Annotated in this window: 412 protein-coding genes, 4 tRNA genes, 2 pseudogenes and 1 riboswitch (2 of these 419 cut by a window edge); of the genes and pseudogenes, 209 read left to right on the top strand and 209 right to left on the bottom strand. The window is 70.8% G+C overall.

The window, feature by feature from the left end:
* Both F4554_RS05310 and F4554_RS05315 read right to left on the bottom strand, forming a co-directional pair.
* Positions 1-362: the 5' portion of a methylenetetrahydrofolate reductase gene (locus F4554_RS05310; RefSeq protein ID WP_179786335.1), read on the bottom strand. It extends 517 nt beyond the left edge of the window; the window shows 362 of its 879 coding nt (coding positions 1-362); it begins with the start codon at positions 360-362; its stop codon lies off the left edge, out of view.
* A gap of 84 nt (positions 363-446) precedes the next feature.
* Entirely contained in the window at positions 447-4373 is a 3927-nt protein-coding gene (locus F4554_RS05315) for a S8 family serine peptidase (protein WP_179786336.1), read from the bottom strand.
* Positions 4374-4728: 355 nt separating this feature from the next.
* Here F4554_RS05315 and F4554_RS05320 point away from each other — a divergent pair, with 355 nt between their 5' ends.
* The 3 genes from F4554_RS05320 to F4554_RS05330 all read left to right on the top strand — a co-directional run bounded on the left by F4554_RS05320 (position 4729) and on the right by F4554_RS05330 (position 7255).
* Positions 4729-5409, top strand: a complete 681-nt coding sequence (locus F4554_RS05320) for a ThuA domain-containing protein (protein ID WP_337795886.1) — start codon at positions 4729-4731, stop codon at positions 5407-5409.
* The gene (locus F4554_RS05325) at positions 5394-6494 is read left to right on the top strand and encodes a Gfo/Idh/MocA family protein (protein WP_179786338.1); all 1101 of its coding nucleotides are present in this window, start codon (positions 5394-5396) and stop codon (positions 6492-6494) included. The genes F4554_RS05320 and F4554_RS05325 overlap by 16 nt, the downstream gene beginning before the upstream one ends.
* A 407-nt stretch (positions 6495-6901) precedes the next feature.
* Positions 6902-7255 (top strand): response regulator transcription factor, encoded by a 354-nt coding sequence (locus F4554_RS05330; RefSeq protein ID WP_092657002.1) that lies wholly within the window; start codon positions 6902-6904, stop codon positions 7253-7255.
* A gap of 393 nt (positions 7256-7648) precedes the next feature.
* On the opposite strand, the gene F4554_RS05335 is transcribed toward F4554_RS05330, so the two are convergent.
* The 3 genes from F4554_RS05335 to F4554_RS05345 are packed head-to-tail and all read right to left on the bottom strand — an operon-like array spanning position 7649 to position 10875.
* A complete protein-coding gene (locus F4554_RS05335) occupies positions 7649-8521 on the bottom strand; it encodes a carbohydrate ABC transporter permease (RefSeq protein ID WP_179786339.1) in 873 nt (290 codons plus the stop codon).
* 15 nt (positions 8522-8536) lie between these two features.
* Complete coding sequence (locus tag F4554_RS05340) at positions 8537-9487, bottom strand: carbohydrate ABC transporter permease (protein WP_179786340.1); 951 nt, start codon at positions 9485-9487, stop codon at positions 8537-8539.
* Positions 9484-10875, bottom strand: coding sequence for an extracellular solute-binding protein (locus tag F4554_RS05345; RefSeq protein ID WP_238341225.1), 1392 nt, complete (start codon positions 10873-10875; stop codon positions 9484-9486). The genes F4554_RS05340 and F4554_RS05345 overlap by 4 nt, the downstream gene beginning before the upstream one ends.
* Positions 10876-11138: 263 nt before the next feature.
* Between F4554_RS05345 and F4554_RS05350 the strand changes: the two genes are divergently transcribed.
* Positions 11139-13148 (top strand): aldo/keto reductase, encoded by a 2010-nt coding sequence (locus F4554_RS05350; RefSeq protein ID WP_179786341.1) that lies wholly within the window; start codon positions 11139-11141, stop codon positions 13146-13148.
* Between the two features lie 120 nt (positions 13149-13268).
* On the opposite strand, the gene F4554_RS05355 is transcribed toward F4554_RS05350, so the two are convergent.
* The 4 genes from F4554_RS05355 to F4554_RS05370 all read right to left on the bottom strand — a co-directional run bounded on the left by F4554_RS05355 (position 13269) and on the right by F4554_RS05370 (position 20595).
* On the bottom strand, positions 13269-15038 hold the full coding sequence (locus F4554_RS05355; RefSeq protein ID WP_179786342.1) for a hypothetical protein: 1770 nt from the start codon (positions 15036-15038) through the stop codon (positions 13269-13271).
* A gap of 132 nt (positions 15039-15170) precedes the next feature.
* On the bottom strand, positions 15171-17006 hold the full coding sequence (locus F4554_RS05360) for a glycoside hydrolase family 2 protein (protein ID WP_179786343.1): 1836 nt from the start codon (positions 17004-17006) through the stop codon (positions 15171-15173).
* A 163-nt stretch (positions 17007-17169) separates the two neighbouring features.
* Positions 17170-19176, bottom strand: a complete 2007-nt coding sequence (locus F4554_RS05365; RefSeq protein WP_179786344.1) for a S9 family peptidase — start codon at positions 19174-19176, stop codon at positions 17170-17172.
* Between the two features lie 114 nt (positions 19177-19290).
* The gene (locus F4554_RS05370) at positions 19291-20595 is read right to left on the bottom strand and encodes a Gfo/Idh/MocA family protein (RefSeq protein WP_179786345.1); all 1305 of its coding nucleotides are present in this window, start codon (positions 20593-20595) and stop codon (positions 19291-19293) included.
* A gap of 400 nt (positions 20596-20995) precedes the next feature.
* Between F4554_RS05370 and F4554_RS05375 the strand changes: the two genes are divergently transcribed.
* The 5 genes from F4554_RS05375 to F4554_RS05395 all read left to right on the top strand — a co-directional run bounded on the left by F4554_RS05375 (position 20996) and on the right by F4554_RS05395 (position 27275).
* Positions 20996-21316 carry an L-rhamnose mutarotase gene (locus F4554_RS05375; RefSeq protein ID WP_179786346.1) on the top strand — a complete coding sequence of 107 codons (321 nt, stop codon included), beginning with the start codon at positions 20996-20998 and terminating at the stop codon, positions 21314-21316.
* A gap of 25 nt (positions 21317-21341) precedes the next feature.
* Positions 21342-22514 carry an L-rhamnose isomerase gene (rhaI, locus tag F4554_RS05380; protein ID WP_179786347.1) on the top strand — a complete coding sequence of 391 codons (1173 nt, stop codon included), beginning with the start codon at positions 21342-21344 and terminating at the stop codon, positions 22512-22514.
* Between the two features lie 59 nt (positions 22515-22573).
* Positions 22574-24607, top strand: a complete 2034-nt coding sequence (locus F4554_RS05385) for a bifunctional aldolase/short-chain dehydrogenase (protein WP_179786348.1) — start codon at positions 22574-22576, stop codon at positions 24605-24607.
* A 44-nt stretch (positions 24608-24651) separates the two neighbouring features.
* Positions 24652-26106 carry a rhamnulokinase gene (locus F4554_RS05390; protein WP_179786349.1) on the top strand — a complete coding sequence of 485 codons (1455 nt, stop codon included), beginning with the start codon at positions 24652-24654 and terminating at the stop codon, positions 26104-26106.
* 125 nt (positions 26107-26231) lie between these two features.
* Positions 26232-27275 carry an alcohol dehydrogenase catalytic domain-containing protein gene (locus tag F4554_RS05395; RefSeq protein ID WP_179786350.1) on the top strand — a complete coding sequence of 348 codons (1044 nt, stop codon included), beginning with the start codon at positions 26232-26234 and terminating at the stop codon, positions 27273-27275.
* A gap of 83 nt (positions 27276-27358) precedes the next feature.
* On the opposite strand, the gene F4554_RS05400 is transcribed toward F4554_RS05395, so the two are convergent.
* From F4554_RS05400 to F4554_RS05445, 10 genes are all read right to left on the bottom strand, one after another.
* The gene (locus F4554_RS05400) at positions 27359-28405 is read right to left on the bottom strand and encodes a beta-propeller fold lactonase family protein (RefSeq protein ID WP_179786351.1); all 1047 of its coding nucleotides are present in this window, start codon (positions 28403-28405) and stop codon (positions 27359-27361) included.
* A 105-nt stretch (positions 28406-28510) separates the two neighbouring features.
* Positions 28511-29656, bottom strand: a complete 1146-nt coding sequence (locus F4554_RS05405) for an NAD(P)/FAD-dependent oxidoreductase (protein WP_179786352.1) — start codon at positions 29654-29656, stop codon at positions 28511-28513.
* 177 nt (positions 29657-29833) lie between these two features.
* A complete protein-coding gene (locus F4554_RS05410; protein WP_179786353.1) occupies positions 29834-30334 on the bottom strand; it encodes a methylated-DNA--[protein]-cysteine S-methyltransferase in 501 nt (166 codons plus the stop codon).
* Positions 30331-31815: a DNA-3-methyladenine glycosylase 2 gene (locus F4554_RS05415; RefSeq protein ID WP_202889157.1), complete on the bottom strand. Its 1485-nt coding sequence runs from the start codon at positions 31813-31815 to the stop codon at positions 30331-30333. Before F4554_RS05415 ends, F4554_RS05410 begins: the two co-directional genes overlap by 4 nt.
* A gap of 86 nt (positions 31816-31901) precedes the next feature.
* The gene (locus F4554_RS05420; RefSeq protein ID WP_179786355.1) at positions 31902-33122 is read right to left on the bottom strand and encodes an enolase C-terminal domain-like protein; all 1221 of its coding nucleotides are present in this window, start codon (positions 33120-33122) and stop codon (positions 31902-31904) included.
* Positions 33123-33175: 53 nt separating this feature from the next.
* Positions 33176-33973, bottom strand: coding sequence for an SDR family NAD(P)-dependent oxidoreductase (locus F4554_RS05425; RefSeq protein WP_179786356.1), 798 nt, complete (start codon positions 33971-33973; stop codon positions 33176-33178).
* Positions 33974-34059: 86 nt separating this feature from the next.
* The gene (locus F4554_RS05430; protein ID WP_179786357.1) at positions 34060-35307 is read right to left on the bottom strand and encodes an FAD-dependent oxidoreductase; all 1248 of its coding nucleotides are present in this window, start codon (positions 35305-35307) and stop codon (positions 34060-34062) included.
* 63 nt (positions 35308-35370) lie between these two features.
* Positions 35371-35640, bottom strand: coding sequence for a hypothetical protein (locus F4554_RS05435; RefSeq protein ID WP_179786358.1), 270 nt, complete (start codon positions 35638-35640; stop codon positions 35371-35373).
* Positions 35641-35894: 254 nt separating this feature from the next.
* Positions 35895-37694 (bottom strand): ABC transporter substrate-binding protein, encoded by a 1800-nt coding sequence (locus F4554_RS05440; protein WP_179786359.1) that lies wholly within the window; start codon positions 37692-37694, stop codon positions 35895-35897.
* 289 nt (positions 37695-37983) lie between these two features.
* On the bottom strand, positions 37984-38928 hold the full coding sequence (locus tag F4554_RS05445; RefSeq protein WP_179786360.1) for a PfkB family carbohydrate kinase: 945 nt from the start codon (positions 38926-38928) through the stop codon (positions 37984-37986).
* Between the two features lie 237 nt (positions 38929-39165).
* On the opposite strand from F4554_RS05445, the gene F4554_RS05450 reads away from it, so the two are divergent.
* The 8 genes from F4554_RS05450 to F4554_RS05485 all read left to right on the top strand — a co-directional run bounded on the left by F4554_RS05450 (position 39166) and on the right by F4554_RS05485 (position 46217).
* Complete coding sequence (locus tag F4554_RS05450; RefSeq protein WP_179786361.1) at positions 39166-39990, top strand: DUF4129 domain-containing protein; 825 nt, start codon at positions 39166-39168, stop codon at positions 39988-39990.
* Positions 39987-40505, top strand: coding sequence for a hypothetical protein (locus F4554_RS05455; protein WP_179786362.1), 519 nt, complete (start codon positions 39987-39989; stop codon positions 40503-40505). The genes F4554_RS05450 and F4554_RS05455 overlap by 4 nt, the downstream gene beginning before the upstream one ends.
* Positions 40502-41488, top strand: coding sequence for an AAA family ATPase (locus F4554_RS05460; RefSeq protein ID WP_179786363.1), 987 nt, complete (start codon positions 40502-40504; stop codon positions 41486-41488). The genes F4554_RS05455 and F4554_RS05460 overlap by 4 nt, the downstream gene beginning before the upstream one ends.
* A gap of 10 nt (positions 41489-41498) precedes the next feature.
* The gene (locus tag F4554_RS05465) at positions 41499-42923 is read left to right on the top strand and encodes a DUF58 domain-containing protein (RefSeq protein ID WP_337795887.1); all 1425 of its coding nucleotides are present in this window, start codon (positions 41499-41501) and stop codon (positions 42921-42923) included.
* Entirely contained in the window at positions 42920-43510 is a 591-nt protein-coding gene (locus F4554_RS05470; protein ID WP_179786364.1) for a hypothetical protein, read from the top strand. Before F4554_RS05465 ends, F4554_RS05470 begins: the two co-directional genes overlap by 4 nt.
* Before the next feature lie 157 nt (positions 43511-43667).
* The gene (locus F4554_RS05475) at positions 43668-44693 is read left to right on the top strand and encodes an aspartate-semialdehyde dehydrogenase (protein ID WP_179786365.1); all 1026 of its coding nucleotides are present in this window, start codon (positions 43668-43670) and stop codon (positions 44691-44693) included.
* Positions 44694-44856: 163 nt separating this feature from the next.
* The gene (locus tag F4554_RS05480) at positions 44857-45615 is read left to right on the top strand and encodes a VOC family protein (protein ID WP_179786366.1); all 759 of its coding nucleotides are present in this window, start codon (positions 44857-44859) and stop codon (positions 45613-45615) included.
* Between the two features lie 68 nt (positions 45616-45683).
* Positions 45684-46217, top strand: coding sequence for a GNAT family N-acetyltransferase (locus tag F4554_RS05485; protein ID WP_179786367.1), 534 nt, complete (start codon positions 45684-45686; stop codon positions 46215-46217).
* On the opposite strand, the gene F4554_RS05490 is transcribed toward F4554_RS05485, so the two are convergent.
* Positions 46189-46644 carry a DUF2568 domain-containing protein gene (locus F4554_RS05490; RefSeq protein WP_202889158.1) on the bottom strand — a complete coding sequence of 152 codons (456 nt, stop codon included), beginning with the start codon at positions 46642-46644 and terminating at the stop codon, positions 46189-46191. The two genes, F4554_RS05485 and F4554_RS05490, sit on opposite strands and share 29 nt — an antisense overlap.
* Positions 46645-46789: 145 nt before the next feature.
* Between F4554_RS05490 and F4554_RS05495 the strand changes: the two genes are divergently transcribed.
* Positions 46790-47545 (top strand): TetR/AcrR family transcriptional regulator, encoded by a 756-nt coding sequence (locus tag F4554_RS05495; RefSeq protein ID WP_179786368.1) that lies wholly within the window; start codon positions 46790-46792, stop codon positions 47543-47545.
* 8 nt (positions 47546-47553) lie between these two features.
* Positions 47554-49674: a prolyl oligopeptidase family serine peptidase gene (locus F4554_RS05500; RefSeq protein WP_179786369.1), complete on the top strand. Its 2121-nt coding sequence runs from the start codon at positions 47554-47556 to the stop codon at positions 49672-49674.
* Positions 49675-49737: 63 nt separating this feature from the next.
* Here the strand turns inward: F4554_RS05500 and F4554_RS05505 are convergent, their stop codons facing one another.
* The 3 genes from F4554_RS05505 to F4554_RS05515 all read right to left on the bottom strand — a co-directional run bounded on the left by F4554_RS05505 (position 49738) and on the right by F4554_RS05515 (position 53877).
* Positions 49738-51117, bottom strand: coding sequence for a M15 family metallopeptidase (locus tag F4554_RS05505; protein ID WP_179786370.1), 1380 nt, complete (start codon positions 51115-51117; stop codon positions 49738-49740).
* Positions 51118-51276: 159 nt separating this feature from the next.
* Positions 51277-52047 (bottom strand): hypothetical protein, encoded by a 771-nt coding sequence (locus tag F4554_RS05510; RefSeq protein WP_179786371.1) that lies wholly within the window; start codon positions 52045-52047, stop codon positions 51277-51279.
* A gap of 3 nt (positions 52048-52050) precedes the next feature.
* Positions 52051-53877, bottom strand: coding sequence for a M15 family metallopeptidase (locus F4554_RS05515; protein ID WP_179786372.1), 1827 nt, complete (start codon positions 53875-53877; stop codon positions 52051-52053).
* A gap of 178 nt (positions 53878-54055) precedes the next feature.
* On the opposite strand from F4554_RS05515, the gene F4554_RS05520 reads away from it, so the two are divergent.
* Both F4554_RS05520 and F4554_RS05525 read left to right on the top strand, forming a co-directional pair.
* Positions 54056-54280: a hypothetical protein gene (locus F4554_RS05520; protein ID WP_179786373.1), complete on the top strand. Its 225-nt coding sequence runs from the start codon at positions 54056-54058 to the stop codon at positions 54278-54280.
* Positions 54281-54425: 145 nt separating this feature from the next.
* A pseudogene (locus F4554_RS05525) lies at positions 54426-54719 on the top strand (DUF402 domain-containing protein); the annotation flags it as partial.
* 8 nt (positions 54720-54727) lie between these two features.
* On the opposite strand, the gene F4554_RS33485 reads toward F4554_RS05525, so the two are convergent.
* From F4554_RS33485 to F4554_RS05540, 3 genes are all read right to left on the bottom strand, one after another.
* Positions 54728-57400 (bottom strand): Tex-like N-terminal domain-containing protein, encoded by a 2673-nt coding sequence (locus F4554_RS33485; RefSeq protein ID WP_179786375.1) that lies wholly within the window; start codon positions 57398-57400, stop codon positions 54728-54730.
* 182 nt (positions 57401-57582) lie between these two features.
* On the bottom strand, positions 57583-59055 hold the full coding sequence (locus tag F4554_RS05535; protein ID WP_179786376.1) for a glutamate synthase subunit beta: 1473 nt from the start codon (positions 59053-59055) through the stop codon (positions 57583-57585).
* Positions 59056-59240: 185 nt separating this feature from the next.
* The gene (locus tag F4554_RS05540; RefSeq protein ID WP_179786377.1) at positions 59241-60077 is read right to left on the bottom strand and encodes a YoaK family protein; all 837 of its coding nucleotides are present in this window, start codon (positions 60075-60077) and stop codon (positions 59241-59243) included.
* A gap of 197 nt (positions 60078-60274) precedes the next feature.
* Between F4554_RS05540 and F4554_RS05545 the strand changes: the two genes are divergently transcribed.
* The gene (locus tag F4554_RS05545) at positions 60275-61720 is read left to right on the top strand and encodes an NAD(P)/FAD-dependent oxidoreductase (RefSeq protein ID WP_179786378.1); all 1446 of its coding nucleotides are present in this window, start codon (positions 60275-60277) and stop codon (positions 61718-61720) included.
* A gap of 96 nt (positions 61721-61816) precedes the next feature.
* On the opposite strand, the gene F4554_RS05550 is transcribed toward F4554_RS05545, so the two are convergent.
* Positions 61817-62449, bottom strand: a complete 633-nt coding sequence (locus tag F4554_RS05550; protein ID WP_179786379.1) for a TetR/AcrR family transcriptional regulator — start codon at positions 62447-62449, stop codon at positions 61817-61819.
* 98 nt (positions 62450-62547) lie between these two features.
* Between F4554_RS05550 and F4554_RS05555 the strand changes: the two genes are divergently transcribed.
* Entirely contained in the window at positions 62548-65766 is a 3219-nt protein-coding gene (locus F4554_RS05555) for a bifunctional cytochrome P450/NADPH--P450 reductase (RefSeq protein ID WP_179786380.1), read from the top strand.
* A 55-nt stretch (positions 65767-65821) separates the two neighbouring features.
* Here F4554_RS05555 and F4554_RS32935 read toward each other — a convergent pair whose 3' ends face one another.
* Positions 65822-67525, bottom strand: a complete 1704-nt coding sequence (locus tag F4554_RS32935; protein ID WP_179786381.1) for a DUF222 domain-containing protein — start codon at positions 67523-67525, stop codon at positions 65822-65824.
* Between the two features lie 125 nt (positions 67526-67650).
* Positions 67651-68706, bottom strand: a complete 1056-nt coding sequence (locus F4554_RS05565; protein WP_179786382.1) for a hypothetical protein — start codon at positions 68704-68706, stop codon at positions 67651-67653.
* Between the two features lie 251 nt (positions 68707-68957).
* Between F4554_RS05565 and F4554_RS05570 the strand changes: the two genes are divergently transcribed.
* A complete protein-coding gene (locus tag F4554_RS05570; RefSeq protein WP_179786383.1) occupies positions 68958-69551 on the top strand; it encodes an O-methyltransferase in 594 nt (197 codons plus the stop codon).
* A gap of 48 nt (positions 69552-69599) precedes the next feature.
* Here the strand turns inward: F4554_RS05570 and F4554_RS05575 are convergent, their stop codons facing one another.
* Positions 69600-71405: a DUF8189 domain-containing protein gene (locus F4554_RS05575; RefSeq protein ID WP_179786384.1), complete on the bottom strand. Its 1806-nt coding sequence runs from the start codon at positions 71403-71405 to the stop codon at positions 69600-69602.
* A 282-nt stretch (positions 71406-71687) separates the two neighbouring features.
* Between F4554_RS05575 and F4554_RS05580 the strand changes: the two genes are divergently transcribed.
* Both F4554_RS05580 and F4554_RS05585 read left to right on the top strand, forming a co-directional pair.
* The gene (locus F4554_RS05580; protein ID WP_179786385.1) at positions 71688-72206 is read left to right on the top strand and encodes a DUF6790 family protein; all 519 of its coding nucleotides are present in this window, start codon (positions 71688-71690) and stop codon (positions 72204-72206) included.
* 91 nt (positions 72207-72297) lie between these two features.
* Positions 72298-73077 (top strand): 6-phosphogluconolactonase, encoded by a 780-nt coding sequence (locus F4554_RS05585; protein WP_179786386.1) that lies wholly within the window; start codon positions 72298-72300, stop codon positions 73075-73077.
* Between the two features lie 9 nt (positions 73078-73086).
* On the opposite strand, the gene F4554_RS05590 is transcribed toward F4554_RS05585, so the two are convergent.
* Together F4554_RS05590 and F4554_RS05595 are read right to left on the bottom strand one after the other, a co-directional pair.
* Positions 73087-75726 (bottom strand): DEAD/DEAH box helicase, encoded by a 2640-nt coding sequence (locus F4554_RS05590; RefSeq protein WP_179786387.1) that lies wholly within the window; start codon positions 75724-75726, stop codon positions 73087-73089.
* Positions 75727-75816: 90 nt separating this feature from the next.
* A complete protein-coding gene (locus F4554_RS05595; protein WP_179786388.1) occupies positions 75817-77304 on the bottom strand; it encodes a glycine hydroxymethyltransferase in 1488 nt (495 codons plus the stop codon).
* Between the two features lie 21 nt (positions 77305-77325).
* Positions 77326-77417: riboswitch (ZMP/ZTP riboswitch) on the bottom strand.
* Positions 77418-77775: 358 nt separating this feature from the next.
* Between F4554_RS05595 and F4554_RS33490 the strand changes: the two genes are divergently transcribed.
* Positions 77776-81075, top strand: a complete 3300-nt coding sequence (locus F4554_RS33490; RefSeq protein ID WP_179786389.1) for a tetratricopeptide repeat protein — start codon at positions 77776-77778, stop codon at positions 81073-81075.
* Between the two features lie 155 nt (positions 81076-81230).
* Here the strand turns inward: F4554_RS33490 and F4554_RS05605 are convergent, their stop codons facing one another.
* Positions 81231-82280 (bottom strand): zinc-dependent alcohol dehydrogenase family protein, encoded by a 1050-nt coding sequence (locus tag F4554_RS05605; protein WP_179786390.1) that lies wholly within the window; start codon positions 82278-82280, stop codon positions 81231-81233.
* A 147-nt stretch (positions 82281-82427) separates the two neighbouring features.
* Here F4554_RS05605 and F4554_RS05610 point away from each other — a divergent pair, with 147 nt between their 5' ends.
* From F4554_RS05610 to F4554_RS05625, 4 genes are all read left to right on the top strand, one after another.
* Positions 82428-83162 carry a beta-phosphoglucomutase family hydrolase gene (locus F4554_RS05610; RefSeq protein WP_179786391.1) on the top strand — a complete coding sequence of 245 codons (735 nt, stop codon included), beginning with the start codon at positions 82428-82430 and terminating at the stop codon, positions 83160-83162.
* Positions 83159-85543 carry a glycoside hydrolase family 65 protein gene (locus F4554_RS05615; RefSeq protein ID WP_179786392.1) on the top strand — a complete coding sequence of 795 codons (2385 nt, stop codon included), beginning with the start codon at positions 83159-83161 and terminating at the stop codon, positions 85541-85543. Before F4554_RS05610 ends, F4554_RS05615 begins: the two co-directional genes overlap by 4 nt.
* A 210-nt stretch (positions 85544-85753) precedes the next feature.
* Positions 85754-86026 carry a hypothetical protein gene (locus tag F4554_RS05620; RefSeq protein WP_179786393.1) on the top strand — a complete coding sequence of 91 codons (273 nt, stop codon included), beginning with the start codon at positions 85754-85756 and terminating at the stop codon, positions 86024-86026.
* Positions 85993-88779 carry a helix-turn-helix transcriptional regulator gene (locus F4554_RS05625; RefSeq protein WP_337795888.1) on the top strand — a complete coding sequence of 929 codons (2787 nt, stop codon included), beginning with the start codon at positions 85993-85995 and terminating at the stop codon, positions 88777-88779. Before F4554_RS05620 ends, F4554_RS05625 begins: the two co-directional genes overlap by 34 nt.
* Before the next feature lie 44 nt (positions 88780-88823).
* On the opposite strand, the gene F4554_RS05630 is transcribed toward F4554_RS05625, so the two are convergent.
* From F4554_RS05630 to F4554_RS05640, 3 genes are all read right to left on the bottom strand, one after another.
* Positions 88824-89639, bottom strand: coding sequence for an SDR family oxidoreductase (locus tag F4554_RS05630; protein WP_179786394.1), 816 nt, complete (start codon positions 89637-89639; stop codon positions 88824-88826).
* A gap of 101 nt (positions 89640-89740) precedes the next feature.
* A complete protein-coding gene (locus F4554_RS05635) occupies positions 89741-90436 on the bottom strand; it encodes a hypothetical protein (protein ID WP_179786395.1) in 696 nt (231 codons plus the stop codon).
* Positions 90437-90540: 104 nt separating this feature from the next.
* Positions 90541-92301, bottom strand: coding sequence for a DUF222 domain-containing protein (locus F4554_RS05640; protein ID WP_179786396.1), 1761 nt, complete (start codon positions 92299-92301; stop codon positions 90541-90543).
* Positions 92302-92456: 155 nt separating this feature from the next.
* Between F4554_RS05640 and F4554_RS05645 the strand changes: the two genes are divergently transcribed.
* From F4554_RS05645 to F4554_RS05665, 5 genes are all read left to right on the top strand, one after another.
* The gene (locus tag F4554_RS05645) at positions 92457-93392 is read left to right on the top strand and encodes a nucleotidyltransferase domain-containing protein (protein ID WP_179786397.1); all 936 of its coding nucleotides are present in this window, start codon (positions 92457-92459) and stop codon (positions 93390-93392) included.
* A gap of 185 nt (positions 93393-93577) precedes the next feature.
* A complete protein-coding gene (locus F4554_RS05650) occupies positions 93578-95632 on the top strand; it encodes a beta-galactosidase (protein ID WP_179786398.1) in 2055 nt (684 codons plus the stop codon).
* 48 nt (positions 95633-95680) lie between these two features.
* A complete protein-coding gene (locus tag F4554_RS05655; protein ID WP_179786399.1) occupies positions 95681-96721 on the top strand; it encodes an NAD(P)-dependent oxidoreductase in 1041 nt (346 codons plus the stop codon).
* A complete protein-coding gene (locus F4554_RS05660; RefSeq protein WP_179786400.1) occupies positions 96718-97626 on the top strand; it encodes an HpcH/HpaI aldolase family protein in 909 nt (302 codons plus the stop codon). The genes F4554_RS05655 and F4554_RS05660 overlap by 4 nt, the downstream gene beginning before the upstream one ends.
* Positions 97623-98852 (top strand): enolase C-terminal domain-like protein, encoded by a 1230-nt coding sequence (locus tag F4554_RS05665; RefSeq protein WP_179786401.1) that lies wholly within the window; start codon positions 97623-97625, stop codon positions 98850-98852. Before F4554_RS05660 ends, F4554_RS05665 begins: the two co-directional genes overlap by 4 nt.
* Before the next feature lie 45 nt (positions 98853-98897).
* Here F4554_RS05665 and F4554_RS05670 read toward each other — a convergent pair whose 3' ends face one another.
* Complete coding sequence (locus F4554_RS05670; protein WP_179786402.1) at positions 98898-99485, bottom strand: DinB family protein; 588 nt, start codon at positions 99483-99485, stop codon at positions 98898-98900.
* A 355-nt stretch (positions 99486-99840) separates the two neighbouring features.
* Between F4554_RS05670 and F4554_RS05675 the strand changes: the two genes are divergently transcribed.
* The 4 genes from F4554_RS05675 (at position 99841) to F4554_RS32940 (ending at position 104678) form a co-directional block, all read left to right on the top strand.
* Complete coding sequence (locus F4554_RS05675; protein WP_202889159.1) at positions 99841-100893, top strand: glycosyltransferase family 4 protein; 1053 nt, start codon at positions 99841-99843, stop codon at positions 100891-100893.
* A gap of 172 nt (positions 100894-101065) precedes the next feature.
* Positions 101066-102199: a glycosyltransferase gene (locus tag F4554_RS05680; RefSeq protein WP_179786403.1), complete on the top strand. Its 1134-nt coding sequence runs from the start codon at positions 101066-101068 to the stop codon at positions 102197-102199.
* Positions 102196-103209: a glycosyltransferase gene (locus F4554_RS05685; RefSeq protein WP_202889160.1), complete on the top strand. Its 1014-nt coding sequence runs from the start codon at positions 102196-102198 to the stop codon at positions 103207-103209. The genes F4554_RS05680 and F4554_RS05685 overlap by 4 nt, the downstream gene beginning before the upstream one ends.
* Positions 103206-104678 carry a glycoside hydrolase family 130 protein gene (locus F4554_RS32940; protein ID WP_179786404.1) on the top strand — a complete coding sequence of 491 codons (1473 nt, stop codon included), beginning with the start codon at positions 103206-103208 and terminating at the stop codon, positions 104676-104678. The genes F4554_RS05685 and F4554_RS32940 overlap by 4 nt, the downstream gene beginning before the upstream one ends.
* Here the strand turns inward: F4554_RS32940 and F4554_RS33495 are convergent.
* Positions 104577-105365 (bottom strand): WhiB family transcriptional regulator, encoded by a 789-nt coding sequence (locus F4554_RS33495; protein ID WP_337795889.1) that lies wholly within the window; start codon positions 105363-105365, stop codon positions 104577-104579. The genes F4554_RS32940 and F4554_RS33495 overlap by 102 nt on opposite strands.
* Here F4554_RS33495 and F4554_RS05700 point away from each other — a divergent pair.
* Positions 105364-106152 carry a TetR/AcrR family transcriptional regulator gene (locus F4554_RS05700; protein ID WP_179786405.1) on the top strand — a complete coding sequence of 263 codons (789 nt, stop codon included), beginning with the start codon at positions 105364-105366 and terminating at the stop codon, positions 106150-106152. The genes F4554_RS33495 and F4554_RS05700 overlap by 2 nt on opposite strands.
* A gap of 33 nt (positions 106153-106185) precedes the next feature.
* On the opposite strand, the gene F4554_RS05705 is transcribed toward F4554_RS05700, so the two are convergent.
* The 7 genes from F4554_RS05705 to F4554_RS05735 form a co-directional block, all read right to left on the bottom strand.
* Complete coding sequence (locus F4554_RS05705; RefSeq protein ID WP_337795890.1) at positions 106186-106668, bottom strand: MSMEG_6728 family protein; 483 nt, start codon at positions 106666-106668, stop codon at positions 106186-106188.
* A gap of 33 nt (positions 106669-106701) precedes the next feature.
* Entirely contained in the window at positions 106702-107274 is a 573-nt protein-coding gene (locus F4554_RS05710) for a hypothetical protein (RefSeq protein ID WP_179786406.1), read from the bottom strand.
* Positions 107271-108083, bottom strand: a complete 813-nt coding sequence (locus tag F4554_RS05715; RefSeq protein WP_179786407.1) for a hypothetical protein — start codon at positions 108081-108083, stop codon at positions 107271-107273. The genes F4554_RS05710 and F4554_RS05715 overlap by 4 nt, the downstream gene beginning before the upstream one ends.
* A 91-nt stretch (positions 108084-108174) precedes the next feature.
* Positions 108175-108735, bottom strand: coding sequence for a hypothetical protein (locus F4554_RS05720; protein WP_179786408.1), 561 nt, complete (start codon positions 108733-108735; stop codon positions 108175-108177).
* A 15-nt stretch (positions 108736-108750) separates the two neighbouring features.
* Positions 108751-108981 carry a hypothetical protein gene (locus F4554_RS05725; RefSeq protein WP_179786409.1) on the bottom strand — a complete coding sequence of 77 codons (231 nt, stop codon included), beginning with the start codon at positions 108979-108981 and terminating at the stop codon, positions 108751-108753.
* Between the two features lie 7 nt (positions 108982-108988).
* A complete protein-coding gene (locus F4554_RS05730; protein WP_179786410.1) occupies positions 108989-109552 on the bottom strand; it encodes a hypothetical protein in 564 nt (187 codons plus the stop codon).
* The gene (locus tag F4554_RS05735) at positions 109552-110229 is read right to left on the bottom strand and encodes a MauE/DoxX family redox-associated membrane protein (protein WP_179786411.1); all 678 of its coding nucleotides are present in this window, start codon (positions 110227-110229) and stop codon (positions 109552-109554) included. Before F4554_RS05735 ends, F4554_RS05730 begins: the two co-directional genes overlap by 1 nt.
* Positions 110230-110484: 255 nt before the next feature.
* Here F4554_RS05735 and F4554_RS05740 point away from each other — a divergent pair, with 255 nt between their 5' ends.
* Genes F4554_RS05740 through F4554_RS05750 form a run of 3 tightly spaced genes read left to right on the top strand, consistent with a single transcriptional unit; the run spans position 110485 to position 115269 of the window.
* Positions 110485-111306 carry a phytanoyl-CoA dioxygenase family protein gene (locus F4554_RS05740; protein ID WP_179786412.1) on the top strand — a complete coding sequence of 274 codons (822 nt, stop codon included), beginning with the start codon at positions 110485-110487 and terminating at the stop codon, positions 111304-111306.
* Positions 111307-111335: 29 nt separating this feature from the next.
* The gene (locus F4554_RS05745) at positions 111336-113285 is read left to right on the top strand and encodes an ABC transporter substrate-binding protein (RefSeq protein ID WP_179786413.1); all 1950 of its coding nucleotides are present in this window, start codon (positions 111336-111338) and stop codon (positions 113283-113285) included.
* 49 nt (positions 113286-113334) lie between these two features.
* Entirely contained in the window at positions 113335-115269 is a 1935-nt protein-coding gene (locus tag F4554_RS05750; RefSeq protein WP_179786414.1) for a multicopper oxidase family protein, read from the top strand.
* Positions 115270-115303: 34 nt separating this feature from the next.
* Here F4554_RS05750 and F4554_RS05755 read toward each other — a convergent pair whose 3' ends face one another.
* Together F4554_RS05755 and F4554_RS05760 are read right to left on the bottom strand one after the other, a co-directional pair.
* On the bottom strand, positions 115304-115996 hold the full coding sequence (locus F4554_RS05755; protein ID WP_179786415.1) for a DUF2267 domain-containing protein: 693 nt from the start codon (positions 115994-115996) through the stop codon (positions 115304-115306).
* A gap of 388 nt (positions 115997-116384) precedes the next feature.
* On the bottom strand, positions 116385-117152 hold the full coding sequence (locus tag F4554_RS05760) for a DUF4118 domain-containing protein (RefSeq protein WP_179786416.1): 768 nt from the start codon (positions 117150-117152) through the stop codon (positions 116385-116387).
* 134 nt (positions 117153-117286) lie between these two features.
* Here F4554_RS05760 and F4554_RS05765 point away from each other — a divergent pair, with 134 nt between their 5' ends.
* Together F4554_RS05765 and ku are read left to right on the top strand one after the other, a co-directional pair.
* On the top strand, positions 117287-118384 hold the full coding sequence (locus tag F4554_RS05765; RefSeq protein ID WP_179786417.1) for a Gfo/Idh/MocA family protein: 1098 nt from the start codon (positions 117287-117289) through the stop codon (positions 118382-118384).
* A gap of 125 nt (positions 118385-118509) precedes the next feature.
* Entirely contained in the window at positions 118510-119601 is a 1092-nt protein-coding gene (ku, locus tag F4554_RS05770) for a non-homologous end joining protein Ku (RefSeq protein WP_179786418.1), read from the top strand.
* 84 nt (positions 119602-119685) lie between these two features.
* Here the strand turns inward: ku and F4554_RS05775 are convergent, their stop codons facing one another.
* Genes F4554_RS05775 through F4554_RS05795 form a run of 5 tightly spaced genes read right to left on the bottom strand, consistent with a single transcriptional unit; the run spans position 119686 to position 124445 of the window.
* Positions 119686-120234, bottom strand: a complete 549-nt coding sequence (locus tag F4554_RS05775) for a flavin reductase family protein (RefSeq protein ID WP_179786419.1) — start codon at positions 120232-120234, stop codon at positions 119686-119688.
* A 21-nt stretch (positions 120235-120255) separates the two neighbouring features.
* Complete coding sequence (locus tag F4554_RS05780; RefSeq protein ID WP_179786420.1) at positions 120256-121647, bottom strand: LLM class flavin-dependent oxidoreductase; 1392 nt, start codon at positions 121645-121647, stop codon at positions 120256-120258.
* Positions 121644-122471, bottom strand: a complete 828-nt coding sequence (locus F4554_RS05785; RefSeq protein ID WP_179786421.1) for an ABC transporter ATP-binding protein — start codon at positions 122469-122471, stop codon at positions 121644-121646. Before F4554_RS05785 ends, F4554_RS05780 begins: the two co-directional genes overlap by 4 nt.
* Positions 122447-123316, bottom strand: a complete 870-nt coding sequence (locus F4554_RS05790) for an ABC transporter permease (protein WP_179786422.1) — start codon at positions 123314-123316, stop codon at positions 122447-122449. The genes F4554_RS05785 and F4554_RS05790 overlap by 25 nt, the downstream gene beginning before the upstream one ends.
* 25 nt (positions 123317-123341) lie before the next feature.
* On the bottom strand, positions 123342-124445 hold the full coding sequence (locus tag F4554_RS05795) for an ABC transporter substrate-binding protein (RefSeq protein ID WP_179786423.1): 1104 nt from the start codon (positions 124443-124445) through the stop codon (positions 123342-123344).
* A gap of 410 nt (positions 124446-124855) precedes the next feature.
* Between F4554_RS05795 and F4554_RS05800 the strand changes: the two genes are divergently transcribed.
* The 4 genes from F4554_RS05800 (at position 124856) to F4554_RS05815 (ending at position 130458) form a co-directional block, all read left to right on the top strand.
* Complete coding sequence (locus tag F4554_RS05800) at positions 124856-125452, top strand: NADPH-dependent FMN reductase (RefSeq protein WP_179786424.1); 597 nt, start codon at positions 124856-124858, stop codon at positions 125450-125452.
* Positions 125453-125654: 202 nt separating this feature from the next.
* Positions 125655-127190 carry a hypothetical protein gene (locus F4554_RS05805; RefSeq protein WP_179786425.1) on the top strand — a complete coding sequence of 512 codons (1536 nt, stop codon included), beginning with the start codon at positions 125655-125657 and terminating at the stop codon, positions 127188-127190.
* A gap of 30 nt (positions 127191-127220) precedes the next feature.
* On the top strand, positions 127221-128780 hold the full coding sequence (locus F4554_RS05810) for an alpha-N-arabinofuranosidase (RefSeq protein WP_179786426.1): 1560 nt from the start codon (positions 127221-127223) through the stop codon (positions 128778-128780).
* Between the two features lie 142 nt (positions 128781-128922).
* On the top strand, positions 128923-130458 hold the full coding sequence (locus F4554_RS05815) for a N,N-dimethylformamidase beta subunit family domain-containing protein (protein ID WP_337795891.1): 1536 nt from the start codon (positions 128923-128925) through the stop codon (positions 130456-130458).
* 34 nt (positions 130459-130492) lie between these two features.
* Here the strand turns inward: F4554_RS05815 and F4554_RS05820 are convergent, their stop codons facing one another.
* From F4554_RS05820 to F4554_RS05835, 4 genes are all read right to left on the bottom strand, one after another.
* Positions 130493-130876 (bottom strand): SHOCT domain-containing protein, encoded by a 384-nt coding sequence (locus F4554_RS05820; RefSeq protein WP_179786427.1) that lies wholly within the window; start codon positions 130874-130876, stop codon positions 130493-130495.
* Between the two features lie 79 nt (positions 130877-130955).
* Complete coding sequence (locus tag F4554_RS05825; protein ID WP_179786428.1) at positions 130956-133601, bottom strand: right-handed parallel beta-helix repeat-containing protein; 2646 nt, start codon at positions 133599-133601, stop codon at positions 130956-130958.
* A gap of 138 nt (positions 133602-133739) precedes the next feature.
* Positions 133740-134063, bottom strand: coding sequence for an SHOCT domain-containing protein (locus tag F4554_RS05830; protein ID WP_179786429.1), 324 nt, complete (start codon positions 134061-134063; stop codon positions 133740-133742).
* Positions 134064-134266: 203 nt separating this feature from the next.
* On the bottom strand, positions 134267-134506 hold the full coding sequence (locus F4554_RS05835) for a LapA family protein (protein ID WP_202889161.1): 240 nt from the start codon (positions 134504-134506) through the stop codon (positions 134267-134269).
* Between the two features lie 293 nt (positions 134507-134799).
* On the opposite strand from F4554_RS05835, the gene F4554_RS05840 reads away from it, so the two are divergent.
* Both F4554_RS05840 and F4554_RS05845 read left to right on the top strand, forming a co-directional pair.
* Entirely contained in the window at positions 134800-135156 is a 357-nt protein-coding gene (locus F4554_RS05840) for a hypothetical protein (RefSeq protein WP_179786430.1), read from the top strand.
* Between the two features lie 33 nt (positions 135157-135189).
* Positions 135190-135759 (top strand): hemerythrin domain-containing protein, encoded by a 570-nt coding sequence (locus F4554_RS05845; RefSeq protein WP_179786431.1) that lies wholly within the window; start codon positions 135190-135192, stop codon positions 135757-135759.
* 7 nt (positions 135760-135766) lie between these two features.
* Here F4554_RS05845 and F4554_RS05850 read toward each other — a convergent pair whose 3' ends face one another.
* Positions 135767-137839, bottom strand: a complete 2073-nt coding sequence (locus F4554_RS05850) for a heavy metal translocating P-type ATPase (protein ID WP_337795892.1) — start codon at positions 137837-137839, stop codon at positions 135767-135769.
* Between the two features lie 58 nt (positions 137840-137897).
* Here F4554_RS05850 and F4554_RS05855 point away from each other — a divergent pair, with 58 nt between their 5' ends.
* Positions 137898-138305: an ArsR/SmtB family transcription factor gene (locus F4554_RS05855; RefSeq protein ID WP_179786433.1), complete on the top strand. Its 408-nt coding sequence runs from the start codon at positions 137898-137900 to the stop codon at positions 138303-138305.
* On the opposite strand, the gene F4554_RS05860 is transcribed toward F4554_RS05855, so the two are convergent.
* Complete coding sequence (locus F4554_RS05860) at positions 138296-139699, bottom strand: acyltransferase family protein (RefSeq protein WP_179786434.1); 1404 nt, start codon at positions 139697-139699, stop codon at positions 138296-138298. The genes F4554_RS05855 and F4554_RS05860 overlap by 10 nt on opposite strands.
* A gap of 116 nt (positions 139700-139815) precedes the next feature.
* Between F4554_RS05860 and F4554_RS05865 the strand changes: the two genes are divergently transcribed.
* Entirely contained in the window at positions 139816-140517 is a 702-nt protein-coding gene (locus F4554_RS05865) for a CG0192-related protein (protein WP_179786435.1), read from the top strand.
* Between the two features lie 33 nt (positions 140518-140550).
* Here F4554_RS05865 and F4554_RS05870 read toward each other — a convergent pair whose 3' ends face one another.
* Entirely contained in the window at positions 140551-140958 is a 408-nt protein-coding gene (locus F4554_RS05870) for a VOC family protein (RefSeq protein WP_179786436.1), read from the bottom strand.
* A 104-nt stretch (positions 140959-141062) separates the two neighbouring features.
* Between F4554_RS05870 and F4554_RS05875 the strand changes: the two genes are divergently transcribed.
* Positions 141063-141563, top strand: a complete 501-nt coding sequence (locus F4554_RS05875; protein WP_337795893.1) for a GyrI-like domain-containing protein — start codon at positions 141063-141065, stop codon at positions 141561-141563.
* 11 nt (positions 141564-141574) lie between these two features.
* On the opposite strand, the gene F4554_RS05880 is transcribed toward F4554_RS05875, so the two are convergent.
* Positions 141575-142567, bottom strand: a complete 993-nt coding sequence (locus tag F4554_RS05880) for a fructosamine kinase family protein (RefSeq protein WP_179786437.1) — start codon at positions 142565-142567, stop codon at positions 141575-141577.
* 73 nt (positions 142568-142640) lie between these two features.
* On the opposite strand from F4554_RS05880, the gene F4554_RS05885 reads away from it, so the two are divergent.
* The 3 genes from F4554_RS05885 to F4554_RS05895 are packed head-to-tail and all read left to right on the top strand — an operon-like array spanning position 142641 to position 144691.
* On the top strand, positions 142641-143240 hold the full coding sequence (locus F4554_RS05885; protein WP_179786438.1) for a TIGR03086 family metal-binding protein: 600 nt from the start codon (positions 142641-142643) through the stop codon (positions 143238-143240).
* A 42-nt stretch (positions 143241-143282) separates the two neighbouring features.
* A complete protein-coding gene (locus tag F4554_RS05890; protein WP_179786439.1) occupies positions 143283-144134 on the top strand; it encodes a PHP domain-containing protein in 852 nt (283 codons plus the stop codon).
* Between the two features lie 2 nt (positions 144135-144136).
* Positions 144137-144691 carry a putative immunity protein gene (locus F4554_RS05895; RefSeq protein WP_179791322.1) on the top strand — a complete coding sequence of 185 codons (555 nt, stop codon included), beginning with the start codon at positions 144137-144139 and terminating at the stop codon, positions 144689-144691.
* A 13-nt stretch (positions 144692-144704) separates the two neighbouring features.
* Here the strand turns inward: F4554_RS05895 and F4554_RS05900 are convergent, their stop codons facing one another.
* The 7 genes from F4554_RS05900 to F4554_RS05930 all read right to left on the bottom strand — a co-directional run bounded on the left by F4554_RS05900 (position 144705) and on the right by F4554_RS05930 (position 150331).
* Positions 144705-145655 (bottom strand): hypothetical protein, encoded by a 951-nt coding sequence (locus tag F4554_RS05900; RefSeq protein ID WP_179786440.1) that lies wholly within the window; start codon positions 145653-145655, stop codon positions 144705-144707.
* A 93-nt stretch (positions 145656-145748) separates the two neighbouring features.
* Positions 145749-146489 carry a sulfite exporter TauE/SafE family protein gene (locus tag F4554_RS05905; RefSeq protein ID WP_179786441.1) on the bottom strand — a complete coding sequence of 247 codons (741 nt, stop codon included), beginning with the start codon at positions 146487-146489 and terminating at the stop codon, positions 145749-145751.
* A 36-nt stretch (positions 146490-146525) separates the two neighbouring features.
* Positions 146526-147575 (bottom strand): hypothetical protein, encoded by a 1050-nt coding sequence (locus F4554_RS05910; protein WP_202889162.1) that lies wholly within the window; start codon positions 147573-147575, stop codon positions 146526-146528.
* Positions 147576-147863: 288 nt separating this feature from the next.
* Positions 147864-148427, bottom strand: coding sequence for a hypothetical protein (locus tag F4554_RS05915; protein WP_179786443.1), 564 nt, complete (start codon positions 148425-148427; stop codon positions 147864-147866).
* Positions 148424-149032, bottom strand: coding sequence for an RNA polymerase sigma factor (locus F4554_RS05920; RefSeq protein ID WP_337795894.1), 609 nt, complete (start codon positions 149030-149032; stop codon positions 148424-148426). Before F4554_RS05920 ends, F4554_RS05915 begins: the two co-directional genes overlap by 4 nt.
* A gap of 86 nt (positions 149033-149118) precedes the next feature.
* Complete coding sequence (locus F4554_RS05925) at positions 149119-149652, bottom strand: hypothetical protein (RefSeq protein ID WP_179786445.1); 534 nt, start codon at positions 149650-149652, stop codon at positions 149119-149121.
* 145 nt (positions 149653-149797) lie between these two features.
* On the bottom strand, positions 149798-150331 hold the full coding sequence (locus tag F4554_RS05930; RefSeq protein WP_179786446.1) for a hypothetical protein: 534 nt from the start codon (positions 150329-150331) through the stop codon (positions 149798-149800).
* A gap of 336 nt (positions 150332-150667) precedes the next feature.
* Here F4554_RS05930 and F4554_RS05935 point away from each other — a divergent pair, with 336 nt between their 5' ends.
* Entirely contained in the window at positions 150668-151105 is a 438-nt protein-coding gene (locus tag F4554_RS05935; protein ID WP_179786447.1) for an NUDIX domain-containing protein, read from the top strand.
* Here the strand turns inward: F4554_RS05935 and F4554_RS05940 are convergent.
* Positions 151078-151830, bottom strand: a complete 753-nt coding sequence (locus F4554_RS05940; RefSeq protein WP_179786448.1) for a class I SAM-dependent methyltransferase — start codon at positions 151828-151830, stop codon at positions 151078-151080. The two genes, F4554_RS05935 and F4554_RS05940, sit on opposite strands and share 28 nt — an antisense overlap.
* Before the next feature lie 569 nt (positions 151831-152399).
* Here F4554_RS05940 and F4554_RS05945 point away from each other — a divergent pair.
* Positions 152400-153158, top strand: a complete 759-nt coding sequence (locus tag F4554_RS05945) for an SAM-dependent methyltransferase (RefSeq protein WP_179786449.1) — start codon at positions 152400-152402, stop codon at positions 153156-153158.
* Positions 153159-153249: 91 nt separating this feature from the next.
* Here the strand turns inward: F4554_RS05945 and F4554_RS05950 are convergent, their stop codons facing one another.
* From F4554_RS05950 to F4554_RS05975, 6 genes are all read right to left on the bottom strand, one after another.
* Entirely contained in the window at positions 153250-154155 is a 906-nt protein-coding gene (locus F4554_RS05950) for a phosphotransferase (protein WP_179786450.1), read from the bottom strand.
* Positions 154156-155052: 897 nt separating this feature from the next.
* Positions 155053-155586, bottom strand: a complete 534-nt coding sequence (locus tag F4554_RS05955; RefSeq protein WP_179786451.1) for a hypothetical protein — start codon at positions 155584-155586, stop codon at positions 155053-155055.
* Positions 155587-155936: 350 nt separating this feature from the next.
* Entirely contained in the window at positions 155937-156425 is a 489-nt protein-coding gene (locus tag F4554_RS05960) for a hypothetical protein (RefSeq protein WP_179786452.1), read from the bottom strand.
* A gap of 863 nt (positions 156426-157288) precedes the next feature.
* Positions 157289-157918 (bottom strand): hypothetical protein, encoded by a 630-nt coding sequence (locus F4554_RS05965; protein ID WP_179786453.1) that lies wholly within the window; start codon positions 157916-157918, stop codon positions 157289-157291.
* On the bottom strand, positions 157915-158448 hold the full coding sequence (locus F4554_RS05970) for an RNA polymerase sigma factor (protein ID WP_179786454.1): 534 nt from the start codon (positions 158446-158448) through the stop codon (positions 157915-157917). The genes F4554_RS05965 and F4554_RS05970 overlap by 4 nt, the downstream gene beginning before the upstream one ends.
* Before the next feature lie 531 nt (positions 158449-158979).
* The gene (locus F4554_RS05975; RefSeq protein WP_179786455.1) at positions 158980-159339 is read right to left on the bottom strand and encodes a hypothetical protein; all 360 of its coding nucleotides are present in this window, start codon (positions 159337-159339) and stop codon (positions 158980-158982) included.
* A gap of 480 nt (positions 159340-159819) precedes the next feature.
* Here F4554_RS05975 and F4554_RS05980 point away from each other — a divergent pair, with 480 nt between their 5' ends.
* A complete protein-coding gene (locus F4554_RS05980) occupies positions 159820-160350 on the top strand; it encodes a hypothetical protein (protein ID WP_179786456.1) in 531 nt (176 codons plus the stop codon).
* 326 nt (positions 160351-160676) lie between these two features.
* Here F4554_RS05980 and F4554_RS05985 read toward each other — a convergent pair whose 3' ends face one another.
* Positions 160677-161051: a DUF2750 domain-containing protein gene (locus tag F4554_RS05985; RefSeq protein WP_179786457.1), complete on the bottom strand. Its 375-nt coding sequence runs from the start codon at positions 161049-161051 to the stop codon at positions 160677-160679.
* A 562-nt stretch (positions 161052-161613) separates the two neighbouring features.
* Between F4554_RS05985 and F4554_RS33500 the strand changes: the two genes are divergently transcribed.
* Positions 161614-162243 (top strand): replication initiator, encoded by a 630-nt coding sequence (locus F4554_RS33500; RefSeq protein WP_179786458.1) that lies wholly within the window; start codon positions 161614-161616, stop codon positions 162241-162243.
* A gap of 28 nt (positions 162244-162271) precedes the next feature.
* On the opposite strand, the gene F4554_RS05995 is transcribed toward F4554_RS33500, so the two are convergent.
* Together F4554_RS05995 and F4554_RS06000 are read right to left on the bottom strand one after the other, a co-directional pair.
* A tRNA-Arg gene (locus F4554_RS05995) sits at positions 162272-162344 on the bottom strand.
* Between the two features lie 193 nt (positions 162345-162537).
* Complete coding sequence (locus tag F4554_RS06000; protein ID WP_179786459.1) at positions 162538-162795, bottom strand: hypothetical protein; 258 nt, start codon at positions 162793-162795, stop codon at positions 162538-162540.
* 121 nt (positions 162796-162916) lie between these two features.
* On the opposite strand from F4554_RS06000, the gene F4554_RS06005 reads away from it, so the two are divergent.
* Positions 162917-164776, top strand: a complete 1860-nt coding sequence (locus tag F4554_RS06005; protein ID WP_179786460.1) for an MFS transporter — start codon at positions 162917-162919, stop codon at positions 164774-164776.
* Here F4554_RS06005 and F4554_RS06010 read toward each other — a convergent pair.
* From F4554_RS06010 to F4554_RS06020, 3 genes are all read right to left on the bottom strand, one after another.
* Positions 164770-165693: a D-isomer specific 2-hydroxyacid dehydrogenase family protein gene (locus tag F4554_RS06010; RefSeq protein WP_179786461.1), complete on the bottom strand. Its 924-nt coding sequence runs from the start codon at positions 165691-165693 to the stop codon at positions 164770-164772. The genes F4554_RS06005 and F4554_RS06010 overlap by 7 nt on opposite strands.
* 76 nt (positions 165694-165769) lie before the next feature.
* The gene (locus F4554_RS06015) at positions 165770-166549 is read right to left on the bottom strand and encodes a phytanoyl-CoA dioxygenase family protein (protein ID WP_238341227.1); all 780 of its coding nucleotides are present in this window, start codon (positions 166547-166549) and stop codon (positions 165770-165772) included.
* 200 nt (positions 166550-166749) lie between these two features.
* Positions 166750-167544: an aldo/keto reductase gene (locus F4554_RS06020; protein WP_179786463.1), complete on the bottom strand. Its 795-nt coding sequence runs from the start codon at positions 167542-167544 to the stop codon at positions 166750-166752.
* Between the two features lie 107 nt (positions 167545-167651).
* Here F4554_RS06020 and F4554_RS06025 point away from each other — a divergent pair, with 107 nt between their 5' ends.
* Entirely contained in the window at positions 167652-168779 is a 1128-nt protein-coding gene (locus tag F4554_RS06025; RefSeq protein WP_337795895.1) for an LLM class flavin-dependent oxidoreductase, read from the top strand.
* 58 nt (positions 168780-168837) lie between these two features.
* Entirely contained in the window at positions 168838-169410 is a 573-nt protein-coding gene (locus F4554_RS06030; RefSeq protein ID WP_179786464.1) for a GNAT family N-acetyltransferase, read from the top strand.
* A gap of 10 nt (positions 169411-169420) precedes the next feature.
* On the opposite strand, the gene F4554_RS06035 is transcribed toward F4554_RS06030, so the two are convergent.
* On the bottom strand, positions 169421-170476 hold the full coding sequence (locus F4554_RS06035) for an ABC transporter ATP-binding protein (RefSeq protein WP_179786465.1): 1056 nt from the start codon (positions 170474-170476) through the stop codon (positions 169421-169423).
* Positions 170473-171408, bottom strand: coding sequence for an ABC transporter permease (locus F4554_RS06040; RefSeq protein ID WP_179786466.1), 936 nt, complete (start codon positions 171406-171408; stop codon positions 170473-170475). The genes F4554_RS06035 and F4554_RS06040 overlap by 4 nt, the downstream gene beginning before the upstream one ends.
* Before the next feature lie 196 nt (positions 171409-171604).
* On the opposite strand from F4554_RS06040, the gene F4554_RS06045 reads away from it, so the two are divergent.
* Positions 171605-171778, top strand: a complete 174-nt coding sequence (locus tag F4554_RS06045; protein WP_179786467.1) for a hypothetical protein — start codon at positions 171605-171607, stop codon at positions 171776-171778.
* 29 nt (positions 171779-171807) lie between these two features.
* Here F4554_RS06045 and mscL read toward each other — a convergent pair whose 3' ends face one another.
* The 9 genes from mscL to F4554_RS06090 all read right to left on the bottom strand — a co-directional run bounded on the left by mscL (position 171808) and on the right by F4554_RS06090 (position 181405).
* Positions 171808-172311 carry a large conductance mechanosensitive channel protein MscL gene (gene mscL / locus F4554_RS06050; RefSeq protein ID WP_179786468.1) on the bottom strand — a complete coding sequence of 168 codons (504 nt, stop codon included), beginning with the start codon at positions 172309-172311 and terminating at the stop codon, positions 171808-171810.
* A 128-nt stretch (positions 172312-172439) separates the two neighbouring features.
* The gene (gene cpaB, locus F4554_RS06055) at positions 172440-173300 is read right to left on the bottom strand and encodes a Flp pilus assembly protein CpaB (protein ID WP_179786469.1); all 861 of its coding nucleotides are present in this window, start codon (positions 173298-173300) and stop codon (positions 172440-172442) included.
* Between the two features lie 232 nt (positions 173301-173532).
* Positions 173533-173925 carry an FmdB family zinc ribbon protein gene (locus F4554_RS06060; protein ID WP_179786470.1) on the bottom strand — a complete coding sequence of 131 codons (393 nt, stop codon included), beginning with the start codon at positions 173923-173925 and terminating at the stop codon, positions 173533-173535.
* A gap of 165 nt (positions 173926-174090) precedes the next feature.
* Positions 174091-174627 (bottom strand): hypothetical protein, encoded by a 537-nt coding sequence (locus F4554_RS06065; RefSeq protein ID WP_179786471.1) that lies wholly within the window; start codon positions 174625-174627, stop codon positions 174091-174093.
* On the bottom strand, positions 174624-175718 hold the full coding sequence (locus tag F4554_RS06070) for a dipeptide ABC transporter ATP-binding protein (protein WP_179786472.1): 1095 nt from the start codon (positions 175716-175718) through the stop codon (positions 174624-174626). Before F4554_RS06070 ends, F4554_RS06065 begins: the two co-directional genes overlap by 4 nt.
* An 8-nt stretch (positions 175719-175726) precedes the next feature.
* The gene (locus F4554_RS06075) at positions 175727-176941 is read right to left on the bottom strand and encodes an ABC transporter ATP-binding protein (RefSeq protein WP_179786473.1); all 1215 of its coding nucleotides are present in this window, start codon (positions 176939-176941) and stop codon (positions 175727-175729) included.
* Positions 176942-177042: 101 nt separating this feature from the next.
* Positions 177043-178161 (bottom strand): ABC transporter permease, encoded by a 1119-nt coding sequence (locus tag F4554_RS06080; RefSeq protein WP_179786474.1) that lies wholly within the window; start codon positions 178159-178161, stop codon positions 177043-177045.
* 13 nt (positions 178162-178174) lie between these two features.
* Complete coding sequence (locus tag F4554_RS06085) at positions 178175-179161, bottom strand: ABC transporter permease (RefSeq protein ID WP_179786475.1); 987 nt, start codon at positions 179159-179161, stop codon at positions 178175-178177.
* 90 nt (positions 179162-179251) lie between these two features.
* Positions 179252-181405, bottom strand: coding sequence for an ABC transporter substrate-binding protein (locus F4554_RS06090; RefSeq protein ID WP_179786476.1), 2154 nt, complete (start codon positions 181403-181405; stop codon positions 179252-179254).
* Between the two features lie 1064 nt (positions 181406-182469).
* On the opposite strand from F4554_RS06090, the gene F4554_RS06095 reads away from it, so the two are divergent.
* Positions 182470-185070 (top strand): penicillin acylase family protein, encoded by a 2601-nt coding sequence (locus F4554_RS06095; protein WP_179786477.1) that lies wholly within the window; start codon positions 182470-182472, stop codon positions 185068-185070.
* Between the two features lie 11 nt (positions 185071-185081).
* Here the strand turns inward: F4554_RS06095 and F4554_RS06100 are convergent, their stop codons facing one another.
* Entirely contained in the window at positions 185082-185717 is a 636-nt protein-coding gene (locus F4554_RS06100; RefSeq protein WP_238341228.1) for a 5-formyltetrahydrofolate cyclo-ligase, read from the bottom strand.
* Between the two features lie 204 nt (positions 185718-185921).
* Between F4554_RS06100 and galU the strand changes: the two genes are divergently transcribed.
* The 8 genes from galU (at position 185922) to F4554_RS06140 (ending at position 192219) form a co-directional block, all read left to right on the top strand.
* Positions 185922-186863, top strand: a complete 942-nt coding sequence (gene galU, locus F4554_RS06105; protein ID WP_179786478.1) for a UTP--glucose-1-phosphate uridylyltransferase GalU — start codon at positions 185922-185924, stop codon at positions 186861-186863.
* A gap of 79 nt (positions 186864-186942) precedes the next feature.
* Positions 186943-188190, top strand: a complete 1248-nt coding sequence (gene glp, locus F4554_RS06110; RefSeq protein WP_179786479.1) for a molybdotransferase-like divisome protein Glp — start codon at positions 186943-186945, stop codon at positions 188188-188190.
* Between the two features lie 21 nt (positions 188191-188211).
* A complete protein-coding gene (gene moaC / locus F4554_RS06115; RefSeq protein ID WP_179786480.1) occupies positions 188212-188715 on the top strand; it encodes a cyclic pyranopterin monophosphate synthase MoaC in 504 nt (167 codons plus the stop codon).
* Positions 188712-189242 (top strand): molybdenum cofactor synthesis domain-containing protein, encoded by a 531-nt coding sequence (locus F4554_RS06120; RefSeq protein ID WP_179786481.1) that lies wholly within the window; start codon positions 188712-188714, stop codon positions 189240-189242. Before moaC ends, F4554_RS06120 begins: the two co-directional genes overlap by 4 nt.
* 50 nt (positions 189243-189292) lie before the next feature.
* Positions 189293-189940, top strand: coding sequence for a GNAT family N-acetyltransferase (locus F4554_RS06125; protein WP_238341663.1), 648 nt, complete (start codon positions 189293-189295; stop codon positions 189938-189940).
* A 106-nt stretch (positions 189941-190046) separates the two neighbouring features.
* Positions 190047-191117 (top strand): divisome protein SepX/GlpR, encoded by a 1071-nt coding sequence (sepX, locus tag F4554_RS06130; RefSeq protein ID WP_179785437.1) that lies wholly within the window; start codon positions 190047-190049, stop codon positions 191115-191117.
* A gap of 126 nt (positions 191118-191243) precedes the next feature.
* A tRNA-Ala gene (locus F4554_RS06135) sits at positions 191244-191320 on the top strand.
* 329 nt (positions 191321-191649) lie between these two features.
* The gene (locus F4554_RS06140; RefSeq protein WP_179786482.1) at positions 191650-192219 is read left to right on the top strand and encodes a phosphotransferase; all 570 of its coding nucleotides are present in this window, start codon (positions 191650-191652) and stop codon (positions 192217-192219) included.
* A 3-nt stretch (positions 192220-192222) separates the two neighbouring features.
* On the opposite strand, the gene F4554_RS06145 is transcribed toward F4554_RS06140, so the two are convergent.
* The 4 genes from F4554_RS06145 to F4554_RS06160 all read right to left on the bottom strand — a co-directional run bounded on the left by F4554_RS06145 (position 192223) and on the right by F4554_RS06160 (position 195452).
* On the bottom strand, positions 192223-192750 hold the full coding sequence (locus F4554_RS06145) for a mycothiol transferase (RefSeq protein ID WP_179786483.1): 528 nt from the start codon (positions 192748-192750) through the stop codon (positions 192223-192225).
* 65 nt (positions 192751-192815) lie between these two features.
* A complete protein-coding gene (locus F4554_RS06150; RefSeq protein WP_179786484.1) occupies positions 192816-193250 on the bottom strand; it encodes a VOC family protein in 435 nt (144 codons plus the stop codon).
* A gap of 49 nt (positions 193251-193299) precedes the next feature.
* A complete protein-coding gene (locus tag F4554_RS06155; protein ID WP_337795896.1) occupies positions 193300-194523 on the bottom strand; it encodes an MFS transporter in 1224 nt (407 codons plus the stop codon).
* Between the two features lie 152 nt (positions 194524-194675).
* A complete protein-coding gene (locus F4554_RS06160) occupies positions 194676-195452 on the bottom strand; it encodes a phosphotransferase (RefSeq protein WP_179786485.1) in 777 nt (258 codons plus the stop codon).
* Positions 195453-195570: 118 nt separating this feature from the next.
* On the opposite strand from F4554_RS06160, the gene F4554_RS06165 reads away from it, so the two are divergent.
* Positions 195571-196128, top strand: a complete 558-nt coding sequence (locus tag F4554_RS06165; protein WP_202889166.1) for a DinB family protein — start codon at positions 195571-195573, stop codon at positions 196126-196128.
* Between the two features lie 63 nt (positions 196129-196191).
* Here the strand turns inward: F4554_RS06165 and F4554_RS06170 are convergent, their stop codons facing one another.
* Together F4554_RS06170 and F4554_RS06175 are read right to left on the bottom strand one after the other, a co-directional pair.
* On the bottom strand, positions 196192-197568 hold the full coding sequence (locus F4554_RS06170) for an MATE family efflux transporter (RefSeq protein WP_179786487.1): 1377 nt from the start codon (positions 197566-197568) through the stop codon (positions 196192-196194).
* 18 nt (positions 197569-197586) lie between these two features.
* On the bottom strand, positions 197587-198573 hold the full coding sequence (locus tag F4554_RS06175; RefSeq protein ID WP_179786488.1) for a phosphotransferase family protein: 987 nt from the start codon (positions 198571-198573) through the stop codon (positions 197587-197589).
* Between the two features lie 161 nt (positions 198574-198734).
* Here F4554_RS06175 and F4554_RS06180 point away from each other — a divergent pair, with 161 nt between their 5' ends.
* Positions 198735-199010: a hypothetical protein gene (locus F4554_RS06180; protein ID WP_179786489.1), complete on the top strand. Its 276-nt coding sequence runs from the start codon at positions 198735-198737 to the stop codon at positions 199008-199010.
* Positions 199011-199318: 308 nt separating this feature from the next.
* Positions 199319-200023 carry a pentapeptide repeat-containing protein gene (locus tag F4554_RS06185; RefSeq protein ID WP_179786490.1) on the top strand — a complete coding sequence of 235 codons (705 nt, stop codon included), beginning with the start codon at positions 199319-199321 and terminating at the stop codon, positions 200021-200023.
* 15 nt (positions 200024-200038) lie between these two features.
* Here F4554_RS06185 and F4554_RS06190 read toward each other — a convergent pair whose 3' ends face one another.
* The 5 genes from F4554_RS06190 to F4554_RS06210 all read right to left on the bottom strand — a co-directional run bounded on the left by F4554_RS06190 (position 200039) and on the right by F4554_RS06210 (position 207256).
* Complete coding sequence (locus tag F4554_RS06190; protein WP_179786491.1) at positions 200039-201187, bottom strand: alpha/beta hydrolase; 1149 nt, start codon at positions 201185-201187, stop codon at positions 200039-200041.
* Between the two features lie 87 nt (positions 201188-201274).
* Positions 201275-202525: a bifunctional glycosyltransferase family 2/GtrA family protein gene (locus F4554_RS06195; RefSeq protein ID WP_179786492.1), complete on the bottom strand. Its 1251-nt coding sequence runs from the start codon at positions 202523-202525 to the stop codon at positions 201275-201277.
* 172 nt (positions 202526-202697) lie between these two features.
* Positions 202698-204878, bottom strand: coding sequence for an ArnT family glycosyltransferase (locus tag F4554_RS06200; protein ID WP_179786493.1), 2181 nt, complete (start codon positions 204876-204878; stop codon positions 202698-202700).
* Between the two features lie 34 nt (positions 204879-204912).
* Complete coding sequence (locus F4554_RS06205; protein ID WP_179786494.1) at positions 204913-206421, bottom strand: ATP-binding protein; 1509 nt, start codon at positions 206419-206421, stop codon at positions 204913-204915.
* Between the two features lie 7 nt (positions 206422-206428).
* The gene (locus F4554_RS06210) at positions 206429-207256 is read right to left on the bottom strand and encodes a response regulator transcription factor (RefSeq protein WP_272955874.1); all 828 of its coding nucleotides are present in this window, start codon (positions 207254-207256) and stop codon (positions 206429-206431) included.
* Between the two features lie 283 nt (positions 207257-207539).
* Between F4554_RS06210 and F4554_RS06215 the strand changes: the two genes are divergently transcribed.
* Together F4554_RS06215 and F4554_RS06220 are read left to right on the top strand one after the other, a co-directional pair.
* Positions 207540-208976 (top strand): GuaB1 family IMP dehydrogenase-related protein, encoded by a 1437-nt coding sequence (locus tag F4554_RS06215; RefSeq protein WP_179786495.1) that lies wholly within the window; start codon positions 207540-207542, stop codon positions 208974-208976.
* A gap of 247 nt (positions 208977-209223) precedes the next feature.
* Positions 209224-209739: a hypothetical protein gene (locus F4554_RS06220; protein WP_179786496.1), complete on the top strand. Its 516-nt coding sequence runs from the start codon at positions 209224-209226 to the stop codon at positions 209737-209739.
* A gap of 12 nt (positions 209740-209751) precedes the next feature.
* Here F4554_RS06220 and F4554_RS06225 read toward each other — a convergent pair whose 3' ends face one another.
* The 5 genes from F4554_RS06225 to F4554_RS06245 form a co-directional block, all read right to left on the bottom strand.
* The gene (locus F4554_RS06225) at positions 209752-210408 is read right to left on the bottom strand and encodes a CBS domain-containing protein (protein ID WP_179786497.1); all 657 of its coding nucleotides are present in this window, start codon (positions 210406-210408) and stop codon (positions 209752-209754) included.
* A gap of 102 nt (positions 210409-210510) precedes the next feature.
* Entirely contained in the window at positions 210511-211176 is a 666-nt protein-coding gene (locus tag F4554_RS06230) for a DinB family protein (protein ID WP_179786498.1), read from the bottom strand.
* A 95-nt stretch (positions 211177-211271) separates the two neighbouring features.
* On the bottom strand, positions 211272-211985 hold the full coding sequence (locus F4554_RS06235; RefSeq protein WP_202889167.1) for a nucleotidyl transferase AbiEii/AbiGii toxin family protein: 714 nt from the start codon (positions 211983-211985) through the stop codon (positions 211272-211274).
* 52 nt (positions 211986-212037) lie between these two features.
* Positions 212038-212679: a type IV toxin-antitoxin system AbiEi family antitoxin domain-containing protein gene (locus F4554_RS06240; protein WP_179786500.1), complete on the bottom strand. Its 642-nt coding sequence runs from the start codon at positions 212677-212679 to the stop codon at positions 212038-212040.
* 88 nt (positions 212680-212767) lie between these two features.
* Entirely contained in the window at positions 212768-214417 is a 1650-nt protein-coding gene (locus F4554_RS06245) for a dolichyl-phosphate-mannose--protein mannosyltransferase (RefSeq protein WP_179786501.1), read from the bottom strand.
* 170 nt (positions 214418-214587) lie between these two features.
* Here F4554_RS06245 and rsmI point away from each other — a divergent pair, with 170 nt between their 5' ends.
* From rsmI to F4554_RS06285, 8 genes are all read left to right on the top strand, one after another.
* Positions 214588-215415, top strand: coding sequence for a 16S rRNA (cytidine(1402)-2'-O)-methyltransferase (gene rsmI / locus F4554_RS06250; RefSeq protein ID WP_179786502.1), 828 nt, complete (start codon positions 214588-214590; stop codon positions 215413-215415).
* A 22-nt stretch (positions 215416-215437) separates the two neighbouring features.
* A complete protein-coding gene (gene metG, locus F4554_RS06255) occupies positions 215438-217042 on the top strand; it encodes a methionine--tRNA ligase (RefSeq protein WP_179786503.1) in 1605 nt (534 codons plus the stop codon).
* Positions 217039-217947 carry a TatD family hydrolase gene (locus F4554_RS06260; protein ID WP_179786504.1) on the top strand — a complete coding sequence of 303 codons (909 nt, stop codon included), beginning with the start codon at positions 217039-217041 and terminating at the stop codon, positions 217945-217947. Before metG ends, F4554_RS06260 begins: the two co-directional genes overlap by 4 nt.
* Positions 217948-218442: 495 nt before the next feature.
* Complete coding sequence (locus F4554_RS06265) at positions 218443-219609, top strand: ubiquitin-like domain-containing protein (RefSeq protein WP_179786505.1); 1167 nt, start codon at positions 218443-218445, stop codon at positions 219607-219609.
* 87 nt (positions 219610-219696) lie between these two features.
* Positions 219697-220653: a 16S rRNA (adenine(1518)-N(6)/adenine(1519)-N(6))-dimethyltransferase RsmA gene (rsmA, locus tag F4554_RS06270; RefSeq protein ID WP_179786506.1), complete on the top strand. Its 957-nt coding sequence runs from the start codon at positions 219697-219699 to the stop codon at positions 220651-220653.
* Positions 220650-221558 carry a 4-(cytidine 5'-diphospho)-2-C-methyl-D-erythritol kinase gene (locus F4554_RS06275; RefSeq protein WP_179786507.1) on the top strand — a complete coding sequence of 303 codons (909 nt, stop codon included), beginning with the start codon at positions 220650-220652 and terminating at the stop codon, positions 221556-221558. Before rsmA ends, F4554_RS06275 begins: the two co-directional genes overlap by 4 nt.
* Before the next feature lie 296 nt (positions 221559-221854).
* Complete coding sequence (locus tag F4554_RS06280; RefSeq protein WP_337795897.1) at positions 221855-222871, top strand: serine protein kinase RIO; 1017 nt, start codon at positions 221855-221857, stop codon at positions 222869-222871.
* A 32-nt stretch (positions 222872-222903) separates the two neighbouring features.
* The gene (locus F4554_RS06285) at positions 222904-223512 is read left to right on the top strand and encodes a pentapeptide repeat-containing protein (protein WP_179786508.1); all 609 of its coding nucleotides are present in this window, start codon (positions 222904-222906) and stop codon (positions 223510-223512) included.
* Here the strand turns inward: F4554_RS06285 and F4554_RS06290 are convergent.
* On the bottom strand, positions 223480-223677 hold the full coding sequence (locus F4554_RS06290; protein WP_238341230.1) for a hypothetical protein: 198 nt from the start codon (positions 223675-223677) through the stop codon (positions 223480-223482). The two genes, F4554_RS06285 and F4554_RS06290, sit on opposite strands and share 33 nt — an antisense overlap.
* A 371-nt stretch (positions 223678-224048) precedes the next feature.
* Between F4554_RS06290 and F4554_RS06295 the strand changes: the two genes are divergently transcribed.
* Both F4554_RS06295 and F4554_RS06300 read left to right on the top strand, forming a co-directional pair.
* Positions 224049-224939: a helix-turn-helix domain-containing protein gene (locus tag F4554_RS06295; RefSeq protein WP_179786510.1), complete on the top strand. Its 891-nt coding sequence runs from the start codon at positions 224049-224051 to the stop codon at positions 224937-224939.
* A complete protein-coding gene (locus F4554_RS06300) occupies positions 224929-225132 on the top strand; it encodes a DUF397 domain-containing protein (protein ID WP_092649514.1) in 204 nt (67 codons plus the stop codon). The genes F4554_RS06295 and F4554_RS06300 overlap by 11 nt, the downstream gene beginning before the upstream one ends.
* 128 nt (positions 225133-225260) lie before the next feature.
* On the opposite strand, the gene F4554_RS06305 is transcribed toward F4554_RS06300, so the two are convergent.
* A complete protein-coding gene (locus F4554_RS06305) occupies positions 225261-226520 on the bottom strand; it encodes a mandelate racemase/muconate lactonizing enzyme family protein (RefSeq protein ID WP_179786511.1) in 1260 nt (419 codons plus the stop codon).
* A gap of 269 nt (positions 226521-226789) precedes the next feature.
* Between F4554_RS06305 and F4554_RS06310 the strand changes: the two genes are divergently transcribed.
* The gene (locus tag F4554_RS06310; RefSeq protein WP_179786512.1) at positions 226790-228685 is read left to right on the top strand and encodes an ABC-F family ATP-binding cassette domain-containing protein; all 1896 of its coding nucleotides are present in this window, start codon (positions 226790-226792) and stop codon (positions 228683-228685) included.
* 35 nt (positions 228686-228720) lie between these two features.
* Here F4554_RS06310 and F4554_RS06315 read toward each other — a convergent pair whose 3' ends face one another.
* Together F4554_RS06315 and F4554_RS06320 are read right to left on the bottom strand one after the other, a co-directional pair.
* Positions 228721-229173 (bottom strand): Rrf2 family transcriptional regulator, encoded by a 453-nt coding sequence (locus tag F4554_RS06315; protein WP_179786513.1) that lies wholly within the window; start codon positions 229171-229173, stop codon positions 228721-228723.
* 75 nt (positions 229174-229248) lie between these two features.
* Complete coding sequence (locus F4554_RS06320) at positions 229249-229788, bottom strand: MarR family transcriptional regulator (protein WP_179786514.1); 540 nt, start codon at positions 229786-229788, stop codon at positions 229249-229251.
* 121 nt (positions 229789-229909) lie between these two features.
* Between F4554_RS06320 and F4554_RS06325 the strand changes: the two genes are divergently transcribed.
* The 5 genes from F4554_RS06325 to F4554_RS06345 are packed head-to-tail and all read left to right on the top strand — an operon-like array spanning position 229910 to position 233389.
* Positions 229910-230764, top strand: a complete 855-nt coding sequence (locus tag F4554_RS06325; protein WP_179786515.1) for a trans-aconitate 2-methyltransferase — start codon at positions 229910-229912, stop codon at positions 230762-230764.
* The gene (locus tag F4554_RS06330; RefSeq protein ID WP_179786516.1) at positions 230761-231237 is read left to right on the top strand and encodes a GNAT family N-acetyltransferase; all 477 of its coding nucleotides are present in this window, start codon (positions 230761-230763) and stop codon (positions 231235-231237) included. The genes F4554_RS06325 and F4554_RS06330 overlap by 4 nt, the downstream gene beginning before the upstream one ends.
* Positions 231238-231264: 27 nt before the next feature.
* Complete coding sequence (locus F4554_RS06335) at positions 231265-231636, top strand: VOC family protein (RefSeq protein ID WP_179786517.1); 372 nt, start codon at positions 231265-231267, stop codon at positions 231634-231636.
* A gap of 28 nt (positions 231637-231664) precedes the next feature.
* Positions 231665-232567 (top strand): NAD-dependent epimerase/dehydratase family protein, encoded by a 903-nt coding sequence (locus F4554_RS06340; protein ID WP_179786518.1) that lies wholly within the window; start codon positions 231665-231667, stop codon positions 232565-232567.
* Positions 232568-232576: 9 nt separating this feature from the next.
* Positions 232577-233389 carry a CPBP family glutamic-type intramembrane protease gene (locus tag F4554_RS06345; RefSeq protein WP_179786519.1) on the top strand — a complete coding sequence of 271 codons (813 nt, stop codon included), beginning with the start codon at positions 232577-232579 and terminating at the stop codon, positions 233387-233389.
* A 46-nt stretch (positions 233390-233435) separates the two neighbouring features.
* Here the strand turns inward: F4554_RS06345 and F4554_RS06350 are convergent, their stop codons facing one another.
* Positions 233436-233876, bottom strand: a complete 441-nt coding sequence (locus F4554_RS06350) for a hypothetical protein (RefSeq protein ID WP_179786520.1) — start codon at positions 233874-233876, stop codon at positions 233436-233438.
* 51 nt (positions 233877-233927) lie between these two features.
* Between F4554_RS06350 and proS the strand changes: the two genes are divergently transcribed.
* Together proS and F4554_RS06360 are read left to right on the top strand one after the other, a co-directional pair.
* Entirely contained in the window at positions 233928-235340 is a 1413-nt protein-coding gene (gene proS / locus F4554_RS06355; RefSeq protein ID WP_179786521.1) for a proline--tRNA ligase, read from the top strand.
* Between the two features lie 95 nt (positions 235341-235435).
* A tRNA-Gln gene (locus tag F4554_RS06360) sits at positions 235436-235509 on the top strand.
* Positions 235510-235883: 374 nt separating this feature from the next.
* Here F4554_RS06360 and F4554_RS06365 read toward each other — a convergent pair.
* Together F4554_RS06365 and F4554_RS06370 are read right to left on the bottom strand one after the other, a co-directional pair.
* Complete coding sequence (locus F4554_RS06365) at positions 235884-236783, bottom strand: hypothetical protein (RefSeq protein WP_179786522.1); 900 nt, start codon at positions 236781-236783, stop codon at positions 235884-235886.
* 410 nt (positions 236784-237193) lie between these two features.
* Entirely contained in the window at positions 237194-238702 is a 1509-nt protein-coding gene (locus tag F4554_RS06370) for an aldehyde dehydrogenase family protein (protein ID WP_202889168.1), read from the bottom strand.
* 735 nt (positions 238703-239437) lie between these two features.
* On the opposite strand from F4554_RS06370, the gene F4554_RS06375 reads away from it, so the two are divergent.
* Entirely contained in the window at positions 239438-239812 is a 375-nt protein-coding gene (locus F4554_RS06375) for a hypothetical protein (RefSeq protein ID WP_179786524.1), read from the top strand.
* Positions 239813-240016: 204 nt separating this feature from the next.
* Here the strand turns inward: F4554_RS06375 and F4554_RS06380 are convergent, their stop codons facing one another.
* Together F4554_RS06380 and F4554_RS06385 are read right to left on the bottom strand one after the other, a co-directional pair.
* Positions 240017-240649 carry a mycothiol transferase gene (locus tag F4554_RS06380; protein ID WP_202889169.1) on the bottom strand — a complete coding sequence of 211 codons (633 nt, stop codon included), beginning with the start codon at positions 240647-240649 and terminating at the stop codon, positions 240017-240019.
* Between the two features lie 311 nt (positions 240650-240960).
* Positions 240961-241746: a phosphotransferase enzyme family protein gene (locus tag F4554_RS06385; protein WP_202889170.1), complete on the bottom strand. Its 786-nt coding sequence runs from the start codon at positions 241744-241746 to the stop codon at positions 240961-240963.
* 154 nt (positions 241747-241900) lie between these two features.
* Here F4554_RS06385 and F4554_RS06390 point away from each other — a divergent pair, with 154 nt between their 5' ends.
* The 5 genes from F4554_RS06390 (at position 241901) to F4554_RS06410 (ending at position 250300) form a co-directional block, all read left to right on the top strand.
* On the top strand, positions 241901-242578 hold the full coding sequence (locus tag F4554_RS06390) for a sulfotransferase (protein WP_179786527.1): 678 nt from the start codon (positions 241901-241903) through the stop codon (positions 242576-242578).
* Between the two features lie 175 nt (positions 242579-242753).
* Complete coding sequence (locus F4554_RS06395; RefSeq protein ID WP_179786528.1) at positions 242754-243263, top strand: nucleoside/nucleotide kinase family protein; 510 nt, start codon at positions 242754-242756, stop codon at positions 243261-243263.
* Positions 243264-243564: 301 nt separating this feature from the next.
* Positions 243565-245538 carry an ABC transporter ATP-binding protein gene (locus tag F4554_RS06400; RefSeq protein ID WP_179786529.1) on the top strand — a complete coding sequence of 658 codons (1974 nt, stop codon included), beginning with the start codon at positions 243565-243567 and terminating at the stop codon, positions 245536-245538.
* Positions 245539-245666: 128 nt separating this feature from the next.
* A complete protein-coding gene (locus tag F4554_RS06405; protein WP_179786530.1) occupies positions 245667-246701 on the top strand; it encodes a family 43 glycosylhydrolase in 1035 nt (344 codons plus the stop codon).
* Positions 246702-248224: 1523 nt separating this feature from the next.
* Positions 248225-250300: a bifunctional polysaccharide deacetylase/glycosyltransferase family 2 protein gene (locus tag F4554_RS06410; RefSeq protein WP_337795898.1), complete on the top strand. Its 2076-nt coding sequence runs from the start codon at positions 248225-248227 to the stop codon at positions 250298-250300.
* A gap of 32 nt (positions 250301-250332) precedes the next feature.
* Here F4554_RS06410 and F4554_RS06415 read toward each other — a convergent pair whose 3' ends face one another.
* The 3 genes from F4554_RS06415 to F4554_RS06425 all read right to left on the bottom strand — a co-directional run bounded on the left by F4554_RS06415 (position 250333) and on the right by F4554_RS06425 (position 252998).
* On the bottom strand, positions 250333-250656 hold the full coding sequence (locus F4554_RS06415) for a GYD domain-containing protein (protein WP_179786532.1): 324 nt from the start codon (positions 250654-250656) through the stop codon (positions 250333-250335).
* Between the two features lie 54 nt (positions 250657-250710).
* Entirely contained in the window at positions 250711-251691 is a 981-nt protein-coding gene (locus tag F4554_RS06420) for an alpha/beta hydrolase (RefSeq protein WP_179786533.1), read from the bottom strand.
* A gap of 350 nt (positions 251692-252041) precedes the next feature.
* A complete protein-coding gene (locus tag F4554_RS06425) occupies positions 252042-252998 on the bottom strand; it encodes a hypothetical protein (protein ID WP_179786534.1) in 957 nt (318 codons plus the stop codon).
* 430 nt (positions 252999-253428) lie between these two features.
* Here F4554_RS06425 and F4554_RS06430 point away from each other — a divergent pair, with 430 nt between their 5' ends.
* The 3 genes from F4554_RS06430 (at position 253429) to F4554_RS06440 (ending at position 254730) form a co-directional block, all read left to right on the top strand.
* Positions 253429-253815: a hypothetical protein gene (locus F4554_RS06430; protein ID WP_179786535.1), complete on the top strand. Its 387-nt coding sequence runs from the start codon at positions 253429-253431 to the stop codon at positions 253813-253815.
* A 97-nt stretch (positions 253816-253912) separates the two neighbouring features.
* Positions 253913-254242 carry a nucleoside triphosphate pyrophosphohydrolase family protein gene (locus F4554_RS06435; RefSeq protein ID WP_179786536.1) on the top strand — a complete coding sequence of 110 codons (330 nt, stop codon included), beginning with the start codon at positions 253913-253915 and terminating at the stop codon, positions 254240-254242.
* 140 nt (positions 254243-254382) lie between these two features.
* Entirely contained in the window at positions 254383-254730 is a 348-nt protein-coding gene (locus F4554_RS06440; protein WP_179786537.1) for a nuclear transport factor 2 family protein, read from the top strand.
* A 429-nt stretch (positions 254731-255159) separates the two neighbouring features.
* Here the strand turns inward: F4554_RS06440 and F4554_RS06445 are convergent, their stop codons facing one another.
* Positions 255160-255741: a hypothetical protein gene (locus F4554_RS06445; protein ID WP_179786538.1), complete on the bottom strand. Its 582-nt coding sequence runs from the start codon at positions 255739-255741 to the stop codon at positions 255160-255162.
* Between the two features lie 120 nt (positions 255742-255861).
* Here F4554_RS06445 and F4554_RS33505 point away from each other — a divergent pair, with 120 nt between their 5' ends.
* Entirely contained in the window at positions 255862-256824 is a 963-nt protein-coding gene (locus F4554_RS33505; RefSeq protein WP_179786539.1) for an FkbM family methyltransferase, read from the top strand.
* Between the two features lie 147 nt (positions 256825-256971).
* Here the strand turns inward: F4554_RS33505 and F4554_RS06455 are convergent, their stop codons facing one another.
* Complete coding sequence (locus F4554_RS06455; protein ID WP_179786540.1) at positions 256972-257943, bottom strand: phosphotransferase; 972 nt, start codon at positions 257941-257943, stop codon at positions 256972-256974.
* A gap of 128 nt (positions 257944-258071) precedes the next feature.
* Between F4554_RS06455 and F4554_RS31965 the strand changes: the two genes are divergently transcribed.
* The 3 genes from F4554_RS31965 to F4554_RS06465 all read left to right on the top strand — a co-directional run bounded on the left by F4554_RS31965 (position 258072) and on the right by F4554_RS06465 (position 260665).
* Positions 258072-258440, top strand: coding sequence for a hypothetical protein (locus tag F4554_RS31965; RefSeq protein ID WP_238341231.1), 369 nt, complete (start codon positions 258072-258074; stop codon positions 258438-258440).
* Between the two features lie 97 nt (positions 258441-258537).
* On the top strand, positions 258538-259761 hold the full coding sequence (locus F4554_RS06460) for an MFS transporter (protein ID WP_272955989.1): 1224 nt from the start codon (positions 258538-258540) through the stop codon (positions 259759-259761).
* 34 nt (positions 259762-259795) lie between these two features.
* The gene (locus tag F4554_RS06465; protein WP_179786542.1) at positions 259796-260665 is read left to right on the top strand and encodes a fructosamine kinase family protein; all 870 of its coding nucleotides are present in this window, start codon (positions 259796-259798) and stop codon (positions 260663-260665) included.
* 18 nt (positions 260666-260683) lie between these two features.
* Here F4554_RS06465 and F4554_RS06470 read toward each other — a convergent pair whose 3' ends face one another.
* Positions 260684-261214 (bottom strand): AAA family ATPase, encoded by a 531-nt coding sequence (locus tag F4554_RS06470; protein ID WP_179786543.1) that lies wholly within the window; start codon positions 261212-261214, stop codon positions 260684-260686.
* Between the two features lie 127 nt (positions 261215-261341).
* Between F4554_RS06470 and F4554_RS06475 the strand changes: the two genes are divergently transcribed.
* Positions 261342-261911, top strand: a complete 570-nt coding sequence (locus F4554_RS06475; RefSeq protein WP_179786544.1) for a P-loop NTPase family protein — start codon at positions 261342-261344, stop codon at positions 261909-261911.
* A gap of 201 nt (positions 261912-262112) precedes the next feature.
* Positions 262113-264050 carry an RCC1 domain-containing protein gene (locus F4554_RS06480; RefSeq protein WP_179786545.1) on the top strand — a complete coding sequence of 646 codons (1938 nt, stop codon included), beginning with the start codon at positions 262113-262115 and terminating at the stop codon, positions 264048-264050.
* A gap of 113 nt (positions 264051-264163) precedes the next feature.
* On the opposite strand, the gene F4554_RS06485 is transcribed toward F4554_RS06480, so the two are convergent.
* Positions 264164-264925 carry a class I SAM-dependent methyltransferase gene (locus F4554_RS06485; protein WP_179786546.1) on the bottom strand — a complete coding sequence of 254 codons (762 nt, stop codon included), beginning with the start codon at positions 264923-264925 and terminating at the stop codon, positions 264164-264166.
* A 115-nt stretch (positions 264926-265040) separates the two neighbouring features.
* Between F4554_RS06485 and F4554_RS06490 the strand changes: the two genes are divergently transcribed.
* The 3 genes from F4554_RS06490 to F4554_RS06500 all read left to right on the top strand — a co-directional run bounded on the left by F4554_RS06490 (position 265041) and on the right by F4554_RS06500 (position 268629).
* The gene (locus F4554_RS06490) at positions 265041-265976 is read left to right on the top strand and encodes an AraC family transcriptional regulator (RefSeq protein WP_179786547.1); all 936 of its coding nucleotides are present in this window, start codon (positions 265041-265043) and stop codon (positions 265974-265976) included.
* A gap of 167 nt (positions 265977-266143) precedes the next feature.
* Positions 266144-267934 carry an HNH endonuclease signature motif containing protein gene (locus F4554_RS06495; protein WP_238341233.1) on the top strand — a complete coding sequence of 597 codons (1791 nt, stop codon included), beginning with the start codon at positions 266144-266146 and terminating at the stop codon, positions 267932-267934.
* 260 nt (positions 267935-268194) lie between these two features.
* The gene (locus F4554_RS06500; protein ID WP_179786548.1) at positions 268195-268629 is read left to right on the top strand and encodes a GNAT family N-acetyltransferase; all 435 of its coding nucleotides are present in this window, start codon (positions 268195-268197) and stop codon (positions 268627-268629) included.
* A 2-nt stretch (positions 268630-268631) separates the two neighbouring features.
* Here F4554_RS06500 and F4554_RS06505 read toward each other — a convergent pair whose 3' ends face one another.
* Both F4554_RS06505 and F4554_RS06510 read right to left on the bottom strand, forming a co-directional pair.
* The gene (locus F4554_RS06505) at positions 268632-269078 is read right to left on the bottom strand and encodes an HIT domain-containing protein (protein ID WP_179786549.1); all 447 of its coding nucleotides are present in this window, start codon (positions 269076-269078) and stop codon (positions 268632-268634) included.
* A 72-nt stretch (positions 269079-269150) separates the two neighbouring features.
* On the bottom strand, positions 269151-270668 hold the full coding sequence (locus F4554_RS06510) for an FAD-binding protein (RefSeq protein WP_179786550.1): 1518 nt from the start codon (positions 270666-270668) through the stop codon (positions 269151-269153).
* Between the two features lie 274 nt (positions 270669-270942).
* On the opposite strand from F4554_RS06510, the gene F4554_RS06515 reads away from it, so the two are divergent.
* On the top strand, positions 270943-271776 hold the full coding sequence (locus F4554_RS06515; RefSeq protein ID WP_179786551.1) for a hypothetical protein: 834 nt from the start codon (positions 270943-270945) through the stop codon (positions 271774-271776).
* A gap of 12 nt (positions 271777-271788) precedes the next feature.
* Here F4554_RS06515 and sigJ read toward each other — a convergent pair whose 3' ends face one another.
* Positions 271789-272733 (bottom strand): RNA polymerase sigma factor SigJ, encoded by a 945-nt coding sequence (gene sigJ, locus F4554_RS06520; RefSeq protein ID WP_179786552.1) that lies wholly within the window; start codon positions 272731-272733, stop codon positions 271789-271791.
* 174 nt (positions 272734-272907) lie between these two features.
* Between sigJ and F4554_RS06525 the strand changes: the two genes are divergently transcribed.
* Together F4554_RS06525 and F4554_RS06530 are read left to right on the top strand one after the other, a co-directional pair.
* Entirely contained in the window at positions 272908-273537 is a 630-nt protein-coding gene (locus F4554_RS06525; protein ID WP_179786553.1) for an LUD domain-containing protein, read from the top strand.
* Between the two features lie 87 nt (positions 273538-273624).
* On the top strand, positions 273625-274557 hold the full coding sequence (locus tag F4554_RS06530; protein ID WP_179786554.1) for a phosphotransferase: 933 nt from the start codon (positions 273625-273627) through the stop codon (positions 274555-274557).
* Positions 274558-274590: 33 nt separating this feature from the next.
* Here F4554_RS06530 and F4554_RS06535 read toward each other — a convergent pair whose 3' ends face one another.
* Positions 274591-275208, bottom strand: a complete 618-nt coding sequence (locus tag F4554_RS06535) for a mycothiol-dependent nitroreductase Rv2466c family protein (protein WP_179786555.1) — start codon at positions 275206-275208, stop codon at positions 274591-274593.
* A gap of 39 nt (positions 275209-275247) precedes the next feature.
* Between F4554_RS06535 and F4554_RS06540 the strand changes: the two genes are divergently transcribed.
* Entirely contained in the window at positions 275248-275796 is a 549-nt protein-coding gene (locus F4554_RS06540; protein ID WP_337795899.1) for a MarR family winged helix-turn-helix transcriptional regulator, read from the top strand.
* Here F4554_RS06540 and F4554_RS06545 read toward each other — a convergent pair.
* Positions 275793-276761: a phosphotransferase family protein gene (locus F4554_RS06545; RefSeq protein ID WP_179786556.1), complete on the bottom strand. Its 969-nt coding sequence runs from the start codon at positions 276759-276761 to the stop codon at positions 275793-275795. The genes F4554_RS06540 and F4554_RS06545 overlap by 4 nt on opposite strands.
* Positions 276762-276870: 109 nt before the next feature.
* Here F4554_RS06545 and F4554_RS06550 point away from each other — a divergent pair, with 109 nt between their 5' ends.
* From F4554_RS06550 to F4554_RS06565, 4 genes are all read left to right on the top strand, one after another.
* A complete protein-coding gene (locus F4554_RS06550) occupies positions 276871-277671 on the top strand; it encodes a methyltransferase domain-containing protein (protein WP_202889171.1) in 801 nt (266 codons plus the stop codon).
* Entirely contained in the window at positions 277668-278603 is a 936-nt protein-coding gene (locus F4554_RS06555) for a DUF2332 domain-containing protein (protein ID WP_179786558.1), read from the top strand. Before F4554_RS06550 ends, F4554_RS06555 begins: the two co-directional genes overlap by 4 nt.
* A gap of 76 nt (positions 278604-278679) precedes the next feature.
* Positions 278680-279897, top strand: coding sequence for a class I SAM-dependent methyltransferase (locus F4554_RS06560; protein WP_179786559.1), 1218 nt, complete (start codon positions 278680-278682; stop codon positions 279895-279897).
* 41 nt (positions 279898-279938) lie between these two features.
* Positions 279939-280385, top strand: coding sequence for an HIT family protein (locus F4554_RS06565; RefSeq protein ID WP_179786560.1), 447 nt, complete (start codon positions 279939-279941; stop codon positions 280383-280385).
* 13 nt (positions 280386-280398) lie between these two features.
* Here F4554_RS06565 and F4554_RS06570 read toward each other — a convergent pair whose 3' ends face one another.
* A complete protein-coding gene (locus tag F4554_RS06570; protein ID WP_179786561.1) occupies positions 280399-281211 on the bottom strand; it encodes an oxalate:formate antiporter in 813 nt (270 codons plus the stop codon).
* A gap of 260 nt (positions 281212-281471) precedes the next feature.
* Between F4554_RS06570 and F4554_RS06575 the strand changes: the two genes are divergently transcribed.
* The 3 genes from F4554_RS06575 to F4554_RS32950 all read left to right on the top strand — a co-directional run bounded on the left by F4554_RS06575 (position 281472) and on the right by F4554_RS32950 (position 282942).
* Positions 281472-281816, top strand: coding sequence for a P-loop nucleotide/nucleoside kinase family protein (locus F4554_RS06575; protein WP_179786562.1), 345 nt, complete (start codon positions 281472-281474; stop codon positions 281814-281816).
* A 278-nt stretch (positions 281817-282094) separates the two neighbouring features.
* Entirely contained in the window at positions 282095-282814 is a 720-nt protein-coding gene (locus F4554_RS06580) for an aminoglycoside phosphotransferase family protein (RefSeq protein WP_337795900.1), read from the top strand.
* Complete coding sequence (locus F4554_RS32950; RefSeq protein WP_272955875.1) at positions 282811-282942, top strand: hypothetical protein; 132 nt, start codon at positions 282811-282813, stop codon at positions 282940-282942. Before F4554_RS06580 ends, F4554_RS32950 begins: the two co-directional genes overlap by 4 nt.
* Before the next feature lie 63 nt (positions 282943-283005).
* Here the strand turns inward: F4554_RS32950 and rpmB are convergent, their stop codons facing one another.
* Together rpmB and F4554_RS06590 are read right to left on the bottom strand one after the other, a co-directional pair.
* Complete coding sequence (gene rpmB, locus F4554_RS06585; protein WP_179791331.1) at positions 283006-283221, bottom strand: 50S ribosomal protein L28; 216 nt, start codon at positions 283219-283221, stop codon at positions 283006-283008.
* 379 nt (positions 283222-283600) lie between these two features.
* A complete protein-coding gene (locus F4554_RS06590) occupies positions 283601-284770 on the bottom strand; it encodes an ArsR/SmtB family transcription factor (RefSeq protein WP_179786563.1) in 1170 nt (389 codons plus the stop codon).
* Between the two features lie 65 nt (positions 284771-284835).
* On the opposite strand from F4554_RS06590, the gene F4554_RS06595 reads away from it, so the two are divergent.
* Entirely contained in the window at positions 284836-285213 is a 378-nt protein-coding gene (locus tag F4554_RS06595; protein WP_179786564.1) for a VOC family protein, read from the top strand.
* A gap of 1 nt (position 285214) precedes the next feature.
* On the opposite strand, the gene F4554_RS06600 is transcribed toward F4554_RS06595, so the two are convergent.
* From F4554_RS06600 to F4554_RS06615, 4 genes are all read right to left on the bottom strand, one after another.
* Positions 285215-285958 carry a calcium-binding protein gene (locus F4554_RS06600; protein ID WP_202889172.1) on the bottom strand — a complete coding sequence of 248 codons (744 nt, stop codon included), beginning with the start codon at positions 285956-285958 and terminating at the stop codon, positions 285215-285217.
* A gap of 148 nt (positions 285959-286106) precedes the next feature.
* On the bottom strand, positions 286107-286883 hold the full coding sequence (locus F4554_RS06605) for an alpha/beta fold hydrolase (protein WP_179786565.1): 777 nt from the start codon (positions 286881-286883) through the stop codon (positions 286107-286109).
* A 91-nt stretch (positions 286884-286974) separates the two neighbouring features.
* A complete protein-coding gene (locus F4554_RS06610) occupies positions 286975-287829 on the bottom strand; it encodes an inositol monophosphatase family protein (RefSeq protein ID WP_202889173.1) in 855 nt (284 codons plus the stop codon).
* A 153-nt stretch (positions 287830-287982) separates the two neighbouring features.
* Positions 287983-288354 carry a hypothetical protein gene (locus F4554_RS06615; RefSeq protein ID WP_179786566.1) on the bottom strand — a complete coding sequence of 124 codons (372 nt, stop codon included), beginning with the start codon at positions 288352-288354 and terminating at the stop codon, positions 287983-287985.
* A 314-nt stretch (positions 288355-288668) separates the two neighbouring features.
* On the opposite strand from F4554_RS06615, the gene F4554_RS06620 reads away from it, so the two are divergent.
* The gene (locus F4554_RS06620; protein ID WP_179786567.1) at positions 288669-288995 is read left to right on the top strand and encodes a DUF4333 domain-containing protein; all 327 of its coding nucleotides are present in this window, start codon (positions 288669-288671) and stop codon (positions 288993-288995) included.
* 41 nt (positions 288996-289036) lie between these two features.
* On the opposite strand, the gene F4554_RS06625 is transcribed toward F4554_RS06620, so the two are convergent.
* From F4554_RS06625 to F4554_RS06655, 7 genes are all read right to left on the bottom strand, one after another.
* Positions 289037-289900: an alpha/beta fold hydrolase gene (locus F4554_RS06625; RefSeq protein ID WP_179786568.1), complete on the bottom strand. Its 864-nt coding sequence runs from the start codon at positions 289898-289900 to the stop codon at positions 289037-289039.
* Between the two features lie 119 nt (positions 289901-290019).
* On the bottom strand, positions 290020-290214 hold the full coding sequence (locus F4554_RS06630; protein ID WP_179786569.1) for a hypothetical protein: 195 nt from the start codon (positions 290212-290214) through the stop codon (positions 290020-290022).
* 52 nt (positions 290215-290266) lie between these two features.
* Positions 290267-291649 carry a sulfatase-like hydrolase/transferase gene (locus tag F4554_RS06635; RefSeq protein WP_179786570.1) on the bottom strand — a complete coding sequence of 461 codons (1383 nt, stop codon included), beginning with the start codon at positions 291647-291649 and terminating at the stop codon, positions 290267-290269.
* A 57-nt stretch (positions 291650-291706) separates the two neighbouring features.
* A complete protein-coding gene (locus tag F4554_RS06640) occupies positions 291707-293146 on the bottom strand; it encodes a sulfatase family protein (RefSeq protein ID WP_179786571.1) in 1440 nt (479 codons plus the stop codon).
* Entirely contained in the window at positions 293143-294129 is a 987-nt protein-coding gene (locus tag F4554_RS06645) for a Gfo/Idh/MocA family protein (RefSeq protein ID WP_179786572.1), read from the bottom strand. Before F4554_RS06645 ends, F4554_RS06640 begins: the two co-directional genes overlap by 4 nt.
* A 42-nt stretch (positions 294130-294171) precedes the next feature.
* Positions 294172-294963 carry a TIM barrel protein gene (locus F4554_RS06650; RefSeq protein WP_179786573.1) on the bottom strand — a complete coding sequence of 264 codons (792 nt, stop codon included), beginning with the start codon at positions 294961-294963 and terminating at the stop codon, positions 294172-294174.
* A gap of 52 nt (positions 294964-295015) precedes the next feature.
* Positions 295016-296041, bottom strand: a complete 1026-nt coding sequence (locus tag F4554_RS06655) for a phytanoyl-CoA dioxygenase family protein (protein WP_179786574.1) — start codon at positions 296039-296041, stop codon at positions 295016-295018.
* A gap of 109 nt (positions 296042-296150) precedes the next feature.
* On the opposite strand from F4554_RS06655, the gene F4554_RS06660 reads away from it, so the two are divergent.
* From F4554_RS06660 to F4554_RS06690, 7 genes are all read left to right on the top strand, one after another.
* Positions 296151-297230 carry an AraC family transcriptional regulator gene (locus F4554_RS06660; RefSeq protein WP_179786575.1) on the top strand — a complete coding sequence of 360 codons (1080 nt, stop codon included), beginning with the start codon at positions 296151-296153 and terminating at the stop codon, positions 297228-297230.
* Positions 297231-297366: 136 nt separating this feature from the next.
* Entirely contained in the window at positions 297367-298917 is a 1551-nt protein-coding gene (glmU, locus tag F4554_RS06665; protein WP_337795901.1) for a bifunctional UDP-N-acetylglucosamine diphosphorylase/glucosamine-1-phosphate N-acetyltransferase GlmU, read from the top strand.
* Complete coding sequence (locus F4554_RS06670) at positions 298914-299894, top strand: ribose-phosphate diphosphokinase (protein WP_179786576.1); 981 nt, start codon at positions 298914-298916, stop codon at positions 299892-299894. Before glmU ends, F4554_RS06670 begins: the two co-directional genes overlap by 4 nt.
* Positions 299895-300087: 193 nt before the next feature.
* The gene (locus F4554_RS06675) at positions 300088-300753 is read left to right on the top strand and encodes a 50S ribosomal protein L25/general stress protein Ctc (RefSeq protein WP_179786577.1); all 666 of its coding nucleotides are present in this window, start codon (positions 300088-300090) and stop codon (positions 300751-300753) included.
* 36 nt (positions 300754-300789) lie between these two features.
* Positions 300790-301386, top strand: coding sequence for an aminoacyl-tRNA hydrolase (gene pth, locus F4554_RS06680; RefSeq protein ID WP_179786578.1), 597 nt, complete (start codon positions 300790-300792; stop codon positions 301384-301386).
* 395 nt (positions 301387-301781) lie between these two features.
* A complete protein-coding gene (locus F4554_RS06685; protein ID WP_179786579.1) occupies positions 301782-302699 on the top strand; it encodes a glycoside hydrolase family 26 protein in 918 nt (305 codons plus the stop codon).
* Positions 302700-302950: 251 nt separating this feature from the next.
* Positions 302951-304171 carry an IS110 family RNA-guided transposase gene (locus F4554_RS06690; RefSeq protein WP_179786580.1) on the top strand — a complete coding sequence of 407 codons (1221 nt, stop codon included), beginning with the start codon at positions 302951-302953 and terminating at the stop codon, positions 304169-304171.
* A 100-nt stretch (positions 304172-304271) separates the two neighbouring features.
* On the opposite strand, the gene F4554_RS31975 is transcribed toward F4554_RS06690, so the two are convergent.
* Positions 304272-307343, bottom strand: a complete 3072-nt coding sequence (locus F4554_RS31975) for a polysaccharide biosynthesis C-terminal domain-containing protein (RefSeq protein ID WP_179786581.1) — start codon at positions 307341-307343, stop codon at positions 304272-304274.
* Between the two features lie 13 nt (positions 307344-307356).
* Positions 307357-309210, bottom strand: a complete 1854-nt coding sequence (locus F4554_RS06700) for a hypothetical protein (protein WP_179786582.1) — start codon at positions 309208-309210, stop codon at positions 307357-307359.
* A 321-nt stretch (positions 309211-309531) separates the two neighbouring features.
* Here F4554_RS06700 and pssD point away from each other — a divergent pair, with 321 nt between their 5' ends.
* Positions 309532-310035, top strand: a complete 504-nt coding sequence (gene pssD / locus F4554_RS06705) for a PssD/Cps14F family polysaccharide biosynthesis glycosyltransferase (RefSeq protein ID WP_179786583.1) — start codon at positions 309532-309534, stop codon at positions 310033-310035.
* A 15-nt stretch (positions 310036-310050) separates the two neighbouring features.
* Complete coding sequence (locus tag F4554_RS06710) at positions 310051-310551, top strand: glycosyltransferase (RefSeq protein WP_179786584.1); 501 nt, start codon at positions 310051-310053, stop codon at positions 310549-310551.
* Between the two features lie 8 nt (positions 310552-310559).
* Here F4554_RS06710 and F4554_RS06715 read toward each other — a convergent pair whose 3' ends face one another.
* The 4 genes from F4554_RS06715 to F4554_RS06730 are packed head-to-tail and all read right to left on the bottom strand — an operon-like array spanning position 310560 to position 315608.
* Positions 310560-311561: a glycosyltransferase family 2 protein gene (locus F4554_RS06715; protein WP_202889174.1), complete on the bottom strand. Its 1002-nt coding sequence runs from the start codon at positions 311559-311561 to the stop codon at positions 310560-310562.
* The gene (locus F4554_RS06720; protein ID WP_179786585.1) at positions 311558-312970 is read right to left on the bottom strand and encodes a YveK family protein; all 1413 of its coding nucleotides are present in this window, start codon (positions 312968-312970) and stop codon (positions 311558-311560) included. The genes F4554_RS06715 and F4554_RS06720 overlap by 4 nt, the downstream gene beginning before the upstream one ends.
* Positions 312967-314259, bottom strand: coding sequence for a phosphotransferase (locus tag F4554_RS06725; RefSeq protein WP_179786586.1), 1293 nt, complete (start codon positions 314257-314259; stop codon positions 312967-312969). The genes F4554_RS06720 and F4554_RS06725 overlap by 4 nt, the downstream gene beginning before the upstream one ends.
* On the bottom strand, positions 314256-315608 hold the full coding sequence (locus F4554_RS06730; protein WP_337795902.1) for a hypothetical protein: 1353 nt from the start codon (positions 315606-315608) through the stop codon (positions 314256-314258). Before F4554_RS06730 ends, F4554_RS06725 begins: the two co-directional genes overlap by 4 nt.
* 429 nt (positions 315609-316037) lie before the next feature.
* On the opposite strand from F4554_RS06730, the gene F4554_RS06735 reads away from it, so the two are divergent.
* From F4554_RS06735 to F4554_RS06745, 3 genes are read left to right on the top strand one after another with little or no spacing between them, the layout of a single operon-like run.
* Positions 316038-318884 carry a PKD domain-containing protein gene (locus tag F4554_RS06735; protein WP_202889175.1) on the top strand — a complete coding sequence of 949 codons (2847 nt, stop codon included), beginning with the start codon at positions 316038-316040 and terminating at the stop codon, positions 318882-318884.
* Positions 318881-319624, top strand: coding sequence for an AMIN-like domain-containing (lipo)protein (locus F4554_RS06740; RefSeq protein WP_179786588.1), 744 nt, complete (start codon positions 318881-318883; stop codon positions 319622-319624). The genes F4554_RS06735 and F4554_RS06740 overlap by 4 nt, the downstream gene beginning before the upstream one ends.
* Before the next feature lie 13 nt (positions 319625-319637).
* Positions 319638-320609 (top strand): sulfotransferase family protein, encoded by a 972-nt coding sequence (locus F4554_RS06745; RefSeq protein WP_179791337.1) that lies wholly within the window; start codon positions 319638-319640, stop codon positions 320607-320609.
* On the opposite strand, the gene F4554_RS06750 is transcribed toward F4554_RS06745, so the two are convergent.
* A complete protein-coding gene (locus F4554_RS06750; protein WP_179786589.1) occupies positions 320540-322159 on the bottom strand; it encodes an MFS transporter in 1620 nt (539 codons plus the stop codon). The genes F4554_RS06745 and F4554_RS06750 overlap by 70 nt on opposite strands.
* Positions 322160-322466: 307 nt before the next feature.
* Between F4554_RS06750 and mfd the strand changes: the two genes are divergently transcribed.
* From mfd to F4554_RS06765, 3 genes are all read left to right on the top strand, one after another.
* A complete protein-coding gene (gene mfd, locus F4554_RS06755) occupies positions 322467-326111 on the top strand; it encodes a transcription-repair coupling factor (RefSeq protein WP_179786590.1) in 3645 nt (1214 codons plus the stop codon).
* Positions 326112-326327: 216 nt separating this feature from the next.
* Positions 326328-327254, top strand: coding sequence for a hypothetical protein (locus F4554_RS06760; RefSeq protein WP_179786591.1), 927 nt, complete (start codon positions 326328-326330; stop codon positions 327252-327254).
* A 94-nt stretch (positions 327255-327348) separates the two neighbouring features.
* Entirely contained in the window at positions 327349-328314 is a 966-nt protein-coding gene (locus tag F4554_RS06765) for a CAP domain-containing protein (protein WP_179786592.1), read from the top strand.
* On the opposite strand, the gene F4554_RS06770 is transcribed toward F4554_RS06765, so the two are convergent.
* Positions 328305-328817, bottom strand: coding sequence for a GNAT family N-acetyltransferase (locus tag F4554_RS06770; RefSeq protein ID WP_179786593.1), 513 nt, complete (start codon positions 328815-328817; stop codon positions 328305-328307). The two genes, F4554_RS06765 and F4554_RS06770, sit on opposite strands and share 10 nt — an antisense overlap.
* Before the next feature lie 171 nt (positions 328818-328988).
* On the opposite strand from F4554_RS06770, the gene F4554_RS06775 reads away from it, so the two are divergent.
* The gene (locus F4554_RS06775; RefSeq protein WP_179786594.1) at positions 328989-329819 is read left to right on the top strand and encodes an aldo/keto reductase; all 831 of its coding nucleotides are present in this window, start codon (positions 328989-328991) and stop codon (positions 329817-329819) included.
* Between the two features lie 121 nt (positions 329820-329940).
* Here F4554_RS06775 and F4554_RS06780 read toward each other — a convergent pair whose 3' ends face one another.
* The gene (locus tag F4554_RS06780; protein ID WP_179786595.1) at positions 329941-330528 is read right to left on the bottom strand and encodes a TMEM165/GDT1 family protein; all 588 of its coding nucleotides are present in this window, start codon (positions 330526-330528) and stop codon (positions 329941-329943) included.
* Positions 330529-330817: 289 nt separating this feature from the next.
* Between F4554_RS06780 and F4554_RS06785 the strand changes: the two genes are divergently transcribed.
* Complete coding sequence (locus F4554_RS06785; RefSeq protein WP_179786596.1) at positions 330818-331195, top strand: ArsR/SmtB family transcription factor; 378 nt, start codon at positions 330818-330820, stop codon at positions 331193-331195.
* Positions 331196-331300: 105 nt separating this feature from the next.
* Here F4554_RS06785 and F4554_RS06790 read toward each other — a convergent pair whose 3' ends face one another.
* Positions 331301-331963 (bottom strand): response regulator, encoded by a 663-nt coding sequence (locus F4554_RS06790; protein WP_179786597.1) that lies wholly within the window; start codon positions 331961-331963, stop codon positions 331301-331303.
* Between the two features lie 4 nt (positions 331964-331967).
* A complete protein-coding gene (locus F4554_RS06795; RefSeq protein ID WP_179786598.1) occupies positions 331968-333317 on the bottom strand; it encodes a sensor histidine kinase in 1350 nt (449 codons plus the stop codon).
* A 97-nt stretch (positions 333318-333414) separates the two neighbouring features.
* Between F4554_RS06795 and F4554_RS06800 the strand changes: the two genes are divergently transcribed.
* From F4554_RS06800 to F4554_RS06825, 7 genes and pseudogenes are all read left to right on the top strand, one after another.
* On the top strand, positions 333415-334029 hold the full coding sequence (locus F4554_RS06800) for a SurA N-terminal domain-containing protein (RefSeq protein ID WP_179786599.1): 615 nt from the start codon (positions 333415-333417) through the stop codon (positions 334027-334029).
* A 7-nt stretch (positions 334030-334036) separates the two neighbouring features.
* Positions 334037-335122, top strand: coding sequence for a MazG nucleotide pyrophosphohydrolase domain-containing protein (locus F4554_RS06805; protein WP_337795903.1), 1086 nt, complete (start codon positions 334037-334039; stop codon positions 335120-335122).
* Between the two features lie 119 nt (positions 335123-335241).
* Positions 335242-336531 carry a phosphopyruvate hydratase gene (gene eno / locus F4554_RS06810; protein ID WP_179786600.1) on the top strand — a complete coding sequence of 430 codons (1290 nt, stop codon included), beginning with the start codon at positions 335242-335244 and terminating at the stop codon, positions 336529-336531.
* Between the two features lie 5 nt (positions 336532-336536).
* Positions 336537-337301, top strand: a complete 765-nt coding sequence (locus F4554_RS33510; protein WP_179786601.1) for a septum formation initiator family protein — start codon at positions 336537-336539, stop codon at positions 337299-337301.
* Positions 337298-337810 (top strand): annotated as a pseudogene (locus F4554_RS31435) (DUF501 domain-containing protein); the annotation flags it as partial. The gene F4554_RS33510 and the pseudogene F4554_RS31435, both read left to right, overlap by 4 nt.
* A gap of 18 nt (positions 337811-337828) precedes the next feature.
* Positions 337829-338791, top strand: coding sequence for a Ppx/GppA phosphatase family protein (locus tag F4554_RS06820; RefSeq protein ID WP_420360745.1), 963 nt, complete (start codon positions 337829-337831; stop codon positions 338789-338791).
* 39 nt (positions 338792-338830) lie between these two features.
* A complete protein-coding gene (locus F4554_RS06825) occupies positions 338831-339697 on the top strand; it encodes a uracil-DNA glycosylase (RefSeq protein WP_179786603.1) in 867 nt (288 codons plus the stop codon).
* Between the two features lie 32 nt (positions 339698-339729).
* Here the strand turns inward: F4554_RS06825 and F4554_RS06830 are convergent, their stop codons facing one another.
* On the bottom strand, positions 339730-340404 hold the full coding sequence (locus F4554_RS06830; RefSeq protein WP_179786604.1) for a hypothetical protein: 675 nt from the start codon (positions 340402-340404) through the stop codon (positions 339730-339732).
* Between the two features lie 126 nt (positions 340405-340530).
* On the opposite strand from F4554_RS06830, the gene F4554_RS06835 reads away from it, so the two are divergent.
* The 3 genes from F4554_RS06835 (at position 340531) to F4554_RS06845 (ending at position 343506) form a co-directional block, all read left to right on the top strand.
* The gene (locus F4554_RS06835) at positions 340531-341943 is read left to right on the top strand and encodes an NAD(P)/FAD-dependent oxidoreductase (protein WP_179786605.1); all 1413 of its coding nucleotides are present in this window, start codon (positions 340531-340533) and stop codon (positions 341941-341943) included.
* A 134-nt stretch (positions 341944-342077) separates the two neighbouring features.
* A complete protein-coding gene (locus F4554_RS31985; RefSeq protein WP_202889177.1) occupies positions 342078-343373 on the top strand; it encodes a class I SAM-dependent methyltransferase in 1296 nt (431 codons plus the stop codon).
* Between the two features lie 55 nt (positions 343374-343428).
* A tRNA-Leu gene (locus tag F4554_RS06845) sits at positions 343429-343506 on the top strand.
* Between the two features lie 20 nt (positions 343507-343526).
* Here F4554_RS06845 and F4554_RS06850 read toward each other — a convergent pair.
* Positions 343527-344498, bottom strand: a complete 972-nt coding sequence (locus F4554_RS06850) for a zinc-binding dehydrogenase (protein WP_179786606.1) — start codon at positions 344496-344498, stop codon at positions 343527-343529.
* Positions 344499-344610: 112 nt separating this feature from the next.
* Positions 344611-345102 carry a nitroreductase/quinone reductase family protein gene (locus F4554_RS06855; RefSeq protein WP_179786607.1) on the bottom strand — a complete coding sequence of 164 codons (492 nt, stop codon included), beginning with the start codon at positions 345100-345102 and terminating at the stop codon, positions 344611-344613.
* A gap of 321 nt (positions 345103-345423) precedes the next feature.
* Here F4554_RS06855 and F4554_RS06860 point away from each other — a divergent pair, with 321 nt between their 5' ends.
* Positions 345424-346227 (top strand): Bax inhibitor-1/YccA family protein, encoded by an 804-nt coding sequence (locus F4554_RS06860; RefSeq protein ID WP_179786608.1) that lies wholly within the window; start codon positions 345424-345426, stop codon positions 346225-346227.
* Positions 346228-346341: 114 nt separating this feature from the next.
* Here F4554_RS06860 and F4554_RS06865 read toward each other — a convergent pair whose 3' ends face one another.
* The 6 genes from F4554_RS06865 to F4554_RS06890 all read right to left on the bottom strand — a co-directional run bounded on the left by F4554_RS06865 (position 346342) and on the right by F4554_RS06890 (position 351288).
* Complete coding sequence (locus F4554_RS06865) at positions 346342-346746, bottom strand: PPOX class F420-dependent oxidoreductase (protein WP_337795905.1); 405 nt, start codon at positions 346744-346746, stop codon at positions 346342-346344.
* A 64-nt stretch (positions 346747-346810) separates the two neighbouring features.
* Positions 346811-347041, bottom strand: a complete 231-nt coding sequence (locus tag F4554_RS06870) for a DUF4287 domain-containing protein (RefSeq protein WP_092656916.1) — start codon at positions 347039-347041, stop codon at positions 346811-346813.
* A gap of 187 nt (positions 347042-347228) precedes the next feature.
* On the bottom strand, positions 347229-347705 hold the full coding sequence (locus F4554_RS06875; RefSeq protein WP_179786610.1) for a PPOX class F420-dependent oxidoreductase: 477 nt from the start codon (positions 347703-347705) through the stop codon (positions 347229-347231).
* Between the two features lie 65 nt (positions 347706-347770).
* Positions 347771-349012 (bottom strand): acetyl-CoA C-acetyltransferase, encoded by a 1242-nt coding sequence (locus F4554_RS06880; RefSeq protein WP_179786611.1) that lies wholly within the window; start codon positions 349010-349012, stop codon positions 347771-347773.
* A 33-nt stretch (positions 349013-349045) separates the two neighbouring features.
* Complete coding sequence (locus tag F4554_RS06885) at positions 349046-350152, bottom strand: radical SAM protein (RefSeq protein ID WP_337795906.1); 1107 nt, start codon at positions 350150-350152, stop codon at positions 349046-349048.
* A gap of 146 nt (positions 350153-350298) precedes the next feature.
* Entirely contained in the window at positions 350299-351288 is a 990-nt protein-coding gene (locus F4554_RS06890) for a GDSL-type esterase/lipase family protein (RefSeq protein ID WP_179786613.1), read from the bottom strand.
* Positions 351289-351456: 168 nt separating this feature from the next.
* Between F4554_RS06890 and F4554_RS06895 the strand changes: the two genes are divergently transcribed.
* On the top strand, positions 351457-352827 hold the full coding sequence (locus F4554_RS06895) for a cystathionine beta-synthase (RefSeq protein WP_179786614.1): 1371 nt from the start codon (positions 351457-351459) through the stop codon (positions 352825-352827).
* A gap of 44 nt (positions 352828-352871) precedes the next feature.
* On the opposite strand, the gene F4554_RS06900 is transcribed toward F4554_RS06895, so the two are convergent.
* The gene (locus F4554_RS06900; protein WP_179786615.1) at positions 352872-353204 is read right to left on the bottom strand and encodes an SSI family serine proteinase inhibitor; all 333 of its coding nucleotides are present in this window, start codon (positions 353202-353204) and stop codon (positions 352872-352874) included.
* 18 nt (positions 353205-353222) lie between these two features.
* Positions 353223-353852 carry a TetR family transcriptional regulator gene (locus F4554_RS31990; RefSeq protein ID WP_179786616.1) on the bottom strand — a complete coding sequence of 210 codons (630 nt, stop codon included), beginning with the start codon at positions 353850-353852 and terminating at the stop codon, positions 353223-353225.
* A 110-nt stretch (positions 353853-353962) separates the two neighbouring features.
* On the opposite strand from F4554_RS31990, the gene F4554_RS06910 reads away from it, so the two are divergent.
* The 8 genes from F4554_RS06910 (at position 353963) to F4554_RS06945 (ending at position 364971) form a co-directional block, all read left to right on the top strand.
* Positions 353963-355150, top strand: coding sequence for an FAD-dependent monooxygenase (locus F4554_RS06910; RefSeq protein WP_179786617.1), 1188 nt, complete (start codon positions 353963-353965; stop codon positions 355148-355150).
* Positions 355151-355303: 153 nt separating this feature from the next.
* Positions 355304-356710, top strand: a complete 1407-nt coding sequence (locus tag F4554_RS06915) for an MFS transporter (RefSeq protein WP_179786618.1) — start codon at positions 355304-355306, stop codon at positions 356708-356710.
* Between the two features lie 87 nt (positions 356711-356797).
* Entirely contained in the window at positions 356798-358927 is a 2130-nt protein-coding gene (locus F4554_RS06920) for a molybdopterin oxidoreductase family protein (protein ID WP_179786619.1), read from the top strand.
* Entirely contained in the window at positions 358924-360372 is a 1449-nt protein-coding gene (locus tag F4554_RS06925) for an FAD-dependent oxidoreductase (RefSeq protein WP_179786620.1), read from the top strand. Before F4554_RS06920 ends, F4554_RS06925 begins: the two co-directional genes overlap by 4 nt.
* Entirely contained in the window at positions 360369-362939 is a 2571-nt protein-coding gene (gene nirB, locus F4554_RS06930) for a nitrite reductase large subunit NirB (RefSeq protein ID WP_179786621.1), read from the top strand. Before F4554_RS06925 ends, nirB begins: the two co-directional genes overlap by 4 nt.
* Positions 362936-363343: a nitrite reductase small subunit NirD gene (nirD, locus tag F4554_RS06935; protein WP_179786622.1), complete on the top strand. Its 408-nt coding sequence runs from the start codon at positions 362936-362938 to the stop codon at positions 363341-363343. The genes nirB and nirD overlap by 4 nt, the downstream gene beginning before the upstream one ends.
* Positions 363343-364560: a uroporphyrinogen-III synthase gene (locus F4554_RS06940; protein WP_202889178.1), complete on the top strand. Its 1218-nt coding sequence runs from the start codon at positions 363343-363345 to the stop codon at positions 364558-364560. Before nirD ends, F4554_RS06940 begins: the two co-directional genes overlap by 1 nt.
* Before the next feature lie 75 nt (positions 364561-364635).
* A complete protein-coding gene (locus tag F4554_RS06945; protein ID WP_179786623.1) occupies positions 364636-364971 on the top strand; it encodes a YnfA family protein in 336 nt (111 codons plus the stop codon).
* Between the two features lie 8 nt (positions 364972-364979).
* Here F4554_RS06945 and F4554_RS06950 read toward each other — a convergent pair whose 3' ends face one another.
* Positions 364980-366254, bottom strand: coding sequence for a helix-turn-helix domain-containing protein (locus F4554_RS06950; RefSeq protein ID WP_179786624.1), 1275 nt, complete (start codon positions 366252-366254; stop codon positions 364980-364982).
* Between the two features lie 266 nt (positions 366255-366520).
* Between F4554_RS06950 and F4554_RS06955 the strand changes: the two genes are divergently transcribed.
* A complete protein-coding gene (locus F4554_RS06955) occupies positions 366521-366877 on the top strand; it encodes a hypothetical protein (RefSeq protein ID WP_179786625.1) in 357 nt (118 codons plus the stop codon).
* Positions 366878-367139: 262 nt separating this feature from the next.
* On the opposite strand, the gene F4554_RS06960 is transcribed toward F4554_RS06955, so the two are convergent.
* From F4554_RS06960 to msrA, 3 genes are all read right to left on the bottom strand, one after another.
* On the bottom strand, positions 367140-367439 hold the full coding sequence (locus F4554_RS06960) for a DUF6247 family protein (RefSeq protein WP_179786626.1): 300 nt from the start codon (positions 367437-367439) through the stop codon (positions 367140-367142).
* A 232-nt stretch (positions 367440-367671) separates the two neighbouring features.
* A complete protein-coding gene (locus F4554_RS06965) occupies positions 367672-368034 on the bottom strand; it encodes a YciI family protein (RefSeq protein ID WP_179786627.1) in 363 nt (120 codons plus the stop codon).
* Positions 368035-368565: 531 nt separating this feature from the next.
* Positions 368566-369204 (bottom strand): peptide-methionine (S)-S-oxide reductase MsrA, encoded by a 639-nt coding sequence (msrA, locus tag F4554_RS06970; RefSeq protein WP_179786628.1) that lies wholly within the window; start codon positions 369202-369204, stop codon positions 368566-368568.
* A gap of 199 nt (positions 369205-369403) precedes the next feature.
* Here msrA and yczE point away from each other — a divergent pair, with 199 nt between their 5' ends.
* The 5 genes from yczE (at position 369404) to F4554_RS06995 (ending at position 374104) form a co-directional block, all read left to right on the top strand.
* Positions 369404-370138, top strand: a complete 735-nt coding sequence (gene yczE, locus F4554_RS06975) for a membrane protein YczE (RefSeq protein ID WP_337795907.1) — start codon at positions 369404-369406, stop codon at positions 370136-370138.
* Positions 370135-371286, top strand: coding sequence for a cystathionine gamma-synthase (locus F4554_RS06980; RefSeq protein ID WP_179786629.1), 1152 nt, complete (start codon positions 370135-370137; stop codon positions 371284-371286). The genes yczE and F4554_RS06980 overlap by 4 nt, the downstream gene beginning before the upstream one ends.
* Positions 371287-371422: 136 nt before the next feature.
* Positions 371423-371782 (top strand): nucleoside triphosphate pyrophosphohydrolase family protein, encoded by a 360-nt coding sequence (locus F4554_RS06985; protein WP_179786630.1) that lies wholly within the window; start codon positions 371423-371425, stop codon positions 371780-371782.
* Entirely contained in the window at positions 371779-373191 is a 1413-nt protein-coding gene (locus F4554_RS06990; RefSeq protein WP_179786631.1) for a glutamate mutase L, read from the top strand. Before F4554_RS06985 ends, F4554_RS06990 begins: the two co-directional genes overlap by 4 nt.
* A 43-nt stretch (positions 373192-373234) precedes the next feature.
* Positions 373235-374104: an LLM class F420-dependent oxidoreductase gene (locus F4554_RS06995; protein WP_179786632.1), complete on the top strand. Its 870-nt coding sequence runs from the start codon at positions 373235-373237 to the stop codon at positions 374102-374104.
* 42 nt (positions 374105-374146) lie between these two features.
* Here the strand turns inward: F4554_RS06995 and F4554_RS07000 are convergent, their stop codons facing one another.
* Complete coding sequence (locus tag F4554_RS07000) at positions 374147-375013, bottom strand: GNAT family N-acetyltransferase (RefSeq protein ID WP_179786633.1); 867 nt, start codon at positions 375011-375013, stop codon at positions 374147-374149.
* A 200-nt stretch (positions 375014-375213) separates the two neighbouring features.
* On the opposite strand from F4554_RS07000, the gene F4554_RS07005 reads away from it, so the two are divergent.
* Positions 375214-377502 carry a hypothetical protein gene (locus tag F4554_RS07005; protein ID WP_179786634.1) on the top strand — a complete coding sequence of 763 codons (2289 nt, stop codon included), beginning with the start codon at positions 375214-375216 and terminating at the stop codon, positions 377500-377502.
* Positions 377503-377508: 6 nt separating this feature from the next.
* Here F4554_RS07005 and F4554_RS07010 read toward each other — a convergent pair whose 3' ends face one another.
* Entirely contained in the window at positions 377509-378633 is a 1125-nt protein-coding gene (locus F4554_RS07010; RefSeq protein WP_179786635.1) for a hypothetical protein, read from the bottom strand.
* Between the two features lie 157 nt (positions 378634-378790).
* Here F4554_RS07010 and F4554_RS07015 point away from each other — a divergent pair, with 157 nt between their 5' ends.
* Positions 378791-379774 carry an ROK family protein gene (locus F4554_RS07015; RefSeq protein WP_179786636.1) on the top strand — a complete coding sequence of 328 codons (984 nt, stop codon included), beginning with the start codon at positions 378791-378793 and terminating at the stop codon, positions 379772-379774.
* An 80-nt stretch (positions 379775-379854) separates the two neighbouring features.
* Complete coding sequence (locus tag F4554_RS07020) at positions 379855-381363, top strand: AI-2E family transporter (RefSeq protein ID WP_337795908.1); 1509 nt, start codon at positions 379855-379857, stop codon at positions 381361-381363.
* A gap of 91 nt (positions 381364-381454) precedes the next feature.
* Here the strand turns inward: F4554_RS07020 and F4554_RS07025 are convergent, their stop codons facing one another.
* The 3 genes from F4554_RS07025 to F4554_RS07035 form a co-directional block, all read right to left on the bottom strand.
* Positions 381455-383065, bottom strand: a complete 1611-nt coding sequence (locus F4554_RS07025) for an MDR family MFS transporter (RefSeq protein ID WP_179786637.1) — start codon at positions 383063-383065, stop codon at positions 381455-381457.
* Positions 383066-383195: 130 nt separating this feature from the next.
* Positions 383196-383678: a MarR family transcriptional regulator gene (locus F4554_RS07030; RefSeq protein ID WP_179786638.1), complete on the bottom strand. Its 483-nt coding sequence runs from the start codon at positions 383676-383678 to the stop codon at positions 383196-383198.
* A 37-nt stretch (positions 383679-383715) separates the two neighbouring features.
* The gene (locus tag F4554_RS07035; RefSeq protein ID WP_179786639.1) at positions 383716-385239 is read right to left on the bottom strand and encodes a cytochrome P450; all 1524 of its coding nucleotides are present in this window, start codon (positions 385237-385239) and stop codon (positions 383716-383718) included.
* 73 nt (positions 385240-385312) lie between these two features.
* Between F4554_RS07035 and ilvA the strand changes: the two genes are divergently transcribed.
* The 3 genes from ilvA to F4554_RS07050 all read left to right on the top strand — a co-directional run bounded on the left by ilvA (position 385313) and on the right by F4554_RS07050 (position 388336).
* Positions 385313-386599, top strand: coding sequence for a threonine ammonia-lyase (ilvA, locus tag F4554_RS07040; protein ID WP_179786640.1), 1287 nt, complete (start codon positions 385313-385315; stop codon positions 386597-386599).
* Positions 386600-386663: 64 nt separating this feature from the next.
* A complete protein-coding gene (locus F4554_RS07045; RefSeq protein ID WP_179786641.1) occupies positions 386664-387878 on the top strand; it encodes a hypothetical protein in 1215 nt (404 codons plus the stop codon).
* A complete protein-coding gene (locus tag F4554_RS07050; RefSeq protein WP_179786642.1) occupies positions 387875-388336 on the top strand; it encodes a DUF2089 family protein in 462 nt (153 codons plus the stop codon). Before F4554_RS07045 ends, F4554_RS07050 begins: the two co-directional genes overlap by 4 nt.
* A gap of 124 nt (positions 388337-388460) precedes the next feature.
* Here F4554_RS07050 and greA read toward each other — a convergent pair whose 3' ends face one another.
* Positions 388461-388967: a transcription elongation factor GreA gene (gene greA / locus F4554_RS07055; RefSeq protein WP_179786643.1), complete on the bottom strand. Its 507-nt coding sequence runs from the start codon at positions 388965-388967 to the stop codon at positions 388461-388463.
* A gap of 250 nt (positions 388968-389217) precedes the next feature.
* Between greA and mca the strand changes: the two genes are divergently transcribed.
* Together mca and F4554_RS07065 are read left to right on the top strand one after the other, a co-directional pair.
* Positions 389218-390153, top strand: a complete 936-nt coding sequence (gene mca, locus F4554_RS07060; protein ID WP_425546721.1) for a mycothiol conjugate amidase Mca — start codon at positions 389218-389220, stop codon at positions 390151-390153.
* A gap of 100 nt (positions 390154-390253) precedes the next feature.
* Positions 390254-390544, top strand: a complete 291-nt coding sequence (locus F4554_RS07065) for a hypothetical protein (protein WP_179786645.1) — start codon at positions 390254-390256, stop codon at positions 390542-390544.
* A gap of 16 nt (positions 390545-390560) precedes the next feature.
* On the opposite strand, the gene F4554_RS07070 is transcribed toward F4554_RS07065, so the two are convergent.
* A complete protein-coding gene (locus F4554_RS07070) occupies positions 390561-391367 on the bottom strand; it encodes a maleylpyruvate isomerase family mycothiol-dependent enzyme (RefSeq protein ID WP_179786646.1) in 807 nt (268 codons plus the stop codon).
* A gap of 182 nt (positions 391368-391549) precedes the next feature.
* Here F4554_RS07070 and F4554_RS07075 point away from each other — a divergent pair, with 182 nt between their 5' ends.
* From F4554_RS07075 to F4554_RS07090, 4 genes are all read left to right on the top strand, one after another.
* On the top strand, positions 391550-392341 hold the full coding sequence (locus tag F4554_RS07075; RefSeq protein WP_179786647.1) for a uracil-DNA glycosylase: 792 nt from the start codon (positions 391550-391552) through the stop codon (positions 392339-392341).
* A gap of 87 nt (positions 392342-392428) precedes the next feature.
* Complete coding sequence (locus F4554_RS07080; RefSeq protein ID WP_179786648.1) at positions 392429-394330, top strand: penicillin-binding transpeptidase domain-containing protein; 1902 nt, start codon at positions 392429-392431, stop codon at positions 394328-394330.
* 82 nt (positions 394331-394412) lie between these two features.
* A complete protein-coding gene (locus F4554_RS07085; protein WP_179786649.1) occupies positions 394413-396266 on the top strand; it encodes a helix-hairpin-helix domain-containing protein in 1854 nt (617 codons plus the stop codon).
* A complete protein-coding gene (locus tag F4554_RS07090; protein ID WP_337795909.1) occupies positions 396263-397753 on the top strand; it encodes an RtcB family protein in 1491 nt (496 codons plus the stop codon). Before F4554_RS07085 ends, F4554_RS07090 begins: the two co-directional genes overlap by 4 nt.
* A 34-nt stretch (positions 397754-397787) precedes the next feature.
* On the opposite strand, the gene F4554_RS07095 is transcribed toward F4554_RS07090, so the two are convergent.
* The gene (locus F4554_RS07095; protein ID WP_179786650.1) at positions 397788-398204 is read right to left on the bottom strand and encodes an archease; all 417 of its coding nucleotides are present in this window, start codon (positions 398202-398204) and stop codon (positions 397788-397790) included.
* A 198-nt stretch (positions 398205-398402) separates the two neighbouring features.
* Here F4554_RS07095 and F4554_RS07100 point away from each other — a divergent pair, with 198 nt between their 5' ends.
* Positions 398403-400832 (top strand): penicillin acylase family protein, encoded by a 2430-nt coding sequence (locus F4554_RS07100; protein WP_337795910.1) that lies wholly within the window; start codon positions 398403-398405, stop codon positions 400830-400832.
* A gap of 71 nt (positions 400833-400903) precedes the next feature.
* The gene (locus F4554_RS07105) at positions 400904-401356 is read left to right on the top strand and encodes a VOC family protein (RefSeq protein WP_179786651.1); all 453 of its coding nucleotides are present in this window, start codon (positions 400904-400906) and stop codon (positions 401354-401356) included.
* A gap of 25 nt (positions 401357-401381) precedes the next feature.
* On the opposite strand, the gene F4554_RS07110 is transcribed toward F4554_RS07105, so the two are convergent.
* Genes F4554_RS07110 through F4554_RS07125 form a run of 4 tightly spaced genes read right to left on the bottom strand, consistent with a single transcriptional unit; the run spans position 401382 to position 404771 of the window.
* The gene (locus F4554_RS07110) at positions 401382-402353 is read right to left on the bottom strand and encodes a GNAT family N-acetyltransferase (RefSeq protein ID WP_179786652.1); all 972 of its coding nucleotides are present in this window, start codon (positions 402351-402353) and stop codon (positions 401382-401384) included.
* Positions 402354-402385: 32 nt separating this feature from the next.
* Positions 402386-403189 carry an SDR family NAD(P)-dependent oxidoreductase gene (locus tag F4554_RS07115; RefSeq protein ID WP_337795911.1) on the bottom strand — a complete coding sequence of 268 codons (804 nt, stop codon included), beginning with the start codon at positions 403187-403189 and terminating at the stop codon, positions 402386-402388.
* On the bottom strand, positions 403186-403959 hold the full coding sequence (locus tag F4554_RS07120) for an MBL fold metallo-hydrolase (RefSeq protein ID WP_179786653.1): 774 nt from the start codon (positions 403957-403959) through the stop codon (positions 403186-403188). Before F4554_RS07120 ends, F4554_RS07115 begins: the two co-directional genes overlap by 4 nt.
* Positions 403956-404771 carry an IclR family transcriptional regulator domain-containing protein gene (locus tag F4554_RS07125; protein ID WP_179786654.1) on the bottom strand — a complete coding sequence of 272 codons (816 nt, stop codon included), beginning with the start codon at positions 404769-404771 and terminating at the stop codon, positions 403956-403958. Before F4554_RS07125 ends, F4554_RS07120 begins: the two co-directional genes overlap by 4 nt.
* Before the next feature lie 194 nt (positions 404772-404965).
* Between F4554_RS07125 and rhmD the strand changes: the two genes are divergently transcribed.
* Positions 404966-406144 (top strand): L-rhamnonate dehydratase, encoded by a 1179-nt coding sequence (gene rhmD / locus F4554_RS07130; RefSeq protein WP_179786655.1) that lies wholly within the window; start codon positions 404966-404968, stop codon positions 406142-406144.
* A gap of 68 nt (positions 406145-406212) precedes the next feature.
* Positions 406213-407370, top strand: coding sequence for a phosphotransferase (locus F4554_RS07135; RefSeq protein WP_179786656.1), 1158 nt, complete (start codon positions 406213-406215; stop codon positions 407368-407370).
* Here F4554_RS07135 and F4554_RS07140 read toward each other — a convergent pair.
* The 5 genes from F4554_RS07140 to F4554_RS07160 form a co-directional block, all read right to left on the bottom strand.
* Positions 407367-409637: a heavy metal translocating P-type ATPase gene (locus tag F4554_RS07140; RefSeq protein WP_179791346.1), complete on the bottom strand. Its 2271-nt coding sequence runs from the start codon at positions 409635-409637 to the stop codon at positions 407367-407369. The two genes, F4554_RS07135 and F4554_RS07140, sit on opposite strands and share 4 nt — an antisense overlap.
* A gap of 107 nt (positions 409638-409744) precedes the next feature.
* Positions 409745-409969, bottom strand: coding sequence for a heavy-metal-associated domain-containing protein (locus F4554_RS07145; protein WP_337795912.1), 225 nt, complete (start codon positions 409967-409969; stop codon positions 409745-409747).
* Positions 409970-410036: 67 nt separating this feature from the next.
* Positions 410037-410456: a metal-sensitive transcriptional regulator gene (locus F4554_RS31995; RefSeq protein WP_179786658.1), complete on the bottom strand. Its 420-nt coding sequence runs from the start codon at positions 410454-410456 to the stop codon at positions 410037-410039.
* Between the two features lie 155 nt (positions 410457-410611).
* A complete protein-coding gene (locus tag F4554_RS07155; protein ID WP_179786659.1) occupies positions 410612-411703 on the bottom strand; it encodes a hypothetical protein in 1092 nt (363 codons plus the stop codon).
* Positions 411700-412827: a DNA methyltransferase gene (locus tag F4554_RS07160; RefSeq protein ID WP_179786660.1), complete on the bottom strand. Its 1128-nt coding sequence runs from the start codon at positions 412825-412827 to the stop codon at positions 411700-411702. Before F4554_RS07160 ends, F4554_RS07155 begins: the two co-directional genes overlap by 4 nt.
* 226 nt (positions 412828-413053) lie before the next feature.
* Here F4554_RS07160 and F4554_RS07165 point away from each other — a divergent pair, with 226 nt between their 5' ends.
* The 4 genes from F4554_RS07165 (at position 413054) to F4554_RS07180 (ending at position 418394) form a co-directional block, all read left to right on the top strand.
* On the top strand, positions 413054-415021 hold the full coding sequence (locus F4554_RS07165; protein WP_179786661.1) for an ABC transporter substrate-binding protein: 1968 nt from the start codon (positions 413054-413056) through the stop codon (positions 415019-415021).
* Between the two features lie 246 nt (positions 415022-415267).
* On the top strand, positions 415268-417355 hold the full coding sequence (locus F4554_RS07170; protein WP_179786662.1) for a DUF255 domain-containing protein: 2088 nt from the start codon (positions 415268-415270) through the stop codon (positions 417353-417355).
* 67 nt (positions 417356-417422) lie between these two features.
* Positions 417423-417761 (top strand): DUF5808 domain-containing protein, encoded by a 339-nt coding sequence (locus tag F4554_RS07175; protein ID WP_179786663.1) that lies wholly within the window; start codon positions 417423-417425, stop codon positions 417759-417761.
* 45 nt (positions 417762-417806) lie between these two features.
* Complete coding sequence (locus tag F4554_RS07180) at positions 417807-418394, top strand: hypothetical protein (RefSeq protein WP_179786664.1); 588 nt, start codon at positions 417807-417809, stop codon at positions 418392-418394.
* Between the two features lie 22 nt (positions 418395-418416).
* Here the strand turns inward: F4554_RS07180 and F4554_RS07185 are convergent, their stop codons facing one another.
* Both F4554_RS07185 and F4554_RS07190 read right to left on the bottom strand, forming a co-directional pair.
* On the bottom strand, positions 418417-419508 hold the full coding sequence (locus F4554_RS07185; protein ID WP_179786665.1) for a TRM11 family SAM-dependent methyltransferase: 1092 nt from the start codon (positions 419506-419508) through the stop codon (positions 418417-418419).
* A 64-nt stretch (positions 419509-419572) separates the two neighbouring features.
* Complete coding sequence (locus tag F4554_RS07190; protein ID WP_179786666.1) at positions 419573-420202, bottom strand: MBL fold metallo-hydrolase; 630 nt, start codon at positions 420200-420202, stop codon at positions 419573-419575.
* Positions 420203-420328: 126 nt separating this feature from the next.
* Here F4554_RS07190 and F4554_RS07195 point away from each other — a divergent pair, with 126 nt between their 5' ends.
* From F4554_RS07195 to F4554_RS07225, 7 genes are all read left to right on the top strand, one after another.
* Positions 420329-421093 carry an isoprenyl transferase gene (locus F4554_RS07195; RefSeq protein WP_179791347.1) on the top strand — a complete coding sequence of 255 codons (765 nt, stop codon included), beginning with the start codon at positions 420329-420331 and terminating at the stop codon, positions 421091-421093.
* A gap of 402 nt (positions 421094-421495) precedes the next feature.
* Positions 421496-422812, top strand: coding sequence for a PhoH family protein (locus F4554_RS07200; RefSeq protein ID WP_179786667.1), 1317 nt, complete (start codon positions 421496-421498; stop codon positions 422810-422812).
* 276 nt (positions 422813-423088) lie between these two features.
* On the top strand, positions 423089-424039 hold the full coding sequence (locus tag F4554_RS07205) for an aggregation-promoting factor C-terminal-like domain-containing protein (protein WP_179786668.1): 951 nt from the start codon (positions 423089-423091) through the stop codon (positions 424037-424039).
* Between the two features lie 457 nt (positions 424040-424496).
* Positions 424497-425894 (top strand): extracellular solute-binding protein, encoded by a 1398-nt coding sequence (locus F4554_RS07210; protein ID WP_179786669.1) that lies wholly within the window; start codon positions 424497-424499, stop codon positions 425892-425894.
* Positions 425895-425911: 17 nt separating this feature from the next.
* Positions 425912-426844 (top strand): carbohydrate ABC transporter permease, encoded by a 933-nt coding sequence (locus F4554_RS07215; RefSeq protein WP_179786670.1) that lies wholly within the window; start codon positions 425912-425914, stop codon positions 426842-426844.
* Positions 426844-427659 carry a carbohydrate ABC transporter permease gene (locus F4554_RS07220; protein WP_179786671.1) on the top strand — a complete coding sequence of 272 codons (816 nt, stop codon included), beginning with the start codon at positions 426844-426846 and terminating at the stop codon, positions 427657-427659. The genes F4554_RS07215 and F4554_RS07220 overlap by 1 nt, the downstream gene beginning before the upstream one ends.
* 6 nt (positions 427660-427665) lie before the next feature.
* Positions 427666-428868 (top strand): ABC transporter ATP-binding protein, encoded by a 1203-nt coding sequence (locus F4554_RS07225; protein ID WP_179786672.1) that lies wholly within the window; start codon positions 427666-427668, stop codon positions 428866-428868.
* Positions 428869-428916: 48 nt separating this feature from the next.
* On the opposite strand, the gene F4554_RS07230 is transcribed toward F4554_RS07225, so the two are convergent.
* From F4554_RS07230 to F4554_RS07255, 7 genes are all read right to left on the bottom strand, one after another.
* The gene (locus F4554_RS07230) at positions 428917-430470 is read right to left on the bottom strand and encodes a multicopper oxidase domain-containing protein (RefSeq protein WP_179786673.1); all 1554 of its coding nucleotides are present in this window, start codon (positions 430468-430470) and stop codon (positions 428917-428919) included.
* Positions 430467-430955 (bottom strand): COX15/CtaA family protein, encoded by a 489-nt coding sequence (locus tag F4554_RS07235; protein WP_179786674.1) that lies wholly within the window; start codon positions 430953-430955, stop codon positions 430467-430469. The genes F4554_RS07230 and F4554_RS07235 overlap by 4 nt, the downstream gene beginning before the upstream one ends.
* 156 nt (positions 430956-431111) lie before the next feature.
* Positions 431112-431372 (bottom strand): hypothetical protein, encoded by a 261-nt coding sequence (locus tag F4554_RS07240; RefSeq protein ID WP_179786675.1) that lies wholly within the window; start codon positions 431370-431372, stop codon positions 431112-431114.
* An 11-nt stretch (positions 431373-431383) separates the two neighbouring features.
* Positions 431384-432115: a DUF402 domain-containing protein gene (locus F4554_RS07245; protein WP_337795913.1), complete on the bottom strand. Its 732-nt coding sequence runs from the start codon at positions 432113-432115 to the stop codon at positions 431384-431386.
* Positions 432116-432159: 44 nt separating this feature from the next.
* Entirely contained in the window at positions 432160-432447 is a 288-nt protein-coding gene (locus F4554_RS31445) for a pyrophosphohydrolase domain-containing protein (RefSeq protein ID WP_337795914.1), read from the bottom strand.
* A complete protein-coding gene (locus F4554_RS31450) occupies positions 432414-432653 on the bottom strand; it encodes a nucleoside triphosphate pyrophosphohydrolase family protein (protein WP_202889180.1) in 240 nt (79 codons plus the stop codon). The genes F4554_RS31445 and F4554_RS31450 overlap by 34 nt, the downstream gene beginning before the upstream one ends.
* Before the next feature lie 16 nt (positions 432654-432669).
* Complete coding sequence (locus F4554_RS07255; protein ID WP_179786676.1) at positions 432670-434070, bottom strand: class II fumarate hydratase; 1401 nt, start codon at positions 434068-434070, stop codon at positions 432670-432672.
* A gap of 51 nt (positions 434071-434121) precedes the next feature.
* On the opposite strand from F4554_RS07255, the gene F4554_RS07260 reads away from it, so the two are divergent.
* Entirely contained in the window at positions 434122-435435 is a 1314-nt protein-coding gene (locus tag F4554_RS07260) for a citrate/2-methylcitrate synthase (RefSeq protein WP_202889181.1), read from the top strand.
* 4 nt (positions 435436-435439) lie between these two features.
* Here the strand turns inward: F4554_RS07260 and F4554_RS07265 are convergent, their stop codons facing one another.
* Together F4554_RS07265 and F4554_RS07270 are read right to left on the bottom strand one after the other, a co-directional pair.
* Entirely contained in the window at positions 435440-436678 is a 1239-nt protein-coding gene (locus F4554_RS07265) for a citrate synthase/methylcitrate synthase (RefSeq protein WP_179786677.1), read from the bottom strand.
* Positions 436679-436799: 121 nt separating this feature from the next.
* Positions 436800-437558, bottom strand: a complete 759-nt coding sequence (locus tag F4554_RS07270; protein WP_337795915.1) for a spermidine synthase — start codon at positions 437556-437558, stop codon at positions 436800-436802.
* A 165-nt stretch (positions 437559-437723) separates the two neighbouring features.
* Between F4554_RS07270 and F4554_RS07275 the strand changes: the two genes are divergently transcribed.
* Positions 437724-438338 (top strand): DUF1707 SHOCT-like domain-containing protein, encoded by a 615-nt coding sequence (locus F4554_RS07275; RefSeq protein ID WP_179786678.1) that lies wholly within the window; start codon positions 437724-437726, stop codon positions 438336-438338.
* 66 nt (positions 438339-438404) lie between these two features.
* Here F4554_RS07275 and glpX read toward each other — a convergent pair whose 3' ends face one another.
* The 3 genes from glpX to xseA form a co-directional block, all read right to left on the bottom strand.
* Complete coding sequence (gene glpX, locus F4554_RS07280) at positions 438405-439457, bottom strand: class II fructose-bisphosphatase (protein ID WP_179786679.1); 1053 nt, start codon at positions 439455-439457, stop codon at positions 438405-438407.
* A 72-nt stretch (positions 439458-439529) separates the two neighbouring features.
* A complete protein-coding gene (locus F4554_RS07285) occupies positions 439530-439781 on the bottom strand; it encodes an exodeoxyribonuclease VII small subunit (protein WP_179786680.1) in 252 nt (83 codons plus the stop codon).
* A 69-nt stretch (positions 439782-439850) separates the two neighbouring features.
* Positions 439851-441122: an exodeoxyribonuclease VII large subunit gene (xseA, locus tag F4554_RS07290; RefSeq protein WP_179786681.1), complete on the bottom strand. Its 1272-nt coding sequence runs from the start codon at positions 441120-441122 to the stop codon at positions 439851-439853.
* 179 nt (positions 441123-441301) lie between these two features.
* Between xseA and F4554_RS07295 the strand changes: the two genes are divergently transcribed.
* The gene (locus F4554_RS07295; RefSeq protein WP_179786682.1) at positions 441302-442276 is read left to right on the top strand and encodes a 4-hydroxy-3-methylbut-2-enyl diphosphate reductase; all 975 of its coding nucleotides are present in this window, start codon (positions 441302-441304) and stop codon (positions 442274-442276) included.
* Here F4554_RS07295 and F4554_RS07300 read toward each other — a convergent pair.
* A complete protein-coding gene (locus F4554_RS07300) occupies positions 442197-443972 on the bottom strand; it encodes a DUF6542 domain-containing protein (RefSeq protein ID WP_179786683.1) in 1776 nt (591 codons plus the stop codon). The two genes, F4554_RS07295 and F4554_RS07300, sit on opposite strands and share 80 nt — an antisense overlap.
* Before the next feature lie 150 nt (positions 443973-444122).
* A complete protein-coding gene (locus F4554_RS07305; RefSeq protein WP_202889182.1) occupies positions 444123-445367 on the bottom strand; it encodes a DNA recombination protein RmuC in 1245 nt (414 codons plus the stop codon).
* A gap of 123 nt (positions 445368-445490) precedes the next feature.
* Here F4554_RS07305 and ychF point away from each other — a divergent pair, with 123 nt between their 5' ends.
* Genes ychF through F4554_RS07320 form a run of 3 tightly spaced genes read left to right on the top strand, consistent with a single transcriptional unit; the run spans position 445491 to position 447715 of the window.
* Positions 445491-446564: a redox-regulated ATPase YchF gene (gene ychF / locus F4554_RS07310; protein ID WP_179786685.1), complete on the top strand. Its 1074-nt coding sequence runs from the start codon at positions 445491-445493 to the stop codon at positions 446562-446564.
* 42 nt (positions 446565-446606) lie between these two features.
* Positions 446607-446894: a DUF1905 domain-containing protein gene (locus F4554_RS07315; RefSeq protein WP_179786686.1), complete on the top strand. Its 288-nt coding sequence runs from the start codon at positions 446607-446609 to the stop codon at positions 446892-446894.
* A gap of 32 nt (positions 446895-446926) precedes the next feature.
* Positions 446927-447715 (top strand): class I SAM-dependent methyltransferase, encoded by a 789-nt coding sequence (locus tag F4554_RS07320; RefSeq protein ID WP_179786687.1) that lies wholly within the window; start codon positions 446927-446929, stop codon positions 447713-447715.
* On the opposite strand, the gene F4554_RS07325 is transcribed toward F4554_RS07320, so the two are convergent.
* Together F4554_RS07325 and F4554_RS07330 are read right to left on the bottom strand one after the other, a co-directional pair.
* Positions 447697-448053 (bottom strand): YciI family protein, encoded by a 357-nt coding sequence (locus F4554_RS07325; RefSeq protein WP_179786688.1) that lies wholly within the window; start codon positions 448051-448053, stop codon positions 447697-447699. The two genes, F4554_RS07320 and F4554_RS07325, sit on opposite strands and share 19 nt — an antisense overlap.
* A gap of 129 nt (positions 448054-448182) precedes the next feature.
* On the bottom strand, positions 448183-448683 hold the full coding sequence (locus F4554_RS07330; RefSeq protein ID WP_179786689.1) for a hypothetical protein: 501 nt from the start codon (positions 448681-448683) through the stop codon (positions 448183-448185).
* A 282-nt stretch (positions 448684-448965) separates the two neighbouring features.
* Here F4554_RS07330 and F4554_RS07335 point away from each other — a divergent pair, with 282 nt between their 5' ends.
* The 3 genes from F4554_RS07335 (at position 448966) to F4554_RS07345 (ending at position 452202) form a co-directional block, all read left to right on the top strand.
* The gene (locus tag F4554_RS07335; RefSeq protein ID WP_179786690.1) at positions 448966-450327 is read left to right on the top strand and encodes an extracellular solute-binding protein; all 1362 of its coding nucleotides are present in this window, start codon (positions 448966-448968) and stop codon (positions 450325-450327) included.
* A complete protein-coding gene (locus tag F4554_RS07340; RefSeq protein ID WP_337795916.1) occupies positions 450324-451301 on the top strand; it encodes a carbohydrate ABC transporter permease in 978 nt (325 codons plus the stop codon). Before F4554_RS07335 ends, F4554_RS07340 begins: the two co-directional genes overlap by 4 nt.
* A 64-nt stretch (positions 451302-451365) precedes the next feature.
* Positions 451366-452202 carry a carbohydrate ABC transporter permease gene (locus tag F4554_RS07345; protein WP_179786691.1) on the top strand — a complete coding sequence of 279 codons (837 nt, stop codon included), beginning with the start codon at positions 451366-451368 and terminating at the stop codon, positions 452200-452202.
* A gap of 30 nt (positions 452203-452232) precedes the next feature.
* Here F4554_RS07345 and F4554_RS07350 read toward each other — a convergent pair whose 3' ends face one another.
* The 4 genes from F4554_RS07350 to F4554_RS07365 all read right to left on the bottom strand — a co-directional run bounded on the left by F4554_RS07350 (position 452233) and on the right by F4554_RS07365 (position 456115).
* On the bottom strand, positions 452233-452529 hold the full coding sequence (locus tag F4554_RS07350; protein ID WP_179786692.1) for a 4a-hydroxytetrahydrobiopterin dehydratase: 297 nt from the start codon (positions 452527-452529) through the stop codon (positions 452233-452235).
* Positions 452530-452722: 193 nt separating this feature from the next.
* Positions 452723-453487, bottom strand: coding sequence for a succinate dehydrogenase/fumarate reductase iron-sulfur subunit (locus tag F4554_RS07355; protein WP_179786693.1), 765 nt, complete (start codon positions 453485-453487; stop codon positions 452723-452725).
* A complete protein-coding gene (locus F4554_RS07360; RefSeq protein ID WP_179786694.1) occupies positions 453487-455301 on the bottom strand; it encodes a fumarate reductase/succinate dehydrogenase flavoprotein subunit in 1815 nt (604 codons plus the stop codon). The genes F4554_RS07355 and F4554_RS07360 overlap by 1 nt, the downstream gene beginning before the upstream one ends.
* Before the next feature lie 19 nt (positions 455302-455320).
* Positions 455321-456115 (bottom strand): hypothetical protein, encoded by a 795-nt coding sequence (locus tag F4554_RS07365; protein WP_179786695.1) that lies wholly within the window; start codon positions 456113-456115, stop codon positions 455321-455323.
* A 452-nt stretch (positions 456116-456567) separates the two neighbouring features.
* Here F4554_RS07365 and F4554_RS07370 point away from each other — a divergent pair, with 452 nt between their 5' ends.
* Positions 456568-458658, top strand: a complete 2091-nt coding sequence (locus F4554_RS07370) for a GxGYxYP domain-containing protein (RefSeq protein ID WP_179786696.1) — start codon at positions 456568-456570, stop codon at positions 458656-458658.
* 66 nt (positions 458659-458724) lie between these two features.
* Here the strand turns inward: F4554_RS07370 and F4554_RS07375 are convergent, their stop codons facing one another.
* Positions 458725-459229, bottom strand: the end of a protein-coding gene (locus F4554_RS07375; protein WP_337795917.1) for a prolyl oligopeptidase family serine peptidase. It continues 1640 nt past the right edge of the window; the window shows 505 of its 2145 coding nt (coding positions 1641-2145); its start codon lies beyond the right edge, outside the window; it ends in the stop codon at positions 458725-458727.

Consider the following 459229-nt stretch of genomic DNA (forward strand, 5'->3'; position numbering starts at 1 on the left):
CGCACCTCCTCCAGCATGGCGCGCACCGTCAGGTCGCCGGTCCGGTTGCCGGAGGTGGGTTTGTCGCCGTACACGAACACGAACCGCTCGACGCCGTACGCCGCGGCGGTGAGCAGGTCGCGGCGCAGGCCGAGCAGGTTGCGGTCCCGGGCGTTCAGGCAGGCCAGCCCGCGGCCGCCGGCGCGCTGGATCTCGTGCGCGACGGCGACGCTGGAGATCGTCGCCCGGCCGAGATGGTTGTCCGGCGCGAGGAACGCGTCGGCGACCGGACCCAGCACATCTATCTGCCGGCGGACGTGGGCGAGGTCCGGCCGCGCGGGCGGCTCGACCTCGCAGACGACCTCGAACGCGGGAGCGGGCATCCGCTCACCTTAGGCCCCCGCTCACCCTGGGCTCCCCGCCCGTGCCCACCGCCGGTGCTCGCCGCCCGGTGCCGGTTCCAGTGCTCAGCGATGGGCCAGGTGGTACGCCCGGACCAGCGTCTGGTCCACGCTGCCGCCCGCCCCGTCGTCGGCGGTGACCCGCAGCGACACCGAACCCGCACCCCGTACCCGGGGGTGGTGGTAGGTCGCGGTGAAGCCGGCGGCGTCGCCGTCACCCAGTGCGGGCCGCACGGTCGCCTGCCGCCAGGTCGCGCCCTCGTCGAAGGAGACCTGGACCGCGACCGACCGCACCGACGGCGCGACGGACCCGAGCTGGTGTCCCACCCGAAGCCGGAGCGAGACGTCGCGGTCGTCGGCCGCGGTGTTGGTGAGGTCGAGCGCCGGTCGGTCGCTGCCCACCTCCACCACGCCGGTGTAGTCGACGTCGACCAGCGGCAGGACGTACTGGCCGCCGTTGCCGGCGGAGCGGAACGTCCAGGCCGAGCGGGTGTGGGTGGACAGGCCGAAGACCGTTCCGTCGTGTTCGACCTCGGTCTCCAGCCGGTAGCTCGACGCGGCGGCCGGCACCTGCGCCGAACCCCGCAACCCGAAGTCGCTGGAGGCGATCAGCGTGCCGTCCCGGTAGAGCCGGCTCTGGGAGGTCGCCGGCGCCAGCGACGGCGTCCAGTGCCCGGCCGAGTCGGTCCAGGGTGCGACGTCGTAGGTCAGTGTGTCGCCGAACCGTGTGCTCGCCCGCCGCGCGCCGCTCAGTGTCAACTCGGAGTTGGCAGGTCCGGGGGAGAACGGCGCGGCCAGCCAGTCCTCGCCGGTGCGCTGTCCGGGCTGGTAGGCCGGCAGGTCCCGGGTGTACATCACGTCGCCGGGGTTGTCGTAGAGGTACTGCCAACTGGGCTGGACGCCCACGTCCGTGCGTGCCGTGACGTACTCGGTCCTGGTGTGGCCGAGCGCGGGCAGGTAGTCGGCCACCAGGGTCGATCCGCACCCACAGGCCGCGGCGACGAAGTTGTGCAGGCGCCAGCCGCGTTCGCCGGTGCCGGTGGTGTGCAGGCGTACGTCGACCTGCGCGACGTCGCCCGGGCGGACGGCGTAGGTGAGCTGCCGTGGGACCTGCCCCTGCTCCACGAAGGCGACGTCGTAGGAGTACGGCGCGACCGGCTCGCCCACGAACCGCACCGAAGCCGAGCCGCCACGCAGAGCGGCGACCAGCGCGTCACCGTCGGACTTCGGTGCCGCCAGCACCGGCACCGGGCCGCCGACGGCCGGCCAGAACACACCAGGCTCGGCCGAGGTGAGCAGGACCGCCCGCGCACCCTTCGCCACCACGGCGGAAACCTGGTCGGAGTACGGCAGGTCGGCGCTCTCCCGGACCACGGCGAGCCTGCCGCGCAGGTCGGCCCCGGCCAGGTCGTCCGGGCTCGCGGTTCCCGCGTCCGCGGCGGCCATCAGCGCCGTGCCGTCGATCGGCGGCCCGCCCTCCCAGACCGGGTGCAGGACGCCGTTGCCCGGTGGGCGCGCGCCGCCGACGATCCGCGCGGTGAGCACTGACGGTCCGGCGTCGAAGGCGGTGGTCACCACGAACGGCGCGTCGTCCACCCGGTCGGTGCCGGCCACCGACACCTTCTCCGGTGAGCCGTCGCCGACCATGACGCCGAGGGCGTCGAAGCTGCGGTACGGCGTTCCGGGTGTGCCCCGCCACCACGACAGCGCCAGCGACCGGACGGTCGACGCTCGTGGCGTGGCCAGTCGCACCGGCTCGGCCTTGCGGGCGTCGAGGACGATCGCGAAGTTCGGCGCGTACGCGTGTACCCGCGGGATGCTGACGACGCTGTGCTCCTCGACGTACCGCCCGGACTCGTCGAAGGTGAGGATGTCGGCCCAGAGGTTGTAGTCACCCTCGGGCACCCGCCGAAGCTGCTCGGTCTCGCCCGGGTCGAGGTAGAAGTAGTCGGGGTAGTAGCGCCCGTCGAAGTCCTCCTTGCGGTACGGCGCCATCCGCAGCGTGGCGTAGGCCGGACGTCCGTGCCGGTCCAGCGCCTTCACCGAGATGTCCACCGTGTCGTCCTGCTTGTAGAAGCCGACGGTGGTACGAATCGTCAGGTCGGCGCCGTCGGGGTCCGCCGCGGCGGTGGCGACCACCCCGCCGGTGTAGGTGCTCGCCTCGATCGTGCGGGCGTCCACGGTCGCGGTGGCCTGGCCGGACCCACCGGCCGGCAGGGTCAGCTGCGCCGGCGTGACGGTGAGGCCGGAGGCGTCGGCAGGCTGCCCTCGCTGGTCGGTCAGCGTGGTGGACAGGTGCAGGGTGACCGGCCCCTTGCCGTCGTTGCGGTATGTCAAGGTCTTCTTGACGACCATCGCCGACTCGTCGTACGGCCGGGCGAAGTAGCCCGCGTCGAAGGTGCCCTGGTCGACCCGGACCTGCTGCCGGGTGGCGCGGTCGACGTCGATCCGGCCGGCACCCTGGTCGACGACCGTCGCGCCGTTGACACGTACGGCCGTCGATGTCAAGGCGGCCTTGACATCGGCCGGCGTCCAGCCGGGATGCTCCTGCAGCAACAGTGCGGCGGCCCCGGCGACGTGCGGCGTCGCCATCGAGGTGCCGGTCATCGTGGTGTACGGCCCGCCGTCGCCGGTGCCGGCGGCCTGCGCGGCGGTGATGCTCACACCTGGCGCGACCACCTCCGGCTTGACCGCGGTGTCGCCGAGCCGTCCCCGGCGTGAGCCGGTGTACATCCGGTCCTGCTTGGACACGGCGCCGACGGTGAGCGCGTCGTCGGCCGCACCGGGCGAGGTCACGAACTTGCTGTCCGGTTGGTACGGGTTGAAGTTGCCCGCCGCGACCACGAACAACGTGCCGTACCTGCCGGACAGGTCGTCCAGCGCCTGGCTCACCGGGTCGTCGCCGCGGGACGGATCGCCACCCAGGCTGAGGTTCACGATGTCGGCGCCCTCGCTCGCCGCCCACTGCATGCCCTCGATCACCTGCGACATCGAGCCGGAGCCGTCGTCGCCGAGCACCTTGCCCACCAGCAGGTGAGCGCCGGGCGCGACGCCGCGGTAGCGGCCGTCCGAGGCGGCACCCGACCCGAGCACGGTGGACGCGACGTGGGTACCGTGCCCGGCCCCGTCGACGACGTTGCCCTTTCCGCTGAAGTCGCGGGTCGCCTCGATCCGTCCGGCGAAGTCGGGATGGGTGGCGTCGATGCCGGTGTCGAGGACCGCCACTTCGACGCCCGAGCCGTCAAGGCCGCGTTGCCAGGCCGCCGGTGCGCCGATCTGCGGGACGCTCTGGTCCAGGCTCGCCCGCACCTTCGCGTCCAGCCACACCCTGCGGACGCCGCCGGTCAGCGCGGTGGCCGCGCCTGTGGGGCCAGGACGCCGGGCGTTCGCGGGAGCTCCGGTGAGTCCGGACCAGAAGCCCGCGGCGTCCTGCTTGCGTACGGACACCGCACCGGCGTGGGCCGCGTCCAGCCGGGCCGTCGACCTGGCCGCCGACGGCGTGGCCGCCCGCGACAACGCGGTCGCGGTGGGATAGCTGAGGATCAGCGGCAGCGCGGACGCGTGCGCGTCGTCGTAGCCCTGGCGCACCAGAGCGGAGACGTCGAACAAGGCCGGGTCCAGCCGCCCGGTGCCGACCAGCGGCCGGGCGGCCTCGGGAACGAAGTGGGCGTCACCGGCCGGGTCGGTGTAGGAGTGGTAGCCCGCCGCGCCGCCCGCTGCACCGCCCGTCGCCGGGCGTACGAGCGTCGCGGTGTCCTGCCCGCGTGCGGTGTCCAGGCGTACGACGTCACCGGTGACCAGGGTGACCACCGCCGACGGGGACCGCGGGCCGGCACCCGCGCCGGCTTCGCCGCCACCGCCGGCCTGGCCACCACCGCCGGAGTTCGGCGGCGCCGCACCGGCGACGGCGGGGGAGAGCAGAACGCCGGGAGAGAGCAGGGTGGTGAGAAGTGCGCACACCGCGACCAGGGCGGCGGACACGCGAGTACGCATGGAGGCTCCCGGAGACGTCGACGTCCCGCCGGAAACCGCGTCGCGATCCGACCGGGCCGCGACCCCCCGAGACCGGCCGGCGGTCCGGTCAACGGGGAGTATGGCCGCGCTCACCCGCAGTCGTAAACCGTGCGGCGGCAGGCTGGCACATTTCAGCCACGCGGCACCTCGCGAGGCTCCGTCGGGCGCCTGCCGCCAACGCCACAACGGGATCGGCCGCTGGCGAGCTCCGGACACCCCGTGCGGGGGCGGTTCTCACATGCTGAACGTGCAGGGGGGCGGCGTTGCCCTGCGTGACCGCGCGCCATACCGTCGAGCCCTCGCTTTTGGGCTCGCACAGGAGGAGCTGACGCCCGTGACAACATCGCAGGGTCCCGCCGGATCGCGCCGCGCGCTGGTCGTTCGCGGAGGCTGGGATGGCCACGTGCCCGTGGAGGCAACCGACCGCTTCGTCCCGTTCCTGCGGGAGAGCGGTTACACCGTGGAGGTCTCCGACACCCTGGACTCCTACCTCGACGCCGACCTGCTCGCCTCGACTGACCTGGTCGTGCAGTGCTGGACCATGGGTCAGATCACCCCCGAGCAGAGCAAGGGCCTGGACACGGCCGTGCGATCGGGCACCGGGCTCGCCGGCTGGCACGGCGGCATCGCCGACGCCTTCCGCGCCGACCTCGAGTACAACTTCATGGTGGGCGGGCAGTTCATCTGCCACCCGGGCGGCTTCGTCGACTACGACGTCAAGGTGCTTCCCGAGCGCGCCGACCACCCGATCGTCGCGGGTGTCGACCGGTTCGCCGTGCACACCGAGCAGTACTACGTACACGCGGACCCGAGCATCGACGTGCTCGCGTCCACGACCTTCGCCGCGCACCCGGACTACCCCTGGATCGACGGCGCGACCATGCCGGCCGTGTGGACCAAGCCCTGGGGTTCGGGCCGGGTCTTCGTCTGTACGGTCGGTCACAAGCTTGACGACCTCGACACCCCCGAGGTCCGCACGATCATCGAGAGAGGATTGCTATGGGCGAGCCGCTGAAGGTTGGCGTCGTCGGCACCGGCACGATCAGCAGGACGTACTTCGAGCACCTGGCGAAGCTGCCGGGCACCGAGGTCGTGGCCGCCGCCGACCTGGACATCTCGCGGGCCAAGGCCGCCGGCGAAAAGTACGGCGTGCGGGCGCTGACACCCGACGAGCTGTACGCCGACGACGAGGTGGAGGCCGTTCTCAACCTCACCATCCCGGCCGCGCACGCCTCGGTGGCGCTGGCCGCGCTCGGTGCGGGCAAGCACGTCTACGGCGAGAAGCCGCTGGCCGCCACCCGGCAGGAGGCCCGGCCGCTGCTCGACGTCGCCGCCCAGGCCGGCCTGCGGATCGGCTGCGCGCCCGACACCGTGCTCGGCACCGGTACGCAGACCGCCCGGGCCCTGCTCGACCGCGGCGACATCGGTGCGCCGACCGCGGCGACCGCGTTCTTCGTCAGCCCCGGCCCCGAGCCGTGGCACCCGGACCCGGAGTTCTACTACAAGCCGGGCGGCGGCCCCCTGCTCGACATGGGCCCCTACTACCTCAGTGCGTTGATCAACCTGCTCGGGCCGATCGCCCGGGTGACCGGGCGGGTCGGCCGGGCCAAGCAGGAACGCACCGTCGGCAGCGGGCCGAAGGAGGGTACGACGTTCTCCGTCGAGGTGGACACGCACGTGACCGGCGTCCTCGAGCACGAGTCCGGAGTCCTCACCTCGATCGTCACCAGCTTCGACGTGTGGGGCGCCAAGCTGCCCCGCATCGAGGTCTACGGCAGCGAAGGCTCGCTGTCCGTGCCCGACCCGAACGGCTTCGCCGGTGACGTCGAGGTGTTCAAGCCGGGCAGCCGCGAGTGGTCGGCGGCGAAGGTGGCCGGTGGGTACGCCGACTCCGGTCGTGGTTACGGCCTGGGCGACATGGCGCGGGCGATCCGCGACGGTGGCCCGCACCGGGCCAGCGGCGAGCTCGCCTTCCACGTGCTCGACGTGATGGAGTCGCTGCTGGAGTCCGGCGCCCAGGGCGGCGCTCCGGTCGAGGTGGACAGCACGGTGGAGCGGCCGGCGGCCGTACCAGAGGGTGCGACCCCCGACGTGGCCTGAGACGTGGCCTGAAGCGTTCGACGCACGACGTCACGAACGGCCCCCACACCGCACGGTGTGGGGGCCGTTCGCTTTCCGGTGTCCGTTTCCGGAAGTGGATGGGCCACTGATTTCACGGCGGTTACGCGTCAAGGTCACCGGGCGTGAAACGGCAGTCATCGGACGGTGTCGGCGTAGCGTGGTCGGCGTTACCTGTAGGAAACGAACGCAATGTCACAACGCGAGTTGGGCTGCTCACGAAGCGTTTATTGATAGCGGGAAGTAGTCGGGAACAGCGTGCGTCCGACCGTTGACTAGGCGGGGCCGCCCCCGTACCTTAGGTGGACATTGAAACGACTCAGGCCGCTTCTTTTAACACGGGGTTAACGCGAACGCAGGGTACGGGGTCAACGCGAAGGCGGATGGGCATGTCAGATCTCAGCCATGGCGTAGTGAGGGCTCTTCGACCGGCTGGTGTCGCCAATGAGGGCATCTACAGTGCGCCAGCTGTCACCACGACGCATCACAATGTTCCCAGTCATGTTCCGAGTCACGTTCCAAGTCACGTCACGACGACGACCGACCTAAGGCGCCGCGTGACCGACGACGAGATCAGGCTCCTGGCACTGCTGGCCGACGGGCTTCCGGTGGAAGCCATCGCGCGTCGGCTAGCGCTTTCCGATCGGACGGTGCGCCGGCGTTCGCGGGCGCTCTGCGACCGACTCGGTGCTCGGGCGCCAATTCAGGTCGTCGCTTGGGCCGCGAGGAACGGGCTGATCTAAGAACCCCCAGCAGGGTTCGAAGCAGCCTTCCCCCGCGCCGGTGAGTCGCAGCGCAACGAAGCGCTCGGCCTGTCGGTCGCCTACTGAACCTCCCGTTGGGCGGGTGTCGTACCGGCACCCGCCCAACGGCTTTTTTGTGGGCGGAGCCTGTGGGTGGAGCTCGTGCTCGGAGAGCGGTTTCCAGAATGGTGGACGGTGGATGTGGGATCGTTACCAGCTTGTGATCGGCGTGGTGAGCCGAGAATCCGGCGGGAATTACCACCGAGCGTGACGAAAAGTGCAACGCGAACGCCCGGCCGAATGGTCTCGGCCGGGCGGTCGTGGTTCCTGCTGGGGTTCTGGCTCTTCAGTTTGTGGCAGGTTCGGGTTGACGAGGCTCGACGCCGGCCGCGGTCAGCCCTTGACGCCGGTGAGGGTGATGCCCTGGATGAACGTGCGCTGGGCGAAGAAGAACACCACGATCACCGGGATCACCACCACCGTGCTGGCCGCCATCAGCGGACCGAACTGCGAGCTGTACTCGCTGCTGAAGAAGGTCAGTCCGAGCGAGAGCGTGTAGTGGTCGGCGTTGCTGAGGTAGATCAGCGGGCCCAGGAGGTCGTTCCAGGACGTGAGGAACTGGAACAACGCCACCGCTGCCAAGGCGGGCTTGGCGAGCGGCAGGATGATCCGCCAGTAGATGACCAGCTCGTTGGCGCCGTCCATGCGGGCCGACTCCGACATCTCCTTCGGGATGCTCATGAAGAACTGCCGGAGCAGGAAGATGTAGAACGGCACGCCGAAGAAGTGCGGAACGATCAACGGTAGATAGGTGTCGGTCCACCCGATCGCACGGAACATCGTGAACAGCGGCACCATCGTGACGTAGAACGGGATCATCATCGTGGAGAGGATCACCACGAACAACGGTGTGCGCCACCGCCACTCGATCCGCGACAGCCCGTACGCCACGAACGAGCTCGACAGCGCCGCGCCGAGCATGGAGAACGCGCAGATCACCAGCGTGTTGAACAGGTAGCGGGCGAACGGGAACACCTGCAGCCCGGCGATGTAGTTCTCCATCGTCAGCGTCTTGGGAAACCACACCACCGGAAAGGCGTTCAGGTCGACGCCGGTCTTCAGTGAGCCGGAGACCATCCAGAAGAACGGCACCATGAAGATCACGCTGACCACGATCAGGAGCGCGTGCGCGACGATCTTCTCGGCGAGCTTGTTCCACCCTGTGCCGCGTTGAGCGGGGAGGGCGGTGCGTTGTGCGACAGCCATCTTCTCCAGGCCCTCCTATGCTCCGCCGTAGTAGACGCGCCGGCCGACCAAGCGGAAGACGAGCGCGGTTCCCAGGCCGACGATGATGAACAGCACCCAGGCGATCGCGCTCGCGTAGCCGACCTTGAAGAACTGGAACGCGTTCTGGTACAGGTACAGCCCGGACACGAGCGTCTTGCCCGCCGGCCCACCGGTGCCGTTGGTCAGTACGAAGACCGGGGTGAAGAACTGGAAGCCCGCGATCAGGCCGGTGACCAGGGCGAACAACAGGTGCGGGCTGAGGAACGGCAGGCTCACGTGCCGGAAGCGCCGGAACATCCCCGCGCCGTCGACCTTGGCCTGGTCGTGCAGGTCCTGAGGCACGTCCTGCAGGCCCGCCAGCAGGATGATCATCAGGTTGCCCGCGCCCCAGGTGCTGAAGATGATCAGTGCCGGCATCGCCCACACCGGGCTGGCCAGCCAGCCCGGGCCGGTGATGCCGAACCATCCGAGGACGGTGTTGAAGACGCCGTACTGCGGGTTGAAGACGTACAACCACACCACGGCCGAGGCCACCAGAGGAACGATCGCCGGCAGGTAGAAGATCACCCGGTAGATCGACTGACCGCGGATGTTCAGGTTGAGCAGGATGGCGAGGAACAACGCCACCACGATGCCCAGCGGCACGCTCACCACGATGTAGTAGAGCGTGTTGCCGAGCGAGTCCCACCAGGTCGAGTCCGACAGCAGCGACTGGTAGTTGCCGAGTCCCAGCCACCTCGCTGGCTTCATCATGGTGGCCGAGGTGAAGCTGTAGTACAGCGACACCAGCACAGGGTAGGCGGTGAACCACAGCAGCCCGATGATCGCCGGTGAGGTGAAGACCAGGCCCCAGAAGAAGTTGCGGCGCTGCTGGGGCGTGCGGGTGGGCCGCCTGGTGTTCGGTCGTCGGCCGGGCCGTGTCGGCGGTGCCGAGGTCGCGGTCATGCCTGAACCTCCTTCCGGAACCTGTCCCACTCGCTCATGACGTTCTCCTTGACGGTGCGCAGGGCCTGGATGGGTGTGCTCAACCCGAGCACGGCGTTGCTGATCTGCTCGTCGAGCTGGGTGAAGTAGAAGTCGGCCACCGGCACCGGCGGGCGGATGTTGGTGGCGGTGGTGAGGACGTCGTAGAACGGTGCCATCACCGGGTCGTCGCGGATCTCGGCGAGGACCGCGGCCTTGCGATAGCCGGGCGGGAACCCGATCGTCTCCCACTGGGCCTTGGTGCCCTCGTCGGTGGCGCCGACCCAGCGCAGGAACTCCCACGCCTCGTCCTTGTGCCGGGCGGTCGCCGGGATGAACATCCCCCAGCCGCCGATCCAGGCACCGGCGCCGGGTGCCTTCGCGCCGGGCGGCTCGAAGGGAAGCAGTGCGGCGCCGATCTTCATGTCCTTGACGTTGGTCTTGATGTCGCGGTAGTTCGGTGCGACCAACGGAGCCATGCCGATGTTGCCGGTGCTGAACGGGTGCAGCTGCAGGCCCGGCGGGGTCACCGTCACCCGGTCGGCGCCGCCCACCGACTGCGCGTACTTGACGATCCACTCCAGCGCCTTCACGGCGTACTCGTGGTCGGGGGTGACCTCCTCGCGTTCCTTGTCGTAGAACTCCGCGCCGAAGCCGAAGCCCCACGTGAACAGCGAGTTGGAGTAACCGTAGGAGTCCCAGGGGATCATCCCGATCTTGGTGACGTTGGCGCCGGACTTCTTCAGGATCTTCGCGGAGTACTCGTCCACCTCGTCCAACGTCTTCGGCGGCTTCTCCGGGTCCAGTCCGGACTGTTCGAAGAGCTGTTTGTTCCAGAAGAACGGGAAGTTCGGGTCGGCGTCCCACTGCATCTGCCAGACCCTGTCCTTGTACGTGACGCTCTCCCAGACCGGCGGGAAGAAGTCGTCCTGGGAGAGGCCGGCCGCGCGGTAGCGGTCGGTGAGATCGGTCATGATGCCGAGCTCGACCCACTGCGGTGCCTGCGACGGAACGAGCTGACCGACGTCGGGTGGGTTGCCGCCGGCGATGGCGGTGAACAGCTTCTGCTGGACCGCACCGCCGCCCATCCCGGCCGGCGCGTAGGTCACGCGTACGCCGATGTCGGGCTGGGCCTGCTCGAACTTCTTCGCGAGGTTGACCATCCCCGCTCCGACGGTCGAACCCCAGACGCTGTAGACCTCGATGTTGGCCTTCCGGCCCGGTGCCGGCTTCTTGTCCAGGCCGACGTCGGTGATGGGCGGCGTGCCCTTGGTGAACGTGCAGCCCCCGGTGAGGAGGCCCATCGCGCCCAGGCCAAGCCCGCCGAGGGCCTGGATCGCCCGTCGGCGCGAGATGGGTGCTGCCGGCATGACCATCGCACTCCTTCTGGTCGTCGCGCTTGATCGTCGCGCTCCGCACACTTAGCTGACCCCGTGTGAGCACCAGAAGATGACATCGAGCCCCGCATCTGGCAAGGGTCGATCACACTGCCGAACACGCCGGGGTTGGTGGAGAGGACCCAGGGTCGCCGAAAACCGCCAACCCCGCCCAGCGGTGTCCGAGTTCGGCCAGTCCGGCGACCGGTAGCGGCTCGGCGCGAAGGTTGGGCGGACAGCCTGGAAGGCTTGGCCTCATGGCACCAGACATCACACGTGCGGACGGGAAGCTGGGCTGGGGAATTCTCGGCCCGGGCAACATCGCCCGCCGATTTGCAGGAGACCTTCCGGCGTCGAGCACCGGCGTGCTCGTGGCGGTGGGCAGCCGCGACCTCGACAAGGCGAAGGCGTTCGCCGCGGAGTTCGGAGGCGCCCGCGGCTACGGCAGCTACGATGAGCTGCTCGCCGACGACGAGGTCGACGCGGTTTACATCTCGACCCCGCACCCGCAGCACGCGCAGTGGGCGATCCGGGCGGCCGAGGCGGGCAAGCACATCCTGTGCGAGAAGCCCCTGACCGTGAACCACGCCGAGACGATGGCCGTGATCGAGGCGGCCCGTGAGCATGACGTCTTCTTGATGGAGGCGTTCATGTACCGCTGCGTGCCGCAGACCGCGGCCCTGCTGGACCTCCTGCGCGGCGGCGCGATCGGGAAGGTCCACCAGATCGAGGCGTCGTTCGCGTTCGGCGGGTCGCCGAACCCGGGCAGCCGGCTGTGGGACCCCGAGCTCGCCGGCGGCGGCATCCTCGACGTGGGCGGCTACCCCGTCACGATGGCCCGGCTGATCGCCGGCGTCGCGACCGGCGAGCCGTTCGCCGAGCCCACGTCGGTCAGCGCGGTGGGCCGGGTCGGTGAGACCGGCGTCGACGAGTGGGCCGCGGCCAGCCTCACGTTCCCCGGCGGTGTGTCCGCACACGTGGTGACCGGTATCCGCAAGTCGGCGGAGAACGTCGTCCGGGTGGTCGGCAGCGAGGGCTACCTCGTGGTGCCCAACCCGTGGCTGCCGGCCCGCGACGGAAGCAGCGCGGGCATCGAGGTCCACCGCATCGGCGAGGACGACCGGCACGTCGAGGTGGAGACGGTTCCGCTGTACGCGGCCGAGGCCGACACGGTGGCCGCGCACCTGGCCGACCGGCAGGCGCCGGCGATGACCTGGGCGGACTCCCTCGGCACGGCGGCCACCCTGGACGCCTGGCGGGCCGCGATCGGGCTGGAGTACCCCGCGGAGCGGCTGGACGCGAACCGGCCCACGGTGCACCGGCGGCCGCTGCGCCGACGTGACGACCACACCATGAAGTACGGCCGGATCACCGGTGTCGACAAGCAGGTCTCCCGCCTGGTGATGGGCGTGGACAACCAGATGAACCTGTCGCACGGCACCGCGATGTTCGACGACTTCTTCGAGCGGGGTGGCACCACCTTCGACACCGGCTACATCTACGGCCGTGGGCAGTGCGAACGCGTGCTGGGGCAGTGGATCCACAACCGTGGCGTCCGCGAGGACGTGGTGGTCATCGGCAAGGGTGCCCACACCCCGCACTGCGACCCGGAGTCGATCACCCGGCAGTTGCACGAGTCGCTGGAGCGGCTGCAGACCGACTACGTCGACGTCTACTTCATGCACCGGGACAACACCGACTACCCGGTCGGTGAGTTCGTCGACGTGCTGGACGAGCACTACCGTGCCGGCCGGATCAAGGCGTTCGGCGGTTCGAACTGGACCCTCGAGCGCATCGCCGAGGCGAACGCCTACGCCGAGGCCAACGGCCGTCAACCCATGGTTGCGGTGAGCAACAACTTCAGCCTGGCAAGGGCGCTGGACGTTCCCTGGGCCGGCTGCCTGGCCGTCAGCGACGACGAGTCCCGGCAGTGGCTGGAGAAGAACCAGCTGGCGCTGATGCCCTGGTCGAGCCAGGCGCGGGGCTTCTTCACCGGGCGGGCCAAGCCCGAGGACCGCTCCGACGCCGAACTGGTGCGCTGCTGGTACAGCGACGACAACTTCGAGCGGCTGGCGCGGGCCACGTCGCTGGCGCAGAAGCGTGGCGTGCACCCGACCGCGATCGCGCTGGCGTACGTCCTGCACCAGGACTTCCCGACGTTCCCGCTGATCGGGCCGCGGGCGCTGGCGGAGACGCACAGCTCGCTGCCCGGCCTGCAGGTGGAGCTGACTCCGGACGAGGTGCGCTGGCTGGACCTGCGCGACTGAGTTCCGCCCTCCCTGGTGGTCTTCGGGCCCCGCATCGCTTCCAGCGATGCGGGGCCCGGTCGCGTTCCGCTCTGGCGACGTTGACCCACGCCGGGCCGATGCGGCTCGGCGGGCAGGTGGTCAGCGTTCGACGGCGACGGTGAAGCGCACGGCGTCGTGCACGCCGGCCAGGTCGTGGCGGACGAGGCCGCACAGGCCGCGGCGGTTCTCGAACCCGTGGGGCAGGTGCACCATCGTCAGTACCGGAGCCTCGACGGTCACCGCGAGGACCTCCGTGCCGTGCACGAGGCGTACGCCGTCCGGGGTGCGTTCGACCTCTGTGTGCACACCGGTGCCGGGGTCTCGCAGGTACGGCACCAGCAGGCTCCGCTCACCCACCACGCCCGGGGTGGCCTCCGCCACGTGGACGCCGTCGTCGTGCACGCCGACCTCGAGGTGGTACGGCGTCGCGTCGTCACCATCGGCGCGTCCCCGCAGCCGCAGGCCGGCCCGGCAGCCACCGGACGGGGTGTCGAGCGGCTCGATCGGCGCGTCCAGGGTGAAGGTGCGCTGGGCCAGCACGTCCAAGCCGCCGCGAACGCCTCCCGAGCGCAACGCCGTTCCCAGGTTGAGGAAACGCCCACTCTCCACGTGCCGCACGCTGGACGCGAACTGCAGGTACCGGTCCGGTCCGACGGTGAGGTCGGTGATCCCGAACCCGTCGTACGCCGGCGCCGGATCGGCGTTGACCGCGACCGAGTAGCGGCCGGCGCTCGCCACGCCACGGAAGGTCAGTGCGTGCTCCACCCGCGTCGCGGGCGGCCGATCCGTAGCCGGTGCGGCGTCGGCGGTGAACCCAGCCCGGACCGCGGTGGCCAGGAACGCCAGGGCGAGGTTGGCGTAGTGGCCGTCGGCGGTGTAGGCCTCGTACCCAACCCGCCAGCCCTCGGGCAGCACGTTCTCCACCGGGCTGAACGTTGCACCCGGCCGCTGCCAACGCCGCATTGACACGTACGCCCGGGTGGCGGCCTCGGCGGCCCGATCCGCGCGCACCGTGTCCTCGGTGTTCTCTGTGTCCTCGGCGACCTGCCGGGCGGTGAAGTATGCCCGCGCGTGGGTGAAGTACGCGACCTGGGCGCCGAGCGTCCACGTCTGCCCGGCGCTGCGGTGCGCGGAAGCCAGCGACCCGTCGGACAGTTGCACGGCGAGACTGCGGTCCAGACCGGTCTCCATCAGCCGTTCCAGCGCGGGGCGGTGCCTGCCGTCGTACCCCTCGGCCAGCAGGTCCGCCACGTGCAGGCGGGTGAACAGGTCGTAGGAGTTCGGTTTGCCGGGCTCGAAGTAGAAGCCGTCCTCCGGACGAAGCAGGTCGGTCAGGAAGATCGCCAGCCACTCGTCCACGTCGCGGGTGGAGAACGGCGAGAGTCCTTCCCGGATGCGGATCCACTCACCGGACAGCCACACCGACGCCCAGTTGGACGGCGGCCTGGAACGGAACGACCGCATGATGTCCACCGCGGCGATCCGGTCGGCGAACTCCGTCGCCCGTTCGTCACCGGCATCCCGCAGGACGCGGAACGTCTTCAGGATCGGCGGCCAGGTGAAGTCGCGGTGGTTGGACCGTCGTACCGAGCCGTCGGCGCGGGAGAAGGAAGCACCGGTCGGCGGGAGGTCGGGGTTCTCGGTGTGGGCGAGGGCCGCGTCCAGCCCGCGCCCGGCCCGGGCCAGCCGCCCGGCGCGGTGTTCGGCCGGACCGGCCTCGGCAAGGACGGCTTGACAGTACGCGTGGTAGGCGGTGCCGTACTGCGTGGGCTCGTCGAACACCGGGTCGTGCAACTCACCGGACTCCTGCACGTACGGCGAGAAGCTGTCCACGCCGGTGGTGAGGACGGCGACGGGATCAGTGGTCATGGCAGTGGGACGCGCACCGGCCGGTCGGGGTTCGCGGTCGGTGCGCGACTGGCCGGGGCCGGACGGGTCCGGCCGGGGCCGGACGGTTTCGCCCGGCCCCGGCCGACGAGGACATACCCGAGCCGGCTGTGGTCAGCCGCGGCCCTTCTCGATCGCCGCCGTACGCGTCTGGGCGGCCCGAACGCGTTCGAGGTCGAACTTCTCCGACCGGTCGAAGCGGTAGACGCCGTTCTGCTCCTGGAAGACGTCGGTCAACTGCGTGTAGCAGTACCCGAACATGTCCGGGTCGTCCAGCAGCACCGCGACCAGTCCCTCGAAGCGGGCGTAGAACTCCTCCAGCGTGCGGCAGCGTTCGCCGTACCCCCAGGAGTCCTCGTCCGGACGCGCGTCGGGGTTCCACCAGATCCCGCCGAACTCGCTGCAGAAGTAGGGCTGTCCGGCGTACGGCACCGACCAGGGCTTGCCCTGCCCGCCGTCGTTGACGTACGGCTTGCCCTCGGCGAGGCCCTTCATCGCCTCGGCGAACTTCGCCGGGTTCTGTTCGTAGTTGTGCGAGTCGTAGATGTCGGTCTCGGGCACTCGGTGGGAGTAGCCGGAGGTGTCCAGCACCGGGCGGGACTGGTCGGCGGCCTTGGTGGCCAGGAACATCCCGCGCATCACGTCGTCGAGCACGGTGAACCGGTCGTGCATCCGCTGCCAGGTCTCGTTCAGCGGGCACCAGCCGACGATCGAGGGGTGGGAGTAGTCGCGTTCGACCGCCTCCAGCCACTGCGTGACGTACGTCGCGGTGGGCTGCTGGTTGTCGCCGTCGCGCCCGACGTTGCACCCCCAGTCGGGGAACTCGCCCCACACGAGGTAGCCGAGCCGGTCGGCGTGGTAGAGGAAGCGCTCCTCGAACACCTTCTGGTGCAGGCGGGCGCCGTTGAATCCGGCGGCGAGGGAGAGTTCGATGTCGGCGACGAGGGCGGCGTCGTCGGGCGCGGTGAGCAGCCCGTCGGCGTAGTAGCCCTGGTCGAGCACCAGCCGCTGGAAGACGGGCTCGCCGTTGAGCAACACGGCCTTGCCGTCGATGCTGACCGAACGCAGTCCGGCGTAGCTCGTCGCCTGGTCGACCACGGTGCCGTCGGCGTCGACGAGTTCGAATGCCAGGTCGTAGAGGTGGCCCGAGCCCACCGACCACAGCTTGCGGCGCTCGGCCGGCACGGCGAGCGTGAGCCGGACCGCGAGGTCGAGGTCGGCGCGCGCCTGCGCGGTGGCCACCACGCCGGCGTCGTCTGTCAAGGTCGCCTTGACGGTGAGCCCGCGACGCGGCCCGGCCAGCGGGACCTCCACGTGGAAGGCGCTGCCGGCGACGTCGGGAGTGATCCGCGGCCGGTTCAGGTGCGACGTCGGCACCGGCTCCAGCCACACCGTCTGCCAGATGCCGGTGGTCCGGGTGTAGTGGCAGTCATGGTTGCCGTACTGGTCGGACTGCTTGCCGCGGGCCTGCGGGCCCGCCCGGTGGTCGCGGGCACGGACGACGAGCGTCACCTCGCGGCCGGCGACGTCGCCGAGGTTGGCGCTGAAGGGCGTCGAGCCGCCGCGGTGCCGGGCCACCTCCGCGCCGTCCGCCCACACCGTGGTGTCGTGGTCGACGGCCTGGAAGTGGACCAGCACGTCGCGTCCGCGCCACTGCTCGGGGACCGCGAACGTACGGCGGTACCAGACCGCCTCCATGAAGTCGACGTCACCGATCCCGGACAGCTCCGACTCCGGGCAGAACGGCACCAGGATCTCACCGCCCAGGTCGCGTTCGACCAGGCCGCGCTCGAGGCCGGAGTCGCCCCGGTCGGTCTCGAACTGCCAGCGTCCGTTGAGGTTGAGCCAGTCGGGACGGACGAACTGCGGTCGCGGGTACTCCGGTCGAGGCTGGCCTGTCGAGGTCGCCGTCGAGGTCGCTGTCGAGGTCGAGGTCGAGGTCGAGGTCATGGTGGTGGGCTCCTCGGGCACGGGGGCTCCTGCGTGGTCGGTGCTGTGGTTCGGGGTCGGCGTCGTCGGCGACGATCATTACATCGCTGTAAACGTGATCCTCGCAGAAGCCGCGCGCGGGGACCAGAGTGCGTTCCGGCAGCCGGCGCCGCGAGCACGTGATCTAGCCGTTGTGGCTGGTACGCAGGTGGCGTTCCCACCAGTCGAGGATCGCGTCGAAGCGGGCGATCCGGTGGCTGGGCAGACCCGACCGGGACAGCTCGTGCCCCTCGCCGGGGAAGAGCAGCAACTCGGTCTCCACGCCCCGCAGTTTCAGTGCCACGAACAGTCGCTGCGCCTGCTCGACCGGGCACCGCCAGTCCTGTTCGGAGTGGATGATCAGCATCGGGACGGAGATGCCGTCGGCGCCGGCCAGCGGGGACATTCGGGCGCGCAGGTCGGCGTCGCCGTAGTACTGCTCCCCGAAGTACCACCCGATGTCGCTGGAGCCCACGAAGCTGTCCGCCGCGTTGACCGCGCGTTCGCTGATCGCCGCCCGGAACCGGTCGGAGTGCCCGGCCAGCCAGGTGGTCATGAAGCCGCCGTGCGACCCGCCCATCACTCCCGTACGGTCCGCGTCCAGGTCCGGGCTGGTGGCGAGGGCGTGGTCCAGGAGCGCGTGCAGGTCGGCCGCGGAGCGCTCACCGACGTCGTACCGGATGGCGGCGCCGTGTGCCTGGCCGTAGCCGGAGGAGCCGCGTGGGTTGCCCATCACCACCGCGTAACCAGCGCCGGCGTAGACCTGTGCCTCGTCCAGCAGGTTCCAGCCGTACTGCGCGAACGGGCCGCCGTGGATCAGCAGCAGGACCGGGTGCGGGCCGGGGCCCTCGGGCCGGACGAGCCAGCCGTGCACGGGATACCCGTCCGGTGCGGTGGCGTCCAGCTCCTCCGGGGCGCGCACCCGGCCGGTCCTCGCCAGCTCCGATCCGAAGGCGGTGAGGACCCGTTCGCTCCCGTCGCGGACGGCGACGAGCTCACCGGCGCCGTCGCCCGCGGTGACGGTGGCCACCACCACCCCCGCGGCGGCGTCGAAGCCGACGGCCTGCCGGTGCCCGGACAGCACCGTCCGGGGCTCGCCGCCGTCGAACGGGACCAGCAGCAGGTCAACGGCGCCGCGGTTCTCGTTGCCGAACAGCACGCCGTCCGCGGTGACGACCGTACGACCGGTGCTGTCACCGTGGTGGTGGGTCTCGGCCGGAGTGAGCCGCCTCGGCGTGCCCTCGGCCGCGTCGGCGGGCACCGCGTACAGCCCGGTGTGCCGGGCCACGAAGTCCAGCCCGCCCGGGCCGACCTCGCTGCCGAGGAAGTACACCGTGCGCCCGTCCGGCCCGAACGCCGGCTGGCCCACACCGAGCGTGGTGTCGGTGACCTGGCGCGGGTTCTTGCCGTCCGGCGTACACACGAACACATCGCTGCGCAGGTCGCGGTCGCGGCCGGCGTGGCGGGCGCTGGTGAACGCCAGCAGGTCGGAGTCGGGGCTCCACGCGACGTCGGCGTGGTCGAAGTCGCCCGAGGTCACCTGCACCGGCACCGGCTCGGCATGGAACGGGTCGACGACGAACACGTGCGGGCGCCGGTCGAGGACGAAGCCCACGCCGTCCAGGCGGTACCGCAGGCTGGTGATCCGGCGCGGTGGCTCCTGCTCGGGCGTGACGTCCTCCCGGGTGCCGTAGCGGCCCTCGTCGGGAACCCTCGCGACGTAGGCGATCCGGGTGGAGTCGGGGCTCCACACCGGGGTGCCCGCGCCGAGCGGGTGGTGGTCGACAGTGGTGACCTGGCGCGCGTCGCCGCCGCCGGTGGGCAGGACGTACAGCTGCGGCCTGGCGTCCTTGCCGCTCTTGCCGGCCGTACGCAGGAACGCCAGCCACCGCCCGTCCGGGGAGAACGCCGGCGCCTGGTCGCTCCAGCCGTGGGTGAGCGGCCGGGCGGGTTCGGCGGTCGGCCCGGTCGGCTCGGTCGGTTCGGTCGGCTCGGTCGGTTCGGTCGGTTCGGTCGGCACGGCCCACAGCTGGGCGCGGTAGGCGTCGGCTTCCAGATCGAGCCGGGTGACGGCCACGACCGCGGTGCGCCCGTCCGGGGAGAGGGCGGGCGTACCGGGAGTACGCAGCAGGCCAAGATCAGCAGGCTTCATGCCGCCGGACTGTAGTAGCCGCCGTCGGGCTGGTCGAGGCTCTGCCCCGAACCCGCCTCGGGTGAAGTGCGGGCTGGTCGAGGGTCCGCTCGAACCAGCCCCACTGACAGGACGTCAGCCGCGAGCGACGGGGACGTCGACCGGCTCGACCGACCCGGTGTGCCGGGCCCGCTCGGCGGCGAAGACCGCGAGGTGGGTCTCCAGCGACTCCAGGCCACCCGACCTGATCAGCGACGGGTCGCCCGCGACCAGTGCGGCGGTGAAGGAGTCCATCAGGCCGGCGTCGCCGCCACCGTGGCCGGAGCCCGCGTCGTGTCCGGTGGCCGGCACCGACAGCACCTCGGTCCGGTCGGTGAGGAAGTCGAACACCGTCACGTGCTCGCCGTCGCAGTCGACGGTGCCCTGGGTGCCGAAGATCTGCGTACGCCGGTGGCCCTTCTCCGCGAAGCCGACCATCGTGAAGGTGCCGGTGGCCCCGCCCGCGAACTCCATCGACACGACCTGGTGGTCGACCACGTCGTTGTCGCAGGCCCACACGCACCGTCCGTACGGTCCCTCGGCCAGCGCCTTGGTGACGCCCTCCTCGGTGATGTCGTTGGTGACGGTGTGCAGCGGCCAGCCGGTCTCGCCCCGCTGGATCATGCCGAGGTACAGCTTCTTCGCGGAGTAGGCGCAGGTGGGCTCCACCGCGCAGTCCAGGCAGCGGTCGGCGGCACCGGCGGGCTGGTTCTCCCGCTTGAAGTACGACAGCCGGCCGAAGCTCGACACCTTCTCGATCGGCGCGCCGACGACGTAGCGGATCCAGTCGATGTCGTGGCAGGACTTCGCCAGCAGCATCGACGACGACTCGTCCTCGCGCCGCCAGTTGCCGCGTACGTAGGAGTGCGCCTGGTGCCAGTAGCCCACCGGCTCCAGGTGCTGGATGCTCATGATCTCGCCGATCCGGCCGGAGTCGAGCACCTCCTTGAGCAGCTGGGTGTACGGCGTGTAGCGCAGCACGTGACAGACGGCGAGCATCACGCCGGTGCGCTGGACCGCGTCCAGCAGCGCCCGGCAGCCCTCCTCGGTCGGCGCCATCGGCTTCTCCACCAGCAGGTGGTAGCCCTGCTCGGCGAGCCGGATGGCCGGCTCGATGTGGTCGTTGTCCTGGGTGGCGACGACGGCCGCGTCGGCCAGCTTGCCGGCATCGCCGGCGGCCACCAGGTCGGCCCAGGAGGAGAAGGTGCGCTCGGGGGGTACGCCGTGGAGCTCGGCGAGGGTCTTGCGCTGGTAGTCACGCGGCTCGGCGACCGCCACCACCTTGGCCCGCTCGGGGTGGGCCGCCACCCACCTGGAGTAGACGGAGCCGCGGTTGCCGGCACCCAGGATGGCGATCGTCGCCGGCCGCCCGGTCGTGGGAAGGGTTTCCTCGGTCACCATGTGCTCCCAGGTGTCGCGGGTGGGGTTGCTCGGCGTCCGCTTCGGCTCTTGCTCGGCGTCTGCGCCACGCTGCCCACCGGTCGTCAGTGGTCCGCTCCCGATGGTGCCAGGTGAATGCGTTTTCTTGCGCACTAGCTCGCCAGTTGGAGCACTGACGTCCAGTTCGGCGACGGATCGCACACGGTTGGTGGACCTCCGGCAGCGGACCGCAGTGATCCCGCGACGGCCCGCGACCGGACGCGAGGAGTCGTCGAGCCGAGCGCGCCGAACTGACTTCCCATGCGTTCCGGAACCGGCCTGTCCGGCCCGGGACCCGGTCGTTGACCGCGTTCCCGGCAGGTCCCTACCATCCGTGAAACGATTCAGTCGATCACGTGAACCATCGACGAGAGGCGGTGCCGTGCGACGGGTGTGCTTTCTGCTGCGGGTCAAGCCTGACCGCCTGGACGAGTACCGACAACGCCACCACGCCGTCTGGCCGGAGATGCAGCAGGCGCTGCGGGAGACCGGATGGCACAACTACTCGCTCTTCCTGACCGACGACGGGCTGCTGGTCGGCTATCTCGAGACCGAGGACTTCGAGGCGGCCCAGGCGGGCATGGCGGAGCGGGAGATCAACCGCCGTTGGCAAAGCGAGATGGCGGACTTCTTCGAGGACCTGGAGTCGGGCAGCGCCGACACCGACATGCGACCGCTCACCGAGGTCTTCCACCTCGACTGAGCCGGCTGAACGGGAGATGAAGGGTATGGCCGCCACCACGATCGAGACTGTCAAGTCCGCCCTGCGCGCGCAGCAGATCGAGACCCCGTCCTGGGCGTACGGCAACTCGGGCACGAGGTTCAAGGTCTTCGCGCAGGAAGGCATTCCGCGCAACGCCTACGAGAAGGTCGACGACGCCGCGCTGGTCCACAAGCTCACCGGGGTCGCGCCGAGCGTGGCGCTGCACATCCCGTGGGACAAGGTGGACGACTACGCCGACCTCGCCGCGCACGCGAAGAACGCCGGCATCCGGCTCGGCGCGATCAACCCCAACGTCTTCCAGGAGGACGACTACCGGCTCGGCAGCGTCTGCAACCCCGACCCGGCCGTACGCAAGAAGGCTCTTGCCCACCTGCTGGAGTGCGTCGACATCATGGACGCCACCGGCTCCTCGATCCTCAGCCTGTGGTTCGCCGACGGGATCAACTATCCCGGGCAGGACTCGCTGCGCGCGCGCCAGGACCGGCTCGCCGAGGCGCTCTCGGCCGCGTACGACCGGCTGGGTGCGGACCAGCGGATGCTGGTGGAGTACAAGTTCTTCGAGCCGGCGTTCTACGCCACCGACATCCCCGACTGGGGGACGTCGTACGCGCACTGCGTCACCCTCGGCGAGCGGGCACAGGTGCTGGTCGACACCGGCCACCACGCGCCGGGCACGAACATCGAGTTCATCGTGGCGTTCCTGCTCCGGCAGGGAAAGCTCGGCGGCTTCCACTTCAACAGCAGGTTCTACGCCGACGACGACCTGATGGTCGGTGCCGCCGACCCGTTCCAGCTGTTCCGGATCATGCACGAGATCGTGCAGGCCGGTGCGCTGGAGGCGTCGGCCAACATCGCTTTCATGCTCGACCAGTGCCACAACCTCGAGCCGAAGGTGCCGGCGATGGTCCGGTCGATCATGAACGTCCAGGAGGCGACCGCCAAGGCGCTGCTGGTGGACGCCGACGCGCTCGCCGCCGCGCAACGCGACGGCGACGTGCTCGGCGCGAACGCGGTGGTGATGGACGCCTACAACAACGACGTCCGGCCGCTGCTTGCGGAGGTGCGCGAGGAGTTCGGTCTCGACCCCGACCCGATCGCCGCCTACCGTCGAACCGGCCACGCCGAGCGCGTACGCGAGGAACGCCGCGACGGCCAGGCCGCCGGCTGGGGCGCCTGACCTCCACGGTCACGACCAGCGCACACCCACGCCACGCCTGACGCTGAGGAGAAGCCAGCATGCACCCTGAGGTCGCCCAGCTGATCGAGCGCAGCCACCGGCTCGGCGCCGACCCGACGATCACCAACTACGCCGGCGGCAACGCCTCCTGCAAGGGTGCCGAACCCGACCCGGTGACCGGGTCCGACGTCGAACTGCTGTGGGTGAAGGGCTCCGGCGGCGACCTCGGCACGCTCACCGAGGCCGGGCTGGCCGTGCTGCGGCTGGACCGGATGCGGGCGCTGGCCAACGTCTATCCCGGTGTCGAACGCGAGGACGAGATGGTGGCCGCGTTCGACTTCTGCCTGCACGGCAAGGGCGGAGCGGCTCCCTCGATCGACACGGCGATGCACGGCCTGGTGGACGCGCCGCACGTGGACCACCTGCACCCGGACGCCGGGATCGCGTTCGCGGCCGCGGCCGACGGGGAGGCCCTCACCAAGGAGTGCTTCGGCGACCGGGTGGCGTGGGTGCCGTGGCGGCGGCCGGGATTCCAGCTGGGGCTGGACATCGCCCGGATCCACGCCGAGCACCCGGAGGCGATCGGCGTGGTGCTCGGCGGGCACGGCATCACCGCGTGGGGTGCGACGTCGCAGGAGTGCGAGGAGAACTCGCTGGAGATCATCCGGGCCTGCCAGGCGTACATCGAACGCAACGGCCGGCCCGACCCGTTCGGCGCGGTGGTGGCGGGGTACGAGCCGCTGCCGCCGGAGCAGCGCAGGGCCCGGGCCGCGGTGCTCGCACCGCTGATCCGGGGCCTCGCCTCGGTCGACCGCCCGCAGGTCGGCCACTACACCGACAGCGACGCGGTGCTCGACTTCGTGGCCCGCGAGCACCACCCGCGCCTCGCCGCGCTCGGCACCTCCTGCCCCGACCACTTCCTGCGGACGAAGGTGCGTCCGCTGGTGCTCGACCTGCCGGCGACCGCACCGCCGGCGGAGGTGGAGGAGCGGCTGCGCGCGCTCCACGCGGCCTACCGCGAGGACTACCGCGCCTACTACGAGCGGTACGCCGACGACGCCACGCCGGCCCTGCGCGGAGCGGACCCGGCCATCGTCCTGGTGCCCGGCGTCGGGATGTTCAGCTTCGGCAAGGACAAGCAGACCGCCCGGGTGGCCGGGGAGTTCTACGTCAACGCCATCAACGTCATGCGTGGCGCGGAGGCGATCTCCACCTACCGCCCGATCGAGGAACGCGAGAAGTTCCGGATCGAGTACTGGGCGCTGGAGGAGGCCAAGCTGGCCCGGATGCCCAAGCCCAAGCCGCTGGCCACCCGGGTCGCGTTCGTCACCGGCGCGGGGTCGGGCATCGGGCGGGCCATCGCCGAACGCCTCGCCGCCGAGGGCGCCTGCGTCGTGGTCGCCGACCTGAACACCGAGGCCGCCGCGGAGGTCGCCGAGGGCATCGGCGGCGCCGACGTGGCCGTACCCGTGACCGTGGACGTCACCGACGAGGAGCAGGTGCAGGCCGCGCTTGACGAGGCGGCACTGGCGTTCGGCGGTGTGGACCTGGTGGTCAACAACGCCGGCCTGTCGATCTCCAAGCCGCTGCTGGAGACGACCACCGCCGACTGGGACCTGCAGCACCGGGTGATGGCCCGCGGGTCGTTCCTGGTGGCCCGGGCGGCCGCGGCGGCGATGATCGCGCAGGGACTCGGCGGCGACATCGTCTACATCTCCAGCAAGAACGGCGTCTTCGCCGGCCCGAACAACGTCGCCTACGGCGCCGCCAAGGCCGACCAGGCCCACCAGGTGCGGCTGCTCGCGGCCGAGCTCGGCGAGCACGGCATCCGGGTCAACGGCATCAACCCCGACGGCGTGGTGCGCGGCTCGGGCATCTTCGCCTCCGGGTGGGGTGCGAAACGGGCCGCGGTGTACGGCGTACCCGAGGAGAAGCTCGGCGAGTACTACGCCCAGCGCACCCTGCTGAAGAAGGAGGTGCTGCCCGAGCACGTCGCCGCGGCGGTGGTCGCGCTCACCGCCGGCGACCTGGCCCAGACCACCGGGCTGCACATCCCGGTGGACAGCGGCGTGGCCGCGGCCTTCCTGCGCTGACGGCGGGCCGGCTTTCCGGAGAGGCTGTACGAAAGGGCTGGGGGATGAGCGACGACGTGCGACTTCGGGCCGCCGCGGTCGACCTGGGCGCGTCCAGCGGCCGCGTACTGGTCGGCACAGTGGGCCCGGACCACCTCGACACCGAGGTCGTCCACCGGTTTCCCAATGAACCGGTCGATGTCAACGGCCGGTTGTCATGGAACCTTCCCTCGTTGTGGCGCGGGATTCTCGCCGGGATCCGGGAGGCCGGCGAACGCGGCGTCACGTCGGTCGGCATCGACTCCTGGGGCGTCGACTACGGTCTGCTCGACGAGGCCGAACGGCTCATCGCACCACCGGTCCACTACCGCGACTCGCGTACCGACGGGATCATGGAGCGGGTACGCGCCGACGTCGGCGACCGCACGCTCTACGGCACCACCGGCGTGCAGTTCATGGGGTTCAACACCGCCTACCAACTGCTGGCCGAGGATCCGGCGACGCTGCGGAAGGCGCGCACGATGCTGTTGGTACCGGACCTGCTGTGCCACCGGCTCACCGGACGGATCGGCGCCGAACGCACGAACGCCTCCACCACCCAGCTGTACGACGTCCGGGCGCGCACGTGGTCCGGCGACCTCGTCCGCCGGCTCGGCCTGCCCCGCGGGCTGCTGGCGCCGCTGCGCGAGCCGGGCGACCTGCTCGGGCCGATCCGGTCGCAGCTGCTCGGGCCGCTCGGCGTCTCCCGCGACCTGTGGGTCACCACGGTGGCCTCGCACGACACCGCGTCGGCGGTCGCGGCGGTCCCGGCGCACGACGGCCACTTCGCCTACGTCTCCTGCGGCACCTGGTCGCTGGTGGGCCTGGAGCTGGGCTCGCCGGTGCTGTCGGCGGCGAGCCTCGAGGCCAACTTCACCAACGAGGTCGGCGTCGACGGGACGATCCGCTACCTGCGCAACGTGATGGGGCTGTGGCTGCTGCAGGAGAGCATGCGCACCTGGCGGGACGAGGGCCGGCCGGTGAGCCTGGCGCGGCTGCTCGCCGACGCCGGGGCCGAGCCACCGCTGCGCAGTGTGGTGGACGCGGAGTCGCCGGACTTCCTGGCGCCCGGTGACATGCCCGAGCGGATCCGCGCCCACTGCCGCGACAGCGGGCAGCCCGAGCCGGCCACGCCGGCCCAGGTCACCCGGTGTGTGCTGGACAGCCTCGCGCTGGCCCACGCACGCAACGTCGCGGCCGCCCAGCGGCTGTCCGGACGGCGGGTGGACGTGGTGCACGTCGTCGGCGGCGGTGCGCAGAACTCCCTGCTCTGCCAGCTCACCGCGGACGCCTGCGGGCTTCCCGTGGTCGCCGGGCCGGTGGAGGCGACGGCGCTGGGCAACCTGCTCGTCCAGGCCCGCGCGCACGGTGTGCTCGTCGACCGGGCCGAGGCCAGGGACGTCGTACGGCGGACCCAGGACCTGCGTACGTACGAACCCCGCGACCACGAACGCTGGTCCGCGCTGGTCGCTGCCGCCTGACGGCCGGGTGCCGACCGGTTCAGGACGTCCGCGCCGGTGTGGGTGTCAGCCGGCTGACGCGGCGGTGCGGTCGGGACGGTCGCCTGAGTATGGTGCGGGGATCGTTCAACGTGGGGAGGCGTCCGGTGCGTGCACTCGTTTTTCGCGGTCCGTGGGACCTCGCGGTCGAGGAACGGCCCGACCCGGTGGCGGGTCCGGGCGAGGTCGTGGTCGGTGTGGTGTCCACCGGCATCTGCGGGTCGGACCTGCACGGCTACACCGGTGAGAACGGCCGGCGGTTCCCGGGCCAGGTGATGGGACACGAGACGGTCGGCCGGGTGGTCGCCGTCGGGCCGGACGTGCCGGGCTCCGCGCGGCTGGCCGAGGGCGCGCTGGTGACGGTGCACCCGGTGCTCGCCTGCGGCAGCTGCGACGCGTGCCGGTCCGGGCAGGACCACCACTGCCCGACCAGGCAGATCATCGGGGTCGCGCCCGCGATCAGCGCCGCGTTCGCCGAGCTGATGGTGGTTCCGGCCGCCAACGTCATCGCGATGCCGGAGGACATGCCGGCGGAGTACGGCGCGCTGGTCGAGCCGCTCGCGGTCGGCTACCACGCCATGACCCGCGGCCGGTGCGGACCCGACGACAACGTGCTGGTGGTCGGCGGCGGCCCGATCGGACAGGCCTGCGCGCTGGCCGCCCGGCGCCTCGGCGCCGGCCGGGTCACCGTGTCCGAGCCGCACCCGGGTAGGCGGGCACTGCTCGCCGACATCGGCCTGACGGCGGTGGACCCGGCGGCCGCGCCGCTGGCCGACACCCTCGCCGAAACCGGTGTCGCCGGCCCCAGCCTGGTCGTGGACGCGGTGGGGTCGTCGCGGTCGCTGGGCGACGCGCTGGCGGTCGCCGCCGAGGGCGAGCGGGTGGTGCTGGTGGGCATGCACGAGCCGCAGGTCAGCCTGGCCGCGTACGCCGTCAGCATCGCCGAGCGCAGCATCGTGGGCAGCTACTGCTACAGCCGCGAGGACTTCGCCAGCACCGCCGCCTGGGTCGCCGACGGGCCGGCCGAGCTGGCCCGCCTGGTCGAGGGCCGAGTCAGCCTGGCCGACGCGCCGTCGGCGTTCCGGGCGCTGGCCGAGGGCAAGGACGGCTCCAGCAAGGTGCTCGTCTTCCCGGCCGGCGTCACCGGCTGACCAGCAGCTTCGCGCGAACGACGCCCGGTCGGGATGCCGAGCGGGCGTCGTTCGCGTACGGACTTGTCCTGCGGCCAGCCGTCCTACCGCGGTGCGGGCAGGACACAGGCCGGGCTGGGAATCTCCAGCACGTCGTCGGCCTGCTCCGGCACGCCGGTCGCGGCGTCCAGCACGAAGTGCGTGACCTGGTGGGAGCGCTCGTTGGCGACGTAGAGGTGCTGCCCGGCCACCACGAGGTGCCGCGGCCAGGCCCCTCCGGTCGGCACGTCGGCGACCGGCTTGACCTGACCGCCCTGCACCGACAGCGCGCCGATGACGTCCAGCCCGCGGTTGGCGACGTAGAGCATGCGCCCGTCGTCGCTGATCCCGATCTCCGACGGGTAGTTGTCGTCCGGCGCCGGCGCCAGGGTGGACGGCGCCACGCCCTGGTGGGTGAGCGCGCCGGTGGCCGGGTCGAGGACATACGTCGTGACGGTGGAGTCCAGCTCACCGGCCACGTGCACGAGGTTGTCCGGACCGAACGCGAGGTGCCGCGGCCCCGCACCCGGTGCGGTCTCGGCCACCGGGCCGGGGGCGAGCGTCCCGTCGTCGAGGTCGAGGGTGTACGTCAGCACCGCGTCCAGGCCGAGGTCGACGGCCAGCACGTGCCCACCGCTCGGGTCGACCCGGATGTGGTGGGCGTGCGGGCCCTCCTGCCGGTCGGCGCGCGGACCGGAACCCTCGTGCTGGATCAGGTCGGAGCGTTCGGCGAGCGAGCCGTCGGGCCGGATCGGGTGCACCGACAGATGGCCGCTGCCGTAGTTGGCGGTGAGCAGGAACCGGCCGGAGGGGTGCACGGTCAGGTGGCACGCGCCGTTGCCGCCGGTGGGCTCGGTGTTGAGCTCGCGCAGGCCGCCGTCGGAGCTGACCGCGTAGGCGGTGACGGAGGCGTCGCCGCGTTCGTTCACCGCGTACAGGTGGGTGCCGTCGGGATGCCAGGCCAGGAAGGCCGGGGACGTCGTCTGCGCCACCACGTCGACGAGGCTGAGCGCACCGGTCGAGGGATCCTGGTGGGCCAGGCTGATGCCGGTGCCCTCCCCGCCGGCGTCCTTGGTGAACGAGCCGATGTAGACCCTGCGGATGCCGTCCACGATTACCTCCGAAGTGACTGCGCTGTCGAGGTGGGGCGAAGCGTGGTCGAACCTACCGGTAGTCGCCGACAGTGCTGATCCGTGTGCCACATCGTGGTCGGATGGTCACCGGCGCAGCGGATCGTACGCCGTGAGGTCGAGGTCCGGGCGCGCGCCGACGGCGAGCGCGGCGGCGACCGCACCGGTGTAGGGGCCCGCGGTCAGCCCGGTGGCGCCGAGACCTGTGGCGAGTACCAGCCCCTCGATCCCGGGAACGCAGCCCAGCAACGGCAGTCCGTCGTCGCTGCTGGGCCGGAACCCGACCCTGGTCTCCACCACCCGTGCGTCGGCGAGGCCGGGCGCGACCGTCAGCGCGGCGTTCAGCACCTCGTACATACCGGCGGCGGTGACCCGGTGGTCGTACCCCGAACCCGTCTCCCGGGTCGCGCCCACCACCACGCGGCCGTCCGGGAACGCCAGCAGGTAGTGACCGCCGGGCGGCTGGACGACCGGCCACGTGGACGTCTCGGCGCCGCCCAGTGACAGGTGGACGATCTGGCCCTTCTGCGGCGCCAGGGCGAGCTTGATGCCCGCGGGTTCGAGGAGCTCGCCGCACCAGGCGCCGCCGGCGACCACCACCGCGTCGGAGCCGATGATCGTGCCGGCCTCGCCGTTGCCGCCGTTCCCGCTCGCGCCGTTGTCCAGGTGGACGCCGCCGACGCGTCCGTCGACCAGCAGCAAGCGGGCCGACCCGGTGACGAACCGGACGCCGCGACGGGCGCCCGCGCGGGTCAGCGCGACACGCATCCGGGCGCCGTCGACCCGGCCGCCGCCGCTGACGTGAACCGCCGCCAGGTCCGGGTGCAGCGGCGGGAACAACCTGCGCACCTCCGCGGGCGTCAGCCGGGTGACCGTTCCCACCTGGGGGATCCGGGCGGCGCGTTCGCGGGTGAGTTCGTACGTCGCGGCCAGGTTGTCCACGTCGGCGTCGACCTGCACGCCGCCGACCGGTTCGTAGCCGCTGTCGGTTTCGCCGTCGTCGGCCAGCCGGGCGAGAAGCTCGGGGTAGTAGCAGGCGCCGGCGACGTACAGCCGGAACGCGTCCGGGTCCGCGGCCGAACGCGACAGCCACGGGCTGACGATCCCGGCGCCGGCGTCGGTGGCCCGGCCGGGGTCCGCCCGGTCGACCAGGACGACCTCGACGTCGCGTTGTGCAAGGTGATACGCCGCACTCGCCCCGACGATGCCCCCGCCGATCACCACCACCCGCATGAGAATTCACTCTGGCACAGGGGCCAGCGCTTATCCCCGGCTTCGTCAACCTGGCTGAGTTCGGCCACGGTGCCCGGCCCATCGGCCCGAACAGTGCCGTCGGTCGGCCCGTGACGTGCGGCCGGTCGTCCCGAGGAGTCGCGGATGCACCGACACCGGTGACCTCGGCGCGGGGAGCTATCCCACGCTCTGCCCGAAGTCGCGTTCGAGGCGGACCGTGGCCTCCCGCTCCAGCAGGACGACCTTGCGCTCGACTCCACCGCCGAAGCCGACCAGCTTGCCGTTGGCGCCCACCACGCGGTGGCAGGGCACGACGATGGCGATGGGGTTCTGCCCGTTCGCCGCGCCGACCGCGCGGGAGGCGGTGGGCGAGCCGATCCGCCTGGCCAGCTCGCCGTACGTCTCGGTCTCGGCGTACGGGATCTCCCTCAGCGCGGCCCACACCCGGCGCTGGAACGCCGTACCGCCCCCGTCCAGGGGCAGGTCGAACTCGGTGCGTTCGCCGGCGAAGTACTCCTCAAGCTGCCCGACCGCCGCGGCCAGCACCGGGTCGTCGTCCAGGTCGCCGCGGTCCAGCGGCGCGTCGCCGGTGAAGTGCAGCTGGGTCAGGTGGGTGCCGTTCGAGCGGAGGGTGAGCGCGCCGACCGGGGAGTCGATCGTGCAGGTGTGCGAGGTCATGCGGCTTGTCCCTCCGTCCGTGTGGCCGTACGTGTGGTCGTGCGGGTGGCCGCCGGAACGACGGTCCACAGGTGCTGTGCGGCATAACTGCGCAGCGGCCGCCAGCGGTCGGCGACGGCGGCGATCTCCGCCGGCCGGTCGGGTACGCCGAGGGCGACCAGCGAGCGGCGGATGCCGAGGTCGGTGCCGGGGAACGCGTCCGGGTCGCCCAGCCCGCGCAGCGCGACGTACGCGGCGGTCCAGGGTCCCACCCCCGGCAGCGCGAGGAGTCCGGCCTCCACCTCGGACCGGTCCGCGCCCGGCGCGAGGTCGAGATCGCCGCCCGCGACCGCGCCGGCCAGCGCGGTGACGGTGCGGGTCCGGGCCGCAGGCATCGGCAGGGTGTCCGCCTCCGCCAGGGCGCCGGGGGCGGGGAAGCTGTGGGTCAGCGTGCCGACCGGGTGCGGCAGCGGCTCGGCGTACGCCGCGACCATCCGGCCGACGACCGTACGCGCCGCGGAGACCGACACCTGCTGGCCGACGACCGCGCGGACGGCGGTCTCGAACGCGTCCACGCTGCCCGGCACCCGCAGGCCCGGGCGGGCGCGGACCAGCGGACCGATCAGCGGGTCGTCGCCGAGCGCGTCGGTGATGCCGGCCGGGTCGGCGTCCAGGTGGAGCAGCCGCCGGCAGCGGGCCGCGGCCGGGCCGAGGTCGCGCAGGTCGTCCAGCTGGAGTTGGCAGCGGACGTAGCCGTCGGCGGGAGTGAGCGACAGAACTCCCGCGCCGTGGTGCAGGCGGACCGCCCGGCGGTAGGTGGTGCCGTCGAGTTCCTCCAGGCCGGGGACGAGCCGGTCGGCGAGGTAGCGCCAGCCGGACTCCGCGTCGTACGGCGGACGGTAGGGGAGCCGCAGGGTGACCGCGCCGTTGGTGGGCTCCTGCCGCCGGCCGGCGCGGCGGACCTCGCCCGGCGTGGCCGCGAACACCGCGCGGATCGTGTCGTTGAACTGGCGTACGCTGCCGAACCCCGCGGCGAACGCGACGTCGGTGATCGGCAGGTCGGTGGTCTCCAGCAGCAGCCGGGCGGTGTGTGCCCGGCGGGCGCGGGCAAGCGCGAGCGGGCCGGCGCCGAGCTCGGCGGACAGCAGCCGGCCGAGGTGGCGGGTGGTGTAGCCGAGCCGGGCGGCCAGGCCCGCGACCCCTTCGCGTTCGACCAGGCCGTCGTCGACCAGCCGCATGGCCCGGGCGGCCACGTCGGCCCGCAGGTCCCACTCCGGCGAACCCGGCACGGCGTCGGGGCGGCACCGCCGGCAGGCGCGGAACCCCGCGTCCTGGGCGGCTGCGGCCGTCGGGAAGAACCGCGCGTTCTGCCGTTTGGGGGTGGTCGCGGGACAACTCGGGCGGCAGTAGATCCCGGTGGAGGTGACGGCGATGTAGATCCAGCCGTCGAAGCGGGGATCGCGCGACTCCACGGCTCGGTAGCACTGCTCGAAGGACGGCATCACGAGTACGACACTGGCACGGATCCCCGGTCCGGGCTAGCGGGAATCGGACCTGGGCGTGGCGCCGGGCCGGCCCGAGGTCCGCACTACTGGCCGGGGTCCGCCCAGCGCTCGTTGGGCACCAGCGGATACCAGTCCGGCCGGCCCGGGTCGCGGTCGTACGGGTAGTCACCGAGCTCGCGGTACAGCTCGGCGTAGCGTTCCAGCCGGTCGCGGTCGAGGGTGACGCCGAGCCCCGGCCCCTCCGGCACCGCGATCGAGCCGCCGGCGTACGCCAGCTTCCCGCCGGTCAGCACGTCGTCTGTGAGGTGGTGGTAGTGCGCGTCCGCGGCCAGCGTCAGCGCGGGTAGTACGGCGCCGAGGTGCAGCATCGTCGCCAGCTGGATGCCGAGCTCACCGGAGGAGTGCACGGCCACCGACTGCTGGAACGTCTCGCACACGTTCGCCGCCTTCACGCACGCCCGGATCCCGCCCCAGAACGTCGTGTCCAGCAGGATCGTGTCGACGGCGGGGTCGCGCAGGTTGGTGGCGAGCTGTTCGGGGTTGACCACGACGGTGTTGGTGGCCAGCGGGATGCGAACCGCCTCGCGCACCCGGCGCATGCCGTTCAACCCCCAGGTCGGGTCCTCGTAGTAGTCGTTGTCGAGGTCCTCGATCGCCCGGCCGAACCGGATCGCCTCCTCCACCGACAGCGCGCAGTTGGGGTCGTGGCGGAACCGGTCGCCCGGCAGCGCCGCCGCCAGGGCGCGGTAACACTCCAGCTCGTACGCCGGCGGGTAGACGCCGCCCTTCAGCTTGTGGGTGGTGAAGCCGTGTGCCGCCTTCAGGGCGAGGGCGTGCTCGACCAACTGGTCCGGCGTACGCACCTCGCCGATCCCGCTCGCGGCGTCGGCGTACCGGAAGAACAGGTAACTCGCGAAGGGGACCCGGTCGCGCACCTTGCCGCCGAGCAGGTTGTACACGGGTGTGCCGAGTGCCTTGCCCACGATGTCCAGGCAGGCGAACTCGATCGCCGCCAGCAGCTGGGTGCGGTTGTTGTAGAGGGACGCCGTGGGGTTGGCGATCTTGAACCGCAGCTCCTCCAGCGCGAACGGGTCATGCCCGAGGAGATACGGCCGCAACCCCGCGAACGCCAGCGCGGCGCCCTGTCCGCCGCCGCCCATCTCGCCCAGGCCGGTGATGCCCTCGTCGGTGTCCACCTCGACGATCGTGCGGACGAACCGTCCCCAGTGCGCGCCGTTGGAGTGCCGCAGCGGCGCCTCCAGCGGAACGGTCACGGTGGTGGCGCGCAGGTCGGTGATCCTCATCGCGGGCTTCCTCCGCTGTGCCTCGGGCCTACGTCTGGGGGTGCAACCTGGGGTTACGTCTGCGGAAGGACGACGGGTGCCATCGCCAGCAGGCCGCCGTCGACGCGGTAGTCGGCGCCGGTGACGAACGACGACCGGTCGCCGGCGAGGAACGCCACCAGCTCGGCCACCTCGGCCGGCCTGGCGATCCGGCCGATCGGGTGGCTGCGGCCCCAGTCGGCGAGCACGTCCTCGGCGTCGCGCTCGCCGCGGAACAGGTCGGCCGACCCGCGCAGCATCGGAGTGTCGACCGAGCCGGGGCAGACCGCGTTGACCCGGATTCCGTCGCGGGCGTGGTCGACGGCCATCGCCCGGGTCAGCGCGAGGATGCCGCCCTTGGACGCGGCGTAGGCGGCCACCCGGTCCTGGGTGACGTAGGCCTGCACGGACGCGACGTTGACGATCGACCCGCCGCCGCGGGCGCGCAGGTGGGGTACGGCGAACCTGGCGGTGAGGTACATCGCCTTGAGGTTGACCGCGAGCACCTCGTCCCACAGCTCCTCCGAGGTCTCCTCGACGGTGCCGTACCGCTGGACGCCGGCGGAGTTGACCAGGACGTCGATCCCGCCGTGCCGCTCGGCCGCCTCGTCGACGAACCTGCGTACGTCGTCGGCGCGGGTGACGTCGGCGACCACCGCGCTGACCTCGCCCGGTGTCCCGGCGAGCTCCTCGCGCAGGGGGCGGACGTGGTCCTCGACGTTCGTGGCGACGACCACCGTGGCACCCTCGGCGGCGAGGAGCTCGGTCACCGCGCGGCCGATGCCGGAGCCGCCGCCCGCGACCAGGGCCACCTTGCCCGTGAACTCACCCATGCATGTCCTCCCGGCATCGGAACCGCCATCCGCGCCGACCTTAACGTCGTCCGGACGGTGGAGATCGGCGCGGCGGGCCCGCGGGCTCAGTCCGGCCAGGTCCGGACGTGTTCCGGTCGTACGCCGAGACCGACGAACCGGCTCATCGGCCGGCGCAGCACCGGCGCCAGCCAGGCCGGCAGGATCCCCGGCGGGGAGCTGTCCGGGTCCGCGCGCAGGGTGCGGTCGAGCCCGATGGTCTGCACCGTGCGCTGCACCGCCTGGGTGACGGCGGTCGGCAACTGCCGGCGGTGCTGGACGGCGGCCAGCACCCGGTCGGGCACCGGAACGCCGGACCGCTGGGCCTCCCGCAACGCCGGGACGAGCAGGTTTGCGGCGGCCACGGCGTCCTGGACGGCGAGATTGATGCCCACTCCTGCCACGGGCGACATCGCGTGGGAGGCGTCACCGATCGCGAGCATGCCGGGCCGGTACCAACGTCGCAGCCGGTCCATCCGGACCTCGAGCACGCTGGTGTCGTCGAAGCTGGTCAGCTCGCCCACCCGGTCGGCGAGGAACGGCACCGTCTGTGCCAGCCCACGTCGCAGCGCGTCGATGCCCTGGGCGCGCAGGTCGTCGAAGCCGCCCTTGCGGATGAGGTAGGCGATCTGCCAGTACGTCCGCCTGGGGATGGTGACCGCCGCCCGGCCGGGGCCGAACCGGAACGTCAGCGCCTGCGCGGCGGAGTCGCCCTCGGCCCAGGGCAGCCGGAACCACACCACGTCCATCGGTGCGCCGAACGCGCGGGAGGTCAGGCCCGCTGCCCGTCGCAGCGTGGAGTGCCGGCCGTCGGCGGCCACCGTGAGGGCCGCGCGCAGCGTGTAGTCGCCACCGTCGCTGCCGTGGCCGCCGCTCCGGTCGCGGACCCGTACGCCCACCACCCGGCCGTGCTCGACCACCAGGTCGTACGCCTCCGCCTGCCGGCGCAGCTCGAACTCCGGGTAGGCCGAGGCCGCGGCGGCCAGGAGTTCGAGGAAGTCCCACTGCGGCACCAACGCGATGTAGGGGTGCCGGACTCGCAGGTGCCGAAGGTCCAGGATGTCGACCCGGCGGCCGGCGTGTTCGAACCCGGCCCGCACGAGCCGTTGGTGCGGAATCTGCTCCAGCCGGTCGGCCAGCCCGAGTTCGGCGAGCACCTCCAACGTGGACGGGTGCACGGTGTCGCCGCGGAAGTCGCGGAGGAAGTCGGCGTGCTTTTCCAGCACCGTCACCCGGATGCCCGCCCTGGCCAGCAGCAGGCCAAGCATCACCCCGGCGGGTCCGCCGCCGGCGACGCAGACAGTGGGATCAGGCATGGTCGGTCGCTCGTGGCCTCGTCGGAGTGGTCGGTGTGTCGTCGGTGTGTCGTCGGTGTCTCGTCAGTCGTCGCGGTTCTGTTCGTCCCACGGACGGAAGCCGCTGTCGGCGGTGTGGTCCCAGTCGAGGCCGCCCCGGGTGCTGCGCACAGCCCCGATGATCATGAACAGGATCATCAGGCAGACGAACCCGGCGACGACTATCGCCACGACCACTTTCCAGTCCATGCTGTCCCCGATCGCCGTCGGTGCTGATCGCCGGTTCTCGACAGAAACGATGCCAGCAATGCGATGGCTGTGCAGGACGTTACCAAAAGCGCAGCGCTCGGACACCGGGTCGAACGACGGTCGAGCCGAACGCTTTGCGACTCCTACAAGCTGTCAAGAACTTGTTGCGAAACGTGGTCGACAGGTGTTCGACCCGCGCGGTGCGGTGGTGGCGAGCCCGTCGGCTCGCCACCACCGCGTCCGTCGAGGAACGGCTCCTCGCTCCATGTGCAGTCGCTGCTTGACGAACACCTGCTGGGCGAACACCTGCTGGGCGAACACCTGCTGGGCGAACACCTGCTTGACGAACGGCCGGACAACTACTGCTTGACGAACAGCTTGGTGAAGTCGGGCCCACCGCTGAACGGGTCGAGGACGACACCGCCGAGCTTGGAGCCGTAGAGGAAGTTCGTCCTGCTGTAGTCGACCGGGATGACCGGCGCGTACTTCTGCATCATCGTCTTGTCGAGCTTCGGCCATTCCGCCTGCTGTTCCTTCAGCGGCAGTGCGGAGATCCGGTCGATCTCGGTGTTGATGTCCTTCGCGTTCAGGAAGGACTTGTTCGGTGCGGCGTTGGGGTTGAGGGCGATCAGCCGGCCGTCGAAGATGGCCGGGAACACCGTGGTGCCCGACGGCCAGTCCAGGCACCAGCCCAGGGGCCGGATGTTGATCTTCGACTTCGGGTTCTCGAACTCCGCCCGCACCTGGTCGCGCGGCATCGGAATGGCCGTCGTCTTGAAGCCCGCGGCCTTCAGCTTCTGCGCCCGCACCGCCGACACCTGCGCGGAGATGTCGTTGTCGTTGGAGTAGGCCCACACGACGTCGAAGCCGAGCTTGCCCGCCTTCTCCAGCATCTTCTTCGCCTTGACCGGGTCGCCGTCACCCTTGCTGCCGTTGCCGAACACGTCGTAGTTGACGAAGCCCGGCGTGACGCGGGGCAGGATCGTGCTGGCCGGGACGTAGGTGAACGGGTTGTCGCCACCGGTCTTGTGCAGCGAGTCGAACGGCCACGCCGTGATCAGCGCCCTGCGCACCTCGAGCGGGATCCGCCGCGTGTCCAGGTAGATGAAATCGGTGCACGTGCCGTCACCGGTCATCATCCGCTTCTCCGGCTCCTTGCCCTGGATCTTGGGCAGCAGCGAGGAGTCGACACCGTCGTAGGTGATCGCGGTCTGGTCAGGGCCGTTGTCGGCGATCAGCTGCTCCTGCAGCTTGATCGGGTTCTGGCCGTACTTGAAGTCGTACTTGTCGACATACTGGTGGCGCACCGGATCCGTGGCCGGGTTCCACTGGTCGTTCTTGACCAGGACCAGCCGCTTGCCCTTCTGGTACGTGTCGAACTTGTACGGGCCGGTCGCCAGGGGGTGGTTGCCGTAGGCGTCCCTGGTGTCCTTCGCCTGCGGGATAGGCGTGAACACCGGGAACGTCGCGTAGTAGGCGAGGTCCGGGAACGGCTTGGCCATCTTCAGGACGACCGTCTTGTCGTCCGGGGTCTCCACGCCGGCGTAGTCCAGTCCACCACCCTTGGCCTTGGACTTGAACGGGCCCTTGTACTTCGTGCCGTCCAGGAAGTAGCTCTGCTGGTACGTCGGGCCGCCGGGCAGTTCCTCGGTGGCGAAGGACCGCTTCACCGAGTACGCGACGTCCTGCGAGGTCACCGCGGAACCGTCCTCGTACTTCAGCCCGTCCTTGAGGTGGAACGTCCACTGGGTGAAGTCCGCATTGTGCTCACCCAGGTCGGTGGCGAGGTCGGGGACCAGGTAGTACTTCCCGTCCGCCCGGAGTTCCAGCGCCGTGAGTGTGCGCGTCGTCAGTCGCGCCACGGACAGCGTGTCGATGTAGTAGTCCCGGGTGGGGTCGAACGTCTCCGGCGCCTGCACGGTGAGGACCGTCGCCGTACCACCCTTCTGCGCGCCGGCGATGTCCTTGGCCGGCCCCTTGGCGTTGGCGTCCTCCACCACCTGGAAGCCCGCGCCCTTCGGAACCGCCGGCGACTCCTTCTGGTTCTGCTTTTGCTGCTGCTGCTGCGCCGCTCGCTCCGACGGAGAGGATCCCCCGCCGCAGGCGGTCAGGCCGAGGGCGAGTGCCCCGGCGACCGCCACCATCCTCCGGTATCGCATGCCAACCCACTCCCCTGTCCGCGGTCGCTGCTCACTCGTAGCGGTCGCAGCCGTCGCTCACCCGTCGATGTGGAGATGCCGATGCTGTGTTGCCAGATGCCAGATGCCAGATGCCAGTTGCGAACTGCCGTCGTTCGGGCCGACGCTGTCGATCAAGCCGGTTGGAACGATAGGCGGAGCACGGGTGATCGGCGGTCACGAATCGGGCACGCTTGTCCATCGATGTGATGGCGTACGTGAAAAGCCCGGTGGGGTGCGGCTTTTTCGAGCCGCGTTCGGGTGCCTGCGTTCAGAGAATGACGTCGGCGAGTTCGTCGGCACGCGGCGGGTCCGCGCCCGGCCGGGTGCAGGTGAGCGCGGCGGCGGTGCCGGCCCGGGTGAGCAGACCGCGCAGGGTGCCCTCCGGCAGCGTCGGCCGCGGCTGCCGGAGGGCGGCGAGCAGGTCGAGGTCGTGCAGCCCCGCGAGCAGCGCGGCGCTGAACGCGTCGCCGGCGCCCACGGCATCCACGACGGACACCACCGGGGCGGTGACGTCCACCCTCGGCTGTGCCGGGCCGGCGGCGAACGCGCCGTCCGCGCCGAGAGTCACCACCACCAGCGCCGGTCCGCGTTCGCACCACCGGCGTACGACGTCGGCCGGAGCGGTGCCGGGATAGAGGTAGCCGAGGTCGTCCGCGCTGACCTTCACCAGGTGCGCGGCACCCAACTGGGCCTCGACCCGGTCGCGGGCGGCGTCGCGGTCAGGTTGCAGGTGCGGCCGGACGTTGGGGTCGAGGCTGATCGTCACAGTGCCGCGGTCGTGCTCGCGGGCGAGCCGCTTCTCCAGCACGCTCGCACCCGGCTCCAGCGCGAGGGCGAGCGAGCCGGTGTGCACCGCGGTCACCTCGGCGGGGAACGGGTCGGGCAGCTCCTGCGCGGTCCACTGCCAGTCGGCGGTCCCGTTGCAGTAGAACTCGAACCGGGGCGAGCCGTGGGGGTCCAGGAACACGAACGCGAGCGTGGTCGGCTCGCTCGCGGTCACCGCGTACCGCGTCGACACGCCGTTGTCGGCGAGGTGGGCGCGCAGTTGGGCGCCGAAGGAGTCCTGCGACAGCCGGGCCAGCAGGGCCGTGGGGACGCCGAGCCGTGCCAGGCCGATCGCGACGTTGAACGGTGCGCCGCCGGGCCTGGCGCGGAAGACGCCCTGGTCGTCGCCCGCCAGGTCGATGAGAGCCTCGCCGATGACCGTGATCACGTGTCGTCTCCTGCGGTTCGGGGGGGTGCCAGCATCTCGCACGGGGCCGCTCCGGACGAGCACCGGGCAGCCCGTGAGCCGGGCGTGGGCCGGGACGTGCGCACGGCCGATGGCGGACCCGGCACGCGGGCGCTCCTCGTCCGCACTGCGTTCAGACCCTAGGGTCATCGGGATGGGCAGCCTCCGGTGCGGCGGAGGCGACGGAGGGGCCTGGCGGAAGGGACGAGGCGAACGGTGGTGAGCGACGTCGGCGCGACCGTACGCCGTCTCCTGCCGGTGATCGCCGTGGTCGGCCTGCTCGGCGTGCTGGTCGTGGTGGCCGCGATGTCGGGTCCGGAGGTCACCGGGCTGCCGCTGCCCGGCCGCGGTCAGCGGGTGGTGACCCCGCCACCGGCGCCGACCGCGGGACCGACCGCGGCTCCGACACCGACCGTCAGTACGGCACCGTCGTCGGTGTCCGTTCCGGGATGGCTGGCGTGGGTGCCGGCCGTCTTCGGCGTACTCCTGCTGGCCGCGCTCGTCGTGCTGGTGGTCCACCTCGTCCGGCTCTACCTGCGGCACCGTCGCCCGCGGGACCGCGAGGAGGTGGACGTCGCCCCGCTGCCGGTGGAGGCCGCGGACGAGACCGGGCAGCGGTTGCGGGCCGCGGTGGACGCCGGCATCGAGGAGCTGGACGACGACGGAACCGATCCGCGCCGGGCTGTGATCGCCTGCTGGCTGCGGCTGGAGTCGGCGGCCGCGGCGGCCGGCACACCGCGCGCGCCGGCCGACACCCCCGGTGACCTGGTGGCCAGGATGCTGGCCGCGCACCAGGTCAGCGCGCCGGTGCTGCGCGGGTGCGCGGACCTGTACCGCCGGGCGCGGTACGCACCGGGTGAGGTCGAGGAGTCGATGCGTACCCAGGCGCGGGAGGCGCTGGGCCGGCTGCGGACCGAGCTCGCCGCGAGCCGACCCGCCGACGCCGCCGAGACCGCCGACGCCGCCGAGAGCAGCGCCGCCGCACCGGAACCCGCCGACGCTTCGGCCGGGCCTGGACCGGACTCGCGGGGCGTGGCCCGGTGAACGGGTGGACGCGGCGGGTGCCGGGCGTGCTGCGCGGGCTCGCGGTGACCGCGGTGGCGGCCGGGGTGGCGTACGCCCTGCTCGTGCTCGTCTTCCACGCCCGGGTGCCCTACCCGCTGTGTTTGGCGGTGGTGCTCGTCGTCGTCCTCGGCCGCCTGCTCACCCACGCCTTCACCCCGCCGCCGGCCGGACGGGCGCTGATCCGCGAGGACACCTCCGCCACGGTTTACGGCGTACCGGACCGGCCGTTCGCCGACGTCCGCCGCTGGGAGGAGCGGCTGGACCTGATGCGCGGCGACCGCGACTATTACGAGCGCGTCGTCCGGCCCGCGATCGCCGCGGTGGTCGACGAGCGGCTGCGCGTCGGGCACGGTGTGACCCGGGACGATCAACCCGAACGCAGCCGGGAGTTGGTGGGCGCCCGGGTGTGGGACCTCCTCACCGCCACCCAACCCCGCCGGCCGCCCTCGCCGGGAGAGCTGGCCGACGTCATCGCCGAGGTGGAGGACCTGTGAGCCAACCAGAGTTGCCGATTCCGACCGTCAGCGAACGCTGTCAACAAGTACTTGACGCCGTGTCGGGTGTCGTGGTCGGCAAGCGGGCGGCGCTCGAACTCGTTCTCGCCGGCATCCTGGCCGGTGGGCACGTACTGCTGGAAGACCTTCCAGGGTTGGGAAAAACCCTCACCGCGCGGACGTTCGCGCAGGCGCTGGGTGTGGAGTTCCGGCGTATCCAGTTCACTCCCGACCTGCTGCCGGCCGACGTGACCGGCTCCTCGTTGTACGACCAGCGCACCCACGACTTCACGTTCCGGCGCGGTCCGGTGTTCACCAACCTGTTGCTGGCCGACGAGATCAACCGCACTCCGCCGAAGACCCAGGCCGCGCTGCTGGAGGCGATGCAGGAGCGGCAGGTCTCGGTCGAGGGTGAGACCCACCTGCTGCCGACGCCCTTCCACGTGCTGGCCACCGCGAACCCGATCGAGTACGAGGGCACCTACCCGCTTCCGGAGGCGCAGCTGGACCGGTTCCTGCTGCGGGTGTCGTTCGGCTATCCGGAGTCGGAGGAGGAGTTCGACGTCCTGCGCCGCCGGATGTCGCGCCGGCAGGAGGAGGCACAGGTCGCCGCCGTGGTCGACCCGCCGACGCTGGTCGCCATGCAGCGTTCGCTGGAGGACGTCGCGGTCGAGGACTCCATCGGGCGGTACGTCGTCGAGGTCGTTCGGGCGACCCGGGCCGACCAGCGGGTGCTGGTGGGCGCCTCGCCGCGGGGTTCGCTGGCCCTGTTGCTGCTGGCCCGGGCGAAGGCGGTGCTCGCCGGCCGCGACTTCGTGGTGCCCGAGGACGTGAAGGACGTCGTCGTACCCGCTCTCGCCCACCGGATCACGCTGCGCCCGGAGATGTGGCTGCAGCGGATCGACCCGGCGCAGGTGGTGGCGGAGGCGCTGGCGACCGTGCCGGCACCGGCGAGCGCGGCCCTGCCGACCTACACGGGCTGAACGGGCCGACGTGCGGATCTCCCTCTCGGATCGCCTGCCGGTTCCTCTCCGGGCCCGGCTCTCGACGGGCGCGGGCGGCGCCCCGGGCTGGTCGCCGACGCCGGCGTTGCGCCGGGCTCTGGTGGTCACGCTCGCGCTGCTGGTCGCGGCCGTGCTCACCGGCCGGGTGGACCTGGTGGTGCTCGCCACGCCGTTCGCGGTGGGCACGTCGGCGGCGCTGCTGCGCCGGCCGCGCGGGCTGCCCACGGTCCGGGTGAGCGCGGCGGAGGGAGCGGACCCGGCTGGTCCGAACCCGGCGGACGGCCAGAGTTCGGCGGACGGCCAGAGCCCGGGCGGGGCCGGAGACCTGGTGGAGGGCGCCGACCTGCACGTGCTGGTCGACGTCCGGGCGGCCGACGCCGCCTACGACGTCGCCCTGGTGCAACGCGAGCAGCCGCCGTGGCTACGCGACCGGACCCGTGCCCGCACCCTCGCGGCCGCGGTGCCGGCCGACGCGGGTACGCGGTTCACCCTCACCGGCCAGCTGGCCCGGTGGGGCCGCTACGTCGTGCCTCCCGTGCGGGTGCGCGCCGCGGCCTGCGACGCCCTGCTGACCTGCGCGCCGGTGACCTCCGACTCCGTCGCGGTACGCGTGTTCCCCCGCACCGAGCCGTTCGCCGCCGACGAGGCGATGCCGAACGCCGCCGGCCTGGTGGGCGTGCACCGGTCCCGGCGGTTCGGCGAGGGCGGCGAACTCGCGGGCATCCGCCAGTTCGCGCCAGGCGACCGGCTGAGGCGGATCGACTGGCGGGCGTCGCTGCGTACCGGCGAACTCCACGTCGCGCAGACCCTGTCCGACCGGGACGCCGAACTCGTGCTCGTGCTCGACGTACTGCACGAGGCCGGCCGGTCGGAGGGCATAGACGGCGCGCCGAGCGTGCTCGACACGACGGTGCGCGCCGCGGCCGGGATCGCCCAGCACTACCTCGGCCGCGGCGACCGGGTACGGCTGCTGGAGTACGGCGGGCGCAACCGTGCTCTGCGCGTCGGCTCCGGCCGCCGGCACTTCGTCGCCGCGCTGGAGTGGCTGCTGGCCATCCGGGCGGGGGAGGGGCCGCACGATCCGGCGGCCGGCATCTTCGCCCGGCAGATCCTGCCGCAGCAGGCGCTGCTGGTGGTCCTCACGCCGTTGCTCGACCAGCGCAGCGTGGCGCTGCTGGCCCGGCTGGCCCGCAGCGGCCGGACCGTGCTCGCCGTCGACACTTTGCCCGACTCGGCCCGCCCCGACCGCGAGAACCCCTGGACGCCGGTGGCGTTCGGGCTGTGGCGGCTGGAGCGGCGCAACACCGTCGCCCAGTTGCTCGAACACGGCGTACCCACCGTCACCTGGGCCGGCGCCGGCTCCCTCGACCAGGCGCTGCGCGACGTCTCCCGACGAGCGGCGGCACCGCGATGAGCTACGCCGGGATGATGCGGGACGCGCTGACCGGTGCCGGCGACGCCGTACGCCGGGTGCGGCGGGGTGCCCTCCTCGTGCGGGCCGCGGTCGCGGTGACCGGCTTCGTGGCCCTGGTCCTCGTCCTGCCGGCGACCGTCCTCGGGCCGCTGTCGCTGCTGGTCTGCGCGGCGCTGGCGCTGGTGTCCGCCGTGCTGCCGGGCACGTGGGCCGTGCTGGCCCTGGAGCTGCTCGCCATGGCGGGCTGGCTGGTGCGCACGACGGCGTTCGACTCCTCGGGGTCCTGGTGGGCGCTGGTCGTGCTGGCCGCCGCGGCATACCTCCACCACACCGGCAGCGCGCTCGCGGCGGTCCTCCCGCTGGACGCCGTGGTCGCCGGGTCGGTCCTGCGCCGCTGGCTGGCTCGGTCGGCGGCGGTGGTCGCCGGCACCGCGGTGGTCGCCGCCCTCGCCCTGGGGGTGGCCGGCCGCCTTCCGGTCGCGCCGACGGTGGCGGTCCCGGTGCTCGGCGTACTCCTCGCGCTGTTCGTGGTGGGTGTGGTCGCCTACGCCCGCGCGCCCCGGACGGACCCCGAGTCCGGTGAGTGACCGCCGGGCCGGTCCCGCCGGGCCGGTCCCACTGTGCTGGATCCCACTGTGCCGGTCCCACTGTGCTGGATCCCACTGTGCTGGATCCCACTGAGCTGGATCCCACTGAGCGAAACCGGCGTGCGGGGCGTTGGCGCGACCTCGTAGCCTTTCGACTATGCGCGTTGGAGTAGTGGGTGCCACCGGCCAGGTCGGTGGAGTCATGCGTCAGTTGCTGGCCGAGGCGAGCTTCCCGGTCGAGGAGGTGCGCTTCTTCGCCTCCGCCCGGTCGGCGGGGCGGGCGCTGCCGTGGCTGGGCGGCGAGGTGATCGTGGAGGACGCCGAGACCGCGTCGTACGCCGGTCTGGACGTCGTGCTGTTCTCCGCCGGAGCCGCCACGTCGAAGCAGCTGGCGCCGAAGGTCGCCGCCGACGGCGCGGTCGTCGTGGACAACTCCTCCGCCTGGCGGATGGACCCCGACGTGCCGCTGGTCGTCTCCGAGGTCAACCCGCACGCGCTGGCCTCGATCCCGAAGGGCATCGTCGCCAACCCCAACTGCACCACGATGGCCGCCATGCCCGTTCTGTCGCCGTTGCACCGGGCGGCCGGGCTGCGCAGGCTGATCGTCAGCACCTACCAGGCGGTGTCCGGTGCGGGCGGCAGCGGCGTCACCGAGCTCGACGAGCAGGTACGCAAGACCGCCGGCAACGCCGCGGCCCTCACCTTCGACGGATCCGCGGTCGACTTCCCGCCGCCCTCGCAGTTCGCCCAGCCGATCGCGTTCAACGTGCTTCCGCTGGCCGGCAGCATCGTCGACGACGGCAGCGACGAGACCGGCGAGGAGCAGAAGCTGCGCAACGAGAGCCGGAAGATCCTGGACGTCCCGGACCTTCCGGTCTCGGGCACCTGCGTGCGGGTCCCGGTCTTCACCGGCCACTCGCTGTCGATCAACGCCGAGTTCGAGCGTGAGCTGACCCCGGCCCGGGCGCTGGAGCTGCTCGCCGCCGCACCCGGCGTGACAGTGGTCGACGTGCCCACCCCGCTGCTCGCCGCCGGTCAGGACCCGTCGTACGTCGGCCGGGTGCGCCGCGACCCCACGGTCGAGCACGGCCTGGCGCTGTTCGTCTCCAACGACAACCTGCGCAAGGGCGCTGCCCTCAACACCGTGCAGATCGCCGAACTCCTGGCGGCCCGGGTCGGCTGACCCCGCCCTCGGGTGGGTCCGCCTTCGGGTGGGTCCGCCCGGAAACGCCCGTCCTCCGTACGGGTGACGGCTCGCGTTCCGGGCGTGGTGACTCCGTTTCGGTGCGACGCTGGTGGTGGCCGCACGCCCGTGCGCGTCGCCACCGGCCGGTAGAGGGGGAGCCGTGATCAAGCCGAGCAGTTTCGCCAAGGGCAGCCCCTGCTGGGTGGACACGACGGTGCCCGACATGGAGGTGGCGCGCCGCTTCTACGGCTCGGTGTTCGGCTGGGCGTTCGCCGACCAGGGCCGCGACTACGGCCACTACACGATGTGCCTGCTGAACGACATTCCGGTGGCGGCGCTGATGCCGCCGCAGCCGGGCGACGGCGCACCGCCGATGTGGAACGTCTACCTCGCCACACCGGACGTCGACGCCGCGGCCAGGGTGGCCGGCCAGCACGACGGCAAGCTGATCGTGCAGCCGATGGACGTGGCCGACAGCGGGCGGATGGCGTTCGTCGCGGACCCGACCGGCGCGACCTTCGGCCTGTGGCACGGGCGCGGCCACCTCGGCGCCGGGCTGTGGGGCGACCCGGGCGCGGTGACCTGGAACGAACTCGCCACCCCCGACGGTGCCGTCGCCGACGCGTTCTACCAGGCGGTCTTCGACTACGACGAACAGGCGCCGGTGAACGACCCCGGCGTCACCGTCTGGAAGGCGGGCGGGCACGAGGTGTGCAGCCGGCGGGAGACCACCGAGGGGGCGGCGCAGTGGATCACGTACTTCGCGGTCGCCGACACCGACGAGGCGGTCGGGAAGGTACGCAGGCAGGGCGGCCGAGTCGAGCGTGAACCCTGGGACAGCCCGCACGGGCGGCTGGCGTGCGTGGCCGACCCGGCCGGGATCTCGTTCCGGCTGGCCGGTCCGGTGGCCGCGGCCTGAGCCTCACCTCCCGCTAGGGACCTTCCTCCGAAGGGGCTGACCGCGCGTGCCGGCCCCAGAATGTCCCGATGAGGAGTTCCGGTGAAGGTGCGGGTGTGCGGATCCAGCGGGGCGAGCAGCATCCGGAAGCGGTCGCCCGTCTGCTGGCAGCACTGCCGGAGTGGTTCGGAATGCCGTCCGCGGTGGAGGAGTACGTCGCCTCGGCCCGGCACCTGCCGACGTACGCCGCCGTCCGCGACGGCGGCACCTCGGAGGGCGACATGGAGCGCGACGTGGAGGGCGACCGGGTGGGCGACGTGGTGGGCGTACTGCTGCTCACCCGGCACTTCTCCGCCGCCGAGATCCACCTGATGGCGGTGCACCCCGAGCATCACCGGCGGGGCGTCGGGCGCGCACTGATGGAAGCCGTGTGGACCGACCTCGCGGCCGAGGGGGTGCACCTTCTCCAGGTCAAGACGCTGGGTCCGAGCCACCCGCACGAGGGGTACGCGCGTACCCGGGAGTTCTACCGGGCAGCGGGTTTCCGGTCGCTGGAGGAGATCGAGGGGGTCTGGCCGGGCAACCCGTGCCTGCTCATGGTCGCGTGTCTGCGGCATGGCTGACGCCCGCCGCCGGCCCTGAGTTCGTGGCGTCGGGCGACGGCAGAACCTGCGCCAGTACGGCGGTGAGGACGACCGTCACCGCGAACGCCACGCCCAGGGTCCGATGGCCGGTGAGGAACAGGCCGACCGCGGCGGCACCGAACACCAGCACCTTCACCGTGACCATGGCGGCCGGGTTGTGGAACGTCGCGTTCGGCGCCGCGAACAGTCCCCACAGCACCGCCGCGACCAGTGGCACGCCGACGCCGAGGGCGATGCGCACCGCCAGCGGGGACGCGCCGCGCGACGCCACGTAGCCGAGGGCGCCGAGCGCACAGAGTTCGAGGGCGAAGACGGCGGCCAGGTTGACCCAGGCGGCCGCGGTTCCGACGCCGCCGGCCGCGATTCCGCCGGCTGTGATGCCACTTGTCCCGACAGCACCGGTCACGGTGAGCCCTCATCTCTCGTACGAGTCCGAGTCGAAAACGAGAGCACCGCTCTCGCCTGAGAGCACTGTCCTCTCCTGGAATGCTGGTGTCAAGAGCGGCGCTCTCGGATGTGAGCGCCGCTCTTGGATGTGGCAGACTCCGACCATGCCCGAGGCCAGGACCACCGCGACGAGAACGACCGCGACGAGGGCCAAATCCAGCCCGCGCGAGCGCGCCCGCGCGGCGTTCACCCGCGACATCCTGGACATCTCGCGCCGGCAGATCGCCGAGTCCGGCGCCGCTGCCCTGTCCATGCGGGCGGTCGCCCGCGAGCTCGAGGTCGCGTCCTCGGCGCTCTACCGCTACTTCCCGAGTCGGGACGCGCTGCTGACGGCGTTGATCATCGACGCGTACACCGCGCTCGCGGACCGGGCCGAGGCCGCCCACGCGCGGGTGGCCGCGGACGACTTCCTCGGCCGCTGGCAGGCCGGGTGCCACGCCGTCCGTGACTGGGCCCGCGACAGTCCACACGAGTACGCCCTGGTCTACGGGTCGCCCGTGCCCGGCTACGCCGCGCCGCAGGAGACGATCGAAGCGGCCGGAAGGCTTCCGTACCTCCTGCTCGGCGTGGTCCGGGACGCATGGGAGGCCGGCGCTCTCGGCGAGCCGGCCGACACGGAGACCCCGGCGCTGTCCGCGCCGATGGCCGAGCAGGCCAGGCACCTGGCCGCGGCGACCGGCCTGGAGGAGCTGCCCGACGCGGTGCTGGTACGCGCCGTGATCGCCTGGACGCAGGTCTTCGGCGCGGTGAGCCTCGAACTCTTCGGCCATTTCGTGGGCGGGTTCGCCGACAATGCGCCGTTCTTCGCCACCTCGGTCGACCTGATGGCCCACGCCGTGGGGCTGCGCGCCCGGACATAATGGCCGGTATGACTGACGCCGCCCGGCCCGCCGCCGACCAGCAGCCCGCGTCCTCCGCGCCCCCCACGAACCCCGCGACCGGAGAGGAAGCCGCCGACCCCTACCACTGGCTGGAGGACGTCACCGGCGAGGAGGCGCTGGCCTGGGTGCGCGAACGCAACGACGAGACCCTGGCCGGCCTTGCCACCGGACAGCGGTTCGAGGAGTTGCGTACGCAGATCCGGGAGGTGCTCGACTCCGACGACCGGATCCCCTACGTCGCGCGCCGTGGCGGCCTGCTCTACAACTTCTGGCAGGACGCCGAACACCCGCGCGGCCTGTGGCGGCGGACCACCCTCGAGTCCTACCGCACCGACCACCCCGAGTGGGACGTGCTCCTCGACGTCGACCGGCTCGCCGCCGACGAGGGCGAGAGCTGGGTGTGGAAGGGCGCGCCGGTGCTGCGCCCCGAGTTGCGGCTGGCGCTTGTGGAGCTGTCCCGTGGCGGCGCGGACGCGACCGTCGTCCGCGAGTTCGACCTGCAGACGCGCACCTTCGTCCAGGACGGCTTCCAGCTGCCCGAGGCGAAGAGCTTCGTCGGCTGGATCGACGCCGACCGCATCTACGTCGGCACCGACTTCGGTCCCGGTTCGCTGACCTCGTCCGGCTACCCCCGCATCGTGAAGGAGTGGCGGCGCGGCACCCCGCTGGCGGAGGCGGAGACCGTCTTCGAGAGCAAGCCCGACGACGTGCTGGCCTACGGCGGGCACGACTCGACGGAGGGGTTCGAACGCGACTTCGTCCGGCGCCGGATCGAGTTCTACGCCGGCGAGACCTATCTGCGCACCGGTGTCGACCTGGAGCGCATCGACGTACCCAACGACGCCGAGGTCGACGTCCAGCGCGAGTGGCTGATGGTCGTCACCCGCACACCGTGGACGGTCGACGGCACCACCTATCCCGCGGGTGCGTTGCTGGCCGCGCCGTTCGAGGACTTCCGGGCAGGCAAGCGCGCCTTGACAGTGTTGTTCGAGCCCGACGAGCACACGTCGCTGGCCGGGTCCGTCTGGACCCGCCACCACCTGATCGTCAACACGCTGTCCGACGTCAAGAGCCGGCTGGAGGTGCTCACCCCGCCGACGCCCGCGACCGGCGCGCAGGGTGTCAACCCCGGCTGGACACGGCGACCGCTGTCCGGCGTACCCGAGTTCGGCAGTGTCGGGCAGGTCGGCGCCGACCCGCACGACAACGACGAGTTCTTCCTGCAGACCAGCGGCTACACCGAGCCGGCCACGCTGCGGTACGGCACGGTCGACGGTGACCTCGAGCCCGTCAAGCAGGCGCCGGCGATGTTCGACACCGAGGGCCTGCGGGTGCGGCAGTTGTTCGCCACCTCCGACGACGGCACCCGGATCCCGTACTTCGTGGTCGGCTCGGAGCGGCCCGCCGCCGACGCGCCGACGCTGCTCGTCGGCTACGGCGGTTTCGAGATCCCCAACCTGCCCGGCTACCAGGCTGCGACCGGGCGCGCGTGGCTGGCCCGCGGCGGCACCTACGTCGTGGCCAACATCCGCGGCGGCGGAGAATACGGCCCGCGCTGGCACCGCGCCGCGCTGCGGGAGAACCGCCCGCGTGCGTACGAGGACTTCGCCGCCGTCGCGCGTGACCTGGTGGCCCGCGGCATCACCGAGCCCTCCCGGCTGGGCACCCAGGGCGGCAGCAACGGCGGCCTGCTGATGGGCGTCATGCTCACCCGCTACCCCGAGCTCTTCGGCGCGATCGTCTGCCAGGTGCCGCTGCTGGACATGAAGCGCTACCACCGGCTGCTGGCCGGCGCCTCCTGGATGGCGGAGTACGGCGATCCCGACGACGAGGGCGACTGGGCGTTCATCTCGAAGTACTCGCCGTACCACAACGTCCGTGCCGGGCAGCCGTACCCGCCCACGCTGTTCATGACCTCGACCCGCGACGACCGGGTGCACCCCGGGCACGCCCGCAAGATGGTGGCCCGGATGCGCGACCTCGGTTACGACGTGGCGTCGTACGAGAACATCGAGGGCGGACACGGCGCGGCGGCCGACAACGAGCAGCTGGCGTTCCGCAACGCACTCGCGTACGAGTTCCTGTGGCGGCAGCTCACGAAGTCCTGACGCGCACCGGCGCAAGGCTGGGTTGACAGCGCTGACAGCGCTGACAGGGTTGACAGCGGTCACTCACCGGCCGTTCGAGGAGAAGTGCTGGTAGTCCGGGTAGGCCCAGCGCGCGCCCCATGGCCAGCCCAGCCCGCGCATGGTGCGCTCCACCGGGTCGCCGCGCACGATCATCCCCGGGCGCACGTTGCCGCGGTCGAGGTAGGTGGCCGAGCCCGGCGGATAGACCCGGCTCGGCGTGACATAGGGGTTCTCGAACGTGTTGATGTCGATCGCGTTCCCGTAGGAGTGCTGGGACAGCTTGTATGGGTTGCCGGTGACCTTGCGACAGTTGAACGCCGAGGTGTTGTCGGCGGCCATCGAGGCCTCGTCGCTGCCGTGGTACTTGTCCACCCGGCGAACCTGGCGGATCACCCACCAGTTGGCGTGGGCGTACTTGAACACCAGGGTGATCTGGCTCACCACGTCGGCCCGGACGACGATCAGGCCCCAGTGGTCGTCGCCGTCGAACTGGCGGAACGGCACGCTGATCATCCGCAGCCCGGACGGTGGCACCGGGCAACCGCTGCGGTAGGTGTAGGGAAGGTCGCTGGCCCGCGGCGTACGTACCGAGGTGGAGAAGGGGACGCGGATGTAGACGGCTCGGCGCTGGTGGAGGTCCTGCAGGGACGCGTGCTGGAAGTCCTGCCGGTAGCCGTACGACGTGCCTCGCATGTAGCCGGTGGGTACGCCGATCCACGACGCCTCGGCACCGATCCGAAGGTACTTCGCCAGCACCGCGCCGCGGATCTCGCGGGCTCCGGTGCTCGGGGAGTACCAGATTTGGCCGCTGGAGAACCCCGTCACCCGTACGCCCGGCCGCTTGCCGGCGTGCTCGGTGATCGTCGGAATGCCCATCGACCCGGCCGAGCCGCCCAGGGCGAGATAGCGCGCCAGCGTCGGCCCGTAGACGCTCTGCGCGCCGGTCGCGGGTGTCCAGTAAACCCTGCTCTGGTAGAAGTTCTGCACCCTGGCGCCGCGTCCTGAGGTGTACGCCGCGCTGGTCGGCAGGCCGAGGGCACTGGCCGAGGCGCCGAGTCCGAGGTAGTAGGTGAGGAAGGGGTCGAGCACCTCCCACGCGCTGGTGGCCGGGGAGTAGTAGATGTGGCCGTGGGCGTAGACGCGGCGGTACCCACGCGGGACCGCCACCACTGGCGACGTCGGTGGGCCGAGCACGCCGGCGGGGCCGCCGAGTTGCTGGTAGCGAGCCTCGATCGCGGCCGCCGGGCTCACCGCCGGTGCGGTAGCCGGGTTCGGCGCATTCCCTGCGAGCGCCGAACCCGGTGGCAACAGCACGCTCAGCACACAGGCGAGGAGCAGGCCCGGGACCGTTCCGCGGGCCGCCGCCCGGCGTCCGCTGCCCGGGCACCCCGAGCAGCCGGCACGCGTTGTTTCCTCGTTCATCGCTGTCCCCCCGACGCGCGATGCGGCACCTGTGTCAGGTGTGTGTCAAACGGAGGTTGACACGCGTCGAGGAGGGCGTACGGCAAAAGGAGGAAACCCAAACGCGGCGCCGCGATCGGGGTGGGCCCCGGTCGTGACGCCGCGTCGAGGTGTGGTCGGTCAGCGGGTGATGAGCGTCCTCAGGTATCCGGCCAGCGCGCCGTGGTCGACCGTCGCCTCACCGGTCCCACGCTGGACGATGGCCAGCCCGACCCGTCGGCCCTGCCGGACCACGGTCTCGTCCCACCTGCTCGGGTCGGCTCTGGGGCCGACCTCGTGCCGGGAGTCGAACAGCGTGTCGGCGTCCGGCCGGCCCACCAGCGCGACCTGTCGCGGGGTGGTCAGTTTGGCCTTGGCGGACGGCTGCTTGCACCGGGCCAGCATGTCCGCCAAGCCGTGGACGAACTGCTTCGCCGACGCCTCGGAACGGTAGTCGAGGACCAGCGCCACCGCGGACTTGCGCCCCGGGGCGCGGTAGGTCTGCTCGAGTGCGTTCGCCGGGACCGGCAGCGGTGACAGCCGCTCGACGCCGGGGCAGCCCAGCGGGACGATCGAGGCAGCCACCTCCTTCGGGTCACGCCGGCGGACCGGCTGGCCGTTGGAGACGAACCCCTCCTCGGGTGCGTCCGGCTCGACGTAGGGCTTGAAGTCCGACCCGAGCCGGTCGGCCGCCGGGAGGTTCTTCCTGGTGAGCGGCCCGGCCGTGGTGGCGGGTGGCTTGGGCATGGGCGGATCGCCGGCCTTGGTGCCGGCGTGGTCGGCCGCGCCCCGGGCCGCCCTGGTGCTGTCGGCGGCGTTGGTGGTGTCCGTCGCGGGGGACCCACACGCGCCGCAGACCAGGGCCAGCCCGCCGATGGCCAGCCCGGCGAGGAGTTGACGAGTTCGCTGCACTGCTCAGCCGCCGTTCTCGGAGAAGTGCTGGTAGTCGGGGTAGTTCCAGCGCGCGCCCCACGGCCAGCCCCTGCTTCGCAGCGTGGACTCGACCGGGTCGCCGCGCAGGATCATTCCCTTGCGCTTGTTACCGCGGTTGAGATAGGTGTCCGAACCCTCAGGGTAGACGTTGGCGGAGGTGACGTAGGGGTTCTCGTACGTGTTGATGTCGATGGCATTTCCGTAAGAATGCTGGGAAAGCTTGTACGGATTGCCGGTGACCTTGCGACAGTTGAAGGCCGAGGTGTTGTCGGCGGCCATCGCCTTGATGTCGTCACCCTGGTAGACGTCGACCGGGTTGACGCGGCGGAACGGCCAGCCGTGGTCATAGGCCGCGCGGTAGACCGCGGTGATGTCGCCGACGACGGTCGAACGCACCACTATCGTGCCGTACTGGTCGTCGTTGGAGAAGTTCCGGAACGTCACCCGCAGCATCCGCAGCGACGACGGCCCGACCGGGCAGCCACTGCGGTAGGTGTAGGGGATGTCGGAGGCCGTCGGCGTCTTCGACGTCACGGTGAACGGCATCCGGACGTAGGCCTTCTTCGTCGACGAGTAGTACTCCATCGCAGCGTACTCGAAGCCCTGCCAGTCGCCGTACGACGTCTGCTTGTGGTAGGTGTTCGGCAGGCCGATCCGCGACGTCTCGGCCCCGATCGAGAGGTACCTCGCCAGGGTCACGCCGCGAACCTCACGGGCACCGGTGTTGCTGGAGTACCAGATTCGCCCATTCTTGAACACCGTGACCCGTGAGCCCGCCTTCTTGCCCGCCTTCTCGGCCACGGTCGGCAGGCCGAGCACGCCGGAGGATCCGCCGAGCTGGAGGTAGCGGGCGAGGGTCGCACCGTAGACGCCCTGCGCGCCGGTGGTGCTGCTGTAGTAGACGCGGCCCTTGACGAAGTTCTGCACGGTGACGCCGCCAGGGGCCGAGTACGCCGCGCTGGTGGGCAGGCCGAGCGGGCTCGCCGAACCACCGAGCTTGACGTAGTAGTCGACCATCACACCGGTCAGGTCCCATGCGCCGGTCGACGACGACCAGTAGATGCGGCCGTGTTCGAACGCGCTGAGCCGGGCGCCGGCGGGCTGCGACGAACCCTCGCCGTGGGTGGGCAGCCCGAGCTTGCCCGCCTCGCCGCCGAGGGCGAGGTAGCGCGCCAGGAGCGGGCCGTACACGCCGCGCGCCCCGGTGGCCGCCGAGTAGTAGATGCGTCCGCCGGTGAAGCGCTGGATCAGGACTCCGGCCCGGGCGCCGGCGTACTCCGCGCCGGTCGGGAAGCCGAGCTTGCTCTCCTGAGCGCCCAGGAAGTCGTAGTAGTTCTGCATCGGGCCGGTGCGGACGTCCCACGCGCCGGTCGAGGCCGAGTAGTAGATGCTGCCGTGCTCGAACCCGCGGACGTAGCCACCGGTGATCGCGGTGACCTCCGAGGTCGCCGCGCCCAGGACGCCGGTGCTCCCGCCGAGGGTCTGGTAGCGCGCCTCGATCGCGGCGGCGGCGTCGGCCGCGGTGGCCGGATCCTTCGGTGCGGGCAGCTTGTCGGCGGTGGGGATGGGCGTCGGAGTGGGCGTGCCGACGGTGGGCGTGGGCTCCGGCGTCGGGGTGGCGGTGCCGGTGGGCGTCGGCCGGGCCGTTGGTGTCGGTGACGCCGTCGGGGTGGCGGTCGGCTTCGGTGTCGGCACGACGGGTGTCGCGCCGGCCGACGGCGCGAGTGCGCCGGCCCCGACCAGGACCGCACCGGTGAGCGCGGCAACCGCCTTGGCGTGCAGCCGCGCTCGTACGCGAACGGCGTTCATGTGCTCCCCTTCACCAGAACTCGTCAGGCCACGCCACGAAACCGGCGGACCCCAGGTGGGCAGGTGCGCACACCGGCCCGGTCGTGCAAGGTAGTACTCCCGGGCCGCGAAGATCGTTGCGCGCGAACGGCGTTCTTCCACGGAAGAAGGTCGCAGCGGCTGGGGAGATCGGAGTCTAGTGCTCGGCAACGACGACTGGTACCCCGGAAGACCGCTGGTCGTCCAGGAACGCTGGCGCGACCAGTTGTGGAGCGCGGTGCCGCACGTACTCGTCGAGGACGGCGACTGGTACGTCACCCACGTTCCCGCCCGTACGACCGCAACCAGGGCATGTCTCGAGGTGGGACGCCTGACTCGCGTCTCCCCGCATCGCGGTCGGCTGTGTTGTCGTCGTCGCGCGTAGAACACCGCTACGCGACTCCTCCTCCGCCTTGCCGGCCACGCGCGGATGAGCCACTCGCTTCACCGGCGGCCCACCTCGAAACACGCCCTCGCGAGCAGCGTCGGCGTTCCCGGGCGCGAGGGTCTCCCGCGTTCGGAACTCAAGCTGCCCGCGGACCACGGACCTCGTACTCGACGTACAGGTGCGCCCGGACGGTTCGTGGACCTGGAAGGACCGCGAGGACTTCGGCGAGGCGGTTCGCCGGGGTGTGCTCGACGGAGAGCTGCTCGGCACCCTGGAAGACCACGCGCAGTCCGTGCTCATGCAGGCGAAGGCGCGCACCGGCCCGTTCGCGGCGAAGTGGCCGGCCTGGCAGCCGGATCCGGCATGGCCACGCCCAGCGCTTCCGGCTGCTTACCGGCCGGACGGATCGGCGTGGTCCGCCCGGCTACCAGGGTGAGGAGGCGCCTACCGCTTCCCGCGCTGGTCGTCACCGACCAGGCCGGCACGGCGAAGGGCATCCGCCAGTGCGGTGTCGCTGCCGCCGCGATCGTCGCGCCGGCCCGAGCCGCGCTCGCCGCGTTGGCCCTGCCCGCGCTGGTCGCGTTGGCCCTGTCCACGCTGATCGGACCCGTCACGCCGGCCGGATCCGCCGCGCTGCCCAGCACCGCCGCGCTGCCCAGAACCGCGGCGCTGCCCGGACTCGCCGCGTGGAGCGGACCCACCAGCTCGCGGACCGGCGGGCGTCGTCCCGTCCGGCCGTGCGCCGCCGGACCGCGAACCGCCCGACCGCGAACCACCTGCCCGCGAACCGCCTGACCGTGAACCACCCGGGCCACCGGACGGGGCGCCGCCGACCTCGTCGTCGAGCCGCAGGGTCAGCGACACCCGCTTGCGGGCGACGTCGACCTCGAGCACCTTCACCTTCACGATGTCGCCGGGCTTGACGACCTCGCGCGGATCCTTCACGTAGTTTTTCGACATCGCCGACACGTGCACCAGACCGTCCTGGTGGACGCCCACGTCGACGAACGCGCCGAACGCCGCGACGTTGGTCACCACCCCTTCGAGCACCATCGCGGGCGCGAGGTCCTTGAGCTCCTCCACCCCTTCGGCGAACGTCGCGGTGCGGAACGCCGGCCGCGGGTCCCGGCCCGGCTTCTCCAGCTCGGCAAGGATGTCGGTGACGGTCGGCAGGCCGAACGTGTCGTCGACGAAGTCCGACGGCTTCAGCCCGCGCAGGGTCGTGGTGTTGCCGATCAGCCCTCGCAGGTCACCGCCGACCGAGGCCAGGATGCGGCGTACGACGGGGTAGGCCTCGGGGTGCACGCTGGAGGAGTCGATCGGGTCGTCGCCCTGCGGAATGCGCAGGAAGCCCGCGCACTGCTCGAACGCCTTCGGCCCGAGACGGGGAACGTCCTTCAGCGCCCGCCGGGAGCGGAACGGTCCCTGTGCGTCGCGGTGTGCCACGAGGTTGCCGGCGAGGGTCTCGGTGATGCCGGACACCCGGGTCAGCAGCGGAGCGGAGGCGGTGTTGACGTCGACGCCGACGGCGTTGACGCAGTCCTCGACCACCGCGTCGAGGGAGCGGGACAGCTTCGTCTCGGACACGTCGTGTTGGTACTGCCCGACGCCGATCGACTTCGGGTCGATCTTCACCAGCTCCGCGAGCGGGTCCTGCAGCCGGCGGGCGATGGACACCGCGCCGCGCAGGGAGACGTCCATTTCGGGCAGCTCGGCCGAGGCGTACGCGGAGGCGGAGTAGACGGACGCGCCGGCCTCGGACACCACCGCCTTGGTGAGCTTGAGCTCCGGCTGCCGGCGGATGAGGTCCTCGGCCAGCTTGTCGGTCTCCCGCGAGGCGGTGCCGTTGCCGATCGCGACCAGCTCGACGTGGTGCTCGCGCGCCAGCCGGGCGAGAGTGGCCAGCGACTCGTCCCATCGCCGGGCGGGCACGTGCGGGTAGATGGTGTCGGTCGCCACCACCTTGCCGGTGCCGTCGACGACCGCGACCTTCACGCCGGTACGGAAACCGGGGTCGAGGCCCATGGTCGGCCGGGTGCCGGCCGGCGCGGCGAGCAGCAGGTCACGCAGGTTGGCCGCGAACACTCGGACGGCCTCGTCCTCGGCGGCCTGGCGCAGCCGCATCCGGAGGTCGATGCCGATGTGAACGAGAATTCGCGTGCGCCACGCCCACCGCACGGTGTCGGCCAGCCAGCTGTCGGCGGGCCGGCCCTGGTCGGTGATGGCGTACCTGTCGGCGATCCGGACCTCGAAGTCCGTGCGGCCCGGTGCGACGTCCGCCAACCCGTCGCCAACCGGCTCCTCCGGCTCCAGGGCGAGGTCGAGGACCTCCTCCTTCTCACCGCGGAACGCGGCCAGCACGCGGTGGGACGGCAGTGAGGTGAAGCGCTCGGCGAAGTCGAAGTAGTCGGCGAACTTCGCCCCGGCCTCCTCCCGGCCGCTGCGCACCTTCGTCACCAGCCGGCCGCGCGACCACACCAGCTCGCGGAGCTCGCCGATCAGGTCGGCGTCCTCGGCGAACCGCTCGACCAGGATCGACCGGGCGCCTTCGAGCGCGGCGGCCGCGTCGGCCACGCCCCGGTCCGGATCGACGTGACCGGCAGCGGTCTCCCGCGGATCCAGCGACGGGTCGGCCAGCAGCGCGTCGGCGAGCGGCTCGAGCCCGGCCTCGCGGGCGATCTGCGCCTTGGTCCGCCGCTTGGGCCGGTAGGGGAGGTAGATGTCCTCCAGCCGGGCCTTGGAGTCGGCGGCCAGGATCCGGGCCTCCAGCTCCGCGTCGAGCTTGCCCTGCTCGCGGATCGAGTCGAGGACGGCGGCGCGGCGTTCCTCCAGCTCACGGAGGTAACGCAGGCGCTCCTCCAGCGTGCGCAGCTGCGCGTCGTCGAGGGTGCCGGTGACCTCCTTGCGGTATCGCGCGATGAACGGCACGGTGGCTCCGCCGTCGAGCAGCTCCACCGCGGACCTGACCTGCCCCTCGCGGACACCGAGCTCCTCGGCGATCCGCTGGTTGAGTGCGGCGGTCGTGGCGGCGGCCGACTGGGCCGACTGGGCCGACGACTCGGCCGGTTGGGCCGTCGTCCGGGCCGGGCTGGGGGCTGGCTCGGTGGCTTCGGTCACGTGTAGCTCCACTTCGCGTGCACGACGTTCGTACGGCCGACTGTCATCGGTGCCGACCTGGGGCGGGCGTGTTCAGAGCATCGTGCCAGGTCCCACCCCCGGCCGCGCCCGGCCGTCCACAGCCCCGCCGCGCGAAGTCGGCCGTACACAGCTGCACAGGTCGGCTCTACGACGCGGACGGGTCAGAGGGGCCGGGTGGAAGGCGCCACCGGATCGGGCAGCACGCCGCGTCCGGTGAGGTCGTGGTCCACCCGTGCCGCGCAGGCCCGTCCCTCGGCGATCGCCCACACCACCAGGCTCGCGCCTCGCTGGGCGTCGCCGCAGCAGAAGACGCCCGGGGCGGTCGTCTCCCACCCGTCGTCGACGAGGACCGTGCCGTTACGCGGGTCGAGCTGCACATCGAGCTGGTCCAGCAGCGATGTCGCGTCGGGTCCGACGAACCCCGCCGCCAGCAGCACGAGATCCGCGGGCAGGTCCTCCTCGCTGTCCCGTACGACGTGGAACCACCGGTGACCGCGCGCGTCGAACCGGCGCTCCACCACGGCTGTGCGCACCTGGCGTACGTGACCTCGTTCGTCACCCACGAAGGCGACCACCTCGCGGGACCAGTCCTCCACCACGCCCTCCTCGTGCGCGGGAGAGACCCGATGCACCCTGGGCCACTGCGGCCAGGGGTTGTTCTCCTCGTCGCGCAGCTGCGGAGGCCGGGGGTTGTGGTCGAGCTGGCGGACCTCGACCGCGCCCTGCCGGTTCGCCGTGCCCAGGCAGTCGGCCGCGGTGTCCCCGCCGCCGATGATGACGACGTGGCAGCCGATCGCGTCGATCGCGGGCGTACGGAGGTCGCCGGCCTCGACCCGGTTGGCCTGCGGGAGGTAGTCCATCGCCTGGTGGATCCCGGCGAGGCCGCGTCCGGGCAGGTCCAGCTCGCGCGGTCGCAGCGCACCGACAGCGAGGACGACGGCGTCGTACTGCGCACGCAGCCACGCACCGGACACGTCCGTTCCCGCGTCGACTCCCGGGCGGAAGCGCACGCCCTCCGCCGCGAGCTGGCCGAGCCGCCGGTCGATGACCCGCTTCTCCAGCTTGAAGTCGGGGATGCCGTACCGCAGCAGGCCGCCGATCCGGTCGTCGCGTTCGAACACGTGGACGTCGTGGCCCGCGCGGGCGAGCTGTTGCGCGGCGGCCAGGCCCGCCGGACCCGAACCCACCACCGCGACCCGCCGGCCGGTGCGGATCGGCGCCGGGCACGGGCGTACCCAGTCCCGCGTCCAGGCGTGTTCGATGATCGCGAGCTCGACCTGCTTGATGCTGACCGGCGCGGCGTTGATGGCGAGGACGCAGGCGGGTTCGCAGGGCGCGGGACACAGCCAGCCGGTGAACTCGGGGAAGTTGTTGGTGGCGTGCAGGGAGTCCAGGGCGCGGTGCCACTCGTCGCGGGCGACGTACTCGTTCCACTCCGGGATGAGGTTGCCGAGCGGACAGCCGGCGTGGCAGAACGGCACTCCGCAGTCCATGCACCGTGCGGCCTGGGTGCGCGCGGTCTCGGTCAGCGGCGGCTGGAGCACGGCCCGCCAGTCCCGCAGGCGTTCGGCGATCGGCCGCTTGCGGAACTCCACGCGCGCGTGGTGCAGGAATCCCCAGGGTTCGGCAGGCATGGTCCGGGCTTGGGTACGGGCTGGGTCTGGACTGGGTCTGAACTGGGTCTGGACTGGGTCGAACTGTTGGTCGGTCGGCGCGCAAGCCGGCGTTGACAGTCACCGACGGGCGTCGACGTGCGTACGGCCATACCGATGCTAGCGCGGGCCCCGCGGGCCGGCCGGTTCCGCGACGGTCGTACGAATCAGTCCGGGTTTGCGGGTTTCGCGTTGTCCACAAGGGTTTCAGGCGTACGCGCAGACCTGCGGTGGCGGAGGTCGCGCACCACGCCGAGTGCCACCACCGCGACGGCGGCGCTCACCTGCAGCACCGGAGCGAGCCTGCGTGCGTGGTCCAGCAGCAGCGCCTCGCCGGCCGCACCGACCACCACCGCCAGCAGCAGGGCCAGCCGGCGGAGGACGGTCGGCCGGGCCCCTGCGGTGGCGAGTTCGCTGGTGAGCATGGCCAGTGTGCCGGTGAGGTACGTCGTGGCCGCCGCGGGCAGGCACAGCGCGTTGACCGCCGCGCTCTGCGACCCCATGGCCAGCCCGGCGAGCACGATGAGCCCGGCCTGCGCCGGCCGCGTCGGCTGCCCGGCGGTGACCAGCCAGCCGGTGAGTACGACAGCCTGGGCGAGCGCCGTGATCGCCAGCGCCACGGTGATTCGCGGCGGCCACGGGTCCTGCGGGCTGGAACGCGCGGTGCGGAGCAGACGGGACACGAGGAACACGCCGGTGACGAACGCGGCGATGGCGAAGATCGACGGCAGCAGGTCCCGGGCCGGCTGGGCCTTTCCGGCGGCGAGTCCGGTGAGCACGAGGTTGCCGGTCATCACGCTGGTGAACGCGCCCCCGAGGGCGGCGAAGCTGAGGGCGTCGGTCGCGCCCGAGCCCAGCGCCAGCAGGGTGAGTGCGGGCGTCGGCGGGGGCGGCGGGCGGTGCGAGGGCGAAGGTCCGGGCGCCGGCGAGGCCGGTGGCGTCCCGGACGGCTGGGGCCGTTCGGGCGGTTCTGACGGTTCTGGCAGTTCTGGCGGTTCGGTCATGTCGTCACCGACGATTCCACAACGGCACGGGTGTGGGCGCATCAGGAGGTTCGGCTCACGCCTCGAGTCCGCATCGTTGCCGGTGGGTCGTTGCGGCACCGCGCGGCCGGTATGTACGTTCCCCATGGACACACCGCCCGTCATGGTCGACGGTACGGGGCCGTACGCCCGGGCGGTGTCCGAGCGGGAGGTCCGCCATGCGGATCGCGGTGGTCGGCGGCAGCCTGGCCGGGCTGGTCGCGGCGACGCTTCTCGGCAGGCGCGGGCACGAGGTGATCGTGCTCGACCGGGACGACCTGGCTCCGGCCGGTGACCTGGAGGCCGCCGCGGCGACGGCGTTCCGTGCGGGTGCGCCCCAGATCGTGCAGCTGCACGTGATCCGGCCGCTGGGCCGGCTGCCCGTGCGCGAACATCTCCCGGACGTGTACGCGGGCTGGCTGGACGCCGGCGTCGTGGAGTACTCCCTCGCCCAGCAGATGCCGCCCACCCTGGCCGACCGGTCGCCGCGGCCGGGCGACGACGAGCTCACCATGTTGTTGTTCCGGCGTTCGACCATCGACTGGGTGATCCGGCGAACGGCCGCCGCGGAGCCGCGCGTCACCCTGTGTTCGGGCGTACGCGTCACCGGCCTGACGGCGACCGCCGGGGACCCGCCGCGGGTGACCGGGGTGACCACCGACGCCGGGACCGTCGAGGCCGACCTCGTGCTGGACGCGTCCGGCCGGCGTACCCGCATCGACCAGTGGCTGCGTGGGATCGGCGCGCGCCCCACCGAGGTCACCGCCGCCGAGTGCGGCGTCGCCTACTACACGCGCTACTACCGGCTGCGGCCCGGCGCGACGCTGCCCGGCTCACCGGCGACGGTGGTGAACCTCCCGATGCGGAGGTTCATGCTGGCGATGTTCGGCTGCGACCACGACACGGTGGGGCTGTGCCTCGTGCCGCCGGCGGAGGACCGCGCGTTCAAGGCGGTGCGGGACCCCGCCGCGTTCACCGCCGTTGCGCGCACCGTGCCGCAGGCGGCCGCCTGGCTGGACGCGATGGACCCGGAGACCGACATCTACCCGATGGGCGACCTGCACAACACGTTGCGCCGGTTGGTGGTGGACGGCACCCCCGTCGCGTCCGGGATCCTCGCCGTCGGCGACTCGCTGTGCACCACCAACCCGACCTTCGCCCGCGGGATCGCGTTCGCCCTGCAGGAGGTGATCCACCTGGCCGAGGCGGTGGGGGAGTACCCGGTCGAGGAGCTGACCAAGGTGATGGACGAGCTGACGTCCACCCGGATCGAGCCGTGGTTCGCCGACCAGGCCGCGATCGACGCCGCCCGGCTCGCCGCGCTGCGGCGGGCGCTTCGACGTACATCCGCGTCGGCTGAGTCGGCTGCGTCTGGTGGGCCGGCTGGGCCGGCTGGGCCGGCCGACGGGCGGGTCGACCTCGCATCGCTGCGTCAGGCGGCCGGCTTCGATCCCGAACTCTTCCGTGCCCAGGTCCGGCTGCTCGGCATGCTCACCCCGGCCGAGGAGATCCTGGCCGACCCGGTGGTCGTACGCCGGGTTCGGGAGATCCTGGCGAGCGTCGACCCGCCGCCGTTGCCGGACCCGTCCGACGAGGAGCTCGCCGCCGCCCTGGCTGCGCGGTAGCTCGCGACGCAGCGCCGGGATGTCGTACGAAACAAGTCGTACGAAACACGTCGTAACGAAAGAGTCGGTACGACGAGGCCGTACGAGGTGATTGCGTCAGTTCGCGGGCGAAGCTCCGCGCGCGCCCAGCCCGGCGACGAGGATGTCCACGCCGGCCTCGAAGCTGCGGTCGATCTCCGCCGCGTCCGCGGAGTCGAGCAGGTCACCCAGTGAGCCGTTGATCTCGGCGAGGACGAATCCGGAGACGAACGTGAGCAGCACGTTGCCGATCCGGCCCACCTCGGCATCGGGAAGGCCGGCGCGCCACAACGTGTGGCACAACGCCCCCCACAGCGGCCCCTCGCGCTGGATGAACCCGGGGTGGCCCAGCAGGTAGACGATCAGGTTGCTGTGCTGGTGAGCGAGCGCGCGGAAGCTGTGCCCGATCTGGCGCAGTTGCTCCGGCCAGGGCGTGTCGTCGTCGGCCGGTGTGATCCGCAGGTCGGCGACGGCCAGCTGGGAGATGCCCAGCAGCAGGGCCGCCTTGTTGGGCACGTGGTGGTACAGCGACATCGGGTTGACGCCCAGCGCAGCGGCGAGCTTGCGCATGCTCAGGCCCTCGATGCCATCCGCGTCGACCATTGCCAGCGCGGTGGAGTGGATGAGCTCGGGCGTGAGATGGGGCGGGTCCTTCCGTGCTGCCTGCCGCACCTGCCGCGCCTGTTGCGTCCGGCCTGACCTGGTGACCATGGCTCGTACCGTATCAGCCATACGGTGTATGGTAACTAGTCATACGGTGTATGGCTGCCCGCCCCGGGTGGCCCGGACCCGACGAGGAAGTGACGATCATGGCCGACCTGCTCCCCATTCCCGGCCCGCGCGGCGTCCCGGTGCTCGGCAACACCTTCCAGGTGCCCGCCGACGGGCCGAGCGCCTACTTCGCCAACCTGGCGCGCGAGTATCCGGAGGGGGTCTTCCGGCTGGAGCTCGCCGGTCGGCAGGTGATCTTCGTCCACGACCCCGACCTCGTGGCCGAGGTGTGTGACGAGTCGCGCTTCTACAAGCCGATCGACCCGCCGCTCAGCCACGTTCGTGACTTCGGCGGCGACGGGCTGTTCACCGCCAGGTCGGACGAGCCGGCCTGGGGCCAGGCGCACCGGATCCTGATGCCGGCGTTCAGCCAGCGTTCGATGAAGGCGTACTTCCCGCAGATGCTGGAGGTCGCCCAGCAACTCGTCTGCAAGTGGCAGGACCGGCAGGGCGCAGACCTCAGAGTGGCCGAGGACATGACCCGGCTCACCCTGGACACGATCTCCCTCACCGGGTTCGGCCACCGCTTCAACTCCTTCGACGCCGAAGAGCTCCACCCGTTCCTGCAGGCGATGGGCAACGCGCTGGTCGAGGCGATGATGCGGATGCGGCAACTGCCGTTCGTCACCAGCATGCGCCGCGGGCAGGACCGTGCGTACCGCGACGACATCCAGACCATGCAGAACCTCGTCGACGAGGTGATCCGCGAACGCCGCGCGGAGGGACGGACCGGCGGCAGCGACCTGCTCGGCCTGATGCTGGACGCCGCGGACCCCACCACCGGCGACCGACTGAGCGACGAGAACATCCGCAACCAGGTGTTGACGTTCCTCATCGCCGGCCACGAGACCACCAGCGGGCTGTTGTCGTTCGCTCTGTATCTGCTGCTGCGCAACCCGCACGTGCTCGCCCAGGCCTACGCCGAGGTCGACCGGCTGCTGCCCGGCGACAGCGTTCCGACGTACGAGACCGTGATGAAGCTGGAGGTCATCCCGCGCATCCTCGACGAGACGCTGCGCCTGTGGTCGCCGATCCCGAGCATCGGGCTCACCGCGTACGAGGACACCGTGCTCGGCGGGCGGTACCCGGTCGCCAAGGGGCAGAAGATCAGCGTCCTGCTCGCGCCGCTGCACACCCACCCGGGTGCGTGGGAACGACCGGACGAGTTCGACATCGACCGGTGGCTGCCGCAACGCAAGGCCGACCACCACCCGCACGCGTACAAGCCGTTCGGCAACGGCGAGCGGGCCTGCATCGGCCGGCAGTTCGCGCTCACCGAGGCCAGGCTGGCGATTGCCCTGGTGCTGCAGAAGTTCGCGCTGTCGGACCCGCACTCCTACCGGATGCATGTCAAGCAGACGTTGACGATCAAGCCGGAGGGTTTCACCGTACGGGTGCGTGAGCGCCGCCCGCACGAGCGAGCGGTGCCGGCCACGGCCGCCAACGACTCCCGCGGGTCCGGTGCCGCGGCGGCAGCGTCCGCACTGGACGTGCGGGCGGTGGGGGTCTCGCTGCGGGTGGCGTACGGCTCCAACCTCGGCAGCACCGAGGACCTCGCGCAGCTGGTAGCCGAGCGGGCCTGCCAGTCGGGGTTCGACACCACGCTGACGACGCTGGACGTACTCGCCGACGACGTACCCACCGACGGTTTGCTGGTCGCGGTGACTGCGAGCTACAACGGCAAGGCTCCCGACAACGCGCAGCGCTTCGACCGATTGCTGGAGGATGGTGAACTAGCGCCGGAGTCCCTTGCCAGGTTGAAGTTCGCCGTACTCGGTGCCGGCAACACCCAGTGGGCGACCTACCAGGCCTTCCCCAGGCGGGTTGAGGCCGGGCTGCTCGCTGCCGGCGCGACCGCGGTGGTGCCGCGCGGCGAGGCCGACGCGGCCGGTGACTTCGACGGCATGGCGGAGACCTGGCTGGGTGAGCTGTGGACCGCGCTGGCACAGGAGTACGGCGCGGACACCAGTGCCGCGGACGGGCCGCGCTACCGGTTGGAGGTGCTCACCGAGGCCGACATCCGCCCGGCGGTGGTGTCCGACCAGGCCGTCCCGCTCACGGTCGTGAGCAGCGAGGACCTGGTCAGTGACGCGACCGGGCTGTGGGACTTCGCTGTGGAGGCGCCGCGTCCGGCGGCCCGGTCGGTGGTACTCGAGCTCCCTGAGGGAATGACGTACAGGACCGGTAACCACCTGGCGGTGTTCGCGAAGAACGACCCCGAGCTGGTGGCCTGGGCGATGCGTCAGCTGCGCGTACGCCACGACCAGGTGGTCCGGCTGTCGCAGGAGGACGGCCGGCGCACGCACCTGCCGGTGGACGTCCCGGTGTCGGTCGAACTGCTGCTCTCGGAGTTCGTCGAGCTGCAGGAGGTGGCCACCAGAGCGCAGCTGCGCACCCTGCTCCGGTACACCGGCTGCCCCTGGACGACCCGCGAGCTCGAGGCGCTGTGCGGTGAGGTGCCGGAGGCGCAGCAGCGGTACGCCGACGAGATCCTCGCCAAACGGGTGTCGGTGCTCGGCATGCTGGAACGCTTCCCCGCGATCGAGTTGCCGCTCGCGGCGTTCCTGGAACTGGCCGGCCCGATCCGGCCGCGGTTCTACTCCATCTCCTCCTCGCCCGCGGTCGACCCGCGCAGGCCCCGGTTGACGGTCGGCCTGGTGGAGGGTCCTGCCTGGGCGGGCACGGGGGAGTACCGCGGGTTGTGCTCGCAGTACCTCGCTCGGCTGGAGCCAGGCGACGTGGTCTACGGCTACGTGCGTACGCCGGCTCCGGCGTTCGAGCCCCCTGCCGATCCCACCACGCCGATGGTGCTGGTCGGCCCGGGGACCGGCATCGCGCCGCTGCGCGGCTTCGTCCAGGAACGGGCCACGCTGTCGGCGGCGGGTGAGCGGGTCGGCCCCGCGCTGCTGTTCTACGGTTGCCGGCACCCCGAGCACGACTGGCTGTACGGAGCGGAGTTCGCGGAGTGGGAGCGGGCCGGTGTGGTGTCGGTCCACGCCGCGTACTCGGCGGTGCCCGATCACCCGTACCGCTTCGTGCAGGACGCCCTGCTGGCACAGGGCGACGCGGTGTGGGCCGCGCTCGCCGACGGCGGTCACTTCTACGTGTGCGGCGACGGAGCACGGATGGCGCCGGCGGTGCGTGCGGCTTTGCTGGAGATCTTCCGCCGGAACACGGGCGGACCGGGCGCGAACGCCGACGAGTGGCTGGCCGAACTCGAGCGGGCGGGCCGCTACCAGCAGGACGTCTTCGCCTGATCCGACGCGGGGCGGGTGCGGCGGTAGTTGCCGCCGCGCAGGAGCGTCATTGTTCTCAGGGGCGGAGGATTCGTCGTTGCGGGTCGGTCCATTCCGGGGGTACGTATTCGGGGTGGCCGTGGGTGCCCATGCGGACGTGCCAGCCTTTGTGGTGGACGGTGGTGTGGTGGTAGCGGCACAGGAGTACGCCGTTGGCGAGGTCTGTGGGTCCGCCATCGTCCCAGGCGGTCATGTGGTGGGTGATGCAGCGTGGTTCGGGAATCTGGCAGCCGGGGAAGTGGCAGTGGCTCCCGTCGCGGATGGCCAGCGCACGCCGCTGGTGTTCTTTGAAGAACCGGTCGGAACGGCCCAGGTCGAGGACTTGCCCGTCCCCGCCCAGGACGACCGGAACGAGGTCGGCCTCGCACGCCAACCGGCGCACGGTCGCCGCGGAGATCGGCTTTCCGTCGGTGCCGAGGTAGCGGGCTGATCCGCCGCCTCCACAGGTGGGGCAGCCGTCGTGGGGGTCGATGGCAGCTTCCGGCCCCGCCGCGCCCTCCTCGGGTTCAGCGTCGTCCTCCGGATCCGTTCGGGGACGGGGTTCCGGTTCGCGGTCGGTGTTCGGTTGTGGTTGTGATTCGTGCCCCGGTGCTCGCGGTGGGGGTATCCCGTCCGCGAGTGAGCCGGTACCGGGTGATCGTCGTTTCTCCTTACCTGCTTGGCCTTCGTCCTGGCCTTCTGCCTCCTCCGGCTTCGGCTCCCCGGCCTGGCCGGTCTTAGTGTCCTTGGTGGTCTTGGTGGCGGCGTTTTTGGTGGTGGCGTATTTGGGGTCTGTGCAGGGGCAGGTGCAGGGTCTGGGGCGGATGATGGTTGCGGTGTCGTCGATGGTTCCGGCACCGGTGCCCTTCAGCAGGGTCTCGAAGGGGATGGTGACGGCGACCTGGGGTGGTCTGCCGCCGCGGACGGGTGCGGTCGCGGCGGTGGCGAGCAGGCCGAGGGCTTCGGCGAATGCGTCGCCTCGGCGTTGGTCGATGGGCCGCCGGTCCGGCTCGGCTCCTTTGACGGGTTCGGCGAGGGGTTCGATGATTTTGCGGAGCAGTTCCATCTCCCACGCGGGCAGGGTGATGTGCACCGACTCCGACTGCGGGATGCCGTTGGGGACGTAGCGCAGGGACCGTTTCTGCTCGGCCTTGCGGTCCTTGCGTTCCAGCTCCTCCCGCATCCGCCGGTCGTACTCCTCCGGCGCGATCCGTTCCAGCAGTTTCTCGCCCAGCACCCGTAGCTCGTCGGGGTTGGCGAACCGGGCTTTGGTGATCAGGAACTCCTCGGCCTGGTGGCGTTCGTCCAGGCCCACGTACTCGGGGAGCTTCTTGATCGCGTCGGCGATCACCTGCGCCTGCCGCACCGACACCAGCCCGGCTGCGAGAGCTTCGCCGGTCAGCCGGACCTCTTTGTCGAGGTCGCGGGCCAGGCCGACCGCGGCGGAGGACTCGTGCTGACTCATCCGCTGAGCCGTCCGCAGATACACCGTCGCGTTCGGCGCACCGGTCAACCTGCCGATGTCACAGGCCTCGGCCTGACGCACCAACGCCAACTCCAGTGCTTCGATGCGGGCCTTCTTCGCCCGCACCTGCGCGATCAGCGACCCGACCTCGCCGACATCCAGGGAGCCTTTCGGCGTCACCCACGCGTCGTCGAGAGAAGCGTCGAGTTGGTCGAGCGCAGCCTGGACCCGGCCGGCGGCGCCACCGGCCGGGACATCCCAGCTGCTCGAAGACATGATCGAATGCTATCGGCCACCACCGACAAGACCTCGTGGTCCACAGCCGAGATTCGTCAACGGAGGTAGGGATTTCTGGGCGGTGGGCGGTGGGCGGTGGGCGGTGGGCGGTGGGCGGTGGGCGGTTACGGCGCCGGCTGCTGCGGGTGCGTGGGGAACCGGTGAGGGCTGGCGTTGCCAGTGGGCGCCACGGACTCGGTTACGCCGGCCGGGGCCTGTCGGGTACGACGCGCCGCGACCGCGATGGCCAGCACCGCCGCCGCGCCGAAGAACACGTCACCCGCGCGGTCGACCGTGGTCGACACCGGAAGGATCGGGGTCTCGATGAAGGCGTGCAGTGCGTACGCGAGTGCCGCTCCGGCGACCAACGCAAGCTGGTGACGTGGCTCCCAACCAGGCCGGCGGGACCAGTACGTCACGGTCGTCACGGCGACGCCCGCGATGGCCGCCATCATGACGACCGGGACCCACGCCGCCGTGTGATCGGGCGTCAGCCGGTACGCCGAGCCGCAGACCAGGGCGAACCCGCCGACCAGCCAGACCGAAGGTGCGCGCCGGCCAACCTCCCGAACCGACGACTCGGTGGAAGTGACGGCCCGGTGCGGACGGATGAGGAAGGCCGCGACCACCAGGGCGACGACGACGACCGCGACTCCGGCGAACTGCGGAACCGAGGCCACGAACGGATCCCGTGCGATCTGCATCGCGGTGGTCGCCACCGAGCCGAAGACGAAGAGCACTCCGGTCACTGTCAACCCGACCTTGCCCAGCCAGGGCGTGGTCCGCCGTTGCGGCACCATCGCCTCGACGAGCCCGATGGGCACGCTGATGCTCCACACCGTGTGCAGTGCGAGGACCGCGAGCGTCCAGGGGACGGCGATGCCCAGCGCCGGAACGTAGCCGACGTCGAGCAGGTGCGCGCCGACGTAGTTACGGTTGAACAGCGACTGGGTGGTGATGCCCTCCTCGAAGACGCCGTACGCCAGACCGAGCAGCAGGATGCTCGGCCAGCCGCGGCCGGTACGCCGGACGAACTCCCGGACCAGCAGCGCACCGCCGCCATAGAGCGGTGCCAGGAAGACCAGACCGACGAGCAGCGTGATGGGCAGGTTCCCCAACAGGAACTCCGCGACCAGTGGGGCGGTGAAGAACAGTCCGACGGCAGGTGCGACGCGACGCATGGTTTGCCTCCTTGTTCGTACGCCGGTGTCGATGGACCAAGCGTCGCGGCGGCAACCGCCCCCGGACGATGCCATCCGATCGCCGCCGCCCATGACATCTGTCCTGCCCCGGCCACGCCCGAACTGTCACAGGAGACCTGCCGAACGGGACTGTTGGCGGGAGGACTGTCAGAGCGGCCCGTACGAGCCGGCGGCTGACAGTCGGAAAGCGACCCGACGACGAACCCGACGACGAACCCGAGGACGGCACGATGGCGGACACCGGCACCCGACACCTGCTCGACGCGCTCTACCAGGACGGACTCGCCCACGACGCCGCGCAGGAGGACCGGCTGCTCCGCCGCCGCAACCTCGAGCCCGAGGCGGCCGCGCTGCTGTCCGTCGTACTCCAGTCGATGCGCGCGACCACGATGGTGGAGATCGGCACCTCCAACGGATACTCCGCGATCTGGTTCGCCTCCGCGCTGGCCCGGCGACACGGCAGGTTGCTGAGCGTGGACGTCGACGCGTCCGTGCAGGCGCAGGCCCGTACCAACCTGGAGGCCGCCGGGTTGGCCGCGACCGTCGAACTCCGGACCGCTGACGGTGGCGCCGTGCTGGCCGAGCTACCCGACGCGGGCCTCGACGTGTTGTTCCTCGACTCCGAGCGCCCGGAGTACCCCGGCTGGTGGCCGCATCCCGTACGCGTGCTGCGTGTCGGCGGCCTCCTCGCCGTCGACAACGTGCTCTCCCACCCGGGCGAGGTGGCGGAGCTCCGTGCGCTGGTGGAACGCTCCGCCGAGCTGGAGTCGACCGTCGTACCCGTCGGCAAGGGCCTGTTGCTCGCCACCCGGCTGGCGACGTAGTCAGCCGGGTGGCGCCTCAGCCGGTCAGCACCTCAGTCGTTCAGCAGCTCAGCCGTTCAGCTGGTCGAGGATCGGCCAGAGGTTCTCGTGGCCGGTCATGGTGGCGTAGTCGTACTGGCTGCCGCCCACCGCGCCGCCGTCCCGCACCGCGTTCACGAACGCCTGCACGCGGTCCGCCGTCACCGGCGTACTGCCCTCGCCGATGACTCCGCCCTCGACGTGCACCCGGCGGCCGGTGAGCGTCCTGGCCCGGGTCGTCTGGTCCTTCACCCAGGTGTAGACCTGCGATGCGGAGTAGTTCGACCGGAACGACCACAACGCCATGGGTACGACGGCCTCGCTGTTCGGCCCGATCGCCGACCAGGGGAAGCCCTCCCACCGGTTGCCGGGGTCGGTGCCGTAGGGCGAGGGCACGATCGCGCCGATCACCGCCGCCGTACGGGTACGCACCTGTTGCAGGTGGGTGACGAGCCGCTGGTTGAACTGGTCGTGGGTGACCTCGCCGTCGGAACCGAACCGCTCGATGTCGACTCCCACCGCGTCGAACCGCTGCCCGCCCGGGCTCACGTAGGAGCCGATCGCCGCGGTGCGGCGTACGTCGCGTTCCAGGTTTCCGTAGCCGGGCACGTACCACCCGACGACGCGGATCCCGGCCGCGTGTGCGGCGTCCAGCCACTGGCCCATCTCGGTCTCGTCGAAGAAGTCCTGCGCGCTGTTGAACCGCGCGGTGCCGAGGTAGAGCGTGCGTACGTCAGGCGCGCGCATGTCGGCCACCGACGACACCGGATCGAGAGTGGCGTAGTCCAGGGTGTCCACCCAGGTGCCGAGTCTGCGGAACGCGACGTAGGTGTCCACGGCCGTCCACGGGCTCCAGGTGCCGGTCGGCGTCGGCCGCACCGACTCGTACTGGAAGCCGTTCGGCGACCACCCGAGCACCCGCACCGCCCCGTCGCCGTCGGTCGCGGTCGGCCCGGAGGAGAACGTGCCGCCCAGCGAGGTCCACGACGTCCACGCCGATCCGGCCCAGCGCAGCAGCCGCATGCTGTTGCCGCTGCCGCGCGCCACGACGTCCAGCAGGTTGGTGCCCGGTGAGGTCGCGGCGGGCTGGGAGCTCAGCAGGGTGGTGGTGCCGCCGACCCGCACCCACGAGTGCCACTGCCCACCGCCGAACCACTTCTGCGACAGTGTGTTGTCGACGTTGCGGACGAACACGTCCAGGCGTCCCGGACCCCACGACGTGGCCGCCGGGCTGGACGACATGACGCCACCCAGGCGTTCCCAGGCAGACCACTGTCCGGAGGCGAACGCCTTGTGGGACAGGCCGTTGTCGACGTTGCGGACGAACACGTCCAGCAGGCCGGGGCCCTGGGACGCGACGGCCGGCGCCGAGGTGAGCACGCCGCCCAGGCGTTCCCAGCTCTGCCAGCCGCCGGAGGTGTACGCGCGGTGCCACAGGGCGTTGTCGGTGCCGCGGGCGAAGACGTCCATCCGCCCGGGCGCCCACGAGGCGGCGGCCGGCTGGGACGCGAGGTCGCCGCCGAGGTTGAGCGTGCGCGTCCACGAGCCACCCGGATACCGGATCTGCTGCAGCAGGTCGCCGGCGGAGGAGGTGTTGAACAGGTCGGTACGACCGGGGCTGTACGAGGTGACCGCCGGGCCGGTGCGTTCGGACGAGGGCAGCGGAATCGCCGCCGCCGGTGCGGCCGGACCCGCCACCACCGCGGCGGGACCCGCCACTGCCGCGGCCGGTCGTCCCGCGTCCGCCGCGGCGGAGGATCCCGTCGCGGTCATGCCCAGCGCCCCCGTGAGCAGCAGGGCCGCCGTAGCGGCGAACCTGGCCCGGGCGCCCGCCACCGATCGAGATCCGCGTTCCGCACGCATCATCGCTTCACCGACTCTCCGACACCACCGCGACCACAGCGGGAACGCGGCGAAACCGAACACCTGTGAACTGTCCGATCCCGGACAGCGGAGACGGTACGCCCCGCACAGGGAGAAAGGCGGCGGAACGACCGAACCGGTGCCGAACCGAAACGCGGGCCGGCCGGTGGCGAAGTCGCGCAACCCACGACCGGTCGGCCGACGGCACGCGCGAAGGGCGGCAGCCGGAGGCCGTGCAGTTCCTAGGGTCGGAGCATGGCGTACTTCACGTTCACCATGGCCACGCTCGTGGTGGGGGCGCTCGTGCACACCCTGGTCGACCACTCCCCACAGCGGCGCACCCGGCCCCGGGTGATCGAACTGTGGCTGCTGTGGTTCGTGGTGGGTGGCGGCGTGTGGTCCACCTTCGGCGGACTCAGCCACCTCGGGCCCAACTCCAGTGAGGTCGCGGCGTCGATCGGGTACCACCGGAGCTTCTTCCAGTGGGAGGTGGGCTGGGCCGACATCGCGATCGGGGTGCTCGGCGTGGGCTGCGTCCGGAAGCGGGACAGCTGGCTCACCGCGGCCGTCGTCGCGCTCGCGGTTCTCTACTGGGGCGACGCGGTGGGACACGTCATGCAGCTGATCGCGCATGACAACACCGCGACGGCCAACGTGGGCGCCATTCCGGCCGACGTGCTGCAGCCGCTGGTCGCGGTGGTGCTGCTCGTGGAGTACCGGCGGCACCAACCGGCCGGCGGCCGGACCACGACCGGAACCAAGGCCGCCGACTGACGCCGGCGCGTGGCAGACTCGGCGAGCGACCGGTTCGCGGGCCTCGAACGTCCAGGGTCCGCGCAGAGCAGCCCACGCCCGGAAGGAAACCATGCGCCAGCTGCGCTACGACGATCTCACCGTGTCAGTCGCGACGTCCGCGGAGGCGGCCGGAGCCGCGGCCGCCGAACGCTTCGCGGCGGCCGTACGCGCCGAACTCGCCACCGTCGACCCGGGCGACGCGGTGGCGGTGATCCTGGCCACCGGCAACTCGCAGTTCGGCTTCGTGCGCGCGGTGCGTGAACGCGACGACATCGACTGGTCGCGGCTGGTCGTGTTGCACATGGACGAGTACGCCGGCATGGCCGCGGACCACTCGGCGAGCTTCCGCCGGTGGTTCGCCGACCAGCTGCTGCCGTACGTCACGCCGCGGGAGTTCCACGGCATCCGCGGCGACCACGAGCCGGTCGAGGAGGAGCTGGCGAGGTACTCCACGCTGCTGGCCGAGCTCGACCCGGCCGTGTGCGTGATGGGCATCGGCGAGAACGGCCACCTGGCGTTCAACGACCCGCCCGCCGACTTCGACACCACCGCGCTGATCCACCTGGTGGAGCTGGACGACGCGTGCCGGCGCCAGCAGGTGGGCGAGGGCCACTTCCCGTCGCTGGCGCAGACCCCGACGCAGGCGCTGTCGCTGACCGTGCCCGCGCTGATCCGGCCGCGGACGGTGCTGGTGGTGACGCCCGAGGCCCGCAAGGCGGAGGCGGTCCGCACCGCGCTGGAGGGCCCCGTCACTCCGCACTGCCCGGCGTCGATCCTGCGCACCATCGGCCACGCCCAGCTCTTCCTCGACGAGGAGTCGGCCGGGACGTTGCGCGACCAGGTCGGCTGACCCGGGCGGTCAGGCTCGGGTCAGGTCACCTGCGGGACCGACGGCGGTCACGACGAGTACGGCGGTGCCCGCCTCGTCGGAGGCGGCCAGGTCGATCTCGGCGGTGATGCCCCAGTCCCGGTCGCCGTTCGGGTCGTCGAAGATCTGCCGGACCAGCCAGCGGCCGGGCGCGGTGGCGTTGTCGGGGGCCGGGTCGGGGTCGGTGTCCACCATCAGGAACGCCGGCCCGCGCGCGTCCGGGCCGGTGCCGATCGAGTCGTACTCGGTGAAGTACTCCTCCAACGCCTCCGCCCACGCGCCGGCGTCCCAGCCGGACTCGGCGTCGAGCTCGCCGAGCTCGTCGTAGCGGCGCAGCGCCGCCTGCTCGACCCGGCGGAACAGCGCGTTGCGGACGAGCACCCGGAACGCCCGGGCGTTCGAGGTCACCGTCAATGGCTCCTTGACACCGATGCCCGGAGCACCTGCGGACAGCTCCTCCTCGGACGGGTTGCGCAGTCGTTCCCACTCGTCCAGCAGGCTGGAGTCGACCTGGCGGACCAGCTCTCCCAGCCACTCGATGAGGTCGGTCAGCTCCTCGGTCCGCGCGTCCTCGGGCACGGTCTGGCGCAGCGCCTTGTACGCGTCGGCGAGGTAGCGCAGCACCAGCCCCTCCGAGCGGGTCAGGCCGTACAGCCCGACGTACTCCACGAACGTCATCGCCCGCTCGTACATGTCGCGTACGACCGACTTCGGCGAGAGCTCGTGGTCGGCGACCCAGGGATGCCCGCGCCGGTACATCTCGTACGCCGCGTCGAGGAGGTCGACCAGCGGCTGCGGGTGGGTGACGTCCTCCAGCAGCTCCATCCGCTCGTCGTACTCGATGCCCTCCGCCTTCATCGCCGCGACCGCCTCGCCGCGCGCCTTCTGGCGCTGGGCGGACAGCACCTGCCGCGGGTCGTCCAGCGTGGACTCGATCACCGACACCACGTCCAGGGCGTACGTCGGTGACTCCTTGTCCAGCAGCTCGATCGCGGCCAGCGCGAACGGCGACAGCGGCTGGTTGAGCGCGAAGTCCCACTGCAGGTCGACGGTGAGCCGTACTCGCCGACCGGCCTCGTCGGGTTCGGCCAGCTGCTCCACCACACCACCGGCGAGCAGCGCGCGGTAGATCGCGATCGCCCGGCGGATGAGCCGGCGTTGTGCGGCCGGCTCCTCGTGGTTGTCGGTGAGCAGGTGGCGCATCGCGGCGAACGCGTCGCCGGGCCGGCCGATGACGTTCAGCAGCATCGCGTGGCTGACCGTGAAGCTGGACGTGAGCGGCTCGGGTTCGGCGGCGACCAGCCGCTCGAACGTGGGCTTGCCCCAGCCGATCGTGCCCTCCGGCGGCTTCTTGCGTACGACCTTGCGGCGCTTCTTCGGGTCGTCGCCGGCCTTGGCGAGCGCCTTCTCGTTCTCCACCACGTGTTCGGGTGCCTGCACGACCACCGTGCCGAGCGTGTCGTAGCCGGCGCGCCCTGCCCGCCCGGCGATCTGGTGGAACTCCCGCGCCTTGAGCAGCCGCACCTTCTGCCCGTCGTATTTCGACAGCCCGGTGAACAGCACCGTGCGGATCGGCACGTTGATGCCCACGCCGAGGGTGTCGGTGCCGCAGATCACCTTCAGCAGCCCGGCCTGGGCGAGCGTCTCCACCAGCCGGCGGTAACGGGGCAGCATGCCGGCGTGGTGGACGCCGATGCCGTGCCGGACCAGCCGGGACAACGTACGGCCGAACCCGGCGGTGAACCGGAAGTGGCCGATCATCGCCGCGATCGCGTCCTTCTCCGCCCGGGTGCACATGTTGACGCTCATCAGCGCCTGCGCGCGTTCCAGCGCGGCCGCCTGGGTGAAGTGGACGACGTAGACCGGCGCCTGGTGGGTGCTGAGAAGCTCCTCCAGCGTCTCGTGCAGGGGAGTGGTGACGTACGAGAAGACCAGTGGCACCGGGCGCTCGGCCGCGTGCACGAGGGTGGTGGGCCGCCCGGTCCGCCGGGTCAGGTCCTCCTCGAACCTCCTGACGTCGCCCAGCGTCGCCGACATCAGGACGAACTGCGCGTGCGGCAGCTCGATCAGCGGCACCTGCCAGGCCCAGCCCCGGTCGGGCTCGGCGTAGAAGTGGAACTCGTCCATCACCACCTGGCCGACGTCGGCGTCCGCCCCGTCGCGCAACGCGATGTTGGCGAGGATCTCCGCCGTGCAGCAGATGATCGGTGCGTCGGCGTTCACGCTGGCGTCGCCGGTCTGCATGCCCACCTTGTCGGCGCCGAACATCTCGCACAGCGCGAAGAACTTCTCCGACACCAGCGCCTTGATCGGCGCGGTGTAGTAGGTCCGCCTGCCCTGCGCCAGCGCGGCGAAGTGGGCGCCGGCGGCGACCAGGCTCTTCCCGGAGCCGGTGGGGGTCGCCAGGATCACGTTGGCGCCGGAGACGATCTCGATCAGTGCCTCTTCCTGGTGGGGATAGAGGGTGAACCCGCGTTCACCCGCCCAGGTGGCGAAGGCCTCGTAGAGGGAGTCCGGATCCGCGTCGGCAGGGTCGGCCGGCGGGTGCAGCTGCGTCAGCCGCGGGGCGGCCAGCGAGGGGGTGGGGACGGTGGACGTGGACGGCGGGGACAACGGATCAGTGAGCGACATGGCGCTTCCATCGTGCCCTACGCCGTGCACGGCGGCCCAACCGCGCCGGACGCGGGTGGGCCGCCGTGGGCGTCAGCCGAGGTCGACGCCTCAGCCGAGGTCGATCGTTGGGTACAGCGGGTGGTTCGACAGCAGGTCGGCGGCCTGCTGGGAGACCCGGGTCGCCACCGCCTCGTCGAGCACGTGCGAGGCCTTCGACGGGGCGCCCTGCTTCGTGACGCCCGGCCTGGTCTGGCCGAGCACGGTGTCGATCAGCGCGGCCACCTCGTCCAGCTCGGAGGTGCCGAGGCCGCGGGTGGTGAGCGCGGGGGTGCCGAGCCGGACGCCGGAGGTGTACCACGCGCCGTTCGGGTCCTGCGGGACGGCGTTGCGGTTGGTGACGATGCCCGACTCGAGCAGCGCCGCCTCGGCCTGGCGGCCGGTGAGGCCGTACGACGACACGTCCAGCAGCACGATGTGGTTGTCGGTGCCACCGGTGACCAGCTTCGCCCCGCGCCTGGTCAGGCCCTCGGCCAGCGCCTTGGCGTTGTCCACGATCCGCTGGGCGTAGTCGCGGAAGTCCGGCTGCCGGGCCTCGGCGAGCGCGACCGCCTTCGCCGCCATCACGTGCGGCAGCGGGCCGCCGAGCACCATCGGGCACCCGCGGTCCACCTGGTCGGCGAGCTCGGGCTGGCACAGGACCATGCCGCCGCGCGGGCCGCGCAGCGACTTGTGCGTCGTGGTGGTGGTGATGTGGGCGTGCGGCACCGGGTCGTAGTCGCCGGTGAGCACCTTGCCCGCCACCAGGCCGGCGAAGTGGGCCATGTCGACCATCAACGTCGCCCCCACCTCGTCGGCGATCTCGCGCATCGTCGCGAAGTTGATCAGCCGGGGGTACGCCGAGTAGCCGGCGACCAGGATCAGCGGGCGGAACTCCTGCGCCGCCCGGCGTACCTCGTCGTAGTCGATCAGGCCGGTCTCGGGGTCGGTGCCGTAGCTGCGCTGGTCGAACATCTTGCCGGAGATGTTCGGCCGGAACCCGTGGGTGAGGTGGCCGCCGGCGTCGAGGGACATGCCGAGCATCCGCTGGTTGCCCAGCTCGCGGCGCAGCTCGAACCAGTCCTGCTCGGACAGGTCGTTGACCTGGCGGACCTGCGCCTTCTCCAGCGCCGGCGCCTCGACCCGGTTGGCCAGCACGGCCCAGAACGCGACCAGGTTGGCGTCGATGCCCGAGTGCGGCTGGGCGTAGGCATGCGGCGCGCCGAAGAGCTCGCGGGCGTGCTCGGCGGCCAGCGCCTCCACGGTGTCGACGTTCTGGCAGCCGGCGTAGAAGCGGCGGCCGATCGTGCCCTCGGCGTACTTGTCGCTGAGCCAGTTGCCCATCGCCAGCAGGACCGCCGGCGAGGCGTAGTTCTCACTCGCGATCAGCTTCAGCGACTCGCGCTGGTCGTGGAGCTCGGCGCCGATCGCGGCGGCGACGCGGGGCTCCACCCCGGCGATCACCTCCAGCGCGCTCCGGAACGCGGTCGACTCGGTGCTGTTTCGAGGGCTGGTCCGGGTGGTGTTCTGCGGGCTGTCCTGGGGGGACGCGGGGCTCATGGGGACCTCCTGTGGCGTACGGAAGGGGGCCCAGGCGCACGGCACTCCGTCCTTCGACGAGGCCGCTTCCCGATGGTCGATCCCATCCCAACGCGCCAGTCACGGCCTGCACCGAGGCTATCGTGGCCGCCCGCCCGCGCGCAGCCACCCGTACCCGGACGCACCGGTACACCCCACGCCTGGTCCGCCGTGCCCGCCGACCCCGCGACGATCCGCCCGTGCCCGCCGTGTCCTCCATCGCCCCCATGTACGGCCGTGCCCGCCCGGACCGGGACGGTCCGCCACGGCCGGATGCGCCTCGGCCCCGGTAAGACGGCGCCCTCTCCGGCGTTTGTGCCCTCACCCACCCGCTTCTGTAGACACTGGGATGAGGAATGTCTCAGGGACTTCTCTGGGCGGGACCGTTTCCGCAGTTCAGAGGCGGTACGCCGACCACGGGGCCGCAGGCTCCGAGCGTCGGGGGGTGAGGTTGTGGCGGCGCAGAAGGGACAGCACGGCGACTCGGGCAAGCCGGAGGAGTCGCAGGGACGGACGTGGGTCCGCTCGCTGGGAATGATCGGTCTGGTCCTCCTGGTGCTGGCGGCCCTGATCGAGACGATCACGGCCGGTACGCAGCGCCCGGTGGTGGGCGGGCTGGCCGTGCTCGCCGTGGCCGCGTTCGTGATAGCCGCGGTGGGGCGGCTGACCGAGCCGGAGAGCGTGCGCGCCGCCCGGGCGCAGGCCGCCGACGAGCCGGCGGAACCCGGCGAACGGACCGGCCCCTGGCAGGAGGACGACGGTCCGTGGCGGGAGGACGCCGACGGGCCCTGGCAGGAGGAGGGCCGCGAGGGCGGCGACGGCGGCGACGGCGGCTGGAACGAGGGCGAGGGGCCGTGGAGCGAACGCGGCGAGCCCAGCGCGCCGGCCGAGCGGTCCGGCGGCTGGCAGGGCGAGCCGCCCGGAGCCCGCTCCGGTGCCCGCGGCCAGACCAGGGCCGCCACCCGGGTGCCCGGCCAGCGGCGGGAGCGCGGACGCAAGGCGCCGCAGGTTCCCGAGCGGACGTTCCCCCGGCTGTCGGAGCTGACAGAGGTGGTGCTGGGACCGACTCCGACGCACTACGCCCACCGCGGCCAGGCGCCGTACGTACGCCGCCCGGCCGCCGACGGCCGGCTGGCCGCGCTGCTGAACGCCGACGGCGCGCCGTTCCCGTTCGTGGTCGTGGTCGGCCCGTCGAAGGCCGGCAAGTCGCGCACGGTCGTGGAGGCCGTGCGGTCGGTGCTCGGCGGCCGGGACCCGGGCGTGTTCGTTCCCGGCAGCGGCGAGGAACTCGCCGAGGCGCTGCGCGAGGAGGAGACCCTGCCCCGGGGACGCCAGCCGTGGGTGGTGTGGCTGGACGACGTCACCGCCGCGGATCTGGTCCACCTGTCCGCGGACACGCTGGACCGGGCCGCCCGGCACGCCATAGTCGTGGCCAGCATGACCGACGAACGCTGGGACCAGGTGCTGGACAGCACCGGCGACGTGGCGGCCACCGCCAAGGCGGCGTTGCGCCGCGCGACGAAGGTGCCACTGGACTTCGAGCTGACCGTACGCGAGCGCGCGGAGGCCGAGCAGCTCTACCCGCAGCTGCAGATCAACGCCAGCATCGGCGAGGCGCTGATCGGCGGGGACCAGCTGGTGGCGAAGTTCCGCGCCGGCCGGGACGGGGAGCCCGCCGGCTACACGATCGTGCAGGCAGCGGTTGACGCGCGACGGGCCGGGCTGAACCGCCCGCTCACCGAGTCCGAGCTCCGCGGCCTCTACCCGCTCTACCTGCGCCGGGTGCGCATCGACCTCGACCCGACCACCGCGTTGTTCGAGGAGGGCATGGCATGGGCCACCGAACCTGTCGCCTCCGAGGTCTCGCTGCTGAGTTTTGTGGGGGGCGATGCCGGAGCGACGCAGGGAGGGATCGGCTCCGGGATCGGCTCGGGGATCGGTTCCGGGATCGGCTCGCCGGCCGGACCGGGTGCGCGGGGGAAGCAGTCGGCGCAGGAGAGTTCCGACGGTGCCCTGCAGGTTTTGGACTACGTGGTCGCGGTCGAGGAGGGACGCCACGGCCAGGAGGCCAGGCCGGTCTTCGACGCGATGTGGCAGGAGCTCATCGCCGCTGTTCCGCCCGATGACGCGTTCGACGTCGGCATCGGCGCGAGCCTGCGCGGCAACCAGTCCGCCGCCGAACTCGCGTTCCGCAAGGTGCTCGACCTCGACCACGCCGGCGAGGCGCCGCGGGCGGCGAACAACCTCGGCCTGCTGCTGCGCGAGCGCGGCGACGTGGCGGGCGCGCGGGCGGCGTTCCAGAAGGCGATCGACTCCGGGCACCCGGACGTCATGCCGCGAGCGGCGAACAACCTGGGCGCGCTGCTGCGCCAGCAGGGCGACGTGAGCGGTGCCCGCGGTGCGTACCAGAAGGCGATCGACTCCGGGCACACCGACGTGGTGCCCCGGGCGGCGAACGACCTGGGCTCGCTGCTGCGCGGCCAGGGCGACGTCGCGGGTGCGCGGACGGCGTACCAGCGGGCGGTCGACTCCGGGCACACCGACGTGGTGCCGTCGGCGGCGCTCAACCTCGGCATGTTGCTGAAGGACCAGGGCGACGTCGCCGGTGCGGAGACGGCGTACGAACGGGCGATGGGGTCCGGCGACCCCGAGGTGGTGCCGGTCGCCGCGCTCAACCTGGGCTCGCTGCTGCGCGAGCAGGGCGACATGGCGGGCGCGCGGACGGCGTACCAGCGGGCGGTGGACTCCGGCCACGCCGAGGTGGTGCCGGTGGCCGCGCTGAACCTGGGTTCGCTGCTGCGGGAGCAGGGCGACATGGGGGGCGCGCGGACGGCGTACCAGCGGGCGGTCGACTCCGACCACCCGGGCGTGATGCCGGTCGCCGCGCTGAACCTCGGCATGTTGCTGAAGGACCAGGGCGATCCCGAGGGCGCCGAGGCGGCGTACCAGCGGGCCGTCGACTCCGGTGACGTGGACGTGGTGCCGATGGCGGCGCTCTACCGGGGTTCGCTGCTGAAGGACCAGGGCGACCTGGTGGGCGCGGAGACGGCGTTTCAGCGGGCCGTCGACTCCGGCCACCCCGACGTCGCACCGATGGCGGCGAACAACCTCGGTGTGCTGCTCACCGAGGAGGCCGACGTGGGCGGCGCCCGGGCGGCGTACGAGCTGGCGGTGCGGTCCGAGCACGCGGACGTGGCGCCGATGGCGGCGAACAACCTCGGTGTGCTGCTCACCGAGGAGGCCGAGGTCGACGATGCCCGAGCCGCCTACCAGGTGGCGGTGGACTCCGGGCACGCGGACGTGGCGCCGATGGCGGCGCTGAACCTCGGTCTGCTGCTGGACGCGCAGGGCGACGTGGCCGGCGCGCGGTCGGCGTACGAGCTGGCGGTGGACTCCGGGCACGCCGACGTGGTGTCGGTGGCCGCGGTCAACCTCGGCACGCTGCTGCGCGACCAGGGTGACGTGGCCGGCGCGCGGTCGGCGTTCCACCTGGCGATCGACTCCGGGTTCGTCGACATCGCACCGGTGTCGGCCGGCCACCTGCGGGTGCTGCTGGCCGGGCAGGGCGGTTCGGTGAACGCCCGGCCGGCTGCCCGGATCGGCGCCGACCGGGTACGCGAGACCGCGGCACTCGGTGCCCGGACGGGCGAGCCCGGACCGGACGTCGACGTCGAGGGCACGGACGACCTGGGCACCATCGAGGCCATGGAGGAGGGGCTCGGCGAGGACGACGGGCCGAACGGGCGCCGCTAGGTCCGGGCAACCCCGCCTTGACAACCGGCCGACCGGTTCGCCTCGCCCGCGGGCAACACCAGGCACCCATCCGGGCCCGCGGGCGAGGTTCCCCCACCGGTCGGTCGTTCCCCTGTCAGACAAGGACTCCTGGGCAAGGACTCGGCAAGGACGTCTCAGGGCTGCAACATCACCTTGACAGCGCGGCGCTCGTCCATGGCGGCGTACGCCTCTGGCGTCTTGTCCAGCGACAGCGTGAGGTCGAATACCTTCCCGGGCTCGATCGCGCCGGACAGCACATCGGGAAGCAGGTCGGGGATGTACGTACGAGCCGGCGCCACGCCGCCCGCGACGTTGAGATTGCCGGAGAACATCGCCCGGATCGGCAGCTCCGCACCACCGGCGGGCACCCCGACGTAGCCGATCTGGCCACCGGGCCGGGTCACCGCGAACGCCTGCTCCATCGAGCCCTTGGTGCCGACCGCCTCGAGCACCGAGTCGGCGAGCACCCCGCCGAGCAGGTCGCGTACCTTCGCGGCCCCTTCCTCGCCGCGTTCGGCCACGATGTCGGTGGCCCCGAACGCCTTCGCCAGCGCCTGCCGGGACTCGTGCCGGGACATCGCGACGACTCGCTCGGCTCCGAGCCGGCGGGCCGCGATCACCCCGCACAGGCCGACCGCGCCGTCGCCGACCACGACGACCGTACGGCCGGGCGCGACCCGGGCGGCCAGCGCCGCGTGGTGGCCGGTGCTCATCACGTCGGACAGCGTGAGCAGGCCGGGCAGCAGCGCCTCGTCGGGCGCCTCGGGCAGGCTCACCAGGGTGCCGTCGGCCTCGGGCACCCGGACGTACTCGCCCTGCCCGCCGTCCACCGGCAGCCCGTCGGCGTCGTCGCCACCCCAGGAGCCGAGCCGGTCGCAGGACGTGGTGATCCCGTCGCGGCACGCCGGGCAGGTGCCGTCGCTGGCGACGAACGGCGCGATGACGAAGTCGCCGGACCGCACCGAGGTCACTCCGGAACCGACCTCCTCCACCACGCCGACGAACTCGTGGCCGATCGGGTGCGGCTCGTCGGTGGGCACGACGCCCCGGTAGGGCCACAGGTCCGAGCCGCACACGCAGCTCGCGGTCACCCTGACGATCGCGTCGGACGCGTTGCGGATGGCCGGGTCGGGGCGGTCCTCCATCCGGATGTCGCCCTTACCGTGAATGACGGCAGCTCGCATGCCACTTCCTCCAAGTCGGCTCAGTCGGACAGGCTCGTGATCCCCGCGTCTGCGAGGGTCGCACAGCTCGTCCCCAGTCGCCGAAGTGGGCGGTGGCAGCGCCCGGTTGACACCCGGATGCCCTACTTCGCCTGTAGCGTCAGGGGAATGTTGGGACTACCGGACCAGATCACCGCGTGCCTGTTCGACCTGGACGGCGTGCTCACCACGACGGCCGAGCTGCACATGGCGGCGTGGAAGAAGGCGTTCGACGAGTTCCTGCGGGCACGCGACGGCGAGGGGTTCGCGCCGTTCACCGAGCACGACTACGCGGAGTACGTCGACGGGCTGCCGCGCGCAGACGGCGTCCGGGAGTTCCTCCGCTCGCGTGACATCACCCTGCCCGAGGGCACCCCGGACGACGCGCCCACCGAGGCCACCGTCAACGGCGTCGGCAACCGGAAGAACGAGCTTCTTGCCCAGGTGATCGCCGAGCGCGGCGTGCAGCCCTTCCCCGGCTCGCTCCGTTATCTCCGTGCCGTCCGCGACGCGGGGCTGGCGGTCGGGGTGGTCACCTCGTCCCGCAACGGCGCGACGGTGCTGGCGGCCGCGGGGCTCACCGACTACTACCGGACGCTGGTCGACGGCAACGTGATCGCCGACCGCGGCCTGAACGGCAAGCCGGCGCCGGATTCCTTCCTGGCCGGCGCGCAGGCGCTCGGTGTCGCGCCCGACCAGGCGGCGGTCTTCGAGGACGCGCTGGCCGGCGTCCAGGCCGGGCGGGCCGGCAGCTTCGGCCACGTCGTCGGGGTCGACCGCGCCGACCAGGCCGACGAGCTTCGCGCCCACGGTGCCGACGTGGTGGTCAAGGACCTCGCCGACCTGCTGGAGGAGGACGCATGAGCGCCGCCGATCACCACGACGGCGAGCGGGAGAAGCCCAGCTACGAGGTGGCGCCGTGGCAGCTGCGCTGGAGCGGCCTGGACCTGGAGGCGCTCAAGCGGACCGAGTCGACGTTCGCGTTGTCCAACGGGCACATCGGCATCCGCGGCTCCTTCGAGGAGGGCGAGCCGCGCGGCCTGCCCGGCACCTACCTCAACGGCTTCTTCGAGCGCCGCCCGCTGCCGTACGCCGAGGCGGGCTACGGCTATCCCGAGGACGGCCAGACCGTCGTCAACGTCACCGACGGCAAGATCATCCGGCTGCTGGTCGAGGACGAGCCGCTGGACATGCGCTACGGCGCGGCGCCCTTTCACGAACGCACGCTGGACTTCCGGTCCGGCACGCTGCGCCGGGTCACGGAGTGGGTCTCACCGACCGGCCGGCGGGTACGCATCCGCTCCGAGCGGCTGGTGTCGTTCACCCAGCGTGCGGTGGCCGCGATCCACTATGAGGTGGAGGCACTGGACGGCCCGCTGAACGTCGTACTCCAGTCGGACCTGCTGGCCAACGAACCCGTCGAGGTGGCCACCGGCGACCCGCGGGTGGCCGCCGCCCTGGACCGCCCGCTGGTCGCCGACTTCGCCATGGCCGAGGGCGACCACGCCGTTCTCGCCCACCACACCAGGCGTTCGGACCTTCGGGTGGCCGCGGCGATGGAGCACGAGTTCGGCACCGAGTGCGACCTGCGCCGGGAGATCCAGTCCGAGCAGGACCTCGCCCGGCTGACGGTCGCCACCCAGATCTCTCCGGGCACCGTGCTGCGGATGACGAAGTACGTCGCCTACGGCTGGTCCGGCCAGCGGTCCATCCCCGCCCTGCGCGCCCAGGTGGACGCCGCACTGGCGGGCGCGCGGCGTATCGGCTGGCAAGGACTCCTTGACGAGCAGCGCTCCTACCTCGACGACTTCTGGTCCCATGCCGACGTCGAACTCGACGGGGACGCCGAACTCCAGCAGGCGCTGCGGTTCGCGTTGTTCCACGTGCTGCAGGCCGGGGCACGCGGTGAGACCCGGGCGATCCCGGCCAAGGGCCTGACCGGGCCGGGTTACGACGGTCACGCGTTCTGGGACACCGAGACGTACGTGCTGCCCGTCCTCACCTACACCCAGCCGGACGCCGTACGCGACGCACTGGTGTGGCGGCACTCCACGCTGGACAAGGCATGCGCCCGGGCCCGCCAGCTCGGCCAGGCGGGAGCGGCGTTCCCCTGGCGGACCATAGACGGCCAGGAGTGCTCGGGATACTGGCCGGCCGGCACCGCGGCGTTCCACGTCAACGCCGACATCGCCGACGCGGTCGCGCGCTATCTCGCGGTCACGGGCGACGAGGAGTTCGAACGCGCGTACGGCATCGAGCTGCTGGTGGAGACCGCCCGGCTGTGGATGTCGCTCGGGCACCACGACGTGCACGCCGGCTTCCGGATCGACGGGGTGACCGGCCCGGACGAGTACAGCGCGGTCGCGGACAACAACGTCTTCACCAACCTGATGGCGCAGCGCAACCTCCGGATGGCCGCCGTGCACTGCGAGCGTCATCCCGACGTCGCCCGGGCACTCGACGTCGACGAGGAGGAGGCCGCGCGCTGGCGTGACGCCGCGCACCGGATGGTGGTGCCCTACGACGAGTCCCTCGACGTGCACCCCCAGTCGGAGGAGTTCACCGACCACGCCGTCTGGGACTTCGCCGACACTCCGCCCGACCACTACCCGATGCTGCTGCACTATCCGTACTTCGACCTGTACCGCAAGCAGGTGGTCAAGCAGGCCGACCTGGTGCTCGCCATGCACCTGCGCGGCGACGCGTTCACGCCTGCGCAGAAGGCCCGCAACTTCGCCTACTACGAGCGGCTGACCGTGCGGGACTCCTCGCTGTCGGCGTGCACCCAGTCGGTGCTCGCCGCCGAGTGCGGCCACCTGGAACTCGCCTACGACTACCTCGCCGAGGCGGCCCTGGCCGACCTGCACGACCTGCACGACAACGTGCACAACGGCCTGCACATCGCGTCGCTGGCGGGCGCGTGGATCGCGACGGTCGCGGGGTTCGGCGGGATGCGGGACCACGACGGGCAGCTGACCTTCGCGCCCCGGCTGCCGGAGGAACTCACCGGCATCGCGTTCCGGCTGTGCGTGCGCGACGGCCAGATCGGCGTACGGATCACCTCCGGGGAGGTGACGTACGAACTCCTGCGGGGTCAGGAGCTGGCGACGTCCCACCACGGCGAGCCGTTCGTGCTGCGGGCGGGTGAACGCCGGACCCTGCCGATCCCGCCGCCGCCCTCGCACCGGCGACCCCGGCAGCCGCCGGGCCGGGAGCCCGCGCGCCGCCGCCAGACCTGGTCCTAGGGCGCCCGCGCGGGCGCCCTAGGGATCTCGGCGGGGGATACCTAGGTCCGTGGGGCCGGTCCGCGGCCTACCTAGGTGGGTCCGGCCCGTCTCTAGGTAACCCCCGCGCCGCCAAGATAGGTAATCGGTGCCGATGGCTGACGGCCCTTACCGAACGAGGATGGTGTCACACCGATCCGGACAGTCCGGAAGGTTCGAAAGGACACCATCATGTTCAACCCCTACGTCACTCGCGAGCTGGCCCGGCAGCACCAGCAGGACCTGCTCGACCGGGCCGAGCGGCACAACCGGCGGGCGCTCGCCCGCAGCTACCGCCGGGCGCTCGCCCGCCGGCGCTCCGCGGCCGGTGCCGAGGGGCCCGGCCCGGACGACGCCGACGGTGCGGGCGGCCATCCCGGCGTAGGCACCAGCCCGCCGCGCAACCCGCGACCTGCGGGTAACTTGGCGGGGTGCGCAAAGTTCGTGGCGGGGCCAGTCAGGTGATGGTGGGACGGGATCGCGAGCTGCACGTCCTCTCCCAGCTCGCGACCTCCCACCGCGCCCAGGTCGCCCTCGTCGCCGGGGAGCCGGGGCTCGGCAAGACCCGCCTGATCCAGGAGTTCCTGGCGACGGTGGGCCCCGACGTCGAGGTCCTGGTCGGCAACGCCGTGCCCGGCTCCCTGTCCCGTCCGTACGAAGTGCTCCTCGACGCGCTGGACGGCCGCCCGTCCGGGCGTCCCGCCGACGAGAAGCTGCGGGCGGTCGTCGCCGACCCCACCCGCAGCCCCGTCGAACGCCTGCACGCGGGCCTCGCCCTGGTCGCCGACCTGGTGGGCGACCGGCCGGCCGTGCTGGTGTTCGAGGACCTGCACTGGGCCGACTCCGAGAGCGCGGCGTTGTTCGAACGCCTCGCCGACCAGGACGGCCCCCGGCTGCTGGTCGGCACCTACCGGCCCGAGGAGGTCACCAGCCGGCACCCCGTCGCCGGTCTGCTGGCCCGGCTGGAACGCCGCCAGCCCGTCCACCACGTCTCCCTGGAACGCCTCAGCGAGTCCGAGACCGCGGCCCTGGTCGCCGCGATCATCGGCATGCCCGCGCCGTTCCGGGTGATCGCCGCCATGCACCAGCGCACCGGCGGCAACCCCTTCTTCATCGAGGAGCTCCTGCGCGGCCACGAGGACGCCTGCCTGGACGAGCTCGCCGACCAGCCGCTGCCGTGGAGCCTCGCCGAGGTCCTCCGCCAGCAGGTGGACGACCTGGAGCAGTCGGTCGTCGCGATCGCCGAGGCCGCCGCCGTGCTCGGCCTGCGGGTGCCGTTCGACCTGCTCGCCGCCGTCACCGGCACCGGCGAGGACGATCTCATCGCCGCCCTGCGGGAGCTGGTCGTGTGCGGCGTCCTGGTCGAGGCCGGCGAGGACGAGTTCCGGTTCCGGCACTCGCTGGTGCGCGAGGCGATCGCCGGGCGGCTGCTCGGCCGGCAACAGCGGCGGCTGCACGAGGCCGCGCTGGAGGCCCTGCTCGCGGCCGGCGGCTCCGATCCGGCGATGGTCGCCGGGCACGCCCGGGCGGCCGGACGCTACGACGAGATGCTGGACGCCGCCCGGCGAGGCGCCGCGTCGTACCTCTCCATCGGTTCGGCGTACCAGGCGCTGCGGCTGGCCGAGATGGGGCTGGACGAGGCCTGCGACGACGTCCCGCTGCTGGCCGCCGCCGCACAGGCCGCCTGGCTGGCCGGGCTGGTCGAGGACGCGCAGAAGTACGCCCGCCGCTGGCGCGACAACGCTGCCGCCCCGCGGGAGAGCGCCGATGCCCACTACCTGCTGATCCGGCTGGCCTGGGAGACCGACCAGCCCACCGAGATGGAGCACCTCACCGACAGGGTCAAGCGGCTCATCTCCCATCTGCAGCCTGGCACGGACCAGGCCCGGGCGATGATCGCGGTCGCGCAATCGTGCACGCTGCGGGACCGGATCGACGACGCCGTGGAGTGGGCGGACCGCGCGGCCGTGCTGGCGGAGAAGTTCGACATGCCGCGCGTGCGGCTGGCCGCCCTGGTGGAGAAGGGCATGGCCCTGACCGAGCGGTCGAGCACCAGCCACGAGGGCTGGCAGCTGCTGTACGGGCTGGTCGACCGGGCCGAGGAGCTCGGCGAGTGGGTGCTCGCCGCCCGGACGCTGAACAACCTCGTCCAGGAGGCGCCGCCGCCCGGGCCGGTTCAGCACACCGAGATGCTGGAACGCATGCGGGCCGCCGCCGAGCGGGCGGGGTTCGAGAAGCTCGCGGTCGCGGCGTACCACCAGGGCAAGGCGCGGTTGGCGATGCGGTCCGGTGACCTCGGCGCGGCGATCGCCGCACTCGAACACGGCCGCGACCGCGAACGCGGGTACGAGCTGCGCGGCCGGCGGGCGGAGTACCACGCCGTCTTCCTCGCCGGGCTGTACCTCGAGGCGGGCGCGCTGGACCAGGTCGGGGCGCTGATCACCGAACTCCGCACCGCCGGTGGAGTCCGAGCGCTGACGGTGCCGGCGCTGACGTTCCACCTGGCCTGCCGGCGCGGTGACCTGGCGGCAGCCGAGCAGACCCTGGACGACGTACACGCCGCGCTGGCCGAACAGGCGTGGCGCAGCGCGTCACAGGCCCACGACCTGGTCTCGGCCGCGGTGCACGTCGGGCTTCCCCTTGCCAGGCTGGAGAAACTGGTCGGCGATCTCCTCGACGCCGATCTGTGGGACGACAGCCGGACGCTGGTCGACGCCCAGGTCGCCGAGGCGCGCGGAGACCTCCAGGCCGCGTCGGCCGGCTACCGCGCGGTGACCGACTCGCCCGTCCTGCCGGGATACGTCCGGGCCACCGCCCACATCGGCGCCGCGCGGCGCCTGCCGGCGGCGGGCTCCGGTGGTGCGGGTGGTTCGGGTGGTTCGGGTGGTGGTGACCGGGACGCCGTGCTCCGCCACGTCGAGGCGGCCACCGAACTAATGGCCAGGTGGAGCGGCTGGCGGGTGGCCCAGCTGGAACGCCTGCGCGATCAGCTCGGGTTGGCGGCGGCCGCCGACGCGGCCCCGGCGGCCGTCACCGGAGTAGGCACCCTCACCCGGCGCGAACGCGAGGTCGCCCTCCTCGTCGCCGACGGGCTCACCAACGCCGAGGTGGCCCGCCGGCTGTACATCTCACCGAAGACCGCCGCCATCCACGTGTCCAACATCCTGCGCAAGCTGGAGTTGACGTCGCGCACCGAGGTCGCCGACGCTCTGCGCTGACAGGCCGGGTGGCGCCGGCGCCACCCGGCCGGCGGGCGATGGGCTCAGCCGGCGAACCCGCCGTCCACCGCGACGGCCGTACCCGTCACGTAGCGGCCTCCCTCTCCGGCCAGGTGCGCGACCATCGCCGCCACGTCCGCGGCCTCGCCGTACCTACCCAGTGAGGTGAGTGTGCTCTGCGCGTCGGCGCCCGGACTGTCGGCGGGGTTCATGTCGGTGTCGGTCGGCCCGGGATGGACGAGGGTCGCGGTGATGCCACGTCCGCCGAACTCCCGGGCCAGCGCCCTGGTCAGCCCGAGCAGGGCGGACTTGCTCGTGGCGTACGCGGTGAACCCGGGGAAGGCCACCCGCTCGGCGACACAACTGCCGATGGTGATGATCCGTCCGCCGTCGACCAGGTGTGGCACCGCTGCCTGTGCGGCGACCAAGGGCGCGCGCACGTTGACGGCGAGGCTCCGGTCGATGTCGTCAACGGTGAGTTGCTCCAGCGGACCGAGGACACCGAGACCCGCGTTGTTCACCAGGATGTCGAGCCGGCCGAACTCCGCGACCGTCGTCTCCACCGCCGTGCGGACCGCGTCCGCATCTGCGCTGTCGGCCTGGACGGCAAGTGCTCGGCGGCCCGCTGCCTTGATGGCGGCCACGACGTCCGCGGCCCGGTCGGCGCGCTGCTGGTAGGTGAGGACGACGTCGGCGCCGTCCGCGGCGAGCCGGGTGGCCACGGCCGCGCCGATGCCACGGCTGCCGCCGGTCACCAGTGCCACCTTTCCGGTCAGCGGGGCGATCTGGCCGGTCTGGGTTGGCAGGGCTGTCTGAGCTGTCTGGGCCGGCTGGGTCGAGGAACTGCTGCTGAAGGACATGCGTCGATCCTGTCGGCGTGCCGCCGTGAAGTCCGGCGGCATTCGGACGCGGCGTTCGAGCGTTGGCGATCTTGGGTCTCGGGCTCGCCGACCGATCCCGCTCAGCCGCCGAGCACCGCGTCGTACACGTCGCGTACCCACCTGCTGTCGTCCAGTGCGGCGTGGTGGGCGTAGTGAGCGGGATCGATGCCGAGCCGGCGCAGAACCGCCGTCCGGTCGAGCGTGTACGTGGGAACGCCGATCCTCCCCGCGACCAGGCTCCACACGCAGACGAGCCGGCCCCGCCACGGCGACGCCATCGGGGCCGATCCCGTGGGGTCCGATGCGATGACGTCCGCCGGGAGCAACTCGGTCGTGTGCAGCAGATGACGGAAGCTCTCGGCGTCGAACGACGGAACCGCGCCGACCAGGACTGCCTGCCCGGCGAACAGTTCGAGCAGCCGGGCGGCCGCGGCTCGGTAGCTCACGACGTTGGGATGGTCTGCCGCAACGGGGCTTCCGACGAGTTGTGGGTGCCGTTGGTGGAAGCCACCGACGTCCAGCGACCGGCGGCGAACCTCACCCGGATCGTCGACGTCGAAGCCGAGTTCGTCGAGGCGGACGAACGCGTGGAACTGGTGCTCGCGTCCATCCGGCTCGCGGCGGATGGTCGCAATCTCCCAGATCCGCCGGCCGCTCGGAGCCCACGGACTGGCCAGGCCGTCGGTCTCGGTGTCACAGAACACCAGAGGAGCTTCGTCGGCGGACTCGGTCGGCTGGGTGGCGCCCGGCTGGTGGACCGAGAACGGTGCTGGCATCGTGTGACCTTCGCCGTGAGGAAGTGGGGTAGATGGTGTTCGTGAACGTACACGGCTGACGGGCTGAGCGATCCCGAGCCGGAGCCGAAGGACGCCGATCGTCTTTATGGGCGGAGGATTCGTCGTTGTGGGTCGGTCCATTCCGGGGGTACGTATTCGGGGTGGCCGTGGGTGCCCATGCGGACGTGCCAGCCTTTGTGGTGGACGGTGGTGTGGTGGTAGCGGCACAGGAGTACGCCGTTGGCGAGGTCGGTGGGTCCGCCGTGGTCCCAGGCGGTCATGTGGTGCGTGACGCAGCGTGGTTCGGGGATGGTGCAGCCGGGGAAATGGCAGTGGCTCCCGTCGCGGATGGCGAGCGCACGCCGCTGGTGTTCTTGGAAGAACCGGTCGGAGCGGCCGAGGTCGAGGACTTGCCCGTCTCCGCCCAGCACGACGGGGATCAGGTCGGCCTCGCACGCCAACCTGCGCACGGTCGCGGCGGAGATCGGCTTGCCGTCGGTGCCGAGGTGGCGGGCTGATCCGCCGCCTCCGCACGTCGGGCAGCCGTCGTGCGGGTCGATGGCACCCTCCGGTCCGAGGCCGGCCTCCGGCCCCGCCGCACCCTCCTCAGGCTCGGCGTCGGCTCTCCGCCCGGCGTCCACGCCCGGGTTGGCGGCACCGCCCGGAACCTGACCGGTATCCGGTTCCGTTCCGGTCGCGGGTTCCGGCTCCGCTTCGGTGTTCGGTTGTGGGTGCTGCCCGGGTGCTCGCGGTGGGGGTATCCCGTCCGCGAGGGAGCCGGTGCCGGGTGATCGCCGTTTCGGCTTGCCGGCTTGGCCTTCGTCCTGACCTCCTGCCTCCTCCTGCTTCGGAACGCCGGTGTCATCAGCGTTCTTGGTGCTGTTGGTGTTCTTGGTGGTGGCGTATTTGGGGTCTGTGCAGGGGCAGGTGCACGGTCTGGGGCGGATGATGGTTGCGGTGTCGTCGATGAAGCCGGCACCGGTGCCCTTCAGCAGGGTCTCGAAGGGGATGGTGACCGCGACCTGCGGCGGTCTCCCGCCGCGGACCGGTGCGGTCGCAGCGGCGGCGAGCAGGCCGAGGGCTTCGGCGAACGCGTCACCGCGGCGCTGGTCGATGGGCCGCCGGTCCGGCTCGGCTCCTTTGACGGGTTCGGCGAGGGGTTCGATGATTTTGCGGAGCAGTTCCATCTCCCAGGCGGGCAGGGTGATGTGCACCGACTCCGACTGGGGGATGCCGTTCGGCACGTACCGAAGGGACCGCTTCTGCTCGGCCTTGCGGTCCTTGCGTTCCAGCTCCTCCCGCATGAGCCGGTCGTACTCTTCCGGCGCGATCCGCTCCAGCAGTTTCTCACCCAGCACGCGTAGTTCGTCGGGGTTGGCGAACCGGGCTTTGGTGATCAGGAACTCCTCGGCCTGGTGGCGTTCGTCGATGCCGACGTACTCGGGGAGTTTCTTGATCGCGTCGGCGATGACCTGCGCCTGTTTCGACGACACCACACCGGCCGCCAGCGCTTCGCCGGTCAGCCGGGCCTCTTTGTCCAGGTCGCGGGCGAGACCGACCGCGGCGGAGGACTCGTGCTGACTCATCCGCTGAGCCGTCCGCAGATACACCGTCGCGTTCGGTGCGCCGGTGAGTTTGCCGATGTCACAGGCCTCGGCCTGGCGCACCAGCGCCAGTTCGAGTGCTTCGAGGCGGGCCTTCTTCGCCCGCACCTGCGCGATCAGCGACCCGACCTCCTCCGCGCCCAGGAAGCCTTTCGGCGTCACCCACGCGTCGTCGAGAGAAGCGTCGAGTTGGTCGAGCGCAGCCTGGACCCGACCGGCAGCACCGCCACCGGCCGGGACGCCCCAGCTGCTCGAAGACATGATCGAATGCTATCGGCCACCACCGACAATGGCTCTTCGCTCGTTGGGCGAGTATCTCCTTCTGGTGCAGGAGATTCGTCGTACCGAGGTGGAGGCTCGAAGAGGGTGCGGACATCATGTGGGCGTCGCCGCGAGGAGGGTGGGAGGCTGCGTTCGTGAACGTACGCGAGGCGCTGGCACGGCGCGAGGAGGAGCGGGCACGGCTGGTGGACCGGCTGGCCCGGCTGCTGGCCGACGACCCGAGGGTGCTGGCCGGTTGGCTGCACGGTTCCGTCGGGCGTGGTGAGGCCGACGGCCTGAGTGACCTGGACGTCACCGTCGTGATGGCCGACGAAACCTTGGTCGCGGCCGCAGGAGGGCCGAGCCGGCCCACGACCTACGAGTGGGTACGAACCTCCCCGCGCGGCCGGTTCGTGGCCGGCCTGGGCACTCCCACGTTGCTGACCGAGGCGCCGCAGAACGCGCCGGCCGGCGGGGCGTTCCTGACGTCGTTCTTCCCCGGGGAGTACGGCCCGCACGGAGTCGACTGGGAATGGGTTCCCCGGTCGGCCGCGGTGCGGCCGGAACGCGCCGTGGTCCTGCTCGACCGGTCCAACGCGACGGCACCGGAGTGCCCGAGCCGGCCGGAGCGCGGCCGCGACGAGCCGCCACTCCCGGAGCCGGCGTCGCGGTCGCCGCTGGAGGTGGCGGTCGCGGAGTGCTGCTCGTTCTGGTCGATGCTGATGTGGGCGGGCAAGTCCGCCGCGCGCGCCCGCCCGGACGGCTGCGCGACGCTGCTGGCGTACGCCGTCCGGTCGCTGGACGTGGTGACCCGGTTCGCCGGGGTCACGCCGCCTGCCGACCCTGTCGCGGCCGAGACCGGCAACCCCACGTCCACGGCCGGGGATCGGCTTCGGTCGCAGGCCGGGTCCCTGTGGTTGCTCGCAGACCGGATGGACGCGCTCGCTCCACGCCTGGGTGGGCTCGGCGTGGACCTTCCCGAGGGGGTGAGCCCGGCGGTCCGGACGTACCTGCGCCTGGTCGATTCGCTGGTCGAGGCGAACGGACCGCTGTCCGAAGACGGCCATCCGGTTGGGGGTCGCGAGGCGTGAGACCCGATTGCCCTGCGTACGTTGAACGTTTTCCCACTTCCCGCGTCCCAGGCAAGCCACGGTTGACGTCCACGGGCTGATCGCGCTCCTCCCGCCGGCCGAGGTCGGGATGGGAGGATGACGGCGAACAGAACCAGCACGATCAGAACCAGCAGGATCAGAACCACGGCGAAGGGACGACTCGGATGGCGCAGGACGACCGCGACGCGGACGTGAACTTCGGTCAGGTCCTCTACGGCGCCGACTACAACCCCGAGCAGTGGCCCGAGGACGTGTGGGACGAGGACGTCCGCCTGATGCGGGCGGCACATGTCACCACGGTGAGCGTGCCCGTGTTCGGCTGGGCCGCACTGCAGCCGGACGAGGAGACGTTCACCTTCGACTGGCTGGATCGCGTGCTGGACAAGCTGGCCGCGCAGGGCGTCCGGGCGAACCTCGCCACCGCGACCGCCTCGGTTCCGGCGTGGGTGACCCGCCGCTACCCGGACGTGCTGGTCGTCGACGAGGACGGAATCCGCCGCCGGCACGGCAACCGGCACACGTTCTGCCCGTCCTCGCCGAACTTCCGCCGGCTGTCCACCGCCCTCGTCCGCAAGATCGCCACGCGGTACGCCGACCACCCGGCCCTGCAGCTGTGGCACATCGGCAACGAGTACGGCACGTTGTGTTACTGCGACCTGTGCGCGGACGCGTTCCGCCAATGGCTGCGCGAGCGGCACGGCAGCCTCGACCAGCTCAACCGCAACTGGAACACCGCGTTCTGGGGACACACGTTCACCGACTGGGCACAGGTCGAACCCCCGGTCAGCAAGGGCGAACGCGCCATCCAGGCGTTGCGCATCGACTGGCACCGGTTCGCCTCCGATGCGCTGCTGAACTGCCTGCGCGCCGAGGTGGCGGTGATCCGCGAGGTGACGCCGCACGTCCCGGTCACCACCAACCTGATGGGTGCGTTCTTCCCGCTCGAGTACCACCGCTGGGCGCGCGAACTCGACGTCGTGTCGTGGGACAACTACCCGCGCCCGAACGACCCGCCGGAGACGGTGGCGTTCAACCACGCGCTGATGCGCGGGCTGCGGGAGGGCCAGCCGTTCCTGCTGATGGAGCAGAGCCCCTCCCAGCAGAACTGGCAGCCCTACAACTGGATCAAGCCGCCGGGCCTGCTGCGGCTGCAGTCCTACCAGGCGGTCGCCCAGGGCGCGGACTCGGTGATGTACTTCCAGTGGCGGCGTTCCCGCGGCGGCATCGAGAAGCTGCACGGTGCGGTGGTGGAGCACCACGGCCGCTCCGACGCGCGGGTCTTCCGCGAGGTGGCCGAGCTCGGCCGCGAGCTGGAGGCCCTCGGCACCCGCACGACCGGCGGCCGGGTCGCCGCCCGGGCCGCGGTGTTGTTCGACTGGCCCACCTGGTGGAGCCTGCGGTTCTCCAGCGGGCCGAGCGTCGACCTGGACTACCTCGAGCAGTGCCGGTCGGCGTACACCCCGCGGCACCAGCTCGGCGTACAGACCGACGTGCTCGCACCGGACGCTGACCTCTCGGCGTACGACCTGATCGTGGCCCCGGTGCTCACCATGGTCGAGGAGCCGGTCGCCACCGCGATCGCCGACCGCGTACGCGAAGGAGCGACGTTCGTCGCCACCGCCTTCACCGGACTGGTCGACCAGCACGACCTCGTCCACCCCGGCGGCGCACCCGGCCCGTTGCGCGACGTGCTCGGCCTGACCGTCGAGGAGACCGACGCGCTCCCGCCGGACCGGACGAACGCGGTCCGGCTCGGCGCCGATGTGGGAACGTTGCCGGCCGGCACCGAACTCCCCGCCGGAATCCTGTGCGAACGGCTGTTCCTGGAGGGCGCGAAGCCGGTGGGGGAGTACACCCGCGACTTCTACGCCGGCGAGCCGGCCCTCACCCGCAACTCCTACGGCCAGGGTCAGGCGTACTACCTGCCCACGCTGCTCACCGGCGACGGGCAGCGCCGTCTCCTCACCGCTCTGTGCACCGAGGTGGGCATCGGCTCACCGCTCGCCGGCGGCGCTCCGCCACCGGCCGGGATGGAGGTGACCCGCCGGGTCGGACCGTCCGGAGCGGGTGTGCTCTACCTGCTCAACCACGGTGCGGACGCGGCGCGCGTGCGGTTGCGTCCGGGCGTGCACACCGACCTGCTCACCGGGCGGACGTACGACGCGGAGGTGTCGGTGCCACTGCGCGGCGTGCTGATCCTGGCCGAGCCGACCAGCTGACCGCCCGCCACGGGTGGTCGCACAGGAGCACGGAGAGGGGGACGGGCGATGACCTTCCGCGTCGGAGTCACCCGCGACTTCCGTGCACCCGACGGGAGCATCGGCTGGGGTGACATCGGACTGTCGGCGCTGGAACAGGTGCCCGGAGTGGAGTGGGAGTTCCTGCCGGCCGACCCGTGCGGCGAGCGGCATGGGCTCGACGAGCTCCCGGCCGAGGTCGTCGCGGCGTACGACGGCCTGCTGGTGCTCACCCCGCGGGTGAGTGCCGCGTCGCTGACCCGCGCCGACCGGCTGCGGATCGTGGCGCGGTTCGGCGTCGGCTACGACAACGTGGACGTGGCCGCGTGCACCGACGCGGGCGTCGTGGTCACCATCACCCCCGACGGAGTGCGTCGTCCCGTGGCCGTCTCCGCGCTCGCTCTCCTGCTGGCGTTGACCCATCGGGTCCGGGTCAAGGACCAACTGGTGCGCACCGGGCGCTGGCAGGACAAGCTCGACCACCTCGGGGTCGGCGTCACCGGCCGCACCCTCGGCGTGGTCGGCTGGGGCAACATCGGCCAGGAGGTGTCCCGGGTCTGCGCCCCGCTGGGCATGCGCCGGCTCGCCGCGGACCCGTACGCCGACGCCTCGGCCGCGGCACGGGCCGGCGTCGAACTCGTCGACCTGGACGAGCTGCTGGCCCACTCCGACTTCGTGGTCCTCACCTGCGCCCTGACGCCGCAGACGCGCGGCCTGATCGACGCCGAACGGCTGGCCGTGATGAAGCCGTCGGCGTTCCTGGTCAACGTCGCCCGCGGGCCGGTCGTCGACCAGCAGGCGTTGACGCGGGCGCTCACCGAACGGAGGATCGCCGGCGCGGCGCTGGACGTGTTCGACCCCGAACCACCCTCGCCCGACGACCCGCTGCTCCTCCTGGACAACGTCCTGCTGGCACCGCACGCGATCGCCTGGACCGACGAACTCGCGCTCGGCAACGGCCGCAGCGCGGTGCAGGCGATCCTCGACGTGGCCGCCGGGCGCCGTCCCACCCACGTGGTCAACCCGGAGGCGTGGGCGCCGCCCGCCCCGAGCGAAGGAGCCGACCGATGAGCCAGCCCGACCACCCGCAGCACCCTGGGCACTCCGAGCACTCCGAGCACTCCGAGCACTCCGGCCACCCCGGGCAGCCCGAGACCGCCGTACATCAGGCGATTCGTGCGGGCGAGCTCGTCGTGGGCACGTTCGTGTTCGAGTTCGCCACCGCGGGCGTCGGCCGGCTGGCGGCCGGCGCCGGCGCGTCGTTCGTCATCTACGACACCGAGCACACCGGCTGGACGTGGGAGACCATCGGCCGGCTGGTGGCGACCACGCGGGGCACCGGCGCCGACAGCTACGTCCGGGTGCCCACCACCAACCGCTCGGAGATCTCCCGGGCGCTGGACGTCGGCGCCCGTGGGGTGATGGTCCCGATGGTGGAGTCGGCCGAGCAGGCGAGCACCATCGTGGCGTGGGCGAAGTACCCGCCGGCCGGCCTGCGCGGTGCGGCGTTCGGCCTGGCCCACGACGACTACGTACGCGGTGACGGTGCCGCCTACATGCGCAGGTCCAACGCCGACAACCTCGTGTTGACACAGATCGAGACCGCCGCCGGGCTGGCCGCCGTGGAGGAGATCGCCGCGGTCGAGGGCGTGGACGTGCTGTGGGTCGGGCAGTACGACCTGACCACCAGCATGGGCATCCCGGGCGAGTTCGACCACCCGGACTACCTGGCCGCGCTGGACCGGGTCGCGACGGCCGCGCGTACGCACGGCAAGGTTGCCGGCTTCATGGCCGGAACCCCTGCCGAGGCGGCGACGCTGGCCGAACGCGGCTTCTCGATGTTCGCCTACAGCGGCGACCTGTGGATCTACCAGGACGCGCTCCGGGCCGGGATCAGCGACGTACGGGGGAAGGCGCAAGCCGGCCTTGCGGCAGGCGCTCGTAACGGCCAGAAGCCAACTGAGGCTGCGAAGTGAGGATCACCGACGTCCGCGTCGCCGAGGCGCCGATCGGTTCGGGGTTCGCCAACGCGGTCATCGACTTCTCCGCGATGACCGTCTCGGTGGTGGCGGTGGAGACCGACCGGGTGGTCGACGGCGAGCGCGTCGTCGGCTACGGCTTCAACTCCAACGGCCGCTACGCCCAGACCGGAATCCTCACCGGCCGACTGCTCCCGCGCCTGCGCGCGTGCCAGCCCGAGCGGCTGGTCGACCCCGAGACCGGATTGCTGGACCCGATCACCGCGAACGCGGTGATGCGGACGAACGAGAAGCCCGGCGGGCACGGCGACCGGGCCGTCGCCGTCGGCATCCTGGACATGGCGCTGTGGGACGCCGCGGCGAAGGCGGCCGGCCAGCCGCTGCACCGGTTGCTGCGGACCCGCCTCGGCCGGTCCGCCCCCGAGTCCGCACCGGAGTCCGCGCCGGAGTCCGCGCCGGAGTCCGCGCCGGAGTCCGCACCGCAGGAGGACTCGGTCTGGGTCTACGCCGCCGGCGGCTACTACTACCCCGACGGCACGGTCGGCTCCCTGCGGGAGGAGATCCGCGGCTACCTCGACCTCGGCTACCGCGACGTCAAGATCAAGATCGGCGGCGTCTCGCTCGCCCAGGACGTCGAACGCGTCGAGGCGGTGCTCGACCTGTTGCCCGGCGGCTGCCGGCTGGCCGTCGACGCCAACGGGCGGTTCGACCTGCCGACAGCCCTGGCGTACGCCGATGCGCTGTCGGTGTACGACCTGAGGTGGTACGAGGAGCCGCTGGACCCCCTGGACTACCTCGGCCACGCGGTGCTCGCCGAGGCCTGTCCCTGGCCGCTGGCCACCGGCGAGAACCTGTTCGCCGAACCAGAGGTGCGCAACCTCGTCCGCCACGCCGGCCTGCGCGCGGACCGGGACGTAGTGCAGATGGACCCGTCGCTGAGCTACGGAGTGCCGGAGTACGCCGCGATGCTCGCCTGTCTGGACGGTGCCGGGTGGTCGCCGGCACGCTGCGTGCCGCACGGCGGCCACCTGTACAACCTCGCCGTGGCAGCGGCTTTCGGACTCGGCGGGTGCGAGTCGTACCCGCGGGTCTTCGAGCCGTTCGGCGGATTCGCCGACGACGCGCCGGTGGCCGGCGGGCGGGTCCGGCCCGGAGACCGTCCGGGGGTGGGGATCGAGGGCAAGGCCGACCTGCACCGACTGGTGCGCGGGCTGTTCGACTGACCAGCCGTCAAGCCGGCCTTGCCCCGGGAGTGGGCGTGGGCCCGGTCAGCCCATCGTCTTCGCGCCGTCCAGGGACTCCCGGATGATGTCGGCGTGGCCCGAGTGCTGGGTGGTCTCGGCGATCATGTGCAGGACGACCCGACGAGTGGACCACCGGGCGCCGGGCTCGAACCACGGCGCCTCCGGCAGCGGATGCGACGCGTCCAGGTCGGGCAGCGACGAGATGAGCTCGTCGGTGCGGCGGGCGACCTCGGCGTAGTGGTCGAGCACGCCGGCGAGCGTCTCGCCCGGGAGCAACCGGAACTCCTCCGCCCAGCTCGCCAGGACCTCCTCGCTGTACTCCATGCTCGCCGGGCCTTCGACGATGAACCGCGCCCAGTTCTCCTCCACCGACGCGACGTGCTTGATCAGGCCGCCCAAGCACAGCTCGCTCGCGGTGGTTCGCATGGCGGCCTGCTCGTCGGTGAGGTCGCGGGTGGTGTGGCGCAGGAAGAACCGCGCGTGGGCGAGGGCGGCCAGCAGGTCTGCCCGCTCGCCGGTGGTGGAGGCGGCCGACGCGGCGGCGGATGCGGCGGCGGACTCGGAGACGGACGCGGCGGTGGACGTGAACTGGTTCGAGGCCGAGTTGCTCATGGTGTTCCTTTCCGGAGGCGTTGATCCCAAGGTAGGAGCCCTACCGGCCACTTCCTGGCCTCAATACCGGACGTCGGAAACTTCTCCGGACCAGGACCACCGAGCTGATCGACATCACAGAGTGTCACCGCTTTCGGGCGGTCTCACGCCGACCGTGGTGGAGCATCCGAACCACTGTTTCTGCCCGGCACAACCGATGCTCAATCCAGTTAGCCAGAATTTTCGGTGTGATTGTCGGGCCCTGTCGCGGCTTTTGCCGACCCAGTCTCGGGGCCTTGCCGCGCACCCGGGAAAGCCGCTCGACGCACACGGCAATTCCGCGATCGGCGACGGCCGCGAACCTATCCTGTCCGCTATGCCTCTTCAGCGTCTCCTTCACCAACGCCCGATGAAGGTCGCCGTTCTCGGGCCCGTCGCGTGGCGAACACCGCCACGTCATTACGGACCCTGGGAACTCGTCACCAGCCTGCTCACCGAAGGGCTGGTCGCCCGCGGACTCGACGTCACGTTGTTCGCCACGCTCGACTCGCACACGGGCGCCACCTTGGACGGGATCTGCCCGAACGGATACGCCGAGGATCCCGGTCTCGACGGCCGGGTGTGGGAGGCGATGCACATCGCGTACGCCTTGGAGCGTTCGGGGGAGTTCGACCTGGTGCACAGCCATCTGGACTGGTTGCCACTGGCGTTCTCCGCACACTGCCGGGCGCCGCTGCTCACCACAGTGCACGGCTTCTCCGGCAAGGGGATCCTGCCCGCCTATGCCCGCGCCCGTTCGTCGTACGTCTCGATCTCCGACGCCGACCGCGCGCCCGAACTCGACTATGTCGCCACCATCCACCACGGCATCGACCTGACCGAACTCCCGTACGCACCAGAAGGCGGCACCGGCCTGGTCGCGTTCGGCAGGATCCATCCGGACAAGGGAACCGCCGAGGCGATCGACATCGCCCGCCGTGCCAACCTGCCGTTGACGATCTGCGGGATTGTTCAGGATGAGAGTTATTTCATCGAACGCGTGCGCCCGCACATCGACGGGGACCGCGTGCGCTACCTCGGTTCGGTGGGCCCCGCGGACCGGGCGGAGATCCTCGGAAACAGCCTCGCGCTGCTGCATCCGATCTCGTTCGACGAGCCGTTCGGGCTGTCGGTCGTGGAGGCGATGGCCTGCGGAACTCCTGTGGTGGCGTTCCGGCGGGGCTCGATGCCGGAGGTCGTCGACGACGGGGTGACCGGGTTTCTGGTGCACACCGTCGAGGAGGCCGTCCGGGCGGTGGGCGTGGCCGGCGCGCTGGACCGGGCCGCGTGCCGCAAACACGTGGAAGAACGCTTCGGAGTGGACCGGATGGTCGACGAATACCTGCGTGTCTACCGCGATATCGCCTCAACCGAGTTGAGCCCTTGGTAAATTCAGGGCGCCGAAGAGACCCGACCGGGTCCGGTGCAGGTTCGCGGAGGCCGATTTCGTAGGAAGGCGCCCCGCTGAATCCGTTTTTGTTGGCCTCGGAAAGCCCGGCCGGCTGGCGCCTTCCCCCGTGTGGCAGTAATTGCCGCCCGGGCGCATGAGCAGAAGGCACGGTATGGCTACCAGCTTTGGTTTCCTCAGTACCCACCCCCCGACGCAGTGCGGTCTCGCGACCTTCAACTGCTCACTCGCCGCCCAGCTCACCGCGGGCGGCGTCGGCGGTGGGATCGTCCGCGTTCTCACGGAGGGTGACGACCGTCGCTCCTCTCCGGGTGTCGTACACACCTGGTCGGCCGCCCACGCCACCGGCTGGCTGGGCGCCGCCTCGGCGCTGAACCAGTTCGACGTGGCGGTGATCCAGCACGAGTACGGCATCTACCCCGGGCCCGACGGTCAGGACGTCCTGCCGCTGCTGCGGCGACTGCGGGTTCCGAGCATCGTGGTGCTGCACAGCGTCCTGACCAACCCGAGCTTCCGGCAGCGGATCCTGCTCGAGCAGATCGGCGCGATGGCCGACGCGGTGGTCACCATGACCCAGGCCGCGCGCGACCGGCTGGTGGCGGGCTACGCCGTGGACCCCGCGAAGGTGACGGTCATCCCGCACGGCGCCCCCGAGTACGTCACCCGGCCGACCGAGGCCCGCACGGCACCGCACCTGCTCACCTGGGGGCTGCTCGGCCCCGGCAAGGGCATCGAGTGGGCGCTGCGCTCGCTCCCGCACCTGCGCGACCTCGACCCCCGGCCGACGTACACCGTGGCCGGCCGCACCCACCCGAAGATCCTGGAACGCGACGGCGAGGCCTACCGCCGCGGGCTGCAGCGGCTCGGCGTGGAGCTCGGCGTGGCCGACTTCGTGACGTACGACGCGATCTACCGCGACACCGAGTCGCTGAACCGGCTGATCCGGTCCGCAGACGTGGTGGTGCTGCCGTACGACTCCCGCGAGCAGGTCACCTCGGGCGTGCTCATCGAGGCGGTCGCGGCGGGCATCCCCGTAGTGGCGACCAGCTTCCCGCATGCGGTGGAGCTGCTCGCGGACGGCTCCGGCCTGGTGGTTCCGCACCAGGACCCGTTCGCACTGGCCGCGGCGGTCCGGCGGATCCTCACCGAGCCCGGACTGGCCGGCGGGATGGTCGGCGCGAGCACCGCCTCGACGCCGAGCTGGCCGGCGGTGGCCGAGCGGTACGACGCCCTTGCCAACCGTCTCCTGGCCGCGCGGCGTTACACCGCGGCGGCGCTGCCGTCGTGACCCCCGTGATCGCGCCCGCGCCGTCGTTCAGCCACGTCATCCGGATGTCGGACGACACCGGGCTGTTCGAGCACTCCCGCAACGCCATCGTGCGCCGTGAGCACGGCTACTGCACCGACGACGTGTCCCGCGGGCTCGTCGTCACCAGCCGCGAACCGGACCCGTCGGAGGAGGTGGTCCGGCTGGCGGAGATCTACCTCACGTTCCTCACCCACGCCCAGGACCACACCGGCGCGTTCCGCAACCGGCTGGGCCACGACCGGCGGTGGAGCGACCGACCGGCCCTCGGTGACTGGTGGGGGCGGGCGTTGTGGGGCCTCGGCACCGCCGCGGCCCGCAACCCCGCTCCCTGGATCCGCAAGGAGGCCATGATCGCCTTCGACCTGGGGGCGACCAAGCGGTCCTGGGCCGTGCGCGCGATGGCGTTCGCCGGACTCGGCGCGGCCGAGGTGCTCCGTGCCCACCCCGACCACAAGGGTGCGGCGGCGCTGCTCGCGGACGCGGCCAGGGCCGTCGGCGGGCCGGGCGAGGACGCCGACTGGCCGTGGCCGCAGGAGCACCTCACCTACGCCAACGCCTCGCTGGCCGAGGTGGTCATCGCCGCCGGCAAGCTGGGCGGTGACCATCGGGTGCTCGAGTCGGGGCTGCGCATGCTCGGCTGGCTGCACGACGTGCAGCGCACCGGCGACCGGCTGTCGGTGATCGCGGTCGGCGGATACCGGCGCAACGGGCCCAGGAACCGCCACGACCAGCAGCCGATCGAGGTGGCGAGTTTCGCCGACGCCTGCGCCACCGCGGCCGACGCGACCGGCGACCCGGCCTGGGACGACGGCATCAGCCAGGCGGTGGCGTGGTTCCTCGGCGACAACGACCTGGGCACTCCCATGTGGGACTCCACCACCGGCGGCAGCTACGACGGCCTGACACCGACCGGCCCCAACCCCAACCAGGGCGCGGAGTCCACCCTCGCGCTCGTGTCCACCCTGCAGCACGCCAGGCGCCTGTCGTGACGGCACCGGGCCTGGCCTCCCGGCTGGACCTGGTGCTGGCCCCGAACTCTCGCCGGGTGATCATCCGGCCGTTCGTTCCGGGGGAGGACGACGACCTCGTCCGCGCCCGGATCTCCGCGCTGGTCGAGCGGGTCGTCCACCTCGACGACGAGGAGACGGGTCTGCTGCTGCAGCAGACGCTGCTGCACTTCGGGGGACGTCACCACGACCTGGAGATGACGTTCCTGCACCACTACGACCTCGTACGCCCGCGCATCGACCGGCACGCCGAGCTGTCACCGACGGCGCGGCTGCTGGTCGGTGCGTACTGCAGTCAGGAGTACGCCGTCGAGGCGGCGGCGCTGTGCAACCCGTCGATGGTGCCCCACCCGGACCAGTCCGGCCTTTCTGCCGGGCAGTTGCGGGTGGCGATCAGCCTGCGCCAGATCGGCGAGGGTCACCTGTCCTCGATCGGGTTCGCGACCGGGGTGCTCGACCCCGGTCGCGGTCGGCTCGACGTGGCCGACCGGCGCGGCCCGCTGCTGGCCGGCCGGCGCGCCGGCACCCGGCACCGGCGGGACCTGTTCGCCTCCGGGCTGGAGGAGGACGGCTGGAACGACAAGGTGTCCGCGGCCGTCCTCGCCTCCCTGCCCGAGGTGTTCGACGACGAGGACTTCGACCGCGCGCTGTCCCACCTGTCCCCGGACCTCCTGGCCGACGAGGAGGAGGCGGCCGCGGTGGACCGGCTCCGGTGGGCCGCCTCGGCCAGCTACGCCGTCACCTTTCCCGAGGAGGTGCCGCTGAGCCAGCGCGTGCTGTGGCCGCTGACCGCCACCGAGAGCAACGGCATGGAGGACGCGCGGTTCGTGCGGTTCGTGGCCGACGACGGCGCGGCCGCCTACCACGCGACCTACACGACGTACGACGGCAGGCACATCAGTGTGCGCATGCTGAGCACGGCGGACCTGCGCAACTTCGAGGTGACCCCCGTGCGTGGGCCGGCCGCGCGCAACAAGGGGATGGCGTTGTTTCCGCGTACTGTCGGTGGCCGCCACTTCGCGCTGTGCCGCTCCGACGGGGAGACCATCGGGCTGAGCGCGCTGGACCGGCAGAACCGCTGGCAGCAGCCGGTGCCCCTGCATGTGCCGCGCCTCGGCTGGGAGCTCACCCAGGTCGGCAACTGCGGCTCACCGCTGGAGACGGAGGCGGGCTGGCTGGTGCTCACCCACGGGGTGGGGCCGATGCGGAGGTACGCCATCGGCGCGCTGCTGCTCGACCTGCACCGGCCCGAGCGGGTGATCGCACAGTTGCCGGGAGTGCTGCTCGCGCCCCAGGACGAGGAGAGCGAGGGGTACGTGCCGAATGTCGTCTACTCCTGCGGCGGCGTGCTACACGCCGGAACTCTTTGGCTGCCCTACGGCGCAAGCGACACCCGGGTCGGCTTCGCCACCGTCGACGTCGGCACTCTGCTCGCCGCGATGGGCCAGTGACTCCTGGACCGTCACGGGCGCAGACCCGGGTGCGGACAGTGACTCCTGGACCGTCACGGGCGCAGACCCGGATGCGGGCAGTGACGACGTCGGGACCGTCACCCGCGCGGGTCCGGGCGCCGGCAGGGCCGATGCGGTGATCCGCCCGCGGCGGACGGCGTTCCGGTTGGCCTCGGTGGTGCCACCCCACACGCCATAGGTCTCCGGCAGCGCGAGCGCATGCGAGCGGCAGGCTTCGAGAACCGGGCAGGCGGCGCAGAACTCCAGTGCGCGGGTCTCGCGGGCCAGCCGCTCCGGCGGCTTCTCACCCTCCGGACCGTAGAACACCCCGTCAGGTGCGCGGACGCAGGCGGCCTCCAGATGCCACGCCCGCGACCGGGCGGGCATCGGCTTTCTTCGGCCACCTGGGACGGCGGCGCGCCGTCGCGTCATGCGAGAACCCCATTCCGCTGCTTCGTCCGACTTGCGCCGGTACGTTTCGCGCTCACCCCCACAGTTCTCGCGCCTTGCTCGAGCCGTTCCTCCTCTGACACATACCCGCGGGTGGCTTACGGTGTAAGCCACGCCGTGGGAGCCAACCTTACGTTGTAAGCCGCCTTGCGTAAACGCTGCGTCGGCCGATGAGGTGGTACGCAGGGTGTGGACATGCCCAGGCCGGCGCCGCGGCGAGACAGGAGCGTCACCCATGAACCCACCCGGGACACCGCAAGCACCAGGCGGTGACAGGTCGACACGGTCGGCCGGGCCAACCGGGTCAGCGCGACCCCAGGACCACGCGACGTCCGGGCGCGGCGCGCTCAACCGCGAGGTGATCGTCTCCGCCGCCATCGAGTACGTCGACGAGCACGGGCTGGCGATGCTCACCATGCGCCGCCTCGGCGAGCACCTCGGCGTGGAGGCGATGTCGCTCTACCGCTACGTGAACGGCCGCGAGGACCTGCTGGAGGAGATCGTCCGCCGGATGGTGGGCGGCCTGCACGTGGACCGCGCCCGGCGGGAGCTCCTCGCCGGCCCGGGCTGGCAGGCATATCTCCAGTGGCTCGCGCACGCCGTGCGCCGGCTTGCCCGCCAGCATCCGCAGCTGTTCCCGCTGATCGCCACCCGGCACCCGGCCGCGCCCTGGCTGCGGCCGCCGCTGCGCAGCCTGGACGTCGTCGAGGACTTCCTGGCCACCCTCGTCGACCGCGGGTTCACCATGGAGAACGCCGTGATGGCCTACCGCGCCTTCACCAGCTACCTGCTCGGCTACCTCCTGCTGGAGGTGTCCACGATCAGCGGACGCACCGTCGCCGAGGAGTCACTGACCGAGGTGGCCAACTCCCCGCCGCCCTCCCCGGTGCCGCTGGACGATTATCCCTACATCCAGCGGCTGGAGACGTGGCTGTCGCAGGACCACACCGACCTGGAGTTCGAGCTGTCCCTGGAGGACATGCTGGACCGCATCGAGCGGCTGCTGGCCGGCGACCGGACCTGACGGCGTTCGGTGTAACGGCGTCGCCGCGCCGCCTCAGCGGTCGGACTTCGGCCAGACGTAGGGCAGATCGGGAGGTACGCCGGGGAAGAGCTCGGCGTACCTTTCGGTGTCCTTGCGGACCAGCGCGGACTGGTGACCGCGGTGGAAGTCCGGGTCGCCCAGCCACGGCGGCAGTTCGCCGGCGTCGGCGAGGACGGGCTGTTCTCTGACCTCCTCACGGCCGGTCGACTGGGCGAGGTCGGCCCGCGGGCCGGCGGCGCAGGTGTCCTGCCGGCCGGTGCCCGTCCACACCCGGCAGACCTCCAGCCCGTACCTCACCAGCGCCTCGGGGTAGCCGGTCCACATCCGCACCACCGGATGGTGCCGCCAGCCGTAGTCGGGCACGGTGAGCCCGCGCAGCACCTGCAGCGCCTCCACCCGCTGCTTGCCCAGCCGGCGCTGGTCGAGGACCCGGGCGGAGGCGGCGAAGTCGGCGTACGGCAGGAACGTCTGCATCCCCAGCGTGTTTCCCGACACCGCCCGGGCCAACCTCGGCAGGTGGTCCGGCGGCTACTCCAGGTACTCCCGGCACGCGGACTTGTAGTGGTAGTCCGGCCCGCAGTCGTTCAGGACGTAGGTCTTGCCGTCGGAGCAGATCACGCTCGGCAGGTTGCCGCCGGACTGCCCGCGCCGCCAGACCCAGGCGTTGATGACCTGGGTGCCGGCGAGGTTCCAGCACCGGAAGTCGATCCGGTAGTCCTCGTACTCGCACCCGTTGCGCCGCCTGCCGTCGACGGCGGTCCGGTGCCGCTTGATGTTCGTCTTGCAGTACCGCCCGCTCACCCGCGCGGCGTCGGGGTTGCACCACCGCCAGTCGGCCCGCCGGGTGCTGGTGCTGTAGTCGTGGCAGTTGTTCCAGTACTCCCACGGAGCACCGCCGTACCGTCCGGCCAGCGCCGGGTTGCGCCCCGGCAGCAGGTCGAGGGCGCTCAGGCCGAGCACCATGCCCGTGGTCAGGACGCCCTTGAGCAGGCTGCGGCGGTTGATGTGGTCGCGTTCGATCAGCTTGCGCACCGCGCTCGGCGTGGCGTTCTCGGGTGGCGTGCTCGCGCTCGGGATCGTGGTGGGGATGGCCGCGGTCATGACGATGCCTTCTTCCTGCTCTCGCGTGTCCTGGCGCTCTCGTGTGCCCAGCACAGTTCGGTGACCCGGTGCAGGAACTCCACCCGCCGGTCGCAGAGGTGTTTGTCGTCGCGTTCGCCGGCGAGGGTGGTGACGGTGGACGGGGTGGCGTGGATGACGACCATGTCCGGCAGCCCGGACTTGTCCGATCCGTTCGAGGACTTCTCCGCGGGCGAGACCTCCTCGGCCCAGACCTCACCGGTGGTCACCCGCGCGCCCGACCACACCGGCACCAGCCGGTGGGCAAGTGCGGGTTGACGGATGTCGAGGTGGCCGACCCCGGGCACCCGCTTGCTCACCTCGAGCACCCCGACGGTGTGCACCGCGGGCCGGGTCGCGGTCACCCGCAGGCCGTCCGTGCTGTCGTGGAAGCCCAGCCCGGCGAAGTACCGGAGTACGTGCGAGCCCGGCATCTTCGGATCCGGCAGCCAGGTCGCCGCCTCGTGCCAGGGTCCCCGCCACACCGCGAGTCCCTGGTCGGCCGAGTCGCTGTGGCCGATCATGCACTGTCCGCCCTGCATCTGTACGACGTTGCTCCAGTGCCCGTCGATGACGCGTTCGAGGACGTGGTCGTAGTTGCCGGCCCTGGTGAGGTGCAGCTGGCGCAGGTCGAGGCCTTCCGGCGTACCCGCGTACGGCCGGTTGGTGGTGATGCGGACCGACCCCGACCACGGCTCGGTCAGGTCGTATCCGGGTGCGCACAACGTCACCAGGCTGCCGTCCGCGGCCCGGAAGTGCGTTCGTGCGGCGGCGTACTGGTCGTCGTCCACCGTGGCTCCTGTCGTCGTGGTCGGGTGGTGGCGGTCGGGTGGTCGTGGTCGGGTGGTGGCGAGGTCGGTCGGGTGGTGGCCGGTCAGGCGGTCAGCCGGTTCCGGTGGCGGCCGGCAGGACCACGGCCAGGACGCCGCAGCAGGCGAGGGTCAGCAGCAGACGCAGGGTTCGGTCGTACGCCGTGAGCTGTTCGTCCCAGTGGCCGTCGTCGCGATGGGCGTACCGGGCGAGCACCATGGCGGCCCTCCCGGCGCCGAACGCGAGCCCGGCGGCCAGTCCCTGCGGCCAGGTCGCGCACAGCGCCACGGCCAGCACCAGCACGTGGGGAAGGCCCGTGGTCATGTACGTGCGTACGCCGGTGCCCATCTCGAAGCCGAAGTGCAGGGCACCGTAGCGGGGTCCGTCGTCCCCGATCGACTCCGGAACCTGCCGGCCGTTCTGCGGCAGCCGAAGCCGCAGAACGCCGAGCTCGTTCAGGCCGACCAGGACGGCGACCGCGGCGACCAGGATCGCCGCCGGGACGGGTCGTACGACCGGCCGCACCAACAGGCCGAGCGCCACCGCCACCACCGCGCTCGTGAGGCCGCCGGCCAGCAGGCCTGCGCTGAACCACCACCGGGAACGTTCTCGCCAGACCGACGAGACCAGCATCGCCGAGTTGTGGCTTCATACCGAACCCGAGATGGAGTACCCCGCGGCCAGCGCCAGCACGACCCAGGCGAGCAGGACCGGGACGGTGGCGAACGCCCACCACCAGGTCACCGCCGGCACCACCAGGGCAGCCAGGACCAGCACGGCGCCGGGCGCCAGCGGGTGGGTGTGGCGCCGGCGCGCGCGGGGTGAACGGGTCCCGCCGACGGCGCCCGCCCTGCCTGCCCTGTCGGCACTGGTCGACATGGGGATGTCAGCCGTTCTGGGTGGGTGCCGACGTTGAGGCATCGGCCAGCGCCTCGGCGTCGGTGACCACCGCGCCGACGACCTTCGCAGAGCCGGCAGGTTCCCGGGTCACCATGGCGCCGGCCCGGTCCAGGACCACGATCGCCGGCCGCCAGCCCGGATCGAGCAGGTGGCAGGCGGTCGGGTCCGCGACAAACCTCGCGCCGGTGAGTCCGGCGAACTTCGCCACCGGTGTCCGGGCGAGCACCACGAAGTCCACCGCCGCCGAGGACCTGTTCGCCAGGTCGTCGAAGTGCGGCGCGACCTCCGCGCACACCGGGCAGTTCTCGTCGACGAGCAGGACCACGGAGCACACCGCGTCGTCTCGTGGGCGTACCGACAACGGCGTCTCGGGCTTGTCCGGGATCGTTCCCACACCGAGCACTCCACCGTCCGCCGTGGCAGCCAGGCCGCCCGCGGCCGCGACGCCGGCCTGTAGGTCGCGCAGCTGGCGCAGGATGCCTGCCATGGCGAAGGCGAGGAGCACCAACGCCAACCAGGCGAGGACGACCGCGCCGACAAGAGCTTCCATCACTGCCTCCGGAACGAGGTGGTACGAGCCGGCGGGTGGACGAACGAGGGATCGGCGTGCGCGCCGACCGGGGCCGCCTGCGCCACGGCCGGACTCGCCGTGGTCGCACCGAACGAAGGGGGTACCAGGGCGGTGAGCACGGCGAGGACGAGTGCCGGGACGAGCACGGACACCGACGCGAGCCGGGTCGTCCCGGTCAGGCTTTCGACGAAGGGAGCAGGACCGGCGGAAAGGCCCGCCGCGGCCGCGGCCGCGGCGGCGAAGAACCCGGCCCGGACCAGGACTGGGGCTCGGACCGGACCGTCGTCGCGCAGGCAACCGCACGGTGCGTCCGGACGGGTGCGCCGCAACACCGCCAGGTACGTCAGAAACCCTGCGTAGACAAGGGCTTCACCGACCATCGCGGGAAACACGAGCCTGCTCGGCATGGCCGAGGTCCTGCGCAACGACGACAGGGCACCGCCGACGACGGCGCCGCCCACGCCGACCTCGACCGCCACCAGTGCCGCCGCGCCGGCCCGGTGTCCTCGGCGGAGCAGCAGGCCGTGAACCAGGAGGGTTGCCCGTAGCCGGTCGAACGTCCGGGCGTGGCCGAGACCGGCCCACAACAAGAGCAAGCCGCCGGACACGGCGACAGCCGAGCAGACCAGGTCCGCGACGGACCGCAGAGCACTCACCCGAATCCCCCTGTAGTTCTGGCCGGCCGTCGGTTTGTGTCCGGCCGTCGGCAGCCGCGAATCCGCTTGTGCGCGGTGCGCCCGCGGGCACTCGTACTGCCAACTGCTGGTTTCCCAACCCGACCGCAGCGGCCAAACGGGTCCGGCGTCGGTTGATTGCTGACCGTGGGCGGCCAGTTGTTTGACGGCCCCCACCCCGCCTGTTAGGCAGAAGTCGAACTTGCGCGGGCAGTGGCTCCGGCCGAGGAGATACGCATGTCGAAACTTCGTCGCCGCATCGACGAACAGGGTTACGTCGTGGTCCCCGGCGTGGTCCCGAGGAAGAACGTGGACGCCGTGGTGGCCGACATCTGGCGGCACACCGGCGCCGACCCGAACGACCGGGACACGTGGTACGCCCGGGACCGGATTGGACCGGCCGGCATGGTGGAGATGTATCACTACCAGTCGATGTGGGACACCCGTCAGGACGAGCGGGTGCACGAGGTGTTCGCCGAGATCTTCGGCAGCGAACGGCTGTGGGTGAGCATCGACCGTACGAACCTCAAACCACCGTCGGTACCTGAGTACCCCGAGTACCACCACCGCGGTTTCCTGCACTGGGACACCGACCTGGAGCAGTATCCCGACCTCCCGTTCGGGGTGCAGGGCGTGCTTGCACTGGCCGACACCTCCGAGGACATGGGTGGCTTCCAGTGCGTTCCGAGCATCTACCAGAACCTCCCGGCCTACCTGGAGAAGTTCGGCCGGTCCCGGGAGGCCGACCTGACCGAACACGCCCCGGTGCAGGTGCCGATGCGGGCCGGTGACATGGTCATCTGGACCACGCTGCTGGCGCACGGCAACGGCGACAACCACACCGACCGGCCCCGGCTCGCGCAGTACATCTCGATGAACCCCGCACGGGACAACGACGAGCAGGTGCGGCAGGCACGCATCGCCGCCTGGCAGGAGAACCGCCCGCTCGCGCATCACCGTGCCTTCCCCGGTGACCCGCGCGGGATCGAGGCGGCGCGCGGCCGGCCGGCGGAGCTCACCTCCCTCGGCCGGCGGCTGCTGGGACTGGACCGCTGGTAGAAGCCGGCACGGAGCAATGGGAGGCGGACATGACAGGAGCGGTGACCCGACGGGACGTCCTGCGGGTGGGTGGTGTCGCCGTGACGGTCGCGGTGACCGGAAGCGCGTGCAGCTTCCTGTCCACCAAACCCAGTGGCAGCGACTCCGGCGCCGGTTCGGGGAAGAAGACCAAGGAGCCGCCCGCGTTGGCGGCCAGGGTCAAGGCCGGCAAGCTGCCGCCTGTCAAGGACAGGTTGCCGAGCAAACCCCTGGTGGTGAAGCCGAACGAGGACATCGGGAGGTACGGCGGCGACTGGCACCTGCGAATCAAGGGTGACGCCTACGGCGACGCCGCCACCATCTACTCCTTCGCGGGGTACGAGAACCTCGTCCGCTGGGACCCGACGTTCAAGAAGATCATCCCGGACATCGCCACCAGCTACAAGGTGAACGCCGACAGCACGGAGTACGTCTTCGTGCTGCGTGAGGGCATGCGGTGGTCGGACGGAAAGCCGTTCGGGCCCGACGACGTGGTGTTCGCGGTCCAGGACATCCTGATGGACAAGCGGATCACGTCGGTCCCGCCGTTCGGTGACATGAACGCCGCCAAGGTGGACGACCACACCGTCAAGGTCACCTTCACCAAGCCCAACGGAACGTTCGTCAACTACCTCGCCACCCGCCGCGGTGCGGCGCTCACCGACTACCCCCGCCACTACCTCGAGAAGTTCCACCCGAAGTACAACCCGCAGCACGCCACCGAGGCCAAGAAGATCGGCTTCAAGGACGGGATCACCGTCCTGCAGGACGTGGGTGGCACCTGGAGCTTCGGCCGCAACCCGCACAAGCCGACGTTGTACGCGTGGGTGCTCACCACCTCCTCCGACCAGAAGTCCCAGGTGGTGGTGGAACGCAACCCGTACTACTGGAAGGTCGACCCGCAGGGCAGCCAGCTGCCCTACATCGACCGGATCGTCTACCAGGTGGTGGGTGACGACGAGGCCGCGCTGCTCAAGACCCTCAACGGCGAGATCGACGTGTCCACGCCCGATCTGAAGGACAAGCCGGTGGTGGCGAAGTACCGCGACCGGGGCCACTTCCGGCTCTTCGACGTCGTGCCCGAGGCGATGAACGTCGCCTGCATCTACCCCAACCTCACCCACGACGACCCGGTCAAGCGGGAGATCTTCAACAACCGCAACTTCCGGGTCGGGCTGTCGCACGCCATCAACCGGGACCAGATCATCAAGGCGGTGTTCCAGCGACAGGGCGAGCCCTGGCAGGTGGCGCCGCGCAAGGAGTCGACCTACCTCGACAAGGAGATGGCCAAGCAGTACACCGAGTACGACGTGGCGTTGGCGAACCAGATCCTGGACAAGGAGTACCCCAAGAAGGACGGCAGGGGAGTACGCCTGGGGCCGGACGGCAAGCCCATCTCGTTCCTCGTCGACGTGGCCTCCATCGTGCCGACCTGGGCGGACGTGCTGGCGCTGGTGGTCAACTTCTGGCAGAAGGTCGGCATCGACGCACACGTCAACACCGGCAGCCCGGAGATCGTGGTCAAGCGCGGCCAGGCCAACAAGCACGACTTCTCGGTGTGGGCAGGCGAGGGCGGCCTGGACGGCGTGGTCCTGCTGAACCCCTACAACTACCTGCCGTTGCTCAACCCGTACTCGTTCTTCGGGGTGAAGTGGGCGGACTGGTACAACACGAACGGCAAGACCGGCGAACGCCCGCCGGCCGACGTCCAGCGCCAGATGACGTTGTACCGCCAGGTGAACGCGACGTCGGACATGGAAAAGCAGGCCCGGCTGATGAAGGAGATCCTGCAGATCGCCAAGCAGCGCTTCCACGCCATCGGGATCGCGGCGCTGCCCAACGGCTACGGCACGGTGGCGAACAAGATCGGCAACTGGCCGAAGTTCACCACCGAGGGCGCCTGGGTCTACATGTCGCCCGCACCCACGAACCCCTGCCAGTACTACATAAAGCCGAGCTGAGCCGGGACACCCTGGTTACTGGGAGCGTGCCCGCGGGCACGCTCCCAGCATGGTCACGCGCAGGCGACTGCTGGCCAACGGCGTGGCCGCGAGCGCGCCGTTCGCCCTTCCTGGGTTGACGGGAAGGGCGCGGGCCCACCGACGACCTCACACGGTGCCGTCGTCGGACCCGTGCTCGATCCCGAAGTACGTCACGCCGTTGGTGATCCTGCCCGCGATGCCCACCGTCGCGCCCGGGCGCCCGGACGGCGTGGATCGCTACCTGATCGGTGTCCGGCAGTTCCGTCAGCAGATCCTGCCGCCCGGCCTGCCCGCCACCACGGTGTGGGGCTACGGCTCGGTGCGGCATCCGCGGACGTTCCACTGTCCGTCGTTCACCATCGAGGCCCGGGTCGACCGCCCCGTCCGGGTCACCTGGGTCAACCAGCTCGTCGACCGCGCCGGCCGGTACCTACCGCACCTGCTGGCGGTGGATCCCACGTTGCACTGGGCGAATCCTCCCGGCGGCGTGGCCGGTCGCGACTCCGTCCCCGACTTCGGGTGCACGCCGGGTCGCTACCGCGGACCGGTGCCGATCGTGACGCACCTGCACGGAGGGCACACCGCAGAGGAGAGCGACGGCTACCCGGAGGCGTGGTTCCTGCCGGACGCCCGCGACCTTCCCCGCGGGTACGCCACGGAGGGCAGCTTCTACCCGGAGTTCCGGGAGAAGTTCGAACAGCGGTACGGCATCCGGTGGCGGCCCGGCACCGCGACGTTCCGGTACGGCAACGACCAGAGGGCGACCACCTTGTGGTTCCACGACCATGCCCTGGGCATGACGCGGGTGAACGTCTACGCCGGCCCGGCGGGCTTCTACCTGCTGCGCGGCGGTGAGGCCGACCTGCCGCCCGGCGTGCTGCCGGGTCCGGCGCCCGCGCTCGGGGACCGGCCGGGCACGGCGTACCACGAGATCCCGATAGCAGTGCAGGACCGCTCGTTCACCGCGGACGGCGCGCTGTCCTATCCCGCGAGCCGGGCCGACTTCGACGGGTATCCGGGACCGTACAGCCCCGTGACAGACGTACCGCCGATCTGGAACCCGGAAGTGTTCGGCACCACGATCGTCGTCAACGGCCGGACGTGGCCGGTGCTCGAGGTCGAGCGCCGGAGGTATCGACTGAGGCTGCTGAACGGCTGCGGATCGCGCTTCCTGATCCTGCGGATCGCGTGCCGGCCGACCAGCGGGCCGGACGACGTGGCGCTTCCGCTGTGGCAGATCGGCAGCGAGGGTGGCTTCCTGCCCCGGCCGGTGCTCCGTGAGCACGCGGTGATGGCTCCGGCCCAGCGGGTGGACGCGATCGTCGACTTCGGCGACGCGCCCGAGGGAACCGTGCTCTACCTGCGCAACGACGGGCCCGACGAGCCGTACCAGGGCGGTGAACCGGGAACGCAGTTCGAACCCGCGAATCGCGCGACCACCGGCCAGGTGACGAAGTTCGTCGTACGGGCACGGGTGGGCGAGGACACCAGCGTGCCTCCGGAGGATCTCGTGCTACCGCCGTGTCCACCGCTCGGGCCGGCGGTGAAGGTGCGCCCGCTCGCGCTCCTCGAACAGGAGTCCGAGCTGCCCGACGGCCCGGTCGCCGCACTGCTCGGAACGATCGGACCGGACGGGACGCCGACCGCGGAGCGGTGGTCCGCCCCGGTGACCGAGACGCCGAAGCTCGGGTCGACCGAGATCTGGGAGTTCCACAACGCCACCGAGGACGCCCATCCCATCCACGTCCACCAGGTGCAGTTCCAGGTCGTCGGGCGTGGTCCGGACGGCACCGCCCCGCCGTTCGACGGCGAGGCCGGCCACCAGGACACGGTCGTCGCACTTCCCGGGGACGTCACCCGGATCAGGGCGCGGTTCGACCTGCCGGGACGCTACGTCTGGCACTGCCACATCGTCGAGCACGAGGACAACGAGATGATGCGCCCGTTCCAGGTGGTTCGGTGAGGAACGTCCGGGTCCTGCGGGCTGAACGGGGTGGTCACACCTCCCGGCCGGCGGCGAGCAGCAGTTGGTGTGCCCTGCGCGCGGCCCGCGCGGCCCGGTGGGAGGACGGCTCGTCGACGGGGACCTCCTCCATCCCGACGGCGAGTGCCCGGACCGCCTCGGTGAGCGCCTGCAGGTGGCGTTCGAGGTCTGCCAACCTGTCGTTGACAGCGGTGTCGACGCGGTTGCGCTGACTGGGCACGCGTTCGCCGCCACCCTGCTCGCCCCGGCCGGCGGCCCGTCCGTCACCGCCGGGCGTGCGGTCGGGATCGGGTTCGAGCAACGCCCGCAGGCGGATCGGCAGGTTCGCGAACGTCGTGTCCAGCTGGCCGGGGGAGAACTGCCCGCGCATAGCCACGCTCACCGCGGCGGCCACGTTGTGCACCTCGCCGAGCGGGATCATCGCCTCGTGCGCGAAGCGTTCGGCGGTCTCCTCCGCGTCCGCCTTCGTCGGCACCCGGCTGGGCGACCACCCGTCGTAGAAGACGCCCCGCAGGAGTTCGGGAAGCTGGGCGGCCAGGTGCGCGGCACTTTCCACCGTGAGCCGGTCCCGGACGCAGTGCAGCCAGGTTCGTACCGCGCGGAAGGTGAACTCCGGGTCGTCGCTGCCCAGCTCCTGGGCGACGGTGTGCAGCCAGGCGTGGGTGGTGTTCTCCGCACGGGCCAGGGCGTGTGGGCGGATCGTCATCGTCGCCTCCGGGGAAACGTGCCGGCACTCTGGTGGTCTCCCTCCACGCTCGACGACGGGCCACCACGGGCCAAGGGGCGAACGGCCCGGCCGGACGGCCCGGTCTGTGGGATGTCCGGCGTACGGGCCGATGGGGACCTTGTGCCCTACGCGGCTCGCGGGCGACGCGAGAGTTTTGCAACAAGGCCTGTGGAGCAAGCGAGGGAGCCCGAAAGGGCTGAGAGGCCCGGACGATCGAGAGATCGCCTGGACGACCCCCAGCTACCTGATCCGGACAATGCCGGCGAAGGGAAATTGTTCTACAGGTCTCCAACTGCGCCCGGCTCCGCGCCCGGCCCGCCGGGGCGCCGATCGCGCGCCCGTCCCGATTGTGCCGCGTCCGCGCCCGTCACGATTGGGTGCTCGGCCTGGACAGCGCCGCGCCGAGCTGACTGGCGAGGGTGGCCGCCACCTGCCGCTGCTCCAGCGTCGGATGCACCACCTCGGTGGCCGCGACGAGCAGGAACCTGCCGTGTACGACACCGCCGCTGCGGACGACGAGCGCCGTCTCCGCGTCGGTCGGCAGGCCGTACCTGTCGACGTCCAGCGGCCGGCCGTGCCGGGTCACGTGGCCGTCGCTGTCCATCGTCGCCAGCCCGTCCTCACCGTTCGCGCCGGAACGCTCGAAGCGGCAGTCGTCTATCCGCAGGACGTCGGTGATCTGGTTCGCGACGTGCGAGGTGAGCGAGTCCGGTGACTCCCGGCCGGCGGCGACCGCGGCGGACGTACGCACCACGCCGGACAGGTATCCCTCCTGCCGGCTGGCGCGCGCCTGCTGGCGGCGTCCCCAGTGGGCGATCTCGGAGACCGCGACGCCGACGATGACCAGGAGTACGGCGGTCTCCACGTCCTCCCGGTTGGCGATGGTGAGCTGGTGGTACGGGCGGGTGAGGAAGAAGTCGAACCACACCGCGCTGGAGACCGCGGCGACGACCCCGGCCCATCGGACGCCGGTGGAGGCCGCGGCGACGATCAGCAGCACCAGGGCCAGGGCGACGTCGGTGTTGGCGACGCTCTCCCGGAACGGCGCCAGCGCCGCACAGGCGACCAGCGGAAGCACGGCGGCCACGACACCCACCCAGGTGCGGTGTGCCTGCAGGAACGTCTCCGCGCGCATGCCTCCATCAAACCGCTCCGGCCGCCTCCTCGTCGGCCCGTCGGCGACGCCGGTGGGACGCGGGTAATCTGCCCCGTGACGGGCGGCCCCGAGCTGATTTCGCCGGGTTCGCACCTCGGCGAGGGGAGCAGGGGATGACCGAAGTGGCGGCTTTCGGGATCGTCGGCGGCGCCGGCTTCCGGGCGCAGTACTTCCTGCGGATCGCCCGGGCGCTGCCCGAACGGTTCCGGGTGGCCGGGCTGGTGGTGCGCGACGCCGAGCGCGGGCGGGAGATGGAACGCCGTTGGGACGTCCCGACGTTTCGTACCCTCGACGACTTCCTGGCCGCCGGTGCGCATCCCGACTTCGTGGTGGTGTCCGTGCCCGCGGCGGCCGGCGCCGACTACATCCGCGACCTCGCCGGGCGCGGCGTACCCGTCCTGGCCGAGACCCCACCTGCGCCCGACCTCGACGAACTGCGCCGGTTGTACGCCGACCTCGCCGGGACCGGCGCCCGGGTCCAGGTGGCCGAGCAGTACCACCTGCACCCGCTCAACCAGGCGCGGCTGGCGCTGGTCCGTGAGGGCCGGTTGGGCCCGGTCACCCAGGCCACCGTGTCGTTCTCGCACCTCTACCACGCCGTCAGCCTGCTCCGCCTCTTCCTCGGTGTCGGGTACGACGACGCGGTGATCCGCGGCATGCGGTTCGAGTCGCCGTGGGTGGCCGGGCCGACCCGCGAGGGCCCGCCGCGCGAGGACGTCCTGGTCACCTCCGAGCGCGACCTCGCCTGGCTGGACTTCGGCGACCGGCTCGGCTGTTACGACTTCACCGCCAACCAGCACCGGTCCTGGATCAGGTCCAACCACGTGTCGGTGCGCGGCCACCGCGGTGAGATCTTCGACCGACGGGTCCGGATCCAGGAGCCGTCCGGCACCGCGCTGGACTTCGAGCTCACCCGGGTCAACCGCGGGGAGTGGGAGAACGCCGAGGGCTACTTCCTGCATGGCATCATGGCCGGTGACCGTTGGGTCTACCAGAACCCGTTCGCGCCGGCCCGGTTGTACGACGACGAGATCGCCATCGCCACCTGCCTGGCGAGGATGGCCGAGCACGCGGCGGGCGGCCCGGGCTTCTACGGGCTGGCGCAGGCCTGCCAGGACCACTATCTCGGCATGATGATCGCCCAGGCCGTGCGTACCGGCGAGACCGTCCGCACCGAGCGCCAACCCTGGGCGCCCACGTCCGGGGGGTAGAGCGGTGCCTCAGGGGTAGACGACCTTCGGCTGGACATTCGCCCCGACATCCGACCCGACATCCGACCTCGACATCCGACCTCGACATCCGACCTCGAACTCCACACGGCACTGAGGTGAACGACATGGCACGTCCGATTTGGAACGGATCGCTGAGCTTCGGGCTGGTGAACGTCCCGGTGAGGCTGCTGAGCGCGACCGAGCAGAAGGACGTGTCCTTCCACCAGCGCGAGGCCGGCTCGAACGCCCGGGTGCGCTACAAGCGCGTCGCGGAGGGCACCGACCGCGAGGTCGAGTACAAGGACGTGGTGAAGGGGTACGAGCTGCCCGGCGACAAGTTCGTCACGCTGACCAAGGAGGAGGTCGACTCGGCCAGCCTGGGCAGGTCCCGTTCGCTGGAGATCACCGACTTCGTCGACCTCGCCGAGATCGATCCCGTCTACTTCGAGAAGAGCTACTACCTCGCCCCGCGGGAGGAGAGCGCACACGAGGCGTACGCCCTGCTGCGCGACGCGATGGAACAGTCCGGCCTGGCCGGGGTGGGCTCGTTCGTGATGCGCGGCAAGGAGTACCTCTCGGTGATCCGGCCCTGGAAGCAGGTGCTGGTGCTGGAGACGCTGCTGTTCGCCGACGAGGTTCGCGACCCGCAGGAGGTGGTCGACACCCTGCCCTCGAGCAGCCGGAGCAACTCGCGCGAGGTCAAGGCCGCGGTCAACCTGATCGAGCAGCTCACCACGCCGTGGAAGCCGGAGCAGTACCACGACACCTACCGCGAACGCCTGCTCGGCATCGTGAAGGACAAGGCCAAGGGCAAGGAGATCGAGGTCGAGGAGTACGAGCCGGAGGAGAGCAACGTCGTCGACCTGATGGACGCGTTGCGCCGCAGCGTCGACGAGGCCCGGAGCGGCCGGTCCGGGCGCGCGGGGTCGGGGGGTTCGGGTTCGGGGGCCAAGAAGGCCGCGAAGTCGGCCGGTGCGAAGAAGGCCGCCAAGGCAACGAAGTCGGCGGCCGGCGCGAAGAAGGCAGCGAAGTCCGGGGGTGGCCGGTCGGGTACGCGGAAGGCGGCGGGCAACGGCTCGGACGGGCGCTCCCGGTCGGCCGACGTCGCCGAGCTCAGCAAGCAGGACCTGTACGACCGCGCCACCAAGCTCGGCATCGAGGGCCGGTCGAAGATGACCAGAGCCCAACTGCAGAAGGCGGTCCAGAAGGCCTCCTGAGACCTGCACACCCGCACACCTGCACGCCGAACGCCCCGCTCGTGGACGGCCACGGGCGGGGCGTTCGGTTTCCGCGAGAGCTGCTCAGGCGGCGGGCGGCGTCCTCGGTGTCGTCGGCGGCGTCGTCGGCCCCACCGTGGCGTACGTCCCGGCGTGGTAGACCAGCGGCGCGTGCTGCCTGGTGGCCGCGGCGGTGACCTCGGCGACCACCAGGTGGTGGTCCCCGACCGGGTAGCGGTAGTCGATCCGTCCGCGCAGGTGGCCCGCGGCGTCGTCCAGCACGGGTTCGCCGGTGTGCAGCCGCGACCACCTGGTGGGGCTGCCGAACCGGTCGATGCCGCTGGTAGCGAACCTCGCCGCGAGGGTGTGGTCGTGTGCCCCGACGAAGTTGACCACCACACTTTCCGCGGCGGCGATGGTGGGCCAGCTCGAGGCGTTGGTGGACAGGGCGAACGACACCAGCGGCGGGTCGAGGGAGATCGACGCGAGCGACGTCGCGGTGAAGCCCACCGGGCCGAATCCCGCGTCCGCGGTGACGATGACGACGCCCGCGGCGTACCGGCGGAAGACCGCGCGGTAAAGGTCCGGGGTGATGCCGGTGGGTGCTTCCAGAGCTTCCAGGTAGGTGGTCATCAGGTCCTCCGTGACACCGGCTCAGGCGCCGAGCAGGTCGAGTTGGCGGTCCCCGTCGTGGTTCTGCTCGCGGTTTCGTTCGTGGTCCCGGGCGAAGACGCTGACCGGGCGGTCCAGGCCGTAGTGGTCGCGCAGGGTCGTTCCGGTGTACTCGGTACGGAAGAGCCCGCGCCGGCGCAGGATCGGCACCACGTGGTCGACGAACTCCGACAGTCCGCTCGGCAGCACCGCCGGCATCACGTTGAAGCCGTCGGCAGCATCCTTGGCGTGCCACTCCGCGAGCGCGTCGGCCACCAGCTCCGGCGTACCGCTGAACGTCCGGTGCCCGCGGCCGCCGCCGAGCCGGCCGATCAGCTGCCGTACGGTCAGCCGCTCCCGGCGGGCGAGGGTGACGATGAGGGTGTAGCGGCTCTTGGCGCCCTCGATCTCGTCCTCCTCGGGCAGGTCCGCCGGGAGTTCCCGGTCCAGCGGGAGGTCGTCGGGATCGACCCGGAGGGTGCGGGCCAGCTGCGCCCGGGCGTACTCCGGCACGATCAGCTGGTCCAGTTGCTCCTCGCGGGACCGGGCCTCGGCCTCGGTCGCGCCCAGGACGGGCACGATGCCGGGCAGGATCTTCACCGTGTCCGGGTCCCGCCCGGCGCGGGCCACCCGGGCCTTCAGGTCGGCGTAGAACGCCTGCGCGTCGGCGAGGGTCTGCTGCGCGGTGAACACCGCCTCGGCGTACTCCGCGGCGAGGTCCTTGCCGTCCTCGGACGACCCGGCCTGCACGAGGACCGGATGTCCCTGCGGCGAGCGGGGCAGGTTGAGTGGTCCACGTACGCGGAAGTGGGGCCCGGCGTGGTCGACGCGGTGAACGCGCGACGCGTCCGCCCACACTCCGCTCTCCTTGTCGGCAGGGGCCGCGTCGTCGTCCCAGCTGTCCCACAACCGCCGCGCCACGTCCAGGAACTCCGCCGCCCGGGCGTAACGGTCGTGGTGGCTCGGCAGTTCGTCCAGGCCGAAGTTGCGGGCCGCGTCCACCGAGGCGGTGGTCACGACGTTCCATCCCGCCCGGCCGCCGCTCACGTGGTCGACCGAGGCGAACCGGCGGGCCAGGTTGTACGGGTCGTTGTAGGTGGTGGACGCGGTGGCGATCAGGCCGATGCGTTCGGTCGCGGCGGCGATCGCGGTGAGCAGGACGGTCGGCTCCAGCGATCCGGACGGCCGCCGGCCCACGTCGCCGAACATGGCGGGGCTGTCGGCGAAGAAGACCGAGTCGAAGGTGCCCCGCTCGGCGATCCGGGCGAGCTCGCGGTAGTGCTCGACGTCGGTGTTGGCGTGGGGATTGCTCTCCGGCAGTCGCCACGACGCCTCGTGGTGGCCGGTGCTCATGAGGAACGCGTTCAGGTGAAGGGGTTTGCGGGATGTGCTCATCGGGAGACCTCTTCGGGTCGACGGGAGGGGACGTCGGAGTCGGGACCGGCGGCCTGCAAGCCGCCGTTGACGATGCCCAGGTGGGCCAGCAGCCGGGAACGGAGTTCGGCGAAGCGCGGGTCGGACGGGTCACGCGGCGGGTCGATCGTCACCTCGACCTCGGTGTCGACCCGGCCGTCGGTGAGCACCAGCACCCGGTCCGCGAGGGCGATCGCCTCGTCGACGTCGTGGGTGACCAGCAGCACCGCCGGCCGGTGCCGTTCGCACAGCCGGCGTAGCAGGCCGTGCATGCGGATCCGGGTGAGCGCGTCCAGGCTGCCGAACGGTTCGTCGGCGAGGAGCAGCTCCGGCTCGCGGACCAGTGAGCGGGCCAGCGCGACCCGCTGCTGTTCGCCGCCGGACAGCTGGTTCGGCCAGGCCTGCTCCCGGCCGGCGAGGCCCACCTCGGCCAGGCTCTCCCGTCCCTTGCCAGCCGTTCCCGGTCCGGACAGGCCGAGCGTCACGTTGTCAAGGACGCGTTGCCACGGCAGCAGCCGGGAGTCCTGGAAGACCACCGAGACGTTGCGCGGCACCTCTACCAGGCCGGTGCCCTCCACGTCGTGGTCCAGTCCGGCCAGCGCGCGGAGCAGGGTGCTCTTGCCCGAGCCGCTGCGGCCCAGCAGGGCGACGAACTCGCCCGGCTCGATCGCCAGGTCCAGGTGGTCCAGGACGGTGCGTTCGTCGAAGCTCCGGACGAGTGAACGGACGTCCACCGCCGGCCCGGCGTTCGCCGGCTGCCGCTCCGCTGCCGCGGGCTCGGTCAGTCGGCCAGCGTACGTCGCCATGTCAGCGCCTTCCTCTGTACGAGTCGGACGGCGCCGTCGGAGGCCAGCCCGAGGATTCCGTAGACCACCAGGCCGACGACGATGATGTCGGTCTGGCCGTAGGTGCGGGCCAGCTCCATCATGTAGCCGATTCCGCTGGTGGCGTTGATCTGCTCCACGACCACGAGGGCCAGCCAGGCACCGACCACGGCGAAGCGCAGGCCGAGCAGGAAGCCCGGGAGGGCACCGGGCAGGACCACCTTGCGGACGAACGCCCAGCGGCCGAGGCCGACCGTCTGGGCGAGCTCGACGTACCTGCTGTCGATGGTGCGCAGGCCGTTGTGGGTGTGGATGTAGACCGGGACGAGTACGCCGAGGGTGATGGTGACGACCTTCATCGTCTCCCCGATCCCGAACCACAGGATCAGCAGCGGGAGCAGGGCCAGCGAAGGTATCGCGCGCTTGATCTGGATCGGGCCGTCGATCAGTGCCTCGCCCAGCCGGTTCAGGCCGGAGGCGAGCGCGAGCAGGGTGCCGACTCCGATGCCGATCGCCAGACCGAGGAAGGCCCGCTGGGCGGAGACGGCCAGGTTGGCCGGCAGCCGGCCGTCGTTGACCAGGTCGATGGTGGTGGTCACCACCGTCCAGGGAGCGGACAGGATCCGCGGGTCGATCAGCCCGGTCGCCGATCCGGCCGACCATAGGCCGAGCAACAGCAGCGGGCCGACGGCGGAGCCGAACCGGACGGGCCGCCCCGGGCCCAGCCGGCGGGCACGCCGGACCGGTGCGGTGGTGACCGTCCGCGGCGGTACCCGGACGGGCGATGCGGTGGTGGCGGTGGCGGTGGCGGTGGTAGTTGTGGTCATCGGTGGGTCAGCCCCCTCGTGGATGTCATGGCGCTTCGTTCTTGATGGCGTCGGTGGCGACCGGCGCGAACCGCTGGTCGAACAGGTCCGCCGCTGTCAACTTCGGCTTGTCGGTCTCGCGGGCGAGCAGGTCGATGGTCTGTTGCTGGCGGGCGATCGCGGGCTTCCAGTCGGCGGGGATGTCGGGGTGACCGGACGTCTTCACCAGCCACCGGCCGTCCTCCTCGGACAGGCCCTGGTCCTTCACGTAGTAGCCGTCGATCCACTGCTGCGGGTGCTTGTCCATCCAGATCTGGGCGCGGGCCCAGTACTGCACGTACGCACGGATCGCCGCCGCCTTCGCCGGGTCCTCCAGCGTTGCGACCTGGGTGTAGAGGTGGCCGGGATCGTCCCGTAGCCCGTGCGGGATCGTGGTGCCGCCGTCCTTGCCGTACTTGCTCAGATACCGCTTGATGGCCACGCCGCCGATCGGTGCGACGTCGACCTGCTTGCCGGCAAGGGCGTTGGGGTAGACGTCACCGGTGCTCGGCAGTTCCACCAGCGTGACGTCGGACTTCTTCAGTCCGGCCTTCTGCAGGACGCGCAGGACGAGCGCGCCCTGTGCCTGGCCGGGGCTGTAGGCGATCTTCTTGCCACGCAGATCCGCCAGCGAGCGCACCTTCACTCCGGGCGCGATGCCGAGCTGGTAGATCGGGTGATGGATGGGGTCCACGCGGAACTTCGCCGCGACGATCCGCACGTGCAGACCGGTCCAGGTCGCGTGGATCGGCGGGATGTCGGCGACGGAGCCGATGTCGAGCGCGCCGGCGCGGAAGGCCTCGGTGGTCTGCGGGCCGCCGCTGATGTTGGCCCACTTCACCTTGAACGGCAGCTTGTCGATCTGGCCGGACAGCTCCAGGGCCTTCTGGGTGGCCGGATCGCCGATGGTGAGCGTCGTTCCCTTCGGCACCGTGATCGGCAGCTGGGCGTCCAGTGCCAGCTTCCTGTCACCTGCGCCGGACCCGTTCGTGCCGTCTGTGCCGTTGGAGTCGGCCTTGCTGAGGCCGCAGCCGGTCAGCAGAACGAGGCCGGTGAGCAGGGCGAGGCCGGCGCGCAGGGTGCGGCGGGTACGTGGAACGGGGGTGGACATGACGAAACTCCAAGTGGTGTGAAGATCTGGTGGTCGCGGGCATGGTCGGCCCGGCCGTCGAGTGCGAAGTGACGAAACGATGCGGCGCCGGCTCACCAGCCGAGGTCACAACCGACCGGGGCAGGGATGACCGGCCACGGGCAGCCGAGATTGCCGTGGCGAACGAACGCCGGCCGGCTGGTGAGGTGTTGCGGGAAAGTGCGGGAAAGAGGAAGGTCCGCAGAACGAACCCGTCCGGACGTCAGCGACAGGTCGCGCTGGCGACGTGCATCAGATCGATCTCACGCCGTTGGGTGAGGAGGAGCGCTGCCCACATGGGAATCACCATAGCGACTAATTCCTACTGGATTACTATGGTATCCGAAAGCTGAGACGACTTGTTCTCGTACCGAGACCACCCAGGAGGACCCATGACACCCTCGCCCGTCGCCGACCCGGCCGGCCACCCGGCAACGTCCGTGGTCGCCCTGATCGGCAACCCGCGCAGGAACTCCCGTACTCGCGAGCTGACCGAGGAGCTCTCCAGGCGGCTGGTGGACTCCCTCGGACTGCCCGGCGCCGTACTGGAGGTGGTCGACCTTGCGGAGCTCGGCGGCGCGGTCCTCGACGGCGGCCCGGCGGTCGACGAGGCGCTGGCGACGGTCACCTCCGCCTCGGTGCTGGTCGCCGCCACACCCGTCTACAAGGCGAGCTACACCGGCCTGCTCAAGGCGTTCCTCGACCGCCTCGGCGGCGGTGCGCTGAGCGGGGTGGCGGCGGTGCCGATGACGGTGGCGGGTGCCCCGATCCACCGGCTGGTCGCCGACGTCCACCTGCGGCCGCTGCTGGTGGAGCTGGGTGCGAGCACGCCCACCCGGGCGTTCGCGGTCGAGGAGGTCGTCCTCGCGGACCCGGCCGCGGTGGTGGAGGAGTGGGTACGCACCGAGGCGCCGACGCTGGCGAGGTTGCTCCGCCCGGCCGACCGCACGAGTCACGCCGGCCACACCGAGCTCGCCGGCGCTCGCTGACAATGCGAGGTTGACGAGGTATGCGAGGTCGGGCCGATCGCGCTCCCGGCGTTCCGGGTGACCCGCCACGCTGGGCGGCGGCCGGCTGACGGACCTTCGGCTCTGCGCTCCCGGCCCGTCGGATGCGGACACTGGGGGCACCAGCGCGGGTACCGCGGTGGCATGGCCGTACGTCCGGGGCGGTCGTGGTCCGGAGGTGTCGATGGGTTCGGGCGAACAGTCGGGTGAACGTCCGGGCCGGCGCTCGGACGAACGCCGGACCGAGCTTCCGGACCAGCGTTCGGACGCGCCCGAGACCGACCGGCCCGCCGTGCCGGGGCAACCGTCCGTACCCGAACAGCCCACCGTGCCGGAGCAGGGCACCGAGCTCGACCGGTTGCGCGCCGACCTCGCGAGCATCCGGGCAGAAGTCGCGTCGGCGCGTGCGGACGCCGCCGAGGCACGGGCCGAGGCGGCCCGGATGCGTGCCGGGGAGCCGCCGACTCCGCAACCCCCGTCCGCCGAGCGGCAACGCAAACCGGGGCAGTGGCGGCTTCCGGTGGCGATCGCGCTGGTGGTGCTGGGCAGCCTGCTCGCACCGCTCGCGGTGGCGGCGGTGTGGGTCAAGACCGAGGTCACCGACACGCAGAAGTACGTCCAGACCGTGGCTCCGCTGGCGAGGGAACCCGCGGTCCAGCAGGCGGTGGCGACCAGGGCCACCGACGCGATCTTCACCCGCCTGCACGTCGACCGGCTGATCGGCCAGACGGTCACGGCACTCACCTCGCGCAGCGGGATACCGCCGCTGGTCGCCGACCAGCTCAGAGCGCTCGTCGGCCCGATGACCTCGGGCATCCACGGCTTCGTGCAGGCCCGGCTCGTCGACGTCGTACGCAGTGACCGGTTCGCACGCGTGTGGGTGCGGGTGAACACCACCGCGCACCAGCAGATGGTGCAGGTGCTGTCGGGCCGGTCGAAGGCGGTGGTCGTCTCGGGCGACACGGTGAAGCTGCAGCTCGGGCCGTTCATCGACGTGGCGAAGAAGGATCTGGCCAGCCACGGCCTGGGCATCGTCAACCGGCTTCCGAACATCAACCCGAGCATCCCGGTCGCCCAGACCAGGGACCTGGTGAAGGCGCAGAACGCCTACGGGCTGCTCAACCACCTGGGGGTCGCGTTGCCCGTGCTCGCGGTGGTGTTCCTCGGGCTCGGTGTCTTCCTCGCCCGCGGCCATCGCCGGATGCTGGTCGCCGCCGGGCTCGGACTTGCCGGCGGCATGATCGTGTTGTGGCTGGCGCTGGCCGCCGGCCGGGCGTTCTATCTGAACTCGGTGCCACCGACGGCCCTGCCACCGGATGCCGCCGCGGTGATCTTCGACACCTTCGTCCGCTATCTGTACACCAACCTGTGGACCTACTTCGCCCTCGGCCTTGCGGTGGCCTTCGGCGGGTTCATGACCGGCCCGTCGGTGACCGCGACGCGCACCAGGTCGGCACTCGCCGGTGGCATCGGCTGGTTGCGTACCAAGGCCGCGGCGGTCGGGCTGCGTACCGGGCCGGTGGGACCGTGGGTGTACGCCCACCGCACGCTGGTCCGGGTCGCCGCCGTCGTCGTGGCCGCGCTGATCTTCGTGCTGTGGAACGAGCCGACGGCCGTGGTCGTCTGGTGGCTCGCGCTGGCGGTGGGGATAGCGATGGTGGTGATCGAGTTCCTCGCGGTCCCGGAGGCGGTGCCGGACACGGCCAAGGCGGAGGCCTAGTCATCAGATGTCCCGTCGATAGGCTGCACCATGCCTACGCGACGCACCGCCCGCGCCGTTGTCAACGTCGACCTGCCCGGGCCACAGATCAGCAGACACCTGTACGGGCACTTCGCCGAGCACCTCGGCCGCTGCATCTACGGCGGCTTCTACGTCGGGCCGGACTCCGACATCCCCAACGAGGCAGGCATCCGCCTCGACGTGGTGGAGGCGCTGCGTGCGCTGAACATCCCCAACCTGCGCTGGCCGGGCGGCTGTTTCGCCGACGAGTACCACTGGAAGGATGGCATCGGCCCCGCGGACCAGCGGCCCACGATGGTCAACACCAACTGGGGCGACGTCGAGGAGAACAACCACTTCGGCACGCACGAGTTCATGGCGCTGTGTGAGCTGCTCGGCGCGGAGCCGTACGTCAACGGCAACGTCGGCAGCGGCACCGTACGCGAGATGAGCGAGTGGGTGGAGTACCTCACCCGCGACGGCGACAGCCCGATGGTGCGCCTGCGAAAGGCGAACGGGCGCGAGAACCCGTGGCGGGTGCCGTTCTGGGGAATCGGCAACGAGGCCTGGGGTTGTGGCGGCAACATGCGAGCCGAGCACTACGCCGACCTCGCCCGCCGGTACGCCACGTACTGCCGCGACCAGGCCGGCAACAAGCTCTACCGGATCGCCGCCGGCGCCCACGACCGCGACTACGCCTGGACCGAGGCGCTGATGAAGGCGCTCAACCCGCTTGGCTGCACCAACCGGCCGCGGGGCTACTACCAGGGCATCTCGCTCCACTACTACACGCTGGCCGGACCGTGGCACGCCAAGGGAAGCGCCACCGACTTCACCGAGGACGACTACTACCGCACGCTGGGCGCCGCCCGGGCGATGGACGAGATCCTCGCCGGGCACTCCCGGGTGATGGACTGCTACGACGCGGGCGCACAGGTCGGCCTGGTGGTCGACGAGTGGGGCACCTGGTGGGACGTCGAGCCCGGAACGAACCCGGGGTTCCTGTTCCAGCAGAACACCCTGCGCGACGCGCTGGTCGCCAGCGTGACGTTCGACATCTTCCACCAGCATGCCCGCCGGGTGGTGATGGCCAACATCGCGCAGACGGTCAACGTTCTGCAGGCGATGCTGCTCACCGACGGGAACCAGCTCGTCCGCACGCCGACCTACCACGTCTTCGAGATGAACAAGGGGCACCAGGACGCGCACAACCTTCCGGTGCACCTGTCGACGGAGGGAACGTCGCGGGCATACGGCGAGGGCGAGTCGAGGAGCGAGCTCGAGACGGTCTCGGTGTCGGCCAGTGTCAAGGACGGCGACCTGCTGGTGTCGTTGACGAACCTCGACGCCAGTGAGCCTCTCACTGTCAACTTCGACCTGCGCGGTGGCGCCGTCACCGGCCTCACCGGCCGGATCCTCACCGCCTCCGCGATCGACGGTCACAACCGGCCGGGCGAACCCGAAGCCGTGGAGCCGGCTGCGTTCGACGGCTTCACCGTCGCCGACCGCGAGGCCGGTGCGTTCGGGGTCGGTCTGACGGTCGAGTTGCCGCCGCACTCCTTCGTCACGCTCGCCGGAGGAGTTGGCTGACTCCGCATGACTCCGCATGACTCCGCCTGAGCCTGCCCGGCCGAGGGTGAGCGCCGCACGGAGTGGGTATCGACGCGATGAGTGATCTTTGGATCGTGACTCGTGAGCGGAGGCGGCGTCCGTGGCTGGGTGGTGTCGGCGAGTGGGACGGGCGGTTGCCTGGCTGGTAGCGGCTGTCGTCCTGGTGACGGCGGGGTGTTCGGGGCCGGTTGGCGGCCCGAAAGCCTCGCCGTCGCTCTTCCGGGGCGCCACGACGAAGCCCAGTCCCGCCCGCCCAGCGGTCGAGGTCGAGAACTCCCGGCCCGGGACGACGCAATGGAAGCTTGACAGGAAGGGACCGAACTCGGCGATCGAGGGGTACGCCGACCGGATCGCGGTTCGTTCGGGCGAACCGTTCCGGCTGTTCGTCTCCACGACGGCCGACGGGTTCCGGGCCGTGGCGTACCGGATCGGATGGTACGGCGGCACCGGCGGGCGGGAGGTGTGGCGGTCGCCGGCGATGCCTGGGCGCCGGCAGCCGAAGCCGGTCGTGACGCGGCCGCTCAACACCGTGACCGCCGCGGCGTGGAAGCCGTCCATGACCGTCAGGACGACCGGATGGCCGGAGGGCAACTATCTGGTCAAGCTGATCTCGACCGCGGGGTACGAGCGCTACGTCCCGGTCACGGTCCGTTCCACCGACACATCGGGGAAGGTGGTGCTGGTCAACGCCGTCACCACCTGGCAGGCCTACAACCTGTGGGGCGGGTACGACCTCTACCAGGGACCGACCGGGTTCGCGGACCGCTCGCGGGCGGTGAGTTTCGACCGGCCCTACGACGACGCCGGCATCTCGCGCTTCATGACCACCGAGCGGGCCGCGGTCGTGTTCGCGGAGCGGATGAAGCTCCCGCTCGCCTACATCACCGACGTGGAGCTCTCGACGGAGCCGCGACTTCTCACCGGAGCACGCGCGGTCATCAGCCTGGGCCATGACGAGTACTGGTCGAAGGCGATGCGGGACAACGCGATCCGGGCGCGGGACGCGGGCACGAACCTCGCGTTCCTCGGTGCGAACGCCGTCTTCCGGCACATCCGGTTCGCTAGTACGCCGCACGGTGCGAACCGGTTGGTGGTCTGCTACAAGTCCGTCTCGGAGGACCCGCTGCGGAACCGGGATCCGTCGGACACGACCCAGGACTGGCGGCAGCCGCCGGACCCACGGCCGGAAAGCGAACTCACCGGCCTGGCCTACGACTGTTTCCCGGCCGACGCCGCCTTCGTGGTGGTCAACCCGAGGAACTGGTTGTTCGCCAGGACCGGAGTGCGCAAGGGCACGAGCTTTCCCCATCTGGTGGGCGTGGAGTCCGACCGCCTGGACCTGAGCTATCCGACCCCTCGGCCGATCGAGATCCTCTCCAACTCACCGGTCCAGTGCGGTGCGCAGAGACGTACCTGGGCCAACTCCTCCTACTACACCGTCGACTCGGGGGCGGGCGTGTTCGACGCCGGCACCATGCGGTGGGTTCCGGCCCTGGCACACTCCAAGCGCTTCGACGCCCGCACCTGGCGGTTCGTCGAAGGCGTCACGGCCAACCTGCTCAGGGCGTTCGCGGCGGGTCCGGCCGGGCGGACCCACCCCGCACACGACAACGCCGACCAGTACTCACACGGGGGACAGGCAAGCTCCTCGGACTGAACCCAGCGATCGATCGGCGCCTCGCCCCGGCAGGTCAGGTGAGGATCTTCGCCTTCGCCTGCTGGAACTCCGCCTCGGAGATGTCGCCGTGGTCGCGTAGCTGGGCGAGCTTGCTCAGCTCGTCGGCCTGGCTGGGCACCCGCGCCGTTGTCCGGACGTACTCCTGGACCGCCTGCTCCTGGTCCTTGGCCCGGGCCATCTCCCGCTCGCTCATCTCGCGGCCGTGCGCGATGAGGTAGACGAAGACGCCGAGGAACGGCAGCACGATGACGAACAGTGTCCAGCCGGCCTTGCCCCAGCCGCCCAGGTCATGGCTGCGGAAGATGTCGGTGATCACCTTCACCAGCAGGAAGATCCACAGGATCCACAAGAAAAGCCACAGCATGGTGAGGAATGCATTGAGAAGTGGGTAATCCATGACGTTCCCCCGAACGTGACCCGTGCATGCACGGCTCCTTCCATGGTAGGCATCCGTGCGTGCTTTCGGGTATGTCAACTCAGATCTGCAGGTGGTCGATGTGCTCGCGCTGGGCGGCGGAGATGTCCACCGGCGGGCCGCCGGCTTCGGTGACCGGGTTGTCGCGTAGCTCCAGCCGGGCGAGGTCGGCGAGCTTCGTCCCGATCGGCGTCGGCCCGCCGACCCAGATCCCGGCGTACGGCGTCCGCCGGATCGTGTTGCCGGCAAGGAGAACGTCCGCACTTGTGCGGCCGCGTTGCAGGCTGTGCACCGCGATCGCGCCGGGGGTGTGGGAGAGCCTGCCGGTGTTGGTGTCGGAGAGCACGTTGCCGGTGACCTCGACCCGGCCGGGCGGGAAGTTTCCGCAGCGGGAGTAGAGGTAGATGCCGGCCAGGTAGCTTCTGTCCACCGCGTTGTCCGCGACACTCACGTGGTCGCCGCCGATGACCGCGACGCCGGCGCCTTCCCGGGTGCCGGCCACCCGGTTGCCGGAGAAGCGCACGTACTGCGGGGCGCATGCGATGCTGCCGAGCCAGCTCAGGAAGATTCCGTGGTCGCGGGCGTCGGTCACCGTGCAGTTGTCAACGAACACTTGACGGCTGGCCGCGATCTCGATGCCGTGGGTTCCGGCACGTTGCACCCGGGAGTCGCGTACCGCCACCGAACGGGAGGAGTCGACGAGGACGCCCGGCCCGCTGGAGCCGGCGGCGGTGACGTGTTCCACGACCGAGTCGCGGGTGGCCGAGAGTTCCACCAGGGCGCGGTTGTGCCGCAGCGGCGTGCTGGGGCGGAGTTCGAGCCGGACGCCGGCCAGCGCGACCCGCGTACAGTCGACGAACCGGATGCCCTGGTGGTCCGCGCTGGTGAAGACCAGCACCGAGTCCTCTCCCACGCCCTCGACGCGGAGGTCGTCGCGGCCCGCGACCAGCAGGTGGTGGCGGATCCGCGTGTCCGGGTAGGCGTCCGGGCCGGTCGGCGGCCGCAGGACGAACGTCCCCGCCGGAATCCGCAACACTCCGCCCGAGGCCGGAAGACTGCGCAGGGCGCGTTCGAACGCGGGCAGGTCGTTGCCGCGACCGTCCCCGCGCGCGCCGAACCGCCGCACGTCGGCGACCGCTGTCCGCGGGCTGATCCTCGGGCCGCTCGGCGGTTGCGACCAGCCGGTCTCGTCCGCGGCCACGCGGAAGTCGTGGTAGGCGTCGCGGTAACGAGGCTCGTCGTCCACCACCGTGAAGCCGTCGAAGTCACCGCTGACAGAGCCGGTCACCGAAGGCGGGGTGGTCACCTCGTTGTCCCTTGTCGTGACGTGGGTGAGAGTTCCCTCGACCGACACGCTCGCCGTGCCGGTGTCCAGGATCTCGTTGCCGGCAAAACGAATCCGGTCCGCGGTCGCGGTCTGGATGAACCGGATGCCCGTGCCCAGCGGTCGTTCCACCACATTGGAGTCGACCACGACGTCGGTGCCGTCGAACGGCCGCCAGCCCTCGATCCCGAACGTCATGCCGTGCACCCCGGAGCCGGCGATCCGGTTACGTTCGACGCGCATGCCGCGCACCTCGTCGCGTACGCAGATCGCGCCCTGGTAGCCGCCGGTTCCGTAACGGTAGAAGGCGTTGTCCTCCCGCTGGGCGAGGTTCGTCCGGACGAGGGTGTTGTCCTGTGCGGCCGCGTCGTACAACGGCGCGTTCGGCGCGCCCTCGAAGATGCCCACGTCGGTGTAGATGCCCGCCTCCACCTGCGCCTCGACCCAGTTGTGGTCGATCCGCTGCCGCGAACCGCCGAAGGTCAGGCCGCGCCCCCAGCCCACGAAAACGACCGTGTTGTAGGCGAACCGCACGTCGCCGATCTTCGTGGTGTCCGGAGTGTCCGCGGTGTTGGTGAAGTTGGCGAGCGCGTCGTCGTTGGCGTTCTCCACGTAGTTGTACGCACCGACCGAGCGGGTGGCGCCCTGGAAGTGGATCGCGTCCGACGCGGTGTTGCGGACGACGCAGTCCACCACCCACTTGTCCCGTCCGCCGGGGATCCAGATGCCCGGCTGGCCGCCGTCGACGTGCACGCCGACGAACTGTGCGCCCTGGCCGCCGTCCAGGACGATCGCGTACCACGGCCGCCCGTCCCGCATCTGCGACAACGGCGTCCAGGTGAGCGAGAGGGCACGCAAGGACACGTTGACGACGTTCGGGAACGCCCAGCCCTGGGTGAAGGTGTACTTCGGCGCGTAGTCGTTCGGGCCCGTGATGCCGGGCTGCTCGAACACCACGACCGACGACTCGCCCTCGCCGACGAAGTGGATGTTGGTGAGGTCGCGCAGCCAGTAGTGCGGTGTCGGGGGAGGCGGTGGCGGGAAGAGGTAGCGGCCCGTTGGCAGGTAGACGACACCGCCGCCCTTGGCCTGCAGGGCGTCGACGGCGGCGTCGAACGCCGCCCGGTCCGGCGTACGCCCGTCACCGACCGCGCCGTGGTCGCGGACGTTCTCCACCGGCATCGACTCGTAGTCGATCCGGGGCATGCCCTCCAGCCCGGGCCGGTCGTACCACGAACGGGGCAGGTTGCGGACTCCCGGCGGTGCGGCCGAGGCCGGCCCGGCGGGCAGAACACCGGCCGCCGCCGCGGCGAGTCCGGTGCCGACCAGGCCGGCGTCGCGCAGCAGCTCCCGGCGCGTACGCCACAGACGATGCGGGTCCATGAGCCCTCTCCCCGGAGCGGTGGCCCGACCGGGCACATACCGGCCGAGCGGCGTCGAAGCGGTGCTCGGGAAGCTAGTGAAGCGGGCAGCCGGGGTCAATCGATGCGTACCAGTCAGGCCGTCCGTTCCGGACAGCAGTCAGCGCCTGGTGGAGGCGGATCCGGTCGCGTGCAGGACGTCCAGCCGACGGCGGTACTCGTCCTCGTCGATCTCGCCACGGGCGAACCGCTCGGCCAGCACGTCGTCCGGGGTCGGCCGCGCGGGCGGTGGTATGGGCGGGGCGGGAGCCTGTCCCTGCGCGGGGACGCGCGGCTGCCCACCGCCGGCGCCGGTCTGCGGGCCGTGGCCGGCGTAGCGGACCAACGCCACCACTCCGGCGATCACCAGGCCCCAGAACGCGATCATGCTGATCGTCATGAGTACGTAGCCCCACCAGCCCATGCCGCCGCCGTACCAGAACATCGATCGTCTCCGATCCTGAAGGCAGCCGTCGACGCGGCCCGACGCCGGTCGACTCGATAGGCCCATCGTGGCCGCGGCTCGTCGTCGGCAGGCAGAGCCGCAGGTCGGCCGACACCTGCCGAACGACCCGAACTCGGTGAACGCGAGTCCCGGACAGCGGATCGGACAGCGGACCGTCGGCGGATCGAAGGCTCGGCGAGGACTCAGCGGCGGCGGCGGATGCTGACCGTGCCCGCCAGCAGGCCGAGCACCCAGGCGATGAGGAGGGCACCCCACAGCGGCATCGTCACCTCCGGCACGAGCAGCCGGACCGTGGTCGTCGCGGTGTTCTCGAAGATGAACACCAGGGCGATCGCCGCGAGGACGGCGAACCTCGCCCCCCTGCGCACGCTCGGCCGTGCCCAGAATCCCTGTCGTTCCTGACCTTGCTGTGTACTGTTCACGAGTCCCCCTACGACAGCGGTTGAACGCCTACCTCCAGCCTGCGCGCACTCGCCCGAAGCGACAGGAGATCAGTGGATGGCAACGACCGAAGGGTGTGGAGACCTCCGGCCCGGGTAGGTGTGACCAATTGTGTGCACTCTCGGTCGCGCCGAGGCTCCGGCCCGCTCGACGTGCCGCGGCCGATCTCCGGCTCGTGCGATTGGTCCCGGTCGGTGTGGGTATGTGAGGGAACCGGTTGAGTAGCAGCCGAGCGGCACACGTCGCGACGTCGAGTTGTACGGGGGAATCGGCTGTGGCAGAAGTAGCCGCCACCAACCATCCGGATCATCCAGACCATCCCGAGCCGGCCTCCGAGCCGGCTTCCGCGAGACCCGGCGACCGGGCGACCGGCCCGGACGCACCGCGTCCCGCGGTCGTCGAGCCCCATCTGGCGGGCCGGCGGGTCGTCCTCATCGCCGTGGACGAGGAGAAGGGGACCGCCCACTACACCCACGGGCACCGGGCGGCCTCGGACGTCCTGGTCGACCCGGAGGGTGTTCCCGTCGTCCAGGTCGCGCCCGAACGCAGTTGGCAGGCGTGGAGGAAACGCGGAACCGGCCGGTGTCCGGAAGCATTCCCGTGGCCGGCCGACCTGGTGTGGGTGGCCTGAGGTCGCCGGACGACACGAGTGAGGACGAAAGCCATGACCGACACCAGACAACAGAACGTCGTCGACCTGCTGCTCGAGCAGCACGGGCAGATCCGCGACCTCTTCGCGAAGGTGCAGAACGCCCGCGGCAGGCGCAAGGAGGAGCTGTTCTCGGACCTGGTGCGGCTGCTCGCGGTGCACGAGACCGCCGAGGAGGAGATCGTCCACCCGGCCTCCCGGGAGAAGATCCCGTCCGGTGAGAAGGTCGTCGCGGGCCGGCTGAAGGAGGAGTCCGAGGCGAAGAAGGAGCTGGCCACCCTCTACGACCTCGGCGTGGACCACCCGGACTTCGACGAGAAGCTGGCCGAGTTGGCCGAGGCGGTGACCGCGCACGCCGACCACGAGGAGCGGCAGGAGTTCTCCCAGCTGCGCAAGGTGCTCTCGGAGGACGAGCTGCGCAAGATGGCCGGAGCGGTGCGGGCCGCCGAGGCGATCGCGCCGACCCGTCCGCACCCCGCGGCCGGTGAGTCCGCGGTGGGGAACCTGGTGCTCGGCCCGCCGCTCGCGATGTTCGACCGGATGCGGGACGCGGTGCGCGACTGGAGCCGCTCGAACAAGGGCTGACCGGCGTTCATCTCGCCTGGGCACCGCCGCGCAGGGCTCGCTGCCAGGCGGCGCCGCGCAGCAGGCGCAGGCCGTTGAGGCCGACGATCACCGTCGAACCCTCGTGGCCCGCGACGCCGAGCGGCAGTGGCAGGTCGCCGAGCAGGTCCCAGGCCACCAGGACGGCGATGAACGTCGCGGCGATGACGAGGTTGGCGGCCACCAGCCGGCGAGCCCGCCGCGCCAACGCGATCACCGCGGGGACGCCTGCCAGTTCGTCGCGGGTCACCACGGCGTCGGCGGTGTCCAGGGCGAGGTCGGACCCGGCGCGACCCATGGCGATGCCGGTGTGCGCGGTCGCCAGCGCGGGCGCGTCGTTCACGCCGTCGCCGACCAGACCGATCTGGGCACCATCACCCTGCAGCTCGTGGACCGCGGCCACCTTGTCGGCGGGCAGCAGGTCCGCGCGTACGTCGGTGATCCCCACCTGGCCGGCCAGCCGGTGTGCGGCCCGGGCGTTGTCACCGGTCAGCAGGACCGGCGCGGTCCCGGTCAGCGCCGTGAGGTGGGCGACCGCCTCGGCCGCGCCGGGGCGCATCCGGTCCGCCAGGGCGAGCACACCGGCGGGCACGTCGTTCACGCGTACGACCACTGCCGTGTGACCCGCGTCCTGGAGCTCGGTGACGACGGCCCGCATGGCCCCGTCGCCGGACTGCTCGCCGGACTGCTCGCCGGCAACCGTGGGGTGCGCGGGGCTGCTCACCTCGACCGTCAGGCCGTCCACCCGTGCGCGGACTCCACGGCCGGGTTCGGAGGTGAAGTCCGCGAGGGTTCCGAACGCCAGGCCGGCGTCGCGGGCGGCCTGCACCACGGCTGTGCCCAGCGGGTGTTCGGAGTACTGCTCGGCGGTGGCCGCCAACGCCAGCAGGCGGTCCTCGGTGAGGTCACCGCCGGGCAGAACCCGTACGCCGGTCAGGTGCGGACGGCCCTCGGTCAGCGTGCCGGTCTTGTCGAACGCGACCCGGGTGACGGTGCCGAGCTGTTCCATCACCACCGCCGACTTCACCAGCACGCCGTGGCGTCCCGCGGTGGCGATGGCGGCCAGCAGCGGCGGCATCGTGGCCAGCACGACCGCGCAGGGTGAGGCGACGATCATGAACGTCATCGCGCGCAGCAGGCTGTCCTGAAGGGCGACTCCCCACACCAGCGGTAGCGCGAACAACGCGACCGTGGCCGCGACCATCGCGACGGAGTAGCGCTGTTCGACCTTCTCGATGAACAGCTGGGTGCGCGCCTTGGTGGCGCCGGCCTGCTCGACCATGGCGACGATGCGCGCGATCACCGTCTCCGCCGCCGGGCGGTGCACGCGTACGCGCAGGGCGCCGGTGCCGTTCGACGTACCGGCGAAGACCTCGTCTCCGGGGCCCTTGTCCACCGGGATGCTCTCGCCGGTGATGCTCGCCTGGTCGACCGCGCCGGCGCCGGCGACGACCTGGCCGTCCGCGCCGATCCGCTCGCCGGGGCGGACCAGGATCACGTCGCCCACCTCCAGGGAGGCCGCCTCGACCTGCTCCTCCACGGCGTTGCCGTACGCGTCCGCGCCGGCCACGGAGGCGTCGGCGAGCCGCAGCCGGGTGGCCCGCTCGGGGGTGAGGTCCAGCAGCCCGCGTACCGAGTCCTCGGTGCGTTTCGTGGCCACCGCCTCCAGTGCTCCCGATGTGGCGAAGATGACGATCAGCAGCGCGCCGTCGAAGACCTGGCCGATCGAGGCGGCGCCGATCGCCGCGGCGACCATGAGCAGGTCGACGTCCAGGGTCTTCTCCCGCAGCGCGCGGAGTCCGGCCAGGCCCGGCTCCCAGCCGCCGGCGGCGTAGCAGGCGAGGTAGAGGGTCCACCACAGCCAGGCCGGCGCACCGGCCAGTTGGCAGCTCCCGCCCACGGCGAAGAGCGCCGTCGCGATCACCGCCCAGCGCACCTCCGGCAGCGACCAGGTGCCGTGCCACCAGCGCGAGGTCTGCCGTACCGGCCGGGCGTCCGCGGCGCCGCGGGACTCGGATGCCGCGGAGGACTCGGCCGGGGAGGAGTTCAGGTCGACGGTCACCGGGGCAGCATACCTGCGCATACACGCAGGTATGCAGGTACGGCGTTATGCTGGCGCCATGCACGAGTCGTTGCCGGACTTCGACATGCCCAACGACGAGCAGGTCCACCTGGCCGCGGAGTCGTTCCGGCTGTTGTCCGATCCGACCCGGATCAGGATCCTGTGGGCCCTTCTGCAGGGCGAGTCGTCGGTCGCCTGCCTCGCCGAACTCGCCGACGCCACCCCCACCGCGGTCAGCCAGCACCTGGCCAAGCTCCGCCTGGCCGGGCTGGTGCGCGGGCGCCGCGAAGGCACGTTCGTCTACTACACCGCCGCCGACGAGCACGTACGCCGACTGCTCACCCAGGGCCTCTTCCACGCCGACCACCTCGACCGCGACCTGCCGGCGGGCAGTGGTGCTGCACATCGCGGTGCCGCTCATCGTGGGGCGGGCCACAGCCACGCCGACGAGACCGCTCACGCCTGACCGGGGTCGGCGTTCTCGCGTACTCCGGTGGTGGTTCGGTTCGGGATCGAGCGGAGCAGTCGCAACGTGCCCGCGCCGAGCAGGTAGCAGAGGAGTCCGCCCGCCGGCATGCCGAACAGGTAGGGGTCGGTGTTCGGCGCGAGGTTGTTGGCGAGCAGACCGAGCATGACGGCCAGGTATCCCGAGCCGGCGAGGACGAGGCGCGGCGCCGGGCGGCTCACCGCACGCGCGACACCGTCCGGCAGCCCGCGCGGCCTCTCGGTGGGCCGCGGACGTGGCCGCGTCTCCAGCCGGCCGAAGATCGCGACCAGCAGGGCCAGCGACGCGGACAGCATGACCAGCCACGGCAGCCGCCACAGCCACCATGAAGCGGTGGCCACCGCCGGAGTGGGCAGGACGTGCGCAGCGTCGAGTACGCCGACGAGGAACACCACCGCACTCATGTGCCACAGGAAGATCGTCAGCACCACGGAGTTCACCGCCACCACCGCGAGCCACGGGTTCGGCCGGTGCAGCCAGCGTTCGGCGGGTCTGCGCAGCATCAGGACCAGGCCGAGTTGCATGGTCGCCGCGGCGAGGAGGGCGAGCGTGGGCGGAGACGCGTTGTGCGGGTACTGCCCGGTCACGTCGATCATGCTGACCGGGTAGGGGCCGACGAGGGTCAGCAACGCCAGTGCGCCGAAACCGCCTACCAGCAAGGGAATCCACACCCGCGGGGTGTCGGGCAACTGCCCGTCGCGCCAGAAGAAGCCCACCTGGTGGATCACCAGCCAGCCGAAGACGAAGTTGCCGGCGGCCATCGACTCCGAGCCCAGCAGTCGCGCCACGTCGCCAAGGGCGACCAGCACGACCAGCACGACGACGACCCGGACGCCGAACCGCCGGTGCAGGCGGTACATCATCGGCGCCAGCAGAACCACCAGCAGGTACGCGGTGAGGAACCACAGTGGGATCGATGCCACCCACACCCCGAAACGGACCAGCCCCGGTGAGAGTCCCAGCCACCGGACTCCGGCCAGGTTGGCCACCAGGCCGACACCGGCGAGCGTCACCAGCAACGCGGTGGTCGGCCCGACCAGTCGACCGGTGCGGCCGAGCAGCCAGTCGGTGGCGTTCTCGCCCTGCCGGCGATGGGCCTGCAGGGACGCCGCGTTGGCGTACCCGCCGACCACGAAGAAGATCGGCATCACCTGGGCCACCCACGTGATCGGGTACGCCCAGGACAGCGACTCCAGCGCGGAGTGCCCGGTGAGTCGTCCGTGGGTGTCGTACGTGACGACGCTGAGCAGCCAGTGCCCGAGGACCACCGCGGTGATCGCGAGCGCGCGCAGCAGGTCGACGTAGCGCTCACGCGACGCCGGGGTCCGGTCGGCGAGCTCGCGTAGCCTGTGCACGCTTCGAGCCTAGGGTCACCCGGAAACGTGCCCTGGGATCGCCCGGTGGCCGGAGTCACGGATGGAGCAGACTTGGGTGCCTATCGGGTGTTTCGCGTACGACAGAAGGAGCCGCCGTGGCCGTCATCCACCGGGCCGAGATCCGTCCGACCAAGCTGGAACTCCTCGGCGAGTGGCTACCGAAGCAGCCCTGGTACACCGGTGCGCCGGGGGAGAAGCCTGCCTCGGTCGGCGCGTACCGGTTCGACGACCCACGCGGCGAGGTGGGCATCGAGACCCTCCTGGTCCGCACGTCGGCCGGCCAGGTGGTGCAGGCCCCGCTGACCTACCGGGGCGCGCCGCTCGCCGGTGGCGAGCCGTACCTCGTGGGCACGATGGAGCACTCGGCCCTGGGCCGGCGCTGGGTGTACGACGGGTGCGGTGATCCCGTCTACCTGTCCGCGCTGGCCGCGGTGGTTCTCGGGCACGCGGTGCAGGCGGAGGAACTCGTCGAGGGTGAGGGCGCGGACGGGCCGCAGCGGCGTACACCCACCGTCTCGGTCGTGGGTACCGGTACGCGGGGTGGTGTGACGGTCCCGGTCGTCGAGGCAGTGGCGCAGGCGGAGCAGGTGGAGAATCCGGCTGTCACCACCGAGGGCGGGCACACGGTCGTGCGGATCCCTGGGCTGGAGCTCACCGTCGTTCGCCTGGTGGATGTTCCGGACGGGGACCGCGACGACACCGAGGGCACCGAGGGCACGGACCAGGGCGGTGCGCTGCTCGGCGCGTGGACCGACCAGACCCGGCCGGTGCGGCTGGCGACGGCGCGGCGACCTTGACGCCGTTCGCCTTCCGAAACTGCCTGCCCGGCCTCAGGTGCGATGTGGACTGAGCGGAGAGCGGTCACCGACCAGCCACCGATGTCCGTACGGGTCGAAGAAGCCGCCCTGGCGGTGCGCACCCCACGGCATCTGGTGGTCGCGTACGGGGTCGTCGCCGTCCGCCCCCGCGGCGACCGCGCGGGCGACGAAGCTGTCCGGGTCGTCCACGAAGATCTCCACCCGGACGGTCGTGGTGCCGACTTCGCCGGGACTCGCCCAGCCGTTCTTCTCCGGCTCGCCGAGGAAGATCGGGGCGCCCTCGATCTCCAGGCCGATGACCGAGCCGAGGTTCCACAGTTCACGGGCGCCGACGGCCTGGGCGTACCACCGCGCCGCGGCAGGAGCGTCGGGCACGGCCAGCATGAGAGAGATGACGGGTCCGCGGGCCTGCGACGACATGGGTCCTCCAAGCAGAGTGTGCCCGAATCGTAGACCCGACGACGGTCGGTCTGGTTTGCTTCCGGTTCTGGGGGTCCGGGGAAGTCGACAGAGGAGGTCCGACCGTGAAGATCAGCGAGCCCACGATCGTCGAACGTGCCGCGCAGCCCTACGTCGCCATCACGGCGTCGGTCCCGATGACCCGGATGGCCGCCACCCTCCCGCCGCTGAACGGCGAGGTCTTCGGCTGGCTCGAGGCACGCGACATCGCACCCGCCGGCGCACCGTTGTGGAAGTACAACGTCATCGACATGGACGGCGACCTGGAGATCGAGGTCGGCGTGCCCGTTGCGGAGAAGGTCGCCGGTGACGACCGGGTCCGGTCCGGCGTGCTTCCGGCCGGCCGGTACGCGACGCTGCGGCACGTCGGCCACCCCGACGAACTGGTCGACGCCACCGGGGCGCTGCTCAGGTGGGCTGACGGCGAGGGCCTTCGCTGGGACGTCGCCGACTCCCGGGGAGGCGAGCGCTGGGCCGCCCGGCTGGAGTTCTACCTGACCGATCCCGCGGACGAGCCGGACCTGAACAAGTGGGAGACCGACCTGGTGTTCAAGCTCGCCGACTGAGCGGCGCGTCGCTACGGATAGCGGCGGACGGCGGCCGCCAGCCGGTCGACGAACTGACGCCCGAACGCCGAACTGCCGTCGACGGCGATCACGGCGAGATAGGCGAAGACCCTCCACAGTTCGCGTCGCTGTGCGAATCCCGGATCGATCGGGGTGATCTCGCGGTAGCCGTCGAAGACGGCCTCCGGGACCGGCGAGAAGTAGTCGACCAGCGCCAGGTCGACCTCCGGGTGCCCGAAGGACGGCGCGGGGTCGAGCAGCACGGCTCCGGCCGGGGTTCCGGTGGTGCCGTCGACGTCGGGCGTCAGGAAGTTGTTCTGCTGGGCGTCGCCGTGCAGCAGCGTGGGCTTGGGCTCGGGCCCGCACAGCGCGGGGAACCGGCCGACGAGGTGCTCGACGTCTCGGGCCAGGTCCGGTGAGAGGTGGCCGCTGTCGACCGCCTGCCGCAGGCGGGGCAGCACCCGGCGTTCGGCGTAGAAGTCCGGCCAGGAGCCGGTGCCGGTGCCGGAGTCCGTGGCGGAGTCGGTGTCGACCGGACGGTTGTCCTGGCGCAGCGGGCCGAAGAACCCGTCGAACTCGGCGAGGCCGAACCGCTGTCCGTGCACCTGGTGCACCGTCGCGAGCGCCCGGCCGATCGAGCGCCACTGCTCGGCCGTTCGTGCCTGCGGGAGCACCTCCGGTATCGCTTCCAGCAACAACAGCGAGCCGTTGTCAACCCGTACTTGCCCGGTGGCGACCGGGGTGGGCGTGGCCACTCCGGTACGTCGCCGCAGCAGCTCGAGACCCCGTAGCTCCGCGGTGAACTGCTCACTGCCCGCGACCGTCAGGTCCAGCTTGACGAACACCGAGAACGGCTCGCCCCGGAAGATGCCGCACGGGTGGGACGCACGGTCGTCCAGGTCGGCGAAACCGGTCGCGGTCCACGGCCGGCCGAGGTGGGCCGATGCCGCGACCTCGACCGCGCTCAGGATCGACGCGGCGGAGAGCGGATGTGTCGTGGCCATCGTCCGGAGCGTACTGCCCCTGTCCTGTTAGGTTGTCGGCCACATCGTCGTTCCTCGTGGGAAGGAGCCGCGGATGAGTTCGGCGGCCGCTCTTGAGTCCCTGCGTACCGCGGGCGAGGTGACCAACCGGATCGTGGCCGGCATCGGTGGGGATCAGTGGGACGCACCGACCCCGTGTTCGGACTGGAACGTCCGTACGCTGCTCAACCACGTCGTCGCCGGCAACCTTCTCACCGCGGCGGTTCTGGGAGGCGCCGAGCTTCCGTCACCGGAAGAACGCGCCCGGCTCGGTCGGGTCGACCGGCTCGGCACCGACCCGCTGACGGCCAGTCGGCAGTCCGTCGACGACCTGCTCGGGGCCTTCGGACAACCCGGGGTGTTCGAGCGCATCCATCCCTCGCCGGTGGGGCAGGTGCCCGGCGCCGCTCTCGTGCATCTGCGGACCACCGAACTCCTGGTCCACGGCTGGGACCTCGCCCGGGCGACCGGGCAGCCGGCGGACTTTCCCGAAGCGCTGGCCGAGCAGGAGCTGGCGTTCACGCAGGCGAACGTCGGAAGAGCGCGCACCGGTCCGAACGGCCCGTTCGGTGCGTCGCGACCGGTCGCCGACGACGCCCCGGCCATCGACCGGCTCGCCGCACTGCTCGGCCGTAGTGTCCACAGCGCCGCATAGCGAGTGCCGTCCAGTCAGCATCGACAGGAGGTTGCGTACGTGATGGCGCTTCCGGCAGACACCCACGTACACAGCGAATACTCCTGGGACACCGGCGGTCCGAACTCCGCGGCGGCGGGGACCATGGAGCGGACCTGCGAACGCGCGACGCGGATCGGTCTTCCGTCGGTGGTGTTCACCGAGCACCTGGACTTCGTGGGCTGGGAGATCGACACCACGGACCTGCCGGACCACCTGCGCGGGCTGGTGAGTCCCGACCAGACCCTGGTCCCACCTCCGCTGGACGTGGACGGCTATCTCGAGTCGATCGAGCGCTGCCGGCACGGCTTTCCCGACCTGCAGATCCTCACCGGAGTGGAGTTCGGGCAACCACACCTTGACGGGGAGGCGGCCGCGCGCGTGCTGGACGTGTCGAAGCTGGATCGTGTCAACGGCTCCTTGCACACACTGACCGTCGATGGCCGACGGCACGAACCGCCCACCCTGTATGGGCTGTGGCCGGCGGACAAGGTGATCCACGAGTACCTCGCCGAGGTGCCCCGCATGGTCGACGGTTCCCAGGAGTTCGAGGTGCTCACCCACCTCGACTACGCCGTTCGCTACTGGCCGGGTGAGGAGGCCGGGCCGTTCGACCCGAAGCGGTTCGAGGACGGCTTCCGGCAGGCGATGCGAGCGTTGGCCGGCAGCGGCCGTGCGCTGGAGATGAACGTCGGCGGTCAGCTGCGTCCGTGGATTCCGCAGTGGTGGAGCGAGGAGGGCGGGCGGGCGATCACCTTCGGCAGTGACGCGCACGAACCACGAGCCCTGGCGAGCAACTTCCCCGAAGCCGTGGCGATGGTCGAGCACTTCGGCTTCCGTCCGGGCCGCCGGCCGGCGGACTTCTGGACCCGGTGACCATGGCGGACGGCTCGACGGAGGTCGAGCTCACCCTGGCCGAGCTCCGGGAGGTCGCCGGCTACGCGGCTGCGTGCGCGCGGCCGGCGTTGACGGTCTTCGAATCCGAACGTCCCGAAGATCAACGCCCACGGGAGGCGATCGACGTCGCGCAGGCGTTCGCGGACGGGGCCGAGCGGACCAAGGCGCTGCGCGACCGCGCCTGGGCGGCCCAGCGCGCGGCTTCGCAGGCGCGTGACGCGGGGCAGGCGGCAGCGGGCGAAGCCGCGCGTGCGGCACTCGCCGCGGCCGGAGCCGCGTTCCTTCACCCGTTGGCGAAAGCCACCCAGGTGAAGCACATTCTCGGCTCGGCCGCCCATGCCGCGCGGGCGTTCGAGTTGTCCGCCGGAGACGATCCGGCCGTCGGCGCCGACCACCTCGCGCAGGCCAGGTCGCTCGCGAACCCCGTCGTGGTGGACGTACTGCGGCGCTATCCGGACGCACCGCGCGGCGGTGGACGGGTCGGCGACCTGATCCGTCAACTGGACGCGTCGCTCCGCTCGGCGGGCCCCGGCTGACCAGGGAGGCGCCTCAGCCGCGTCCGTCCCACCAGGCAAGCACCCGGGACGCCCGCAGGGTGTTCCACCTGCTGGGTTGGCCGTCGCCGTCCTCCAGCCGGAAGTGCACCGCGCCGGGATGGGTGTTCTCCAGCAGCCAGGTGCCGTCGTCGCAGCGTTTGGAGCGTACGAGTTCGACTGCCTCACCGAGCCGTGGATCCCTGACGTCGGCCGCACGGAAGTACTCCAACCCACGGAGCACGTCGTAGTGCCACCTCGTCGGGAACGAGAACGACAGCCAATCGTCGGAGACCACCTCGCCGGTGGTCCTGCGGCGCAAGAGCGAGCGATCGAGCAGGTACGCCTCACCGCCGCGCCGCGCGGCCTGAAGCTCGGCCGATCCGCCGCCGACGCGTTCGTACTCCAGCAGTCCCTCGAGTACGCAGATCGTCGAGTGGAACGACGACACCTCGGCGCCGCGTTCGGTCCAGCAGTTCCATCCGCCGTCGGCGAGCTGGTCCGCGAGCAGGCGGGCGACGACCTGGCTGACGTCGGCACCGAAGTAGGCGCCGAGCGTCACCGTTCGGCCGTTGATGCAAGGCTCGACCTCGCCGTCGAAGAAGGGCAGATCGTCGTACTCCCAGCGGCAGTTCGCGGCGACCAGCGCGGTCATCTCGCGAGCGGCGTCGCAGGCCGGGTCGAGGCCGAAGTCGTACAGCTCCATCATGGCCGGCAGGGTCGACGTCCATGGTTGGCTGCCGTCCCTCGGCGGCTCGCCGCGGCCGGGGAAGCACGCGCCTCCCATCCACCGACCGTCCGGGTCGCGGGCGGACAGCAACCGGGCACCCCAGCCCTCGCTCGCCACCCGGGCACGTTCCGCGGCCACCGCGTCGGCAGGCGCTTCTGTCAGGTCACGCAGGACCTGCCACCGCAGCGCCGGGTCGGAGTCGAGCAGCCAGTCGATCGGCGGCGTTTCCTCGTTCATGGCGAACAAGCTAGCGCCAGTACCGGACGTCGTCCTACCGGAACCGAGCGCCGATCGACTCGCTGGTCGGTGGTCGGCACGCCATGCCGGCCCTCAACCGTGAACGAGTGAGATCACCCCGCGAACAGCCAGCACCAAACCGAGGGCCAGTATCAGGCCGTAGACGTAGCGCTCGAACCTGTGGGCGGGAATGCGGGCATGCAGCCGGTGCCCGGCCCAGGTCGCCAGTCCGATCGCCGGCAACGAGAGCGCGAGGAGCTTCGGCAGTTCGGGAGTCCACACTCCGCCAAGGGCCTGTCCGGTCACCACAAGTACGCCGGAGAAGAGGAAATGCGCCTGGAGCGTCCCCCGGAACAGCCGCGGAGGCCAGCGGCGCATCGTCCCGAACACCACCACCGGCACGCCGTTGAAGTTGTAGGCGCTGCCGAGCGCACCGGCGAGCAGCCCGGCGGGGAAGGCCCAGTTCCTGCCACGCGGTGCCGTCACGGCCGACGGGCTGAGGGAGTAGGCGCCGTACAGCATCAGGAACGCGCCGAGTGCCGTGCTGGTCACCGATTCTGGCACGAGGAGAAGCAGCGCGAGTCCGAGGGGGATGCCGAGCAGGGTGCCGATGCTCAGCCTCACGAGTGCGTGGGTGTCGATCTCCCGGCTGCGGGACGTGAGGCCCAGGGCCGCGACCGTGAGGCCGGCCACGCCGATCAGGGACGCCGAGGTGTGCAGGCTGACCGGAAGCAGTGCCAGCAACGGCATGCTCACCACGGCCTCACCGAAGCCGAAGGTCGCCCTGGTCAGCGCTCCCACGAACACGACCAGGACCACCAGCACCTCGAGCATCGAGGCAACCCTATTGGTCGCCCGGCCGGAGCTTCGTCATCCCTCGGGGTCTCGCAGGGAGGTGGGAGAGAGGAACGGCTGGAGCAGCCCGGCGCCGTCGCCCGCACCGCCGACGTCCGGGGTCCGCCGGGCGATCCCGGCCAGGAGGTCGGCGACCTGGACCCGCGGGTCGTCCCGGGAGTCGACGGTCACCAACCCGGCCAACGGCGACTGTTCGGCCCACCGGGCTTCGTCCGCGTCCGCGTCCGTTGCCGGCGAGTCGGCCCCGTACGCGAGCACCCGCTGGAGGCGCCGCAACCGGCCGGCCGTGAGGGCGCTCTGCTCGTCGTGGATCACCAGCACCCGCCGCTGTCCGCCGCTCCAGAACAGGACGGTCTCGGCCAGCGCCGGCAGCATCGGCTCCAGCGGTGGCGGGATCGAGCGGTCGTCGTTCATCAGCCGGGTCACGATCTCCCACACCCGCGTCCGGGTGAGCCCGTCGAGGACGAGGTCGGCGTCCGCGCCGAGCCCGGCTCCGGCCAGCGAGTCGCGCGCCTGGAAGAAGCGCTCCATGGCGCCGCGATCCGGCTGGCGCTGTCTCTTCGTACGGACCAACCTGACGAAGGCCGCGAGGAAGGCCCGCCAGTCGCGACCGCCCGCCCGTCCAGCCCGGTAGAGGGCGAGGGCGGCCGGGCGGTGGTGCTGGGTCAGGCGAGTGCCCGCCGCGTAGGAGGGCTCGACCAGGAACAGGTCGACGATGCGGGTGACGAGGAAGTACTCCTTGTCGACCAGGTGGACGTGCGCCCGGCCGCTCAGCGCCGTCAGCAACCATTCCAGCGCCTCACCCGACCGCGGCCCGCGCAGAAATCTCCCGGACTTGAACTCGTTGAGCGACCACCTGGATCCGGACCGCAGCGCCTGGAGGAGGTCGTCCGCCTCGCGGACGCTCAGGTCGACACTCGCGTGTGTGAACAGCGGGGTCGCGGTGTCCAGCAGGTTGGTGCCGGAGAACCCGGACTCGTCGCAGGCGATCTCCACGACGGCGCCGCCGACGCCTTCCGCCGGCGGCAGTCCGCCCTGTGGGGGCAGCCTCTGGTCCCTCAGCACGTTGACCATGGTCGCGTGCCCACGCGGCTCACACCATCGAATTGCGTTCCGACCCGATCTCGTCCGGGTTCTGTGTGATCCTGCACGGCGTACGGCGGCGTCGTCGAGGGATACCCGCACGACACCGGCGGCAAGAAGAAGGCGGTCCTGTACAACGGCACCCGGACCCTGTTCGAACAGGCGGGCTTCGAGTTCGTTCGCAGCAAGGGAATCGGAAACTGCGTCATGCGGCGCGCCGTGCCCTGATCCGGGCAAGCGCAGGTGTCACCAATCCTTCGGCACCCAGGTTCAGCTGTCGCCGGACAGCGGGGTTGGTCGGCAGCCTCCGACCGGACCGCTCGCGATCCCGACCTCGGCGTACACGCCGTCAGGAACGCGCGACGCGGCGATGACCACTGTCTCGCCGTGCGCAACGTCGCGCCGGTCGAGTTCGACCGAGATGCCCTCACCACCGACAACGAACCGCGTGGAGCTGTCCGGGACGGCCGTGGCGCGGCGGTAGCGATCGGGCGAGCACCTCAGGTTGTCGCCGAGATACAGCACGTCAGCTCGTACGCCGTGATCGGCGAGTGCCCGCCGCAGCCCGGCGGCGTCCTCCAGTCGGTTGACCTGGACGTCGACGGTTCCACCAGGGCCGTTCTGCACGGCGTACGCCGGGCTGGTGACAACACCGGGAAAGAGGAACGCGCCCGCGGTCGCAGCCGCGACGGCGCCGCACCCGGCCGCTGTCCGGCGCCACGACCGTCGACTGGGCGTTGGCCGCGACCGTGGCTGATCCACGGATCGCGCCGCGACCCTGGCTCGAAGCTCGCTCAGCAGGTCCGTCTCAAACGTGTCGAGATCTGTGTTCATGAGATTTCTCCTGCCAGCGCGGGCGCCTCAGCGGCTGTCTCGGTGGGTGCCTCCGGGGGTGCCTCCATCAGGTCGAGGCTCCGGGCCAGTTGCCGTCGGGCTCGGTGCAGGCGTACGCGCGCGTTGCCAGGGCTGATCTTGAGGACCGCGGCAGCGTCGGCGACGCTGAGCCCGTCGATGCTGACCAGTTCGAAGACGGCGCGTAGTCCGGGTGCCAACTCCTGGAGCTGTCCGTGCAGTCGGCGCGCGTTCTGTGCAGCGTCGATGCGCTCCATGGCTCGCTCCAGGGCATCTGCCTCCAGCACTCTCCGGCCTTCGAGGCGGCCAACCGCGCTGGCGTAGCGGGCACTTCGCCGGTGCTCCATGGCTACCACGTTGCGAGCTATTCCGAAGACCCAGGCCCGCGGTGGCCCGAGGCCGGCCCGGTAACTCGTGGCCGACTCGATCACCGCCACGAAGATGTCGGCGGTGAGGTCGGCCGCGGTGTGCGGGTCGTCGACTCGGCGGGCGACGAACCGCTGTACCGCGTCGAGATGCTCGCGATAGAACACCTCGAAACGGTCCGGGTCCGTCCCGATCGAGCCGATGCCCTGGTCTTCGTTCACACCCATCCTTTGCCGCGAGCACTGTCAGCGTTACATGGCGAGGCCGGACAGGTGTGCGTCACCCTTCCTCGTGTGGCCCGGCCCGCTCAGTGCAGCCAGGTCACCTTGTCGAGATCGGTGGTAAACCCCACGTTCTTCCAGGTGGTGAGGTCCTGGTCGCCGTCGCTGGCGGCGTATATGTGGAGCAGGGACTGTCCGTGGTGACGCAGCAGATGGTGCGGGCCGATGGGGCAGGCGGTCTGCTTGGAGTGGGCGGCTTCCACGCACAGACCGATGGCTGGCAGTCCGCCGTGCTTCTGGACGCCGCCGATCGGCATGAACAAGATCTCGCGGGTGTCGGCGTAGGTGGGGTTGTCGTCGGGGTCGCTGGGATCAGCGGTGTGGTTGTACTCGTACTCACGGCCGTAGTCGTATCCGTCGGGGAGTTTCACCGGCAGAAGCAGGGGAACGCCTTCCGCCCGGTCGCGCTGGTCTGCGACGTACTCGCGACTCGACTTGTCTGGCTCGCGGTTGGCGCTCACCACGTCTCCGCCGAGCCACAGGAACCAGCCACTGACGGCTGTGACGACTGCGAGGGCGATCCACATGGAGTGGGGTACGCGCCGGCGGGGCTGATCCATTGCGTGATCATGGCATCGTCCTGGAGCCCCTGGAAGCAGAATCCGCAGCTCGAAGGGCTGGAGGGATTGGCCGGTGAAGCCAGGCACGAGTCGTGTGCCAGAAGATGCTTGACGGAGCAGTGCCGCCACATGCAGGACGGTCAGGCTAGGTTGCTCGGGACCTGCCGCTTAGCCGCTCGATCGTCTCGACGACCTCTTTGAGAGAACGGCAGCGGATGACCTTGTTGGAAACCGGCGATAGGAACACCTCAAGTGTGCGGGCTCCGTTGGCCTCGTCCCGTTCTCTCAGCTCCTCGGCGGTTGCTTGCGGCCGGGAGGGGTAGCTCCATGCTCCACGTGCAGCTTGGACCATGGATCGTAAGTCCCAGTCACGGCTCCCGCGCCAGCGCCACACAATGGCGTGCTGCAGGACACCCACAGTGGCTGCCGGCGCTGAGGGGTCGAGCCACAGGATGACATCTGCTGCATCACGCAGTGCTTCGGTCCAGCCGGCATACTGACCGCTTGCCACCCAGCGGGCGTTACTGGCAAGTGCGGCAGCCCGTTCGCGACGTGCCTGGTCGGAAACTCTCGTCCACTCCCGGAACTGTGCGTTCGCCTGGTGGGCTGGTGGCTCGTAGGCCAGTCGATCCAGGTCGTGGCGCTGGTGCGGCATCAGGCCCCGGGACATGGCGACCATGGTCGCCACTTCGGCCGTAACACCGCCAGGACCACCAAGGACGAGCACGCGTCTTGGGCGCACCGGGGCCTCCGCACCCCACTCCGCTGACATGGTGGCACCCTACGGGCGGAACCACGCTGAACATCGTCATCTCTCGGGCTCGTCCGACCGCCGACGGCGGTGGCGTCCCTGGCCACAGGGCGGCAGATGATGGGTCACCGGCCACCCATGCCAGGCATCACGCCTGACCAGCAGCAGCGCGGCTCGGGACGGCGAGGGCGGCCCGGTCGAGCGCATGAGCTGTACGGACAACCTTCTCTACGGCATGTCTGCGTTCGCGCCTAGTATGCCGCCATGGTCGCCCCGATTCCGATCGCAACCGCCGCACTTGTGCGCGACGGTCTCGTGCTGATGGCGCATCGCCACCCGATGCGTCAGGCGTATCCCGACCGCTGGGCCCTTGTCGGCGGACACGTCGAGCCAGGCGAATTACCTCACCAGGCCGTCATTCGGGAATGCCTCGAAGAAGTCGGTGTTCACGTCCACGACCCCCTGCCCATCCCGATGACAGTCAGCGACCCCGCCCTCAACATGCACGGGTTCCTCGTCACGCGTTGGGATGGGGAACCCGTCATCGCCGCGCCCGAGGAGCACGACGATCTTCGCTGGTTCCGGCCCAGCGATCTCGCGGACTTGAAGCTGGCCCACCCGGAAAGCCTGTCGAGCATCCTGAGCGCCGTCCAGGCCGGTGCTCTCGCCTTCAGTCACGCGGACTCGCAGATGCAGAGTTGAAGCGGCGTGTCCACGGCAAATGGTCGACCGGACCAGTCGCCGAAGCGCTCGACGAGCCGAAGGCCGCCGAGCGAGACGAGCAGCGGCAGTTCCTGCGGGAAGATGTTCCTCAGTTCGAGCGGTGCGACCACGAAGTCGGGCTCGGAGTCGGTCGAGAGGTACCACGTCCCGCGTGTAACTTGCGCGCGCGCATCGTAGATCCCAGCGACATCGACGGTCACGTTGCCCCGGTCAGGATCCATGAACGACAACGACTCCCGGGTGCGCCGTACGCCGTCGGCTTCGGCGAGTAGGCGCACGTTCGGGTTGAACACATCGAAGACGAACCGTGCTCCAGGCGCCAGGTGTCGTCGAACCGACCGGAAGCAGCTCACCAGATCCTCAGCCTCGTGCAGATGCAGCAGGGAATTGGCAGTGATGAACACGAAGTCGAATGTGCGGCCCAGGTCGAAGGCCCGCATGTCGCCCTGCATCCATTCCACCGCTACACCGCGCTCGTTCGCCTTACGCTCAGCCTCAGCCAGCATGTCCGACGAGAAGTCCAGGCCGACGCACGGATGCCCGTCGGACGCGATGGGGATCAGCTTGTGCCCGGTGCCGCACCCGAGTTCCAACACGCGCCCGCCTTGCCGATTGGCGTCGGCCCGGTAGAAGTCGACTGCGGGCCCGCCGCCCGGGAACATCAGGTCGTACAGCCTCGCGTGCGAGTAGAACTCTTCACTCATCAAGAGCCTCTCCTTTCCGACTCATCCGCAGCTGGCCGTGGTGGCCTGCTGATTCAAGCGTGTGCGCCGCCGGCGTGTCTGTCGTCGGCTGCGTAGCAAGATACGGGCCTGGTAGTGCCGGTAGTTGCGGTAGCCGCGGGCTGAGGAGGTGACCGCAGGCACACGCAGTCGCTCGTCGACGAGCTGGCGGGTGAAGGCTGCGAGCCAGTCGGCGTCTGGTGGGGTGACCGGGTTCGGCGCCTTGGTCGCCGGCCTCGATCGTGACGCGCTGGTATTCACGGCTCCGGAGGGTGGGCCGCTCCGGGTCGGCAACTTCCGGCAGCGGGTGTGGACCCCGGCGGTGAAGGCGGCTGGCCCCGAGGGCTTCACCATCCACGGCCTCCGGCACACGACCGCTTCGCTCTACATCTCGGCGTGCACGCCGCCGAAGGTGGTCCAGCGGGTGCTCGGTGTTGCACTTGGTAGGGGTCAGAGGGGGCGGCGCTCGTCGGCGTTCCGGAGTCGGAGTATGGGCTTGCCAGCGACAAACCATTTGCCCAGGCGAAGGTACCCAGCCAGACTCCGGCCGCATGGATGACGACGAACTAGACGTGCTTCTGAGGAACGAGCGCTACCCCCGATCTGGTGGGTACCCAGCTCGTTGGTTGGTCGACGGTGCGATGGGGCCAAACCCCGCGTGGCAGGCAGAGGCCCTAGCCGAGGTCATGCCGTTCAAGACCGGCATGCGTGTACTCGACTTGGGCTGTGGCACTGCCCTGAGTTCCATCTTCCTGGCCAAGGAATTCGGTGTTGAGGTATGGGCGACCGACCTGTGGATCAAGCCGATTGAGAACCTGCGCCGCGTGACTGAGGCAGGCGTGGAAGGCCAGGTTCACCCGATCTATGCGGAGGCGCATGCGCTGCCCTTCGCCGAGGGCTTCTTCGACGCGCTCGTCAGCATCGGCGCCTACCACTACTTCGGCACCGATGATCTCTATCTCGGCTACTGCTCATCCTTGGTGAAACCCGGCGGGCAGATCGGTATCGTTCAGCCTGGTCTCGTCGAGGAGTACGAGTCGCTTCCTCCACCCCACCTTGAGTCCCACTGGAAGTGGGACTTCTGCGCCTGGCACAGCCCGGGCTGGTGGCGGCGCCACTGGGAGAAAACTGGCCTGGTCACCGTCGAGGTCGCTGATCTGCTGCCCGACGGTTGGCGCGACTGGCTGCAGTGGAACGAGGCCTGCGACCTCGACAATGGCATGCCGGGACGGGAAGAAGCTCAGATGCTTCACGCAGACGGCGGCCGCACGCTGAGCCTCTCCCGAGTCGTCGCTCGACGCGCCAGCTAAGACACGCACGCTGATATTCGAGGGCTGCTCTCCCGTCGGTCGGACAGCTTGTCCGCACCCGGGTTTGCGCGGGGTCGCCGGTCCGCGGCCCTCATCGAGGAGTTGCGAGCACCTCGCGGATGACGTGCCGCGCGTAGTTCGATATCGCCGGGTTGGTGTCCTTGTGGTCCGCCAACACGATCAGGGCCTGGGACAGCACGCGCCCGCGTCCGCGGAGCCACGTCGCGTCGTCCACGTCCAGCGCCGCACAGAACTCGTCGCGGAGGTTCGCCGGCAGCAGGTGCCACACGGGGAACAGGTCGCACGCCGGATCGCCGACACCGCACGTCTCGAAGTCGAGCACCGCGGTCAGCCGGCCCTCCGCCGACACGAGCAGGTTGCTCGGCGTCAGGTCCGAGTGCACCCACACCTCGCGCCCGTCGCATGGCGCCGCGAGCGACTCCTCCCACGACGCCAGGGCTGCGCGCGTGTCGATCAGACCATCCAGCTCGCCGATCGCCTTCTGTGTCGGGGAGTCCATCGAGATCATCGGAGCGCGCGTCCGGCGCTCGCCCGGATACGCCGGCTGCCGGTCCGGCAGGTCGATCCGCCGGAACGCGTCGACGAACGCCGCGAGGTCCGTCGCCAGCCCACGCGGATCAACCAGCGCGTCGGGGGAGGGGTGCGTACCGGTGAGCCAGCGGTGGACGGACCACTCGCCCGGGAACGCGTCGGTGGGTGAGCCGATCGCCTCGACAGAAGGGATGGCCACAGGCAGGAACGGCGCGAGTGTCGCGAGTTTCTCGTGCTCCCGTTGAACTACGTCATTGACCGATGGCCGGAGCGGCAGCCGTACGGACAGGTCGGAACCGAGGCGGTAGATCGCGTTACACAGTCCGCCGGAGTCGACCGGCTCCACCGGCAGCGCGGCCCACTGCGGGAACTGAGCGGCCACCAGCTCGCGGACGAGCGGCGTGTCGATGTCGGCCTGGTCGGCGTGGATCCTGCGGGGACGCACGAGCGCCCATCCGAACGGTCCGACCCGTCCGCTGTCAACCCGGTTTCGGATCGAGGGGTCCCACGTGACGGAGCCCGACTGGACCACGCCGTGCGGGCCCGACGCTGCTCGTGCGGGCCTGACGCTTCCGGAGGTGACAAAAGCAGAGGCCAGCCGGTGATCATGGCTGTGACCTGCGGTTCGGTGGGTGCCCCCGGCAGGATTCGAACCTGCGACACACGGTTTAGGAAGCTGGTCCAGGTGTTCTCGTTTGGGCTCAAAACGGCGGCTGACCTGCGACTTTTCCTGGCGCCATTGATGATCGTTTGGCGTCTTCTGGGGATGCAGTGTGGCCAAAACGCGGCCACTTTCAAGGCTGCGCGGGAGCGTCGGGAGGGAGGACGTCGAAGCCGCCGTGATGCCAGAGCCACTCGTGGGCGTACCGGTCGAGCCATGGCGTCCAGAACCAGATTCGAACCCATCGCGGTACCCGTTCGAGGTGCGGTTCGACGCCATCGGGTGGCGTCCAGTTCCAGCCGGGTCGGACTCCTGCTGGCGGTGTCCATCCACCTGGTGATGGGCGAGCGTAGGTCATCCAGCGGACGCGCTGCTTGTGGCGCTCGTCCCACTCGTCGCCGGCGTCGCTCTGGTCCACCTGCTCATTGTCCTGGCCGCGCGGACCGTATGAGGCGGTTACAGCCGCTTAGGGAGGGCCGGCCAGTAGGAGATATGCCCGGCAGCTACTCATTACGAGGCAGCACGGAGGCTGTTTGGGGATGGCTGGTGGGCCTCGTCCAGGCGTGGATGCAGGTCCTGTGGTGGATCCTGAACACGCCTGAACGAGTGGGAGTTGAGACAACAACTGAGACCACGCGAGGCACGCGTCGGCGCCGTCGAAGCGGGGCACATCTCGTGGCGCTAGTGGAGCCAGGTCACCTTGTTGAGGTTGTTGGTGAACTCGACATGTTGCCACTCGTCAAGTTCGGGCACGTCCAGCATCGCGTTGATGACCACGAGTGTGGTGCCGATTCTGTGCTCGATGTAGGGGTCTCGGTCAGCTTCTGGCTCGGGTCCGGATCCGCTGAGCCCGGAACAGGGTCGGCTCGGGTCGTCGATGCGTTGGACGCACATCTCGACCGGCGGTGGTTGATGGTCGAAGACGTCGTAGTTGATCGGCTGGAAGCTGGCGAACCACGCCGTGGCGGCGTCGGAGTCAGAGCCGTTGGTGAGCGGGGCATAGAACTCTGGGGCTTCGTAGCCGTCGGGCAGCTTGACGGGCAGGAAGAGGACCTGACCACCCTCCGCCTTGGCGAGTTGCTCCTGGACAAAGCCGCGGTCTGTGAAGCTGTGGGTGCCTCGGTGTGCGAACCAGCCGGCGACACCGATCGCGGCCACGACGATGAGGATGGCGATGGTCTCCTCTGGCCGCGGCCGTGCCTTGATCAGCTTCATGCGGGCATGATCGCAGTCCGATGGTGGTCGCGGCGGCTGTTTCCGAACGTCGCTGCAGGTCACGGGACGAGCTGCTGGCGGAGGGTGCGACGCCGAGGATCGGCGGATTCGGCCGGTGCCCTGGCTCGCTCTCAGAGGTCGGGGTGGTCGCGTAGCTTCATCCGGCCCTGCAGGCAGCTCACTGCCTGCAGCCGTGCGCCTCTTGATGCCATCAACGGGCGCGATGGTCGGCGAAGTGTGTTCGCGCAGGTCAGCGAGTTGCTAGTGATCGTAATCGAGTGCCTCCGGCTGGCCTGGTTGCTGTACTTCTCTGCTGTCCAGCGCAACTGCGCCGTTGCCTCCAGCGGGGACTACAACGTCCGTCGATCTTCGGTAGAGGACCTATGGCGGCCACCGGTGCCGCCCCCGGGCCTCTTCGACGAATCAACCTCGCGCGGTCCGCTACCTGGGGCCCCGAACGACAAGGATTCCAACCGTTCGCGTAACTGGGGATCTCGGAAGAGTCGCCGGCGAGCAGTCAGCAGCATGACCGGGTTGAAAACCCAGTTGACCCACAGTCCGACCTGCCTTCCGGCTCGACGGTCGGGGTATAGCTCGTCCAGGAAGTCGCCCACCTCCCACTCCCACTTCTTCGCGAGCACACCGATGAGGAGAACGAGGCCGGCGACGCTGACCGTGAGAGCTTGCTCGCCGTGTACCCAACATGCCACCGACACGGCCAGAGCGAGTAATGACGCTGCACCGCGGATCCTTCGGGTCACGAGGTTGAACAGCTGCACGTACGCGAACAGCAGCATTGCTGCCCCGGCGGTTACGCTCCACAGCGCGTCACTGCTCACGCTGGTCCCGTCCGCGGGCTCCAGTGAGGGCGAAGCGGAAAGCGCGGGACCGGCTGAGGCTGATGGCGAGGGTGACCCGCACCGCCTGGCCTCGCGGAGGCCACGAGCTGCTATCCGCACTCATCGCGAGAGCATGGCAGGTCCCTCCGCAAGCCGGAAGTGGAAGCGGGCACCCGGCACCAGCCGCACACAGTTTGGTCCCGCGCAGCGGGACGTGATGAGGGTCGCCAGTGTTCTGGCGGCCCTCTTGCCGCGCCCAGCCGCGCCGGCCGACCGGGCGCCGAACGCGCGGAGGGAGAGCCGGCGCCGTTCGGGCGGGCGCGCGGCGGCCTGTGGCCGCCCTTGAAGACGTAGGGAAACTCTTCACCGATCACGGACACGCACTGCGGTCCTCCGTCGGGTGATGCACGACACTCGACCGCCAGGTGATGTGCGACGCCGAGCGCGCGGATCGCGGCAGTTGCGGATGTTCGTAGGCATGTCTGTGCGGTCGCAGTCACGGGCTGGTGGAGGGTCGTCCGCCCGCCCAAGCACTCGACCTCAAATCGATACGCTGGCAGTGGACTGGCAAGGCACACTGCTTCCTGCCACCTAGGCTGGCTCGGACGGCGCGTCGGGGACTTGAGACTCTGATCTCGCAGGACCACCCACATATCAAGCAGTCCCATGCGCTCTCGCGCGCCGGCGGCGGCGGGAAGACGCGCCATCTGCAACCGATTGGCCCGACTTGATGTGCGGGTGAAGAGCTCGCGGGTGGCCACGGCCAACCGTGAACCCCATGTCTGGCACGAGGTTCACGGTTCGGGTCGTCATCTGATGGGCTGGTCTAGCGTCCGGCCATGGCGATGCGCGGGCAATGGGCGCTACCTGGTGACTGTCTTGGCGCCGGCGGGACAGTTCAGCGCAGACCCCTGCTCTTCAAGCCCGAACGCCGCACCAGGCTCCTGTTGGGACCCCATCCGCAGGGTGCCGATCCCGATCACTAGTTGCGTTCCGGCGGGCATGGCCTTGGGGTCGATGATGATCACGAGGTCGCCGTTTCCAGGCAGCTTCCGGACCACCCGGGGCAGCTGCCGGTCGTAGGAGGAGGTGCACACCGGCCCGGATGTCAGCACGACGGGGACGCCGGCCTCAGCCAGGGTCGCGCTCAACCCGGCCGGATCCTTCAGCTCGCGGATCGTCACGTTCACCATTCCGGTCGGCGACGTATTGACCGACCATGCGGCCAGGTTGACGTGGATCCCCGCGGCCTCAGGTGAACCGCCAGAGGACAGCGGCGAATCAGCGGGAGCGTGTCCGCCGGACAAGGACATTGCCAGGACAGTTGCGATCGCCAGGACACCCGCCACCCCCGGCAGGCTTCGGCGCAGCCGGCGGCCGCGAGCCCGTGCCATGATCGCTTCGGGCCGCTGTTCCATGTGCACGTGAGTGAGGGCATCTTTGGTGTCGGTGAGCGAGCTTCGCATCGCCGCCAGCACGTAGTCGTCGTTCATCGGGTGACCTCCTGGCCGGTAAATGATTGTGTTTGCGCGCGGAGCGTGGCGAGCGCTCGGTGCAGGTGCGCGCCGACAGTCCCCGGGGAGATGCCGAGCAGCTTCGCTGTTGCATCGGCGTCCAGGTCGAAGAAGACCCTGAGCGTGATCACTTCGCGCTGCCTGAGCGGAAGCGCCCGCAGCGCCGACACCAGGGCATCGTCGAGGTCCAGGTCCGCCGAACGTTCTGGCCGACTGCCCTCGAGGCGCATCCACGCTGTTGGGTCATCGACCGTGACCTCGCGCCGACGTCGCCTCCACAAGGACACGTTGGCGTTCAGCGCTGTGCGCACCACCCACGCGCGTGGCACAGGATGCTCGCGCACCTTGCGCCAGGACATCCAGGCCCGAGTGAACGCCTCGGCCACCAGATCCTCAGCGAGCTGCCTGTCGCCGACATTGACCAGCACGATCCGCAGGCAGTCATCCCTGCAGGCGGTGTAGAACTCGGTGAATTCCTGTCGTCTCCGCTCCACGCCCCAAGTACGCATTGACCCCTGAATTCCTTTACCAGGCCCGCCACAACATCACGGAAGCACACCCGCCACGCTGCGCCCCGCGACCGATGCTCCCACCGGGGCCAGAATGGTCCGTCTTTGCTCAGGGCTTCATGGTGCACCATCGGGACGATCACTCAGGCGAGATCGGCACGCCTCGGTCAAACGCGCACCACCTACCGATGACTCATTGTCGACACGGAGAGATCTGAGCTGACTTTCACTGCGCCTGAGACAGCATCGTGACGCCGTCCGCACATCGGCAGATCCGTGCGTTGGCGGTTCGTCAGACCGCCTACAGACTTCTAGGCCGTCGCACGTCAGCTGACGGAAATGTGTCGCGGATCAACTGTCGGAGCACAACGGACACGCACTGCGGACAGAGCTGATAGAGAACGATGCCGTCATGACCTTTCATTGCCGAAAGAGGCTCTAAACGAGGTCAAGGCGCCGCTGACGCGGCGCAACCGCCCGGCCGCCCTGCGGGCGGCGCTAGGGCGCCGTCGTCGGGCTCACCGGACGGACTCACTCGGCACGCCGCTCGCCATGTTGCGCCACGTAGAGCACCTGACCCGTGGTCGCGTCGACGATGACGGTATCGGTGAACAGCATTCGGCGGCGGATCTCCTGCACGCTCTCCGGCGACACTCGCGGGCCACGGATCACGCCTGGCACGTCCCGCCAGGTGAGCACCCAAACGAGTCGATCCGTAAGCCCGTAGCCTCCGCTGGTCGTGGGGTGGTCCTCGTCAACGAGGACACCGCCGTTCGCGATCATCAGCTCGGCCTCGGGCTGATCAGGCCGGTTCCACAGATGCTCCGCACGCGTCGCCGCCTGCTCCGCGGAGATCTCCGACAGCGTTCCGGCCGGCGCGGGCACGACCACAAAGCGCTCGCTGTCGTACCGGCGGCCTCCAGGCGGCAACAACGAAGGATCCCCCGATCCGGCCGAGGCGGCAGAACCCCCGACGCCGGAAACCGCGACGGCTGAGGCCAACGCTGCTAGGAGCATGGTGCGGCGTGTCGCTACCCAACGCCGTGTAGAGGACATGCCGTCAGTGTGCGCCAAGATCTGCCCCACCTCATCGGCCCAACGGCCCCTGAGGTCCCCCTCCGCGCGGGGTGAGGACCGGCTCGTCCTGAGCGACCCACGAACGTGCACGCCCCGCCCTCCTCGCAGGCCAGTCTCCGGTCTCCACTCCGGCCGTCAATGGCGCCTTCGGCGTCACTTCGTGATCGGCTCCGCCGACCATTGACCGCCTCCGCTGCGACCTTCAATCTGGCTGGTTGCGAGAACGACGGGGAACTGTGATCAGCGAGACCTTGCGGCCCGCGCCGACGTTGAGGCACGCTGTCGCTCACCCCGGTGGCACACGACGTGGGTTCGGCCCGCCGTGTGGCGAGGGTGGAGGAGGTCAGGCGCGTGGCCCGCTCAAAGATCTCTCAGGCAGGTGCCGGAGCAGTCGCCGGAATGGCCGCGGTCGTCGTGCTGCTGGCGAGTGGCTGCGGGGCGGCGGCCATCGGGGCCGCGAAGACCCGGACCGCGCAATGGGATGACATCACCGACTACACCTACACCCTCAGGTACTTCGACGGCAGGTGCGGCGACCGGCCCAAGAGCGCCTGGTCGATCACCGTTAAGGACAGCAAGACCACCGGGGTCAAGCCACTCAACACAGCCGCCCGAAACTCCGGATGGGACGAAGCGCCGCCCACACTCAAGAAGGCCTACAACAACGCACTCGGGGTCAAGAAGGACGGGGCCTACGACACGGTGCGCATCGGCTACGACGATGGCACCTACGACCGACGGCCAGCAAGCGTCTACTACCTCGACCGGGGCCGCTGGGAAGGCTGTGAGACGTACACGGACTTCCAGCCAGCAACGCCGGAATGATCCACGACGTCCGCTGGACTTGAGGCTGAGACACCCGGCAACAGACTCGGCCGCGAAGGCCCACATCGACAGGATCAGCCGAGCCATCACGTGCCGCCGACGAGGCTAAGGAGGAGATGGCCAGGTCACCCATGCCGTCGATCCCGCCACCCGACCGCGTAGGCGCTCCGACCTCCATGCTTCCCAAGCTGTCAGCTGCCGTGCCACATACGTGCCACACGCCGCGGCCACGCCTCGGTGATCATCGGTCGCCAGCGGTCAGTTCGAGGTTCCCACCGCTACGCCTGAGCCCGGTGCCCGTGAGCGCTGATCTTCCAAGCTGGCTATTACTGGCGCGCCGTCGGCCCGGGGCGCTCCGCGAGTGCCAGCCGATCGACGACCGAAGCGGGTTCAAGGTCGTAGCCAGTCGCACGAGCACCAGTCCAGTTGAGACCGACAAGCAAGCTGTCTCGTCGAAGGCCGGGCAACCAGCGGTCCCGCCAGGTCTTGAGCGGGATACTCTCCGGCTCGAAGCCGGCGTACGAGGGAACAGTCGAGATAAGGCGCTTCACCCGGGCCTCGGTCGACCAGAAGGGCATCGCCCTCCTGCCGTCTTCGTTCTGCGGCGCAGGGATGCCGTCACGATCACGCAGGGTCCAGACCACCTGGCTGTGCACCGCTTCCTCGAAGAAGGCAGACGCCTGTGACGCACTCTGGCTCATGGCCCCCGTCCCTGCGAAGTCCTTCACTCGCCCTGCTGACGGTACCGCCTCGGCGATTCGTAAGCGGGTGCCCTCTGCAAGGCAGGGGTGGGAGAGCCGCACTCGTGCCCCTCACGTGCCCCCGAACTGCCCTTACTGGACGTTAACGATCAACGCCCTCCGCATCAAACCACGCTCCACGCCAGCTAGCTGCCGCGACGCCACGCGCGCCGGAACCCACTCGTAATGCGTCGCTCGTTGCTAACGCGATTGCCAACAGGAGGGTTGGACGATCTCGGACTGTCCCGGCCGACTTCGGCTGCCTACGGATAGGAGGGCCACGCGAGCCTTGCCAACTGTGGGAATGTCGCTCGTCGACGAGCTGGCGGGTTAAGGCTGCGATCCAGTTGGCGTCGGGTGCGGTGACGATGACCTCGCTGACGTCATGCAGGCTTGCGCTCGTCGGCGCCGAGCTGGTCGATGATCCCGCGGGCCTCCTCTTCGGACTTTCCGAGTCCGACCCAGCCGGTCATGATCTGCCCGTGGTCGCTTAGCCCGACCCAGCGGCGCCACTGTGACCGCGATGGCCCGCGGCGCATCTTCCGATTACCGGCGCTGGCTCTCGCACGTGCATTCGGCAGCGGGTTGTTCCCAGCCGGTGCGGTTGGCGGGCATGGTCCGCACCACCAACGTCAACACCAGAACGGGTGAGGTCACCGAGACGAAGACCGTGACCGAGGACATGCCCGACGGGGTGATCTACAAGGCATGCGGCAATCGCCGGGCGTCGGTGTGCCCTTCCTGTGCAGAGATCTACCGCGCCGATGCCTACCAGCTGGTGCTCGCCGGTATGCGCGGCGGCAAGGGCGTCCCTGAGACCGTGTCGGGTGGGCCGCTGCGGGTCGGCAACTTCCGGCAGCGGATGTGGACTCCTGCGGTGAAGGCGGCCGGCCTGCAGGGTTTCACCATCCACGGTCTCCGGCACACGGCCGCCTCGCTCTACATCTCCGCGTGTACGCCGCCGAAGGTGGTCCAGCGGGTGCTCGGCCACGCGTCGGTGGTCATGACGATGGACCTGTACGGCCACCTGTATCCCGACGAGATGGACACCTGGGCCGCACGGCTCAATGAGGTCGCGGGCCAGTCCGGGGTGTGGCCAGAACGTGGCCAGAACGACGGTTCGGAGACGACGAAGGCGGAGGTCGGCCGGTGATCATGGCGCTGACCTGCGGTTCGGTGGGTGCCCCCGGCAGGATTCGAACCTGCGACACACGGTTTAGGAAACCGTTGCTCTATCCCCTGAGCTACGAGGGCGCGGTTGCTCACCTTACCGGGCGCCGGAGGGTCGCGAATGCCCAGGACTGCCCTGGCGTGGACGGTACCGCCAGGCCCACGCGGATGAGACCTGCGACAACCGGTTCGCAGGAGTATGGTCCCGCCCATGTCCCGGCCCCCGGCAGACGTCGGCCCCCGGACGTGCCTGCCAGCCGGGCCGTCCGGAGGCTCGTCAGCCGTTCGCCCGACGCCGGCGCAGGGCGCGTACGGCGCGGACAACGCGAAGCGGGAGCAGTCCGACAAGCGGGGCGCGCCGGCCAAGATCCGCACTGTCCTCACGGTCGAAGGCCGCGGCGTACCGACCCGCGTCGGCGGCGGTGGGGTAGCGCTTGCTGCCGGCGTTGCCACAACCGCGTTGGCACCGCCAGACCATGGTCTCCCCCTCGGCGGAGAAGCGGTACCGATGGCCGAGGACCCGACAGCGCAGCATGACGGCGCATCCTACGGCGCCACCTGGGCGTACGCCATTTCGCCGCGGGGAAGTCCGCCGGCGCGTGCCGAGCATCTCACCGCGCGTCCCATCCGCCTTCCCTGAGCGAAACGGACTGCCCATGTCGTCAACCACGTTGGACACCATTCGAACCCGGGTCCCGGCCCGGCTCGACCGCCTGCCATGGTCGCGTTTCCACTGGCGGGTGGTGATCGGCCTCGGCACCGTGTGGATCCTCGACGGGCTCGAGGTGACGATCGTCGGCTCGGTCGCCTCCCGCATGATCGAGAAGGGCAGTGGGATCCACCTCACTGCCGGCGACATCGGAACCGCCGCCGCGATCTACGTCCTGGGCGCCTGCCTGGGTGCGTTGTTCTTCGGTCAGCTCACCGACCGGTTCGGGCGCAAGAAGCTCTTCCTGCTCACGTTGGGCGTCTACATCGTCGCCACGGTGGCCACGGCGTTCGCGTTCGCGCCGTGGTACTTCTTCCTGGCCAGGTTCTTCACCGGCATGGGTATCGGCGGGGAGTACTCCGCGATCAACTCAGCGATCGACGAGCTCATCCCCGCCCGCAACCGCGGGCAGACCGACATCGCCATCAACGGCAGCTACTGGGTCGGCTCCGCGCTCGGCAGCCTGGCCGCGATCGTTCTGCTCTCCGACCTCTTCGCCACCGACCTGGGCTGGCGGCTGGCGTTCGGGGTGGGCGGCATCTTCGGCCTGGCCATCCTCGTCGTCCGCCGGCACGTACCCGAAAGCCCGCGATGGTTGTTCATCCACGGTCGGGAGGACGAGGCGGAGAAGATCGTCGACTCGATCGAACGCGAGGTCCGCGCCGAAGCCGACGAGGAACTCCCCGATCCCGGCGAGAGCATCACGGTTCGCCAGCGCAAGACCATTCCCTTCCGGGAACTCGCCAAGGTCGCGATCAAGAAGTACCCGCACCGCACGCTGCTCGGCCTGGCGTTGTTCATCGGGCAGGCGTTCCTCTACAACGCGGTCACCTTCGACCTGGGCACCATTCTCAGCACGTACTTCAAGGTCGCCTCCGGTTCGGTGCCGTTCTTCCTGGTCGTGTTCGCGGTCGGCAACTTCCTCGGTCCGCTGTTGCTGGGAAGGCTTTTCGACACTGTCGGGCGTAAGCCGATGATCGCGGGAAGCTACCTCGGCGCCGCCGTGGTGACGGCCGTGGTCGGCTTCCTGCTCCTGAGCAACTCGCTGAACTCCGTGTCGTTCATCGTGCTGCTGGCGTTCGGGTTCTTCATCGCCTCGGCCGGCGCCAGCTCGGCGTACCTCACGGTCAGCGAGATCTTCCCGATGGAGACCCGGGCGCTCGCGATCGCGTTGTTCTACGCGGTCGGTACGGCGATCGGCGGCATCACCGGGCCGCTGCTGTTCGGCCAGTTCATCCACAGCGGCAACCTCGGGCTGGTGGCGCTGGGCTTCTTCATCGGCGCCATCGCGATGGCCTTCGGTGGCGTGGCCGAGCTGGCGTTCGGAGTGCGCGCCGAGCAGCAGTCCCTGGAGAACATCGCCCGTCCGCTCACCGCGGAGGATCCCGACGAAGGTGCGGGTGCGGGAGAGCAGGAGGAAGCAGGAGCGGAGAACGACGAGCGGGCGAGGGCGCGAGCAGCCGAGGCCGAACGCGACGAACGCATCGCCCGGCGGTCCGAACGCCTGCGCACGCAGCGATACCGCCCCGGCCCGGGTACGTCGTTCTACTCGCCCGGCATGCACGCCTCCGGAGCCTCGCCGAGCCAGAGCCGGGTGGCCGGAGAACGCGCCCTCGACGAGGAGGTCGCCCGGATCGCCAACCTGGTACGCGAACGCGGGACGATCGACCGGGAGACGCTGTTCCGTGAACTCGGCGCCCGCCGGTGGGGCCCCCGCCGGTTCGACGCCGCGCTGCGGACCGCCGTCACCGAGGGTGTCATCCGGCCGACGGGCCGGCGGCAGTTCGGCCCGCCCGAGGATCAGTAGCCGCGTTCCACCTCGACCAGCCCGACCAGCTCCTCGCCCGCGACATAGCGGCGGACGTTCTCGTACACCCGCGTGGTGAGTCCGGGAATGAGCAGGCTGGGCGGGTTGGCCGAGTGGGGCGTGATCAGCGCGCGCGGCTCGTCCCACAGTGGGTGCCCGTCCGGCAGCGGCTCGGGGTCGGTGACGTCCAGGCCGGCCCCGGCGATGGTGCCAGCCCGCAGGGCCTCGACCAGCGCGTCGGTGTCGATCAGCGAGCCCCGGGCGATGTTGACCAGCCAGGCGTGCGGCTGCATCAGCTTCAGCTCCCGGGCGCCGATCAGGTGCTTGGTCTCGGCCGTCGAGGGGGCGCCGATCACGACCACGTCGGAGGCGGTGAGTACGTCGTCCAGCCGGTCCGGGGTGTAGGTCTCCGCGGCACCCGGCACCGGCGTGCCCGACCGGGTGATCGCGAGCACGCGTACCCGCAGCGGCTCCAGCATCCGGATCAGCGCGCGGCCGATCCCGCCGCAGCCCACGATGCCGACCGTGGAGTCCAGCAGAGTGCCCGACCGCACGTCGGTCCAGGTGCGCTCACCGGCGAGCGTGTGCAGCCGACGTACGCCGGCGAGCATGAGCGCCAGCGTGTGCTCGGCGACACCGTCGGCGTAGCTGCCGACTGCGCAGGTGTAGACCTTGCCGGAGGTGAAGATGCCGGCCCGGAACCACGACTCGATGCCGGCCGACGGAAGCTGCACCCACCTGATCCCGTCGTGGTCGACGTCCTTGAACTGGTCCGGCGAGCCGCCCCACCACACCAGTGCCTCGGCCTGCGCGGCGTCGTCGGTCACCTCGCCACCGGCCGACTTCACGGCGTCGAGGAGTTCGGGAAGCTGCTGCGGGCCGACGTAGATCTTGGGAGTACGTGCACCGGAGGTCATGCGTCCAGTATCTCCGCGCCGGTGTTTCCCGCGATCAGCGGTGCTCGGCCCACCGCCCTCGGCCCGTCCGCCGTTCTCAGCTTGCCCGCCTGGCAACGTCGTCGGCGGTGACGTCGAGCAGGAACCGCTGCGCCGGGCTGAGCCGGGCGTACGTCGTGGAACGGATGTAGGCCTTCTGGTCCAGCTGCTGGGCGAGGTCGCGGGCGCAGAACGCCATGTGCATCGCGCGCCTGGGCCGGTCGGAGCTGTTCAGCGTCCCGCCGTGCCACAGGTGGCTGTTGAAGATCACCACCGTGCCGGCGGGGGCGAGCAGCTGAACCTGGCCGGGGTGGGCATCCTTGGGGTCGGCCATCTCCGTGCCGGGAAGCTTGGCCCACCGGTGCGAGCCCGGGACCACGCGGGTGGCGCCGTTGTCGGCGGTGAAGTCGTCCAGCAGCCAGATGGAGTTGCACACGCGGTACGCACCGGGTTGGACGGGCTCGCCGTAGTCGGCGTGCAGGCCCTGGAGTCCCTTGCCCGGACGGGAGGCGCGGCTGTTGAGGGAGAACACCTTGAACTCACCGAGTACGTGCCGCATCCCCGCCAGCACCCTCGGATGGGTGAAGCAGACGTCGAACATCGGGTCCTTGTTGATCAGATCCGACAGCCGGTCCGCGCCCTCTTCCTGGTGCACCTCCAGACCGGCGCTTTCCCCTTCGGCGGCGGTGAGCTCTGCCAGCCGGGTGTTGAACGCCGCGACCTGCTCGGAGCCGAGGATGCCCGGCAGCGGGAGGAAACCGTCCCGGTCGAGCTGGTCCTTTTCCTTCGCGGACAGGGTTTCGTCGGTGACGGCGAGGTCGCCTAGTGCGGTCGCCATGTCCATGGTGCGCTCCGTTCGGTCGTGTCCCGCGCTCCATGGTTCGCCGCGTTCGGGCGGGTGTTCCACCCGTTGGCCGCCTGCGGCCGCCGCTGACCGCCTGCGGTCGCCGCGTGGCCCGAAATGGCTGACGCCGCATCCGGCCCGGGAGCCAGGGTCCGGGCCGGATGCGGCGTCGGTTCAGCAGTCCGGGCGGCCGGTCACGCCTCGGACAGGTTGTCGATCGCGGTGAGCTCGTCCGCGGACAGCTCGAAGTCGAACACGTCGATGTTGGACTCGATGCGCTCACGCTTGGCCGACTTCGGGATCACCACGACGCCGCGCTGCAGGTGCCAGCGCACGATCACCTGCGGGACGGTCTTGCCGTACTTGTCGGCGAGTCCGGTCAGCACCGGGTCGTCCAGCTTGGCGGCGCGGAACGGGCTGTAGCCCTCCACCACGACGCCGCGCTCCCGGCTGCCCTCGAGCAGTTCACGGTCGAACTGCACGGGGCTCCACTTGATCTGGTTGACCGCGGGCGTCACGCCGGTCTGCGAGGTGAGCTCGTCGATCTGGTCCAGGGAGTAGTTGCTCACGCCGATGTGGCGTACGAGCCCCTCCTTCTGCGCCTCGACGAACACCTTCCACGACTCCACGCCGGCGGTGCCGTTCGGCGGCCAGTGGATCAGCCACAGGTCGAGGTGGTCCACGCCGAGCTTGTCCAGGCTCTCCTGGAGGGTCTGCCGCTCCCGGCCGACGTGGTCCGGCGGCAGCTTGGTGGTGACGAAGACCTGGTCGCGGGGTACGCCGCTGTCGCGCAGCGCGGCGCCGACCTGGTCCTCGTTGCCGTAGCCGGTGGCCGTGTCGAGGTGACGGTAGCCGGCTTCCAGCGCCCAGCTGACGGCCTGACGGGCCTCGTCGCCGGAGAGCTGCCAGGTGCCGAACCCGATCAGGGGGATGCGGGCGTCGGGGGAGAGCGGTGCGGTGAGTTGGGAGGACAGGCCGATGTCAGTCATGCCATCGGTCCTACCCCGTGACACCCGCTGAACGCCAACCGGATGGCCCGTCAGGGGTGCGCTGGCCAGATGTGGCCGAACCGGCTCCCGGAGGTACGTTCGGAAACGTGTCCGACTCGATGTCCCAGCCTCAGTCCCTGTCCCAGCCTCAGTCCCAGTCAACAGCCGCAGCCGACCTCGCCGACGCCTCGGCGACCGGCCGGATCCCACTCTCCGTACTCGAACTCGCCCCGGTCGGTGAGGGGCAGACGAGCGCGGAGGCGCTGAACGCGGCCGCGACGCTGGCCCAGCGGGCCGAGGAACTCGGCTACCGCCGCTTCTGGGTGGCCGAGCACCACAACATGCCCGGGGTCGCGTCCACGTCACCGGGTGTGTTCATCGGGCACGTGGCCGCGCGAACCAGGAGCATCCGGGTCGGCTCGGGCGGGGTGATGTTGCCCAACCACCCGCCGCTGGTGGTCGCCGAGCAGTTCGCGATGCTGGAGGCGCTGAGCCCGGGGCGGATCGACCTCGGCATCGGCCGCGCGCCGGGCACCGACCCCGCCACCGCGGCGGCACTGCGCCGGACGAAGGAAGGACTCGGCGCCGAGGACTTCCCGCAGGAGCTCGCCGACCTGCTCGACCTGCTGGGCATCGAGGACGGCGGCGGCCGGCTCGCCCTACGGCGGATGAGCGCCACGCCCGTGGCGACCTCGGCACCCGACGTCTGGTTGCTCGGGTCCAGCGGCTACAGCGCGCAGGTCGCCGGGATGCTGGGGCTGCCGTTCGCGTTCGCCCACCACTTCAGCGCGGCCAACACCCTGCCCGCGATGGAGCTGTACCGCTCGACCTTCCGGCCGTCCGCGCGGCTGCCCGAGCCGTACGCCATGGTCACCCAGTCGGTCTACGTAGCCGACACCGCCGAGGAGGCGGAGGCGATCGCCCGGCCGGCCCGGCTGGCGCAGGTGTCGCTGTACACCGGCCGCCCGCGACGGACTCCCACGCCGGAGGAGGCCGCCGCGCACGAGTGGACCGACGCCGAGCTCCGGATCATCGAGCAGGGCCCGAGCAGGCCCACCATCGGCGACCCGAAGTCCGTGCTCGCCGAGCTCACCGGCCTGGTGACCGCCACCGGTGCGAACGAGCTGATGGTGACGACGATGACGCACGGACTGGCCGAACGCCTGCACAGCTTCGAACTGCTCGCGCAGGCCTGGCCGGGCGTAGGCGTTCAGGCCGGGCCCCGAGCCGGGTAGCCGGAGACCGGAAGCAATTGGGTTGCGCTCGGGCTCGCCGGGCCGCACGCTCCTCCCCGTGAACGACATTCGCACCGATCGCCTCCTGCTCCGTCGATGGCGGGGCGCCGACCTGGCACCGTGGGCGGAGATGAACGCCGACCCGGCCGTCCGTGAGCACCTGGGTGACCTGCTGACACCCGAGCAGAGCGCCGCCTCGGTGGAGACGTTCCAGGCAGAGTTCGACGAGCGTGGCTACGGGTGGTGGGCCGTCGAGGAACTCGCCACCGGGACGTTCGTCGGCTTCGCGGGCCTGGACCTGGTGGACGAGGACATGCCGTTCGACGGGATCGAGATCGGCTGGAGGCTCGCTCGCCCCGCCTGGGGGCACGGCTACGCCACCGAGGCCGCGTTCGCCACCCTGGCGTTCGGCTTCCGGACGCTCGCGTTGCCGGAGATCCTGGCCGTGACGACAGCCGGGAACCATCGATCGCAGGCGGTGATGCGCCGTATCGGCATGACCCGCGATCCCGCTCAGGACTTCGATGACCCGTCGGTGCCGGACGGGCCGCTGCGGCGGAAAGTGCTCTACCGGATCAGTGCCCCTGACAAGTGCCATGCCGGGGCGGCGGCGGACAGTCAGGCCGGGTAGCAGCGGACAGTCAGGCCGGGTAGCAGCGGATCTCGGCGGCCTTCACACTTGCCCAGACCCGGGCGCCCGGCTCCAGGCCGAGGTCGGCGACCGCATCGGCGGTGACGTCGGCGAGCACCGGCGGCCGACCGGTCAGGCTTACCCGCATGAGGTCTCCGTGGCGTTCGACGCCGGCGACGTCCACCTGCCAGCAGTTGCGCGGGCTGCCGCCGGGCGCGCTGCGGTACAACGCCACCGCCGACGGCGCGAACGCCACGAACACCTCGCCTGTCGCTCGGGTTCCCGCGGTCAGCTCGCCGCCGTCGGCCAGTCGTACGACACCGGCCGCGTCGGTGTGCCCGCGGAACAGGTTGAGGCCGACCAGGCGGGCGACGTACTCCGTGCGCGGCGTTCGGGCCACCTCCGCTGGTGACCCGTGCTGGGTGACCCGGCCGTTCTCCAGTACGACCAACCGGTCGGCCAGCACCATGGCGTCCAGTGGTTCGTGGGTGACGAGGACGCAGGTTCCGTCGTACGCCGAGAGGTGGCGGCGAAGGTCGGCGCGGACGTCCACCCGGGTGGAGGCGTCCAGTGCGGCGAGCGGCTCGTCCAGCAGCAGCAGGCGGGGCTTCACCGCGAGCGCCCGGGCCAGCGCGACCCGCTGCGCCTGGCCGCCGCTCAGGGCGCGCGGTCTGGCGTCGGCGACGTGGGCCAGCCCGACGCGTTCCAGCCAGGACAGGGCCGCCGCCCGCGCCGGTGCCTTCGGCACACCGTGCGCGCGGGGGCCGAACGCCACGTTGTCCAGCGCGGACAGGTGTGGGAACAGCAGGTAGTCCTGGAAGACCACGCCGATCGGGCGCTGCTCCACGCGCAGGTAGTCCCGCGTCGCCGGCCGGTCGAGTACCCGCTCGTCGAGGTGGATCTCGCCCGCGGTCAGTGGCTTCAGCCCGGCCAGTGCGCGCAGCGTCGTCGACTTGCCGGCGCCGTTGGGTCCGAGCAACGCCACCACCTCACCGGGCCCGGCGACTAGCTCGAGGTCGAGGGTGAACGTCGGCCGCCGGACGACGACGTGTGCGCGCAGGCTCATCGGGGTACCCAGCGGTCGCGCATCGCGGCGAGCACCACCACCGAGACGACGAGCAGCAGCAGGCTGAGGACGATCGCCGCATCGGGGCTGGTCTCCATCGCGACGTACACCGCGAGCGGCATCGTCTGCGTCGTGCCCGGGAAGTTGCCGGCGAACGTGATCGTGGCCCCGAACTCACCGAGCGCCCTGGCCCAGGCGAGGACCGCCCCGGCCGCGACGCCGGGGGCGACCAGGGGGAGGGTCACTCGGCGGAACGTCAGCCAGCCCGAGGCGCCGAGCGTGGCGGCGGCGTCCTCGTAGCGCCGGTCCGCCGCTCGCAGCGCACCCTCCACGCTCAGCACCAGGAACGGCGTGGCGACGAACGCCTCGGCGAGGACCACGGCCGCGGTGGTGAACGGCAGCGACAGGCCGAACCACGCGTCCAGCCACTGGCCCACCAGGCCACGCCGGCCCAGCACGAGCAGCAGCGCGACCCCACCGACGACGGGTGGCAGGACGAGCGGAACGGTCACCAGGGCGCGCGCCAGCCCGCGGCCCGGGAGCGTGCTGCGGGCGAGCACCCAGGCGAGCGGGACGCCGAGCACCAGTGCGACCAGGGTGGCGAGGGTGGCAGACAGCAGGGACAGCCGCAGCGCCTGCCAGACCTCCGGCCGGCCCAGCTCCTCGAGCAGGCTCGACCAGGGGGCGCGGACCACCAGGCCGAGCAGTGGGACGACCAGGAACGCCAGCCCGACGCAGGCGGGAACGGCGAGGACGATGGGAACCCGGGCGCGTACTCCGGTCCGGCGCTGCCCGCCGGCTGTCCTCCGGGCGGTTCGTGCGCCGTCGGCGCGGGGAGTCCGCTCGGCGGGGGAGTCGCCGCCGGAGACTGGCGGACCGGCGCCGGCGTTCGGACCGGTGCGCGGAGCGGGTCCACCGGTCCGTCGGGCCATGCCGGGATCCTATGGTCCGGCCTGCGGATCATGGTCGAGTGGTGAGCGGGTCATCCCCGCCCGTCCGGCACGGCGGAGGAGAAGGTGCGGAGCGGTGTTCTACGCGCGACGACCTCAACGCAGCCGGGCGGGGTGCGAGGGCACGCGAACCGGGGCGGATCACCCGGCGAGAGGAGGACGGGGCATCATCGAGGACATGGACGAACCCAGGCAGCCTCGCCGAGCCGGCCGACGCGCGGACGCGATCGGCCCGTTGCTGCCCGACCGAGCGGCTGAGGACGATCCGGAGCGCTGGGGCGACCGGGACGGCTCAGAGGACGACGCCGACCGCCGCCTTCGTGACGAGGTGCCGCCCCACCACGGCCAGTAGAAGCAGCCGTCGGCCAGGAGAAGCAGCCGTCACCGGGAGACCGTCGGCTGCCCCGGCGGAGTCGGCGGGAGGTCGCGGCCCCGGCTCTGGTCGCCGGCTCCGTCCGGCCGCTGTTCGCCGGCACGGCCGTCCCGCTGCTCGCGGGCCTCGGCCAGCAGGTCGCGAATGTCGCGAAGCAGCAGGATGTCCTCAGCGGGTGGAACCTCCGGGGCGGCCTCGGGATCGTGACGGTGGCGGCGCAGGGCCGCCAGCCGGTTGACCGGCACCACCACGAGGAAGTAGATCGTGGCGGCGATGATCACGAAGTTGAACACCGCGTCGATGATCAGCCCGAAGCTGAACTGCGCCTGGTGGACGGTGAAGCGTCCCACGTTGGTGAGGTCGGGCTTGCCGAAGATCGCCGCCACCAGCGGGTTGATGAAGCCGTCGAGCAGCCCGGTGACGATCTTGGTGAACGCCGCGCCCAGGACGACTGCGACCGCGAGGTCGAGGACGTTTCCACGCATCAGGAACTGTTTGAACCCCTTGAACATCGGGCTCCTTCCTCGTCGTAGCGGTCGTTGCCGGAACCTACCGCGCGCCGGTCGTGCCACATCACCCCCTGTCCGAGCCAGGTCCGAGTCAGGTCTGAGTCAGGGCCGGGGTGATCGTCAGTCGATCGTCAGGGAACCGCACGCAGCACCAGGGAGATCCGCGACGTCACCGCCGCGCGGGCAAGGTCGGCGGCGGTCTCCGCCGGCACCGCCACCACGATCAGCCCACCCTCGCCGCCGGTGTCCACCGAGCCGCCGGAGCCGAGACCGCCGAGCCCTCCGGCGCCACCGCTTTGCGCGCTGTCCGCGCCGTCACCGGTGCTGCCCGGCAGGGCGAGCACCCGGACGTGGGTGGCCACCACCCGAGCCGGGCGAGGCGCCTGGTCGACTCCGGTCTCGGCGGCCAGCAGGTCGATCCGGTCGCCGGGCCGGACGAGCGCGAGCGAACCGGGGTCGGCGACGCGTACCGGAGCGGCCACCACCTGCGTGCTGGAGCGCACCCTTGCCAGCAGGTCGGGTCCTAGCAGCCGGGCGTCGGTGAGCGGCTCACCCGCCCGGACGGGACCGGCCAGCACAGCACCGCGGCGTCCCGGCCGGCCTGCCCGCGAATCACCTGGCAGCAGGACGCCGGAGGGTACGACGTGGGGAGGGAGCGCGACCTCGTGCAGGTCACCCGCGGTCAGAGGTGCTCCGCCGGGGAGGTCGCGCGCCGCCGCCAGGACGGTGACGGTGCGCGGCGGCTCGGGTGCCAGCAGGTGCAGTGCCAGCGCCACACCCGCGGCGGCCAGCCCGGCCGCGACCAGCCGGCGATGCCGGGAGATCGCCCGGGCGACCTCTCCCAGCACCCCTCGCCGGCCGGGTCGATCACGGGCACGAGCGGGGGAGCCGGGCACGCCGGCCCGCGAGGCGGCCGAGGACAGCCCACCCGTACCGAACGGGTCGGCGGGCGAGGCATCGGTGCGCGAGGTGGGGAAGCGGCGGCGGGACATGCGAAGAGGCTAGGCAGCCCGCCCCGCCCGGAGGCGGTTGTCCACAGCCAGGGCGCTCGGAAGCGCCGAACCGCGGTCTGTGGACGAAAATCCGGCCGTCGGTTCCCGATGACGGCCCACGCAGCCGGCCCGCACAGGACCCGGACATACGAACTGCCGCCCTCGACCGAGGACGGCAGTTCGTATGTACGAACGAAACTCGCCGGCTCACACCGACGGCTGGGAAAACGAACTAGGCGGCGTTGGAGGAACCGGAGCCGCTCGCGGTGCCCGCCTTCGACCCGGAGTCCTTGCTGCCCGACCCGTTGCCCGAGCTGTCCGAGGACTTGCCCGAACCGGAGTCGGACGAGCTGCTCGCGGACTCCTTGCCGGACCCGCCGGACTCCTTGGACCCGGAGTCCTTGCTGCCGCTGCTGCCGTTGCCGGAGGCACCGGACCGCTGCTGGCTGCTGCGGCTGTCGTTGCGGTAGAAGCCGGAGCCCTTGAAGACCACGCCGACGGCGCTGAAAACCTTGCGGAGCTTGCCGCTGCAAGCGGGGCATACCGTCAGCGGGTCGTCGGAGAACTTCTGGACGGCCTCAAGCTGCTCGCCGCAGTCGACGCAGGAGTACTGATAGGTAGGCACTGCCACCCTCCATGTGCACGGTCTGAAGACCTTCGCCGGCCTCGGCGGCCCGGTCGAAGGCGGCCTGGCCAAGGCGATACCGCAGCAAAGATTAGCACTCCGAGGCAAGGACTGCTAAGCCGTCCCGGCCTCGGAGAGCGCAACCTTCACCAACCATCTCAGCCGTCAGTCGAACGCCTTCAGGTCCCGGTCGGTGGCGAACCACAGCGCCTCGGGGATCTCGAAGGTGGCGTACGAGTAGTTGCCCATCGGCAGCCAGTAGTCGTACTCCTCGACGGTCGAACCCTGCCAGACCAGCACGATCCGCCAGGTGTCGACGTAGAGCGTCCAGACCCGGCGCTTCCGGACGGCGCCCTCCTCCTCGAAGGTGTAGATCCGCTCCAGCTTGACGAGGTTGCCGAGCAGGTCGTCCTTGCGGGTCTCGACCTCGCACGCGGTCAACTGGGCCAGCCCCGCCTCGATGCCCTCACGGATCGTGTCCAGGTCCTCGGCGACCACGTGCTCGTCGAGCTTGCTGACCCACGCCGCGAAGTACGTCTTGGGGTCGTCCTCCTCGGGGGAGAACAGCACGCCCTCCCGGTCCTCGTCCAACTCGAACTGGTGCCAGTCGGACGGGAACCGGAACGAGAACCGCCCCAACGGGTCCTGGTAGGTGCTCACCCCGGTGAAACGGGGCCGCCCCTCGCGGACGGGAGTGGTCACTTCGTTGCCTCCTGCTGCCGTTGCGCCTGCTGCTTCTCCGCCTGCTTGGTCATTACCTCCGGCGCCACCGGGATCTCGGCGAGGCGGCTGGCGCCCTTGAGCTCGAGGGTGTCGGAGAAGTGACAGGCTGCCATGTGGTTGTCACCGGTGTCGCGGAGCGGCGGCTCCTCGGTCCGGCAGATGTCCTGAGCGTACGGACACCGGGTGTGGAAGTAGCAGCCGGACGGGGGGTTGGCCGGGCTGGGCACGTCACCGGTGAGCAGCGTGGGCCGGGTCCGCTTGCGCGGGTCCGGCTGCGGCAGGGACGACAGCAGCGCCTCGGTATAGGGCATCCTCGGGTTGTAGAACAGCTGGTCGGTGGTGCCGACCTCGACCACCTTTCCGACGTACATCACCGCGACCCGGTCCGAGATGTGCTCGACCACGCTGAGGTCGTGGGAGATGAAGAGGTAGGTCAGGTCGAAACGGTCCTGGAGGTCCTCCAGCAGGTTGAGCACCTGGGCCTGCACCGAGACGTCCAGCGCGGACACCGGCTCGTCACAGATGATCAGCTTGGGGTTCAGCGCCAGTGCCCGGGCGATGCCGATGCGCTGGCGCTGGCCGCCACTGAACGCGTGCGGGTAGCGGCTGGCGTGCTCGGGCCGCAGCCCGACCACGGTGAGCAGCTCGGCGATCCGGTCCCGCAACGCCCGCCCGGACAGCGTGTTGTTGATGATCATCGGCTCGGCGATGATCCGGCCGACCGTCATCCGCGAGTCCAGCGACGAGAACGGGTCCTGGAAGATGATCTGCATCTCCGGCCGGATCCGCTTCAGCGTCTTGTGGTCGGCGTCCCCGATGTTGACCTTGCCCAGCTCGGAGTGGTCGAAGACCACCGAGCCGTCGGTGGGCTCCTCCAGCCGGAGAATGGTCCGGCCGGTGGTGCTCTTGCCGCACCCGCTCTCCCCGACGACCGAGAACGTCTCGCCGCGGTTGACCGAGAGGTTGACGCCGTCCACGGCCTTCACGTGGCCGACGGTCCGCCTCAGGAAGCCCTGCTTGATGGGGAAGTGCTTCTTGAGGTCGGTGACCTCGAGCAAAACGTCGTTCACGATTCCTCCTACTTGCCCGCGGCGGCGGACGCGGACGCGGCCTCGGCAGGTGTGCTGCCCGGGTAGAGGTGGCACCGGACGTTGTGGTCGGGTTTTCCTTCCACCGGAGCCTCCACCGGCAGCACCGTGTCGCACAACCCCTTCATCGCACTTGGACAGCGCGGGTGGAAGGGACAGCCCGGAACGGTGGAGTACGGGTCGGGCACCGAGCCCTTGATGACCTCCAGCGGCGTCCCGCGGTTGACGCCGATCCGGGGGATCGACCGCAGCAGCGAGACGGTGTAGGGGTGCTTGGGGTCGTGGAAGATGTCGTCGACCGGTGCGCGTTCGACCACCCGGCCGAGGTACATGACGACCACCTCGTCGCACAGCTGCGCCACGACGCCCATGCTGTGGGTGATGAACATGATCGACATGCCGTACTCGTCCTGCAGCTCGCGCATCAGCTCCAGGATCTGCGCCTCTGTGGTCACGTCGAGGGCCGTGGTCGGCTCGTCGGCGATCAGCAGGGTCGGCGTACACGACAGGGCCATCGCGATCATCGCGCGCTGGCGCATACCACCACTGAGCTGGTGGGGGTAGCTCTTGGCGATGCGCTCGGGGTTGGGCATCCCCACCCGGCGCAGCATCTCCACGGCCCGCTTGTTGGCCTCGTTGCGGTCCGGCGTCTGGTGGAGCAGGACCGCCTCGGCGATCTGGTCGCCCACGGTGTAGACGGGGTTCAGCGAGGTCATCGGCTCCTGGAAGATCATCGAGATCTCCTGGCCGCGGATGGCCCGGATCCGGTCACCGGTCGGGTCGAGCGAGGTCAGGTCGACCACGCCCTGGGAGGTCTCGGCGGGAGCGCGCGTCGCGGTGTCGCTTCCGTCCGTCGTGCCGGCCTCGGGCGCGGCCTCCTTGACCGCGCCGGTGCGGCCGCGGTTGCGCTTGGTGGCCCGGCCACCGCCCTTCTTCTCCACGCCCGGCCGGAACAGGATGTCGCCGTTGGTGATCCGGCCCGGCCGCTCGATGATCCGCAGGATCGCACGGGCGGTGACGCTCTTGCCCGAGCCGCTCTCGCCGACGATCCCGAGTACGCGGCCACGGGGAACGTCGAACGTGACGCCGTTCAGCGCGCGTACGACGCCGATCTGGGTCGGGAACTCCACCTGCAGCTCGCGGACGCTGACGACTGCGTCCGTGGCCATCTTGGTGGAGGGGTTGCTGATGGTTGCCTCACTCATGTCGAGACCCCTGTCTCTCCTCGTTGCCGAACGAGGCCGGGACGCCAAGGTGGCGTCCCGCCTCGCTCGTGCCGCGGATGCCGATGGTGTGCGGGTACGGCCTAGCCATAGGGGTCCACCGCGTCGCGTACGCCGTCACCGAGCAGCTGGTAACACGTCACCGCGAGCACCACCGCCACGGCGGGGATGAGCATCCAGGGGTACTGCTGGACGGCCTGCACCTTCTGCGCGTCCTGCAGGAGCACACCCCAGCTGACCGCCGGCGGCAACATTCCGATGCCGAGGAACGACAGTGAGGTCTCGGCGATGATGGTGGTCGGGATCGCCAGCATGGTCACCACGACCAGGTGGCTGATCGAGTTGGGCACCATGTGGCTGAGGATGACGCGGGCGTGCCCGCTGCCCGCGGCCCGGGCCGCCGCCACGTAGTCGGCGCCGGCGTACGACATCACCTTTCCGCGGATCTGCCGGGCAAGGCCCGCCCAGCCCACCAGCGACAGGATGACGGTGATGAACAGATATCGCTTGGTCACCGTCATGTCGCGGGGAAGGATCGCCGCCAGCATCGCCCACAGCGGCAGCGTCGGGACCGAGAGGATGATCTCGATGATGCGCTGCAACACGTTGTCCACGAGGCCACCGAAGTAGCCGGAGATCGTGCCGATGATCGCGCCCAGGATCGTGCCGATTCCGACCCCCACCAGGCCGATGGTCAGGGAGACCCGCGAGCCGATGATCGTTCGGCTGAAGATGTCCCGGCCCTGGTCGTCGGCGCCCCAGAGGTAGATGGTGTTGGACTTGTTCACCCCGAACAGGTGGGTGGTGGTCGGGATGAGACCGAAGATCTTGTAGTCGGTGCCCTTGGTGAAGAAGCTGATCGGCGTCGCCTTGTTGCAGTCGGTCTTGTACTCCCAGGTGAACGTGGACTTGTTCAGCGTCTGGGCCACCCCGCAGACGGCCGGGCCGCCCTTCCAGGTGAGCTTGGCCGGTGACGCGTTGGCCCGGTCGGAGTTGACCGCGTTGGCGTCGTACGGGGCGAGGAACGGCGCGAACAACGCGATGCCGTACATCACCAGCAGTACGATCCCGCCGGCCACCGCGAGCTTGCTCTGCTTGAAGCGTCGCGCCATCAACCGCCACTGGGGGATCTCGCCGACGTCGGAGCCCTTCTCGGCAGGCGCCTCGTGCCCTTGGGAGATTGGTTCTTGCAGAATCGCCATCAGTGGCGCCCTCTCACTCGGCGGACCGGGCCCGGGGGTCGACCCAGGCCAGTGCGATGTCGGCGAGCAGGTTGCCGACGATCAGCAGCATCGACAAGAACATCAGCAGCGTGGCCGCGAGGTACATGTCCTGGTTCAGCAGCGCCTGCAGGTACAGCGGTCCGGTGGTGGGCAGGTTGAGCACGATGCTCACGATCGCCTCACCGGAGATGAGGACCGGCAACGTCGTACCCAGCGCCATGATCAGTGGGTGCACGGCGTTGCGGGCGGCGTGTTTCCAGATCACCCGGCGTTCCAGGACGCCCTTCGCGCGGGCGGTCTGGACGTACTGCTGGTTCAGGACGTCCAGCAGGTTGGCCCGCATCACGCGGGTGAGCCAGGCGGTACTGCTCGCGGAGATGACGACCAGCGGGATCCACAGGTGCTTGAGGAAGTCGACGAACTTCGCGCCGCTCCACGGGGCGTCCTGGTACTGCGCGGAGAACAACCCGCCGACGTCGGCCCCCAGGAATCTCGCGGCGAACACGAGGACAACCAGGGCCAGCAGGAACTCCGGCACGGCCACGCCCATGAACTGGAACAGGGTGATGATGTAGTCGGGTAAGGAATATCGATGGGTCGCTGAGTAGACCCCGATGGGTATGGCTATCAACCAGGCGATGATGAGCGCCCCGCCGGCGAGCATGACCGACAGGCCGAGGCGACCCCAGATGAGGGTGTTCACCGGCTGCCGGTAGGTGAACGACTGACCGAAGTCGCCCTTCACGAAGCCGCCGATCCACTTGCCGTACTGAACCATCACCGGGTCGCCCAGGCCGTAGCGCGTCTTGAGAGCGTCGATCTGGTCCTGCGACACGTTGTTGCCGATACTGCGCAGTCGCTGGATCTCGGCCGTCAGTGCGTCTCCGGGCGGCGCCTGGATCATCACGAAGCTGACGATCGAGATGATGAAGAGCGTGAGGATCATGTAGAGCAAACGCCGAGCAATGAATACGACCATCTGTGCGTCTCCCGATCAGTCGATCCCGGTGGGGCGGGGCGCCAGGAATGGGTGGGGTGCCGGCCGGCACCCCACCCATCCGTGTGCGCCTTAGACCTTGTGCTGGTCGGGCTTGTCCCAGTAGAAGGTCTCGGGGTCATAGACGGCCGGCGTGGGGTGGATCCACGGGTTGACGAAGCCACCCTGGGCGAGGTTCTCCCTCTTCGGGATGTTCATCAGTCCCTGCCGGGCCAGCACCACCTGCGGGGTGTTGGCGACCGAGCCCTGGAAGAACGGACCGTACTTGATGTGGATCTTGATCATCTCCCACACCATCTGGGTCCGCTTCATCTCGTCCGGCTCGACCTTGGACTTGTCGTAGATCTTCCACAGCTGGTCGATCGGGCCGCCCTTCTCGGGCTCCATCCGCGGCGGCGTCCGCTTGAACGGGTCGACGTTCAGCTGCTTGCCCTCGTCGGGCGTGCCGATGACGTTGTACCAGGAGCCTTCGAGCGGGCAGTACCGGCTGTTCTCGATCGGCACCAGCCACTGCGGGTAGACGAGGTGGTTGGGACCGTCACCGACCTCCCACGCCGTGTTCGACGTGAGCTTGCCGTTGTTCCACAGGTCGCCCCATCCCTGCGGCGCGACGGGGTTCTGCTGGGCCTTGATGCCGATGGCCTTCCAGTCCCGCTCGAGGTAGGAGTTCTTCTGCTTGTGGTCGTCGGTGGTGTCGGCCGGGAAGTCCAGTGTGAACTTCAGCTTGCTCCCGTCGGGGAACTCGCGGTAGCCGTCACCGTCCTTGTCGACGACCCCGATCTCGTCCAGCAGCTTCTTGGCCGCCTCCGGGTCGTACTTCAGCGCGGAGTCCCGCCACTGCTGGTAGACCTGCTTGCCCTGGTCGTTGACCTTGTATTCCTTGGCCTTCGGGCTCAGCGTGCCGGTCGTCTGCTCACCGGTGTTGAAGTAGATCGCCTTCTGCATGTCGGCCCGCTTGGTCGCCATCGACAGCGCCTTGCGGAACTTCGGCTCGCGGATGAGCTTGCGGAGCTTCGGGTCCTTGTGGTCGTAGTTGAAGAAGAACACCGACCCGGTGCCCGACCCGCCGTCCCACAGCAGGACGTCCAGCTTGGACGTCTTCTGCGACTGCTTCATCGCCGAGACGTCCGGCAGCGCGACACCGAAGAACGGGCCGTGCACGTAGTCGAGCTTGCCCTGCTGCATCTGCAGCTTGCCGACCTGCTTGTCCTGGACGACCGACATGTTGAGGGTGTCGACGTACGGGAGCTGGTCGCCGTTCGGCATGACGCAGTGGTAGTAGGGGTTGCGCTCCCAGACGATGGAGCGCCCCTCCTTCTGGGACTTCAGCATCCACCCGGTCATCGTGGGGCACTTCGGGTTGCGGGAGAAGTCGACGTTGGTCTCGAACAGTCCGCCGGCGGAGGCCCAGCTCTTGCCGACCTTCTTGTTGTACTTCGGGTGGTACTGCTTGGCGAAGTGCGCCGGCACCATCCACTTGGGGCCGTTGCCGTTCGTGCCCTTCACCCACATGGCCAGCCGGTCGGCGGTCAGCGGTGCGGGGGCGTCGAACTTCATCGAGAGGGTGTTCGCGTCCACCGCGCTCAGCGTGGCGACCTTGCCGGTGCCGGACTTGCACTCGTCCGGCGGGGTCTCGCTGTGGTCGGTGTTGAGCACCAGGTCGGTCCACCAGAACATGATGTCGTCGGTGGACCAGGGGTGCCCGTCCGACCAGCGCAGGCCCTTGCGGAAGTGCAGGGTCCACTCGCTCGCGTCGGCGTTGTGCTCCCAGGACTCGACCAGCCCACCGGTGATGGCCAGACCGTCGTTCAGCCACCGCAGCAGCGTGTGGCCGTACATGTACTCCTTGTTGGAGGCGTCGATCGCGCCACCGGTGGCGGAGGGGCTGATCATCATCAGGTCGCCGCCGTACTGGCCCGGCTTGACCCACTTGTGAGGAATGACGAAGGGGTTCTCCGGCAGCCGCTTCTCGATCGCGTCCAGCTTGCCGGCCTTGACCTGCTCGGCGAGCAGCGGAGATTCCTGGAACTTCGACGGCTTGGGAAGCGCCTTGGTGTTCGACCCCTTGCCGCCCGCGGCGGCACCCCCGCCGCCCGACTGCTTCTTGGGGCCGCCACCGGAGGTCGAGCCTCCGCCGCTCGAACACGCGCCGAGCATGACGCCACCCGCGGCGGCGGCGGACCCGTACAGGAACGTCCGCCGGTTGAGCATGGCCTTTCCGGTCATCTGATCTGTGCCCTTTCCATCAAGGCGCTGCGGGCCGGCATCCCGAAGGACCGCCGGACGTTGCCGACTGGCCGGACCCGAAGTGATTCAGTACCGCGCGATCCCACCGCAGGACGATCCGAACGCCCCGGTCGCGTGAGTACGTGTGCGCGTTGTGCAGTGGTTGAGGGAGCGCCAACGCAGACGCTCCCCGGTATCACGACGCCGCAGGGGCCGGCGGCCTCTGCGGGCCTGGTCTTCGGCGTCGTGAAGTTGATCATGCCCGGCTCGCCGAGGTGTCGGGCCCTGCGCCTTGACGCGGGCCCCACGGTGCGCAGATGGCAGCACGGCACTGGCGGGGAGCATCCCCCCGCAGAACCCGCGTTGCGTGCTGGTGAATTGTCATCGTTTTGCGACCGTCTCGTTACCTCTTCCGGACACTGCACGTCAGGCCTCCCAAGTCGGAGACCTACGCGTAATTTCGGGCATGTTAATGCCGCCCGGGGCGGGGTTCCAAGAGGCTGGAACAAACTAAACGTCAGAATGTGGAAGGAACTACAACGGGTTGTCGTGGGAATGCGCTACGTGCTGGAATCGATCCCACATCCGCCCCGTCCGGAGCCCCGCCGGGCCGTCGAGAACTGGTGAAGTGTCTGCTTGTACCGCTCGCAAGCTCTGTGGTGCAAGGGGTGTGGGCGAAGATCTTGGCCGGTCCCGGTCGGAGGTGGGCGGCCACCGTTCGGGTCCGGGATGTCGCGGATGTGGCTCTACGTTCACCTCTTGACGGCGGCGTGGGGGAGTTGTGCCATACTTCCGCGACCGACGGCGCCCGGAGGCTATTCTTCGAGCGGCCTGATTTCGTCGTTGCTCAATTGTGCTGCCGTTTTTTTGTTTATTTGACGGCGGCCATTAGTGCATTCCGTGAATTGCCGTCCGTCGAATTCCCGGCCGGTTCGCCGAGGCGGCGGGTTACGAGGTGATGGCGTCACGGTCGTCGCCTCGACGGCCGGGAGCGCTGTGATCCTTGTCCGGGCGTGTCCGGGACGTCCCCTGGATACCCCGGTGTAACCACTAGGCTGCGGAGCGTGCAACGACGACTGGTGCGCCTCGCGGTCGCCCTGGTGATCCTGCTCGCGCTCGTTCTGGTCGCGGGCAGCGCCGCCGTGATCGTCGCCGTACGGCGGTCCCTCCCCGCGTACGACGGTGAGACGCGGCTGCCCTGGCTGTCCGCCGCCGTGGAGGTCCGGCGCGACGCGCAGGGTGTTCCGCAGATCTACGGCGACACCCCCGAGGACCTGTTCCGGGCCCAGGGGTACGTCCAGGCGCAGGACCGCTTCTACGAGATGGACTTCCGGCGGCACCTCACCGCCGGGCGGCTGGCGGAGTGGTTCGGCCCGCGGCTGGTGCCCACCGACCGGTTCGTACGCACCCTGGGCTGGCGCCGGGTGGCGGCGCAGGAGTACCCCCAGCTGTCGGCGCCCGTACGCGGCTACCTGCTGGCGTTCACCGATGGCGTCAACGCCTACCTCGACACCCACAGCGGTTCGCGGCTGTCGGTGGAGTACACCCTCGGCCTGCTCGGCCCCGAGCGGCGCCCCGAGCCCTGGTCGCCGGTCGACTCACTGGCGTGGCTGAAGGCGATGGCGTGGGACCTGCGGGGCAACCTCGACGACGAGATCGCCCGGGCGCTGGACTCGACCCGGATCGCACCGAACCGGGTCGACCAGCTCTACCCGGCGTACCCCTTCGACCGGCATCCGCCGATCGTCACCCAGGTGACGACGTCGGTCGGCGCCGGGTCCGCCCGGATGCCCGGTCGCGCGGCCTTCGTCGGCACCGGGTCCGGCACCTCGGCTGCCGGCACGAGGACGGCGGACCTGCCCGCCGTCCTGCCCGCCGACACCGCTCGAGCGCTGCGAGAGGCTCACGCGTTCCTCGCCGCGGCGCCCTCCCCGCTCGGTGTCGGCGACGGGTCGAACGCCGGCATCGGCTCCAACTCCTGGGTGGTCGCCGGGTCCCACACCACCACCGGCAAGCCGATGCTCGCCAACGACCCGCACCTGGCCGCGCAGATGCCGTCGCTGTGGTACCAGATCGGCCTGCACTGCCGGGTGGTCGGCCAGGCCTGCCCGTTCGACGTCACGGGCTTCGGCTTCTCCGCGATGCCGGGCGTCATGATCGGGCACAACGACCGGATCGCGTGGGGGCTCACCAACCTGGGCGCTGACGTCACCGACCTTTACGTCGAGCGGATCGACGGCGACAGTTCTCTGTACGACGGAGCCCGCGAGCCGCTGACCACCCGGCGGGAGACGATCAAGGTCAGGGGCCGGCACCCGGTGGAGCTGATCGTCCGGTCCACCCGGCACGGCCCGCTGCTGTCCGACGTGGACGGGCCGGTCGGCCGCGCGATCGGGGGGTCCCGGGTCGGCCGCTGGTCCAGCGCGGGCGGCTGGCAGACCGCGGTCGCGCTCCGTTGGACCGCGCTGGAGCCGGGCAAGGCCGCGGAGGCGTTGTTCGGTATCGACGCCGCCCGCGACTGGCAGTCGTTCCGCGCCGCGGCGGCGTTGCTCGACTCGCCGGCGCAGAACCTCGTCTACGCCGACGTCGACGGCCACATCGGCTACCAGGCGCCGGGCCGGATCCCGATCCGCAGGGGAAGCGACGGACGCTGGCCGGTGCCGGGGTGGAGCAGCGACTACGACTGGACCGGCTGGGTGCCCTTCGACCGGCTGCCGACGGAGTTCGACCCGCCGCGGGGCTACATCGTCGCCGCCAACCAGGCGGTGGCACCGGCGTCGTACCCCATCCAGCTCGCCGACCACTGGTCCTACGGCTACCGCAGCGAGCGGATCAGCGACCTGATCACCGAACTGCTCCGCCGCAAGGGCCGGCTCGGCGTGGCCGACATGCAGGCAATCCAGACCGACACCCGCAACGAGGCAGCCGCCATGCTGGTGCCGTACCTCCTGCGGGTCCGGGTGGACAACTTCACCGCGCAGGCGCAGCGGCTGCTCCGCGGCTGGAACTACAGCCAGGGCGCCGACTCCGCGCCGGCGGCGTACTTCAACGCGGTCTGGGCGAGGTTGCTCGGCCACACCTTCCACGACGAGCTGCCGAGGAACGCCTGGCCGTCCGGCGGTGACCGGTGGTGGGAGGTCGTGCGCGGTCTGCTGAGCCGGCCGAACAGCCCGTGGTGGGACGACGTACGCACCAAGGGAGTACGCGAGGACCGCGACGTCATCCTGCGCCGGGCGCTGGAGGGTGCGCGCCGGGACCTCACCCGCCGGCTCGCCAAGGACCCGGCCGAGTGGCGGTGGGGGCGGCTGCACCGGCTGGAGCTCGTGGACCAGTCGTTCGGGCGAAGCGGGGTGGCGCCGCTGGAGCGGCTGTTCAACCGTGGCCCGTACGAAGTTCCCGGCGGAACGGACGCGGTGCTGGCGACGGCGTGGAACGCCCCGACCGGCTTCGACGTGCGGGCTGTCCCGTCGATGCGGATGGTGGTCGACCTCGCCGACTTCGACCACTCCCGGTGGGTCAACCTCACCGGGAGCTCCGGGCATCCGGGGTCGGAGCACTACAACGACCAGTTCCGCACCTGGGCCGCCGGCGGCACGTTCGCCTGGCCGTACGCCAAACCCGCGGTGGAGCAGGTCGCCGAGCACATGCAGGCGCTGGTTCCGTAGCGGTTGGAGCCCTACGCCCTGAGCGTGTCCTCGTGCCTGGCGAGCGGAAAGCGCACCAGCCCGGAGGGCAGCGCGGCCGCCTGCACCCGCTGGTCGTGCCGCTGGGCGGGCACGTCGTCGTCCACGAGTTCGCCCTCGTGCAGGACCGCGCAGCGGAACGCGTCCCGCGCGGCCCGGACGAGGACCCGGTCGTAGCTGCCGCCGCCGCGGCCGAGCCGCATGCCGGACCGGTCGACGGCGAGACCGGGCACGAGGACGGCGTCGGCGGTGCCGACCGCGGTGGGTCCCAGCCGCGGGCCGGCCGGTTCGAGCAGGCCGCGGGCGGCCCGGACCAGCCCCTCGGGTCCGGTGTAGACCACCCAGTCGAGGTCGAAGTCGGGCTCGAGGACCGGCAGCAGGACCCGGATGCCGCGCTGGCGAAGTGCGTCCAACAACGGACCCGTGCCGGGCTCGGTGCCCACTCCGACGTACGCCGCGACCACCGCAGCCCGGCTCACCTCGGACACGCTGAGCAGTACGTCACGAAGCGCAACTGCCGACGCCTGGAGGTCGGGCGGGCGCAGCCGAGCGCGCCGGGCCAGCACGCGCCGGCGCATCTTCTCCTTGGCAAGCTGCCTGTCAGGCGGCGGGAAGCTCTCGGCCTGCATGGTTCGTTATCTTCTCTCAACATTCAGGTGACCGCATCTCTTCGGGGAAATGACCAACCACTTAAACCGACCGTGCGCAAATTTCCCGACAGGGTCTACAGATCGTGACCAGTTGGTGTAGGCGATGCTGTACGCGCAGTGATCAGTGGTCAGGCTCGGCGGTGCTCCGGAGCGAATACCCCCACACCCACTAGGGTTCGGCGCATGGGTCACTCCGGTTCCTCCTCCACAGTCCGTAAGGCCGTCATCCCCGCCGCCGGGCTGGGCACCCGCTTCCTGCCGGCGACGAAGGCGACCCCCAAGGAGATGCTCCCGGTCGTCGACAAGCCCGCGATCCAGTACGTCGTGGAGGAGGCCGTCGCCGCCGGACTCGAGGACGTCCTGATGATCACCGGCCGTGGCAAGCGCGCCCTGGAGGACCACTTCGACCGGGCGTGGGAGCTGGAGGAGACGCTGCGGGAGAAGGGCGACGACGAACGCCTGGCCGAGGTGCAGCTGTCCAGCCGGCTGGCCGACGTGCACTACGTCCGCCAGGGTGCGCCGAAGGGACTGGGGCACGCGGTCCTGTGCGCCGCGCCGCACGTGGGCCACTCGCCGTTCGCCGTCCTGCTGGGTGACGACCTGATCGACGAGCGCGACCCGCTGCTGCCCACGATGATCGACGTCCAGCGCGAGAAGGGCGGCAGCGTCTTGGCACTGATCGAGGTCGAGCCCTCCCAGGCACACCTGTACGGCTGCGCCGCGGTCGAGGCGACCGACCGCGAGGACGTCGTACGCATCACCGACCTGGTGGAGAAGCCGGACCCGTCTGAGGCGCCGAGCAACCTCGCCATCATCGGCCGCTACGTGCTGGCACCCGAGGTGTTCGACGTACTCCGCGACACCAAACCCGGGCGCGGCGGAGAGATCCAGCTCACCGACGCCCTGCGCACCCTGGCCGGGCGCAAGGCGGAGGAAGGCGGCCCGGTGCACGGCGTCCTCTTCCGCGGCCGCCGCTACGACACCGGCGACCGCGCCGACTACCTCCGTGCGACGGTGCGGCTGGCGGCCGAGCGGGACGACCTCGGGCCGGAGTTCCTGTCCTGGCTGCGGGAGTTCGTGGCGGAGAAGGACGGGCACAACGGCCGGAGCGGGCAGGGCAAGTAGCAGGACGGGCAGGGTCGTAGAGCAGGCCCGGTCCGGGACGCAGACGCGCGGTACGTGCGGTGAGATCGGAGGACCCGCGGTGAGAACCGTCGACGAGCACCTCGCCCAGGCGCTGGCCGCCGTCGCGCAGCTGCCGCCGTTCCAGCAGCACCTGCTGGACGCGCACGGATGCGCGTTGTGTGAGGACGTCGAGGCCGGCCTCGATCTTCCGTCGTTCGACAACTCCTCGATGGACGGGTACGCCATCCGCCGCGAGGACGTCGCGACCGCGAGCGAGGGCTCGCCGGTGGTGCTGCCCGTCAGCGGCGACCTCCCCGCGGGTGGGGTGGAGGCACTCGCGCTCGCTCCCGGGATGGCGCTGCGGATCATGACCGGCGCCCCGGTCCCGCACGGCGCTGACGCGGTCGTCCCCGTGGAGTGGACCGACGGCGGCGTGGCCAAGGTCTCGATCACCCGTGCTCCCGGCGACCGCGACTACATCCGGCGGCGCGGCGAGGACGTGCGCACAGGTCAGCTGCTGGTCCGCGCCGGCACCCGGCTGGACGCCCGCCAGATCGGGCTGCTCGCCTCGGTCGGCCGCGACGTCGTGTGGGTACGCCCGCGCCCCCGCGTGGTCGTCCTCTCCACCGGATCGGAGCTGCGCGAGCCCGGGCAGCCGCTCGGCGTCGGCGCCATCTACGACTCCAACAGCTTCACCCTGGCCGCCGCCGCGCGGGAGGCCGGCGCGATCGCCTACCGCGTGGTCGGCGTGCCCGACGACGAGCGGGAGTTCATGCGGGTGCTGGAGGACCAGCTGATCCGGGCCGACCTCGTGGTCACCAGCGGCGGTGTCAGCGTCGGTGCCTACGACGTGGTCAAGACCGTGCTGAGCCGGCTCGGCACGGTGGAGTTCACCACTGTCGCGATGCAGCCGGGGAAGCCGCAGGGCTTCGGGGTGGTCGGTGAGGAGTCCACGCCGATCTTCACCCTGCCCGGCAACCCGGTCAGCGCGTACGTCTCGTTCCAGGTGTTCGTGCGCCCGGTGCTGCGCAAGATGCTGGGGCTCACCCCGCACGTCGCGCCGACGGTCACCGCCACCGCGACCGGCGGGTGGACCTCGCCGGAGGGGAAGCGGCAGTACACCCGGGTGCACTACTCCGTCGACGAGGACGGCCGCGCCCACGTCGCCCCGGTCGGCGGGCCCGGCTCGCACCTGGTGGCCGGGCTGGCGGGGGCCAACGCGCTCGCGATCGTGCCCGAGGACGTCACCCAGGTCGAGGAGGGCACGACCCTGGACGTCATGCTGCTCGACGGCGAGGATGCGGGCGGCCCGTCGTCGCACCACTGACCAGGAAGAGGAATGCGGCGGATGTCGGAACCAGCACGGAAACCAGCCCGGCCCCGTGGTCTCACCCACGTGGACGAGTCCGGGGAAGCCCGGATGGTCGACGTGTCCGGCAAGGAGGTGTCCGCCCGGACCGCGCGGGCGACCGGGCGGGTGCTCGTCAGCCCAGAGGTCGTCGCGTTGCTGCGCGGTGACGGGGTGCCCAAGGGCGACGCCCTCGGTGTCTCCCGGGTCGCCGGGATCATGGGCGCGAAGCGGACTCCGGACCTCGTTCCGCTGTGCCACCCCATCGCGCTGACCGGTGTCAAGGTCGACCTGACAGTGGCCGACGACGCGGTGGAGATCACCGCGACCGTACGCACCGCCGACCGGACCGGCGTCGAGATGGAGGCGCTCACCGCGGTCTCGGTGGCCGCCCTGTCCGTGGTCGACATGGTGAAGGCCGTCGACCCGGCCGCGGTGATCACCGACGTCCGGGTCGAGGATAAGGCCGGCGGAGTCTCCGGCGACTGGCGGCGACCGTCGTGAGAGCGCTGGTGGTGACGGTGTCCAACCGCGCGGCCGCGGGCGTCTACGCCGACCGCGCCGGGCCGGTGCTCGTCGAGGGGCTGGCGGGCCTGGGATTCGAGGTGGACGGACCGCGGGTGGTGCCCGACGGCGCGCCGGTCGGCGAGGCACTGCGGGAGGCCGTCGCCGCGGCGTACGACGTGGTGCTCACCACCGGCGGCACCGGCCTGAGCCCCACCGACCGGACGCCGGAGGTCACCCGGCCGCTGCTCGATCGGGAGGTTCCGGGTTTGGCGGAGGCGATCCGGGCGTATGGTCTCGGGCACGGCGTACCGGCGGCGAGCCTGTCCCGCGGTCTTGCCGGGCTCGCGGGACGGACCCTCGTGGTCAACCTGCCGGGCTCGACCGGGGGCGCGCGGGACGGCCTGGCCGTGCTCGCACCAGTGCTCGTCCATGCCGTCGACCAGGTCGGCGGCGGCGACCACGTACCCACAGATCACGTACCCACAGATCACGCGCCCGGCGATCACGCGGGAGGTGCACGCTGACCAGGACCTGGCCGGTACGGCTTTCCGAGGGGCCCGTCGGGCTACGCCCGCTGCGGACCCGCGACGCACGCGCCTGGCGGGACGTCCGCGCGCGCAACCTCGCCTGGCTGCAGCCGTGGGAGGCGACGCCACCGGCGGGTGTCGAGCCGCGTCCGCGCACGTTCCGGTCGATGGTGCGGATGCTGCGGGCGCAGGCCCGCGCCGGCATCTGCCTGCCGTTCGTGGTGACCTACACCGAGCCGCCGGCGCCGGGGAGTTCGCATGGGCGGGGGATGCAGGTCGAACGCCTCGTCGGCCAGTTGACCGTCAGCGGTATCACGCTCGGCTCGGCCCGCTGGGCGCAGATCGGCTACTGGATCGACCAGTCCTACGCCGGGCGCGGCATCATGCCGACCGCGGTGGCGCTGGCCGCCGACCACTGCTTCTTCGTACTCGGCCTGCACCGGATCGAGATCAACATCCGTCCGGAGAACGCCGCCAGCCTTCGGGTGGTGGACAAACTCGGCTTCCGCAAGGAGGGCTTGCGCCCGCGCTACCTCCACATCGACGGCGACTGGCGCGACCATCTGGCCTTCGCGCTGAACGCCGAGGAGGTGCCCGAGGGCCTGCTGAACCGCTGGCGTCGTTCGCAGCGAAGCACCCCGCCGGAGCAGCGGGGGAGTTCCGAACAACACGGCAGCAACGCGCCACCCGGCTGAGTCCGGAGCGCGTATGGGACGACTCTGGGACAAGTCTCGGGCGAGTCCGGCGACACACCGTGTTACTTGCGCCTGATTCCAGGATTTCTTGCGTACGTTCGTACGCGTGGGTACAGGCCTGATCTATGCGGCGATCGTGGCTGCGTGGGCCGTCTACCTCGTCCCCCTCTGGTTACGCCGGCACGACGAGGCGACCGCCGCGCGGCCAGTCGACGACGTCCCTTCCGAGGACGTCCCGTCGACTTCGCGCGTTCTGGCTCGCCGAGCAAGTGCCCGTCCGGCCGAGTCTGGTGGGCAGGTCACGGTGCCACCGCAGCGCACCGCCTCGACCTCTCCGGAGTTCTCGTCGGCCTACGCGCATGCGCGCCGGCCGGGAAGTGCCCCGGGGGTTTCCCAGGCGGCTCGCCGCAGACGCACGCTCTTCCTGCTCACCGTCCTGACCACGCTGGCCGCCGGCCTGTCGATGGCCGGTGTCGTCGGCTGGGGGAGTGTCCTGGTGCCGGTCGGGCTGACCGCCGGGTTCCTGGTGGTGTCGGCCGCCGCCGCTCGACGGGAGCGGACGCGCCGCTCGGCGGACGAGCCGGTGGCCCGTCGCGTGACCGACGACCGGCGGGGTCTCAACGACAGGCGGGGCGCCGACGACCGTCGCGAGGTGCCGTCACCGCGGACAGTTTCCCGGCACGCGAGGCCCGCCCGTGTCGATCGGGAGCCCGAGCGGCTGGCCGGGCCTGACGTCGACCAGGACCGGCGCCGCTACGCCGCCGTCGAGGCGTTCCCGGTCACCGCTGCCGCCCACGAACCGTCCGTACCGTCCGTACCGTCCGTACCGTCCGTACCGTCCGTACCGTCTGCACCCTCCACTCCCTCCGCTCCGCCTGCCACCGCCGCCGAGGCGCCGGCGCCGTCCGGTGAGCTGTGGGACCCGGTGCGGGTGCCGTTGCCGACGTACGTCACCAAGGCCAAGGCGCCGCGTACCGTCCGTACGGTCGATCTCGCCCAGTCGGGCGTCTGGGCCGCCGGCGGACCGTCGGCCGACGGCCTGCTGCCCCGGCCGGAGAACGCGCCCAAGATGCTGCTCGACGAGTCCGGCGCCGATGATCGTTCCGACGCGGACCGGCGGTCCGGCAACGGCGAGCAGAACAGCGGCGACGGTGGCTGGCGGGCAGTGGGCGACTGAGCCGGATTCCGGTCGATCTGTCCCCGCCGGGGCAGTGGATGCGGTGGCGTTCTGGGTGAGTGCGCGTGCTATCGTCTTGGTCGTTCGCCGCCCGCGACGCACACCGCGGGGGACGTGACACGGGATGGGGCTGTAGCGCAGTCCGGTAGCGCACCTCGTTCGCATCGAGGGGGTCAGGGGTTCAAATCCCCTCAGCTCCACCACAGGTCGAAGGCCCTGTCGGGATCACCCGGCAGGGCCTTCGCGCGTTCGTACAGCAGCAAAGTACAACTGCTGGCACTCCAAGCCGCCGTGATCGGTCCACCTTGCGGTGGCGCCGACCTTCCGCGAGGGTGCAGACATGGATAGGCACCGGGAGGAGCCGATCTCCGGCGCGGGTCTGGAGAATCGAGACCTTGTTCGCGTTGGCGACACAGTTCGGCGTCCGGCTGGTTCCTGGACCCGATCTGTCCAGCACCTCCTGCACGACCTCCGAGCCAGGGGGTTCGATCTCGCGCCTGAGCCACGCGGTGTCGACCCACAAGGTCGGGAGGTGCTGAGCTACATCCAAGGACGTGACCAAGGCTTCCCGTTCATTCCCGAGATCCTGAGCGACGAAGGCGCTGAAAAGCTGGGTCGGCTCGCGCGCCGCCTACGAACGCTCTTGGCTGCTTACCGGTGTCCGTCGGATGCGCAATGGCAGTTTGCGGAGGGCGCTCCCAAACCGGGCGAGGCGTTGCAGCATGGTGACCTGGGCCCTTGGAACCTCTTGTGGGGCGCCCGGCATCAGGTCGTGGGCGTACTGGATTGGGACTTCGCAGGGCCGGGCGATCCTTGGTATGACACCGGCCACCTGGCCTGGTTCACCGTGCCGCTGATGGATGACGACCGAGCCGGCGAACGAGGCTTCCCGAGTCCGCCTGATCGAGGCGCACGTCTCGAGGCCTTCGCGACCGGAGCCGGCATTTCCACTGGCGAGCTGGTCCAGGTGGTGCTTCGAGTGCAGGCGGAGTACGAACGACGGGTGTCGACGCGTAGCGGTCCTTGGGAGACCTTCCGGCACATGGGTTTGAACGAGAACGCACGGAGCGACCGACTGTGGACGGGCCACCACTTTGCCTGAACGCTAGTCCCCGGTCACACCGTCGATGGCTTCGCGAATCAGATCGGCATGGCCGTTGTGGCGTGCGTACTCCTCGATCATGTGCAGGTAGATCCACCGCAGGTCACGGTCGGGGCCGCCCCATCGGAAGGGCACGACGTCATCGAGCCCCTTGCCGGCCACCGCCTCGCGCGCCGCGACGATCTCGCGCCGGTAGAGGTCAAGGTCGGCCTCGGCTTCGGCTGCCTCGACGTTGTTGAAGTCGGCGCCGCTGTCGGCCTCGGTCCAGTACAGGTCGGGCACGTCCTGGCCGGCAGCGCACTGGCGGAACCATCCGCGCTCGGCGTCGGCCAGGTGCCTCACCAGACCGAGCAGCGAGAGGTTGGACGACGGAACCCCACGCAGCTTCAGTCGCTCGGGCGTCATCCCGGCGCACTTCATCAGCAAGGTGTCGCGGTGGTAGTCGAGCCACTGCTCTAGTGCCCTGCGCTCGGCGGCAACGTGATCCGGGCCGGCGCGCTCGACCGGAGGAGCTGTCCATTCGGCGGTCACGATGACCCACGCTACTCGCGTGATGATCGCCCTCCAGCCGAGCAGCCCCTACCTCTCGCCCGAACTCAGTCGAGGCAGAACTCGTTGCCCTCGACGTCCTGCATCACGATGCACGACTCGTTGTGGTCATCGGCGGGCAGCAGCCGCTCGCGCACCGCCCCGAGCGCGACCAGTCGGGTGCATTCGGACTCCAGCGCTGCCAGGCGCTCCTCACCGACGAGCCCGGTGCCGACCCGTACGTCAAGGTGCAGCCTGTTCTTGACGACCTTGCCCTCGGGGACGCGCTGGAAGTACAGTCGCGGGCCCACGCCTGAGGGATCGATGCAGGCGAACGCCGAACCCTGGTGCTCGGCCGGCAGCGAGCGATCGAAATCGTCCCAGGTAGCGAATCCCTCCGGTGGCTGCGGTACGACATACCCCAGCACCTCGCACCAGAAGCGAGCGACACGCTCAGGTTCTGCGCAGTCGAAGGTGACCTGGACCTGCTTGACCGACGTCATCGGCTCACCATAGAGGCACCGTGGGCGAGCCAGGCGACTGCATCGTCCTTCACCGGTTGGTGATCTCGTGCCGCGGCAGCAGGAACGCCGTACCGCACACCAACACCGCCGAGACGACCAGGGTCACGCGCGAGCCGAGCTGGGCGGCCGTCAGCCCACCCACGAGAATGAACAGCGGCTGGGCGACCGTGGTGGCGAAGACCCAGAGCGTGGACACGCGTGACATCAGGTGGTCCGGTGTGGCGAGCTGGCGGTAGCCGGCCATGGTGGAGTTCGCCATCGCGGCGAAGAACAGCAGGCCCGCGAAGCCGACGGCGCACTGGACCAGACCGATCAGGCCGGGTGCGGCGAGCGGGATGAGGAAGTTCCACGGTCCTCGAAGCACGCTGGCCCACCACAGGACCGGCACCGACCCGAACCGGGCGACCATTCTGCGGGTGAGCCGCGCACCGGCGACTCCGCCCAGGGACGGCAGTCCCATCAGCAGGCCGTACTGGAAAGCCGTGAAGTGCAGCTCGCGCAGGTAGAAGATCGTGGTGACAGGTCCCGACATCGCTATCGCGCCCGCGAAACAGACCCAGCTGATCAGCATGTTGCGCAGGGCCGGGTGTCCCCACACGAAGTGAAGTCCTCCCGCGAGTTCGCTGCGCCGGGACCGCTCGCTGTCGCGGACGGGTGGCGCAGGCTCGGGTTGACGGATCAGGCGGATGGCCAGCGCGCTGGCGAGGAAGGACACGGCGTCGATCAGAAGAGTGCCGAGCGCGGTGAGCAGGCCGACGAGCGCGCCTCCGAGCGAGGGACCGACCGACATGCGCAGCCAGTTGGTGGACTCCAGTCGTCCGTTCGCGTCGACGAGGCGCTCCGTTGACACCAGGGCCTTCAGGTGTGCCTGGGCCGCGCCACCGAAGGCGATGCCGCTGGTCGCGTTGACCACCGCGACCACACACAGCTGAGCGAACGTCAGGGCGTGCGACAGTCCGGCCAGCGGGACGCTGGCCAGGCTTACGAAACGGGCGACGTCGGCTGTGATCATCACCGGCCGCTTGCGCCGGAACTCCACGAAGTTGCCCATCGGAAACGCGAGCAGGGCCGTGGTGATCGCGGTGAACCCCGCGAGCAGCGAGATCTGGAAGGTCGACGCGTGCACGTCCGTCACGGCGACGATCGGCAGGGCCACTCCGCCGACGGCCGAGCCGAGCTGGCTGACCGCCAGGCCTGCCCACAGCCGCTGGAAGTCGCGATGTCCCCGCACACTGACCTGCTGCACCGACACCCGAAGCCCCCTGAGAACGCGGCCAGCCGACGTTACAGCGGTGCCGTCCCGGGTTTCTCCGTACGACCGGGATCGGCCGGGCACTCGCGTGGGTGTTCGAGGAGCCCCGTTCACCCGACGACGCTGGTCCAGCGGGGTCCCGCCGGCCGCGTTCAGCCGAGCAGGGCCGCCCGGTTGGCCAGCACGTACTCGGCCGCGATCCGGTAGCCCCGCGCGTGATCCTCCTCGCGGTGTACCTCGAAGCTCGAGTCCCCGGCGCGTACCCGCCCTTCGATGTAGGCCCCGATCGAGAGCAGCCGCAGCGCCGCGAGGTCGACGATCTCCGCCGGCGTCACCCCGCCGCCGTAGGCCTCCGCGAACATCCTCAGCCTGGCGGCGCGGTCCGGCTCGGTGTCCCAGCCGAACGCCTTCAGGCCCGCGGGAGGGTGGAAGGGTACGAACTGGTGCGCCGCGTAGGCCAGATCCCATACCCGGTTGGAAGGCCCGATGCGGTCCCAGTCGAGGATGCCGACGACCCGGCTGCCGTCGAAGACGATGTTCCACGGCGCCAGGTCGTGGTGGCCGATGCAGTCGATCCGGGTGGGCATGGCGACGTCCTGGTGGTGCCAGGTGGCCGGGTCCACCGGCTCGAAGCCCTGGGTCGCGTCGTGCATGGCGCGAATCGCGTGGGCGACCTCCATCAGCGCCTCGTCCGACCGTTGTGCGGCCGGCAGCGGGGGATAGCCGGTCTCACCCTCGACGAAGCTGAGTACCTCCCGGCTTCCGTCGGCGCTGACACCGAGAAACCGCGGCGCGAGTTCGAATCCCACGTTCTCGAAATGCCGCAACAGCGCGTGCACGTTGGGGTTTGCGTGCCGAAAGTCGCGTTCCACCGAGTCTCCCCGGCGCACCGGCTTCGCGAAGCGGCCACCAGACATTGCCTCAGCCATCCAGCGAGCGTACCCAGGCGTGCCGCTCGGGCCGCGGCACCGGTTCCCGACGCCAACCAGGACAGCGCCCTGAGACCTGTGCGGAGTGATCACGAACATGTGGCTATGCTCCCCGGCCATGAGCGAAGCTTCCCCGCAGCCGTCCCCGTCGGCGCCCCAGACCGAGGCCGAGTCGCTGCTGTCGGTACTCGAACGCAACCGGCGGACCTTCGCCTGGAAGACGTACGGCCTGGACGAGAAGGGGCTGCGCGCGACGACGGCCGCCAGCACGATGACGCTCGGCGGCCTGGTCAAGCACGTGGCGTTGGTCGAGGCGGACTGGCTCGCCGTGAAGCTCGCCGGCCAGGAGTACGGAGACCCCTGGGACGCGGTGGACTTCGACTCCGACCCCGACTGGGAATGGCGTACCGGGGCACTCGACTCCGCCGAAGACGTCTACGCACTGTGGCGTCGCGGTGTCGAACGGTCGCGCACGCTAGTCGCCGAGGTCATCGCGGAGCGCGGGCTCGACGGACCGTCCTCCTTCACCTGGCCGGACGGCCGTACGCCCACCGTCCGCGCCATGCTCCTGGACATGATCGAGGAGTACGCCCGGCACACCGGTCACGCGGACGTCCTGCGCGAGGCCGTGGACGGCCGGGTCGGCGAGGGCGCGCCGGAGGACTTCACCTTCTAGGGTCTACTTCGCCCTGCCCGGAGAGGTAGGCGCAGAACGAGCAGGCGTCCTCGACCGGAAGGATCAAAGCCACCGGTCCAGTCTGCCGGAGGCGTCACCGAGCCGGACCCGTCGCAGGACGACCAGCGCGGCCAGCGCCGACGCGAGTTCCCCCACTGCCAGGCTGATCCACACTCCCGACGAACCCGTGTGGCTGAGCGCGACCACGAGCGGGACCTTGATCGCCAGGATCGTACCGACCGAGATCAGGTACGACGGCCGCGGTCGCGCCAGCGACTGGAAGTACGCCGACACCAGCGGTGCGACCCCGGCGACGGCGAACCCGAGCGCGATGATGCGCAGGGCGTTCCGGGTCGTCGCCGCGACGTCGGGGTCGTCGACGAACGCCGCCACGAGCGGGCCGGCGAACACGACGACCGCGACGAGGACGAGTACGCCGTAGCCGACCGTGGCGCGCAGGGAGAGGGTCCGTGCGCGCAGCACCCTGTCGTACAACCCTCGCCCGGCGTTGTAGCCGACCACAGGTTGCAGGCCCTGGCTGATGCCGAGTTGCGGCATCATCGCGAACGTCTTAATCCGTGCACACACGGCGAACGCCGCCAGTGCGGTCGCGCCGCCGGTACGCGCGAGCGTCGTGTTGACGAGCACCGCCAGCATCGTGGCGCCGAAGCCGGCGAGGAACGACGGCGCGCCGACGCCGAGCAGAGCCCGGATCGTCGGGGGATGCGGGCGCAGGTCGGCCAGGCCGATCCGGTAGGGCCGGTGCCGCTGGACGAAGAAGAACCACAGGCTCATCACCGCGGACACCGCCTGGCCGCCGACGGTGCCGAGTGCCGCGCCGCGCACGCCGAGGTGGAACCCGAAGATCAGCAGCGGATCGAGCGTGATCTGCACCAGGATCGGAACCAGCCACAGCAGGGTCGAGAATCTCATCCGGCCCTCGGCCCTTACCAGGCTGGAGAATCCGGTGGAGATGATGGCTCCGGCGAGAATGACGATCGCGTAATCCGCCGCCAGTGTGCGCGTGTTCCCGACCGCGCCGAGCAACGTGAGCAGCGGGTCCAGCGCGACCAGCCCCACGACGGTCACCGCGACGGCGGTCGCCCAGAACACCACGAACGCATTGCCGGCAGCCCGTGCGGCCGAGCGCGGATCGTTCGCCCCGAGACTGCGGGACACCAGCGAGGCACCGCCGACGCCGACCGTCGTCGAGACGGCGCCGAGCACCAGCAGCACGGGAGTGACCAGGTTGACCGCGGCCATGGCGAGCGGCCCCACGCCGCGCGCGACGAACCACGCGTTGGTCAGCGCGTAGATCCCGTAGACGCCCACGGACAGGGTGGTCTGCGAGCACGCGTGCCACAGCAGCCGGCCGACCGGCGCGGTGCCCAGCGCCGAGGCGTGGTCGATCGCCGAACGCCTGCCCGGGGGTGCACTCACCGCGCACTCACCGAGCGTTCATCGGGCACGGCGGCCGAACCGCGTCATGAGGTCGGCCACCTGCTCCCGCGCCCAGTCGTACTGACCGCTGTCGGTGTGCCCTCGGTAGACGGTCTCGATCACCATGATGAGCGCCAGGTGCAGGCAGTACAGCTGCCGGCGTACCTGCTCGGTCTCGGTCAGTTCGCCTTGCCCGTAACCGCGCATGAACGCCGTGGCGTCACCGAACGCCGCGAGCTGGGTGGGCACGAAACCCGCCTCGATCAGCGGATCGCCGTAGAACGCGCGCTCGTGGTCGATGATGCTCACGATCTTCCCGTCGCGGACCATGACGTTGCCGTCCCACAGGTCCCACTCGACGTACCTCGGTTCGACCACCTCGTCCAGGGTGCCGGCGTGGGCCGCGAACACCTCGCGTACGACGTCGTAGTCCCAGCCGACGTCGACCTGGCGGCGTTCGCCGTCGCGGAGCACGTCCTCGAACATGCCGGTGAACACCACGCGCCAGCTCTGATCACCCGGCCCGGCGAGCGGCCCGAACGCCCTGCCACGGATCGAGTTGAGCTCGCGGTTGGCCGCACCGAGCGCCTCCTGGTACGCATCCAGACAGGTCGGTGTCAAGTTCTTCTTGACGATGCCGAGGTTGTCGGCGTCGATGTACGGCATGAAGAAGTAGTCGGCGTCGCAGAGGTCGTGACTGCTGTCGGCGAAGTCGACCGTCGGCACGGGCACGGTTGTCCGCTCCCGGACGAGGCGCAGCGCGGCCAGCTCGATGGCCATCGCACCGCGTTCGTACGTCATCACCTCGACCCCGGCCGGAGGCGCGATCTTGACGACGACGTTCGAGCCGTCGCGGAGGCGGATCTGGTACGCGACGTTGAACCAGCCGTGCCCCAGCTCGCTCACCCACTCGTCGTCGGCCGGCACCTGGTCCGGGCCGTAGGCGCGCGCGACCATCGCCTTGAGGGTCTGCGGTGACTGGCGGTTCTTGGTGATGCTCTCCATTGATCCCCCACTCGCTGACGTCGGAAGTACACGACGGGCGAGGGAAGTTTCCCAGTACTCGAAGGCACCGACAAGGCGCCGGTCACCGGGTGGAACACACCGCTCGGCCCGGCTCGTCCGCCCCATGGACATTGCCGCTGCCCGGACTCATCCTCGGTGCCATGGGCTACTTCCTGGGCACGTGGATCATCGGAGTGATACTCCTGCTCCTCCTCGCGCACTTCTCTGACGGCCGCTCGGACAGGAAGCGGCAGATGAAAGGGACCAAGGATCACGGCCCGACCCTGCCCTTCACCCACTCCGTGCCGTGGGACGGAGGTCGGGGTACCAGCCATGGCGGTAGCGGGTTCTACGGCGACGGCGGCGGAGGGGGCGGCGGAGACTGCGGCGGTGGTGGTGACGGCGGAGGGGGAGGCGGCGACGGTGGTGGATGTTGAAGTGCGCTACCCACGCCCGTATGTCGGAGGTGGGGGCTGGTTCGGGAGCGGCGCGGCGCCGGCGGCGGGGATGAGTTCCAGGAGCGGATGTTGAGTATTTCCGCCTATGGACCCGGCGACCGCCGGGATCCAAGCTCGTGGACATGACCTTCTTCTGGGGCGTCGCGGGGGTAGTGGTGGCCCTGGTGGGCCGCCACAGGTGACAGCGAGGCTCGGCGAGGGTGATCGAGATGTCCGAGGACGGCCTCCGAGTCGTGCGTACGCCGGTGCCGGCAGGCGCCGGGGGTGGTGACTCGTAGGGTCGGTGCATGCCGCCACCCGCCCGATCCGCGCGCCCCGCCCGCCGCCGGCCGGCCAGGCCCCAGCTGCCGAAGACCCTGACCCCCGCGGTACTCCCGGACGACGACCTGACCGACGAGGGTCACCTGCGCCGGCTCGCCTACACCGACCTCGACCTCGCCGAGCGCGACGTCACCTCCTGCGACGTCGAGGAGTGCGTCTTCGAGGGCGTCGAGCTCCGCGGTGGCGCATTCATGAAGTCGACGTTCGCCGACTGCCGGTTCGAACGCTGCGACCTCGCCAACGTCACCACGACGAGCTCCTCGCTGATCCGGTGTGAGCTTCGCGGTCTGCGCACCACCGGTCTGCACTGGACCGACGGGACCCTCCGGGACGTCGTCTTCGACCAGTGCCGGCTGGACCTGTCGGCGTTCCGGTTCAGCACGCTGACCGGGGTCCGTTTCGCCGGCTGCCGGCTCACCCAGGTCGACTTCACCAACGCCGACCTCCGCAACGCGCGGTTCGACGACTGTGACCTGTCCGGTGCGCAGTTCGCGCACGCAGACCTGACCGGGGCCCGGCTGCGCAACTGCGTCCTCGCCGGCCTGCGCAGCGTGGCCAACCTGCGCGGAGCCGTGATCGATCCCGACGACCTGGTGGCGTTGAGCTACGCACTTGCCGGGGCACTCGGGATCGTCATCGGGACCGGCGACGACGATCCGGACGACGGCTGAGCGAGCGGTCGCACGTCAGTCGCGGAACAGCAGCGGCGCGACGTTGTAGAGGCTCCGCCGCCAGGTCTGCCACTCGTGTGCCGTGTCCGGTGAGCGGTAGGTCCGGTGGTGGATGCCCTGCTTGCCGAGCACCGCCTCCATCGAGGTGAGCGCCTCGTCGAACCTCTGCTCGCCGGTGCCGGCGGACAGCCACAGCAGCCTGGTCCGCGCGTTGAACGCGTCCGCGTCGGCCAGCGCGCCACCGAACGCCGCCTCCGGGTCGATCGGGTCGAACACCGCGGCGCTGAGCGCCACGACGCTCGCGAAGGTGTCCGGGTTGGTCAGCCCCACGGACAGCGCCTGCCGGCCGCCCATGGAGAGCCCGGCCAGGGCACGCGAACGTCGGTCCGGGATGGTGCGGTAGGTGGCGTCGACCATGGGTACGACGTCGCGCACGAGCAGGTCGCCGAACGCGTTGAGCAGGCGTTCGGACAGTTCCGGTATGGACCCCGGGGTGGCCGGCACCTCGCCCGGCTTCAGCGTGTACCCGTTGTTCATCACCACGATCATCTGCTCGGCCTGCCCCCGGTCGAGGAGGTTGTCCAGGATGAAGTTGGCCCTGCCCTGGGTGGTCCAGCCGCGCTCGTCCTCCCCGGCGCCGTGCTGCAGGTAGAGAACGGGGTAGCGCCTGCCCGGGTCGTCGTCGTACCCCGGCGGTGTGTAGACCAGGCAGCGCCGCCAGCCGCCGGTGGTCGCCGCGCGGAACCACCGCGTCCGCACCTCGCCGTGCGGCACGTCCAGCAGATCGTGGAAGTCGGTGTCCGGGTCGGGCACCTCCAGGCCGCTGGTGGGCCGGCCGTAGCCGAAGAACGTCTCGGTGTTGGGGTCGTTGGTGGGTACGCCGTCGACCAGCAGCCAGTAGTAGTAGAAGCCGGGCGCGACCGGCGGCGTGGTCAGCGTCCACATCCCGTCCTCGCCGCGGGTGAACGGCAGCGTCGACCCGGCGGCCAGCCCGCTCTCGTGGCCGCCGGGTTGAAGCTCGACCGTACGCGCGGACGGCGCCGGCACGGCGAACGTCACCCGGCCGTCGGCGTGGATCCAGGGGTACTCCGCGGTGCGCACCGCCGACGGGGAACGCTGCCCGTCACGGGATCCCGACGTGGTGGGTGTGGATTCGAGGGTCATGGGTTCCACCTTCGCTGTCGGTACGGGTTCGGCTCGGCTTCGGACCGGGGTCGTCGCGTCCTACCTTCGCACCATGGCCCGCCGGGGTCACGCGGCCCGGAACACCCAGTGGCGCAGCAGGAGGAACCGCAGCAGTGTCGCGGTCAGGTTGGCGGCGACCACGACGGCCAGTTCGACGCCGCGGCCGGGTGCCGCCGTCCCGGCGTGCAGGAGCGCGAGCGAGCCGCTGGTGAGCGCGAGTCCCAGGCCGAACACCAGCAGGCCCTGCGCCTGGTGGCGGCCGACCGCCTCCCGGCCCCGCACGCCGAACGTGAGCCGGCGGTTCGCGGCCGTGTTGGCGACCGCGGTGACCAGCAGTGCGAGCAGGTTGGCCGCCTGGGCGCCGACACCGGGGCGGAGCGCGACGAACAGGCCCAGGTAGGCGAGCGTGCTCACCGCTCCGACCGCGCCGAAGCGCAGCAACTGGCGGGACAGGCCGGCGGGCACCCCCGCGGCGAGTGGTTCGGGACGGCCGCGGCCGAACTCCGCCCGGATCCGACCCAGCGGCAGCCGGCTGGTGGTGAACGCGCGCCCCAGGCGGGCGATGCCCCGCAGGTCGTCCAGGGCGGTGGCCACGATGTCCACCCGGCTGTCCGGGTCGTCGGTCCAGTCCACCGGAACCTCGTGGATACGCAGGCCGGCGCGTTCGGCGATGACCAGGAGCTCGGTGTCGAAGAACCACCCGGTGTCCTCGACCAGCGGAAGCAGCCGGCGAGCGACGTCGGCACGGATCGCCTTGAACCCGCACTGCGCGTCGGAGAACCGGGCCACCAGCGTTCCGCGCAGCAGAAGGTTGTAGCAGCGGGAGACGATTTCGCGTTTGGGTCCGCGCAGGACGCGTGACTGCCGGGTGAGGCGGGTGCCGATAGCGAGGTCGGAGTGCCCGGAAAGGAGCGGCGCGAGCAGTGGGAGCAGAGCTGCCAGGTCGGTGGACAGGTCCACGTCCATGTAGGCGAGTACGGGCGCCGGAGAGTCCATCCACACCGTCCGCAGCGCCCGGCCGCGACCCTTCAGGTCCAGGTGAACGACCTCCACCTCGGGGTACTCCGCCGCGAGCTCGGTGGCGATCGGCCAGGTGGCGTCGGTGCTGGCGTTGTCGGCGATGGTGATGCGGCACGGGTACGGGACGTACGCACGCAGGTGCTCGCGCAGCCGGCGTACGCACCGTGGCAGGTCGATCTCCTCGTTGTGAACGGGAATCACCACGTCGACCACGGGTCTGCCCGGGTCCGATCGGTCGTCGTGGCGTACGGCGTGGGCGGCTGTGGTTGGGGTCGTGACAGTCGTCGTGGTCGTCATGCAAGCCAGAGTTGACGGAGGCGCTGTGGTCGGCGTGTGGTGAGGCTGTGGGCGTGCTGTGACGCGACAAGCCCTTGTCTACTTGCAGAAACGCCTCCATCCCCGGCGACCGGCGGGGCGTGCCGGTCGCCGGGGACGTGGCTCGTGCTGGTGTACAGCACCGCGTTCAGCGTCAACTGCTGCTTGCGGTGCTCCCGGTGGTGCTCGCAGTGTTCTGCGCGGTCAGGTCGTAGATCTGCACCCCGTCGACGGTCGTGGAGGAGAAGTTGGCCGCGACCCAGGCCGCGATCTGACCCGAGGTGGAGTTCGTGCCGCCGCGCGCCCCGGGGAAGCCGCCCCGGCCCGCGGTCTGGATGCTTCCGGACGTACCTTGCTCCGATCCCAGGTCGGCCAGACCGCCGCCGATGAAGTAGTGGACCTTCCCGGCCGCGACGTAGGCCTTGAACTGCGCGAGTGTGGGGGAGGGATCGCTGCCGTTGAAGCCGCCGATCGGCATCACCGGCTCACCGGTGGCGAGCTGGTAGCCGGAGGCGCTGTTGGAGCCCACCGTCGCGGCCACCCAGGTGTAGGAGCCGCTGTCCTTCCTGAGCATCGTGGTGAGTTTCGCACCGGGGTTGCTGCCGTTCAGCAGCGCGCCCATCCCACCTGCCCCGCCGCCGCGGGCCTGGCCGGCCTGGCCTGTCGGTGCCTGACCACCGGACGCCTGACCACCGGACGCCTGACCACCGGACGCCTGACCACCGGACGCCTGACCTGCGGGTGCCTGTGCGGCACCGCCGCCGGGTGGCGGTCCGGCCGGGAGTCCCCCTGCCGCGTCGAGGTTTCCGTCGCGCCGCATGCCGGGGCCACCCATCCCGCCGGGTCCGCCGCCAGGCCCGCCTTGTCCGCCCTGCCCGGCCGGTCCGGCCGACGGGATCGACCCGCCCTGCCCGGTGGACGCCGTGGCGACGGAGTAGCTCAGCGGACCGGCAAGCACCGCGGCCATGGCCACAACGGCGGCCACCCGGGCCACCGCGTACCGTCGGGTGCCGGCGAGGAGTCCCAGTGCCGCCACCCCGCCCGCGGCGAGCACGGCGGGACGCAGCCAGGGGTTCCAGTCCGGTGTACGACCCAGCAGGACGTACGACCACACCGCCGATCCAACCACAACGACGGCCAGCACGATCCGGGCCGGAAGCCGGTCGCGCATGCGCCACATCCACAGGGATCCGATGCCCACCAGTGCGGAGATCGCGGGTGCCAGGGCGACCGTGTAGTACGCGTGGATGATGCCCTGCATGAAGCTGAACACCAGCGCGGTGACCACCAGCCAGCCGCCCCACAGCAGCAGGCCCGCGCGGGTGCGGTCGGTCCGCGGCGCCCGCCGGGTCAGCCACAGACCGGCGAGGAGGAACGCCAGCGCCGCGGGGAGCAGCCAGGAGATCTGCCCGCCCATCTCCGAGGCGAACAACCTGCCCAGCCCGGTCTGCCCGCCGAACCCGCCACCCGGTCCGCCACCGCCGCCGAAACCACCCGACTGGGCGCCGGGTCCGACGCTGCCCGTCTCGTTCCCGGTCAACCTGCCCAGCCCGTTGTAGCCCAACGTCAGTTCGAGAATGCTGTTGGCCTGCGAGCCGCCGACGTAGGGCCGGTACTTCGCCGGTACGAGCTCGACGATCGCTATCCACCAGCCGGCGCCGACCACCATGGCCAGCCCGGCGAGGAGCAGCTGACCGACGCGTCGCCACAGCCCCGCGGGCGCGGCGAGCAGGAAGACCAGCGCGAGCGCGGGCATGACGAGCAGCGCCTGCAGCATCTTGGTCAGGAACCCGAACCCGACGAGCACGCCCGCGAGCATCAGCCACTTCGTGCTCGCGCGCTCGGTTGCCCGCACGGTCGCGTAGGCGGCGAGCACGAGCAGCAGGACCAGCAGCGCGTCCGGGTTGTTGAACCGGAACATCAACGTGGCAACGGGTGTGGTCGCCAGCACCAGACCGGCCAGCAGGCCCGCGGCCGGGGAGAACCACCGGCGTACGGTCGCGTAGAGAACGCCCACCGACGCCACGCCGGCCAGCGCCTGCGGCACCAGGATGCTCCACGAGCTGAGCCCGAAGGCCCTTACGGACAGGGCCATCAGCCACAGGGAGGCGGGCGGCTTGTCCACGGTGATGGAGTTGGCGGCGTCGGAGGACCCGTAGAAGAAGGCCTTCCAGCTCACCGAGCCCGCCTGGACGGCCGCGGAGTAGAAGCTGTTGGCCCAGCCGGAGGCGCCGAGCCCCCACAGGTAGAGAACGCCGGTGGCCACGAGGAGGCCGAGCAGAGCCGGGCGAACCCACCGTGGGTCGTCGGTCCGGCGCAGGAGTGTCGTCGTCATGCCCGCAAGCGTCTTCGGGCCGGCTGTGCGGGAGCTAACGACCGGCTGTGGCCGGGCTGTGCGATTCCAGTGGCGGCCGTACGGGCAGTTCCAGCGTGAACTCCGTCCGGCCCGCCTCGCTGTCAACTCGTACTTGCCCGTGGTGTGCCTCGGTCACCGCGGACACGATCGCGAGCCCGAGGCCGGTGCTCCCGGCCGCCCGTGACCGGGAGGTGTCGCCGCGGGCGAAGCGCTCGAAGACGACCGGCAGGAGCTCGGTCGGAATGCCCGGCCCCCCGTCACACACACTGATCCGCACCCGCGTGCCCGTCCGCGCGAGGCTGACGACGACCCGGGTGCCGGGCGGGGTGTGCGTACGGGCGTTGGTGAGCAGGTTGGCCAGCACCTGGTGCAGCCGGTGCTGGTCGCCGGTGACGACCAGCGCCTCGGCGGGCAGGCGCAGCTCCCACCGATGGTCCGGACCGGCCACCCGGGCGTCGTTGACGGCGTCCACCAGCAGGCAGGACACGTCCACCTGGTCGCGGGCCAGCGGCCGGCCGGCGTCCAGCCGGGCCAGCAACAACAGGTCGTCCACCAGTGCCGTCATCCGGGCCGCCTCGGACTCCACCCGCCCGATCGCGTACGCCACGTCGTCGGGGACCTCCTCGTGGCCGCGCCGGGTCACCTCGGCATAGCCGCGGATCGCCGCCAGCGGTGTCCGCAGTTCGTGACTGGCGTCGGCGACGAACTGCCGGACCCTGGTCTCGCTCTGGTGCCGGGCGGCGAGCGCGGCGGCGACGTGGCCGAGCATCAGGTTGAGGGCGGCGCCGACCCGGCCGACCTCCGTTCGTGGATCGGTGTCCACCGCGGGGACGCGTTCGGACAGGGCCACCTCGCCCTCGTGCAGAGGGAGCTGGGCCACCCGGGTGGCGGTGGCGGCAACGCGGTTCAGCGGCCGCAGGCTGCGCCGCACGATCGTGGCGCCGGCGAGGAAGGCGGCCAGCAGGCCCAGCGCGGCGACCCCGGCGACGACGCCCGCCACCTGCATGACGGTGTGGTTCGCCGGCTCCAGCGAGAGCCCGGTGACGAGCACGTCGCCGTCCGACGCCCGGGCCGCGACCAGCCGGTAGCTGCCCAGCCCGGCGAGGTCGAGGGTGTGCGGGTGATGGTCGACCGGAAGCCGCGTCAGGGCGGCAGCGGTGGCTGAGGAGAGCTCGAGAACGTGACCCGAGGAGTCCACGATGCCGGCGCCGCTGACCGTCCCGTCCACCAGCCGTGCACCGAGGGTGCCCACCCCGGCGCCCGGTCCTGAGAGGAAGCCCGGCGGGCCGGGCTGATCCGGTGGCCGGCGCCGGATCGGGTCGGGGCCCTCCGCGGACTGGGTGCGGAGGACGGCCGCGTCGAGCTGGTGGTCGAGCTGGTTCGTGAGCGAGTTGTGCAACGCCAGCAGCGTGACCGTCGCCACCACGGCACACACAAGCAACGTCACCGCCGTCAGTGCGGCGACCAGCCGGGTCCGCAGCGTCCACCCGCTCGGCGTCAACACTTGCTTGACAGTGCTCACGGCGCCCTCAGAAGGCCGGTTTGAGCACGTAGCCCGCGCCGCGCATGGTGTGGATCATCGGTGCCCGTCCGGCGTCGATCTTCTTGCGCAGGTAGGAGATGTAGAGCTCCACGACGTTGGCCTGGCCGCCGAAGTCGTAACTCCACACGCGGTCCAGGATCTGTGCCTTGCTCAGCACCCGCCGCGGATTGCGCATCAGATAGCGCAGCAGTTCGAACTCCGTGGCGGTGAGGGTGACCAGTTCACCTGACCGGCGTACCTCGTGACTGTCCTCGTCGAGAGTGAGGTCGCCGACGACCAGCAGCGCGTCCTCGCGGGTCATCGTGGCGACCGTACGCCGCATCAGGCCGCGCAGCCGGGCCACGACCTCCTCCAGGCTGAACGGCTTGGTCACGTAGTCGTCGCCGCCCGCGGTCAGCCCGGCGATCCGGTCCTCCACCGCGTCCTTGGCGGTGAGGAAGAGCACGGGCACCCGAGGGTCCTCGGCCCGCATCCGGTGCAGCACGTCCAGGCCGTCCAGGTCGGGCAGCATCACGTCCAGCACCACCGCGTCCGGCTGGAACTCCCGGGCGACGCGGACGCCGTCGCGTCCGGCCCCGGCGGTGCGTACCTCCCAGCCCTCGTAGCGCAACGCCATCGCCAGCAGGTCGGTGAGGGTCGGTTCGTCGTCGACAACCAGCACCCGGACCGGTCCGCCGTCGGCGCGGCGCAGGGAGGCTCCGGCCGCGGCCGCGGGGCCGGTCGAGCCGCCGAGCGAGCCACCGGGCGAGCCGCCGGGGCGAAGGTCCGGTGAGCCGGGGGAGTCCGTTCGGGCAGCCGGAGTCGTACGCGTCATGCGGGCATCGTCATCGCGGATCCTGTGCGTAGCCTCAAGGGTTGCTGTGAACAGGCTGTGATAGTTCGACCGCGTACAGAGGTCCGTTGTGCGGCGTTCGTACTCCCCGTCGGCAAGCGTCGCGAAAGCCCTGCGTGACCGTGCGGTTTCGCCGCGCTCCTGGGCGTCGGGGAGGGTCGGGACAGTCCCGCCGCGGCGTTCGCGCCGGCCTCCGCGCCCCGTAATCTTCAGGTGTCCCGAGTCGTCCCCGGCGACTCCCCGGCCGCCGCCCAAGGAGGTGGATGTGCGCTTCCTCCACGATCGGGTCCCCGAGCAGGACCTCACCTACAGCGACGTCTTTCTCGTCCCGAACCGCTCGCTCGTCTCCTCCCGCCTGGACGTCGACCTCGGCACGTCCGACGGCAGCGGGACGACCATCCCGATCGTCGCGGCGAACATGACCTCGGTGTCCGGACGGCGGATGGCGGAGACGATCGCCCGGTGCGGCGGTCTGGCGGTGATTCCTCAGGACATCCCCGTCGAGGTGGTGGCCGAGGTGATCGGCTGGGTCAAGGACCGGCACACCGTGTACGACACCCCGATCACGATGGCGCCGTCCGGCACCGTCGGCGAGGCGCTCAACCTGCTGCCCAAGCGCGGCCACGGCGCGGTCGTCGTGGTCGAGGACGGCCGGGCCGTCGGGGTGGTGACCGAGGCCGATTTCGAACGCGTCGACCGGTTCGCCCAGCTGGCCTCGGTGATGTCGCGTGACCTGCTCTCGCTGCCCGACGGCATCCACGCCGAGGACGCGTTCAACCAGCTCCACAACGGTCGGCACCGGCTGGCGCCGGTGGTCGGCACAGACGGACGGATCGTGGGACTCCTCACCCGCGAACGCGCCCTGCGGGCCGCGCTCTACACCCCGGCCGTCGACTCCACCGGCAGGCTGCGAGTCGCCGCGGCGATCGGGATCAACGGCGACGTCGAGACCAAGGCGAAGGCTCTGCTGGCCGCCGGGGTGGACGTCCTCGTGATCGACACCGCGCACGGGCACCAGGAACGCACCCTCGAGGTGCTGCGTATCGTCCGCCGGCTCGACCCGCAGGTCCCGGTCGTGGCGGGCAACGTCGCCACCGCCGAGGGGGTGACCGACCTGGTGGAGGCCGGCGCCGACATCGTGAAGGTGGGCGTCGGGCCGGGCGCGATGTGCACGACCCGGATGATGACCGCCGTGGGCCGGCCGCAGTTCTCCGCGGTGCTGGAGTGCGCCACCCGGGCCCGCGAACTCGGCAAGCACGTGTGGGCCGACGGCGGTGTCCGCCACCCGCGCGACGTGGCTCTCGCCCTGGCGGCCGGGGCGTCCAACGTCATGGTGGGTTCGTGGTTCGCCGGGACGTACGAGTCGCCCGGTGACGCCCACCGCGACACCGACGGCCGGCTCTACAAGGAGAGCTTCGGCATGGCCTCGGCCCGGGCGGTCGCGTTGCGTACCGCGGAGGACTCGCCGTTCCAGCAGGCACGCAAGGGCCTGTTCGGCGAGGGCATCTCCACCTCCCGGATGTACCTCGACCCGGACCGGCCGAGTGTGGAGGACGTCCTCGACGGGATCGTCGCCGGCGTACGCAGTTCGTGCACCTACGTCGGTGCGGCCGACATCGAGGAGTTCCACGCCCGCGCGGTGGTCGGCGTGCAGACCGCGGCCGGCTTCGCCGAAGGGATGCCGCTCGCCACCAGCTGGTGACGAGGCGGGCAAGCGTGCCCGTTCCGGCAAACCGGGACGCGCCAGCCGAACGTCCCTCGGCGCGGTGACCAACGACTCTCCTGAGCCGCCCCGCCCGATGCTGAAGTGAGGTGGCAAGGGAAACCCTTCGGCGCAGCGGCATGGCAGCGGGGGTGAACGATGCAGTGCCGCGCCGCGGGCGAGAGGGGTTTCCCTTGCCGCGTTGTGAGAATGCGCCAGCAGCGGCCCGAAGCCGGGGGAGGGTCCGATGTTGACCGTCGCAGTCGTGGGAAGTGGGGGCACCGGGCCTGGTGCCTGGGACGTCGGCCCGCGAATCGTGGCGCGGCTGACCGGAGACCGGCTGACCGGGGGGCAGTCGGTCCCGGGTCAGCGAGCGTCCGGCGAGCGGACGCGCGTCGAGGGAGTGCAGGTCCTGGCCAGCACCGATCTGCCCGTACGACTGCTGAGCGCGGACAGCGGTCTGGACGAGCTGATCATGGTCGAGTCGACCCGAGCCGGGGGTACGCCGGGTTCGATCCGGCAGTCGGTGATGGAGACGCACGGGCCCGGCCGGCCCGAGCCCGGGACGACCGCACCCGGCGGAGTCATGGGGGCGCTCACGTCCCTGCACCTGCCGCCCCGGGTCGTGGTCTTCTCCGTGGAGGCCGGCTTCGACGACGGGGGCGAGGCCACCAGCGTGCTCGCCGACCGGGCGGTCGACGAGGTGTTCGGCCTGGTGATCGCCGAGCTTCGCCGGCTGGACGGCGCCCAGCGGTTGACCTAGAACACCTGGAGCTCAGCGGCTGTCGTAAAGCACGGCCAGTACGTCGCGCGCGGACACGATGCCCACCACCGTCGCCGGCCGCGTCCGCGTCCGCAGGGGAACGTGGCGGACGTAGTGCCGGCGCATCAGCCCGGCTACCTGCAGGATCGGGTCGCTCGGGCTCGCCCACACGGTGTCCACGCCGATCACGTCCGCCGACCACACCTCGTCCGGGTCGCCGCCACCGGCGAGGGCGCGGACGATGTCGCGTTCGGACAGGATGCCCACCGGCACGCCGTTCCGGCTCACGACGAGCGCACCGACGTCGGCCTCGGCGAGGAGTTCGGCGGCCGTCCGCAGACAGCTCGCGGCGTCGACGGTGCGTACGGGAGAACGCATGATCCGCTCGACCGGGTCGTGCCGGCCCACCCGTTCCCCGGCTCCGTCTCCGCCTTCGCCGAGGTCCTCGTCGCTCCTGGCCTCCGGAACGTGCGCTGTGTCGGCGGTCCCGGCGGGCAGGACGACGGCCTCCGGGCCCGGACAGATGAACGACTCGTGCCCGTCGTCCCAGGCCACGCGGTACTCCGGTGACTCGGGTGTGCCCAGCACCTCGCATACCGTCCCGTGCCGGCGGTGCACGCGATCGGGTTCGTGGGCCAGGACGATGCGGTCGCCGACGTGGACGGTCATCTCACTCCAGCCAGCTCACTCAGGAGAGATCTCGGGAGCGCGGGTTGGTCTCACTGTCGCGACGGGCGCCGACAGGCCGTAGAGCCGAAGGTCCCGTACGCCTCAGGCGGTGTGCCGGTGCCAGCCCGGGCCGGGCCGGCGTCCGGTTCGCGGCCGGTGCCACGGATCGGTGGCCGCCCGGTGCAGGCTCGCCAGCAGGCCGATCTCGGCGGCGTAGCGGGTGACCTCGGTGTTGACCCAGGCGGCGACGTAGCCGAACGGCCGGGTGCCCCGCTGCAGCCACTCCGCCCGCGCGGTGGAGTCGAGGTCGGCGTCGTCGAGGGTGCTCAGGCCCCGGCTCCAGTCGGTCCGGATCGTGCGCAGCCAGTCCAGCGTCGACTCGCCGTCTCCGGGCCAGTCGCCGGCCGTCCCCTCGGCCGTCCCCTCGGCCGCCCCGTCGGCTGTCCCGTCGTTGTGGAGGCGGTCGCCGGACTCCGTGCCGAAGCACCGTACCGACGTCTCTGCCCACCACGAACCCAGCCGCCAGGTCAGCCAGCCGATCGTGCGGACCGGCTCGGGGTGTACGGAAAGGTCGGTCATCGGACGGTCTGCGGTCCACCGCTCGTCCGGTCGCCGGCGTACGGTCCAGGCTCCGGGAGCCGGCTCCCACAGGTAGGCCGAATCGTCGAGGTCGCCCAGGTGGACCTCGAGCAGGGACCACGCGACGTCGAGCTGCCAGTGCAGCAGCGCGATCCGCGGTCTGCCAAGCGTGTTCGAATTCCCGGCCACTGCACCTCCCCGATCGTCAACTCGCGGGGATCATGTCACCCGGACGCCCGCGTCCGCAGTCGGTTTTCCGTTGGGCGACCCACACGTCGCGTTCCCTAGGTCCGGCGCCTACCTGCGCGAGCCTTCGCTTTCGACCAGGCGCGGCTGACCTGCTCCAATGCCTCTGCTGCCGTGACCTCCAACCTGGTCTGCGCGGAGAGATCGCGGACCCAGGCTTGTTGCTCCGGGGCCTGGTCGAAGATCCCAGGGGCGGGTGGAAGGCCGGTGGGCCCGAACTTCTGGTACAGCCGGACTGCCTCGACATCGATCCCACCAGCGCTGACCAGGGACCACAGGTCGTACAGGTCGCGGGCTGCGCGCCGGTGATCCCATGCCGTTGTCTTCCAACCGGCGAACGATGCGACTGTCGGCACGGTCAAAGTCGCGGGCGGTGCGTCGGAGTACCGCTGTTCCAGTTCACGTGGACACGTCGGCCATGGCGGATAACCGGTCGCGTCGAGCAGTTGCACCCGAACCGTCAACAGGTCGGGCGTACGAAGTACGGCAGGGTCGGTGTCGCGGACCGCGCTCAGTGGAGGATCCCAACGCAGGCCGGGAAACTCCCTTCGGACCCCACGCACCAGCAGTCGCTCGGCCTCCCCGGCCGTCTCATGCCGACTGCCCGTGGCGATCAGGTCGATGTCCTCGGACAGTCGGCCATCAGGCACGAATGTCCGGGAGAGCGCCGTGCCGCCGAAGAAGATCACCTTGTCCGCCAGTTCCGCACTCAACGCGGCCAGGAGGTGGGAGATGAGGTGGTCACGACGCACCTGGGTCAAAGCGACGCCGAACCGGCCGGCAGTCGCTGCTTCCTCACGTGGGTCAAGCATGGTCGCCGGCCAGAACGCGCTGGAGGGTCGCTGTCCGCCGCTGGGTCACGGCGAGATCGTGCAGGAGGTCGAGGTCGGCGCGCGGGAGCAGGCCACGTACCGCGGCGTCGGTCTCGTCGGGTACGTCACCCAATGTCGGCCTGGCGGCGAGGTCGAGAATGGTCTGCTCCACGGTGGTCATCCAGCCCGACCCGAGTTCGGTCTGTACGCGTTCGAGATCCAGGCCGTGCGGGTCTCGGGTGACGAAGATGATCTCGCCCTTGCGGTCCGACAGCGTGGCGGCGCGTCGGCGTCTGGCGGTGGCGACCACCCCCACGTTCAACGCGCGGGGGATCGCGCCGTGCAGGCGGGCGGCACTCACCCCCATCAGGGCCACGTCGTCGACCCCCGCTCCGGCGACCGCGATGCCCAGGGCCGCCGCCTCCAGGTCGGGCAACCACTGCTGGCCGACGAGATGGTCGGGAACCACCGCGTAGTAGCCGGGGGTGAGTTGGTGGAGGGCGCCCTGCCGGGCAAGGCGAGCGAACTCCGCCCGGGGGTGGCGGTAGACGTGGCCGGCGTCGCCGGGACGGATGACCCTGACCGGGCCGTGCAGGAGTTCCGGCGGAACCCGTCCTGCCACACGCCGAGCCATTGGTGTCACCTCCGTAGGCTTCAACCCTACGATTGTTACACGGATGGGCTCGCGGGGATAAGGATGGCGAACCTGTCCGGGCGGACGGTCAGACCCAGGAGCGGAACCACATCCGCCGCAGCCAGGCGTCGTACGGGATCACCTGGTCGGTGAGGATCGGGTAGACGTACGCGAAGTTCAGCAGCACCAGCAGCGTCACCCCGCCCAGCGCCGCGGCGCCCCACATCCGGCGTCTCGGCGAGGCGTCCCGCGGCCCCAGCACCTTGCCGAGCACGAGGGTCAGCCCGATGATCATCCAGGGCAGGATGATGATCGCGTAGAAGTAGAAGATCGGCCGGTTGGCGTACTGAAACCACGGCAGCCAGGTCGCGGCCACGCCGACCACGGGGATGCCGAAGCGCCAGTCCCGGCCCAGGACCCACCAGACCAGGCAGCCGGCCAGGGCGATCACCGCGAGCCACCACAGCACCGGCGTACCGATGCCGAGGATCTCCTGGACGCACCGGTCGGTCGGGCAGCCCTTGCTCGGGCCGATGTTGTCGACCCAGTCGAACGACACCGGCCGGGCGATGACCAGCCATCCCAGCGGCGAGGAGGCGTACTGGTGCTTCTCCGTCAGGTGGGTGTGGAAGTACATGATCTCGGCGTGGTAGTGCCACAGCGAGCGCACCGCGTCGGGGACGAGCCGGGCAAGCCCGCTCGCCGGGTTGGACGCGGCCCAGGTGCGGTCCCAGCCGTCGGGTGAGGCGAACCACCCGGCCCAGGACGCGACGTAGACGACGGCGGCGGTGCCGGCGACCGTGACGAAGGCGACCGCCGCGTCCAGGGCCAGCCGGGCCACCCCGGCCCAGCGCGCGAACGCCGCACCGACTGCCCGCCGCGCGCCGACGTCCCACACCCAGGTCAGCAGGCCGAATGCCGCGAGCGCCAGGGCGGCGTTCCACTTGGTGGCGGCGGCCAGCCCGAAGCACAGCCCGGCCACCAGCCGCCACGGCCGCCACAGCAGCGGTGGTCCCCAGGTTCCGGGCGTGACCCGGCCGAGCGGTTCGGCCGCGTCCGCGAGCCGAGTGCGAACCCAGTCGCGGTCGATCAGCAGCGCGGCCACCGCGAGCAGCAGCCAGAACATCGCCGGCAGGTCGATCAGCGCGATCCGGCTCTCCACCAGGTGCAGCCCGTCGACGGCGAACAGGAACGCCGCGACGCAGCCGAGCAGCGTGGACCGGGTGAGCCGCCGTGCCAACCGGGCCATCACCAGCACCGACAGGGCGCCGACCAGCGCCACGCAGAAGCGCCAGCCGAACGGCGTCATGCCGAAGATCCACTCACCGACCGCCATCAGCCACTTGCCGGCCGGTGGGTGGACGACGAACGCGGGCTCGCCGAACACGTTCAGGTCGCCGGCCAGGATGCGCTCGTTGGCCTTGTCCACGAACTGGTGTTCGACCCCGAAGTGCAGGAGGCTGAACGCGTCCTTGGGGTAGTAGGTCTCGTCGAAGACGAACTTCGCCGGCCGGCCGAGGTTCCACAGCCGCAGGACAGCGGTGAACACCGTGATCAGCAGCGGCCCGATCCAGCCCCGCCACCCGTCGTCGGGCAGGGGCGGGCACAGCCGCTGGCGCAGCGGGGGGATGGGTCTGCCGTCTGGGTCGCGTCCCATCACAGCGGCGGGGACGGCGCGGGCGTCGCCGGCCCGACCGGGCGACCCGTCGCCGGCGCGCTCGGAGGCCGTCGTCGTCATCGGGGTCATCGTACGGACACCAGGTGGGAACGGCCTGACCGGCGCGGTGCGAGGATGGCCCCGTGTCGGCCCGTACGCAAAACCCCCGTCAGGCAGGCAGCGAGACAGGCCGTGCGACAGGCCGTGAGACGGGCCCCGAGGCCGGCAGTGAGGCGGGTTCGGAGGCCGGGGTGCTCGTCCTCGCCGCCACGCCCATCGGCTCCCTCGACGACGCCCCGCCGCGGCTGGCCGCCGAGCTGACCGCCGCCGACGTGATCGCCGCGGAGGACACCCGGCGCCTGCACCGGCTCACCTCGGCCGTCGGCGTTCACCCGACCGGCCGGGTGGTGTCGTACTTCGAGGGGAACGAGGCCCGCCGTACCCCCGAGCTCGTCGATGCGCTGCTGGCCGGGCGACGGGTCGTCCTGGTCACCGACGCGGGCATGCCGTCGGTCTCCGACCCCGGATACCGACTGGTCGCCGCGGCGGTGGAGGCGGGGATCCGGGTCACCGCCGTACCCGGGCCGTCGGCCGTGCTGACCGCGCTGGCGGTGTCCGGGCTGCCGGTCGACCGGTTCTGCTTCGAGGGCTTCCTGCCGCGCAAGGCCGGCGAGCGTGCGGCCCGGCTGCGCGAAGTCGCCGGCGAGCGGCGGACGATGGTGTTCTTCGAGGCGCCGCACCGGCTGGCCGCGAGCCTTTCGGCGATGGCGGAGGTGTTCGGTGCCGAGCGCTCCGCCGCGGTGTGCCGGGAGCTGACCAAGACCTACGAGGAGGTACGCCGGGGAGGGCTGGGCGAGCTGGCCGCCTGGGCCGAGGAGGGCGTACGCGGGGAGATCACGCTGGTGGTGGGCGGTGCCCCGGCGGCCGCCGCACAGGACCTGGCGCCGGCGGAGCTGGCCCGGATGGTCGCCGAGCGGGTCGAGGGCGGCTCCTCCAGGAGGGACGCGATCGCGGCGGTGGCCCAGGAGTCGGGAGTCGCCAAGCGGGTCGTCTACGCCGCCGCCGTCGCCGGTGACTGAGGGGTTCCCTAGGATCGCGGACATGGTCGATGCCTCCGCAAGCCGTCAGGACGGCAAGGCGTTCTACGTCACGACGCCGATCTACTACGTCAACGACAAGCCGCACATCGGGCACGCCTACACCACGGTCGCGGCCGACGTCCTGGCCCGCTGGCATCGCCAGCGCGGCGAGAAGGTGTGGTTCCTCACCGGCACCGACGAGCACGGCCAGAAGGTCATGCGCAGTGCCGAGGCCAGCGGCGTGACGCCCCGCGAGTGGGCCGACCAGCTGGTGGAGACGGCGTGGAAGCCGGTGCTCGAGACGATCGACGCCAGCAACGACGACTTCATCCGTACGACCGAAAACCGGCACACCGAGCGGGTTCGGGAGTTCTGGCAGCATCTGTACGACGCCGGCGAGGTCTTCCCCGGCACGTACGAAGGCCCCTACTGCGTGAGCTGTGAGGAGTTCAAGCTCCCCGCCGAACTACTCGACGGCGAGAACGGCCAGAAGCTGTGCCCGGTACACGGGCGGCCGGTGGAGATGCTGTCGGAGACCAACTACTTCTTCAAGCTGTCGGCCTACACCGAGAAGCTCCTCAGGCTGTACGAGGAGCACCCGGAGTTCGTGCAGCCCGAAAGCGCCCGCAACGAGGTCGTGGCGTTCGTCAAGCAGGGCTTGCAGGACCTGTCGATCACGCGGTCCACCTTCGACTGGGGCATTCCGGTCCCGTGGGACGACGAGCACGTCCTCTACGTGTGGATCGACGCGCTGCTCAACTACGTCACGGCGGCCGGCTACCGCACGGATCCGCTGCTCTTCAAGCAGGTCTGGCCCGCCGACGTCCACCTGGTCGGCAAGGACATCCTGCGCTTCCACGCGGTCATCTGGCCGGCCATGCTGATGGCCGCGGGCCTTCCGCTGCCGACGACGGTGTTCGCGCACGGCTGGCTGCTGGTCGGCGGCGAGAAGATGAGCAAGACGAAGTTGACGGGGATCGCGCCCAGCCAGATCATCGACACCTTCGGCTCGGACGCCTTCCGCTACTACTTCCTGCGGGCAATCCAGTTCGGCTCCGACGGCTCGTTCTCCTGGGAGCACCTGAGTGCCGTCTACACCTCCGAGCTGGCCAACGGGCTGGGCAACCTCGCCTCCCGGGTCGCGGCGATGGTGGGCCGCTACTTCGACGGCAACCTGCCCGCCCCGGCCGACGCCGGACCGGCCGAGCAGGTGGTCGCCGAACGCCTCACCCAGACAGTACGGGTGGCCGACCAGGCCGCGGTGTCGCTGCGCTTCCACGAGGCGCTGGCCGCGGTCGAGGCGTTCGTCGGCGTCGTCAACGGATACTTGACGGAGCAGGCTCCGTGGAAGGTCGCCAAGGACGACTCCCCGGAGGCCCGGGCCCGGCTGGCGACCATCCTCTACACCGCAGCCGAGGCGTTGCGTGCGGTGGCCGTCCTCTACAACCCGGTGATGCCGCGCAGCGCGGCGGCGTTGTGGGAGCTGCTCGGCGCCGGGCAGAGCGTCGGCGCGCTGGCCGACCAGTCGCTCACCGAGGCCGGCAACTGGGGCCAGTTGCCCGAGGGGTCGGTACTCACCAAGGGGGCGCCGCTGTTCCCCCGGATCGAGGAGCCGGAGGCGTCGTGACGCCCCAACCGGGTGCGCGGCACGACGGCGGTCCGACCCGGCAGCGGGCAGGCGGTGAGGACCGCCGCGACCGCAGCCGGCCCGAGCCGCCTCCGCCGCTGGCAGCGCCGGTCGCCGACTCGCACTGCCACCTCGACATCGCCGACGGCCCGGGCGGCCGGTGGCTCCCGGTCGAGGATGCCGTGGCCCGGGCGGCCGCGGTCGGCGTGCCGAGAATCGTGCAGATCGGCTGCGACCTGCCCGGGGCGCGCTGGGCGGTTCGCGCCGCCGAGGAGCATCCCGCGCTGGTGGCCGGGGTGGCCCTGCACCCCAACGAGGTGCCGGTCCTCGCGGCGGCGGGCGGGCTCGACGCGGCCCTGGCCGAGATTGACCGGCTGGCCGGCTCCAGCCCGCGCGTGCGGGCGGTGGGCGAGACCGGGCTGGACCACTTCCGTACCGGCGAGGAGGGCTGGAAGGTCCAGGAGGACGGCTTCCGGGCCCACATCGCGCTGGCGAAGAAGCACGGCAAGGCGCTGGCCATCCACGACCGGGACGCCCACGACGACGTCCTCCGGGTGCTCGCCGAGGAGGGTGCGCCGGAGCGGGTGCTGATGCACTGCTTCTCCGGGGACGCCGAGATGGCCCGCGAGTGCGTACGCCGCGGCTACTACCTCTCCTTCGCCGGCACCGTGACGTTCAAGAACGCCGCACCGCTGCGCGAGGCCCTCGCCGAGGTGCCGCTGGGCCGCATCCTGGTCGAGACCGACGCGCCGTACCTCGCTCCCACGCCGCACCGCGGCCGGCCGAACGCGAGCTACCTCGTACCCCTCACCGTCCGGTGCATGGCGGAGGTGAAGGGGGTCTCGGAGGAGGCGATGTGCGCCGCCGTGGCGGAGGCCACCGAGGCGGTCTTCGGCACCTGGTAGCCCGGTAGGTGGGTCCTCGACGTCGACCGCCAGGGCCCGGTAAGACACGCCTGGTGTCCGATTTGCCCTTCTTTACCGATTAAGGCATTTCGTTGGAAATGGCCCTAATTGGAGACTGACGGGACCGGCGATTCGGGTTGTCCGGGCGCGCCGGAATCACACCGACGGAATTCACCGATCCCCGGACCCACATCTGCCCAGCGCATTTCGGCTTTTCTGACAATGCGTGGTCACTCCGAACAGCCCTGAAGGCTGTCCGGAATAAGCATCTAATGTGGCCGGAGTTGATAGCGGTGACATTGTTGGTTATCGTCCCGTGTCGTTGGCCGGGGTCGGGGAAGCCTCGGACGGCGCAGAGGGGGGCGTCATCCGCGCCTGATACCGGCGCGTGTTCGCGCTGGTCACGGCTCATCGTCGAGTCGCGCGGACCCTGGCCCCTCATTGATGCGTGCCGTCTGTGTTTCCGTGCCCGGAAAGCACGACCATCGGAGCACCGTGCACAAGAAGGTACTTATCGGTGCCATCGGCATCGGAGTGGTCGGCGCGCTGGGAATCGGCGGCACGACCGCTTATGCGTCGCTGAACAAGTCCGTCACCGTCTCGGTCGACGGTAAGGCTCACAATCTCCACACTTTCGACTCCACCGTCGGTGACGTTCTGGCGTCGCAGAAGATCAAGGTCGGCCCACGTGACGTGGTGGCGCCGGCGAGGACGGCAAAGATCACCGACGGCACCCGGATTGCCGTCCGGTACGCCAGGCCGCTCACCCTCAACGTCGACGGCTCCAAGCAGACCCACTGGGTCACCGCGATGAGCCTGGGCGAGGCACTGAACAACCTGGGCGGCCGCTTCGCCGGCGCCCACACCTCCGCCAGCCGCTCGGTCGGCATCGAGCGGAAGGGCCTCACGGTCGACATCCTCACCCGCAAGTCCGTGGTGATCAGCCACGACGGCAAGAAGACCCCGCTGGACGAGCCGTTGCGGACCGTGTCCGACGCGCTCGCCAAGGCTCGGGTCAAGGTGGACGCCGACGACCGGGTGAAGCCGAGCCTGTCCACCGAGGTCAAGGACGGCACCGCGATCACCGTCAACCGGGTGGACGTCCGCAAGTCGACCCGCAAGGTCGCGCTGTCCTACAACACGGTGCACCGGAAGACCTCGTCCCTGTACAAGGGCCACAGCAAGGTCGACCGTGTGGGCCACCAGGGCGAGAAGGCCCAGATCTTCCGTACGACCTACGTCGACGGCAAGAAGGTCAAGACCCAGTTGCTGTCCCAGAAGGTCGTACGCCGGCCGGTGGACAAGATCGTGCTGGACGGAACGAAGGTACGTAAGACCACCACCTCCAGCAGCGGCGGTGGTGGCGGTAGCAGCAGCGGCGGTGGTGGGAGCAGCAGCGGTGGCGGCGGCAACGTCGGCGGCGGCGTGGACAGCCTCAACTGGGCCGCGCTGGCGCAGTGCGAGTCCAGCGGCAACCCGCGGGCGGTCAACCCGTCCGGCTACTACGGGCTGTACCAGTTCTCGCTGTCGACCTGGCACTCCGTGGGAGGATCGGGCAACCCGATCGACAACTCCTCCGCGGAGCAGACCTACCGGGCCAAGCTCCTGTACAAGCGGGACGGCGCGGGTCAGTGGAGCTGCGGGAGCCACCTGTACGACTGACGGTCACCACGTCAGTGCCCACCCCTGACCAGTCCTGACGGCTGAGCGCGCGTCCGGGCGCCGGTGGGTGCCAGATAGCGTTCCGGTGTGGGTAACGCGTTCGAAGCTGCGTCCGCCGGGCCGAGTCTCCTCGGCCCGGCGGACGTTCGCGTGCTGGCGGCGGACCTCGGCCTGCGCCCCACCAAGCAGCGGGGGCAGAACTTCGTCACCGACGCCAACACCGTCCGCCGGATCGTGCGGGCCGCGGGCGTCGGGGCCGGCGACGTGGTGCTGGAGATCGGCCCCGGGCTCGGCTCCCTGACCCTCGCCCTGCTCGGCGCGGCGGCCCGGGTGGTCGCGGTGGAGATCGACGACACGCTCGCCGGCGCGCTGCCGGGGACGGTCGCGCGCTTCGCGCCCGGGCAGGCCGACCGGCTGGAGGTGGTCCACGCGGACGCGATGGACCTCCGCTCGCTGCCCGGACCGCCGCCGACCGCGCTGGTGGCCAACCTGCCGTACAACGTCGCCGTCCCGGTCCTGCTCGGCGTACTCCAGCACTTCCCGTCGGTCGAGCGCGGCCTGGTGATGGTGCAGTTGGAGGTGGCCGACCGGCTGGCCGCGGCACCCGGCTCCAAGGTGTACGGCGTGCCCAGCGTGAAGGCCGCGTGGTACGCCGAAGTCGCCCGCACCGGCCTGGTCGGGCGTACGGTGTTCTGGCCGCAGCCGAACGTCGACTCCGGCCTGGTCGCCTTCACCCGCCGCGAGCCACCGCCGACCACCGCCTCCCGGGAGCAGGTGTTCGCGGTCGTCGACGCGGCGTTCGCCCAGCGCCGCAAGACGCTGCGGGCGGCACTGTCCCGCCTGGCCGGGTCGCCGGCCGCGGCCGAGAGCGCGTTGCGGGCGGCCGGCATCGACCCCGGCGAACGCGGCGAACGCCTGGACGTCACCGCCTTCGCCCGGATCGCGGAGGCGCTGCCCGCCGTTCAGGGACCGGACACGGCGCGATCGAAACGTACGGAATCGAAACGCAGGTCGGAACGCGGAGAAGGGAAGCCCGCTCGGTGAGCGCTGTAGTGGTGAGGACGCCGGCCAAGGTCAACCTGGCCCTGATGGTCGGCCCGTTGCGCACCGACGGCTTCCACGAGCTCGCCTCGGTCTACCAGGCGGTCGGCCTGTACGACGAGGTGGCGGCGACGCTCGCGCCACCGGGGGAGTTCACGGTGCGGGTCAGCGGCCGGGAGGCCGGCAAGGTGCCGCTCGACAACGGCAACCTCGCGGTCCGCGCGGCCCGGCTGCTCGCCGAGCACGCCCGGGTCGACGCCGGTGTCGCCATCGACATCACCAAGGGCATCCCGGTGGCCGGCGGTATGGCGGGCGGCAGCAGCGACGCGGCGGCCGCCCTGGTCGCCTGCGACACGCTGTGGGGGACCAAGGCCGACCGGAACACCCTGCTCGGACTGGCCGCCCGGCTCGGCAGCGACGTGCCGTTCTGTCTGCTCGGCGGCACCGCGATCGGCGCCGGGCACGGCGAACTCGTCACCCCGGCACTGGCCAGGGGGTCCTACGAATGGGTGTTCGCACTGGATGGCGAGGGCATGTCCACGCCCGCGGTGTACGCCCGGCTGGACCGGATCCGCGACAACCTCGTCGTCCTGCCCCCGCGGATCCCCGAGCCGATGATGGCCGCGCTGGCGTCCGGCTCGGCGACCGAGCTCGGCGCGACGCTGGTCAACGACCTGCAGCCGGCCGCCCTGCGGATGAGGCCCCGGCTCGGGCAGGTGCTGGACGCCGGCCGCGACTACGGCGCGATCGGTGCCGTGGTCTCCGGGTCCGGTCCGACCTGCGCGTTCCTGGCCCGCGACCACGCGCACGCGGTCGACCTGTCCGCGCGGCTTGCGGGAACCGGGCTGTGCGCCTCGGTGCGCCGGGCCACCGGACCCGTGCCGGGCGCCCGGGTCGTCGAGTCCTGAGCCCCGCGGGTGCCGCACGGGAGACCCGGGAAGTCCCGCCGCGAAAAACCGGTTGCGGCCGTTCGCCGGCCTGCGCCAGAGTGTCGGCAGTCGTCAGCCGCGGGTGGTGCCTGTCGCGGCGACCCAGGGCATCCGGCCGTCGGCCGGCGCGATCGAGGAGGTGCGAAGTGACCATGAATGCCGTCCGGGCGTGGTCTCGTACCCGTCCTCTCGCGACGCCCTCCGGCCGCTGACAGGCGCCGAAACTCACCGCGCACGGCGGGAGGGCCGCACCCTTCCCAAGGAGTTCTCTCACCGTGCGCAAGCGCAACCTGAACTACGACCGCAACATCGACGTCTCCGCCTACGACGCCACCAACGATCTCGACCCCGGTCTCGACGACGCACCGGCCTCGGCCCGGATGCGGCGCCGGCGGTCCGACACCGATCCCGCACCCCGCTCGCGGGGCCGGATGACCGAGGAGGCCCGCGCCCGGCTGGTGGCCGAACGCGAGGCCGCCGCCGTCGACGACGGTCCGCCGACCGGCTACCGCTGGACCACCTGGGACGACCCCGGTGGCCATGGTCCGGAGCCGTACCCGTCCTGGCTGGTCACCGACCTGGCCGCGGTGGACGCCGAGTTCGGCGTCCTCAAGACCGGTAAGGAAGCCGACGTGTTCCTGATCGAACGCGGCGTGCCCGACGGTGCCGGCAGCGCCGGGAGCCGGTGTCTGTTGGCGTCCAAGCGGTACCGCTCGGCCGACCACCGGCTCTTCCACCGCGACGCCGGCTATCTCGAGGGCCGGCGGTCACGGCGGACCCGCGACCAACGGGCGGTCGAGAACCGCACCAACTTCGGCCGCAACCTGATCGCCCAGCAGTGGGCGGTCGCCGAGTTCGACGCGCTGAGCCAGCTGTGGACCGCGGGGCTGCCGGTGCCCTACCCGGTCCAGCATCTCGGCACCGAGCTGCTGATGGAGTTCATCGGCTCCGCCGACGGCCAGGCGGCGCCCAGACTGGCGCAGCTACGACCGGAGCCGGACCAGCTGGCCGACCTGTGGCGGCAGCTGCACGACGCCCTGGTCCTGCTCGGCCGCAACGGGTACGCCCACGGCGACCTGTCGGCGTACAACCTGTTGGTGAACGACGGCGAGCTGATCCTGATCGACCTGCCTCAGTTGGTCGACGTGGTGACCAACCCACAGGGCCAGGAGTTCCTGCGCCGGGACGTGAAACGGATCTGCGAGTGGTTCGTGGCCCGGGGCATGGACCCCGACCTCGCCGCCGCCGACCGGCTGACCGCGGAGGTCCTCGAGGAGGCCGGCGCGAGCTGACAGTCACGTGCGTTCGCCGCCATGATGGGGGGATGGCGGCGAACGCGCAGACCACGGGGGAGACTTTCGACCGGCTCGACTGGTACGCCCGCGACTTCGAGGCGGAGCGGTTCGTCGAGTGCGTGTTCCGCGAGGTCGACCTCACCGAGTCCCGCAGTCACGGCGCGTCGTTCGAGCGGTGTGAGTTCCACAACTGCCGGTTCAACGCCTCCGAGCACCGGGAGTCGGCGTTCGCGGGGTGTGAGTTCCGGCGTACTTCCTTCTTCTCCGCGGTCCTGGACGGCTGCAAGTTCACCGGCGCGACATTCGTCGACTGCGTGTTCCGGCCGTTGACCGTACGCGGCGGTCAGTGGGGCGGGATCACGGCGCGGGGCGCCGACCTGACCGGGCTCGACCTGCGCGGCCTTCGGCTGGGCGACGCCGACCTGTCCGAGGCCAACCTGAACGGAGCGGTGCTGCGCGACGCGGACTTGTCGTTCGCCAGCCTGCGGGGCACGGTGCTCATCGAGGCGGACCTGCGCGGTGCCAACCTGCACGCGGTCGACCTGAGTGTGGCGAAGCTGGGTGACACCCGGCTCGACCTCGCCGGCGCGGTGCTGCTCGCGGAGTCACACGGCGCGCGCGTCGAAACGGCTGACTAGCCGAGCGGCGTCGATGGCCGCGGGATGCGGCAGCTCGTCGTACACCACGACCTGGGTGTGGCCGTCGTGGCCGTGGATCGCGGTGACGTCGGCGAGTGACTCGTAGACGTTGATCGAGGGTCGCGGCCCGCACCAGGCGAGGCTGACCTTTCCGTTGGGGTACACGGTTCCCCACGCAACGACGCCCGTTCCCGAAACGCCCGTCGAGTCACGGTGTCGATACAGCTGGAAGCGACACGGCATGGTTGTCGCGCTGGTGGGCATGAGCCCTTCCTCTCCATCACGCCATCACGTGCTCCGCGAAGTGGAGTCCTACGGGCCGCCGCGCAGGGAATGGGCCGGGGTCTACGGCGGCCCGTAGGGACTCCTAGAGTGACAGGAGCACCACGTATGGTCAAGTAAGACTTCCAATGTAAATTTTCATCAACCAAGTTGATCTTCGCGTTCCGGGATTTCCCGACTGATGTGGCATAAGTACTTGCCACACTCGGGCCCAAGGTCCAGACTTTTCGCAGTTACGCACCGGGGAGGCTCGCATGCCCAGAGTGACCGGACCCACGATCTCGCGGTGGCGGCTCAGCAAGGAGTTGAGGCGGCTGCGCGAGGAGGCGGGACGCTCCTTCGACGACGCGGCAGAGCTTCTCGGATGCTCACCTTCGAAGATTCGCAAGATCGAGGCGGGTGAGGTCGGAATCGTGAAGGCGGAGCTGGATTCGCTGCTGGACCTCTACAAGGTCGACGACGAGGAGTTCTCAACGCTCCTGCGCGACCTGCAGAAGCTCGGCAAGCAGCGCGGATGGTGGGCTCCGCTGGGCTCACTCCCCAAGCAGTACAGCGTCTTCGTCGGGCTGGAGTCGGAGGCGTTGCGCATCCGGCAGTTCGAACCCCTCATGCTCCCGGGTCTGCTGCAGACCGAGGAGTACGCGAGTGCGCTCGACGCGATGTGCACGTTCCTCACCGCCGACGAACAGGCGCGGGCGGTGAAGGTGCGGATGGCCCGCCAGGAGCAGTTCTGGGCGGAGGGCGCCGACGACGACCGCAGCCGGCTGTGGGTGATCGTCGACGAGGCGGCACTGCGCCGGCCGGTGGGCGGCAACCTGAGCATCATGCGCGGCCAGTTGCTGCGGGTGCTGGAGCTGTCCAACCACTGCATCTTCCAGGTGGTGCCGTTCGAGGCCGGCAGCTATCCCGGCACGTCCGGTCCGTTCACCATCTTCGACTTCGACGAGGACGTCCACTCACCCGTCGTCTTCACCGACGGACACGCCGGCATCGCGCTCCTGGAGTCCGAGGCCGACGTCGACCGAGGTAACCGCGCGTTCGCGCACATGGCCGCCGTGGCGCTCAGCCCCACCGAGTCGGCCCGCAAAGTCGTGGCCATCGCATCGGAGATGGCCACCCAACAAGGAGGCGAAAATGAAAGTTGACCTGTCCCGAGCACGATGGCGCAAGGCATCTGCCTCGGTCGGGATGTCGAACTGCGTGGAGGTCGCCGACCTCGGTGCGCAGCTGGCCGTCCGCGACTCCAAGGACCGGCAGGGCCCGAAGCTGGTCTTCGGCGCGGGCTCGTGGTCCAGCTTCGTCGGAGGCGCCAAGAAGGGCGAGTTCGACCTGCGCTGAGCAGGCACCGAGCAGGCACCGCCCTGAGCAGTTGATCCGGTAGATCCGGCAACAGCACGAAACCCCCGGCCTCCCGCCGGGGGTTTCGTGTGTCGTACGCGAGTGCCGGCCGAGCGGCGCGGCGTGGCTCAGGCGGTCGCGTGCACCGGGCCGCGCTGGGCGCGGGCGAACAGCTCCCTCCACTCGGCGGACCCGTCGTCCAGCCAGGCGTCCATCCGGACGCCGGGCTCCTGGACAGGATGGTTGCCGGCCAGGAAGTCGGTCCACATGTCGGCCATCCGCGCGTAGTGCACGGCACGCCCGGACGGCCAGACGACCGACAGGACGTGCCGGCGTTCGGGGAGGGTGTGCGGTGCCGGCATCCGGTAGCGCTCCAGCGCGTCCTGGTCCACCTCAACGCCCAGGCCCGGCCCGCCCGGCACCACGAGGTAGCCCTGCTCGACGCGCAGCGGGTCGACGATCAGGTCGTCGGCGTAGTTGTTGAGCGCGGTCACCGCGGGCCAGCGGGCGTGGGTGAGCACCGAGCCGAGGTGTGCCACCAGCGCGGTGGTGAGGCCTGCGCCCACCCACTGCAGCCAGAACGCCTTGCCGAACTCCGCGCAGATCGCGCCCCGGTGCAGTGCCGTCGCCACGCCGCCCTCGACGACGAAGCCGTCACAGGTCTCCTGGCGTACGACGGCCTGGAACGGCTGCGCGGCGAGGTGCACCGCCAGCGGCCGGCCGATCCGGTCGCGAAGGTGGCGGTAGCCCTCCAGGTCCGCGTGCGGGATCGGGGTCTCGTAGATCGCCACCCGGTCGCGGCGGTCGAGCTCGCGCAGCACCGGCGCGGCGTCGCCGGCCGACAGCAGCATGGCGTTCCAGTCGATGTCCAGCCGGTAGTGCGGGGGAGTCACCGCACTCACCTGGTCGACCTGGGCGTAGACGTCCAGCCACGGGCGCGCCTTGAACTTGTGGAAGACATACCCGGCCGCGACCGCCTCCCTGGCCTCCTCGGCCAGCGCCTCCGGCGCCATCTTGGTGTTCCACCAAGCGATCGGGACGCGTTCGCGCACCTTCCGGCCGAGCAGGGCGGACACGGGTACGCCGAGTGCCTTCCCGACCAGGTCGTACATCGCCATCTGCAGGCCGGGGCCGAGCGAGTCGTCGCCCAGGAAGTCGGCCGGGTTGCCGCCGCGTACGCGCGCGGCCGCCTGATCGGGGACGAGTCCCCAGCCGTAGTGCAGCAGCGTCTCGCCCCACCCGACCAGGCCGGCGTCGGTGGTCACCTTCACCACCTCGATGACACCCCAGTCCCACACCAGGAGGGCGTTCCACTCCTGGCAGCGGGGTGTGAACGGCACGTTGACGACGATGCGTTCGACGTCGGTGATCTTCAGCGGCGCACTCATCGGCACCCTTTCTCGGCTCGGCGGCTGTTCCTGCGTCCGGTTCCGCGTCTGTCCGGCGTACGGCGTTCGGTGCGTATCCATCCATCGTTGCCCAGGTCGGGCACGGCCGGAACGCCTCGGTCCGCCCTCAGCCAGGCGGGTCCACCGTCGGCCGGACGGGGACGTGAGGGTGATCCACGCGAGCGGATAGCCTCGACTGCGGCGCGGCGGCCGGGTGCCCTCCAGTGATGGCCCGGCGCGGCCGGCGCCTCCACGACAGAAGGGCACGGATGGCGACCAACCTCGTCAACCTCGAACGGGTCGACAAGTCCTACGGCATCACGCCGCTGCTGGAGCAGGTGAGCCTCGGCGTCTCCGCGGGCGAGCGGATCGGCCTGGTCGGGCGCAACGGCGCCGGCAAGACGACCCTGCTGGGGTTGCTCGCGCGCACCGAGGAGGCCGACGCCGGGCGGGTCACCCACAACCGCGGGCTGCGGGTTGGCGTGCTGGGGCAGCGCGACGACTTCGAGCCGGGCCGCACCGTCTCCGACGTCGTACTCGGCGACCTGCCCGCGCACACCTGGCTGTCGGACCGCCGGGCACGTGACGTGCTCACCGGCCTGCTCGCCGACGTACCCCTCGAACGCACCGTCGACGGCCTGTCCGGCGGCGAGCGGCGGCGGGCGGCGCTGGCCCGGCTGCTGGTCCGCGAGCACGATCTGGTCCTGCTCGACGAGCCGACCAACCACCTCGACATCGAGGTCACCGACTGGCTGGCGCAGCACCTGCGCGGGCGGTCGGAGGCGCTGGTGGCGGTGACGCACGACCGGTGGTTCCTGGACGCGGTGTGTACGACGACCTGGGAGCTGGCCGACGCGCAGGTCAACTCGTTCGAGGGTGGCTACGCAGCATACGTGCTGGCCCGGGCCGAACGCGACCGGATGGCCGACGCCTCCGAGTCCAGGCGGCAGAACCTCCTGCGCAAGGAGCTGGCCTGGCTGCGGCGCGGCGCGCCGGCCCGTACGTCCAAGCCGAAGTTCCGGCTGGACGCGGCGTCCGCGTTGATCGCCGACGAGCCGGACCCGCGGGACCAGCCGGCGCTGGCGAAGTTCGCCTCCGCCCGGCTCGGCAAGACCGTGGTGGACCTGAAGGACATCGACGTACGCCGCGGTGAGCGCGAGCTGCTGCGGGAGGTGAGCTGGCAGCTCGGCCCGGGCGAACGTATCGGCGTCGTGGGGGTGAACGGCGCCGGCAAGACGACCCTGCTCCGGCTGCTCGCCGGCGAGACCGAACCCGACCACGGCAAGGTGGCGTGGGGCCAGACCGTCCAGCTCGGCCACCTGTCGCAGGAACTCGGCACGCTCGACCCGGACGTGACCGTGGCCGCCGCGGCCGAGGAGATCAAGCGGGTGGTCAAGCTGGCCCCCGACAACATCCGTCCGGGCGCGATCGGGCGCCGTCCGGTGCCGACCGTCGGGCCGGAGGTCACCGCGATCTCCCTGCTGGAACGCTTCGGCTTCCGCGGCGACCGGCTGCGCACCAGGGTTGGCGAGCTGTCCGGTGGTGAGCGCCGTCGGCTGGAGTTGTTGTGCCTGCTGCTCACCGAGCCCAACGTGTTGCTGCTGGACGAGCCGACCAACGACCTGGACATCGACACCCTGCAGGTCATCGAGGACTTCCTGGACGGCTGGCCGGGCTCGCTGGTCGTGGTGACGCACGACCGGTACTTCCTGGAGCGCACCTGCGACACGGTCTGGGCGCTGCTGGGTGACGGCCGGTTCGCGATGCTGCCCGGCGGTGTGGAGGAGTACCTCCAGCGGCGCCAGAACGGAGTGGGCGGACCGGCCGCCGGGAGCGCGGCCGGGGCGTCGCCGAGCGTGGCCGAGGCGCCGGGTGCTGCCGGCTCGGGAGCCGCCGGTTCGCCTGCGCCGGCGCAGGACGGCGCTGTGCGGCAGGCCTCGGCCGCCGACCAGCGGGCGGCGAAGAAGGAGCTGGCCAAGCTCGAACGCCAGCTCTCCCGGCTGACCGTCCGGGTCGACCAACTGCACAGCGCGCAGGCCGAACACGCCAGCGACTACGAACGCCTGATGGAGCTGGACGGCGAACTACGCGGAGTCCAGGCGGAGAAGGACGAGGTCGAGACGCGCTGGCTGGAACTCGCCGAGTCCCTGGAGGGAACGGCGTAGGCCGCTGCGGCCGGTGTGGGTGGGGTGTCTCGCCGTCAGCGGGGTTCCCAGGCCTGCGGGCTGTTCACCAGCCGGCGCAGGTGCGGTGAGAGCTTGCCGCTGACCACGTCGGCCAGGCTGGTCTCGTCGAGGACGCCGCGCACCGCCGCGCGGGTGGCCACCCACACCGTCTGCAGGTTGGCCGCCACTCCTTCGTACGACGCCTGCTCCGGGCGCATGCCACGAACCCCGGCGAGTGGACCGTCGACGGCGCGGATGACGTCGCCGACCGCGATCTCCTCGGCGGGGCGGGCGAGCCGGTAGCCACCCTCGGCACCGCGCAGGCTGCGGACGAGACCTGCCCGCCGCAGGTCACCGAGGATCGCCTCGAGGAACTTGTGCGGCAGCCCCTGGGCGTCCGCGAGCGCCTGCGCGGTGACCGTGTGGGGTACCGCGGCGAGTTCGAGCATGGCGCGGACGGCGTAGTCGGCGCGGGCCGAGATCTGCACGGGCTCATTCTGCCGTGCGCGCCTGGACGGTCGGACGGCCCGGTCCCCGACGCTGGGCGTGTCGAGTGCCTGGATTCAGCTGCGTTCGTCGAACGGCCCGAGCAGCCGGCGCAGCAGGTCCGCGAGCTGGTCGCGGTCGGCGGCCGGCAGCCCGGCCAGCAGTTCGCGTTCGTGGGCGAGCAGATCGGCGAGGGCGGTGTCCACCCGGTCGCGGCCCTTCGGGGTGAGCCGGACCCGTACGCCGCGGCGGTCGGCGGGGTCCGGACGGCGTTCGACCAGGTCCTTGGCGGCCAGCCGGTCGATCCGGTTGGTCATGGTTCCGCTGGTGACGAGGGTCTGGGTGAGCAGCCGGCCGGGGGAGAGTTCGTACGGCGTGCCGGCGCGGCGCAACGCGGTGAGGACGTCGAACTCCCACGACTCCAGATCGTGGGTGGCGAAGACCAGCCGCCGGGCACGGTCGAGGTGGCGCGCCAGCCGGGTCACCCGGGACAGGACCTCGAACGGCGACACGTCGAGGTCGGGCAGCTCCCGGCGCCACGCGGTCACCAGCCGGTCGACCTCGTCCTGTCCCGGCGCGCCCGCTGGTTTCCGGCGCGCCGGCTCGTTGCTGTCCACGACGTCCAGCCTAGGGGGTGTCAAGACTCTTGACGTCGAGATACCGACTCGGGCAAGCTATCTCGACGTCAAGATAAATCGGTGCCCTGTTGGTGGGCACGACTCTCACGGGAGGCAGCGGATGGGCACCGACGATCGAGGGGCCACGGGCGGTACGGGTGACGCCGGGCGGGCGGGCGGGGCCGACGGCCTCAGGTGGGATCCCCGGCAGTACCTGAAGTACGCCGACGAGCGCGGCCGGCCGTTCGCCGATCTCGTCGCCCGGGTGGCAGCACCGGCGCCCGCGTACGTCGTCGACCTCGGCTGCGGGCCCGGCAACCTCACCGCCACCCTGGCCGACCGCTGGCCGGACGCGCACGTCGAGGGCATCGACTCCTCGCCGGAGATGATCGACCGGGCGCAGAACCTGGCGGCCGAAAGCCCCGGCCGGCTGTCGTTCCGGCTCGGCGACGCGCACTCGTGGGTGCCGGACCGGCCGGTCGACGTCCTGGTCACCAACGCGACCCTGCAGTGGGTGCCCGGCCACGAGGCGCTGCTGCCCACCTGGGTCGGCCACCTCGCACCCGGCGGCTGGCTGGCCCTGCAGGTGCCGGGCAACTTCGACAGTCCCACCCACCGCATCCTGTTCGACCTCGCCGCCGAGGAGCCGTGGGCGACGCACCTAGCCGGCCGGGTCCGGCAGCGGGCCGCCGCGCCGGGTGCGGAGGAGTACCTCGCCCTGCTGGCCGGCGCCGGCTGCGAGGTGGACGCCTGGGAGACGACGTACCTTCACGTGCTGCCCGGCGAGGACGCTGTTTTCGAGTGGATCCGGGGCACCGGCGCCCGGCCGGTGCTGCAGGCGCTGCCCGACGACGTACGCCCGGAGTTCGAGAGGGCCTACAAGGAACGCCTCGCCGCCGCCTACCCGCGGCGCGACCACGGGACCGTCCTGCCGTTCCGGCGGGTGTTCGCCGTCGCGCACCGGGCCGCGTCGTGAGCGAGCTGGTCGTACGCGAGGCCACGCGCGCGGACCTGCCCGCGGTGCTCGCGCTGGTCGCCGCGGACGCGATCCGCGAGGTCGCCGAGGACGTGGGCCACGACGCGGAGCCTGCTCCCGGCTACGTCGCGGCGTACGAGGAGATCACCGCCGACCCGAACGCGCTGCTGCTCGTCGGCGTACTCGACGGCGAGGTCGTGGCCACCTGCCAGGTCAACTTCCTGCGCCACCTGATGTACCACGGCGGCCTGGTCGGCCAGGTCGAGTCGGTCCGCACCGCCGCCGAGCTGCGTGGGCGGGGGATCGGCGCCGCGCTGATGGAGTGGGTGCTGGCCGAGTGCCGGCGGCGTGGTGCGGTACGGCTGCAGCTCACCTCGAACGCCGCCCGAAAGGACGCGCACCGGTTCTACGAACGGCTCGGCTTCGTCGCCAGCCACGTGGGGATGAAGCGCTACCTGGGAGCGGACGCATGACGGAGTACGCATGAACGGAGTACGAGCATGAGGCTGCACCATGTCCAGGTTTCCTGTCCGCCCGGTGGAGAGGAATCGGCGCGGGCGTTCTACGGCGGGGTGCTCGGCCTGCCCGAGGTCGGCAAGCCGCCGGAGCTCGCCGCCCGAGGCGGGGCGTGGTTCCGGTCCGCCGACGGGCAGGTCGAGGTGCACGTCGGTGTGGAGGCCGACTTCGTGCCGGCGCGCAAGGCCCATCCGGCGTTCTGTGTCGACAGTGACGAAGACATCGAGGAGGTCGCGGCGCGGGCCGAGTCGGCCGGCTTCCCGGTGACCTGGGACGAGCTCTTCCCGGGCTACCGGCGGTTCCACACCGCCGACGGCAACGGCAACCGGGTGGAGATCCTCACGCCGGTGCGGTGACCGAACGCGGTGGTGCGAGGCTGGGAGGATGCCGACCGACTCCACTGCGAAATACCCCGACGCATTGACCGACGCGACCGCCGACGCCGTGTCCGGCGCCGCCACCGACACCGGCGCCCGCCGCCGGGTGCTGGTCACCGGCGCCACCGGCTACATCGCCGGCCAGCTCGTGCCCGAACTCCGGGACCGCTACGACGCGCGACTCCTCGACGTACGCCCCGGTCCCGACGTCGAGGTGGTCGACCTGCTCGGCACCCCGGCGAGCGAGCTGGCAGAGTACTTCCAGGGCGTCGACACCGTCGTGCATCTGGCGTACCACCGGCCCGACGGTGAGGACCCGCAGACCCGCTACGACGGCGAACGCCGCAACGTCGACCTGATGCAGCGGGTCTACCAGCTCGCGCTGGACCACGGCGTGCGCCGGGTGGTCGCGGCCAGCACCAACCAGGCCGCCAAGTGGTACGAACAGCCCTACTTCGCCGGGCGGCGGGACCGGGTTGGCCCGGAGGACTACCCGCGGCCGGACAACTTCTACGGCTGGGCGAAGGCGGCGTACGAGTCGCTGGGCTTCCTCTACGCCTGCGGCAGCCTCGGCCGGGCGCTGGAGGTGATCCAGGTGCGGATCGTGGTGCCGCGCGAGATCGACCCGGAGAACTTCGTCGACCAGCCCGCACACCGCTACGTCCGTGAGCTCGCCGGTTACATCAGCGAACGCGACCTGCGCCAGCTGTTCGTACGGTCGATCGAGACACCGGACATCGCCGACGAGCACGGTGTGCCGTTCCACATCTTCTACGGCGTGTCCGACAACGCGCGGAAGTTCTGGAGCATCACCAACGCGCGCGAGGTGATCGGGTACGCGCCCCAGGACGACTCCGAACGCCGGTTCGCCGCCGACATCGCCCGCCTGCTGCACAGGGACACCCGGTAGCGTTCCGCTGTGCGACACGGCGTACGTGACTGGTTGGCGCCCCGACGTCCCGACCGGCCCGAGGTGGTCACCGACCCCCGCGAACGCCGCGCCCTGCTCGTCGAACTGCTGCTCGTCTTCAGCGTCACGCTGGGGCTGTCCGGCCTGCGCAGCCTGCTGTCGCTGCTCGACTCGCTGCTGAAGCCGGAGCCGCTGAGCAAGCAGTCGGTGGCGCTCAACGTCTCCCAGGCCGCGCAGCAGCTGATCGACTTCGCGCTGCAGCTCACCGGCGTCCTGCAACTGCTCGCGTGGGGCGGCCTCGGCGCGTACCTGCTGTGGCGGTCCGGCATCGGGCCCCGGCTGGTCGGGCTCGGCCTGCGCCGCTGGCCACGCGACCTCGCTGCCGGTGCCGTGCTGGCCGCGGTGATCGGCATACCGGGGCTCGGGTTGTACTTCCTCGCCCAGGCGCTCGACCTGAACCTCAACGTGCAGCCGTCCACCCTGGGCGAGCACTGGTGGCGTACGCCGGTGCTGATCCTGTCCGCGGCCGGGAACGCCTGGGCCGAGGAAGTGCTGGTCGTCGGCTACCTGCTCACCCGGCTGCGGCAGTTCGGGTGGAGCGAGAACTCCGGGCTGATCACGTCGGCGGTGCTGCGCGGGTCGTACCACCTCTACCAGGGGTTCGGCGGCTTCGTCGGCAACGTCGTCATGGGGCTGATCTTCGGGCGGTTCTGGCAGCGCACCAACCGGCTGTGGCCCCTCGTCGTCGCGCACACCCTGCTCGACGTGGTGGCGTTCGTGGGGTACGCGCTGCTGCGCACCCACGTGAGCTGGCTGCGCTGAGCTGAGCCCTGCCCGGGTGCCGGTTCAGAGCAGCCTCAGAGCAGCCTCAGAGCAGTCCGGTGTGGTCCTGGTAGCACTGGCTGAACTTCTTGGTGTCCTGGGAGAACGGAAGGCACGGCTGCGCCTGGTGTGCCCAGAAGAAGCCGAGGGCGATCGTGAGGATCGCCAGCGCCAGCCCGCCCGCGGCCGCCGCTCCGTTGGTGGCCCGACCGCGGTAGGCGCGGACCAGGCCGGTCACCGACAGTGCCAGGCCGAGGGCGGCGAGGAGCACTGCTCCCGTCCAGGCGACCAGCAGCGAGGCGAGGAACGCCGCACCGGCCAGCGCCAGCCCGAACCAGCCGGACCGGTTGCGCGGCGGGCGTACAGGACGCGGCGGCGTCGGTTCGCCCGAGTCGTACAGATCGCGAGGATCGCGGGGTTCTCCGGAGTCGCTCGGCTCACCCGGGTCAGCGGGGTCACGGGGGTCGCGCGGGTCGGCGGCGGTCATGGAGGGCATTCTCGCTCGCACCGCCGTCCGGCGTCACACTAGTGTCGCCCCATGAGCAGAGCAGCGGTGCTCACCTCCCAGGTGAGCGACTTCCCCCGGTGGTACCAGGACGTCGTGGCCAAGGCCCAGCTTGCCGACAACGGCCCGGTCCGCGGGACCATGGTCATCCGTCCGTACGGCTATGCGATCTGGGAGCGGATGCAGGCCGAGCTGGACGCCCGGATCAAGGACGCGGGCGCCCAGAACGCCTACTTCCCGCTGTTCATCCCGGAGAGCTACCTCCAGCGCGAGGCCGAGCACGTCGAGGGGTTCAGCCCCGAGCTCGCCGTGGTCACCCACGCCGGCGGGAAGGACCTCGAGGAGCCGATCGTCGTCCGCCCCACCAGCGAGACGATCTTCGGCGAGTACATGGCGAAGTGGGTCCAGAGCTACCGCGACCTGCCGCTGCTGCTCAACCAGTGGGCCAACGTCGTGCGGTGGGAGCTGCGGCCGCGGGTGTTCCTGCGGACGAGTGAGTTCTTGTGGCAGGAGGGCCACACCGTGCACGCGACGCAGGCGGACGCCGCCGCGTACGCGCGCCGGATCCTGCACGAGACGTACGCCGCGATGATGGTCGACGTACTCGCCATTCCCGTCATACCCGGGATTAAGACGCCGAAGGAACGCTTCGCCGGTGCCGCGCACACGCTGACCTGTGAGGCGATGATGCGGGACGGCAAGGCGCTGCAGATGGGCACCAGCCACGAGATGGGGCAGAACTTCGCGCGGGCGTTCGACATCCGCTTCCTCGACGCCGAGGGGGAGCGGCCGTACGCCTGGACGACCTCCTGGGGCGCGTCCACGCGGATGGTGGGCGGGCTGATCATGACGCACGGCGACGACTCCGGTCTGCGGATCCCGCCGCGCCTCGCCGCGACCCAGGTCGTGGTGACGATGGTCAAGGCAGGTGAGGGTGTCGCAGAGCTCGCGGGCACGTTGGTGGACGACCTGCGCGCCGCCGGCGTCCGCGTCGCTCTCGACGACCAGGTGGCGGTGGCGTACGGCCGCCGTGCCGTCGACTGGGAGCTGAAGGGTGTCCCGGTGCGGATCGAGATCGGCCCGCGCGACGTGACCGCCGGCACGGTCACCGTGGTGCGGCGGATCCCGGGTACGAAGACGCCGACGCCGGTCGCGGGTGTCGTGGCGGCGGTCGAGGAGGCGCTTTCCGCAGACCAGGCCGCGCTGCTGCGGGAGGCGGAGGAGTTCCGCGACTCCCGTACGGTCGACGTGGCGACGATCGACGAGGCGACCGAGGCGGCGGGGTCGGGCTGGGCGCGGATCCCGTGGGCGGCGGTCGGCGAGGAGGGCGAGGCCCGGCTGGCGGAGAGCGCGGTGACCGTACGCTGCCTGCTCCGCCCCGACGGGAGCGTGCCGGAGGCGGAGGACGAGCCGGACCTGATCGCGATCGTCGGCCGGTCGTACTGACCAGTACTTGAGTCGGACCTGGTCGCACCGGCCGGTCGAAACGCCCTCAACCGGGTGCGGAGCCTGATCGGCTCCCGCGTAGGCTGTGGGCGCCTTGGGGTGTCGTCTAAGGGCAAGACCTCAGATTTTGGATCTGATGATGGGGGTTCGAGTCCTCCCACCCCAGCCACCCTCTGACCTGCAGCTTTGTCGCCGTCGACGGTGATCGTTCGGGCCGCTACCCATGACCTTCCCCTGGGATAGGCAGGCCGCAGGCTCGGCTTCATACGGCGTCGCTGGAACTCCTACCAGGTGCTGGTCCATGCCGGAACGGACTCGCTGACGGGTACGGACAGTTACCTCACCGTACCGACGAAGGACGCTCGGGCTCTGCTTCGGGTGATCGGCCAACGAAGCCGGGCAGAGACCGTCCCCGATGCCCATGGTTCTGCCCATGAAACGAAGTCGTCGAGTGCCACGGATGGCACGCCAGATACTCGCTTCGCCAGCACCGCCGTAGGTCAGCGGCATATTGGAGACGCGTATCGCCTTTAACGCGGAGCGTCAACCGACACATTCGGGAACCGGGTTCGGGCTACCTGCACAGTTCGTCGGCGTATTGCCTTGGATCAGCGCGGCCGTGCCCAGGTTGAAGATCAGTGCGGAATTGTTGATCCCGCCTGGCCGGTCGGCAGAGGAGTTGCCTTTGACCACGGCGCCGGTCTGGAAGAATATGTGCGCGTCCGGATTTTCGGTGCCGTCGTTGGAGATGCCACCGCCGATCGCCATCGGCGCGGTCGAGGAAGAGCGCAGCGCCTGGTTGTTTTCGATCGTCGCCGGACCGATCATAGCCTCGCCGGCGTTGAAGATACCGCCTCCTTGGGCGCTGATAGTAGGTGTCTCAGTGTGGGATTGCACCTGGTTTCCGCTGAGGATCGACCCGCCGAAGATGTTGATTGTGCCCTCGGCCTCGTTGTTGATACCGCCGCCCAGTACTCCGATGTTGCCGTCGACTGTGGTGTTATCGAGCGTTGCCCTGCCGAAGTTGTGGATTCCGCCGGCGAATCCCGTGTTTCCGGTCACCCTTGCCCGGACAAGGGCCAGGGAACCGCCCTCCCGAACCAGGATCCCGCCTCCGCTGTGACCGTCGCTCGGCACCCGGTCACTGACGGCACCGTTGCTGATCGTCACTCCGAAATCCGCCAGGCTGCCACTCGAGGTGATCTCGACGATCCGGAATTCCGGGGTGTTCGGGGCGATGGAACGCGTGATGGTGACGTTTCCGCCACCGGTGAGCCCATTGAAAGCTATGGGCGAAGTAATTCGGGGTAGTCCGGTGACGGTGCCGGGTTGCGGCTCGGTGAGGGTATACGCACAGCCAGACGCAAGCGTCAGGAGGTTAGAGTCCGGGGAGGCGTTTGCCATGTTGATCGCATCGATGAGGGCGGCTGTCTGGCAGGGCACATCGATAACAAAGTTAGGAGGGCGGTGGTGGTGACGATGATGGTCGTGGTCCGACGGTGTTCCGTCAGCTCTGGCGGTTGATCCTGTCAGACCCGGTAGTGCAAAACACACTCCCAGTGCCGCGCCGATGGCCAGGATTCCACGTGCGCCTCTACTCATGGACTGCCCCCGCGTATCTGGGATCCGCCTGCTTGATCTGCGGATGCCCAGGCAACGGTTCCGGAAACTGACCATGACAAGAATGGAGACTCGGCCTACAGAACAACTCTGCCGCCACGTGCCGCGGAAGCAATTGTTCCAGGAGGAATTCGACAACCAGATCTTGCGAGCCTGTGTCCGAGGCTCCGCTTGTCTGCAAGATTGCTGACGGTGCGTGTCATGCCGTTGCCCTTAGGCACCGCGCGGGTTCGTCATCCCCACATCTTCGGGCGCCCGGACGAAAGGCGCATCGCGACCGCTTTCGAAGTCGTGTATTCGAGCAGCGCTTCCGCTGACATCTCCCTCCCGTAGCCGCTGTGCTTGATGCCTCCGAGCGGCTGGCCAGGGCTGACGTCGAACCAGGTGTTGACCCACACGGTCCCGGCGTCGAGTGCCGCAGCGAATCGGTGGGCGCGGGCGAGGTCCCGCGTCCATACGCCGGCGGCGAGCCCGAAGTCGCTGGCGTTCGCACGCGTGATCGCGTCTCCCTCGTCGCTCCAGGACTGCACGGTGACCACCGGCCCGAACACTTCCTCGCGCGACACCGCGGTGCTGCCCCGCTCGTCGGCGAGGACCACCGGCTCGAAGAAGAAGCCGTCCAGTCCGGCGGGAAGGTCGGGCGTGCCTCCGCCGCACAGCAGTTCGGCGCCTTCGTCCACGGCACGCTGGACATGACTGCGGACGCGGTCCCGGTGTGCGGCAGACACGAGTGGACCGACCTGCGTTCTCGGGTCGACGGCGTCCCCGATTCGGATCTGGCGCATGATCCCTATGAACCGCTCGAGGAACGCGTCGCGGATCGCGTCGTGAAGGAGGAGCCGCGACGCGGCGAAGCAGACCTGACCGTTCTGGAAGGCGATGCCCAGGAGCGCATCGGCCACGGCGAGGTCCAGGTCGGCGTCGGGACAGATCACGAACGCGCTCTTGCCCCCGAGTTCCATCACCGCCGGCGTGATCTGGTCGGCCGCGGCGTGCAGGATCGAGCGCGCGGTGGGCACGCCGCCGGTGAACGAGATCTTGTCGACCCCCGGATTCGCGACCAGCGCCGCCCCGGCTCGCGGCCCGTAGCCCGTGAGGATGTTCAGCACGCCGGGCGGCAGCAGATCCGCGGTGCGCAAACCGAACTCCACGACACTCGCGGCGGCGAACTCCGACGGCTTGAGCACGACGGTGTTGCCGGCGGCGAGCGCGGGCGCCACCTTGAGAGCGGTGGAGATGAGTGGCGAGTTCCACGGGATGAGAGCGGCGACCACGCCGACAGGTTCCCGCGCGGTCCAGACCCGGAGATCCGGATCGTCGGTCGTGAGCGCCTCCCCGCCGAGCGAGCGCACCAGGCCGGCGTAGTAGCGGAAGATTGCGACCGCCGTGGGCACGTCGGCACCCTCTGCCTCCCTGATCGGACGGCCGTTCTCGGTGGCCAGCAGGGTCGGCCAGGCGCCGTCCTGCTCGATCTGGTCGGCCAGGCGGTTCAGCACCGCCTGGCGCTCGGCGGGGCCCGTGGCGCGCCACTTCGGGAGGGCGTCCCGGGCGGCCTTGACCGCCTGCTCGACGTGCTCGCTCGTCGCTTGCGCGAGTGTCGCCCAGACGCTTCCTGTGCTCGGGTCGACCGCCTCGAAGCTGTCGGTCGTCGGGACAGGCCGGCCTCCGATGAAAAGGGGGTACGGAACGGCCGGCCGAAACGCCGCGCGCGCACTCGATTCGGTTGCGTGCGCGCTCGTCATGACGGCGCTTTCGCCCGGCCCTGCACCGGCCACCGCTGACTGTGATGTGTCACGACGATCGCCCCAAGCACTGCGGTCTCGAGAGCCTCGGGGTGACACCTGGGTCGGGCCACGGATTTCCGGCACTTTGACAGCGACATCGCGTAACGGTCGTCATTACCAGCCGAAATACGGCCGCATCCAGTGGTCGGGTGCCAGATAGTTTCAGTCCACTCATTCGCGGTCCGATTACGCATCTGCAACCCCCTTTGATGCAACTCTCCGACCACTCAGCAACCTTACCGATCCTCCGAGCCATTCGAAAAATACCCATCCCATTCGCTCGCCAGGTGAGGACTCCCTACGTGTTCACAGTCGGCCTCAGGCCGCCACGGGCCCCGCCTGGTGCCGGGCCGGAGTTTTAGCCACCTCGTTTGGCTACGTGACTTCCCATCGGCCTGCCAGGCCCCTGAGCCCAAGACATCTCATCCGCGGAGAAGGGGGCCCCCACCGTCCTCGTGGCTGACACTGAATCTTGACCTGTGACAAGGGGGCGGATGGATGGTCTTGCAACAGGATGGTGCCAGTCGTCCGGTTTTCGGAGTCGGCCGGTGGATTGGGCCGAGACGAAGTGGGCGGTGGCAGAGGATTCCGGTCGCTGCAGTCGCTCTCGTCCTTCTTGTGGCACCGACCAGCTGCGTCGGTGACTCCGGAGCCGGAACCCAGCTACATCCGGAGAGCTCGGCGGCGCCTGGAGTGAAGGCAGCCACGCCAACCGGGAAAGCTGCCGTCTGCGCGCGCGCCTTGGCCGTGCAAAACTCGGTCGGCGTGCTGACGGCGCAGGATTACACCAAGGTCCGAAATTCCCAGCAGAACATCGCCCAGGTTCAGAAGAACCTGCAGTCGCTGCAGGCCGTCGCCCCGCCGGAATGGAAGGAGCAAATCGCCGCGCTCTCCCGCGCAGTCTCCCAGCTCGGCAAGGCCATCGAGAACCTGCAGGGACAGGCCACCACGGCAAAGGCCTGGCAGGCGCTCGGGTCGGCTGCCGAGGGCGTGGGAAAGAGCACGGACAACCTGCGCCAGAGCCTCTCATCGACCTGCCCCGACCTGCGGGAGGGTCTCGCTCACTAACCTGGTGGTCGATGAACGGACCGCCGACGGCTACTGGCTGGGCGACAGGTGGCTGGTGTTGCGAGCCGAAGTCCCACAGGTACCACTGCGCCTGCGGCAATCAGGGACGCGGTGATCTTGCAGGTCTGGGACCTGTGTGGATCTGATGTCGTAGATCTGCGCGAGCGCTCACAGCTGGCCGAAAACGTAGGGACACGGGGCTCTCTATCGACGTCCGTTCGAAGCCTGCTCAGCGGCTGCCGCTGATGCGGCAACTCGTTCGTAGATTTCCCGACGCCGTGCCTCATCGGGGACCGCCCGCCAGGTCTCGCCAGTCTTGTCATCGGTGTAGATGCGGTCCATGTCGCCTCGTCCACCGATTGACCCGTCGATGAGCTCACGCACGATGTCGGCGTGTCCGGCGTGGTGACCTGTCTCCAAGATGGTGTGTACGAGGGCTTGCCGCAAGGTGAGTTTCTCCCCGCTGTGGGGGACGGCGCCGATGTCGTCCAGGCTGAGTTCGGTGATCGTCTGGTCAGCGTGCGCGCAGGATCGGCGGTACAGGTCGACGATGTACTCGGTAGATTCGCCTGGAACGGCGTACATGTCTGCGCCGTCCAGGCCGCTGCCGCCTTCCCACCATGGCATCCGGATACCGGATTGCGACGCTGGCCTACCGAAGGTCTCTCCGAGATAGTTGGTCTCGCTGCCCATGACGTGCTTGACCAGGCCCAACAGGTTCGTGCCCGAGCTGGTCATCGGCCGGCGAATGTCAGCATCGCTGAGTCCGTCGAGTTTCCACAGCAGGATGTCGCGGACACCGCGCAGGCGCGCGTGTAGATACTCCTTCTCATCCACTGGGCGGGAACTAGTCATCCTCGATCTCCTCCTACGGCGGGTACTGGGCTGAGTCGCGCGACATGATACGGAGGAGTCAAGACAGCCTGTGTCCTGCTTTCGCAAGGGGTCGGCTCTGAGCTCGGCGTGCCCTCTGCGCACCCCAAGCCAGGGATGATCTTGGTCCGTAGCGGTGATCCACGGTCAAGACACGTGCTGTCAGACGCGGCGGGGATCCACACTCGACGGAGCTCAGCCGGCGAGTGGCCTTTGCAAGACACCCCATGCCGCTGGAGGTCAAGCTCCCGGCCGGTGGCGAAGAAGAGAGTCGGTCAGCCGGATAGGAGGCTTGTGCGTCGTGCAGTGAGCCAGGCTGCTTCCTCGTCCAACTCTGCGAGGTCGCCTCGGGCGAGGAAGTCCTGGAAGGGGGCGATGCCTGCGGCGCCGAGTGTGGCGACTCGGTGGCGTTCGGTGGCCTGGAGGTCGACGAGTGCGTCGAGAACTGCCTCCCGTTCCGCGCCGTAGGCATCACACAGTGCGGCGAACCGGCGCCGGTGGTCTGGTTCGGTTGTGAAGCCGCAGGACCGCCAGCCGTCCTCGCCTCGGTAGAACGGGACCGCGTACCACGCCGTTTGGGCGAGGTCCCACAGCGGCGGGGCGGGTTCGGCGAAGTCCCAGTCGATCAGCCCGACGAGCCGGTCCCCATCCCAGATCGTGTTCCACATTCCCATGTCGCCATGGCGGATGCTGCCACCCGGCAGGGGAGACCCTGCTGGGCTGGTACGCCAGACCGCGTCCGGAGGCGGGTCGAACTTCTGGACTGCATCGGTCAGTTCCCGCAGCATCCGGCCAAGGGTGTGCAACCCCTCCTCGCAACGCAGCACGTGCGGCCAGGGGCGCATCGCCGGCGTGCCCTCGATGTAGGTCAAGACCTCACGATCGTGCTCGTCGATGCCAAGCACCCGAGGCGAGTAAGGGAAGCCGACCCGCTCCAGGTGATCGAGTAACGAGTGGATAGCGGGCGTCCATGGACCGGTCGTGCGACGCACGGTTTGCCCGACACGCACGACGGTGTTGACCACGCCACCGGTGAGCTTCTCCTCAGAGCTGTCAGCCATGTCGGTCACCTTGCCCGGCGAACCGATGAGCCGCAACGACTATTGATCTCCCGAGATCAACCTCGGCACCGGAATGTGCGCGGGCTCCCTTTGGGTGAGGCGAAAGACCAGAGTCCCGCCCGTCCAGGGTCAGGCCCGTCCATAGACTGCGGACGTGGCTCTGCAACTGATCGGCGCCGGTTTGCCCCGTACCGGAACTGCCTCTCTTCGTGAGGCTCTGCGGTATCTACTTGGTGCGCCCGTCTACCACATGAGCGAGGCCTTCGCGCACCCTGAGCACGCCCGCACTTGGGTGGACGCCATCGAAGGAGACCCGCCGGAGTGGGGGGACTTCCTGGCCGGCTACGCCGCAGGGGTGGATGCGCCGTTCTCGAACTGCTGGCGCGACCTGGCCGCGGCATACCCGGACGCCCCTGTGTTGCTGTCGCACCGCTGCGATCCCAAGGTGTGGTACCGCAGCATGGCGGCAACCGTTCTTCCCCGTACGCGCGAGTTGCTCGCGAAGGACGACGGCGACCCGATGGTGCCTCTGTTCCAGGTCATTTTCCGCGAGGTGTTCACCGATATCGATGACCCGGACGAGGCCATGGCCGGCTATGAGCGGTGGCTGGGCGAGGTCCGTGCGGAAGTCGACCCCAAGCGGCTGATCGAGTGGCAACCGGGTGACGGCTGGGATCCGATCTGCCGTGCCTTGGGCATCTCCGTTCCTGACCGGCCCTTCCCCCATGAGAACAGCACCGCGGACTATGTGGCGCGCAAGGCGATGCGCGCTCGCAAGGATCAGGTACGGGTCGCGTCAGTTCGATCGTCAAACCAGGGCGCGCCCGAGTAGGACGCCCTGTCACGCGGCCCGTGTCGAGGTCGATCTTCGCCCGGATCACCTCTTCAACGGTGGACGCCCCGCGCACGAAAGCCCACCACAACCATGCTGGACGGACGACCTGACCGTCTGCCGTGCAGGCGAAAGGTGATGACACGCCGGAGCCGGTGACCTGTACAGTTTTTCGGTGCGCGCAGTGCTGTTGGGCGGAGCTCCCGGTATCGGCAAGTCCACGGTGGCCCGAAGCCTCCTGAACCTTGCCCAAGCTGGGCCGGAGCTCCTCCAGTGGGTGGATGTGGACAGCCTGTGGCTCCACCAGCCCTGGCGAGTCGATGAGCGGATGAAAACCCTGGTGCAGGAAAACCTGCGCTCCGTAGCGGATCACGCCGCTCATGCCGGCGTCGATGTCCTGGTGGTTACCTGGGTCTTCCAATCCGTAGAGATGCAACGCCTCGTCTCCACGCTGCTTCCTCCTGAGTCCAAGGCAACATCGGTTCAGCTGCACGCGGGGCGCGAAGTGTGGGCCCGTCGCTTCGAGGCGGATCCGGAACGGCCGAGCGTGAACGACTTCTACCGGAGCCGATACGCATCCGCCCAGGGGACCCCGGCCGACCACGTAGTGGAGACCGATGGGCTGACCCCCATGGAGGTCGCGCGCCGGGTCGCTGTCGTCGCCAACCTGAGCGGCAACATCTAGGCCGGTACACCGAGTTCCCAGCGCGCGGCGATGCCGAACAGCGGTGACATCAGAGCGCCGACCTCCCGAACGTGATCGAAGCGGAAGTGCGCTGACCGCGCCGTGGTGGGCTCAGTGCACTGCCTTCGCGCCGCTCCCGCAGCCGGGGTCCAGGATCCGGAGGCCTCGCAAGTACGGCGGCAGACGTGACCGGTTCGATGTCGCGCCGCGGGCCCACGCTGCGGCTGATCGGGCTGCGCATACGTCGAGGCCGTGTCACGCTGGTCCGCGTTTGCCGGAGACCGGGGATGGTGGGACGACGATGCGGCTCAACGAGTACGCGGACAGCCTGCGCGCTCTCCGCCGGAGTCTGGGACTGTGTTGGCGGGCGGCCCCGAGAGAACTGGTGCAGCTGACCCTGCTGAGCGCTGGTATGGGCGCGGGTCCTGCGTTCACGTTGTTCCTGGGCAAGGTCGTCATCGACCAGACCGCGCGGATCGCGGAGAGCCGATCCGAGTCCGGCACTCTCCATCACGTGTTGGCGAATCCGGTCCTGTTGTGGGCCGTCGTGGGATTCCTCGTCGCGCACGTCGTCCTCGACACCGTGGAGACGATCCAGGGTTTCCAGGTCGGCGCGTTCCGCGACAAGCTGGAGGGCAGCACCACCTACCTGATGTACGACAAGGTGGCGGGCTTCGAGGACATCGCGTTGTTCGAGGACCCCGAACGACTGAACATCCTCCAGCTCGCCGAGCAGAGCATCCCGAGGATCCATCAGCTGGCGACCACGGTGTCCAACCTGATGATCGGTGTCTTCGTCCTGGTTCCGGTCGTCGGGCTGTCGTTCTCGTTGGCGTGGTGGGTGCCGATCGTCATCTTCGCGACCGCTATGCCCTCGGTTCTGGTCCAGTTGGGCTTCGAGCGACGAGCCTGGAACGTCGAGGAGACCCTCGCCGGCACCACCCGGTCGATGCGGATCCGCGGTCAGGTCCTCACCTCGCCGGAGTACGCGAAAGAGATACGCCTGTTCCGCCTGCAGCCGCTGCTACTGGCCGGCTGGCGCACGCTGTTCCACGACACGTTCGACCACATGCAGCGGGTCCGCCGCCAGGGTGCGGTCCGGGTACTGGCGTGGTCGCTGGTCAGTGGACCAGGCGTCGGGATTCCGTACGCGTTCGTGGTGCTGCTGGCGGCCAGCGGCCAGTTCAGCCTCGGCGACCTGGCGTTGTACGCGGGAATCGTGTTCGAGGTTCGGCGCAGCCTCTTCATCCTCGCGGGCAACGGATCCAGCCTGCACGAGATCGCGCTGGCCTCCCGGGCGGCGTTCCGGCTCCTCGACCTGGAGCCGACCCTCGTCTCACGCACCCCCGCGCTCCCCACCTCAGCGGTGGTATCCGATGCCGGGAAGGGCCTGGTCGTCGGTGGCGTCACGTTCGCCTACCCCGGCTCGGAACGACCAGTCCTGCAGCAGGTCGACCTGGAGGTTCGCCCCGGCGAGATGCTGGTCGTCGTCGGTGAGAACGGAGCGGGAAAGACGACCCTCGCCAAGCTCCTGTGCCGGTTGTACGACCCGCAGGAGGGCACGATCACCTGGAACGGACACGGCATTCGTTCGGTGGACCTGAACGAATGGCGCGACCGAATCGGCGTGGTCAACCAGGACTACGCCCGCTTCCCCGCGACCATGCGGGAGAACATCGGGTACGGACAGCTGTCCGGCCTCGACGACGATGAGCGTGTCCGCGCCGCAGCCGGCAAGGCCGGCCTCCTGCCCGCGGTCGCCAAACTGCCGCGTGACCTCGACACGACCCTCAGCAAGCAACTCGACCATGGCATCGAGCCCTCGGGTGGACAGTGGCAGCGGATCGCCATCGCGCGGGCCCTGATGCGGGATGATGCAACGGAAATTCTCATCTTCGACGAACCAACCGCGGCCCTGGACGCGCTGGCAGAGCACGACATCCTCGGCATCCTGCGTTCGATGGCCAAGGGCAAGGCGACGATCGTCATCAGCCACCGGCTCGCGCTGGCTCGCGACGCCACCCAGATCCTCGTCATGGAGCACGGCCGCGTCATCGAGCGCGGCACCCACCCTGAGCTGATGGCAAAATCCGGCGTCTACCACGACATGTTCACTCGCCAGGCCAGCAGCTACGTGGGTCTGGACTCGCTGCCCGCGACAGAGGGCGCCCTGACGGATCCGCGTCGGCGGCGCCTTGATCGTTCGTCTGCCTCGTTGTCCGACGAAAGCTCCTGTCCGGACTGCCGCGTCAGGGAGCGCGAGCCAGGTGTCTGAATCCGGTCGTTGTCGGCCACCAACGTGGTAACCGCGTCGCGCCCGGAAGTACGGTGGCAAGGCTGGAAAGCGCCTTCCAAGGCTACGCCGAGCCGCACCGCACTCGCCGGAACACCGCTGGAGTCGTCATGCGCACCCTCGTCCGGGCCACCGCGATCTTCGTCCTCGCCCTCGCCGCCGTCTGCGGGACGCCCGGCCGCGCACCCGTCCGACCCGCGGCTGCCGCCGGCCCGCCGGCCGCCGACGGACAACCATGCGCCGTGCGTGCCGGGGAGGGCAGCTACCCCAACCCGTTGAACGAATGCGCCGCGGCCGATCCGGGGATGGTGATCCGGGGAAGCACCTGGTACGCGTTCACCACCGGCATGAAGCTCTACAAGTCCAGCGACTTCGGGCACACCTGGAGCGACCTCGGCCGCTTCCTGCAGGTCCCGGCCGGCTACGTCGACGCCTGGGCTCCGGAGGTCTACCGGATCGGGAACACCTGGATCTGTTACTTCTCGATGCGGCCGGGCCCGGGCCAGTTCGCCAAGGTGTTCGTCGCGACGTCGGACCGGCTGGAGAGTGGCTGGCAACTACGCGAACAGCCGCTCGCCGAGGACCCGACCGTGAGCAAGATCGACGCCAGCATGTTCCGGGCGCCCGACGGCCGGCGCTATCTGCTCTACAAGGAGATCGGCAACCGGCGCATCATGATCGACCGGCTGTCCGCCGACGGGCTTACCGTCGCCGGCCAACCCACACCGATCCTGTCCAACACGCTGCCGTGGGAGGGCAACTCCGTCGAGGCGCCGAGCATGGTCTACCGGCGCCACGACCAGCACTACTACCTCTTCTACAGCGGCAACCTCTATACGCCGACCGGCCACTACGGCGTCGGCGTCGCCCGCGCCACCTCGCCCACCGCGTCGTTCGACGCCGGCAAGCTACCCGAGCCGATCCTGCGCGGGGACGCGGACTTCGCCTCGCCGGGCCACCAGTTCCCGACCCAGGCGACAGTCGACGGGCGGCGTACCGACGTGCTCTTCTACCACGCCTACCCGCTGCGCGACCCGGCCGGAAACCCGCTCCCGAGCCCGGCGCCGCGAGCGCTGATGATGGACGTCCTCACCTGGGGAGCGGACGGCTGGCCGAGGGTGCACGACGGAACGCCCAGCCGGTAGAGCAGCGCATCCGAACACTTACGGCTCTTATCCGAATCTCCCCGTACCTGCGCACTGAAATTCCCCACCCGTGTGGCCTAGCGGGAAGTGCCGTCGGCGACTTCGGAACCGGCACTTTCACCTCCGCCGATTTCCTCTCATTGTTTGTCGACGGAATGCCTATTCGTTTGGGTGATGGTGACCGGTGCGTTTCGCGTGTTCACCTTTGCTTTCCTGCCCGTTGTTCTCCGCCTCGCCTGACAGATTTCGCCCGGCACAACCGCCTGCCCGAGGCGGACGTTCGTACCATTTGCAACGGTTGTCCGCGGCCTGCGCCTTCTTGGGTATTCACGGGCCGAGTGGGACAGCATCAATGCACCAAAAGCCCCAGCCCGGGAACCTGGCCGGTGCAGAGTTCCGGCAGTTTTGCACCCGACCAGTTTGGGTATTCCTGAAAGGGAATCAAGCATATCTATCCGGAAATGACTTTGCGAATACGGCTATTCCGATGAAGAACCTCGAAACGTACGTAGCCGCTCGGGCGCAACCGGCATGTCACACAGGGCGAGGGGCCGAGTGAACGCGGTGCTCACGGTCTACACGCCTGAGGAAGCCGCGGAGGTCCTCCGAGTCGCGCCGGGTTGGCTGGAGCAGCAGGCAGCAGCGCGCAGGGTCCCCTTCACCATGCTCGGCGGCTGCTACCGGTTCACCGACGATCACCTGGCACAGATCGTCCGCATTTTCGAGTCGGCGCCTGTCACCGCGTCGGGAGTCGCCTACGTGCAGGAGTCCCTTCCCGCTACCGGCGGCGCACGGGTCTATGCGGTCAACGTGGTCGAGCCGTTCGGCAGGTCCGTCCCCGAACCTCGCGCGCTGGCTGCAGTGGGGGGACCCGAGAAGACCAACGAGGATGCGGACGAAGGGGAGACCGCCGTCGCGACCGGCGTCGATGTCTCTGTCGATCCGATCTTCGTCGACTCGACCGGCCGCCGCGCCCGCAACGTCCGGCGTGCCGGCTACCTCGTGGCCGGCGTGTGCGCCGCGTGCACGGCCGTGCTGGGCGTCAGCCTCACCGGAGTCACCCCGATGGCTCCCAGCCGGGCGGCACCTCCCGCTGGGGCCTCCGTGGCCCCGTTCCCCTCCGCGTCGCTCGCGCGGATGCAAGGAATCCGTTCTGCAGCGAGGGATCGCACCTCATCTGCCACTGAGCGCTCCGACCGGAGAAGGCAGTCAAGGAGCCGGCCCGTCCCCGAACCCTCAGGTCCCACACCAACCGCTTCCGGCTCTCCGGCCTCGGGACGGGGTTCCCGGTCAGACAGCAGGAAACGGCCTCCCAGCCGGTGGTCGGACAGCCCCGGGCCAGATGACGCCGCGTTCCCCTTCGGATCCCAAGACTTTGCCCCGCTGACGTACGACCAGCCGCGACGATCGTGAACGCCAGCAGCAACTCGCCGGTACGCGCGAACCCGAAGTCGAACCAGAGAACTGGTCGCGCCCGCACGCCGTCCCGGCCACGGAGGGCTCGAGGCCTGCCGATCGTCCCGGTGTTCCTGCTCGCGGTCCTCCTCTGCGTTCTTCTCCTCGACGGCTACGTACACAAAGTCCCGGCCACCGAACATCTGCCTTACATGGTGGCCTCCGACTGGGTGCCCGAGAAGGTCCTGAGAGGCGGCCCCGTCCTCGACGCGACCGGATCCACAATTCGTACGTACCGCGTCCCGAAGAAGACCATCGTCCTTACCTTCGACGACGGCCCGGACCCGACGTGGACACCGAAAATTCTCAAGGTCCTGAAGAAACACAAGGTGCACGGCACCTTCTTCGTCGTCGGTCAGCTGACCGTTCGGTACCCCGGCGTTGTCCGTGATCTGGTCAATTCAGGACAGGATGTCGGCCTGCACACCTTTTCTCGCCCGGATATCCTTCGCGGCTCGAAGGCGGACATCGACGGCGAGCTTGCGCGTTCCCAACTGGCGCTGGCCGGTGCCGCCGGAATCACCAGTTCACTTGTCCGCCCGGCGGATTCGTCCGTCCCGGACAGGCTGGACAACCTCTCCTGGCCGGCCGTCCAATACCTTGGGTCCAAGGGATACCTCACCGTCCTGAACGACACCGGCAGCGAGCACTGGCTACGCACGGCCGTTCACGGCGCCGCGAACCGTCCAGTGCCGGAACCGACCGGCCGGAGCGCCGTGGTGCTCATGTACGAATCCGGAGACAAGGTGGCGCAGACGGTCCATGCACTGGATGTGCTCATCCCCAGACTGCAGGCCAGAGGCTACCGGTTCACCACCCTCAGCAAGGCCATGGGAGCCGAGAGCTTCGACCATCCCCCCACCAGCGCCGGGCTCTGGAAGGGCAGGGCATTCGTCGCCGCGGTCCAGCTTTCCCAGGTGGCCGTACGAGGTTTGTTCGTTCTCCTGGCAGTCACCGGCCTCCTGGTGCTCTTCCGGCTTGTGATGATGCTGGTGTTTGCCCGGCGCCACGCCCGCGTACGCAACGACCCGGACTTCTCCTGGGGACCTGACGTCATCGAACCGGTCAGTGTCGTGGTTCCCGCGTACAACGAACGCGAGTGCATCGCCAACACGGTGCGTTCACTGGCGGCGAGCAATCATCCGGTCGAGATCATCGTGGTGGACGACGGATCGACCGACGACACCGCCGAGATCGTGAAATCCCTTGGCCTGCCCGGGGTCACGCTCGTACGGCAGCCCAACAGTGGCAAAGCCACCGCGCTCAACACCGGCATCGCATGGGCTTCGTACGAGCTGATCGTGATGATGGACGGCGACACCGTTTTCGAGCCCGCGACGGTGCACAACCTGGTACAGCCCTTCGCCAACCCGCGAGTCGGGGCAGTGGCCGGCAACGCGAAGGTCGGCAACCGCGATCGCGTGATCGGCAAATGGCAGCACATCGAGTACGTCATGGGCTTCAACCTCGACCGGCGCATGTACGACCTGCTTCGCTGCATGCCCACCATCCCGGGTGCCGTCGGAGCGTTCCGTCGCACTGCCCTGCGGGATGCCGGGATGATGACCGAAGACACGCTTGCCGAAGACACCGACATCACCATGGCGCTCCACCGCGCCGGCTGGGACGTGGCGTACCAGGAGAACGCCTTGGCCTGGACGGAGGCGCCGGGCACGATGACCCAACTGTGGCGGCAGAGATACCGCTGGAGCTACGGCACCATGCAGGCGATCTGGAAGCACCGCCGCTCGCTGATCGAACGCGGACCCTCGGGCCGCTTCGGGCGGGTCGGGCTGCCACTGATTTCCGTGTTCCAGGTTCTGGCCCCACTGCTCGCACCACTGGTCGACATCGCTGCTGTCTACGGGCTGGTGTCCCACAACCCCTGGCGGACCCTGCTGGTATGGGCAGGGCTGTTGGGCGTACAAGCCATATCCGCGGCCTACGCCTTCCGGCTCGATCGCGAGGACCTGCGCAGCCTCTGGGCGTTGCCCCTGCAGCAGGTGGCCTACCGGCAGGTCATGTATCTCGTGCTGCTGCACTCGTGCATCACCGCCCTGACCGGAAATCGCCTGCGTTGGCACAAGCTCAGGCGCACCGGCGAGGTTGGTGCACCACCTGGACCGGCCGTTCGGGCGTCCTGACCGCCGTCGCGAGGACGACCTCGACAGTTCGACTACTGTGAGCCCGGCGGACGATAGCTGGTCGAACGCTTCGAGGCCTGGTCGATCTGCTCTGGCGTCAGCAGCACCGTTGTCCTCGTGGTGGCACCGCCCGCGGCGTCGACGACAAGTCCCACCGCCGCCGCAGCCTCGTCGTCGGGGAGGTCGAGGATGGCGACCACGTCGTACTCGCCGAGGCAGAAGTAGTAGGCCCCGAGTTCCCCGCCAAGGCTGCGAGCCATGTCCGTGACGGCTTCGCGCCGGGTAACGCCTCCCTTGCTCCGGATTCCCTCGGCGCCCTCACGGGTGTATGTCGACTGGATGAGGTACTTCGGCATCGTCCCTCCCTGCATCGGCTGGATAGCGATTCGTTTCTCGTCCCGGCCGCCGTCCTAGGTCGACGGTCGTAGGTGCTCGGAGAACCAGTCGGCTGCCGCGCGGGCGGCGCGGTCGAACTGGTCTGTGTAGGCGGCGAAATGACCGCCGGGGAAGAGGACGAGCCGCTTCGGTTCGCCGGCGCGGTTGTAGGCCCCCAGCGCGAGATCGGTCGGGGTCACCGTGTCGTTGTCGCCGACGACCATCAGGAGGGGCGTCGGTGCGACCCGCTCGACGAACGATCCGGGCTCGTACTCCGAGTACAGCTCGAGCGATCGCAGGGTGATCTCGTTCCGCCACCTGCGAAATCGCCACTGGTCCTCCGGAGGCGACTTCTGCCCGGTGAAGAACTCCCACGCGTCGGGGCTCGCATGGGAGGCGGCGCCACCCGCCGCCGGGTCGGTAGCCATCGGCACCATCTTCGGCGGTCCGCCGCGAAAACGTTCGAGGCGGTCGGCGTCGAAGGCGCGGCGCTGGCCGGCCAGCGCCTGCGGTGGGATCCGGCGCAACGTCGTCTGCCAGCCGCTGATCGTCGGCACCTGGGCGACGACGCAGCCGACCCGACGATCGATCGCGCCCACCACGATCACGTGACCGCCGGCGTAGCTGGAGCCCCATATCCCAACGCGGTCGGGGTCGACGCCGTCGAGGGTCTGGGCGAAGGTGATCGCATGACGGTAGTCGCGCACCTGTGCCCACGGATCGAGTTCCTGGCGAGGCTCCCCGTCGCTGTCGCCGAAGTTCCGGTGGTCGTACGCGACCACGACATGGCCCGCGCTCGCGACCGCAGCGGCGTACTTGTCGAGGTAGAACTCCTTCAGACAGTTGTAGCCGTGTGCCATCACCACCACCGGTGCCGCCGAGCCGTCGGACTTGGGGCGATAGAGCCAGCCGCGCAGAGTGGCTCCCTCCGCGTCGAACTCGATGTCACGTATCTCGTAGGCGGCGTTCTCGTCGGCCGCGGCGGTAATCCCGTCAGGCGAACAGCTTGCGCCCATCTGCACAGGCTGCGTCCGCGGCCACTGTTCCGCATCCCCCTGTCGGCACCCCGAAGGCGGGGCCGAAGCCCGTAAGGTCACGAATGGCGTACGCCCCTCGCATAGTGAGGACCTGCGCTTTCCGGGCATCGAGTCGTGAGGCGCCGGTGGGCAAAGAACACTCGAGAAGTTGAGACGCGCAGCGGGGGTGCCGGCTGCGCGTCTCGGCTGTGCTGGAGAAAGGCAGAGGGCCTGGCCCCCATGGTCGACGACTCGACCATGGAGCCGAAGCGGGCCGCCACTGCCAGGGGTGCGAAGACCGGCGGCCGCCGCGCGCTGACGCGGAGGCCGCCGGCCGACCAGCCATCCAATCAGGCGATCGTCTGACCCGCCCGACGGCGCCGCATCAGAACGGTGCCGAGTCCGGCCGCAGCCAGAGCCCCCGCACCACCGGCAGCAAGACCGGTGTTGGGAGCGGTGGAGCCACCGTCACCGCCGTCGACCGCACCCACCGGGTCGGGCGCAGCCACCGAGTTGGGCGCAGCCATCGAGTTGGGCGTGCGCGCCGAGTTGGGCGTGCGCACCAGGCCACCCGGGTAGCCGGCCCCCTGGGACGACGAACCCTCAGCCGTTGCGGAGTTGTCCTTGCCGGCAGCGGAGGCACCTGCCACAGTGCTCTGGTTCTGCTGAGTCGCCGACTGCTCCTGGGCAACTTCGACCCAGTTGTCCTTCACCAACTGGTTGCCGCAGCCGATGTTCAGGACGATCACCGCAGCCTGTCCCTGCTTGCTCGCGTTCGACTGCTCGGTCTGCTGGAGCACCTTGGAGATGTTCTCCTCGGAACCCTTCTTGGAACCCTTCTTGGAATCCTTCTTGCCGGGGTCGGAGCCCTTCGGGTCCTCGCTGCTGTAGTGACGGTTGACCTGATCCTTGTTGCTGTCCTTCTTGCTGTACATGCCGTTGTTGCCCTGGTCGCCGGACCCGTTGGCGTCGCCGGGAGCCGCGTTGGCGTCGCCGGGAGCCCCGGTGGCGTCGCCGGGAGCCGCGTTGGCGTCGCCGGGAGCCCCGGTGGCGTCGCTGGAGGGCTTGGAGGGCGGTCCGGCCGCATCCTTGCCGCCGTCGACCTTGTGGTCCCACTTCTTGTGGCTCTTGTCGTAGATGCAGGTGATCTTGATGTCGCCACCGGGGTAGCCGAGGACCTGCTCGCTCTGGTCACTCGGCGTCTGCGGAGCCGCGGTGCCTGCCAGTGCAATCCCCGGGGTCGTGACGAGTACCGCCGCGGACGCTGCCGCGATACCGAAAGCCTTCTTGCTGAATATGCTGGACATTGTGATACCGACTCCTTGTAAAACCTGGCCCGATTTCTACAACTGGCTTTCTTCCATGCATGCTTGAGTCATTAAACGGAGTTCTCGCTTCTCGAAAGTTCTTAGGAGTGTTTTAAGTGAATACCATTTGAAGAATGCACGCCAAAAGACGGCTAATTGTGTGGCGAGAAGAATTGCGTCTCTTCTGCCGAAACCGAGCCGAAACCACTGATGTTGGGGGTCCTGGGATAGCCGTAGCTCCGCACGCGTGTCGCCGACTGTCGTTAGTCGCGTCTCATCCGAGCGGTGCGTGGCGTGTCGAAGCCCAAGGGCGGCGAGGCTGGCCGCTGGGACGGAACTGAGGCGGAGCGAATCCCCCGGGGGACTGATGGAACGGAAACCAGAGGCTGGTCCGAGCGCTCCGACGTGGTACCGCGTCGAGTTGATCTTGATGACCGAGCCGTTCGACGGGTGGCGGCTGTATGTCGACGGGGACGTGGTGGCCAGTTGTGGCCGGCTGGAAGCCGACGTGGCCAAGGCGTGGGGGAGCGCGCAGTTGGGGCGTGAAGTGACCTGGGTTCCGGGGTGGCCCAGGCAGGAGGATGCCTGCTGGTACTGGGTGGCCGAGCCGATGCCCGGCCTGAGTGCCACGGAGGCCGAGCGGGTCCTGACCCAGCTTCTGCACGCTCAGGCCGCTGGTGACTTCACGCGGATGGCCGCCATCCGTGCTCGGCTGCATCCGCACCAGGTGGTTGCTGTCGTCGCCGCTGCGGAACGTCAGCTGGCCGAGCGGCTGATCCGCGAAACCGAGATTGTTCTTGACCTGGAGTCTCGGTAGGGGTAGCCGTTCGACTGTGAGTACCGCCCCGAGTTCCAGCGTGCTCACCGTCTCCAGGGATATTGGACCGCAACGGGTCGGTCCATACTGGTCCGCCATGGATCTGGACGAGTACCAGCGTGGCGCCCTCCGCACCGCCGCCCCGCGGGACAAGAAGAACGAGCTGCTCCACCTGGTGCTCGGGCTGGTCGGTGAATCGGGTGAGATCGCCGAGAAGTTCAAGAAGTGGGTCCGCGATCTGGACAGCGACGAGTCTCGGATCGACCGGGACCACATTGCCAAGGAACTCGGCGACGTTCTCTGGTACGTCGCGGTGCTTGCGGACTACCTCGACCTGTCCCTGGACGACATCGCCACGGGCAACCTCGCCAAGCTGGCCGGCCGCCAGCACCGTGGCGTACTGGGTGGCAGCGGCGACAACCGCTGAGGCACGAGCCCGCGAAACGTACGCCTGTGTCGGGCGGTCGCTGGGTCACAATCGACGGACAAGTAGCACGCGTGCGAGCCGATGGCGGCTGCGCTGATCCGGTAGGGGCAGACCATCAGGCACGAGAAAGGCTGACCGTCATGGAGCAGACGCCACAGGAGACCTTCCAGCGACATGTCGCCGCGCTGGTGGCCGGCGACCTCGACGCGCTGGTATCCGACTACGCCGAAGATGCGCTGGTTCTCACGGCGACCGGTGAGTACCGCGGGCGAGATGCGATCCGAGAACTCTTCGAGGGGCTCGCGAACGCGCTACCGCAGCTCTCCCTCGAAGCGAAGTCGGCGGTCTTCGCCGACAACCTGCTACTGCTCCGATGGAGCGCCGATTCGACTCTGAACACCGTCCCTGACGGAGTCGACACCTTCGTCTTCGACGCCGGACTCATCCAGAACCAGACGATCTCCTGCACGCTCACGCCCAAGGCCTGAAGCCGGCGATGTCGACAGAGGATGCCTTCGTTGCCAGGCGGAAGCTCACTGATGACCGTGCCGTCAGGAGCTACCGCCAGGGCACCGCCGAAGCAGCCGCCGAGGTCGGGCTCTGCCAGGTGGTTCACCATCGGGGCACCGACTCCAGCCCGTGCGGCCCGACCCGCATAGACCAGGCGTTCCTCGCGGTCCCACTGCGCCGCGTCGGCCACCTCGGAGTCGTAGCTGCGCGCGAAGGGGAACAGCAGCCAGTCCGGTTCGAGGTGGCGCAGTCGCTGGAGCCGGTCAGAGCCGTCTCGGAGAAAACGACCAGACCCGCGCCCTTGTTGGCAGCCTCCCTCGCCAGCTTCGTGATGCGGTTCAGGTTGGCAGCCTGGTCGGCGACCACGCGGTGGACAGCGAGCGCAGCTTTCATCGGACTCTCCCGGGTCAGAGCTCGCGCCAGGTCTCGGCGAAGCCCAGGGCAGCGGAACTCCCGAACCATCCCTCCGGCTGATGGACCTCCCCGCGGGCCGCGACGCCGTTCACGCGCACGTCGCCCGCGGCGCACGGGCAGGCGACGACCGAGGTCTCGAAGCCGGTGAGCTGCGTCGTCACCTGGAAGCAGTCGAGTACCTCCCGCCATTCGAGCTCGATCGTGGCGGTTGCGGTCACGCAGGTGATCCGGTGGAACTGGTCGCCGCCGGAGACCTCGACGAACCGGGCCGGAACCGGTGGGCCGGTCTCGATGCCGCGCCCACGGATCGTGTCGTAGTCGCGGTAGAAGTGCTCCCAGACGTACTCCGCGAGTTCGGGGTTGTCGGTGTGGATCCCGATCGGTGCGCCGGCGCCGAGCCCCGACTGCTCGGGATCGGCCCAGATCAGCAGAGCGCGCCCGGCGCCGACGGGCGAGTACCGCGCGGTCCACATGCTCGCCAGTACGACGATGTCGTCGCCGCCTGGGCGATAGAGAACGATCATCGGGTTCTCGCCGGCGATCTTGATGCCGCGCTGAGTGATGGGCTCGTACACGCTTGCCTCCTGGTCTGCCGTCACCTCGCGCCGGCAGCATGACACGTCGCGGCGGCGGTGATGCTGGCCCGCGTTCGCCCTGGCGGATAGCTTGAGCAGCTGACGTCGAAGGAGTTCACGGTGGGAACACAGTCCGAGGTCGACTTCCGGGACACGGTAACGGGACGTCGGCAGAGCTGGCGAGGTGCGAAGAAGCACGTGAAGCGGGTCCTCGGCTGGCGGCTGCCGAACGCGGCGATGCGGGCGACGGTGTCCGCGGTTCGCCCGGAGCTGCGCCGGACGGGCCGGCTGCCGGCTCCGGCGGCGCTGCGTGAGGTCACGGGCGTCGTCGTCGACGAGCGCTTCGTCATGCTGGGCCCGGCGGCATGTGTGGTGGCGAAGGAGCTGTACTGGGGCAAGGGGCGACGCCCCCAGGCAGCCGACGACTTCGCCGTCCGGATGTTCGCTGCTCTGGCCCGGCCTGCCGACGTGATGCTCGACATCGGTGCGTACACCGGGCTGTTCACGCTCGTCTCCACTACCGTCAACCCGAAGTTGGCGGCGCACGCCTTCGAGATCGTTCCCGAGGTCTACCGCATGCTCTTCGACAACTGCGTGCGCAACCGGGTCCTCGATCGAACGACGTTGCACCATGTCGGTCTCGGAGTTCCCGGCTCGACCGTGGACATGCCGATCGCCTCCGGCGACTCCGCCCTGCCGTGCTACTACTCCGTGGACATGCACTTCAGCGACGGCGTACCCATCGCCATCCGCTCCCTGGACTCCTTCACCGACGTTGCCGAGCCGGATGCGCGCGTGGTCATGAAGGTGGACGTGGAGGGAGGTGAGCACGCGGTGTTCGAGTACGGCCAGAAGTTCCTCGCCGCCCACCGGCCCGACATCCTGTGCGAGGTGCTCGAACACAGCGACGGAGCACGCCTGGCGGAGCTTCTCCAATCCCACGGGTATCAGTTTCATCTGGTTCGCGATCACGACCTTGCTCCGGCGGGCGAACTCCGCCCGGACCAGCGGCACCGGGACTGGTTGTTCACCACCCGAGGCCCCGAGCAGCTGCGTGAACTCGGGATTCCGGTTGGCGATTGATTTCGGCGAGCCCCCGCAAGGCCCGCTTGACGCCATTCGCACGCTGTTCGACGGCAGTCACCTGTGGCTCACCAACGTCTACGGGAACTACATGACGGCGATCCATAGCTAGCTCTCCGGCCCGGCCATGCCGTCAAGCCGACGTTGTCAGCACAGGAGAGCCCCCAGCCAGCTGGTGCACTCCGCGTGCCTTCGCAGATGGAGCAGGGGCGCCCAGGTCTGGAGATCGGGGATCTCGGCTCCGCCCCCGTCACCGTCGAGGCCGCGGGCTGCGCGTGCCTGCTGCATCCACTTTCGCAGACCCCACAGGTCACGCAGTACGGCATAGCCCCACAGCCTGGTCTCCGCGCCGGGCAGAGCCATCAGCCCGGACGCCCGCTCCAGTAGCGCAACCGCAGGGTTGTCGCCTGCCTGGAAGGACAACGTACGGAGTACGTTCTCCAGGTCGAGGTCCGCAGGTGCAGGACAGGCGAACTCGAAGTCGACCGGAACGGCGTTCGTGCCGTCCCAGACGGTGTTGTGCGGGCCCGCGTCGGTGTGACTGAGCACGGTGGGCACGTCGGAGACGGCCTGGAACATTCGGCTCAGCACGGCGTCGAGCCGACTGTGCAGCGTCGGCTCGATGGCCTCGTTGTGGAGGAGCCAGTCCAGTAGCTTTCGCGCGTCCGCCTCGTGCAGTGCGTAGAACGGCGTGGCCGCGCCGCCGATCGCCCGAGCGGCGGCGACATCGGTGCGGTGAACCGCCTCCAACCGGGCCCACAGATCCGTCACGGCCCCCTCCCGCGCCGTCCTGTCCAGGGTCGGCCAGGCGACTTCGAGATTCGCGCCGTGGAGCCGCTCGGTGACCATCCATTCCAGGCCCTCGGTCACGTCCTGGCCGAGCACCTTGGGATAACCGACGTCGGGTGGAAGCAACGAGACGAGCGAGGCCTCTCGGCCAAGAGAGCCGTCAACAGTACGGCTGATGCGTACGACCGCCGTCTGTCCGAGCCACACCTCGTTCGACCAGCTGTGCTCGGGCCGGCTGGCGTGCTCAGGCTCGGAGCCGTACCTGGCCAGCAGCCGATGCGCGAGCGCTTCGAATCGGTCCGAAGAGCTGGGGTGGCTCGGCGACGGCACGTCCTGCACTGTACGGCGTCGCCGGACCGACCATCGCGTGGCAGGTGTACCTGTGCTAACAATCGCAACGGTGACGACGCGTCTCGGGAAGTATCGGAGAGCCTGGTGACACGAGGGCAGAGTTCAGCGTGCTGATCGTTGAGCCACGGAGTTACGGGCGGGGCGCGAAGCTCGCTGCGAAGGCCTGGCTGGCAACGGTCAGCGACCGGGTGGATGCTGTCGTGTCCGGTGGGTTCCCACTCGCTGCCGACTACCGACCGATTCTGGACATGGTCGAGACCGGGACTGCAGCTGCTGCCGGTGGCGATGGTGTCGTCGACGACTTCGCTGGGCTGAAGAAGCAGGAGGCCGCCTTCGCCGAACGTGACCGTCCGTTCCGTAGGATCGGCAGTTACAGCCACGACGAGATGTTGGAAAACCTGGAGCTCGTCCTCTCCGACGTCGACGACTGGCTCACGGGCATCAGCGACGGGGGAGGACGTCACGAAGTCCACTGAGTTCGCACCGGAAGCGGACGCTCACACTCGAAGGAAGGATTCGTCGGTCGTACGGATCGTATGGCGTACGCCATTCCTCCGGGCCGCGTGCATCAGCCTGTTCATAGCCGGGATCGGCACGTCGTCGACCATGCCCCAGATGACGTTGTACCTGGTCACCGAGCTGCACATCCCGATCCAGGCTGCCGGCCTGTACTACCTGGTCAACCTCACGGCGCCGGTCGCCGGATTCCTGGTCGGGACACTGTCCGAGCGGCTGACCAACCGGCTGTTCCTGTATCGGGCCTGCGCCGTGATCGCCGCACTCGGCTGGAGCGCGATGGCGCTGGCCGACCGGCCGTGGATGCCGTTCCTCATCGGCGCGTTCGTGCTGAGCTTCGGCGGCGGTGCCATGGGGCAGCTGTTCGCCGCCACCCGCGACGAGCTGAGCCGGCACCCCTCCCCGGCGAACAACCGGATCGTCTCCGCTGTCCGCATGAGTTTCACCGCCGGCTGGATTGTCGGCCCGGTCCTCGGCAGCTGGTTCGGCGCTGCCTTCGGCCTGCGGTCGTTGCTCCTGGCCAACGCCGCCTGCCTGCTCGCGCAGCTGGTTCCGCTCGGCGCCCGCCGCATCGAACGCTTCAGGGTCGAGACCACCGAACCGGATGCGAACACCACGTCAACGACTGGTTGGCACGACGATCACACCGTGCGAACCTCCAAGTACGGAACGAAGAACCAGCTGACGCCCCTGCTGGTGTTCCTCGGGTGCTGCGTACTGGTGATGAACGGCGACACGATGAAGTTCGCGTTCCTGCCGTTGTACATGGCCGACCAGCTGCACGTCGGCGATGCCCTGCGCGGGACCGTGATCGCCGTACAGCCGTTCCTCGAGCTCCTTCTGATGCCTGTCTTCGCCCGGCTCGCCGACAGGTTCACCCCGATCCGGGTGCTCGCGATGGCGGCGCTGCTCGGAGTCGGTGCCCACCTCGCCTACGCCACCAGCACTCAGGTCGCCGGGCTGTTCCTCGGCCAGGTCCTGATGTCAGGGGTCTGGGCCGCGGTGGCGGGCCTGGGCATCACCGTGGCCCAGCAACTCTGCCCGGACAGGGTCGGGCTCGCCTCGTCCATGTTCAGCAGCTGTATCCCGCTCGCCGGAGCCGTCGGCGGGTCCATCGGGGCTTTCGGTGTCGGCTGGCTCGGCATACCCCACCTGTTCGTCATCCCAGCTGTCCTGACCACCCTGGGATTCGTCGGCTTCCTACTCACCGGCCGCCGGTTCCAACCGGACGACTCCGCCTTCGCGGGTGGGACCGGAAGGACCGGAGCCGCCAGGGCCTGATCGTTTCACCAGACGTCGTGAAGGGAGAGTCGTCGTGTCTACGGACCGCGTCGCCGTGGAGCGCATCCTGGACGCCGTACGCCGTCGTGCCGGGCTGGCCGTCGTCGACCAGGCGCCCCTTGCCGGTGGCATGGTGGCGGACGTACGGCGGCTGACGCTGGCGGACGGGCGCACCGTTGTCTGCAAGGCGGCGTTCGGGGAGCAAGCCCATCTTGACATCGAGGCGACGATGGTTCGCCACCTGCACGCCGCCCATCCTCGCGTCGTGCCGGAAGTGATCTACGCGGACCCGGAACTGCTCGTACAGACGTTCATGTCCGGCTCGCACCTGACCGACGCCGCGGCGACTTCTCTCGGCGAGGAGCTCGCGATCCTGCACGGGCGGCACGCCGACGCTTTCGGCTTCGACGGCCCGACGCTGAACGGCTGGTTTCTGCTACCCAACGGATGGTCCGGCGACTGGGTGCCGTTCTTCAGGGACCAGCGCTTGCGCTACTGCGCCGACGCGGCGGTGGCGAACGGGACTTTGCATGCCGGGTTCCGCGCCCGTGTCGAGACGCTCTGCGAGCGGCTGGGTGAACGTCTCTGTGAGCCGACCGCTCCGACGTTGCTGCACGGTGACCTGTGGAGCGCCAACATCCTCGCGGACGGCGACAAAATAACGGCTCTGCTCGACCCGTCCGTCGTCTACGGCCACCCGGAACTCGATCTGTCCCACGTCGTTGGTCAGCCCTACGCCGACGCCGTGTTCGAGTCGTACCGGCGATTCCACCCGATCGAGAAGGACTTCTTCGAGCTGCGTGCGCCGGTCTATCAGGTGTACACGGCGATCATGCACGTGCTGTACTTCGGTAGCCGCTACGAGGGCTGGCTCGACGAAACCCTCACCAGGAGCGGGGTTTGACGACGGCCCTCCGCGGCACTATCGAGCGGAGCAGGCGTCGAGGAGTTCGTCGACGACGTTGCCGACGGGTTGGGTCGCGTCGACCCGACGTGCTCCGAACCGCTCGTAGGCCGCATCCGAACCGGCGTGCCAGCCGAGGATCCGCTCGACCTCTTCCTCGGTGCCGCCGAACGCGTCGGGTGGGCGTCGCGCAAGGCGCCGGCGAATCGTCTCCGGGTCCGCGCTGAGGTGAACCACCACAGCGAACTCGCCCCAGAGCTCGTCCTCGTTCTCGGTCGAACCGCAGACGAAACCGAGCCTGTCGCCGACCTCGGCCGAGATCCGGCGTACGGACTCGGGCGAAACGCGCTGGACATGGCGGGCGAACCATTCGGCGGTGCGTTGCGCGGCAAGCTCCGGATACAGGACCTCGGCGCCGGTCTCCCTGTCGAAGTGACGCGACAGGTGGTCCTCGTCGGTGTCGTACGCGACGAAGCCACGACGACGCAGCTCGGCGCGCACGGTCGACTTGCCGACGCCGGACGTGCCGGTGACCCACACCAGAGGCATCCGCCGATGATCGCAGACGTGTCCTGCTCTGGCCGTTCACCGGCCGTCCGAAGGGACTTCCTCGGCGACCTCCGGCGATACTCTGCCGATATATCTTTGGGAGGTTGCTGTGATCACGCTGACCGACATGGTTGCGAACGGATCCGTCACGGACGAGGGTGCGGACCTCCTGCGGCGCATCGCGGCGTCCGGTGAGTCGTTCCTGGTCTACGCGCTTCCGCGGAACGCGGGCAAGAGCACGCTGACGAACGCCATCCTCGCGGAGGCGCCCGCCGACGTGCCGCGGCGGGAGTTCCTCGGGACCAGGGAGGAAGTGGCCGAGCTGAGCGCGGACGAGGACCGCGGATACCTGGTCGTCGCCGAGATGGGGCACCGCGGCCGGCCCGGATACCTGGCCGGTGACGAGGTGGAGCGTGCGTTCGAACTGGTCGCGGCGGGGTACCGCCTCGTCTCGAGCCTGCACGCCGACTCGGTCGCGGAGGTGTTCGACGTACTCGCCCGCAACGGAATCTCCGCCGACGCCGTGGCCGGAGTCCGTTACCTGGTGAAGGTTCGCGGCCTCGGTGATCTGAACGACCCCTCGACGCGACGAGTGGTCGAGCACATCAACGAGGTCACGGGTTTCGGCGCCGACGGTCCGGCGTACTCCGTGCTGTACGAGTGGGCTCCGCAACAGACCTCGCACACCACGCGCTGACCGGGATCCCTGCGGACAATCCGCGCAGCGCGCCCCCCGCTGATGTTCAACTGATGAGGGCGGAGGAGCTTTCACACGGGGCGGAGCGGACGTATGAGCGCGGGGGTCGGGCCGAGCATGGCCCGTTTACAAGGGCATTCGAAGGTAGCGGTCACCACAGCGAGAACGAGACGACGGCCCCGCAACGCAGGGGTCGGTCTCGTGCTGGCGTTGGTGCTGGGCGTGGTCTCCGCGCTCGCAGCGGCGTCGACGGCTCAGACTGCATGGGCGCAGCCGTTGGTTCGTAGCCAGGTCTGGGCATGGGGCTACAACGTCTTCGGTCAAGTGGGCGACGGCACCACGACCAGCAGCATAACCCCCGTCCAGGTGGCGCAGGGAGCGATGCCGGCCGGCACGAGGGTGGTCGCGATCTCGGCAGGCGGCAACCACACGGTGGCTCTCGACGCGAACGGTCAGGCGTGGACCTGGGGCCAGAACAACTCCGGGCAGCTGGGGGACGGCTCCACGACCAGCCGCACTGCGCCCGTCCAGGTGGCGCAGGGTGCGATCCCGGCCGGTACGAAACTGATCGCTGTCGCGGCCGCCGTCGGGGGAGAACACACGGTCGCGCTGGACGCGGACGGTCGGGCGTGGGCCTGGGGCAACAACAGCTTCGGGCAGTTGGGGGACGGTTCCACGGCCAACAGCACGGTCCCTGTCCAGGTGGCGCAGGGTGCGATGCCGTCCGGCACGAAGCTGACCGCGGTTTTCGCCGGCAGGTTCCACACCCTCGCGTTGGACACGAATGGCCGCATGTGGGCCTGGGGCAACAACTTCTACGGGCAGCTGGGAGATGGCACGACCGCCACTCGTACCAGCCCGGTCCAGGTCACCGACGGAGCGATGCCATCCGGTACCAAGCTCGTCGCCGTCTCGGCCGGCTGGGGCCACACGGTGGCGCTGGACTCCGAGGGGCATGCGTGGGCCTGGGGCAACAACGCCTACGGGCAGTTGGGGAACGGCACCCACACCGGCGCTGTCACCCCTGTCCAGGTCGTGCAGGGAGCGATCCCGGACGGGACCAGACTCACCAGGATCTCCGCCGGCTCGTTCCACACGGTGGTTCTGAGCGACGACGGCCACGCCTGGGCCTGGGGCGACAACTATGACGGGGAAGTTGGCGACGGCACCGGCATCGACCGGTCCAGCCCGGTTGCGGTGGTCCAGGGAGCGATGCCGGAGGGTACGAAGCTGATCGCGATCGCCTGTGGCGACTTCCACACGATGGCGCTGGACGAGGATGGCCAGGCGTGGGGCTGGGGCTACAACCTGGACTCCCAGTTGGGCGACGGCACCTACACCAGCCGTACGAGTCCCGTTCGGACGAGCCAGGAAGAGATGCCGGACGGTACGAGGTTGGTCGCGATCGCCGCCGGACTGCACCACTCGGTGGCACTGTCGGAGAGCGTCGACCACCCACCCACCGTTGAGGTCGCTCCTGGTGGGCAGGTCGTGTCCGACTCCGCGGGTACGGTCAATCTCGTCGTCGGGGATGCCGAGACACCGGCCGGCGAGCTCACGGTGTCGGCCGCCTCTGACGACCAGTCGGTGGTGCCGGACGCCGGGATCTCCTTCGGCGGCAGCGGTGCCGACCGCACGATGACCGTACGTACCAACTCGCAGGCGTCCGGGACCGCTGTCGTCACGGTGATGGTCAGCGACGGCGACCTGACCGGCACCGCCACGGTCACTGTCGTCACCGGACGTTCGCGCACCGACCACCTCACCGGCACCGACGGACCGGACCTGATCTTCGCGCGTGACGGTAACGACGTCGTCGACGCCCGCGGTGGAATCGACTTGGTGGCGGCCGGCGCCGGCAACGACGCGGTGCTCGGTGGCGCGGGCGACGACACCATCGACGGTGGGCTGGGCAACGATGCCCTCGTCGGCGACGCGGGCAACGACGTGCTCTCTGGTGGCGCCGGTAACGACGGTCTTGTCGGCGGCCTTGGCGACGACGCCCTCTCAGGTGGTGCTGGTAACGACGGTCTGGCCGGCGGACGTGGTGCGGACCTCTTCTCCGGGGGTACTGGCAACGACATCGCCATCGACTTCAGTGCCGGGGAAGGAGATACCCGGGACGGCACCATTCCCTGACAGTGAATCGCTGGGACGTGACAAGCGGAGCGCACCGGCAGCAGGTCTGCCGGTGCGCTCGCCGAGTTCGAAGGGCCGGACAGCGCTACGGCAAAGGCACGACGGCGGCAGGTCTACGGGCGGGTCGCCTGTACGAAGGTGACCCGGCCGAACCTGTGGTCGAGATGCTCGACCTCGCGGGCGTCGGTGAACCCCGCGTCGGCGAGGAGCGTGACGAGGCCGTTGTCGAAGTTGCGGGACACGACGGGGCTCTTTGCCGCCCGTGAGCGGATCAGCCGGACCATGCGAGACAGTCCGGGAAGGTGCCGGAGTCCGTGCGCCGGACCGTGGCCGTGCGCGTCCTGGTGGGTCCCGTCGGTACCGGACGCCGGACCGCCGAAGTCGACGACGGTGACCTTGCCTCCCGGTCGGAGGGCGCGTAGAGCGTCGTACGCGAATCCGGCCCGCCCGTCGTCGTCGACGTGGTGGAGGGCCAGCGAGGAAATCACGTGGTCGAGCGTGGCGTCCTCGGCCGGGATCCGGTCCGCGTACCCCCGGGCGAGGGTCAGGGACACCCCGCGACGCTGCGCCTTCCGGGCGGCCCGGCGCAGGGCGTCGTCGTCCGGGTCGAGGCCGGTGACGTGGGCATCCGGCTGGGCCGCGAGGACGGCCAGCGACAGGTTGCCGGTCCCGCAGCCGACGTCGACCACGGTTTGGCCGGGGGCGATGCCCGCGAGCTGGGCCACGCGCTCGTGCAGGCGCCGAACGTCGGCCAGTCGGCTGAAGGTGTCGTAGAAGGGGAGGAGCCAGGTCTTTCCCGCTCCCGGCAGGAACGGGCGGCCGTGGTCCTCCGGCGCCCGCTGGTCGACGATGCGTACGTTGGTCTCGGATGTCATGGTTGCTCCCCGTCTGCTCGCGGCGCCGGGCTCTGCCCGTCCGTACGATCTGGTGTTGTCACCCATCCAGCCTTGGATATTCTTCGGCTCGAGAACAGGACAGGAGTCGGTCGCCATGGCACATCCTTCGGTTGGCGTCTCTCCCGGATCTTCCTCGCGCCTGCGCACGCTGCGTTCGGACGGCACGCCCGTCTACCGCTATGAGCGGCGTCCGGGCGTGCCGCCGGTCTCGGTGGTCTGCTTCGACGCCGAGGGTGCACACGCCGGGTTTCCGCCGGTCCACCGGCACGCGCACGACTTCCTCGTCCTGGTGTACGTCGAGGACGGCGTGGGTTCGTTCTCGGTCGACGGCCCGAAGTGGCCGCTGCGACCTGGCCAGGTTCACGCGGTGCCGCCAGGCCAGGTGATCGACGTGTCGGCCGTCATCGGGCTGACGCGATGCCGCGCGTGGTCGGTCGCGTTCACGCCGGACGCGGTACCGGCCCTGGCGGCGGTCTCCCCACTGGCCTGGGCAACGCATCCGCTGCTCGCGATGTTCGCGCCCGGATCGGGGCACGGACTGGTCGTCGAATCAGACCGCGCCCGCTGGTCGGCGTGGCTGACCGATCTGTCGGAGGAGCTCGCCGAGCCACACCGGCTCGGCGCCGGCGAGGTCGTGGCCGGACTCCTCACCCGCGTGCTGGTCGCGGCCGCTCGGCTGGCACCGCCGGCGTCCGTGGGTGCGCCCGACCCGCTGGTGGAGCAGGTCTTCAACCAGATCGAGGCGACGTTCTGTGAACCTGTCACGGTCGGGGACGTCGCCCGCGCGCTCGGGTACACGCCGGGGCACCTCACCACGGTGGTTCGTGAACGGACCGGCCGGCCCCTGCTCGAGTGGATCACCGAGCGGCGGATGAACGAGGTGCGGCGAATGTTGCGCGAGACCGATCTGCCGCTCGGCGTGGTGGCTGCCCGGACGGGCCTGCGCGACGCCACCTATCTCGTACGCCGCTTCCGGGATCGCTACGGCATCACCCCCGAGCGGTGGCGCCGCAGTCAGCGTGCCGGCTGACCGCGGCGGTAGCTCTGGCCGCAGCTTCACGGCCGGCTGCGTGCCCCAACGTACGTGTACGACGAGTGTCCTGGTTGTCAGCGCAAGTTGAAGTTGACGTCGATTCTTCTTGTGGACAAGCGGTTTCCCGCGCACGCGAGTTAATCTTACGCGGTAGAATCGAACGCATGAGCGACGATGGTGAATGCTTCGGCGACCACCAGGGTGATGAGCCCGGTGGTCGTCGGGTGCTGCCTGCCGGGTTGGCGGACATGCCGGCCGGGCCGCAGCTTGCTGTCGCTGTCGCTTCGGTGGTCCGCAGTGAGTGCAACGGCTGGGAGCTGGAGGAGTTGCTGAAGGCGCAGCGGCGGATTGTCTGCTGGGCCGAAGCCGCATGCCTGACCACCGTGAACGAACTCGCCCACACTCCTTCCGGGATGTGCGACGAACCGGTCGAACGCAGCGCCACGCCGGACCCGTTCACCCCGGAGGTGCTGGAGCCGCTGCTGGGCTGGACGGCTCACCACGCGCACTGGGTGGTGGCGATGGCCACCGCTCTGCCACGGCTGCCGCGGGTGCTGGAGGCGCTGGCGTCGGGTGGCCTGGAGTTGGCCGAGGCGCGGACCATCGTGGACCGGATCACCGACGCCAAGCCCGGCCTGTGGGAGTCGATCGAGGCCGCGCTGTTCCCGAAGGTACTCGGTCTTCGTGGTGGGCTGCTGCGGGCCAAGGTCGAAGCGGAAGTGGTCAAGGCCGACCCCGAAGCGGCAGCCAAGCGGCACAAGGCCAAGCGCTCGGAGCGTGACGTGGCGATCTGGCCCGCCGTCGACGGTGTCGCTGACCTGTCCATCCGCGGCCTGTCCGCTGATCAGGCGGCTGAGGCGTTCGGCTCCCTCGACGCGATCGCCCGGGCGGTCAAGTCCACCGGAGACTCCCGCACTCTCGGCCAACTCCGTGCGGACGTGGCCGCCTCCCTGCTGACCGGCAACGCCGACATCATCGACTGCTCGGCCCCAGCCGCCACCGACAACCACACTGAGCAAGACGAGGCGCAAGACGAGCGTGGGCAGGAGCAGGGACACTGTGCCATTCACCGGTTCCCCGACCACGACCTGCACTACGACGGCTGGTGTGAGTGTCGTGACTGCTCTCCCGCCCCCGTGGCCAGGTGTACGGTGTGCGGCGCCGCCGCGAACGGCACCCCGGTCCACGACACCGCCGCGCACGACGCCGCGGAACGCAACGCAACTGCGGAGAATCCCGCCGCGGGTCACATCCCACAGCAGACGCGCCGACCCGATGAGTCGACATTCCCACCGCCCGGCGGCACCGGCCCGCCGACAGATAGGACGAGCCCGCACCCACAACCCGCGCCGCCCTGGACCTCCTCGCAGCCGAGCTGGGGTCCGATAAAGACGCGCGCCAAGATCCAGCTGAACGTCCCGCTGACCACGCTGATGGGACTCAGCGCCCAGCCCGGTGAACTCGGCGGGTTCGGACCCGTCATCACCGAGGTCGCCGAACGCATCGTGGCCAACAGTCTCGACAACCCCGAAGCCCGATTCAGTGTCGGGGTCACTCACCCGGTCACCGGGCGGTTACTCAGTCTGCATCCGATCCCGGCGAGGTTCCTGCGCGGGCTGCAGGCAGAGCTCGTGCACGCCCGGGACCAGCGGTGCGTGTGGACCACCTGCCGCAGACCCGCCGCGACGTGTCACCTGGACCACAACACCGAACACGCCGACGGCGGAGCCACGTCGGTGGACAACATCGCACCTCTGTGCCCACGCCATCACAAGGCCAAGACCGAACGGGACTGGAAACTCCAACAGACCGGGCCGGGAGAGCACACCCTCACCGACCCCTACGGTCGGCAATACCGCGCCGGAGCACCATCCCTCACCGACCCGGCACCACCCGAACCGGCACCAGCCACCTCGAACACGAGGACGGCCCACGACGACCTGCCGCCGTTCTGAGGTAGCAGACGCTTGCGCTTTGCTGGCCGGCCAGCAGCGCCTACGTCGGTCGCCACCTACCTGGGTCGTACAGCGTCACGGTCTGGCTCCGAGTTGTGAAGTTCGGCAGGGCGTGGCGGGAAACCCTGCCGACCACCGCCCAGACGGGGAAGTCCTTAGACCGTACGGCGGAGCGCTGTCATGATGCGGTCCGTGGAGACGCCTGTGGAGAGACCGACCGCGCGCGACTGGCGAAGGGTGCCGGCATGCAGGTGACATTGGTGGAGGTGCCGGAGGACGCGAAGCCGGTCCTGCGCAGACTGCTCGAGTTCAATGCGTACGAGTTCTCCGTCTTAGACGGCCGGGACCTCGGGCCACACGGCGAGTACGGGTACCGGTACCTCGACCACTACTGGGACGAGCGTGAACGCCGCGTCCCCCTGTTCTTCGAGGTCAAGGGTCACGTCGCCGGCTTCACGTTGCTTCGTATGGGACCGCCACACGCGGTGGCGGAGTTTCTCGTACTACCGAAGTATCGGCGACACGGCGTCGGCCAGGCTGCCGCCAGGCAGGTCTTTACACGCTGGCCCGGAGACTGGACGACCCACCAGGTGGCCGGCAATGACCGCGCGGTCGCCTTCTGGCGCAGCGCAATTCCAGTGCTGTTCGAGGAGTCGGCGGACTCGAGCGGCACGAGTCAACGTTTCCGCACGTGAGATCAGCTCGCGCCGAGCTCCAGGTGCCGGGCGAGGCGGTGGGCGAGTTCGCGTCGAGATTCGACGGGTTGGATGTCACCGCTCCAGCGATCGCTCGACGGTTCCCAGGTCGCCATCTGCTCGGCGGATCGCGGCGCGACATGGAAGTGCACGTGCGGCACGGTCTGGTTGGCGACGAGCCCGTTGTTCTGAAAGACGTTCAGGCCGTCCGGTGACAACTCCGCGGAGATCGCCCCTGCCAGCTGACGAACCATGGACATGACCGCGGCGGCTTCGTCGTCGCGAAGCTCGGTGAGCAGCGGCACGTGCCGCTTGGGGATGACGTACGAGTAGCCGTCCAGCCGGTCGTCGCGGATGAACGACAGGGCCAGGTCGTTCTCCGCGATGACTGCACTTGGGCAGTCCCGGCCCTCGTATGTCCAGGACTTCCTCGTGGCGGTCTCACACATCGGGCATGGATCTCGCACCGGTAGCTTCACGGACGCGACTATGCCAGCGGCACGTCACCGCCCGCCAGGTGCTTACCGGTCGCACGACCAGGGCGGAACGCTTTGCTCGTACTGGAAGAGGTTCGTGGGGTCGTACTTCGACTTGATCTTGCGCAGCCGGCAGAAGTTCGACCTCCAGTAGGCGGTCTCCCACTCGGCCATGCCGATGTTCGGCACGTTGACGTACGCGCCGTCGACGTAGGGCCGGAGCGCCTGGCTGAACTCCGCGATCCAGGCCTGAGCGATCGGTGTGAGCGGGTCGTTGTGGTTGGGATTCGCGCGCGAACCCCAGCCGGCGCCGGGCTCGGAGTAGAAGAGTGCGTCGCGGTGCGGGAACGACGTTCCGCCTTCGGGCCTGGTCACCCGCTTGACCCGTCCGCCGAACGCCTGGGTGAAGAAGTTGCTGTCGTCGGTGGGTGCGTCGTTCATGAACTCACCGATGATGCTGATCGCCTTGGATGGGAACGGCTTGCGGGTGAACTGCGAGAAGAACTTCCAGTTCGCGGGGTCGTCCTTGGTCGGGATCTGGAACCCGGCGTAGATCTCCGCCCAGCCGCCCGTCTTCACCGAGACCGTGGGCTTGCCGACCGACAGGATCGGGAACAGCAGCTCGAGCGCCTCCGCCTCGGTCCCGTCCGCGAGTACGGCGAACAGGAGGATCTGCGGCTTGTGGACCTCCACCTGGGTACCGAGCCGGCTGTTGGCGAACGGCGCCGTGCTCTGCCACGCTTCGAAGACACCGTGCAGGTCCCCGAGTCCGTCCCAGGTTGCCTGCACGTAGACGACCTTCTTCAGCGGAGTCACCTTGTACGTAAGGGAAGTGACGATCCCGTAGTTGCCGTTGCCGGCGCCGCGAAGAGCCCAGAGCAGGTCGGTGTGGCACTTCTCGTTCACGTGCAGCACCTTGGCGCCGTCGGCACCCCACGGGACGACGACGTCGGCCCCGATCAGGTTGTCGCAGGCCATGCCGAGATAGCGGGTGAGGAAGCCGAAGCCGCCACCGAGCGTCGCGCCCGACAGGCCTACGCTGCCCTCCGTTCCGGTCGTGACGGCGAGGTCCTCCCGGCCGAGGGCGGTCACCGCCTCCAGCTGGTTGAGGCCGGCGCCGACAGTCGCGGTGAGCGATGCCTTGTCGATGTGCGCCGACTTCAGCTCGCTGACGTCGATCACGATGCCGTTGTCGACGTTCGACCAGCCCTCGAGGCTGTGCCGGCCGCTTCGTACCCGCAGCGCGACGTTGTGCTGCCGTGCCCACGCGAGTGCGTTGAGTACGTCCTTGGTCTCCTGGGCGAAGACGATGACGAGCGGATAGTGAACGAAGAGCTCGTCCCAGCCCAGGCTCTCCTTCGGGTAGTCGGGGTCGCCGGGGCGAACGATGCGGCCGGTCAGCTCCGCGGGCTCGCTCTTCGGGTGCTCGGGGTGGTGGTCGTGCCCTCCGTGCGGGTCGTGGGATGGCCGGGAGGCGTCGGAGGCAACGCCCGGGAGTACGACGGCTCCGGACCCTGCTGCGGCCGTGGCCTTGAGCAGGTCGCGTCGAGAAAGGTCATGCATTGCCCGCTCCTGGAATTCGGGTACGCAATTGTTTGGCCACGGAATTCCTGCCCGAGTGCAGAGGCCCGCAACCTTCATTGCTGGTTGGTCGGCAGCGCCTGCCATTGCATACGGCCGCGCCGACGTCGCCCACAAACAACCCGGAGCCCATTTCGGTTTTGGTTTCCGTGGCGTCGGGGACGGCCACATTGCCGGTACCGGATCCTGCATTACCTGCGAGGGTGACGCGAAATTCGAGGGAACCACAATGGGTCGGACAGGTCGAGCGCTTGCTGTGATCGCTGTCGTCGGCGTGATCGCCATCGTTTCCGCGCTGCCGCGGGACGGCGGTGCGCCGGGTGCGACGCGGGCCGAGACCGTGACGCGAAGCAGTACCGTGGCGCACGCCAAGACGGAATCGCCCACCAAGACGAAATCTCTTGCCAAGAAGGGGCTTCCGTCCAAGGTGGTGGTGTCTGCCAGGGTGGCTGCGACACCCGAGCTCGCGGCATGGGGTGCCGAGCGGACGCCGCGCCCTCCCCAGCTTCCGCGGAACTTCCGCGGCAAGGGCAAGTGGATCGTGCGGGACCTCGGTATCACCGTTCCGTTCAGATGGCAGGGCAGAAACGGCGACAGCCAGATGGTCGCGGGCGGTCCGCATTACCCGATATGGTTCACGAACCTCATTTATCACAACACGCTCTACACGCTCACCTACAAATGGCCGGGGCTGACCGTACACACCTGCTCGAAGGTCCCAGGATTCAGTCTGCAAACCCTGAATGGTCTGCTTGCAACCTCTCGATTCGTCGGGCCGGAAATTCTGCAGCGAAATCAGCTGCGGTACGTCGACCATTGGCGGGTCGGCATCGTCGTCCCGCAGCTCCCTCCGGGACTGTGGCCGCGATTGCCGATCGCTCTCGGCGACATCTACGTCGACCAGCGCAACCGCAGCACGTTCTGGCAGCTCCTGCAGTTCGGCCTGCAGAATCTCTACGACCCGCAACTCGACGAGTGGGCGCAGATGGACACGTTCGATCACCGGCCCGGCCGGGTTTCGCTTCCCCGCCGGTGCCTTTCCGCCACGTCCACGCCGGGGCTGCTGGGCGCCCTCAAACCCGCCGGTTGACCCGGCGACGAGTCAGCCGCCCGTCCAGGGCCGCAGCTTCTCCGGGTTGCGGATCGCCCAGATGTGCCTGATCCGGTCGGCTGCGATCTCGAACGCGTACACCGTGATCGTGACGCCGTCCTCCTGTGCGACCAGACCGGGTTGGCCGTTGACGACGTGTTCGAGGAAGGTCACGTTGCCGGTCACCTTGTCGGCGAGGTCGGCAAGCAGGCGCGCGATCAGTTCGCCGCCCTCGATCGGGTGCAGGGCGGCGGGGGCGAAACCACCGCTGTCGGCCACCAGCGTGGCGTCGGGGTCGAGCAGGCCGATGAGGGCGCCGACGTCCTTCGCCTCCCATGCCCGGCTGAACTCCCGGACGATGCCGGCCTGCCGGGCCGCCGGCGTCGGTGGGGCCTGCGACGTACGGACGCGGCGGCGGGCCGAGGATGCCAGTTGGCGGCATGCCGCTGGGGTGCGGCCGACGATCTCGGCGATGTCGGCGAAGGGGTAGCCGAAGACGTCGTGCAGGACGAACGCGACGCGTTCGGCCGGGGTCATCGAGTCGAGTACGACGAGGAACGCCATGCTGATCGACTCGTCGAGGGTGATCCGGTCGGCCGGGTCGACGGCGGTGTCGCCGGCGCCGCGCCGTCCGCTGATCCAGTCCGTGGACTCGGGCACTGGTTCGGGGATCCATTCGCCCACGTACTTCTCGCGCCGGGCGCGTGCCGAGCCGAGCAGGTCGAGGCAGATGCGGCTGGCGACCGTCGTCAGCCAGGCGCCGGGGGAGGCGATCCCCGCCCGCTGCCCGTCGGACATGGCGTACCAGCGAGCGTAGGCCTCCTGTACGGCGTCCTCGGCGTCGGCCAGTGAGCCGAGCAGCCGATAGGCGAGGTTGATCAGCTGGCGCCTCTCGCTCATGATCGCGTCATGGCCCGGCTCGGTCCGGCGGCTCTCCGGCTCGGACGGTGTGGTCATCGTCGACGGCTCCCTCTGGTTCGTCCTGCCCTCGGTGGTTCGACGAGACGGCGTGCCGAAGTGTCAGGTGGAGTCTGCGCCGGCCTGACATCTCGCTTCGCTGTCCCGTCGTACTCGTGACAGGGGCACGTGACAAGTAGACAACCGTGCCGCCACGACGAGTCGAGGAGCACGATGACCACCTCAGTTCCGTCCACGATCTTCGCCGAGCCGGCGTCCCCGCGGAGCCTGGAGCGTACGGCTGCTTCCCTCACCGTGCACGGTTTCGGGGTCGAGATCCTGGAGGACGTCGCCGCGGCGCGTACCCGCGTCGACGAACTGATACCCGAGGGCGCAAACGTGTTCACCGGTGCCAGTGAGACCCTGCGCCTGTCCGGCATCGAGGGCGACATCAACACCAGTGGGCGGTACCACGCAGTCAGGCCACGCGTGCTGGCCATGGACCGCGCCACCTCTGCCGACGAGATCCGGCGACTGACAGCCACCCCCGACATCGTGGTGGGCAGCGTCGCCGCCGTCACCGAGACCGGCTCCCTGGTGGTGGCCTCCGCGAGCGGAAGTCAGCTGCCCGCCTACGCCGGGGGTGCCGCCCGCGCGATCTGGCTGGTCGGGGCGCAGAAGGTGGTGCCCGACCTGGACGCGGCGCTGCGCCGTGTCCAGGAGTACGTCCTCCCACTGGAGAACGTCCGCGCCCAGGCGGCTTACGGGCAGCCCAGTGCCGTCAACCGCCTGCTCGTCCTCAACGCGGAGTACCAGCCCGGGCGTGGCACCGTCCTGCTGCTCCGCGAGGCGATCGGGTTCTGATTCCTCAGGACGATGCCGTGGCCGTGGCCGTGGCCGTGGCCCTGGCCCTCGTCGGCCGGAGCGCCGGCGCGCTGCCAGGATGGGGTCATGTGCCCGGTCCCCGACGACGCCCGGTCGATCTCGACAACGCTTCGCGCACGCGTCGAACACGCCCTCGGTCAGCAGAGCACGGAGTGGGTCAAGCCGGACACCGGCCTGTCGGCCGCCGCGCGCTACTCGGTGACGCTGAACGACGGAAGCGGGGTCTTCGTCAAGGCGGCGACCGACGACGAGACGGAACGATGGCTTCGCACCGAGTACCTCGCCCTCCGGCACGTGCCCGAACGCTTCGTCGCGCGGGTCGTGGCGTGGCTCGACGAACCCGGCAGCCATCCCGTCCTGGTGGTCGAGGACCTCAGGCGCGCGCACTGGCCGGCCGGCCACGAGGGTGTCGACTGGCGCGAAGGCGACGTCGATCGAGTGCTCGCCGCGGTGGCGGACCTCGCGGGGATTCCGGCCCCGGCCGCGTTCGAGCCGGCGGCGCCCCGACCGGCGTACTGGCCGACCTTGCTGCACGAGGGACCGGACCGCCGGGCCGCCTTCCTCGACCTCGGGCTGTGCACGGCCGGCTGGCTGAACGGCGCGGCTACCGCGCTCATCGAAGCCGAAGCGGGCCTGGACGACAGGGGCGACTCGCTGGTCCACGGGGACCTGCGCAGCGACAACATCTGCGTCGCGCACGATCGCGTGGTCTTCGTCGACTGGTCGCACGCCTCGCGGGGGAGCGCCGAGCACGACCTGGCGCTGCTCCTTCCCACCCTGCACCTCGAAGGCGGTCCGATGCCGTACGACGTACTGCCGACGGCCGGCGGTTGGGCGGCGGCCGGAGGCGCCCTGCTCGCCCGGCGCGTTCTCGACGAACGCGGAGCGCCGGGTTGGCTGGTCAACGTTTTCGTCCGGCTGATCGCGATCGACCTGGCCTGGGCCGCTTCCTGTCTGGACCTTCCGCGACCGGACGGCATCGACTGGCGGTCGATCTGACCGCTGGTCGGCATGCCCGGCTGAGGGGTGGCCTCAGCCGGTTTGCAGGTGCTCGTCGCGGGCACCTTTTATCTCACTGAACGATGGTGTCGTTGCGAGGGTCCACACCGCGTGCCACAGCCGGAGGGCGGCATCGCCGCGGGGCACTGCCGTGAGCACCGGCCCGAAGAACCCGCGGCCTTCGATGTGCAGGATCGGGGTCCCGCCGTCGTCGGCCAGGGGTGCGGTGGCTGCCTTGGTGCGGGTGCGCAGGTCCGCGTCCCAGGACGGATCCTCGGCCGCGTCCGCCAGCCCCGCTGGGAGGCGCAGTTCGTCCAGTGTGAGGGCGATGTTCTGCTGGTCGTCGCGAAGTCCTCCCACATGTCGTCGCTGCCCGAACCTCTCGTAGAAGGCCGTCCACTGCTCCGTGTGCGGGGAGGCGAGCAGGGCTGCGGCGACTCGCGCGGGCCGCCAGGCGCGCTCGTTGTAGTCCCGGTACCACCCGCCGAGCTCTCTGCTCTCGTTCACCACCGACAGACTCATCAGCTCGCGTCGTACGACCAGACCGGTCTGCGGCTCGACCTCGGCAAGCCAGCGGCTGGTGATCCACGCGAACGGACAGGTCGGGTCCAGATAGACCGTGACAGCGGAATGATCAAGATTAGTTTCCATGGAAATTATAATAGTTGACGAGGAAAGTATGCTGTCAAGGTGGCTGGACGAGTTGAGAAGAGCACCCCCGTCGAGGGGGACGCGGTGCGTGTGATCGTCGATCAGTGGCAAGTCCGGTTGCCGGACCTGGACCCGTCGCCGATGCTGGTCCTGGGGCGGATCCAGCGCTTGGCCGCGGTGTGTGACCCGATCCTTCGATCGCCCTTCGCTGCCGCCGGGCTGGCGTCCGGCGACTTCGACGCGCTTGCCGCGCTACGCCGAAGTGGACCACCGCACGCCCTGTCGAACAACGAGCTCGCCCAGGCGATGTTGGTCACCCCAGGCGCCGTCACGAAGCGGATCGATCGGCTCGTGGCCGCCGGGCTGGTGACGCGAGCCCGTGCGCCCGAGGACGCTCGAGGGCGGGTCGTAACCCTGACCCGGGCGGGCCGGCGGCTCACTGACAAGCTGATCCGTACGCACGTGGCGAACGAGGCGGCCATCCTCGCAGGGCTCGACGACGGCGAACAACGCCAGCTCGGGGCACTGCTCGGCAAGTTGCTGGCGTCCGTCGAGACCGCGCCGGGCGCTGCGCGGCACCCTCGCTAGGCCGGCAGGACAAGCTGCGGCCACGGGCTCGGCGGGCCGCTCCCGAGGAATCTCAGGATCTCCAGGAACCTCGCCTGCTTCGGGGCGGACCAGTTGCGCCTCTCCGACGTCGACGGACCTTTTTGAAGCTTCGCGAGGGCGATGAGGATGTGCCATCGGAGTGCGCCGGCCTCCAGCGACGCGTCGTCATCGCGTACGTGGCCGGCGGCTCCCGTGGATCGGCCGGCCGTACGGTAGCCGACAAGGAGGTCCGGGAGCGCCCGGATCGGAAGGTCCACGAGGTCCCGCAGCGGGTCTCCCCAGTGCGCCGATCCCCAGTCGATGAGCGCACCGACCTCGCCCTCGCCGTCGACGAACAGGTTGGACGGGCTGACGTCGCCGTGCACCAGCACGGGTTCGGCGACAGGTGCGCTGTGGCTCTCCAGGAAAGCAAGCCAGTCCAGCAGCCACCGCCCCTGCGTGCGGCCCAGTTCACCGGCGTCGATCAGCCAGTCGACCAGTGGCCCTGGCAGCAACGCGGGCCGCTGCTCGACCCCGGCGAGCGGGCCGACGTCCTTCATGCGCACCTTGTGCAAAGTCGCGAGCAGTTCGCCGAGAGACGCGTGCGCCCGCCCGCTTGCCTCGGGCTCGTACCCGCGCTCGCCGAGGGTGTGTCCGCGCAGGCGTTCCAGGATCATGTACGGCACGTCCACCACCGCGCGGCTCGCGTCGTAGCGGACCAGACTCGCAGTGGGCACGCCCGCCCGTTGCGCGACGGGAATCACCGCGGCCTCCTTCGCGAGCCGGATCTCGTACGCCTGCTTGCGGGGAAGGCGAAGTACGAGGTCGTCGCCCAGGAAGACGGTGAAGTTGACCTGTCCCTGCTCGGGTACGGGGGAGACGTCGCCGCGCGGGGTTCCGTAGTGGGCCGCGAGCGCGTGGACGTGCTCGGCGAACGGGCCAAGAATGTGGTCGCTCCCGGACATCCGCGCTCCCGTCGACGTTTCCCTCGTAGCATCCTTGTCGGATCAGCGTAGGTGCCGTACGAGCAGACTGCTCAGCGGTGCGGCGGCAGGCGGTGGCCGGGAGGTGTACGTGAACGACGATCCGAGGCGGCACGTGTTGCGTGCCGGGTTCGACCGGTCGGCGCAGGACTACGAGCGAACGCGGCCGGTCTGCCCGCCCCTGCTGTTCGACGACCTGCTTGAGGTTGCCGGTCTCGTGCCCGGAGACCACGTGGTCGAGATCGGCTGCGGCACCGGGCAGGCGACCGTGCCGCTGGCCGAACGCGGGCTGGCCGTCACCGCCGTGGAGTTGGGTGCCGACCTGGCAGCCCTCGCCCGCTCCCGGCTGGCCGGGTTTCCCACCTCGGAGGTGGTGACGTCCTCGTTCGAGGACTGGCAGCTCGCTCCGGCCGAATCACCGGTGGACGCGGTGGTGGCCGTCAACTCCCTGCACTGGGTCGATCCGGAACTCCGGTACGCGAAACCCCATCGCCTGCTGCGTCCTGGAGGTTGCATGGCGGTGGCCGACTGCGTGCGGGTGCAGCCCGCGGACGCCGATGCGTTCTGGACGCAGGTGCAGGAGGACTACCGGGTGGTGGGATATGAAGGTGACCCACCGCCCGCGCCCGAGCGGGTCGGCCCTCGGCACCTTCCTGCCGAGGCAGGGGCCCTCTTCGAGGAGGTGGCGAGCAGACGTTACCCGTTCGAGGCGCGTTTCACCGCCGAGGACTACCTCGCCAATCTGGGCACGCAGTCCGGCACGCACGCCCTCGGCGGGGCAAGGAGTGCGGACTTTCTCGCCAGAGTCGAACGCCGGTTGGACTCGCTCGGTTGGCCCGCGCTGACCGTGGGCTTCGTCGCCCTCCTCACCGTCGGCCGACGGCTGCCATGACGACCGCGCAGACGTACGCCGAGTTCGCCGCGCGTGAGGCCCGTGGAGTTTCGCCCGCGTACGAACGCCTGTCACTGGCGGTCTCCGGCGACGACAAGGTGCTCGCCCTGCTCGACACCCTTCCACCTGCAAAGCGGCAGCCGAACCTGCTGTTCGGTGTTGTACGTTTCCTCGGCGGGCCGGTGGAGGACCCCGCCGCGTTCCACCACTACACCGTGACGAACTGGCCGCGGATCGAGGCGCAGATGCGCGTCCGCGCCACGCAGACCAACGAGGCCGGCCGGTGCGCTGTCCTGCTGCCGGTACTCGCCACGTTGCCGCAACCGCTCGCTCTGCTGGAGGTCGGCGCGTCCGCCGGGTTGTGCCTGTATCCCGATCGGTATGCCTACCGCTACGGCGACCAGACGATCGGTGCGGGTGAACCGGTGCTGGACTGCGAGGCGACCGGGTCGGTTCCACCGGCCACGCTGCCCGATGTCGTCTGGCGGGGCGGCCTGGACCTCAACCCACTCGACGTGACCGCCCCCGCGGACGTCGCCTGGCTCGATGCGCTCATCTGGCCCGAGCACGCACATCGCCGGGCCCGGCTGCGGGCAGCGGCCGCCGTCGCCGCGGCCGACCCTCCGCTGCTGCGACGCGGGGACCTGGTGAACGACCTGCCCGCGTTGGTCGCGCAGGCACCGGCCGACGCGACGCTGGTGGTGTTCCACACCTCTGTGCTGTATCAGGTGCCGGCACCACGACGGGCCACGTTCACCGAACTGGTCGGTCGGCTGCCCGGGCACTGGGTGTCCAACGAGGCCCCGGGCGTACTGCCGTACGACGATCTGCCCGAGCCACCGGACGGCGCCCACCACAACGTTCTCGCCCTCGACGGCAGGCCGCTGGCGTGGACCCGGGGCCACGGCCAGGCTCTCCACTGGTTCGCGTAGCGACGGGTCGGCTACGCATGGTGTCTGCCGGGCCGGTCGGGGTCGGAGGCCGAGTGTTCGTGACACCCTTGGACCCATGCCCGAACCACTGTCGCAGGCGCTCGCCCGCGTACGCGAGGAACTCCTGGATCCCGAGCGGCTCGTCCGTGCCGTGGCCGCCGGTCGGCGCCGAGGGCACGAGGTGGCCTGGCGCCGGGCCGAGCTGAGGTACGTCGACGTGCGGGCCGGACGGGTGCTGCAGGTCACGACGTACGACGAACACCAGGCGCACACCCGCAACGTCGCTCCTGGACCGGAAGCGGTGGAAGCTGTCGACGGCCTGCTCGCGACGGCGTTCGGCAACTGGCACGTCGACTCCGTGGACGAGACGCTGCAGCTTCGGGTCACCAAGAAGGGTGACGCTCAGGTGCACGTCCGGCCACGCGTGGACGAGCAGCCGGTCAGCCGCGAGCACGACCGGGAGAAGCCTCGCCTGCTGCCGGCGGACGACCCCGTGCTCAAGGCCGTCGGCATCGCCGACCACCAGGGCCGGATCAAGCCCACTCGGCAGGCGAAGTACCGCCAGGTCGACGAGTTCCTCCGGGTGCTCGGGCCCGCCCTCGACCGGGCGCTCGATACCGGGATCCTGCCACGGCCGACCGACGAGCGGCCGCTGCGCGTCGTCGACCTCGGTTGCGGCAACGCCTACCTCACCTTCGCCGCCGCCGCCTACCTCGCGAACGTCCGCAAGCTCCCCTTGCGGATGACCGGGGTCGACCTGCGTCCGCAGGCTCGTGACCGGAACACCAAGCTGGCAACGGAGCTGGGCTTCGGTGGGCGGCTGACCTTCGCCGCCTCGAGCATCGCCGCGGCCGAACTCGACGACGCTCCCGACCTCGTACTGTCCCTCCATGCGTGCGACACCGCGACCGACGACGCGCTGGCCCGGGCGGTGCGGTGGCAGGCGCCGTTGATCCTGGCGGCACCCTGCTGCCATCACGACATCCAGGCTCAGCTGAGCCAGGTCGAGCCGCCCGAGCCGTACACGATGATCACCCGGCACGGCATCCTGCGCGAACGTTTCGCGGACGTGCTGACCGACGCGCTGCGCGCCTCCATCCTGCGCCAGCACGGTTACCGCGTCGACACGATCCAGTTCGTCGGCAGCGAGCACACGCCCCGCAACATCATGTTGCGCGCCACGCGCACCGGAGCCGAGGCCGGTGAGAACATCGGCGAGGAGTACGCCGACCTGACGAAGCAGTGGAACGTACGACCTGCCCTGGCGCGATTGCTGGACGCATCGGGCCGGTAGGCGTCGGTCCGGGGGTTCGGCACGCGGTACCGTCACCCCGCATGGAGCAGAACGCGTGCCCGTGTGGGCGAGGAGATGACGACCGACTCCCGTCGGAGTACCTGATCGCCTTCGACGACCAGTGGTCCGTCGTGCACACCCACAGCAGCGGAGTGCTGGGCTGGCTCATCCTGCAGCCTCGCCGGCACGTCATCGACCTGGCCGAGCTCACCGACGAGGAGGCGGCAAGCCTGGGTGTCTGGCAGGTGCGGCTGGCGCGGGCACTCGCGGACGTGATGGGGACGCCGAAGGCGTACGTCGCGGAGTTCGGCGAGTCCCCGGGATCCCACCTGCACTTCCACGTGGTCGGGCGGCCGGCCGGCCTTGCGCCGGAACGGGTCGGTCCCGGCGTCTTCGGCTTCCTCGCCGCCGGCGAGCGCGAGAAGATCACTCCAGCCGAGCGTGAAAGCCTGGCCGGTAGACTGCGCGCTCGCCTGACGGCAGTCTGAACACTGTCAATCTCTACTTGGCAGCCATCACCTGATGCAGATAGGCGACGCTGGCCCGCTCGGCGTCGTGCCTGCGAACGAGTTCGGCCGGTGCGAGCCGGTCACGGAGTTCGCGGTAGAGGCGTACGCACTGCACGATCGCCTCGCCGCAGGAAGTGGCGTCGTACGCCGCGACCGTGCCCCGTAGCTCGGCGGCGAAGTCCGGCACGTTGGTCTCCAGGCGCCTGACACCCCGCGGGAGGTGCCCGGCGGACACCAGCGCCAACGGGCCCAGCACCCGCTCGCGTACGAAGCTGAGGAAGTCGACGACCTCGAAGAGTTCACCCCGACCGAGCTTGCCGGCGGCGTAGTGGATCCACACCCAGAAGCGATCCTCGATCCACTGCGGGTCCGGCATCGGGTGGTCGGCGTCGCCGGGCTCGATGGCGTCGGTGAGGACCGTGCCCCGCTGCCACAGCACGACCGGATCCTCGATCCGCTCGGCCAGGTCGGCCGCGACGACGAACTTGAGGTCGATGTGCAGCAACGGGTTGTCGTACAGGCAGATCAGCAGCCGGGGTTCGCCCACGTGTTCACCGGTGAAGCCCGAGAGGAGCGTGCCCCAGGCAGCGCTGAGCTGGAGGCGCTGGTCCATCACTGCCGCGTAGTGCTCGTCGGCGACGACCGAGATCAGGTCGAGGTCGGAGTACTCGTCGACGGTCCCGGACAGCAGCGAACCGCCGGCGGCGAGCCCCACGAAGCGCTCGTCGTCTCGCAGGTGCTTCAGGAGCGAGTCGAGAAACTGCTCGTGGGCCTCGGGCAACGGTGGCAATGCGGGCAGCGACATCGGAGGGCACCTCACGCGATCGGCAGACGTGTCGACAGTGAATCGCTCCAGGATGGCTTCGGTCGCCCCGTCGCTGCAACGATTTTTCAACCTGATCGACGTACGTGTCGCCCAGTCACGATCGAACGTCCGGGACACTCCGCCTGATCCGGGTGTGAGACGGGCCCGGGCCGGTCCCGGCCAACGCCTCAAGGACCTAGGCTTTCCGAACCGAGCAGGCTGGCCGCGGGGCATCGGAGCGCGGGGATCGGAAGGCTGGAGTGTCGACCAATCGGCTGGTCGTCCTTGTCAACGGGTTGCCCGGCGCCGGGAAGTCGACGTTGGCGCACCCGCTCGCACGTGAGCTCGGCGTCCCGCTGTTCGGCAAGGACCTGATCAAGGAGACCTGGGCCGACGTGCTCGGCTCGTTCCCACCGGACGAGCGACCACAGCACGAATGGAACGCGCTTTTCGGTGCCGCCGCCAGCCAGACCATATGGAACCTGCTCGCCCAGTCTTCCTGCGGTGGGGTCGTCGACAGCGCTCTGCCAGGCAGGAGCCGGCGTTACGTCGAGGCGGGACTTGCGCAGGCTGGGGTGACCCCGACCACTGGAGATCTGGTGTGACGTTCCGGCCGAGGTCGCCAGTGCTCGACGGGACCTACGCCGACTGAACAGGCATCCGATTCACGGCGACCTGAGCGCTACATCCGCCAGGACCGACGAGGGCGAGCAGCCTTTGGCGGTTGGTCCGGTACTACGCGTCGACACCGGCCGCAGGGTTGACGTCGTCGAGGTCGCCACCTGGTGCCGGGCCGAGTCGGCCGGCGGAACGTAGCGGAGTGTCGGTGCAATCGGGAGGTGAAGCGCAGTGACGGAAGAGCTGCACGCCTTGGTTTCGGAGAGTGAACGAGTGCTCCGGGCTCGGCCTGGGGTTCGTCGGCGTGGCCGAGCACGGCGACTCCGGCGGCGCGGCGTACGTGCGATGGCCGGACGGTCGGGCCGGCGTGGTCACCCGCTGGCCAGGATCACGGGGCCAACTGCAGCAGACCGCCGAGGTCCTGGCGTTCGCACGCTCGAAGGAACTTCCGGTGCCGCGGCAGGAGGCGGTCGTCGCGATCGACGACGGCTCGCTCGCGGTGGTCCAGGAACGCCTGGACGGCAGACCGTCGGCGCGAGTCGACGCCGCGGTCATCGACGCCACGGTCGCCGTCAACGAGCGCTTCGCTGGGTTGCTGGCCGACCGACCTGACGTGCCGATCCCACCGATGTGGCTTCGCGAGAGCGCACCTGTGTTTCCACGCCACGAACTACTGGCAACACACAGCGACCGGAGCCGCCGGCTGCTCGAGCGGATTCGCGCGATCGGTGCGCTGGAGCCACACGAGATGACCGGGGACGACCTCGTCCATCCGGACTTCACGTTCCGCAACGTGTTGTACGACTGCGACGGTCACGTCAGTGGCGTCGTCGACTGGAACTGGGGTGTGGGCCGCGGGACCGCAGGTTCGCGCTGGTACGGATCTGTGTCGACCTGTGGTGGAGCACGCTCGGACCCCACGGCGGGCAGTACGGCGTACAGCAGTCGGCGTTCGACCGGATCGACGAGGTACTACAGGAAATGATCGAGCCGGCATTGCTCAGGATGTACTGGGCGCACACCACACTGAACCAACTCCACTGGGCGATCCTCGGAAAACAGGAAGAGGTCATCGACCTGTTTCTTCGGTTCGGTGAAAGCCGGTTGGACTGAATTTCTCTCATCAGCGCATTTCGAGCCTCAATGAATTGAAGGGTGAGAGGGAACTGCGGCCCGTCAGCGGCGTTCCACCTTGCCGGCCTTGATGCAGGAGGTGCACACGTTCAGCCGCTTGCGCCTACCGTCGATCACGGCGTGCACAGTCTGGATGTTGGGTTTGAACTGACGGCGCGAACGACCCTTGACCTTACGCTTCAGCGCGCGGTGTCCCAGGCGGGCAACCTTGTTCCCAAAGCCTGGGCGCTTGTCACAGATATCGCACACACCAGCCATGGCGGATCTCCAGAGTGGGTCGCCGGAATTCAACGTCGCGTGGCGACGAACATCCACCCGCGACTCGGCGAGCCTAACCAGGCACGAATTCCTCGGCAACGGAATTAAAGTGAGTCAGCCGGCAACCCGGTAGACGAGGTTTCCGGCCGGGATCTCGGCATGGTCGGTGACCAGGTGAATGGTGGCCTAGTGTTCGCCCGGGCGTTCGGACCCGGGGCGGGTAGGCGTTTCGCCAACCCCACTTCGCGTTCGGCCGGCAGGCGGAAGAGTTCCGCCGGCAGCGACGGGTCCGCGGTCGGCCATTCCAGCAGCTCCACCGGCGGCGCCGGCCGTTGCTCTGGCACGTGACCTCCTCCAGCGTGGTGGCTAGACGGCTCGGCTATTCAAGCGCATCCAGAAGGGTCTGGCACACCTGGCGAACGGGACCGCGGTCGACCGCGATGCGCCGCTGGTCGTCGACCTCCACCAGTCCCGCCTCTCGCAGAGCGGCGACCTGACGGGAGACCGTGCTCTGGTGAACCTGCAGTGCGTCGACGAGTTGTTGCATCGTGAGCGGGCCATGGTCGAGGAGTTGCAGCACGATCGCCAGCCGGGTTCGGTCGCCCAGTGCGCGCATCGCGGGGGCGAGTGAGGCAAGGCGCCCGACGGAGATGCCGGGGCGGCGACATTGCGACGCCGACGTCGCGCTCGCGTCGGGACCGGCCTCGGGAGCCGGTTCGTACGCCGGGCTGTAGACAACCCAGATGTCGTCCTCGTCCCGCAACAGGGACAGGCTTCTGCCGAGACCGGGGCATGGCACCAGCGTGACCCGGCGCGCCTGGTCGGCCGCCTTGGCGTACTGCGCTTCCGGTCGCAGTCCCGTGACGACGCTGACCCACTGCGCGCCGCCACAACCCGGTGGGGGTGGCCCGACAGTGGTTTGGGCGCGTAGCGCGGGTAGCTGCTCGTGCCAGGAGCGTTCGACCCAGAGGTCCCAGATCGCGTCCAGTAACTCCAGCAGGGTGTCGCGGACGGAAGCGGGGTCGAGGAGTTCGGAGGAACGCCTGGCGGCGCGGGGGACCGGCCACGATTCGAGCACGGCCATGACGTCGCGTCGCAGTGCCACACGGGTTCCCCGCATCCCAGCCACGTTGCGGGGTGAGCGCCAAGCGGGGTCGTCGGGCCCGGTGGGCTGGTCGTAGGTGAGACAGGCGTACGCGCCGAACTCGACCAGGCCGAGGATGCGGTCGTCGTCCAGGTCCGCGAGCCACCGGCGAAGCGCCGGCCAGGAGGTGTGGCCGTCGTGCTCGGGCGGAAGCTGGGCGTGGAGTACGTCCCGAAGCACCGTGCCGTGGGCGAGCACTGCTCGGACCGGATGGCTCGCCCGTACGAGGTCGGCAGGCAACTCCTCGGCCACGATCAGCGGCTCGGGAGTCGGGGTCGCCAGACCTGCCAGCGCGTAGTCGACCAGCACCATGGCGGTCGGCATCGCGACGGCCAGCGTGGGAGGTGCGATCTCGAGTCGGGGCGCCGGACGACCTTCGCTGAACACTGGCAACGAGTCGGGCATGTGCCTAGTATGTGCATTGCGCATGTCGCATGCAACCGAGGTGTCAACGGAAGGCGAGGATCGCGATGAGCACGGTGGCGTTCACGGGACAGAGCATCTTCTGTGCCGATGTCGAGAAGTCGGCGCAGTTCTACGAGCAGACGCTCGGCTTCGTACGGCAGTCTGTCGACGACGGCGACCTCAGCCTCGCGGTGCCCTTGGGCGGCTCGGGGACGACTCATTCGGCGACTGTCAACCTTCTCTTGCACCACAGCGACGACCCGCAGCCGGTCGATCTCGGCACCTTCGAGACCGACGACGTCGACGCGCTGATCGACCAGGTGCACGCGGCCGGCTGCGAGATCACCACCGAGCCGGCCGACGCGCCATGGGGCGTACGCGAGGCGGGCTTCCGCGACCCGGACGGCAACGGGTTGTACGTCACCGCCCGGGCGAACGGCTGAACTACCGAACGTCCACGTAGTCACCGGCCACCGTCACCGCGGCGGTGGTGGACGTCCCGGGGAAGTACCACCGCCAGGTGCCGTCGGCCGATGCCGTGACCCTGGTCCACAGGCCTCCGCCGCTTCCGCTGATCACGGTCTTGACGGTCTTGTACGTCGAGGTGCCACTCTTGCGGAACTGCAGCGCCACGGTCTGCTTGGTGTAGCCGGCGTAGTGATGGGTTTCCCAGTTGGCCCGCTTGAGGGTGCCGGCGACGGTGATGGGCGCGCCCTTCTTCACCGGCTCGGGCGAGGCGTTGACGGTGAGGCTGCCGGCCCGCTTCAGTGAGAAGTGACCAACCCGTTCGTCGTAGGCGGCGCCGTCGTCCTTGGCGTCCACCAGGGCACCGACGTACCAGGTGCCGGCGTTGTCGTTGTACAGATCGACCAGCGGGTCGAAGGTGAAGGACGTCGAGCATGCGGTGGCGCTCTCGCAGCGTCCACTCTTTTCGGCGTACCCGTAACCCGGCCCTGTCAGGTCGGTGTCGACGTCGGCGAGACCCGAGTCGTCCCACCCGCGGACGGTGACCTTGAACGTCTTGGCGTACGTCGTACCGATGACGACGCTCTTTCCACCGTTCACCGTCACGCCGGTGATCTCCGTGTCACCGTAGACCGACGCGTTGGCGGCCGGGGCGGACAGCCCGGCGAGCCCGACGGCGGCGACAGCGGCGGCGAGCATGGCAGCAGCGCGTTTGCGCATCATGTGTGAGGTCCCCCTGAAGACGAAGCGCGTCTGGGCCTGATCGTTCGGCGGCGCTTCCGGCGACGTCACTGTAGCCGTTCACAGCACCTGGAAACGCCGCCGGGCACCTCGATGCGGGTCGGCTTTCACGCTTGTTTCACAAGGGAAATCACCGTTTGACGCTGCCGTTGCGTTCTCCCTCGACGGCGGCCCGCTCAGCACGCGCGGGTTCTGTGGATCCCAGGTACGCGACCAGTTGGTCCGCCAGTTCCCTGGGACGGCTGAGCATCGCGCAGTGACACCCGGGCAGTTCGTCAGGTGTGATGCCCAGTCGTTCGGGTGCCAGCCGGCGGTAGAAGTCGGCCGGGAAGAACCGGTCCTCTCGAAAGAGAACGAACTTCGTCGGTACGTCGGGCCACTCGGCCAACGGCCACGGTGCGTCGTAGGTCGCGGATGACCCGCCCCGACCCTGGCCCCGGCGGAGCGCCTCCTCGGCCAGAGAGCGTGGAACCCCGCCGTAGAAGAGGATGTAGGGGTCGTCGCTGCCGGTGAGGCCACCGTCAATCTCGGCTTGCTTCGCTACCGCGTCCGAATGCCCGGTGTTGGCCCACCAGTCGCACGGAGCCTCGCCGGGGGAGGGGATCATCCCGGCCATCAGGACCAGGAGATCGGCCGAGAGCCGGTCGGCGACAAGTGGTGCGGTGAAGCCGCCGTAGGAGTGGCCGACAACGACCAGGTCACCCCGAGCGCCCCGGTCACTCAGATCACCCCGGTCGCCGACGGCCTCGACCACCGCGTCGGCGAACGCGCCGAGGTCCGCGGACTCGTCCTCGCTGGGCAGGTCGGGGGCGACGGTGTCGTGGCCGCGTGCCCGGAGTTTGGCCTCCACCAGATGCCAGGCCCAGCCCACGTCTCCGCCACCGTGGATCAACACGAAAGTCGCCATGCGCGATTCGCCACCCCTCCACCTCGGCCGCTGTCGTCCCGGGGTAGACCTGTGCCCGCCCGCGAACTCATCGGTCCGAACAGAAGACGCGTCAGTGATCGACTCCGGCAGCCGCGAGCAGGGCCAGCAGCTCGCCCCGGACGGCCGGCGTCGCCGCGATGGTCCGCTGGGAGTCCATGTCGTGGGGACTGCCGTCGATGTCGACCACCTCGGCCCCGGCCTCGCGGGCGATGACGACCCCCGCCGCGGTGTCCCACGGCTTGTTGCTGAGCAGGACGCAGGCGTCCAGGCGGCCGGCGGCGGTCCACGCCAGGTCGGTGGCGGCCGAGCCGAGCATCCGGATGCGTTCGACCCGGTGGGCGAGCTTTTCGACCATCGCCAACCGGAGGGGATTCTGCCGCTCGGCCGCGGCACCCGTGGCGAAGTCGCCGACCGCGACGAAGGCGCGCTCGAGGCTGGTTGCCGTACCGCCGTGGATCGGCTCACCGTTGAGGAACGCGCCGCCGCCGCGCACCGCGTGGTAGCGCTCGTTCAGGAACGGCAGGTCGATCACGCCCAGGACCGGGCGCCTGCGGTGGACCAGCCCGAGCGACGTCCCGCACATGGGCACGCCGTGGATGAGGTTGGACGTACCGTCCACCGGGTCCAGCGCCCAGAACGGCCGCTCGTCGGCGCCCGGGTCGGTCGCGGGCAGGTCCGGCCCGTCGCCGTCCGCCGCTCCGAATCCCTCCTCCTCACCGAGGAAGCCGAACTGGGGAGTGCGCTCGCGCAGGTACGCCCGAAGCTCGCGTTCGACGGTGAAGTCGAGGTTGGAGGCGAAGTCCCGGTCGCTCTTCTGGGTCACCGAGGTGAGGGACTCGCCGGACTCCCCGCGCAGCGTTCGCCGGGCGATGTCGGCGGCGCTCAGGGCGACGTGCAGGAGTTCGTCCAGGTCCACCCCGACCACAGCTTTCCTCCTGCCGATCGCCCGCGCAGGGGGCGGGTGAGTGCGCCGACGCCGGTGAGAGTACGCGAGTCGAGTCGAGCGGTGCGTACCCGATCCGGCGGCGATCCAGTCCCGGCGAGCTTTCGCGTACCGCCGTAGGGCAGGAGGCGCCGGTCAGCGGGGGTCGATGATCTCGGGCGCGTAGACCGTGCCGAGGGGTTCCGGACCGACGTACTGCCGGCAGTTGCACTGACGAGCCTCGAACTGCACCGGCTTGCGGTCGGCGTCCCAGGCGACCGGTGTCTGCACCTCCTCGTGGCACTTCCCGGTGGACGGGTCGTGCTTGGCGAGGTGGTGAGTGCAGCCGCAGATGGGTTGCGGCGGTTGGTCGGCGGCCTGCTGGGCGAGCGTACGGCGGGTGGCTTCCTGCTCGAGTTCGAGCCGGCGCTTGTGGCGGGTCTTCAGCGCCTTCCGCGTGGTGTCCACGATCCAGCTGGCGCCACCGAGCCAGAGGAAGATGAGAAGGATCCACATCCAGTTGCTCATAGGGCTCCCCCAAGGTCGTACGCCGCCCAAGCATCGCACCCGGCGTCGTACAGCGGCAAGATCGGGCCGCCGAGGTGGCACACCCTGATCCGCGGGGCCCGGGCGCGTGGCCGAGATGGCCAAGCTGAGTGATCGCCGCGCGGGTATGGCGGACCGGGGCTTACCGTTCTGCGACGCAGGATGGAACCTTCGAAGGTGAGCGCGGTCAGATGCACCAGGGTATGGACGCACACAGCCCACAGCCGCCGGTCTGGCCCGCGATGCCACCCCCGCCGGTGAGTCCCGACCGTGGTTCGCCCTCGAAGCTCGCGATCGTGAGTCTCGTCCTTTCCAGCCTCGCCCTGCTCGGCGTGATCGTGATGCTGGTGCTGTTCCTCGGCGGAGGGCCCGCCGACGGCGGTCCGCTGACCGGGAAACTGACCACCACGACGGCCGGTGTCCGCGGCGCGGACCTCGAGGACGTGGTGACGAACCGGATCACCGACGACGGCGGCGACGTCGAGGCGATGAGGTGCCCGGACGTCGCCTCGGTGAACCAGGGCGTGGTCGCGGTCTGCCACGGAACGATCAGCGGCGACCAGTGGGCCGTGATCGTGTACTTCGAGGACGCGCAGGGCCATTACACCCTCGTTCCCGTCTGACGGGCGAGTCGCCGGCCTTCCGGCGGGTACAGCGCATCCGGTCAGGCCTGCACGCGTACCGGCGCTTCCAGGAACGCCTCGACCATGGACGTCAACCACTCGGCGCGCTCCATCAGCGCGAGGTTCCCGGTGCCCGGAAGCACGGCGAGCTGGGAGTTGGGGAGCCCGGCGACGTCACCGGCCACCCCGCCGCCGAGCAGCCGGAACATCGACAAGGCGTGCTCGGGGCGTACGACGTCGGAGTCGCCCACGATGATCAGCGCCGGCGCCTTGATCGCCGCCACCGCTTCCTCCGGCCAGCCGACGAACTCCAGGTTGAGCCGCTTGACGCGTTCGATCAGCACCGGCCAGTCCTGCGGCCTGGGCGCGGTGCGCAGGTAGTCCGCCTCGAACGCACTGCCCGCGAGGTGTTCTGGCTGGAGCGCCGCCATGTCCTCGATGACGCCGGGGTGGAAGCCGTCCCGGTCGTAGGCGGGGGTGGCAAGCACCAGTTTGCGGGCGAGCTCGGGGTGGCGGATGGCGAGGCAGACGGCGACGCCGCTGCCCATGCTGAAGCCGAGGATGTCCGCGTCGCGCACGGACAGGTGGCGCAGCGCGGCCGCGGTGTCGTCGGCCAGTTGCTCGTAGGTGAGCGGGCGCTCGATGTCGCCGGTGTGGCCGTGCGCCTGCTGTTCGACGGCGACGACGCGGTGGTTGGAGGCCAGCAGGGGCAGGATCGCGCCGAACGACGTACCGATCGTGGTGAGCGCACCGTGCAGCAGTGCGAGGGGGCGGCCCTCGCCGTGCACCTCGTAGTACATCCGCAGGCCGTTCACCGGGACGTAGCCACTCGTACCGGCGGCTCCCGACGGGGTGCCCGGCCCCGGGGGTGGCGTGGGCGGCTCCGTCGTCGTGGAGTTGGTCATGGTGGCGCCTCCCGTCCCCGCGACTCCAGGCTTGTCTTCCCGGTCCGCGAAGGCTCCGACCATGGATCCCTCAAGAAATTGTCGGTCGGCGGGAGATTCCGGCGAGGTCGGACGGTGGGTCAGACGGGGTTGACGCCACCCCAGTGGCGCGGGTCGTCCCGGCGGTTGGGGAACGGCTCCGGCGGGTCGGTTTCGGCCGTTTCGACCCATTCTGCCGGCGCAACACGCCCGGGGAGCTCACCGAAACGGACGTACCGGAGGAACGCGAGTTCCTCGTCGGTGAAGCGTTCCCGGGGGCCGGTGGTGTCCGTCATCTGCGACCTCCTGCGGGAGCCTGCGGTCTGCTGACTCCATTGTGGGGCCTGATCAGCGGCCGGCGGGTGCGCGCGCGAGCACTCGGGCGAGGAACCGCTCGAAGGGCAGGCCGAGTCCCTGGGTGAGCAAGGGATCCGGACCGCCGTGGTACGCCAGCAGCCGGGTCCGCTCGTGCTCGAGCAGAGCCCGCAGGCGCTCGGTCAGCTCCGGGCACTCCCCGGACAGGTCGTGCCTCTCGCCGGGGTCGGCCTGCAGGTCGAACACCAGCGGGTCCGGCCGTCGGGTGCGGCCGTAGAAGTCCGGCAGCGGCGTGCCGTCGGCGAGCGCGGTGACCGGCTGGATCAGTTTGTGGCCGGCCGTGCGTACCGAGACCGAGGCCTGCCGGGTGGACTCCACCGTCACCACGTGCTCCCGGCCGGGTGCGGTGGGATCGGTCAGTACCGGCCGCAGGCTGGTGCCGGTCAACGGGTACGCCGGCAACGGGATCTCGCCCAGGTCGCACAGCGTCGGCAACAGGTCCTCGTGCGAGACGAGGGCGCCGCGCCTGCCTGGTGCGAGGTCGGGCACGCGCATCATCAGAACGGTGCGTGTCACCGCGTCGTACAGCCCGTGGTGGTCGAAGTGGAAGTCGCCCTCGCCGAAACACTCGCCGTGGTCGGACAGGACGACGAACACCGTGTCGTCCCACAGGCCGAGGCCGGTGAGCCCCTCGACGAGCCGGGTCACCTGCGCGTCGACCTGGCTGATCTCGCCGTCGTACTGCGCCATGACGTACGCGTAGTCGTCGGGGTGGCGCAGCCGCATGTCGGCGAGGAACGCGTCGTAGTAGTCGGGCGACAGCGCCCGGACGTCGGCGAGGTCGAACGGGCCGGACCCCGGCTCGTAGTGGAGGGTGTCGTACGGCGGCCGCGGGCCGTACGGCGTGTGCGGGTCCCAGTAGTGCACGAACAGCAGCAGCGGGTCGTCTCCGGGAGCGTCGGCGGCGTCGGCGGCGTCGGCGGCCAGGGACAGCGCCGCGTCGGTGATCCGCGCGCTCTGGTCGCCGAACGGCGTGTAGACGAAGCCGGAGTACTGCTCGAACCCGCGGGCGAACCAGCTGCCCCGGCCGGACCCCTGCACGACGAGGTTGTCGCACGCAGCGGTGTGGTAGCCGGCCTCCTGCGCGAGCTGGGGCAGGCTGGCGATCTGCCCACCCATCCGGTGCCGGGCCGGGTGGGTGACGACCTGGTGCACCAGCGGGTGCAGGCCGGTGAGCAGCGTGGTGAACGCGGGAGTGGTGGGAATGCCCGCCGCGCAGAACGCGTCGAAGACGACGCTCTGCGCGGCGAGCGCGTCCAGTCCCGGAGACGTCGGGTGCTGGTAGCCGTAGCACCCCAGGTGGTCCGGACGCAGCGTGTCGATCCCCACCACGACGATGTGCGGACGCCTTCGCACGTTGGGTTCTGCTCCGTTCGGTGTTTCGGTGGCCGGTGGCCGGTGGCTGAGGTGGCCTCAGCGGCCGGCGTTGAGTTCGCTCGGGTCGGGGATGTTGGCCGCGCCGCCCGCGGATCCGACGCGTTCGCGCAACGGCGTCGCGCCCGCGCCGACCACCTCGTCCGGCTTCGGCTGACCGATCGCCGAGGCACACGCGCCCTGCTCGGCCACCGGGTCCCGGGTCTTCCCGGTCTCGGCCAACCGCCTGTCCAGCCACGCGTCCAGCCGGTCCGACAGCTCCTTCACCACGGCGGGTTCGCGTTCGGCGACGTTGTTCTGCTCACCCGGGTCGGCATGCAGGTCGTACAACTCCACCATCGGCCGGCCGTGCGGGTCCGGCTCGATCGCCCGGATGAACTTCCACCGGTCGGTGCGCAACCCCCGCTTGACTTCCCAGGTCGCCTCGGACAGGTAGACCGTGTCGTAGTTGCCGTCGCGTACGCCGGACAGCACGGGGAACAGGCTCAGCCCCTCCATGTGCTCCCGCTGCGGGATTCCCGCGGCGTCGAGCAGCGTCTGCGCGACGTCGAGGTTCTGCACCAGGCCGGGGATCCGCCTGCCCGCGGGCAGTGTTCCCGGCCAGGAGAGGATCAGCGGGATGTGGACGTTCCCCTCGTACAACCCGTGGTGGTCGAAGTAGCCGAGCTGTTCGTTCAGCACCTCGCCGTGGTCGGCGGTGATCACCACGATGGTGTCCTCGCGGACGCGTTCGAGCGCGGCGAAGACCCGGGCGAGATCGTTGTCCATGTAGCGGATCTCGCCGTCGTACAGGTCGATCACGTGCTGGGCGTCGGTGACACCGGGCATCCAGTCGTGGAAGTACCACTTGAACGGTTCCCAGCTCCACGCCTCGTCCATGCTGTGGTTGTCCGGGTCGTACGCGTTGCGCCCGCTGTCGGTGTAGAGGTCCTCGTAGCCGGGCGGCGGGAGGTAGGGCGTGTGCGGGTCCCAGTAGTGCAGGAAACAGAAGAACGGCCGCTCGTCCGCGACCAGATCGTCCAGCATCGGCAGCGCGAGGTTGGTCACCGTCTCGGCCTTGCGCAGCACCGTCGGGTCGGAGCGGTCCCACTGGTACTGCTCGTAGCGTTCGTAGCCGCGGGTGAAGTGCCGGCCCATGTTGTCCACCGCCGCGGTGGCGTACCCGTTGTCCCGCAGGATCTCCGGCAGCAGGCGTACGCCGTCGGCGACCGGCACCCCGCCGCCGATGTTGACGATGTCGTGGGTGATCGCCTCCTTGCCGGAGAACAACGTGGTGAAGCTCGGGTGCGTGGGGATGTTGGGCGCGATGCAGCGTTCGAAAACCACACCCTCACGGGCGAACGCGTCGATGTTCGGGCTGGTGTCGCGGCCGTAGCCGTAGCAGCCGAGGTGGTCCGCGCGCTGGGTGTCCAGCGCGATCACGACGATGTTCGGCGGCCTGCGGCCCGCGGACGGCGTGCCATCGGCGGCGGCCGTCATCCGGCCACCTCCTCGATGGTGCCGTTCTCGAACGACCGGATCGCCGCCTCGATGACCTCCTGCGCGGCCAGGCCGTCCTCACCGGAGGCGTCCAGCGGGCCACCCGCGGAGACCTGCGAGACGAACGCGTTGATCCGGTTGCGGAACGTCTCGTTGAAGTTGCCCATCCCGCCCATGATGGAGTTCTCCACCACCAGCTTCTCCGGCGACGTACGCGGGAAGAACTCCAGCTTCTGGTAGACGTTCTCGATCACCAGCCGGCCCGCGCTGCCACCGACCTCGCACCGCTCGATCGGGTGCAGGCCGCTGGCGTCGTAGCTGCCGGTCAGGTGGCCGACCGCTCCGCTGGCGAACTGCACGTTGACCGACGCGTTCGACCAGATCTTGCGGCCGGGTCCCTTGTGGCAGAAGGCCTGCACCTTCGTGATCGGCCCGCCGAAGTAGCGCATCACGTCGATCGAGTGCGGGTGCAGCGCCCGCAGATGGAACCACGGCGAGCTCTCGTTCGGGTTGTTGATCCACAGCGCCATGTTCAGGAACAGCACCTCGCCGAGCGTGCCGTCCTCCTGCAGCTTCTTGGCTCGTTCGGCCGCCGGGGTGAACCGGTGGTTGAGGTTGACGCCCATGAGGACGCCGCGCTCCTTGGCCGCCCGCACCATCTCCCGGGCATGCTCGATGTTGTTGGAGATCGGCTTCTCCACCAGGACGTGCACGCCGGCCTCGATCGCCTGCATCGTCGGCTCGTAGTGGTGGCCGCCGTTCTCCGGACCGGCGGTGGCGATGCTCACCGCGTCCGGGCGCTCGGCGGCGAGCATCTCACCGAGGTCGTGATAGGCCGGTACGCCGTACGTCTTGGCCACCGGGTCGACCCGGCCGGCGTCGATGTCGCACAGGGCGACCAGCTCGGCGTCGGGGTTCTCCGAGTAGTACCGGGAGTGCGTCTTGCCGATGTTGCCCAGGCCGACGACTGCGACACGCAACATGGGGCTCCTTCCGAAGGGGTGTCTTGGGGTTGTGGCCGGGGCTCAGCCGAGCTCCTGCAGGCAGCGGTTGAGGTAGCCGCGGGTCTCGGCCGCGATCGAGGTGGCCTGGGGCAGCGTGTAGGACGCCGCGCCGATCACCTCGAGGTTGAGCGGTCCGGCGTACCCCACCTCCGCCAGCGCCCGCAGCGTCGCCGGGATGTCGACGGTGCCGCGGCCGGGCACCTGGGTGGGCGGCGGGCCGACCTGGCGTTCGCGCGACGCGCAGTCGCGGAAGTGGCTGGTGATGATGCGCGAACCCCACTGGCGGGCCACGTCGTCGGGGTCCTCGTCGGCGCGGTAGAGGTGGCTCGGGTCGAAGTTCAGCCCGAGTGCCGGGTGGTCCACCTCGGCGGTCAGCCGCAACGCTGTCGCCGCGTCGAAGATGGCCTGCCCCACGTGCGGCTTCACCGCGAGCCGGCAGCCGTGGTCGCGCGCGACGTCGGCCAGCCGGACGACGTTCGCGATGGCCTCCTTGGTGGACTCCTCGTCGCCGGACTTGCCACCCGAGCCGACGTTGACGATGTCGATGCCGATCGCTGCGGCGAGCTCACAGACCCGGGCCAGGCGTTCGGGGTCGGTGGTCGCGGCCTCGACGGCGGTGGCGGTGAGCCCGGCCGCCTCGACCCGCTTGCCGACCTCCTCAGCGCCGCGGGTGCCCTGATCGACGGAGAGGTGCTCACACATGCCCTTGATCGCGGCGAGCTCGACGTACTCGTAACCGGCGAAGGCGATCTGGTCGAGCGCCTCCTGCACGTCGAATCCGGCGAACAGCACCGTGTTGCATCCGAGCTTCACAGGTCACCTTCTTCTCTTCGGTTTCGGTTCGGGTTTCGAATCGCCGGATCTCTCAACAGATCCGGTCCTTCTGCCAGCGGATCGACTCGTCCCACTCGCTGCGTCGCAGGTCCATGTCGCGCCAGTACCACCGCACGTCGCCCGGCGACCCGGCGAGCGGATCGGGCGAGTCGGGCGAGTCGGGCGAGTCGGGCGGGTCGGGCGGGTCCGGCCAGTCCGCGTACACCTCTTCCCACCCGAGCACGTCGCAGTGCACGCGCAGCGATCCCTCGTGCAGCGGTTCCGCCGCCGGCTGGTAGCGGAAGTCGCAGGACAGCCGCACCCGGTCGCCGGCCGCGTGCGGCAGCGCCCGGTGGACGGTGTGGCTGGAGAAGGTCAGGACGTCACCGGCGGCGAAGTCGCCCTGTGCCCACGGCAGGTCGAGGTCGCACAGGTACGCCTCGAGGCCGCCGGCGCCCTCGGCCGCGTGGTAGGACATCAGGCCCTCGCGGTTCGAGCCGGAAAGTACGGACAGGCCGCCGAGCTCACGCGGGCAGTCACCGAGCGGGAACCACGCCGTCCACACCCGCGGCGTTCCCTGGATGTGGATGAAGTCCTGGTGCGGCGGCGTCGGCCGGGTGCCTCCGCCCGGGATCACGACGCGGGCGATGTTGCGCGGATGGGGGAGTACGTCCGCACCGAACAGGTTCCGGTAGACCGCGAGCAGCCGCGGATGGTGGGCGAGCTCGTGGAACTGGCGTACGCGCTGGATGTCGGCGTAGGCGTCCCTGGTGATACCCACGCCGCAGAACGCCGTCTCCTCGCGCGGCACCCGGTCGAACGCCGCGACGTCGGCGATGCCGTCCGAGACCGGCGTTCCGTCGACCAGCCAGCCGTACCGGCGGACAATCTGCAGGAACCGTCTGCGCAGGTCGAGCACGTCGTCGATCGGCAGCAGTCCGCGGAAGAACAGGTAGCCGTGCTCGTCCGCGCGGGCCCGCAGCGCGGCGGGGTCGTCGAGGAGAGCGGAGGAGTCGAGGAAGTCCGCGGTGCGTGCTGCCGTCGTGGCTGTGGCCGGTGTGGTCGGCGGTGTCGTCATGGTCGCTCCCGAGTGGGCGTTCGCTCCCGATCGGCCGATGTGTCCAGCCCACCACGCACCGGGGCCGTCGCGACATGGTCTGGGCTGTCGAAGACTGGAGGATCCACGCATGACAGGTCCGTTGCCGGACGTGGCGCCGCGCGCAGCCTCGGGAACCGCCGTGGTGACCGAACCGGCACGGGCACCGAAGCCGCTCGTCCAGCCGCTCGCCCAGCCCTTCGTCCAGCCGCTCGTCCCGACGCCGCTCACGCCGGTGGCTCCACCCGCGTTCCCGGCGCTGCTGCAGGCCAACGCCGTGCAGTTCGGCCCCGGTGAACGCTTCGGCTTCCCCCGCGTGGAGTCGCGGATGGTGACCTGGTGCCGGGCCGGCCGGGGCGAGGCGCGGGTCAACGGGGTGCGCTTCTCGCTGGTACCGGGTGTGCTGCTCGTCCTGCCGTGGGGGCACCGGATCCACTACACGGCGGCGGAGGTCGACCCGTTCCTGCTGGTCGGCGTGCACCTCGTGCCGCGGCACGACGAGGGGTTCCCGCTGGATCCGACGGTCCCGCACGACCCGAACCACCGGCACGCCGGCTGCCGGTGGCGCCGCGACGGCGAACCGGACCTGGGGCCGCAGGTGGTGGCCACGACCGCCGACGCCGCGCCGGGACTGGCCCAGCTGAGCGCGTACGCGGTGGAGGTGTGGCGGCGGGGTACGCCGTCGGAGGCGTCGATCCGGGCGCTCGGCACGATGATGGTCGACGAGCTCACCGGGCTGGCGTACCAGCTCGCCGCGCGCACCGGCGACCAGGCCGCCGGGTATGCGGGATCGGGCGGGTTCGGCGTCCTCGGGGGCGGCGGTGGCCGGTCCGACACCTGCGTGGTGCCGGACGAGCTGCGCCGCGTACTGGCGTACGTCGAACACCACCTGGCCGACCGCCTCACCGTGGCCGGGCTGGCCGAGGTCGCCGGCTGCAGCGGGGCGACGCTGAGCCGGCGGTTCGACACCTACCTGCGGCGGTCGCCGATGGGGTGGGTGCTCGACCAGCGGATCGAGCGCGCCCGGGGGCTGTTGCGCACCACGCCGCTGACCGTGGCCCAGGTCGCCCGGCGGTGCGGGTTCGCCGACGCGAACTACTTCTCCCGGATCTTCCGCGACCGCACCGGCCGGCCGCCCACCGCGTGGCGCCGCCGCGAGCGCCTGCTCTGAACGTGATCCGAGCGTGTCCTGCCGCCGACGGTCCGCATCCGCTCTCGGGCGACCGCTGACCGGGCCCGGCCACGCGGGCGGGCGGTCACGGATATGCTCGCCCCGAACCTGCCCGCGACGCCTGAGGAGCACCCCAGTGATCGCGTCTGTCAAGCCGGCCGCCGTCATCGTGCTCGCCGCCGGCGAGGGCAAGCGGATGAAGTCCCGGACCCCCAAGATGCTCCACCAGCTCGGTGGCCGCAGTCTGCTCGCACACGCGGCCGGGGCCGGCCGCTCGCTGGAGCCCGAGCACCTCGTCGTGGTCGTCGGGCACGCCCGCGAACAGGTCGTTGCCCACCTGGAGACCGTCGACCCGGGCGCCCAACCGGTGGTCCAGGCCGAACAACGCGGCACCGGCCACGCCGTCCGTACCGCCCTCCAGGCCCTTCCCCCACTGCGCGGCACGGTGGTGGTGACCAACGGCGACGTCCCGCTGCTGCGGCCGGGGACACTGCGCGCCCTGCTCGCCACCCACGAGGAGCAGGGGTCCGCCGCGACCGTGCTGGCCGCGCAGGTCGCCGACCCCACCGGGTACGGCCGGATCGTGCGCGGACCCGACGGCGCGGTGCGGGGCATCGTCGAGCACCGCGACGCCACCCCGGCGCAGCAGGCGATCGCCGAGATCAACTCCGGGATGTTCGCCTTCGACGCCGCCCGGCTGGCCGACGCGCTCGGCCGGCTCGACGCCGACAACAGCCAGGGTGAGGAGTACCTCACCGACGTCCTCGCGATCCTGGCCGGCGACGGGCACCGGGTGGGCGCGTTCGTCGCCGAGGACGAGACCGAGATCCTCGGTGTCAACGACCGGGTGCAGCTCTCCCAGCTCGGCCGGGTGCTCAACGACCGGATCCTCACCGAGTGGATGCGGGCGGGCGTCACGGTCGTCGACCCCGCCACCACCTGGGTGGAGTCGACCGTACGCCTCGAACCCGACGTGACGCTGCTCCCGCAGACCCAGCTCCGGGGCGCGACGAGCGTCGCCTCCGGGGCCGAGGTCGGCCCCGACACCACACTGACCGACGTCACCGTCGGCCCGGACGCCACCGTGGTCCGCACCCACGGCGAGCGTGCGGTGATCGGCGCCGGCGCCACCGTCGGCCCGTTCGCCTACCTGCGTCCCGGCACCAACCTGGGCGAGTCCGGCAAGATCGGGACCTTCGTCGAGACGAAGAACGCCGAGATCGGCCCCGGCGCGAAGGTCCCGCACCTCACCTACGTCGGCGACGCCACCATCGGCGAGGGCACCAACATCGGCGCGGGGACGATCTTCGCCAACTACGACGGGGTGCACAAACACCACACCAACGTCGGCCGGCACTCCTTCGTGGGCAGCGACTCCGTGCTGGTCGCGCCCCGCCAGATCGGCGACGGGGCCTACGTCGCCGCCGGTTCGACGGTGGTCAAGGACGTCGGGCCGGGTGAGCTGGCAGTCGCCCGGGGCCAGCAGCGCAACATCGGCGGCTGGGTCGCCCGCAAGCGCGCCGGCACCAGGACGGCGGAGGCCGCCGAGGCCGCCCAGGCGGCACAATCCGCCGAGCCGGCTACACCATCCGGGCGGGAGACGACGGGGGAGACCCGCGCACCGCACGCGAACGGGACGAGAGACACTGGCGATGTCGATGACGCGCCGAAGAGGAGTGAGCAGTGACCGGGATGAAACTCACCACCCAGAAGAACCTCATGCTCTTCTCGGGTCGGGCTCATCCCGAACTCGCCGACGAGGTCGCCGAACTCCTCGAGGTCGACCTGGTGCCGACCACCTCCTACAACTTCGCCAACGGTGAGACGTACGTTCGGTTCGAGGAGTCCGTACGCGGCTGCGACGCGTTCGTGATCCAGAGCCACCCGGCGCCGATCAACGAGTGGATCATGGAACAGCTGATCATGGTCGACGCGCTGAAGCGGGCCTCCGCCAAGCGGATCACCGTGGTGACGCCGTTCTACGGCTACGCCCGGCAGGACAAGAAGCACCGCGGCCGGGAGCCGATCTCGGCCCGGCTGATGGCCGACCTGCTCAGCACCGCCGGCGCCGACCGGCTGATGGCGGTCGACCTGCACACCGCCCAGACGCAGGGCTTCTTCGACGGACCGGTCGACCACCTGTTCGCCCTACCGGTGCTGGCGAGCTACATCGAGACCCGCGTGGACAGCTCCCGGGTCACCGTCGTGGCACCCGACTCCGGCCGGGTGCGGGTGGCGGAGCAGTGGGCAGACCGGCTCGGCGGCTGCCCGTTGGCGTTCATCCACAAGACCCGCGACGTCAACGTCCCCAACTCCGTGGTGGCCAACCGCGTGGTCGGTGAGGTCGAGGGCCGTACGGCAGTGGTGGTCGACGACATGATCGACACCGGCGGCACCGTGGTGAAGGCCGCCGAGGCCCTGATCGACGCGGGCGCCTCCGACGTGATCGTGGCCGCGACGCACGGCGTGCTGTCCGACCCCGCCGTCGACCGGCTGAAGAACGCCCGCATCCGCGAGGTCGTGGTCACCAACACACTGCCGATTCCGCAGGAGCACCGCTTCGACACGCTGACGGTGCTGTCCATCGCCCCGCTGATCGCGCGCGCGATCCGCGAGGTGTTCGAGGACGGCTCGGTGACGAGCCTGTTCGACGGCGCGAGCTGATCACCTGCGGTTTCTCATCCGCGACTCGGCGGACCCCTGCGCGTCCCCTGACAGACCGGCAGGTATTCTTTCCCGGTTGCCTCGGCGAGGGACGCCCGTATCCGGCTCCGTGATCGACGCGGTTGCGGACATGTGCGCCGCCGAGCAGCCATCGACCGCAGCCGACGTCGCACGTTCTTGAGGAGTAGTTTCCGTGTCCGAGGTCAAGATCAAGGCCGAGTCCCGCACCGAGTTCGGTAAGGGTGCGGCGCGACGGATCCGACGCGCGGGTCTCGTCCCCGCCGTCCTGTACGGCCACGGCAGCGCTCCGGTGCACATCACGCTGCCCGGTCACGAGCTGATGCTCGCGCTCAAGACCGCCAACGCGCTGTTCGACGTCGACCTGGGTGAGCGCAACGAGCTCGCGATCCCCAAGCAGGTCCAGCGCGACCCGATCAAGGGCTTCCTCGAGCACGTCGACCTGCTGATCGTCCGCCGCGGCGAGAAGGTCGTCGTCGAAGTGCCGGTGGCCCTGACCGGCGAGGCCGCACCCGGCGCGCTGGTCTCCACCGAGCACACCACGCTGTCCGTCGAGGCCGAGGCCACGCACATCCCCGCCTCGATCGAGGTCTCGATCGAGGATGCGGAGGTCGGCACGCAGATCCTGGCCAAGGACATCTCGCTGCCGCGCGGCGTGACCCTGCACCTGGAGCCGGAGACGCTGGTCGTCAACGTCGCCGCCGCGCCGACCGCCGAGCAGGTCGAGAGCGAGCTGGCCGAGGCCGAAGCCGCGGTCGGTGGGGAAGCGGCCGAGGCAGCTGCCGAGCCCGAGGAGACCGAGGAAGGCGCCGGCGAGGAGCCCTCCGGCGAGCAGGAGTAGTCGAGCCGCACTCCGGCGCGACCTGCGTAACTCTCCATGTCCGAGAGCTCGTCCGGAAGTCCATGGCTGGTCGTGGGCCTGGGTAACCCCGGGCCCACGTACGCCGCCCACCGGCACAACATCGGCCAGCAGGTCGTCGACCTGCTGGCCACCCGGGTGGGCGGAAAGCTGAGGCCCCACCCACGTGGCCGCGCCGACGTGCTCGAAGGTCGGCTCGGTGGCGTGCCCGGTGTACGTGTCGTGCTGGCACGGCCCCGTTCCTACATGAACGAGACGGGCGGCCCGGTGGCGAGCCTGGCCACCTTCTACAAGATTCCGCCCGAGCGCGTGGTGGCCGTCCACGACGAGCTCGACATCCCGTTCGGCGCGCTCCGGCTCAAGCTCGGCGGCGGCGACAACGGGCACAACGGTCTCCGGTCGATCCGCCGCTCTCTCGGCACCGGGGACTTCCATCGCGTCCGGTGTGGCATCGGCCGCCCGCCCGGACGCCAGAACCCGGCCGACTTCGTGCTCTCCGGCTTCTCCGCGGCCGAGCGCAAGGAAGTTCCGCTGCTCGTCGACAACGCCGCCGACGCGGTCGAGGCACTCGTCGCCGAGGGACTCGACCGTGCGCAGAACACCTGGCACGGCTGACTTCCCGGCCTGCCCGGCCCCCGGCCGGTCCCCCGCGAGGGTTGACCACGACGTTCAGATCACGGTTCGATCTCGCATGCAACTTTCTCCGTTCCCGAGGAGTCGGTGGGTACGTAGGTGCCGGCTTCGCGCCCGGGGGGTGCGTGGAGCCGGCATTTTCATGTTTACCCTCCGGCCCACCGGGAACCCATTTTTGTCGGACACACAGCTTCGTTTGGCTGAGGCCGACAACGACCCCTGCCTATGGTGAATGAATTGGCCAGACGGGAGGGGCCATCGTGTTTCGAAGACTATTTCTCGCTGTATTACTCGCGGTTGTGCTGGTTGCCGGTGCTGCGTGCCAACCGGGCCAGAAGCCGGCACCGGGGGGCGGTGTCGTCAAGAGTACTTGTGGCGTGGGTACAAAACTCACGCCGAAATGTGGCACGTGGTGGGGCGTCGCCCCCAATCCCCTTGCCGGGGAAAGCTGGGACCGGGCGCTGACGAATTTCGAGAATCAGATTCAGCGGCCGGTCAACATCGTGCACTACTACCACTCGTCCGGGCAGTTGTTCCCGACGGCGTCGGAAATCGCCCGGGCGAACCAGCCGGGCAAGGAGCGCTTGCTCTTGATCAACTACAAGCCCGAGGGCGGCAAGACTTGGGCTCAGGTGGCAGCCGGTGCACAGGACCAGAGGCTGAACCAGTTGGCCGCGTACATCAAGGCCAACTTCAACCAGCCCTTCTTCCTCACGATCCACCACGAGCCGGAGGAAGAGGTCAAGCCGACGGCGGGATCCGGCTACACCGCACAGGACTACCGCGCGATGTACCGGCACGTCGTCCTGCGGCTGCGTGCGCAGGGTGCCACCAGGATCGTCACGGTGATGAACTACATCGGGCTGCCGAAGTGGGGAAGCCAGCCGTGGTTCGAGAACCTGTACCCCGGCAACGACGTGGTCGACTGGATCGCCTACGACCCCTACATCTTCGGTAGCGGTTCATACTGGGGTCCGGTTTCCGATCTCTTCAATCGGAAATTCCCCGAGTACCCGAAGTGGCCCGGCTTCTACTCGTGGGCAACGCAGTTCGCGCCCGGAAAGCCGTTGATGCTCGCCGAATGGGGAGTGGGTGAACAACCCGGTAATCCCGCCGGCAAGCCGGATTTCTTCAAGGCTCTGGGCTCACAGGCAAAGAACTGGCCGGCGGTGAAGGCGATGGTGTACTGGAATGCCGCGGCGGACCGGACGGTCGGAGCGACCCGAATAGACTCCACGACGGCGTCGTTGCAGGCGTATCGCAACACGGGGCTGATGCCGTACTTCAACCCCTAATGGGGTTCGACCGGCGTTTCGCGCCCAAGGCTAGGGCTGTTGGGCGTGAGGCTGGTCGCCGAGCCGCCGTCGGGTGAGCACTCTTCAGTCCCTGGCCGTTCAGGTCTAGGCCTAGATCGTGCCCCCGGCGGCTGGTGAGGAGGTCGTAGGGCTGGTGGGATGTCGTGCCGGGTTGAGCACTGATCCATTAGGTCGCCTGGATCTTCTCCGCAAGCTCGCCCTGATGGCTGGAAGGAGAGGAGATACCAGCGGTGCTCTTCATCGGGGATGACTGGGCAGAGGCTCATCACGACCTTGAGCTGGTCGACGAGGCTGGCACGGTGTTGGCCCGGCGCCGCCTGCCTGAGGGAATCGAGGGCATCGCCGCGCTGCACGGGCTGGTGGGAGATCACCTCGGTGTGCAGGACGAGCCGGATCGGGTGGTGGTGGGAATCGAGACCGACCGCGGCCCGTGGGTGCAGGCGTTGATCGCGGCCGGCTACACCGTCTATGCGATCAACCCGCTGCAGGTCGCGCGCTATCGAGAACGGCACGGCACCGCCGGGGCGAAGTCAGATCCCGGTGATGCGCACGTGCTGGCCGAGATCGTCCGCCTGGACCGAGCACATCACCGCCCCGTCGCGGGTGATTCCGGGCTGGCCGAGCACATCAAGGTCGCTGCCCGGGCGCACCAGACGATGATCTGGACCCGGCAACGCAACACCAACACCATGCGGTCGATGCTGCGGGAGTACTACCCCGCCGCGCTGGTCGCCTTCGGCGACCTGGCCTGCCGGGACGCCCTCGCGGTCCTTGCTGCGGCACCGACACCGCAGCAGGGTGCGGCGTTGACCCCAGCCCGCATCCAGCGGCTGCTGGCCCGGGCCGGTCGGCAACGCAACGTGGCTGCCCGGGCCGAACAGATCGCGACGGCGTTGCGCGGCCAGCAGCTGCCCACCCGGCCGGAGGTAGTCGATGCCTACGCGGCCAGCCTGTCCGCGCTGGTCGCGGTCACGGCCGAGATGGTCCGCCAGATCGCTGCCTTGGAGGAGCAGGTGAAGGCGGGTTTTGGCCGGCACCCGGACGCTGAGATCTACCTGAGCCAGCCTGGCCTCGGGCCGATCCTCGCCGCCCGGGTACTCGCCGAGTTCGGAGACGACCCCCACCGCTACCCCGACGCCCGGGCACGAAAGAACTACTCCGGCATGAGCCCGATCACCAAGGCCTCCGGCACCAGACGAGTCGTCCTCGCCCGCCACGCCCGCAACCGCCGGCTCGCCGACGCCCTCTACCTGCAAGCCTTCGCCGCACTGTCGACCTCACCCGGAGCGCGCGCCTTCTACGACCGCCACCGCGACCGCGGAGCAACTCACCACCAAGCGCTACGAACACTGGCCAACCGGCTCGTCGGCATCCTCCACGGATGCCTCACCCACGGCACCAGCTACAACGAAGCCACCGCCTGGCCAACCCAAGAAGCCATCGCCGCTTGACAGCTTAGAGCCGTGGGATGTCTAGGCCGAGCAGGAAACCAATGCCGACCGATGACCGACTGGCCCGGCGCCCCGGCGCGCGGGCCGGCGGCCTGTCTTCCTAGCGCGGCGCCTCGTCCTGACGCGCGGAGCGAATACCGGCGAACAGGTGCCGGCCGTAGTTGTCGGCGTACGGTGCCACCGCGTCCTCGTCCGGCCCGAGGTCGACCACCCGGTCGAAGCCGGTGTGGGTGGTGAGGAAGCGGCGGACGTGCTCGGTGTCCCAGCCGCGCAGCGACCGGGCGAACCACGCCTCGTGCTCCTGGCCGGTGTCGAGGAACAGCACTCGTCCGGTCACCGAATCCAGGAGTCCGGCCAACTCCTCCGCGGACACGCTTGCCCGCCCGAGAACGAAGTGGTGCAGCAGGCTGAAGCAGGACACCACGTCCCACCTCCGCCCGGCGTCCCGGGCCGCGCGGAGGAACTCCACCGCGTCGCCCACCGTGATCCTGGCCGGGTCCAGACCGTAGACGCCGGCCGCGAGCCGCGGTGCCAGCGGGTCGCGTTCGATGCCCTCCGCCGCGAAGCCGAGGTCGCCGAGCCGGCGGACGAACCACCCGTAGCAGCAGGCCACGTCGAGGTAGCTGTGGCCGGGTCCGTCGATGCCCTCGGACGCCAGCCGGCGTTCCATCATCGACAACCGGTCGGTGCAGCGGCGTACGGTCGTCCAGCTGCGCTGCAGCTCGGGTGCGTCGATCGGCTGGTACAGCTCCTTCTTCCCGCCGATCCAGCTCATCTGCCCCAGCAGGTCCTGCAGCGGCGTCGTCACCGGAACGCGCTTGACCTTGACCGAGGCGGACTCGGCGCCGCCGTGCGCGAGCAGTGCCAGGCGGTGGTGGCCGTCGAGCACCTGGAAGCAGTCGGAGTCGCGGATCGGTGCCACCAGAACCGGGTCGGACGGGCCGCTCTGCCCGGCCCGCGCCGGCAACCCGCCCCCGTCAGGGGTCGATCCGGTCACCGGGCCGCCTGCCGGAGCGGTCGTCGGCACGGTCGCCGGCACGGTGCCCGTCGTGTGCTCGGCGGTGGCTCCGGTGGCGACGGCGGTTCCCACGGCGGTGCCGACCGCGACCGGCGCCGGCACGCCCCCGGACGGGGCGGCGGCGACCGCCCGAGCCAGGAACGACCGGGCGACCTCGACGACACCGGATTCGTCGGATGCCCAGAAGTAGCGTCCGGTCAGCCGCAGGCAGCGCCGGGCGTGTTCGGTGTACGGCGAGGCGAGGATGGCCTCGTCGGTCAGCTCACCGTGCTCGGCCGCCAGGCGGAGCAGGTCGGCGTGCGGCCCGCGGGCGATCGGCGTGGACGCCCACAGCAGGTCGTCGAACTCCGCCGCGTAGGTGGTCGCGGGTACGCCGTCCTGGATGCCGAGCAGCAGCCGGTCCAACGGCACCCGTGCCACCCCTGGCCGGCGGAGCACCAGCGTGGACAACGCGACCCGGGCACCCTGGGGGAACGGCAGCCGCCGCAGCGCGTTCACGCCGCCCAGCAATGCCTGCCCGGAGGTCTGCCGGGCCCGGCCGTGCAGACGGCGCATCGGAGCAGCGAGCCTGCCCATGGGCACGCCTGCCAGTGCGCTCCGGAACGCTCCGAGCTGCAGGTGGTTTCGGCCCTTCCACAACAGCGCGGCGTACACCGCGCACATCGGGACCAGCCAGCCGATCACCACGCCGACGTTCATCGGCGCCACGAGGTCCACCAGGAGCGGCACCACGCCGAAGCACGCGGTCGCCGAGGCGGCCACCCACAGCACGGCCGGGCCGAACGACATCACGCCGTACGCCCGCCGCACCTGCAGCATCGGCAGCGTGTTGCGGACCGCGAGCGCGGCGGCCCACGCGATCGCCGCACCGGTGATGCCGAGCCGGGGGACCAGGACGACGACGAGCACGACGTCGACGACGAGGGCGGCGGCGTTGTTGACCAGGCTCTGCCGGCTGCGCCCGGCCATCAGCAACACGACGTCCACCGAACCCGTGGCGGTGGTGGCCAGCATGGTGAGGGCCAGGATGACGACCGTGGCCCGGCCGGCTTCGTACCCACCGCCGAAGACCTTCAGCAGCACCGGTGCGGCGACCGCGCTGCAGAGGTAGATCGGCCAAGCGATCGCCATCAGCCACGCGGTCGACGTGGAGAACGACTCGCGTACCCCCGCGAGGTCGCCGCGGGCGAACAACCCCGCGAGCTGTGGCTGCAGCACCTGCTGGATGGCCTGGACGCCGAGCTGGCCGAGGACGAGGAAGCGGGTCGCGGCGGTGTAGACGGCCGCGTGCCGCGGGGACAGCAGCGCGGCGACCAGCACGATGTCGGAGCGCTGCAGCGCTACCTGGCAGATCCGCCCAACAGCTCGGGGCGCGGTGAATCCCCAGAAGTCCCGGGCGAGGGTGGCCGGCGGCGCGGCGTCTTCCGGGACCTCACCGTGGGCGTCGCCGGCCGGCTTGGTCCGCAGCCTGGCGACGATCGAGCGGTACCACCACGCCACGCCGAGCAGGCCGACGGCGTACGGCGCGACCCAGGCCACCGCCAGCCACACCGGGCCGGCCCCGACCAGCAGCACGACCACGATGCACAGGATCTGCCCGGGCAGCCGGCCGAGCTTCTCCACGATGACGTTGGGCCGCATCGTCTGGTGCGCCTGGGTGGCGGCGAGGATCGTGTCGTACGCCGTGGCCACCGGCAGGCTGACCGCGAGCACCCGCAGCATCGCCGTCATCGTGGCGCCGTGCTCCACGCTCGTGGCGCCGCTCTCGCCGGCGCCCAGCATGGTCGCGAGCCACGGCGCCACCAGCCACACCACCACCGCGGCCGCGGCACTCAACCCGAGGACGGGGCGCAGCGCGATCCACACCGTGCGCACCGCGCCGGCGAGACTGCCCACGGCGAGCTGTCGCTGGATGGTGTGCGCCAGGCCGACGTCGGTCCCCAGCCCGGAGATCGCGGTGACGATGAGGAAGAACGACGTGGCCGCGAACAGCATCCCGGCGACGTTCTGGGGGACACCGTTGGCGACCACCACGACCAGCGCGATGCTCGCCGCCCCGCCGACGAACGTGCCGGCCAGGTTGAGCATTCCGTTGCGTGCCAGCCGTTCGATGGACGGGGTACTCGACGTACCAGCCGCAGTCACCGCACTCACCGCGTGTGTCCCCCTAGGTCAGTGGCCGGTCGAGTGGTTCGCGGATCGTGGTGTCCGCGGTCGGGTCGGACGACCAGTGGTCGCCGTTGGTCGGATTCGCTCCGGCCGGAGGTGCCGCCCCCGGCCGGGTGTCCTCGGGATAGGAGTTGCTCGGCGTGATCCGCCGCCGCCGGGTGGTGTCGATCAGCGGAGGTGCGTCGGCGGTGCCCTTCCGGGGAAGTGGCCTGGCCCGCGCGACACCGGCTCCGGGTCCCTCGGCCGCCTGGGGGTATTCGGAAGAGCGGGGCCGCGGTGCCTGGCCGTGGGTGGGCCGGCGGTCGCGTGCCCTGCGTTCCCGGCGCTCCTCCCGGCGTTCCGCACGGCGCGAATGCCCGCCCCCACTACGTCCCGGCGACACGCCCTCGACCATCACCGCACCGAGCAGCACGGCGTGGACGTGTTCGAGGGCCGCGGTCGCGACCATGAGCTCGGTACGGGTGGTGACGCCCACCGCGCCGACGAGCACCACGCCGTCGGCCAGCGAAGCCAGCGCCTGCCCGTCGGCTCCGGCGGCCGGCGGTCCGCAGAGAACCACGTAGTCGTACCACTCCCGCAGCCTGGCCAGGGTTGCCCGCATGGGTTCGGAGAGGAGCTGGTCCATCGTCTGCCGGGCGGGGTAGCCGAGGGGAAGCACGGCGAGGTTGTCCTCTGGCTGGACCAGCAGCTCGGTCAGGTCGACGATGCCGGCCAGGAGTTCGGACAACCCGGGAAGCTGCGAACCGCTGCCGACGAGCAGCCGGGACACCTCGCCGGTGGTGTCGACGACCACGACGCCGAACCCCGCTCGGGCCAGGCCCACCGCGAGCCCGGCGGCTTCGGGGCCCGCGCCGATTCCGTCCGACATCCCCGTCACAGTGAGCGTCACAGGCGGGGCGTCGGTGCCGGTGATGACGGACGTACGCAGCGCGCGATACGGCTCGGACAGGTCGATCGGGTCGGTGGTGGACCGGCGCAGCCGCATCCGCCGGCCCGAGCCGACCAGGCCGAGCAGCTGGATGCCCAGATGCTCGACGTCGTAGGGATGGTGCAGGCGCAGGTCGACCCGCGTCCGGAGCAAGGCGAGGGCCACACCGAGCAGCAGGCCGACGACCACACCGGCGCCACCGAGGACGATCGCGTCGCGGTAGCCGGTGCCGGTGTCCAGTGCCGCGGAGCTGATCACCTGGCCGGGCCACTGGTCGCTGGCGGTCAGAGTGCTGGTCTCGGTCTCCAGGCTGGCCAGCTGGGAGGCCAGCGAGCTCAGGCGTTCGGCGAGATAGGCCCGCCGGGAGTCGGTCGTGTCCGACCGGCCCATCTCGTCGTTCACCTCGTTGAGTGACCGCTGGGTCTTGGACTGCTGCTGGCGGATCTTGCTCAGCTGGGAATTGATGACCGAGTTCGCACGTCGTTCGCGGTAGGCGAGATAGGAGTCGGCGAACGCCTGCGCGCCGCGGACCGCGTCGGGTGCGGAGCCGGCTGTGTACGACACCTTCAGCACCTGCGTGTTCGTGGGGTTCTCCACCACGACGTGGGTGCGGATCTCCTCCACGCTCAGCGACAGATGGAGCCGGTGGAGGACGTCGGAGGCAACGCCGTTGGTGCTGACGAGCTGTGCCTCGGTCTGGAGGTTCACGAGCTGGTCGCCGCGGCCGTCGGTGGTGTACGGGTTGCCCTGGAGAGGGCTCAGCAGGATCGAGGCGCCGGCGGTGTAGTGCAGGCCCTTGCGCAGCGCCACCCCGGCACCGGCCGCTCCGCACACCACGCCGAGGACGACCAGGAGAGCGAGATGGCGGCGGAGTGCGTCGAGTACGAACGACGTGAGCGCGGACGCGTTGTCGTCGTCGCGCATGAACCCCCCAACTCCCGTGCCGTGCTGGACCGACGGTAGACCAGCAGGCCGTGGTTTCGGTGTCGTTTGGCACGATTGTTGCCGGTCGGCAACGGTCGTGCACGGCCGGGTGCTTTCCCCTATCTTCTGCGCAAGAATTGGTTTATGACGCCCACGAGCGGTGGGTAGTACGTAGCTTCAGCAACTATCCGGTCCTCTGAGACCCTCTCCGCCACCACGACGTTCAATCACAGCCCCACCACCCACCTCCGAAGCTACAAAGATCAGCCTTTTCCGGACTTTCCACCACGCACCGTGCTCAGAATCGTCGGGGGGGCGAACATGCACGTGATCAACGAGGCCGCACCGGCCGAGACGGTAGTCACGACGTCGCCGCAGCGCCTGCTCCTGGTGGGATCCAGTGGCGGCCACCTCGCCCAGCTCCTCGCCCTGAAACCCTGGTGGGAGGGGCGGGAGCGAACCTGGGTGACGTTCGCCACCCAGGACGCCAAGGCGAGGCTCCGCGACGAGCAGGTCGCGTGGGCGTACTTCCCGACGACCCGCAATCTGACCAACCTCCTGCGCAACCTCCTGCTGGCCGTGCGCGTCATCATCCGTGAACGCCCCGACCTCGTCGTCTCCACCGGCGCGGGCGTGGCGTTCCCGTTCTTCCTGGTCGCCCGGCTGCTGCGGATCCGGACCGTCTACCTCGAGGTGTACGACCGGCTCGACAGCCGCACGCTCACCGGACGACTGTGCCGGCCGCTGTCGTCCCTCTTCTGCGTCCAGTGGGAAGAGCAAGCCACGCTTTACAAGGGCTCCCACGTGGTGGGAACCCTCCTCTGAACCAGGCGGAGCAACATGCGAGTCCTCACCATGGTGGGCACCGACCACCACCCGTTCCACCGCCTCGTTCGCTGGGTCGACGAGTGGAGCAGGCGGTTCCCCGCCGACGACTGCATGATCCAGTACGGCACGTCGATGCCTCCCCGGCACGCCCGTGGCCTGGCCTACGCCGAACCCGACGAACTCAACGCCTGGATGGGCAAGGCGCAGGTGCTCGTGTGTCACGGCGGGCCGACCACCATCGTCGAGGCCCGGCGTCTCGGCGGCCGTCCGATCGTCGTACCCCGACGGTCGCGGTGGGGTGAACACGTCGACGACCACCAGTACCTCTTCACCAACCGGCTCGCGCAGACCGGTCAGGTACTCACCGCGTCCACCCAGCACGAGTTCGAGGTCCTGCTGGACGCGGCGCTGGCCGATCCGGCGATCGTCCGGCGCGGCGACACCGACGACGGCCGGCAGACGGCCGCGACCGTACAACGGTTCGGCTCCTTGGTGGCGGGGCTCTTCAGCTAGGACCGACCCTAGATGCCGCGGCCGGCGGAGTTCGCCAGCCGCATCGCGCGGTCGGCGGACACCAGTCGCAGCGCGACCACGATCGCGGCACAGGCGCGCGGGTCACGCGGGTTGAGCCGAAGGGTGTGCCACGCCCAGCGCAGTGCCGACCGCCGCTCGCCGATCGCCGCGTACGCGAACGCCTTCCGGCCCTGCTGCCGTGCCTGGGCGATCGGGTCGGAGCGCAGCACCTCGTGCTTGGCCAGGCCGTAGTCGATGGCCTCGATGATGGTCGTCCAGCGGTCCGAGAAGTACGACTGGCTGCCCCACAACACCTTCACCAGTGGGCGTTCGACAACCGCGATCGGTCCTGACTGCGCTGCGCGGAGTATCCAGTCGAAGTCCTCCCCGTAGCTGCCGGGGATCTTCTCGTCCACCAGGCCGATGCGTTCGCGCAGCGCGTGGGCGCGCACGAGGACCGTCGACGGGTGCGCCTCCATCACCCGGCGGCGGGCGATCGCGGCGGCGACGAGGTCGGAGGCGGCCGGCACCCGCGTGATCACGCGGTTCTCGTAGTGGACCTCGATGCCGGACACGGCCACGTCGGCGCCCGTCGCGGACAGCCGCGCGACCTGCAGCCGCAGCTTGTCCGGCAGCCACTCGTCGTCGTCGTCGCAGAACGCGATCAGGTCCCCGGCGGCGGCGTCGATGCCGGAGTTGCGGGCACCGGCAAGGCCCGGTGTGCGGACGTTGCCGACCACCCGGGTCGACCGGGCCGGCGCGGTACCGGCGTCCACGTCCGTGGCGAGGGAGGTGTCCGGTGGCGCCTGGTCGAACACCACGACGCACTCGACCGGGCCGGGGTAGTCCTGGTCGTGAACCGCTCGCACGGCCCGGCGGAGGAGTTCGGGCCGGTCGCGGGTGGCGATGACGACCGAGACCAGCGGCATGCCCGGTGGCATTGCCGTGGGCGTGGTGGTGGACGCCGCGGTGGAGGCCGTCGTGGTGAAGGGCTCTGGCTGGGTGTTCATCTGATGCTGCTCCGTTCGGCACTGGTCAGCCGGTCGCCGACGGCGACGGTGGCGACGCGCGGCCCCGCGGCCCGGGTGAGCAGGCGGGCGCAGCGGTCGAGTTCGGTCCGGGTGCTGTGGGCGAGGTCGGCGACCAGCAGCACCGCGTCCGCGGCCCGGGCCAGCGCGAAGGTGTCCCTGGCGTCGGGACGGCTGGTGGGCACGCGAGCGTTCACCAGCAGGTCGTCACCGGCGGCGTGGCCGGCCGAAGTCAGAGCGGTACGCAGATGGTCGGCGAGGGCGGCGGTGAGGTCGTCCGCGCAGGGCCCGGTGACGAGGACGACCGGGGGACCGTCGGGCGACGTCCCGGCGGACTCCGCGGCGAGGATGAGGCGGACCTGCACGACCAGCGGGTGCAGGTCGGCGGCGTGACGGTGTCCCGCGGGACGGCGCAGGCTTCGCTGGTCCACGACGGCGACCGGTGCGAGGCCGGTGGCGGCGGTCACCTCCGAGACCTCGTGCACCGCCGGGCGGGCCCACTCGCGCACCGCGCCGACGGCCAGTCCGGCCAGCAACCCGGCCATCAGCCCGGACATCGGCGGCACCTCGGAGTTGTGGCGTTCGGGTCGCTTCGGAAGGGTGGCCGACCGGACGACGGCCGCGGTGTTCGAGCCGGTGAGCGCGGTCTGGGTCAGCGCGTCGTCGAGCTCCCCGATCTGGGCCCGGATCTGCCCGCGGGGCACCAGGTTGGCTGGTGCGGGACTGGGATCACCGGACTTGGAGTCACCGGGCGGCACGTCGCCTGGGACCGGGATGGCGTCCAGCAGGTCCAGGAGGTACGTACGCCGGGAGTCGAGCGCCGTGGCCACCCGATCCGCGCGCGCGGTGAGCACCTTCGTCCGGTAGCCGGCGAACTCCTGGGCCAGCACCTGCGCACCCTGCCGAGCTCGCCGGGGATCGCTGTCGCTGAAGCCGATCTGGTACACCCGGGTGCTCGTGGGTACGGAGATCTCGATCCGGTCGGCGAGGGTCGTGGGGTCGGGGTGGCCGGGCAGCCGGCGGGCGACCGCGGTGAGCACGGGATCCGAACGCAGCAAGGCGGCCTCGGTGTCCTGGGTCCACTCCCGTGGGTCGACGGCGGGTGCCGCCGGGTCGACCGAGATCGCGAGATAGGCCGGCGTCGCCGGCGCGAACACCTCGACCGTCGACTGATAGGTCGGGGGAGTACGCAGCGAACCCAGCATGCCGATCGCGAACCCCAGCAGCCCGAGCAGGCAGCACACCAGCCAGTGCCGGCGGACGAACCGCGAGTACCCCGACGCCTCGAGGGTGTCCGTGGCGTCGTACGGCGTACCGGACCCAGGTCCGGATGCGGGGCCGGTGCCGGGGGTGGCGGCGCGGGCCGCGTCCGCCGCGGTGGCGCCGTTCACCGGCCCACCAGTTCCCTCAGCAACGCGATCAGCCAGGCGGTCCGGGCACGCAGCGGCCGGCCCTCGACCGGCTGGCTGGCAAGGGCGTAGCGGCGGGCGAGCTCGACGAGATAGACCAGCTGGACGGCCTCGGGATCGTCACCGGGCGCACACTCGCCGGTCGCTTCCCGTGCCGCTTCCCGTGCCGCTTCCCTGGCCGAGCCACCTGTGAGCAGACCGGCCCGTGCCCGCTCGGCCGCGGCCGCCTCCCCGTGCGAGCGCAGCACCGACTGCAGGCGGTAGTGCACCAGGTCGAAGCCGAGCGGGACGCCGACGGCGAAGCGTTCGAAGTCCCACAGCAACACCCGGTCGCCGTCCCAGGCCATGTTCCACGGTGTCCAGTCGCCGTGCCACGCACCGAACGTCAGCGGGGTCGACCCGAAGCGCCGCTCCACGGTGGCGACGACCCGGGCGAGCGCCGCCGCCTGGTCCGGGTCGGTCAACGCGGGTGGGCTGGAGCGGGCGCCCTCCCACACATGGCTGCGGTCGAGCGGGTGCCGGGTCGTACCCAGCCGACCGCCGAGCTCGGCCATCGCGGCGGTGGGTACGTCCGGCCGGCTCCATCGGGTGTGCGCGGGGAGCATGGGCTCCAGCACCAGAAGCTCCAGCGAACGCCACCGGCCGTGGTGTAGTACGCGGGGCGCGTGGACGAGCCGGCCGGCCGGACCGGAGGACCAGTACACCCCGAGCGCCTCGGCCTCACCCCGGACGAGCTCGGTGGTCACCGGCGCCGACCCCACCTTCACGAAGGCAAGGGTGCGACCGTCCGGCGAGAGCGCCCGCAGGATCGGCTTGCGATTGGCCCGCGGCGAGCCGACGCCGACGCTGACCAGCACCTCGCTGTCCAGGAGCCGCGAGAGGTGGTCCTCGATCGTGTCGACCGGACCGCCGGCCGGCGCGCTGACGGTGAGCCGGTCCGGGGCGAGCCAGGTCATGGCGCGGTTGCCGAGGCGGGTGCCGACCAGCCGGGCCATGGCGGCGCGGCTGTACCGCTCGCGGCGGGACAGTCCCTGGCTGTACTTCCGGAACAGCTCGCCGGCGGCTCTCGGGGCGTCGACCGGCAGCGCAAGCCGGGGTTGACGCCGGTCGGGCAGCAGCGCGTACTCGCGTACCACCCGGTGCCCGTGGGGCAGCGAGCCCTCGACCCGGCTGCACGCGGGCGCGGGCCACAGCAGCCGGGTGGTCTCCAGCAGCGCCTCCAGCGTGGTCTGGTGGCGGTCCTCGGTGGCCGGGTAGGGCAACTCGCTCATCGCGCAACCACCGCCCTTCGTTCCGTCCGCGGCATCCGGGCCATCAGCCCGACCGCGATCATCACCGTGAACAGCGGGGCGTCCAGAGTGTCGTAGACGAACAACTCGATACCCCAGAAGAGGAGCGCGACGCACCCCGCGATGCTCAGGGCCGTGGGATCTCGCCAGTGCGCGAAGAACCGCCGGGTGAAGAAGTAGAGGAACAGCCCCAGGCCGACCAGTCCCTGGGAGAAGACGACCATCCACAGCTGGCCCTGCGTGCCGAGCGGCGGCACACCGCAGGCGGGACAGTCCGGCGTCGAGCCGCCGGCGATGGAGAAGTAGCTGCCGCGTACTTTCCGGGTGGATCCGAAGCCGAGGAGCGGCGATCCCTCCACCACGTTGCGTACGGTGTCGGTGGCGAGCTGGCCCCGGCGTTCGTTGGAGTGCGGCGCGTTGAGTCGCTCCTGCACCATCGTGCCGAGCGGACTGGCGACGAACGCGACCGCGCCGAGCAGGATCGCCGCGACGACCGCCTGCAACGCCCACACCCTGCCCATCGCCGCCAGCCGCAACGCGATGTAGAGGACGCCGACGCCGAGCGCGCCCCACAGCCCGCGGTTCAGCGAGTAGACCACCGGCACCAGGCTGAGCAGTACGACGAAGGGCGCCAGCCTGCGCCGCCACCCCGCGTCGGGGCCGAACCACGCCAGCAGGAAGAACGGCAGATACAACGAATAGTTGGCGCCCCAGGAGTTGGCGAACGCGAACGGCGCGATCGGCCGGCCTTCTTCGTACCCCAGGATGTTCTGGGTCTCGGCCGCGGCCGGATGGATCATCGGGTTGATGAACGAGTTGGCGGCCACGCCGTGCGGCAGCACCAGCTCCAGCACCGAGCGGAACTCCAACGACGGCACCACGACACCGAGCAGCCCGCCGCACGTGGTGACGACGAACATGAACCCCAGTAGCCGAAGCACCCGCCGGGTCGGCAGCCGGCGCTCGTCGGTGTTCACGACGTAGAGCAGGAACACGGTCGCGGCGAGGTACATCGCGGCACGGAAGCCGAAGACCATCAGCCGCCCAGCGCCGCCGCCACCGGGTTCGCCGGTGGGCGCGTCGCTCCACAACATGGCCGCGCCGGCGAGCATCCAGGCCAGGAACATCAGCCAGGTGCCGAAGCCGCGGGGTACGCGCAGTCCTCGCCGGCGGAGGAGCTCGACGGCGAGTGGCACCGCGAAGATGACGAACGCGAACGACGTGAGGCCGAGTACCCACCACAACGGGAACAGCAGGAACAACGCCGTCAGCGGCCAACCGGGCCGGAACAGCCTCGGGGTGGTCCACGAACCGACCGATCCGGTGCCCACCGGAGGTGTCACCTTCGTGGTCGCTGCCGCTGCTGGATCGGTCGCCGGACGAGGTGTCACCGGTTGCGTTGCGAGCGTGGCGTTGCGCGCACTCTCGTGCTGCTCGTCCCGCACCGGTTGACCTCCCAGAGTGGCTCGCGCGAAGGCCGACCGGCCCGCGGTTCGGGCAGGAAAGTTGCACCGTCGCCAGACTGTGGGACCTGCACGGATCTGCGCGGATCTGCCCCCGATTATCCCCCGAGGATACGAGACCAGCCCGGACGTCGGTGTCGTTCAGAAAGATATGGTTACTTTTCTGGTCGTGGGGGACTTGTGCTGGCACCATGCACTCAGACGCGGTGTCTTGCCGCGCCGGCCGACATCTCACCTCGGACTCTGGGGTGCCGGCGGGGTTTCGTTCCTTGGGGGGAACTCGTGATGCTGCGCCGCATGCGTGTTGCCGCTGCCCTGGTGCTGGTCGCGCTGGCAACGGTCGTGCTGCCTTCGCAGGCTTCGGCGGTCCAGGTTCCGCAGTCGCAGGTCGTCAGTGACGATCCGGTCAACTGGACACCACACGTGCTCGACGGGCGGGTCATGTCGATCGTCCAGGTCGGCGGCATGATCATTCTGGGTGGGGAGTTCTCCCAGGTGAGTTCCGCCGACGGGAAGACGGTCTACAACCGTTCCAACCTGGTGGCCTTCAGTGCCACGACCGGCGTCGTCAGTACGACGTTCAATCCCACGGCCGACGGCGAGGTGACGACACTGATCGTGTCGGCCGACGGTTCGACGGTGTTTGCCGGCGGTTTCTTCGACAACGTCAACGGCCGGCCGGCGAAGAGCCTGGCGAAGATCAACGTTGCCAACGGTCAGTTGACAGCGGGTTTCACCAGCCCGACGCTCACCGGTCGGATCAAGGACATGCGGCTGGTGGGCAGCCGGTTGTGGATCGCCGGCACGTTCACCCACGTCAACGGTCACCCTCAGCCGGGCCTGGCGACGATCAACGCCACCACCGGCGCGTACGACCCCTTCGACCAGGTGCAGTTCGCCGGCCCGCAGAACGGCGGCGTCCTGCAGGTGATGAAGATGGACGTCAGCCCCGACCGCTCCACCTTGATCGCCATCGGCAACTTCACCGTCGTCGGCGGGCAGTCCCGAAGCCAGATCGCGATGCTGGACATCGGGGGCACCTCGGCGTCGGTCGCCAACTGGCGGACCGACTTCTACCCCATGGTCGACAGCAGCGGTAAGACGGTCTGTTCGCCGTCGTTCGACTCCTACATGCGGGACATCGACATCTCCCCGGACGGCACCTACTTCGTCGTCACCACCACCGGGGCCTACTCGGGCGGGCCGCCCAAGGGCTGCGACACCAACAGCCGGTTCGAGACCCGTGCCCGCGGCACCGCCATCACCCCGACCTGGGCCGAGTACACCGGCGGCGACACGACCTATGCCGTGGCCGTGACCGGAGCCGCCGTCTACGTCGGCGGCCACTTCCGCTGGCGCAACAACCCGTGGGCCGCCGACAGGGCCGGTCCCGGCGCGGTGAGCAGGGAGGGCATCGCGGCCCTGGACCCGCAGACCGGTCTGCCGTTCCAGTGGAACCCCGGCCGCACCAAGGGCGTCGGCGTGTTCGACATGCTGGCCACCTCGGCGGGGTTGTGGGTGGGCAGCGACACCGACCGGCTCGGCCACTGGGAGTACCACGCCCGGATCGGGTTCCTGCCACTCGCGGGAGGCACCACGCCGCCGCGGCCGACGGTCGGCACGATTCCCGGCGACGTCTATTCCGTGCCCACGACCGGCAACCAACCGGTCGTCCGTACGGTCACCGAAACCTCGTCCGGCCCCAGCAGGAGCGTTCCCGGTGGCGGCATCGACTGGACGAGTGTGCGCGGCGGCTTCATGCTCGGCAACCAGATCTACACCGGCTGGTCCAACGGGCAGTTCAACCGGCGCACCTTCGACGGGACGACCTACGGCACCGCCACGCCGATCAACCTCGCCGACCAGATCGTGAACGACGCCGCCTGGCACACCGACGTCGCGGCGTCGACCGGGATGTTCTGGAAGGACGGCCGGCTCTACTACACCGTCGGCGGCCAGACCTCGCTGTACTACCGCAGGTTCACCGTGGAGAGCTACGTGGTGGGCGCGCAGCGGTTCACCGCCGCACCGAGCACGTCGCAGATCGACTTCTCCAAGGTGAACGGGATGTTCTACGCCAACGGCCGCCTCTACTGGGGCAGCTCGGTGGACGGCAACCTGCGCCGGGTGGACTTCGTGAACGACCAGCCGGTGTCGGGCACGGTCCGCGTCGTCAGCGGTCCCTCGATCGACGGGCTCAACTGGCGGTCGCGGGCGATGTTGCTGTCGACCCGGGCCGCCCCGGCGGCCAACGACCCGCCGGTGGCGGTGGCCTCGGGCGACTGCCGTTACCTCGTGTGCACGTTCAGCGGTGCGTCGTCGCACGACTCCGACGGCACGATCGCTAAGTACTCCTGGGACTTCGGTGACGGCGCCACCGGCGACGGCGTGACGGTCTCGCACACCTTCGCCACCGCCGCCGACCACGTCGTCCGGCTCACCGTGACCGACGACAAGGGCGCCACCTCGACGACGAACTACACGGTGACCACCACGACGGTGCCGACCGGGGTGGAGTTCGTCGGGGTGGCGGGAGCCAACGCCAACACCACGACCCACCGGGTGACCGTTCCGGCATCGGTGCAGGCCGGTGACCGGTTGCTGCTCCTGGGCTCGTTCAACGACGTGTCGGCGACCGTCTCCGGGCCTACCGGCGTCACCGGCTGGTCCGACGTCGCTCCCCAGCAGACCAACGGCATGGTCACCCGCGCCTGGCAGAAGATGGCGGCGGCCGGCGACGCGGGAACAACGCTCACGGTGACCACTTCCGCCTATGTCAAGGGCGACCTGACACTGCTCGCCTACCGCGGGAACAACCTGGTGGTACTGGGCGCCGCGGGCAGGTCGGAGACCGCGTCGGGGACCACCCACACCACGCCGACGCTCCAGGTGCCCGACGGCACCGCGCCACGGCTGGTCAGCTACTGGGCCGAGAAATCCTCGGCCACGACGGCGCTGACCGCCCCGGCCGGGCAGGAAACGCGCCGCGGTGCGACCGGCACCGGCGGCGGACACGTCACCACGCTGGCGACCGACAGCACCGTCGCCGCCGGCACGGCCACGGCGGGCGGGCTGACCGCGACCGCCGACTCAGCGAGCGCTCAGGCCACCATGTGGTCCTTCCTGATCGGAGTCCAGCCGTGACCTCCCACGAGAACGTCGAGATCCCACCCAGCCGGGGCAGGAGCACCGGGCGGAAGGCGTGCGCCCTGCTGGCCGTCTCGGTGCTCGCCGTCGGCCTCGGCGCGTGCTCGAACTCCTCCGGCGACACGGAGTTCGGGCGCCCGGCCGCGCAGGGCGCTCCCGCCGGGCCACCGCGAGCGAACCCTGCGGCCACACCCACCGCGACGCCCACCCACTCGCCGAAGGTCGAGCAGGTGTCCGGGGACGACAAGTCCGGGCCGAAGGCGCCCAGCCGCGAGCTTCCCGCGCCGGCCAGCCCCACACCCGTACCCGCCAAGGTGTACAGCCTGAAGCCGCGGACCAACACCAGCACTGCCCGGGCGCGCCTGGTCGGGCTGACCGCCGCGCGCGGGCGTGGGGCGGAGACGGTGACGTTCCGATTCGCCGGCACCGAGGTCGTGCCGAAGTACGAGGTTCGCTACGTCGACGTCGTGCGTGCCCACCCCGAGGACGACCCGATCGCGATGGAGGGAAACGCCTACCTCGAGGTGTCGTTCAAGCTGACCAATCCCAACATCCGCGGCCGGCTGGCGGTACCCCCCGACCTTACCCCCGGGCAGCCGCAGGTGCGCGAGATCCTGTTGGTGCACAACGTCGCCGGGAGCCTGAAGTTCGGCGTCGGGGTGACCCGCCGCGCGGAGTTCCGTCTGCACGAGAACAAGGGGAAGGCCAGCCTGGTGCTGGAGGTACGCGACCGGTGAGCATGCCGTGAGTATGCAGGGGGCCGGCACGGGCAAGGACCCGCTGCGGTCGTCCGCGCCGCAGTGGGTGAAGAGCTCGGGCCGGACGGTGAGCGTCACGTTCGGCCGGCTCACCGCGAGCCACCGGTTGCTGCCGTCGTTCCTCGTGGTCGGCGGTCAGCGGTGCGGCACCACGGCGCTGCACCGGGCACTGATCGCCCATCCGGTGGTCGCCGGACCCGTGCTGCACAAGGGAGTCAACTACTTCGACCTCGGCTACCACCGCGGCCCGGAGTGGTACCGCGGCCACTTCCCGCTGCGGGTCACCGCCCGCCGGCGCGCGGCCGGTGCGCACCTCCCGGTCCCCGGTAGCGCGTCCGGGGCGCCCGAACCCCAGGCGATGGAGTCCAGCGGCTACTACCTCTACCACCCGCTGGCGCTGCCGAGGATCAGACAGGACCTCCCGGACGTACGCCTGATCGTCATGCTGCGGGATCCGGTCGAACGCGCCTACTCCGCGTACAAGCACGGGCTGGCACGCGGTTTCGAGACCGAGCCGACGTTCGAGGGGGCGCTGGAGCTGGAGGAGAGCCGGCTCGCCGGTGAGGAGCAGCGGCTGCGTACCGACCCGAGCTACGTGAGCCACTCGCACCGCCACCACGCCTATCTGACGCGCGGGCGTTACGTCGAACAGCTGCGGCGGCTGTACGACGTCTTCGACCCCGGGCAGGTGCACGTCGTCGCGAGCGAGGACTTCTCCACCCGGCCCGAACCCGTCTTCGCGGGCATCCTCGACTTCCTCGGCCTGCCCGCCTGGCGACCGGCGTCCTTCGAGCGCTACAACGCCCGGCCCGGCAAGCCGCTGCCCGAGCCGCTCCGCCGCCGCCTGGACGACCACTTCGCGCCGTACGACGAGGAGCTCGCGCAGCTGCTCGGTCACCCGCCGGTGTGGCGGCGCCCGGCGGTCTCGGTGCGGTCGGCCGACCCCGGCGAACCCGCGCGCTGAGGTTCGCCGAAGGGCTTGCCGGCGTGGGCGGCTCGCCCGCGGCGGGGGAGCAGCACCAGGGCGGCGGCTGCACCGGTGGTGGCGGCCGCCACGGCGAACGCCGGCCCGGTCGGCAGCGCGCTCAGCACCGCGACTCCGAGCGCGCCGCCCACCTGCAGCATGGTGTTGAGCACGGCCGACATCCCGCCGGCGTCGCCGGACTCCACTCCGTCCATGGCGGCGAGGGTGAGCGGAACGAACGCGAGCTCGCGGCAGACGGCGATCAGCGTCATCGGGCCGAGCAGGCCCGTGAGGTAGTGCGTGCCGGGGCCGGCCAGGGCGAGCCAGCCCATGCCGGCCGCACAGCCCAGGCCGCCGAGCCCGCCCAGCAGCCGCGCGGGAAGCCGCGCCGACAGGCGTGCGGCCAGCGGTGCCGCCGCGAGCAGCCCGAAACTGAACGGCAGGAAAGCGATCCCGGCCCGCAGCGGCCCGTACCCCAGCAGGTCCTGCACGAACAGCGTGAGCACGTACGTCGTGGCCAGCAGGGCCGCGCCCATCGCAAACATCGTGCCGCACACCGCCAGCCGGTCACCCGCGCGCAGCGGGGCGTACGGCAGCAGCGATCTCGGTGACCGCGGGTCGACCCGGGCGAACACCGCGAGCAGGACGCCGGCCACGCAGAGAAGGGCGTACGCGCCCGGGTCGGTCCAGCCGTCGGTGGTGAGCCGGGACAGCGCCAGCAGCAGCGCGACCAGCCCGCCGACCGAGGTGGACGTCGAGATCAGCGTGCGGGCCCGCGTGGGGCCACGAGGGGGAGCGGTGGGCGCGCCCGGTGCGGGTGCGGCGTTCTCGGCGGGAAGGCGAGCGGGCACGAGCGCGACCGTGGCCACTCCGAGCGGCACGGTGAGCAGGAACGTCCACCGCCAGCCGTACCCGGTCAGCGCACCGCCCAGCACCATGCCGAGCACGCCGCCCAGTCCGGACACCAGGACCAGCACCGTGAACGCCCGGGTGCGCGCCGGCCCCGCCGCGAACCCGGTGGTCACCAGCGCGAGAGCGGCCGGCATGGCGACGGCGGCGCCGGCGCCCTGCGCGACCCGGGCGGCGATCAGCCATCCACCGCTCGGCGCCAGCGCGCCGGCCAGCGACGCGGCCGTGCACATCGCCGCGCCGGCGAGCAGCACCCGTCTCCGGCCGAGCAGGTCGCCGGCGCGACCGAAGGGGAGCAGCAGACTCCCGAACGCGAGGGCGTACGCGCTCAGCACCCACGCCAAACCGGCGGACGACAGTCCGAGGTCGCGCTGGATCCGGGGCAGCGCGATGGTGACGGCGGTGCCGTCCAGGACGGCCAGCAGCTGGGTGGCGCTGATCAGGGCGAGCAGCCGGCGCGGGCCGGGCAGGCTGGGCAGGCTGGGTTGGCTGGGCAGGCTGGGTTGGCTGGGCTTGCCTGGCTGGTGGAACGAGGGCATGACGACTCCGGTCACGGTGTGCTTGCCGAGTACGGGACGGAGTGGGGGAGAGTCGGCCGAGCCGGCCAGAGGCGCACGCCCGGCGGAGTACCGGAGCGGCATACGGCGGAACGTGGTGAGGAAGAAGGCCCGGGCGGCAGAAGTGGCCGGCGAAGCGGCGGGCCGCGGTGGTCCGGCGGCGTACGCCCGGTCCCACGCACGGACCCTAGGGCTCGGCCCGCCCGGTCCGCAAGCAGTCCAGTCCGCACGCAGCGGTTGCTCCGCCGCGACGGAGCCTGTCGGTGGGTCGCGCTAGCCTGGACGGGCAACCCCGGTTCGCCACGCGAATCGGGGCGTTCGTGGTGTTTCGTGCTGCCCCTCGGGTAGCACCTTCCACCTCCTCTGCACTCCTCCGCACGCGAAGGAACCCATGAGCCTCACCGGACTCGTCGAGCTCGTCGTCGCCGATCCCGCGCTCGCCGCCGCCGTGGAGACCGCACGGGCAGGCGCCGGCGCCCCGCTGGATCTGACCGCACCCAAGGCGCTGCAGCCGTTCGCGATCGCCGCCCTGGCCGCCGCACCCGACCACGGCGGTGCCGGCCGCACCGTCCTCGCCGTCACCGCCACCGGCCGGGAGGCCGAGGACCTCACCGAGACGTTGCAGAGCCTGCTCGGTGACCAGCAGACCGCCGCCTACTACCCCGCGTGGGAGACGCTGCCGCACGAGCGGCTGTCCCCGCGCTCGGACACCGTGGGCCGCCGGCTGGCCGTCCTGCGCCGGCTGGTGCACCCGACCGAGGAGACCCCGGCACCGAAGGTCGTGGTGGCGCCGGTACGCAGCGTGCTCCAGCCGCAGGTGAAGGGCCTCGCCGAGTTGGAGCCGGTGTGGCTGCACGTCGGCGACGAGATCGACCTCGACGACCTGGTGCGCCGGCTGGCGGGCGCGGCCTACACCCGGGTCGACCTGGTGGAGCGGCGCGGCGAGTTCGCGGTCCGCGGCGGCATCGTGGACGTCTTCCCGCCCACCGAGGAGCACCCGCTGCGGGTGGAGTTCTTCGGCGACGAGGTGGAGGAGATCCGTTCGTTCAAGGTCGCCGACCAGCGGTCGCTGGACAGCACCGAGCAGCAGCGCCTGTACGCACCGCCGTGCCGCGAGCTGCTCCTCACCGACCAGGTACGCGAGCGGGCGGCCAAGCTCGCCGCGGCCCACCCGGAGCTGGCCGAGCTGTTCGAGAAGCTCGCGAACGGCCACGCGGTGGAGGGGATGGAGTCGCTGGCCCCGGTTCTGGTCGACGACATGGAGCTGCTGGTCGACCTGATGCCCGAGCGCACCCACGTCGTGGTGGCCGAGCCCGAGCGGGTCCGCAGCCGGGCGCACGACCTGGTGGCGACCAGCCAGGAGTTCCTGGAGGCCAGCTGGGCGGCCGCCGCCGGTGGCGGTGAGGCGCCGATCGACCTCGGCCCGGCGGCTTACCGCACGCTGGCTGACGTACGCCGGCACTCCCTGGACACCGGGCTGGCCTGGTGGAGCGTCTCGCCGTTCGCCCTGGAGCCGGACGACGCCCCGCCGACCGCGCCGCTGCGCACCGAGACCGGCGAGATCGTCGCGCTGGACGTCGACGTCGACACCGGCGCGGTGGAGTCGCACGCGATCGCCGCCCGTGCGGTCGACACCTACCAGGGCGACACCGAACGCGCGCTCGCCGACGTACGCGACTGGATCGCGCGCGGCTGGCGGATCGCCTTCGTCACCGAGGGCCACGGGCCGGCCAACCGGATGGTGGAGGTGCTCCGCGGCAACGACCTGCCCGCCCGGCTGGACGAGGACCTCGACCACGCGCCCGAGCCGTCGGTCGTCCACGTCACCTGTGGCCGGATCGACCACGGGTTCGTGGCGACCACCGCGCAGGCCGTCGTGCTCACCGAGGCCGACCTGGCGGGCCGGTCGGGTGCGTCCACCAAGGACATGCGGCGGATGCCCGCCAGGCGCCGGCGCACCATCGACCCGCTGGAGCTCACCCCGGGCGACTACGTCGTGCACGAACAGCACGGCGTGGGCCGCTACGTCGAGATGTCGCAGCGCACGGTCGGCACCGGCCAGCACCGCACCACGCGGGAGTACCTCGTCGTCGAGTACGCCCCCTCCAAGCGGGGGCAGCCCGGCGACCGGCTGTTCGTGCCCACCGACCAGCTCGACCAGGTGACCCGCTACGTCGGCGGCGAGCAGCCGAGCCTGGACCGGATGGGTGGTTCGGACTGGGCCAAGCGCAAGGGCCGGGCGCGCAAGGCCGTGAAGCAGATCGCCGGCGAGCTGATCAAGCTGTACGCCGCGCGCCAGGCCACCCAGGGCCACGCCTTCGGCGCGGACACCCCCTGGCAACGCGAGCTCGAGGACGCCTTCCCCTACGTCGAGACGCCGGACCAGCTGGCCACCATCGAAGACGTCAAGCTCGACATGGAGAAGACAGTCCCGATGGACCGGCTGATCTGCGGCGACGTCGGCTACGGCAAGACCGAGATCGCGGTGCGGGCGGCGTTCAAGGCGGTGCAGGACGGCAAGCAGGTCGGCGTCCTCGTCCCCACGACGCTGCTCGTCCAGCAGCACTACTCCACCTTCGCCGAGCGGTTCGCGCCGTTCCCGGTGACCGTGCGGGCACTGTCGCGCTTCCAGACCGACAAGGAGGCCGAGGAGGTGCTGCGCGGCCTCCTTGTCGGTGAGATCGACGTGGTCATCGGCACCCACCGGCTGCTCGGTCAGGAGGTGTCGTTCAAGGACGTCGGGCTGATCGTGGTCGACGAGGAGCAGCGCTTCGGCGTCGAGCACAAGGAGAAACTGAAGGCGCTGCGGGCCAGCGTCGACGTGCTCACCATGTCGGCGACGCCGATCCCGCGCACGCTGGAGATGGCGATCACCGGCATCCGGGAGATGTCCACGATCATGACGCCGCCGGAGGAACGGCACCCGGTGCTGACCTTCGTCGGGGCGTACGACGAACGCCAGGTGGTGGCCGCCATCCGTCGCGAGCTGCTGCGCGAGGGCCAGGTGTTCTTCGTGCACAACCGGGTCAACACGATCGAGAAGGCGGCGGCCCGGATCCGGCAGCTGGTGCCCGAGGCGCGGGTCAGCGTCGGTCACGGCCAGATGGGCGAGCACCAGCTGGAGGAGGTCATCTCCGACTTCTGGGAGAAGCGCTCCGACGTGCTGGTCTGCACCACGATCGTCGAGGCGGGCCTGGACATCTCCAACGCCAACACGCTGATCGTCGAGCGCGCCGACCTGTTCGGGCTGTCCCAGCTGCACCAGCTGCGCGGGCGGGTCGGCCGTGGCCGGGAGCGGGCGTACGCCTACTTCCTCTATCCCGCCGAGCGCCCACTCACCGAGACCGCCCACGACCGGCTGGCCACCCTCGCCCAGAACACCGAGCTCGGCGCCGGCATGGCGGTGGCCATGAAGGACCTGGAGATCCGGGGCGCGGGCAACATGCTGGGCGGGGAGCAGTCCGGGCACATCGCCGACGTCGGGTTCGACCTGTACGTCCGGCTGGTGGGCGAGGCGGTCGCGGAGTACCGCGGCGACACCCCCGAGGAGGAGAACGACGTCAAGGTCGAGTTGCCGATCGACGCGCACCTCCCGCACGACTACGTGGACAGCCAGCGGCTGCGGCTGGAGATGTACCAACGACTGGCCGCAGTACGCGACGAGGCCGAGGTCGACCAGGTGGGGGAGGAGCTCGCCGACCGGTACGGCACCCTGCCCGAGCCGGTGGTCAACCTCCTGGAGGTGGCGCGGTTCCGGCTGCACGCCAGGCGGGCCGGGCTGACCGACGTGACTCTGCAGGGAAACCAGGTGCGATTCGCGCCGGTCGACCTGCGGGAGAGCCAGGAGCTGCGGCTGATGCGGCTGTTCCCACGCACGATCGTGAAGCGGCCGGCGCACACCATCCTGGTTCCCCGCCCGGCCACCGCCCCGATCGGCGGGCAGCCGCTGCGGGACGTCGAGCTCCTGAAATGGGCGCACGACCTGGTGGACGCGGTCCTGCTGGACGCCCCCGTGGGCGCGTCCTCCTCCGGCTGACAGCGCAGAAGCGGCAGCGGACCAACCGCCGGCGGACCCTCCGGGCGGGCTTCGGGCTGTCTGCCTTGATCGACTTTGGCCTGTGCTGGTTGGAGTTATCACGCACTGTGCCCGGAAGGCGGCATTGCGGCAATCGGTTATGGTTGCGACGGCTTTGGACCCGTGTCCGTGGGGAGGACGGCGCGGGGGTGTTCGTATCTTCCAGGAGTAGTGCCGATGCCCGACGACCATCTGTCCGCCTCGCGGGCGTACGACGACCACGCGGTGCCCGACGCGGGTGAGCTCGCCTCGGTGGAGCGCTCCGACCGGTGGCGCCCCGGCCGGCACCGCCGGCCCCGACCGACGCTGGTGGTCGCCTCGGTGCTCTCCAGCGTCGTCGCCGCGGGTGCCGCCGCGACCGGTGTGGGCTGGTACGTCCTCGGCGGAGGGCACGACGAACGGGGCACGCTGGCCGCCTCGACTCTCCGCCCCGGCGGGCCGACGCAGGCGCCGGCGCCCACCGGCGCGGTACGCGGTCCCCTCGGATCCACCGCCCACGCGGCGGGGGAGGGGTTGTGGACTGCTCAGATGCTGCCGGCTCCGTTCCTGCCCGCCGCCGCCCAGCGTCCCGGTGCGGCCGGTGTGAGCCTGGCGCTGCTGGGACTGCCGGCCACGCTCCCGAACGCCCAGCCGAACACGCTGCCGAACGCGCTGTCGAACCCCGGTCCCGGTGCGCCGACCTCCCAGGAAGTGCCGCCGGCGACGTCGCCGTTCGTGCTCGCGGGCGGCCCGCCGATGGCGCCAGGCGTGACCGGGCCCGGCACCGCCGCACCGCACACCGCGACGCCGGGACAGACCCGGACACCCGAGCGGCCGGGCGGCCGCACGGGTGATCCGACGGCAACGGGTACGCCGACGCCCACGGCCAGCCCGACGCCTACCGACAAGCCGGAGCCGACGCGGTCGCCGACGAAGGATCCCTCGCCGACAAGTACGCCGACGCCCACCAGGAAGCCGGAGCCCACCAGGACGCCGACGCCCACCAGGACGCCGGAGCCGACGCGGTCGCCGACCAGTGACCCGACGCCCACCAAGAAACCGTTGCCGAAGCTGCCGCTGCCGCTCCCGAAGTCACCTACTATTCCGGTGCCGGACCTTCCATAACTTCCATAACTCGACATCTGCGACAGGTGCCGCCCACTGGGCCGAAACGGGACCGAACACCCTCGACCGCCAGCAACTCAAACTGGGAGAAGCCGTGGCGCACGACGACCGAGACGTACTCCACCACGACGACGGTCGTCACGACCATGCCCTCTGGGACGAGGAGGCGGACCGGCCGCGCCACCGGGGCAGGCGCCCGCTGTCGCGTCGCCTGATGGTGCCGGCGCTGGTGGCGACGGGCGTCCTGGGTCTCGGTGGTGGTGCGGTCGCGCTGAGCGGCTACTTCCAGTCCGCCGACCCGACTCCCCGGGCCGGGCAGGAACGCGTGGTGGCCGACCCGCCGCAGGGTGCCGGTACGCCCGACCGAGCCGCCGACGCGCCGGCCGCGAAGCCGGCCCCCACCCCGACCAAGCGGGTGAAGGTGCCGTCCGAGGCCACGCCGGTGCGCACCACCACTTCGAAGAACGCCGCCCCGGCGGACAGGCCGGCCGCTCCGGCGCCCGGCAGGCGCGAGCCCGCCGGCGCCCCCGAGCCGAAGGCGGCCGGGAAGGCCGAGCAGCCGAAGGCACAGGCCGACTCGCCACGTCCCCGGCGTACGGTTCTCCGCACTCGTGGGCCGGCGACTCCCGCGCACACCACCAGGCCGGACACCGACTCGGCGGCCAGGAGCACGAGCCAGGAGTCCGCCTACGAGGACCTGGTGGTCCAGCTGACCAACGCGGCCCGCGCGCGCGTCGGCTGCGCAGCGCTGCGGGTGGACGACCGGCTGCGATCCGTCGCGCACGCGCACTCCTACGACATGGCCGCCCGCAACTACTTCGGGCACAACACGCCGGACGGCAGGACACCCTGGGACCGCATCCGGGCCGCCGGTTACGGCGCTCCCGCCGCGGAGAACATCGCCCGTGGCCAGCAGACACCGCAGGACGTCACCCGGGCCTGGCTGAACAGCGAGGGCCACCGCAAGAACATGCTGGACTGCAGGATCAAGGCGATCGGCGTCGGCACCCACATCGGGTCCGGCGGCCCGTGGTGGACGCAGGACTTCGGTTACCGCTGAGCCTCGCCCACCTGCTCCGGCGCCGGATCGGTGACCGTCGGCAGCGACCTGGCGTAGCACCGGTTGCCGGGTGCGTCGCGGTGCAGACCGTACGACGGGATCGGCGTGTATCCCGTAGACAGGTAGAGCGTGATCGCCTCCGGCTGGCCGAGCCCGGTCTCCAGCACCATCCGGGTCTTCCCGGCCGCGGCGGCGGCGTGTTCCAGGGCGGCCAGCATCCGGCGGGCCAGGCCACGGCCGCGGGCATCCGGTGCGACGTACATCCGTTTCACCTCGGCGTCGCCGGCCCGCAACAAGGTGTACGGCGGGGTACGCCAGCCCGCGCATCCGACCGGCCGGCCGTCGAGGTAGCCCACGAGGAACAGCCCTGCCGGCGGGTCGAACTCGCGCGGGTCGATCGGTGAGCGGTCGATCCCGCCGTAGCGGACGACGTACTCCTGCTGCACCTGCTCGGTCAGCGTCTGGGCATCGGGATGGTCGAAGCCGACCGTGCGCAGCTCCACGCGGGCAAATCTAACCGTCCCGGCCCGGACCCGCGCCGCCCGGCCCACTGGCCCCCGGTCGCCCGCAAGGCCGCCGCTGTGGTCTGATGTTTGGGATGCCCGGTCGGTCGTGACCTCACGTGTGGCCGACGTGACCGGGACACCAGTGCACTCCCATGGAGGTTCACGCGCATGTCCGCAGTACCCAACGTCACCCTGAACAACGGTGTGGAGATGCCGCAGCTCGGCTTCGGCGTCTGGCAGGTGCCCGACGAGGACGCCACCGCCGCCGTCCGCACCGCGATCGAGGTCGGCTACCGCAGCATCGACACGGCCGCGATCTACGGCAACGAGGAGGGCACCGGCAAGGGGATCGCCGAGTCCGGCGTCTCGCGCGAGGAGCTGTTCGTCACCACCAAGCTGTGGAACGGCGAGCAGGGCTACGACTCCACGCTCGCGGCGTTCGAGGAGAGCATCCGCCGGCTCAAGCTCGACTACGTGGATCTCTACCTCATCCACTGGCCGGTGCCGAGCCAGGACAAGTACGTCGACACCTGGCGGGCGTTCGAGAAGCTGTACGCCGACGGGCGGATCCGCTCCATCGGCGTGTCCAACTTCAACCCGCACCACCTGCAGCGGCTGTTCGACGAGACCACCGTCGTCCCCGTCCTGAACCAGATCGAGCTGCACCCGTACCTCATCCAGGAGAAGCTGCGGGCGTTCGACAGCGAGCACAACATCGCCACCGAGGCGTGGAGCCCGCTGGCCCAGGGCGGCGAGCTGCTGAAGGACGCGGCGATCGCGGCGCTGGCGGAGAAGTACGGCAAGACCGCCGCCCAGATCGTGCTGCGGTGGCACATCCAGCTCGGCAACGTCGTCATTCCGAAGTCGGTCACTCCGTCGCGCATCGCGGAGAACTTCGACCTGTTCGACTTCGAGCTGTCGGCCGCCGACCTGGACGCCGTCACCGACCTGAACCGCGACGAGCGGACCGGCGGCGACCCCGACACGCTGGGTTCCTGAGCCCGGAGCCTGGCCCCATGGGGCACTGACGTAGGAAACAGGCGGCGGCCCGTCCGGTGAGGACGGGCCGCCGCCTGCGTTTCGTCGTGCGGGGCGTGCTGGGGGTGCGGGGGCGGGACGGTCAGCGCAACTGGGTGATCGCCTCGACGAGCAGCCAGGCGCCGAAGACGGCGAACAGGGCCGAGGCGCCGTACCGGATCGTGCGCTCGGGTAGTCGCCGGCCGAGCTGCTGGCCGATCAGGATGGCGATGGCGTCGGCGACCACCATCCCGACGGTCGACCCGAGCCAGGTGCCCAGCCAGCCGTGCTGGGTGGCCAGGGTGATGGTGGCCAGCATGGTCTTGTCGCCGAGTTCGGCGAGGAAGAACGCGACGGAGACCGCGATCACCGCGGACTGCTTGGCCCGCCGGGCCTTCTGCTCCTCGTCCTCGGAGAGGCTGTCGCCGCGCAAGGTCCACCCGGCGAAACCGAAGAACGCCAGCGCGGCCACCAGCGAGATCCAGCCGGTGGGCAGGTTGGCGCCGAGGAAGTAGCCGACGCCCACCGACACCGCGTGCACCACGGCCGTCGCGACGGTGATCCCGACGAGTACGGGGAGCGCGCGGTAGCGGGTGGCGAAGGTCAGGGCCATCAGCTGGGACTTGTCGCCGAGCTCGGCCACGAAGATGACGCCGAAGCTGAGTAAGAAGCTGGCCGTCAGGGCGTCCATGGGGAGTGTCGCTCCTCGATCAGGCCGGACCGAGGGATGCGACCTCGACCCGGGCATTTCGCCTGGTCGAAGGTCTCGCCCGCCTGGTGGAGGCTGCCGGGCCGGGCGCCACCTGTGAGGCGGCTGCCAGCGTGTCGACCGCGGCATTGGGGGCTACTCCCCTTCGCGTCGTACAGCCTGTCGCGGACCGCCTCGATTGTCAACCAGTTGCGCAAGTGACGAACTGTTGTGGGCCAGCTCACATCCGGCCGTCCACTCACCGGGTGGATACGGAAGAATCGGCGGCGTCATGGTCAATTCTGCCGATCCGCCCGAGCCGACCGGGCAGCCCGCGCTGTCCGGGCCGCAGCTACGAGCGGCGGCGGAGACGTTCGACCTGCTGTCCTCGCCCACCCGGCTGCACCTGGTGTGGCTGCTCGCCCGGCACGAGTACGACGTGGGCACGCTCGCGGAGACCACTGGCGCCAACGTCGCCGCGGTCAGCCAGCACCTGGCCAAGCTCCGGCTGGCCGGCCTGGTGACAGCACGGCGCGAGGGCCGGCGGCAGATCTACGCCGTGGAGGACCCGCACGTCCTCACCCTGGTGGACCAGATCTTCGAGCACATCGCCCCGGACGGCTCGCTGGCGCCGGACCCGCCCACGCCACGACACCCACGCCGATCCTGAGGCGGCGCAGTCCGCGCTCAGGTGATCGTCTCGCCTGCCTCCCATGCCGCACCTGAGGCACTCACGGGATCGTCTCGCCTGCCTCCCATGCCGCACCTGAGGCACTCACGGGATCGTCTCGCCTGCCTCCCACGCCCACGCGGCGATCCCCACCCGGTTGCGTACGCCCAGCTTCCGCTGGATGTTCGCGATGTGGGTCTTGGTCGTTCCCGCGGAGATGAACAGGTCGGCGCCGATCTCGGCGTTCGTCTTGCCGGCGGCGACCAGGCGGGCCACCTCGACCTCCCGGTCGGTCAGCGGCTCGACCGGGGGAGCGGTGCGGGTGCGCCGCCGCTGGGCGAGGTGGCGCAGCAGGCGCACGGTCACCGACGGACTGATCAACGTGTCCCCGGCCATCGCCGCACGCACCGCCTCCACCAGCAGCGTCGGACCGGCCCGCTTGAGCAGGAACCCGCAGGCGCCGTACGCCAGCGCGGTGTGGACGTACTCGTCCAGGTCGAACGTCGTCACCACCACCACCCGCAGCGGGTCGGCGACGTCCGGCCCGGCCAGCGCCCGGGTGAGTTCCAGGCCGTCCAGTCGCGGCATCCGGATGTCGGCGATGACGACGTCCGGCCGCAGGTGCCGTGCCTGCTCCAGCGCCGAGGCGCCGTCCGCGGCCTCGGCGACCACCTGCATGTCCGGCTGGGAGTCCAGGATCAACCGGAAGCCGCTGCGGATGTTCTCCTGGTCGTCGGCGATGAGGATCCGGGTGGCCACGCCGGTCATCGTGTCATCGTGTCACCCGGTAGTCACCCCGGTCCTCACCTCGATGCTCACCTCGGCCTTCACTCCGGCCGGCCCGCCCGGCGGACAGTGGGAGGACCGCGGTCGTACGCCATCCCGCCCGGCCGTACGGACCGGCGGTCAGCGTGCCGCCGAGTGCCTGTACGCGTTCGGCCAGGCCGACCAGGCCGAGGCCGCCCCGGCGATCACCGCCGTCGACGGGGGCGTCCGTACGCTCCGGATCGACCGCCTGGTTGGTGATCTCCACGGTCAGCGCCGGGGCGTCGCCGTCAACCCGGGCGAGCGTGACGGTGACGGCGGAGTCGAGCGGTGCGTGCCGGCGTACGTTCGTCAGCGCCTCCACGATCACCCGGTGGACGGTGGAGCCGATCTCGCGGGGAACGGCGGCGGCCAGGTCGGGCGGCAGGTGCAACCGGACCGGCCCGGACCCGCCGGCGGCGAACCGGTCGAGGAGTTCGGGCAGGTCGGCGACGCCGGGCGCGGGTGCCCGGCCGGTGTCCGCGGCGTTCGGCGACTCCGTGCCGACGGGGCCGGCGGGTGAGTTCTCGGAAGGGCCCTCTTCCAGGTCGTGCAGCATGTGCACGGTCCGGTCCATCGAGGACAGCGCCGCCAGTCCGGCCTCCTCGATCCGGGCGAGCGCGTCGAGAACGGCTTCCGGTCGCTGTGCCGCCACCGCCCGCGCGGCCTGCGCCTGGACAACGATGCCGCTGATGTCGTGCGCCACGAAGTCGTGCAGGTCGCGGGCCAGCGCCAGCCGCTGCGTCCGGCGGGCCTCGCGAACGGCCCGCTCGCGGGTGCCGTCCAGTGACCGCAGGTAGATCCCGCCGAGTGCCGCGCACACCGCACCCAGTGCCCAGAAGCCGACCGACCCCACCTGGTCCGACAGGGACCAGCCGTGGACGGCGCGCAGGATCATCGTCGCCTGCGCGGCCGAGGCGAGCAGGCCGACGGCGACCGCCTGGCGGGGCGGGGCGAGTCTGACCACCAGGATGATCAGCCAGAGCAGCCCGGCCAGCTCGAACAGCCCGAACCACTGCACGCTCGACGGCAGTGCCTCCGGGACGAGAGTCGTGGCGGCGAGGGAGACGAGCGCGGCGACGGTCGCGACGGGCACCAGGGCGGCCCGGTGCGCCGGTCCGGCCACCAGCAGTCCGGCCAGGCCGCCCGCGGCCACGCCCGCGGGAACGCTGACGAACGGACTGACGAGGAACGCCGCCCCGCAGCCGGCCAGGACCAGCAGCCCGGCCACGGCGAGGCCCACCCGGAACCTGAACGCGCCGGTTGTGAACTGGCGGCTTCCGAATGGGCCGGTTCGTTCGGAGATGGGGCCGGACATGGGACGAGAGTAGGGTCCGGCCCGTCGGTCCGCCCCCGGAACGGCCTGCGTACGATCGGGTGCGACGTGGCTGGTTTCCGTTGCGAGAAGAGGTCCCGTGGTCGGTCGAAGGCACGCTGGTCGAGTCGCCGTTGTCGCTCTGGTCGCAGGGCTGGCACTGTCCGGCTGCGGCGCGGTCTCCAACCCCGGAGCCGCGGCCCAGGTCGGCGACCAGACGATCTCGGTGTCCTACCTCCAGAAGCAGTCGCGCGACATCCTGGCCAAGGCCGGCCGGTCCGATCTCAGCGACGCGGAGTCCACGAAGCTGCAGAGTGACCTGCTCCAGCAGCTCGTCGACGACGCTCTGATCGTGCCCACCGCCGCGCGTGCGGGGGTGAGCGCCAGCCAGGCCGACATCGACGAGGTGAAGTCCCAGATCCAGTCGCAGCGCGTGGTCATCCCGCCGGACATGCTGGACGGCTTCGCCCGCTGGGTCGTCCTGCGGCGGGCCCTCAACACCAAGCTGCTCGGCAGGCAGCCGTCCAGCCAGCAGGACCAGGCCAAGGCTGACCAGCTGGTCGGGCAGGAGATGGCGAAGACGGCCAAGCAGGTCGGTGTCGACATCAACCCGCGCTACGGCACCTGGTCCGGCGGAGCGGTGAAGCCGGGTGGCCAGCTCGTCACCCCGGAGCCGACCGCCACCCAGGCTCCGGCCGCCCCGCAGATGCCCTGATCCCACCGTGGCCCCGCAGATGACGGCCGGCCGGATCGCGCTGCTGCTGACCAGTCCGCGGGTGGCGCCGGGGTTGCTCGCCTGGCCGGCCTGGGAGCTGCTGCGCGCGGCCGACCAGGTGCTCACCGACGACGCCGACCACCCGCAGCGTGCGGCCGTCGAGGCCGCCGGGGTCCATGTCCTCGTGGTCGAGGACGCGCCCGGGCCGGGTGAGCTGGCCGACCTCCTCGTGACCAGGGCGCACGCCGGCATCGACGTGGTGTGGCTGGCCGCCGACGACGGTGACCCCGCGCTCGGCCGGGCGCTCGGCCACCTGCTGGCCACCGCCGCCGAGGCCGGTACGCGTGGCCTGCCCACTCTGGAGGTGGTCCCCGCCTCCTACGACCTGCCCGGCGCCCGGCTGCTCGACCTGGTGTCGGTGATGGACCAGCTGCGCGAACGCTGTCCGTGGGTGCGCGACCAGACGCACCGGTCGCTGGTGCGGTACCTCGTCGAGGAGTCGTACGAAACCGTGGAGGCGATCGAGACCGGCGGCCGGCAGCACCTGCGCGAGGAGCTCGGCGACCTGCTGTTCCAGGTGGTGTTCCACGCCAGGCTGGCCGAGGAGGACGCGGAGGTGCCGTTCTCCATCGACGACGTCACCGCCGACCTGGTGGACAAGCTGATCCGGCGCAACCCGCACGTCTTCGGCCCTGCCACGGCCGGCCGGCCCGGTACCGCGGGGTCGACGGCGGAGTCGACTGCGGCCGAGGTGGAGAACGTCTGGGACCAGTTGAAGGCCGAGGAGAAGCAGCGCACGTCCGCGGTGGAGGGTGTGCCACTGGCGCTCCCGGCGCTGACGCTCGCCGACAAGCTGCTCGGGCGTACGAAGCGGTCGGGTGTCCGGGTCGACGGCCCTGATCCGGCCGTACTCGCCGAGGTCGCCGGCGCGGCGACGGCCGAAACGGAACGACTCGACGCCGACCGCCTCGGCATGGCGTTGCTGGCCCTGGTCGACCGCGCACGCTCCGCGGACCTCGACCCCGAGCAGGCGTTACGCGACGCCTGCCGGCGCTACGTCGACGCCGTTCGCGCCGCCGAGAACACCCGTTGATCACGAGTGATCCCGGCGGTGCGCGGGTCGGTTCGCGGTGCTCACAGTCGACGCCGCTAGGGTGAAACCTGCCCTGGGCTCGGGGCATCCGTGACCTGAGGTTGTCTGGGAGGAAGCACGTGGCAACGATCGAGGCCCTCACCGCCCGCGAGATTCTGGACTCGCGCGGCAATCCCACCGTCGAGGTCGAGGTGGGTCTCGACGACGGCACCATCGCCCGCGCCGACGTACCCTCCGGTGCGTCGACCGGCGCGTTCGAGGCGGTGGAGCTGCGCGACGGTGACGACAAGCGCTTCGTCGGCAAGGGCGTCACCAACGCCGTGCGCGGCGTGGTCGACGTGATCGCCCCCGAGCTGGTCGGCTACGAGGCCAGCGAACAGCGGCTGGTCGACGCCCGCCTGATGGACCTGGACGGCACGCCCAACAAGGCCAAGCTCGGCGCCAACGCGCTGCTCGGCGTGTCGCTGGCTGTCGCCCGGGCCGCCGCGTCGTCGGCCGACCTGCCGTTGTTCCGCTATGTCGGCGGCCCCAACGCGCACCTGCTCCCGGTGCCGATGCTCAACATCGTCAACGGCGGTGCGCACGCCGACAACGACGTCGACTTCCAGGAGTTCATGATCGCCCCGATCGGGGCGGCCACCTTCGCCGAGGCGCTGCGCTGGGGTGCCGAGACCTACCACGCGCTGAAGGCGGTCCTGAAGAGCCAGGGCCTGTCCACCGGGCTCGGCGACGAGGGTGGCTTCGCGCCCAACCTGCCGTCCAACCGGGCGGCGCTCGACCTCATCGCCACCGCGGTCGGTGCGGCCGGCTTCCGGTTCGGCACCGACGTCGCGGTGGCCATCGACGCCGCTGCCACGGAGTTCTACGACGCCGACAGCGACCGCTACCGCTTCGAGGGCGGCGACAAGACGTCGGAGGAAATGGCGGCCTACTACGCCGAGCTGCGTGCGTCGTACCCCCTGGTGTCCCTGGAGGACCCGCTGGCCGAGGACGACTGGTCCGGCTGGGCCGGGCTCACCGAGACCCTCGGCGCGAAGGTCCAGCTGGTCGGCGACGACCTGTTCGTCACCAACCCCGAGCGGATCGGCCGCGGCATCGCCGAGCAGTCCGCCAACGCGGTGCTCATCAAGCTCAACCAGATCGGCACTCTCACCGAGACCCTGGACGCGGTGGACATGTCCCACCGCGCGGGCTTCCGCACGATGATCAGCCACCGGTCCGGTGAGACCGAGGACACCACGATCGCCGACCTCGCGGTGGCGACCAACGCGGGGCAGATCAAGACCGGTGCGCCCGCGCGCAGCGAGCGGGTGGCGAAGTACAACCAGCTGCTGCGGATCGAGGAGGAGCTGGACGACGCGGCCCGGTACGCCGGACGTACGGCGTTCCCGCGGTTCACCTCCGAGTAGGTCCGGTGAGCGACGCGCGAGGTGGTCGCAACGCCCGGCCCGCAGGGCGTGGGCGGGGTCCGGGCCGGGTCAAGCCCGGCACGCCCGGGCGCGGTGCGCGAGGTGGTGCGGGTGCTCCCCGGACCACCCGCCGCACCGCCGGTGCCGGGCCCACCCGCACGACCGCCCGCGGCGAGACCCGTCCGGAGGCGGTGCGGCCCGGGGTAGCCCGCGTCACCAACGGGACGGTGCCCAGTGCTCGTCGCGACCCCGGCCAGTCCGACGCCACCAAGCGCACCTCGCGGCGCAACGGCAACGTCACCGGCCGGGCGGCGATCCTGGCCCTGGTGATCGCCGCGCTGGTCATCTCGTACGCGTCGAGCCTGCGGGCCTGGGTCGAACAACGCAGTCAGATCTCGGCGCTGCGCACCGAGGAGGCCCAGCGCACCGACCGCGTGGCCTCCCTGGAGAAGGAGCTACGGCGCTGGCACGACCCGGCCTACGTCGAGGCGCAGGCCCGCGAGCGCCTGCGCTGGGTGAAGCCGGGTGAGACCGGCTACGTCGTGGTCGGCGAGGACGGCTCGGTGGCGAAGGCGCCGGCCGTCGCCGGTGGCGCGACTGTTTCCTCAGGGCCCCGGCAGGCCTGGTGGTCCAGCCTCTGGGGGAGTGTCGAGCGGTCCGGTGTGCAACCGACGTCACCGCCGGCCGGTACGACACCCAGCACGCCGAAGCACCAGCCGCCGAAGACCATCGACCCCAGCCGGACCAAGACGCCGCGACCGAACCGATGACCGCACCCGACTCCGCGGACCCGGTGGACACCGTGGACCCGGCCGACGTGGTGGCGGTGAGCGCGCAGCTGGGCCGGCCGGCCCGCGGTGTGCACCGCATCGCGCACCGGTGCCGGTGCGGACTGCCGGACGTCGTGGAGACCGAGCCGCGGCTGCCCGACGGTACGCCGTTCCCGACCACGTTCTACCTCACCTGCCCGCGCCTGGCTGCCGAGATCGGGCGGCTGGAGGCGAGCGGGCTGATGCGGGAGTGGACCGAACGACTGGCTGCCGACCCCGACCTGGCCGCCGGCCACCGGCGCGCACACGAGCACTACCTCGCCGCGCGCGAGCGGCTCGGCCACGTACCCGAGATCGCCGGGATCTCCGCCGGCGGCATGCCCGACCGGGTGAAGTGCCTGCACTCGTTGGTCGGCCACGCGCTCGCGGCCGGGCCGGGAGTCAACCCGCTCGGTGACGAGGCGCTGGCGCTGTTGCCGGACTGGGCGGCGGAGGGTCGCTGCGTCGAGGTCGACCCGCCGGTACGCGTGGCCGCGGTCGACTGCGGCACCAACTCCATCCGGCTGCTGGTCGCCGACATCACCACCGAGCCCGCGACGGGGACGCAACATCTGCACGAGCTGGACCGCCGGCTGGAGATCGTCCGGCTCGGGGAGGGCGTGGACCGCACTGGCCGGTTGTCGGAGCAGGCGCTGGCCCGGACGTTCGCCGCCTGCGAGCGGTACGCCGAGCGGATCCGCGAGCTGGGTGCCGAGCAGGTGCGGTTCGTGGCCACCTCCGCCTCCCGTGACGCCGACAACCGGGCCGAGTTCGTGGCGGGTGCTCGGGAGATCCTCGGTGTCGAACCCGAGGTGATCACCGGCGCGGAGGAGGCCGGCCTGTCCTTCACCGGCGCGACCCGCGAGCTGGCCGGCCGCCGGATCCCGACGCCGTACCTCGTGGTCGACATCGGCGGTGGCTCCACCGAGTTCGTCCTCGGCGGCGCCCGGCCGGAGGCTGCGGTCTCGGTCGACCTGGGCTGCGTACGACTGACCGAGCGGTACCTCACCGACGACCCGCCGGCGCCGGAGCAGGTGAAGCGGGCCCGGGCGGAGGTCGAGCGCCGGCTGGACGAGGCGGCCGGGGAGGTTCCGCTGGAGCGGGCTCGTACCCTCGTCGGCCTGGCCGGCACGGTGACGACGGTGGCGGCGATGGCGCTGGACCTTCCGTCGTACGACCGCGACCGGATCCACCACGCCCGCATTCCCGCGGCCGACGTGCACGCCGCAGCCGACCGGCTGTTGACGATGACCCACGCGGAGCGGAAGGCGCTGCCGTTCATGCATCCGGGCCGGGTGGACGTGATCGGCGCCGGAGCGCTGATCCTGGACCGGATCCTCGCCCGGGTCTCCCCTCACCTCGCCCGTACGGAACTCGTGGTCAGCGAGCACGACATCCTGGACGGCATCGCGTGGAGCGGCGCCGAGCGGGCGGTCCGTCCGGCACGCTGATGCCCGCCGATGACTACCGATGACTACCGATGACTGCCGATGACCGATGAGCGCCCGCATCCGGTGACCGGGGCGCCGTTCGCCAGTCCGGTTCCGCCGGGCACCGGCTGGCCCGACGACCCGGCAGAGCCGGAAACGCCCGTCGCCCACGGCGCCGCCGAGGTGGAGCGGCTCGCGGTGTCCGCGCCGGACCTCGGCGAGCTGACCGCCCGGCAGTCGGTGTGCCGCGCCTGCCCTCGCCTGGTCGAGTGGCGGGAGGAGGTCGCCGCGTCGCCGCGCCGGTCGTTCGCCGGCCAGCCGTACTGGGGCCGTCCGGTGCCCGGGTGGGGCGACCCGGCCCCCGGCATGCTGGTCGTCGGGCTGGCGCCGGCCGCGCACGGCGGCAACCGTACCGGCCGGATCTTCACCGGCGACCGTTCCGGCGACTGGCTGTTCGCCGCCCTCGCCCGGGTGGGCCTCGCGGTGCAGCCGACGAGCGTTTCCGCCGGTGACGGGCAACGGCTGCGCGGCGTCCGCGTGGTCGCCGCGGTCCGCTGCGCGCCTCCTGCGAACAAGCCGCTGCCGGCCGAGCGCGACGCGTGCTTCCCGTGGCTGCGCAGGGAGTGGGAGCTTTCCGCCCCGACCGTCCGGTCGGTCGTCGCCCTCGGGTCGTACGGCTGGACGGCTGCGGTTCGTACTCTCGCCGCGCTGGGCTACCGCATTCCCCGCCCGCGGCCACGGTTCGGCCACGGGGCGGAGGTGTTGCTGGCCCCACCCGACGAGGCTTCGGCCGAGTGGTCCGAGGTGCTCCTCGTCGGCTCCTACCACCCGAGCCAGCAGAACACCTTCACCGGCAAGCTCACCGAGCCGATGCTGGACCAGGTGCTCGCCCGCGCAGCCGACCACGCCGGCCTGCTCGCGCACTGAGCCGGCCTGCCCCCGCGACGCCCGCCACTTCGTCAGCGGCCGAGGAGGTTGGCGACGCGGATGACGGAGTCCACGGCGGGCAGCACCCGGGTGGGCTCCATCCGGCCCTGCCAGTACACCAGCAGGTCGGTCCCGTGCAGGCTCCAGTTCGGCGCCATGCCGGCCAGGTGGGTGCGGACCAGCGCCGGCCCGATCACCTGGCGTACGAGCTCGGGATGGGTGCTGTGGACGCGGAAGTCCCGGTCGAACTCGTCGATGCCCACCTCCCCGGTGTGGTCCGGACCGTTGAGCCAGCGCCACATGCGTGAGCCGGAGCCGCGGCTCGCGACCTCGATGCCGGGGTAGGTGTAGGGGAGATGCACCACGCACGCGACGAAGTCGTGGTTGTCGGTGGTGACCTGGGTTTGCCCGTTGACGTAGGTCGTGTGCGTGGTCTGGTACGTGTACTCCGCCATGCTCACGGGTAGTTCGCGGTAGATGCCGGTGAACAGACAGCGCACGCCGCGCGGGTTCGCTCCGGGCAGCCGGGCGGTCCAGGGCACCTCCACGCTGCCGGCGTACGTCGTCCATCCGATCGACGACGCCCAGGCGGCGAGGCCCTCGAGTCGGCGCTGTTCGCGGCGCTGGACGAGCGCGACGAGCGGCACGGTCAGCGCTACCGCGGCGACGACGAGGGCGATGAGGATGACAGCGAAGATCGCGCCCACGGCCCCTCCCTCGTTCATTCGAGCTTAGGGCGTGCCGTGCGAATCGTGTGACGTTCCCGACAGGGGTATCCGGTCCTTGTGAATGCATTCACGAGCGACTAGCCTGAACAGTGACCGAGGAGGTGAATGGACGTGAACACACGCCACGTCCTCATCGCCGGGGGTGGCTACGTCGGCATGTATGCCGCTTTCCGGCTCCAGAAATCCCTTCGCAAGGAACTCCGTCGGGGCGAGGTCACGATCACCGTCGTCGAGCCCCGCTCGTACATGACCTACCAGCCCTTCCTCCCCGAGGCCGCGGCCGGCAACCTCGAACCCCGCCACGTCGTCGTCCCGCTGCGGCGGGTTCTCCCGAACGTGCACGTCATCACCGGCCGCATCGTGAGCATCGACCACGCCGAGCACAGCGCCCGGATCGAGCCGCGCGCCGGCGCGACGTACGACGTGCACTACGACGAGCTCGTCGTCGCCCTCGGCTCGGTTGCCCGCACCCTGCCCATCCCCGGCCTCGCCGAGCACGGGATCGGGTTCAAGCAGGTCGAGGAGGCCATCCAGCTTCGCAACCACGTCCTCGACCGGCTCGACGTCGCCGAGTCCACCACGAACGAGGAGACCCGTCGACGGGCACTGTCGTTCGTGTTCGTCGGCGGCGGGTACGCCGGGGTGGAGGCGCTCGCCGAGCTCGAGGACATGGCCCGCTACGCCTGCCGCTACTACCGCAACTTCAGCGCCGAGGACATGCGCTGGGTGCTGGTGGAGGCGGCCGGCCGGATCCTCCCCGAGGTCGGCGAGGACATGGGCCGCTACACCGTCGAACGCCTGCGCAAACGCCACATCGACGTGAAGCTGAACACCCTGCTGGAGTCCTGCGTCGGCGGGCACGTGGAGCTGTCCGACGGCACACGGCTGGAGTCCGACACCATCGTGTGGACCGCCGGCGTCAAGGCCAACCCGGTCCTCGCCGAGTCCGACCTGCCACGCGACGACAAGGGCCGGCTGCCCACCGAGCCCGACCTGCGGGTCGTGGGCGCCGAGCACGTCTGGGCGGCCGGTGACTGCGCCGCGGTGCCCGACCTGACCGGCCCGCCGAACGCGTTGTGCAGCCCTTCGGCCCAGCACGCCGTACGCCAGGCCAAGGTGCTCGGCGACAACGTCGCCCGCGCCCTCAAGGGCAGGCTGCTCCACAACTACGAGCACAAGCACGTGGGTTCGGTGGCCAGCCTCGGCCTGCACAAGGGCGTGGCGCAGGTCTACGGCATCAAGCTGCGCGGCTGGCCGGCGTGGTTCATGCACCGCACCTACCACGTCAGCCGGATGCCCACCCTCAACCGCAAGGTCCGCATCGTGGCCGACTGGACGCTCGGGCTGTTCTTCCCCCGCGAGATCGTCTCGCTGGGCAGCCTGCAGCGCCCGCGGGAGGAGTTCGAGCGCAGCGCCCTGCCGCGCCAGTTCTCCCCGCCCGCGAGCAGGTCACCCGAGCTCGAACACGCTCATGCTGGAGTGAGGGCCGAACCGAGGCCGGAGCGGGACGGGCAGTAGCGAGAGGCCGCCGCCCTGGCCCGGCTCTGATCCGAGTTGTGATCCGGCTCTGATCCGGCTCTGATCCGGCAGTGGCTCGATCGTCCCCGGGACGGGTAGAACGTCTCGGGGACGACCGAACGAGAGGGGGCGCCGTGGCCGGTCCAGTGGTCGCCGAGCGGCTGCACGACATCCTGCTGCGGTTGTTCGGCCTGGAAGCGCCCGTCCGTCTGTACGCCTGGGACGGCTCGGTGGCCGGGCCTACCGAGGCGCCGGCCGTACGCGTGCACTCCCGGCGTGCCGTTCGCCGGTTGCTGTGGCGGCCGGACGAGCTCGGCCTGGCCCGGGCGTTCGTCGCCGGCGAGATCGAGGTGGACGGGCCGATCCTCACCGCCCTGGAACGTCTCGCGCCGTTCGGTCGCTCGATCGGCGCCCGCCCCGAGCTGACCGCCGCCGACCGCAGCGAGCTGATGCGGGCGGCGGTCTATCTCGGCGCCGTCGGCCCCGCGCCCAAGCCGCCGGAGGAGGAGATCACCGGGGCCGAACGCCGGCACGCCCTGGACCGCGACACCGCGCCGAGCGGGTCGCCGGACAACCCGGTCGGTACGCGGTTCCTGGCGCGGGTGTTCGGCCAGACGCTGATGCTGGGCAGCGGTTACTGGGCCGAGCCGGGCATGTCCCTGGACGACGCGCAGCGCGCCGGCCTGCAGCTCGCCTGCCGCAAGCTCGGCCTCGCCGACGGGACCTCGGGGGAACGCGCCACCCGGGTGCTCGACGTCGACTGCGGCTGGGGGACGTTCCTCCTGCACGCCGCCGAGCACCACGCGGTGAGCGGGCTCGGCATCACCGCCTCCGCCGAACAGGCCGAGCAGGCGACCAAACGGGCCGTCGACGCCGGGCTGGCCGGGCGGGTGGAGTTCCGGGTCGCGGACTGGCGCGAGGTCGAGGCCGACCCGTTCGACGCGATCGTGGCGTACGGGCTGGCCGACTACGTGGGTGCGGACCGCCTGGGGGAGTACGCCCGGACGCTGCACGGCCTGCTGCGCCCGGGTGGCCGGCTGCTGGTCAACCAGGTCGGCAGGCGCGGGGAGCCGCTGGCGCAGGAACGCTCCTTCCTGGACGCGTACGTCCACCCGGGAGCCGAGCTCCTCCCGGTCGGAACCATCACGAACACCGTCGAGGACGCGGGCCTGGAGGTCCGCGACGTGGAGACGATGCGCGAGCACTACGCCCGCACCGTGCGCGCCTGGGTGGCCAACCTGGAGGGTGCGTGGGACGAGTGCGCCCGGCAGGCCTCACCGGGGCAGGCGAGGGTGTGGCTGCTCTACCTCGCGGTGTCCGCGCTGGCGTTCGAGGCCGCCCGGATCTCGGCGTACCAGCTGCTGGTCGTCCGCCCGCACACCGACGGCCGGGCACCACTGCCCGCCACCCGGAGCGCGTGGCAACACTAGGCTTGGGCGTGGTCACAGGTCAGCCGTCGGTGGTCTGGCGGTCGGCCGGTGCAGCGCCCCCGTAGCCCAACTGGTCGAGGCGGCCCACTTAAAATGGGTGTCAGTTTTGTGGGTTCGAATCCCACCGGGGGCACCTGAGTACGCATCCGGGCGTCAGGCCGTGGTTCCTTCCGGGCGTACCTCCAGCAGCGTCTTGCCGACGGTGGCGCGGGCCTCGATCGCGGCGTGCGCCTCGGCCGTCCGGACCAGCTCGAACCGCTGGCCGATCACCGGGTGCAGCCGGCCGTGGGCGGCCGCAAGTAACGCACTCTCGGTGAGTTCGTGGACGTCCGCCGGGTCCAGGGCCGGGCGCAGCACCCGCACGCCGCGCCGACGCGCCTCCGCTTCCGGTACGTCGGTCCAGGCGCCGCTGGCCAGGCCGAAGCTGAGCATCCGTCCGCCCTCGCCCAGCAGGTCGAACGCGGACCTGCCCAGAGCACCGCCCACGCCGTCCAGCACGAGGTCGACGCCCCCGACGGACTCGCGTACCCGGTCGGTCCAGTCCGGGCGGCGGTAGTCGACGGCGACCTTCGCGCCCAGCTTGGCCGCCAGCGCGAGCTTGCGGTCGCCACCGGCCGCCGCGACGACCCGCGCTCCGGCGGCCGTGGCCAGCTGCACCAGCAGGGTTCCGACGCCACCGGCTGCGGCGGTCACCAGCACCCGGTCATCGGGCCCGGCCCCGCTCGCCCGCATCAGCCAGGTCGCGGTCCGGCCGTCGGCGAGCACCGCCACCGCGTCGTCCAGTCGCAGCGTGGGCGGGACCTCCACCAGCCCGTCCGCGGCCACCGCGACCAGTTCGGCGTACGCGCCGGAGCCGCCGGTGCTGGTCACCACCCGGCGGCCGACCAGGGCCGGGTCGACGCCGGGCCCGACCGCGCGGACGGTCCCGCCCACGCCGTTGCCGGGGATGGTCGGCAGGGTCGGGGTGAAGGGTCCGGTGCCGGCGCGGAGCTGGGTCTCCACGAACGTGATGTTGGCGTACGCCACCTCGACCAGCGCCTGACCAGGCCCGGCCTCGGGGTCCGGCGCCTCACCCGGCACCAGCACCTCCGGGCCGCCGAACTCGTAGACCCACACCGCGCGCATCCGCAGACCTCCAGGCTCGTTCCGAATCCGTTGTCCGGAACAGCCTGCGACCTCCACCAAGGTTCAGGTCAAGACGGGAGAAGGGACTGCGAGGTACGGGCGGCCGGCGGGGTCAGCCGTCGCGGCGGGACAGGACGAACACCGGGTGACGCGGGGCGATTCGGGCGAGGTCCTCCGCGGAGGAATCGGCGTTCACCCCGTCGAAGAACACCCCGACCTCGGCCTTCCAGCGGCGAAGATAGGCGCGCAGCACCGCCGGCTTGTCCGCGTCGGCAACCTCGGTGGCCAGCCAGTGCTCACGCCGCCGGCCGAGGAGCAGGTCGAGGCGCCCGTCAGCAGCCCGGACGTTTCGTACCCACTGAGCCTGGCCGCGCGGCGCCACGAGGTACTGCCGCCCCTCGTGGGTGAGCAGGTTGACCGGCACCTGGCGGGGCTGCCCGCTGCTGCGGCCGCGTACCTCCAGGACCCGGCTGCCCCACACGCTCAGCCCGGCCCTCGTGGCGGCGGCCACCAGGGGGTTGAAGACCCTGCGGGTGAACCACCCCGGCGCCCGGTAGTGGCTGCTCGGCGACCCTTCGCCCTCCGGACGTGTGCTCTGCGACATCGCTTCCCCTCCGTTCTCGCCTGGTCGGCCTGGCCGGCCTGGCCGACCAGGTCTGCTCACCGCGGAGGCCGACCGGCGTCCAGTCGGTCATCGTTGTCCATCCTGCGTGGCGGCATCGACGAATTTGGGGACAAGACCGCGCATTCCACATGGAATTGCCGTTGGGGGAGGACAAGAACTTTGCCGAGTCATTACTATTGGCGTCACCGCCGAGCCGGGCTCCACCCGGCCCGGTGCAGTTGTGGAGGCATTCCGCAGCGATCCGGCCCGCGTCCGCGGGCCATCGACCGTCACCCGCCGTCGGCGGAGGAGGACCCCAGGATGCAGAGCAAGAACCCGGTGTTCCGGCGCAGCGACGCGTTCCAGTCGGCTGGCTCCGGCGCCGCGGGCATGAGTGCCGACCAGTTGCGGGAGATGTACGACGCACCGTCCTACTCCGGCACGCGCCGTGACCGGATGACCATCGACGACGTGGTGGCCCGCACCGCGATGACGCTCGGCACCCTGATCGTGGTGGCCGGCGCGACGTGGTTCCTCACCGGACCGGTGCAGCCGGCGCACTTCGGCTGGCTGATCGGCGCCGCGCTGGTGGGGATGGGCCTGGGTTTCGTCATTGGCCTGAAGCACATCACCAACCCGGCGGTGATCCTCGGCTACGCCGCGGTCGAGGGCGTGTTCGTCGGCCTGGCCAGCAAGGTGCTGTCCGCCTACGCCGGCGACAGCGCCATCGTCGCCCAGGCGGTCCTCGGCACGATGTGCGCCTCGGCCGGGATGCTCGCGGTCTACAAGTTCCGGGTCATCCGGGTGACCCCGAAGTTCCAGCGGTTCGTGGTCGCCGCCACCCTCGGGTTCTTCCTCATCGTGGCCGTCAACCTCGTCCTGCGGATGTTCGGCCTCAACCTCGGCGTCAGCGGGCTGGGCGGGCTGGGGCTGGTGTTCGCGGTGATCGGAGTGGCGCTGGCCTGCTTCAACCTGCTGCTCGACTTCGACTACGTCGAGAAAGGCATCGCCGCCGGTGCGCCGAGCAAGGACGCGTGGTTCGCGGCGTTCGGGCTCACGGTCACCCTGGTGTGGCTCTACATCGAGCTGCTGCGGATCCTCGCCATCCTGCGCGGCGGTGACTGACCCGCCACCGCACCGACGAGCCGAAACGCAGAAGGGCCGCCCGAAGTTCTCGGGCGGCCCTTCTCGTACGTCAGCTCTCGTACGTCAGCTCTCGTAGGTCAGCCGGACCGGATGTCAGCCGGACACCACCGGGCCCACCCGATCCATGCGGATGCGGATCAGGCAGCGGTGCTCGCGTTCCATCGCGGCGCGGTAGTCGGCCCAGTCCGGGTGCTCGCCGGAGACTGTGCGGTAGTAGTCGACCAGCGGCTCCATCGCCTCCGGCAGCGACAGGATGTGCGCCTCGCCCTCGACCTGGACCCACTCGCCGTAGAACCCGTCGGGGAAGACGCAGAGACTGGCCCGCGGGTCACGCCGCAGGTTTCGTACCTTGTACGCCGGCTCGCGGGTGCTGATCATGGCGTAGCCCTCGGCGTCCACCCCGACCGTGACCGGGGAGAGCTGGGGCCGGCCGTCCCGGCGAATCGTTCCGAGGACGGCATGATGATGTTCGCGCAGGAATGCCTGCGTCCGCGTCACGTCCACCGATGCCGCCGGCTCTCAGCGCCGGGGCCGGCTGCGACGCCCACCGCGTCCGCGGGGCTCACCCGAAGTTGCGCTGGGCGCGGCGGAGGTCCTGCTCGTGCACGATCGCGGTGGCGTGCCCGTGGGCGATGCCGTACTCGCTGCGCAGCCAACTGACCCGGTCCTCGAAGCGGAGGAACGTGGGTCCGTTCTCCAGCACTCTGATCCACTCTGGGAGATCTCGTCCGGTTGCCTGCGCCAGCCGGGCGCAGAGGTTCTGATGGGTCTCTTCGGAGTGGTGCAGAGCCATGTCGCCCTCCCGAGATCGGGGACAGTCGAATCAGTCGTGGACCATGCCCCCGAGCCTGCCTGACGTGCGGGCCGTACACAACCCCCCGCGCGCACCTACCTCCAGCATCCGGAGAGATCCCTCATGAACACCCCGATTTTCCAACCATTGTTGACGTCTGGGCGTGCTCCGGCGTGCGGGTGATGCGTCAGCTTTCGTCGGACTGGACCAGTCGCGGAGGGAAGCCGCCGCGGGCGACCGGGCCCCACCTGTCGATCTCCACCTCGATCACGCACTTGCCCTGCCGCCGCATCGCCTCGCGGTATTCGTCCCAGTCGGGGTGCTCGCCGCTGATGCACCGGAAGTACTCCACGAGCGGCTCCACGGCCTCGGGCAGGTCGATCACCCGGGCGGTCCCGTCCACCTGGATGTACGGGTCGGAGAAGCCCTCAGACATCACGCACACGCTGACCCGCGGGTCGCGGCGGGCGTTGATCGCCTTGGCGCGTTCGGGATAGGTGGACACGACGATCCGGTCGTCGGAGTTCAGGCCCAACGTGACCGGGGAGATCTGCGGGCGCCCGTCGCGCCGGGTGGTGACCAGCACACCCTGGTGGCGAGTGCGGAGGAACGAGAGCAGGCCGTCGCGCTCGAGGCGCTCGGTGGTGGCGATGGATGGGCTCATGGCTGGCCAGCCTACGGCCACCGGCGCGGTCATGTCGGACAGGTGTTCGGGCCAGGACCTTCGGGTCAGGACAGGCGTTCGAGGATGATCGCCATGCCCTGCCCGCCGCCGACGCACATGGTCTCCAGGCCGAACTGCGCGTCCCGGCTGCGCAGGCCGTTGAGCAGGGTGGTCATGATGCGGGCGCCGGTCATGCCGAACGGGTGGCCGAGCGCGATCGCCCCGCCGTGCACGTTGAGCTTGTCCCAGGGGATGCCGAGGTCCTCGGCGGAGGGAACGACCTGCGCCGCGAACGCCTCGTTGATCTCCACCAGGTCGATGTCGCCGATCCCCAGGCCCGCGCGGGCGAGCGCGCGCCTGCTCGCCTCCACCGGGCCGAGGCCCATGATCTCCGGGGACAGCGCGGACGCGGCGGTGGCGACGATCCGGGCGAGCGGGGTGATGCCGAGCCGGCGAGCCTTCTCGGCACTCATGATCACCACGGCGGCGGCGCCGTCGTTGAGCGGGCAGCAGTTGCCGGCGGTGACGGTGCCTCCGGGCCGGAAGACCGGGTCGAGGGCGGCCACCTTCGAAAGGGTGGTGCCGGCGCGGGGCCCGTCGTCGGTCTCCACCAGGGTGCCGTCGGGCAGCGGGTACGGCGTGATCTCACGGGCGAAGAAGCCGCTGCGGATCGCGTCTTCGGCGAGGTTCTGCGAGCGCACGCCGAACTCGTCCTGGACAGCACGGCTCACCCCGCGTGCGGTGGCGACGTTCTCCGCGGTCTGGCCCATCGCGATGTAGATGTCGGGCACCTGGTCGTCGGTGCGCGGGTCGTGCCAGACGTCGTTGCTCTCGGCGTACTTGCGGGTGCGGGCCTCCGCCTCGGCGAACACCGGGTTGTGCGTCTGCACCGGGTCGACGCCCGCGCTGCCGAAGCCGGCGTACCGCGAGACGCACTCCACCCCGGCGGAGACGAAGACGTCGCCCTCGCCCGCGCGGATGGCGTGGAAGGCCATCCGCGCCGTCTGGACGCTGGAGGCGCAGAACCGGTTGACGGTCACCGCCGGCAGGGTGTCCAGACCGAGCTGGACCGCGACCCGGCGGGCCATGTTGCCGCCGTGCTCGTCACGGGGTTCGGCGCAGCCGAGGTACAGGTCGTCGATCTCCGCGCGGTCCAACTGGGGGACCTTGGCCAGCACCGCGTCCACCGCGAACGCGGCGAGGTCGTCGGGCCGGACGTCCTTCAGCGAACCCTTGCCGGCCCGCCCGATGGGGGTGCGCGCGGCGGCGACGATCACGGCGTCGTTCGGGGCGCTGACCTCGGACATGGCGGCCTCCCTGTGGTCGTCCGGCCGGCGTGGTTACCGCTCGGTAATGTCGAGGCTAGTACGCCCGCCCGGTCCGGTGCCAGCGGTCCGCCCGATCGGGACGTTCCGGGTGAGGTAGCGCGCGTGCAGCTGGCCGCAGGCGGCGGCAAGGTCCCTTCCGAACTGCTGCCGCCGGGTCGCCCGCACTCCTGCCGCCCGCAACGCGGCCACGAACGCCTCCACCCCCGCGGCGCTCGGCCGGCGCAGGTCCGGCCGGGCGCCGGCCGCCTCGTTGTAGGCGATCACGCTGACGTGGAACAGCTCCGGCCGCCGGCGCGCGGCCACCAGGTCCGCGAGCGCCTGGACGTGTGCGGGCGAGTCGTTGTATCCGTCGGCCAGCAGGTAGGCGAGGTAGGCCTTGCGGCCGCCGGTCACCGTGTGCTCGTCCAGGACCTCCAGGCACTCGGCGAGCGGGAAGCGCCGCTGCAGCGGGATCAGCTCCGCCCGCTGGTCCTCGTCGGCCGAGTGCACCGACAAGGTGAGGTTGACATGCGGAAACTCCCTTGTCAGCCGGCGCATTCCGGGTGCGAAACCCACGGTTGACACGGTGACGCGGCGCGGGCTGACGCCGTGGTAGTGCGGATCGGTGAGCAGGGACAGGGCAGTGAACGTGTGCGGGTTGGCGAGCGCCTCGCCCATGCCCATGAACGCGACGCTGTCCACCCGCTCGAAGTGCAGCACCTGGTCGCAGATCTCGTCCGCGGTCAGGTTGCGGACCAGGCCGACCGCACCGGTCGCGCAGAACGTACAGCCGAGGCCGCAGCCGACCTGGCTGGACACGCACAACGACGTCCAGCCGGCGCGGTAGGTGGCCAGTACCGTCTCGATCCGGGCGCCCCGCGCGCTCTGGAACAGCACCTTCTCCACCTGCGCGCCGCGTTCGGTGGCCACCGGGGTCAGCGGGCCGAACGACGGGCCGAACTCGGTGGCGAGGGCACGGCGAAGTCGCAGCGGGAGATCGGTGACGTCGGCGAACTGCCGTACGCCCCGGTCGTGCACCGCGCGCACGAGTTGGTTCAGGCGGTACGCGGGCTCCCCGGCGCGGGCGAGGAACTCCTGCAGGTGGGCGTACCGAGTCCCGAGCGGAGGATTCGGATACACGTGTATGTACACATCGGACGGGCTCCCGGAGAGAACGAGGGCGAACGGGCACGACGAAACAAGCGGAAGGCGGGCTCGCACCGCGGGGCGTCACATGCCGAGCAGTCTGCGCGAGCGGCCGCGCCCGCCTCAACCGGTTTTCTCGCTCAGCTGGTCTTCTCGCGCAGCTCCACCTGACGGTGCGGGTGCCGGCGCAGCAGCGCCCACCGACCACGCGGCCCGCGTTCGTGGCCGGCCACGTCGGTGGCGGCCACCTCGGTGCCGGCCGACCGTGCGGCGCGTACGGCGGCGTACGAGATCGGCAGGATCTGCCCCTCGCCCAGCGGCGTGTCGGCGTCCTCGTCCTCGGGCCAGTAGCCGATCGCGGCGGCGATCGAGGGCAGCAGCGCCACGGCCGCGCTGGCATATCCGGCGGCGGACGGGTGGAAGCGGTCCGGGCCGAACAGTTCCCGCGGCGCCGCGGCGAACTCCGGCCCGAGCAGCGAGCCCAGGGAGACCGTACGGGCGCCGTTCTCCACCACGGCGATGGTCTGTGCCGCGGCCAGCCGCCTGCTCCACATGCGGGCGAGCTGGCGTAGCGGGAACGCCAGCGGCTCGACCGTGCCGAGGTCGGGGCAGGTGCCGACGACGACCTGGCACCCGGCCTCGCGCAGTCGGCGGACGCCCTCCACGAGCAGGCGTACCGAGTCCGACGGAAGGGTCCTGTGGGTGACGTCGTTGGCGCCGATGATCACCAGGGCGACGTCGGGTTCGACGGCCAGCGCCTGGTCCACCTGGTCCTCCAGGTGCTGGGTCTCCGCGCCGGAGAAGGCGGCCACACTGAGCTGGACGGGCCGGTCGGACAGCGACGCCAGGCCGGCCGCCAGCAGCGCGCCGGGGGTTTCCTCGGCGGTGTCGACGCCGAGCCCGCAGGCGGTCGAGTCGCCGAGGACGGCGAACGAGATCGGGTCGCCGGGTCCGTCGCCGTAGAGGCCGTCGGCGTCCGGTGCCTGGCCGACAGGTTCGCCGATGGTGCGCTTGGCGAGCATCGCCTCGGCGAACAGGATCGCGATCACGGTGCCGCCGAGCAGTCCGGCGCCGCCACCGCCCAGCGCGGCGGCGGCGGCCCACTTGCGTGCGGCGCGAGCCTTGCCCACCTGGACCTCCTTCGAGGTCTTGCCCGTCCGAGGGCCGGTCGAAGGACCGTCGGAGGGCTCCGGTTGTTGCTTCTACCCCGTGCGGGGCCGGAACTCATCAAGCGGTTGACCCCGCGCCACGAAGACGCCGGGATGCCGCACCCGGCCCCCACCACCTAGAGTGCACCCGTGCGGTATCACGAGTCCCTGCAGTCCCTTGTCGGCAACACCCCGTTGGTCCGGTTGACCCGGTCCGCCGAAGGTGTCCGTGGCCTCCTGCTGGCCAAGGTGGAGTACTTCAATCCTGGCGGCAGCGTCAAGGACCGGATCGCGCTGCGCATGGTCGAGGCGGCCGAACGCGAGGGCGTCCTGCGCCCCGGCGGGACGATCGTGGAGCCGACCAGCGGCAACACCGGCGTCGGGCTGGCCATCGTCGCACAGTCGCGTGGCTACCACTGCGTGTTCGTCTGCCCGGACAAGGTGAGCGAGGACAAGCGCAACGTGCTGCGGGCGTACGGCGCGGAGGTCGTGGTCTGCCCGACCGCCGTCCCGCCGGAGCACCCCGACTCCTACTACTCGGTGTCCGACCGCCTGGTGAAGGAACGCGAGGGCGCCTGGAAGCCGGACCAGTACTCCAACGTCAACAACCCGCAGTCGCACTACGAGAGCACCGGCCCGGAGCTCTGGGACCAGACGGAGGGGCGGATCACCCACTTCGTCGCCGGCATCGGCACCGGCGGCACGATCAGCGGCGTCGGGCGCTACCTCAAGGAGGTCTCCGACGGCCGGGTGCAGATCGTCGGCGCCGACCCGGAGGGCTCGGTCTACTCCGGCGGCACCGGCCGGCCCTACCTCGTCGAGGGCGTGGGCGAGGACTTCTGGCCGACCACGTACGACCGGACCATCTGCGACCGGATCATCGCGGTGTCCGACCACGACTCGTTCACGATGACCCGCAGGCTCGCCCGCGAGGAGGGGCTGCTGGTCGGCGGCTCGTCCGGGATGGCGGTGGTCGCCGCGGCCCAGGTCGCCCGGGAGGCCGACGAGGACGCCGTGGTCGTGGTGCTGCTGCCCGACGGCGGCCGGGGCTACATGTCGAAGGTGTTCGACGACGCCTGGCTCACCCACTACGGCTTCCTGCGCGGGCAGAGCAACGACAGCGTCGGCGACGTGCTGCGGCGCAAGAGCGGGACGATGCCCTCGCTGGTGCACACCCACCCCAACGAGACGATCGCCGAGGCGATCGACATCCTGCGGGAGTACGCCGTGTCGCAGATGCCGGTCGTACGCGCGGAGCCGCCGGTGATGGCGGCCGAGGTCGCCGGCGCGGTGCACGAACGCGACCTGCTGGAGGCGTTGTTCTCCGGGCACGCCAAGCTGGCCGACCGGGTCGAGCAGCACCTGTCACCGCCGTTGCCCCAGCTCGGCGCCGGGGAGCCGGTCGCCGCCGCGGTGCGCCTGCTGGAGGGCGCCGACGCGGTGCTCGTCCTCGACGACGGCAAGCCGGTCGGCGTACTCACCCGGCAGGACCTGCTCGAGCACCTCGCGGCGGGGGAGTAGCGGCTCCGGTTCCAGGTCCGGTTCAGCCCTGGCTCCGGCCCGGTTCACTCCGGGTCGAGGACCGCGCCGAGTGCCTTCCACCGGGCGATCTCGCACCCGTTCTTCTTGTCGTACGACGCGTGGACGCGCCGTCCCCGCCACACGCCCTCGATGACCGCGCGCTGCGGCCCGCCGTAGATCTGGGTGCACATCGCGCCGCGGGGTACGGGTTCGAACGGCCGGGGCGCCGCCTCGATCGCGGCGACCGCGGCCTCGGGCCGGGGATGGGTGCCGGCCGGCGGATCCTCGGTGAGCTCGAACGTCCGCGGCTCGGCGTCGGGCCGGTCCCACACAGTGACGGTGAGCCGGGTCTGCGGCGGGTTGTCGGCTGTCGGCATGCCTCCCATTGAACTGCCCTACCTGACGAGGTGGGGGAGGACCGCGCCGAGGATCACCTCGATCCGGCGGCGAAGCTCGGGCTCGTCCACGCCCGGCCCGCCGCGGATGATCCGGTCGTAGAGCAGGCCGTCGAGCAGCGCGACCAGCAGCGGCCCGTCGCGGTCGGGATCGGGGCCGCCCGCCGCGGCCAGCAGTTCACGCGCGCCACCTACGAACCGCGCGCTCGCGGTGTCCAGCAGTTCGTGCAGCTCCGGGTGGTGGCGGCCCTCCAGGTAGAGCGCGTAGCGGGCGCGCAGGCGCTGCCGTCCGGGCCCGAGCCAGTGGGCGAACAGCCGGGCCCAGCCGGCCGCCATCCCGGCGAGGTCGGTGGCCTGGACCGATGCCTCGTCGTCGAAGGGGAGGTACGTCGCGGAGTCGGCTGCGTCGAGGTCGATCAACCGCTGCAGGATCGCCTGGAGCAACGCCACCCGGGTGCGGAAGTAGTAGCTCGTCGAACCCGCAGGAACCTGCGCCCGGGCGTCGACCGCGCGGTGGGTGAGTCCGCGCAACCCGGTGTCGGCGACCACCGCGATCGCGGCGTCCAGCAGCGCGTCGGCCCGCGCCGTCCTGGCGGGGCGGGCGGTCGGTCGTGGCGCGTCGGGTGTCACGTCCGAAACCCTACCCAGCGTCCCTCTACAGCTGTAGTGTGACGGCAGCGCCTCTACATTTGTAGAGGCGCTGCGAACTTCTGGACGGGATCACGGGAGTGGAGGACCGGATGAGTACGCAGCAGCGCAGGGCGGTCGTGGTCGGCGCCGGAGTCGGCGGGCTGGCCGCGGCGGGCGCGCTGGCCCGCGACGGCTGGCAGGTCGACCTGCTCGAACGCCGGCCGCGGATCCAGGCCGTCGGTGCCGGCCTCTCGCTGTGGCCGAACGCGCTCCGGGCGATCGCCGCCATCGACCCCGCTGCTGTCGACCGGCTGCGCGGCCACAACGAGTTGCAGGAGATGGTCGGGCTGCGCCGGCCGGACGGGCGCTGGCTCAGCCGGGTCGAGCCCAGCCCGGCCGACGCCGCGGACGGCTTCACCATTCCGCTGATGGTCACCCGGCCGAAGCTGTACGACGTACTCCGCGACCTCGTGCCCGCCGAGTCGCTCCGCCTGGGCCGGACCGTGACCGGCGTGGACGTCGGGCCGGCCGCCGCGATCGTACGCACCGACGACGAGGAGTACCCCGCCGACCTGGTGGTGGCCGCGGACGGCATCCACAGCCGGCTGCGGACGCTGGTCGATCCCCGCACCCGGACCCGCGGCGCCGGCTACGTGACCTGGCGGGCGCTGATCCCGCCGGAGTCCGCGCCCGCGCTGCAGTCGGGCAGCGAGACCTGGGGGCGCGGCCAGCGGTTCGGCTGCATTCCGTTGGCCAACGGCGGGATCTACTGGTACGCCACGCTCGCGCAAGCGGACTCCCGCTACCGGTCGGACGGGACCGAGGACGTGCCCGGGCTGTTCGCCGACTGGCACGACCCCGTTCCCCGGCTGCTCGCGGCCACCCCGCCGGATCGGATCATCCGTACCGACATCGAACTCCTGTGGCCGCTGCCACGCACGTTCGTCCGCGACCGGCTGGCGCTCCTCGGCGACGCCGCGCACGCGATGACGCCCGACCTCGGCCAGGGCGCGTGCCAGGCGCTGGAGGACGCCGTGGAACTCGCGACCGTCGTCCGCGCCGCCGACCCAGGAGTGGTGCCCGCGGTCCTGCCGGAGTACGACCGGCTCCGGCGGGCGCGCACCACCGGGCTCGCCAAGCAGGCCCGCCTGCTCGGGAAGATCGGGCAGGTGCGCAACCCGTGGGGCGCGCGGCTGCGGGACCGGCTGATCTCGCTGGTGCCGGCGAACTCCGCCAGCCGGAGTCTCACCTCTCCGACCACCTGGGAGCCGACGCAGCCGACCGGCGTTCGGTCCTGACGTCGGCGAATCTCACCACGGCCCCGGCCCGCTTGTGCGGGCTCTGTTACCGCACCACGGCCTTCGGGTGACTCCGGCTGAAACAGGGCCTTCCTAACGTCGCCACGACCGGGTAACCGTGCCCCGCTGTGGGCGCCGTCGTGGGAGGACGCCGTGAGCACAACGCAGACGCCGACAGATTCACCGACAGATTCGCCGGAGGGGACCACGCCGACGACCAGGGGCCGGCTCGGCGGCCGGTGGATCGACCGGTGGGAGCCGGAGGACGCGGCGTTCTGGCAGCGCACCGGCCGCCGGGTGGCGACCCGCAACCTGCTGGTGTCGGTGTTCGCCGAGCACCTCGCGTTCTCCGTCTGGCTGGTGTGGAGCGTGACCGTGGTGGCGCTGCCCGCCGCCGGTTTCGCGTTCTCCGTCGACCAGTTGTTCTGGCTGGTGGCGCTGCCCAGCCTGGTCGGCTCGATTTTGCGGTTGCCGTACACGTTCGCGGTGCCGAGGTTCGGAGGCCGCAACTGGACCGTGGTGAGTGCGCTGCTGTTGCTGGTGCCGACGGTGGCGATGACGCTCGCGGTGAGCGACCCGGCCACGCCGTACTGGGTGTTCCTGCTCGTCGCCGCCGCGGCCGGGTTCGGCGGCGGCAACTTCGCCTCGTCGATGACCAACATCTCGTTCTTCTTCCCCGAACGGACCAAGGGGCTCGGCCTCGGCCTGAACGCCGCCGGCGGGAACCTCGGCACCAGCACGGTGCAGTTCCTGGTGCCGGTCGTGCTCGCCGCGGGCGCGGGGACGCTCGCGTACGCAGGGCTGATGTGGGTGCCGCTGATCGTGGTGTCGGCGGTGCTCGCGTGGTTCTGCATGGACAACCTCACCGTGTCGAAGGCGCCGATCCGGGGGCAGCTGGCGGCGGCGAAGCGCCCGCACACGTGGGTGATGTCGCTGCTCTACATCGGGACGTTCGGTTCGTTCATCGGCTACTCGGCGGCGTACCCGCTGCTGGCGAAGACCGTGTTCCCGGACTCGGGTGCGACGAAGTACGCGTTCCTCGGTGCCCTGGTCGGGTCGCTGGTGCGGCCGGTCGGGGGCTGGCTGGCCGACCGCTGGGGCGGCGCCCGGGTGACCTGTGCGGTCTTCGCGGCGATGGTGGCCGGGATGGCGGTCCTGCTGGCCGCGGTGAACTCGGGGTCGCTGGGGCTGTTCGTCACGGCGTTCGCGGTGCTGTTCGTTGCCAGCGGTGTGGGGAACGGCTCGACGTACCGCATGGTCCCGGCGATCTTCGCCCGGCAGGGCGAACGGGACGAGCGGGCCGGGGTCGCGGGTGCCCGGCGGGCGGCGCTGACCGAGGCCGGCGCGGCGGTCGGGATCATCTCCGCGGTCGGCGCCTTCGGCGGGTTCCTGATCCCGCGGGCGTACGGCGCCTCGCTCGGCGCGACGGGTTCGGTCGCCACGGCGGTCCTGGCGTACGCCGCCTTCTACGCACTCTGCCTCGGCGTGACCTGGTGGTGCTACCTGCGCCGGCAGTTGCTGGTGGCCCGGATGCCGAGCCTGGCCGAGGCGGCGGTCTGAGCGATCCGTGGATCGGTGAGCGTGCGTTGACAGACTCGAAACAGAGGGGACCCAGGCGTGAAACGGTGGGACCGCAGGCTCGACGACATGTCCGATTCCGCGCCGGTGGCGACGCACTGTCCGTACTGCGCCCTGCAGTGCGGGATGGAGCTCAGGGCCACGCCGGACTCGGGGCCGGCCTCCGGGGGAGTGCTGGTGGCCCCCCGAGCGCACGGCGACAACGCCGCCGCCCTGTGCCAGAAGGGCTGGACGGCGGCCTCACTCCTCACGTCCTCCGACCGGCTGCGCACGCCGCTGGTGCGGGCCCTTCGAGGTGAGGCGCTCGCGCCCGTGTCGTGGGAGAGGGCGTTCGGCACCGTCGCGGCGACGATCGCGCGGGTGCAGGCCGAGCACGGGCCGGGCGCCGTGGCGGTGCTCGGCGGCGGCGGGCTGACGAACGAGAAGGCCTACGTGCTGGGGAAGTTCGCCAGGACCGTCCTGCGTACGCCGAACATCGACTACAACGGCAGGTTCTGCATGTCGTCGGCGGCGGCCGCCGCCAACCGGGCTTTCGGGCTCGACCGCGGACTGCCGTTCCCGCTGGGCGACATCGCCGCGGCCGACGTGGTGCTTCTCGTCGGCGGCAACGCGGCGGAGACCATGCCGCCGTTCCTGCGTGTGCTCACCGCGCCGCGACCGGACACCGGTGGGCTGATCGTCGTCGACCCGCGGCGTACGCCGACGGCCGAGCGGGCCAGGCTGCACCTGCAACCCACGCCCGGCACCGACCTGGCGCTCGCGCTGGGCATGCTGCACGTCGCGCTGGTGGAGGGGTACGCCGACACCGAGTACGTCGCGGCGCGTACGAACGGTCTGGCCGGCGTCCGGCCGATCGCGATGAGCTACTGGCCCGAACGCGTCGAGCGGATCACCGGCGTGCCGGTGGCGCAGCAACGGGAGGCGGTACGGCTGCTGGCCACCGCCGGGAGGGCGATGGTGCTCACCGGACGCGGCGCGGAACAGCACGCCAAGGGCACCGACACGGTGAGCGCGTTCGTCAACCTGGCCTTGGCACTGGGGCTGCCGGGCACGCCGGGCTCGGGATACGGCTGCCTCACCGGGCAGGGCAACGGGCAGGGCGGGCGCGAGCACGGGCAGAAGGCCGACCAACTGCCCGGGTACCGCCGCATCGACGACCCGGCCGCCCGGGCGCACGTCGCCGCCGTCTGGGGTGTGGACCCGGCCGACCTGCCCGGTCCCGGTCCGAGCGCGTACGAACTCCTGGACTCCCTCGGCCGGCCGGGCGGACCTCGTGTCCTGTTGGTGTTCGGCACCAACCCGGTCGTGTCGGCGCCGGCAGCCGCACGGGTCGAGGAACGACTCGCGGCCCTCGACCTGCTGGTGGTCGCCGACCTGGTGCGTTCGGAGACCGCCGACCTCGCCGACGTGGTGCTGCCCAGCGCCCAGTGGGCGGAGGAGGACGGCACCATGACCAACCTGGAGGGCAGGGTGATCCGGCGCCGCCGGCTGCGCCCGCCGCCCGGGCAGGTGCGCACGGACCTGGAGATCATGGCCGGGCTCGCCGACGCGCTGGGCCGCGGGCCGGCGGTGGAGACCGAACCCGCGCGCGTGTTCGCCGAGCTCGGCCGGGCCAGTGCCGGCGGTCCCGCCGACTACGCGGGGATCAGCTACGAGCGCATCGACGCCGAGGGCGGCGTCTTCTGGCCGTGCCCGGCGCCCGCGCACCCGGGCACGCCGCGGATGTTCCTCGACCGCTTCGCCACACCGGACGGCCGGGCGAGGTTCGTCCCGGTCGACCACCGGCCGGCGGTGGAGGACGTGGACGCGGCGTACCCGGTCTACCTCACCACCGGCCGGGTGCTCGCGCAGTACCAGAGCGGTGCCCAGACCAGGCGGGTCGCCGCGCTCGCGCAGGCGGCGCCGGGACCGTTCGTGGAGGTGCATCCGGTGCTGGCCGAACGCCACGGCATCGCCGAGGGCGACGACGTACGGGTGGTGAGCAGGCGCGGCGTCGCCGTGGCACCGGCCCGGCTGACCGAGACGATCCGGGTGGACACGGTGTTCATGCCGTTCCACTGGCCGGGTTCCGGGCGGGCCAACGTCCTCACCAACCCGGTGCTGGACCCGACGTCACGGATGCCGGAGTTCAAGGTCTGCGCGGTCCGGCTGGAACCTGTGGGCCGCGTGGTGCGCGAGCGGGCGGAGGCGAGCCGATGAGCGTCGTCGTGGTGGGCAACGGGATGGCCGGTACGAGGTTCGCGGCCGACCTGCGTGCCCTCGACCCGCACCGGCCGCTGGTCGTCTTCGGCGCCGAGCCCGGCCGAGCGTACAACCGGATCCTGCTGCCGGAGGTGCTGGCCGGGCGGCTCACGCCGGACGACCTGGCGCTGCCCGAGCCGTCCGGGGCGCTGGACCTGCGCACCGGGGTCACCGTCACCGCGATCGACCCGGACCGCCGGGTGGTGTACGCCGACGACGGCAGCCGGACGCGGTACGACGCGCTGGTGCTCGCCACCGGAAGCCGGCCGGTGATCCCGACGGTGAAGGGGCTGTGCCGCGACGACGGCTCGCTCGTCGAAGGGGCGGCGGTGTTCCGTACCCTCGCCGACTGCCGGCGGATCGTTGCCGCGGCGCGCGGTGCCCGCGACGTCGTGGTGCTCGGCGGCGGGCTGCTCGGCCTGGAAGCCGCGCGCGGCCTTGCCCGGCGAGGACTTCGTGCCCGCGTGGTGCACGCCCGCGGCCACCTGATGGAGCGTCAACTCGACCTTGACGCCAGCCACATCCTCACCAGCACGCTCGCCGAACTCGGCGTCGAGGCGCTGCTCGAGGCGTCGACCGCGGCCGTCGTCGGGGACGAGGACGGCCGGGTGCGGGGCGTCGTCCTGGAGGACGGCAACCGGATCCCCGCCGACCTGCTGGTGGTCGCGTGCGGTGTCCGGGCGGACACCGGGCTCGCTGTCAATGCCGGCTTGCGCACCGGCCGGGGGATCGTGGTGGACGACCGGATGCGTACGTCCGACCCGGCGATCCACGCTCTCGGCGACTGCGCCGAACACCGCGGACGGGTCTACGGCCTGGTCGCGCCGGCGTGGGAACAGGCCAGGGTGGCGGCCGGGGTGGTCGCCGGGCTCGGCGGGAGGTACGCCGGGTCGCGCCTGGTCACCAGGCTGAAGGCGCCCGGCGTCGACCTGGCCACGATGGGCGACCCGCACGTACGCGACGAGGCCACCGAGGTGGTGACCTTCGCCGACCCGGCACGCCACGTCTACCAGAAGGTGCTCATCCGCGAACGCCGGTTGGTCGGGGCGATCATGCTCGGCGACAACCCGAGCGTCGGCACGGTCACGCAGTTGTTCGACCGGGACGCCCCCGTGCCGGTGGACGCCCGGTCGCTGCTGTTCGCCCGCCCCGGCACCGGCCCGGCCGCGAACGGGTCACCGGGTGTGCCCGCCGCCGGGGACACGCTGTGCCGGTGCAACGGCGTCACCGCCGGCGGCATCGCCACCGCCTGGCTGGCCGGTGCGCGTACCACCGAGGAGGTCGCGCGGGTCACCCGCGCAAGTACAGGTTGCGGCGGCTGCCGCGACACCATCGAGGGGTTCGTCGCCGCGCTGTCCGCCGGCCCGGCGCACACCCCCGCACCGGAGGAGGTGGTCGCATGAAGCTCGTCGTGGTCGGCAACGGCATGGTGGGGCAGCGGTTCGTGGAGGCGCTGCGAGCCCGGGACACCGAGGGCCGGTGGGAGGTGACGGTGCTCGCCGAGGAGAGCCGCCCCGCGTACGACCGGGTGGGCCTGTCGGCGTACTTCACCGGCACGTCGGCGGAGGAACTCTCGCTGGTGCCCGAAGGGTTCTACGACGAGGCCGCGCAGGTCAGCCTGCGACTGGGTGAGCCCGCGCTGTCGGTGGACCGGGACCGCCGCGTGGTCACCACCGCGCGGGGTGCGTACCCGTACGACGCCCTGGTGCTGGCCACCGGGTCCTACCCGTTCGTGCCGCCGGTGGCGGGCAGCGACCTGCCGGGCTGCTTCGTCTACCGCACCCTGGACGACCTGGAAGCACTGGCCGACTACTGTGCCGGGCGGCACGCGGGCGCGGTGGTCGGCGGCGGCCTGCTCGGGCTGGAAGCCGCGAACGCCCTTCGCCTGCTGGGACTTCGCACCCACGTGGTGGAGTTCGCGCCCCGGCTGATGCCGATGCAGCTGGACGAGGCCGGCGGTGCGATGCTGCGCCGCCACGTCGAGACACTCGGCCTCTCCGTGCACACCGCCACGAGGACCGAACGCCTGCAGGCGGGGCCGGACGGCGGCGTGCAGCGGATGGTGTTCGCCACGGACGCCACCGCCGATGCCGCCGTGGCCGAGGCAGCCGACGCCGCAGCCGCAGCCGACGCTGCCGACGTCGAGCCGGGCATCGACGTGGACACGGTTGTCTTCGCGGCCGGGGTCCGTCCTCGTGACGACCTCGCCCGTGGGTGTGGCCTCGAGGTCGGCCCGCGCGGCGGCGTGGTGGTTGACAGCACCTGCCGTACGTCCGATCCGGCCGTCTACGCGATCGGGGAGTGCGCGAACGTCGACGGGCAGGTGCACGGCCTGGTGGCGCCCGGCTACGCGATGGCCGAGGTGGTGGCGAGCCGCTTGCTGGGCGGTGACGACACGTTCGCGGCCGCGGACACCTCGACGAAGCTCAAGTTGCTCGGCGTGGACGTGGCAAGCTTCGGCACGCCGGCCGGCGAGCTGGACGTGGTCTACTCCGACCCGGCGCACGGCATCTACGCCAAGCTCGCGCTCACCGACGACGCGCAGACGTTGCTCGGTGGGATCCTGGTCGGCGACGCCTCGGCGTACGCCGTGCTGCGGGCCAGTGTCAACGGCCCCTTGCCCGGGAAGCTGGCCGACTTCCTCGGCTCCGGCGAGGTGTCCGGCGACCTGCCCGGTGGAGCGCAGGTGTGCTCGTGCCACGCCGTCACCAAGGACGACATTCTCACCGCGGTCGGGGACGGCCACACCGACGTCCCGGGGCTGAAGGCGTGCACCCGGGCAGGCACCGGATGCGGGTCGTGCGTGCCGTTGCTGAAGACGCTGCTCGCCCACGCGGGCGTGGAGCAGTCCCGGGCGATGTGCGAACACTTCGCGTACTCCCGGCAGGAACTTTTCGACCTGGTGCGGGTACGCGAGCTGCGCAGCTTCTCCCGGATCGTGCAGGAGCTCGGCACCGGCCGGGGCTGCGACGTCTGCAAGCCCGTGATCGCCTCCATCCTGGCGAGCCTGGGCAACGGGCACATCCTGGACGGCGAGCAGGCAGCGCTGCAGGACACCAACGACCGCTTCCTCGCCAACCTGCAGCGCAACGGCACCTACTCCGTCGTTCCCCGCATCCCCGGTGGGGAGATCACGCCGGACAAGCTGCTGGTGATCGCCGAGGTCGCCCGGGACTTCGACCTCTACACGAAGATCACCGGTGCCCAGCGCATCGACCTGCTCGGTGCCCGGGTGGAGCAGCTGCCGCTGATCTGGCGTCGGCTGGTCGACGCGGGGATGGAGTCAGGGCACGCGTACGGCAAGGCGGTCCGGACCGTGAAGTCCTGTGTGGGTACGACGTGGTGCCGTTACGGCGTGCAGGACTCGGTGAGCCTCGCCGTCAACCTGGAGTTGCGCTATCGCGGCCTGCGTTCCCCGCACAAGATCAAGGCGGCGGTGTCGGGCTGCGCACGCGAGTGTGCCGAGGCGCGGGGCAAGGATGTCGGCGTGATCGCCACGGAGAACGGCTGGAACCTCTTCGTGGGTGGCAACGGCGGCTTTCGTCCCCGGCACGCGGACCTGTTCGCCACCGACCTGGACACTCCGACGCTCGTCCGTACGATCGACCGGTTCCTGATGTTCTACGTACGAACGGCCGACCGGCTCCAGCGCACCGCCGCCTGGATCGAGGGCATGGACGGTGGGCTCGACCATCTCCGGTCGGTGATCGTCGACGATGCGCTCGGCATCTGTGCAGACCTGGACGCGGCCATGGAACGCCATGTCGCGAACTACAGCGACGAGTGGGCGGCGACCCTGAACGACCCGGAGAAGCTCGGCCGCTTCGTGTCGTTCGTCAACGCGCCCGGAACGCCGGATCCCTCGATCGAGTTCGTCACCCAACGCGGCCAGGCGGTACCCGCCGACGCGCCCGTCCTCGTCGCCGGCCCCACCCTGGCGACGCGTACGCAACGAGAGGTCGACAGATGACAGCTGTGCTGAGCACGTCCCTGGGCACATCCTTGGGCACCAGCCTGAACCCGGCCCCGAGCACCACTCTGGACAGGACCTGGGTCGCCGTGTGCGCCGCGACCGACCTGCTGTCCGAGCGCCCCGTCGCGGCACTGGTCGGCGCGGAGCAGGTCGCGATCGTCCGCACCCACGACGGGCAGGTCCACGCCGTCGGCAACCGTGACCCGTTCTCCGGCGCGTACGTCCTGTCCCGCGGCATCGTCGGCAGCGTCGGCGAGGTGCCCGTGCTCATCTCCCCGATGTTCAAGCAGGCGTTCGATCTGCGGACGGGGCAGTGCCTCGGCGCCCCGGGAGTCTCCGTGCCGACGTACGCCGTGCGTTGTGACGGTGGCGTGGTTTCGGTCGCCCCCGGGAACCGGTGATGACGCCGTTCCAGCAGGGCGAGGTCCCTTCCGCGGGGCTGCCGCCGCCAAGGGTGGCGGGCATCGAACCATCGCGGGCACCGGCAGGTAGTCCGCCGGAGGCCTCGACCGAACTGCGGCCGCTCACCGGCTTCACCGTGGGCGTGACGGCGGCCCGCCGCCGCGAGGAGCTCGTCGCGCTCCTCGAACGCCGGGGAGCGCGGGTCGTGGAGGCTCCGGCGATCCGGATCGTCCCGCTGGCCGACGACAGGGCACTGCAGGCGGCCACCCGGCTGTGCCTGGCGCAGGGCATCGACGTCGCGGTGGCCACGACGGGGATCGGGTTCCGGGGCTGGCTGGAGGCCGCGGAGAGCGCCGGGCTGGCCGACGGGCTGCTGTCCGCCCTGGCCGGAGCTCGACTGCTCGCCAGGGGACCGAAGGCGCGCGGTGCGATCCGCGCGGCCGGGCTGACCGAGACGTGGGCGCCCGCGTCGGAGTGTTCGCAGGAGGTGCTCGACCACCTGCTGTCGGCCGGCGTACGCGGCCTGCGGATCGCGGTCCAGCTGCACGGCGAGCCGCTGCCGGACTTCGTGGCGGCGCTGCGTTCCGCGGGAGCCTCGGTGATCGAGGTGCCCGTCTACCGCTGGGTGCTGCCCGAGGACGTGGCGCCGCTGGTCCGGCTGGTGGAGCTGGTGAAGCTCGGCTACGTCGACGCGGTCACGTTCACCAGCGCACCGGCGGCCGCCGCGCTGCTGGAGGTGTCGGGGGCGGAGGAGGGTGCGGTGCTCGAGGCGTTCCGGAGCGGGGTGCTCGCCGCCTGCGTGGGCCCGGTGGCCGCCGGGCCGCTCGCCGGGCGTGGCGTACCGACGTTGCAACCGGCCCGGGCCAGGCTCGGCGGACTGGTACGCACCCTGACCGACCGGCTGCCCGCGCACCGGACCCGGCACGTCGCCGTGGCCGGCCACCGGCTGGAGATCCGCGGTCACGCGGTCGTCGTGGACGGGGAGATGCGGATGCTCGCACCGGCGCCGATGGCCGTGCTGCGGGCGCTCGTCGAACGTCCGGGCCGGGTGGTCTCCCGGGCCGACCTGCTCCGCACTCTGCCGCGCAGCGCCGACGGGCACGCGGTGGAGATGGCGATCGCACGGTTGCGGGCCCGGCTGGGCGACTCCCACATCGTCGGTACGGTCACCAAACGGGGATACCGTCTCGCCGTCGACCCGGTGGACGGCCGGTGAGCGCGGTGAGCATGGTGAGCATGGTGAGGACAGGGGAGCCCGGGCACGGCATGGCTGTGCCGTAGCGTCCGGTGGGTGACGGTGACGCGCTCCCTGATTCTGTTCGTGGTCGCCGCGCTCGCCGAGATCGGTGGTGCGTGGCTGATCTGGCAGGGTGTGCGCGAACACCGCGGCCTGCTCTGGATCGGCGCCGGGATCATTGCGTTGGGGGCGTACGGCTTCGTCGCCACCCTCCAGCCGGACCCGAACTTCGGCCGGATCCTGGCCGCGTACGGCGGGATCTTCGTAGCCGGCTCGCTGGCCTGGGGTGTCGTCGTCGACCGGTTCCGGCCGGACCGGTGGGACCTGCTCGGCGCCGCGATCTGCCTGGCCGGCGTGGCCGTGATCATGTACGCACCGCGTGGCCGCTGACGCGGGCGTCAGTCCTCGGTCAGCGGCGTGCGCGCGATCACTGCGGCCGCCAGCAGCTGGGCGTGCGCCGGCCGGCCCGGGTCGAGCCTGGTCAGCTTGGACACGCGGTTCAGGCGGTAGTCGAGGGTGTTCGGGTGCACGTGGAGCTCGGCGGCGGCCTGCCGGCGGTTGTGCCCGCTGCGCTGGTAGGCGAGCAGCGTCTCCACCAGGTGCGGGTGCCCGTCCAGGCAGTCCAGGATGCGGGCCAGCCGGTCCCTTCCTGGTCCCGGCCGGGTGAGTTGGTACTCCAGGAGCACGTCGGTGAGGACGTACGCGCCGGGCGGCCGGCCCAGGGCGTACGCGAGGTGGGCGATCTCGTCGGCCTGGTCCACCGCGTCCGGGATCGCGGCCAGCCCGACCGCGCGTTCGGCGCCGACCAGCACCGGTGCGGTGAGCGCCACGCCCAGGCGCTCGGCCAGCGAGGTGAGCCCCAGCTCCAGCGACGGCAGGGTGTCGCCCGGCGCGGGGAGGAGCGCGACGCCGCGACGCGCGTCGAGCACGCTGAGTACGGGCGTTCCGGCGTAGGCGTCCAGCTCCTCCTGGATCAGGTGACCGACCTTCTCGGCGGTCACGTCGGCCGGGCCGCCGATGGTGAACACCAGCACCAGGTGGTTGGTGGTGAGGCTGATCCCGGCGCGCTCGGCGTGGGCGGACGCGGGTTCGCCGGCCAGGAGCGCCCTGGTCAGCGCCCGCCGGGCGGTGTTCTCCTCGTCGTGGAACTCCTGGTGCCCCTCGACGTACCCGCTGGAGACCGCGGACGTCACGGAGCGTAGGTACGCCAGCAGGTGCTCGCTCCACCGGCGCAGCTCGCTCTGGTCGGCCGCCGAGACGACCTCCTCCCAGCCTGTACGAGAGCTCAGGTGGTACGCGGAGAGCAGCTCGGCGAGGGGTACCTCCGCGCGGGCGTGGCGGGCGGCGTCCTCGCGTACCTCCGCGAGTTCGGCCTGGGTGGGCAGCCGGTGCTCGTCCGCGGCGCGGAAGTAGCGGTGGACGTTCTCCTCGATCACCGCGGCCAGCTCGTCCCGCGATCTGCCGGTGGGCGCTTGCCCGGGGGTGGCCGGCGAACCGGCGTCCGCGTCCTGAGGCGGGCCGTGCTGACGCGCCCGGGGACGGGACCGGGCTGCCGAACCGGTCTTCGGACGCTCGAAGACGACGGTCGGCACCTCGGCCGCCAGCTCGTCCAGGGCGCGCCGGGCCGCCGCGGCTCCCCGCGATGTCCACCGGCCCTCAGGCGCGCCGTTCACCCCGCGATTGTCAACCGTCACAAAGGGGCCGTGCAAATCAGGCGATTCCTGAGCGGCGTCCGCGTATTCTCTGCATACTGATCACCGTCATGGGGACCCCCGACTGCCGGCCGGGCGGCGACGGGGACCACGTGACGCGGTAGGCACATCCACGACGAGAAGCAGTGCGGCGGCGGATGGGTCGCCGGAACCGGCCTCGCGCCGGCCACGCCGACCCGTCGCGCAGGGAACAGGGATCCGCGGCCCGCGCCTGAGGAGACCACGGCATGAAGGTTGCACTCGGAGACCGAATACGCACCACGGTCGAGATCCGCAGCGGTTTCCAGGTCATCGAAACCGGCACCGAGGGAGTCGTCTTCGACACCCACGACAAGCCCGACCGGTCCTATCTGATCGACCTCGGCGCGGACAGTGACGTCCGCTACACCGTGCTCTTCCCCGGGGAGTTCGAGGTGATCGCGAAGGCCACGCGGTCCGGCTGCCCCGAATCCGAGGCGGCCGACGCGGCTGGCGCGGCCACTCAGGCTGGCGCGGCCACTCAGGCCGGCACGGCCCCGGGCACGGGCTCCAAGACGGGCAAGCCCAAGAAGGCGCCCGTCCCCGCTACAGCTGCCCGCCGCTAGCGCGTTTTCGGACGGCCGACGGCGTCGCTTCGTCGGCGCCGCCGGCCCAGCCGCGCCCTGGGTGAACCAGGCCAAATCATGGCCGCGCTTCAGCGCGTACGGCTGGGAAATCCAGCGCCGAAATCGTTGATCTGCCGTACCTGCTCCGGCTCTTACCGCGGGTCCAGCTCGGTCAGGGCCATGCGAACGGGGTCAGTGCAGCGGCCGGCCAGCCCGTTTCAGCTCGTAGAAGCCCGCCCGTGGAAGCCATCGAACTTGTAAGTCACAAGCGGCCCACCCAGTCCGGTGGGATGTACCGGACGAAGGCGTCTTCCCGTCCTTCGATGCCGTCCTGTATCGCCTCCCGATATCCGGGCCGGGCGTAGGCCATGGCCCGTAGGCGCCACTGTTGCAGGAGGGTCCTCACCTGCGTGAACCGGGCAAGATCGTGTGCTGCATCGAGGGCCAGGTCATACTCGGCCCGGAACTGGGCGCGATGTGACACCGGAAGTAGCTCGAAGATCGCGGCCGGATCTTCCCCAGGGTCCGGCGATCCAACAGGCTCCGAGGGTTCGGCAGTCATGCGTTCAACTTACAGCGCAGCCTCGGTCTGTTCCGCGAGCGCCACAGCCCAGCCTGGGAGGGCATCGTCCATCGGAACGAACTCGTCGCGCCCGTTCTCGCGTACTGCACGCTCTGCCTCCTCGAACGCGGGACTGGAGGCCGCACGGGCGTGCAGCCTCCAGGTCTGCCGGCTCGGTAGGCATGCGCCCGAATCCAGAGCGCGCCACCGACAGTGGCCTGCGGGCAGAGCATCAGGACGAGGACGGCGGCCGTGGCTTGAAGCGGCGAACCTCCTGGGGCCAGCCGCACGCCTCCGCGATCTTGCCGGCCCACAGCCTGGCCGCCTCGTCGTCGGCCACGTCCACCACGGTGAATCCGCCCAGGAACTCCTTGGTCTCGACGTAGGGCCCGTCGGTGATCATCAGGGTGCCGCTGGTCGTATCGGCGCTGAAGGCCTTCTCGGGTTCCTCCTCCAGCCCGCCGGCGAAGACGTACACGCCGGCAGCCTTCATCTCGTCCACGACCGCCATGCCGAGCGGCCCGCGCCCGCGGAACCACTCCTCGGTGTGGTCGCCGACCCACTGCTGGTTGAAGAAGATGAGGTACTCGGCCATGGTTGCTCCTCCCGCCCTGGCGGACCAGGTGTCCGCCTGCACCCCCTCGACGAACGGCGAGAGGCGAAATCGACACGATTATGCGGGGAACGGCGGGCCCGACGTCGGCGAGGACGACGGCCGGGGCACTCGTGGCGCGCCTCGGCTCCTCACAGCTGTCTGACGGTCCACGCGTCGTCGTACTCCGGGTGGCCCCGGTACGCCTCGGCGATCAGCCGGAGCGCGGTCAGGTATCCGTCGCGGACCGGGCCTGGCTGCGCGTATCGATACAGGTCGAGCAGCCTGCTCGCGTTCGGCGAGGCGGCTCGACAGGAAGTCGGTCAGGCACGGCCGCCCGTGGATCGCTCCGCGTCCCATTGCGGTGGCGAGCAGTGCCGCGCACACGACGAACGAGATATGGAGCGTCATCACGGGAGCAAGCGTCCCGCCCATCCCGCGGGCTGCCTACGGGCCCTCGGGCCCGCGGCGGTCAGGACCAAAGTCCCGATCTGGTCTCCGCGGGCGATGCTCCTGGCCTCGGTAGTCGAGGCCTCATGCGGGGAACGGCACGCCGGTGTTGGCGTGGCAGCGGTAGCCGTGCGGATTCTTCGCCAGATACTGCTGGTGCCCGTCCTCCGCGAGGTAGTACGTCGGTGCCGGCGCGATCTCGGTGGTGATCTCGCCGTACCCGCGGTCGGCGACCGCCTTGCCGTACGCCGTGCGTAGCTGTTCGGCGACCTCGGCCTGCTCGGGCGTCGTGTAGTAGATCGCCGAGCGGTACTGCGTACCGATGTCGTTGCCCTGGCGCATTCCCTGCGTCGGGTCGTGCACCGTGAAGAACGTCCTGACCAGATCTGCGTACGACACCCGCGCGGGGTCGAAGACCACCCGCACCGCCTCGGTGTGCCCGGTGCGGCCGGAGCACACCTCCTCGTACGTCGGGTTCGGGGTGACGCCGCCGGCGTACCCGACCGAGGTGGACCACACGCCCGGCAGCTGCCAGTAGATCTCCTCGGCGCCCCAGAAACAGCCGAGGCCGAACACCGCGACCTCGTAGCCGTCGGGCACCGGGCCCTCCAGCGGGTTGCCGAGCACGAGATGGCTCGCCGCGACCTTGAAGGGGCGCTCGGGCCGGCCGGGCAGTGCGTTCTCTGGGCTGGGCATCTCGGCCTTTCGTCGGAACAAGCTCATGGGCCACCCTCTCCTCGCTGCGACCTGCGTACTCGACGGGGCGTTCCGGGACGGGATTCCCCGAATGGCTCAACGCGGGCCCGCGGGTACCGAATTCCCCGACCGCGATTCCCTGCCGCGGGGCACGGGGCACGGACTCCCGCGGCGTGGCGCTCGACCCAGGTGGAAGTCGCGGGCGGGCGTAGCGCAGGATCGTACGGTGCCCAACGATCATGGCCAACCGTATGGCGATCATGGCCAACCGCCCAGCGATCACGAACCACCGCCGAGGGACGCATCCGGTCCGCTGGCCGCGCTGCGTACCGGCCGACTCGGTCGCCGACTGCCCCAGTTGTACGCCGGACTGGCGTTGTACGGCATCTCGATGGCGCTGCTGATCCGTGGCGACCTCGGCCTGGACCCGTGGGACGTCTTTCACCAGGGCCTGGCCGTACGCATGCCGCTGTCGTTCGGAACGATCGTGATCCTGGTCAGCCTGGCCGTCCTGCTGACCTGGATCCCGCTGCGCCAGTGGCCCGGGCTGGGCACGGTGAGCAACGCGCTCCTCGTCGGGGTCGCGGTCGACCTCACCCTCGCGGTGCTGCCGGCCCCGGACCCGATGGCTGCCCGGATCGCGTTCATGCTCGGCGGGGTCGTCCTGAACGCCGTCGCCACGGCCGCCTACATCGGTGCCCGCCTCGGGCCGGGACCTCGGGACGGCCTGATGACCGGTCTGGTCCGGAAAACCGGGGGATCGGTCCGGGTTGTCCGTACCTCCATCGAGGTCGTGGTCCTCGCGGTCGGCTGGCTGCTCGGCGGCACCGTCGGCATCGGCACGGTGGTGTACGCGCTCGGGATCGGCCCACTCGTGCACGTGCTGCTGCCGCGACTCACCGTGCCGACCCGGCCTGGTCCCCGCCGGCCGGCACCGTCCCGGATAGCCTCGGGGTCATGAGCGAGCAGCACCGCGGCTTCGAGACCCAGGCCATTCACGCAGGTCAGGAGCCCGACCCGGCAACTGGCGCGGTGATCACCCCGATCTTCGCCACCAGCACCTACGCGCAGGACGGCGTGGGCCGGCCTCGGCAGGGCTATGAGTACTCACGTACGCAGAACCCCACCCGCGGCGCGCTGGAGGAATGCCTGACCGCGCTGGAGCAGGGAGTACGCGGGTTCGCGTTCGCCAGCGGCATGGCCGCCGAGGACACCCTCCTGCGGACCGTCTGCCGGCCCGGCGACCACGTGGTCATCCCCAACGACGCCTACGGCGGCACCTACCGGCTCTTCTCCAAGGTCGCCCAGCCGTGGGGGGTCGAGCACACGCCCGCGCACGTGTCCGACGTGACGGCGGTCCGGGCTGCCGTCCAGGCCCGGCCGACCTCCGTGGTGTGGGTGGAGACGCCGACGAACCCGCTGCTCTCGGTCGCCGACATCGCCGCCCTGGCCGACGTCGCGCACGAGGCCGGCGCGCTGCTGGTGGTCGACAACACGTTCGCCTCGCCGTATCTCCAGCAGCCGCTCACGCTGGGCGCCGACGTCGTGGTGCACTCGACGACGAAGTACTGCGGCGGCCACTCCGACGTCGTGGGCGGCGCGCTGGTCGCCGCCGACGCCGAGCTCGGCGAGCGGCTGGCGTTCCACCAGAACTCCATGGGCGCGGTGGCCGGGCCGTTCGACTCGTGGCTGGTGCTGCGCGGGTTGAAGACTCTTGCCGTACGGATGGAACGCCACTGCGACAACGCCGAGCGGATCGCTTCCTTCCTGCAGGCCCACCCGAAGGTGCGCCAGGTGCTCTACCCCGGGCTGCCCGAGCACGCGGGGCACGAGGTCGCGGCCAAGCAGATGCGGCGGTACGGCGGCATCGTGTCGTTCCGGCACGCCGATGGTGCCGCGGCGGCCGCAGAGGTCTGCGAGCGCACGCGGGTGTTCACCCTCGCCGAGTCGCTGGGCGGCATCGAGTCGCTGATCGAGCACCCGGGCCGGATGACGCACGCCAGCGCGGCGGGTTCGCCGCTCGAGGTGCCCGACGACCTGGTGCGGCTCTCGGTGGGCATCGAGACCGTCGATGACCTGCTGGAGGACCTCGCCCAAGCCCTCGGCTGAGTTTTCTCCCTGCTGTCCGGTCCGAAGGCCGGACGCGCGGCCGGCACTCGCGACCGAGAAAACGTAGACACATCCCCTTTATGTGTAGGCACTTTCTCCCGCCAATCGGCCGGTGAGCCTCCTCTACGCTGGGCCGATGACAGGCGACCGGCTTGATCTCGACCAGCTCACCGAACGCGCGATGCGGGTGCACGCCCTCTACGACGAGCTCAACCAGCGCGAACGCGGGCGCACCTGGAACCGCGAGGAGTTCATGCTCGGCTTCGTCGGCGACGTCGGTGACCTGGCCAAGCTGGTGATGGCCCAGGAGGGCGCGCGGCACATGCCGGGCGGCCGGGAGGCGCTGCACCACGAGCTGGCCGACTGCCTGTGGTCGGTCCTCGTGCTCGCCAGGCTGTACGACGTCGACCTGGACACGGAGTTCCGGCGTACGATCGGCGAGCTGGACGAGGCGATCTCCGCCCGGCTGGCGGACCCGCCGTCGAGCGCGCCGTGAACGGCTCCACACGGATCCTGTGCGTCGACTTCGGGTCGACGTTCACCAAGGCCGCCCTGGTCGACGTGACCGTCGGGAGCCTGGTTGCCACCGGCAGCCATCGCACCACCATCGGCACCGACCTGATGGAGGCGCTGGACGTCCTGCGTACCGACCTCGCGAAGGCGACCGGTGACGAACCGACCTGGCCGGTGCGGGCGTGCTCGAGCGCCGGCGGCGGCCTGCGGATCGCGGTCGTCGGCAACGAGCGACTGGTGACGGTCGAGGCCGGCGAACGCGTCGCCACCTCCTCCGGCGGCCGGGTGGTCCACGTGGCGGCCGGCGTCCTCGATTCCGCCGCGGTGACCGAACTGGCGGCAGCGGCACCCGACCTCGTCCTGCTGGTCGGCGGCACCGACGGTGGCAACACCGCGGTGCTGCGGGCCAACGCGCGGGCGCTCGCGGCCGCGGCCCCGACCTCCACCGCTCCGGTCGTCGTGGCCGGGAACGCCGTCTGCGGTGCGGAGGTGGCGCGGGTGCTGACCGACGCCGGGGTCGCGGCGGTGGTCACCGACAACGTTCTGCCGCGTATCGGCGTGGTATGCCCGGACCCGGCCAGAGCCGCGATCCGGGACATGTTCGTCCGGCACGTGATCGGCGGGAAGCACCTGTCCCGGCGGGAGGAGTTCGCCCGGATCGTCGTGGGTGCCACGCCCGACCTGGTGCTGCGCGGGGTGGAGGTGCTGGCCCGCGCCCGTGGGGTGCCGGGCGTGGTCGTGGTGGACGTCGGCGGCGCCACCACCGACGTGCACTCGGTGGTCGAACCCGATCCGGAGGACGCCGGGCTGGGCCGGGAGGTCGTCGCCACCCTGCCGGTCAGCCGCACCGTCGAGGGCGATCTGGGCCTGCGGTGGAACGCGCCGGAGATCGTACGAGCGGCCGTCAAGGCGCGCTTGCTCGACGAGACGGACGAAGCGGGAGGCAAGCCCTATGCCGCGGAGCTGACAGCAGAAGCCGAACGCCGCAAGGAGGATCCGGGGTTCGTCGCCATGACGCAAGAAGAGGTTGACATCGACGTACGCCTGGCAGAACTCGCCGTCAAGCTGGCCCTGCGCCGGCACGCCGGACGGTCCCAGGTGGTCACCGGTCCGGCGGGACCGACGGTGGACCGCGCCGGGAAGGACCTGCGCGAGGTGGGCCTGCTGGTGGGGTCGGGCGGGCTGCTGCGGCACGTGGACCCCGAGCTTGCCCGGAAAGTCGCGGCGACCGGGCTGGCCGGAGCCGGCGGGCACGGCCGGCTGCTTCCCGAGCGTCCGGACCTCGCGGTGGACCGTGACTACGTCCTCGCGGCCGTCGGCCTGCTGGCGCCCGACCACCCGGACGCGGCCGCCGCGCTCGCCGCCCGGCTGGCGTCGGCCGTACGACCGTGAACGCCCACTCGCCGGTCCGGGCCCGGCGCGGTAAGACTGGCGCATGACTTCTGTCGCGGACAACTCCCCGGGCCTGCGAGTCGGCGTCAAGCTCGCACCCCAGAACACCACGGTCGACCACCTGCGCCGCGTGTGGAAGCTGGCCGACCAGGCCGGCTTCGACAGCGTTTGGAACTTCGACCACTTCGCCGCCATCCACGGTGACCCGGAGGGCGACGTGTTCGAGGGCTGGACCCTGCTCGCGGCGATGGCCGAGAGCACGCAGCGGGTGCGAATCGGCTGCATGGTCACCGGCGTCACCTACCGCCATCCGGCCGTCCTGGCGAAGATGGCGGTGACCGTCGACCACCTGTCCGGCGGCCGGCTGGAGTTCGGCCTGGGTGCGGCGTGGGCGGAGATCGAACACGCCATGCTCGGCATCGACCTGGGCAGTGTGAAAGGCCGCCTGGACCGGTTCGACGAGGCCTGTCAGGTGATCAGGTCGCTGTGGACCGAGCCGAAGACCACCTTCCACGGCGAGCACTACCACCTCACCGACGCGCTGGCCAACCCCAAGCCGGTGCAGAAGCCGGGGCCGCCGCTGTGGATCGGCGGCAGCGGGCGCAAGCGGACCCTGCGGATCGTCGCGCAGTACGCCGACGCCTGGAACGCCGCGGGCGGCTCCGTCGAGGAGATCGCCGAACTGTCCGGGGTGCTCGACCGGCACTGCCACGACGTCGGCCGCGACCCGGCGCAGATCCGCCGTACGGTCCAGATCCGCGCGGACGAGGGCACCGACCACCTGCTGCGGCAGGCCGAGGCCTACGCCCGGGTGGGGATCGGCGAGGTGATCGTCGTGGTCCGCGGCGACGACGCCGTGGCGCGGGCGGAGCAGGTCGCCGAAGTCCTGCCCAAGCTGCGCTCGGTCGGCTGAGGGCGTGCCGAGGTTCGCGAGCGGACCGCCGGCTCGGCGTGGTCAGGCCTCCCGGCGAAGCCGGTAGTACGCGGTGTCGGTGCGGGCGCCACCGCCGGTCCCTGCGGACGGTGGCGGCGCACCGCACGACACCGCGACGTACCCCTGATCCAGTGCGGACTCCAGCGCGTCGCGTACCGCGGCCCGAACCTGTGCAGCCCTGCCCGGCTCCGGCTCCGCCCGCGACCACGTCCGTGGTATGCCGAGCAGCAGGTCGTCCCCGGCCGGGACCGACTCGCCCCACGCCGGCAACCGGTCAGCAGCCAGGCCCGCTGCCGGACCCACGACCGGACCCGCGACCGGACCCGATGGCGGTGACGGCGCGCCGGTCAGGTCCCACTCCACGACCAGCCGGTCGGTGGGCTCGGCGGCGCCCAGCCCGTGGGTGTCCGGGCCGTAGAGGTTCCGGACGAACCACCGGCCCTGCGCGCCCAGCACGTCCAGGTTGAAGTGCGCGTTGCGGGCGCGGACCGGGTCGTAGGCCCAGCGCATCCGGGTGAGTCCGGTGGCCAGGACGTACTCCCGCTGCCCCTGCTTCAGCGCGCGCCCGACCCCGCGTCCCTGCCAGTCCCGGCCGACCATGGCGGCCTGGGAGTAGTGGTAGACCTCGCCGGTCACGGGGTCCCGGCCGACGTAGCCGTACGCAAAACCCACCAGTGCGTCTCCGGCGTACGCACCGATCACCGAGCCGCCGTTGCGGGGCAGCCCGGCGAGCAGCCGGGGACTCACCGCCGGGTCGCCGGGTCCCAGGTCCAGCACCGTCCGGTAGAGCTCGACCGCCTCGGGCAGTCGCGCCGGGTCCTCGATCGGCCCGACCCTGACCGCTCCTGGCTCGCCCGCGCTGGTCGGGTTCATGTCGTTCGTCACCACGAGTAAACCTGCCCCGCCGCGGTGTCCTGCAAAGGCCGTGAACCAAGGTGTTCGGCACGCGATCATGCACTGCGAGTTCTTGATCGACTCCGCTAGGCTGCGCGAGATCTTGTTCCTTTCCGCGGTCCTGGTCCCGGTTCCCGGCCGAGGGTCGCCCGACGCCCGGCCGCGTGGAGCGCCCGGAAGCCGGAGGATCCTCAGTGCAGACGAACGAGTCCCGGGCACACGGCGCCCTCGATGCGATGTTTCGCGAGGAGTCGGTGCTCGACCTGTACTCGTGGGGCAGGTGGCAGGTCCCCGACGGCCTGGTCGCCGCGTTGACCGAACGCGTGGACGCGCTGGCCGAGGACCCGCGTGCGGCGCTGCTGGTCGTCGACGAGCACCCGGACCTCCGTACGCCGGTGCCGGCCCTCGTCGCCGACGTGCTCGGCATCACCGCCTTCCTGTGCGGTGACGTCGCGGTCCGCTCCGGGTCTTTGCTGCGGCTGGAGCACGACCTGGTGAGGTCGCACCACGCCGACGCGGCGGGTGGTCGCGGCGGGCCGGGTGACCCCTACGCCGGGTGGGTGGCCCCCGCGGCACCGTGGCGTCCACCGGGCGGTGAGCTGTTCCGGGCGGCCGGCGACGACCGCGGCCTTCGCCGGCTGGCGTGGGAGCTGACCGTGGAGATCCTGCGGGCGCTGGCGGGGATCGAGTCCCTGGAGACCCGGCGGCAGGCCTTGCTGAAGCTGTACGACCACGCCGCGGCCGACCATGACCTGGTGGAGGCGACCCTCTCCGCGCCGAGTGTGCCGTCGGGAGTGGCTCGGCTGCGGGAACACTGGGCTGATGCGGCCGAGGACGACCTCGTGGCCGAGCTGCCCGAGCTCACCGGCAATGTCGGCTACCTGAGCTGGATCGTCGACGGCTGGTGCGCGGCGCACGAGCTGCTCGCCGCCGCGGTGCCGGGTGGGGACGACCTGTGCACCGCGTCCTCCCGCCTGCTGGTGCAGGCCGGGCTCACCACCGTGCCGCCCGAGCTGGCCGTCGGCGTACGCGGTGATCTGTACGCACAGGTGGGTGCGCGGCTTCCCGACGACGTGCGCACGTGGGACGCCACGGACTGGCGTGGTCAGGTGCGGTCCTGGCTGGCTCGGGCGCTGGTGGCCGGGGAGTTCGACGCGGCGCGGACCTGGCTCGACCTCGCGGTCCGGCTCACCGGTGTGGTCCAGGGCCTACCCGGCGACGCGGTGACTCCGGAGCCGTGCGTGGTTCCGGTGGGGGAGTTCCAGGACGACGTACGCCGGCTGTTCCGGGTCCGGCGGGTACGCCATCCCCTCACCGGCGTGGTGGCCGCACCCACCTGGCTGGCCACGGAAGACGTTTTCCCGCCGGTCGGGCGCAGCAACGGCCAGGTACGCGGGACCACGGCCGGAGGGCCCGATCCGGCTGAGGGGACCGGCGGCGAGGAATCGGGGCCGGGTGAGTCGGGGCCGGGCGAGGCGCCGGACGTTGCGTCGGCTGATGCGGGGGACCGGTCCGCCGGATCGCTCCTCGCACCCGCGGACGGACCGGCGTGCGCCCGGGGCTCGGCGCTGGCGCAGGCGACCGCGATGATCGACCGGATCGTGGGGCAGCCCGCCTTGGTCGCCGTGCTCCGCGAACTCGTGGACATGCCCGCGCAGGACCTCCGGCTGCTGGTGACCGGGCCGCCGGACGTGGGCACCGACCTCGCGGTCGACGTACTCGCCCGGCTGATGACCCTGCGCGGCTTCGACGGGACCGCGGTGTGGCTCCACCACGAGCAGTTCGCCCTGCTGGACGCCGACAGCGCGGTCGCCCAGCTCCGGGACCGGGTGGAGGGCTGCGACGGCGAACGCCTGATCGCCATCGACGGGCTCGACCGGCTGGTGAGCTACGAGCGGATCGGTCAGCCGCTGGCGCAGGAGCTGCACCGGCTGATCAGCGCGCACGGCGCGCAGGTGCAACTCGTCGCGTTCGGCGGCCCGGACGGCTACCGCCGGCTGGTCCACGCCAGCCCGTCCCTGGCGGCCTGGTGGCGGGTCGTGCGCACGCGCGAGTTCGCGGCCGGCGACTTCGCGGTGCTGTTCGGCCGCGCGCTCGACCGGCGCGGGGCGACCACCACGCCCGACGCGCTCCTGGCGGCCGGTGACCTGCTGGCGGCGACCCGGGCGTCGGTGACGTCGCGGTCGGGTTCGACCACCGGGACGGAGCCGGGGGAGGCCGGCCGGTACGCCCAGCCGGTCGACGAGGTGCACAACGCCGGACTGGCCACCCGGCTGGCCGACCTCACGGTCGCCGCCGCCCGCCGGCGGACGAACTGGGCGACCTCGCCGGTGGTCGACGTCGTCGACCTGCCGGCCGACGACCCAGAGCCGGCTGAGGCCGAGCCAGCGGAGACCGAGCCGGCTGAGGCCGGGTCAGGGGATGCGGAGTCAGCAGGCGCCGAGGCGCCGCGGCATGTCCAGGGAGCCGAGCTCGGACGCTGAACGTCCTCAGGACTCGGCGCAGACGCCGAGGAAGTTCTCCCAGCTGTCGGCCAGCCGGACCGTCAGCTCGACCGGCCGCGCCGACGCCTCACCGCCGGTGAACCGCATCGTCACCATGGCCGCGCTGTCCAGCGGGACCCGGCAGTCGTTCGCCCGGAAGTCCAGCGGGATGGTCCGCTCCTCGCCCACCGGCACCAGTCTCGGTTGCCCCTGCCGCACGGGGTCCGGGCCGGCGGAGTCTCCGCTGGGAGAGACGACTCGCACCGAGGGGGCGGCGGTGACCACGGTGTCTCGGTAGGTCAGCGGCCGGCCGCCGACGTTCTGCACCGTGACGAACACCAGCAACGAACTCGGGCCGGCACCCCTGACAGGCCCGGTGTCGACCAGGCGGGGACGCCCGGTGCCCTGGTCGGTCGTACAGACCGAGGGCAGCAGGCCACTCTGCACGCCGAGGGACATCCGGAGCGTGCTGCCCGCGCCGCCGGCGCCGACCACTCTCAGCGGGACGGCGACCTCACGCTCACCGGCGGCCAGGGCGTCTGCGCAGTCCCGCACCTTCCAGTACAGCGAGAACCCGCGTTGTCCGTGTCCCGGCAACCGGATCGACCGCCACTCCACCCTGCCCTGGACCGTCGGGTCGGCCGCGCCGTTCACCCCGGCGAACTCCAGGCCCGGCAACGCCGACGGCCGCGGCGCCAGGACGACCTGCGGGTCGCCGACCCGGCTCCGGACCGTGACGTCGACCCGGGTGGTGAAGTTGTCGACGAACCGCGGCCGGCTCACCCGGACGTCCGCATCGGGCGCGGTGAGCCGGGTCAGCGCCAGCCAGCCGACTACCAGGGCGGTCGCCACGGCCAGGGCGAACCGCACCCAGCGCGGGAGCCGGCGGCGGGGTGAGCCGACCTCGGCCACGTCCGCGTCCATCCCGTCGCCGGGCGCCGGACGCCGTGCGTACGGATCGCTGTCGTACGCCGGTCCGCCCCGGGGGTCCGGATCGCGGGAGCGGGCGCCGGGGGAGCCGTCGCCGTACGACCTGCCCCGGTCGGAACGGGATTCCTCGGCCGGCGGAGGAGGGTCGCTGACCGGCGGTGGCAAACGGTCGGGCCTGGCGGGGCCGTCGTACCACTGCATGCGCGAAGCCTCCTCGTCGCGCCGACCCGCGTCGGCCCGGAACCCGGGCACCGTCGATGCCGGCGCCGGTCGTTCGGCCTGACGGGTCAAGGAGGCCGCTGGGCCGAAGCTTCGTCCTCATGTCCGGCGTTGGCAAGGGACCGGGCAAGATGCGTGCATGACCGACCTGGAAGCCGGCCGCCCGGCTAACGCACGTACCGAACCCGTTCTCGCCGTCGACATCGGCGGGACCAAGATCGCCGCCGGGGTGGTCGACGCCGATGGCCGGGTGCTCGTGAGTGATCGCGCGCCCACGCTGGCAACCCACGACGACGACGCGGACGCCATCTGGGCACGGCTGCACGCACTGTGCGAGTCGGTCCTGGACGCCGCCGGCCGGCCGGCGATCCAGGGAGTCGGTGTGGGCTGCGGCGGGCCGATGCGCTGGCCGGAGGGCGCGGTCTCCCCGGTCAACCTGCTGCCGTGGCGGGACTTCCCGCTGCGCGCCCGGCTGGCCGCGGCGTACCCCGGCCGACCGGTCCGGGTGCACAACGACGCCGTGGCGGTCGTGGTGGCCGAGCACTGGAAGGGCGCGGGGCGGGGCGTGGCCAACATGCTCGGCATGGTCGTGTCCACCGGGGTCGGCGGCGGCCTGATCCTCGGCGGGCGACTGGTCGACGGCGGCAGCGGCAACGCCGGGCACGTGGGCCACATGGTCGTCGACCCGGACGGCCCGCCGTGCGGCTGCGGGTCCCGCGGCTGCGTGGAGGCGTTCGCGCGCGGACCGGGCCTCGCGGTCTGGGCCCGTGAGCAGGGCTGGCGGCCGAACGACCCGACGGCGAACGCCCGGGACCTCGCCGACGACGCGCGGGCCGGCCACAAGGTGGCCCGGGCCGCGTTCGAGCGGGCCGGCTGGGCACTCGGTCTGGGCATCGCGTCCGCCGTCGCGCTGTGCGACGTCGAACGCGTCGTGCTCGGCGGCGGGGTCTCCCAGGTCGGGCCGCTGCTGTTCGAGCCGCTGGAACGCACGCTGCGGGAGTACGCCCGGATCGAGTTCGCCCGGCACGTGAAGGTGGAGCGGCCCATCCTCGACCAGGACGCCGGCATCGTCGGCGCGGCGGGCTTCATCCTGCGCGGTGACAGCTACTGGTCCGCCGACTGAGATGGTGGGGGGATGCACACTGCGATGGCGGACCCGAAACGGGCATGTTGTCGCCTTCGTCTGTCGGGTAGGAACCCGTGGTGATCAACGAGGGTAGGGGCACGGAGTCCGGCGACGGTGCCGCGGGCACGACCGGGGCGGCCGCGCCCGGCGGCACGTCGCGCGGTCGGTTGCTGAGCGCGGTCCGCCGCCTGCGGCCGGGGCGCTCCGGGGCCCGCGACCACGCCGACCAGGCGGGCCAGGCCGGCCAGGCCGGTCAGGCGGGCCAGGTGGACTCGGAGACCGACTCCACGCGGGCGTCCCAGAGCGAGCACTCCGCGGACCGCGCGGAGGTCGTTCCGCACGGCCTGCGGGTGGCCAGCGAGTGGACGTGGCGACTGCTGCTCCTCGTGGCGGGCGGGCTCGCCATCGGTTACGTCCTGATCCAGCTCAGCGTCGTCGTGGTGCCCGTCTTCATCGCGATTCTGGTGACGGCGCTGCTGGTGCCCGCGACCGGGGCGATCAGCAAGGTGGTCCCGCGCGGCCTGGCGGCCTTCCTCACCCTCCTTGGGCTCTTCCTCGTCGTCTTCGGGCTGCTCACTCTGGTGGGCCAGCAGATCGCGGTCGGTTACCAGGGCCTGGTCAAGCAGGTGGTCAGCGGCTTCGCCGAGATCCAGTCCTGGCTCGTCCACGGGCCGCTCCACCTGTCGCAGTCGGAGATCACCCGGACGTTCAAGAACCTCGGGCAGGCTCTGTCCACCAAGCAGGTCACCGCCGGCGCGCTCCAGGTGGGTACGACCGTCGGCCACGTGGTCGCGGGCCTGTTCATCGCGTTGTTCACGACGTACTTCCTCCTCTACGAGGGCGAACGCATCTGGGCCTGGCTGGTCCGCCTGCTGCCACGCTCGGGGTGGGAACGCGTCGACAACGCCGCCCGGCAGGGCTGGGTGTCCCTGACCGCCTTCGTCCGGGCGACCGTCCTGGTCGCGCTGGTGGACGCGGTGGGCATCACCATCGTCGCGGTGGTCCTCCGGGTCCCGTTCGCGCTGCCCATCGGTGTGCTGGTGTTCCTCGCCTCGTTCGTGCCGCTGGTCGGTGCATTCGTCTCCGGCTCCGTGGCGGTCCTGGTGGCGCTGGTGGCGCAGGGGCCTGTCGTGGCCGCGCTGATGCTGCTGGGGGTGCTCGCCGTCCAGCAGATGGAGGCGCACCTGCTGCAGCCGTTCCTGATGGGGCGGTTCGTCCGGCTGCACCCGCTGGCCGTCCTGCTGGCGATCGCGGCCGGCGGCTACCTGTTCGGCATCGTGGGCGCGTTGTTCGCGGTGCCGCTGACCGCGGTGACGAACGGCGTCGTACGCAGTGTCGCTGCCGACACGCGGTCCCGGCGGCCGAGACCGCCCTCCGACGCGTCCACCGAGTCGGCCGCACCTCCGGCCGAACCACCGCCCGCGGGCGAACCGAGCTCGCGGGACGTGCCGTCGGCCTCGGAGGCGCCGCCGCCCGGGCAGGTGCCGCCGAGGCCGAAGGCGACGACCTCTCCGCCACCCGGCGAGGAAGTGGCACCCCCGGGGGAGGAGCCACCGCCGCCGGAGGAGCCGCGCACCGACAGGTGAGCCGCGGCGAGTCCCCGCGTACGACGAAGGAGCCCCGGCCGGCCGGCCGGGGCTCCTTCGCGTGTGTCTACCTGCTCGTCGTAGGAGCTGCTCAGTGCGTGATGCTCGGAGCGAACTCCGCCTCGACCTCGCCCGTGGTCTCCGCCGGCGGGCGACCGGTGGCCAGCGGAAGCTCCTTGAGGAAGAACGCGACCGCCATCGCCACCAGCGCGAACGGCGCACCGGTGAGGAACACGTCGTGCAGCGTACGGACGAACGCCTCGATCACCGGCGCCTTCAGCTCCGGCGGGAGCTTCTGGATCGCGGTGACGTTCTCCACCGCACCGGCCGGGATCCTGGCGGCCGCCGTCGGCGGCAGCACCTCCGCCAGGTGGGTGCCCAGCCGGCTGGTGAGGATCGCGCCGAACACGGCCGTGCCGAGCGCGCCACCCATGCTCCGGAAGAAGGTCGTCGCGCTGGTGGCGGTGCCCATGTCGCGGAAGTGCACGGAGTTCTGCACCGCCGTCATGATCGTCTGCATGGTGAGGCCCAGGCCGAAGCCGAGGACGTACTGGTAGACCCCGATCGTCCACATCGAGGACCCCGAGCTCAGCCGCGACAGCAGCCACACCGCCAGCGCCATGAACAGCGCACCCAGGATGGGGTAGATCTTGTACCGGCCGGTCTTGCTGATCAGCCGGCCCGAGCCGATCGAGGACGTGAAGATACCGGCCACCATCGGCAGCATCGCCAGCCCGGACGCGGTCGGGGACAGGCCGTGCACCACCTGCAGGTAGAGCGGTAGGTAGATGATCGCGCCGAACATCACGAACCCGGCGATCAGGCCGAAGACGTTGCTGATCGAGAACACGGAGTTGCGGAACAACCGCAGCGGAAGGATCGGCTCCGAGGCCCGCGACTCGACGAACACGAACACCACCGCGAGGGCGATGCCGGCGCCAAGCAGGCCCAGCGCCCCGCCCTCGGTCCAGCCGTACGACTGACCCCGCCAGGACAGGTAGAGCAGGATCGAGGAGACCGAGGCGACGATCGTGGCCGCGCCGAGGTAGTCGATCTGGTGGTTGCGCCGGACGGTGGGCATCCGCAGGGCGTACGTCGTGACGACCAGCGCGGCGATGCCGATCGGCAGGTTGATCCAGAAGATCCACCGCCAGCCGGGACCGTCGGTGAACCAGCCGCCGAGCAGCGGGCCGGCGACGCTGGAGATGCCGAACACGGCACCGAAGTAGCCCTGGTACCGACCGCGCTCACGCGGCGGGATGATGTCGCCGATGGTGGCGAAGGCCAGCGCCATCAGGCCGCCGCCGCCGAGTCCCTGGATCGCCCGGAACGCCACCAGTTCGGGCATGTTCTGCGCGAGGGCGGCCAGCACCGAGCCGACCAGGAAGGTGCCGATCGCCGCCTGGAAGATCAGCCGGCGGCCGTACAGGTCGGAGATCTTTCCCCACAGCGGGGTGGAGGCGGTGGAGGTCAGGAGGTACGCCGTGACCACCCAGGACAGCTTGTCCAGGCCGCCGAGGTCGCTGACGATGCGGGGCAGCGCCGTGCCGACGATGCTCTGGTCGAGCGCGGCGAGCAGCATGCCGGCCATCAGGCCGCCGAGGGTGATCAGGATCTGCCGGTGGGACAGGTAGGAGGGGCCGTCGGTAGACGCGGGGATCGTTTCCGCGCCGGCCGACGGCCCGCGTTGGGGTTCGCTCATCGAAACAGCACTCCGTGTGACTTGGTGTTGCCTGGTGAACCAGTGCCTGGTGGCCGGCGCGCGGTGGCGCGCCGGTGAGTCGGCTCTGTGTCGGTGAAGTCTTGGTGGGGCCATGGCGGCGTCCTCCGGGTCAGGGCCCAGGCGGCGTGGACGTCTCGGCCTCCAGGTCCTTGGCGAGTTGGTCGAGCAGCCGCTCGAGGGTGTGTACGTCGTCGGCCGGCCACTGGGACAGCACGGCGTCGAGTCGGGCGCGCCTGCGGGCGGCCGCTTCCTCAAGAACGCGGTTGCCGATCTCGGTGACCGAGACCAGTGCGGCCCGGCGGTCGTCGGGGTCGCTGGCCCGTCCGAGATAGCCGGAGGTCTCCAGTGCGCGGACGTGCCGGCTCACGGTCGACACGTCGAGCTGCACCTGACCGGCGAGATCGGACAGCCGGGTCGGCCCCGAACACGCGACGGTGTGAAGAACGTAATGCAGAGCGGGCTCGATCGGCGCGTCATTTCCGCGCTTGACCAGGCGCACCAGCCGCATCAGGGCGACCAGGAGTATCTCCGGCGCCGGAGTGGAGGCGGTGGTGGGTTCGCCGGTCTGGGCGGAACTGCCAGTTGCTTGCACGCCGCAAGTATACGGGTTTGCATGCGCCATGCAACCATTACCGAAGGCTGTCCGGGCCTTGCTCACGGTGGCGCCGTCCGGGGCCTGATGAGCGCTCGCGGAGTACGACCGGCATGCCCCCGCTCGGCCGCAGGGTGACCGCCGCCTGCGGCCTGACCCGGTGCCCCGGCGGGACCTGGGGCGCCCACCGGCGGGCGAGCGTGGCGAGGACGAGCACTCCCTCGGTCCAGGCGAAGCCCAGCCCCACGCAGATCCGGGCGCCCAGGCCGAACGGCAGGTACGCCGCCCGCGGCTGGCCCGGTACGCCCTCGCCGAACGCCCCGTCGGAGCCGATCCAGCGCGCGGGTGCGAACGCGTCCGGAGCCGCCCAGAACCGCGGGTCACGATGCAGGGCGTACTGGCTGGTCACGCACAGCGATCCCGCGGGCAGCGTCCAGCCGTCGAGCTCCACGTCCACGAGCGTGCGCCGGCCGAGGATCCACGACGGGGGATAGAGCCGCATCGCCTCCGCGAGCACAGCCCGGGTCCGCGGCAGCCGGTCCAGGTCGGCGTAGGTCAGCCGGGCCGGGTCGGTGACCACCGCGTCGATCTCGGCGTGCAGCCAGGCGGCCGCCTCCGGGTTCCGGTCCAGCAGCCACCACGCCCACGACAGCGCGCTCGCCGTGGTCTCGTGCCCGGCCAGCAGCAGTGTCATCACCTCGTCCCGGACGGCGGCGTCGGCGTCGGTCTCGCCGTCGGCCCCGGCGTCGGATCCGCCGCCTGTCCCGGCTGCGCCTGCGGACGCGTCGAGCAGGGTGGACAGCAGGTCGGGGCCACGCGGGCGGTCGCGGCGTTCGGCGATCATGGTCCGCACCAGGGTGTCCAGGCGGTCCACGGCGGCGAACAGCCTGGCCCGGCCGCGGGTGGGCACCGACAGCAGCAGGTCCGCGCCCGGCAGCATCCGCCGCGAGAACCCGTCCATCAGCTCACCCAGCGCGTCGGCCACCTCGGCGCTCCGGCCGCGCAGGTCGGTGCCGAACAACGTCTCGCCCACCACCGCCACCGTCAGCGCGGACATCTCCCGGGCCAGGTCGACCTGCAGACCGTCCCGCCAGCCGGCCGCACGGTCGCGCGCCGCCCGCACCATCACCGGCGCGTACGCCCGCAGCCGGTCGCCCTGCAGCGCGGGCTGGACCAGCCGCCGCTGGGAGCGGTGCCACTCGCCCTCGCTGGTGAGCAGGCCCTCGCCCAGGAGCATCCGGATCCGCTCCAGCGTCCGGCCCTTGCGAAGGTCCCGACCCCGGGTGACGAGGAGTTCGTGCACCAGGTCGGGATGGCTGAGGACGTAGACGTGTTCGCCGCCGAGCCGCAGATGGGCCAGCCGGGGATGTCTGTGGGCGATGCGGAGGAAGTACGCCGGCGGCTCGCGGTGCAGGGCGAGACCGGCGTACAGCAACGCACCGGGCGGACCCGGCGGCCGGGCCACCCGGACGGGCCTCCCCGGCAGGTGGGCCGGCCGGAGTCGTCGGGGTTGTCCGTCCTCGCGCGGTTCGGTGCGGTCGGAGGGAGGGCTGGTGGCCATGTTCTTGTTCTACGTGCTTTCCGGGTCGCCGGGCGCACAGTCGGCGCGACCGGCCGGGTGTCAGACTGCGGCCATGACCGCTGCCGGCCCCCACAACAGCTCCCACGACAGCCACCATGGCGGCCCCAACGGCGGCCCCAATGGCGGCCCGGACCTGGCTGCCCTGCTCGCCGACATCGAGGACGCCGAACGCACCCTGCGCGGGATCGCCCGGACCACGCCGATGGAGGCGTCGCGCTGGCTGGCGGACCGGGTGGGCGGCCCGGTGCACCTGAAGTGCGAGAACCTCCAGCGGGCGGGGTCGTTCAAGATCCGCGGCGCGTACGTGCGGATCTCCCGGCTGAGCCAGGCGGAGCGCGCCCGCGGCGTGGTGGCGGCCAGTGCGGGCAACCACGCTCAGGGGGTCGCGCTCGCGGCCCGGCTGCTGGACACCCGGGCCACGGTGTTCATGCCGTTCGGCGCGCCCATCCCGAAGGAGGAGGCCACCCGCTCCTACGGCGCCGACGTGCGGTTCCACGGCCACACCATCGACGAGGCGCTGGTCGCCGCGCGGCAGTACTCCGAGGAGACCGGGGCCGTCTTCATCCACCCGTTCGACCACGCCGACATCGTGGCCGGGCAGGGCACGCTCGGCCTGGAGATCCTGGAGCAGTGCCCGGACGTCGGGACGGTCCTGGTGTCGACGGGTGGCGGTGGACTGGTCGCCGGAATCGCGGCGGCGCTGGCCGGGCGCGGCTCGAAGGCGCGGGTCGTGGGGGTGCAGGCGGCCGGCGCGGCTGCCTACCCGCCGTCACTCGCCGCCGGGCACCCGGTCCCGGTGGAGCGGATGCAGACCATGGCGGACGGGATCGCGGTCGGCTGCCCGGGCGGGGTGCCGTTCGAGGTCGTACGGCGCTGGGTCGCCGGCGTGATCACCGTCTCGGAGGAGTCGCTGTCGCGGTCGCTGCTGCTGCTCCTCGAACGCGGCAAACTGCTGGTCGAGCCCGCGGGGGCGGCGGCCGTCGCGGCCGCGCTGGATGCCCCGGGCGCGTTCGAGCCGCCGGTGGTCGCGGTGCTGTCCGGGGGGAACATCGACCCGCTGCTGCTGATGCGGGTGCTCCGCCACGGGATGATCGCCGCCGGGAGGTACCTGTCCCTGCGGGTGTGCGTGCCCGACCAGCCTGGTGGGCTGGCCGCGCTCCTGCGCCAGCTCGCCGAGGTGGACGCGAACGTGCTGGACGTCGTACATCAGCGCACCGGCGCCGGCCTGCACCTCGGCGACGTCGACGTTGCCCTGCAACTGGAGACGCGGGGGAAGCATCACCGGGAGGAGATCCTGCACCGACTGCGATTGGCCGGCTACACGGTCAACTTTTCGTAGGTCACTTTTCAGGATCTATAAAGGCGACCTTGACACTCCATGAACGGCGGAGTGGAATCGACCCATGCCTGAGAACACATCTTCCGAATCGGACCCCTGGGCCGAGGCCACCGACGCCGTGCCGACCCACCGCGACGAGCCGGCCTCCACCTCGCAGGGGCACGAGTCCCATGCCGGCCACGAAGGTCACGCCGGTCACGAGGGTCCCGCGGCCACGCCGGACCCGGCCGCCGAGCAGGTGCGCGCCGAGGCCGAGCGCCGCCAGCAGGAGGCGGCCGAGCGCGCGGAGCAGGCTCAGTCCGCCGCCAACGAGGCGATCCGGGGAGCCGAGCACGCGGCCGGTCCGCACGGCAACGGCGACCACCCCACCGCCGAGCCGCCCGTCCCGCCCACACCCCCGACGCCCCCCACACCGCCGGAAGGCGACGATCCCGTACGCCGGATCCTGGCCGACGTCGCTGCCGGGCGGCTCGGCCCGGAGGAGGCGGCCGCCCGTCTGGACGAAGCCCGCAGGGCTGCCGACGCCGGGTCGGCTCCGTCCGGAAACCAGTCCGGAAGCGGGGCGACCTCGGCCGGGGCGAAGTCGTCGGGTGCGCCCGGCGCCGGCACGTCGGAGCAGCGGACCCTGCCCACGACCTCCGCGACCGAGCCGACCAACCGGGTGCGGGTGCGCGCGGTCGGGCGGCGGGTTCGGATCATCGGCGAGCCGTTCGTCTCCACGGTCGCGGTCGACGGTCCGCACGTCGTACGACAGGAGGGCGACACGCTGGTCGTCACCAGCGAGGGGGAGTTCGGGGCGTCCCTGGACGGCTTCACCCTGATGCGCACCAGGTCGCTGCGCGACGTGCAGGAGCGGGTGTTCGACCTCGGACGCGAGCTGTCCGTCCGCGTCAATCCCAGCCTGGCGGTGGAGATCGAGGTCACCGCGGGCAGCGTCAACGCCGAACGCATCCCGAGCCTGGAGCAGGTGCGGGTCACCGGCGGCTCCGCACGCGTCCGTGACGTGGAGGGCCCGATCGACGTGCTCGTGCAGGCGGGTTCGGCGCAGGTGGAGGGACGCATCCATCGGGGCAAGTCCAGGTTGCGGGCGGAGTCCGGCTCTCTCCAGCTGCGGCTGCTGCCGGGTTCGAGCGTGCGGGTACGCCCCGACGTCCAGCTCGGCCGGGTGCAGTGGGAGCCGCCGAGCGCCGACCGGGACGAGCACGTGATCGGTACCGGCGACGGCCAGCTCGACCTGGAGGTCGTGATGGGGATGGCGACCGTCAAGCAGGCCCCGTGAGCGTGGCGTACGGCACGGGTGGATTCACGGGACATCCGCCCGTCCACGCGCACCGGCCGCCGCGCGACTGTCCGGTCTGCGGTGCCGGTCTGCAGGTGACCCGGCTGAGCTGCGACGCGTGCGCGAGCGAACTGTCCGGAGTGTTCGAGTCGTGCGGGTTCTGCGGCCTGACCGACACCGAACGCGACCTGCTCCGCGTCTTCCTGGTCTCCCGCGGCAACATGCGGGAGGTCGAGCGGCACCTCGGAGTGAGCTATCCGACGGCCCGGCAGCGCTATGCCGATCTGCTGGCGAAGCTCGGTCTGGAAGGCGCCGGGTCACCCGTGGCTCCGGCTGGTCCGGCTGGTCCGGCTGGTCCGAACGAGCCGGAGCAGAGCCGCGAGGACGTCCTGGCGATGCTCGCCAGGGGCGAGATCGACGTGGACGCCGCCGCCGACCGGCTCCGTCAGGTCGGCTAGGACCTGCCCCGGACGACGACAGGCGACAACCCCCGGCGTGCGTACGAAGAAACCCACGATGCGCGGCGACCGCGCATCGTGGGTTCTCGCTGTCCGGGCGGTGGCCCGGCCTACCGGCTGGTGCTCAGCCGAACGGCACTGCGTCGACGATCTCCACCGTGACGTTGCGGCCGTTGGGCGCGGAGTAGGTCGCCTGGTCGCCCTTGCGCTTGCCGCTGATGGCGCGGCCGAGCGGCGATTCGGGGGAGTAGACCTCCAGGTCGACCGAGGAGTCCAGCGACAGCAGCTCGCGCGAGCCGAGCACGAACGTCTCGGTGTCGTCGTCGCCCTGGAAGCGGATGGTCACCTTCATGCCCGGCTCGACGATCCCGTCGTCCGGCGGGGTGGCACCCACCCGGGCGCGGCGCAGCATGTCCTGCAGCTTGCGGATCTGCGCCTCGACCTTGCCCTGCTCCTCCTTGGCGGCGTGGTAGCCGCCGTTCTCCCGCAGGTCACCCTCGTCGCGGGCTTCACCGATCCTCTTGGCGAGCTCCGCGCGCACAGTACCCGTGAGATGGTCCAACTCCGCCTTCAGACGGTCGTAGGCGTCCTGCGTGAGCCAGATGACGTTCTCGTCGGTCGACTGCGTCACAGCTTCGCTCCTTGGTCATGCGGGGGCACTTCGGTCATTCGGAAAAGACCCGGTCGTTTCGCGCGGGTGCGCTCTCGGTGCGTGTCCGGAACTGTACGGACTGACCTATCAGGCTAACAACGCGCGGCTCTCCCGGCCATCCCACGTCGGTACGTCGAGGTCGGTGAGCAGAATGTCGGTGGTCTGAGCCACCATGGTGGGCGCGCGCTCTTTTTGCAACCCGCGCCGCCGGACAGAGGAGATAACTACGGTGCCTTCCACCGCACCCGCACCGCTGCGACTCATGCACGTGCACGCTCACCCCGACGACGAGTCGAGCAAGGGGGCCGCCACCACCGCCCGTTATGTCGCGGAAGGTGTCGAGGTCCTGGTCGTGACCTGCACCGGCGGTGAGCGCGGATCGATTCTCAACCCGCACATGGACCGGCCCGACGTCCTGGCGAATCTCTCCGAGATTCGCCGGCAGGAGATGGACCGGGCCCGGGAGATCCTGGGCATCCGGCAGGAGTGGCTCGGTTTCGTCGACTCCGGTTTCCCCGAGGGCGACAACCCCGCCCCGCTGCCGGAGGGCTCGTTCGCGGCCACGCCGGTCGATGAGTCCGCCGGCGCACTGGTGCGAGTGATGCGCGAGTTCCGTCCGCACGTCGTGACGACCTACGACGAGAACGGCGGATATCCGCACCCCGACCACATCATGTGCCACAACGTCACCATCGCCGCGTGGGAGGCGGCCGGTGACCCCGACGCCTACCCAGAGGCCGGCCAGCCGTGGCACCCGCTCAAGCTCTACTACCACCACTCGTTCCACTGGGAGCGCACCAAGGCGCTGCACGACGAGATGGTGCGCCGGGGACTGGAGTCGCCCTACGCCGAGCGGCTGAAGGAGTGGAAGCCCGACCCCGCGCACGCCGCCAGGGTGACCACGCGGGTGCCGTGCGCCGACTACTTCCCGGTCCGCGACAAGGCACTGCTCGCGCACGCCACCCAGATCGACCCCGAGGGGCCGTGGTTCGCCTGCCCGCTGGAGGTGCACGTCGCCGCGTGGCCGACCGAGGACTACGAGCTGGCCCGCAGCCTGGTGGAGGCGCCCGTTCCCGAGGACGACCTGTTCGCGGGGCTGCGGGATCTCGGCGAGGACACGCCCGCCCCGCACGGCGCCGGGCGGCTCGCCCCGGAGGCCTCCTGAGGTCGTGTCCCCGTCCGCGGCTGCGACAATCGGTTGACGGGCCCGTGCCCGTCGCGGACCACGAACACCCAGGTGGGAGAAGGTACGTCCAGTGCTTTACATGATCGTCGAGGCGGCCGCGCCGCAGGACGACTCGGCGTGGGTGGGCCCCGGTCTGCTCGGCTTCGTGGTGATCGCGGCGATCGGTGTGGCGACGGTGCTGCTGTGGCGCAACATGAACAAACAGTTGCGCAAGGTGCGGTTCGAGGAGCCCAACCCGCGCCGCCGCCCAGGGCCCGGGCAACCGCCCGCCGGCGAAGACCGGCCGGGACCGATCGACGGTCCGGCCGACACCGCGGACGAAGGCGGCCCCGGCCTCGACCAGCCCGACGCGGAGGATCGCCGCCGCTGACCTGCTGGTCAGCGGCTCAGGGGACCACTCGGACGTCGAGCACGGCCCGGGCTGCCGCCTGGTCACCGTCGACGGCGAACCGCCGGTCGAGTTCGCCGGCCGGCAGCCGTCGCCACAGCGCGAGCAGCAGGTCGCCGGCCGTTCCCGCGATGGTCGCGGCCGCCGAAGCCGCCTCGGTGTCGGTGAGCGTGGGGCCGATTCCGGCCGGCACGCCGTCCGGCTCGGCCGGAGGGCTCACCAGCCAGCGGCTGGACTGGTCGGTGCACCTCAGCAGCACCGGTGCGATCGGCCGATGTGGCCCGAAACGCTGCGACCTCGGCATCATCACCTCCACCACCTCGCCCACGCCGTCGGCGGCCAGGTCGGGGTCGACGACCGGCGTACCGCCGATCGCGAGTTCGGCGTCGACCCGGTGGACGCACACCTCGTGCGCCTGGCGTCGAGACCAGAACTCCGCGGTGCCGCCGTCCCCGAACGCCCAGGTCGGCTGGGCCGGGTCGGTCACGGCCAGCTGGTCGAGCAACAGGCCGACCGACTCGGCGTACCACGGTCCCAGCTCGGAGTCGCCCGGGCCGGGCACGGTGCTCGACCCGCCGCCGGGAAAGTCCCCGGTCCGCACGATCTCCGCCGCCCATCGGTGCACCCGGCCGGTGTGTGCCACCAGGTCGGCAAGCGTCCACTCCGGGCAGGCCGGCACGCGGGCGGAGTCCGGACCGGTCTCGTACGCCGCCAGCAGGCGGGCGCCCTCGGCCCGGATGAAGGCGGCGTAGCTCGGCGGGTCCAGCGCGCCGTGTGCTGGTACGGAGTCGGCGATCCTCGTCATGACGACAACGTAGCCGGGCGGGATGCGGGGCCTCGCTCACCGGCGCGGCGGGTGGATCCGGCGTTGTCGGTGCGGTCCCATAGGCTCGGTCGGCGCAGCAGGGGCAGGGCGAGTTTCGAAGCGTTCCACTTCGAGACATGCCCTGAGGCAGGCCGGGTCCAGCGACAGCCCAGGAGGTAGGCATGAGCGAAGCGGCCCAGGCGGAGCTGGGTGGTGTCGCCGAAGACACCACCACCGAAGACACGGGCGTCACCGAGGGCACCGGCATCACGCCCGGGACCGAGCGGCGATCCACCGACGGCCGCGGCTCGCTGGCCGAGCTGGTAGCCGCCGGCTGGGAGGACGCCCTGGCGCCGGTCGCCGGCCAGATCGCGGCCATGGGCGACTTCCTGCGCGCCGAGCTCGCCGCCGGGCGGCGTTACCTCCCGTCCGGTCCCGACGTCCTGCGTGCGTTCCAGCAGCCGTTCGCCGACGTGCGGGTCCTCATCGTCGGCCAGGACCCCTATCCCACGCCCGGGCACGCCGTCGGGCTGAGCTTCTCCGTGGCGCCCACCGTGCGGCCGATCCCGCGCAGCCTGACCAACATCTACCGCGAGTACGCGGCCGACCTCAGCCTTCCGTTGCCGTCCAACGGCGACCTGTCGCCCTGGTCGCGGCGCGGGATCCTGCTGCTCAACCGTTCGCTCACCGTCGAGCCGGGCCGTCCGGCCGCCCACCGCGGCAAGGGGTGGGAGGCCGTCACCGACCAGGCCATCCGGGCGCTGGTGGCCCGGGAGACCCCGTTGGTGGCGATTCTGTGGGGACGTGACGCGCAGAGCCTGCGGCCGTTGCTGGGTGAGGTGCCCAGGATCGAGTCCGCGCACCCGAGCCCGATGTCGGCCGACCGCGGATTCTTCGGTTCCCGGCCGTTCAGCCGGGCCAACGCCCTGCTGACCGAGCATGGCGGGGAGCCGGTCGACTGGACACTCGACTGACCTGCACCGACTGACCAGCACCGACTGACCAGCACCGACTGACCAGCACCGACTGACCAGCACCGACGCATCGCACCGGGGGATCTCATGCGTACACGCCTGGCCGCGGCGGTTGCCGCGCTCGGCACACTGGCGGGCGCGGCGGCCTGCTCGTCGGGCCCGCCGGAGCAGGCGTCCCAGGCGGCGCGGGCGTTCGCCGCGGCGTGGTCGTCCGGCAAGCTCGGCACCACGGTCGACCCGCGCACGGCGAAGGCCGCGAGCCGTGACGTGGCGGCCGACACCCGGGCGGTCCGCGCGCGCACGACGACCGTACGCCCGGCCGGTGAGCTGACCTGCCTCGACAGCGACCAGGCCGCGAAGCTGAAGGCCGACGGGAGGGTCTGCCGCCAGCCGCTGACCGTCACCCACGACCTGGCCGGCCTGGGCGCGTGGCGCTACTCCACCACCGCGGAGGTGCGCGAGGACGGCCAGGGCAGGTGGAAGGTGTGGTGGACGCCGCAGACGTTCCACCCGAAGCTCGCGGCGGGCACGGAGCTGCACCGTGAGCGGGAGCTACCGACCCGGGCGTCCATCCTGGACCGGGCGGGGAAGCCGCTGACCAAGCAGACCCCGGTGGTCCGGGTGGGGGTGGAGCCGCGGCGGGTGAAGCCGGACGTCACCTACGCCAAGCTGCAGCAGGTGCTCGGCGTCGACCCCAACGCCCTGCGCAGGCGGGCCGAGGCTGCCGACCCGGCGTACTTCGTGGACGTGCTGACCCTGCGCGAGCCCGCCTACCAGAAGGCGCGGGCCCGGCTGGACGACATCCCCGGGGTGGTGACCCGCGAGGACACCATGTCGCTCGGGCCGTCGTCGTCGTTCGCCCGCGGTGTGCTCGGCGTCGTCGCGCCGGCGACCGCTGACTCGCTGAAGGGCGCGGGCCCGCTCGCGACGGACAGCGACCCGGTGGGCGCGGGCGGGCTGCAGGCGGCCTACCAGACCCGGTTGGCCGGCACCCCCGGCGGCCGGATCGACGTGGTGCGCACCTCCGACAGGCAGCGGGTGGCCACCGTGTTCTCGCGAAAGGCGAAACCAGGGAGCTCGCTGCGTACGACACTCGACCAGGACGTGCAGAACGCCGCCGAGGACGCGGTCGCCGGCCAGGCCAAGCCGACCGCGCTGGTGGCCGTCCGGGCCGGCACCGGTGAGGTGCTCGCGGCGGCGAACGGCCCCGGCGTGACGTCGTACAACCGTGCCTTCGTCGGCCGCTACCCACCTGGCTCGACGTTCAAGGTGGTGTCGGTGTCCGCGCTGCTGGAGGGCGGGCTGCGTCCCGGCGACACGGTGACCTGTCCGGCCAGCACGTCCGTGGGCGGCAAGCGGTTCAAGAACGCCTACGACTTCGCGCTGCCCGACGGCCCGATGACCGACGCGTTCGCGCACTCGTGCAACACCACGGTCGTCGACCGAGCCCGCGACCTGGACGACGCCGACCTGGTGGGGATGGCCGAGCGGTTCGGCATCGGCACGAAGTGGAAGCTCGGGCTGCCGGCCTACTCGGGTTCGGTGCCCAAGCCCACCGACCTGGTCGACCGCGCCGCCGCCATGATCGGCCAGGGGCGGGTGCTGATGAGCCCGCTGGGTATGGCGCTGGTCGCCGCGACGGTGGACGCCGGACGGCCGTACAAGCCGGTGCTTCTGCCCGACGTGGCGCCGGGCGGTCCCGCGGGCGACAAGCTGCCGGCCGGGGTGGTCGAGGAGATGCGAGGGCTGATGCGCGCGGTGGTGGCCACCGGCTCCGCCAAGCAGTTGGACCTGCCCGGCCCGGACGTCTACGCCAAGACCGGTACGGCGGAGTACGGCAGCGACGATCCGCCGCGCACCCACGCCTGGATGATCGGGTACCGCGGCGACATCGCGTTCGCGGTGCTGGTCGAGGACGGCGGAGCCGGCGGTAAGGACGCGGGGCCGGTGGCGCGTACGTTCCTGCGCGGCATCAACTTCGTGGAGTAGTCGCGGTCACCTCCCAGGGCCTGTCCTGCCGATCATGGCCGGTTCGCGTGCCCCCGCATCCCGTGACCCTAGACTCGAAACCATGGCGCGACCGAACGAGCAGGTGGGCGCGCTCCTGCAGGAATACGCGGATCTGGTGGCGATCACGGGCGGCGCGCCCTACCGCGCCCGGGTCTACGAGAAGGCCGCGCGCTCGGTCGCCGGGCATCACCTCGACGTGTCCACGCTCGACGCCGCCGGTCTCCGCGAGATTCCCAACGTCGGCGACTCGATCGCGGCGAAGGTGGTCGAGTACTTCCGAACCGGCCGAATCGAGGAGGTCGAGCGGCTGCGGGCGCGGATCCCGGCCGGCGTGCGCGAGCTGACGCGGATCCCCACTCTGGGCCCGCGCAAGGCGATGATGCTGTACGACGAACGCGGGATCGCCTCGGTGCAGGACCTGCTCGACGCGCTGGACGCGGGGCGGCTGAAGGGCCTGAAGGGGTTCGGGCCCAAGACCGAGGAGAACCTCCGGCACGGCATCACCCTGCTGCGCCAGGCGGGTGGCCGGGTCACCCTGGACGTGGCGATGGAACTCGCCGAGGAGATCGTCGCCGCGCTGTCCGCGGTGCCCGAGTGCGAGCGCTGCGCCTATGCCGGGTCGCTGCGCCGGATGCGCGAAACCGTCGGCGACCTGGACATCCTCGCAGCGTCCACGAAGCCGCGTCCCCTGATGAAGGCCCTGACCGGGCTGCAGCTGGTGTCAGAGGTGATCGCGCACGGCGACACCAAGACGTCCGTCCGCACCACGACGGGGATGCAGGTCGACCTGCGGGTCGTACCCCCGGAGTCGTGGGGCGCGGCGCTGCAGTACTTCACCGGTTCCAAGGCGCACAACGTCCGCACGCGCGAGATCGCGGTACGCCAGGACCTCAAGCTGTCCGAGTACGGCCTGTTCACCGTCCCGCCGGCGCAGCGCAGGCGCCGGCGCAAGGCCGGGTTGACAGCCGAGCAGGAAGCGGTTGCCGAGGTGCTCGAGCCGGATGGGCAGGGTGAGCCGCGCGAGCCACCCGATTCCGAGGCCGGTGAGCTGGTGGTGTCGAAGTCGGAGAAGGAGGTGTACGCCCGGATCGGGCTGCCCTGGATCCCGCCGACCCTGCGGGAGGACCGCGGTGAGATCGAGGCGGCCCGCGACGGCACGCTGCCCGACGTCGTGACCGAACAGGACATCCGCGGCGACCTGCACACCCACACCGACCTCACCGACGGAGTCGCGCCGATGACTGAGATGGTGGCCGCGGCGGCCGAGCGCGGCTACGACTACTACGCGATCACCGACCACGCGCCGAACCTCTACATGCAGCGGATGACGGACGAGAAGATGCTCGCCCAGCGCGAGCAGTTGCACGCCCTGGCGAAGCGCTACCCGAGGTTGACACTACTTCACGGGACCGAGCTCAACATCGACCCCGACGGCGAGGTCGACTGGCCGGCGGAGTTCCTTGCCGGGTTCGACATCTGCGTCGCATCTGTGCACTCCCACTTCAACCAGACCAGGGCGCAACTGACCCGTCGGCTGGTCCGCGCCTGCGAGAACCCGCACGTCAACGTGATCGGGCACCCGACGGCCCGGCTGATCGGCCACCGGCCGCCGATCGACGTGGACCTCGAGGCGGTGTACGAGGCGTGCGCGCACACCGGTACCGCGCTGGAGGTGAACGCCTCACCGGACCGGCTGGACCTGGGCGACGAGAACATCCTGGCCGCCCGCCGGCACGGGGTGAGGTTCGCCGTCGACACCGACGCGCACGCGGTCGCCCACCTGGACTACCTGCGCTACGGCGTGGGCACCGCCCAGCGAGGCTGGCTCACCGCCGACGAGGTGATCAACACCTGGCCGCTGCGCCGGCTCCGGACGTTCCTGCGCAAAGGACGGAAAGGACGGAAGAAACCGTGACCCCCGCGAGCGCACCCGCACTGGTCCAGGAGACGCCGTACCGCTACCGGATCGAGCCCACCGGGCGGATGCGGGTGCCCGGCGTGGTGTTCGCCTCACCCGGGTTGCTGCCCGAGGTGGGCGGAGACCAGGCGCTGCAGCAGGTGGCGGATGTGGCAACACTGCCAGGGATCGTGGACGCGTCGTACGCCATGCCGGACGTGCACTGGGGCTACGGTTTCCCGATCGGCGGAGTGGCCGCCACCGACATCGCCGACGGTGGCGTGGTGTCCCCGGGCGGTGTCGGCTTCGACATCTCCTGTGGCGTTCGGCTGTACGCGGCCGACCTCGACGCCGCGGCGTTCGCGCCGAGGAAGGAAGCGGTGCTGGACGGACTGAGCCGGTCGACGCCGCGCGGCATGGGCAAGGGCGCGGTGTGGGACCTGTCCGGGGCCGACCAGCTCGCGAAGGTGCTGGCGTCCGGCGCGAAGTACGCCGTCGAACAGGGGCACGGCGTGCAACGCGACCTTGACAGGTGTGAGGACTTCGGCGCTGTCGACGACGCGGACCCTGCCGGGCTGAGCGAACGCGCTGTCAACCGCGGCTTGCACCAGCTGGGAAGTCTGGGTTCGGGCAACCACTTCCTGGAGGTTCAGGTCGTCGACGCGGTCCGCGACCAGGCCGCCGCGGAGGCGTACGGGCTGCGGGCCGGCCAGGTGTGCGTGATGATCCACTGCGGGTCGCGCGGCCTCGGCCACCAGATCTGCACCGACCATGTCCGCGCGATGGAGCAGGCGATGGCAGGCTTCGGCATCACCGTGCCCGACCGCCAGCTGGCGTGCGTACCCGTCGAGTCCGACCCCGGACGTGCCTATCTGCGGGCGATGGCGGCGGCCGCCAACTACGCCCGGGCCAACCGGCAGCTGCTCGGCCAGGCCGCGCGCGAGGTGTTCGAACGCCTCACCGGAGCCGGACTGGACCTGATCTACGACATCTCCCACAACCTGGCCAAGGTGGAGACCCACCGAGTGACCGGAGGGGACGGAGCAGCCGGAGCGGCCGGAGCGGCAGGAGGGGCCGGGCAGCCGCGGCGCCTGTGCGTGCACCGCAAGGGCGCGACCCGCGCGCTGCCGCCGGGCCATCCCGACCTGCCGGCCGACCTGCGCGACCTGCCGGACGTGGGGCAGCCGGTGCTGATCCCGGGGTCGATGGGCACGGCGTCGTACGTCCTCACCGGCGTGCCGGGCGGTCCGGCGTTCGCCTCCACCTGTCACGGCGCGGGCCGCACTCTCAGCCGGCACCAGGCGGCGCGGGCCGTCCGGGGCCAGGAGCTTCGGCGGCTGCTGGAGAGCCGGGGGATCGCCGTGCGCGGCGCTTCCTGGCGGGGACTGGCCGAGGAGATGCCCGAGGCGTACAAGGACATCGACGCGGTGGTCGAGGCGGCCGAGGGTGCCGGGCTGGCGCGGGCGGTGGCCCGGCTGGTGCCGGTCGGGGTGGTCAAGGGCTGACCGCGCGCCCCCGGATCCGCCGCCGGCGGGCCGCTCAGACGTCGAGGGTGACCGCGCACGACCAGCCGTCGGGGCCCTGCTCGAACCGCAGGCCGTGCAGCGAGACCGCCTTCGGGACCGCGCCGACCAGCTCCACCTCGCCGGTCCCGGTGACCTCGAAGTGCACGTCGTACCCCTCCTCCAGCGCGGGGTCGACCCGCGTCGCGAGCGGGATCACGTCGGCGGTGTCGAGGAGGTAGACGACCTCGTCCAGCACAGCGACCAGGAGGTCCTCGTCGGTGTCCGCGGTCACCTCGAAGCTCGCGGAGTCGGTCGGCCGGGCCCCGGCGGTGTCGGCGAACGTCTCCACCATCGCGGTGACCGCCTCGGCCACACAGTCCTCCCGGGTCGGCGCCCAGGCCTCGATCCGGGCGTCCGCGGTGTGCGGGACGCTTCGGTGTCCGGGCTGCATCGTCCCTCCGGCGCGACTGGCCTGCATTCCTCGTCGCGCCTGCTGCGCGACCACATTCCTCGTCGCGCACGCTACGCGACCGCGTTCCTGCGCGGTGTGCACCGCGCGGACGCCGGCGCCGGCAATTTCGCGGCCTGCTCCGGACGCAAGGCGCCGCGGCTGGGAAACCCGCTCGACTCGGACGGGACAATCGGACCCGTGAGCGACGTCAGCGAGACCTGCGAAGAGCGATCGATCGAGGCGGTGCCCGGACTGTCCGCACCGGTGGAGATCGTCGTCGACACCTGGGGAGTTCCACACATCTACGCCGAGAACGCCGACGACGTGTTCTTCGCCCAGGGCTTCAACGCCGCCCGGGACCGGCTGTTCCAGATCGACCTGTGGCGCCGGCGGGGGCTGGGTCGGCTCGCCGAGGCCTTCGGGCCGGACTACCTCGAACGCGACCGGGCGGCCCAGCTGTTCCTGTACCGCGGTGATCTCGACGCGGAATGGGCGTCGTACGGCACGAACGCACGGGTGACCGTCACGCGGTTCGTGGAGGGCGTGAACGCCTACCTGGACTGGCTGGAGCGCCATCCGGAGGAGCTGCCGCCGGAGTTCGGGATGGTGGACTATCGCCCGGCCCGCTGGAGTCCTGAGGACGTCGTACGGATTCGCAGCCACGGCACGGCGTACAACCTTCTGCACGAGGTGGCCCGGGCCCGGGTGACCCACGTGGGCGGCTGGGAGTCCGACCTCGTACGCCAGTCGTTGTTTCCGCACCGTCAACCGCACCTTGCCGACGGCCTGGACCTGGATCTGCCCGACGACGTGCTGCGGGTGTACGAGCTTGCCACCACGCCGGTGGTGTTCACCGGCGACCCGCGGGTGCCCCTCAGCACCGAACTGCCCGCGGACAACCCCGTGGCGGCGACAACCGCGACAACCGCGACAACCGCGACAACCGCGACAACCGCGACAACCGCGACAACCGCGACGACCGCGACGACAGCGGCGGCAGGCGACCTCGACGGTGGCAGCAACAACTGGGTGGTGGCCGGCTCCCGCACGGCGACCGGGCGACCGATCCTCGCCAGCGACCCGCACCGGTCGTTCGCCACGCCGTCGCTGCGGTACTTCGCGCACCTGTCCGCGCCCGGCCTGGACGTGATCGGCGCGGGTGAGCCGTCGGTGCCGGGAGTGACCCTCGGCCACAACGGCCACGTGGCGTTCGGTTACACGATCTTCCCGATCGACACCGTGGACCTGTATGTGTACGACCTGGATCCGGACGACCCGACGCGCTACCGCTACGGCGACGGCTGGGAGCCGATGCGGATCGAACGCGAGACCGTCCCGGTGCGCGACGCCGGCCCGTGTCAACTCGACCTTGCGTTCACCCGGCACGGACCGGTGATCCACGTCGACTCCGAACGCCTGCGTGCCTACGCCGTGCGGACCACGTGGTTCGAGCCGGGTACGGCCGCCTACCTGGGCAGCCTCGAATACCTGCGTGCCCGGGACGGCGAGGAGTTCCGGGCGGCGCTGCGCGCCTGGGGTGGACCGGGGGAGAACCACGTGTTCGCCGACACCGGTGGCCACGTCGGCTGGCAGGCGGCCGGACTGGTGCCGCGGCGGACCGGCTGGGACGGCCTGCTGCCGGTGCCCGGCGACGGGCGCTACGAGTGGACCGGCTTCCACACCACGGAGGAGCTGCCCGGTCTCGCCGATCCGGACGCCGGGTTCGTGGCAACGGCCAACGAGTACAACCTGCCGGCGGACTTCCCCGCCGACCGGCAGCTGTCGTACGAATGGTCGGACCCGGCCCGGCAGCGGCGGATCGTCGAGGTGCTCGACCGGCCCGAGCCGCACCGGCTCGAGGACTCGATGCGGCTCCAGACCGACCGGCGCTCGGTGGGCACCCGGCAGGTCCTGGCGCTGGTGGCCGGGCTGCGCCCGAACGGCGACCGGCGGCTGGCGACCGCGCTGGCGATGCTGCGCGACTGGGACGGCGTGGAGACGCCCGGGTCCGCGGCGGCGGCGTTGTACCAGGTCTGGTTCTCGCGGCACCTGCTACCCGGCTTCGCCGAGGCGGTGCTCCCTCCCGGCGTACCACCCCTCCTGCCCACCTTCGACCAGGCCGCCGTACGGTCCGCCCTGTCCGAGCCGGCCACGGTCTGGGCCGGGGAGGGGGACGGCGACGCGGACCGGCGACGGGACGACCTGCTCCTCGCCACCCTGCGCGCCGCGGTCGCCGACGTGGAGGACCTGCTCGGCCCGGACCCGCACGGATGGAGCTGGGGTGCGCTGCACCGCAACCACCAGCCGCACCCGCTGGGCTTCGTGGACCCGAAGCTGGACGTGGGTCCGTTCCCGGCCGGTGGCTCCGGGACCACCCTGAACGCCGCGCCGTACCTCCCGGGCGACTTCGTGCAGACCATCGGCGCGTCCGCCCGGGTGGTGGTCGACGTCGGCGAGTGGGACAACTCGGTGTTCGTCAACACCCCGGGCCAGTCGGGTGACCCGCGCAGCCCGCACTACCGCGACCTCGCAGAGCTGTGGCGCAACGGCGAGTTCGCCCCGCTGCTGTACAGCCGCGCGGCGGTGGAGCGGTCCGCGACGACCCGGATCCGGTTGCTGCCCGCGTGACGGCCTGCGTGACGGCCTGCGCCTCACGTGAGGCGCAGGCTCCTGTCGGTGGTGGGTTCTAGGGTCGGCGCATGGCCGTGAGATACAAGGTGTGCATCGACTGCTCCGACCCCCACCTGCTGGCGAGCTTCTGGGCGCAGGCGCTGGACTACGTCGTCGAGGACCACTCGCCACTGATCGAGTCCCTGCTGGCCGAGGGTGCACCGATCCGTGACCACCTGGTCGAGGTCGACGGGCGGTTGGCCTGGCGGACCGCCGCCGGGATCCGTGACCCCGAGCACCCGGTCAACGCCGGGACCGGCGTCGGGCAGGGCGGCCGGATTCTCTTCCAGACCGTTCCCGAACCCAAGCAGGGCAAGAACCGCCTGCACCTCGACCTGCACGTCGGGGCCGACAAGGTGGACGCGGAGGCGGAGCGGCTGTGCGGCCTCGGCGCGACCCGGTTGGGGGAGGGCCGTGAGGAGGGAGGTTCGCGCTGGATCGTCCTCGCCGACCCCGAAGGAAACGAGTTCGACGTGGCCTGAGCTCGGCTCCGCGACGTAGGTCGGCTCAGTCGGCCAGCTCCCGGACGAGGGACCGGTCGGTGACCTGGTAGCCCAGGCTGGTGTAGAGGTTGATCGCCGTAGTGTTCGGGCCGAAGACGTTCAGCGCCAGCACCGGGTCGCCGGCCGCGAGCACCGCGAGTTCGCCGAGCCGCATCACCGCCCGGCCCAGCCCGCGGCCGCGGCGCTCGGGCACCACCGAGACGCCGAAGACGAACGCACGGCCGGCCTCCAGGTGGTGCCGGAGCCAGATCATGGCGGAGTACGTCTGCCCGGGCGGTTCGTCACCGGTCTCGAGCACCAGGATGCTGTGGTTCGCGGTGGCCAGGCCGTCCGGCAGCAGCTCGTCGAACTCCGCGTTGGCCTGGGCCAGCGCGTCCTCGGGGGACAGCGCCCGGCCGACGGCGATCTCGTCGGCGTAGCCAACGACGTCCTGCTCGCGCCAGGCCGGAAACTCCCCCTCCGTCATCGCTCGGCCGGCCAGGCCCTCGGGGAGTTCGGGCGGTGGCGGTCGGTCCAGTGTCCGCTGCATGTGCTGGGCGGTGACGGTGTACGAGCCGAACAACGCAGCCTGCGCCGGGTCGTTCGGGTCGATGGTGGTCCCCACCCGCGGCAGGTCGTTCGCCCGAGCCCAGTCCTCGACGTGCGCGCGGGCCGCGGAACCGATACCGCGCCCGCGCCAGTCCGGGCGTACCCAGATGTCGTAGAGGATCGCCCGCCGGCTGACCGGGTCCGTCCGGCTTGCCGCCGCGACATACCCCACGGTCTCCGCGGCGCCGGTCGACCCGCCGGAGCGGAGCGTCCACACCGGGTGCGGCGCGGCGTCGGCCCGCATCCGGTCCAGGCGTTCGACGTGCCCGGCGACGTCGTTGTCCGCCAGGCCCTGCCGGCGCCACTGCTCCGCGCGGCGCTCCAGCCAGTCGGCCCGCCACCGCGCCTCGTCCCGCGCCGACGCCTCCTCGACAACGATGTCGCTCACGCCTGTCTCCCCGCCCCGGTCAGCCGTCTCCGCTACTGCAGGTTGACGAACATACCGCCGTCCACCAGTACGTCGGAACCGTTCATGTACGCCGACTCCGGCTGGGACAGCAGCCACAGCACCCCGGCGACGTCGGCCGGCTCACCCATCCGGCCGGCGGGGATGCGCGAGCGGAAGTAGTCGACCTTCGCCTGATCGGTCCAGTCGGCCTTGTTGATGTCGGTGGCGATCGCGCCGGGCAGCACGGCGTTGCAGGTGATGCCGTGCGGGCCGAGCACGATGGCGAGGCTCTTCATCAGCGAGCTGATCCCGGCCTTGGTGGTGCAGTAGTGCACCTGCTGGGAGCCGCCGACCCAGGCAGAGATGGACGACACCGACAGGACCCGGCCGCCGCGCCCGGCCTCGACCATCGCCCTGGTGAACGCCTGCGTCACCAGGAAGGCGCCACGAAGGTTGACGTGCTGGACGCGATCCCACAACTCCACGTCGATGTCGAAGAAGTCGGCGAACGGGCAGATGCCGGCGTTGTTGACCAGCACGTCCAGCGGCCCCCACGTCGCATGCACGATCGCGGCCATCTCCGTCACCGCGGCCGGGTCGGCGACGTCGGCCTCCACCAGCAGTGGCGTCCCGCCCTCCTCGCGGACCAGCGCGCCGGTCTGCTCGGCGTACTCGCGTTCGCCCGGTGGGAAGTTGACGACCACCCGGGCACCCTCGCGGCCGAACCTCGCCGCGGTCGCCCTGCCGATGCCGCGGGCCGCACCGGTCACCAGCACCGTCCGGCACGTGCCGGCGTCCAGGTCGCCGCTCACCCCGCCGCTCATGCCGCCGCTCACGCCACCCTCCCGTCGGTGAAGCGTTCGAAGTTACGAGGGTCGTACAGCGGTACGATCACGTCGGCGGTGCGGCGTACCCGCTCGTAGGCGGCGATCGCCTCGTACATGTTCTCGTTGATCCCGATCGGGATGTTCTTCTCCACGTTGTCCAGCACGAAGAAGCTGTCCGAGATCGCCACCACGCCACGTGGGGTGTCCGCCTCCACCACGACCGACGCGCGGTGGTGTACGCCGCTCCACCACGTGCGCAGGCCGGGTGCGAGCTCGTCCTCGTCGGCGAGCAGCCGCACCCGGGGCCAGGCCTCGGTCACCAGGTGGACGAGCACGTCGTCGGGCAGGGACGTCGCCCGGTTGTCGTGCGGGTGCGCGTGCGTGGTGTGGAAGTGCACCCAGCCGCGTTCGGCGACGCAGATCCGGGCGTTGGTGAACAACGCGACGTTGCTCACCGTGTAGAGCTGCAACGGCGTGAGGACGACGTGGGTGACGTCCTCGGGTGTGACGCCGAACCTCGCCAACTGGTCGACGACGAACTCACCGGGCTCGCGCCGCATCCGGGCCCTTGCGCCGAGCACCTTCTCCCAGTGGGCGTTCATGGGTTCGAGGTCGCGCGCCGGACCGGTGTTGACCAGCGCGGTGACGCCGTCGCCGCGCAGCAGGACCGACTGGAACAACAACGTGTGCCACTCGTCCCAGCCGCTCATCCAGAACAGCTCCGGCCCTGGTACGTCGCCCCGGCCGAGGGGCAGCACGTCGACGCGGAACTCACTCATGGGCGGTCACCACTCCTCAAGGTCGGTCCTGTCCGGTGCTGGCGTTCGTAGCCCAGCGCGACCGACAGCCGGTGCGCCGCCTCGGTCAGCAGCCGGTGGGCGTTCTCCCGGTGGGCAGGTGTGCAGCGGATCGCCGGGACGGACACGCTCAACGCGGCGACCGTACGCCGGCTGACGTCGTACACGGGTACGGCGACACAGCGGATGCCGAGGGTGTACTCCTCGTTGTCCACCGCGAACCCCCGCCGGGACACGGTGCGCAGCTGACCGAGCAACCTCGCCTTGTCGGTCACCGTGTGCCGGGTGAACGCCGGCAGCGGACCCGCGGACAGGCGCGCGTCGAGGTCGTCGTGGCGGAGGCCGGCCAGCAGCACCTTGCCGACCCCGGTGGCGTGGGCGGGCAGCCGGCGGCCGACTTCGGACGCGAGGGTGAGGGTCTGGCGTCCGTCGACCTTCGCGACGTAGACGTTGTGCACTCCGTCGAGCACCGCCAGTTGGACGGTCTCGTCGATGGTGTCGCGGATGCGTTCCATCAACGGCAGTGCGCGTTCGACCAGCCCGAGCGTGCGGGTGTAGGCGTTGCCGGCCTCCAGGGTGCGAAGGCCGAGGGAGTAGCAGCGCTGGTCGGGGTCGAACTCCGCCCAGCCGCGCTCCACCAGTGTCCGCAGCAGGCCGTGCAGGCTGGAACGCGGATAACGCAGGCTTCGCGCGATCGCGGTGAACGTGAGCGGCTCCTCGTGCCGGGTGAGCAGCTCCAGAATCGCGAGGGTGCGTTCGGCCGACTTCACCACGCCGGTGGCCGGGTCGTTCACGGATACGCCTCCGGACGTCGATCGTTCGGATACGTGAACTCGGGTTCACCGAGCTGAAACTCCGCATAACCTACGCCGACAGGTGACGTGAGGCCAGAGTTCAGGTCCGTCCGAGCCTGGCCGGTCGGCGCCAACTTTCGTACGCAGGGGCAGGCGTTCCGCGCCGCACGAACCGACGAAGGGGAGTGAGTTCGATGGGCATGCCGAAGGTACGTGAGGTCCGCGCGTATGTCGTGCGCGGCGGGGGCGCGGACTACCACGACCAGGCCGAGCAGCACTGGATCGACGACCACGTGGCCACGCCGATGGCGTATTACCCCGACTACCGCGACAGCCGGCAGAAGTTCGGGCTCAACGTGCTCGGCACGCTCGTGGTCGAGGTGGAGGCCGACGACGGAACGGTCGGGTTCGCGACCACGACGGCCGGCGAACCCGGCGCGTACATCGTGGAGAAACACCTTGCCCGCTTCGTGGAGGGCGCGCCGGTCACCTCGATCGAGAAGATCTGGGACCAGATGTACGCCTCGACCCTGTACTACGGCCGCAAGGGAATCGCGGTCAACTGCATCAGCGCCGTGGACCTCGCGATGTACGACCTGCTGGGGAAGATCCGGCAGGAGCCGGTTTACGCCCTGCTCGGTGGGCCGGTCCGCGACGAACTCGTCTTCTACGCAACAGGTGCGCGCCCCGACATCGCGGAGAAGCTCGGCTTCGTCGGAGGCAAGCTGCCGTTGCAGCACGGGCCGGCCGAGGGTCCCGAGGGCATGCGGGCCAACCTGGACAAGCTGGCCTCGATGCGCGAGCGGGTGAGCGAGGACTTCTTCCTCAGCTGGGACTGCTGGATGTCGCTCGACCTCGACTACGCCACCCGGCTCGCCCGGCGGTCGGCGGAGTTCGGCCTGCGCTGGATCGAGGAGGCCCTGCCGCCGGACGACTACTGGGGTTACGCCGAGCTTCGGCGCCGGGTGCCGCCGGGCATGTGGGTCACCACCGGCGAACACGAGTGGACGAGGTTCGGGTTCCGCCTGCTGCTGGAGATGGGGTGCGCCGACATGATCCAGCCGGACGTGAACTGGTGCGGCGGCATCACCGAGCTCGCCCGGATCAGCGCGCTCGCCGACGCGCACGGCGTGCCGGTGATCCCGCACGGGTCGAGCGTGTACTCCTACCACTTCGTGCTCACCCGGCGGAACAGCCCGTTCTCGGAGTTCCTGATGATGCATCCGCAGGCCACCGAGGTGGTCCCGATGTTCCATCCGCTACTGCTGGACGAGCCGGTGCCGGTGGGTGGCCGGCTACGCGTGCCGGAGACTCCGGGGTTCGGCGTACGGCTGAATCCCGAGTGCGCGCTGCACCGGCCCTACACGCACTGACGCCGAACGTCGCGGACACCAGGGTGCCCTTGCGGCATGGCCGCACTTCGCAGGGCACCCTGGTCCGGATGGAGCTGACGACTGCTGGACACGAGGTGCCGTTCGGAGTTTCGGCCGAGGTGGCCGGCGCGCTCGGTCGTACGGTCGAGGAGGTCCGCGCGGCCGAGGTCGACCCGGTGGCCTCCCCTGCCGTGGACGGCATCGCCACCGTCGGCATCTGGCGGGTGCGCGGAGCGGACTGGTCGGCCGTGGTCAAGGTGCTTCGCCACGTCGTGGACGGCGGCCGGTCGGTGTGGCGGTCGGACGAGGACCCGGCGCACCCGTTCCACTGGCGGCGGGAGGCCGACGCGTTCGCCGACGGCCTGCTGGGCTCGCTGCCCGGCGACCTGCGCGCGCCGACGTGTTACGGCGTCGTGCCCGGTCCCGGCGGCACGCTCGCGATCTGGATGGAGGACGTCGCCGGCCGCGAGGGGTCGACCTGGGCGCTGCCGCGCTACCGGCTGGCGGCCGAACACCTCGGGCAGGTGCAGGGACACCTGGCCCGGGAGCACCTGGCCGGCGATCCCGTGCTGGACCGCCCGTGGCTGAGCCGGGGCTGGCTGCGCACGTACGTCGAACGCCGGGCGGCCCGGGGCGCCGCGGAGGCCGACCCCGCCGAACCGCGGGTGTGGTCAGCTCCACTGGTGCGGCGGCTCGTACCGGCCGACCGGGTGCCCGCGTTCCAGGCGCTCTGGGCGGATCGCCACCGGCTGCTCGACGTGGTGGACGGGCTGCCGCGCACGCTGTGCCAGCTCGACTTCCACCCACACAACCTGTTCGACGTCGCCGGGCGGACGGTGGTGATCGACTGGGCGTTCGCGGGGGTGGGCGCGCTGGGGGAGGACCTCGGCAACCTGGTCGTCGACGCGGTGACCGACTTCCACCTGCCGCCGTCGAAGCTGCCGGAGCTGTTCGAGACGCTGGTGGGCGGGTACGCCGACGGGCTGGCCGCGGCCGGGTGGTCGGGGCCGTGGCCGGGGTCGGGGGAGCCGGCCGACGTTCGGCGGATGATCGCCGCCGGGGCCGCCGCGAAGTACGGCTGGCTGGCCCCGGCGATTCCCGCTGTGGTGGCGGAAGGCCGCACCACGCTGAACGGCCGTCCGATCGAGGAGTCCGCCCCGCTGTGGGTGGCCTGCGGGGACTTCCTGGTGGAGCTCGCCGGTCTCGCCCTCGAGGACGGACGTTAGGCGCTCGCCCGGGGCGTGAACCGGCGCAGCCGCAGGCTGTTGGTCACCACGAACACCGAACTGAACGCCATCGCCGCCCCCGCCACCAGCGGGTTGAGAAACCCGAGTGCGGCCAGCGGCAGCGCGGCGACGTTGTACGCGAACGCCCAGAACAGGTTGCCCTGGATCGTGCGCAGCGTCGAACGCGACAACCGGATCGCGTCCGCGGCCACCCGCAGGTCGCCGCGGGCGAGGGTCAGGTCGGACGCCTCGATGGCGACGTCGCTGCCCGAACCCATCGCGATCCCGAGGTCGGCCTGGGCCAGCGCGGCCGCGTCGTTCACGCCGTCGCCGACCATGGCGACCACCGCGCCGGACTCCTGCAGGGCACGGACGGCGGACACCTTGTCGGCGGGGAGCACCTCCGCCAGTACGTCGTCGGCGGCGATCCCCACCTCGGCCGCAACCGCCCGGGCGGCGCGGGCGTTGTCGCCGGTGAGCAGCACCGGCCGCAGCCCCAGCGCCCGGAAGTCCGCCACGGCAGCCGCCGAGGTCGGCTTCACCGTGTCGGCGACGACCAGCACACCCGCGACCCGGTTGCCCTCGGCTACCCAGATCGGCGTACGCCCGGACTCCTCGGCCCGCTCGGCGTCCGCCCTTAGCTCCTCGGCCGGTTCCTCGACCCCTTCGGACCGTAGCCAGCTCAGCCGGCCGGCCCGGACGAACGAGCCGTCCACTCCGTCGACACCCTCGACCCACCCGGACACCCCGAGTCCCTCGGTGTTGCGGAAGTCGGTCACCGCCACGGGTTCGGTGCCGCGTTCGCGGGCCCCCGCGACCACCGCCTGGGCGATCGGGTGTTCGGAGGCGTGCTCGACCGCGGCCGCCATCCGCAGCAACGCCGCCTCGGTGGTCGCCGAGGCGGGGAACACGTCGACCAGGCTCATCCGCCCGGTCGTCACGGTGCCCGTCTTGTCCAGCACGATGGTGTCCACCCGACGGGTCGACTCGAGCACCTGCGGTCCCTTGATCACGATGCCGAGCTGCGCACCGCGGCCGGTGCCCACCATCAGCGCGGTGGGCGTGGCCAGCCCGAGTGCGCACGGGCAGGCGATGATGAGGACCGCGACCGCCGCGGTGAACGCCGCGGTCACCCCGCCGCCGGCGCCGAGCCACAGCCCGAACGTCGCGACCGCGAGCACGATCACCACGGGGACGAAGATGCCGGACACGCGGTCGGCGAGCCGCTGCACGCGGGCCTTGCCGTTCTGCGCGTCCTCGACGAGCCGGGCCAGCTGGGCGAGCTGGGTGTCGGACCCGACCCGGGTGGCGCGTACGACCAGCCGGCCGCCGGCGTTCACGGTCGCTCCGACGACGTTGTCGCCTGGGCGTACGTCGACCGGCACCGACTCGCCGGTGAGCATCGACGCGTCCACCGCGGAGGTGCCGTCCACGACCACGCCGTCGGTGGCGACCTTCTCGCCGGGGCGGACGACGAACGTGTCGCCGGCCCCGAGCCGGTCGACCGGGACCCGCGTCTCCACGCCGTCCCGTACGACCATGACCTCCTTGGCGCCGAGTTCCAGCAACGCCCGCAGCGCCGCGCCCGAACGCCGTTTCGCCCGCGCCTCGGCGTACCGGCCGGCGAGGATGAACGTCGTCACCGCCGCGGCCACCTCGAGGTAGATCTCGTTCGCGCCGGATCCCTGCCTGGGCAGCAGCGAGAACTCCATCCGCATGCCGGGTGTACCGGCCGTGCCGAGGAACAACGCGTACAGCGACCAGAGGTAGGCGGCGCCCACGCCGAGCGAGATCAGTGTGTCCATCGTCGCCGCGCCGTGCCGCAGGTTGGTCCACGCCGCCTTGTGGAACGGCCACGCGCCCCACACGGCCACCGGCGAGGCCAGGGCGAGTGCCAGCCACTGCCAGTTGGTGAACTGCAGCGGCGGCACCATCCCGAGTACGACCACGGGAAGGGCGAGGGCCGCGCTGGTCAGAAGGCGGGTACGCAGTGCCCGGGTCGGGTCGGCCTCGGCCGCTGACGCCGTGGGGGAGCCGGCCCCGGTCGCCGCGCCGCCGGCGGTGGTGTCCGTCGACGACGGTGCCGGCGGGGCGGGCAGGGTCGCGGTGTAGCCGGTGGCCTCGACGACCCCGACCAGGTCGTCGGTGCTCACCGTCTCCGGTGCGCTGACCTTCGCCTTCTCGGTGGCGTAGTTGACCGTTGCCACCACGCCGTCCAGCTTGTTCAGCTTCTTCTCCACCCGGGCGGCGCACGAGGCGCAGGTCATCCCGCCGATGAGGAGTTCGAGGTCGCGGGTCGGGGGTGCCGTCTGCTGGGTGCCGGTCGGGTCGGTTTCGGTCTGCTGGGCACCGGTCGTGACCGGCGCTCCGGTGCTCACGAGGTGACGAGGCGGTAATCTCCCGCCTCGTCCAGGGCCTCGGCGACGGCCTCGGGTGAAACCTCGGTGCTGCTGGTCACGGTGACGGTGGAGTTCCCACCGGCCACGAGGTCGACCGAGACGTCGGACACACCGTCGAGGGCCTTGACCTCGCTGGTGACCGCCGCCACGCAGTGCTCACAGGTCATGCCGGACACGGTGTAGGTCGAGGTGAGCGCCACAGGAGTCTCCTTCTGCATTCTGGATTCCGGGATGCGGGTGTGTACGTGGGATGCGTGTGTGCTGAAGTCAGGAACGGACGAGGCGGGCGATCGCGGCCGAGGCCTCCTTGACCTTGGCCTGCGCGTCCTGGTCGCCGGTGGCCAGCGCCTCACTCACGCAGTGGGCGAGGTGCTCGTCCAGCAGTCCGAGCGCGAACGACTCCAGCGCCCGGGTCGCCGCCGACACCTGGGTGAGAACGTCGATGCAGTATGTGTCGTTCTCCACCTGGCGCTGCAGGCCGCGGACCTGGCCCTCGATCCGGCGCAGCCGCTTGAGGTGCGCGTCCTTCTGGTCGAGGTAACCCGGCGGCCGGTGACCGGCGTACGGGCTGGGAGCCTGGGCGTCGCCGGCGACGTCGCCCGCGTCTGGTGTGTCCTGAACGGGGTGTACGTCCGCGTCGCTCGGTTTGCCGGACCTGGACCGGCGGGACGAAGGCGTGCTGGCCATGACAATCTCCCTGCTACCCCCAAGGGGTATCTCGTCACGCGTGCTCCACCATACCCCAGCCAGGTATGTGGGCAACCAGGCCCGGCGTGAGCCGCCCCACTCTCCGCCTCCGACGCCGATCCGGACAACGGTCGGGCGCGGCAGGACCGCAGGACCTAACGGGAGCCGAGTACGTCGCCGAGGGTGCGCACGGCGCGGGCCGCCTCCGACGCCGCGGCGGCCGATCGCCCGCGCAGCGCCCGGCGCAGGTCGCGTTCGACCAGCTCCGACACCTGGTCGGGGTCGGCCTGGTCGCTGTGGATGCGCAGGAAGCGGTACCAGTCCTGGATCCGGATGCCGAGCACCTCCAGCTCGTGCGAGGCCCGGATGAAGTCGTCCATCATTCCGCGCACCCGGGCGACCCGACCGAAGTTCTTCCCGCCGTCGTAGGCGGGCACGTCGGCGATCTGGGCGTCCCGGGCGGGGTAGGGCCGCGCGTCGGCGGGATGGTGGATGCCGCGGTCGGTGCCGCGGGCGGCGTCGCGGGCATGCTGCCAGTAGTAGGTGCGGTAGTCGGCGGCCCAGCGCGCGGACGCGACGTAGGGCTGGGCGGCCACGGGGGAGCCGGACAGGACGTTGTCGAGGTACCACGGCACGACGACCAGCAGGTCGTGGACTGCGCAGGCGCCCGCCGTGGTGGTGAACCGGAAGCTCGGCTCGCCCTCCTTGGCCAGCAGGAACCAGCCCTTCAGCTCGATCCCGAGCGCGATGGCCGGCCCGTTCGCCGAGCCCTTGCGGACCAGGCGTACGTCGGGAAACCGCTGGGACTGGCGTTCGAAGGTGTACCCCAGCCACTCGTTGTCCGGATCCCACAGCGGACGTTGCTGGTTGAGCGCCTTCACCACCTGGCCCTCGATGGAGGTGCCCAGCAGGGTGTTGAGGCTGTGCAGGTCGGTGGCGTTGACGCCTGCGACGTGGTTGCTGAACTCGAAGTAGGCCGGCAGGCCGAGCAGCAGGGTGCGCAGCCTGGTCTGCAGGTGGGTCAGCGGGTCGTGGGGGTCGAGGTCGGGCTCGGCGGGGGCGCCCGGCCCCAGGATCTCCGATTCGGCGGCGAACAGCCCGTCCGCCTCCGCGGCGGCCTCCGCGTCAGGGTCGGCGCCGGCCCCGAGCCCACTCGTACGACCGGCGATGCCGTCCACGCCGCTGCCGCCGTCCACGCCATCGACGCCGCCGCCGTGAGGGGCGGGGGCGGGGGATCCGGCGGTCACGGTGTCTCCTGCGTGGTTGGTCGGCGGTGGTGTTCGGCGGGTACGGCGGCCTCCTCCGCGGACGGGTCGGCGGTGGCGTCGGCGACCCGGAGCCGCTCCCGGGCGAGCTTCGCGAAGCCCTTGTCGCGTTCGGCCACGTAGGCGCGCCGGCCCAGGGCGACCGCCGCGACCGAGCCGGACGCCAGCCCGCCGAACGGCTCCCACACCACGTCACCGGGCTCGGTCACCGCGCGGACCAGCCGCTCCATGAACTCCAGCGGCTTCTGGTTGAGGTGGGCCGAACTGCCCGCCGTCGGCTTGTAGACGCGCGGCGCGGCCCGGCGCAGCGTCCCCTTGAGGCGTTCGTCGTCGTGCAGCGGCCCGCGGTGCCAGATGTTGGTGAGCCCGTGCTGGTGGTTCCAGCGGTAACGCAGGCCGTCCCACTCCTTCGCAGTGACGACGGTCTCGCCGTCGAGGCTGAAGTAGGGCCAGCCGGTGCGGGCGCCTTGCTCGTTGGCGTACGTCGCGAGCTTCTCGAACATCTCACCCGGCGGCCAGTACCACAGCCAGTCCTGGGTGAGGTATTTGCGTGTGGCGGCGTTGCGTACGCCGCAGGCCTCGTTGGCGCGGTAGAGCGGCAGCCCGCTGCGGACCCACTCGTGCCGCAGCCACCGGCGCACCGGCATCGGGCCGTCGGGGGTGTCGATCGCGAACCTGCGTTGGTAGAGCACGCAGACCTCCGACACCACCGGGAACCTGCGGATCGTCTTGCCGTTGACGTTGCCGGCGACGTGGGCGATCCCCTTGTCCCAGGTGATGGTCTGGACGTAATCCCATCCGTGCTCGACCAGCAGCGGGTGGATCGTCGCCCAGCCCACCTCGGTGTTCCACACCCACAGCGTGGTGGACGGGTGCGCGGCCGCCGACCAGGCCTCCACGTGCGGGCGGTACCACTCCACGAGTCCTTCGGGGCCGGTCGTGTCGCCGTGGAACCCGCGTACGCCGTAGGCACCGTCACTGATGATCGTCGTTGGGGTAGGCCAGCGCGCGTAGGCGCGGGCGACGTCGCCGGTGTACAGGTCGTACGCCCGAGGTGCGCCGCCCCGGCCCGGCCGCGGCGCGCGGGTGCCACGGTCTTCTTCCACGCCCCGCAGGCTATCCGCCGCCACCGACACCACTCCTCCGGCTCGCCCGGGCACACCTCACCCGAGACCGAACGGGTGACCGGAGCAGGACGCTTCGCAGTCGGTCCGTGGCGGTGGTCTGCGTCCTGTGCGATCTTGTGACCCTGGTAAGCGCATTCCCGGACCGTCGACCCGGTTTGCCGTCCTGGCGACGTGTCGGAGACGGACGCGAGAGCAGGGAGCGGCCATGGGCAACCGGTACGACTACCAGTCCCGGCGCATGAGCCGGCGTGACCTGCTGGCATGGGGAAGCGGCGCGCTCACCGCGCTGTCCCTGTCGGGGTGCAGCCTGTTGTCCACCGATCCCACCAGCAAGGCCGGCAAGAGCGGCGGCGCCGGTGGCCCCCGGACCAAGCAGGCACCCGACCTGGCCGCCGAGGTGAAGGCCGGGAACCTCCCACCGCTCGGGCAGAGGCTGCCGAAGAAGCCGCGGGTGATCAAACCGGTGGACAAGCTCGGCACGTACGGCGGGGACTGGCGGACGGCTCTGCTGGGCCCGGGCGACACGGCCTGGGCGTACCGGACCGTGGGATACGAGCAGTTGGTGAACTGGGATCCGGGCTGGACGAAGCCGATCCCCAACATCGCCGAGTCGGTCGAGACCGATCCGACGGGCGCGGAGTTCACCTTCCGGCTGCGGGCCGGCATGAAGTGGTCGGACGGCAAGCCGTTCACGGCGGACGACATCGTCTTCGCCTACGACGACGTCTACATGAACAAGGAGCTCAACCCGCAGCCGCCGACCTGGCTGGTCACCGGCGGCAAGCCGGGCAGGCTGGAGAAGGTCGACGACGTCACCGTGAAGTTCGTCTTCAGCGCGCCCAACGGCCTCTTCCTGGCGAACATCGCCCAACCCGCCGGCGAGGGGCTCACCAACAAGCCGCGCCACTACCTCGAGCAGTTCCACAAGAAGTACAACCCCGCGGTCGCCACGCTCGCGAAGAAGCGCAAGTTCGGCGGCTGGGTGGACCTGTTCGGGGCGATGGCCGACCCGTGGAACCACGTGGGGCTCCCGAGGATCACCGGCTGGGTCGTCAAGGACGCGCTCGGCACCGGCTCGCGCATGGTGGCCGAACGCAACCCGTACTACTGGAAGGTCGACACCGAGGGATCGCAGCTGCCGTACATCGACCGGGTGATCTTCACCGTCATCAACAACGAGGAGACGATGGTCCTCAAGGCCGTCAACGGCGAGCTGGACATGCAGGAGCGCACCATCAACACCCCGCAGAACAAGCCGGTTCTCGCCGCCGGCCGGGACAAGGGGAAGTTCCACTTCGTACCCGAGACCGGCAGCTCGATGAACAACCTGATCATCGCGCTCAACCTCGCGCACAAGAACGCCGCGCTGCGGGAGGTCTTCCAGAACCGCAACTTCCGGATCGGGCTGTCCCACGCCATCGACCGCAAGGAGATGATCAGCGCGGTCTTCCAGCGGCAGGGTAAACCGTGGCAGGCCGCGCCACGCCCGGAGTCGGACTACCACGACGAGGAACTCGCCACGCAGTACACGGAGTACGACGTGGCGCTGGCCAACAAGCTTCTCGACCGCGCCGGTTACAAGCGCGGCGCCAACGGCGTCCGGCTCGGCCCGGACGGCAAGGCGATCTCGTTCCAGGTCGACGTCGCCGTCCCGTCGGCACTGTGGACCGACGGCATGGAGCTGGTACGGAAGTACTGGCAGGAGGTCGGTGTGAACATCCGCGTCAACGGCATCGACCGGACGCTGATGTACGACCGCAAGACGGCGAACTCCCAGGACGCCAACGTGTGGGGCGGTGACGGCGGCCTCGCCGACGCGATCCTCGACCCGCGCTGGTATTTCCCGTTCAGCGGCGAGTCCAACTACGCGATCCCCTGGGCGAACTGGTTCAACAACACCACGCCGAAGCAGAAGCCGCCGAGTGCCGCACTGCAGCAGATGGATCTCTACCGCAAGCTGATGACGACGCCGGACGCCGACGGGCGCAACGAGATCTTCATGCAGATCCTGAAGATCGCCAAGGAGCAGTTCTACGCGATCGGGACCGTGCTGCCGCCGAAGGGCTACGCGATCGTACGCAACAACTTCCACAACGTTCCCGACTCGTTGCTCAACGGCTGGATGTATCCCGGTCCCGGACCGACGATGCCGGAGCAGTACTTCATCTCCTGAGCGATCTCCTGGGTGGGCCGGTCCTCGGGCGTGCCTGTCCTCAGAACGTTGGTAGGTCGTCGTCGGAAGAATCGACGTCAACTTCACGTTGCGCGGACGACGGTCCGGCGGTGGCGCGTACGACCGAAAGTCGTTCAGCACCGGCGAGGACCGTGCGGGTCCCGGGCTCCTCTTCGCCCGAGACGGCATCCGGTCTCCGCGGCCGCCGGTGGGGCAAGTGGGTGGGCGCGTGCGTAGGTTGGAGGAGTGAACCGTCTCGCGAACGCCACCAGTCCGTACCTCCGCCAGCACGCGGACAATCCGGTCGACTGGCACACCTGGGGAGAGGAGGCGTTCGCGCAGGCGCGCGAGCGCGACGTCCCGATCCTGTTGTCCGTCGGCTACTCCGCCTGCCACTGGTGTCACGTGATGGCGCACGAGTCGTTCGAGGACGACACCACCGCCGCGTACATGAACGAGAACTTCGTCAACATCAAGGTCGACCGCGAGGAGCGGCCCGACGTCGACGCCGTCTACATGGAGGCGACCCAGGCGATGACCGGCCAGGGTGGCTGGCCGATGACCTGTTTTCTCACTCCCACGGGCGAGCCGTTCTACTGCGGCACGTACTTCCCGCCGACGCCGCACCACGGGCTGCCGTCGTTCGCGCAGGTGCTGGAGGCGGTGGCGCGCACCTGGCGCGAGCGGCGCGAGGAGGTCGTGCAGTCGGCGGGGTCGATCGTCGCCCAGCTCGCCGGCACGGGATTCCCGTCCGGTCAGGCGCCGGGCGCGGACCGGCTGGACGCCGCCGTCGAGGTGCTGCGGCACGACTTCGATCTGCAGAATGCCGGGTTCGGCGGGGCGCCGAAGTTCCCGCCGTCGATGGTGCTGGAGTTCCTGCTCCGGGCCGCCGTACGCCGCGGCGAGCAGCCGGCCGCCCAAGCGCCCGACGCCGACAGCGCGGACACGGCCCTGGCAATGGTCGAGCAGACCTGTGACCGGATGGCCCGCGGCGGGATGTACGACCAGCTCGGCGGTGGGTTCGCCCGCTACAGCGTGGACGCCGGCTGGGTTGTCCCGCACTTCGAGAAGATGTTGTACGACAACGCGCTGCTGCTGCGCGTCTATCTCCACTGGTGGCGGCTGACCGGGGCGCCGCTGGCCGAGCGGGTGGTCCGCGAGACCGCCGACTTCCTGCTCCGCGAGCTGCGCACCCCCGAAGGTGGCTTCGCCTCCGCCCTGGACGCCGACAGCGAGGGCGTGGAGGGGAAGTTCTACGCCTGGACGCCGGACCAGCTGCGCGAGGTGCTCGGCCCCGACGACGGAGCCGCCGCCGCGCGGACGTTCGCGGTGACCGAGCAGGGCACGTTCGAGCACGGTGCCTCCACCCTCCAGCTCCCGCGCGACCCCGACGACCCGCGGTGGTTCGCCGACGTCTGCGCGCGGCTGGCCAGGGCCAGGGAGGAGCGCGTTCGCCCGGGTCGGGACGACAAGGTGGTCGCGGCGTGGAACGGCCTCGCCGTCGCGGCGCTGGCCGAGGCGGGCGCGCTGCTGGAGGTGCCGGAGTACGTCCGGGCGGCGGCCGAGGCGGCCGACCTGCTCGTACGGCTGCACACCGACGCCGCCGGGCGACTCGTCCGTACGTCGCGGGACGGCGTGGGCGGGGACAGCCCCGGCGTCCTGGAGGACTACGCCGACGTGGCGGAGGGGTACCTCGCGCTGCTGGGGGTCACCGGCGACCCCGTCTGGCTGGCCCGCGCCGGCGGTCTGCTGGACGTCGTACTCGACCGGTTCGGCACCGGCGACGGTGGATTCTTCGACACCGCGGACGACGCCGAACGCCTCGTCCGCCGTCCGCAGGACCCGACCGACAACGCCGTCCCGTCCGGACGCTCGGCCGCGGCCGGTGCGTTGCTCACCTACGCGACACTCACCGGGTCCGACCGTCATCGGGTCGCCGCGGAGAGCGCCCTCGCGGTGGCGGGCCGGCTCGCCGACCGTGCGCCGAGGGCCGCCGGCTGGGGGCTCGCGGTCGCCGAGGCGCTGCTGGCCGGTCCGGTCGAGGTGGCGGTCGTGGGTACGCCGGACGATCCGGACCGTGAGCGGCTGCACCGGCTGGCGCTGCGCTCGCCCGCACCGGGCACCGTCGTGATCGTCGGCGCGCCGGAGGCGTCACCGCGCGACGCAACGCCGCAAACCGGCCACAATGGCGACGGTCAGGTCCCGCTGCTGGCGCATCGGGGACTCGTCGACGACCGGGCGGCGGCGTACGTCTGCCGTGGGTTCGTCTGCGACCGCCCGCTCACCGAGCCGGCCGAACTCGCCCGCCGGCTCGGCGTACGCGGCGCCACCTGACCGGCGGCTGCGGCGCCGAACAACCAGCACATCCGATCCATGCAGGCGATCAGGAAGCGGAGGCACCATGTCGAAGCGGAAGAACAAGAAGCGGGGCCGTCGAATGGACTCGCTGGTCTGGGCTACGACCGGGGCGCTGGTGGCGGCCTCGCTGACCCGGGAGCTGCGCCGCCCGCCGGCGGAGCGGACCTGGCAGGGCCGGATCGTGGGCGTTCCGTACGACTACCGCCTTCCGAGCGTGGAGAAGGTGCGGTCCGCCTGGTGGGCTCCTGAGGACCGGCGGCTGTTCATGCCGAAGGTGTTCGGTGTGGGGTGGGACGTCAACTTCGGGCGAGTTGTCACGCTTGGGCGGCAGAAGCTCGCCGAGCGCAAGGAGCGCCAGTCGGTGGGCGGCACGTCCAGCTGACTCGGCGGCCTTGCCGGGCGCTCGTAACGGTGTAATCATCGTTACATGACACGGCAGGAACGTGAGGAACGCATCCGCGGGTGGCTCTCCGGCCGGATCCCGCAGGAGTGGTTCGAGATCGTCGAGCTGACCACCGACCGGGAGGAGATCACCGTCGTCGGGGAGCTGACCGCGCCCCGCCACGACGGTGACGTGTCGCCGGCCGAGCGGGCGGCCGCCGAGCTGGGCAGGATCAAGGAGTTCCGCGAGCGCACCCGCGACGACCGGATCCGGATCGCCCGCGAGCTCGAGCACGCCACCGGCCAGAAGGTCGCCTGGGGCGCGCAGTGCGGGGAGACCCGGGAGACGTTCACCACGCTGTCGGTGCCGGTGATGACCCGGCTGCGGCAGTCCGAGCGGCGGGTGCTGGACACCCTCGTCGAGTCCGGCGTCGCCCGGACCCGTTCGGAGGCGCTGGCCTGGTGCGTCAAGCTGGTGGGCAAGCACGCGGAGAGCTGGCTCGGCGAGCTGCGCACGGCGATGGCTCACGTCGAACGCGTACGCGCGGCGGGACCCGACGCCACCTCGGCGGACGACCCGCTCGCGGCCGAGGACCAGTCTGAGGACAAGCCCGAGGACGAGTCGAAGAGCTGACCCCGGGGTGTCGGCACCCCGGTCAGTCGCGGGGTTTGGTCGCCACCAGCACGTCCCGCAGGATGGCCTGGTCGACCCGATGCCGGAAGCCGAGGTACGCCGGGTCGTCGCACACCCGCAGGCCCGCCGCGGTCAACGCGGCGGCGGCGTCCTCGCGCCGGGCCACGTGGGTGTTCCACGACACCCCCAGGGCGCCGCCCGGTCGCAGCAGGTCCACCCAGCCGGGCAGCGCGGCCGACAGCAGGTCCAGCGGCGACCGGGAGAGTTCTCCAGGCGCACCGGAGCGGCTGCCGTGCTGTACGCCGTACGGCGCGTCGGTGACGATCGCGTCGAACGAACCGGACCGGAAGAAGTCGCGTGCCCTACGGGTGTCGGCGTTCACCACGGTCAGGTCGAGCGCGTCGCCGGACTTGTACGCCGCCTTGTCCGCGGCCAGCGTCACGTGGAACCTCCGGCCCAGCACCTTGCGGTCGCGCCGGATCGGGGTCAGCTCCGCCTGGTGCTTCAGCCGCTTGCGCTTGAGCCAGGTACGAAGGAAGCCGGAGTACGCCTCGACGTCCTTGCCGTCGATCTCGATGCCCGCGGCGTCCCAGCCGTACATCAGCACCTGGTTGAGCGTGGTGCCGCGCCCGCACAGCGGGTCCAGGATCCGCAGCCTGCGGTCGAGCAGCTCACCGGCCGACTCCGAGGCCAGCACGGTGACGTTGAGCAGCAGCTTGGTGAAGAACTCGTTGGTCTTGCCGACGTACTTCTGGATGGTCAGCAGGTCGTCGTCGAACTGGTCCAGCGGCGTCAGCGTCACTGGGCTCAGCAGCGGCCCGGCCGCCTCGGCGTCCCCGCCCTCGCCACGGAGCTCGCCAAGCTCGCGGAGCTCGAACAGCGCGTACGCCGAGGAGAGCAGGGAGAGGTACGCGACGTCGCGGGCACCCAGCGGCTCGGCGACCCCGAACGTGACGTACGGGACGCCGCCCAGCGTCTCCTCGGCCACGTCGGTGATCCGTCCGCCCAGCACGGACTCGGAGAAGACGCCGAGCTCGGCGCGGGTGAGGTCGACCGAGGCCTCGGCGTACACCCGGTTGGTGGCGGGCAGCACGAGCAGGGCGTAACGCGGCATGAGCCCAACGATCCCAGGTCCGGCCTCGCCGGCGTTCCCAGGCCCCGGCTCCGCGCGGCCCGGGTCAGATGTCGATCGACCCGCCGGACGCGAGCCGGCGGAACTCCGACCCGGCCTGCTCGGCCATCCCGCCCACGAGGTTGTCCACCAGGCCGAGCCCGATGTCGTTCAGCAGGCCGTCGTGTACCGACACCGCCAGCCGCGGGCGCACCGCGCGGATGTAGTCGATCGACTCCGAGGACTTCAGCCAGGGAGCGGACGTCGGCACCATCAGCGTGTCGACGGGCCGGTCGGGCACGGTGAACGCGTCGCCGGGGTGGAAGAACGAGTCGTCGACGAAGAAGCCGATGTTGGGCACCGGCGGCAGGTCGGGGTGGATCACCTCGTGCAGTTCGCCGTACACACCTACCTCGAAGCCGGCCGCGGTGAAGTGTTCGCCGGCGGCGACCACGTGCAGCCGGTCGGGGTCGACGTCGGTCAGCAGGGAGGCGACCGCGGCGTTGGTCCAGATCTGCAGATCGGGGTGCCGGGCCAGCTTGTCCACGTCGAGGTGGTCCGTGTGCTCGTGGGTGATCAGGACGGCCTCCGCGCCGTCCAGCGGCTCCTCCTCGCTGAACGAGCCGGGGTCGATCACGAGCGCCCGGTCGCTCTTCTCCAGCCGGACGAGGGAGTGGGTGTACTTCAGGATCCGCATGCCGGAAGCTTAGGTCTGCCCGGGGACGTGACGCCGGAGGCGGGGGTCGCGACGCCGTACCGGCCGGTCACCGAGCGGAGCCGAAGGCGTCGGCGGTAGCCTCGGTTCAGCGTTTCGGAGGTGACGATGGCCCTGCCCGGCCTGCTGTACCGCATCTACCAGCGCCGCCTGACGGCATCGATCCCGTCCGAGCGGGTGCCACGGCACGTCGCGGTGATGATCGACGGCAACCGCCGATGGGCGCGCGCGGCCGGTGCCGACGACGTGCGCTTCGGCTACGACGCCGGTGCCGCCAAGGTGCCGCACTTCCTCGGCTGGTGCGAGGAGGTGGGCGTACGCGTCGTCACGATCTACATGCTCTCCGCCGACAACCTCCACCGCCCGGCCGCGGACGTCGACCCGCTGCTGGAGGTCATCGGGGGGCTCGTCGGCGAGCTCGCCGCGACCGGGCGCTGGCGGCTCCATCCGGTCGGCGCGCGCGACCTGCTGCCCGAGCGGATCGCCCAGGTGCTCAAGGACGCCGAGGAGACCACCGCTGCCGTCGACGGCCTGCTGGTCAACGTCGCGGTGGGGTACGGCGGCCGGCGCGAGGTCGCAGACGCGGTGCGGGCGTTGCTGCACGAGCACGCCGACAAGGGCACGACCATCGAGGACCTCGCGGAGGTGCTCGACGTCGAACACATCGCCGCGCACCTCTACACCAAGGGTCAGCCCGACCCCGACCTGGTGATCCGCACGTCGGGGGAGTTGCGGATGTCGGACTTCCTGTTGTGGCAGAGCGCCTACAGCGAGTTCTTCTTCTGCGAGGCACTCTGGCCGGATTTCCGGAAGGTCGATTTTCTCCGGGCGATCCGGGCCTACGCCGCCCGAAACCGCCGCTACGGCCTTTGACGAATTCGCTCGCCGGCAAGGCGGGCGCAACACGGGCTTCATCCACCGGCTTGCGTGTCCCTCTGTTCGGCCGCCCGCTTGGCACGTACCGTCGAATCTGACGGGCCGGATCATCCCCGGCCGTCCGGGAGGCCCATCGATGCGTGTGCAGCAGTCCTCCTCCCGCCGAAAGGCGGAGCGGGCCACGCACGACGATCGCGCCCCGGGGTGGCAAACCCCCGGCACGAGGCGGGCCGGCACCCGGCCCGACGGCCGGTCCCGGCCAGTTGCTCGCACTCAGGACCGGGCGCCGGGTGCGCGCCGCGGGTCCGAAGGGGACCGAACGTGGCTGCTCCCGAGTCGTCTCAGTCATCTGCGCAGTCCGAGCTGTCTGAGCTGTCGGCGCCGACCTCGACCGAGGCTGTGGACTCATCCGCTGGTCACCCGCACGCCAACCGTACGTATGTCATCGACACCAGCGTCCTGCTCGCCGACCCGAACGCGCTGCGGCGCTTCGAGGAGCACGAGATCGTGCTGCCGGTCGTGGTGGTCACCGAACTCGAGGGCAAGCGGCACCACCCCGAGCTCGGCTACTTCGCCCGGACCGCCCTCCGGCTGCTCGACGAGCTTCGGGTACGACACGGCCGGCTGGACGAGCCGGTGCCGATCGGTACGTCCGGAGGCACCCTGCACGTCGAGCTCAACCATGCCGATCCGGAGGTTCTGCCGGTCGGCTTCCGGCTGGGCGACAACGACACCCGCATCCTCGCGGTGGCACTCAACCTGGCCGCGGAGGGCCGGGAGGTCGTACTCGTCTCCAAGGATCTGCCGCTGCGGGTGAAGGCGTCGGCCGTCGGCCTGGTCGCCGAGGAGTACCGCGCGGAGCTGCCGGTCGAGACCGGGTGGACCGGAATGGTCGAGGTCGACCTGGCGGGCGCCGACCTGGACACGCTCTACGCGGAGGGGTCGGTCGACCTCGAGGCCGCCCGGGAGCTGCCCACCCACACCGGCCTGGTGCTGTTGTCCGAGCGTGGCAGCGGCCTGGGCCGGGTCACCCCCGACAAGCGGGTACGCCTGGTCCGCGGCGACCGGGAGGCGTTCGGCCTGCGCGGCCGTTCGGCCGAGCAGCGCGTCGCCCTGGACCTGCTGCTGGACCCCGACATCGGGATCGTGAGCCTCGGCGGGCGGGCCGGAACCGGAAAGTCCGCGCTGGCCCTGTGCGCCGGTCTGGAGGCGGTGATGGAACGCCGCCAGCACCGCAAGGTCGTGGTGTTCCGGCCGCTGTACGCGGTGGGCGGACAGGATCTGGGCTATCTACCGGGCAGCGAGGCGGAGAAAATGGCGCCTTGGTCACAGGCTGTGTTCGACACGCTGGGTGCGGTGACCAACGCGAACGTCGTGGAGGAGGTCATCGACCGGGGAATGCTGGAGGTGCTTCCGCTCACCCACATCCGCGGACGGTCCCTGCACGACGCCTTCGTCGTGGTCGACGAGGCACAGTCACTGGAACGCAACGTACTCCTCACGGTATTGTCCCGGATTGGTGCCGGTTCCCGAGTTGTCCTGACTCACGACGTTGGTCAGCGGGACAACCTGCGAGTCGGGCGCCATGACGGAGTAGTGGCAGTGGTCGAGAAGCTCAAGGGGCATCCGTTGTTCGCGCACGTGACGCTGACCCGCTCGGAGCGTTCGCCGATCGCCGCCCTCGTGACGGAGATGCTCGAGGACATCTCGTTGTGAGGACGGCCGGGGTAGTCGCCGAGGTGACGACCCCGACACCACCGCGAGGTGACCGAAAGCCTCCACTTCGTTTCGTACCGTAGGCAACCGTACGCACTGTAGTCCGACGCGGTGTGGCTCCGGCCAGGTCGCGAGAGATCTCTGGAGGCGTGTGTGGCGAGCTACGCCGGTAAGCACCGGGCACCCGCGAAGCATCGGGCGCGCGGACGCGGCGCAGGATTCACGACCCGGCCGACGGCCCCTTCGACCGGGGCCAGGCGGGCCGACGCCACCTGGATGCCGGCGCCGGCGTTTCCGGTCGCGGCCCGCGAGGTGATCGACGTACGCGAGGTCGCCGACGTCCGCGAGCTGGTCGACGTACCCGCGGCCGCCGACGTACGTGAGGTCGTTCCCGAGCCGGTCGACGTACGTGAGGCGGTCGACGTACTCGAAGTCGCCGACGTACGCGAGGCGGTCGAGGTTCGGGAACCGGACGTCATCGCGCTCTTCGCTCCGGCGGAGGGGACGGAGCGGGCCCGGCGCAGATTCCGGGTCAGCCCCGCCTTCGCCGCAGTCACCGCGGCCAGCCTCGGGGTGACCGGCGCGGTCGGCGCGGGTGTCCTGGTGGCCGGGAGTCACCGCACCGGCACGCTCAACAACCTCGCCGTGTCCGACCTCGGTGGCCGCGGAGCGCTGACCGCGAAGCGGGCCGCCGAGCTCAAGCCGAAGTCCGCGACGCCGCGGCACACCACGCGCACCGTGACCCCGAAGCCGACGCCGACCGTGACGGTGAAGCCGGAGAAGGTCGTCCCCGCGACGGGTGAGGACGTCATCGACCGCACCGCCGTCGAGCGGCTCCGTGCCGCCGAGCGGGCCTCCCGTGCGGCCGAACGTGAGGCCCGTGCGCGCGAGCGGGCCGCGGCCCAGGAGCGGGCGCGGATGGACTACGGCTCGCCGAAGGAGATCGCCGCCCGCCTGGTGGCCGCCCGTGGCTGGAGCGACGTGCAGTACCAATGCCTGGTGACCATGTGGACCCGGGAGAGCAGCTGGAACCACCACGCGGTCAACGCCAGCTCGGGCGCGTACGGCATTCCCCAGGCGCTGCCCGGCAGCAAGATGGCGGCGTACGGCTCGGACTGGCGCGACAACCCCACCACCCAGATCAAGTGGGGCCTGGCCTACATCGAGTCGCGCTACAGCACTCCCTGCGGTGCCTGGTCGTGGTGGCAGGCCCACAACTGGTACTGAGCCGGTCGGTCCCGAGCCGATCGGTCCCGACTCGATCCACTGGTCCTGACTCGATCCACTGGCGCTGAGCCGATCCACCGGTACTGAGCCGGTACGCGAGACCTGAATCACAGCTCGCGTTTCGTCCGGAGTGCCCGGCAATCTGCTGTCCGGACACGGTTTCCGGACTGCCGTCGTCAACGACGCAAGCACCCCTTGCCTGTTACTCTCCCCGGGTTTCCACAGCTCGGGGTCGCGGATGCGACCCGCGCCCCTGCCGAAGAGTGGCGCCGCCGGATCCACACAACCGGGACGCACGGGCCGCCGGCCTGCGATCTCGTGGTGTGGCGGTGTTGCGGAATCGGTCAAGTGCGACAGGATGAAGGAACGGGACAAAAGTCCTCCATGACCATTCGTTCATCCTGTCTGATCGTGATCTGACCGTAGGAACGCGCAGGCGAGTCGACCTGGAGGCGCAGTGCGTGACGCAGCCGGCCGAAAGAGCCGGAGACCGCAGTCGAAGATTGCCGGACGCCGCCGGGCAGCGCTGTTCGCGGCGCTCACCCTCGTGGCCGGAGCGGCCCTGGCCGGGTGCGGGAGCGAATCCGGACCGCCGGTCGTGACCTGGTACATCAACCCCGACAACGGCGGCCAGGCGAAGCTGGCGCAGAAGTGCACGCAGCAGGCCGGCGGGAAATACCGCATCACCACGGCGCTGCTGCCCCGCGACTCCACCGCCCAGCGGGAGCAACTCGTTCGCCGGCTCGCCGCCGGTGACCAGGGCATCGACCTGATGAGCCTCGACCTGCCCTACCTCGCGGAGTTCGCCAACGCGGGGTTCCTGCACAAGTTCGAAGGCAGCCAGGCGAGTCAGCTCACCAAGGGCATGCTCTCCGGCCCGCTCGAGGCGGCGAAGTGGAAGAACCAGCTGTACGCCGTCCCGTTCAACACCAACACCCAGCTGCTGTGGTACCACAGATCCGTTGCCAGGAAGGCCGGCCTCGACCTCGGCCCCAACTCCGACGTGACGTGGAAGCAGGTCATCTCCGCCGCGGAGAAGACCCACACAACCGTGCAGGTGCAGGCGTCCCGCTACGAGGGCTACACCGTGCTGATCAACTCGCTGGTGGCCTCGGCGGGTGGGAAGATCCTGATGAATCCCCAAGCGGGCAAGGACGTCACGCCCGCCATCGACTCCGCCGCGGGCCGCGCCGCCGCCGACGTGCTGCGCACGCTGGGGCGTTCGAAGGCCGCCTCGGCCGACATCAGCAACTCCGACGAGGGCACCAGCCAGGCCGGCTTCAACGCCGGCAACGGCGGCTTCATGACCAACTGGCCGTTCGTCTACACCGCCGAGACCGGCACCCTGAACGACCTGAAGGCCCAGCGCAAGAGTGCTCCGGCGGGCAAGCGGGCCGCGCTCGACAAGCAGATCAAGGAGCAGCAAGCCAAGGTTGACGACTTCGGCTGGACCCGCTGGCCCGGTGTCGTTCGGGGCAAGCCGAGTGCGCCGCCGCTGGGCGGGATCAACCTCGCCGTCGGTGCGTTCAGCAAGCACACCAAGGAGTCGGTCGAGGCGGTGCGCTGCATCACCTCGCCGGCCAGCCAGAAGGAGTACATGCTCGGCGAGGGCCTGCTGCCCACCGTGGAGTCGGTCTACGCCGATCCCGAGATCCGCAAGGCGTTCCCGATGGCCGACCTGCTGCGAAAGTCGGTCGACCAGGGCGCGCCCCGGCCGATCACGCCGTACTACCCCGACATCACCGCGGCGATCCAGCGCACCTGGCACCCGGCGTCGGCGGTCAGCCCGAGCTGGACTCCCGGGGCCACGGCGCGGCTGATCGTCGCGGTTCTCCACGACAAAGAGCTGATCTGAGGCGGAGGGGAGGAACCATGACGACAACGACACTGGACAAAACCGCTCCCTCGACCGCCCGACGCAGACTGACCGACCGGGCCCGCCACGAACAGCGCCTGGGGTGGTACCTGTGCGCTCCGGCCTTCGTGGTGATGCTGGCGGTCACGGCCTATCCGATGCTGCAGGCCGTGTGGCTTTCCATGCAGAGCTACCGGATCACCGACCCGGAGTCCCGGCGGTTCGTCGGCCTGGCCAACTACACGATGGTGCTGAGCGACGGGTTGTGGTGGCGCGACGTCGGCGTCACCGTGCTGATCACGGTGATCACCGTCGTGGTGGAGCTCATCATCGGCTTCGCGTTCGCGATGGTGATGCACCGCATCCTGTTCGGGCGGGGCATCGTGCGCACCGCCATCCTGGTGCCCTACGGCATCATCACGGTGGTCTCGGCGTTCGCCTGGAAGTTCGCGTTCGCGCCCGACTCGGGGTTCTTCAACTCGTGGTTCCACCTGCAGAACTACGACGTCTTCGCGCAGTTCGGCTCCTCGATCGCGGCGATCTCGATGTCGGAGATCTGGAAGACGACGCCGTTCATGTCGCTGCTGTTGCTGGCCGGGCTGGCGCAGGTCCCCGAAGACCTGCAGGAGGCCGCGAAGGTCGACGGCGCCACCTGGTGGCAGCGGCTGTGGAAGGTCACCATCCCCAACATGCGGGCGGCGATCATGGTCGCGCTGTTGTTCCGCACGCTGGACGCCTACCGCATCTTCGACAGCGTGTTCGTGATGACGAACGGCGCGCAGGGCACCGAGACGGTCTCCTTCCTGGCGTACCGGCAGATGATCACCCGAACGGCGGTGGGGCTCGGCTCGGCGGTGTCGGTGCTGCTGTTCCTCACCGTGCTGATCATCGCCTTCGTCTTCATCAAGCTGTTCCGGACCGACCTGTCCCAGGTGCGAGGTGATCGGTGATGAACGGCCGCAAGGTCTGGTGGGCCGTCGCCGGATTGGCGATCGTCTTCTACACGTTGTTCCCGGTGGCGTGGATCCTGTCGCTGTCGCTGAAGAAGGACGCCAACACTCCGGGCTTCTTCCCGACCGAAGCCACCTTGGACAACTACCGCACGGTGTTCGACTCGGGTCTGTTCCTGAGCGCCCTGCGCAACTCCGTCGGCATCTCGCTGATCTCCACCGTGGCGTCGGTGGTGCTGGCCACGCTGGCCGCCTACGCCATCGCCCGGCTGGAGTTCAAGGGCAAGAAGCTGGTGCTGTCGATGGCGCTGGCGATCGCGATGTTCCCGACCATCTCCCTGGTGCCGCCGCTGTTCGACATGTGGCGGACGCTCGGCCTGTACGACACCTGGCTCGGGCTGATCATCCCCTACATGTCGTTCACCCTGCCGTTGGCGATCTGGACGCTCTCGGCGTTCTTCCGGGAGATCCCCTGGGAGATGGAGCAGGCCGCCCAGGTCGACGGTGCCACCCAGTGGCAGGCGTTCCGCAAGGTGATCGTTCCGCTGGCGGCTCCCGGTGTGTTCACCGCCGCCATCCTGACGTTCTTCTTCGCCTGGAACGACTTCGTGTTCGGCATCTCGCTGACCGCCTCCGACGCGGCCCGGCCGGTGCCGGCGGCGTTGGCGTTCTTCACGGGTGAGTCCTTCTTCGAACAACCCACGGCCGCGATCGCGGCGGCCGCGGTCGTCGTCACGATCCCGGTGATCGTGCTCGTCCTCTTCTTCCAGCGCAAGATCGTGGCCGGACTGACGTCCGGCGCGGTGAAGGGTTGATGCGCAATGGCAGTCATCGAGTTGAAGAACATCGTCAAGGAGTACGGCGATGGTTATCCGGCCGTCAACGACGTGAGCCTGGAGATCGCCGACGGCGAGTTCATGATCCTCGTCGGGCCGTCCGGGTGCGGCAAGTCCACCTTGCTCCGGATGATCGTGGGGCTGGAGGACATCACCTCCGGTGACCTGTTGATCGGCGGTGAACGCGTCAACGACAAGGCGCCGCGTGACCGCAACCTCGCGATGGTCTTCCAGAACTACGCGCTCTACCCCCACCTCACCGTCTACGAGAACATCGCGTTCCCGTTGCGGTTGGCCAAGCGGTCCGACCAGGAGGTGCAGGAGAAGGTCGAGCACGCCGCGGACCTGCTCGAACTGCGCGAGCACCTGCAGCGCAAGCCGAGCCAGCTGTCCGGTGGTCAGCGTCAGCGGGTGGCGATGGGGCGGGCGATCGTCCGGGACGCGGAGGCGTTCCTCTTCGACGAGCCGCTGTCCAACCTCGACGCCAAGCTGCGTGGGCAGATGCGGACCGAGATCTCCCGGCTGCAGCGTCAGCTGGACACCACGACGGTCTACGTCACCCACGACCAGACCGAGGCGATGACGCTCGGGGACCGCGTTGCCGTTCTGCGCAAGGGCGTTCTGCAGCAGTGTGCGTCCCCGCGTGAGCTGTACGAACAGCCGATCAACCTGTTCGTGGCGGGCTTCATCGGTGCGCCGCCGATGAACTTCCTCCCGGCGACGGTGAAGAACGGCCGGATCGAGCTGCCGTTCGGCAACGTGCCGCTGCCCGACCTCTACGACCGGGGGGCCCTGGAAGGGCGGCTGCTGGTGGCGGGCATCCGGCCGGGTTCGTTCGAGGACGCGGAGTACGTCGACGCCGCCAAGCGCGAGCGCGGTGAGACGTTCGAGGCGACGGTCGACGTGATCGAGTGGCTCGGCAACGAGCAGTACGCCTACGTGCCGTACCAGTCCGAGCAGGAGATCCGCGCCGAGATCGACACGCTGGCACAGGAACTCGACATGGAGGCGATGCGCCCGCAGCTCATCATCTCCCTCGACCCCGCCAGCCGGATCCGCGAGGGCCAGCCGGGCAGGTTCTGGGTGGACGTGTCGAAGATCCACCTGTTCGACCCCAAGGACGGTGCCAACCTCGGGTTGACACGGAACGACTCCAACGCCGCGAGCGGCGAACCCACACCTGCCTGAGCTGTCCCGCCGGTCGAAGCGGCGTTGTGGTGATGGCCGGCTTCGGGGTCAGACGACCTCGAAGTTGGCCATCATCGCCATGTCCTCGTGTTCGAGGTTGTGGCAGTGCATCACGTATCTCCCGCGGTAGCCGTCGAAGCGGGCGATGATCTCCGCCGTCTGTGCCGGGCGAAGGTCGAGGGTGTCCTTGCGGCCGAGGTCCGCCTTCGGTGGTTCGCCGTCGAGGGTGAGCACCTGGAACTGCACCAGGTGCAGGTGCACCGGATGGGCCACGTCGCTGGTCAGCCGCCACACCTCGGTGGCGCCGAGCCTGGGCCGGGCGAGGGACTTCCCCGGGTCGAACGCCTCACCGTTGACGGTCCAGCCGTCGTGCCCGTGCACGTCCCCGGACTCGAACGCGAACTCGCGGGTGACGCCCGCCTTCGCCGGGTCGAGCCGCTCGACCTTCGCCAGCCGGGCCGGCACGTGGGTGGTGTCGCGTTCTCGGCGTACGACCCGGAACCCCATCACCCGCGCGGCGCCGTCCTCGCCGGCGGCGTTGCCGAGCACCACCGTCGTACCCACCGGAAACCTGCCGAAGTCGACCACGACGTCGACGCGTTCGGCGGGAGCGAGAGTGAGCGTGGAGCGCGGCACCGGACGGGCCAGCAGGCCGCCGTCGCTGCCGATCTGGACGAACGCCGGTGCGCCGCCGGGCGCGGGCCGCAGCGTGAGTTCGTACCGCCGGGCGTTGGAGGCGTTCAGGATCCGCAGCCGGTAACGCGCGGCGCTGACGTCGAGGTGCGGCCAGGGTGCGCCGTTGACCAGGATGACGTCGCCGAGCACGCCGCCCAGGTAGGCATCCCGCACGCCGGGCCGGTCGCGCAGGTGCGGGTCGAGGGCGGGGTAGCGCAGGGTGCCGTCCGGGTCGAAGGACCGGTCGCAGATCATCAGCGGAAGCTCGTGTTCGCCCCGGGGCAGAGGCAGGGCGTCCTCCTCGTCGTCGCGTACGAACCACATGCCGGCCAGCCCGCGCCACAGCTGCGGAGCGGTGAAGTCCATCCGGTGGTCGTGGTACCACAGCGGCGCGGCGGGCTGGTCGAGCGGGAACTCGTACGTCCTGCTGCCGCGGGTCACCCGCGCTCGCGGGTCGGCCATGCCGGTCGGGAAGTCGCCGCGCCGGGGGAGCAGCAGGTCGGTCGGGTAGCCGTCGCTGGCCGGTGGAGTACGCCCGCCGTGCAGGTGAGTCACCACCGGCACCGGCAGCTCGTTGGTCTGGTGGACGACCACCCGGCGGCCGCTGCGCGCGTCGACGGTGGGCCCGGGGAACCGCCCGGCGTACCCCCAGATCTGCGTTCGGGTGCCGGGCAGGATCTCCTGCTCGGCGACCCGCGGCGACAGGTCGTAGTAGTCGGTGGTGGCGTCGGTGCGGATCGGCCGGGCCACGGGCGGGATCGGCAGCGGTACCCGGAACGGCGGCGGTAGGTCGGCGGTGCTGGGCAGCAGCCGGGGCTCCGGGCTGCTGCTTCCCAGCAGGGAGCAACCCGAGGTTGACACTGCCGTCAGCGCGGCGAGACCGCCCGCGCCGAACAGTCGTAGCGCCTGCCGGCGGGACAGGCTCACCGGGAGGTGGAGGTGGAGGCGGAGGCGGTGAGGGAGCCGCCGCCCGGCCGGGACCACGCCTGCATGACCATCACGATGATGCCGCCGAACAACGCGACCCCGAGCGGAACGTGCACCAGTTTCTGGTGCGCACCGCCGAGGACGGCCTGGACGGCGATGAGGACCAGCATCACGGCGCTGGGCACGATGATCCGGGCCGAACCACCACCCGGCTTCCAGACCAGGATGGCCGCGACGAGGGTGAGCAGGGAGAACGCGAACGCCAGGGTGGCCGTCCCGCCGTGCAGGTCCTTCGCGCCCGACCGGCCCGCGACGATCATCCCGGCGGTGATCGCCTGGACGAAGATCGCGACCGACTGCAGGGCGACCAGGGTGCGGAACGCCGTGAAGGGCCAGGCCTTCGCAGGCGCTCCCGCGGACCTGCCGGCTCCCGGACCACCGGTGCGCGTACTCCTGGTGCCGGCCGATGCGTCGTGTGTCGCCATGAACCTGAGCCCTTCTCGCTCGAGGTGGCCGCGGCCGCCCCGCGGCTCGGTGCGGCCGCGGCTTGCTCCGCGGCCCGTCGCGGTCCAGCCTCGCCGAGGGGACCGGTCGCCCGCGTCCTTCCCCGGAAGGCCATGCGCGTACCGCGTCCGGCGTACTCAGAGGGCGATCAGGTCTCCGACCAGCGTAGGGCCGTGCTTGTCCAGCCAGCGGTCGATCCGGCGTGCGCCGGCCAGCCGGTCGCGTACCTCGTCAAGCCGGGCTTGCCCCTGCCGCCATCGGCCCGCCCGCCACACCAGCGACTCCAGCGCGCGCAGCCGGAGCAGGTCGGGGAACGCCGCCCGCTCCGGCGTGCTCAGCGGGACTCGCGACAGGTACGCCCGGCAGAGTACGTCGGCGTCCGCGGCGTCGTCCGGCATCGGAAGGTGGGTCAGAACTCGGCCTGGGCGTCGGGCGGCAGCGCGGGGAGGGGCCAGCTCGGGTCGGGGCGCCAGTCCTCCCAGCCGTCGCAGAACGGCGAACCCCACCGGGCCACCACCTCCTCGACGGCGCGGGCGTCCTTCTCGAACTCCGCGGCGTCGGCGGCGTCGTAGCGGCCCCAGCGTACGGCGGCGGCGAGTTCGTCCTCGTCCTTCCAGCGCACGCTGCGGTCGGGCTGGACCACGACGTCGAGGACGTGGTCCTGGGTCACCACGTGCAGGTCGTCGCGGACGTGAACGTCCTCGAGGTTGACGTACCAGTTGCGGAACGTGCCGTCGGGCAGCCAGAACAACCAGACCGACCAGGGGACTCCGGTCGGGGCGACCTTGAGGATGCCCGTACCGCGCCACCGGGTCCGCTTGAGTGAGCGCTTCTCCCGGACGCGGTACCAGTCGTCGATCTGGACCGCACGCGGCTCGCGGCCGTCGGTGAGCACCGGCCGCAGCACCGGTGTGCCCGGTGCCAGCCAGGCCACCAGGCCGTCGGCGTGGTCGCGTACGACCGTCATCGGCCGGACGGTCTCCGGGCTCCCCGGCAGCCAGGTGCGCCGGCGGTAGTGCCACCAGATCTGCGTGCCCGGCTGCCAGTACGGCGGCGGTCCGGACGGGCGCATCCCGGCGGTGCCGGGGCGCTGCGCGGGCAGGCCGCTGGGTTCGGGAGTGGTGTCGGAGGAAACGCTCACCATCGCGATCCTAGTCGCGAATGATCACCGGATCCGCCTTGTGGTCATCCTCGGCCACCACGATCAGCCGGCTCAACCGGCACGGATCCGCCGCTGAGTTCTTCCGCGGAAGAATCCGCCTGACCGCCGCGCAGGATCGGAGCGATTTCCGGCGCCGAGAACCCCGGACCCTTGACCACCTTGCCGTCCGCCCGCAGGATCGGCCGGCCGTCCGGGCCGAGCTTGCTCATGTTGGAGCGGTGGACCTCGGCGAGTACGGCGTCCAGCGGGATGCCGTACTCGCACGCCGTTCCGTAGATCACGTACGCCATGTCGGCCAGCGCGTCGGCCACCGCGACCAGGTCACCGGCTCGGCGGCGTCGACGTACTCCTCGAACTCCTCACGCAGCAGTGCGATCCGCAGTCGCCAGGAGTCCGGACGCGGTACAGGCGTGTCCGCCGCCCCGAGCCCGAACGCCTCGTGGAACTCCCGCACCAGAGCGGCCACTCCAGCCACTCCAGCCGGCCCGGCCGCCGGCTCGCGCGCCTCTTCGAGCATTACCAGCCCTGGAAGGTCAGGGATGCGTCATCGACAGGACGTCGAGGGCCCGGTCGAGCTGCTCCTCGGTGAGGTCGCCGCGCTCGACGTACCCCTGCTCGATCACGACCTGCCGGATGGTCTTGCGCTCGGCGAGCGAGGTCTTGGCGACCTTCGCGGCGTTCTCGTAGCCGATGTAGCGGTTCAGAGGCGTGACCACCGACGGGGAGGACTCGGCGTACTCGCGGCAGCGGTCGGCGTTCGCGGTGATGCCGGCCACCAGCCGGTCGGCGAACAGCACGCTCACGTTGGTGAGCAGGCGGATCGACTCCAGGAGGTTGCGGGCGATCACCGGCAGCATGACGTTGAGTTCGAAGTCGCCCTGCGAACCCGCGAACGCCACCGCGGCGTCGTTGCCGACGACCTGCGCCACGACCTGGCGGGCGGCCTCGGGGATGACCGGGTTGACCTTGCCCGGCATGATGCTCGACCCCGGCTGCAGGTCGGGCAGCGCCAGCTCACCCAGTCCGGCGCGCGGGCCCGAGCCCATCCAGCGGATGTCGTTGGCCGCCTTGTAGAGGCCGACCGCGATCGTACGGAGCTGACCGGACAGCTCGACCAGCGCGTCGCGGGCGCCCTGCGCCTCGAAGTGGTTGCGGGCCTCGCGCAGCGGCAGCCCGGTCGTCTCGACGAGTTCGGCGATCACCTTCTCGGCGAACCCGGGCGGGGTGTTGATGCCGGTGCCGACCGCGGTGCCGCCGAGGGGAAGCTCACCGACGCGGGGGAGCGTGGACTCGACGCGCTCGATGCCGTAGCGGATCTGGGCGGCGTACCCGCCGAACTCCTGGCCGAGCGTCACCGGCGTGGCGTCCATCAGGTGCGTACGCCCCGACTTCACCACCTCGGCGAACTCGGCCGCCTTCGTCTCCAGCGCGTCGGACAGGTGTGACAGCGCCGGGATCAGGTCGTTGAGGACGGCGTACGTCGCGGCGATGTGTATGGAGGAGGGGAACACGTCGTTGCTGGACTGCGAGGCGTTGACGTGGTCGTTGGGGTGAACGGACCGGCCGAGCGCCTCGGTGGCCAGCGTGGCCAGCACCTCGTTGGTGTTCATGTTGCTGGAGGTGCCCGAGCCGGTCTGGAACACGTCGATCGGGAAGTGCGCGTCGTGGGTGCCGGCGGCCACCGCGGCGGCGGCCTCCTGGATCGCCTTGGCGAGGTCGGCGTCGATGACGCCGAGCTCGGCGTTGACCTTCGCCGCCGCGCCCTTGATCAGGGCGAGTGCCCGGATGTGCTGGCCCTCCAGCACCGAGCCGGAGATCGGGAAGTTCTCCACCGCGCGTTGGGTCTGGGCTCGCCACTTCGCCTCGGCGGGAACCCTGACCTCGCCCATGGTGTCGCGTTCGATCCGGTAGTCCTGCTCTCGCTCCTGCGCCATGGCCCGACTCTATTCCGGCCGCCCGGACGCGGATGTGATGAGGTTGCCGATGTGAGCGAGTCCACCCGCTGGATGACCACCGCCCAGGCCGCCGACCTGCTCGGGGTGAAGGCCGAGACGGTGTACGCGTACGTGAGCCGGGGTGTGCTGACCCGTCACCGCGGTGCGGACCGGCGGTCGTCGCGGTTCGACCGGATCGAAGTCGAACGCCTGGCCAGCAGGAACCGCCGCGGCGGCCGGGCGGGCGCGCTGGAGGTGGTCATCGACACCGGGCTGACGCTGCTCGACCCCGAGGGCGCGCTGTACTACCGGGGACGCGACGCGGTGGTGCTCGCCCGGACGGAGTCGTTCGAGTCGGTCGCCACGATGTTGTGGTCGGGGGAGGTCGGCGAGGTCAGTGAGGTCAGTGAGTTAGGTGAGGTCGAGGGCGGGGACGCCGGACCGTGGGAGGCGTCACCGGCGGCGGTCGAGGTCGGCCGACGAGCCCAGGCGGCGTTGCCCGCGTCCACCCGGCCGGTGGACCGGATGCGGGTGGTGGTGGCCGCGCTGGCCGCCGCCGATCCCGTACGCGACGACCGCCGGCCGGCGGCGGTGGTGGCGTCCGCCCGCGCGCTAATCGCCGGCATCGTCGACTCCCTGCCCGAACGCTCGCCCGCCCCGGGGTTCTCCGTCGCCGAGCGGCTGTGGTCGCGGCTGGCCGACCGGGCTCCCGGGCCGGGCGAGATCCGGGCGCTGAACGCGGCGCTGGTCCTGCTCGCCGACCACGAACTCGCCGCCTCCACCCTCGCCGCCCGGGTCGCCGCGTCGGTGTGGGCCGACCCGTACCTCGTGGTGCTCACCGGGCTGAGCGCCGGCGGCGGGATCCTGCACGGTGCGAGCGCCTCCGGCCTGGAGTCGTTGCTGCGCACGACACCAGACCCCGCGGCGGTTCCCCGGGTGGTCGGTGACCGGCTGCGTGGCGGGGAACCCCTGCCGGGCTTCGGCCACAAGGTCTACACCGGGCGGGATCCGCGCGCGGACGCCCTGCTGGAGCTGGTACGCGTCGCCGGTACGCCGGTTGACGAAACGGGTGGTACGCCGGTGAGCGAGGCGAGCAGTGAGCGGGCCGCGCAAGGCGGGGTTGACGACATCGTCGCCGAACTCGTGCGGGTCGTCGGCCGGCACGGCGGCCCGGCACCCAACGTGGACCTGGCGCTGGCCGCACTCGCTGTCAAGTTCGGATTGACAGAAGGGTCCGGCGAGATGATCTTCCTGCTCGGGCGGATCGCGGGGCTGGTCGCGCACGCGCTGGAGGAGTACCCCCATCGGCTGCGGTTCCGGCCCCGCGCCCTCTACACCGGCCCGCCGCCCGGCATTCGGAGCTGACGGGTCAGATCTCCGGCACCGGCTGCGGGGGAGGCGTACCTACGTACCTCGCGTCCGGCCGGATGATCTTGCGGTCACGCGCCTGCTCGAGCACGTGCGCCGACCAGCCGATCACCCGGCTGGAGGCGAACGTCGGCGTGAACATCGTCCGCGGAAGCCCGCACAACTCCATCACCACCCCGGCGTAGAACTCCACGTTGGTGTGGATCTCGCGGTCCGGCTTGAGTTCGGCGAGCAGCGCGAGCACCCGGCTCTCCACCGCCGTCGCGAACTCCACCAGGTCGCCGCCGAGTTCTCGGGCCGTACGACGGAGCAGCCGCGACCGCGGGTCCTCGGTGCGGTAGACCGGGTGGCCGAACCCCATGATCCGCTCGCCGTTCTCGATGCGGTCGCGTACCCAGGCATCGATCCGGTCCGGCGTACCGATCGCGTCCAACGCGTCCAGCGCGCGGCTCGGCGCACCGCCGTGCAGCGGACCGGACAGCGCGCCTACCGCGCCGACCAGGCAGGCCGCGACGTCCGCGCCGGTGGAGGCGATCACCCGGGCGGTGAACGTGGAGGCGTTGAAGCCGTGGTCGATGGTGGAGACGAGGTAGCGCTCGATGGCGCGGGAGTGCTCGGGGCGGGGCTCGGTGCCGGTGAGCATGAAGAGGTAGTTCGCGGCGTACGGCAGATCCGGGCGGGGCGGGATCGGCTCCTCGCCCCGCGCCAGCCGGTGCAGCGCGGTCAGCAGCGTGGGCACCTGCGCACACAGGCGAAGCGCGTCCTCGCGGCGGGCCACCTCGTCCAGGTCCCACATCGGCCGCATGCCCTGGGCGGCGCCGGCGAGGGAGAGCGCGGTCCGCAGGCCGTCCAGGGGAGCGGGCGCCGCGGCGGCGATGGCAGGCAGTACGTCGCGGACCCCTGCCGGCACCTCGCGGTACGCGGCGAGGCGGGCGGTGAACTCCGCGCGCTGCTCGCTGTCGGGTAGCTCGCCGGAGAACAGCAGGTGCCAGACGTCCTCGACCGTACGGCGCTCGGCGAGGTCGACCGCGGAGTACTGCCGGTAGTGGTAGAAGCCCTCCCGCCCGCGGACGTGGCCGATCGAGGTGTCGGTGACGCTCACCCCTGCCAGGCCGGGTGGGACGACGATCGGGCCACCCGCGGAGGCGCCGGGGGTCGCTGGGGCGTCGGGCTTGGCGGGCTCGCTCGGGCTGCCGGGGTCGCCGGACTGGGCGCGCGAGGTGGTGGCGGTGGACGGCATGGATGACCTCCCGTGGATGCGGATGACAGGAGCGTCCGGCCGAACGAAATACCTTGTCAATGTTGATTGGATCAACCCATCGCGTTGCTACGCGGGGCCAACCATGCGGAGGTGACGTGTCTCACGCCTCGGCGCGGCCGGCGTAGAGGTAGTAGTCGAGCTGTCGGCCTTCCCGCGGAACCACCCGGTGGATCTCCTCACAGGTTCCGAACTCCCGCTCCAACCGGCGGCGCAACGCCGAGGACCGGGTGGCCGACCACACGGCGACCACCCCGCCCGGTCGCAGGGCGCGCCTGACGACGCCGAGGAACGGGCGTTCGTACACCTCGGTGTTGGCGCGGTGCACGAGGAAGTCAGGGCCGTTGTCGACGTCGAGCAGGATCGCGTCGGTGCTGCCCGCGGGCAGGGTCGGCAGCCAGCGGCGTACGTCGGCGACGTGGGCGTGCACCCGCTCGTCGCCGAGGACGCCCGCGGTGGGCGGGACCAGCCCGTCGCGTACCCAGCCGACGACGGCGGGCTCGAGCTCGATCACGTCGACCCGGGCGACCCGGGCGTCGGCGAGAAGCTCCCGCACGGTGAACCCCAGGCCCAGGCCTCCGACGACCACCGACCAGGCCGCGTCGGGCGGCGCGTACGCCAGTGCGGCCCGGGCGAGCAGGCGCTCGGTGGTGGTCTCCAGCGTGTCCATGACGAAAGTGCCGTTGGTGATCAGCTCGTACACCTCGCCGGTGCCGGCGGGCTCCAGCGACCGGCGGCGCAGGGCGACCGAGCCGCGCGGCGTCTCGTCGGCGGCCAGAGTCACCGGCCGCGTCGGGTCGAAGGCTGGAACAGCGCCGGGAACGGGGCCGGGAACAGGGCCGGGAACAGGGTCGGGCGGCACGGGCCCCAGCCTAGGCTGGGGCCGCGACGGCGCCGGTGCAGGTGACGCCGGGATCCGATGGGATTGCCTGGATGCTCCTCGGGCGGTCGTCCGTCGGGAGGAGGCTTCGGCCGCGCCGAGCGGCTAACCTTCTAGGGCCGTGACGGTGAGGTCGAAGGAGTGACCATGAGCTACACCCCGTGGGCGGCCGGCGGCTCCGGTGAGCTCCGGGCCTCCGACGCCGACCGTGAGCAGACCGCCGAGGTGCTCAGGCGCGCCGCCGGGGCGGGCCGGCTGGACTTCGACGAGTTGGAGACCCGGCTCGAACGCACCTTCGCGGCGAAGACCTACGCCGAGCTCGTGCCGCTGACCGCGGACCTGCCCGAGGCCGCCGAGCGGCCGGCACCCTCGCAGAGGGGCACTGCCGCGAACGCCCCCGCCCGTCCTGGGCCCGCGGAGGTCAACGCCCTGCTCAGCTCGCAGAAGGTGAACGGCCGCTGGCTGGTGCCGCCGCGGCTGTCCGCCCGTGCGTACCTCGGCGACGTGACGCTGGACTTCACCGAGGCGGCCATCCCGCACGAGGTCGTGCTGGACGTCCAGGTGGGCCTGGGCCAGCTCACGCTGATCGTTCCCGACGACATCGCGGTGGAGTTCGAGCGGGGGACGAGCATCCTCGCCGAACGCAAGAACAAGACCCGTGGGGTGCACGGGCCCGGCACCCCGGTGATCAGGGTGCGCGGGACCGTCGTTCTCGGTGAGCTCACGGCCAAGCCGCCGCGCCGCGGGTGGTTCCGCCGCTGAGCGGCGTGAGCGCTCCGCCGCGAGGCTGAGCGAGAGTGGTCAGCCGGCGCGGCCGACCGAGAGTGGTCAGCCGGCGCGGCCGAAGTCGATCGTGGAGTAGGCCCGGAGCTTGCTGAGCGCGTGCTCGGACATGATGGACCGGATCGTGCCGCTGCGGGACCGCATCACCAGCGAGTGCGTCGTCGCCCCGTCGCCGCTGTAGCGGACGCCCTGCAGCAGCTCGCCGTCGGTGATGCCGGTGGCGACGAAGAACACGTCGTCGCCGGAGACCAGGTCGTCGGTGGTGAGGACCTTGCCGATGTCGTGGCCCGCGTCGATCGCCTTCTGGCGTTCGGCGTCGTCCTTCGGCCACAGCCGGCCCTGGATCATCCCCCCGATGCACTTCATGGCGCAGGCGGCGATGATGCCCTCGGGTGTGCCGCCGATGCCGGCGAGCAGGTCGACGCCGGTGTCGGGGCGGGCCGCCATGATCGCGCCGGCCACGTCGCCGTCGGTGATGAACTTGATCCGCGCGCCCGTGGCCCGGACCTCCTGCACCAGCGACTCGTGCCGGGGCCGGTCGAGGATCACCACCGTGACGTCCTCGGGCGACTCGTGCTTGGCGCGGGCGACGCGGTGGATGTTCTCGGTGATCGGCGCGGTGATGTCGATGGCGTCGGCCGCCTCGGGGCCGGTGGCCAGCTTCTCCATGTAGAAGACGGCGGACGGGTCGTACATCGCGCCGCGCGGTGCCACCGCGAGCACGGACACGGCGTTGCTCATGCCCTTGGCGGTGAGGGTCGTGCCGTCGATCGGGTCGACGGCGACGTCGCACTCGGGCCCTTCGCCGGAGCCGACCTCCTCGCCGTTGAAGAGCATCGGCGCGTTGTCCTTCTCACCCTCGCCGATGACGACCACGCCGTGCATGCCGACGGAGGCGATGAGCGTGCGCATGGCGTTGACCGCGGCCCGGTCGGCGCCGTTCTTGTCGCCACGGCCGACCCACCGGCCACCTGCCATGGCGGCCGCCTCGGTCACCCGGACGAGTTCGAGGGCGAGGTTGCGGTCGGGCGCGTCCGCGTCGGTTCGGAGCGGAGGGGGCACGCCGTCGCTGCTGGCGGTGGCGCTCGTGCTGGCCATGGTCTTCCTGCTCTCCGTCGCCGGCGTTCGCTGTGTGCCTCTGCGCCCGTGCGCGTCGGCGCCCGTGTGTCGCTACTCGTCCTCGTCGAGATCCTCGATCTCGTCCTGCTCCTTCGACGCGCGGGCGGCCTCCAGCCGGGCCCGGGCGCCATCCAGCCAGCCCTGGCAGATGGTCGCCAGCTCCTCGCCGCGCTCCCACAGCCGCAGCGACTCCTCGAGGGTGGTGCCGCCGGCTTCCAGCTGGCGTACGACGTCGACCAGCTCGTCTCGGGCCTGTTCGTACGACAGTGCGGTCTCGGGCTCGCGGGTGTCGGGCTCGCTCACCCTCCAGACCCTATCGACGCCCACCCCCGGGCAGGTGTCGATGGTCCGAAGCCGGCGACCTCATCGACCTCATCGACCGGTACCGGTAGCGCTCTTCGACCCCGGCTCGGCCGAGGTGTCCGACGCGTCGTCGGTGCCCTCCACGCGGACGGAGAACTGCCCACCGGCCACCCGGGCGGCGAGAAGCTCGCCCCCGCTCACCTCGGCCGGGTCGCGGACCGCGTGCCCGTCGGCCTTCTGCACGACGGCGTAGCCCCGGTCCAGCGTCGCCTTGGGAGACAACGCACGCACCCTGGCGAGCTGGTGGTGCAGGTTGTCGTCGGCGCGGTCCAGCAGCTGCCCGACACAACGGTCGGCGCGGTCCCGCAGCGCCACGATCTGCTCGGCGCGGCGTCCCAGGTCACGCTCGGGGTCGCCGAGCGCCGACCGGGCCCGCAGCGTGTGCAGGCCGGTCAGCTCGCGGTCCAGCCACGCGCCGAACAGTTGGCGGGCGCGCCCGCGCAGTGCGTCCACCCGGGCGGTCTCCTCACCCACGTCGGGCACGATCCGGCGGGCCGCGTCGGTGGGTGTGGAGGCGCGTACGTCGGCCACCAGGTCGAGCAGCGGTGAGTCCTGCTCGTGCCCGATCGCGCTCACCACCGGCGTACGGCACTCGGCCACGGCACGGATCAGGCCCTCGTCGGAGAACGGCAGCAGGTCCTCCACCGAACCGCCACCGCGGGCCACCACGATCACGTCCACGGTCGCGTCGGCGTCCAGGCGGCGCAGCGCCTCCATCACCTGGCCCGCGGACTGGGGCCCCTGGACGGCGACGTTCTCCACCCGGAACCTCGCCGCCGCCCACCGGCGCCGGGTGTTCTCGAGTACGTCGTGCTCGGCGGCGGAGTTGCGACCGCAGACCAGCCCGATCCGGGTGGGCAGGAACGGCAGCGGGCGTTTGCGCTCGCGGGCGAACAGCCCCTCGGCGGCCAGCAGCCGCTTGCGGCGTTCGAGCCGGGCGAGCAGGTCACCGAGTCCGACCGGACGGATGTCGGACGCGGCCAGGGACAGCGTGCCCCTCGGCGCGTAGTAGGCGGGCCGAGCGTGGACGAGCACCCGCGCGCCCTCGACCACCGGCGGGTCCACGATGTCGAACACCCGGCGCGGGCAGGTGACCTGCACGGAGATGTCGGCCACCGGGTCGCGCAGCGTCAGGAAGACCGTGGAGGTGCCGGGACGCCGGGTCAGCTGCGCCACCTGGCCCTCGACCCACACTGCGCCGAGCCGGCCGATCCACTGGCCGATCAGGTTGGCGATCTGGCGTACGGGCGCGGGGCTTTCCGGCGACGTCTGCAGGGCCATGGCCAGACCCTACGGGCCGGCGCCGACGTTCGAGCGGAGATGCCCCTTTCATCCCTTTCCAGGTCGGCCGGATGTGGGGTCACCCGCCGTGTGCGACAGGTCGGTGAAGCGTTGCCCGCGGAGCACGTGGCAAGCCTCACCCCGGCGGGCGGGCGTCCCCGCTCGGCGGGCCACCTACCATGAGTGGCATGACGTCGAGCGAACGCCGAGTCCTGCTCGCTGCCCCGCGCGGTTACTGCGCCGGAGTCGACCGGGCGGTGATCACGGTCGAGAAGGCCCTGGACAAGTACGGCCCGCCCGTCTACGTCCGCAAGCAGATCGTGCACAACAAGCACGTGGTCAGCAGCCTCGAAGCCCGCGGCGCGGTGTTCGTGGACGAGCTGGAGAGCGTCCCGGAGGGCGCGACCGTGGTGTTCTCCGCCCACGGGGTCTCACCCGCCGTGCACGCGGAGGCCGAGGAGCGTTCGCTGCGTGCGATCGACGCGACCTGCCCGCTGGTGACGAAGGTGCACAACGAGGCCCGCAGGTTCGCCGGCGGCGGCCAGGACATCCTTCTCATCGGCCACGCCGGGCACGAGGAGGTCGAGGGAACCGCAGGGGAGGCCCCCGACCGCATCCAGCTCGTCGAGGGACCCGACGACGTCGACCAGATCGAGGTCCGTGACCCGTCCCGCGTGGCCTGGCTGTCCCAGACGACGCTGTCGGTCGACGAGACGATGCAGACGGTCGAGCGGCTCCGGGAGCGGTTCCCGCAGCTGATCGACCCGCCGAGCGACGACATCTGTTACGCCACCCAGAACCGCCAGGTCGCGGTGAAGGAGATCGCTCACCAGGCGGACCTGATGATCGTGGTGGGTTCGTCGAACTCCTCCAACTCCGTACGCCTCGTGGAGGTTGCGCTGGAGGCTGGTGCCCACGCCGCCTACCGCGTGGACAACGCCGAGGAGATCGAGGACGCCTGGCTCGACGGCGTACAGGTCGTCGGCGTCACCAGCGGCGCGTCGGTGCCGGACTCGCTGGTCGATGGTGTGCTCGACCTGCTGACCGACCGCGGCTTCCCCGCCGCCGAGGAGGTCAGGACCGCCGAGGAGAGCCTGATCTTCGCCCTGCCCCCCGAGTTGCGTACGCCTCGGCGGGCCGCCTCGACGCGCTGACCCGGGCGCGGTACGCGAAAGCCGCTCGCACCGCGATTGTCACGAGCGCCACGGCGCAGCCGGCCACGATCGTCCACGACTCCCACGCCAGCCCGGCCAGCACCGCGCGTACCGGCGAGGTGGTGGTGGCGATCCGTTGCGGGTCCACGGCGGCGACCACGACCAGGCTCGCCAGCGCGGCGAGCGGCGGCAGGACGCCGGCGGTGAACATGCCGGTACGTCGTACGCCGGCCGCCACCCCGAACGCGGTGAGCACGAAGCACAGGCTGAACAGCAGGCCGACGCCGCCGGTCACCAGGATGTCGAGGAACGCGCCGAGCAGGCTGCCGCCGACGCCCACGAGCGCCGCGACGAAGGCCGGCATCCCCATCTCGCGCGGATCGGTGCTCGGCCGGCCGGCACTGCGTGCCAGGTCTTCGGGCCCTCGGAGGTCCGGTTGTGGGCGCGCCGGGGGCCGGGCCGCCTGCCGTCGGATGTCCGTCACGGTCTGTGAACCGCTCTCCTCGGTGTCCTCTGCGCGGCGCAGGCCCCTCGGCCGAAGGTCCTGCGGAATGTCGCCGGCGACGGGTTGGCGCGTCGCCGGGCCCGTGCCGCGCTGGGTGTCGTCGCGCTCGGAGGTCACGCGCTCGGGGCGGTCCGGTGACGGGAACTCGGACTGCGCCGGCTCGGGTCGCTGAGCCAGGACGGACCGCCAGGATGGTTCGGCGTCCTGCCCCTGTGCGGGGCGCGGTTTCCAGGTCTCTTCGACGTCGGCGTCCGATCCGGGCGCCGAGAAGGCGGGTTCACGTTCGGCGGGTGTGGCGGGTGTGGACGGGGCGACAGTACGTCGACGTCTGCCCTTGCCGGCACTGGAACCGGCACCGGCCGAGCCTGTGTCGCCCGAAGTCGGTCGTGCGCCGGCCAGCCCCCGTGAACCGCCGCGTGTCGTCGGCTCGACATCTGGTTCGAACGTGTCGTCGCTCAGCGCGACAGGCAGCGGGTGCGTCCGGTGTTCGGCTGACCGGGGCAGCCGGGAAAGTGCGGCGTCGTGCTCGTCGAGGTCCAGGTCCGGGTTCGTGTCCTGGTTCGCGTCCGGGTTTGCCGGGATGGTCTCCGACGACGGTGTCACGACACCGTCCGGCCGGCTCGGAGCAGTCGGCTCGACGAGCGGCGGGACCGGCGTGGGCGCCTCGTGGGCTGTCTGGTCCGGGGCTGGAGAGGAGGTCCTGGCCCGCCGTCCCGGGCGGACAGGCCGGTCTTCGACGAGCGGGCCGAGCAGGGACGTGCCGGCCGTCGGCGGCGGCCAGGCGGCGCGCTCCGCCCGGGTGGGCAGGTCCGCGGGGAGGGGGACGGCCACCCGACGGCCGCGGACTGCCGGGCCGTCCGGTGCCGGCGGGGCCTCGGCCGCCGACGTGGCGATACGTCGACCGGCGGGCCGCAGGGCGGGCTCGATCGGGGTACGGTCCCGCCGCGTCGAGTCGACCGGCGGGCGTTCCCGGCGCGGTCCCTCGATCGGCGGGCGTTCCCGCCGGCGAATCCCGGCCTGGGCGCGCTCGGCGCGCGGTGGTGGCGGGTACGACGCGTCGGCGTCGTCCCGGCCGCGCCGGCTCTCCTCTGCTGCCAGAATCGCGGACTGCCGGTCCGCGAGTGGCGTCGTCCATGACCTCGCCTCGGCTGGCGCCGATGGCGACCGACCCTGCACGCGTGGCTCCTGCACGGCAGAACGATATTGGGGCCACCGGCGCGGCGTCACCCGGCCCGCCCGAAACGATCATGAGAATTGTCGAACGAACCGGAGCGGGCTCTGCGGTCGGCGCCGCCCAAGCATCGCGTCGCGGTGCGCAGCACCACGTCAGCCCGCACCACGTCACCCCTCTCCGACCCGGCGGACCGCACGTGCCTCGGCGGCCGCTCCGACCAGCTCGGCCGCGGCGAGGGGCCGGACCGCCTGCTCGACCGGAGCGGGCGCCTGCAGGTCCTCGTCGGTCACCTTCAGCTCGTGCAGCCGGCGGGCGCTGACCAGCACCCTCGTCTCCAGCGACCCGACGGCCTCGTTGTAGGAGCCGACCGCGCCGTTGAGCGACCGCCCGAGCCGGTCGAGGTGCCGGCCGAGTCGGCCGAGCCGCTGGTAGAGCTCCCGGCCGAGCTCGAAGACCTCCCGGGCGTTGTGGGTGAGGGCCTGCTCGGTCCATGCGTACGCCACCGTGCGGAGCAGGGCGATCAGGGTGCTCGGCGTGGCCAGGATCACCCGGCGTTCGGCGGCGTACTCCAGCAGCGTGTGGTCGGCCTCGAGCGCGTGGGAAAGGAACGCCTCACCCGGCATGAACAGCACCACGAACTCCGGCGTCGCCGGCAACCGGCGCCAGTAGCCCTTGCCGGCCAGGGCGTCGACGTGGTGGCGGACGTGCCGGGCGTGCCGGGTCAGCCGCTCGGCGCGGGTCCGGTCGTCGGGTGCCTCGGCCGCATCGAGGAACGCCTCCAGCGGCACCTTGGCGTCGACCACCACGTGCTTGCCACCGGCCAGGTGGACCACCAGGTCGGGCCGGTGGATGGCGTCGGTGTCACCGTCGGTGTTGGTCGCGCTGTGCTGGAAGCTGACATCGACGTGGTCGACCATGCCCGCGAGCTCGGTCACCCGGGCGAGGTGAAGTTCCCCCCAGCGGCCCCGCACCTGTGGCTTGCGCAGCGCGCTCGCCAGAGCGCCGGTCTCCTTACGCAGGGCCTCACCGGTGAGGCGTACGGCGTCGACCTGCTCGCGCAGGGTCGACTGCAGCGCCACCCGAGACTCCTCCAGCTGGCGCAGCCGCCCGTCGAACCGGTCCAGGCTCTCCTTCACCGGCGCCACCACCGTCTCCGCGGCCCGCACCCGGGCGTCGGTGAGGTCGAGCAGCTGCCGGCTGGACTGGGCGAGCGCGTCGGCGGACAGGGCCTTGAACTGCTCGGCCAGCGAACGCCGGTCGGCGGTGAGCTCGGCCAGCCGGCCCTCGGCGGCGTCCCGCTCGGCGCCGGCCCGCGCGAGCGACTCCGCGATCCGGACCCGCACCAGCAGCGCGCCGATGGCCAGTCCGACCGCCAGTCCCACGGCGAAGGCGAGGAAGATCGTCCCGTTCATGGCGACCACTGTGACGGAGACCACCGACAAGTCCCGGTCCGCCGCGCCGGGGTGCACGCTCGCGCAGGCAGCGCCCCCGTGCGCCCGCCGCGCCGGAGCCACGCTCGCGTAGGCTTGCGGCCCGTGGCCTTGTCGATCGGAATCGTCGGACTCCCCAACGCCGGGAAGTCGACCCTTTTCAACGCTCTCACCGCAAATGACGTGCTCGCCGCCAACTACCCGTTCGCGACGCTTGAGCCGAACGTCGGCGTGGTCGGCGTACCCGACCCGCGGCTGGACGTGCTGGGCCGGATGTTCGAGTCGGCGAAGGTCGTACCCGCGACGGTGCAGTTCGTCGACATCGCGGGCCTGGTGCGCGGTGCGTCGGAGGGTGAGGGGCTCGGCAACCAGTTCCTGGCCCACATCCGCGAGACCGACGCGATCTGCCTGGTCACCCGGGCGTTCCGCGACCCCAACGTCGTGCACGTCGACGGCGAGGTCTCCCCGGCCGGCGACATCGGCACGATCACGACCGAGCTGATCCTCGCCGACCTGCAGACCATCGAGAAGGCGCTGCCGAGGCTGGAGAAGGAAGCCCGGCTGAAGAAGGGCCTGGCCGAGACGATCGAGGTCGTACGCCGGACCCAGACCGCCCTGGAGAAGGGCGTCACCGCGTACGCCGCCGGTGTCGACCTGGCCGCGCTGCGCGAGCTCAACCTGCTCACCGCCAAGCCGTTCATCTACATCTTCAACTGCGACGAAGGCGAGCTCACCGACGGCGCGGTGCGCGCCGAGCTGACCGAGCTGGTGGCGCCCGCGCAGGCGATCTTCCTGGACGCCAAGATCGAGTCGGAGCTGCTGGAGCTCCCGGCGGAGGAAGCCGCGGAGTTGCTGGCCTCGACCGGGCAGGAGGAGTCCGGGCTGAAGATGCTGGCCAGCGTGGGGTTCGACACCCTCGGGCTGCAGACGTTCCTGACCGCCGGCCCGAAGGAGTCGCGGGCCTGGACGATCCGCAAGGGTGCCACGGCACCGGAGGCGGCCGGCGCGATCCACACCGACTTCCAGCGTGGGTTCATCAAGGCCGAGATCGTGTCGTACGACGAACTCGTCGACGCGGGCTCGATGAACGAGGCGCGGTCGCGGGGCAAGGTCCGCCTGGAGGGCAAGGACTACGTCATGGCCGACGGTGACGTCGTGGAGTTCAAGTTCAACGTCTGACCGGGCGCGCGGCCGGGGTGGTACGCGCCTATTCTGTGCCGCGTGAACCTGGAGTTCAGCGGCGAGCTGTGGTTCTGGCGCGGGCCGGCGCCGTGGCACTTCGTCACCGTTCCCGAGGAGGAGTGCGGTGAGCTGGCGGCGACCTCGTCGTACGTCACCTACGGCTGGGGGATGATCCCGGTCACGGTGCGAATCGGCGCGACGGAGTGGACGACGTCGCTGTGGCCGAAGGACGGCGGGTACATCGTGCCGGTCAAGACCTGGGTACGCCGGGCCGAGGGGCTGGAGCTCGGCGACGAGGTGACGGTCAGCCTGGACGTCGGCGCCTGACCACCCGGCCGGATCTTGGCTACGGTGTGTTGATGCCTGACGCGCTGTTCGCCGACTCCCGGCTCGCCGAGATCTACGACTGGGTGGACGCCGACCGGAGTGACCTGGACATCTACGCCGCGATGGTCACGGAGTTCGGTGCCCGCAGCGTGCTGGACGTCGGGTGCGGGACGGGCACCTTCGCCTGTCTGCTCGCCGAACGCGGAGTAGAGGTCGTCGGCGTCGACCCGGCGGCGGCCTCCCTGGACGTGGCGCGGCGCAAGCCGGGGGCCGACGGGGTGCGCTGGCTGCACGGGGACGCGACCACGCTGCCGCCGTTGCGGGTGGACGTCGCCACGATGACGGCGAACGTCGCGCAGGTCTTTCTGGCCGACGACGACTGGGCGGCGACCCTGCGCGGCGTCCGGGCGGCGCTTGCCCCGGACGGCCGGCTGGTGTTCGAGACCCGGGTACCAGAACGGGAGGCGTGGCGGGAGTGGAGCCCCGGCCACTCCCGCAGCCGTACGCACGTACCGGGAATCGGCATGGTGGACACCTGGGTGGAGACGACGGAAATCGACGGCTCGCTGGTCAGCTTCCAGGGGACCTACGTCTTCGAGGCCGACGGCTCGGTGCACACCTCCCACTCCACGTTGCGCTTCCGGAGCCGCGAGGAGGTCGAGGACTCCCTGGCGGCGTCGGGATTTGCCGTGGACGAGGTCCGGGACGCACCTGACCGGCCCGGGCGGGAGTACGTCTTCGTCGCCCGCCCGGTCGGTCAGCACGTCCCGGATCGACCCCGTGGTCTTTCCAGCGGGCCGGGTCAGCCCTCCTCGATCTGACGTACCTCGGCACTGACGGTCCAGTTCTTCGGGTGGATCTCCAGGAACCGCCGGACCCACTCCACCGCCTCGGCCTTGTCCCTGGTCTCGGTGATGGAATAGCCGCCGACGACCTCCTTGGTCTCGGTGAACGGGCCGTCGGTGCTGCTGATCTTCCCCTCGGACCAGGTGAGCCGGGTTCCCTCGGCGGTGGGGAAGAGCCCGCGGGTCTCCCGCATCACGCCGGCCTTGTTGATCTCCTCGAACAGCGCCGCCGCGCGTCCCTCGAAACCGGGGTCGGGCTCCTGGCCGGGCAGGGTGTTCTCGTCGATGCGGATCATGGTCAGGAAACGCGGCATGCCTGTGCTCCTCGATCAGTCGGGACGGCGGGCCGACCCCGCCGCTCACCCCTCCTTCGAACAACGAGCGGCGGGATCGACACCGCTCCCGAACTTTCTTCGAGGAACTTTCCGGGCGCAGGTCTGGCGCTAGTCGGGCGCCAGCCGGCGGAGGTGCCGGTCACCGGGGTGTTGATCGCCGGGGTGTTGGTCGCCGGGCCGAGCCCGCGGCAACCGGAGGCGGGCTCGTACCCGCTGCCGGCGACTGGAGTCGGTCGGGTCGGTCGGGTCGCTCCGCTGGGCCGGTGGCGGCCCTCCGCCGAGATGACGGTCCCGGTGCCGGCTCACGTCGGGGCGAGCGAGCAGGGCGATGGCGATCGGCTTCGCCGTGGAGACGTCGACGTCCGCACCTTTGAAGACGCGTACGCGCACGCTGGCGAGGAGCCGGGCGGAGTTGGCCCGCTCGGGCTTGCCGAAGGCGTAAATTTGGCCGCTGATGAGGCGGCCACGGTAGTCGAGAACCCAGCTCTCCAGAAGTCCGCGAGCGATGGATTCGGGGTCTCGGCTGAACCAGCCGGTGCGGATCACGACCGGCGTCCATCGCCCCTCAGGAGTCGTGGACGCGATCTCGTAGGTGTAGAGCTCCCTCATGAGAACCCCCTCGGGTTCGCGGTCGGCACGCTTCGTCGGGAGCCGTGACCGTCGCCTGACACCAGCATCGGTGTGAAATGACCGACAGGTCAACGCGTTAATCGAAGAGATATGTGAGTGGATATTCATCGAGACAGAGATTTCTCCCCCGACATTGCGTACCGGCCAATCCGGATCGGCGCTGGCTACCTTCGGCCACGGTCTGTCCTCTCATGATCGACATCAATTAGATTCGGCCCGCCATTCGCGCCCACCGCATGTCGTCCGAAGCCGGGGAGGAGCATGGGAACCCGCCAGATCCGCGAGCTCCGCGGGACTCGCCGGACCAACCGGATCAGCCGCCGGACGTTTCTTCGCGGCGCCGCGCACGCGGCCGGTGGTGTCGCGGCCACAGCCGGAGTGGTCGGCGCCGGGACCCTGACGGCCGGCTGCGGCCTGAACCGCGACGGAGCACTGGGCGACGGCACCGGCGAGATCACCGTGTGGACATGGCCCGACAACGACCGGATGTTCTTACAGACGATCCCGTCGTTCGAACGCAGGTATCCGCGGATCAGGGTCCGCGTGCAGGGATTCAGCGGGACGTTCAACAGCAAACTGCTCGGCGCTCTGGTGTCCGGCACCGGACCGGACGTCGCGATGGTGGAGATCACCAACGTCTCCAACTTCAAGAGCAAACCGGGATTCGTCGACCTGTCGCGCAAGCCGTTCGGTGCGGCCGCGATGGCCGGGAAGTACGCCGACTTCTCCTGGAAGTACGTCGCCGACGACCGGTCCGGCCGCATCTTCGCATTGCCCAAGAACACCGGCCCCGGCGGCATGTTCTATCGCCGCGACCTGTTCAAGACCGCCGGCCTGCCGACCGAACCCGCCGACGTGCACGCGGCGATGCGTGACTGGCCGACGTTCGTCTCGGCCGGCCGCAAGCTCGCCGTGAAGGGCCAACGCTGGCTGCTGGACGACCCCGGTCAGTTGGTCGCCGTCCTGCGCAACCAGGCAGGCGTGTCGTACTTCGACGCCTCCGGTACGCCGCAACTGGACAGCGACATCGTGGCGAACGCGCTGGAGTTCGCGGTCGGCCTGCAGAAGGACGGGCTCCTCGCGCCCGACATGTCCTCCCAGGAACGCGGCGCGGCGATCAACGAGGGCGCGATCGCGACGTTCTTCTCCGGTAACTGGTTCGGTGGCCTGCTGAAGGCGCAGTACGCGCCGAAGAGCGCCGGCAAATGGGGTGTGGCGCTGGCGCCGGCCACCGACGGTGTGAGCGCGTTCAACTACGGCGGCGACTTCATCGGCGTCCTGCAGGCCAGCACCAACCAGCTGGCCGCCTGGGAGTTCGTCAAGTGGGTCACCCAGGACCCGGTGAGCCTGGCGGCGATGTACGGCCGCGATCTCTATCCCGCCTGGAAGCCGGCGTGGAAGAGCGACTGGATCAACAAGCCCGACCCGTACTACGCGAACGAGAACGTCAACACCGTCTTCAGCGAGGTGTCCGCCACGATGCGACCGCCGGTGACGAACCCCAACGACGCGCTGGCCAGCACCGCCCTCTCCAACGCCGTCACCGACGTCGTGCACGGCGTCCGTACGGTCCGGGCGGCGTTGCGGAAGGCGCAGGCCGACCTCGAGGACAAGGTCTCGTGAGCGGGGGAGAGGTCAGGGACCAGGCCGGCACCCGAACCCGGCTCGCCGGTCGCGCGGGCTCCGGCCCGGCGGCGGGTGCGTCGTCGTCCGGGCTCGGTGACCGGATGCGAGCGCACAGCAACTTCTACCTCATGGTGGCGCCGTTCTTCGTACTCTTCGGGGTCTTCGGGCTGGTGCCGATCGTGGCGGCGTTCTGGATCGGCTTCACCGACTGGGACGGCCTCGACCCCGCGCACTTCGTCGGGCTGGACAACTACGTGTCCATCGTCACCGACCCGACGTTCGGCAAGGCGGTGTTCAACACCGTCTACATCTGGCTGGGTTCGACGCTGGTGACGGTGGGGGCGGCGTTCGTGCTGGCCTACCTCATCAACGAGTACGTCGTGTTCGGGCGGAGCTTCCTGCGGATGGTCTTCCTCCTTCCGCTGCTGGCCGCCCCCGCGGTGATCGCGATCATCATGAGCGTGCTGTTCTCCACGAACGCGGGCCTTGTCAACGGGTTCTTGTCGTTCGTCAGCGGCGACCGGGTGACCCTGGACTGGCTGGCGTCGACGGTGTGGATCAAACCGATCATCATCGTGATGATCACCTGGCGGTTCCTCGGCTTCCACATGCTGTTGTTCGTCGCCGGGCTGCAGTCGATCCCGAGGGAGCTGTACGACGCGGCACGGGTCGACGGGGCGAGCGGGCGGCAGGTGTTCGCCCGGGTGACGGTGCCCCTGATGCTGCCGATCATCTTCTTCAGTGCCACGTCGTCGACAGTCGGCGCGTTCCAGCTCTTCGACGAACCCTTCGTGCTGACCAACGGAACCGGCGGCACCGACCAGTCCGCCGAGGTGCTCGGCACGATGCTCTACCGCACCGCGTTCACCGACTTCCGCTTCGGTACGGCGTCGGCGTTGTCGTGGGTGATGTTCGCCCTGATCGCGGTGTTCACGGTCGTCAACAGCAGGTTGCTTCGGGTGCGGACATGACGGCGGTGCCGGTGGTGTCGGTACCGGTGCCGGTGTCGACGGCACTGTCGTGGGAGGGAGTGGGATGAACGGTACGGGATCGCCGGTGGCCCGGCGGGCCATCACGGTGATGATCTACCTCGTGGTGCTGGTGTTCGTCCTGCCGTTCTACTGGATGGTCGTACTCGCCACGCACGACAACGCGTCCATCTACCACTTCCCGCCGCCCCTGCTGCCGGGCGGCAACCTGTCGGCGAACTGGACCCGGCTGGTCGAGGTCGTTCCCGTACTGCGCGCCATGGGCAACAGCATCCTGGTCGCGGTCGCGCACACCGCGCTGGTGCTGGTGCTCGCCTCGCTGGTGGGGTACGGCTTCTCGCGGTTTCGCCAGGCGCCCGGCGCGCGCTGGATGTGGCGGGTGCTCCTGGCGACGATCTTCATCCCGGGCCTGGTCGGCCTCATCCCGTGGTACGTCCTGATCGCCCGGCTGGGCTGGATCGACACGCTGTGGCCGCTGATCATCCCGGGCGCGGCGAACGGGTTCGCGGTGTTCTGGATGCGGCAGGTCATCACCCAGACCGTCCCGACCGATCTGTACGACGCGGCGCGCATCGACGGCGCCTCGGACTGGCGGACCTACTGGACGGTGGTGCTGCCACTGATCCGGCCCGGCCTCGGCGCGCTGGGGGTGTGGACGTTCATGGGCACCTGGACGGCGTTCCAGATTCCGCTGATCGTGCTGAACTCGCAGCAGAACTTCACTCTCCCGCTGGCCATGGCCAACCTGAACACCTTGTACGGACAGGACACCGCCGCGGTGATGCTCGGGAGTGTGATCAGCGTGCTGCCGATCTTCGTGGCGTTCCTGCTGGCGGCGAAGCAGTTCATGGCCGGGCTGACCGCGGGTGCGCTGAAGGGCTGAGGCCGTCGAGGAGTCCGGCACCTCCTCCGGTCAACGGGCGAGCTCGTCGGCCAGGGCGCTGATGCGTCCGGCCAGCTTGACGTCGTTGTCGGTCACCCCGCCCATCGCATGGGTGGTCAGCGAGAACGAGACGGTCGTCCAGCGGATGTCGACGTCGGGGTGGTGGTTCATCTGTTCGGCGGCCTGCGCCACCCGGTCGACCAGACCGATGCCGGCCATGAAGCTTGGTGCGGTGACCGCGCGGAACAACGCACCCGGGCGTGCCTCCCAGCCGGGTAGGTCGCGCAGGGCCTCGGTGATCTGGTCGTCGCTGAGCAGCTGTGCCATGACAGAACGCTGTCCTGTCCGTGCGTCGAGGTCAAGTTCCCACAGGACACGCGAACGGCGTGGTTTTCCACAATGCGCGGATCTTGGCCGGACGCCCTCGGGCACCGAGCGAAAGCGGCAGGAGGGGCGTGGATTCTTCCGCGGAAGAATCCACGCCCCTCTGCTTTGTCGACGGCGGGCGTACGCCTGGTCCTCAGACCTCTTCGCGCTGGTCGCGGCGGAAGATCTTCGAGCCCAGCCAGACCAGCGGGTCGTACTTGCGGTCGACGACGCGTTCCTTCATCGGGATGATCGCGTTGTCGGTGATCTTGATGTGCTCGGGGCAGACCTCGGTGCAGCACTTGGTGATGTTGCACATGCTCAGACCCGCGGCCGACTGCGCCAGCTTGCGCCGGTCGTTGGTGTCCAGCGGGTGCATGTCGAGTTCGGCGTACCGCAGGAAGAACCTCGGCCCCGCGAACGCCGGCTTGTTCTCCTCGTGGTCACGCACCACGTGGCAGGTGTCCTGGCACAGGAAGCACTCGATGCACTTGCGGAACTCCTGGCCCCTCTCCACGTCGACCTGCGACATCCGCCGCTTGCCGTCGGCGTCCGGCGCGGTCGGTGCGAACGCCGGGACCTCCTTGGCCTTCTCGTAGTTGAACGAGACGTCGGTCACCAGGTCCTTGATCACCGGGAACGTCCGCATCGGCGTCACCGTGATCGTCTCGGATTCGTCGTACTCCGACAGCCGGGTCATGCACAACAGCCGTGGCCTGCCGTTGATCTCCGCGCTGCACGAGCCGCACTTGCCGGCCTTGCAGTTCCACCGGACGGCGAGGTCGCCGGCCTGGGTGGCCTGGAGGCGGTGGATCGCGTCGAGGACGACCTCGCCCTCCTCGACCGGGACGGTGAAGTCGGCGAGCGCGCCGCCGTCGACGTCGCCGCGCCACACCCGCATGGACAGGTCGTATCCCATCACTTCTCCTCGAAGAGCGCCTTGAGCTCGGCCGGCATCTGCGGTAGGGGCTGGATCGCGAGTTCGACCGAGTCGTTGCGCCGCCGCAGGACGATGTTCTTCGTGCCCCAGTCCTGGTCCGTCATCGGGTAGTCGTCGCGGGTGTGTCCACCTCGGCTCTCGGTCCGGGTCAGCGCCGCCTTCGCGATGCACTCCGACACCCAGAGCATGTTCTGCAGGTCGATAGCCAGGTGCCAGCCCGGGTTGTACTGGCGGTTGCCCTCCACCGTCAGGTGCCGGGACCGTTCGGCCAGCTTCTCGATCTCGCCGAGCGCCTGCTCCAACTCATCGGCGGTGCGGATGATGCCGACCAGGTTGTGCATGACCTCCTGCAGGTCCTTCTGCACGGTGTAGGGGTTCTCGCCGCCCTCCTCCGAGAACGGCGCCAGCGCCGCGTCGGCCGCCACCAGCACCGCGTCGTCGTCCACCGTCACCGGCGCGTCCTGGGTGCGCGCGGCGTAGTAGGCGGCGTTCAGGCCCGCCCGGCGACCGAACACCAGCAGGTCCGACAGCGAGTTGCCGCCGAGCCGGTTGGAGCCGTGCATGCCGCCCGCGACCTCACCCGCGGCGTACAGGCCGGGGACGATGGACGCGGCGGTGTCCGGGTCGACCTCCACACCACCCATCACGTAGTGGCAGGTCGGCCCGATCTCCATCGGCTCGCGGGTGATGTCGACGTCGGCCAGCTCCTTGAACTGGTGGTACATCGACGGGAGCCGCCGCATGATGTACTCCGGGTCGCGCCGGGAGGCGATGTCGAGGTAGATCCCGCCGTGCGGGGTGCCCCGGCCGGCCTTCACCTCGGAGTTGATGGCCCGGGCCACCTCGTCGCGGGGAAGCAGCTCAGGTGGGCGCCGGTTGTTCTTCTTGTCGGTGTACCACCGGTCGGCCTCCTCGATCGAGTCCGCCGTCTCCGCCTTGAAGAAGTCCGGGATGTAGTCGAACATGAAGCGCCGGCCCTCGGAGTTCTTCAGCACCCCGCCGTCACCGCGTACCGACTCGGTGACCAGGATCCCGCGCACCGACGGCGGCCACACCATGCCCGTCGGGTGGAACTGCACGAACTCCATGTTGATCAGGCTCGCGCCCGCCCGCACCGCCAGCGCGTGCCCGTCGCCGGTGTACTCCCAGGAGTTCGAGGTCACCTTGAACGACTTGCCGATGCCGCCGGTCGCCAGCACGACCGAGGGAGCCTCGAACGTGATCAGCCGCCCGCTCTCGCGCCAGTAGCCGAACGCGCCGGCCACCCGGTCGCCGTCCTTGAGGATCTCGGTGATCGTGCATTCCATGAACACGTCGATCCCGAGGGCGACCGCGCGTTGCTGCAGGGTGCGGATCATCTCCAGGCCGGTACGGTCACCGACGTGGGCGAGCCGGGCGTACCGGTGGCCGCCGAAGTCGCGCTGGGAGATCAGCCCGTCCTGCGTACGGTCGAACAGCGCGCCCCACTCCTCCAGCTCGAGCACCCGGTCGGGCGCCTCCTGGGCGTGCAGCTGGGCCATCCGCCAGTGGTTGAGCATCTTGCCGCCACGCATGGTGTCGCGGAAGTGCACCTTCCAGTTGTCCTCCGGCCAGGCGTTGCCCATGGCCGCGGCGATCCCACCCTCGGCCATCACCGTGTGCGCCTTGCCGAGCAGGGACTTGCAGACGATCGCCGTGCGTGCGCCCGCGTCGTGGGCGGCGATCGCGGCCCGCAGACCGGCGCCGCCGGCACCGACCACCACCACGTCGTAGGAGTGCCGCTCGCCTGTGTTGCGTGGTTCGACTGTGCTCATGCGATGTACCTCGGTCTCCTCAGAAGAACCGGACGTCGGTGATCGCGCCGGTCGCGAGCAGGTAGACGTAGAAGTCCGCCACCGCGACCGAGACCAGCGAGGCCCAGGCGAAGCGTGCGTGGTGGCCGTTCAGCTTCGACACGAACGTCCAGAAGCGATATCGCACCGGGTGCTTGGAGAAGTTGCGCAGCCGGCCGCCGGTGATGTGCCGGCACGAGTGGCACGACAGCGTGTAAAGCCAGATCAGCACCACGTTGACCAAAAGGATCAGGGTGCCGAGGCCCATGTGGCCCCACTCGTGCTGCGGGTTGCGGAACGCGATCACCGCGTCGTAGGTGAGGATCAGGGCGATCAGGAACGCCGCGTAGAAGAACCAGCGGTGGACGTTCTGCAGGATCAGCGGGAACCGCCGCTCACCGGTGTACTTCTTGTGCGGCTCGGGCACCGCGCACGCCGCCGGCGACAGCCAGAAGGCGCGGTAGTAGGCCTTCCGGTAGTAGTAGCAGGTGAGCCGGAAGCCCAGCGGGAAGATCAGGATGACCAGGGCGGGGGAGAACCACGCCGGCAGGAAACCGATCGGCTGCCCGAAGTCGCTGGCCCCGGACACGCAGTGGGTGCTCAGGCAGGGGGAGTAGAACGGCGAGAGGTACGGCGAGGCGTAGTAGTTGGCGCCGGCGAACGCGCGCCAGGTGGAGTACACGACGAACGCCGTGAACACCACGAAGGTCACCGCCGGAGAGATCCACCAGCGGTCCTGGCGCAGCGTGCCCTTGTCGATGTCCGCGCGTTCGGGACCCAACACTCCCGTTGCCATCTCGCCCAATCCTCTCGCGTGCCGGTCCGGCCGCCGGCGAAGCGTCCCGAGCGTTGTCCCCGGGTGTGAACGCCGACGGTGCGGGTGGGGAGAGTCTGCCGCACGCGTGGCCACCGTGATCGCCCAGGTCGTCACCCCGGGTCAGGGGGATCGGCAGGAGGCGATGTGACCGACGCCACCCGTGCGTCAGCTTCGTCTGGCATGTTGCACCCTTCCGGCAGCACATAGTGGGCGGCCGGGCCAGGTCGGAATGTGTGATCGGCCACACTCCGCCTCCGAGCGTCCTCCGCGCGCTGCGTACGCCCTCCGAACGCATGGCGAAAAGCGGCCAGGTCGGACGTCGCGCCGGTGTCTGACAGGTAGTGTCCGGTCACCTTCTGCCACCGAGTCGGACCCGGGTGTGCCCGGGGTTCCCCGGCGGTGGCCCGGATGTGAGCCGCGGAGCTGCCGCCATGACGAGGACGTCACCCTCCCGAACCCAGCCCTCCCGACGTGCGTTCCTGGCCGGCGGGCTCGCCGCCGGGGCCGCGGGCACGTTCCTCGCCGTACCCACCCCGGCATACGCCGCGGAGGCCGACGGGATCTCCTGGCCGGCGCGGCGGGAGCTGCCGGTGTTCACCCGGCCGAGCCACCTGGACGCGCTGATGATGGCCGGCGACACCGCCGACGACGTGAAGCTGCTGGTCACCACCCTGCAGGGGCTGGTCAACCGCGAGCTGCCCCGGATCTACGTCGTCGTGGGCAAGCCCAGCGAGGGCGCGGACACCTGGCTGAAGGACACCCACGTCCCGTACACGACCTATACCGACCCCTGGCAGGTCCTCGACCGGCACCTGCACCGGGCGAAGGGGATCGTCGTCTACGACCCGAACGTGGTGGAGACCGTCAACGTCGCCACCACGATCGGCGCGCTGCGCGGCGGGGTGATCGCCAGTCCCGAGCTGGCCGGCAAGCTCTCCGCCGCGCCGTACGACCTGCCCGTGCTGGACGACCTGCGCGGCCGGTTCGACTCCGACCTGGCGGCGACCACCTGGGCGTTCGAGCACCTGTGGCCGCGGACCAGCCACCGGGTGCTGTTCGGCATCAACCCGGGCCAGAGCGTCCCGATCCCGCCGGACAACTGGAAGGACTTCCAGGAGCTGGCCCGCGAGGACCGGCCGATCCGCGACTCCTCCAACCGCGCGGTGCACGACCTGGACCTGTCGGCGTTCCTCGGCGGGGACGCCGTCTACCTGCGCTTCCAGGACTCCCAGCCGGTGGACGGGTGGGGACCCGCGGTGCACCAGGTCACCGCGCGGGCCGACGGCACGGTCGTCGCCGACCTCACCGCGGGCACCGACCCCGAGCGAGCGGCGCTGTTCGACAAGGGCGGGTCGACCCTCAAGCCGCAGTCGGACACCAACGACGCGCACCGGTTCGCCGACGGGACCAACTACTTCGTCTACCGGCTGGCCGTCCCGGCCGGCACCACCAAGCTGGTCGTCTCGGTCGACATGTGGAACCAGTACCTTGTCTCCGCCTCGAAGACCGCGCCGTCCGTCTCCTCCGACGACCGCCGCCCGGCCTCCCAGCAGATCCGCGACTACGCGGCGGCCACCCAGGCGATGCCGTTCTGGCTGGCGTCCAACGACAGCCCCGAGGAGACCGCCCTGATGGAGCGGATCTTCGCCGCGGTCGACATGGGTACGCCGTACCTCGGCTGGTTCACCGACGAGTTCAACGGCGTGCGGCTCGCATCCCGGCACGGCGTCTACGTGCTGGCCGCGGACTTCCTGGAGAACGCCTCGGTGTTCGGCGGGGTGCGCGCACCGATCCGGCCGCAGCGGGCGCCGGCCGCACCGAAGCTCGCGAAGAAGGTCTACCTGACGTTCACCTTCAGCGAAGGCGACAACCTCCAGTACGACCAGCACCGGATGCGGCAGCTGTGGGACCACCCCGACCGTGGCAAGGTGCCGCTGAACTGGTCGGTCAGCCCGCTCCTCGCCGACGTGGCCCCCGTCATGATGAGCCACTACCTGGGCACGGCCACCGCCGCGGACACCCTGGTCGCCGGGCCGAGCGGTCCGGGCTACTTCTTCCCGTCGCTGTGGCCAGAAGCCGAGCTGCCGAAGTTCCTCGCCGCCACCCGGTCCTACCTCGACCGGCCCGGACTGGACGTGATGTACGCGCTGGACGACCGGCCGGCACTGACCGGCGCCTCCGCCGCGGCGTACAACGACAACCTCGACCTGCGCGGTGTCTTCTACAACATGTGGTTCGTACGCAGCGACACCACCGTGATGGACGGCGACCTGCCGGTGTCGACCCAGCTCGCGATCGGCGACCGGGCGGTGATGCGGGACCGGATCCTGGCCAACGCGGAGGACTTCGACGGCAGCGCGCCGGTGTTCGTCGCGGTGGGCGTACCGGCGTGGGACCTCACCCCCGGCGACATCGCCTGGGTGGTCGAGCAGGTGCGAGCGAAGCTGGGCGACAAGGTCGCGGCCGTCCGCGGCGACCACTACTTCACGCTGCTTCGTGCGGCGAAGGGCCTGGACGCCTGAGCGACGGGCCGACGGGCTCACTGGCCGGCGGGACGGGCCCGCCGGCCGGTGAGCCACGCGGCCGGCTCAGCCGAGCGCCTCGCGCAGGAAGTCCAGCTCCAGCAGCAGGAGGTTCTCCGCGACGACCTCCTGCGGCGTCATGTGGGTGACGCCGGTCAGTGGCAGCACCGTGTGCCGGCGGCCGGCCGCGAGCAGCGCCGACGACAGCCGCAGCGTGTGCGCGGCCACGACGTTGTCGTCAGCCAGCCCGTGGATGAGCAGCAGCGGACGCTCCAGCCCGGCGGCGGAGACGAGCAGGCTGTTGCGGGCATAGACGTCGGGCTGCTCGTCGGGGTGGCCGAGGTAGCGCTCGGTGTAGCAGGTGTCGTACAGCCGCCAGTCGGTGACCGGCGCGCCCGCGACCGCGGCGTGGAAGACGTCCGGCCGGGCGATCACCGCGAGCGCGGACAGATAACCGCCGTACGACCAGCCCCGCATCGCCACCCGGCCCGGGTCCACGTCGTCGGGGTAGCGCCGGGCGATCTCCTCGACCACCTCCACCTGGTCGTCGAGGGTGCTCACGAAGTCGTTC

The organism is Actinopolymorpha rutila (assembly GCF_013407855.1).
Classification (GTDB): Bacteria; Actinomycetota; Actinomycetes; order Propionibacteriales; family Actinopolymorphaceae; genus Actinopolymorpha; species Actinopolymorpha rutila.

Excerpts from the sequence above, each read along its gene's own strand:
- F4554_RS05315 (WP_179786336.1), bottom strand. The coding sequence starts at position 4,373 with ATGCGTACTCGCGTGTCCGCCGCCCTGGTCGCGGTGTGCGCACTTCTC.
- F4554_RS05325 (WP_179786338.1), top strand. The coding sequence starts at position 5,394 with ATGGGCGAGCCGCTGAAGGTTGGCGTCGTCGGCACCGGCACGATCAGC.
- F4554_RS05330 (WP_092657002.1), top strand. The coding sequence starts at position 6,902 with ATGTCAGATCTCAGCCATGGCGTAGTGAGGGCTCTTCGACCGGCTGGT.
- F4554_RS05335 (WP_179786339.1), bottom strand. The coding sequence starts at position 8,521 with ATGGCTGTCGCACAACGCACCGCCCTCCCCGCTCAACGCGGCACAGGG.
- F4554_RS05340 (WP_179786340.1), bottom strand. The coding sequence starts at position 9,487 with ATGACCGCGACCTCGGCACCGCCGACACGGCCCGGCCGACGACCGAAC.
- F4554_RS05345 (WP_238341225.1), bottom strand. The coding sequence starts at position 10,875 with ATGCCGGCAGCACCCATCTCGCGCCGACGGGCGATCCAGGCCCTCGGC.
- F4554_RS05350 (WP_179786341.1), top strand. The coding sequence starts at position 11,139 with ATGGCACCAGACATCACACGTGCGGACGGGAAGCTGGGCTGGGGAATT.
- F4554_RS05355 (WP_179786342.1), bottom strand. The coding sequence starts at position 15,038 with ATGACCACTGATCCCGTCGCCGTCCTCACCACCGGCGTGGACAGCTTC.
- F4554_RS05360 (WP_179786343.1), bottom strand. The coding sequence starts at position 17,006 with ATGACCTCGACCTCGACCTCGACCTCGACAGCGACCTCGACGGCGACC.
- F4554_RS05365 (WP_179786344.1), bottom strand. The coding sequence starts at position 19,176 with ATGAAGCCTGCTGATCTTGGCCTGCTGCGTACTCCCGGTACGCCCGCC.
- F4554_RS05370 (WP_179786345.1), bottom strand. The coding sequence starts at position 20,595 with ATGGTGACCGAGGAAACCCTTCCCACGACCGGGCGGCCGGCGACGATC.
- rhaI (WP_179786347.1), top strand. The coding sequence starts at position 21,342 with ATGGCCGCCACCACGATCGAGACTGTCAAGTCCGCCCTGCGCGCGCAG.
- F4554_RS05385 (WP_179786348.1), top strand. The coding sequence starts at position 22,574 with ATGCACCCTGAGGTCGCCCAGCTGATCGAGCGCAGCCACCGGCTCGGC.
- F4554_RS05390 (WP_179786349.1), top strand. The coding sequence starts at position 24,652 with ATGAGCGACGACGTGCGACTTCGGGCCGCCGCGGTCGACCTGGGCGCG.
- F4554_RS05405 (WP_179786352.1), bottom strand. The coding sequence starts at position 29,656 with ATGCGGGTGGTGGTGATCGGCGGGGGCATCGTCGGGGCGAGTGCGGCG.
- F4554_RS05410 (WP_179786353.1), bottom strand. The coding sequence starts at position 30,334 with ATGACCTCGCACACCTGCACGATCGACTCCCCGGTCGGCGCGCTCACC.
- F4554_RS05415 (WP_202889157.1), bottom strand. The coding sequence starts at position 31,815 with ATGCCGTCCTTCGAGCAGTGCTACCGAGCCGTGGAGTCGCGCGATCCC.
- F4554_RS05420 (WP_179786355.1), bottom strand. The coding sequence starts at position 33,122 with ATGAGGATCACCGACCTGCGCGCCACCACCGTGACCGTTCCGCTGGAG.
- F4554_RS05425 (WP_179786356.1), bottom strand. The coding sequence starts at position 33,973 with ATGGGTGAGTTCACGGGCAAGGTGGCCCTGGTCGCGGGCGGCGGCTCC.
- F4554_RS05430 (WP_179786357.1), bottom strand. The coding sequence starts at position 35,307 with ATGCCTGATCCCACTGTCTGCGTCGCCGGCGGCGGACCCGCCGGGGTG.
- F4554_RS05440 (WP_179786359.1), bottom strand. The coding sequence starts at position 37,694 with ATGCGATACCGGAGGATGGTGGCGGTCGCCGGGGCACTCGCCCTCGGC.
- F4554_RS05470 (WP_179786364.1), top strand. The coding sequence starts at position 42,920 with ATGAGCTACGCCGGGATGATGCGGGACGCGCTGACCGGTGCCGGCGAC.
- F4554_RS05475 (WP_179786365.1), top strand. The coding sequence starts at position 43,668 with ATGCGCGTTGGAGTAGTGGGTGCCACCGGCCAGGTCGGTGGAGTCATG.
- F4554_RS05485 (WP_179786367.1), top strand. The coding sequence starts at position 45,684 with ATGAGGAGTTCCGGTGAAGGTGCGGGTGTGCGGATCCAGCGGGGCGAG.
- F4554_RS05495 (WP_179786368.1), top strand. The coding sequence starts at position 46,790 with ATGCCCGAGGCCAGGACCACCGCGACGAGAACGACCGCGACGAGGGCC.
- F4554_RS05500 (WP_179786369.1), top strand. The coding sequence starts at position 47,554 with ATGACTGACGCCGCCCGGCCCGCCGCCGACCAGCAGCCCGCGTCCTCC.
- F4554_RS05505 (WP_179786370.1), bottom strand. The coding sequence starts at position 51,117 with ATGAACGAGGAAACAACGCGTGCCGGCTGCTCGGGGTGCCCGGGCAGC.
- F4554_RS05515 (WP_179786372.1), bottom strand. The coding sequence starts at position 53,877 with ATGAACGCCGTTCGCGTACGAGCGCGGCTGCACGCCAAGGCGGTTGCC.
- F4554_RS05535 (WP_179786376.1), bottom strand. The coding sequence starts at position 59,055 with ATGCCTGCCGAACCCTGGGGATTCCTGCACCACGCGCGCGTGGAGTTC.
- F4554_RS05540 (WP_179786377.1), bottom strand. The coding sequence starts at position 60,077 with ATGACCGAACCGCCAGAACTGCCAGAACCGTCAGAACCGCCCGAACGG.
- F4554_RS05545 (WP_179786378.1), top strand. The coding sequence starts at position 60,275 with ATGCGGATCGCGGTGGTCGGCGGCAGCCTGGCCGGGCTGGTCGCGGCG.
- F4554_RS05550 (WP_179786379.1), bottom strand. The coding sequence starts at position 62,449 with ATGGTCACCAGGTCAGGCCGGACGCAACAGGCGCGGCAGGTGCGGCAG.
- F4554_RS05555 (WP_179786380.1), top strand. The coding sequence starts at position 62,548 with ATGGCCGACCTGCTCCCCATTCCCGGCCCGCGCGGCGTCCCGGTGCTC.
- F4554_RS32935 (WP_179786381.1), bottom strand. The coding sequence starts at position 67,525 with ATGTCTTCGAGCAGCTGGGATGTCCCGGCCGGTGGCGCCGCCGGCCGG.
- F4554_RS05565 (WP_179786382.1), bottom strand. The coding sequence starts at position 68,706 with ATGCGTCGCGTCGCACCTGCCGTCGGACTGTTCTTCACCGCCCCACTG.
- F4554_RS05570 (WP_179786383.1), top strand. The coding sequence starts at position 68,958 with ATGGCGGACACCGGCACCCGACACCTGCTCGACGCGCTCTACCAGGAC.
- F4554_RS05580 (WP_179786385.1), top strand. The coding sequence starts at position 71,688 with ATGGCGTACTTCACGTTCACCATGGCCACGCTCGTGGTGGGGGCGCTC.
- F4554_RS05585 (WP_179786386.1), top strand. The coding sequence starts at position 72,298 with ATGCGCCAGCTGCGCTACGACGATCTCACCGTGTCAGTCGCGACGTCC.
- F4554_RS05590 (WP_179786387.1), bottom strand. The coding sequence starts at position 75,726 with ATGTCGCTCACTGATCCGTTGTCCCCGCCGTCCACGTCCACCGTCCCC.
- F4554_RS05595 (WP_179786388.1), bottom strand. The coding sequence starts at position 77,304 with ATGAGCCCCGCGTCCCCCCAGGACAGCCCGCAGAACACCACCCGGACC.
- F4554_RS05605 (WP_179786390.1), bottom strand. The coding sequence starts at position 82,280 with ATGCGAGCTGCCGTCATTCACGGTAAGGGCGACATCCGGATGGAGGAC.
- F4554_RS05610 (WP_179786391.1), top strand. The coding sequence starts at position 82,428 with ATGTTGGGACTACCGGACCAGATCACCGCGTGCCTGTTCGACCTGGAC.
- F4554_RS05615 (WP_179786392.1), top strand. The coding sequence starts at position 83,159 with ATGAGCGCCGCCGATCACCACGACGGCGAGCGGGAGAAGCCCAGCTAC.
- F4554_RS05620 (WP_179786393.1), top strand. The coding sequence starts at position 85,754 with ATGTTCAACCCCTACGTCACTCGCGAGCTGGCCCGGCAGCACCAGCAG.
- F4554_RS05630 (WP_179786394.1), bottom strand. The coding sequence starts at position 89,639 with ATGTCCTTCAGCAGCAGTTCCTCGACCCAGCCGGCCCAGACAGCTCAG.
- F4554_RS05635 (WP_179786395.1), bottom strand. The coding sequence starts at position 90,436 with ATGCCAGCACCGTTCTCGGTCCACCAGCCGGGCGCCACCCAGCCGACC.
- F4554_RS05640 (WP_179786396.1), bottom strand. The coding sequence starts at position 92,301 with ATGTCTTCGAGCAGCTGGGGCGTCCCGGCCGGTGGCGGTGCTGCCGGT.
- F4554_RS05650 (WP_179786398.1), top strand. The coding sequence starts at position 93,578 with ATGGCGCAGGACGACCGCGACGCGGACGTGAACTTCGGTCAGGTCCTC.
- F4554_RS05655 (WP_179786399.1), top strand. The coding sequence starts at position 95,681 with ATGACCTTCCGCGTCGGAGTCACCCGCGACTTCCGTGCACCCGACGGG.
- F4554_RS05660 (WP_179786400.1), top strand. The coding sequence starts at position 96,718 with ATGAGCCAGCCCGACCACCCGCAGCACCCTGGGCACTCCGAGCACTCC.
- F4554_RS05670 (WP_179786402.1), bottom strand. The coding sequence starts at position 99,485 with ATGAGCAACTCGGCCTCGAACCAGTTCACGTCCACCGCCGCGTCCGTC.
- F4554_RS05675 (WP_202889159.1), top strand. The coding sequence starts at position 99,841 with ATGCCTCTTCAGCGTCTCCTTCACCAACGCCCGATGAAGGTCGCCGTT.
- F4554_RS05680 (WP_179786403.1), top strand. The coding sequence starts at position 101,066 with ATGGCTACCAGCTTTGGTTTCCTCAGTACCCACCCCCCGACGCAGTGC.
- F4554_RS05700 (WP_179786405.1), top strand. The coding sequence starts at position 105,364 with ATGAACCCACCCGGGACACCGCAAGCACCAGGCGGTGACAGGTCGACA.
- F4554_RS33495 (WP_337795889.1), bottom strand. The coding sequence starts at position 105,365 with ATGGGTGACGCTCCTGTCTCGCCGCGGCGCCGGCCTGGGCATGTCCAC.
- F4554_RS05710 (WP_179786406.1), bottom strand. The coding sequence starts at position 107,274 with ATGACCGCGGCCATCCCCACCACGATCCCGAGCGCGAGCACGCCACCC.
- F4554_RS05720 (WP_179786408.1), bottom strand. The coding sequence starts at position 108,735 with ATGCTGGTCTCGTCGGTCTGGCGAGAACGTTCCCGGTGGTGGTTCAGC.
- F4554_RS05725 (WP_179786409.1), bottom strand. The coding sequence starts at position 108,981 with ATGTCGACCAGTGCCGACAGGGCAGGCAGGGCGGGCGCCGTCGGCGGG.
- F4554_RS05730 (WP_179786410.1), bottom strand. The coding sequence starts at position 109,552 with ATGGAAGCTCTTGTCGGCGCGGTCGTCCTCGCCTGGTTGGCGTTGGTG.
- F4554_RS05740 (WP_179786412.1), top strand. The coding sequence starts at position 110,485 with ATGTCGAAACTTCGTCGCCGCATCGACGAACAGGGTTACGTCGTGGTC.
- F4554_RS05745 (WP_179786413.1), top strand. The coding sequence starts at position 111,336 with ATGACAGGAGCGGTGACCCGACGGGACGTCCTGCGGGTGGGTGGTGTC.
- F4554_RS05750 (WP_179786414.1), top strand. The coding sequence starts at position 113,335 with ATGGTCACGCGCAGGCGACTGCTGGCCAACGGCGTGGCCGCGAGCGCG.
- F4554_RS05755 (WP_179786415.1), bottom strand. The coding sequence starts at position 115,996 with ATGACGATCCGCCCACACGCCCTGGCCCGTGCGGAGAACACCACCCAC.
- F4554_RS05760 (WP_179786416.1), bottom strand. The coding sequence starts at position 117,152 with ATGCGCGCGGAGACGTTCCTGCAGGCACACCGCACCTGGGTGGGTGTC.
- F4554_RS05765 (WP_179786417.1), top strand. The coding sequence starts at position 117,287 with ATGACCGAAGTGGCGGCTTTCGGGATCGTCGGCGGCGCCGGCTTCCGG.
- ku (WP_179786418.1), top strand. The coding sequence starts at position 118,510 with ATGGCACGTCCGATTTGGAACGGATCGCTGAGCTTCGGGCTGGTGAAC.
- F4554_RS05775 (WP_179786419.1), bottom strand. The coding sequence starts at position 120,234 with ATGACCACCTACCTGGAAGCTCTGGAAGCACCCACCGGCATCACCCCG.
- F4554_RS05780 (WP_179786420.1), bottom strand. The coding sequence starts at position 121,647 with ATGAGCACATCCCGCAAACCCCTTCACCTGAACGCGTTCCTCATGAGC.
- F4554_RS05785 (WP_179786421.1), bottom strand. The coding sequence starts at position 122,471 with ATGGCGACGTACGCTGGCCGACTGACCGAGCCCGCGGCAGCGGAGCGG.
- F4554_RS05790 (WP_179786422.1), bottom strand. The coding sequence starts at position 123,316 with ATGACCACAACTACCACCGCCACCGCCACCGCCACCACCGCATCGCCC.
- F4554_RS05795 (WP_179786423.1), bottom strand. The coding sequence starts at position 124,445 with ATGTCCACCCCCGTTCCACGTACCCGCCGCACCCTGCGCGCCGGCCTC.
- F4554_RS05800 (WP_179786424.1), top strand. The coding sequence starts at position 124,856 with ATGACACCCTCGCCCGTCGCCGACCCGGCCGGCCACCCGGCAACGTCC.
- F4554_RS05805 (WP_179786425.1), top strand. The coding sequence starts at position 125,655 with ATGGGTTCGGGCGAACAGTCGGGTGAACGTCCGGGCCGGCGCTCGGAC.
- F4554_RS05810 (WP_179786426.1), top strand. The coding sequence starts at position 127,221 with ATGCCTACGCGACGCACCGCCCGCGCCGTTGTCAACGTCGACCTGCCC.
- F4554_RS05820 (WP_179786427.1), bottom strand. The coding sequence starts at position 130,876 with ATGGATTACCCACTTCTCAATGCATTCCTCACCATGCTGTGGCTTTTC.
- F4554_RS05825 (WP_179786428.1), bottom strand. The coding sequence starts at position 133,601 with ATGGACCCGCATCGTCTGTGGCGTACGCGCCGGGAGCTGCTGCGCGAC.
- F4554_RS05830 (WP_179786429.1), bottom strand. The coding sequence starts at position 134,063 with ATGTTCTGGTACGGCGGCGGCATGGGCTGGTGGGGCTACGTACTCATG.
- F4554_RS05845 (WP_179786431.1), top strand. The coding sequence starts at position 135,190 with ATGACCGACACCAGACAACAGAACGTCGTCGACCTGCTGCTCGAGCAG.
- F4554_RS05855 (WP_179786433.1), top strand. The coding sequence starts at position 137,898 with ATGCACGAGTCGTTGCCGGACTTCGACATGCCCAACGACGAGCAGGTC.
- F4554_RS05870 (WP_179786436.1), bottom strand. The coding sequence starts at position 140,958 with ATGTCGTCGCAGGCCCGCGGACCCGTCATCTCTCTCATGCTGGCCGTG.
- F4554_RS05880 (WP_179786437.1), bottom strand. The coding sequence starts at position 142,567 with ATGGCCACGACACATCCGCTCTCCGCCGCGTCGATCCTGAGCGCGGTC.
- F4554_RS05885 (WP_179786438.1), top strand. The coding sequence starts at position 142,641 with ATGAGTTCGGCGGCCGCTCTTGAGTCCCTGCGTACCGCGGGCGAGGTG.
- F4554_RS05890 (WP_179786439.1), top strand. The coding sequence starts at position 143,283 with ATGGCGCTTCCGGCAGACACCCACGTACACAGCGAATACTCCTGGGAC.
- F4554_RS05895 (WP_179791322.1), top strand. The coding sequence starts at position 144,137 with ATGGCGGACGGCTCGACGGAGGTCGAGCTCACCCTGGCCGAGCTCCGG.
- F4554_RS05900 (WP_179786440.1), bottom strand. The coding sequence starts at position 145,655 with ATGAACGAGGAAACGCCGCCGATCGACTGGCTGCTCGACTCCGACCCG.
- F4554_RS05905 (WP_179786441.1), bottom strand. The coding sequence starts at position 146,489 with ATGCTCGAGGTGCTGGTGGTCCTGGTCGTGTTCGTGGGAGCGCTGACC.
- F4554_RS05915 (WP_179786443.1), bottom strand. The coding sequence starts at position 148,427 with ATGAACACAGATCTCGACACGTTTGAGACGGACCTGCTGAGCGAGCTT.
- F4554_RS05925 (WP_179786445.1), bottom strand. The coding sequence starts at position 149,652 with ATGGATCAGCCCCGCCGGCGCGTACCCCACTCCATGTGGATCGCCCTC.
- F4554_RS05930 (WP_179786446.1), bottom strand. The coding sequence starts at position 150,331 with ATGGTCGCCATGTCCCGGGGCCTGATGCCGCACCAGCGCCACGACCTG.
- F4554_RS05935 (WP_179786447.1), top strand. The coding sequence starts at position 150,668 with ATGGTCGCCCCGATTCCGATCGCAACCGCCGCACTTGTGCGCGACGGT.
- F4554_RS05940 (WP_179786448.1), bottom strand. The coding sequence starts at position 151,830 with ATGAGTGAAGAGTTCTACTCGCACGCGAGGCTGTACGACCTGATGTTC.
- F4554_RS05945 (WP_179786449.1), top strand. The coding sequence starts at position 152,400 with ATGGATGACGACGAACTAGACGTGCTTCTGAGGAACGAGCGCTACCCC.
- F4554_RS05955 (WP_179786451.1), bottom strand. The coding sequence starts at position 155,586 with ATGAAGCTGATCAAGGCACGGCCGCGGCCAGAGGAGACCATCGCCATC.
- F4554_RS05965 (WP_179786453.1), bottom strand. The coding sequence starts at position 157,918 with ATGAACGACGACTACGTGCTGGCGGCGATGCGAAGCTCGCTCACCGAC.
- F4554_RS05970 (WP_179786454.1), bottom strand. The coding sequence starts at position 158,448 with ATGCGTACTTGGGGCGTGGAGCGGAGACGACAGGAATTCACCGAGTTC.
- F4554_RS05985 (WP_179786457.1), bottom strand. The coding sequence starts at position 161,051 with ATGAGCCAGAGTGCGTCACAGGCGTCTGCCTTCTTCGAGGAAGCGGTG.
- F4554_RS33500 (WP_179786458.1), top strand. The coding sequence starts at position 161,614 with ATGGCCCGCGGCGCATCTTCCGATTACCGGCGCTGGCTCTCGCACGTG.
- F4554_RS06000 (WP_179786459.1), bottom strand. The coding sequence starts at position 162,795 with ATGCTGCGCTGTCGGGTCCTCGGCCATCGGTACCGCTTCTCCGCCGAG.
- F4554_RS06005 (WP_179786460.1), top strand. The coding sequence starts at position 162,917 with ATGTCGTCAACCACGTTGGACACCATTCGAACCCGGGTCCCGGCCCGG.
- F4554_RS06010 (WP_179786461.1), bottom strand. The coding sequence starts at position 165,693 with ATGACCTCCGGTGCACGTACTCCCAAGATCTACGTCGGCCCGCAGCAG.
- F4554_RS06015 (WP_238341227.1), bottom strand. The coding sequence starts at position 166,549 with ATGGCGACCGCACTAGGCGACCTCGCCGTCACCGACGAAACCCTGTCC.
- F4554_RS06020 (WP_179786463.1), bottom strand. The coding sequence starts at position 167,544 with ATGACTGACATCGGCCTGTCCTCCCAACTCACCGCACCGCTCTCCCCC.
- F4554_RS06035 (WP_179786465.1), bottom strand. The coding sequence starts at position 170,476 with ATGAGCCTGCGCGCACACGTCGTCGTCCGGCGGCCGACGTTCACCCTC.
- F4554_RS06040 (WP_179786466.1), bottom strand. The coding sequence starts at position 171,408 with ATGGCCCGACGGACCGGTGGACCCGCTCCGCGCACCGGTCCGAACGCC.
- F4554_RS06045 (WP_179786467.1), top strand. The coding sequence starts at position 171,605 with ATGGACGAACCCAGGCAGCCTCGCCGAGCCGGCCGACGCGCGGACGCG.
- mscL (WP_179786468.1), bottom strand. The coding sequence starts at position 172,311 with ATGTTCAAGGGGTTCAAACAGTTCCTGATGCGTGGAAACGTCCTCGAC.
- cpaB (WP_179786469.1), bottom strand. The coding sequence starts at position 173,300 with ATGTCCCGCCGCCGCTTCCCCACCTCGCGCACCGATGCCTCGCCCGCC.
- F4554_RS06075 (WP_179786473.1), bottom strand. The coding sequence starts at position 176,941 with ATGAGTGAGGCAACCATCAGCAACCCCTCCACCAAGATGGCCACGGAC.
- F4554_RS06080 (WP_179786474.1), bottom strand. The coding sequence starts at position 178,161 with ATGGCGATTCTGCAAGAACCAATCTCCCAAGGGCACGAGGCGCCTGCC.
- F4554_RS06085 (WP_179786475.1), bottom strand. The coding sequence starts at position 179,161 with ATGGTCGTATTCATTGCTCGGCGTTTGCTCTACATGATCCTCACGCTC.
- F4554_RS06090 (WP_179786476.1), bottom strand. The coding sequence starts at position 181,405 with ATGACCGGAAAGGCCATGCTCAACCGGCGGACGTTCCTGTACGGGTCC.
- F4554_RS06100 (WP_238341228.1), bottom strand. The coding sequence starts at position 185,717 with ATGCAGGCCGAGAGCTTCCCGCCGCCTGACAGGCAGCTTGCCAAGGAG.
- galU (WP_179786478.1), top strand. The coding sequence starts at position 185,922 with ATGGGTCACTCCGGTTCCTCCTCCACAGTCCGTAAGGCCGTCATCCCC.
- moaC (WP_179786480.1), top strand. The coding sequence starts at position 188,212 with ATGTCGGAACCAGCACGGAAACCAGCCCGGCCCCGTGGTCTCACCCAC.
- F4554_RS06150 (WP_179786484.1), bottom strand. The coding sequence starts at position 193,250 with ATGACGTCGGTCAAGCAGGTCCAGGTCACCTTCGACTGCGCAGAACCT.
- F4554_RS06160 (WP_179786485.1), bottom strand. The coding sequence starts at position 195,452 with ATGGCTGAGGCAATGTCTGGTGGCCGCTTCGCGAAGCCGGTGCGCCGG.
- F4554_RS06165 (WP_202889166.1), top strand. The coding sequence starts at position 195,571 with ATGAGCGAAGCTTCCCCGCAGCCGTCCCCGTCGGCGCCCCAGACCGAG.
- F4554_RS06175 (WP_179786488.1), bottom strand. The coding sequence starts at position 198,573 with ATGGAGAGCATCACCAAGAACCGCCAGTCACCGCAGACCCTCAAGGCG.
- F4554_RS06180 (WP_179786489.1), top strand. The coding sequence starts at position 198,735 with ATGGGCTACTTCCTGGGCACGTGGATCATCGGAGTGATACTCCTGCTC.
- F4554_RS06185 (WP_179786490.1), top strand. The coding sequence starts at position 199,319 with ATGCCGCCACCCGCCCGATCCGCGCGCCCCGCCCGCCGCCGGCCGGCC.
- F4554_RS06190 (WP_179786491.1), bottom strand. The coding sequence starts at position 201,187 with ATGACCCTCGAATCCACACCCACCACGTCGGGATCCCGTGACGGGCAG.
- F4554_RS06195 (WP_179786492.1), bottom strand. The coding sequence starts at position 202,525 with ATGACGACCACGACGACTGTCACGACCCCAACCACAGCCGCCCACGCC.
- F4554_RS06200 (WP_179786493.1), bottom strand. The coding sequence starts at position 204,878 with ATGACGACGACACTCCTGCGCCGGACCGACGACCCACGGTGGGTTCGC.
- F4554_RS06210 (WP_272955874.1), bottom strand. The coding sequence starts at position 207,256 with ATGACGCGTACGACTCCGGCTGCCCGAACGGACTCCCCCGGCTCACCG.
- F4554_RS06220 (WP_179786496.1), top strand. The coding sequence starts at position 209,224 with ATGTTGACCGTCGCAGTCGTGGGAAGTGGGGGCACCGGGCCTGGTGCC.
- F4554_RS06225 (WP_179786497.1), bottom strand. The coding sequence starts at position 210,408 with ATGACCGTCCACGTCGGCGACCGCATCGTCCTGGCCCACGAACCCGAT.
- F4554_RS06240 (WP_179786500.1), bottom strand. The coding sequence starts at position 212,679 with ATGGCTCGGCGTGTGGCAGGACGGGTTCCGCCGGAACTCCTGCACGGC.
- F4554_RS06245 (WP_179786501.1), bottom strand. The coding sequence starts at position 214,417 with ATGACGACGACGGCCTCCGAGCGCGCCGGCGACGGGTCGCCCGGTCGG.
- metG (WP_179786503.1), top strand. The coding sequence starts at position 215,438 with ATGGTCGATGCCTCCGCAAGCCGTCAGGACGGCAAGGCGTTCTACGTC.
- F4554_RS06285 (WP_179786508.1), top strand. The coding sequence starts at position 222,904 with ATGGCGGCGAACGCGCAGACCACGGGGGAGACTTTCGACCGGCTCGAC.
- F4554_RS06295 (WP_179786510.1), top strand. The coding sequence starts at position 224,049 with ATGCCCAGAGTGACCGGACCCACGATCTCGCGGTGGCGGCTCAGCAAG.
- F4554_RS06300 (WP_092649514.1), top strand. The coding sequence starts at position 224,929 with ATGAAAGTTGACCTGTCCCGAGCACGATGGCGCAAGGCATCTGCCTCG.
- F4554_RS06305 (WP_179786511.1), bottom strand. The coding sequence starts at position 226,520 with ATGAGTGCGCCGCTGAAGATCACCGACGTCGAACGCATCGTCGTCAAC.
- F4554_RS06310 (WP_179786512.1), top strand. The coding sequence starts at position 226,790 with ATGGCGACCAACCTCGTCAACCTCGAACGGGTCGACAAGTCCTACGGC.
- F4554_RS06325 (WP_179786515.1), top strand. The coding sequence starts at position 229,910 with ATGGGCACCGACGATCGAGGGGCCACGGGCGGTACGGGTGACGCCGGG.
- F4554_RS06335 (WP_179786517.1), top strand. The coding sequence starts at position 231,265 with ATGAGGCTGCACCATGTCCAGGTTTCCTGTCCGCCCGGTGGAGAGGAA.
- F4554_RS06340 (WP_179786518.1), top strand. The coding sequence starts at position 231,665 with ATGCCGACCGACTCCACTGCGAAATACCCCGACGCATTGACCGACGCG.
- F4554_RS06350 (WP_179786520.1), bottom strand. The coding sequence starts at position 233,876 with ATGACCGCCGCCGACCCGCGCGACCCCCGTGACCCCGCTGACCCGGGT.
- proS (WP_179786521.1), top strand. The coding sequence starts at position 233,928 with ATGAGCAGAGCAGCGGTGCTCACCTCCCAGGTGAGCGACTTCCCCCGG.
- F4554_RS06370 (WP_202889168.1), bottom strand. The coding sequence starts at position 238,702 with ATGACGAGCGCGCACGCAACCGAATCGAGTGCGCGCGCGGCGTTTCGG.
- F4554_RS06385 (WP_202889170.1), bottom strand. The coding sequence starts at position 241,746 with ATGGCTGACAGCTCTGAGGAGAAGCTCACCGGTGGCGTGGTCAACACC.
- F4554_RS06400 (WP_179786529.1), top strand. The coding sequence starts at position 243,565 with ATGCGGCTCAACGAGTACGCGGACAGCCTGCGCGCTCTCCGCCGGAGT.
- F4554_RS06405 (WP_179786530.1), top strand. The coding sequence starts at position 245,667 with ATGCGCACCCTCGTCCGGGCCACCGCGATCTTCGTCCTCGCCCTCGCC.
- F4554_RS06415 (WP_179786532.1), bottom strand. The coding sequence starts at position 250,656 with ATGCCGAAGTACCTCATCCAGTCGACATACACCCGTGAGGGCGCCGAG.
- F4554_RS06420 (WP_179786533.1), bottom strand. The coding sequence starts at position 251,691 with ATGGGCGCAAGCTGTTCGCCTGACGGGATTACCGCCGCGGCCGACGAG.
- F4554_RS06425 (WP_179786534.1), bottom strand. The coding sequence starts at position 252,998 with ATGTCCAGCATATTCAGCAAGAAGGCTTTCGGTATCGCGGCAGCGTCC.
- F4554_RS06430 (WP_179786535.1), top strand. The coding sequence starts at position 253,429 with ATGACCGAGCCGTTCGACGGGTGGCGGCTGTATGTCGACGGGGACGTG.
- F4554_RS06435 (WP_179786536.1), top strand. The coding sequence starts at position 253,913 with ATGGATCTGGACGAGTACCAGCGTGGCGCCCTCCGCACCGCCGCCCCG.
- F4554_RS06440 (WP_179786537.1), top strand. The coding sequence starts at position 254,383 with ATGGAGCAGACGCCACAGGAGACCTTCCAGCGACATGTCGCCGCGCTG.
- F4554_RS06470 (WP_179786543.1), bottom strand. The coding sequence starts at position 261,214 with ATGCCTCTGGTGTGGGTCACCGGCACGTCCGGCGTCGGCAAGTCGACC.
- F4554_RS06475 (WP_179786544.1), top strand. The coding sequence starts at position 261,342 with ATGGTTGCGAACGGATCCGTCACGGACGAGGGTGCGGACCTCCTGCGG.
- F4554_RS06485 (WP_179786546.1), bottom strand. The coding sequence starts at position 264,925 with ATGACATCCGAGACCAACGTACGCATCGTCGACCAGCGGGCGCCGGAG.
- F4554_RS06490 (WP_179786547.1), top strand. The coding sequence starts at position 265,041 with ATGGCACATCCTTCGGTTGGCGTCTCTCCCGGATCTTCCTCGCGCCTG.
- F4554_RS06495 (WP_238341233.1), top strand. The coding sequence starts at position 266,144 with ATGAGCGACGATGGTGAATGCTTCGGCGACCACCAGGGTGATGAGCCC.
- F4554_RS06505 (WP_179786549.1), bottom strand. The coding sequence starts at position 269,078 with ATGTGTGAGACCGCCACGAGGAAGTCCTGGACATACGAGGGCCGGGAC.
- F4554_RS06510 (WP_179786550.1), bottom strand. The coding sequence starts at position 270,668 with ATGCATGACCTTTCTCGACGCGACCTGCTCAAGGCCACGGCCGCAGCA.
- sigJ (WP_179786552.1), bottom strand. The coding sequence starts at position 272,733 with ATGACCACACCGTCCGAGCCGGAGAGCCGCCGGACCGAGCCGGGCCAT.
- F4554_RS06525 (WP_179786553.1), top strand. The coding sequence starts at position 272,908 with ATGACCACCTCAGTTCCGTCCACGATCTTCGCCGAGCCGGCGTCCCCG.
- F4554_RS06530 (WP_179786554.1), top strand. The coding sequence starts at position 273,625 with ATGTGCCCGGTCCCCGACGACGCCCGGTCGATCTCGACAACGCTTCGC.
- F4554_RS06535 (WP_179786555.1), bottom strand. The coding sequence starts at position 275,208 with ATGGAAACTAATCTTGATCATTCCGCTGTCACGGTCTATCTGGACCCG.
- F4554_RS06545 (WP_179786556.1), bottom strand. The coding sequence starts at position 276,761 with ATGTCCGGGAGCGACCACATTCTTGGCCCGTTCGCCGAGCACGTCCAC.
- F4554_RS06555 (WP_179786558.1), top strand. The coding sequence starts at position 277,668 with ATGACGACCGCGCAGACGTACGCCGAGTTCGCCGCGCGTGAGGCCCGT.
- F4554_RS06560 (WP_179786559.1), top strand. The coding sequence starts at position 278,680 with ATGCCCGAACCACTGTCGCAGGCGCTCGCCCGCGTACGCGAGGAACTC.
- F4554_RS06565 (WP_179786560.1), top strand. The coding sequence starts at position 279,939 with ATGGAGCAGAACGCGTGCCCGTGTGGGCGAGGAGATGACGACCGACTC.
- F4554_RS06570 (WP_179786561.1), bottom strand. The coding sequence starts at position 281,211 with ATGTCGCTGCCCGCATTGCCACCGTTGCCCGAGGCCCACGAGCAGTTT.
- F4554_RS32950 (WP_272955875.1), top strand. The coding sequence starts at position 282,811 with ATGATCGAGCCGGCATTGCTCAGGATGTACTGGGCGCACACCACACTG.
- rpmB (WP_179791331.1), bottom strand. The coding sequence starts at position 283,221 with ATGGCTGGTGTGTGCGATATCTGTGACAAGCGCCCAGGCTTTGGGAAC.
- F4554_RS06590 (WP_179786563.1), bottom strand. The coding sequence starts at position 284,770 with ATGCCCGACTCGTTGCCAGTGTTCAGCGAAGGTCGTCCGGCGCCCCGA.
- F4554_RS06595 (WP_179786564.1), top strand. The coding sequence starts at position 284,836 with ATGAGCACGGTGGCGTTCACGGGACAGAGCATCTTCTGTGCCGATGTC.
- F4554_RS06600 (WP_202889172.1), bottom strand. The coding sequence starts at position 285,958 with ATGATGCGCAAACGCGCTGCTGCCATGCTCGCCGCCGCTGTCGCCGCC.
- F4554_RS06605 (WP_179786565.1), bottom strand. The coding sequence starts at position 286,883 with ATGGCGACTTTCGTGTTGATCCACGGTGGCGGAGACGTGGGCTGGGCC.
- F4554_RS06615 (WP_179786566.1), bottom strand. The coding sequence starts at position 288,354 with ATGAGCAACTGGATGTGGATCCTTCTCATCTTCCTCTGGCTCGGTGGC.
- F4554_RS06625 (WP_179786568.1), bottom strand. The coding sequence starts at position 289,900 with ATGACCAACTCCACGACGACGGAGCCGCCCACGCCACCCCCGGGGCCG.
- F4554_RS06630 (WP_179786569.1), bottom strand. The coding sequence starts at position 290,214 with ATGACGGACACCACCGGCCCCCGGGAACGCTTCACCGACGAGGAACTC.
- F4554_RS06640 (WP_179786571.1), bottom strand. The coding sequence starts at position 293,146 with ATGACGGCCGCCGCCGATGGCACGCCGTCCGCGGGCCGCAGGCCGCCG.
- F4554_RS06645 (WP_179786572.1), bottom strand. The coding sequence starts at position 294,129 with ATGTTGCGTGTCGCAGTCGTCGGCCTGGGCAACATCGGCAAGACGCAC.
- F4554_RS06655 (WP_179786574.1), bottom strand. The coding sequence starts at position 296,041 with ATGACGACACCGCCGACCACACCGGCCACAGCCACGACGGCAGCACGC.
- F4554_RS06660 (WP_179786575.1), top strand. The coding sequence starts at position 296,151 with ATGACAGGTCCGTTGCCGGACGTGGCGCCGCGCGCAGCCTCGGGAACC.
- pth (WP_179786578.1), top strand. The coding sequence starts at position 300,790 with ATGTCCGAGAGCTCGTCCGGAAGTCCATGGCTGGTCGTGGGCCTGGGT.
- F4554_RS06700 (WP_179786582.1), bottom strand. The coding sequence starts at position 309,210 with ATGCGCGACGACGACAACGCGTCCGCGCTCACGTCGTTCGTACTCGAC.
- pssD (WP_179786583.1), top strand. The coding sequence starts at position 309,532 with ATGCACGTGATCAACGAGGCCGCACCGGCCGAGACGGTAGTCACGACG.
- F4554_RS06710 (WP_179786584.1), top strand. The coding sequence starts at position 310,051 with ATGCGAGTCCTCACCATGGTGGGCACCGACCACCACCCGTTCCACCGC.
- F4554_RS06715 (WP_202889174.1), bottom strand. The coding sequence starts at position 311,561 with ATGAACACCCAGCCAGAGCCCTTCACCACGACGGCCTCCACCGCGGCG.
- F4554_RS06725 (WP_179786586.1), bottom strand. The coding sequence starts at position 314,259 with ATGAGCGAGTTGCCCTACCCGGCCACCGAGGACCGCCACCAGACCACG.
- F4554_RS06735 (WP_202889175.1), top strand. The coding sequence starts at position 316,038 with ATGCGTGTTGCCGCTGCCCTGGTGCTGGTCGCGCTGGCAACGGTCGTG.
- F4554_RS06745 (WP_179791337.1), top strand. The coding sequence starts at position 319,638 with ATGCAGGGGGCCGGCACGGGCAAGGACCCGCTGCGGTCGTCCGCGCCG.
- F4554_RS06750 (WP_179786589.1), bottom strand. The coding sequence starts at position 322,159 with ATGCCGCTCCGGTACTCCGCCGGGCGTGCGCCTCTGGCCGGCTCGGCC.
- mfd (WP_179786590.1), top strand. The coding sequence starts at position 322,467 with ATGAGCCTCACCGGACTCGTCGAGCTCGTCGTCGCCGATCCCGCGCTC.
- F4554_RS06760 (WP_179786591.1), top strand. The coding sequence starts at position 326,328 with ATGCCCGACGACCATCTGTCCGCCTCGCGGGCGTACGACGACCACGCG.
- F4554_RS06775 (WP_179786594.1), top strand. The coding sequence starts at position 328,989 with ATGTCCGCAGTACCCAACGTCACCCTGAACAACGGTGTGGAGATGCCG.
- F4554_RS06780 (WP_179786595.1), bottom strand. The coding sequence starts at position 330,528 with ATGGACGCCCTGACGGCCAGCTTCTTACTCAGCTTCGGCGTCATCTTC.
- F4554_RS06785 (WP_179786596.1), top strand. The coding sequence starts at position 330,818 with ATGGTCAATTCTGCCGATCCGCCCGAGCCGACCGGGCAGCCCGCGCTG.
- F4554_RS06790 (WP_179786597.1), bottom strand. The coding sequence starts at position 331,963 with ATGACCGGCGTGGCCACCCGGATCCTCATCGCCGACGACCAGGAGAAC.
- F4554_RS06795 (WP_179786598.1), bottom strand. The coding sequence starts at position 333,317 with ATGTCCGGCCCCATCTCCGAACGAACCGGCCCATTCGGAAGCCGCCAG.
- F4554_RS06825 (WP_179786603.1), top strand. The coding sequence starts at position 338,831 with ATGACCGATGAGCGCCCGCATCCGGTGACCGGGGCGCCGTTCGCCAGT.
- F4554_RS06835 (WP_179786605.1), top strand. The coding sequence starts at position 340,531 with ATGGACGTGAACACACGCCACGTCCTCATCGCCGGGGGTGGCTACGTC.
- F4554_RS06850 (WP_179786606.1), bottom strand. The coding sequence starts at position 344,498 with ATGCGCGCGGTGTGGGTCTACGAGTTCGGCGGCCCGGAGGTGCTGGTG.
- F4554_RS06855 (WP_179786607.1), bottom strand. The coding sequence starts at position 345,102 with ATGTCGCAGAGCACACGTCCGGAGGGCGAAGGGTCGCCGAGCAGCCAC.
- F4554_RS06860 (WP_179786608.1), top strand. The coding sequence starts at position 345,424 with ATGCAGAGCAAGAACCCGGTGTTCCGGCGCAGCGACGCGTTCCAGTCG.
- F4554_RS06870 (WP_092656916.1), bottom strand. The coding sequence starts at position 347,041 with ATGGCTCTGCACCACTCCGAAGAGACCCATCAGAACCTCTGCGCCCGG.
- F4554_RS06875 (WP_179786610.1), bottom strand. The coding sequence starts at position 347,705 with ATGAGCCCATCCATCGCCACCACCGAGCGCCTCGAGCGCGACGGCCTG.
- F4554_RS06880 (WP_179786611.1), bottom strand. The coding sequence starts at position 349,012 with ATGTCCGAGGTCAGCGCCCCGAACGACGCCGTGATCGTCGCCGCCGCG.
- F4554_RS06900 (WP_179786615.1), bottom strand. The coding sequence starts at position 353,204 with ATGCCGACAGCCGACAACCCGCCGCAGACCCGGCTCACCGTCACTGTG.
- F4554_RS06910 (WP_179786617.1), top strand. The coding sequence starts at position 353,963 with ATGAGTACGCAGCAGCGCAGGGCGGTCGTGGTCGGCGCCGGAGTCGGC.
- F4554_RS06920 (WP_179786619.1), top strand. The coding sequence starts at position 356,798 with ATGTCCGATTCCGCGCCGGTGGCGACGCACTGTCCGTACTGCGCCCTG.
- F4554_RS06925 (WP_179786620.1), top strand. The coding sequence starts at position 358,924 with ATGAGCGTCGTCGTGGTGGGCAACGGGATGGCCGGTACGAGGTTCGCG.
- nirB (WP_179786621.1), top strand. The coding sequence starts at position 360,369 with ATGAAGCTCGTCGTGGTCGGCAACGGCATGGTGGGGCAGCGGTTCGTG.
- nirD (WP_179786622.1), top strand. The coding sequence starts at position 362,936 with ATGACAGCTGTGCTGAGCACGTCCCTGGGCACATCCTTGGGCACCAGC.
- F4554_RS06940 (WP_202889178.1), top strand. The coding sequence starts at position 363,343 with ATGACGCCGTTCCAGCAGGGCGAGGTCCCTTCCGCGGGGCTGCCGCCG.
- F4554_RS06955 (WP_179786625.1), top strand. The coding sequence starts at position 366,521 with ATGAAGGTTGCACTCGGAGACCGAATACGCACCACGGTCGAGATCCGC.
- F4554_RS06960 (WP_179786626.1), bottom strand. The coding sequence starts at position 367,439 with ATGACTGCCGAACCCTCGGAGCCTGTTGGATCGCCGGACCCTGGGGAA.
- F4554_RS06965 (WP_179786627.1), bottom strand. The coding sequence starts at position 368,034 with ATGGCCGAGTACCTCATCTTCTTCAACCAGCAGTGGGTCGGCGACCAC.
- msrA (WP_179786628.1), bottom strand. The coding sequence starts at position 369,204 with ATGAGCTTGTTCCGACGAAAGGCCGAGATGCCCAGCCCAGAGAACGCA.
- F4554_RS06980 (WP_179786629.1), top strand. The coding sequence starts at position 370,135 with ATGAGCGAGCAGCACCGCGGCTTCGAGACCCAGGCCATTCACGCAGGT.
- F4554_RS06985 (WP_179786630.1), top strand. The coding sequence starts at position 371,423 with ATGACAGGCGACCGGCTTGATCTCGACCAGCTCACCGAACGCGCGATG.
- F4554_RS06995 (WP_179786632.1), top strand. The coding sequence starts at position 373,235 with ATGACTTCTGTCGCGGACAACTCCCCGGGCCTGCGAGTCGGCGTCAAG.
- F4554_RS07010 (WP_179786635.1), bottom strand. The coding sequence starts at position 378,633 with ATGCAGTGGTACGACGGCCCCGCCAGGCCCGACCGTTTGCCACCGCCG.
- F4554_RS07015 (WP_179786636.1), top strand. The coding sequence starts at position 378,791 with ATGACCGACCTGGAAGCCGGCCGCCCGGCTAACGCACGTACCGAACCC.
- F4554_RS07025 (WP_179786637.1), bottom strand. The coding sequence starts at position 383,065 with ATGAGCGAACCCCAACGCGGGCCGTCGGCCGGCGCGGAAACGATCCCC.
- F4554_RS07035 (WP_179786639.1), bottom strand. The coding sequence starts at position 385,239 with ATGGCCACCAGCCCTCCCTCCGACCGCACCGAACCGCGCGAGGACGGA.
- ilvA (WP_179786640.1), top strand. The coding sequence starts at position 385,313 with ATGACCGCTGCCGGCCCCCACAACAGCTCCCACGACAGCCACCATGGC.
- F4554_RS07045 (WP_179786641.1), top strand. The coding sequence starts at position 386,664 with ATGCCTGAGAACACATCTTCCGAATCGGACCCCTGGGCCGAGGCCACC.
- F4554_RS07065 (WP_179786645.1), top strand. The coding sequence starts at position 390,254 with ATGATCGTCGAGGCGGCCGCGCCGCAGGACGACTCGGCGTGGGTGGGC.
- F4554_RS07070 (WP_179786646.1), bottom strand. The coding sequence starts at position 391,367 with ATGACGAGGATCGCCGACTCCGTACCAGCACACGGCGCGCTGGACCCG.
- F4554_RS07075 (WP_179786647.1), top strand. The coding sequence starts at position 391,550 with ATGAGCGAAGCGGCCCAGGCGGAGCTGGGTGGTGTCGCCGAAGACACC.
- F4554_RS07080 (WP_179786648.1), top strand. The coding sequence starts at position 392,429 with ATGCGTACACGCCTGGCCGCGGCGGTTGCCGCGCTCGGCACACTGGCG.
- F4554_RS07085 (WP_179786649.1), top strand. The coding sequence starts at position 394,413 with ATGGCGCGACCGAACGAGCAGGTGGGCGCGCTCCTGCAGGAATACGCG.
- F4554_RS07095 (WP_179786650.1), bottom strand. The coding sequence starts at position 398,204 with ATGCAGCCCGGACACCGAAGCGTCCCGCACACCGCGGACGCCCGGATC.
- F4554_RS07105 (WP_179786651.1), top strand. The coding sequence starts at position 400,904 with ATGGCCGTGAGATACAAGGTGTGCATCGACTGCTCCGACCCCCACCTG.
- F4554_RS07120 (WP_179786653.1), bottom strand. The coding sequence starts at position 403,959 with ATGAGTGAGTTCCGCGTCGACGTGCTGCCCCTCGGCCGGGGCGACGTA.
- rhmD (WP_179786655.1), top strand. The coding sequence starts at position 404,966 with ATGGGCATGCCGAAGGTACGTGAGGTCCGCGCGTATGTCGTGCGCGGC.
- F4554_RS07135 (WP_179786656.1), top strand. The coding sequence starts at position 406,213 with ATGGAGCTGACGACTGCTGGACACGAGGTGCCGTTCGGAGTTTCGGCC.
- F4554_RS07140 (WP_179791346.1), bottom strand. The coding sequence starts at position 409,637 with ATGACCTGCGCCTCGTGCGCCGCCCGGGTGGAGAAGAAGCTGAACAAG.
- F4554_RS31995 (WP_179786658.1), bottom strand. The coding sequence starts at position 410,456 with ATGGCCAGCACGCCTTCGTCCCGCCGGTCCAGGTCCGGCAAACCGAGC.
- F4554_RS07165 (WP_179786661.1), top strand. The coding sequence starts at position 413,054 with ATGGGCAACCGGTACGACTACCAGTCCCGGCGCATGAGCCGGCGTGAC.
- F4554_RS07175 (WP_179786663.1), top strand. The coding sequence starts at position 417,423 with ATGTCGAAGCGGAAGAACAAGAAGCGGGGCCGTCGAATGGACTCGCTG.
- F4554_RS07180 (WP_179786664.1), top strand. The coding sequence starts at position 417,807 with ATGACACGGCAGGAACGTGAGGAACGCATCCGCGGGTGGCTCTCCGGC.
- F4554_RS07185 (WP_179786665.1), bottom strand. The coding sequence starts at position 419,508 with ATGCCGCGTTACGCCCTGCTCGTGCTGCCCGCCACCAACCGGGTGTAC.
- F4554_RS07190 (WP_179786666.1), bottom strand. The coding sequence starts at position 420,202 with ATGCGGATCCTGAAGTACACCCACTCCCTCGTCCGGCTGGAGAAGAGC.
- F4554_RS07195 (WP_179791347.1), top strand. The coding sequence starts at position 420,329 with ATGGCCCTGCCCGGCCTGCTGTACCGCATCTACCAGCGCCGCCTGACG.
- F4554_RS07205 (WP_179786668.1), top strand. The coding sequence starts at position 423,089 with ATGCCGGCGCCGGCGTTTCCGGTCGCGGCCCGCGAGGTGATCGACGTA.
- F4554_RS07215 (WP_179786670.1), top strand. The coding sequence starts at position 425,912 with ATGACGACAACGACACTGGACAAAACCGCTCCCTCGACCGCCCGACGC.
- F4554_RS07220 (WP_179786671.1), top strand. The coding sequence starts at position 426,844 with ATGAACGGCCGCAAGGTCTGGTGGGCCGTCGCCGGATTGGCGATCGTC.
- F4554_RS07225 (WP_179786672.1), top strand. The coding sequence starts at position 427,666 with ATGGCAGTCATCGAGTTGAAGAACATCGTCAAGGAGTACGGCGATGGT.
- F4554_RS07235 (WP_179786674.1), bottom strand. The coding sequence starts at position 430,955 with ATGGCGACACACGACGCATCGGCCGGCACCAGGAGTACGCGCACCGGT.
- F4554_RS07240 (WP_179786675.1), bottom strand. The coding sequence starts at position 431,372 with ATGCCGGACGACGCCGCGGACGCCGACGTACTCTGCCGGGCGTACCTG.
- F4554_RS31450 (WP_202889180.1), bottom strand. The coding sequence starts at position 432,653 with ATGCTCGAAGAGGCGCGCGAGCCGGCGGCCGGGCCGGCTGGAGTGGCT.
- F4554_RS07255 (WP_179786676.1), bottom strand. The coding sequence starts at position 434,070 with ATGGCGCAGGAGCGAGAGCAGGACTACCGGATCGAACGCGACACCATG.
- F4554_RS07265 (WP_179786677.1), bottom strand. The coding sequence starts at position 436,678 with ATGCCGTCCACCGCCACCACCTCGCGCGCCCAGTCCGGCGACCCCGGC.
- F4554_RS07275 (WP_179786678.1), top strand. The coding sequence starts at position 437,724 with ATGAGCTACACCCCGTGGGCGGCCGGCGGCTCCGGTGAGCTCCGGGCC.
- glpX (WP_179786679.1), bottom strand. The coding sequence starts at position 439,457 with ATGGCCAGCACGAGCGCCACCGCCAGCAGCGACGGCGTGCCCCCTCCG.
- xseA (WP_179786681.1), bottom strand. The coding sequence starts at position 441,122 with ATGGCCCTGCAGACGTCGCCGGAAAGCCCCGCGCCCGTACGCCAGATC.
- F4554_RS07295 (WP_179786682.1), top strand. The coding sequence starts at position 441,302 with ATGAGTGGCATGACGTCGAGCGAACGCCGAGTCCTGCTCGCTGCCCCG.
- F4554_RS07305 (WP_202889182.1), bottom strand. The coding sequence starts at position 445,367 with ATGAACGGGACGATCTTCCTCGCCTTCGCCGTGGGACTGGCGGTCGGA.
- F4554_RS07320 (WP_179786687.1), top strand. The coding sequence starts at position 446,927 with ATGCCTGACGCGCTGTTCGCCGACTCCCGGCTCGCCGAGATCTACGAC.
- F4554_RS07325 (WP_179786688.1), bottom strand. The coding sequence starts at position 448,053 with ATGCCGCGTTTCCTGACCATGATCCGCATCGACGAGAACACCCTGCCC.
- F4554_RS07330 (WP_179786689.1), bottom strand. The coding sequence starts at position 448,683 with ATGAGGGAGCTCTACACCTACGAGATCGCGTCCACGACTCCTGAGGGG.
- F4554_RS07335 (WP_179786690.1), top strand. The coding sequence starts at position 448,966 with ATGGGAACCCGCCAGATCCGCGAGCTCCGCGGGACTCGCCGGACCAAC.
- F4554_RS07345 (WP_179786691.1), top strand. The coding sequence starts at position 451,366 with ATGAACGGTACGGGATCGCCGGTGGCCCGGCGGGCCATCACGGTGATG.
- F4554_RS07350 (WP_179786692.1), bottom strand. The coding sequence starts at position 452,529 with ATGGCACAGCTGCTCAGCGACGACCAGATCACCGAGGCCCTGCGCGAC.
- F4554_RS07355 (WP_179786693.1), bottom strand. The coding sequence starts at position 453,487 with ATGGGATACGACCTGTCCATGCGGGTGTGGCGCGGCGACGTCGACGGC.
- F4554_RS07360 (WP_179786694.1), bottom strand. The coding sequence starts at position 455,301 with ATGAGCACAGTCGAACCACGCAACACAGGCGAGCGGCACTCCTACGAC.
- F4554_RS07365 (WP_179786695.1), bottom strand. The coding sequence starts at position 456,115 with ATGGCAACGGGAGTGTTGGGTCCCGAACGCGCGGACATCGACAAGGGC.
- F4554_RS07370 (WP_179786696.1), top strand. The coding sequence starts at position 456,568 with ATGACGAGGACGTCACCCTCCCGAACCCAGCCCTCCCGACGTGCGTTC.